General features: G+C 61.0%; 296 protein-coding genes and 21 pseudogenes. 158 read left to right on the plus strand and 159 right to left on the minus strand.

Annotation, left to right across the window (positions count from 1 at the left end):
* Window positions 1–133 precede the first annotated feature (133 nt).
* Together FVF58_RS05300 and FVF58_RS05305 are read left to right on the plus strand one after the other, a co-directional pair.
* Window positions 134–409 carry a DUF1488 family protein gene (locus tag FVF58_RS05300; RefSeq protein WP_149668857.1) on the plus strand — a complete coding sequence of 92 codons (276 nt, stop codon included), beginning with the start codon at window positions 134–136 and terminating at the stop codon, window positions 407–409.
* A 96-nt stretch (window positions 410–505) separates the two neighbouring features.
* The gene (locus FVF58_RS05305) at window positions 506–1,492 is read left to right on the plus strand and encodes a zinc-dependent alcohol dehydrogenase family protein (protein ID WP_149668858.1); all 987 of its coding nucleotides are present in this window, start codon (window positions 506–508) and stop codon (window positions 1,490–1,492) included.
* 92 nt (window positions 1,493–1,584) lie between these two features.
* Here the strand turns inward: FVF58_RS05305 and fnr are convergent, their stop codons facing one another.
* The 6 genes from fnr to FVF58_RS05335 all read right to left on the minus strand — a co-directional run bounded on the left by fnr (window position 1,585) and on the right by FVF58_RS05335 (window position 7,145).
* Window positions 1,585–2,373 (minus strand): fumarate/nitrate reduction transcriptional regulator Fnr, encoded by a 789-nt coding sequence (gene fnr, locus FVF58_RS05310; protein WP_149668859.1) that lies wholly within the window; start codon window positions 2,371–2,373, stop codon window positions 1,585–1,587.
* A 300-nt stretch (window positions 2,374–2,673) separates the two neighbouring features.
* Complete coding sequence (locus tag FVF58_RS05315) at window positions 2,674–3,324, minus strand: response regulator (RefSeq protein WP_149668860.1); 651 nt, start codon at window positions 3,322–3,324, stop codon at window positions 2,674–2,676.
* Complete coding sequence (locus tag FVF58_RS05320) at window positions 3,321–4,667, minus strand: PAS domain-containing sensor histidine kinase (RefSeq protein WP_149668861.1); 1,347 nt, start codon at window positions 4,665–4,667, stop codon at window positions 3,321–3,323. Before FVF58_RS05320 ends, FVF58_RS05315 begins: the two co-directional genes overlap by 4 nt.
* Before the next feature lie 270 nt (window positions 4,668–4,937).
* On the minus strand, window positions 4,938–5,765 hold the full coding sequence (locus FVF58_RS05325) for a universal stress protein (protein ID WP_149668862.1): 828 nt from the start codon (window positions 5,763–5,765) through the stop codon (window positions 4,938–4,940).
* On the minus strand, window positions 5,762–6,271 hold the full coding sequence (locus FVF58_RS05330; protein ID WP_149668863.1) for a universal stress protein: 510 nt from the start codon (window positions 6,269–6,271) through the stop codon (window positions 5,762–5,764). The genes FVF58_RS05325 and FVF58_RS05330 overlap by 4 nt, the downstream gene beginning before the upstream one ends.
* Window positions 6,272–6,308: 37 nt before the next feature.
* Window positions 6,309–7,145 (minus strand): universal stress protein, encoded by an 837-nt coding sequence (locus FVF58_RS05335; protein ID WP_149668864.1) that lies wholly within the window; start codon window positions 7,143–7,145, stop codon window positions 6,309–6,311.
* 222 nt (window positions 7,146–7,367) lie between these two features.
* Between FVF58_RS05335 and FVF58_RS05340 the strand changes: the two genes are divergently transcribed.
* Window positions 7,368–7,883: a flavodoxin family protein gene (locus FVF58_RS05340; RefSeq protein WP_149668865.1), complete on the plus strand. Its 516-nt coding sequence runs from the start codon at window positions 7,368–7,370 to the stop codon at window positions 7,881–7,883.
* Between the two features lie 13 nt (window positions 7,884–7,896).
* Here FVF58_RS05340 and FVF58_RS05345 read toward each other — a convergent pair whose 3' ends face one another.
* The 3 genes from FVF58_RS05345 to chrA form a co-directional block, all read right to left on the minus strand.
* Window positions 7,897–9,165: an NRAMP family divalent metal transporter gene (locus FVF58_RS05345; RefSeq protein ID WP_246216961.1), complete on the minus strand. Its 1,269-nt coding sequence runs from the start codon at window positions 9,163–9,165 to the stop codon at window positions 7,897–7,899.
* 105 nt (window positions 9,166–9,270) lie between these two features.
* The gene (locus tag FVF58_RS05350) at window positions 9,271–10,917 is read right to left on the minus strand and encodes an oleate hydratase (RefSeq protein WP_149668867.1); all 1,647 of its coding nucleotides are present in this window, start codon (window positions 10,915–10,917) and stop codon (window positions 9,271–9,273) included.
* Between the two features lie 161 nt (window positions 10,918–11,078).
* Complete coding sequence (gene chrA, locus FVF58_RS05355) at window positions 11,079–12,296, minus strand: chromate efflux transporter (protein WP_149669128.1); 1,218 nt, start codon at window positions 12,294–12,296, stop codon at window positions 11,079–11,081.
* A 257-nt stretch (window positions 12,297–12,553) separates the two neighbouring features.
* Here chrA and FVF58_RS52510 point away from each other — a divergent pair, with 257 nt between their 5' ends.
* Entirely contained in the window at window positions 12,554–12,907 is a 354-nt protein-coding gene (locus FVF58_RS52510; RefSeq protein WP_149668868.1) for a hypothetical protein, read from the plus strand.
* Between the two features lie 41 nt (window positions 12,908–12,948).
* The gene (locus tag FVF58_RS05365; RefSeq protein ID WP_149668869.1) at window positions 12,949–13,422 is read left to right on the plus strand and encodes a universal stress protein; all 474 of its coding nucleotides are present in this window, start codon (window positions 12,949–12,951) and stop codon (window positions 13,420–13,422) included.
* A 121-nt stretch (window positions 13,423–13,543) separates the two neighbouring features.
* On the opposite strand, the pseudogene FVF58_RS05370 reads toward FVF58_RS05365, so the two are convergent.
* A pseudogene (locus tag FVF58_RS05370) lies at window positions 13,544–13,729 on the minus strand (sorbosone dehydrogenase family protein); the annotation flags it as partial.
* 433 nt (window positions 13,730–14,162) lie between these two features.
* On the opposite strand from FVF58_RS05370, the gene FVF58_RS05375 reads away from it, so the two are divergent.
* A complete protein-coding gene (locus FVF58_RS05375) occupies window positions 14,163–16,286 on the plus strand; it encodes a phosphocholine-specific phospholipase C (protein ID WP_149669129.1) in 2,124 nt (707 codons plus the stop codon).
* Window positions 16,287–16,545: 259 nt separating this feature from the next.
* On the opposite strand, the gene FVF58_RS05385 is transcribed toward FVF58_RS05375, so the two are convergent.
* On the minus strand, window positions 16,546–16,860 hold the full coding sequence (locus FVF58_RS05385; protein WP_149668870.1) for a hypothetical protein: 315 nt from the start codon (window positions 16,858–16,860) through the stop codon (window positions 16,546–16,548).
* Between the two features lie 306 nt (window positions 16,861–17,166).
* Between FVF58_RS05385 and FVF58_RS51225 the strand changes: the two genes are divergently transcribed.
* Together FVF58_RS51225 and FVF58_RS05390 are read left to right on the plus strand one after the other, a co-directional pair.
* Window positions 17,167–17,304: a hypothetical protein gene (locus FVF58_RS51225; RefSeq protein ID WP_188130717.1), complete on the plus strand. Its 138-nt coding sequence runs from the start codon at window positions 17,167–17,169 to the stop codon at window positions 17,302–17,304.
* Between the two features lie 7 nt (window positions 17,305–17,311).
* Window positions 17,312–17,467: a hypothetical protein gene (locus tag FVF58_RS05390; RefSeq protein ID WP_188130718.1), complete on the plus strand. Its 156-nt coding sequence runs from the start codon at window positions 17,312–17,314 to the stop codon at window positions 17,465–17,467.
* A gap of 183 nt (window positions 17,468–17,650) precedes the next feature.
* Here FVF58_RS05390 and FVF58_RS05395 read toward each other — a convergent pair whose 3' ends face one another.
* The 13 genes and pseudogenes from FVF58_RS05395 to FVF58_RS05455 form a co-directional block, all read right to left on the minus strand.
* Window positions 17,651–18,082 (minus strand): PAS domain-containing protein, encoded by a 432-nt coding sequence (locus FVF58_RS05395; RefSeq protein ID WP_149668872.1) that lies wholly within the window; start codon window positions 18,080–18,082, stop codon window positions 17,651–17,653.
* Window positions 18,083–18,188: 106 nt separating this feature from the next.
* Window positions 18,189–19,439, minus strand: a complete 1,251-nt coding sequence (frc, locus tag FVF58_RS05400; protein WP_149668873.1) for a formyl-CoA transferase — start codon at window positions 19,437–19,439, stop codon at window positions 18,189–18,191.
* Window positions 19,440–19,463: 24 nt separating this feature from the next.
* On the minus strand, window positions 19,464–21,206 hold the full coding sequence (gene oxc, locus FVF58_RS05405) for an oxalyl-CoA decarboxylase (protein WP_149668874.1): 1,743 nt from the start codon (window positions 21,204–21,206) through the stop codon (window positions 19,464–19,466).
* 63 nt (window positions 21,207–21,269) lie between these two features.
* Window positions 21,270–22,601: an oxalate/formate MFS antiporter gene (gene oxlT, locus FVF58_RS05410; RefSeq protein WP_149668875.1), complete on the minus strand. Its 1,332-nt coding sequence runs from the start codon at window positions 22,599–22,601 to the stop codon at window positions 21,270–21,272.
* 819 nt (window positions 22,602–23,420) lie between these two features.
* Window positions 23,421–23,564, minus strand: a pseudogene (locus tag FVF58_RS52515) (alpha/beta fold hydrolase); the annotation flags it as partial.
* Window positions 23,565–23,633: 69 nt separating this feature from the next.
* Window positions 23,634–24,767 (minus strand): FAD binding domain-containing protein, encoded by a 1,134-nt coding sequence (locus FVF58_RS05420; RefSeq protein ID WP_149668876.1) that lies wholly within the window; start codon window positions 24,765–24,767, stop codon window positions 23,634–23,636.
* A 26-nt stretch (window positions 24,768–24,793) separates the two neighbouring features.
* On the minus strand, window positions 24,794–27,058 hold the full coding sequence (locus FVF58_RS05425; protein ID WP_149668877.1) for a xanthine dehydrogenase family protein molybdopterin-binding subunit: 2,265 nt from the start codon (window positions 27,056–27,058) through the stop codon (window positions 24,794–24,796).
* Window positions 27,055–27,567, minus strand: coding sequence for a (2Fe-2S)-binding protein (locus tag FVF58_RS05430; RefSeq protein ID WP_149668878.1), 513 nt, complete (start codon window positions 27,565–27,567; stop codon window positions 27,055–27,057). The genes FVF58_RS05425 and FVF58_RS05430 overlap by 4 nt, the downstream gene beginning before the upstream one ends.
* Window positions 27,564–28,853 carry a c-type cytochrome gene (locus FVF58_RS05435; protein ID WP_149668879.1) on the minus strand — a complete coding sequence of 430 codons (1,290 nt, stop codon included), beginning with the start codon at window positions 28,851–28,853 and terminating at the stop codon, window positions 27,564–27,566. The genes FVF58_RS05430 and FVF58_RS05435 overlap by 4 nt, the downstream gene beginning before the upstream one ends.
* Before the next feature lie 126 nt (window positions 28,854–28,979).
* Complete coding sequence (locus FVF58_RS05440; protein ID WP_149668880.1) at window positions 28,980–30,065, minus strand: alkene reductase; 1,086 nt, start codon at window positions 30,063–30,065, stop codon at window positions 28,980–28,982.
* Between the two features lie 150 nt (window positions 30,066–30,215).
* Window positions 30,216–31,430 carry an MFS transporter gene (locus FVF58_RS05445; protein WP_149668881.1) on the minus strand — a complete coding sequence of 405 codons (1,215 nt, stop codon included), beginning with the start codon at window positions 31,428–31,430 and terminating at the stop codon, window positions 30,216–30,218.
* Window positions 31,431–31,490: 60 nt separating this feature from the next.
* Window positions 31,491–32,639, minus strand: a complete 1,149-nt coding sequence (locus tag FVF58_RS05450; protein ID WP_149668882.1) for an FAD binding domain-containing protein — start codon at window positions 32,637–32,639, stop codon at window positions 31,491–31,493.
* Window positions 32,636–33,289 carry a DsbA family oxidoreductase gene (locus tag FVF58_RS05455; RefSeq protein WP_149668883.1) on the minus strand — a complete coding sequence of 218 codons (654 nt, stop codon included), beginning with the start codon at window positions 33,287–33,289 and terminating at the stop codon, window positions 32,636–32,638. Before FVF58_RS05455 ends, FVF58_RS05450 begins: the two co-directional genes overlap by 4 nt.
* Before the next feature lie 119 nt (window positions 33,290–33,408).
* On the opposite strand from FVF58_RS05455, the gene FVF58_RS05460 reads away from it, so the two are divergent.
* The 9 genes and pseudogenes from FVF58_RS05460 to FVF58_RS05500 form a co-directional block, all read left to right on the plus strand.
* Entirely contained in the window at window positions 33,409–34,329 is a 921-nt protein-coding gene (locus FVF58_RS05460) for a LysR family transcriptional regulator (RefSeq protein ID WP_149668884.1), read from the plus strand.
* Window positions 34,330–34,713: 384 nt separating this feature from the next.
* Window positions 34,714–35,403 (plus strand): hydrolase, encoded by a 690-nt coding sequence (locus tag FVF58_RS05465; RefSeq protein ID WP_149668885.1) that lies wholly within the window; start codon window positions 34,714–34,716, stop codon window positions 35,401–35,403.
* A 255-nt stretch (window positions 35,404–35,658) separates the two neighbouring features.
* Entirely contained in the window at window positions 35,659–37,527 is a 1,869-nt protein-coding gene (locus FVF58_RS05470; protein WP_149668886.1) for an amidohydrolase, read from the plus strand.
* 39 nt (window positions 37,528–37,566) lie between these two features.
* On the plus strand, window positions 37,567–39,036 hold the full coding sequence (locus FVF58_RS05475) for a mechanosensitive ion channel family protein (RefSeq protein ID WP_149668887.1): 1,470 nt from the start codon (window positions 37,567–37,569) through the stop codon (window positions 39,034–39,036).
* Between the two features lie 313 nt (window positions 39,037–39,349).
* Complete coding sequence (locus tag FVF58_RS05480) at window positions 39,350–39,991, plus strand: HD domain-containing protein (RefSeq protein ID WP_149668888.1); 642 nt, start codon at window positions 39,350–39,352, stop codon at window positions 39,989–39,991.
* A 75-nt stretch (window positions 39,992–40,066) separates the two neighbouring features.
* Window positions 40,067–40,315, plus strand: a complete 249-nt coding sequence (locus tag FVF58_RS05485; protein WP_149668889.1) for a DUF1427 family protein — start codon at window positions 40,067–40,069, stop codon at window positions 40,313–40,315.
* 345 nt (window positions 40,316–40,660) lie between these two features.
* The gene (locus tag FVF58_RS05490; protein ID WP_149668890.1) at window positions 40,661–41,611 is read left to right on the plus strand and encodes a VOC family protein; all 951 of its coding nucleotides are present in this window, start codon (window positions 40,661–40,663) and stop codon (window positions 41,609–41,611) included.
* Window positions 41,601–43,121 (plus strand): alginate export family protein, encoded by a 1,521-nt coding sequence (locus FVF58_RS05495; protein WP_149669131.1) that lies wholly within the window; start codon window positions 41,601–41,603, stop codon window positions 43,119–43,121. Before FVF58_RS05490 ends, FVF58_RS05495 begins: the two co-directional genes overlap by 11 nt.
* 53 nt (window positions 43,122–43,174) lie before the next feature.
* Window positions 43,175–43,924: pseudogene (locus FVF58_RS05500) on the plus strand (Crp/Fnr family transcriptional regulator); the annotation flags it as partial.
* 273 nt (window positions 43,925–44,197) lie between these two features.
* On the opposite strand, the gene actP reads toward FVF58_RS05500, so the two are convergent.
* The 5 genes and pseudogenes from actP to FVF58_RS05525 all read right to left on the minus strand — a co-directional run bounded on the left by actP (window position 44,198) and on the right by FVF58_RS05525 (window position 48,904).
* Window positions 44,198–45,847, minus strand: coding sequence for a cation/acetate symporter ActP (gene actP, locus FVF58_RS05505; RefSeq protein ID WP_425468928.1), 1,650 nt, complete (start codon window positions 45,845–45,847; stop codon window positions 44,198–44,200).
* 5 nt (window positions 45,848–45,852) lie between these two features.
* Window positions 45,853–46,212, minus strand: coding sequence for a DUF485 domain-containing protein (locus FVF58_RS05510; RefSeq protein WP_425468921.1), 360 nt, complete (start codon window positions 46,210–46,212; stop codon window positions 45,853–45,855).
* A gap of 72 nt (window positions 46,213–46,284) precedes the next feature.
* Window positions 46,285–47,508 carry an FAD binding domain-containing protein gene (locus FVF58_RS05515; protein WP_149668892.1) on the minus strand — a complete coding sequence of 408 codons (1,224 nt, stop codon included), beginning with the start codon at window positions 47,506–47,508 and terminating at the stop codon, window positions 46,285–46,287.
* A 2-nt stretch (window positions 47,509–47,510) separates the two neighbouring features.
* A pseudogene (locus FVF58_RS05520) lies at window positions 47,511–48,004 on the minus strand (VOC family protein).
* A 174-nt stretch (window positions 48,005–48,178) separates the two neighbouring features.
* Window positions 48,179–48,904, minus strand: coding sequence for a TetR/AcrR family transcriptional regulator (locus tag FVF58_RS05525; protein ID WP_149669133.1), 726 nt, complete (start codon window positions 48,902–48,904; stop codon window positions 48,179–48,181).
* A gap of 293 nt (window positions 48,905–49,197) precedes the next feature.
* Here FVF58_RS05525 and FVF58_RS05530 point away from each other — a divergent pair, with 293 nt between their 5' ends.
* Window positions 49,198–52,179, plus strand: a complete 2,982-nt coding sequence (locus FVF58_RS05530) for an ATP-binding protein (protein ID WP_149668893.1) — start codon at window positions 49,198–49,200, stop codon at window positions 52,177–52,179.
* Window positions 52,180–52,186: 7 nt separating this feature from the next.
* Here FVF58_RS05530 and FVF58_RS05535 read toward each other — a convergent pair whose 3' ends face one another.
* The 4 genes from FVF58_RS05535 to FVF58_RS05555 form a co-directional block, all read right to left on the minus strand.
* Window positions 52,187–53,107, minus strand: coding sequence for a LysR family transcriptional regulator (locus tag FVF58_RS05535; RefSeq protein WP_149668894.1), 921 nt, complete (start codon window positions 53,105–53,107; stop codon window positions 52,187–52,189).
* Between the two features lie 422 nt (window positions 53,108–53,529).
* The gene (locus FVF58_RS05545) at window positions 53,530–55,698 is read right to left on the minus strand and encodes a malate synthase G (RefSeq protein WP_149668895.1); all 2,169 of its coding nucleotides are present in this window, start codon (window positions 55,696–55,698) and stop codon (window positions 53,530–53,532) included.
* Window positions 55,699–55,730: 32 nt separating this feature from the next.
* Entirely contained in the window at window positions 55,731–56,135 is a 405-nt protein-coding gene (locus tag FVF58_RS05550; RefSeq protein WP_149668896.1) for a heme-binding protein, read from the minus strand.
* Window positions 56,136–56,221: 86 nt separating this feature from the next.
* Complete coding sequence (locus FVF58_RS05555; RefSeq protein ID WP_149669134.1) at window positions 56,222–57,160, minus strand: SMP-30/gluconolactonase/LRE family protein; 939 nt, start codon at window positions 57,158–57,160, stop codon at window positions 56,222–56,224.
* A gap of 238 nt (window positions 57,161–57,398) precedes the next feature.
* On the opposite strand from FVF58_RS05555, the gene FVF58_RS05560 reads away from it, so the two are divergent.
* The 4 genes from FVF58_RS05560 to FVF58_RS05575 all read left to right on the plus strand — a co-directional run bounded on the left by FVF58_RS05560 (window position 57,399) and on the right by FVF58_RS05575 (window position 63,011).
* Window positions 57,399–58,946: a UxaA family hydrolase gene (locus tag FVF58_RS05560; RefSeq protein WP_149668897.1), complete on the plus strand. Its 1,548-nt coding sequence runs from the start codon at window positions 57,399–57,401 to the stop codon at window positions 58,944–58,946.
* A 101-nt stretch (window positions 58,947–59,047) separates the two neighbouring features.
* Window positions 59,048–60,355 carry an MFS transporter gene (locus FVF58_RS05565; protein WP_246216940.1) on the plus strand — a complete coding sequence of 436 codons (1,308 nt, stop codon included), beginning with the start codon at window positions 59,048–59,050 and terminating at the stop codon, window positions 60,353–60,355.
* 73 nt (window positions 60,356–60,428) lie between these two features.
* Window positions 60,429–61,721: an MFS transporter gene (locus FVF58_RS05570; RefSeq protein ID WP_149668898.1), complete on the plus strand. Its 1,293-nt coding sequence runs from the start codon at window positions 60,429–60,431 to the stop codon at window positions 61,719–61,721.
* 123 nt (window positions 61,722–61,844) lie between these two features.
* A complete protein-coding gene (locus tag FVF58_RS05575; RefSeq protein ID WP_149668899.1) occupies window positions 61,845–63,011 on the plus strand; it encodes a mandelate racemase/muconate lactonizing enzyme family protein in 1,167 nt (388 codons plus the stop codon).
* Between the two features lie 70 nt (window positions 63,012–63,081).
* Here the strand turns inward: FVF58_RS05575 and FVF58_RS05580 are convergent, their stop codons facing one another.
* Together FVF58_RS05580 and FVF58_RS05585 are read right to left on the minus strand one after the other, a co-directional pair.
* Window positions 63,082–64,011: a dihydrodipicolinate synthase family protein gene (locus FVF58_RS05580; RefSeq protein WP_149668900.1), complete on the minus strand. Its 930-nt coding sequence runs from the start codon at window positions 64,009–64,011 to the stop codon at window positions 63,082–63,084.
* Window positions 64,012–64,052: 41 nt separating this feature from the next.
* Window positions 64,053–65,051 (minus strand): 2-hydroxyacid dehydrogenase, encoded by a 999-nt coding sequence (locus FVF58_RS05585; protein ID WP_149668901.1) that lies wholly within the window; start codon window positions 65,049–65,051, stop codon window positions 64,053–64,055.
* A gap of 142 nt (window positions 65,052–65,193) precedes the next feature.
* On the opposite strand from FVF58_RS05585, the gene FVF58_RS05590 reads away from it, so the two are divergent.
* Genes FVF58_RS05590 through FVF58_RS05600 form a run of 3 tightly spaced genes read left to right on the plus strand, consistent with a single transcriptional unit; the run spans window position 65,194 to window position 68,569 of the window.
* Window positions 65,194–66,933 carry an IlvD/Edd family dehydratase gene (locus FVF58_RS05590; RefSeq protein WP_149668902.1) on the plus strand — a complete coding sequence of 580 codons (1,740 nt, stop codon included), beginning with the start codon at window positions 65,194–65,196 and terminating at the stop codon, window positions 66,931–66,933.
* A gap of 53 nt (window positions 66,934–66,986) precedes the next feature.
* Window positions 66,987–67,730, plus strand: a complete 744-nt coding sequence (locus tag FVF58_RS05595) for a GntR family transcriptional regulator (RefSeq protein WP_149668903.1) — start codon at window positions 66,987–66,989, stop codon at window positions 67,728–67,730.
* A 32-nt stretch (window positions 67,731–67,762) separates the two neighbouring features.
* Window positions 67,763–68,569: an NAD-dependent epimerase/dehydratase family protein gene (locus tag FVF58_RS05600; protein WP_149668904.1), complete on the plus strand. Its 807-nt coding sequence runs from the start codon at window positions 67,763–67,765 to the stop codon at window positions 68,567–68,569.
* A 203-nt stretch (window positions 68,570–68,772) separates the two neighbouring features.
* Here FVF58_RS05600 and FVF58_RS05605 read toward each other — a convergent pair whose 3' ends face one another.
* The 3 genes from FVF58_RS05605 to FVF58_RS05615 all read right to left on the minus strand — a co-directional run bounded on the left by FVF58_RS05605 (window position 68,773) and on the right by FVF58_RS05615 (window position 71,137).
* The gene (locus FVF58_RS05605) at window positions 68,773–69,474 is read right to left on the minus strand and encodes a fumarylacetoacetate hydrolase family protein (RefSeq protein WP_149668905.1); all 702 of its coding nucleotides are present in this window, start codon (window positions 69,472–69,474) and stop codon (window positions 68,773–68,775) included.
* Window positions 69,475–69,563: 89 nt separating this feature from the next.
* Window positions 69,564–70,523 (minus strand): AraC family transcriptional regulator, encoded by a 960-nt coding sequence (locus tag FVF58_RS05610; protein ID WP_149669136.1) that lies wholly within the window; start codon window positions 70,521–70,523, stop codon window positions 69,564–69,566.
* A 398-nt stretch (window positions 70,524–70,921) separates the two neighbouring features.
* Window positions 70,922–71,137: a hypothetical protein gene (locus FVF58_RS05615; RefSeq protein WP_149669137.1), complete on the minus strand. Its 216-nt coding sequence runs from the start codon at window positions 71,135–71,137 to the stop codon at window positions 70,922–70,924.
* A 1,246-nt stretch (window positions 71,138–72,383) separates the two neighbouring features.
* Here FVF58_RS05615 and FVF58_RS54660 point away from each other — a divergent pair.
* Both FVF58_RS54660 and FVF58_RS05630 read left to right on the plus strand, forming a co-directional pair.
* On the plus strand, window positions 72,384–72,812 hold the full coding sequence (locus tag FVF58_RS54660; protein WP_425468929.1) for an ESPR domain-containing protein: 429 nt from the start codon (window positions 72,384–72,386) through the stop codon (window positions 72,810–72,812).
* 35 nt (window positions 72,813–72,847) lie between these two features.
* Window positions 72,848–73,111: a hypothetical protein gene (locus FVF58_RS05630; protein ID WP_246216941.1), complete on the plus strand. Its 264-nt coding sequence runs from the start codon at window positions 72,848–72,850 to the stop codon at window positions 73,109–73,111.
* Between the two features lie 29 nt (window positions 73,112–73,140).
* Here FVF58_RS05630 and FVF58_RS05635 read toward each other — a convergent pair whose 3' ends face one another.
* Together FVF58_RS05635 and FVF58_RS05640 are read right to left on the minus strand one after the other, a co-directional pair.
* Window positions 73,141–73,509 carry a response regulator transcription factor gene (locus FVF58_RS05635; protein ID WP_149668909.1) on the minus strand — a complete coding sequence of 123 codons (369 nt, stop codon included), beginning with the start codon at window positions 73,507–73,509 and terminating at the stop codon, window positions 73,141–73,143.
* A gap of 209 nt (window positions 73,510–73,718) precedes the next feature.
* Entirely contained in the window at window positions 73,719–79,316 is a 5,598-nt protein-coding gene (locus FVF58_RS05640) for a trifunctional serine/threonine-protein kinase/ATP-binding protein/sensor histidine kinase (RefSeq protein WP_149668910.1), read from the minus strand.
* 404 nt (window positions 79,317–79,720) lie between these two features.
* On the opposite strand from FVF58_RS05640, the gene FVF58_RS05645 reads away from it, so the two are divergent.
* Both FVF58_RS05645 and FVF58_RS05650 read left to right on the plus strand, forming a co-directional pair.
* Window positions 79,721–80,377: a response regulator transcription factor gene (locus FVF58_RS05645; protein WP_149668911.1), complete on the plus strand. Its 657-nt coding sequence runs from the start codon at window positions 79,721–79,723 to the stop codon at window positions 80,375–80,377.
* A 606-nt stretch (window positions 80,378–80,983) separates the two neighbouring features.
* Window positions 80,984–81,529 (plus strand): DUF3331 domain-containing protein, encoded by a 546-nt coding sequence (locus tag FVF58_RS05650; protein WP_149668912.1) that lies wholly within the window; start codon window positions 80,984–80,986, stop codon window positions 81,527–81,529.
* 153 nt (window positions 81,530–81,682) lie between these two features.
* On the opposite strand, the gene FVF58_RS05655 is transcribed toward FVF58_RS05650, so the two are convergent.
* From FVF58_RS05655 to FVF58_RS05690, 8 genes are all read right to left on the minus strand, one after another.
* A complete protein-coding gene (locus FVF58_RS05655; RefSeq protein WP_149668913.1) occupies window positions 81,683–82,687 on the minus strand; it encodes a GlxA family transcriptional regulator in 1,005 nt (334 codons plus the stop codon).
* Window positions 82,688–82,742: 55 nt separating this feature from the next.
* The gene (locus FVF58_RS05660; protein ID WP_149668914.1) at window positions 82,743–83,798 is read right to left on the minus strand and encodes a HoxN/HupN/NixA family nickel/cobalt transporter; all 1,056 of its coding nucleotides are present in this window, start codon (window positions 83,796–83,798) and stop codon (window positions 82,743–82,745) included.
* An 84-nt stretch (window positions 83,799–83,882) separates the two neighbouring features.
* Window positions 83,883–84,230, minus strand: a complete 348-nt coding sequence (locus FVF58_RS05665; protein WP_149668915.1) for a nitrile hydratase accessory protein — start codon at window positions 84,228–84,230, stop codon at window positions 83,883–83,885.
* 2 nt (window positions 84,231–84,232) lie between these two features.
* Window positions 84,233–84,874 (minus strand): nitrile hydratase subunit alpha, encoded by a 642-nt coding sequence (gene nthA, locus FVF58_RS05670; RefSeq protein WP_149668916.1) that lies wholly within the window; start codon window positions 84,872–84,874, stop codon window positions 84,233–84,235.
* A gap of 33 nt (window positions 84,875–84,907) precedes the next feature.
* On the minus strand, window positions 84,908–85,651 hold the full coding sequence (gene nthB, locus FVF58_RS05675; RefSeq protein WP_149668917.1) for a nitrile hydratase subunit beta: 744 nt from the start codon (window positions 85,649–85,651) through the stop codon (window positions 84,908–84,910).
* Between the two features lie 25 nt (window positions 85,652–85,676).
* Complete coding sequence (locus FVF58_RS05680) at window positions 85,677–86,180, minus strand: DUF1097 domain-containing protein (RefSeq protein ID WP_149668918.1); 504 nt, start codon at window positions 86,178–86,180, stop codon at window positions 85,677–85,679.
* 25 nt (window positions 86,181–86,205) lie between these two features.
* Window positions 86,206–87,195 carry a CobW family GTP-binding protein gene (locus FVF58_RS05685; RefSeq protein ID WP_188130719.1) on the minus strand — a complete coding sequence of 330 codons (990 nt, stop codon included), beginning with the start codon at window positions 87,193–87,195 and terminating at the stop codon, window positions 86,206–86,208.
* A 312-nt stretch (window positions 87,196–87,507) separates the two neighbouring features.
* On the minus strand, window positions 87,508–88,422 hold the full coding sequence (locus tag FVF58_RS05690; protein ID WP_149668919.1) for a LysR family transcriptional regulator: 915 nt from the start codon (window positions 88,420–88,422) through the stop codon (window positions 87,508–87,510).
* Between the two features lie 282 nt (window positions 88,423–88,704).
* On the opposite strand from FVF58_RS05690, the gene FVF58_RS05695 reads away from it, so the two are divergent.
* The 9 genes from FVF58_RS05695 (at window position 88,705) to FVF58_RS05735 (ending at window position 98,785) form a co-directional block, all read left to right on the plus strand.
* The gene (locus tag FVF58_RS05695) at window positions 88,705–91,011 is read left to right on the plus strand and encodes an NADP-dependent malic enzyme (RefSeq protein WP_149668920.1); all 2,307 of its coding nucleotides are present in this window, start codon (window positions 88,705–88,707) and stop codon (window positions 91,009–91,011) included.
* A 597-nt stretch (window positions 91,012–91,608) separates the two neighbouring features.
* Window positions 91,609–91,737, plus strand: a complete 129-nt coding sequence (locus FVF58_RS54105; protein WP_281291141.1) for a hypothetical protein — start codon at window positions 91,609–91,611, stop codon at window positions 91,735–91,737.
* The gene (locus FVF58_RS05705; RefSeq protein WP_149668921.1) at window positions 91,734–92,609 is read left to right on the plus strand and encodes an FAD binding domain-containing protein; all 876 of its coding nucleotides are present in this window, start codon (window positions 91,734–91,736) and stop codon (window positions 92,607–92,609) included. Before FVF58_RS54105 ends, FVF58_RS05705 begins: the two co-directional genes overlap by 4 nt.
* 3 nt (window positions 92,610–92,612) lie before the next feature.
* Entirely contained in the window at window positions 92,613–93,101 is a 489-nt protein-coding gene (locus tag FVF58_RS05710) for a (2Fe-2S)-binding protein (protein ID WP_149668922.1), read from the plus strand.
* Window positions 93,094–95,448 (plus strand): xanthine dehydrogenase family protein molybdopterin-binding subunit, encoded by a 2,355-nt coding sequence (locus tag FVF58_RS05715; protein ID WP_149668923.1) that lies wholly within the window; start codon window positions 93,094–93,096, stop codon window positions 95,446–95,448. The genes FVF58_RS05710 and FVF58_RS05715 overlap by 8 nt, the downstream gene beginning before the upstream one ends.
* A 15-nt stretch (window positions 95,449–95,463) precedes the next feature.
* The gene (locus FVF58_RS05720; RefSeq protein WP_149668924.1) at window positions 95,464–96,345 is read left to right on the plus strand and encodes an NAD(P)-dependent oxidoreductase; all 882 of its coding nucleotides are present in this window, start codon (window positions 95,464–95,466) and stop codon (window positions 96,343–96,345) included.
* A 9-nt stretch (window positions 96,346–96,354) separates the two neighbouring features.
* The gene (locus tag FVF58_RS05725; RefSeq protein ID WP_149668925.1) at window positions 96,355–97,020 is read left to right on the plus strand and encodes an SRPBCC family protein; all 666 of its coding nucleotides are present in this window, start codon (window positions 96,355–96,357) and stop codon (window positions 97,018–97,020) included.
* Between the two features lie 214 nt (window positions 97,021–97,234).
* Window positions 97,235–97,546, plus strand: a complete 312-nt coding sequence (locus FVF58_RS05730) for an NIPSNAP family protein (protein WP_149668926.1) — start codon at window positions 97,235–97,237, stop codon at window positions 97,544–97,546.
* An 81-nt stretch (window positions 97,547–97,627) separates the two neighbouring features.
* A complete protein-coding gene (locus tag FVF58_RS05735; RefSeq protein WP_149668927.1) occupies window positions 97,628–98,785 on the plus strand; it encodes a M20 aminoacylase family protein in 1,158 nt (385 codons plus the stop codon).
* 70 nt (window positions 98,786–98,855) lie between these two features.
* Here the strand turns inward: FVF58_RS05735 and FVF58_RS05740 are convergent, their stop codons facing one another.
* Window positions 98,856–99,653, minus strand: coding sequence for a DeoR/GlpR family DNA-binding transcription regulator (locus FVF58_RS05740; protein ID WP_149669139.1), 798 nt, complete (start codon window positions 99,651–99,653; stop codon window positions 98,856–98,858).
* A 341-nt stretch (window positions 99,654–99,994) separates the two neighbouring features.
* Between FVF58_RS05740 and FVF58_RS05745 the strand changes: the two genes are divergently transcribed.
* The 7 genes from FVF58_RS05745 to FVF58_RS05775 all read left to right on the plus strand — a co-directional run bounded on the left by FVF58_RS05745 (window position 99,995) and on the right by FVF58_RS05775 (window position 107,083).
* A complete protein-coding gene (locus FVF58_RS05745) occupies window positions 99,995–100,990 on the plus strand; it encodes a 2-keto-3-deoxygluconate permease (protein WP_149668928.1) in 996 nt (331 codons plus the stop codon).
* The gene (locus tag FVF58_RS05750) at window positions 100,987–102,330 is read left to right on the plus strand and encodes a four-carbon acid sugar kinase family protein (RefSeq protein ID WP_149668929.1); all 1,344 of its coding nucleotides are present in this window, start codon (window positions 100,987–100,989) and stop codon (window positions 102,328–102,330) included. Before FVF58_RS05745 ends, FVF58_RS05750 begins: the two co-directional genes overlap by 4 nt.
* Window positions 102,327–103,328, plus strand: a complete 1,002-nt coding sequence (gene pdxA, locus FVF58_RS05755; RefSeq protein WP_149668930.1) for a 4-hydroxythreonine-4-phosphate dehydrogenase PdxA — start codon at window positions 102,327–102,329, stop codon at window positions 103,326–103,328. The genes FVF58_RS05750 and pdxA overlap by 4 nt, the downstream gene beginning before the upstream one ends.
* 85 nt (window positions 103,329–103,413) lie before the next feature.
* On the plus strand, window positions 103,414–104,016 hold the full coding sequence (locus tag FVF58_RS05760; RefSeq protein ID WP_149668931.1) for a TetR/AcrR family transcriptional regulator: 603 nt from the start codon (window positions 103,414–103,416) through the stop codon (window positions 104,014–104,016).
* Window positions 104,017–104,115: 99 nt separating this feature from the next.
* The gene (yqhD, locus tag FVF58_RS05765) at window positions 104,116–105,270 is read left to right on the plus strand and encodes an alcohol dehydrogenase (RefSeq protein WP_149668932.1); all 1,155 of its coding nucleotides are present in this window, start codon (window positions 104,116–104,118) and stop codon (window positions 105,268–105,270) included.
* Window positions 105,271–105,312: 42 nt separating this feature from the next.
* Window positions 105,313–106,215 carry an NAD(P)-dependent oxidoreductase gene (locus FVF58_RS05770; protein WP_149668933.1) on the plus strand — a complete coding sequence of 301 codons (903 nt, stop codon included), beginning with the start codon at window positions 105,313–105,315 and terminating at the stop codon, window positions 106,213–106,215.
* A 418-nt stretch (window positions 106,216–106,633) separates the two neighbouring features.
* Window positions 106,634–107,083, plus strand: coding sequence for a hypothetical protein (locus FVF58_RS05775; RefSeq protein WP_149668934.1), 450 nt, complete (start codon window positions 106,634–106,636; stop codon window positions 107,081–107,083).
* Window positions 107,084–107,153: 70 nt separating this feature from the next.
* Here the strand turns inward: FVF58_RS05775 and FVF58_RS05780 are convergent, their stop codons facing one another.
* Genes FVF58_RS05780 through FVF58_RS05790 form a run of 3 tightly spaced genes read right to left on the minus strand, consistent with a single transcriptional unit; the run spans window position 107,154 to window position 112,984 of the window.
* Window positions 107,154–108,623, minus strand: coding sequence for an efflux transporter outer membrane subunit (locus FVF58_RS05780; RefSeq protein WP_149668935.1), 1,470 nt, complete (start codon window positions 108,621–108,623; stop codon window positions 107,154–107,156).
* On the minus strand, window positions 108,616–109,803 hold the full coding sequence (locus tag FVF58_RS05785; protein WP_149668936.1) for an efflux RND transporter periplasmic adaptor subunit: 1,188 nt from the start codon (window positions 109,801–109,803) through the stop codon (window positions 108,616–108,618). The genes FVF58_RS05780 and FVF58_RS05785 overlap by 8 nt, the downstream gene beginning before the upstream one ends.
* On the minus strand, window positions 109,793–112,984 hold the full coding sequence (locus tag FVF58_RS05790) for an efflux RND transporter permease subunit (protein ID WP_149668937.1): 3,192 nt from the start codon (window positions 112,982–112,984) through the stop codon (window positions 109,793–109,795). The genes FVF58_RS05785 and FVF58_RS05790 overlap by 11 nt, the downstream gene beginning before the upstream one ends.
* Window positions 112,985–114,336: 1,352 nt before the next feature.
* Between FVF58_RS05790 and phbB (FVF58_RS05795) the strand changes: the two genes are divergently transcribed.
* On the plus strand, window positions 114,337–115,080 hold the full coding sequence (gene phbB / locus FVF58_RS05795; protein ID WP_149668938.1) for an acetoacetyl-CoA reductase: 744 nt from the start codon (window positions 114,337–114,339) through the stop codon (window positions 115,078–115,080).
* A gap of 256 nt (window positions 115,081–115,336) precedes the next feature.
* Here the strand turns inward: phbB (FVF58_RS05795) and FVF58_RS05800 are convergent, their stop codons facing one another.
* The gene (locus FVF58_RS05800) at window positions 115,337–116,326 is read right to left on the minus strand and encodes a LysR family transcriptional regulator (protein ID WP_149669140.1); all 990 of its coding nucleotides are present in this window, start codon (window positions 116,324–116,326) and stop codon (window positions 115,337–115,339) included.
* A 158-nt stretch (window positions 116,327–116,484) separates the two neighbouring features.
* On the opposite strand from FVF58_RS05800, the gene FVF58_RS05805 reads away from it, so the two are divergent.
* From FVF58_RS05805 to FVF58_RS05815, 4 genes are all read left to right on the plus strand, one after another.
* Window positions 116,485–117,705 (plus strand): fumarylacetoacetate hydrolase family protein, encoded by a 1,221-nt coding sequence (locus FVF58_RS05805; RefSeq protein WP_149668939.1) that lies wholly within the window; start codon window positions 116,485–116,487, stop codon window positions 117,703–117,705.
* A gap of 70 nt (window positions 117,706–117,775) precedes the next feature.
* Window positions 117,776–119,113 (plus strand): MFS transporter, encoded by a 1,338-nt coding sequence (locus FVF58_RS05810; RefSeq protein ID WP_149668940.1) that lies wholly within the window; start codon window positions 117,776–117,778, stop codon window positions 119,111–119,113.
* A 42-nt stretch (window positions 119,114–119,155) separates the two neighbouring features.
* Complete coding sequence (locus tag FVF58_RS54110) at window positions 119,156–119,287, plus strand: hypothetical protein (RefSeq protein WP_281291143.1); 132 nt, start codon at window positions 119,156–119,158, stop codon at window positions 119,285–119,287.
* A complete protein-coding gene (locus tag FVF58_RS05815) occupies window positions 119,284–120,849 on the plus strand; it encodes a UxaA family hydrolase (RefSeq protein WP_149668941.1) in 1,566 nt (521 codons plus the stop codon). The genes FVF58_RS54110 and FVF58_RS05815 overlap by 4 nt, the downstream gene beginning before the upstream one ends.
* 411 nt (window positions 120,850–121,260) lie before the next feature.
* Here the strand turns inward: FVF58_RS05815 and FVF58_RS05820 are convergent, their stop codons facing one another.
* The 3 genes from FVF58_RS05820 to FVF58_RS05830 all read right to left on the minus strand — a co-directional run bounded on the left by FVF58_RS05820 (window position 121,261) and on the right by FVF58_RS05830 (window position 125,107).
* Window positions 121,261–122,607 (minus strand): MFS transporter, encoded by a 1,347-nt coding sequence (locus FVF58_RS05820; protein WP_149668942.1) that lies wholly within the window; start codon window positions 122,605–122,607, stop codon window positions 121,261–121,263.
* Window positions 122,608–122,686: 79 nt separating this feature from the next.
* Window positions 122,687–123,766 carry a Gfo/Idh/MocA family protein gene (locus FVF58_RS05825; RefSeq protein WP_149668943.1) on the minus strand — a complete coding sequence of 360 codons (1,080 nt, stop codon included), beginning with the start codon at window positions 123,764–123,766 and terminating at the stop codon, window positions 122,687–122,689.
* Between the two features lie 285 nt (window positions 123,767–124,051).
* Window positions 124,052–125,107: an aldo/keto reductase gene (locus FVF58_RS05830; RefSeq protein WP_149668944.1), complete on the minus strand. Its 1,056-nt coding sequence runs from the start codon at window positions 125,105–125,107 to the stop codon at window positions 124,052–124,054.
* Window positions 125,108–125,313: 206 nt separating this feature from the next.
* Here FVF58_RS05830 and FVF58_RS05835 point away from each other — a divergent pair, with 206 nt between their 5' ends.
* The 3 genes from FVF58_RS05835 (at window position 125,314) to FVF58_RS05845 (ending at window position 128,302) form a co-directional block, all read left to right on the plus strand.
* Window positions 125,314–126,228 carry a LysR family transcriptional regulator gene (locus FVF58_RS05835; RefSeq protein WP_149668945.1) on the plus strand — a complete coding sequence of 305 codons (915 nt, stop codon included), beginning with the start codon at window positions 125,314–125,316 and terminating at the stop codon, window positions 126,226–126,228.
* Window positions 126,229–126,495: 267 nt separating this feature from the next.
* Entirely contained in the window at window positions 126,496–127,350 is an 855-nt protein-coding gene (locus FVF58_RS05840) for an SDR family NAD(P)-dependent oxidoreductase (protein WP_149668946.1), read from the plus strand.
* 16 nt (window positions 127,351–127,366) lie between these two features.
* Window positions 127,367–128,302 carry an SMP-30/gluconolactonase/LRE family protein gene (locus FVF58_RS05845; protein WP_149668947.1) on the plus strand — a complete coding sequence of 312 codons (936 nt, stop codon included), beginning with the start codon at window positions 127,367–127,369 and terminating at the stop codon, window positions 128,300–128,302.
* 82 nt (window positions 128,303–128,384) lie between these two features.
* Here the strand turns inward: FVF58_RS05845 and FVF58_RS05850 are convergent, their stop codons facing one another.
* The 3 genes from FVF58_RS05850 to FVF58_RS05860 all read right to left on the minus strand — a co-directional run bounded on the left by FVF58_RS05850 (window position 128,385) and on the right by FVF58_RS05860 (window position 129,706).
* Entirely contained in the window at window positions 128,385–128,582 is a 198-nt protein-coding gene (locus tag FVF58_RS05850) for a tautomerase family protein (RefSeq protein WP_149668948.1), read from the minus strand.
* Window positions 128,583–128,762: 180 nt separating this feature from the next.
* On the minus strand, window positions 128,763–129,185 hold the full coding sequence (locus tag FVF58_RS05855) for a hypothetical protein (protein WP_149669141.1): 423 nt from the start codon (window positions 129,183–129,185) through the stop codon (window positions 128,763–128,765).
* Between the two features lie 206 nt (window positions 129,186–129,391).
* Window positions 129,392–129,706 carry a DUF4148 domain-containing protein gene (locus FVF58_RS05860; RefSeq protein ID WP_149668949.1) on the minus strand — a complete coding sequence of 105 codons (315 nt, stop codon included), beginning with the start codon at window positions 129,704–129,706 and terminating at the stop codon, window positions 129,392–129,394.
* Window positions 129,707–130,245: 539 nt separating this feature from the next.
* Here FVF58_RS05860 and FVF58_RS05865 point away from each other — a divergent pair.
* On the plus strand, window positions 130,246–130,887 hold the full coding sequence (locus FVF58_RS05865; RefSeq protein WP_246216942.1) for a c-type cytochrome: 642 nt from the start codon (window positions 130,246–130,248) through the stop codon (window positions 130,885–130,887).
* Between the two features lie 353 nt (window positions 130,888–131,240).
* Here the strand turns inward: FVF58_RS05865 and FVF58_RS05870 are convergent, their stop codons facing one another.
* Window positions 131,241–132,209, minus strand: coding sequence for an oxidoreductase (locus FVF58_RS05870; RefSeq protein WP_246216943.1), 969 nt, complete (start codon window positions 132,207–132,209; stop codon window positions 131,241–131,243).
* Window positions 132,210–132,758: 549 nt separating this feature from the next.
* Window positions 132,759–132,923 carry an FmdB family zinc ribbon protein gene (locus tag FVF58_RS05875; RefSeq protein WP_149668951.1) on the minus strand — a complete coding sequence of 55 codons (165 nt, stop codon included), beginning with the start codon at window positions 132,921–132,923 and terminating at the stop codon, window positions 132,759–132,761.
* A gap of 394 nt (window positions 132,924–133,317) precedes the next feature.
* Between FVF58_RS05875 and FVF58_RS05880 the strand changes: the two genes are divergently transcribed.
* From FVF58_RS05880 to FVF58_RS05910, 7 genes are all read left to right on the plus strand, one after another.
* The gene (locus FVF58_RS05880) at window positions 133,318–134,361 is read left to right on the plus strand and encodes a Vgb family protein (RefSeq protein ID WP_149668952.1); all 1,044 of its coding nucleotides are present in this window, start codon (window positions 133,318–133,320) and stop codon (window positions 134,359–134,361) included.
* Between the two features lie 593 nt (window positions 134,362–134,954).
* A complete protein-coding gene (locus tag FVF58_RS05885) occupies window positions 134,955–136,088 on the plus strand; it encodes an alpha-D-ribose 1-methylphosphonate 5-triphosphate diphosphatase (protein ID WP_149668953.1) in 1,134 nt (377 codons plus the stop codon).
* Window positions 136,089–136,208: 120 nt separating this feature from the next.
* Complete coding sequence (locus FVF58_RS05890) at window positions 136,209–137,108, plus strand: phosphate/phosphite/phosphonate ABC transporter substrate-binding protein (protein ID WP_149668954.1); 900 nt, start codon at window positions 136,209–136,211, stop codon at window positions 137,106–137,108.
* On the plus strand, window positions 137,105–137,965 hold the full coding sequence (gene phnC, locus FVF58_RS05895) for a phosphonate ABC transporter ATP-binding protein (protein ID WP_425468922.1): 861 nt from the start codon (window positions 137,105–137,107) through the stop codon (window positions 137,963–137,965). Before FVF58_RS05890 ends, phnC begins: the two co-directional genes overlap by 4 nt.
* Window positions 137,959–138,762: a phosphonate ABC transporter, permease protein PhnE gene (gene phnE / locus FVF58_RS05900; protein ID WP_246216945.1), complete on the plus strand. Its 804-nt coding sequence runs from the start codon at window positions 137,959–137,961 to the stop codon at window positions 138,760–138,762. Before phnC ends, phnE begins: the two co-directional genes overlap by 7 nt.
* A gap of 52 nt (window positions 138,763–138,814) precedes the next feature.
* Complete coding sequence (locus tag FVF58_RS05905; RefSeq protein ID WP_149668956.1) at window positions 138,815–139,471, plus strand: LbetaH domain-containing protein; 657 nt, start codon at window positions 138,815–138,817, stop codon at window positions 139,469–139,471.
* A 163-nt stretch (window positions 139,472–139,634) separates the two neighbouring features.
* The gene (locus tag FVF58_RS05910; protein ID WP_149668957.1) at window positions 139,635–140,660 is read left to right on the plus strand and encodes an aldo/keto reductase; all 1,026 of its coding nucleotides are present in this window, start codon (window positions 139,635–139,637) and stop codon (window positions 140,658–140,660) included.
* A 266-nt stretch (window positions 140,661–140,926) separates the two neighbouring features.
* Here FVF58_RS05910 and FVF58_RS05915 read toward each other — a convergent pair whose 3' ends face one another.
* On the minus strand, window positions 140,927–142,678 hold the full coding sequence (locus tag FVF58_RS05915; protein ID WP_149668958.1) for an FAD-binding protein: 1,752 nt from the start codon (window positions 142,676–142,678) through the stop codon (window positions 140,927–140,929).
* Between the two features lie 259 nt (window positions 142,679–142,937).
* Here FVF58_RS05915 and FVF58_RS52520 point away from each other — a divergent pair.
* The 3 genes and pseudogenes from FVF58_RS52520 to FVF58_RS05930 all read left to right on the plus strand — a co-directional run.
* Window positions 142,938–143,139, plus strand: a pseudogene (locus tag FVF58_RS52520) (ABC transporter substrate-binding protein); the annotation flags it as partial.
* Window positions 143,140–143,231: 92 nt separating this feature from the next.
* Window positions 143,232–144,590: an MFS transporter gene (locus FVF58_RS05925; protein WP_149668959.1), complete on the plus strand. Its 1,359-nt coding sequence runs from the start codon at window positions 143,232–143,234 to the stop codon at window positions 144,588–144,590.
* A gap of 159 nt (window positions 144,591–144,749) precedes the next feature.
* The gene (locus FVF58_RS05930) at window positions 144,750–145,130 is read left to right on the plus strand and encodes a nuclear transport factor 2 family protein (protein WP_149668960.1); all 381 of its coding nucleotides are present in this window, start codon (window positions 144,750–144,752) and stop codon (window positions 145,128–145,130) included.
* Window positions 145,131–145,223: 93 nt separating this feature from the next.
* Here the strand turns inward: FVF58_RS05930 and FVF58_RS05935 are convergent, their stop codons facing one another.
* The gene (locus FVF58_RS05935) at window positions 145,224–146,141 is read right to left on the minus strand and encodes a LysR substrate-binding domain-containing protein (protein ID WP_149668961.1); all 918 of its coding nucleotides are present in this window, start codon (window positions 146,139–146,141) and stop codon (window positions 145,224–145,226) included.
* 178 nt (window positions 146,142–146,319) lie between these two features.
* On the opposite strand from FVF58_RS05935, the gene FVF58_RS05940 reads away from it, so the two are divergent.
* The 3 genes and pseudogenes from FVF58_RS05940 to FVF58_RS52265 form a co-directional block, all read left to right on the plus strand.
* The gene (locus tag FVF58_RS05940; RefSeq protein WP_149668962.1) at window positions 146,320–147,018 is read left to right on the plus strand and encodes a pirin family protein; all 699 of its coding nucleotides are present in this window, start codon (window positions 146,320–146,322) and stop codon (window positions 147,016–147,018) included.
* A gap of 47 nt (window positions 147,019–147,065) precedes the next feature.
* Window positions 147,066–147,488 (plus strand): DoxX family protein, encoded by a 423-nt coding sequence (locus tag FVF58_RS05945; RefSeq protein WP_149668963.1) that lies wholly within the window; start codon window positions 147,066–147,068, stop codon window positions 147,486–147,488.
* Between the two features lie 233 nt (window positions 147,489–147,721).
* Window positions 147,722–148,044, plus strand: a pseudogene (locus tag FVF58_RS52265) (transposase); the annotation flags it as partial.
* Here the strand turns inward: FVF58_RS52265 and FVF58_RS52270 are convergent.
* The 3 genes from FVF58_RS52270 to FVF58_RS05965 form a co-directional block, all read right to left on the minus strand.
* Complete coding sequence (locus FVF58_RS52270) at window positions 148,024–148,692, minus strand: c-type cytochrome (protein WP_149668964.1); 669 nt, start codon at window positions 148,690–148,692, stop codon at window positions 148,024–148,026. The pseudogene FVF58_RS52265 and the gene FVF58_RS52270 sit on opposite strands and share 21 nt — an antisense overlap.
* A 509-nt stretch (window positions 148,693–149,201) precedes the next feature.
* Window positions 149,202–149,393: a hypothetical protein gene (locus FVF58_RS05960; RefSeq protein WP_149668965.1), complete on the minus strand. Its 192-nt coding sequence runs from the start codon at window positions 149,391–149,393 to the stop codon at window positions 149,202–149,204.
* A gap of 581 nt (window positions 149,394–149,974) precedes the next feature.
* Window positions 149,975–150,472: a hypothetical protein gene (locus FVF58_RS05965; protein WP_223191124.1), complete on the minus strand. Its 498-nt coding sequence runs from the start codon at window positions 150,470–150,472 to the stop codon at window positions 149,975–149,977.
* A 649-nt stretch (window positions 150,473–151,121) separates the two neighbouring features.
* On the opposite strand from FVF58_RS05965, the gene FVF58_RS05970 reads away from it, so the two are divergent.
* The gene (locus FVF58_RS05970) at window positions 151,122–152,516 is read left to right on the plus strand and encodes a TIGR00366 family protein (RefSeq protein ID WP_149668967.1); all 1,395 of its coding nucleotides are present in this window, start codon (window positions 151,122–151,124) and stop codon (window positions 152,514–152,516) included.
* Window positions 152,517–152,621: 105 nt separating this feature from the next.
* Here FVF58_RS05970 and FVF58_RS05975 read toward each other — a convergent pair whose 3' ends face one another.
* Together FVF58_RS05975 and FVF58_RS05980 are read right to left on the minus strand one after the other, a co-directional pair.
* Window positions 152,622–154,274, minus strand: a complete 1,653-nt coding sequence (locus tag FVF58_RS05975) for an MASE4 domain-containing protein (RefSeq protein ID WP_149668968.1) — start codon at window positions 154,272–154,274, stop codon at window positions 152,622–152,624.
* A gap of 720 nt (window positions 154,275–154,994) precedes the next feature.
* The gene (locus FVF58_RS05980) at window positions 154,995–155,732 is read right to left on the minus strand and encodes an SEL1-like repeat protein (RefSeq protein WP_149668969.1); all 738 of its coding nucleotides are present in this window, start codon (window positions 155,730–155,732) and stop codon (window positions 154,995–154,997) included.
* A 377-nt stretch (window positions 155,733–156,109) separates the two neighbouring features.
* On the opposite strand from FVF58_RS05980, the gene FVF58_RS05985 reads away from it, so the two are divergent.
* The 9 genes and pseudogenes from FVF58_RS05985 (at window position 156,110) to FVF58_RS06025 (ending at window position 164,964) form a co-directional block, all read left to right on the plus strand.
* Entirely contained in the window at window positions 156,110–156,274 is a 165-nt protein-coding gene (locus FVF58_RS05985; protein ID WP_149669144.1) for an FmdB family zinc ribbon protein, read from the plus strand.
* Window positions 156,275–156,506: 232 nt separating this feature from the next.
* A complete protein-coding gene (locus tag FVF58_RS05990) occupies window positions 156,507–156,983 on the plus strand; it encodes a DUF305 domain-containing protein (RefSeq protein WP_149668970.1) in 477 nt (158 codons plus the stop codon).
* Window positions 156,983–158,461 (plus strand): YncE family protein, encoded by a 1,479-nt coding sequence (locus FVF58_RS05995; protein ID WP_149668971.1) that lies wholly within the window; start codon window positions 156,983–156,985, stop codon window positions 158,459–158,461. The genes FVF58_RS05990 and FVF58_RS05995 overlap by 1 nt, the downstream gene beginning before the upstream one ends.
* 7 nt (window positions 158,462–158,468) lie before the next feature.
* Window positions 158,469–158,681: a hypothetical protein gene (locus FVF58_RS06000; protein WP_149668972.1), complete on the plus strand. Its 213-nt coding sequence runs from the start codon at window positions 158,469–158,471 to the stop codon at window positions 158,679–158,681.
* Window positions 158,682–159,365: 684 nt separating this feature from the next.
* Window positions 159,366–160,073 (plus strand): HD domain-containing protein, encoded by a 708-nt coding sequence (locus FVF58_RS06005; protein ID WP_149668973.1) that lies wholly within the window; start codon window positions 159,366–159,368, stop codon window positions 160,071–160,073.
* A gap of 40 nt (window positions 160,074–160,113) precedes the next feature.
* On the plus strand, window positions 160,114–161,565 hold the full coding sequence (locus tag FVF58_RS06010; RefSeq protein ID WP_149668974.1) for a catalase: 1,452 nt from the start codon (window positions 160,114–160,116) through the stop codon (window positions 161,563–161,565).
* 401 nt (window positions 161,566–161,966) lie between these two features.
* Window positions 161,967–162,092 (plus strand): annotated as a pseudogene (locus FVF58_RS06015) (H-NS family nucleoid-associated regulatory protein); the annotation flags it as partial.
* 856 nt (window positions 162,093–162,948) lie between these two features.
* On the plus strand, window positions 162,949–164,145 hold the full coding sequence (locus tag FVF58_RS06020; protein ID WP_149668976.1) for a DesA family fatty acid desaturase: 1,197 nt from the start codon (window positions 162,949–162,951) through the stop codon (window positions 164,143–164,145).
* Between the two features lie 312 nt (window positions 164,146–164,457).
* Entirely contained in the window at window positions 164,458–164,964 is a 507-nt protein-coding gene (locus FVF58_RS06025; protein ID WP_149668977.1) for a Dps family protein, read from the plus strand.
* 135 nt (window positions 164,965–165,099) lie between these two features.
* Here the strand turns inward: FVF58_RS06025 and tcuC are convergent, their stop codons facing one another.
* From tcuC to FVF58_RS06040, 3 genes are all read right to left on the minus strand, one after another.
* Complete coding sequence (gene tcuC, locus FVF58_RS06030) at window positions 165,100–166,485, minus strand: tricarballylate/proton symporter TcuC (protein ID WP_246216946.1); 1,386 nt, start codon at window positions 166,483–166,485, stop codon at window positions 165,100–165,102.
* A gap of 78 nt (window positions 166,486–166,563) precedes the next feature.
* A complete protein-coding gene (locus FVF58_RS06035; RefSeq protein ID WP_149668978.1) occupies window positions 166,564–167,727 on the minus strand; it encodes an L-talarate/galactarate dehydratase in 1,164 nt (387 codons plus the stop codon).
* A gap of 36 nt (window positions 167,728–167,763) precedes the next feature.
* A complete protein-coding gene (locus FVF58_RS06040; RefSeq protein ID WP_149669146.1) occupies window positions 167,764–169,068 on the minus strand; it encodes an MFS transporter in 1,305 nt (434 codons plus the stop codon).
* Between the two features lie 396 nt (window positions 169,069–169,464).
* Between FVF58_RS06040 and FVF58_RS06045 the strand changes: the two genes are divergently transcribed.
* Window positions 169,465–170,508: a LacI family DNA-binding transcriptional regulator gene (locus tag FVF58_RS06045; protein WP_149668979.1), complete on the plus strand. Its 1,044-nt coding sequence runs from the start codon at window positions 169,465–169,467 to the stop codon at window positions 170,506–170,508.
* Window positions 170,509–170,534: 26 nt separating this feature from the next.
* Here FVF58_RS06045 and FVF58_RS06050 read toward each other — a convergent pair whose 3' ends face one another.
* From FVF58_RS06050 to FVF58_RS06120, 15 genes are all read right to left on the minus strand, one after another.
* A complete protein-coding gene (locus FVF58_RS06050) occupies window positions 170,535–171,497 on the minus strand; it encodes a type II secretion system F family protein (protein ID WP_149668980.1) in 963 nt (320 codons plus the stop codon).
* Between the two features lie 48 nt (window positions 171,498–171,545).
* Window positions 171,546–172,523 (minus strand): type II secretion system F family protein, encoded by a 978-nt coding sequence (locus FVF58_RS06055; protein WP_149668981.1) that lies wholly within the window; start codon window positions 172,521–172,523, stop codon window positions 171,546–171,548.
* A gap of 51 nt (window positions 172,524–172,574) precedes the next feature.
* Entirely contained in the window at window positions 172,575–173,942 is a 1,368-nt protein-coding gene (locus FVF58_RS06060) for a TadA family conjugal transfer-associated ATPase (protein WP_149668982.1), read from the minus strand.
* A 19-nt stretch (window positions 173,943–173,961) separates the two neighbouring features.
* Entirely contained in the window at window positions 173,962–175,170 is a 1,209-nt protein-coding gene (locus FVF58_RS06065) for a CpaE/TadZ family protein (protein WP_149668983.1), read from the minus strand.
* Between the two features lie 26 nt (window positions 175,171–175,196).
* Window positions 175,197–175,661, minus strand: a complete 465-nt coding sequence (locus FVF58_RS06070; RefSeq protein WP_149668984.1) for a TadE/TadG family type IV pilus assembly protein — start codon at window positions 175,659–175,661, stop codon at window positions 175,197–175,199.
* On the minus strand, window positions 175,658–176,167 hold the full coding sequence (locus FVF58_RS06075; RefSeq protein WP_188130732.1) for a TadE/TadG family type IV pilus assembly protein: 510 nt from the start codon (window positions 176,165–176,167) through the stop codon (window positions 175,658–175,660). Before FVF58_RS06075 ends, FVF58_RS06070 begins: the two co-directional genes overlap by 4 nt.
* A gap of 39 nt (window positions 176,168–176,206) precedes the next feature.
* The gene (locus tag FVF58_RS06080; RefSeq protein ID WP_149668986.1) at window positions 176,207–177,460 is read right to left on the minus strand and encodes a TadE/TadG family type IV pilus assembly protein; all 1,254 of its coding nucleotides are present in this window, start codon (window positions 177,458–177,460) and stop codon (window positions 176,207–176,209) included.
* Between the two features lie 22 nt (window positions 177,461–177,482).
* A complete protein-coding gene (locus FVF58_RS06085; RefSeq protein ID WP_149668987.1) occupies window positions 177,483–177,794 on the minus strand; it encodes a hypothetical protein in 312 nt (103 codons plus the stop codon).
* Between the two features lie 21 nt (window positions 177,795–177,815).
* Window positions 177,816–179,768: a type II and III secretion system protein family protein gene (locus tag FVF58_RS06090; protein ID WP_149668988.1), complete on the minus strand. Its 1,953-nt coding sequence runs from the start codon at window positions 179,766–179,768 to the stop codon at window positions 177,816–177,818.
* Between the two features lie 104 nt (window positions 179,769–179,872).
* Window positions 179,873–180,709 carry a Flp pilus assembly protein CpaB gene (gene cpaB / locus FVF58_RS06095; RefSeq protein ID WP_149668989.1) on the minus strand — a complete coding sequence of 279 codons (837 nt, stop codon included), beginning with the start codon at window positions 180,707–180,709 and terminating at the stop codon, window positions 179,873–179,875.
* A 37-nt stretch (window positions 180,710–180,746) separates the two neighbouring features.
* On the minus strand, window positions 180,747–182,144 hold the full coding sequence (locus tag FVF58_RS06100) for an ATP-binding protein (RefSeq protein WP_149668990.1): 1,398 nt from the start codon (window positions 182,142–182,144) through the stop codon (window positions 180,747–180,749).
* A 90-nt stretch (window positions 182,145–182,234) separates the two neighbouring features.
* Window positions 182,235–182,771: an A24 family peptidase gene (locus tag FVF58_RS06105; protein ID WP_149668991.1), complete on the minus strand. Its 537-nt coding sequence runs from the start codon at window positions 182,769–182,771 to the stop codon at window positions 182,235–182,237.
* Between the two features lie 27 nt (window positions 182,772–182,798).
* The gene (locus FVF58_RS06110) at window positions 182,799–182,984 is read right to left on the minus strand and encodes a Flp family type IVb pilin (protein WP_149668992.1); all 186 of its coding nucleotides are present in this window, start codon (window positions 182,982–182,984) and stop codon (window positions 182,799–182,801) included.
* 109 nt (window positions 182,985–183,093) lie between these two features.
* Complete coding sequence (locus tag FVF58_RS06115) at window positions 183,094–183,303, minus strand: Flp family type IVb pilin (protein ID WP_149669147.1); 210 nt, start codon at window positions 183,301–183,303, stop codon at window positions 183,094–183,096.
* Between the two features lie 104 nt (window positions 183,304–183,407).
* A complete protein-coding gene (locus FVF58_RS06120; RefSeq protein WP_149668993.1) occupies window positions 183,408–183,578 on the minus strand; it encodes a Flp family type IVb pilin in 171 nt (56 codons plus the stop codon).
* Window positions 183,579–184,118: 540 nt separating this feature from the next.
* Between FVF58_RS06120 and FVF58_RS06125 the strand changes: the two genes are divergently transcribed.
* From FVF58_RS06125 to FVF58_RS52525, 7 genes and pseudogenes are all read left to right on the plus strand, one after another.
* Window positions 184,119–184,607 (plus strand): hypothetical protein, encoded by a 489-nt coding sequence (locus tag FVF58_RS06125; RefSeq protein ID WP_149668994.1) that lies wholly within the window; start codon window positions 184,119–184,121, stop codon window positions 184,605–184,607.
* Window positions 184,608–184,651: 44 nt separating this feature from the next.
* Entirely contained in the window at window positions 184,652–185,893 is a 1,242-nt protein-coding gene (locus FVF58_RS06130; protein ID WP_149668995.1) for a glycosyltransferase family 87 protein, read from the plus strand.
* Window positions 185,890–187,173: a glycosyltransferase family 87 protein gene (locus tag FVF58_RS06135; RefSeq protein ID WP_149668996.1), complete on the plus strand. Its 1,284-nt coding sequence runs from the start codon at window positions 185,890–185,892 to the stop codon at window positions 187,171–187,173. The genes FVF58_RS06130 and FVF58_RS06135 overlap by 4 nt, the downstream gene beginning before the upstream one ends.
* A gap of 105 nt (window positions 187,174–187,278) precedes the next feature.
* Window positions 187,279–188,328, plus strand: a complete 1,050-nt coding sequence (locus tag FVF58_RS06140; RefSeq protein WP_149669148.1) for a glycosyltransferase family 2 protein — start codon at window positions 187,279–187,281, stop codon at window positions 188,326–188,328.
* 18 nt (window positions 188,329–188,346) lie between these two features.
* Complete coding sequence (locus FVF58_RS06145; RefSeq protein ID WP_149668997.1) at window positions 188,347–189,081, plus strand: class I SAM-dependent methyltransferase; 735 nt, start codon at window positions 188,347–188,349, stop codon at window positions 189,079–189,081.
* 7 nt (window positions 189,082–189,088) lie between these two features.
* On the plus strand, window positions 189,089–189,466 hold the full coding sequence (locus FVF58_RS06150) for a GtrA family protein (RefSeq protein ID WP_149668998.1): 378 nt from the start codon (window positions 189,089–189,091) through the stop codon (window positions 189,464–189,466).
* A gap of 253 nt (window positions 189,467–189,719) precedes the next feature.
* A pseudogene (locus FVF58_RS52525) lies at window positions 189,720–189,857 on the plus strand (transposase); the annotation flags it as partial.
* A 295-nt stretch (window positions 189,858–190,152) separates the two neighbouring features.
* Here the strand turns inward: FVF58_RS52525 and FVF58_RS06160 are convergent.
* The 4 genes and pseudogenes from FVF58_RS06160 to FVF58_RS06175 all read right to left on the minus strand — a co-directional run bounded on the left by FVF58_RS06160 (window position 190,153) and on the right by FVF58_RS06175 (window position 192,937).
* Complete coding sequence (locus FVF58_RS06160) at window positions 190,153–191,085, minus strand: phytanoyl-CoA dioxygenase family protein (protein ID WP_149668999.1); 933 nt, start codon at window positions 191,083–191,085, stop codon at window positions 190,153–190,155.
* 511 nt (window positions 191,086–191,596) lie between these two features.
* Window positions 191,597–191,694 (minus strand): annotated as a pseudogene (locus FVF58_RS06165) (IS6 family transposase); the annotation flags it as partial.
* Window positions 191,695–191,853: 159 nt separating this feature from the next.
* A complete protein-coding gene (locus FVF58_RS06170; RefSeq protein WP_149669000.1) occupies window positions 191,854–192,618 on the minus strand; it encodes a sterol desaturase family protein in 765 nt (254 codons plus the stop codon).
* A 46-nt stretch (window positions 192,619–192,664) separates the two neighbouring features.
* Window positions 192,665–192,937, minus strand: coding sequence for a hypothetical protein (locus tag FVF58_RS06175; RefSeq protein ID WP_149669001.1), 273 nt, complete (start codon window positions 192,935–192,937; stop codon window positions 192,665–192,667).
* A gap of 25 nt (window positions 192,938–192,962) precedes the next feature.
* On the opposite strand from FVF58_RS06175, the gene FVF58_RS06180 reads away from it, so the two are divergent.
* Genes FVF58_RS06180 through FVF58_RS06190 form a run of 3 tightly spaced genes read left to right on the plus strand, consistent with a single transcriptional unit; the run spans window position 192,963 to window position 196,124 of the window.
* Window positions 192,963–194,198 (plus strand): tyrosine-type recombinase/integrase, encoded by a 1,236-nt coding sequence (locus tag FVF58_RS06180; protein WP_149669002.1) that lies wholly within the window; start codon window positions 192,963–192,965, stop codon window positions 194,196–194,198.
* Window positions 194,195–195,130 (plus strand): tyrosine-type recombinase/integrase, encoded by a 936-nt coding sequence (locus tag FVF58_RS06185; RefSeq protein WP_149669003.1) that lies wholly within the window; start codon window positions 194,195–194,197, stop codon window positions 195,128–195,130. Before FVF58_RS06180 ends, FVF58_RS06185 begins: the two co-directional genes overlap by 4 nt.
* 1 nt (window position 195,131) lies before the next feature.
* The gene (locus FVF58_RS06190; protein ID WP_149669004.1) at window positions 195,132–196,124 is read left to right on the plus strand and encodes a tyrosine-type recombinase/integrase; all 993 of its coding nucleotides are present in this window, start codon (window positions 195,132–195,134) and stop codon (window positions 196,122–196,124) included.
* Window positions 196,125–196,294: 170 nt separating this feature from the next.
* Here the strand turns inward: FVF58_RS06190 and FVF58_RS06195 are convergent, their stop codons facing one another.
* Window positions 196,295–196,630: a phage integrase N-terminal SAM-like domain-containing protein gene (locus FVF58_RS06195; RefSeq protein ID WP_425468923.1), complete on the minus strand. Its 336-nt coding sequence runs from the start codon at window positions 196,628–196,630 to the stop codon at window positions 196,295–196,297.
* Window positions 196,631–197,196: 566 nt separating this feature from the next.
* Here FVF58_RS06195 and ltrA point away from each other — a divergent pair.
* Window positions 197,197–198,534 (plus strand): group II intron reverse transcriptase/maturase, encoded by a 1,338-nt coding sequence (gene ltrA, locus FVF58_RS06200; RefSeq protein ID WP_149669005.1) that lies wholly within the window; start codon window positions 197,197–197,199, stop codon window positions 198,532–198,534.
* 190 nt (window positions 198,535–198,724) lie between these two features.
* Here ltrA and FVF58_RS06205 read toward each other — a convergent pair whose 3' ends face one another.
* Entirely contained in the window at window positions 198,725–199,330 is a 606-nt protein-coding gene (locus FVF58_RS06205) for a TetR/AcrR family transcriptional regulator (protein WP_149669006.1), read from the minus strand.
* Between the two features lie 130 nt (window positions 199,331–199,460).
* Between FVF58_RS06205 and FVF58_RS06210 the strand changes: the two genes are divergently transcribed.
* From FVF58_RS06210 to FVF58_RS06240, 5 genes are all read left to right on the plus strand, one after another.
* The gene (locus FVF58_RS06210) at window positions 199,461–200,384 is read left to right on the plus strand and encodes an NAD-dependent epimerase/dehydratase family protein (protein WP_149669007.1); all 924 of its coding nucleotides are present in this window, start codon (window positions 199,461–199,463) and stop codon (window positions 200,382–200,384) included.
* Window positions 200,381–200,731: a DoxX family protein gene (locus tag FVF58_RS06215; protein WP_246216947.1), complete on the plus strand. Its 351-nt coding sequence runs from the start codon at window positions 200,381–200,383 to the stop codon at window positions 200,729–200,731. The genes FVF58_RS06210 and FVF58_RS06215 overlap by 4 nt, the downstream gene beginning before the upstream one ends.
* Window positions 200,732–201,572: 841 nt before the next feature.
* On the plus strand, window positions 201,573–203,993 hold the full coding sequence (locus FVF58_RS06230) for a glycosyl hydrolase family 95 catalytic domain-containing protein (RefSeq protein WP_149669009.1): 2,421 nt from the start codon (window positions 201,573–201,575) through the stop codon (window positions 203,991–203,993).
* Between the two features lie 86 nt (window positions 203,994–204,079).
* On the plus strand, window positions 204,080–206,224 hold the full coding sequence (locus tag FVF58_RS06235) for an alpha-galactosidase D (protein WP_188130720.1): 2,145 nt from the start codon (window positions 204,080–204,082) through the stop codon (window positions 206,222–206,224).
* A 22-nt stretch (window positions 206,225–206,246) separates the two neighbouring features.
* Window positions 206,247–207,449 carry a hypothetical protein gene (locus FVF58_RS06240; protein WP_149669011.1) on the plus strand — a complete coding sequence of 401 codons (1,203 nt, stop codon included), beginning with the start codon at window positions 206,247–206,249 and terminating at the stop codon, window positions 207,447–207,449.
* A 315-nt stretch (window positions 207,450–207,764) separates the two neighbouring features.
* On the opposite strand, the gene FVF58_RS06245 is transcribed toward FVF58_RS06240, so the two are convergent.
* Both FVF58_RS06245 and FVF58_RS06250 read right to left on the minus strand, forming a co-directional pair.
* Entirely contained in the window at window positions 207,765–208,910 is a 1,146-nt protein-coding gene (locus FVF58_RS06245; protein WP_149669012.1) for an alpha-hydroxy acid oxidase, read from the minus strand.
* Between the two features lie 191 nt (window positions 208,911–209,101).
* Complete coding sequence (locus tag FVF58_RS06250; RefSeq protein WP_149669013.1) at window positions 209,102–209,353, minus strand: enolase C-terminal domain-like protein; 252 nt, start codon at window positions 209,351–209,353, stop codon at window positions 209,102–209,104.
* Between the two features lie 47 nt (window positions 209,354–209,400).
* On the opposite strand from FVF58_RS06250, the gene FVF58_RS06255 reads away from it, so the two are divergent.
* The 7 genes and pseudogenes from FVF58_RS06255 (at window position 209,401) to rpoD (ending at window position 218,181) form a co-directional block, all read left to right on the plus strand.
* On the plus strand, window positions 209,401–210,111 hold the full coding sequence (locus FVF58_RS06255; RefSeq protein ID WP_149669014.1) for a GntR family transcriptional regulator: 711 nt from the start codon (window positions 209,401–209,403) through the stop codon (window positions 210,109–210,111).
* Between the two features lie 121 nt (window positions 210,112–210,232).
* The gene (locus FVF58_RS06260) at window positions 210,233–211,714 is read left to right on the plus strand and encodes an extracellular solute-binding protein (protein ID WP_149669015.1); all 1,482 of its coding nucleotides are present in this window, start codon (window positions 210,233–210,235) and stop codon (window positions 211,712–211,714) included.
* A 105-nt stretch (window positions 211,715–211,819) separates the two neighbouring features.
* Window positions 211,820–212,974, plus strand: coding sequence for a carbohydrate ABC transporter permease (locus FVF58_RS06265; RefSeq protein WP_149669016.1), 1,155 nt, complete (start codon window positions 211,820–211,822; stop codon window positions 212,972–212,974).
* Entirely contained in the window at window positions 212,971–214,002 is a 1,032-nt protein-coding gene (locus tag FVF58_RS06270; protein WP_149669017.1) for a carbohydrate ABC transporter permease, read from the plus strand. The genes FVF58_RS06265 and FVF58_RS06270 overlap by 4 nt, the downstream gene beginning before the upstream one ends.
* The gene (locus FVF58_RS06275; protein WP_246216948.1) at window positions 213,999–215,117 is read left to right on the plus strand and encodes an ABC transporter ATP-binding protein; all 1,119 of its coding nucleotides are present in this window, start codon (window positions 213,999–214,001) and stop codon (window positions 215,115–215,117) included. Before FVF58_RS06270 ends, FVF58_RS06275 begins: the two co-directional genes overlap by 4 nt.
* Before the next feature lie 52 nt (window positions 215,118–215,169).
* Window positions 215,170–215,697 (plus strand): annotated as a pseudogene (locus tag FVF58_RS06280) (NAD(P)(+) transhydrogenase (Re/Si-specific) subunit beta); the annotation flags it as partial.
* Window positions 215,698–216,180: 483 nt separating this feature from the next.
* On the plus strand, window positions 216,181–218,181 hold the full coding sequence (gene rpoD, locus FVF58_RS06285) for an RNA polymerase sigma factor RpoD (protein ID WP_149669019.1): 2,001 nt from the start codon (window positions 216,181–216,183) through the stop codon (window positions 218,179–218,181).
* A 391-nt stretch (window positions 218,182–218,572) separates the two neighbouring features.
* On the opposite strand, the gene FVF58_RS06290 is transcribed toward rpoD, so the two are convergent.
* Entirely contained in the window at window positions 218,573–219,946 is a 1,374-nt protein-coding gene (locus FVF58_RS06290; protein ID WP_149669020.1) for a hypothetical protein, read from the minus strand.
* 561 nt (window positions 219,947–220,507) lie between these two features.
* On the opposite strand from FVF58_RS06290, the gene FVF58_RS06295 reads away from it, so the two are divergent.
* The 3 genes from FVF58_RS06295 to FVF58_RS06305 all read left to right on the plus strand — a co-directional run bounded on the left by FVF58_RS06295 (window position 220,508) and on the right by FVF58_RS06305 (window position 224,027).
* Window positions 220,508–221,884: an IS30 family transposase gene (locus tag FVF58_RS06295; protein ID WP_149669021.1), complete on the plus strand. Its 1,377-nt coding sequence runs from the start codon at window positions 220,508–220,510 to the stop codon at window positions 221,882–221,884.
* A 464-nt stretch (window positions 221,885–222,348) separates the two neighbouring features.
* Entirely contained in the window at window positions 222,349–223,140 is a 792-nt protein-coding gene (locus tag FVF58_RS06300) for an SDR family NAD(P)-dependent oxidoreductase (RefSeq protein ID WP_149669022.1), read from the plus strand.
* Between the two features lie 8 nt (window positions 223,141–223,148).
* Window positions 223,149–224,027, plus strand: a complete 879-nt coding sequence (locus tag FVF58_RS06305; RefSeq protein ID WP_149669023.1) for an SMP-30/gluconolactonase/LRE family protein — start codon at window positions 223,149–223,151, stop codon at window positions 224,025–224,027.
* Between the two features lie 219 nt (window positions 224,028–224,246).
* Here FVF58_RS06305 and FVF58_RS06310 read toward each other — a convergent pair whose 3' ends face one another.
* The 4 genes from FVF58_RS06310 to FVF58_RS06325 form a co-directional block, all read right to left on the minus strand.
* Window positions 224,247–225,239, minus strand: coding sequence for a sugar-binding protein (locus tag FVF58_RS06310; RefSeq protein WP_149669024.1), 993 nt, complete (start codon window positions 225,237–225,239; stop codon window positions 224,247–224,249).
* A 214-nt stretch (window positions 225,240–225,453) separates the two neighbouring features.
* Window positions 225,454–226,449, minus strand: a complete 996-nt coding sequence (locus tag FVF58_RS06315; RefSeq protein WP_149669025.1) for an ABC transporter permease — start codon at window positions 226,447–226,449, stop codon at window positions 225,454–225,456.
* A 56-nt stretch (window positions 226,450–226,505) separates the two neighbouring features.
* Window positions 226,506–227,246: an ATP-binding cassette domain-containing protein gene (locus tag FVF58_RS06320; RefSeq protein WP_149669026.1), complete on the minus strand. Its 741-nt coding sequence runs from the start codon at window positions 227,244–227,246 to the stop codon at window positions 226,506–226,508.
* 595 nt (window positions 227,247–227,841) lie between these two features.
* Window positions 227,842–228,744: an NAD-dependent epimerase/dehydratase family protein gene (locus FVF58_RS06325; protein WP_149669027.1), complete on the minus strand. Its 903-nt coding sequence runs from the start codon at window positions 228,742–228,744 to the stop codon at window positions 227,842–227,844.
* Window positions 228,745–229,505: 761 nt separating this feature from the next.
* On the opposite strand from FVF58_RS06325, the gene FVF58_RS06330 reads away from it, so the two are divergent.
* On the plus strand, window positions 229,506–229,937 hold the full coding sequence (locus FVF58_RS06330; RefSeq protein ID WP_149669028.1) for a hypothetical protein: 432 nt from the start codon (window positions 229,506–229,508) through the stop codon (window positions 229,935–229,937).
* A 1,025-nt stretch (window positions 229,938–230,962) separates the two neighbouring features.
* Window positions 230,963–232,504 (plus strand): DUF2235 domain-containing protein, encoded by a 1,542-nt coding sequence (locus tag FVF58_RS06335; RefSeq protein ID WP_149669029.1) that lies wholly within the window; start codon window positions 230,963–230,965, stop codon window positions 232,502–232,504.
* A 517-nt stretch (window positions 232,505–233,021) separates the two neighbouring features.
* On the opposite strand, the gene FVF58_RS51235 is transcribed toward FVF58_RS06335, so the two are convergent.
* From FVF58_RS51235 to FVF58_RS06355, 4 genes are all read right to left on the minus strand, one after another.
* Window positions 233,022–233,180, minus strand: a complete 159-nt coding sequence (locus FVF58_RS51235; protein WP_188130735.1) for a hypothetical protein — start codon at window positions 233,178–233,180, stop codon at window positions 233,022–233,024.
* Between the two features lie 28 nt (window positions 233,181–233,208).
* Window positions 233,209–233,952, minus strand: coding sequence for an acetoacetyl-CoA reductase (gene phbB, locus FVF58_RS06345; RefSeq protein WP_149669030.1), 744 nt, complete (start codon window positions 233,950–233,952; stop codon window positions 233,209–233,211).
* 164 nt (window positions 233,953–234,116) lie between these two features.
* Window positions 234,117–234,692, minus strand: a complete 576-nt coding sequence (locus FVF58_RS06350) for a phasin family protein (RefSeq protein WP_149669031.1) — start codon at window positions 234,690–234,692, stop codon at window positions 234,117–234,119.
* Window positions 234,693–234,934: 242 nt separating this feature from the next.
* The gene (locus tag FVF58_RS06355) at window positions 234,935–235,132 is read right to left on the minus strand and encodes a hypothetical protein (protein WP_079495315.1); all 198 of its coding nucleotides are present in this window, start codon (window positions 235,130–235,132) and stop codon (window positions 234,935–234,937) included.
* Window positions 235,133–235,367: 235 nt separating this feature from the next.
* Here FVF58_RS06355 and FVF58_RS06360 point away from each other — a divergent pair, with 235 nt between their 5' ends.
* Complete coding sequence (locus FVF58_RS06360; protein ID WP_149669032.1) at window positions 235,368–235,562, plus strand: hypothetical protein; 195 nt, start codon at window positions 235,368–235,370, stop codon at window positions 235,560–235,562.
* A 291-nt stretch (window positions 235,563–235,853) separates the two neighbouring features.
* Here FVF58_RS06360 and FVF58_RS06365 read toward each other — a convergent pair whose 3' ends face one another.
* Complete coding sequence (locus FVF58_RS06365) at window positions 235,854–237,146, minus strand: D-amino acid dehydrogenase (RefSeq protein WP_149669033.1); 1,293 nt, start codon at window positions 237,144–237,146, stop codon at window positions 235,854–235,856.
* Between the two features lie 367 nt (window positions 237,147–237,513).
* Here FVF58_RS06365 and FVF58_RS06370 point away from each other — a divergent pair, with 367 nt between their 5' ends.
* A complete protein-coding gene (locus tag FVF58_RS06370) occupies window positions 237,514–238,200 on the plus strand; it encodes a transporter substrate-binding domain-containing protein (RefSeq protein WP_246216949.1) in 687 nt (228 codons plus the stop codon).
* Between the two features lie 566 nt (window positions 238,201–238,766).
* On the opposite strand, the gene FVF58_RS06375 is transcribed toward FVF58_RS06370, so the two are convergent.
* On the minus strand, window positions 238,767–238,976 hold the full coding sequence (locus FVF58_RS06375; RefSeq protein WP_149669034.1) for a hypothetical protein: 210 nt from the start codon (window positions 238,974–238,976) through the stop codon (window positions 238,767–238,769).
* Between the two features lie 597 nt (window positions 238,977–239,573).
* Here FVF58_RS06375 and FVF58_RS06380 point away from each other — a divergent pair.
* A complete protein-coding gene (locus FVF58_RS06380; RefSeq protein ID WP_246216950.1) occupies window positions 239,574–240,134 on the plus strand; it encodes a Uma2 family endonuclease in 561 nt (186 codons plus the stop codon).
* Between the two features lie 498 nt (window positions 240,135–240,632).
* On the opposite strand, the gene FVF58_RS06385 is transcribed toward FVF58_RS06380, so the two are convergent.
* The 7 genes from FVF58_RS06385 to FVF58_RS06415 all read right to left on the minus strand — a co-directional run bounded on the left by FVF58_RS06385 (window position 240,633) and on the right by FVF58_RS06415 (window position 247,496).
* Window positions 240,633–241,616, minus strand: coding sequence for a D-2-hydroxyacid dehydrogenase (locus tag FVF58_RS06385; protein WP_149669035.1), 984 nt, complete (start codon window positions 241,614–241,616; stop codon window positions 240,633–240,635).
* Between the two features lie 100 nt (window positions 241,617–241,716).
* Window positions 241,717–243,030 (minus strand): dicarboxylate/amino acid:cation symporter, encoded by a 1,314-nt coding sequence (locus FVF58_RS06390; protein ID WP_149669036.1) that lies wholly within the window; start codon window positions 243,028–243,030, stop codon window positions 241,717–241,719.
* Window positions 243,031–243,182: 152 nt separating this feature from the next.
* A complete protein-coding gene (locus FVF58_RS06395; protein ID WP_149669151.1) occupies window positions 243,183–243,569 on the minus strand; it encodes a VOC family protein in 387 nt (128 codons plus the stop codon).
* A gap of 1 nt (window position 243,570) precedes the next feature.
* Window positions 243,571–244,536, minus strand: a complete 966-nt coding sequence (locus FVF58_RS06400) for a hydroxymethylglutaryl-CoA lyase (protein WP_149669037.1) — start codon at window positions 244,534–244,536, stop codon at window positions 243,571–243,573.
* A 13-nt stretch (window positions 244,537–244,549) separates the two neighbouring features.
* The gene (locus FVF58_RS06405; protein ID WP_149669038.1) at window positions 244,550–245,740 is read right to left on the minus strand and encodes a CaiB/BaiF CoA transferase family protein; all 1,191 of its coding nucleotides are present in this window, start codon (window positions 245,738–245,740) and stop codon (window positions 244,550–244,552) included.
* Window positions 245,741–245,851: 111 nt separating this feature from the next.
* The gene (locus tag FVF58_RS06410; protein ID WP_149669152.1) at window positions 245,852–246,757 is read right to left on the minus strand and encodes a LysR family transcriptional regulator; all 906 of its coding nucleotides are present in this window, start codon (window positions 246,755–246,757) and stop codon (window positions 245,852–245,854) included.
* Between the two features lie 487 nt (window positions 246,758–247,244).
* A complete protein-coding gene (locus FVF58_RS06415; RefSeq protein ID WP_149669039.1) occupies window positions 247,245–247,496 on the minus strand; it encodes a hypothetical protein in 252 nt (83 codons plus the stop codon).
* 474 nt (window positions 247,497–247,970) lie between these two features.
* Here FVF58_RS06415 and ligD point away from each other — a divergent pair, with 474 nt between their 5' ends.
* From ligD to FVF58_RS06450, 7 genes are all read left to right on the plus strand, one after another.
* On the plus strand, window positions 247,971–250,481 hold the full coding sequence (gene ligD / locus FVF58_RS06420) for a DNA ligase D (RefSeq protein ID WP_149669040.1): 2,511 nt from the start codon (window positions 247,971–247,973) through the stop codon (window positions 250,479–250,481).
* Between the two features lie 125 nt (window positions 250,482–250,606).
* Window positions 250,607–251,530, plus strand: coding sequence for a non-homologous end joining protein Ku (ku, locus tag FVF58_RS06425; RefSeq protein ID WP_149669041.1), 924 nt, complete (start codon window positions 250,607–250,609; stop codon window positions 251,528–251,530).
* Between the two features lie 29 nt (window positions 251,531–251,559).
* Window positions 251,560–252,366: a tetratricopeptide repeat protein gene (locus tag FVF58_RS06430; protein ID WP_188130721.1), complete on the plus strand. Its 807-nt coding sequence runs from the start codon at window positions 251,560–251,562 to the stop codon at window positions 252,364–252,366.
* A gap of 185 nt (window positions 252,367–252,551) precedes the next feature.
* Window positions 252,552–252,833 carry a hypothetical protein gene (locus FVF58_RS06435; RefSeq protein WP_149669043.1) on the plus strand — a complete coding sequence of 94 codons (282 nt, stop codon included), beginning with the start codon at window positions 252,552–252,554 and terminating at the stop codon, window positions 252,831–252,833.
* Window positions 252,834–252,931: 98 nt separating this feature from the next.
* Window positions 252,932–253,579, plus strand: coding sequence for a DUF429 domain-containing protein (locus FVF58_RS06440; RefSeq protein ID WP_149669153.1), 648 nt, complete (start codon window positions 252,932–252,934; stop codon window positions 253,577–253,579).
* A gap of 578 nt (window positions 253,580–254,157) precedes the next feature.
* Window positions 254,158–255,897, plus strand: coding sequence for an ABC transporter permease (locus FVF58_RS06445; RefSeq protein WP_149669044.1), 1,740 nt, complete (start codon window positions 254,158–254,160; stop codon window positions 255,895–255,897).
* A gap of 53 nt (window positions 255,898–255,950) precedes the next feature.
* A complete protein-coding gene (locus FVF58_RS06450) occupies window positions 255,951–257,066 on the plus strand; it encodes an ABC transporter ATP-binding protein (protein ID WP_149669045.1) in 1,116 nt (371 codons plus the stop codon).
* A 149-nt stretch (window positions 257,067–257,215) separates the two neighbouring features.
* Here FVF58_RS06450 and FVF58_RS06455 read toward each other — a convergent pair whose 3' ends face one another.
* From FVF58_RS06455 to FVF58_RS06465, 3 genes are all read right to left on the minus strand, one after another.
* On the minus strand, window positions 257,216–258,277 hold the full coding sequence (locus tag FVF58_RS06455) for an ABC transporter substrate-binding protein (protein WP_149669046.1): 1,062 nt from the start codon (window positions 258,275–258,277) through the stop codon (window positions 257,216–257,218).
* Window positions 258,278–258,320: 43 nt separating this feature from the next.
* Complete coding sequence (locus FVF58_RS06460; protein ID WP_149669047.1) at window positions 258,321–259,343, minus strand: aldo/keto reductase; 1,023 nt, start codon at window positions 259,341–259,343, stop codon at window positions 258,321–258,323.
* Window positions 259,344–259,414: 71 nt separating this feature from the next.
* Window positions 259,415–260,764 (minus strand): Rieske 2Fe-2S domain-containing protein, encoded by a 1,350-nt coding sequence (locus FVF58_RS06465; protein WP_149669048.1) that lies wholly within the window; start codon window positions 260,762–260,764, stop codon window positions 259,415–259,417.
* A gap of 195 nt (window positions 260,765–260,959) precedes the next feature.
* On the opposite strand from FVF58_RS06465, the gene FVF58_RS06470 reads away from it, so the two are divergent.
* The gene (locus FVF58_RS06470; RefSeq protein WP_149669049.1) at window positions 260,960–261,742 is read left to right on the plus strand and encodes an IclR family transcriptional regulator; all 783 of its coding nucleotides are present in this window, start codon (window positions 260,960–260,962) and stop codon (window positions 261,740–261,742) included.
* Between the two features lie 124 nt (window positions 261,743–261,866).
* Window positions 261,867–262,793, plus strand: a complete 927-nt coding sequence (locus tag FVF58_RS06475; protein ID WP_246216963.1) for a PDR/VanB family oxidoreductase — start codon at window positions 261,867–261,869, stop codon at window positions 262,791–262,793.
* Between the two features lie 318 nt (window positions 262,794–263,111).
* On the opposite strand, the gene FVF58_RS06480 is transcribed toward FVF58_RS06475, so the two are convergent.
* The 4 genes from FVF58_RS06480 to FVF58_RS06495 all read right to left on the minus strand — a co-directional run bounded on the left by FVF58_RS06480 (window position 263,112) and on the right by FVF58_RS06495 (window position 267,624).
* Complete coding sequence (locus tag FVF58_RS06480; protein ID WP_149669051.1) at window positions 263,112–264,407, minus strand: MFS transporter; 1,296 nt, start codon at window positions 264,405–264,407, stop codon at window positions 263,112–263,114.
* 141 nt (window positions 264,408–264,548) lie between these two features.
* Window positions 264,549–265,112 (minus strand): hypothetical protein, encoded by a 564-nt coding sequence (locus tag FVF58_RS06485; protein WP_246216951.1) that lies wholly within the window; start codon window positions 265,110–265,112, stop codon window positions 264,549–264,551.
* A complete protein-coding gene (locus tag FVF58_RS06490) occupies window positions 265,103–266,269 on the minus strand; it encodes a zinc-dependent alcohol dehydrogenase (RefSeq protein ID WP_149669052.1) in 1,167 nt (388 codons plus the stop codon). The genes FVF58_RS06485 and FVF58_RS06490 overlap by 10 nt, the downstream gene beginning before the upstream one ends.
* Before the next feature lie 68 nt (window positions 266,270–266,337).
* Entirely contained in the window at window positions 266,338–267,624 is a 1,287-nt protein-coding gene (locus FVF58_RS06495; protein WP_149669053.1) for an aromatic ring-hydroxylating dioxygenase subunit alpha, read from the minus strand.
* 155 nt (window positions 267,625–267,779) lie between these two features.
* On the opposite strand from FVF58_RS06495, the gene FVF58_RS06500 reads away from it, so the two are divergent.
* On the plus strand, window positions 267,780–268,106 hold the full coding sequence (locus FVF58_RS06500; protein ID WP_223191125.1) for a non-heme iron oxygenase ferredoxin subunit: 327 nt from the start codon (window positions 267,780–267,782) through the stop codon (window positions 268,104–268,106).
* 41 nt (window positions 268,107–268,147) lie between these two features.
* On the opposite strand, the gene FVF58_RS06505 is transcribed toward FVF58_RS06500, so the two are convergent.
* The 6 genes from FVF58_RS06505 to FVF58_RS06530 form a co-directional block, all read right to left on the minus strand.
* On the minus strand, window positions 268,148–269,128 hold the full coding sequence (locus FVF58_RS06505) for a CobW family GTP-binding protein (protein ID WP_149669055.1): 981 nt from the start codon (window positions 269,126–269,128) through the stop codon (window positions 268,148–268,150).
* A gap of 8 nt (window positions 269,129–269,136) precedes the next feature.
* Window positions 269,137–269,823 carry a class II aldolase/adducin family protein gene (locus tag FVF58_RS06510; protein ID WP_149669056.1) on the minus strand — a complete coding sequence of 229 codons (687 nt, stop codon included), beginning with the start codon at window positions 269,821–269,823 and terminating at the stop codon, window positions 269,137–269,139.
* Between the two features lie 2 nt (window positions 269,824–269,825).
* Window positions 269,826–270,653, minus strand: coding sequence for an ABC transporter permease (locus FVF58_RS06515; protein ID WP_149669057.1), 828 nt, complete (start codon window positions 270,651–270,653; stop codon window positions 269,826–269,828).
* On the minus strand, window positions 270,650–271,489 hold the full coding sequence (locus tag FVF58_RS06520) for an ABC transporter ATP-binding protein (protein WP_149669058.1): 840 nt from the start codon (window positions 271,487–271,489) through the stop codon (window positions 270,650–270,652). Before FVF58_RS06520 ends, FVF58_RS06515 begins: the two co-directional genes overlap by 4 nt.
* 12 nt (window positions 271,490–271,501) lie before the next feature.
* Window positions 271,502–272,545 (minus strand): ABC transporter substrate-binding protein, encoded by a 1,044-nt coding sequence (locus FVF58_RS06525; protein WP_246216952.1) that lies wholly within the window; start codon window positions 272,543–272,545, stop codon window positions 271,502–271,504.
* Between the two features lie 68 nt (window positions 272,546–272,613).
* Window positions 272,614–273,744, minus strand: coding sequence for a porin (locus FVF58_RS06530; protein ID WP_149669059.1), 1,131 nt, complete (start codon window positions 273,742–273,744; stop codon window positions 272,614–272,616).
* A gap of 606 nt (window positions 273,745–274,350) precedes the next feature.
* Here FVF58_RS06530 and FVF58_RS06535 point away from each other — a divergent pair.
* Both FVF58_RS06535 and FVF58_RS06540 read left to right on the plus strand, forming a co-directional pair.
* Complete coding sequence (locus tag FVF58_RS06535) at window positions 274,351–275,163, plus strand: IclR family transcriptional regulator (RefSeq protein ID WP_149669060.1); 813 nt, start codon at window positions 274,351–274,353, stop codon at window positions 275,161–275,163.
* 24 nt (window positions 275,164–275,187) lie between these two features.
* Window positions 275,188–276,231, plus strand: a complete 1,044-nt coding sequence (locus FVF58_RS06540; RefSeq protein ID WP_149669061.1) for a 2Fe-2S iron-sulfur cluster-binding protein — start codon at window positions 275,188–275,190, stop codon at window positions 276,229–276,231.
* Window positions 276,232–276,315: 84 nt separating this feature from the next.
* Here the strand turns inward: FVF58_RS06540 and FVF58_RS06545 are convergent, their stop codons facing one another.
* The 3 genes from FVF58_RS06545 to FVF58_RS06555 form a co-directional block, all read right to left on the minus strand.
* Window positions 276,316–277,362: a PDR/VanB family oxidoreductase gene (locus tag FVF58_RS06545; RefSeq protein WP_149669062.1), complete on the minus strand. Its 1,047-nt coding sequence runs from the start codon at window positions 277,360–277,362 to the stop codon at window positions 276,316–276,318.
* A 78-nt stretch (window positions 277,363–277,440) separates the two neighbouring features.
* Window positions 277,441–278,640: a Gfo/Idh/MocA family oxidoreductase gene (locus tag FVF58_RS06550; protein ID WP_149669063.1), complete on the minus strand. Its 1,200-nt coding sequence runs from the start codon at window positions 278,638–278,640 to the stop codon at window positions 277,441–277,443.
* Window positions 278,637–279,224 (minus strand): MarR family winged helix-turn-helix transcriptional regulator, encoded by a 588-nt coding sequence (locus FVF58_RS06555; RefSeq protein WP_149669064.1) that lies wholly within the window; start codon window positions 279,222–279,224, stop codon window positions 278,637–278,639. Before FVF58_RS06555 ends, FVF58_RS06550 begins: the two co-directional genes overlap by 4 nt.
* A 311-nt stretch (window positions 279,225–279,535) precedes the next feature.
* Between FVF58_RS06555 and FVF58_RS06560 the strand changes: the two genes are divergently transcribed.
* From FVF58_RS06560 to FVF58_RS06590, 7 genes are all read left to right on the plus strand, one after another.
* Window positions 279,536–280,804 carry an aromatic ring-hydroxylating dioxygenase subunit alpha gene (locus FVF58_RS06560; protein ID WP_149669065.1) on the plus strand — a complete coding sequence of 423 codons (1,269 nt, stop codon included), beginning with the start codon at window positions 279,536–279,538 and terminating at the stop codon, window positions 280,802–280,804.
* Window positions 280,805–280,982: 178 nt separating this feature from the next.
* Window positions 280,983–283,169, plus strand: coding sequence for a tripartite tricarboxylate transporter permease (locus tag FVF58_RS06565; protein ID WP_149669156.1), 2,187 nt, complete (start codon window positions 280,983–280,985; stop codon window positions 283,167–283,169).
* A 121-nt stretch (window positions 283,170–283,290) separates the two neighbouring features.
* The gene (locus tag FVF58_RS06570) at window positions 283,291–284,406 is read left to right on the plus strand and encodes a Bug family tripartite tricarboxylate transporter substrate binding protein (RefSeq protein ID WP_246216954.1); all 1,116 of its coding nucleotides are present in this window, start codon (window positions 283,291–283,293) and stop codon (window positions 284,404–284,406) included.
* Between the two features lie 62 nt (window positions 284,407–284,468).
* Window positions 284,469–285,176, plus strand: a complete 708-nt coding sequence (locus tag FVF58_RS06575; RefSeq protein ID WP_149669066.1) for a class II aldolase/adducin family protein — start codon at window positions 284,469–284,471, stop codon at window positions 285,174–285,176.
* 30 nt (window positions 285,177–285,206) lie between these two features.
* A complete protein-coding gene (locus FVF58_RS06580; protein ID WP_149669067.1) occupies window positions 285,207–286,196 on the plus strand; it encodes an ABC transporter substrate-binding protein in 990 nt (329 codons plus the stop codon).
* Between the two features lie 138 nt (window positions 286,197–286,334).
* Complete coding sequence (locus FVF58_RS06585) at window positions 286,335–286,958, plus strand: chromate transporter (protein WP_149669068.1); 624 nt, start codon at window positions 286,335–286,337, stop codon at window positions 286,956–286,958.
* The gene (locus FVF58_RS06590; RefSeq protein WP_246216955.1) at window positions 286,955–287,491 is read left to right on the plus strand and encodes a chromate transporter; all 537 of its coding nucleotides are present in this window, start codon (window positions 286,955–286,957) and stop codon (window positions 287,489–287,491) included. The genes FVF58_RS06585 and FVF58_RS06590 overlap by 4 nt, the downstream gene beginning before the upstream one ends.
* 7 nt (window positions 287,492–287,498) lie before the next feature.
* Here the strand turns inward: FVF58_RS06590 and FVF58_RS51240 are convergent, their stop codons facing one another.
* Window positions 287,499–287,654 carry a hypothetical protein gene (locus tag FVF58_RS51240; protein WP_188130722.1) on the minus strand — a complete coding sequence of 52 codons (156 nt, stop codon included), beginning with the start codon at window positions 287,652–287,654 and terminating at the stop codon, window positions 287,499–287,501.
* Between the two features lie 234 nt (window positions 287,655–287,888).
* Between FVF58_RS51240 and FVF58_RS06595 the strand changes: the two genes are divergently transcribed.
* The gene (locus FVF58_RS06595) at window positions 287,889–289,547 is read left to right on the plus strand and encodes a metallophosphoesterase family protein (protein WP_149669069.1); all 1,659 of its coding nucleotides are present in this window, start codon (window positions 287,889–287,891) and stop codon (window positions 289,545–289,547) included.
* Between the two features lie 282 nt (window positions 289,548–289,829).
* Here FVF58_RS06595 and FVF58_RS52530 read toward each other — a convergent pair.
* Together FVF58_RS52530 and FVF58_RS06605 are read right to left on the minus strand one after the other, a co-directional pair.
* A pseudogene (locus tag FVF58_RS52530) lies at window positions 289,830–289,989 on the minus strand (integrase); the annotation flags it as partial.
* 111 nt (window positions 289,990–290,100) lie between these two features.
* Window positions 290,101–290,466, minus strand: coding sequence for a winged helix-turn-helix transcriptional regulator (locus FVF58_RS06605; protein WP_149669070.1), 366 nt, complete (start codon window positions 290,464–290,466; stop codon window positions 290,101–290,103).
* 159 nt (window positions 290,467–290,625) lie between these two features.
* Here FVF58_RS06605 and FVF58_RS06610 point away from each other — a divergent pair, with 159 nt between their 5' ends.
* Window positions 290,626–291,618 (plus strand): zinc-dependent alcohol dehydrogenase family protein, encoded by a 993-nt coding sequence (locus tag FVF58_RS06610; protein WP_149669071.1) that lies wholly within the window; start codon window positions 290,626–290,628, stop codon window positions 291,616–291,618.
* A gap of 519 nt (window positions 291,619–292,137) precedes the next feature.
* On the opposite strand, the gene FVF58_RS06615 is transcribed toward FVF58_RS06610, so the two are convergent.
* Complete coding sequence (locus FVF58_RS06615; protein ID WP_149669072.1) at window positions 292,138–292,587, minus strand: SET domain-containing protein; 450 nt, start codon at window positions 292,585–292,587, stop codon at window positions 292,138–292,140.
* A gap of 231 nt (window positions 292,588–292,818) precedes the next feature.
* Between FVF58_RS06615 and FVF58_RS54665 the strand changes: the two genes are divergently transcribed.
* The 4 genes from FVF58_RS54665 to FVF58_RS06640 all read left to right on the plus strand — a co-directional run bounded on the left by FVF58_RS54665 (window position 292,819) and on the right by FVF58_RS06640 (window position 296,130).
* Window positions 292,819–293,145, plus strand: a complete 327-nt coding sequence (locus FVF58_RS54665; RefSeq protein WP_425468924.1) for a DUF1016 N-terminal domain-containing protein — start codon at window positions 292,819–292,821, stop codon at window positions 293,143–293,145.
* Window positions 293,146–293,297: 152 nt separating this feature from the next.
* Window positions 293,298–294,239, plus strand: a complete 942-nt coding sequence (locus FVF58_RS06625) for a hypothetical protein (RefSeq protein WP_246216956.1) — start codon at window positions 293,298–293,300, stop codon at window positions 294,237–294,239.
* 384 nt (window positions 294,240–294,623) lie between these two features.
* A complete protein-coding gene (locus tag FVF58_RS06630; protein WP_149669073.1) occupies window positions 294,624–294,818 on the plus strand; it encodes a hypothetical protein in 195 nt (64 codons plus the stop codon).
* Between the two features lie 901 nt (window positions 294,819–295,719).
* On the plus strand, window positions 295,720–296,130 hold the full coding sequence (locus FVF58_RS06640) for an FHA domain-containing protein (RefSeq protein WP_149669075.1): 411 nt from the start codon (window positions 295,720–295,722) through the stop codon (window positions 296,128–296,130).
* Between the two features lie 166 nt (window positions 296,131–296,296).
* On the opposite strand, the gene FVF58_RS51245 is transcribed toward FVF58_RS06640, so the two are convergent.
* Both FVF58_RS51245 and FVF58_RS06650 read right to left on the minus strand, forming a co-directional pair.
* Entirely contained in the window at window positions 296,297–296,791 is a 495-nt protein-coding gene (locus tag FVF58_RS51245) for a hypothetical protein (protein WP_188130723.1), read from the minus strand.
* Between the two features lie 458 nt (window positions 296,792–297,249).
* Window positions 297,250–297,619 (minus strand): annotated as a pseudogene (locus tag FVF58_RS06650) (DUF6697 family protein).
* A 1,125-nt stretch (window positions 297,620–298,744) separates the two neighbouring features.
* Here FVF58_RS06650 and FVF58_RS06660 point away from each other — a divergent pair.
* Complete coding sequence (locus FVF58_RS06660) at window positions 298,745–299,398, plus strand: GNAT family N-acetyltransferase (protein WP_425468925.1); 654 nt, start codon at window positions 298,745–298,747, stop codon at window positions 299,396–299,398.
* A 151-nt stretch (window positions 299,399–299,549) separates the two neighbouring features.
* Complete coding sequence (locus tag FVF58_RS06665) at window positions 299,550–299,900, plus strand: hypothetical protein (RefSeq protein WP_149669078.1); 351 nt, start codon at window positions 299,550–299,552, stop codon at window positions 299,898–299,900.
* A 276-nt stretch (window positions 299,901–300,176) separates the two neighbouring features.
* Here the strand turns inward: FVF58_RS06665 and FVF58_RS06670 are convergent, their stop codons facing one another.
* From FVF58_RS06670 to FVF58_RS06690, 5 genes are all read right to left on the minus strand, one after another.
* A complete protein-coding gene (locus FVF58_RS06670) occupies window positions 300,177–300,623 on the minus strand; it encodes a lytic transglycosylase domain-containing protein (RefSeq protein ID WP_188130724.1) in 447 nt (148 codons plus the stop codon).
* Window positions 300,624–301,150: 527 nt separating this feature from the next.
* Complete coding sequence (locus FVF58_RS06675) at window positions 301,151–303,124, minus strand: APC family permease (protein ID WP_149669080.1); 1,974 nt, start codon at window positions 303,122–303,124, stop codon at window positions 301,151–301,153.
* A gap of 448 nt (window positions 303,125–303,572) precedes the next feature.
* Window positions 303,573–303,764, minus strand: a complete 192-nt coding sequence (locus FVF58_RS06680; RefSeq protein WP_149669081.1) for a hypothetical protein — start codon at window positions 303,762–303,764, stop codon at window positions 303,573–303,575.
* A gap of 35 nt (window positions 303,765–303,799) precedes the next feature.
* Window positions 303,800–304,141 carry a hypothetical protein gene (locus FVF58_RS06685; RefSeq protein ID WP_149669082.1) on the minus strand — a complete coding sequence of 114 codons (342 nt, stop codon included), beginning with the start codon at window positions 304,139–304,141 and terminating at the stop codon, window positions 303,800–303,802.
* Window positions 304,142–304,144: 3 nt separating this feature from the next.
* Entirely contained in the window at window positions 304,145–304,942 is a 798-nt protein-coding gene (locus tag FVF58_RS06690; protein WP_149669083.1) for an alpha/beta hydrolase, read from the minus strand.
* 228 nt (window positions 304,943–305,170) lie between these two features.
* On the opposite strand from FVF58_RS06690, the pseudogene FVF58_RS06695 reads away from it, so the two are divergent.
* Window positions 305,171–306,054 (plus strand): annotated as a pseudogene (locus tag FVF58_RS06695) (pseudouridine-5'-phosphate glycosidase).
* A 241-nt stretch (window positions 306,055–306,295) separates the two neighbouring features.
* Here FVF58_RS06695 and FVF58_RS06700 read toward each other — a convergent pair.
* Window positions 306,296–306,862, minus strand: coding sequence for a LacI family DNA-binding transcriptional regulator (locus FVF58_RS06700; protein WP_149669084.1), 567 nt, complete (start codon window positions 306,860–306,862; stop codon window positions 306,296–306,298).
* On the opposite strand from FVF58_RS06700, the pseudogene FVF58_RS06705 reads away from it, so the two are divergent.
* The 11 genes and pseudogenes from FVF58_RS06705 to FVF58_RS06755 all read left to right on the plus strand — a co-directional run.
* Window positions 306,862–307,446, plus strand: a pseudogene (locus tag FVF58_RS06705) (extracellular solute-binding protein); the annotation flags it as partial. The gene FVF58_RS06700 and the pseudogene FVF58_RS06705 overlap by 1 nt on opposite strands.
* A gap of 16 nt (window positions 307,447–307,462) precedes the next feature.
* Window positions 307,463–308,410 (plus strand): carbohydrate ABC transporter permease, encoded by a 948-nt coding sequence (locus tag FVF58_RS06710; RefSeq protein ID WP_149669085.1) that lies wholly within the window; start codon window positions 307,463–307,465, stop codon window positions 308,408–308,410.
* A 14-nt stretch (window positions 308,411–308,424) separates the two neighbouring features.
* The gene (locus FVF58_RS06715; RefSeq protein ID WP_149669086.1) at window positions 308,425–309,276 is read left to right on the plus strand and encodes a carbohydrate ABC transporter permease; all 852 of its coding nucleotides are present in this window, start codon (window positions 308,425–308,427) and stop codon (window positions 309,274–309,276) included.
* Window positions 309,277–309,361: 85 nt separating this feature from the next.
* Window positions 309,362–311,371, plus strand: a complete 2,010-nt coding sequence (locus FVF58_RS06720; protein WP_149669087.1) for a beta-galactosidase — start codon at window positions 309,362–309,364, stop codon at window positions 311,369–311,371.
* Window positions 311,372–312,081: 710 nt separating this feature from the next.
* A complete protein-coding gene (locus tag FVF58_RS06725) occupies window positions 312,082–312,960 on the plus strand; it encodes a PAAR-like domain-containing protein (RefSeq protein WP_149669088.1) in 879 nt (292 codons plus the stop codon).
* A 24-nt stretch (window positions 312,961–312,984) separates the two neighbouring features.
* Complete coding sequence (locus FVF58_RS06730) at window positions 312,985–313,422, plus strand: hypothetical protein (RefSeq protein WP_149669089.1); 438 nt, start codon at window positions 312,985–312,987, stop codon at window positions 313,420–313,422.
* Window positions 313,422–313,919 (plus strand): hypothetical protein, encoded by a 498-nt coding sequence (locus FVF58_RS06735; RefSeq protein ID WP_149669090.1) that lies wholly within the window; start codon window positions 313,422–313,424, stop codon window positions 313,917–313,919. The genes FVF58_RS06730 and FVF58_RS06735 overlap by 1 nt, the downstream gene beginning before the upstream one ends.
* A 3-nt stretch (window positions 313,920–313,922) precedes the next feature.
* A complete protein-coding gene (locus FVF58_RS06740; protein WP_149669091.1) occupies window positions 313,923–315,029 on the plus strand; it encodes a DUF2169 family type VI secretion system accessory protein in 1,107 nt (368 codons plus the stop codon).
* Window positions 315,026–316,078 carry a hypothetical protein gene (locus FVF58_RS06745; protein WP_149669092.1) on the plus strand — a complete coding sequence of 351 codons (1,053 nt, stop codon included), beginning with the start codon at window positions 315,026–315,028 and terminating at the stop codon, window positions 316,076–316,078. The genes FVF58_RS06740 and FVF58_RS06745 overlap by 4 nt, the downstream gene beginning before the upstream one ends.
* Complete coding sequence (locus FVF58_RS06750; RefSeq protein ID WP_149669093.1) at window positions 316,075–317,343, plus strand: TIGR02270 family protein; 1,269 nt, start codon at window positions 316,075–316,077, stop codon at window positions 317,341–317,343. Before FVF58_RS06745 ends, FVF58_RS06750 begins: the two co-directional genes overlap by 4 nt.
* 271 nt (window positions 317,344–317,614) lie before the next feature.
* The gene (locus FVF58_RS06755; protein ID WP_149669161.1) at window positions 317,615–318,103 is read left to right on the plus strand and encodes an SRPBCC family protein; all 489 of its coding nucleotides are present in this window, start codon (window positions 317,615–317,617) and stop codon (window positions 318,101–318,103) included.
* Between the two features lie 1,050 nt (window positions 318,104–319,153).
* Here FVF58_RS06755 and FVF58_RS06760 read toward each other — a convergent pair.
* Complete coding sequence (locus FVF58_RS06760) at window positions 319,154–319,864, minus strand: hypothetical protein (RefSeq protein ID WP_188130726.1); 711 nt, start codon at window positions 319,862–319,864, stop codon at window positions 319,154–319,156.
* A gap of 584 nt (window positions 319,865–320,448) precedes the next feature.
* Between FVF58_RS06760 and FVF58_RS06765 the strand changes: the two are divergent.
* Window positions 320,449–321,067, plus strand: a pseudogene (locus FVF58_RS06765) (tyrosine-type recombinase/integrase).
* Window positions 321,068–321,648: 581 nt separating this feature from the next.
* Here FVF58_RS06765 and FVF58_RS06770 read toward each other — a convergent pair.
* The 4 genes and pseudogenes from FVF58_RS06770 to FVF58_RS06785 all read right to left on the minus strand — a co-directional run bounded on the left by FVF58_RS06770 (window position 321,649) and on the right by FVF58_RS06785 (window position 326,276).
* Window positions 321,649–322,542: pseudogene (locus FVF58_RS06770) on the minus strand (transposase).
* A 258-nt stretch (window positions 322,543–322,800) separates the two neighbouring features.
* A complete protein-coding gene (locus FVF58_RS06775; RefSeq protein WP_188130727.1) occupies window positions 322,801–324,291 on the minus strand; it encodes a CoA transferase in 1,491 nt (496 codons plus the stop codon).
* Window positions 324,292–324,821: 530 nt separating this feature from the next.
* Complete coding sequence (locus FVF58_RS06780; protein WP_149669096.1) at window positions 324,822–325,661, minus strand: alpha/beta fold hydrolase; 840 nt, start codon at window positions 325,659–325,661, stop codon at window positions 324,822–324,824.
* Window positions 325,662–325,838: 177 nt separating this feature from the next.
* Window positions 325,839–326,276, minus strand: a complete 438-nt coding sequence (locus FVF58_RS06785) for an SDR family NAD(P)-dependent oxidoreductase (RefSeq protein ID WP_188130728.1) — start codon at window positions 326,274–326,276, stop codon at window positions 325,839–325,841.
* Window positions 326,277–326,443: 167 nt separating this feature from the next.
* Between FVF58_RS06785 and FVF58_RS06790 the strand changes: the two genes are divergently transcribed.
* Entirely contained in the window at window positions 326,444–326,932 is a 489-nt protein-coding gene (locus FVF58_RS06790) for a winged helix-turn-helix transcriptional regulator (protein WP_281291149.1), read from the plus strand.
* A gap of 170 nt (window positions 326,933–327,102) precedes the next feature.
* Here the strand turns inward: FVF58_RS06790 and FVF58_RS06795 are convergent, their stop codons facing one another.
* The 13 genes and pseudogenes from FVF58_RS06795 to FVF58_RS06855 form a co-directional block, all read right to left on the minus strand.
* Window positions 327,103–328,326: a ferritin-like domain-containing protein gene (locus FVF58_RS06795; protein ID WP_149669098.1), complete on the minus strand. Its 1,224-nt coding sequence runs from the start codon at window positions 328,324–328,326 to the stop codon at window positions 327,103–327,105.
* Window positions 328,283–329,149 carry a phosphate/phosphite/phosphonate ABC transporter substrate-binding protein gene (locus FVF58_RS06800; protein WP_149669099.1) on the minus strand — a complete coding sequence of 289 codons (867 nt, stop codon included), beginning with the start codon at window positions 329,147–329,149 and terminating at the stop codon, window positions 328,283–328,285. The genes FVF58_RS06795 and FVF58_RS06800 overlap by 44 nt, the downstream gene beginning before the upstream one ends.
* A gap of 22 nt (window positions 329,150–329,171) precedes the next feature.
* Window positions 329,172–330,293, minus strand: a complete 1,122-nt coding sequence (locus tag FVF58_RS06805) for an acyl-CoA dehydrogenase family protein (protein WP_149669100.1) — start codon at window positions 330,291–330,293, stop codon at window positions 329,172–329,174.
* A gap of 333 nt (window positions 330,294–330,626) precedes the next feature.
* The gene (locus FVF58_RS06810) at window positions 330,627–331,886 is read right to left on the minus strand and encodes a dicarboxylate/amino acid:cation symporter (protein ID WP_149669101.1); all 1,260 of its coding nucleotides are present in this window, start codon (window positions 331,884–331,886) and stop codon (window positions 330,627–330,629) included.
* Window positions 331,887–331,911: 25 nt separating this feature from the next.
* A complete protein-coding gene (locus FVF58_RS06815; RefSeq protein ID WP_149669102.1) occupies window positions 331,912–333,060 on the minus strand; it encodes a DSD1 family PLP-dependent enzyme in 1,149 nt (382 codons plus the stop codon).
* A gap of 93 nt (window positions 333,061–333,153) precedes the next feature.
* Window positions 333,154–334,116: a threo-3-hydroxy-L-aspartate ammonia-lyase gene (locus FVF58_RS06820; protein ID WP_149669103.1), complete on the minus strand. Its 963-nt coding sequence runs from the start codon at window positions 334,114–334,116 to the stop codon at window positions 333,154–333,156.
* 88 nt (window positions 334,117–334,204) lie between these two features.
* The gene (locus tag FVF58_RS06825; RefSeq protein WP_149669104.1) at window positions 334,205–335,176 is read right to left on the minus strand and encodes an ornithine cyclodeaminase family protein; all 972 of its coding nucleotides are present in this window, start codon (window positions 335,174–335,176) and stop codon (window positions 334,205–334,207) included.
* Window positions 335,166–335,795: a helix-turn-helix transcriptional regulator gene (locus FVF58_RS06830; protein ID WP_149669105.1), complete on the minus strand. Its 630-nt coding sequence runs from the start codon at window positions 335,793–335,795 to the stop codon at window positions 335,166–335,168. The genes FVF58_RS06825 and FVF58_RS06830 overlap by 11 nt, the downstream gene beginning before the upstream one ends.
* A gap of 62 nt (window positions 335,796–335,857) precedes the next feature.
* Window positions 335,858–336,067 (minus strand): annotated as a pseudogene (locus FVF58_RS06835) (transposase); the annotation flags it as partial.
* A gap of 88 nt (window positions 336,068–336,155) precedes the next feature.
* A complete protein-coding gene (locus FVF58_RS06840) occupies window positions 336,156–336,665 on the minus strand; it encodes a DUF1697 domain-containing protein (RefSeq protein WP_149669106.1) in 510 nt (169 codons plus the stop codon).
* A gap of 100 nt (window positions 336,666–336,765) precedes the next feature.
* Window positions 336,766–337,908: a TQO small subunit DoxD gene (locus FVF58_RS06845; protein WP_223191126.1), complete on the minus strand. Its 1,143-nt coding sequence runs from the start codon at window positions 337,906–337,908 to the stop codon at window positions 336,766–336,768.
* Window positions 337,909–338,030: 122 nt separating this feature from the next.
* Entirely contained in the window at window positions 338,031–338,591 is a 561-nt protein-coding gene (locus FVF58_RS06850; protein WP_223191127.1) for a DsrE family protein, read from the minus strand.
* A 213-nt stretch (window positions 338,592–338,804) separates the two neighbouring features.
* Window positions 338,805–338,987: a hypothetical protein gene (locus FVF58_RS06855; protein ID WP_149669107.1), complete on the minus strand. Its 183-nt coding sequence runs from the start codon at window positions 338,985–338,987 to the stop codon at window positions 338,805–338,807.
* Between the two features lie 971 nt (window positions 338,988–339,958).
* On the opposite strand from FVF58_RS06855, the pseudogene FVF58_RS06860 reads away from it, so the two are divergent.
* Window positions 339,959–340,677, plus strand: a pseudogene (locus tag FVF58_RS06860) (IS6 family transposase).
* Between the two features lie 724 nt (window positions 340,678–341,401).
* Window positions 341,402–344,452, plus strand: a complete 3,051-nt coding sequence (locus tag FVF58_RS06865; RefSeq protein WP_246216958.1) for an acetoacetate--CoA ligase — start codon at window positions 341,402–341,404, stop codon at window positions 344,450–344,452.
* Window positions 344,453–344,533: 81 nt separating this feature from the next.
* Here FVF58_RS06865 and FVF58_RS06870 read toward each other — a convergent pair.
* Window positions 344,534–344,765: pseudogene (locus tag FVF58_RS06870) on the minus strand (IS6 family transposase); the annotation flags it as partial.
* Window positions 344,766–345,092: 327 nt separating this feature from the next.
* On the opposite strand from FVF58_RS06870, the pseudogene FVF58_RS06875 reads away from it, so the two are divergent.
* The 6 genes and pseudogenes from FVF58_RS06875 to FVF58_RS06900 form a co-directional block, all read left to right on the plus strand.
* Window positions 345,093–345,500, plus strand: a pseudogene (locus FVF58_RS06875) (glycosyltransferase); the annotation flags it as partial.
* 10 nt (window positions 345,501–345,510) lie between these two features.
* The gene (locus FVF58_RS06880; protein ID WP_149669165.1) at window positions 345,511–346,014 is read left to right on the plus strand and encodes an ABC transporter permease subunit; all 504 of its coding nucleotides are present in this window, start codon (window positions 345,511–345,513) and stop codon (window positions 346,012–346,014) included.
* 68 nt (window positions 346,015–346,082) lie between these two features.
* Window positions 346,083–346,784: pseudogene (locus FVF58_RS06885) on the plus strand (ABC transporter ATP-binding protein); the annotation flags it as partial.
* Window positions 346,741–347,448: an ABC transporter ATP-binding protein gene (locus tag FVF58_RS06890; RefSeq protein ID WP_149669109.1), complete on the plus strand. Its 708-nt coding sequence runs from the start codon at window positions 346,741–346,743 to the stop codon at window positions 347,446–347,448. The pseudogene FVF58_RS06885 and the gene FVF58_RS06890, both read left to right, overlap by 44 nt.
* 692 nt (window positions 347,449–348,140) lie before the next feature.
* Window positions 348,141–349,466 carry an adenylate/guanylate cyclase domain-containing protein gene (locus FVF58_RS06895; protein WP_149669110.1) on the plus strand — a complete coding sequence of 442 codons (1,326 nt, stop codon included), beginning with the start codon at window positions 348,141–348,143 and terminating at the stop codon, window positions 349,464–349,466.
* Window positions 349,467–349,714: 248 nt separating this feature from the next.
* Window positions 349,715–350,021: IS110 family transposase (locus tag FVF58_RS06900; protein WP_149669111.1), on the plus strand; the 307-nt coding region annotated here is incomplete at its 3' end.

Consider the following 350,021-nt stretch of genomic DNA (forward strand, 5'->3'; position numbering starts at 1 on the left):
TCGCGCATAGCTCCTATGCTGGTGACAGGCGGGCGTCGCGCAGAGCGGACCGCCTCGAAGGCGGTCCACAACCCGTAGGTGCGCAGACACGCCGCTCCAGCCCGCATCCTGCGCAAGGAATCAGAGGGTGGTCATGAAGATTCATTTTCCAGAGGAACTTCCGGAATATTGCGCGCGCGACCTCGTCATCGCGTTTCCGGCCGAAGTGGACGGCGCGCGCGTGCAGTGCGCGATCACTGCGGAGGCGCTCGAAGACCATTTCGGCGCTGTTTCGCTGCGCGAGGACGACCTGATTGCTGCATTCAACTCGAACCGGCATCCAATCGAACACGCAGCAAGGCAACTGCTTAACGAGGTCGGTGCCAAACCGGTGCTCATGCACAGCGGTTTCTTCCGCTTTAGCGAGTGACTTTTCGCTGCGCGGCTCGGAGCAGCGACGCTTTCGATGCGCCACGTCGGCGCGAAGCAAAGTGCGGACTGGCTGTGCAGATTCGAGGGGAATCCCATGCGTGCGATGGTGTTCGACGGCAGCGCGTCGTTGCTGCGTGAGCAGGAGGTGCCGGATCCGACGCCCGGTCCCGGGCAGTTGCTGATCGATATTCGCGCGTGCGGCGTATGCCGCACCGATCTTCATCTGATCGACCACGAACTCGAGCATCCCAAACAGCCGGTGATCCCGGGTCACGAAATTGTCGGCACGGTAGCCGCTCTCGGCGCGGCGGTGACGGGGTTCGCTGTCGGCGACCGGGTGGGGGTGCCATGGGTTGGCCGCACGTGCGGGCATTGCCGCTACTGTCTGTCGGCGCGGGAAAATCTTTGCGACGACCCCGGCTTCACGGGCTATACGATCGACGGCGGCTACGCCGAGCGCACGGTCGCCGACAGCCGGTACTGCTTTCATCTACCGGCTCAATACACGGACATCGAGGCAGCACCGCTGCTATGCGCGGGCCTCATCGGTTATCGCACGTTGAGCATGGCGGGCGACGCGCAACGCATCGGCATCTACGGGTTCGGCGCGGCGGCCCATATCGTTGCGCAGGTCGCGCGTCATCAGCAGCGCATGGTGTACGCGTTTACGCGGCCGGGTGATCGCGCAGCCCAGCAACTCGCGCTGCGGCTGGGCGCGGCATGGGCGGGTAGCAGCGACGAGGCGCCGCCTGACGAACTGGATGCGGCTCTGCTTTTTGCGCCCATCGGCGCGCTCATTCCGCAAGCATTGCGGGCGGTCGCGAAGGGTGGTGTGGTGGTGTGCGGCGGGATTCACATGAGCGATATTCCGTCGTTCCCGTATGCAGTTTTGTGGGGCGAGCGGCGCGTGGTGTCGGTCGCGAATCTGACGCGCGACGATGGGTTTGCCTTCATGCGCGTTGCGGCCGAAACGCATCTCGCGATCGAAACGACGAGTTATCCGTTGACGGATGCCAATCGGGCGCTCGGCGACCTGCGCGATGGCAGGTTGACGGGTGCGGCAGTGCTTGCCGTTCGCTAACGGCCGGGGCGCTTCAGGACGCGGCGTCCCTCGATTGCGGTGCTGCCGTCAATCAACCGGATCGTGCTTCAATCCCGCATCCAAACCCCGATTCAAACCCGCACAAGACCCTCGTGATCGAGGATCCGGATGTCCTTGCCCCGTATATCGACCAGTCCGTCACGCTGGAATCTGGAGAGCATCCTGCTTACCGTTTCGAGCTTGATCCCCAGATAGCTGCCGATTTCCTCGCGCGTCATGCGCAGGTGAAACTCCGTCGGCGAATACCCGCGCATTCTTAAGCGATCCGACAGATTCAGCAGGAACGTCGCGACGCGCTGTTCGGCGGACATCGTGCCGAGCAACATCATCTGCGACGACTCGCGCACGATCTCGCCGCCCATCATCCGATGCAGATGTTGCTGGACGGCCTTGACCTCGCGGCACATGGCTTCGAGCAGATGGAACGGGATGATACAGACCTTGCTGTCCTCGAGCGCCACGGCATCGCAACTATGGTGGCCGGAGCTGACGCCGTCGAACCCGAGCGAGTCGCCGGCGAGATGAAAGCCGGTTACCTGCTCGCCGCCGTCGCGGTGCATGACGACTGTCTTGAAGGAGCCGGCGCGCACGGCATAGATGTTCTGGAACGAATCGTTCGCGCGATAGATCGTCTCGCCCTGTTTGATGGTCCGCGATGGGCAAATGAGCGATTCCATCCTTTTCAATTCGTCGGACGTCAGGCCCTGCGGCATGCAGATAGCGCGCATGGAGCAGGCCGTGCAGCGCAGTGCGTCGTTGCGCGGTGCCCGCGCGCTTGCCGGCACCTGTCCCGGGACGGGCATTCCCTGCGCGGGGACAAACTTGTGCGAGACGACTGAACAGACTGCAACGTCAGACATGATCTGCTCCCGATTGAAGACTCCATCCCGGTGCTGCCGCCCAGACGCGGGGCGGTCAGGGTTTGAGTTCATGGCTCGAAGTATCGGCCGCGCCGTCTCAAAATAAAATCGGCGCGGAATGAACTTCGAGTAGGAGAGCGGGAAGGTTTGTAGGGCGTTTCCTACATCACGGGGATGCGGACCGGGGGAATCCCTGGGTGCGCTGGGTGAGGGCTGCGCGGCAGGTCAGAAGGGAAATACGGCGCTCCCTGGCTCGGACCGTGTCGCGGGCCGCCCGCCAATGCGGGGAGGCGCAGGCGTTCAGATGTCGTCCTCTTCGTCGCCGACCAGTTTGTGACGCATCGCATAGCGCACCAGCGCAGCCTCGTGCGGCACCTGCATCTTTTCGAGGATGCGCGTCTTGTACGTGCTGACGGTCTTGCTGCTCACACAGAGTTCGGCCGCGATTTCGGTGATCGTCTGACCGGCGGCAATCCGCTTCATGACATCGAATTCCCGGTCGGACAGTCGCTGATGCGGCAGCCGATCGGTCGGCTCGTTCAGGCTCTGGGCAAACCGCTCGGCCATCGCCAGGCTGACGTAGACGCCGCCGGCGGCTACTTTGGTCACGGCTGCCACCAGTTCGGCACTCGCGCTTTCCTTGGTCAGATAACCGGACGCCCCGGCCTTGAATGCACGCACCGCATACTGCTGCTCGGCGTGCATGGTCAGCACGAGAATGCGCAGCGCCGGTTTTTCTTCCTTGATCTGTTTGATCAGCTCGACGCCATTACGGCCGGGCATCGACAGATCGAGCACCATCACATCGGCGGCGCGCTCGCGGATCAGTGCGACCGCGCTGGCGCTGTCGCACGCTTCGCCGACCACTTCGAAACCGCTTGCGCCTTGCAGGATATGCCGAAGACCGTCGCGTACGAGCGCATGGTCGTCGGCGATCAATACGCGGGTCATGTCTGTATCTCCTGCGATTGCACGGTCTGCGTCGGAATGGTGACGGTTAGCGCGAAGCCTTTGCCGTGCGCGGTATGAATGTCGACGGCGCCGCCAAGCATGTGCGCGCGTTCACGAACGCCGAGCAAGCCGAATGATTTGACAGCCGGCTCGGCCGCGCGATGCGCGCCCTGGCCGTTGTCGGCGATGCGCAACACGAAGTTCTGACGCTCGGCGTGCAGGCTGAGCATGACTCGCGTGGCATCGGCATGCCGCGCGACATTGGTCAGCGCTTCCTGCACGATGCGAAACAGTGCGGTCGCGCCGGCCTGGGTAAAACGCGCGTCGCCCGTTTCGATGTCACGCTCCACGTCGATACCGTGGCGGTTCGTGAAGTCGTTGGAAAGCCATTCGATTGCGGGTATCAGGCCGAGGTCGTCGAGCATGACCGGGCGCAGATCGGCGGCAATACGGCGCAGCGAGGCGACCGTCACGTCGATCAGCTGGCGCATGCTTTGCAATTGTGCTCGCACTGGCGCACCCGCTGACGCGTCCAGCGCTGCTTCGACCGACGCGAGGTCCATTTTTAGCGCAGTGAGCTGCTGACCGAGGTCGTCGTGCAGTTCGCGTGCGATCCGCGTTTTCTCCTCTTCGCGCACCTTTTGCAGGTTGGCCGAAAGCTCGCGCAGTTCCTCGCGCGCCTGCCGTTGCGCACGCTCCGCTTTGACGCGTTCGGTGATGTCGCGCAGCATCACTGTGTAGAGGCGGGTGTTGCCGTCAGGGATCTGCGAAATGGACGCCTCCAGTGGAAATTCCTCGCCGTTGGCGCGCAAACCCCACAGCACGCGCTGGCTGCCCATCTGCCGGTCCGACACGCCCGTCACCCCGAATTGTTCGACGTGATGCGCGTGGGCCGCGCGAAACCGCTCGGGGATGAAGCGATCGAGCGGCGCACCGACCGCATCCATGACGGAGCAGCCGAACACGCGTTCCGCCATCGGATTGAAGATGACGATGCGCTGATGCTCGTCGATGGTGATGATCGCCTCCATCGAGGACCGGATGATGGCCATCATCCGCGCTTCGCTCACACCGGACTGACTGCTCTGCGCGCTTGCTTCTGCGCTCGCGAGCAGATCGTCGCGGCGCGCGCGTGCCAGCATGTGGGCGCTCGCCGCCAGAAAAAGGGCGGCGGCGAGACAAAGGAATCGCGCTGAATCGAACCAGCGTTGCATCGCCAGCATGGCGGCAAGCGCCACACAGAACGTCGCCGCGGCTGCGACTGCGGGCTGTGTCACGTGCAAGGCTCGCCGGCCGCGTGCGTGGGGATCGGGCGAAGCGGGCGTCTTATCGCGAACGGCCATGTGGGCCTCTTCGGAAACGGCAGACAAGGACCGGTTGCGCTGCCCGATGAGTTGCGGTGGCGGCGCGTAGTGCGAGCATCCCGGTTCCGTGCGTAGTCATGCTTGCCGCGGCACCGGACCACTGGGATATCGTGCCAACGGAAAATGGCTGCGCTCATTGTGCGTGAAACATAGGCTTCGTGCCAGTGCCGCCGGGCTGCATGATCGTCCGCCGTGCGGGTTGTCCCGCAATGCCAGTGGCCGAGCGCCGCCCGGGTAGTGCCGCGCTATTCAATGCGACATCAGCACCGGCACGGTCATCGACTGCAACAGGGTGCGCGTGACGCCGCCGAGCAGCCGTTCCTGAGCCCGGGCGTGGCCATAGGCGCCCATCACCAGCAGATCGATATGACGGTCGGCCAGCATATTGAGCAACACGGCGCCGGTATTGACGCCCGCTACCTTGGGCGCGGCAGTGAAGCTCGCCTCGATACCATGGCGCGCCAGCCAGGCGGCGACGTCGATACCGGTCGGCTCGCCAGCGTGCGGATGACGCTGCACAGTCACGACCGTGACGAAACTGGCGCGGCGGATGAGCGGCAGCGCGTCGGTCGCGGCTCGCGCGCTTTCGCGTCCGCCGTCCCACGCGATCATCACGTTCTCCATCTGGGGTCGCACCGGTCCCGCATGAGGCAGCACGATCGCCGGACGTCCCGAACCCATCACGACGTCCTCGACGAACTGCCGCGCGATATACGCGCTCCGGTCCTCCGGGTCCTCCTGGCCGAGGATCAGCAGATCGGCATGGCGCGCGTGCAGCATCGCCGTTTCGGCCGGGGCGCCGTCCGGCGCCCGCCATTCCGCGCTGCATCCGGCACGCCCGGCCGCGGCGATGAACCGCGCATGCGCGCTCTTCAGATTGGCGTCGCGTTGCGCGTCACGACTCGCGAGCCAGATGGAGTCTTCACGCAGAAAGAGCGGTCTTGTCAGCTCTTCGCAAACCACATGCAGACCGATCAGATGCGCGTCGTGGCGTGCCGCAATCTGCAACGCGTAGTCGAGCCGCGCATCGCTATGAGTGCTGTCGTCAAGATGCACCAGTAGAGTTTTGCAGTTCATGACGGATCCTTGGCGAGTGCTCCGGCAGCTTGTGCAAGGTTTGCGGAAGGCGATGCGCAGTGGCCGGAGATCAGCAGCACCGGACAGGTGGCGATGCGCAGAAGATGTTCCGCGACGCTGCCGAGCATCAGCCGTCGCACGCCACGCCGGCCGTGTGTGCCCATCACCACGAGGTCGGCGTTGAACTCCTGCGCGGCGCGCTGGATGCGGTGTGCGATGTCTTCGCCTGTCATCAGCTCGGTTTCGACCATGCGCGTCTGCCCCTTTACGCCCGCCCTGGCCATGAGCGCAGCGGCGTCGGCCAGCGCGTGCCGCCCCTCCTCGGTGAGCGCGTCGAGCACGTATGACGGGTCGTAGCCGGGTACGTCATAGGACATCAATGGCACGTCAACGACGTAGAGCGGCTGCAGCCGCGCGTCCGAATCCCGTGCCAGCTGGACAGCGGCAGTCAGTGCGCGCGCCGAGGTTGCGCTGCCGTCGACGGCAACCAGAATCTGCTTGTACATCGCGAACACTCCAGTACAGGAAGAGGGCAGGCCGCGCTCAGTGCGACATCAGCACCGGCACGGTCATCGAGCGGAGAATCGTGCGCGTGGCACCGCCCATCACCAGTTCGCGCCAGCGGGCATGGCCGTAGGCGCCCATCACCAGCAGATCGGCGCCGCTGTCGGCCACCTGCGAAAGCAGCACCTCGCCGACCGAACCTCCCGGTCCGGTTTCAATGTTCTCGATCTCTACAGCTACGCCATGTCGTGCAATCACGGTGGCGATATCCGCGCCGGGAATGCGGGCGCGCTCGCTTTCGTGCGCGGCGTTGACGCTGAGGATCGTGGTCCTTTGCGCGGTCCGCATGAACGGCAGCGCGTCGTGCACGGCGCGCGTGGCTTCGCGGCTGCCATCCCACGCGACCAGCACCCGCGCGCCGGTCGACCTTTCGTTGCTCGCATACGGCACCAGCAGGACCGGGCGGCCGCTCGACAGAATGAGGTTTTCGGGGAAGAAGTCGCCGACATACGATTCCGGATCCTTCGGGTCGTCCTGACCGGCCACGATGAGGTCCGCGCAGCGGCCCGCGCGGGGTATGGCGAGACTGGCAGGCTCGTCCAGGGCGACCCATTCGCCCGCCACGCCGGCGCGCCGGAGTTCGGCATGAAAGAGCCGTTCCAGCGCCGCGCGCCGCTCCGCGCGCATCTCTTCATGCGTGGCGTAGTACTGCGCGGTTCCCGCCATCACATACAGCGAGCGGGGATCCGGCGTGAAGACGGCGAATGCGCCGGTCAGATGTGCGTCGAACTGTTTGGCGAGGCGCAGCGCGATTTCGAGCCGCGGGTGCGCACGCTGGCTGTTGTCGAGATGAACAACGATGGTTTTGTAACTCATGGCAGTCGCTCCGGGAAAGGAAGGTGACGCGCGGACAGTTGAGCTTGAGTCTAGGTACGATGGCGGCGGCCCCGTTGATGCAGATCAACGACGGCTGCGGCGCGGCGCGTGAAAGTGGTGTTTGACTTAGGTCATGCCCCACGGCTCTGCGCCCGCCTATGCTCCCCGACATGCGAGGCGGCCGTGCTGGCGGCCGTGCATTTCCCTCTGGAGGAGCGAGTCATGTCTGAGCCCCGCGTTCTAGTCGTTTTCTTTTCCCGCACCGGCACCACGCGCATGCTGGCATCCACGCTCGCCAGGATGCTGTCCGCCGACCTCGAAGAAATCTGCGACTGCACCGAACGGCGCGGCGCCTTGGGTTATCTGCGCTGCCTGATGGACTCGTGGCGCAGGCGGCCTGCCGGGATCGTGCCGGCAGCGCTCGATACCGCGCAATACGATCTGGTGGTGGTGGGCACGCCCGTATGGGGCGGCTCGGTGTCCGCGCCGATCCGCGCGTATCTGCTCGAGAACCGCTCGAAGTTCAGACATGTGGCGTTCTTTTGCAGCTTCGGTGGCCTCGGCAGTCAGGCTGCTTTTGACGAAATGCGCGAGCTGGCCGGCAGAGCCCCGGTCGCGCAGTGCGCGGTGCGCGCCGCTGAAGTGCAGCGCGGCGTGGTGGCCGCGTCGCTGGCGTTGTTCGTGAGCATACTGAAACGCCATCTCACGCACTATGCAGCGCTGGAATGGACCTGCTGAGTTCAAGCGCCGTCTAGGCCGGCAGCAGCATCAGCACGGCTGCCAGGCCCATCAACGCTGTCGCGATCGAGCCGAGCACGACGAGCGGCCGGCTCGCGGTAAAAGCGCCCATCACCGAGCGCTTCGACACGAGCAGAAGAATCACCACCATCAACGGCACGGCCACCACGCCGTTGATGACCGCGCTCCAGAACAGCGCTTTCATCGGGCTGACCGGCGAAAACTGGATCGCCAGCGCGGCCAGCACGCTCACCGCGATAATCCCGTAGAAACCGCGCGCATCGTGCAGCTTGCGCTCGAGCCCCTCCTGCCATCCCAGCGCTTCGGCCAATGCATAAGCGCCCGATCCCGCCAGCACGGGTACCCCGATGAATCCCACGCCAAGTACGCCGAGCGCGAACAGCAGATACGCGAAGTCGCCGGCAAGCGGGCGCAACGCGCTGGCCGCCTGGGCGGCGGTGGTGATGTCGGTCACGCCTGCGGCGTGCAGCGTCACGGCAGTGGCGAGCATGATGAAGTAGGCGGTGAGATCGGAATAGAGCATGCCGCTCCAGGTGTCCCAGCGGATGCGCCGCAGTTCCGTGGGCGCTGCGCGCGGGTGACTTACGAGCGGCGCGCCGTCGGGACGGGCATGCATGTCTTCGACTTCCTCAGACGCCTGCCAGAAGAACAGATACGGGCTGATCGTCGTGCCGAACACCGCGACGATGACCGCCGCCGCGTTCGCATCCACGGTGAAGCGCGGCCAGAGCGTGCGCAGCGCCACGTCGCGCCACGGCACATGCACGGTGAACAGTACGGCCGCGTACGCAAGCAGGGAAATGGTCAGCCACTTCAGAAAAAACACGTAGCGATGGTACGGAACGAAGATCTGCAACAGCAAAGTGGCGAACACGAAGCCCACGGTCAGCAGGTGCCGGTCGATGCCGCTGACCAGTTGCGCGACTTCGCCCATCGCGGCTACGTCCGCCGCGATGTTCAGCGTATTGGCAAGCAGCAATAGCAGCACCACGGCGTATAGAACGACAGGCGGGAATGCCTCTTTGATGTTGGCGGCCAGACCCTTGCCGGTGACGCGGCCCAGGTTCGCGCACATGGACTGGATAGCCGCCATGAGCGGAAACGCAAGCGGCATCGTCCAGAGCATGTTCAGACCGAACTGCGCGCCGGCCTGCGAGTATGTGGCGATGCCGCTCGGATCGTCGTCGGCGACGCCGGTGATGAGGCCGGGGCCGATGCGCGCGAGCGGATGCTCCTTGAGCCGCGAGAGACTTGCGCCCAGGCGTTTGCGCGGCGGTTCGTCGAACTCCGCTGCGCATGCCTCGGCAGGCGCAGGTCGCACGGCGTGCGACGCGGTTGTCGACCGGCGCGAACACGGCATGGCCGTCTACCGGTTGCGCAAAGCGGGGTTGTGCAACGCGGAGACCGCGCCGTACACCACGCGCGGATCGTGCTGGCCTTTGTACACCGGCGGCGCGGAGCGGTCCAAACCCAGCAACGTGTACACAGCCGTCTGCGCGGAGCGCACCGAATATTCGACGGTGAACACCACGTCGTTCGGCAACTCGCAAAACTGTCCGACGAATGCGAGGTTCGCCCAACCCTCGGGCACCACCTGAGGCCGGTCGCCGGGCCTGCGCCGCAGAAACTGGCTGGTGATGAACGGCATCAGACACGGAATGCAGATCGCGTCGTCGAGGATGCGCGCCGCTTCGGTTTGAATGTGCAGATGGCCGAGCAGCTCCGTCATGATTTCGCGGCCCGTGCATTCGGCCATCGGCTTGCCGACGAAATTGCCCGGCCGCTCGACAAAGAGCCCATAACCCCAGAACACCTCGACGTCCTTCGGCTGACCGATGAAATGCGGCTGGTGCGGCAGTACGATCGAGGCGAGCCAGTTCGATTGCGGGAAGGTAATCAGGCCGCCTTCGCCCGGCACGTTGCCGGTCAGATCGCGGACCAGGCGGAACAGCGTCGGATCGTGCAGCGTCGCGGTAAAGGAGAGCCACCTGGATTCGTCGGCGTGATCGGCGAAAACGGATGGACGGCCGAACTCGGCTCGTCCCGCTGCAATGGTTTTCCAGAGCGCCCACGCGCCGCTACTGTCGTCATGATCGAACACGGCGGCGCGGTTCGTGCCGCCCAGGCTCGATCCTGCCGTCATCGAACCGAGCGTGACGATGACCTTGTCTGCCTCGGCGACCGGAATCTCGACGCGACGGTTTTCGTGTTCGCATACGATACCGGCCACCCGGTTCAGTTCGCCGCCTTCGTCATGCCGCAGGTCGACGACGCGCGTGTTAGCGCGAAATCGCACGCCGTGCTCGTCGAGCCACTTGCGCAACGGCCGCACCATCGAGTCGTACTGGTTGTAGACCGTGCGCATGATGCCGTGCAACTGGTTGAAGCCCGGCGTCATATGCGCGAAGCGCAGCAGGTAGCGGCGGAACTCGACGGCGCTATGCCACGGCTGGAATGCGAAGGTCGTGCACCACATGACCCAGAAGTTGGTTGCGAAAAAGTCCGGTTCGAAGTGGTCGGAAATCCGGCTGTCGCCGAGCAGGGCTTCCGGTTCGATCGAAAGGCGGCCGAGCGTGAGCAGATGCTTCTCGGCAAGCTCATAAGGAGGCGCGTCTTCGCGCCGGCCATTGCGCACGAGCCGCGCTTTCGAAGAGGTGCGGATCGTGCTGTTCCAGTCGAAAATTTCCTTTGTGACGCTGCTACGGCCGTCCAGTGTCGGAATCGAGTCGAACAGATCGTAGGTGCACAGATACTTGCTCTCGAGCATGCGGCCGCCGCGCGCGACATAGCCTTCCTGTGGCGAGCCGGCACCGTCGAGACTGCCGCCCGGTTTGTCGAGTGCCTCGAAGATCGTGATGTTGCAGCCGGGCACATCGGCGTCGCGGATCAGGAACGCGGCGGCCGCCAGCGAGGCAATGCCGCCGCCGATGAGATGGAAATGGCCGGATGCGCTGGCGTCGTCGCGGGCGGTATCCGCAATGGCTTGCGTGGCAAGCTGCTCCGAATGATTCATTTGAGAGTCCCAGCAGGGTGATGGTCGTGCACGTGGTGGTGCCTAGACCATACCGGCGGGGCAGGAACGCGTGTTGAGTTGGATCAACGGAGCGCGACGCGACCCGCGAGTCCGGCACAAGCGGTTCGCGCGCAAGCTCGCCAGCAGGACAGTGCCGTTGTTTAAACGACCCACCATGCAAGCGCGGCCGTCAAAAGCACGACCGCCCACGACGGCACGCGCCACCACCCGAGCAGCACCAGCGCCACGACGAGCAGCACGAAGTCGCGCCCGCTATGCACCGCGCTGGTCCACACGGGGTCATAGAGTGCGGCCAGCAGGATGCCGACCACGGCGGCGTTGATGCCGGCCATTGCGCGTCGCATCGACGCGAAGGCGCGTAACTCGCCCCACAGAGGGAGTGCCGCGCCGACCAGCAGAAACGATGGCAGGAAGATCGCGAGGGTGGCGATCAGTGCGCCAACCACGCCCGAAGGATGACCCGCGCTGGTGGCGCCGAGAAATGCGGCGAACGTAAAAAGCGGACCGGGAACCGCCTGCGCTGCGCCGTAGCCTGCCATGAACGCGTTCGAGGAAACCCAGCCGCGCGGTACCACGACCGCCTCGAGCAGCGGCAACACGACGTGGCCGCCGCCGAACACCAGCGATCCGACCCGGTAGAACGCCGCAAATAGATCGAGCGGATAACTGTGCAGATAGGCTGCGACCGCGGGCAATCCGAACAGTAGCAGCGCGAAAGCCGCGAAGCAGGCGAGTGCGCCGGTTTTCGTCCCCGGCATGCCGAGCGGTGCGCTCGGCACCTCGGTCGATGACTTCAGAAAGGCGGCGCCGGCGATTCCCGCGGCCACGATCGACGCGACCTGCCCATAGGCCGCGCCGAGCACGATGACTGCTATGGCGGAAACTGCCGCGATAGTCGCGCGTGCGCGGTCGGGACAGAGCATGCGCCCCATCGACCAGACTGCCTGCACGACCACGGCGACCGCCGCGATCTTCAGCCCTCGCAATAGCAGAAGCGAGGTCGCTTCCGACAGACTCGTGAAGCCATAGGCAAACGCCACGAGCAATAACACCGACGGCAGCGTAAAGCCGAGCCAGGCCGCTACCGCGCCCGCCACGCCGCCACGCAGACGCCCGATTGCGATGCCGACCTGACTGCTGCCGGGTCCGGGCAGAAACTGGCACAGCGCGACCACGTCGCTGAACGTGTGTTCATCGAGCCACTGGCGGCGCCTGACGAATTCGTCGCGAAAGTAGCCGAGATGGGCTGCCGGGCCGCCGAACGAAGTCAGGCCGAGCCTCAGGAAAATGCAGAAGAGCGTCCACGGCGAGCTACGGGCCGCTACAGCAAGGGGAGTCTCTGTATCCGTGTCGCGCATGGAAATAGTCGTACCGCTCATAGGCTGGGATGGGCTCCGAAAAATAGCACACGCTGGCGCCCATTTGCGCTGTGGTGTGTGGACGCGCTCTCGTTTGAACCGCAGGGCGCACGGCCGGCAGCGCAATGCCGTACCGTTGACGCAGGTCAATCGACGCGCGCGAATCGCGCCGATGATGTTTTCATCGGCGCGCTGCCGTACACGGCTTCGGCTACCGAAACGGTCGATGGATAGGACACAGCACGTGCGGGGGCAGCATGGGAATCGATATGCAGATCGTCTATTTCGGGTTCGCGGGATCCGCGCAGATCGAAGCGGAGGCTGCAGTGCAACTGCTGCGCCTCGAGCGGTTCGGCCAATTCATTTCTGGATGCCATCTTGCGATCGAGGCCATGCATGAGCGAGCAATACGCGAGATACCCGACGGCCCCCGCGCCGTGCAGGGCCCGACGCTGGATCACCTCAAGTTCGATGTGCGTCTCGATCTTGTGCTGCGCACGGGTGAACTGATGCCGCTCGAACATCGACAGAGCCCTGATCCAGACGACGCGGTACGGGCCGCATTCGATTCGGCCGAACGGTTGCTCGAGCGCGGCGTCGCGCGCGTCTGATTGGCAACGGTTGTTCCGATGTTCTTACTCTGGAGACAGTCATGTACGCCAACATCGTGGTGGCCGTGGACGGCAGCGAAGGCGCAAAGCGCGCGCTCTCCGAAGCGATCCAGCTCGCGAAACTCTCACACGGCAAGTTGACGGCGGTTTACGTGCTGGATCAGTCGGCGGCATTCACGTATGCGGGAGCCTGCGATCCGCATCTTCTGACGGACGCTGCGCGGCAGGTCGGGCTCAGCCTGCTGCGTGGCGCACTCGCCCAGATGCGCGACCTCAATGTCCCGGGCGACACAGAGATTGTGGAGACGCAAGGCATCGCCGAGGATATCGCCAGCGCGTTGCTGCGCTGCGTACAACACCGTGGCGCGGACCTGGTCGTGATGGGCACGCACGGACGTCGCGGTTTGCGGCGCATGGTGATCGGCAGTGTGGCCGAGCGGGTCGTCCGCTATGCGACGTGCCCCGTGCTGCTGATCCGCGAGCCGGTCGACAAGGAGGATCCTACTGAGGCCTGATGCGCATCTCACGTCGGCCATGACTGAGCTGGTTTTACCGTCGACAACGGCCCGGTGATCCGGTTGGGCCGTCTCAGCTCGGGGCAGGGCCAATGGAAAATCGCATCATTTTCTGATTGACGTTGAAACGCAGCAAAGCGTCCGTGTCCGCAACGTAGAGTTCATTCCCGATGAGCGCCCTTCCGAACGGCGAATGCAGGCCGCGGAGAAACACGACCTGCGTCCGGGCGACCCCGATTCCACTGGTGTCCCGTAGCAGCACGATTCGATCGGGACTCTTCACGCCGGCGCCAGCGCGCTCCATCACCTGATGTCTGATCCGCAGCACATGTTCGTTATCCTGTTTAGGCTGTGGCTACTCGGTGTCAGCAAAAAGCCTGCCTATGACAAGGATTACTGAGGCGGAAAACTTCTCCGATAGGTAGGGCCACAAGTCATCGGTTTCGACTCACTGGTCCTGGTCGTCTAAGCCTGATGGTCATTTTCGATTGATGCACCGCTGCATTGAACATCGAACTCGTGCTAACTGACATCAGGTTTCCTTAAGGTGACGTCGCTAGCATCGAAGCGCACGGGCGGTGCACTTGCTCGACCGTCGGTTTGAGCGCCGCAGCCCGCGCGCTGCCGCAATTCGATGTGACTCGAGGCAAAGGGGGAAGAATGCGGAATCAGGCGTCCTGAATTTTCACGCATCGGCGCCTCAATTTGTTCTTCATCGCGCACCAGGAGTGCTTTTGGCGATGACAACCAAAGACAATTGGAATCCGCGCATTAGCAACGCAAATCGTCACGAGGCGAGGGGGCGCGGGCCTGCCACGCCGCGTCGCGAGTTCCTGCGCGTGGCGGCAGGTTCGGTCGGAGCCTCGCTAGCCGCTACGCTGATACCCGCACTGATCCGCGATGTGCGGGCGACCCCGGCGGCCACCACGACGGGCACTATCAAAGATGTCCGGCACATCGTCATTTTCACCCAGGAGAACCGCTCGTTCGACCATTACTTCGGCACCCTTCGAGGTGTGCGCGGCTTCAACGACCGAATGGCGATCAGGCTGCCCAATGGCGATCCGGTCTGGAAGCAGCCGACCAGCGGCGGCTACATCCTTCCGTTTCATATCAACACGACGACCACGAGTGCGACATGCACGCGAGAACCGTCGATGAGCTATCTGACCGACATCGCAATATGGAACAAGGGTCTTTGCAACGCATGGAATACGGTTCGTATGCCCGGTCTCGGCATGAGTTACTTTTCGCGCAGCGATTTGCGTTTCTACTATGCGTTGGCCGACGCCTTCACGATTTGCGATCAATTTTATGCATCGACCTTCACGCAAACGAATCCCAACAGATTGCACCTGTTTAGTGGGAGCAGCGGTCTCTCCGCCGGTTTCGAGCCGACACTCGATAATGCCCAACCAACGCGTGGCCTTAAATGGCAGACGGTCGCCGAAATGCTTGAAGCGGCTGCAATCAGCTGGCGTGTTTATCAGCAGCCGGACAACTTTGACGACAACGCACTTGCGTTGTTTCAGAACTTCAAGTCAGCGCCGCCGTCGAGCCCGCTCTATCGGAACGGCATGGCGACGGTCGGCGATATCGCTCAGGCCTTCGCGGCGGATGTCGCGGCAGGCACGTTGCCACAAGTCTCGTGGATCATCGCGCCGACCGCGCTGTCCGAGCACGCGAACTATCACCCGCAAGCGGGTGAGGACCTGAGCGCGCGACTACTGGCCGGGCTTGCGGCGAACCCCGAGGTCTGGTCGAAGACCGTGTTTTTTCTGAACTACGACGAACAAGGTGGCTTCTTCGATCACGATCCGCCACCGACGCCGCCAGGCGCCGATGAGCAAGGCAAGTCGACCATCACGACGACGGGTGAGGTCTATGAGGGCTTGCCAATCGGGCTCGGTTTTCGTGTGCCAATGACAGTGGTCTCGCCCTGGTCTAAAGGTGGCTATGTATGCTCGGAAGTTTTTGACCACACATCGATCATTCAATTTATCGAGCGACGTTTTGGCGTTCGTTGCCCGAACATCAGTGCATGGCGCCGCTCGGTTTGCGGGGATCTCACGTCGGCATTCGATTTCAAAAATGCGGATTCAACGTGGCCCTCCTTGCCCGACACGAGCACATATGTCGCGGATGCCAATCTGCAATGCAGTTCGCTGCCGGCGCCAGCGGTGCCAAGAGTACAGTCGATGCCAACACAGGAGCCGGGTACGCGTCCTTCGCGGGCGCTGCCCTACGAGCTTCACGCGAGCGCACGCCTGGACGTGGAGAACGGGACGTTTTGGCTTTTAATGGCCAACACTGGGAAGGCGGGTGCTGCCTTTTCCGCTTACGACCTTGCAACGGGCGCTAATCCGCCGCGTCGCTATACGCTCGACCCTGATACGCAGATCTCCGATAGCTGGACGCGTTCCCAGCTAACCGGTACGAAATACTCGATCGCATTGCATAGTGCAAACGGCTTTCTGCGTGCATTTTCGGGCGACATTGCCACACCATTGAGCGCAGCTGTTGCGAATCCTGAGATCCGGGTTTGCTACGACCTCGCAAACAATGCGGTCTGTCTGACAATGGTGAATTCGGGCCATGCAGCGTGCAAGTTCACTGTCACATCGAACGCGTATCGCGCAGGAGACGGACCGTGGGTCTTCTCCGTGCCCGCCAACGGCGTGGGCCACACCAGCTGGCCCGTATCAGCCAGCGGCAACTGGTACGACTTCACTGTGAAGGTGGATGCGCAGCCAGGGTTCTTACGCCGCTTTGCTGGCCGCATCGAAAGCGGGCAAGACCTTATCAGCGATCCGGCGCACAGCCGTAAAGCAGCTATAGTGAAAACGCCGCCAACGTTGAGTTAGGTCCTCGCATCCGGGAGCCGCCCGATCACTTCATACAGCCGTCACGTCTCCCGATTTTTCGAAGGAGCGGCGCTGGTCCGCCTTGAGAGCGCCGCGTACAGTCCGGGCGCACGTGTGCGCCAGTCGTCATCAGCAGCTTGCGCTCATTGCAAAGTCTTGTCCCGCATCGTCATGCTCGGTGTATGTCGTTGATCGGATCGAAGATGCATAGAGACGAATCACCAAGCGGCGGATTCTCCAATCGAACCATTCCTGACTCTCAGCTATCTGTAGTCCTTTGACCCGCTTCAAGGGACATGGAATGCGATGTTCCTTCCAGGGAAAGCGCGATCCGCTGTCCTTGGTAAGGAAGTGATTCATGCTGCAGCACGGCGCGAAGAATTTGTCGTTTTCCTAACTGGAAAGCAAGGCGAATCTGTTCCTCTGTTGAATCGGCCGCCCCGAGCGATTCGCAAACTGCTTCATATGAGACCGAAAATGCTCGATATCCCCACCCGAAACCGTATGCTGAAAACCGGACAGTGGACCCTTGGGACAGGTCGGGCGCCGTAATCCAGATCATTGGCTGATTCATCGCGGCACTCTGCTGAGTAGTTAACGTGCTTGACCAACAAATCTGCATAGATGCAGACATCGTCGACGTAGACTTCGCGGCTGACGCATGGCTGATTGACAGAATAGGGCTCGCAGTCGACATCTCGTTGATATAAGTCAATGCTCTGTTGGCTAAAGAACAATTCGTCAGCTGGTTGTAGGCTTTCGTCGGCCTTCATCCAGGCGATGCAGCGGCTGTAGGTTCTTACAAAATCTGCTGACTCGGCTACTGGTCACCGTTTGTACATGAAACCCGTACGTACAAACACGAATCGATTCGCTCGGTATGTTCGGCGTGCATTGCCTGGGTGGTGTCGTCGGCGCATTGCAGAAGGGCGTGTCCCCGTCGCCGCGGGTCGGCGGTACAGGCGTCTACGATGACGTCGCGAACAAGGCCGGCGACTACATGTGGCCGATCGGCTGATCGAGCAATGGTAGGGCAGGCGGCGTCGCTAGTACGGTCGGCAGTCGCGTCGTTTGTCGCATTCAAGCTCGCGGTCATGACGATTGGACTGCGTGTCGAGCAGGACCGCGAACGAGAAGGACTCGATTTCGGCACGCGCGGCGAGGACGCGTACCACTCGTGAACAGCGTTCGTGCGAGTGACTGGGCAGCGACGTCGCCTTACTCGAAATACTGAACCGGACCCGTGCACTGCAATCATCGATCAGTCATGGAGTAAGGCTAAGGAAACCACGTCGTCGGCCAGCCGTCATCACGCCGGCCACAGCGGCAGGCACAAGGCGGAATCTTCTGCGCCAGGCCGTCGCTCAAGCGCCCGCAGACGCTTCAAGTTCCGCGAGACGTTTGCGCAGCAAGCGATCCTCCTGGAAGCGTTTAGTTTCATCGCGGATCACCGCAACGATGCCGCTAAGTTCGTTTTGCGACGAATGCAGCAGAGCGACCGTGAAGGCGATCGACAGAGACCGTCCATCCTTGTGCACAGCGGGGACACGAAGCACATCGTTGCCATATCGGGTTTCGCCCGTTGACATCGTTTTGTGATAACCGTCCCAATGGCGACCGCGCAAACGTTCCGGAATGATCAGATCCAGCGATTTTCCGAGCACCTCGCTTTGCGTAAAGCCGAACATGTGTTCGGCCGCAGGGTTCCAGAAAGTAATGCTGCCGTGTAAATCGGAAATGATGATGGCGTCGCCGATTGCGTTGGCAAGTTGCTGAAAGTCGATAGCGCTTTGCATGACGTTGCCCCGGATGGAAACATAAGTGTTCGAATCGGGTACGGCGCCGCCGACGACGGCGCCGTACTCTCAGGCCCAAGCATACCAGCGGGCCAGGGTGCCGCCGTTAAACCGCTTTGACTTCGCGTAAGTTGAAGATGTCCTGCTGGCTGTAGCCAAGGCCTGCCAGCACCTCGTCCGTGTGTTCTCCGAGCAGCGGCGACGCGGTGACTTCCGGCTTCATATCCGAGAATTTGATCGGGCTGCCAACAGTGAGATACGAACCACGCTTCTTGTGCGGGACTTCGACGATCGTACCGCTCGCGCGCAGCGACGGATCGTTGGCGAGTTCCTTCATCGTCAGCACTGGCGCGCAAGGAATGTCGAACTTGCGCAAGATGTCGACCGCTTCGAATTTGGTCTTGTCGGCGAGCCACGCTTCGATCGTTTTGAAGATTTCGAAGATATGCGGTTGACGCGCTTCAGCGGTCTTGTAGGCTGGGTCAGCGATCCACTCGGGTTTGCCGAGCGCGTTACAGATCGGCTCCCATGCGTGGCCCTGGATCGTGAAGTAGATATAAGCGTTCGGGTCCGTTTCCCAGCCCTTGCACTTGAGCACCCAGCCCGGTTGCCCGCCGCCGCCAGCATTGCCGCCGCGTGGCACCACGTCGCTGAACTCGCCGTGCGGGTATTGCGGATATTCCTCGAGATACCCGACTCGCTCCAGACGTTGCTGGTCGCGCAGCTTCACGCGGCACAGGTTCAGCACGCTATCCTGCATCGACACCGCGACTTTCTGGCCTTTGCCGGTTTTGTCGCGTCCCAGCAGCGCGGTGAGAATGCCGATTGCCAGATGCATGCCGGTGTTGCTGTCGCCGAGCGCGGCGGCGCTAATGGTAGGCGGACCGTCCCAGAAGCCGGTGGTGGACGCAGCGCCGCCTGCGCATTGGGCGACGTTCTCATAGACTTTCAGGTCGTCGTAGTGATGGCCGTCGCTGAAGCCCTTCACCGAAGCGACGATCATCTTCGGATTCAGTTCGTTCAGGCGTTCCCACGAAAAGCCCATGCGGTCCAACGCGCCTGGGCCGAAATTTTCGACCAGGACGTCCGATTCACGGATCAGCTTTTCGAGTACTTCCTTGCCCTCAGGCTTTTTCGTGTCCAGCGTGAGCGACTTCTTATTGCTGTTGAGCATCGTGAAGTAGAGCGCGTCGGCATCGGGGATGTCGCGCAGCTGGTTACGCGTGACATCGCCCGAACCCGGCCTTTCAACCTTGATCACATCGGCGCCGAACCAGGCGAGCAACTGCGTGCACGCGGGACCGGCTTGAACGTGAGTGAAGTCGATGATCTTGATGCCTTCGAGAGGTTTGGTCATTTGATATCTCCTTGATTCGTCGGATTACTTTTTCATTGCCGCGCTTTGCGGATTCAGATTGGTCAGGCGGCCGCTCTCGGTGCCGGCTGCTTCATCGATGACGGCATTGATCAGGCTCGGTTTGCCGGATGCGATCGCTTCGAGCAGCGCCTTCGTCAGTTCTTCCGGCGTGCTCACGTGATAACCGACGCCGCCGAACGCCTCGATCATCTTGTCGTAGCGTGCACCCTTCACGAACACGGTCGGCGCGACGTCTTTACCGCCTGTCGGGTTCACGTCGGTGCCGCGATACACACCGTTGTTGTTGAATACGATCGTGCAGACGGGCAAGTTGTAACGGCAGATGGTTTCGAGTTCCATTCCGCTGAATCCGAACGCGCTGTCACCTTCGATTGCCACAACCGGCTTATCGGTCGTGACCGCCGCGCCGATCGCGAAGCCCATCCCGATGCCCATGATTCCCCACGTGCCCGAATCGAAGCGTTTGCGCGGCTCGTACATGTCGATGATGCTGCGCGCGTAGTCGAGGGTATTTGCGCCCTCGTTGACAACGTTGATGTCCGGGCGCGTCTTCAACACATCGCGGATCGCGCGCAACGCGCTGTGAAAGTTCATCGGCGACGGATTCTTGTCGAGCGTCGCGGCCATCTTGGCGAGATTCTTGTTCTTGCGCTCGGCAATCGCGCCGATCCACTCGGCGCCCGGCTTGCTGAAGCTCGCATCGATGCCGGCGCGCAGTGCCGCCACGCATGAACCGATATCGCCGATCACCGGCGCGGCAATCGCGACGTTGCTGTCGATTTCGGTCGGCGAGATATCGACCTGGATAAACTTCTTCGGCTCCGCGCCCCACGTTTTGCCTTTGCCGTGCGAGAGCAGCCAGTTCAGACGCGCACCGATCAGCACGACCACGTCGGCTTCCTGAAGCACGAACGAGCGTGCCGCCGACGCCGATTGCTCGTGGGTATCCGGCAACAGACCCTTGGCCATCGACATCGGCAGATACGGAATGCCGCTTTGCTCGACGAAGCCACGGATCTCCGCATCAGCCTGGGCATACGCGGCGCCCTTGCCGAGCAGGATCAGCGGACGCTTGGCGCTCTTGAGCACCTCGATCGCACGCTTGACGGATTCCGGCGCCGGCAACTGCCGCGGCGCGGCGTCGACCACTCGCACCAGCGACTGCTGCGCCTTCACGGCATCCATCGTTTGCGCGAGCAGTTTGGCCGGTAGATCCAGATAGACGCCGCCCGGCCGGCCCGACACCGCCGCGCGGATCGCACGCGCCACGCCGATGCCGATGTCTTGCGCATGGAGCACGCGATACGCGGCCTTCGCGTAAGGCCTGGCCGCGGTCAACTGATCCATTTCTTCGTAGTCGCCCTGCTGCAGATCGACGATTTCGCGTTCGCTCGAACCGCTGATCAGAATCATCGGGAAACAGTTGGTGGTCGCATTGGCAAGCGCGGTCAGCCCGTTCAAAAAACCCGGTGCCGACACTGTCAGGCAGATGCCGGGCTTCTGCGTGATGTAGCCGGAAATGGCCGCGGCATTGCCCGCGTGCTGTTCATGACGAAAGCCGATGAAGCGCATCCCTTCGGCTTGTGCCAGTCGCGCCAGGTCAGTGATGGGGATGCCGACGAGTCCGAAAATAGTGTTGATGTCGTTCAATTTCAGCGCGTCGATGACTAGATGGAATCCGTCGGTCGTTTCGGTCGCCTGTTGATCCAACGTGTCGTCTGTTGTGGGCTGGTCGGCTTCTGCCATGACATCTCTCCTTGTAGTGGAGTGTTGTGTGGTCGGTCGTGATTGGTGCGCTTGTGCTGCCGTTTATTCAGATGAGCCGCCGGGCCATTGCTGCAGTCGTGCTTCGACGATCGTTACGCCGGCTGGCGCGCCCGAGTTTTCGATCCAGCGCTTTCTCATGGGTGCAAGGACGAACTTCGCGCAGATGGCGGCAGCGATCGATATCACCGCCGCCGAGATGAACACGGTGCTCCAGCCGCCGTTGGCCGACAGAAGCGATGCGACCGGCACCAGCATCGCGGCCGTACCCTTCGCGGTGTAAAGCGTCCCCGCATTCGCCGCGGCGTGCTTGCTGCCGAAGGTGTCCGCGCAGGTTGCGGGGAAGATCGAGAAAATCTCGCCCCAGCAGAGGAATACGGCGGCCGCGAAGAACATGAACGCATACGGGTTGTGGCCGAACTGCATCAGCCCCAGCAGCGCGACGCCTTCGCCCAGGAAGATCATGAACATCGTGTTTTCGCGGCCAATGCGGTCAGATAGAAAGCCGCACAAGGGACGGGTGAGTCCATTGCACAGGTTGTCGATCGACAGCGTCATGGTGAGGAGCGGCAGCGTGATGCCGATCAGATTCACAGGCAACTTGGCAAAGCCGTATTCCTTCGCGATCGGCCCGAGCTGCGCGGTCGCAATGATGCCGCCGGCCGCAACGAACACGAACATCAGATACAGCACCCAGAAGAGGGGCGATCGGATCATCTCGCCGGATTTGTAGTCGATCCTGCTTGCGACGATTCGTTTTGCCGGGATCGCGGAGGCGGGCGGCTTCGGCCGTACCAGCATGGTGGCGAGCAGCAGGATGCAGACACCCTGGAAAATGCCGAAGAACATGAACGCGTGCTCGTAGCCCGAACGCTGGATCATGTTGGCAATCGGTATCACCGTTACGGCCGCGCCGGCGCCGAAACCCGCCGCAGTCAAACCGGCTGCAAGACCGCGTTTGTCCGGAAACCATTTGAGCGCCATGCCGACGCAGGTGCCGTACACACAGCCCGCACCGATACCGGCAATGACTGCTGCGACGTATAGGTGGGAGAGACTGGTCGCATGCGCGTTGATGACCCAGCCGATCGCTGCGCACAGCGCACCGCCGATCACGACCGGGCGCGGCCCGAACTTGTCGACGAGCCAGCCTTCGACGGGCACGAGCCAGGTTTCGGTGACGATGAAAATCGTGAAAGCGGTCTGGATCGCCGCTTGACCCCAATGGTGGGCGTTGTCCATCGGCACGACGAACAGCGTCCACGCATACTGAAGGTTCGCAACGAGTCCCATGCACACGATGCCGATCGCGAGTTGCACCCAGCGGTGATGCCAGAATGGTGCGCGGCCGCCCTCCGACACATTGGAAAGTCCCATGTCTCCGTCTCCTGTATATTCCGTCGCGCTCAAGCGGCGCGTTGGACTTACGTGATCGAATCGCTTCGCCACCGGTTTTGCCTGTGGCAATGAAGCGCCAATGGTCGGCCAGAGGAACTGCACTAACGAAAACTGTTACTCGTTGTTCGCACTACAGCTGAGTGGAAGTTGCTGCACGTGCTGCGTGTGAGAGGAGATGCTGCGCGAGATCAGCAATAAGTAAAAGTTAAAACATTTTATGGTTTGCATTCGGGAAACCTAATATAAAGGTTTACCTTGATTTGCTGGATTAACGGGAAAGGGGGGTATTCCCTATCCAGCACGAAAAAAACTACACGCGGATCTACGGCTGGAAGCCTTGCGCGGGCTTTCGAAGAGCATGTGCAGGTGCCTTGGGGATGCTCGCCGGATTCCCTGTGAGGCTCAAAAGACGGGAAGTGCGGCGCTCAGATTAGTGCTCGCCGCCGTTGCCGTGGCGGTGTGAGGAATACATGCATTAAGAAAGCATTATTTATCTTTGGAGAAACTTTAGGGATTGTTAATCTATGAGCCCGTTCAGCCGCGTCGTGACCCTCGCTAACCTTGGCAGCGTGGTCGCAATGAGCATGCGAACGCCGCAACTTGCAAAGCGGGTTTTTCTCTGAACGAAATCATCAGAAATTCGGGAAATGTCTTTATTCTCGCGTCGAGATATTGGCGTGACGAATAAACGATAAATGCATTCGAGGCTGGAAGCGGCTATTCCGGGAGTAGCCGAACAGGTTTTCATTTCCCGGTCTCGTCCATTGCGAAATGAGCGGCTAAGCGCCGCCCGCGCGCTCACCTGCGGCAGATCGAGAGGGTGCACCTGCCATGAGGCGCACCCGGATCGACCTTCAACGTGGCGTTCTTCGCCAGTTTGGCCGACAGGGGCGCTGAGGCGTCGATGGGAACGATCTGGTCGTCGTCGCCGTGCAGGATTCTTGAGCTGGTTTGAAGCCGGGCTGGAGAGATAACGCTCGGGTCGCCGGATGCATGGGCGGCCCGAAGCGGTCAATGTGACGGGTAGCCGAGCCCGAACGATTGGGCAAGCCGCGGACCCTTGAGAAGCAGCGGTTCGACCGCGCTACGACGCCTGGCCGCCCAGTCGTCGAGCGCCGTCACGACGTCTGGGGCAGGGGTGGCCAGTGCTTGAGCGAGGCTCACGGCATCGTCGGCGGCTTTCGAGGTGCCCGAACCCGTGTGAGGCCGCAGTGTGCAGGCGGCGTCGCCTACCAGCGCGATGCGCCCTTTGGCGAAAGACGGGCTCAATGCGTCGGAGATGGATTGCAGGAAGGGAGCGGGCGTCGCGGTGACGAGTTGCGACACTATGCGTGGAAGTCTCTCTAGCGCCGCTCGATGCAAGTATGCAAGCGACGGCTCGGACAGCTCGCCAGGCGCGACCGATACATGGTGACGCCTGCCGTCGCGGCCCGTCAGAAACGAGTCGGTCGACGACTCGTCAGGTTCGTTCCTGTACCAGAGCCAATTGAACCGGCGCGTGCCGGATTCGAGTGAGCCGTCTAGCGCAGGAATCAGAAACGTCATGAATAGTTCGGCATCCGAACGGTGGAGCGTCATGTTCTCGATCAGATCCGCGACATGGTCACGTTTGAAGGCGTTTTCGTCGACCACGCCGCGCCACGCGATGTAACCCGCGTACGACGAGGCGCTACCGGGAAACAATAGTGAGCGAAGCCGCGAGCCGGTGCCGTCGGCGGCGATCAGCACGTCGGCGCGAACCGCTGAGGAACCGACGTCGAAGCGGATGTCGACGCCGTCCGCGTCTTCGGCCACGCTCGCAACATGGTGCCCATAGTGAATCGCGCCGGGTGGCAACATACTGCACAGCGACCGGTAGACAGCGTCCCACGATGAAAACGGCAGCAGTTCAGGGTCGTCGCGAATCACGTGGCCGTCCATATCGATCCAGCGTCGCCGGTGTGTGGGCACCGCAAGCATTGAGCGTGTTCGCTGGCCGTGCTGTTCGAGAAAGCGCAGCATCTGCCGGAGCACCACGACGCCGCCGCCGCGGCCCCGCAGCGGCGTGGCCGAGCGCTCGTAGACATGCACGTCGTGGCCCGTGCACGTCAGCGTCAACGCGCATGCAAGTCCTGCTATCGAACCGCCCGCAATGGCAATTTTCATATTGTCGCCGACTCCATGTGGAACCTCTATGCGTCGCTCTGCCGGCGCAGATTGTCGCCGCCTAATGGCATATCGCGCAGGCGCTTTCCGGTGGCATCGAACAAGGCATTGCCGAGCGCGCCTGCGGTCGGTCCCATCGATGCTTCCGCGGCGCCGAGGAATGGCGCACCCGGGCGATTGATCAGATGGACGTTCAAACTGCGAGGAACAGCGGAGAACCGCAAAATCGGGTAACTGCTCCAATCGAAGCTCCGGATTCTCGCGGTATCGAACTTTAACTCCTCATAAAGCGTCCAGCTTGCCGATTGAATCACGCCGCCTTCGATCTGATTGCGGATGCCATCGGGGTTGACGATCTGCCCGGAGTCCACCGCGACTTCGGCGCGTTCGAGAATGACCTGGCCGGTCTCGCGCACCACGGAAATCTCGACGGCGATCGCAACATAGGCCATCAGGTTCTTGTACTTGCCGAACGCGAAGCCGACGCCGTGATTCGTCTTGCGCGGCGCGCGCGGCCAGCCGAACTTCTCCGCGGCGAGCCGGATGACGTCGCGGGCGCGCGGATCCTGCATATGCTTGAGCCGGAATGCGACCGGATCGGCGCCGGCGGCGGCGCTCAACTCATCCATGAAGCTCTCGATCGAGAAGACGTTCATATGCGCGCCGAGTGAGCGCATCGCCGACGTGTGCAAGGGCATGGTCGGCGAGAAGTTGTTCATCACGTGCATGTTCGGCAACGCGTACAGCGGGATCGCGTTGCGGTCGCCGCCGCCTTCGGGCTGAACCATCGGCGCCGACGGCGCCGGCACGAATGGTTTCTCCAGCAATTGCGCCGGCATGAGCCGGCCGGCATTCACGATCCGCTCGTTGTGCGAACTGCTCCACAGCGCGTAGTTCCAGTCGACGATGCTGCCGGTCGCGTCGAGCGAAGCCTTCACTTCGGTGACCATCGCGGGCGTGTAGTGGTCCCACGTATGCTCCTGTTCGCGCGTCCATTGCACGCGAACCGGCTGGCCCGCCATCTCGTGGGCGATCAATGCGGCATGCGCGGCGGCGTCGTCCGCACCATTGTGGCCGTAGCATCCCGATCCTTCCACGTGAATGCAGCGCACCTTGTCCTTTTGCAGCGACAGCATTTCGGCGAGCGCATCGCGTAGCGGATAGACGCCTTGCGAGTGAGTCCAGACGGTCATGGTGCCGTCCTTGAACTGCGCGACCGAGCAGGAAGGGCCGATCGAGCCGTGCAGCATATAGCGTTTGGTGTAGGTTGCGCTTAAGGTCTTCAGCGCCGTGCCGGCTGCATTGTGAGTGTTCGCAATCTCGATGTGTTCGGTGGCGATCTGCTGCAGATCGCGGTGCACGGCAGCGGGGTCGGGCAGCGCACGTCCGGCGCTCCACTGGCATCCTGCGGCCAGCGCGCGTTGTGCCTGCACGGCTTGCCATTCGTTTTTTGCGACGACGGCCAGCATGCTGCCGTTCCTGATCACCTTGACGACGCCCGGCATCTCCAGAATATCGGACGTATTGGTTTGCATCAGCCTCGCCTCGTAGACCGGCGGCAGCACCACGCGCGCATGCAGCATGTCCGGCATGAACATGTCCTGAACATAGCTCGGGCCGCCCGTCACCTTGGCCGGAATGTCCAGTCGCGGCAACGACGTGCCGATCGTTACGAAGGTCGCCGGGTCTTTCAGCGGCGATGCTGGCGTGGCCATGCGATGCAGATCGACCGCGCCCACTGCTTCGCCGTAAGTCATCGTGCGTCCGTCGGGTGCCTTGATGATCGCGTCGTGCACGCTCAACGCGCTGCTGCTGACACCGAAGCGTTCGGCCGCGGCGTCGACGAGCAGGCCCCGCACCTGGGCGGCGGCGTTTAGCAACGCGCTGCCGCTGTCAGCCATCGTGTGGCTGCCCGCCGTGAGTCCTTCGTCTGGCGAGGCGCCCGTGTCGGCGGTCAGAAACGTGATCAGCGAGGGCGCCATGGCCAGTTCTTCAGCCGCGATTTGCAGCAGCGCGGTGCGCACGCCGGTACCCAGTTCGACCTTGCCGGTGTAGACGGTCACCTTGCCCGCCGGATCGATCTTGATCCATGCGTCGAGAAACGGATTGGTCTTCAGGCTGCCCGCGAGCGCCTCGGTCGCTTTGGCCACGTGTACGGCGGCGCCTTCATCCGCGATCACCTGCTGGGCCATCGCCTTGATGGCGGGGAACAAGCTGAAGCTCACGACGAGCGCGCCGGAAGTCAGGAAGCGGCGGCGTCCCTTGTCGATATCCGCGGTTTGGTCGCTCATTGCGTGCCTCCTTGGCTCGCCGCGCTTTGAGGTTGCGCTGGCGCAGCGTCGTTTGCCGGCAGGTGCGCGACCTCGCGGATCGCGGCGAGGATGCGCATATGGGTGCCGCAGCGGCACAGGTTCGGTTCCATATGCTCGCGCAGTTCGCGCTCGGTCGGCCGGGGATTGCGGTCGAGCAGCGCTTGCGCGCGCATGATCATGCCCGCGATGCAGTAACCGCACTGCGCGGCCTGGTGCTTGATGAAGGACTTCTGCAGCGCTCCGGGATGCTCGGCCGTGCCGAGGCTCTCGATCGTGCGCACGGGGCGGTTGCCGATCGAGGCCACGGGAATCAGGCACGAGAAGGTGGCCTGATCGCCGACAATCACCGTGCACGCCCCGCATTGTCCGAGCCCGCAGCCGAACTTTGCGCCGTGCAGATGCAAGTCGTTGCGCAGCGCATAGAGCAGCGGCGTCGAAGGATCGATATCGAGTGCCTGTTGTACGCCATTGACGGTAAGGGTGATCATCGCGCCCGGTTCTCCTGTCTGACTTTTGCCACGGTGTCTTCGACGTTCTGCCACGGACCGCGCTGCGAATAGGTCTCGCGCACGTAGGACGCCAGATCGGCGATCTGCTGGTTGCTATAGATTTCGCCGAAGGCCGGCATGTAATTCATGCTGTCCTCGCCGTGCCAGCCGTTGCCGCTGAGCATCATCTGTACGGCGTTGCGCGGCGTCGCTGCGTTGACCGCGGTACTGAACGCGAGCGTGGGGCGCTCGCCGATCGATTGCATCGGGGCGGCGGGGCCGTGGCATTGCGCGCATGAGGCGGCGAACAGGATCGCACCGCGCTGCGCTGCTGGCGACGTGCTGTCGCGAACCGCGGCGACGGCGGACACGCTGATGACGGCCGGTTGCGGCTTCTGAATCGACAGGATGTACGCGGCAATCGCCTGCACGTCTTCTTCGGGCACGGTGGCGAGATCGCGCGTGACAGGCAGCATCGGACCAGCGGCGGCGCCGTGTTCGCTGGCGCGGCCGCTGCGCAAATACATGACGAGCTGCTCCTGGGTCCACGGTTTCGGCGCCGAGCCGAGCGCATTCAGCGCAGGTGCTTCCCAGCCGTCGACGATACCGCCGTCAAATGCATGCCCCGACTTTTCGCCACCGATCGCGTTGAGCGGCGAATGACACGATGCGCAGTGACCGAGCCCATCGACCAATCGCTTCCCGTGGTTCCACCCGACGTCTTGGGCGGCGTTCGGCGGTTGCTCGCCGGGGTGCAGGAACAACACGTTCCAGAAGGCCAGCAAGGGCCGGAAGCTCAGCGGAAAGATCAGCTCGTTCGCAGGCGTAGTCGCGTTGACCGGCTCGCGTGTCATCAGATACGCGTATGCGGCCGAGATGTCGCGATCGGACATGCGCGTGAAGTGAATATACGGAAACGCCGGATACAGCAGGTGTCCGTCGCGGGCGACACCGTAGCGGACCGCTCGCGTGAACGCTTCCAGCGACCAGCTGCCGATGCCCGTCTTGACGTCGGGCGTGATATTGGTTGCATAGATGGTCCCGAACGGTGTGGCAAGCGGCAAGCCGCCGGCGAACGGCTGGCCGCCCTTGGCAGTGTGGCAGACGATGCAGTCGCCTAGCGCGACGACCCGTGCGCCCGCGAGCTTCGTCTGCATGTCGAACGACGCCGCCGCGGGAGGACTGATCGGCGCGATGGCGGGCTTCCACATCAGCAACGCGGCGACGATCAGCGCGGCCAGGATAACCACGCCTCCCACTGCGAGCAATCTAGGCTTGCGAGTCATTCACGCACCTGTCACAGAAGTCTTGGACCGAAGAATCGCTGCGCGCCACGCCGTGTGTGCGGCTCGCGAGACGCGTCGTCATGCCAGTGCGACGCCTGTTTGCACGTTCTGGCCGGCGCTGCCGTCTCATGGGTAGTCGATATAGCCGGCCTCCTCGCCGCCGTACCAGCCGGTCGGCTTGGGGCTCGCCAACGGTGCGTGGGTCGCAATGCGTTCGACGAGGTCGGGGTTGGCGATATAAGCGCGAGCGAACGCGACCAGGTCGGCTTCGCCGTCGTGGATCAATGCATTGGCCTGATCGATGGAAATGCCGCCATTGACCATCAAGGTGCCTGAGAAAACCTTGCGGACGCGTTCGAGAATGCGCGGCAAATCAGGTGCGCCGCTCCAGCCGTTCGTGTCCGCCGCGTGAACGTATGCGACCCCGAATTCGTCGAGCATCTTGCCGACGTAGTCGTAGGTGCCGTCCGGGTCGGCATCGCGCACGTTGTTGTAGTGCGCGTACGGCGAGATGCGTACGCCGACCCGATCGAGCGCGACCGACGAGCCGATCTCGGTGAGAATGTCACGGAGGAAGTTGGCGCGCTTTGCAATCGAACCGCCGTACCTGTCGTCGCGGGTATTGGTGGTCGACGAGAGGAATTGATGCGGCAGGTAGCCATTCGCCGCGTGGACTTCGACACCGTCGAATCCAGCGGCGATCGCGTTGATCGCGCCTTGCCTGAATTCGCCGATGGTGAGCTTCACTTCGTCGAGCGACATCGCGCGCGACGGCGTTGCATGGATCTTGGTGTACTGGCCGTTTTGCAACTGCGCCCACACTTGCAACTGTTCGAGATCGTCATTCACGCCCGACGGCGAAAGCGGCGCGTCGCCGCCGAGTAGTGCGAACGAACTGACGCGTCCGCCATGCCACAGTTGCATGAAGATACGACCACCGGCTGCATGCACCTGATCCGTGATGTTGCGCCATCCGGCGATCTGCTCGGCCGTGATGATCCCCGGCGTGAGCTCGAAAGCAGCCGAGGCATGGCTGACATTGGTGGCCTCGGTGATGATCAGTCCCGCCGACGCGCGCTGCGCATAATACTGCGCCATCACATCCGTCGGTGAACCACGCAGCGGGGCGCGCGAGCGGGTCATCGGCGCCATCACGACGCGATTCGGCAGACGCAGCCCGTGCAGGTCATAGTTGCCAAGAAGAGGTGACATGGTGGTTCCTTTGCAAACGACTGAGCGTCGTTTAGATCTGCAACTGTTAAAGGTAGGGTATCGCCGGCGTTAATGGATTTCCTTAAGCCGCGCTGAAACGTTGTTAAACCGGCCAGTGTTCCGTCCGGCCTTCCATGGTGCACTGATGGGTCAGGCGCGGCGGGCGGCCAACGGACGCCCGATCGTCAGGTAATGGATCAGCGCGACCAGCGGGAAAGCCGTTGCGACCGCGGCGACCAGCGGCCAGCCACCGTGTTCGTAGAGCGGGCTGGCGAGTGCCGAGCCGAAGGCGCCGCCGACGAAGATGCTGGTCATATACAACGCGTTGAGGCGGTTCCTGCTCGCTGCATGCAATGCATAGATCTCGCGTTGCCCCAGCACCATGTTCATCTGCACGGCGAAATCCAGGATGATGCCGGTCGCGACCAGCCCCGGCACGCCCCACGCCGGATGGATCAAGGCAGGCGTGTAGGCGAGCGCGCCCACGACGAGGGCAATCAGCGTTGCGCGCACTGTATGGCCCGCATCGGCGAGACGCCCCGCCAACGGCGCGGAGGTCGCGCCGATCGCCCCGACCAGAGCGAAGATGCCGATGGCGGTTTGCGAGAGCCCGAATTGCCGGCTCAATTCGACGGGGATCGTAGTCCAGAAGAGGCTGAACGAAGCGAACATCAGCGCCTGATACAGCGACCGGTGACGCAGAACCGGCATGGTGCGAATCAGGTGGCCGAGCGAGCCGATCAGCTGGAAGTAGGTGGCCTTGTGATCCGGTTGCCGCTGCGGAATGGTCAGCGCGAGCACGCTGGTGACGACGGCCATCAATACGGCCGCGGAGCCGAACACGGCGCGCCAGCCGAAGTGTCCGGCCACCACGCTGGAGATGGGGCGCGACAACAGGATGCCGAGCAGCAGGCCGCTCATGATGGTACCGACCACCTTGCCGCGCGATTCGTCCGGCGCGAGATGAGCGGCGAGCGGGATCAGAATTTGCACGGCCACGGAGCTGAATCCGACCAGCAGCGAGATCGTGAGGAACCAGCCGGGCTGATGAGTGAACGCGGCGGTGCCCAGGCTCACGATCGACACCAGCGCGGTGGTGATCATCAGTTTGCGGTTTTCCAGCAGGTCGCCGAGCGGCACGAGAAAGAACAGGCCGAATGCGTAGCCGATCTGCGTGAGCGAGACGATGAGGCTGGCGGTGCCACCGGACATGTGAATGTCCGGTGCGATCAATTCTGTGATCGGTTGCGCATAGTAGAGATTGGCGACGATCGCGCCGCAACAGAATGCGAACAGCGCGACCAGGCTGCGTGTCAGTTTGACCTGACTCGCGCTGCCGGCCGTGACGGGTGCTTGGGTTGACATGGCAACTCCCTGAAATGAACAATGGAAAATGTGGGTTCGAATGCAGACTCAACCGCGGATTCAGCGGGCAATGCTCATCAGCCGGTTGCCTAGCGAAACGCCCAGATCGGTCATCAGCTTGCCGCGCTGCAATTGCTGGTTTTCCCAGCGCTTGAGTACCGAATCGATGGTCGAGCCGGCCCGCCACGTCGAAGACAGCGCAAGTGCGAGGGCATGCGCATTGGCCGCGGCCTTCGCAGTGCTGCCCGCCGTGTGCGGCCGCGCAACCGCTGCCGCGTCGCCGATCAGCACGGCTCTGCCGAACACCATCGCCGGTGCTCGCAGGTCGACGATCGGCTGCATAAACGGTTCTTCGGTCGCATCGACCAGAGCGCGAAACGTCGGCGCCAGCAGCGTTTTCGCGTCGTCTCGAAGCTGCCTGACGTCGGCGCCCTTGGTCGTGCCCGGCGGCAACGAGAACGGACGCGCGACGCCGTGACGGTCGATCAGCAGCTTGTCGAGTTTCTCTCCGCTGTACTTGCGGTACCACACCCAGTTCCAGCGGCGCTCGCCGACCATGGTCGAGTCGTCTTCTCCTGGAATCAGATAGGCGAGCGCCGAGTGCTCATGGCCTTGCTGAAACGTGAACCGGTCACGCAGCGTGTGGGCGGCACGCAGCGGCAGATCGGGTTCGGCAACGAGTCCGCGCCACGCCACATAGCCTGCGTAGGCCGGCACGATCTCGGGCAGCAGGCACCGCCTGAGCGTCGAGCGTATGCCGTCGGCGCCGATCAGCAGATCGGCCCGCTCGTTGCGGCCGCTTTCGAACTGCGCGACGATTTGCTCGCCCTCCATCCGGAAATCGACAAAGGTCTCGCCCATGTGCATCGATTCCGCGGGCAGCGCATTTCTCATGGCCCGGTACAGCAGGCTCCATGAGGTCTGCATCTGCGGCATGAACAGCTGTTCGACGCGATTGTCTTCACGGTCCAGATAGATGCGCTCGCCCGACGCCACACCTGGAGGATCGGGCAACGCGACACCGGCGAAGTGAAGCGCATCCAGCACATCCGGTTGAAGGACGATACCGCCGCCGCGGCTTTCGAGCTGATTCGACGAGGTTTCGAACATGTCGACGTCCCAACCGGCCGCCCGCAAGGTGGTGGCCGAGAGCAGTCCGCCGAGCGAGCCGCCGATCACGACGGCACGCTGTCTCTCGCGTGATTTCATGCTGCGCTCCGCTGCGCGGCTGAATGCAGCGCGTTGACAAAGACGCTGGGCGGCTGGGCGCCGCTAATGACCTCGCCGGCAATCGTGATGGTGGGAACCGAGTGAATGCCGAGCTGGTCCGCCCGACGACGCGCCGCGTCGATTTCCTCATTGCCGGAGGTGGAGAGCAGATAGGCGCGCACTCCGTGCGCATCGAAAGCATGTTCGGTGGCGATAGCGACCAGCGTGTCGAGCGCACCTATGTCGCGGCCTTCCGAGAAGTAGGCGGCGTAGATGGCGTGATAGAGCGCGGCAGTCCTTTGCGGTTCGCTACGGCTTTGGGCGAACTGCATCAGGCGATGCGCGAGACGCGTATTCGGTGTGCGCAGCATCCTGTCGTAGTGGAACTGCGCACCGGCCGTCAGACCGGCGGCCGCGACCTGCGCGTCCATGCCTTGCGAACGCGCCCAACTGCCGAATTTGCGGGTTCGATAGCTGCGTCGGTCCATGCCTTCGACGGGCATCGACGGATTCAACTCGAACGGCACGTAGCGGATCGAAACAGCCTGGCGGACGCCGGATTCGATGAGCGCCGCAGCGAGGTTCCGTTGGCCGATCCAGCACCACGGACAAATGAAGTCGTAGTGGATCTCAACCTGAATGGCTTGCATGTTGCACCCCTCATTAGGTAATGCATGCAGCTTATCTGTTGCGGAAAATTTATTGAATCGGTCTAAAATGCAATCTCGCGTTGCGTTCAACGCAACCAACCCGTCAATGAGGCCATAACATGGATAAGCTCCTCGCCCTGACTACGTTGCTGGAAGTGGCCGACGCAGGTGGTTTTTCCAAGGCTGCTCAACGTCTGGGTGTGGCCACCTCGTCGGTCACGCGATTGATGGACTCGCTGGAGGCCTCGTTGGGTACCGCGCTGCTGACTCGCACACCGAGAAAGGTCAGTCTCACGGACGCCGGCATTGCCTACGTCGAACAGGTCAGCAAGGTGCTGGACGACCTGGCCGAAGCGGATGAGAGCGTGTTCGACAGCGGTGCGTCGCCGGTCGGCTCGCTGCGCATCGCAGTGCCGTCCACCTATAGCCGCCTGCAGCTCGCGCCGCACCTCGCGGCTTTTATGTCCGACAATCCGCGTGTGTTTCTCGACGTCGTCGTCGCCGATCACTTCGCCGATCTCGCGCTCGAAAGAATCGATGTCGCGATACGAATCGGTCTGCCCGACCGCGACGCCAATCTGATCGTCAGAAAGCTGGCAGACAATCCGCGCTGTGTCGTGGCGAGCCACGACTACCTCGAACGCAGCGGCACGCCGCAAACGCCGCAGGCACTCGAAGCGCACGAATGCGTGCGCTTCGCGTATGGCGGCGGCCATCGCACACGCCAGGTCTGGACCTTTCGCGCGGAGGCCGCAGAGGAGCGGGTCGAAGTGCGGGGTCATCTGCTTTCCAACAACCTCGACATGCTGCTGGAAGCCGTCATGGCAGGACGTGGCATCGCGCTGTTGCCTGAATGGCAGGTCGCGGCTGAGATTCGCGCGGGGCGCCTGATGCGCTTGTTCGAGAGCTTCGATGCGAGTCCGCAGAACGGCGATGCAGTCGTCTACGCAGCGTATTTGCCCAACCGCCGCCACTCCAGCAAAGTGCGCGCGCTCGTGCAGTTTCTCGAAGCGCGGCTGAAAATTTCGCTGGAAGGATGAGCCACGGCGTGCTCACGCGTTGCAAGCGTCTTCACATCACCCGGCGTTATGCGTGACGTCCCGATTCAAACAGGAACCACGCCGCACAGCGAGTTCCTGGCGAATCCTTTGCGTGAGTTCCCGGAGTCCGGCAGCTTGCATTGTAGGAATGCAGCACACGTAAAGTCCCGCAGAAAAATATGAAATGTTCTGAACCGGAAATAAAGAAAGACCGGGCCGCGATGATCGCGATTCTTTTTCCAGAATTTTTTTTAAGAATTATTAAGGGCTTTGCCAAGGACTCGGTGAAACGCCGTCGATAGACTGGGCCTCAGTTTTTCTCGCACTTCAGGCGAGTGCGGCATGTCTTCCCGTGTTCACTAAATTCTTAGGACGTACAAAGCCATGGCAAATCCGAAACTCGAAGTCCTGACACCCGCAAATTCGCAGATCATCTTCATCGACCACCAGCCGCAAATGGCTTTTGGGGTCCAGTCCATCGACCGTCAGGTACTCAAGAACAATGTAGTAGGACTCGCGAAGGCAGCGCGGGTGTTCAACATTCCTACCACGATCACGACAGTGGAATCCGAAAGTTTCTCCGGATATACGTACCCCGAGTTGCTGGACGTGTTTCCGGGCCACAAAGTGCTCGAACGCTCGTCCATGAATTCGTGGGATGACCAGAAGGTTCGTGACTCGCTTGCAGCAAATGGCCGAAAAAAGGTGGTGGTGGCGGGTCTGTGGACAGAGGTGTGCAACAACACGTTTTCGCTATGCGCGATGGACGAAGGCGACTACGAAATTTATATGGTCGCCGATGCGTCTGGCGGCACGTCGAAGGAGGCGCATGACTACTCGATGCAGCGCATGATTCAGGCCGGCGTGGTTCCGGTGACCTGGCAACAGGTGCTGCTCGAATGGCAGCGCGATTGGGCGCGCAAGGAGACTTACGACGCGGTCATGGCGATTGTCAAAGAGCATTCGGGTGCGTATGGAATGGGTGTGGACTATGCGTACACCATGGTGCACAAGGCTCCCCAGCGCGCGGCGGGCTCTCACGAGGTTCTGGCGCCGGTGCCTGCCAAGAAGTAAACATCCGCGCGACATCGTCCGGCGGGCGGCTCGAACACGGTGCGGGTCGCGTCAACTTCGGGTCTATCGAGCCGCCACCGGCACGAACGTGCCGGTAGATGCAGCGGGATTCGAGGGCGGTGCATCGGAGTTCTGAATCCAGCACGCCGGCCGCAATCCATTTGAATACTTCATGGGAAGACGATCGCGACAAGCGCTCGCTTCCCAGGCCCGGCTCTGCGCGTGAAGACCGGAGCACTCCCAACGAGGATCGCCATGAATTCCAGTACTTCCGAGCCGACGCCGGCCGATGTCGTGTTCTTCAACGGCAAGATCGCCACGCAGGACGACAAGCGCTCGTTTGCCGACTCGCTCGCGGTGGCGAACGGCCGCATCATCGCTTCGGGGTCGCGCGAGACGGTGATGCGTCACGCGAACCACAGCACGCGGCAGGTTGATCTCAAAGGGCGCACGGTCATCCCCGGTCTGAACGATTCCCACCTGCACATCATTCGAGGTGGGCTGAACTTCAACATGGAGTTGCGTTGGGACGGCGTGCCGTCGCTGGCGGACGCGATCGACATGTTGCGCAAGCAGGTGGCACGCACGCCGGCGCCTCAATGGGTGCGCGTGGTGGGCGGCTGGAACGAGTTCCAGTTCGCCGAGCGGCGTGCACCGACGCTCGAAGAAATCAATGCGATTGCGCCGGACACGCCCGTGTTCATTCTGCATCTCTACGACAGTGCGCTATTGAACGCCGCTGCACTGCGGGCAGTCGGCTATACGAAAGACACGCCGAATCCCCCCGGCGGCGAGATCCAGCGCGACCGGCGCGGCAATCCGACCGGCATGCTCATTGCGCGGCCGAACGCCGGTCTGCTGTACGCGACGCTTGCCAAAGGTCCGAAGCTCGCACCGGAGGATCAGCGCAATTCCACGAGGCACTTCATGCGCGAGCTGAACCGGCTCGGCGTGACCAGCGCGATCGATGCGGGCGGTGGCTACCAGGCCTATCCGGACGACTACGCCGTCATCATGGATATGGCGAAGCACAATGAGCTGACGGTGCGGATCGCGTACAACCTGTTCACGCAGAACGCGAAAAAGGAAATCGAAGATTTCGCGAAATGGGTAAAGATGACGAGGCCCGGCGAAGGCGACGATTTCCTTCGTGTTAATGGCGCGGGTGAAATGCTGGTTTTCTCCGCCGCCGATTTCGAGGACTTTCTCGAACCTCGACCGGACTTGCCGGACTCGTTGGAGGTCGAGCTGGAAGCCGTGGTCAAGCTGCTGGTCGCCAACCGCTGGCCATTCCGTCTTCACGCCACCTACAACGAATCGATCGGGCGCTTCCTGAATGTGTTCGAACGCGTGAACGCCGAAATTCCGTTTAACGGGCTGCGCTGGTTCTTCGATCATTGCGAGACCATCACGCAACAGAATATCGACCGGGTGCGCGCGCTCGGCGGCGGCATCGCGATCCAGCATCGGATGGCCTATCAGGGTGAGTACTTCATCCAGCAATATGGCGAAGAGGCTGTGCGGCACACGCCACCCATGCGCCGCATGCTGGATGCAGGACTGCCCGTCGGCGCGGGAACGGACGCCACGCGCGTCGCGAGTTTCAATCCGTTCGTTTCACTGTACTGGATGGTGTCGGGCAAGACGGTCGGCGGCACCACGATGTATTCGGACGTGAACAAGCTGGACCGAATGGAAGCGCTACGCCGTTACACAGTGGGCAGCGCGTGGTTCTCGAACGAGGAGGACCGCAAAGGCGCGCTGGTTGCCGGCCAGTTCGCAGACTTCGCGGTGCTCAGCGACGACTACTTTACCGTCGAGGAAAGCCGCATCAAGTTCCTGACCTCGGTGATGACGGTAGTGGGCGGCAAGGTCGTCTATGCCGACGACGAATTCGCGCCGCTCGCACCCGCGGATCTGCCGGTTAGCCCGTCGTGGTCACCAGTAGCGGAATTCGGCGGCTACAGTCGTTACAAGCCGACTGCGGTGGCATGCGTGGACGGCTGTGTGAATCTGTGCGGCGTGCATGCGCATGCGCATGGCTGGGCATGGCGTAAAAACGTGCCTGTCAGCGATTCGAACGGGTTCTGGGGTGCATTGGGTTGTAGCTGTTTCGCGTTCTGACATCTGCGAATTGACGGCGCCAGCAGAGCGATGATCACTATGCCCACACTGACAGACGGTGTGCTGTTTGGCCTGGGCATCCTGGTCCTCGAGTTTCTCGTCTGGCGCTTCATGGATCGGAGCAGCGACCAGACGCGCCTCGCATTTCGTGCATTGATGTTTGGTCTGTCGACCTACGTGCTGTTCAGTTCGGGGATGAATCCGCTGCGCGCGGCGCCATGGCCGGATGAGCCGCTGCGCCATCTTCTCGCGCAGGCGTTGGAGGTGGTGTGGTGGCTGCAGGGCGCGCGCCTCGTCACCATCATGCTGGATCGCGTGGTGTTGCCGGAAACGTGGCATAAGGAGCGACTGTTTCAGGATGTGCTCGGCGCGCTGGTGTTCATGGCAGCCGCAGTGGGGGCAATCGCGTTCGTGCTGCAATTGCCGGTGCGAGGACTACTTGCGACTTCCGGCGCGCTCGCCGTCGTGCTCGGACTCGCCATTCAGAGCACGCTCAACGACGTGTTTTCAGGTGTCGTGCTCAATGCAACCCAGCCTTTCCGGTTGGGCGATTGGATCACCATCGGCGAGGTGGAAGGGAAAGTCGCGGAGAGCAACTGGCGCGCGACGAGTCTGCTCAACGGGCAGGGCAATATCGTCGTGATTCCCAACAGCGTGGCGGCGCGTGCCAATATCGTCAACGCCAACGAGCCGTCGCATACGCATGGCATCAGCATCGTGCTGCCGGTCAAGCCGTCGATCCGGCCGTCGATCGTGCTGGAAGCGCTCGCCAATGCCGCCGCCAGTTCCGAAGATGTGCTGAGCGAGCCCAAGCCGCTCGTGAGCGTACGCCGCGCGACAAACGACGCGATCGAGTACGAGATCGTTTGCTACGTCGATGCATTGAGCAAGAAAATCGACGTTCGCAACGATCTGTTCGATCTCGCGCATCGCCACCTGCTTTCGCGTGGAGTCGTGCTGCGGCCGCTTTCCGTGGCCGAGCCTGCTGTTGAGAGCGCGGATGAAAAGCATCGCTTGCTGCGCAGTGTGATGATTTTCCAGGCGCTCGCCGACGACGAAATTTCGGAACTCGAAACCAAGCTGACCATGCACGAACTCGATGCCGCGGACACTATCTATACCGCAGCGGATGAGCGCGGCCACGAGCTCCATATCCTGGCGCGAGGCGTGGCGAAAGTGACCGTAGCGAAAGACGGGGCTGAGATCGAACTGCGCCGGCTCGCGCCCGGCGACTCGATCGGCCAGTCAGGCATCCTCGCTGGCGTCAGAACCGACGTGATCGCACGCGCACTGACCCGCGCCACCGTGTTCCGGCTCGACAAGACCGCGTTGACACCGATCCTCGCGAGACGCCCCGAAGTGGCAAAGGAGATGTGCCGCTTGCTATCTGAACATCACGCAAGCGAAGAGATGCTGCTCGCAGCGCCGGTCACTGTCGATGGGAGTTCAGGTGGTCTGCTGCAATGGATTCGCGATGGCGTGCGGCGATTCCATGAACTGACGATTTGAGCCGGATCTCTGGAAGCCGCGTTTCTTAAGCTTTTTTAAGAACTCGCCAAGGTCTTTATTTGATTTACTCGTTACGCTGCAATGGAGAGTCGGCAAGCTTTCTACTGAACAGATCCCGCGCAATCCACCATGGAGGTTCATATGAGTACTTTCACCACATCCGACGGCATCCAGCTCTACTACAAGGATAAAGAGCAGCTCAACCAGGACCTCCTCGACTTCGCACGGTCCTAGGTATCGCCCGGCTGTGATGTCCGTCTGACACACCGGTTCATGCATATCGGGAGGAGCTGTCTGACAGGGAGGAGTTGACATGACGAAAACCATTGCGGGAGTCGATATTCCCGACAGTGCGATGGCCCGAAAGGCGACCGATCAAATCAGGGCTACAGAATCGCAGTTGATGTTTCATCATGCGCTGAGAGCATTTGTGTTTGCCGCGCTGACCGGCTACCGCGAGAAGCTGACATTCGACGCGGAGTTGCTTTATGTCGGCGCGATGTTTCACAACGTCGGCCTGAACGTGAAGCACCAGCATTCTCCGTGGCGGTTTGAAGTGGATGGCGCCAACGCGGCACGTGAATTTCTGCGGCAGCATGGCGCGCCTGAAAGCGCGATCGAAGAGGTGTGGGAGGCCATTGCATTGCATACGACGCCGGGCATTCCTGAGCACATGTCTCCACTCGTCGCTCTGGTCAGCGCCGGAGTGCAGATGGATGTTCGAGGCGCCCGCTACGACGAATTCACCGCGCAACAGCGCGATGAAATCGTGCAGGCCTATCCGCGCGAATCCAGTTTCAAGAAGAAAATCATCGAGGCATATGCGCGTGGCCTGGAGCATCGTCCCGAGACGACGTTCGGGACGGTAAACGCCGACGTTCTGGATCGGTGGAACCCGAACTATCGGCGGTTGAATTTTTGTGGGCTGGTTCTCGGATCGGACTGGCCCAATTGACATGGCGTGACGTGAAGTACTAGCGCTTGCCGATCGTTTCGGGAGCGAGCGGCAGATAACGAAAGGACAATCGGAATGGGCTACGTAATTTCATTAGGAGTCGGTTTCGCGGTCGGACTCCTCTATTGGCTACTCAAGGTGCAATCACCCGCGCCGCCGTTGATCGCGCTGGCTGGTCTGCTCGGCATGGTGTTGGGCGAGCACGCCATACCGGTCGTCAAGGCGCAGCTCTTTGCGCAGACGTCGACGGTCCAGATTGCGGAGCAGACGAAGCGCGCCGCAGTGGAGAGACCTGCGCCGGGCGCGACGAAAGAGGGCGGTTGATGGCGCTGGCGCGAGTCTTTCGCTTGCAGGGGAATCGTTCGTGAAAAAACACGAGGACGCGATTCTCGCGTTTATTGCGGGCTGCGTCGACACAGTTGGATTCGCCTCGAGTCGACGCTGGCGGCAATGTGCAGCTTTGTCGTCGGCGCGATTTGCGGCGCGATGGCGTATGTCGGTTTTTCGTTCTGGTAGCCGTTTTGCTGTTTCTCGCATGGAAAAAAAGGCGGCCGAAGAGAGCCGGTAGACAGCGCGGAAGACATCGCTTCACCAACGTTCGACAAACCCCGTGCGGCCTCGATCAAAGGCTGACCCATTCAGACATTGCTAACACTATCAGGTAACGAAATGCTCAAGTCGCTTCATCGATTCCGCCAGATTAGTCTGCTGTCCGCTGCGATACTGATCGGTTTGATGCCTGCTTCATCTGCATTCGCCGATGCCGGGCCGCCGGAAGTGGCGAACGGTAATGCTGCGCTCACCGCGATGCACCCTGACGTATCAGTGGGCGCGCAGTACGACACCACCCACGTGTACGTCGCCCCTGCCGATCTCGATGCATTCGTGAGCAGTTTCCTTGCGACGTTCGGCGGCAAGGCTTCTCCGCGCGCGGTGTTCACGGTGACACCCACGCCGAGCAGGACGGCCTCGCAGTATGTGCAGACGCCGGTCGGCATGCTCTCCGTGTTCGGCTTCGAAACGCCGATTCCGTATCCATTCGGTAATGAGCGAACCGGCTACCTGGTCACCAATATCGATCAGGCGGTGAAGGCGGCGCGCGCGTCGGGCGCCGATGTCCTAGTCGACACCTTCGATGATCCGATTGGCAAGGATGCGGTCATTCAATGGCCGGGAGGCTTGTCGATGCAACTGTATTGGCACACCAAAGCCCCCAACTATGCGCCGTTGCACAGCGTGCCGGAAAACCGCGTGTACGTGTCGCGTGACGCGGCGAACAACTTCGTTCGCCGCTGGCTGCGCTTTTCGCACGGCAAGGTAGTGTCGGACAATCCGCGCGCGGACGCCGGTGTGATCGGCCGGCCGGGCGAGACGATGCGCGAGATGCGGATCAACTCGGGCTTTGGGCGCATGGTGGTGTTCGTCACCGACGGCAAACTGCCGTTCCCGTTTGGGCGCGAAACGACCGGCTATGCCGTCGATGACCTCGCGCAGACGCTCGATCGCGCGCAGGCGGCCGGCGCGAAGGTACTGTATCCGGCGTATGGCAACGGGTCGGGCAAGACTGCCGTGATCGAATTCCCCGGCGGCTACATTGCTGAAGTTCACGATGGCCAATGAAGGGCGGGCAATCAGCCCGCTAAAGGCGCGCGGGCGCCCGAGGCGTAGTTCCGCGCAGCGAGCCGTCCGTGCCTTGCTGATCAGCACGGGTCTCGCGGCCGCGTTGCCTGTTTCGGCTGCGGATACGGCGCTTGGCGGCGCCGACGATACTTCCACGGGCAGCACTGCCGCGACGTCGACCGCCGTGAGTGCGTCGTGCGCACGGCCCGTTGTCATGTTCAACCGATGGCAGGAAAACTGGTCGGCGTTGGCCAATCCGTGCGTGCCGAAACGGCCTTTCGATTCGCTGAAGTACATTCCGCTGTTCGGCAATCCGGACACGTATATCTCGCTGGGCATGGTGTTGCGCGAGCGGCTGGAAGTGAACGACGCGCCGCTGTTCGGACTGGGCACCGCGCGCGACGACGCCTACCTGTTGCAACGTCTGGAAGTCCACGCGGATGTCCGCCTCGGCCCTCATGTGCAGATCTTCACGCAATTCGAGGACGCGCGCCCGTACGGCAAGGACATGGTCACGCCCGTCGACAAGAACCCGCTGGATCTGCGGCAGGCATTCGTCGCCATCACCGAGCCGCTTGGACCTGGTACCGTCAAGTTCCGGGTGGGGCGGCAGGAGATGGCGTTCGACTTGCAACGATTCATCTCGGTTCGCGACGGCCCGAACGTGCGCCAGGCGTTCGACGCGATCTGGGCCGACTATGAAACCGGTCCGTGGCGCTGGATCGCCTATGCGACGCAGCCGGTGCAGTATCGCGACAATTCCCCTTTCGATGACGTTTCCAATCGCGATCTGACCTTCAGCGGCGTACGCGTGGAGCGCAAAAATGTCGGACCCGGCGATCTGTCCGCGTACTACTCCCGCTACAACCGCAGCAACGCGCACTTTCTCGACGCGACCGGCGACGAACACCGCGACGTCTTCGATGCGCGCTATTCCGGCAACGTCAACCATCTCGACTGGGATGCCGAAGCGATGTATCAGTCCGGACATGTCGGCAGCAATACGATCGGCGCGTGGGCGGTAGGGTCGCTCGCCGGCTACACGCTGGCGACGGTGCCATGGACGCCGCGGGTCGGCATCCAGGTGGATGCCGCGTCTGGTGACAGCCATCCGGGCGACGGCCGGCTCGGCACATTCAATCCGCTCTTTCCGAACGGGTATTACTTCGCGCTGGCCGGATATACCGGCTACACCAACCTGATTCACGTCAAGCCGTCGCTCATCGTCAAGCCGAACAGCAAGCTGACGCTGCTGGCCGGCGTAGGCCTTCAATGGCGCGAGACGACCGGGGACGCGGTTTACCAGCAAGGATCCGCGGTCGTGCCAGGCACCGCGGGACGTGGCGGCCGCTGGACCGGTTTCTATACACAGCTTCGCGCCGACTGGGCGGTCAGCGCGAATCTCGCCGCGGCGCTCGAAGCGGTGCATTTCCAGGTCGGACAGTCGCTGCGCGAGTTGGGTGCCCGCAATGCCGACTACGTCGGCGCTGAAATGAAATTCGGCTGGTAGACACAGTATCCGCAAGTGGTCATCGCGTTGAGGTGTTAGATGAGGTCGATTTCATGAGTACCCGCGCTCTATCCGCCGACGCGGCGACGCCGTCGGAACTCGAAATTCCATACTCTTCGCCGGAATATCGCCAGCACCAGATGTTCCCGCGTCTTTCGTGTGCGGAGATTCAAAGCCTGCGGCGGTTTGCCAGGCCGATGTCGTTCAAGGCGGGCGAACTGATCTTCGAAAGAGGCCATGTCGCGCTGGGCCTTTTTGTGCTGCTGCATGGACGCGTACGGATCTGCTCGGGCAAGCCCGCGTTGATCGACGGCGTCGCGTTGACCGACATCGAGACGCTCGTGATCGAGCCGGACAGGCTGCGCGCATTGATCGTCGCCGACGCTCAACTGGGCGAGCACATCATGCGCGCGCTGATCCTTCGGCGGCTTGGACTGATCGAGCAAGGGCTCGGTCCGATCATCGTGGGCAACGGTGACGATGCGCGTCTGGTCGGGCTGCAGGGTTTCCTGCGCCGCAACGCGTACCCGGCGATGGTGATCGACGCCCGCAGCGATCCCGAGGCGATCACGCTGCTGGGCGGCATGACGACCGGTCCGGACGACTTTCCGCTCGTCTTCTGCCCGAACGGTTATGTGTTGCGCGCGCCGGACGAGGCGCAGCTGGCGTCGTATCTCGGGCTCGTGCCGACATTCGAGCCATTGCATGTCTATGAGGTGGCGATCGTCGGCGCGGGGCCGGCTGGGTTGGCCGCGTCAGTCTACGCGGCGACCGAGGGTTTGTCGGTCGCCGTGTTCGACAGGGCCAGCACGCAATATCCGCTCGAGACCAGTGTGCCGGGCATGTTCGGCGTCGGCGACGTGCGCTCGGAATCCGTGAAACGGGTCGCCGTGGCGGTTGTCAGTCAGATCCGTGCTTACCTGAGCCAACTGACAACGACGTCGGCTCAGGACGTTTAATAGACATAAGTCATGGCGTCGAATGCATCGTCGTACCCAGAAGTTGGCGGCGTTTCGGTGATATGCAACACATACAAACCATGAGTCTGTCTCCGTTACCTGCTTTTTGCGCCGCGCTTATCCCTGTTTCACCATGCCGAGTTCGCAATCGACGAGCTGGTTGCCGTAGAGCGCGCGTTCGCGCGCCGCACGTTCCGAGGTGTCCGTGACCGAGAAGAAAAACACGCTGGCGAAGGCGAAGATCATCGAGAACAACGCGGGGTATTCGTACGGATAGATCGCATGTGCATGCCCAAGCACCTGCACCCAGACGGTTGGGCTGAGGATCGTCAACGCGACTGCCGAGATCAGACCGAGCGAGCCGCCGAGCACCGCACCCCGCGTGGTCAGGCCGCGCCAGTAGATCGAAAGAAGCAGGACGGGAAAGTTCGAGCTGGCCGCTATCGAGAAAGTCAGACTCACGATGAACGCGATGTTCTGCTTCTCGAAGGCAATTCCCAGCAGGATCGCCAGCACGCCGAGCACGAGCGTGGTGATCCGCGAGACGTGCAGTTCCTCGCGGTCCGTGGCGCCGCCGCGGCGCATCACGTTGGCGTACAAATCGTGGGAGACAGCGGAGGATCCGGCGAGCGTCAAGCCCGCCACCACGGCGAGAATCGTCGAGAAGGCCACCGCGCAGATAAAGCCGAGAAACGCGTTGCCACCCACGGCGTGCGCCAGATGAATCGCTACCATATTCACGCCACCGATCACGGCGCCGGACGCGGTGTGATAGGCCGGCTCCGTCGCCACCAGCGCGATCGTGCCGAAGCCGATGATGATGATCAGCGCGTAACCGACGCCGACAATGCCTGTCGCGTACAGGATGCTTTTTCTGGCTGCTTTCGCATTGCCCACCGTGAAGAATCGCATCAGGATGTGCGGCAGTCCCGCCGTGCCGAAGATCAACGCCAGGCCGAGCGATACGGCGGAAACCGGATCGGACACGAGGCCGCCGGGGCTCATGATGGCGGCATGTTTCGGATGCGCGAGGATCGCCTGGGAGAAGAGGGCGTTCAGACTGAAGCCGAAGCGGTTCAGCACCATGAACGCCATGAAGGCCGCTCCTGCAAGCAGGAGTGCTGCCTTGATGATCTGGATCCAGGTGGTAGCCAGCATGCCACCAAAAAACACATACACCACCATCAGCACACCGACCAACACGACCGCGACCGTGTAGTTGAAACCGAACAGCAACTCGACGAGCTTGCCGGCGCCGACCATCTGCGAGACCAGATAGAGCAGGACGATTACGATCGAGCTCGATGCCGCGAACGCGCGGATCGGCCGCTGTTGCAATCGATAGGAAACAACGTCCGCCAGCGTATAGCGGCCGAGGTTGCGTAGCGGCTCGGCGATCAGAAAGAGAATGATCGGCCAACTCGCGAGAAAGCCGATCGAATAAATCAGGCCGTCGTAGCCGCTGGTAAAAACGAGTGCGGAGATGCCGAGCAGCGACGCGGCGGACATATAGTCGCCGGCGATCGCCCAGCCGTTCTGGAAGGCAGTGATTTTGCCGCCTGCCGCGTAGTGGTCGGAGACACTATGGTTCTTTTTCGCCGCCCAGCGCGTGATGAAGAGCGTCGACGCGACGAACAGCAGGAACATGCCGATGGCGATCGGGTTGTGAGACCGCGCCGGAGAGACGGTTTCCGCGGCAATCGCAGGCAGGGCGGTGAGGGTACCTGGAAGCAGTATGCTGAACAGCACGCTGCGCAATATCGGCATTCTTTTCATTGCTGTGCTCCTTGGCGGATTTCATTCACGGCGCGGTCGTGGATCGTATTGGCCCGTGCGACATACATCGCGACCAGCGCGAACGTAAAGACGAACATGCCGAAGCCAATCGGAATTCCCCACGTTGCCGGATATCCGGCGACAATCGGCCGGCCGAGCAGCGCCGGCGCAAACGCGAGCGTGAGGATGAACGCGAAGTACACGGTCAGCATCAGGATCGAGAGAATCCACGAGAACGTGCGCCGCGTCCGCACGAGTGCGCGAAAGCGCGGATCTTCGAGTAGCGGGTTCGCCGGCGGCGGATCGGCGGCGACATATCGCGCGCTCATCGGATAGGTTGGGACGCCATGTTCCACTTTGTCTCCTTCAAATCGAATTCTTGCGGTGCTGCAATTGCTGTTCGGGTCCACCGCATGCGTAGTGGACATTCAGAAGCGTGCGGGTACCGCGGTCTCGCGCATCACGGCATCGGGCGTGCGATAGCGCTCGGCCATTTCACGATCCGTGTCGTTCTTCAGCTGTGCCTGCATGTAGGCGCCGAGATGGCGCGCGTGTTGAACGATCGCGGCGCCGACCTGTGTGCGCACGCGACTGTAGTCCGCCAGCGCGTCCTGAACGTCCGCATGAGTCTTCAGCGCGGCAACGAGCGCCATCGCGTCGGTCGCCGCTTTGGTGACGCCCATGCCGCAGTGCGGACGCGCGACGAAGGCTGCGTCGCCGAGCAAAGCGATCCGTCCGAAAGCCATCTGCGGCACTTCGAGGTCGTAGATGGGTTGAAAGAGTGGTTGCGTGGCTTTGGTCACGACTTCGCTGAACTGTGGGGCTAGCAGCGTGAGCGCCGCTTCCTCCATGTCGGCGAGAATGTCCGGCCGGATCAGCGTCGGCGGGATGCCGCCTGTCCAGCGCTTGCCGGACGCATCGGTCAGCAGATCGGGCAGCTGGATGTCCTCGCTGGTGGCCCGATACCAGACGAAGTTATAGCGGCGTTCACCGGGTGTGATGCTATTGCCCTGGCCGGCGACCGGATAGCCGAGGATCTGTTCGCGCGGCGGCAGGCAGAAGGCAAACTTTTCGAACAGCGCGGCACGTGTTTCCGGCGACAGCGATGCCTCATCGACGAGCCCGCGCCATGCCACATAACCGGCATATTGGAGCCGCACGTCAGGCAGGAAGCGCTCGCGAATCGAGGACTTGAAACCGTCCGCGGCGATGACGAGGTCCGCGTGCAAAACGGTGCCGTCACTGAGGGTCACCACCGCCTGATCGGGGCCGTTCTCTACGGATAAGACGGTGCCACCTGCGTGGTAGTGCACATCAGGAAGTGCCGCGCGCAGAACGTGATACATCTTGCCCCACGCGGTCAGCGTCTGCGGCAGCTTGCGTTCCGACAACACCATGCCGTTCTGTGCGAATGTCACGCGTGATTGCACCTTGACGCCGATGGAGTCGTCGAATTCGATCCCCGCGGCAGCCAGAGCCGTGAATAACTCGGGATGCGTGACGATGCCGGCACCGCGTGCGGCCAGTTCGTCGGGAACGCGCTCGAATACGTCAACATCCCACCCATTGCGTACGAGCAGATTGGCCGCAAAGAGGCCGCCCAACGATCCGCCGACGATGATTGCCTTTGAACGTGCGGAAGAATTCCCCATGATCAATCTCCTAGGTTTGCGTTTGCTTGAGCGGTTGCCGGGTGGGCCGGATGCGTTTCGGCACGCCGGCTGATCTCTTCGGCCGGGAAGTTCAGTTCGATCGTCACTCCGGACGGGTCTTCGATGAACACCTGATGCAAACCGAGGCTCGGTACAGTGCGCTCGCGATAGGCGACCTCTGCCGTCTGCAACGTCTTCCGCATGGCTTCGACGCCTGTCGCGAGAAACGCGATGTGGTCGACCGCGCCGGTTCCCGCGACGGGCAACGCCTTGTCGCCGAGATAAGCGGTGAGCCCGTCAGGGTTGTCCGGATCGACGCCGATGATGTGGACCGTGCCGAATTCGGCTTCGCACCGCCTTTGTAAAGCCATGCGCCCGGGAAATCGAAGGGCGGGCGATAACCCTGCTTGAAACCGAGAATCCGCTCGTAGAACCGACAGGACTTCTCGAGATCCGTCGTGCGGATCGAGTAGTGGGCAAGCTTGGAAACGGGCATCTGTAACTCCTTTAATTTATCGATCGATTAATGATCGTTCGATAAATTGTAGGCGAACGCACGGACAGGAGAAAGCGGGGAATCGCCGGTGTTTACCCTGGAGAATGCAAAGGGGAGGAGCCGCGCAGTGGGGCTGAAAAACGAATGGCCGGTTGTTGCTACCGGCCAGCGGTGTCAGGCTTTGGCCTTGGTCCTGGCCTTGCTTTTGATGGATTCTTGCGATGCGCGCTTGAGCGCGTCGGGTACACCGTGGAGGAATGCGTCGACCTGGCGCGCGATGTGGTCCTCGATGTCGTCGGTGACCGGCAGCCCGTAGATCCACTTCCGCACACCGAGATAGAAGATGCTGGCGTGCAGACTCCAGATCAGTTCCAGGTCTATGTCGCGCTGCTTCGTGCCGGACGGTGCCGGCAGATCGTAGGCCGAACGGATTTCCGCCATCACGGGCAGAAACACGCGTTCGCGTAGCCGTGACAGATATTTCGAGTTGATGCCCTCACGGGCCAATCCGGCGAAGATGAAAATCCGGATCCACTCGCGCCGCAGGATCACAACCGAGTACGAGGAGTAGAACTTGATCATTCGTTCCTCGATCGGCAGGGATCTGTCCTTGATAAGGTTTTCCCAGCGGGTGTCCCACTGATAGACCTCGTCGTACACACGATCGATCAATGCTTCCTTGCTTGGAAAATACCGGTAGAGAAGCGGCTGCGTCACGCCCAGTTGCCGCGCGAGTTCGCGGGTGCTGCCGGAAAAACCGTGCGTCGCGAAATGGTCTATGGCTTTCAGGACGATCTGGCGTTCCCGCACTTCCGGCGCAAGGCGGCGCGTGACGCCCTTCTCGCTGTCATGCGCCTCGCTGGTCGACGTTGTCTCGACCGTCCGTACTTTTCTCGGCATGGCTGTTCGGTACCCCGGTATGTTCGGACGCATCATACAAAGTTTGCCACTGTCTGGCTAGGCAACGACCTGCCTGCGAGCAGGCGCACGGGGCGTGCCGGATACCCTCGAAAGTAGTGCGAACCGCAGTGTGCGGTCCCCGGCCGTCGCATGCGCAGTACAAAATTTTTGAACTGTACGTTCAGTTTTTTCCGCGCATGCGCGTTCTGCGTTGCTCTAGACTTCGGGGATGTATCGCTGAGCGGTCGGTCCTCAGGCATTCCTCTACCCGCAGCTTCTTGGATACTCAGGCAATGTTTCGAATTGGCCCGCTTCAAGTGGACGTCGCCAGCCGGGAACTCTTTCTCGACGGCCAACCTGTGCGGCTTGGGAGCCGTGCGTTCGACATGCTGGCCGTACTGATCGCAGCGAACGGCGCGCTGGTGTCGAAGAACGAAATACTTGAACAGGTGTGGCCGGACACGATCGTTGAAGAGAACAATCTTCAGGTGCACATGTCCGCACTGCGCAAGATGTTGGGCGACAATCGCGGACTGATCCAGACGGTGTCGGGACGAGGTTACCGGCTGGTGCGCCGGGCGGCGGCGACACCTGCGTCCGGCCAGGGGGACGGCGGCGATGAGCTGAAGGACGCCGATGACATCATGCATGGCCGGACCGTCCCCAACAATCTGCCTGCCAACTCGTCAGCGCTGATCGGGCGGGACAAGGCGATCCATGACATTGCGCTCGCGCTGACTTCGGGCCGCCACGTAACGCTGGTAGGCTCGGGCGGGATCGGCAAGACCCGCTTGGCCATCGAGGTCGCGCGTGGTTTGCTGGAGCGCTTCCCGGACGGTGTCTATCTCGTACCGCTCGCCTCCACGTGCGACGCAAGCAGCGTCCTCGCGATGTGCGCGATCAGCATCGGCATGAACCCGACCACCGGCCCGCTCACGCTTGCGCGTGTCAGCAAGGAACTCGGTGAGCGGCGCGTGCTGTTCATTCTCGACAATTGCGAACAGGTGCTCGGCCCTGCCGCCGAACTCGCCGAGACGCTGCAGAGCGTGAGTCCGGCCGTGCGCGTTCTGGCGACCAGCCGCGAGCCACTGCGTGTCGTGAGCGAATGCCTGTATTGGGTCGCTTCGCTGGAGGTGCCCGCCGAGGACGCACAGACTCAGGATGTCCTGCAATGCAGCGCCGTGAAGCTGTTCCTGTCGCGCGCACGCGCGATCGACGCGCGCTTTTCGTCCGATGAGAGAAGCATCCATCTGACCGGCACGGTATGCCGCCGGCTCGACGGTATTCCGTTGGCGATCGAACTGGCGGCGGCGCGTGCGGCAATACTTGGCGTCGAGATGCTCGCAGACCATCTCGACGACCGCTTCAACATGCTGACTGGCGGCAGTCGCAGCGCATTGCCGCGGCATCAGACCCTGAAGGCGACTCTCGACTGGAGTCATGGACTGCTCGATGACGCTGAGCGTGCGACGCTGCGCAGGCTCGGCATCTTCGTCAACGACTTCACGATGGAAGCAGCTATCGCCGTCGCCGGCGACGGCACATTGCGCGAGTTCGACGTGATCGCGGCGGTATCGGGTCTGGTCGAAAAATCACTGCTGGTGACGCGCGTGGAGCGTGGCAAAGCACGCTATCGCCTGCTTGAAACGACGCGCGCATACGCGCTGCAGAAGCTCGAGGACAACGGTGAACAGCGTCTTGTCACGCTCAATCACGCGCGTTACTTCTTGAGCTTGCTAGAGCGCGATTCGTTGGACGGCTCGAACGCGGTGAGTGCTTTCTATGACAGATGGCATCAACGGATGCGCGAATTGCTCGACGATCTGCGCGCGGCGCTGGCATGGGCGCTATCGCCCAAAGGCGACCAGACGCTGGGCGAAACACTGGCTGTGAAGGTCGTCTTTCTGCTCTATGAGCTATCGCTGGTCGACGAGTGCAGCGTCTGGGCGCGGCGAGCGCTCGATACCGTGACCGCGACCCATGGAGGTTCGCGCTCGAACAGGTACTTGCGCCTGCGTATGCAACTGCTGGCGGCACTCGGCGCGGCCCGGGTCTATATGGACGGACCGAACCGTGAGACCTTCGGCATCTGGGCCGAGGTTCTCGCATCGGCGATCGCTCTCGGCGACCAGCGGTTCGAAGCGCGTGCGTTGTGGGGTATGTGGAACGCGAGTCAGTCGTGCGGTGCGGTGCGCAATGCGCTGGCGTTCGCGAGGCGCTTTGCGTCGCGCGCCGCCGAAGCCGGCGACGCGAACGGCACGATCCTCGCCCGCCGCTTGCTGGGTATCGCTTCGCACTATGCGGGTGATCAACAGCAGGCCTGTTCGTCGCTTGAACAACTGCTGCAGAGTGACGGCCTGCAGTATCGTCTGCCGCTGGGGCACTCCGTCGATCAGCGCCTCGCTGCTCGCGCGACGCTCGCACGCGTGCTGTGGCTGCAGGGTTTTCGCGACCAGGCGCTCAGACTCGCGGAGGATTGCGCGGTCGAAGCATGCAATCAGGAACAGGCCATTGTCACGTGTTACGTGCTGGTTGAGGCGCTCGTTCCGCTGGCGCTCCTGTCGGGAAAGCGCGATAGCGCTGCCAAGGCGATTGCCTTGCTGCACGAAGTGTCAGTGCGTGCCGGTCTGAGTGTGTATCAGGCGTGCTGCCGCTGTTTCGATGAATACCTGCGCTCGCTGGACGAGACCGCGCCGGAACGCTTGCTTGCTTTCCGCTCGACGCTGGACGAACTCGATTCGATCGAGTATGGCGCGCCGCGTGCCATGCTGGCCGCGCAATATAGTCTCGCGCTCGGCCGCGCTGGACGGTGGGAGGAGGGCATCGCTGCCGTCGTGCGTGCGCTGGCGCAGTGCGACGACACCGGTGACTATTGGTACGCCGGCGAACTTAGGCGCGTTCATGGCCAACTGCTCTTGATGAGCCAGGCGGGTGGCCCACCATCCGATGACGTGGCGAGGGACGCACAGGCGTGCCTGATCGCGGCGCTCGAGGACTCGATGGTGCAAGGCTGCCGCTCGCTGCAATTGCGCGCCGCAACGAGCCTCGGCTGCCTTTGGCACGCGCAAGGCCGAAGCGCGGAAGCTGTGCAGCTGCTGAAATCCGCATGCTCGAAGCTGACGGAGGGCCGCGATTGGGACGACTTCAAAGCAGCAACGCACCTGCTGCAGGTCGCGGCCGCTGTCGGCGAGTCAGACAAGGTCTGTGCCGACCCCCATGCAGTAGACGAATCGTTCGACGAGCCGTCGCCCTGCAACATAGAGGAACGTGGTTAGACGACCGTTATCCGTGCAATATCCTTTGTTGCGCGACCTCGTCGATCAAATCCGGCCGGTCCAACTGCTCGACCCACCAGCGCAGGGCTCTACCGGTCTCGTCGTCGCGCCACGCGAGATAGAAATGCGTGAGGTCCCGCATGCCGGTCACTTCCTTTTTTACCAGCTCGCCGCGGCTCAGCGGCTCGATCGCAAGACATTCCGGAATCGTGCCCACTGCCAGACCCTTGATCTGGGCGGCGAGCTTGGCTTCGAGCGTGGGTACGGTCAGGAATTCCTGATTGGCAGCGAGTGCAATGGTGCGTGGTGCAAGCTTGCGGGAGGTATCGCCAATCGCGACCGCTCGATGGCGCGCGACGATGTCCAGCGTGAGCGGCTCCGGCGTCGAAGCGAGAGGATGATGCGGCGCCACCACGAACACATGCCGTAGCGAACCGATCGGCCTGGCGACCAGATTGGGAATCGCCGGTGGGTCTCCTGCGGCTCCGACGATCAGATCGGCACGGCGCGTCAACAGCGCGTCCCACGAACCGCCCAGCACTTCCTTCGACAGATGCAGCCGGGTGTTCAGTTTCAACCGATAAAACGTATCGACATGTTCCCAGAGCAACTCGAACGGGATGATCTCGTCGATCGCAATGTGCAGTTCGGATTCCCAGCCGTGCTCGATTCGCTTCGCTTTGCGTTCGAGGTCTTCCGCGGCCTCCAGCAAACGGCGCCCTTCCTCGACGACCACGCGCCCCGCACGCGTGAGTGTCGCGCGGCGGCCGGTGCGGTCGAACAGCTTCACGCCCAGATCGAGCTCCAGTTTCTGAACCAGATAGGTCAACGACGACGGGACCTTGTGCAGCGTTTCCGCCGCGCTGGCAAAGGTGCCGGTTCGATCGATCGCATCGAGGACCTGCAGGACTTCAAAGGATAGGTTCATGACAAACTGCCGGATTGGATGGGGAACGTGATCTCAAGAACGCGCTTCATGCGCACCTCGTTGATCTACGGAACGCCCGGGTAGGATGACGTACAAGATGATTCAGCGCAAGACGACGTCGGCATGACCGGGCTGATCAGGTTCAGGCCGGGCTGCCAGGCGAGGATAAGGGTCAATGCCACCCGTCGCAAGCCGGGTGCGACGTGGCATCTGCATGAGATGCATGTGAGGGCGCGCGGCGAGCCGTGGCTGCGGTGACGGCCCGTCAAGCGCGGTCGATTCGGGCGGCGGCGATATGGCGATGTGTTTCGAAACTGTCGCGTGAACGTACAGCTTCCTGGAAGCGACGCCGTACGCGGGACGACCGTGGCCGCCCGCGATGCATGCTCAATCGATCAACAGTTTTTCACTGCGATCTGCGCCTACGACTTCGCACCAAGTCGGAACTTGTGCAGCAACGGCTCCGTATACCCGCCAGGCTGCGACCGCCCTTCAAAAACCAGCGCCTTCGCCGCCTTGAACGCGAGCGATGTATCCAGGTGACCGCTCATTGGCTGGTATTGCGGGTCGTTGGCGTTCTGCACATCCACCACCTTCGCCATACGCTTGAACGTTTCGTTCACCAGCGCTTCCGACACCACCCCGTGATGCAGCCAGTTTGTAATATGCTGGCTCGAAATGCGCAGTGTCGCGCGGTCTTCCATCAGGCCGATGTCGTGAATATCCGGCACCTTCGAGCATCCCACGCCCTGATCGATCCAGCGCACCACGTAACCCAGAATCCCTTGCACGTTGTTCTCGATTTCCTTGCGGATTTCCTCATCCGACCACTGCGCCTTTTCGACCACGGGAATGGTCAGCAAGCCGTCGAGCAGTTCATCGCGTACGCTGTCGTAGGCAGTCTGTTCCAACTCCTGCTGCACGGCCTGAACGTCAACCTGATGGTAGTGCAGCGCGTGCAGCGTCGCGGCAGTCGGCGACGGCACCCACGCCGTGTTAGCGCCCGCTTTCGGATGCGCGATCTTCTGTTCGAGCATCGCGTGCATCAGGTCGGGCATCGCCCACATGCCCTTGCCGATCTGCGCGCGTCCGCGCAATCCCGAGCTCAAGCCGGCCAGCACGTTATTGCGCTCGTAGGCCGCGATCCACGCCGACGACTTCATATCACCCTTGCGCATCATCGGACCGGCTTCCATGGCGCTGTGCATCTCGTCGCCGGTGCGATCCAGGAAGCCCGTATTGATGAACGCCACGCGCGCCGATGCCGCCGCAATGCACGCCTGCAGATTGACACTCGTGCGCCGCTCCTCGTCCATGATGCCCATCTTGATGGTATGGCGCGGCAGCCCCAGCAGATCTTCGACGCGGCCGAACAGTTCATTGGAGAACGCGACTTCGGCCGGGCCGTGCATCTTCGGCTTGACGATGTATATCGATCCGGTCCGCGAATTGAGCCTGTTTTGCAGGTCGTGCATCGCACCCAGCGATGTCATCACGGCATCCAGAATGCCTTCGGGAATTTCATGGCCGTCGCGGTCGACGATCGACGGGTTCGTCATCAGATGCCCGACGTTACGGATGAACAGCAACGAGCGGCCATGCAGCTTCACGGTCGAGCCATCGGGCGCGGTGTATTGGCGATCGGCGTTCAGGCGGCGCGTAAAGGTCTTGCCGTTCTTGGTGACCTGCTCGGCCAGATCGCCTTTCGCGAGGCCGGTCCAGTTGCGATAAAGCTGGACCTTGTCGGCGGCATCGACGGCGGCAACCGAGTCTTCGCAATCGATAATCGTCGAGACGGCCGCTTCCATCAGCACGTCTTTCACGCGCGCTGCGTCGGTCTTGCCGATGGAGTCCGTTGCGTCGATCTGGATCTCGAAGTGCAGGCCGTGATGCTTGAGCAGAACCGCGGAAGGGGCGCCAGCGTCGCCCTGATAGCCGATGAACTGCGCGGGAACCTTCAATGCCGACGCGCCGTTCTTGAGCGTGACGGCGAGCTTGCCGCCTTCCACGCGGTACGCGATGGCGTCGGCGTGCGAGCCGTCGGCGAGCGGCGCCGCTTCATCGAAGAATGCGCGGGCGCGCGCGATCACGCGTTCACCGCGCACGGGGTTGAAGTAAGCGGTGCGCTGCGCGCCGTCGGTTTCGGGGATAGCGTCAGTGCCGTAGAGCGCGTCGTACAGGCTGCCCCAGCGCGCATTCGCGGCGTTGAGCGCGTAGCGCTGGTTCGACAGCGGCACGACGAGTTGCGGGCCGGCTTGCCCGGAGATTTCGGTGTCGACGTTCTGGGTCGTCGCCTGTACGGCTGCGCTCGCCGGCACGATATAGCCAATGCGTTCGAGAAATGCGCGGTATGCCTTCAGATCGCGCACCGGCCCCGGATTTGCGCGGTGCCACTGGTCCAGCTCGATCTGCAGACGATCGCGTTCTGCGAGCAGCGCGCGGTTCTTCGGGGCGAGGTCGTGGACGAGGGCAGCGAAGCCTTTCCAGAAGGCTTCGCTGTCGATGCCGGTGCCGCTCAACGCCTCATCGTCCACAAATTTGCTCAGAACAGCCGCGACCCGCAGACCGTTTCGCTCGATCATTTCACCCATCTTATGCTCCAACTGTTTCAAGTATCAATCAATCAGCCGTTGAGGCTGTTTGCTGCGGTTCGGGCCACTTGCGAATCCTGATCCGGCTTGACACCGGACACGCCCACTGCGCCCACAACCTGCCCGTCGACCACGACGGGCACGCCGCCTTCCAGTGTGCCGGCCAGCGGTGCGCTCAGGAACGCGGTCCGGCCGCCGTTGATCATGTCTTCGTACTGCTTCGATTCACGTCGGCCGAGCGCCGAGGTACGGGCCTTTTCGGTCGCGATGTAAGCGCCTACCGGCGCACAGCCGTCGAGTCGCAGCAGGGCCAGCAGATGGCCTCCGTCATCCACGACCGCGATGGTGACTGCCCACTGGTTTTTCTCTGCTTCCGCGCGCGCGGCTTCGAGGATTCGCGTAGCTTCTACAACGGTCAATACGGATTTGCTTTGCATGTCAGGGTTATCAAGTCAGTGTTTCGAAGTGAAGTGTCGCCACCGGCGCATGCCGGTGGCCGGGATACGTTTCGCGGCGAACCGGGTTATCCGCCCAGTGCGCCCTGCGTGTTGACGTGCACCGCATAGATGGACTGCGACGACGCCATGAGCAGCCGGTTACGCGCGCGTCCGCCAAAGCACAAATTCGCGCAGCGCTCGGGCAGGGCGATCCGGCCAATCATTTTTCCTTGTGGCGAAATGACCATGACGCCATCGAGTTCGTCATTGCCCATGCCCCAACCGCACCACAGATTGCCGTCGATGTCCGCGCGCATTCCGTCGATCGTGCCGGCCCCCGCGTCGTAGAACATCCGGCCCTTACCGATGCCGCGTCCGTCCGCGTCCATTTCATAGACGTGAATCATCCGGTTGGGCACCCCGCGCGATTCGATGATGTAGAGCAGCTTCTCGTCGGGTGAAAAGCACAGGCCGTTCGGCCCTTTCAGGTCGCGCGTGACCACGGACGCTTCGCCCGTCACGCCGTCGATCCGATAGACGGAGTGCGGGAGTTCCTGCTCCGCCTTGATGCCTTCGTAGTGCCCGGAAATGCCCATCGGCGGATCGGTAAACCAGATAGAGCCGTCCGACTTCACGACCAGATCATTGGGGGAATTAAGCGGCTTGCCTTCAAACGAATCGAGCAGGACTGTGATGCTGCCGTCGTACTCGGTGCGTGTGACGCGCCGGCCGTGCTCGCACGTCACGAGCCGCCCCTGCCTGTCGCGGGTGTTGCCGTTCGCGTAGTTGGAAGGTTTGCGGAACACGCTGACCACGCCCGTTTCCTCCTCCCATTTCAGCATCTGGTTGTTCGGAATGTCGCTCCAGAGCAGGTAGCGTCCATCGCCGAACCATACCGGACCTTCGGTCCACCGGTAGCCGGTAGCCAGCCGCTCGACAGCCGAAAAGGCCACGCGGTATTTATCGAAGGAAGGGTCTAGCGAAATCACCCGGGGGTCGGGGTATCGCTCAGCTTGTTGCCACATCTCAATCTCCTGTTCGGGTGCCCTGCATTTCCGCCTGTGCGGCGGCACGACCGGTAGTATAAAGGTAAATGAGTAAGCGCTTTCTCTTGAACTCATGATAGAAGTACCATAAGATGCCTGAAATTCTTGAGTTTCGAGCAGCGGCGCATCGGTCGTAGCGGTTATGTAAGAAAGCGATTACTCGTTTTCGCCCCCTTTTTGACCGCCCGGCGCAAAATTTTTAGAAGGGCAATGCCTGATGACAGAGACGACGAGCAAGAACGTGACCGGGCCGGTGATCCGGTTGCATCCCGCTGACAATGTGGTAATCGCGCGCATCGACGTCGCAATCGGTACGCCGGTTCCGGCCGAAGATTTTGTCTGCCGCAGCCAGGTGGCCGCAGGTTATAAGATCGCGGCGACGCCCATCCAAAAAGGCGAACCCGTTCGCAAATACAACGTGGTGATCGGTTTCGCCGCGACGGATATCGCGCCAGGCACGATGGTCCATAGCCATAACGTCGAGTTCCGCGAGTTCGACCGGGACTACGCATTCGGCGCGGACTACCGGCCCGTCGAGATGGTGCCCGAAGCCGGGCGCGCCACGTTCCAGGGCATCGTGCGAGAGAACGGCGAGGTTGCTACGCGCAACTACATCGGCGTGCTGTCGACAGTCAATTGTTCGGCCACCGTTGCACACAGAATCGCCGAATGGTTCACGCCGGAACGGCTGGCGGACTACCCGAACGTAGACGGCGTCGTCGCATTTACGCACTCGATCGGGTGCGGCATGGAAATGAGCGGTGAACCGATGGCGCTGCTGCGCCGGACGATGGCGGGTTATGCGCGCCATCCCAATCTCGCCGCGGCGCTGATTGTCGGGTTGGGATGCGAGCGCAACCAGCTGGCCGGGCTGATGGATCAGGAAGGTCTGAAAGCCGACTCGCGGCTGCACACGTTCATCATGCAGGAGAACGGCGGCACCCGCCGGACCATCGAGGCCGGCGTGGCGGCGGTCCAGGCGCTGTTACCCGAGGCCAATCGTGTGAAGCGCACAACGGTTCCCGCCAGCCACCTGAAGATCGGTCTGCAATGCGGCGGCTCGGACGGCTTTTCGTCGATCACCGCCAATCCTTCGCTTGGCGCGGCGATGGACTTGCTGGTCCGTCATGGCGGCACGGCCATCCTCTCCGAAACACCCGAAATCTACGGCGTGGAGCATACGCTTACGCGGCGTGCGGTCAGCCGCGAAGTCGGCGAAAAGCTGGTTGAGCGGGTCCGCTGGTGGAAAGACGAATATTCGGTCGGCCGGGACGTTCAGATCAACGGCCAGGTCAGCCCCGGCAATCAGGTGGGCGGACTGGCGAACATCTTTGAAAAGTCGATTGGATCGGCGATGAAAGGCGGCACCGGGCCGCTGATGGAAGTGTATCGATACGCCGAGCTGGTGAAGCAGCCTGGACTCGTATTCATGGACACACCCGGATTCGACCCGGTCTCCGCGACGGGTCAGATTGCAGGCGGCGCAAATCTCATTGCCTTCACCACAGGGCGCGGTTCAATGTTCGGCGCGAAGCCCGTGCCGTCGCTGAAGCTCGCCACCAACACGCCGATGTACAGCCGTCTGACCGAAGACATGGATCTGAACTGCGGCGGAATCCTGGATGGCATTGCGTCGATTCAGAGCACAGGCCAGAAAATCTTCGACGCTATTCTTGCCGCCGCGTCGGGCGAGCGCACAAAGAGCGAAATGCTCGGGCTAGGTGATCACGAATTCGTGCCGTGGCAGATCGGCATCATGAGTTGAGTCCGCAGAGGCTCAGCGTGTCGCGAGGGCGAACGGCAATTTGCAACCATAAGAAAACCGCCGCCCTCTAGCCAGTCGAATCAAATAGCGGAGACAGCCCCTTGAGTACCCAGACCCCGGCAATACAAATACCTGACAGCGCGGCAAGCAACTCCCTCTACACGCGAGTGACCTGGCGCTTCATGCCCTTGCTGTTCGTCTGCTACGTGGTGGCATATCTGGATCGGGTCAACGTGGGCTTCGCCAAGCTCCAGATGCTCAGCGATCTGAACTTCAGCGAGGCGATGTACGGCTTCGGCGCCGGCATATTTTTCATCGGGTATTTCTTCTTCGAGGTGCCGAGCAACCTGCTGCTGCACCGGCTCGGCGCGCGCCGCTGGATCGCCCGGATCATGCTCACCTGGGCCGTGCTCTCGGCCGCGACCGCGTGGGTCACGACGCCCACGATGTTTTACATATTGCGTTTCTTTCTGGGCGTGGCCGAAGCGGGCTTTTTCCCGGGGCTGGTGCTGTATCTCACCTACTGGTATCCATCGCACCGGCGGGGCAAGATGATCGCTTTCCTGATGGCGGGCAACCCGGTGGCGGGCATTGTCGGCGGCCCGATATCGGGCTTCATCATGCAGCGCCTGGCGGGCAACGCGGGGCTTGCCGGCTGGCAGTGGCTGTTCATTCTGGAAGCCCTCCCCGCGCTGTTCCTGGGAGCCGTCATTTTCTGGTTCCTCGACGACCGGGTGAAGGACGCAAAGTGGCTGTCGGTTCAGGAGCGCGACTTCATCGCATCGGAAATCGATGCGGAAGCACGCACCAAAAGCCACGGTTCCGTGCGCCAGGTTTTTACGTCGCTCAAAGTCTGGACCTTGTGCACGATTCTCTTCGGTATCGTGATGGGCTCTTATGCCGTTGGCTTCTGGCAGCCAACCATCATCAAGAGTTCCGGCATCACGGACGCCTTCACAATCGGCCTGCTCACCGTCGTGCCTTATCTTGCCGCGTTGATTCTGATGATTGTGGTCGGCCGCCACGCGGACCGCACGCGTGAACGCCGCTGGCACGTCGTGTTGCCGCAATGCATGGCGGCGGTGGGTTTCGTGATGTGCGCCTACGCGGGCAACAATACGTATATTGCGTTGCTGGGTCTGACGCTTGCCGCTTCGGGCGTGATTACCGCCTTACCCATGTTCTGGGCCTTGCCCACGTCCTTTCTCGGCGGCACCGGTGCGGCCGCCGGCATTGCCTTGATCAACTCGACGGGCAATCTCGCGGGGTTCGTCAGCCCTGCGCTTGTAGGGTGGCTAAAGACGGTCACGCATTCACTGGATTCGAGCCTGTTCCTGATTGCCGGGTGTCTGATCATCTCCGCATGTCTGATCTTGACGCAGCTTCCGGCCAGGCTCGTCAACAAGTAGTTCCTTCATGGCACTCGAAAGAAGTGCCAGATAACAAGATTCGGCATCCTCAATTAAATGGAATAGAGACAACATGAAGACTGGGAAGTATCGCTACGTCGTCGCCTTGCTGCTGTTTATCGCGGGAGCGATCAATTACATGGACCGCGCGGCGCTTGGCGTTGTCGCGCCTGTCCTCAACAAGGAGCTGAGTCTTTCACCGTCGCAACTCGGCGTGGTGTTCAGCAGTTTCTTCTTCGGCTATTCCATCTTCGCATTCGTCGGCGGGCAACTCGCCGACAAGTACGGACCGCGCAGGGTCTTTTCCTGGGCGATGGGGACGTGGTCCATTCTCTGCGGCTTGACTGCGGCCGCGACTGGATTCGGCACGCTGCTGATCTTCCGGGCGCTGTTCGGCTTCGGCGAAGGTCCGATGAATTCGACGACCAACCGGACCATCACCAACTGGTTTCCCCGGCATGAAACCGCGACCATGGTTGGCTTTACGTTTTCGGGCCAGACGGTAGGCAGCGCGATCGCTGGACCGGTGGTCGGACTGATTGCCATTGCCTACGGCTGGCGCACGTCGTTTGTGATCATCGCGGCGTTCGGGCTGGCGTGGATCGTCGCCTGGCGTATCTTCGCGACCGACAAGCCGGCGCAAAACGCGTGGGTCGGCGCGGCCGAACGCGAGATGGTCGAAGCGAGCCGCAACGCGGTACATCCGGCAGAAAGCGGCGACGAAAACACGCCGCTGCGCAGTTACCTGTTTCGTCCGAGCACGCTCGCGCTCGGCGTCGGCCTGTTCGCGGTGAACTACACGCTATTCGTGTTCATCTCGTGGATGCCGAGCTATTTCACCAACGCGCTGCATCTGGACATGAAGCACATGAGCATTCTGAGCGCAGTGCCATGGGCGTGCGGCGGGATCGGCTACTTCGGCGGGGGCCTCGTCGCCGACGCGTATTTCAAACGCGCGAGCAACAAACTGCAGGCGCGCAAGATCTCGGCGATCGTGCCGCTCGCGCTGTCGGGTCTCGCCCTGGTGGGCGTCAGCATGGTCGATACCGTGACGCCCGCTGTGCTGCTTGTCGCGTTCGCCGTGCTGTTCCTGACGGCTTCGTCGCAAGCGTGCTGGGCCATCATGCACGAGCTTGTGCCGGGCAGGCATCTTGGGGGCGTAAGCGGTTTTGTTCACCTGATGAGCAACATTTCGGGCATCGTCGGTCCGACCATGATGGGTTTGGCGGTCCAGTACCTGGGCGGTTACAGCAGCGGCTTCATGCTCGGTGCTGCGGTCGATCTGGTCGGCGTGCTGGCCATGCTGCTGGTCATCGGCCGACGCGCGGCAGGCGGGACAGTCGGGACGAACACCACCGCCGCGTAAGCGGGCGCCCTGCCACGCAAGCGGTCAGGGCGGCGCAGGCCGAAACCACCCGCCTGCGACCGTGCGCGCGGCCGCACGATCGGTCCCGCGAGCATCGTTATTTTTTGGAGTCGATCTACTGCCATGAAACACGTCATCGCTGAACCTGAGCAAGCCGACTATCAGACACGTGCGCGGATCGTTTCGGTGGAGGCGCGCACCATCCGCGTGCCGCTTGACCGCCACACCGCATTCTCGACCCGTCTCGTCACTGCCCGCGACTACACGGTCGTGCGCGTCAGGACAGCCGATGACCACTACGGCATCGGCTTTTGCTACAGCGGCAACCGCGCCGGCATGCTGGTCACGTATGCCGTGCGCGAATTGTTTGCGCCGCTGTTGCGCGGACGCAGTGCGCTCGATGTCGAAGGCTCGTGGTCCGCCATGTATGACGAGTCATTGCTGCAGGGGCGCGCCGGCTCGGTCATGCGGGCGCTGTCCATCATCGACATCGCCTTGTGGGACCGCAATGCACGCGCAGCCGGCCTGCCGTTGAGCCGCTATCTCGGCGGCACCTGCAGCGCTACCGTGCCGGCCTATGCCAGCGGCGGTTACTACCTCGAAGGCAAGACGCCCGAGCATCTCGGCGAGGAGATGGCGGGCTACGTGGCACTGGGGTTTCGCGCCGTGAAGATGAAGGTCGGGCGGCTCGATCCGCGCAGCGAGGAAGCGCGGATCAGGGCGGCACGAGAAGCGATCGGCGACGACGTGCTGCTGATGCTCGATGCCAACAACGCCTGGTCCGACGTGCCGACCGCGCTCGAATACATGCGCCGGTACGAGCCGTTCAATCCGTACTGGATCGAAGAGCCCTTCAGTCCGGATGACATCGAAAGCCATGCGCAACTGAGCCGGCGCACGCCGGTGACCGTGGCGACCGGTGAGATAGAAGCGGGGCGCTGGCGGCATCAGGCGCTGCTCGACAAGCGCGCTGCCATGATCCTTCAGTCGGACGCGGCGGTCTGCGGCGGGATCAGCGAATGGCGACGGATTGCGGCGTCGGCCGCGGCCGTGGGTGTAACGATGTGCCCGCACTGGTTCCACGATCTGCACGTGCATCTGGTGGCATCGACGCCCAATGCGCGCTATGTCGAATTTTTCCCTGACGATCAGGTGCTGAACTTCCGCCGGCTAGTGGATACGCAACTGTCGTTCGCAGACGGCCAGCTGACCGTGCCGACTCGTCCTGGCCTGGGATTCGACTTCGATGAAGCCGCGCTGAACGAATACGCGCTGGACGATTGGGCGTGAAGCCGAAGCAATGAATAGCTGGAAACACCCGCGGGTTGCGCATGCAACCTGCGGGTGTTTCCGCACGTCATCAGGCGGTGACTTCGACCCCCGGCATCGAGAAGCCGGTTTCGCGGAGTGCGGTGGCGAGCGCATCGCACTGCGCCGGCGTCAGATCGACGAGAGGAGGACGTACGACGCCCCAGTCGGGGTCGTTCGAATACACGCCGATCGCTGCCTTGAGCGCGGGGATCATCGGGAACTTCGCGAACACCGCACGCGTGGCATCCAGTGCTGCCTGTCGTGTATCGGCGTCGGCCGCTTGCCAGTGACGATACAACTGCACGATAGCCGCCGGATTGACGTTTCCGGTTGCCGTGATACAGCCGACGCCGCCCGCGCGCATGGTAGCCAGCAGGAAGGTTTCACTGCCGGCGAACACATCGAAGCCCTGCGGCTGGAAGCGCTCGAGCATGGCCTGGGTGTTGCTCCAGTCGCCCGAACTGTCCTTCACGCCGGCGATCACGCCCGGGAAAGCAGCCAGCAGCCGCTCGATGAGCGCGAGGCTGAGCGGCACCTGGGACACGGGTGGGATGTGATACAGATAAATGCGCAGTGCGTCGGAACCCACGCGCTCGATGATCTGCGCATAGCTGCGGAACAAGCCTTCGTCGGTGACGCCCTTGTAGTAGAACGGCGGCAGCATCAGCACATGGTTGACCCCCAGCGAAAGCGCATGGCGTGTCAGTTCGACCGTGTCGGTGAGTGCCGAGCAGCCGGTGCCTGGCATCAGGCGATCGAGCGGAATGTCTGCGCCGACCAGCGTTTCGAGCAGTTTCTTTTTCTCGCTGACCGCGAGCGAATTCGCTTCCGAGTTGGTGCCGAACACAGCGAGTCCGACGTCCTGTTCGATCAGCCAGCGGCAATGACGGACATAGCGGTCGTTATCGGGAAGAAGGTCTCTTGTGAACGGCGTGACCACGGGCGAGTAGACGCCGCGGGGCCGGTTGACTGAGGTCATCGCGTGTTCCTTTTGCTTGAGGTGAGAGTGTTTCGCGCCATTCAGCCGGCGATCTGTTGCGCAGACGAGCGGGCGTGGAGCGCTTCAGGATTGACGCAGGTCGACGAGAGCTGGCCGTCGAGTGCATCGATGAGATTGCGTACCGCGCGCATGGCCATGTTCTCGCGCGTCTGTTGTGTAGCGGAACCGATATGCGGCACCGCTACCACGTTCGGCAACTGGAGCAGCGGCGAGTCCGGCGACAGCGGTTCGCGTTCGAACACATCGAGACCGGCGCCGAGAATGCGGCCTTCACGCAGATGCGCAATGAGGGCGGCTTCGTCGACGACCTGTCCGCGAGCACAGTTGATGAGAATGGCCGACTTCTTCATGGTCCCGAGCTCGGCGCTGCCGATCAGGCGCTCGGTGGCGGGCGATAGCGGCACCAGCACGCAGACGAAGTCCGCGGTCGCGAGCAGTTCGGGAAGCGGCCGCCATTGCGCGCCGTAGCGCTCCTCTGCTTCGGGGTTGCGGGAGCGGTTGGAATAGATCACGTCCATGCCGAAGCCGAGGGCGGCGCGCTTGGCGACCGCGCTGCCAATGCGACCAAGCCCGACGATTCCCAGCGTTTTGTGATGCACGTCGACACCGAATTGCGCCTCGCCGACCGTGCGCGTCCACTGGCCGCGCCGCGTCCAGTCAGCGAGTTCGGAAATGCGCCGGGCGGTCGCGAGGATCAGACTGAACACGAGGTCGGCGGTGGTTTCGGTGACTTCTTCCGGCGTATTCGTCAAAACGATGCCGCGGCGCGAGAGTTCCGGGACATCGAACGCATCGAAGCCGGCCGAAATGGTGGATGCAACCTCGAGCAAGGGCGCGGCGTCGAGGATCTCAGGCGTGATCTTGAGATTGTTGCCGACCATGCCATGAGCCGTGCCCAGGGCGCGCCTGAACGGCGCGAGGTCGCCGGAGGAAACGTCGACCAGTTCGACGGAACAGTGCTCACGAAGTAGCCCCAGCACGGCAGGAGGCAACGAACGATAGGCCACGACATGCTTCATGAAGACCTCGGCGGAATGCTGTTAAAGAGTTGATGGGCGGCATCGAACGCGACAAAAAAGAATCGCTTGCGGACAGACTATAAGTATCGGTAACATTCCCGTCAAGATTATTGATAATCTCATCGAAGATCCAGGAGCAACAATGAGCGAGAAAAAAAGCGGCTTGCGGCAGGGCCTGACGAACTACGGCGACGAAGGTTTCTCGCTTTTCCTGCGCAAGGCGTTCATCAAGGGCGCGGGCTATACCGACGACGCGCTGTCGCGTCCCATCGTGGCGATCGCGAACACGGGCAGTGCCTACAACCCGTGCCACGGCAATGCGCCGCAGCTGATCGAGGCGGTCAAGCGCGGCGTGATGCTGGCTGGCGGCCTGCCTGTCGAATTCCCGACGATTTCGATTGCCGAGAGCTTTTCGCATCCGACCAGCATGTACCTGCGCAACCTGATGTCGATGGACACGGAGGAGATGATCCGGGCCCAGCCGATGGACGCGGTGGTGCTGATCGGCGGGTGCGACAAAACCGTGCCGGCCCAGTTGATGGGTGCGGCGGCGGCGGGCGTTCCGGCCATTCAACTGGTGACGGGTGCCATGCTCACGGGCTCGCATCGCGGTGAACGGGTTGGGGCATGTACGGACTGCCGTCGTTTCTGGGCGAGTTTCCGCGGCGACCAGATCGGCGAAGCCGAGATCGAAGCGGTCAACAATCAGCTCGTCGCAACGGTCGGCACCTGTTCGGTGATGGGCACGGCCAGCACGATGGCCTGCATCGCGGAAGCCCTGGGCATCATGCTGCCGGGTGGTGCGTCTGCGCCCGCCGTGACCGCCGATCGCATCCGCATTGCGGAGCGCACCGGCGCGCAGGCCGTGGCGATGATCGGTCAGGACCTGAGTCCGGCGAAGATCCTGACGCCCAAGGCGTTCGAAAACGCGTTGCGGGTGCTGCTCGCAATCGGCGGCTCGACCAACGGCATCATTCACCTGACGGCAATTGCGGGCCGGCTCGGGATTCGCATCGACCTCGAGCAGCTCGACCGGATGGCGCGTGAAACGCCGGTGCTCGTCGATTTGAAGCCGTCCGGACAGCACTACATGGAAGACCTGCATCGCGCCGGAGGATTGACCACGGTCATGCGCGAGATCAAAGGGCTGCTGCATCTCGACGCGCTCACTGTGACCGGCCGGACGCTCGGCGAGGAGATGGATGCCGCCCCGGCGAGCTTCGCGCAAGAAGTCGTGCGCCCGTTTGACCGCCCGATCTTTCCGCAAGGCGGGATTGCGGTGCTGCGTGGCAATCTCGCGCCCGGCGGCGCGATCATCAAGCAGTCAGCGGCCAGCGCCAGCCTGATGGAACACGAAGGGCGCGCCGTCGTCTTCGAGGACGCGGAGGATCTGGCGCGCCGTATCGACGATCCGGAACTGGACGTGGAAGCGCACGACGTCCTCGTGCTCAAGCGGATCGGTCCGGTCGGTGCACCGGGGATGCCGGAAGCGGGCTACATTCCGATTCCGCGCAAGCTCGGCCGCCTGGGTGTGAAGGACATGGTGCGCATTTCGGATGGCCGCATGAGCGGCACGGCGTCCGGTACGGTGGTCCTGCACGTCACGCCCGAAGCGGCTATCGGCGGTCCCCTCGCGATCGTACAAACTGGCGACCGGATTCGCCTGAGCGTGGCAGAACGGTCTATCGAACTTGCCCTCAGCGACGATGAAATTGCAGCTCGTCTCGCCGCGTTGCCGGCGCGCCAGGTCGATCCCGAAGAGCGTGGTTATCGCAAGCTGTTCCTGACGACGATCACTCAGGCCGACGAGGGCTGCGACTTCGACTTTCTGCAAGCCGCGCGCATGACCGCGACCGTTCCCGGCAACGGAAACAAGGGTTAAAGGTCATATTTTCGTATAGGCTCGCGGCTTAGATCATTTTGCGGACCCCTGTTATGAGCAACGCTGCCAAGCCCAAACGCGCCGATGCACCCACTGCGAAGACGGTCGAACGCGACCGCAATATCGACGAGACGCTGCGTAGCGTCTCGGATGAGCTCGAGGAGCAGATCGTCCTGGGCGTTCTGCATCCGCGCGAACGGCTCGTGGAAGACGATCTGTGCGAGCGCTTCAACCTGAAGCGCCACGTCGCGCGGCTGGTGCTGGCGGAGGTGGAGCGGCGCGGCCTGGTGGAGCGCCGCAAGAATGTGGGCGCGCTGGTCAAGTCGTTTACACCGCGTGAGGTCACGGAACTGTATGCGCTGCGCGAACTGCTGGAAGCAGACGCGGCGAGGCGCATCGTTTTTCCGGTCAGCAGCGAGGCGCTCGCTGCGTTGACGGCAATTCAGGCAGAGCACGATGAAGCAGCCATCGCCGGCGATCTGCGGCGTGTGTTCCGCGCGAACATGGCTTTTCACCATGCGTTCTTTGCGTTGTCGGAAAGCCAGGTTCTCACTGAGGCGATTCGCGAGTATGAACGCCGCACGCATGCCATCCGCTCGGTATCGATCGTGTTTCCTCAGTATCTGGAGAAGGCGCGCGCCGAGCACCACCAGATGATCGAGGCGCTCCGAACCGGCGACCGGGAATCGTTGATCAAGTTATGCCGGGAGCACCTCGTGCCATCGCGCGATGCGTATCTCGAAGCGCACCATCGCCGTTCGGCCGGCTACGCCGTACAGAAAGGCGAAACCGGCTAACTGTATTTACCTGAATCACAGAGAGGGTATTAATGACTCGAGTACTGATCACCGGCGCGGCCGGTCACATTGGCCGTGTGCTTCGCGCCGGTTTCCAGGGCCACTATGCACTGCGCCTCGCCGATATTAAGCCGCAGGCGCCGGCGCAGGCAGGCGAGGAAATCGTGACCGCGGACATCACGCGGCTCGAAGATCTTCTGCCGCTCATGGAGGGTGTCGACGTCGTCGTGCATCTCGCCGGCGTTCCTGACGAGGATCGCTGGGAGCGCATCCGCGATATGAACATCGAGGGTTGCTACAACGTGTTCGAAGCGGCGCGCCAAGCGGGTGTCAAGCGCGTGGTGTTCGCGAGTTCAAACCATGCGGTGGGTTTTCATCGTCGCGACCGGATGATCGACAACACCGTCGAGCCGCGCCCTGATAGCCGCTACGGCATCTCGAAGGTGTTCGGCGAGGCGCTTGGCCGGATGTACGCCGACAAGCATGGGATGTCGGTTGCGTGCATCCGGATCGGCTCGTTCCGCCCGGACGACCGGCCAACCGTACCGCGCCACCTCTTCACATGGATCAGCCATCGCGACATGGTGCAGGTGGCGCGCCGTTGTATCGACTATCCGGACCTCCACTTCGCGGTTGTGTATGGCGTATCCAATAACGCGCGCAATCGCTGGGATAACGCCAACGTCCGCTATCTCGGGTTCGCGCCGGAAGATGATGCCGAACTGTACGCGGCTGGGATCGCGGCAACGGGAAAGGCCGAAGATGCGCGTGAAGCGCTGTTTCATGGCGGCTTCGGCTGCCTTGTCGAATTCGACGGTGATCCGCTGCGGATCGATTGAGTGCGGCGGCCATCGCCGGAGCGATTGTGCCGCGTTGAGGCAGGGGTCGTGACTTGGCATCCGTCATGACCTTACGACAAGAAGCGGGTGGACGTTGAACAGCCGCGCCCGCGCTAGAGTCTCCCTGCGAAAAGTGCCCCTCGGTTCGCACCGGTCGCACTTGTTCGCAGGGCAGATCTTGCGGCTCTTTTCCGGCGCTTCGTTTATCCGGCCAGCGGGCCTACCTCGAAACTGAAGTTCGCAACGCCATCCACGCCGCCCGCGACCTTGTCGCCTGGGCGTAGTGCCGCGACGCCAGCGGGTGTTCCGCTGAAGATAAGGTCTCCCGGCTTCACAGTGACGGAATGAGAGACGTAGCTGATGATGTCCGCGACAGGCCAGATCATCTCGCTGAGGTCGCCTTGCTGACGGATTTCGCCGTTCACGGACAACCAGATCCGGCCACTGGATGGGTGCTCGAACTCAGACGCCGGTTTGATTTCGCTGATCGGCGCGGAGGCGTCAAAGCCTTTCGCCCAGTCCCACGGGCGGCTCAGTTTTTTTGCCGTCGCCTGGAGATCCCGTCGCGTCAGATCGACTCCAGCGGCATAACCCCAGACAAAATCGAGCGCGTTCTCAGGGGCGATTGCCTTTCCTTCCTTGCCGATCGCAATGATGAGTTCAATCTCATGGTGCAAGTCGGAGGTGAGGGGAGGGTACGGGAGCACGCCGGTCGCTGGCACGACGGCATCGGCAGGTTTGGAAAAAAAGAACGGAGGATCCCGGTCCGGGTTGGCACCCATTTCGCGCGCGTGGTCTGCGTAGTTGCGGCCGACGCAGAACACGCGGCGCACGGGAAAGCGGCTCGTCGAGCCGCTGACAGCAACAGAGGTGATCGTAGGGGGTGTCACTGAGTATTCGGTCATGGTAAGCCTCGCGATTGGTATTGGCCTGCCTACGATATCGCGCTGCGGACTCGCCGTTCAGGACAAATCCGCTGAACACCAGGACGAACTTACGGTGCGCCTTTGCGCGCGGTTGCACCACCGTTTCGTTGACCCGCACTCCGGTGCATGTCGCGAAACTCACTCGGAGATTGACCGACTGACCGACGAAACCGCCGCGAAAAATAGGCTTCGTCGCGATAGCCGACCAGAAACGCGATGTCCTTGATGCGCCGGGTGTCGTTTGCCAACAGATCCTGTGCGCGTGCGATGCGTCGCTCGGTCACCCACTCGACAAAGGTCCGGCCCGTCTCTTTCTTGATCAGATGCGCAAGATAGTTCGGCGATAAAAACGCAGCGGCGGCGGCAGAGGTCAGCGACAATGCGTCGCTCGCGAGATGTGCGTTGACGTGGCGGTCCACACGGACCAAAGCGTCCTGTCGGCCGAGTCTTTGGACGTTACGCGAGGAAAGCCGAAGTAGCTGATCCGCGTATCGCTGGCATACGATCCCGATAAGCTGAAGCAGGTATCCGCGCAGGAGGGCGGTCGCACCGAAGCGCCGCGTCTCATTGACCTCCAGCATGCGAGCCAGTACCGGTTCGATTTCGGCGAGATCGGCGTCCTCCAGAATGAAGTCGATGTACTCCTGAAGCCTGAATGGCGCGAGTTCGGGCGCCTGCGTGATCGCCACATCCTCGAGATCCAGTGGATCCACGATTCCGCTGGTATTGGCGCGTAGAAACGCTTGCGTGAAGTTGATGACAATGAAGCGCGAGCGCGCGGGGTGCGGTATCAGATGCAGGCGATGCGGCAGGATAAAGGCGACCGCACCAGCAGGAAACGGCCGGCGTACTCCGCCGATGTGCTGTTCGGTATCTCCGCCGAGGTTGATCTGAATCTGAAAATATTCGTGCTTGTGCGGCTCTTCAATCGCGGGGCGTGAGGCTTGGTCGCGGATGTAGAAATCGAGGCGGTCGCTTCGCTCGGGCATCGCATAAGTGCGCGATACCGCCGCCTGTGAAGCCTTCATGGCTGCGTGCTCCAATTGATTCAGGGTCGCCGGTGCAGGCACCCTTAATGGTGCCGTCGGGCGCAAGGGTGATTTCCGCAGGGATGCCCAACGTCGCCGCCATGTGGCGCAGCGCGATGGGCATGGCAGCCTGAGATAGTGCATGGCTGTACCCGGGCGCCTCGCGAGGCGCTTCCTCGGCGCCGGACGAGATACTCTATCAGACCATGAGTCGTCACGTGAAGATGTACCGCTGTGAAACGGTGGGCACAGGGCACTCACGCGCGCGCGGACGCTTTTTTCTTCTGAATAGTCTGAGTGTTCGTCTGCCGGTCAATTACGAAACCGAGGACATCGACATCGGAAGCGCTCGTTCAATTTCGCTCGCCATTCCGGTAGGCCGTCGGGCCGGGTTCGCACTAGTGGTTCAGACAGAAGCACGCGCTCGCAGCTTCGGCAGGCGACAGGCCAGTGTGGAAGTAAGCCTGTATCCGCTGGACGATCGCATTGTCAGGTTCCCAGGGCTCGCGAATGAAGCCCTCTCCAACGGCTTTTTCGTAAACGGCGTCTGCCCATGCGTATAGGTCGAATTCGAACGGGAAAGGCAGTTCTATCTGATTGGATTGGATGAACATGACAACCTCCACAACATCGACAATGCGCGTGGTCAAATTACGCACAAGCGGATAACGGCAGCGGATAGAGACGACTTATCCTCTTCAACGATTTGGATGCGCTATGGTCTTGATCATCGCGACAAGCACTGTCGCCACGACGGCAAGGAAGCCGGACATGTAGATAAGCACGATGGTCATCATCGTCTGCTCCTCCCTTCAGATATGCCGCAATTGCGGCGGCCACCACCGGCTGACTGAATGGGTCACGATTGCGCAGAAGGTCCACGGCCCAAGCCGTGAGACGAACGGTGAGCATCAATCGTCAAGAAACCGGATTCAGATTCGCGTATTGATCGAGCGAACTGGTGATGAACAGGACTGGCCATGTCAGGCGCATCGCGCTTGCACATTGGCCTTGAAATCAATGTACAGGTGCGAGGCACACGAAACCATTCTACGAACGATTCGAACGCCGGTGCATGTGGATAGGAATCTCATACTCACGTATAACTCGCGCAGTTGCCGTAGGCGATGAAATGTGCGTAAGCGCACCACCGGTCTACCTCCGTGCCACGTCGACGTTCCTGTTCGCGGCCTCACATCGTCGGTCCAGTTCCGATCGGACCGAGCGATCCGCCAGCAACCCCCTTGTTTCGAGTACGCCAAAGCGGCCTTGCAGAGCGGCCTCGATTGCCCACCAGTCGCTAAAATGGCCGCTATCGGCAAGGCTGTATGCGGTGTGCAGCATTTTCGCGCGCCTGTCTGTCCTCAATATGTTTGTAGTCATGATCCGCCCCCACAGGAGCTACGCTCCTATCATCGGCGTGAAAGGTTGTTTCTGCGAGCCGACGGCGACGGATCAGGAAGCCCGAAGACTCCACGATGCTGTCAACTTGCCAGCCGGCGTGCGGATGGACACGTAGTATGTCAGGATGACTAACCTAAGCGAAAAGGCGTTCCAGCATTGGAGCGCACATCACGCTTTCCCCAGCCTCGAAGGCGTGGGTGCGTAGGGTCCGCTTTTCCTTTACGTCGGGGCGCATCACCTTTTCTCGAACCCGAACGATTTCACCCGGATATAGCCTGAACTCTTCACGAGACCATGCTGCATGACAAGTTCGTCGATCTGCGCAGCGCGAACGGGTATGGAAATGTAATAACCCTGGCAGTCAACGTGCGGCATCGATTTCGCCCAGACAAACTGCGCTTCGGTTTCGATATGTACCGTTGCCCCGCCTCGCATAACTTTGCAAAAGAGATTTTCATGAGCCGATCTTTTGTTAGCGTATGGAATGAAGCTCTTGGATCGTGGGTGGCGGCATCCGAGTGTGCGACGGCTCGCGGCAAGCGTAGCCGCTCGCGGGTAGTGGCCGCCGCGGCGAGTATCGTTACAGTGCCGGCAGGAGTCGTGGATCACCGGAGGTTCCGGCGGCTGGCGCCGGACTGCAGGTGTGCGGGTCGACGGCTGGGCCTTCGGTTGGGACTTCCTGGGGACCCGGCACGGGCGCGGGCGGTGGCACGGTCCTGGCTTGCAGCAACCCCACCCCTTATGCTTTTTTCGCTCAATAACGCGGGCGCCGACAACGCCGGTGCCGGATTCTTTGCTGCGACGGCCCGGACAACTGGCTATACAAACGGAACACTCGAATTGCTGGGAACGCAGGCATTTCGATGCTTAGCGGCGTGCGGATGAACGGCAACGCTATTACGGGCCTTGGAGCGGGCGCCGTGAACGCAACCAGCACGGATGCGATCAACGGCAGCCAGCTGTACGCGGCGACCCGGCACTTCCACGCCAATTCAGCGCTCGCCGATGCCACTGCCACCGGCACTGACAGCGTGGCGATAGGATCCGCAGCGGTCTCTACAGACGCCTCATCGGTGGCCATCGGCAACGGCGCGCAGGCGAACAATGCAAATGACGTGGCGCTGGGCGCAGGTTCAACCACCGCCGCACCGCACACCTGTGGCAATGGTAGAAGGCACGCATGACGGCAGTCTTCTGACCAACTGGCGACGCGCTATGGCCCATCCAGCGCGAGATTGAGCAGCCGCTCGACAGTGGCGGCATCAACGGGCTTCTCGAGGAAAGGGGGGGCGCCTCTGGCCTGGATTTTGGCCTCGAGGGCAGCAGTCGGGAATCCCGTGGTGAAAATGATCGGAATTGCGTACCCGAGGGCCAGCAGGCGATCATGCATTTCGATGCCGGACAAGCCCGGCATCCGTATATCCGAGATCAGGCATGACGTTTCGTCGATTAACCCTGACTCCAGAAATTCTTCCGCCGATGCAAACACTCGTGCTTGCCACCCTAGCGAACGAACCAGACTTGCGGTCGCCACCCGGGCACCCTCATCGTCATCGACGATGGAAATGATTTGAGAAGACACAAGCGACGGGCCTCGACACACTAGAAGCGGAGCTTGCCACACGCAATCGTGTGGCACGCGACTCAAATCAATCGTAGCTCTGAAACCACCGCACGGAAATGATACGAATGTATAGACCGTTCGTGCGCGTGGCGTCGATCCGGATGGGTCTCGTTCGTGCTCTCGGAACATGACCGGTTATTGCCCTGTTTTCCGCACCGGCTTGCCTGTCACGACGCGCCGCTGCCAATCCAGGGCAGGCTGAGCTGGAATATGGCCCCGTGCCCGGCATGGTTGGACGCCCGCACCTGTCCGCCGTGGGCTTCGATGATCGAGCGGCAGATCGACAATCCCATGCCCATTCCGTCGGCCTTCGTGGTGAAGAAGGCGTCGAACAGCCGGTTTGCGATTTCCGGATCGATGCCCGGGCCGGAGTCCTGTACTTCGACGACCACGTGCCCCTCGTTATCCCGATGAGACTCGATCAGTAGTTCGCGTGGGTCGTCGCCAATGTCAGCCATTGCCTGGATCCCGTTTATGACCAGGTTGATGAGCACTTGCTGAAGCTGGATCCGATCGCCGAGCAGAGGAGGCAAGTCGGAGGCAAGCATAAGGCGCAACGAAACCCGATGATTCAAGAGTTCGCGCTGAACCAGCGCTACGACGTCATTGATTACATCGTTGAGTTCGAGTTGCGTCTTCCGCGGGGCAGCCTTGCTGGTGAGCGTGCGGATACGCCGGACAATTTCGCTCGCGCGTCTGCCTTCGCCGATCATATGCTGCACACAGGCCCGCACCTCTTCCGGCTGCGGATTGTTGTGACCGAGCCATCGCAGGCAGGCTTCGCCACTGGTTACGATCGCACCGAGCGGTTGGCCTACTTCGTGGGCGATGGATGCACTCAGTTCCCCAAGCGTCGTTACGCGAGTTGCATGAGCCAGTTCTACCTGCAACGCTTGTAACTGCTCATCTGCTCGTTTGGCCTCGGTTCGCCGCGCTGCGAGTTCCGCCTCCGCCCCCTTCTGTTCGGTCAGATCGAGCACGAACGCTACGCCGTTTTCCTCCGAACCCTCCATGAGCGCGCCGCCGACCAGAACCGGGATGCGAGTGCCGTCCTTGCGGATATATTCCTTCTCATAGGGCTGGGAACTCCCGCGCTGCCGAAGTTCTTCAACCGCCCGCGCGTCGGCGGCATGATATTCCGGAGGGGTCATGGTGGCCCACTGGACCTGGCCGGACAGCAGATCTTGCCGCGAATAGCCGACGATCCGAAGAAACGCGTCGTTCGCGTCGGTGGTGATGCCGGCCACGTTCCAGAAGAACACGCCGATGATGTTCGACTCGACCAGCCGCCGGATGCGTGCTTCGCGCACACGCAACTCCTCCTCGGCCAGCTTGCGCTCGCTGTTCTCCCGCTGCAGATCGGCATAGAGCAGTGCGTTCTCCAGCGAGATCGCGGCCTGGGAGGCCAACAGTTCCAGCACAGTCAGGCGTTCGGGCGTGAACGCATGCGTGGCCAGGTTGTTCTCCAGATACAGCAGGCCGATCAACGCAGAGCGCCGCATGATCGGCAGACACAGCACCGACTTCGGCCGCCGGCGGGCGAAGTAGTCATCTGCCGCAAATGGATTCGATTGCATCGCATCCGTCAGCAATACCCGCTCCTGGCTGCGGCGCACGTAGTTGGTGATGGACGCGGGCAGCACCGATTCGCGTGTGGACGATTCCGGCAACGCCAGTGCGTTCAGCGCCCGGCCCAGATGCTGCCGTACCTGGATTGTCTGCTGCTCGACGCTTGCTTCCGCCGCGAGGACCAGGCTCTCGTTGCGCGCGAGCAGCAAATGGCAGGTCCGCGCCCCGGCATTTTCAAGCAGGATGTGCATCAGCGTGTCGACGAGATCCTCGAGCACGATCTGGCCAGAGATGGCTTGCGACGCTTTCATGACCGACAGCAAATCCAGTTGCGCAACGTTGCCGAACGCAGTGGCGGGGGATGAAGCCGGATCTTCGCGCAGTTGCGGCGCGCGCGCGTCGATCTGCCTGACCTTGCCGTCGGCGCCCCAGCGCGCAAAGCAGTCACGCGCCTTTCGCATATAGGTGTCGGCAATTGTCTCGAATCCACGCGTCCGGTAGAACGCCGATGCGCGCTCATAAGCGATTGCCTCGTTCTGGACGAAGTCGTGCTCGCGTGCCGATCGAATGGCCTGTTCGTACAGCTGCATGGCGTCGGAGTCGTGTCCCCCGAGTCGGGCAATCTCCGCGGCTATCAGCGTGGTGCGGTCCGCGAAATTCTCCGGGCAATTGTTCGCCCACGTCTGAAGCTGCTTATGGTGAACGGAGAGTGCCTCCAGATGCCTGGCTCGTTCGTCAGCCGATACCGAATCGCAGTGCGCCGCGCGCGCCAGTGCGCCATAGTAATGATATTCCGCCACCTCGAAGCAGAATGGCGTCGTCCACAGCAACCGCTCGGCGTTCGATGCCGCCGCGATGGCGCAAGCGTAGTCACCTGCGTGGAAACGCGCTTGCAACTTGCGAATCCAATACCAGCACGTGACAAGTGCCAGCCCCGGATCTGCGCCCAAATGCTGCTCGAACTGGCCTTCGTCGAATGCAGCATCGTTGAAGGAGCCAAAAGCGGGAGTCAGGCCGCGGAGTGCTTTGATCAGCCTGAGTTGCGTAGTCATGACGTCGGCGACGAATTCGAACTTCATTTTGTGTGCGACCTCGAAGCCGCTTTCGGCTTCACGCTGTACATCGCCGAGGGGATCTCCGGCACCTAGCAGATTGGTGATCAGGTTGTTGCCGCAATAGCCCGAAAACGTCAGGTCGCCGGTCTGGTTGGCCGTGTCAAAGGCGAGCCGCAGTGGGGCGCGACCTGAACGTATATGCCCCGTCCAGGGAGCGATGAAGGCGCCAAAGCCCGCATAGACGCGGGCTTTGAAGCGATCCATCCCGTGTTTCTCGACGAGGTCGATCCCGAGCCTGCCGAACCGGAACCCGGCTTGGTAGTCGCCGAATTGCGGCCCGAGGGTCATGCCGAGCATGACATAGGCGAATCCCGATCCGTCGCTGTTGCCATGCTCGAGGCTCAGATTCGCCATGCGGCTGGCGGTAAGACAATACAGGTTCATGTCGGTGGCATGGGCGGGCGGCTGGACGGCAGTTAGCACGTCCAGCGTGGCGCGGCAGACGGGATCGGTCATCAAAGGCAAATCGAGAAGCTGCTCGATCGAGCGGTTGCCCATCCGTTGCCACATGCGCTCGTATTCCTGTTGCACCTCCTCCTTGCGTGGGTGCGCCGACCACGTGACGCCGACGGCACGCAGATATTCGAGGCTCACTTCAACCGCACGGTCGGCCTGTCCCGCGTTCATATAAAGCGCCATGCGCAGACACGCGACGGCGGCCTTATCGATGAGGTTCGCGGCGCGGTGTGAAAGCATCGACAGTCGTTGTTCCGCCGTCGTCAGGTCGCCGATGAGGAATTCGCATTCGGCAAGCTGAAAGCCGAGCGAGAAGGTGAGCGCATCGTGCCGGTTCGTATCATCCTCTGTGGCCAGCGCATGGCCGGCAGTGAAGTAGGCCAGTGCCGATGCGTAAGCCGTCGCTGCCTTGGCACGTATGCCGGTGGTGAGATTAAGTTCAGCTACGCGCTCGCGCTCCTGCGGTGCCGTGATCAGGGCGGCGCCCCGGTTGAACTGATTCGCCACATCGAACAGATGCTCGGCGAGCTCATCGGCCGTTATGCTCGACAGGAGCACGCGGCCGATGCGCAGGTGTATTTCACTGAGGCGTCCTTCGGGAATCAGTGCATAAGCCGCCTGCTGGATCCGGTCGTGCAGGAACTTACCGCTGCCGCGGGTGCGCAAAATCAAATTTTCGCGCACCGCGGGCGCAAGATGTTGCTCAACCTCGGCTTGGCCGCTGACCAGCGCGAGCATCCGCAGGTCGAACCTGTTGCCGAGGCAGGCGGCTAGCTGCAGCGCTTCCTGTGCCGGGATCGGCAGTTGCCGCAACTTGCTCAACATCAGGTCGACGACGTTGTCGGCAAAGTCTTTCGCTTTGATCTGTTCAAGGTTCCAGCGCCATGCCTGGATCTGTGCATCTCGCCGTAGCAACCCCTCCTTGTGCAGCGCATCCAGGAACTGAATGAAGAAAAACGGGTTGCTCTCGGTGCGTTCGCAAATCAGCTGGGTGAGTGGCTCGCAGGACGCGGGTGGCGCGTGCAGCGTGTCGGCTACCAACTGGTTCAGATGCGCGACGGACAACGGCGCGAGCCGGATGTCGACCACGGGCGTTCCACTGTGATGGATCGCACCGAGGCTCTTCATCAGCGGATGCGTCCCGCTCACTTCGTTGTTGCGATAGGCGCCGATCAGCAGCAGGTAGCGGGTATCCGGGTGGGTGAGCAAGTGCTCGACGAGCGCCAGGCTGGCTGCGTCGATCCACTGCAGGTCGTCCAGGAAGAGCACCAGCGGGTGTGCGTTGCTCGTGAACACTGTCACGAATCGCCGGAAGACCAGGCGGAACCGGTTTTGGGCCTCCGTCGGCGGCAGCGCCGGTACCGGAGCTTGCGTGCCGATGATCAACTCGAGTTGGGGCAGCACATCCAGAATGAGCTGGCCATTGACCCCGACCGCGGCCTGTAGTTGTTGCCGCCAGCCCGCGAGGCGCGCAGCACTTTCGGCCAGCAGTTGCTGCACCAACTCGCCAAACGCTTGCGTAAGGGTGGCATAGGGAATGTCTCGCTGGTACTGATCGAACTTGCCTGAAATGAAGTGGCCGCGTTTCGCGACAATCGGCTTGCGCAGGGCATCGACCAGCGCCGACTTGCCGATGCCGGAGTACCCGGATACGGTCGCAAGCGACGCCTGGCCGGTGGACGCCATGATTTCGAATACACCGAGGAGCGTATTTGATTCCTGATCGCGCCCGTAGAGTCGGTGTGGTATCTGGAAGCGATCCGATAGATCGTCCGTGCCGAGCCGGAACGGCTCGATCCGGCCGCAGGCGCGCCATTGCGCCAGACACCGGTCAAGATCGGATTGCACTCCACGCATGCTTTGATAACGATCCTCCGGTAGTTTGGCGAGCAGTTTCATCACGATGTCCGACACCGGTTCCGGCACCGCGGGCGCGATGTCGCAAGGCGGCGGTGGCATGCGGGCGATATGGCAATGCGTCCATTCCAGCGGATCGCTCGCCTGGAACGGCAGTTGACCGGTGAGCATGCGATAGAGCAGCACACCCATCGAATAGCAATCGGTCCGGTAATCGACCGGACGATTCATGCGGCCGGTTTGCTCGGGGGACATGTACGCCCACTCGCCCACGGAGACAACAACGTCCTCTGGGGAGACGGTATGTTCCTGGGTCGTGGCGAGGTTGAAATCCACCAGCAGAACCTCGCCGGTTTCTGGCGCGACCAGAATATTGGCCGGCCGCAGATCCCGATGGATGACCTGGGCGGTATGGATGGCCGCCAATGCATCGGCTAGGTGATGCGCGATAGTCAGGCAGCGCAGCAGGTCCGGGCGCGGGCCGTGGCACAAAACGGTTTCGAGCGATTCGCCTGGGAAGGCTTCCACAATCGACACCAGGCGTCCGCGGTCATCGATCAGAGTGAGCGGTTTGGCAATGCCCGCGGCTTTCAACGTTTGAAGGAGCAGGTATTCGCGTTTGAAACGAGCGGATTGGACTGCGCCGGCGTGTTCAGGAAGGAGCTTCAGCAGCACAGGCATCTGATCCGTCAGGCGGCGGCCACGGTAGAGGGTCGAGCCCGCAGTCATGTAGATACGATCAATGGTCTGACAATTCCCGACAATCATTGTCCCCCCTTGTCCGCCGGCGACCTGGGCCGACACCTGCAGGTTGCATTCCGCTGGCGGATGGGGCGCAGGTTCGCATGAAGGTTGGCCTCATCCAAAGTGATCACGTCGCGAACCGCAACGATTTACAATTAGTTTACTCGGTCACCAATGATATGCAGGAGCATTGGCAAGGTGATGAGCGTAAAACAAGACCCCATTAGGCGCGACAATCGAACGGGAAGCGATCGACGGATTCTGGCTCAGTCCAGTGATTCGCGCCTGCCGATGCCCCCTTGCTGCAAGCTGTCTGGGATCCGGTGACGTGCGCAACAGTGGCGGCGTAAAATGGGTGCATGCCAGCAGGGTGCGACCGCATTCCGGCTTCGCGAGGTGTTCAGATGACTACCAGGCCGACCCGCCGAATGGCGGATGAACCCGAAGCAACTGACGGTTCCGTCATCTACGTTGTCGATGACGACGAGGGAATCCGGCGAGCCCTTGACCTGCTCTTGCGCTCCGTAGGCTTGCGCGTCGAGACGTTCGAGTCCCCGGACGAATTTCTCCGCTTTCCTCACTCCGCGGGACCGAGCTGCCTCATCCTGGACGTGCGACTCCGCGGGAAAAGCGGCATGGCTTTTCACCAGGAAATCGTTAATAGCGGCATGCATATTCCCGTCGTATTCATGACCGGTCATGGAGACATCGAGATGGGGGTGAAGGCAATGAAGGCTGGCGCGCTCGATTTTCTCGCCAAGCCATTCAAAGACCAGGATATGCTCGACGCAGTTGCTCAGGCCCTCGCGCGAGACAGCGAGCGGCTCGCGGCAGAAGCCGCGTTAACAGGTCTGCGCGCTTCGTACCAGTCTCTTTCGCCGCGCGAGAAAGAGGTGATGGGCTTTGTCTTGTCCGGTCTGCTGAACAAGCAGATCGCCGCTGAGATGAACCTGAGCGAGATCACGGTCAAGGTCCACCGTGGACAGGTGATGCGAAAAATGAATGCGCGCTCAATGCCGGACCTTGTCCGCAAGGCCGAATCGCTTGGTGTCAAGCCCTGTCTGCCCGACGGCCGTCATCGCTGAGCGCCGTCGTACGTGAGCGCTTCTGCAGACCATTCGCGCGGATTGAGCAAAGGTCCGATCCTTGGCGCCGAGCAGTCATCGAGCCTGTGTCGGCGTTCATTTCCAGATGGCCGCTCTGGTTGCTTGCGTTTGCCGCTCAACCGGAGATTCGCCTTACAGGGCAAGCTCAGTGAAGTCTCCTTGCCGCGCTTCTTATACGTCCGTATAAGGCGGTTACGCTAATGCGGCATCGGCATATCCGACCGTAGAGTAGACTCGCCCTCCTGCTAGACCTACCCTTATCTCATCGCGACACGCTCGCTGTTATTGCAGCGCCAGGCTCGCGGTTCGGCCCGACGACCACAGGGCACTTCCGGATGGCCGCTCGACCGATGTTCTTCGCAACGTCTCCAAGGAATCATCGTGTCACATGTTCTACGTAGCTGGATCCATATCGGCAGCAACGCATATAACGAGTACACGTTCGTGCCGTGGTTTGGCAGGACCATTTATCGCCGTACGGTCGACTTCTCCATCATATGCATCCAGTAGCCGCAAGCCGGGCGTTGTTCGACCTCCAGGGTTTTTCGCTGCTGTTTCACTATTTGATAAGGATGGCAAAGGATCGTGAACGTTGAGCTCAATACGAATTCTGACATCCTGTCAGAAAGTGAATCTTGTCATACGCCTGCTTTCCCTGCGGTGTCCTCATCTCATCATCCATCATCGCATCGGCCGGGCCGACTCACTTCAGCGCCCGAGGTTCGAGACCCGTGGGCGACGACGCTCGCAGTCATCGACCATTTTCTTTCTCCGCCAGACCCGATGTGGAATCCTCCGGACCTATCCGGTCGTTCCCGCCTGGATGGCGAGCCGGTCAATTCGCGTAAGCCGGACGGCGATCACGTGCGCACCTATACTGTGACGGTCGTGGAGGAACTGCCCAATTCGCTCTTCGCGTTGCGCTGGCACGACCCGACGCTTTGTAACTACGAGGAACAAATCTGGGCACCCTGCCTCGCTCGCACGACGGGGCGTTGCGCCCTGTCTGGCGAGCACATCAACAAGGGCGACCCGGTCTACCGTCCCCGAGTCCGCGGACGCTTCATCCCACTTAACCGCGATGAAGCGATTCTGGCCAGCGAGCTGATCAAGGCCAACACACGCGACTGAGACGCGCTGGAGTTGACGTATGTCGACTCAAGCTCACCAGTAGAGCATCGTTGTGCCACTGGGACCTCCAAGGTCGCGTTCCACAAGCGGTTCAACTTCAATCCAGGCGTATCGACGATCGCGTGCAATTCGCGCGATTCGCGATCGCTGTCGTCATCGATGACGGACAGCAGCAGCCCCTTCGGTCACCGGATCGCCGGAGCGAAAGCGCTGCCGGTATTCGGCGGGACTGATCTGAAGCCGGCGGCTAAACGTACGCCGAAGTGTATCCGCGCTCTCAAAACCGCAACGTTTCGCGATTTCGCCGATCGGGTGGCGGGTGCTTTCGAGGTAGCGGCGCGCGGCATCGATGCGCGCGTCGTTCAGGAATGCAATCAGACTGACGCCGCACTCCTTGGTGAAGATGCGGGACAGATTGCGCGGACTCATTTTGAGCCGGCGCGCAAGCGAGGCGGTCGTATGATTCAGGTGAAGATTGTCGAGCAGGTACTGCTGAATTGACTGGATCTGGGAATCGCTGGCGGCCTGGGTTTCCAGCAGCGGGCTGAACTGCGATTGGCCGCCCGCGCGGCGCACGTACACGACCAGATACTTCGCGACGTCGAGCGCCATTTTCTTGCCGAAGTCCTCTTCGATCATGACCAGCGCGAGATCGATGCCGGCGGTCACGCCTGCGGTCGTATAGAGGCCGCTGTCTTTGACATAGATCTGGTCGGGTTCGACCTTCACCTTCGGAAACATCGACGAAAGACGCGTGGCGTCCATCCAGTGTGTCGTGACCGTGCGGTTATCGATCATGCCGGCGGCGCCGAAAGCAAAAACGCCGTTGCAGATAGCGGCGATCCGCCTGGTACTTTTGTGCTGCTTCGCGAGCCATTCGCTAAGCGTGGAGTCTTCGAGTACTTCGAATACGCCGAGGCCGCCGGGCACGATCACCGTGTCGAAATGCGGACACGGATCGAAGATGGTCCTGTCCGGCATGACCGTCAGCCCGCTGGAAGACAGCACGCTGCCCCGGGTCGTGCCGATCGTCAGCATTTCGTATTCGCACGCCCCTTGACTGAGGATACGAACTTCCGCAAAGGCATCTTTGGGGCCCGCGATATCGAGCAGCTGGAATCCTGGGAACAGGACCATTCCGACGGTGATCTTGCGCATAGGTGTCAGTCAAAATGCAGCCGAGGCCGGCGCGGCGCATGCCGCATGCGCTTGGCTAGCGGCTTGTCCCGAGTTCATCGAAGCGTCGGGTTCGGTAAAGCACCATCGATACGACCCAACTCGCGGCGAAGACACCGATGATGACGTAGCCCAGCGTGCCGAAGTTCTCGTTCAACGTACCGATAGCATCCCACAGCTTGCCTTCGAGCTTCAAGTGGTCAGAAATCAGGTTCAACGCCTCGATCGTGCCGACCAGCAGCGCAACCGCGACCGACACCAGCGTGATCGTCATGTTGTAGTAGATCTTTCGAATCGGCTTTAGATACGCCCAGCCGTAGGCGCCGAGCATCAGGTGGCCGTCGAGCGTATCGATCAGCGACATCCCCGCGCTGAAGAGTGCCGGGAACACCATCACCGCCCAAGGCGAAATGCCGTGCGAAGCCTGCGACGCGGACATGCCGAGCAGGCTCACCTCGGTTGCGGTATCGAAACCCAGTCCGAACAGAAAGCCAAGCGGGAACATGTGCCAGCTGCGTGAGACGAGCCGAAACATCGGACGAAAAATCCGCGCGAGGAAGCCGCGATCGGCTAGCAACATGTCGAAATCGTCGTCGACGTAGGCGCCGCCTGCGCGTAGGTGACGCCATGCCTGGAAGATCGATTTCAGAATCAGCAGGTTCAGGAACGCGATCGCGAACAGGAAGAGGGTCGATACCGACGTGCTGATCAGTCCACCCAATTCCTTGTATTGGGCAAAGCGCGTGTTCAACACACTCGCGACTGCTGCGACCGCGAGCGAGGCGATGACGATGATCGTCGAGTGACCGAGCGAGAAGAAGAAGCCCACGGCGACAGGGCGTTTTTTATCCTGCATCAACTTACGGGTCACATTGTCGATCGCGGCAATGTGATCGGCATCGACCGCGTGGCGCAAGCCCAGTCCATACGCGATCAACGCAGTGCCGAGCAGGACCGGGTGGTCCCAGAACGACACGAACGCCCAGATCCACGCGCCGGCATTAGTCACCAACAGCAGGCCGTAGATGCCGAAGAGCTTGCGCTGGACCAGCGGATCGGATCCGGTGAGTACATTGGACAGTTGCTTGAGCATGATAGGTATCCTGATGAAACTGCGTTACGCGATATGGCCAGCGTTCTCGTGCCCTTGCCTGAACGCTGGAAGCAAAAGCACGACTCAGTTGCCGGACGGACGCAATGCGTGCAGATTCAGCGACGCCATGTCAGTGGCCGACAGCACTCCAGCCTGCGTTACGGTCTTTTCGAGGGCGAGCAGAAAACGCTCGTAGTAATCCCACGGCGGCTGCCCCGCGCAGTATCCGTCTTCCCATTCGGCGATCGACTCGATGAGGTTCTGACGGAAGTCGTCCCACTCGAAGTGCCCCGCCTTCGACAACGAAAGCGCGAGCCCGAATACCTGCCGTTCCCATGGCTTGTCGAACAGCAGTTTGCCCTGCATGCGCGGCGGAGAGTCCGGATGTCCAAGCATACTGGAGGCGGCATATTCCTCGAAACGGGTAAACATGATCAGACCACCGGCCGTGGCGATGCAGAAGGCGAGGGCACCAGCGCCACCCCCATCATCGCTTCGGGCGTGACGAGCGCGGCCAGTTCCGCTTCACTCATGCCTTCGGTGCCGGCGGGCCGCTCCGGGATGACAAACCAGCGGATTTGCGCGCTGCTGTCCCATACCTTGACTTCCGTATCGTCCGAAACCGGCACGCCAAACTCCTTCAGCACGGCGCGCGGTTCGCGCACGCCGCGCGCGCGGAACACGGGGTCCTTATACCAGTAGGGAGGCAGACCCAGCACGGGCCACGGATAGCAGGAGCAAAGCGTGCAGATGATGAGGTTGTGAACGCCGTCGCCGTTGGCGACGGCGGCCATGTGTTCGCCTTCCGCGCCTTCCATCCCGGCCGGGAAGTCCATTTCCGCAATCGCCTTCGGTGTGTCTTCGACAAGGCGTGCCTTGAACGCCGGATCGGTCCACGCGCGCGCCACGATTTTTGCGCCATTGAACGGACCGGCCATCGTTTCGAAATGACTCAGCACGGTATCGACCGAGTCGCTGCCCAGCACCCCTTTCTCGATCAGAAGCGCTTCGAGCGCTCGTACCTTGGCTGCGCTCGCGGCCTCGCGGTCGTCGTCGTATTTGAAAAGTTCGCTCATGTTGGTTCCGTACCAGATGATAGGTGTAGAGATTCAGTTCGATGTGTCGAGATACGCTTCGTATAGGTCGGCGTAGATCGTCGTGTTCGGTTCGCTCTTGTCCTTGCCCCAGATGTCCTCGGCTTTGAATGCAACGCGGTAGACGGGCATCGGCTTGCCGATGCCGTCGGGTCCGGTCGAAACGAAGTAGGAGTAGGCACCCGGATAGACGAACTCGATCACACCGCGCTTGTTGCGCAGATAGCCCGGCAAACGGGTGTGATCGACGGCGGCCGGATCGGCTATGCACACCTCGGCGCCGGGTTCGAAACGCGGTGCCTGAATCAGTGCGTTCAGCCCCGAATCGCCTTTTGCAAGGTAGTCGTTGATCTGCGAGGCGATTGCCGGATTCGGCTGCTCAGGCAGCGGCGCATCCGGATGGGCGCGGTAGTGCGCGGTTTTCTGCGCGAGTTCGTCGGCCGAAACATAGCCCTGATCGATGAAGAATTGCGAAATTCCCATCAGCCATTTTTCGTAGTACCGGTATTTGAAGTATTCGAACGGCTGCATGCCTTCGGCGCCGGTGCGCAGCGACGCCCAGGTCCACGTGTTCCTGAACGTGGTAGGCAGCGTTGCTACCGGGTACTTTGGCAGCGCGTCCGACAGATGCGTGCTTTCCGCCATCATCACCGTATGAATGCCGAAAATGCGCTTCTCCCACGGCTCGATGAAAACCCGTGTCTCGACATTGACGGGGCCGAGGTTTTCGAGCCCGCCAAGGCTGTGCTGTAGTTTCATGGTGTGCGGTTCCTGGAGGGTGAGGTCAGTTGAGTTGAGGCTGAGGCTTGTGGCTCAGTGCTTCGCCGAACGTTTCGGAGACGATGCCGAATACGGCGCCGGTGACGAGCGCGGCGGCAGCCACCAACGCGGGGTTCTGAATGCCGACCGTGGTAATCGCCTTGCCGGTGGCGACCATGGTGCCGACCGTCGAAGCGAAGCCCCACACGACGGCCGGCAGCACATTCAGCAGCTTCAGCTTCGAGACCTGCACCATCGCCGCACTCCCGACACCGACGCAAACCGCTGCGACGAGCGGCGTCGGGCCGGCATTGGCGATCGCCAGCAGCGAGAGCGAGGCGATGACGAGGCCGGTGAGATTCGATGCGACGCTCTGCACGAAGCCGCGCGGACCGCCGCCGACCACGAAGAACGAAGCCCACGCGATAAAGGTGACCCAAACCGGGACTGGAAACACCGTTGCCGTGACGTAGGTGTCGACGACGGCGAGCACGCCGATACTGACGGTAAGGGCATCAGTCTTCTTCATTGCAGAATCCTCGAGGTAAGTTGGGCTAGTGGATACAGCTGAGAAACGATTCGCGTAGTTGCGAAAAATTCAGATTGCGGCCGATGAACACCACCTTGTTCTCGCGCGGCTCGTCCTTGCGCCATGCGCGTCCGGGTTCGGCTTCCAGCAACATATGCACGCTATGGAAATGGAACTGCCGCGCTTCGGCGTGGAAGTTGAGGACCCCTTTCATCCGCATCAGTTGCTGGCCTTGCTGCTGCACGAGTTCGTTGATCCAACGGCTAAAGCGCGTCGCATCGAGGTTGCCCTTTTCGACCAGCGCGCACGCTTGAATCGACGTGTCGTGTTCGTGGTCGTGAGCGCCTTCGTCGAGCAGATCAGGCTCGATCGCAAGCAGCGTGGGGAGCGAGAAGCGGCGCATACCCAGCAGAGCGTCCGCGCGGATTTGCGAGCGGGTCGAGGTGATGATGGCGGCGGTCGGATTCAATGAACGGATGGTTTGTTCGACGGCGATAAGCTCGGCTTCCGGGATCAGGTCGAGCTTGTTGATCAGAATGACGTCGGCGAAGGCCACCTGTTCGCGCGCAATGTCGTCATCGAGTTGTCGGCGCAAGTGCAGTGCGTCGACCACGGTGACGACCGATTCGAGATCCACGGCTTCGCGCAGGTCGGGATCGGCGAGGAACGTTTGCAGGACCGGTGCCGGATCAGCGAGTCCGGATGTCTCGACGATCAGTCGCTGCATGGGTGCCGCACCGGTCTGCGGGCGCGCCAGCAGCGCTTTCACACTGCCGACGAGGTCCGCGCGCACCGTGCAGCACACGCAGCCGTTATTGATTTCGATCAGCGCCTGTTCTTCCGCGACGATCAGTTGTCCGTCGATGCCGACTTCGCCGAATTCGTTGACGACCACGCCGATCGATCCTGGCGCGCATTGCTGCAGCAACTGATTGACGAGGGTGGTCTTACCCGCGCCGAGAAATCCGGAGATGACGGTGACGGGAAGCTTGCGCAGTGTGGGTGTGCGATTCATGAGAGAGTCCGTTGCTGATCGAGACTGACTCAATAGAGCGAGTACCGGACCTGTCGCGGTCATCCGTCTGTGCGGGAAATCAGCTTGTCTCGAATGCACTGAAAATGTGGCCGTTTTTGTCCGAGACGGAAAATGAGGACAAAATGGCACGATCACGCGGCATGAATCAGATGCCAAGCGCTGGTGCAGGTGTGAGGTGCGATGCCCCGCGACGGTGCGGAATGCTCCGTGACTATGCGGCGGGGTGGAGACGATCGCCTGGAAAAGCGCTATCGAAAGCGCGGCTTCCGCAACAACCGGAAGTGCCTATGGCTATTCCGTTCTGGTCGCGACCGGCTTGCGGAAATGCTCGACCAGAAAATCGATGAACGCCCTCGCACGAACGGTCTGATTGCTTCGGCTCGGATAGTAGACGTACAGATCCGCCGGCGGCAGCACGAATTCAGGCAGCACCACCTTCAGTCTGCCGCTCTCCAGGTACCTGGCCAGATCCCACTCCGAACGAATCGCGATCCCGTGACCGTCCAGCGCCCACCCGAGCACGATATCTCCGTCGTTGCTCGACAGTATCCCGTGCACCTTGACGACTTCGCTCTGTTCGCCATGCATGAAGCGCCAGATGCCGTAGGCATCGTCGTTCTGCCGATGGATGATGCAGCGGTGATCGCTGAGATCGTGAAGGCTGGACGGCGTGCCATGTCGCTTCAGATAGCCGGGCGACGCGCACAGCAAACGCCGGTTCGACATCACACGGCGCGCATTGAGGCGTTTATCGGGCAGCAAGCCGAAGCGGATCGCCAGATCGAAGCCGCTTTCGACCAGATCGATTGGCCTGTCGGTCACTTCAATCTGCACCTCGACATCCGGGTGGCGCTTCGCGAATGCAGAGACGATCGGCGCGATCACCGTGCGACCGAAGCCGAGTGTGGCGTTCACGCGTAACAGGCCGCGTGGTGTCGAGCGGCCGCTCGTCACCAAGTCTTCCATTTCGCGGACTTCGGCCAGAATCCGCGTCGCGTGCAGCAGGTAGGTTTGGCCCTCGCTCGTCAAACTGACGCTGCGCGTCGTCCGGTTGACGAGTCGCACGCCGAGCCGGCTTTCCATCTGCACAAGCCGTCGGGTGGCAGCCGGCGGCGTGAGATCGAGCGCTCGGGCGGCCGCCGAGAGGCTGCCGTGGCGCGCGACCAGCACAAAAAACTCAAGATCGGAAGCGATGTCAGTTTTCACTGAAAGTAAATAGACAAGTGATTTGCAGTGAATTCTAAACGTGTATCTCGCGGCTAAGCTATTACGTCCCATCTCCCCGCGCATTGAGCCACGTGCGATGTCTCAGGAGGCGCCTGAATGAATTGGCCGCCACGCATGCGTTCGGTGCCGACGGCAGGGCGATTGACCTGACCGGCGATGTCGTTGCGCGCCATTGCCAGCGGGAGCCCCGCTGGGCCGTCGCTGATTTCTGATGCCTTCGATATCCGAGCGTTCCGACCACAGTTTGCGAGTAACGAGAGAATGACAAACAAAACTGCCGTACAGAACATCCGCGAAGCCGCACTCGATTACCACGAGTTCCCCACCCCCGGGAAGCTGGCGATCACCCCGACCAAGCAGATGATCAACCAGCGCGACCTCGCGCTGGCGTACTCGCCGGGCGTCGCGTTCGCGTGCGAGGAAATCGTCGAGAACCCGATGAACGCCGCGCGTTTCACCGCGCGCAGCAACCTCGTCGGCGTCGTCACGAACGGCACCGCGGTGCTCGGCCTCGGCAACATCGGGCCGCTCGCGTCGAAGCCGGTCATGGAAGGCAAGGCCGTCCTGTTCAAGAAGTTCGCCGGCATCGACGTGTTCGATATCGAGCTGAACGAGTCCGACCCGCACAAGCTGGTCGAAGTGATCGCCGCGCTCGAACCGACCTTCGGCGGCATCAACCTGGAAGACATCAAGGCGCCGGACTGCTTCATCGTCGAGCGCGAATGCCGCAAGCGCATGAAGATTCCGGTGTTCCACGACGACCAGCACGGCACCGCGATCGTCGTCGCCGCGGCGATCACCAACGGTCTGAAGGTGGTCGGCAAGAGCATCAAGGAAGTCAAGCTGGTCGCCTCCGGCGCGGGCGCCGCGGCGCTGGCGTGTCTGGACCTGCTGGTCGATCTCGGGCTGCCGCTCGAAAACATCCTCGTCACCGACCTGGCCGGGGTGGTCTACAAGGGCCGCGTCGAACTGATGGACCCGGACAAGGAACGCTTCGCGCGGGAAACCGACTCGCGCACGCTCGCTGAAGCGATCGGCGGCGCGGACGTGTTCCTCGGCCTGTCGGCCGGCGGCGTGCTCAAGCAGGACATGGTCAGGCAGATGGCGGACAAGCCGCTGATTCTCGCGCTCGCCAATCCGACGCCGGAAATCCTGCCGGAACTGGCGCTCGAAGTGCGCCCGGACGCCGTGCTGTGCACGGGCCGCACCGACTACCCGAACCAGGTGAACAACGTGCTGGTGTTCCCGTTCCTGTTCCGCGGCGCGCTGGATGCGGGCGCGACCACGGTGACGCGGGAAATGGAAATCGCGGCGGTCAATGCGATCGCCGAACTGGCGCGCCAGGAGCAGAGCGACATCGTCGCGACCGCGTACGGCATCCAGGATCTGTCGTTCGGGCCGGCGTATCTGATTCCGAAGCCGTTCGATCCGCGCCTGATCGTCAAGGTCGCGCCAGCGGTGGCGAAGGCCGCGATGGATTCAGGCGTCGCCGAGCGTCCGATCGAGGACATGGAAGCGTACCAGCAGCATCTGCAGCAGTTCGTGTATCACAGCGGCACGACCATGAAGCCGATTTTCCAGCTCGCGCGTGGCGTCGAGCCGGAGAAGAAGCGCATCGTGTTCGCCGAAGGCGAGGAAGAGCGCGTGTTGCGCGCGATCCAGATCATCGTCGACGAAAAGCTGGCCAGGCCGATCCTGATCGGGCGTCCGGCGGTGATCGAGCAGCGCATGGCGCGCTACGGTCTGCGTCTGATCGCGGGGCAGGACTACTCGGTCGTCAACACCGACCATGACGAGCGTTACCGCGATTTCTGGCAGGAATACGCGAAGATGATGTCGCGCAAGGGCATCACCGCGCAGATGGCGAAGCTCGAAATGCGCCGCCGCACCACGCTGATCGGCGCGATGCTGGTGAAGAAGGGCGAGGCGGACGGCATGATCTGCGGCACGGTCAGCACGACGCATCGTCACCTGCACTTCATCGATCAGGTGATCGGCAAGAAGGAAGGGGCGAAGGTGTACGCGGCGATGAACGCGCTGGTGCTGCCGAACCGGCAGATTTTCCTGGTCGACACGCACGTGAACGTCGATCCGACGCCGGAGCAGCTCGCCGAGATCACCATCATGGCCGCCGAGGAAGTGCGCCGTTTCGGCATCGAGCCGAAGGTCGCGCTGGTGTCGCATTCGAACTTCGGGTCGAGCAACGCGCCGACCGCGCAGAAGATGCGCGACACGCTGGAGATCCTGCGCCAACGCGCGCCGGAAATGCAGGTGGACGGCGAAATGCACGGCGACGTGGCGCTCGACGCGAATCTGCGTCGCGAGGTGCTGCCCGATTCGACGCTGGAAGGCGACGCGAACCTGCTGGTGCTGCCGAACATCGACGCGGCCAACATCTCGTACAACCTGCTGAAGACCGCGGCGGGCAACAACATCGCGATCGGCCCGATGCTGCTCGGTGCGGCCCAGCCGGTGCATGTGCTGACGCCTTCGGCGACGGTGCGCCGGATCGTCAACATGACGGCGCTGCTGGTGGCGGACGTTGTGGGCGGCCGCGCGAACCGCTAGTTCATCGGCCGCGGCCTGGTCACGCCGGGCTGCGGCGAAGCAACCGCGCGTTGCACGGTGCCTACGAGGACACTGACGATTCGGCAACGCGAGCTGCATCTACTACAACGACAATACTGTGCCTTCCGACGCGGTGATTGCGATGCACGTCCGCGACTTGCCGGCCGGCATGCCTTCACTGCCGCCGGCGCCGGAACACGCCCGGGCGTGACACGGTGGGCAGTCTGCCGGTCGGCGGATTCACCAGGCCAGCGCCCATCACTTTCTAACCACCTCGGTCGTCTATGCGGCCCACGTGCGTCCATCCTTGGCGGCACATCTGTGCGCGCCCGATTTCTACAGAATTGCCGCCACATTGCTGTCCCACAGCTCGCCCCGTGTCAGAGTTCTTCCGCTCAATCGTCGATTGACGATAACTATTTCTGTGATTGAACGGGCCAATCCATCGGATCAAATAGGGTAAAAGCCCTATAAAACAGCATGCCGCTGCTCAGAATACTTTCAACATCCTTTGACTAAATTTTTGTTGCAAAATCGTTATGTCGTCAGTTGACGATTTAGTTTATTGAAGATATCTTCCAATGCTTTGGGCAGTCGATGCTTTTTCGTGTTGGCAAGGAGCGTTCTTGCAAGGTCGGTGAGCGCGTGACCCTGTCGATCTACCGCCGCCGTCTGCACCTTTTCGATCAGGCGAGCGGCGTGAACCTGAAGGTGCAGAACGCATGAAACCTGCGGTATTTTCGTATCACCGGCCTCACACGCTTGAAGAAGCGCTGTCGCTGCTCGCGCAGCACGGCTTCGACGCGAAAGTCATCGCGGGAGGGCAAAGCCTCGCGCCGATGATGAACATGCGCTTTGCGCAGCCGGCACATCTGATCGACCTCAACGCATTGCCGCAACTCAGCGGCGTGACGCTTGCGGGTGAGGTGCTATCCATTGGCGCGATGACGCGCCATCACGAGGTGGCCACCAGCGGCACGGTGCGCGCCGCTTGCCCGCTGCTCGCGGAAGCGGCCGCGACCATTGGACACTACGCGATTCGCCAGCGCGGCACGCTTGGGGGCAGCCTTGCGCATGCGGATCCTGCTGCGCAAATGCCGCTCATTGCCAGCACGCTGGGTGCGAGCATCGAGATTGCCGGACCGGAAGGCAGCCGTGAGGTGCCGTGCGCAGAGTTCCTGATTGCAGTAATGACGACCGATCTCGCCGCCGAAGAAATCATTCGAGCCGTGCATTTCCCGGTTGCACGCCCGGGCGAGCGGCACGCATTCGAAATCTTTAGCAGGCGACACGGCGACTTCGCGATAGCGGCTTGCGCACTCACCGCCATGCTCCACGGCAACAGATTCTCCAGCCTGCGCATCGGCCTCGGCGGCGTAGCGGACACCCCGCTCGTGCTGGACGAACTCGCAGCGGGTTTCGTGGGCGCTCCGGCCGATGCGCCGACTCTTGCTGCAATCGCCGACGCGGTGGCTGGCGCTATCGATCCGTATGATCAGCCGGACATCAGCGCCGCTTACCGGCGCGATCTGGTCAAGGCGCTCACGGCGCGAGCGTTGCAACGCGCGACGCAGTCGGCCAACACGACCTTCAATTGAGTCATGGAAAAGAACACGATTTATCTCAATGTGAACGGCACCCGTCACGAAGTGCATTGCGAACCGCGCAAGCTCCTTTCCGATGTGCTTCGCGAAGACTGCCGTCTGACCGGCACGCACGTGGGCTGCGAGCACGGTGTATGTGGCGCATGCACTGTGCTGATCGACGGCCGTCCGGCGCGTTCGTGCCTCACGTACGCCGTTCAAATGGACGAAGTGCGGATCACCACGATCGAAGCTGTCGCGCAGGATGGCCGCCTCTCTCCGCTGCAGCAGGCGCTGCATGAGTGTCATGGCTTGCAGTGCGGCTTTTGCACGCCGGGCATCGTGATGACCTTCGAGGCTTATCTGCGCGAGCACCCGAGCCCCTCCGAGGCCGAGGTGCGCGAGGCGCTTTCCGGCAACCTGTGCCGCTGCACCGGGTACCAGAACATCGTGCGGGCGATCCTGCGCGCGGCCGCGCGGATGCGCGGGGAGAGCGCCAATGTCTGAGCAGACGTTTCGCTACCTGAACAAGGCGGTGCCGCGCACCGAAGACTATCGCCTGCTGACGGGCTATGGCCGGTATCTCGACGATATCGAAATCGCGGGCGCCCTCCACGTGTGTTTCGTGCGCTCGCCGCATGCGCATGCGCGGATCGTTTCAGTGGATACCGCGGCGGCTGCCGGCATGCCTGGTGTCGTGACCGTCGTCACCGGCCGGGAGCTGGCTCAGTGGACCACGCCGATGCGTGTCGCTGCGCCGGTCGAGGGCTTGTTGCCGGTCGAGTTCGCGACGATGCCGACCGACATCGTGCGCTTTCAGGGCGATCTTGTCGCATGTGTGGTTGCGACCGACCGGTACCTCGCGGAAGACGCGGCGGAGCAGGTCATGGTCGAGTTCGAGCCGTTACCTGTGGTGACCGATATGTGGCAGGCACTCGAAGCCGATGCCGCGCAAGTCGACCCAGGGGTGCCCGGCAACCTTGTGTCGTACCAGACCTACTCGAACGGCGACCCGCAGGGCGTGGCCCAGCGAGCCTACCGCGTGGTCGAAACGACCTTTCAGCAGCAGCGGCAGACCCATGTGCCCATCGAAACGCGCGGATGCGCCGCAGTCTGGGACGCCGGGCGCGACCACCTGACATTCCACATCGGAACCCAGGTGCCGCATCCTTTGCGCACTCAGCTCGCGCAACGGCTCAGACTCAGCGAGTCGCAGGTGACGGTGATTTCGCCTGACGTCGGCGGTTCGTTCGGTCAGAAGATCGCCTTGTACCGCGAAGAGCTGACCGTTGCTGCACTCGCGCGTCATCTGAAGCGGCCGGTGCGCTGGCGCGAAGACCGTCTCGAGAATCTGACCGCAGCGGCCAATTCCCGTGAAGACTTCTGCCGCACGCGCGCCTCGGTGGATGAGCACGGCACGCTGCTCGCGCTCGATCTGGAGATCCGCGAAGACTTCGGCGCGTATTGCTTCTTTCCGGCGAACTACCTCGCGCGGGTGGTCGCGATGGTGTTGAGTGGACCGTACCGGCTGCAGCATTACGCGTTCGACGTGAAGGTCGTGCTCAGTCACAAGTGTGGCAACGCACCCATGCGCGCGCCGATGTCCATCACCAGCTGGGTCATGGATGGCACGCTGGAAGCGATTGCGCGCGAGCTGAAGCTGGACCCGGTCGACGTGCGCCGCCGCAACCTGTTGACGCCGGAGGAACTGCCGTACCGCACGGCCACCGGCGAATTGCTGGCCGACATTACGCCGTCGCAGACTTTTGAAGCAGTGCTGGCGGCCTTCGACTACGACGCTTTTCGCGCGCGCCAGCAGGCGGCGCGGGCAGCCGGCCGCTATCTCGGGCTGGGCATGTGCAACGTGGTCGAGCCGACGACGTACGGTTCGCGCTTCTATAAATCGGCCGGCATTCCGGGCTCGGGACACGAGGCGAGCTGGATCCGCATCGAGCCGAGTGGTGTCGTGAACGCGTCGGTGGGTCTCGGCCCCAGCGGCCAGGGCTATGAAAGCGCAATGGCCAATGCGGTGGCCGAAGGCCTGGGTGTGGATCCGTCGAGCGTGCGTATTCATCTGGGCCACACCGATATCGCGCCATACGGGATGGGCAGCCGCGGCGCCCGCAGCGGCACGGCGGGCGGCGGCGCGCTTTATTTGTGCGCGCTCGATGCGCGCCGCAAGGTGCTCGCCATTGCCGCCGGTTTTCTCGACCTGCCCGATGGCGACGCCCTTCGCCTTGTCGACGCGCGCGTCGAGTGCCGCAGCGGCGACGCGTGGGTCGACACGGGTCTGACGCTCGCTGACGTGGCGCGGCGTGCCTACATGGATCCTACTTCGCTGCCGCAGGGCCTCACGCCTGGCCTCGAGTTTCACCTGACCTACGATCCGCCGCCGATGACCTACTCGAATTCGACGCACGGGTGCGAGATCGAACTGGACGTGGCCACCGGTGCGATCCATTTTGCGCGCTACGTGATCGCCGAAGACTGCGGCACGCTGCTCAATCCCACCGTGGTGACAGGGCAGCAACACGGCGCAGTGGCAATGGGACTGTCCGGCGCGTTGTTCGAGCACACGCGCTATGACGAAACGGGGCAGAACGTAACCGGCTCGTTGGCCGACTACCTGATCGCCACTTCGACCGAATTACCCAATTTCGAGATCATCCCGTTGCATACGCCTAGCCGCGCAACGGCGGCTGGCATCAAGGGGATGGCCGAAGGCGGCGTGATGGGCGCGCTCGGCGCCTTGACCAACGCCGTGAACGACGCGCTAGCGCCATTCGGCGTGGTGGCGGACCGTCACCCTTTGACTCCCATGCTGTTGCGCGACCTGCTGCGCGACAAACTCTGACCGGATCAAGCAATCATGAATCAATCTGCAAGCAAACCCGCTGTCGGCTTTATCGGCCTCGGCATCATGGGCGTCTCGATGGCGGCGCGGCTCGCCGCAGCGGGCTATCCGTTGCACGTCTATAACCGTACGCGTGCGAAGGCCGAGCCGCTGATCGAAGCGGGCGCATCATGGCACGCCACGCCGAAGGCGCTCGCTGAAGCATCCGACGTGATCATCACGATCGTCGGCATGCCGGACGACGTGCGTGCACTGTACCTCGGCGACGACGGTCTGATCGTGAACGCGCGGCGCGATGCCGTGCTGATCGACATGACCACTTCGAGCCCGCAACTGGCCGAAGAGCTGGCCGCGCACGCCGCGGCTCACGGCGTGCACATGCTGGACGCGCCGGTTTCGGGCGGCGATGTCGGCGCCCGCGAAGGACGGCTGTCCATCATGGTGGGCGGCGCGGCCGACGCGCTCGCGCGCGTCGAGCCGATGCTGCGCTGCCTCGGCGCGAACATCGTGCTGCAAGGCGGACCGGGCGCGGGCCAGCACACCAAGTTGTGCAATCAGATCGTGATCGCATCGACGATGCTGGGTGTGTGCGAAGGCCTGGCGTATGCGCACAGCGCCGGACTCGATCCGCAGACCGTATTGAGCGCGATCGGCGGCGGCGCGGCTGGCGGCTTCCAGTTGAACAACCTGGGGCCGCGCATCGCGAAGGGCGATTTCGCGCCTGGCTTCTTTATCGAGCATTTCATCAAGGACATGCGGATTGCGCACGAGGAAGCCGCTCACATGGGACGTGAGTTGCCGGGTCTGGATCTGGTGCGCAGTCTTTATCAGAAGCTCGCCGAGCAAGGCTTTACGCGTAACGGCACCCAGGCGCTCTTCAAGCTCTACGAGCGTTGAGGAGCGGCGATGAAGCTAGCTGATCAATGCATTCTCCCCGCGCGACCCGAGACCGTGTGGCGTGCGCTGAACGATCCTGCCGTGCTCGAAGCGTGTCTGCCCGGCTGCAAATCGCTCGCGATGCTGGACGAGCGGCATTTCGAATCGACGGTGCAGATTCGCGTCGGTCCGGTGGCGGCGACTTTCAAAAGCAATGTGGAGCTATCGGATCTCGATCCACCCAGGGCTTACACGATTGTCGGCACGGGCAATGCGGGCGCAGTTGGCTTCGCGAAGGTCACCGCGCGCGTGCAACTCGAACCGCAAGGTAAGACGACCGTGCTCGCATACGACGCGGATGTCGAAATCGGCGGCAAGCTGATGAGCGTGGGGTCCCGCCTGATTCAGTCCGCGGCGGGAAAGAATCTCGACGCCTTCTTCGGCGCGCTGAAGGCGCACATCGAAAAGGAGGCGGCGCCCGCGAACTCTATGCAAGACATCGCGCCGGCGCCGCAAACACGGCTGGACAACGCGCCACTGACCGGCGGCATGCAACATCAGCCGCACGGCGCGACGAGGCCGTCCAGCGTCACGGCCAAACCCGGCCCGACACCCGATCTACGGGTCTGGCTGGTCGGTGCAGGTTCAGGTCTGTTCGGTTTGCTGGTTGGATTTTTGATTGGGCACGCGGCCTGACGGTACGCGTCGCGATGGTGGTGCCCGTGAGTGTGCAGACCGGGCACCGTTTTGAAAGTTAAGGAGGCTCGACGCTGCGATGCGTGAGCGCGCTGCGTGTGGGCAGACGGCACACCTTCCAACTTGCGGTGGAGTACAGATCTGCCGGGCCGCGTAACTGTGTGCCTGGAGGGCGTCGTTTTTGTGAGCGTTTGAATTGGGACAGGAGGCAATCATGCTGGTGGAAATGCGTACGTACCAGATTACGGCAGGGAAGGTGGGCGAGTTTCTGCAAATTTACGAGCGCGAGGGGCTCGAGATCATCAGTCAGTACGCACGGCTCAAGGGCTGCTGGACTAAAGACTCGGGTACGTTGAATTCGGTCGTGTTCTGCTGGGGCTATGACGACTACGCGCATCGCGCCGCGCAGCGCGCGAAGCTCGCCGCCGATCCGCATTGGCAAGCTTTCACGCCTCGCATCCTGCCGTACCTGGTGCATCAGGAATCAGTGTTCCTTGCACCCGTGCCGTTTTGCCCGGCTGACTGATGCAGCAGAAGTGGTGAATTTTTCTGACTGCCGGACGTGCAACGTCGCTTGTCGCGCCGCAGTCTGCTTATGAGGTAATCAATGATTGAAGCTGAATTGCTCGACAACATGGTGACGTGGCGTCGTGCGCTGCATGCGCATCCCGAGACCGCGTTCGAAGAAGTCTCGACGGCGCGGCTGGTGGCATCGGTACTGCGAGAGTACGGTTTTGAAGTGACCGAGGGAGTCGGCAAAACCGGTGTGGTCGGAACGCTGCGAAGGGGGAGTGGTCCTGCGCTCGGATTGCGTGCGGATATGGATGCGCTGCCGATGGTGGAGTACAACGAATTCGAGCACCGTTCGCAACAGCGCGGAAAAATGCACGCGTGCGGTCACGACGGCCACACCGCGATGCTGCTGGGCGCCGCCGCTTCGCTAAGCCGCGATACCAGTTGGCACGGCACGGTGCACGTGATTTTCCAGCCGGCCGAAGAGGTGGCGGGCGGCGGCCGCGTCATGGTCGAAGACGGACTCTTCGAGCGTTTCCCGTGTGACGCGGTATTCGGGCTACACAACTGGCCCGGCTTGCCGCTCGGCCATTTCGCGATCAACCGTGGTCCGATGATGGCGTCGTTCGATACCTTCGAAATTCTGGTGGACGGCAAAGGCTCGCATGCCGCGATGCCGGAAGAGGGGATCGATGCGCTGGTCTGCGCGAGCCATGTCGTGATTGCGCTGCAGACTATCGTGAGCCGGCGCGTCTCGCCGAAGGAAGCATGCGTGGTGAGCGTCACGCAGATTCATGGCGGCGAGGCCTGGAATGTGTTGCCCGATCGCGCCGTGATTCGCGGCACCGTACGCTGCTTCGATGCCGGCGTGCAGGAACTCGTACGGAGCTTGCTGGACGAAATCGGCACACTGACCGCGCAGGCGCATGGCGCGAAAGCGACGCTGTCTTACCGCTACGGCTATCCGGCAACGATCAATGCGCACGCGGAAGCCGACGTCGCGCTCGAGGCGGCGCGCGCGACGGTCGGCGCGACGAAAGTGACGTTGGGCTGTAAGCCGTCGATGGCCTCGGAAGACTTCGCGTTCATGGCGCAGGCGAGGCCGGGTGCGTATGTCTGGATGGGCGTCGACGGGCCCAAGCCCGGCGCTCCGCTTCACAACCCGCACTACGACTTCAACGACGATGCATTGGCTACCGGTGCGTCGTATTGGGTGAACGTCGTGAAGGCGTTCGGCGCTGCGCGTGGGTGAAGCGTCGCGGCTGTCCTGTGCGACTGCGTGGCCTGTGAGGGCCGCGCGGCGCCGACGCCTCAAGACACGATCACGGTCCGGGCGTCAGGGGCTGGCGCGCCTGCTGCGGCGCGCTTTCGATCGTCACTTCGCTGTGCAGCAGGAACGTTGTCAATTCCGGCGCGCCCGGTTGCGCATCGGTCACCAGGGTCCAGTCGCGCTCGAGTGGTGTCCAGTGCTGCTGGCTCGCGCGATCCAGTTTGTGCGATGTCACCAGCACGAAGACGTTGGCCGCCTGCCTGATGATGCATTCCTTCAGATAGGCCTGCTCGGCGGTCGCCTCGCAGAGCCCGCGGCCGGCGACTACACCATCCGCGCCAAGAAAGGCCTTGTCGACAGACAGGCGGTTCAACGCAATCTGCGCGAGCGGCCCGAGCGTGCTCATGCTCGAGGGCCGCAGGTCGCCGCCGATCAGCGTGACTGGCACGTCGCTCGATGCGAGCAGGCCGATTGCCAGCAGGTTGTTGGTGACCACCCGAATCTCGCGGCGTCCGGCCAACAGCCGGGCCATGGCAGCGGTGGTGGTGCCGCCGTCGAGAAAGATGGTGTCGCCGTCCTGAACGTGGCTCACCGCCGCCTGCGCGATCGCATCCTTTTGCTCGCGGAAGCTTTCGCGCCGCAGATCGAGCGACTCTTCGGGTTCGTGAATCCCGACCGAGGCGGCCGCTCCCCCATACGTGCGCACGATCAGCCGTTCGTCGGCGAGCGCGCGCAGGTCGCGCCGCACGGTTGCTTCGGACATGCCGAAATGCTCGCACAGGGCGCCTACGTCGTTCATGCCGGACAGGACGGCCTTCAGCATTGCCTCGCGGCGGTTCGTAACTTTCATGGTGACAGAGGGTAGTGGGTCGTCCGAATGGTGCGCGCAAGAGGCGGGAAAGGCGCCAACGGGCGTAAGTGTAATCAAACCAGTTGCCGGGGCAACGCCGCAGGCAGGGCGCGCCGCGTCCGCGGGGTCGTCACGGTATGCAAGCGCCTTTAGCATATTTTGATCGATTCGATCAATTTTGGCTGGCGTCCCGCGTGAAACGGCGTGTTTGCGGCAAATTTGCCAATTCTGCGACTTCTCGATGATTGAATTGCGCATCGCCCCTTCGTCACGTACACTTCGAATGACCGAATAGATCAACTAAAATGATTGCTTCGATCATTTCCAAACAGGAGACAATGATGGCCCAGCTTCCTATCAAGCGCGCAATCGAACGCGTCCCGGGCGGGATGATGATCGTCCCGCTGCTGTTCGGCGCACTGATCGCCACCTTCTTGCCGGACACGCCGAAGTTTTTCGGCTCGTTCACGAATGCGCTGTTCACCGGCGCGTTGCCGATCCTCGCCGTGTTCTATGTGTGCATGGGCTCGTCGATCGATGTGAAGGCAACGCCTTATCTGCTCAAGAAGGGCGGGGCGCTGTTCGCGGCGAAGGTCGGGTCGGCGATTCTGGTGGGTGTCGTGCTGGGCCACTTTCTGGGTGAGCAGCCGGTTTCGTCCGGGCTGTTCGCGGGAATGTCGACGCTGGCGGTGGTCGCCGCGATGAACGACACGAACGGCGGCCTGTACATGGCGTTGATGGGTCAATATGGCAAGTCTGAAGACGTCGGCGCTTACACCATCATGTCGCTCGAATCAGGCCCGTTCCTTACGATGGTCACGCTCGGCGTGGCCGGGCTGTCGGCGTTTCCGTGGCAGACGCTGGTCGGCAGCATCCTGCCGCTCGCGGCCGGCATGCTGCTCGGCAATCTGGACCGTGAGATGCGCAATTTTCTCGGCCGCGCTGTGCCTGTGATGATTCCGTTCTTCGCGTTGGCGCTGGGCGCGAGCCTCGACCTGCACAAAGTTTGGCAGGCCGGCTTGCTCGGCATGGGCCTCGGCGTCGCGGTGGTGATCGTGACGGGCATCCCCCTGTATCTGACCGATCGACTGACCGGCGGCACGGGTGTCGCAGGCGTGGCGGCAGCCAACACGGCGGGCAACGGAGCGGCTGTGCCGGCGCTGATTGCAGCGGCCAACCCGGTCTATGCCGAGGCCGCGAAAAGCGCGACCTTGCTGGTCGCCTCGTGCGTCGTCGTGACTGCGATCGTGTCGCCGATCCTCACTGCGGCCGTCGCAAAGCGGGTTGGCAAGCATGCCGATGCCCGTCGCGCTGCCGCCCTGGAGGCGACCCGGTGAGCAACACGAGCATTCTGATCATCGCCGACGACCTGTCCGGCGCCGCCGACTGCGCGATCGCGTTCGCGGGTGCGGGACGCAGTACGGCGGTGACGCTGAACGCGTCGCGCGCGATGGGCGCGGCGCAGGTGATCGCGGTGGACACGGACACCCGCCGCATGCCGCCGGCCGAAGCCGCGCACCGCACTTGTGCCGCGTGGCTGGCGCAGCGCGGGTTGGGGCGGCGTCTGTACAAGAAAATCGATTCGACCTTGCGCGGTAACTGGGCTGCGGAAGTCGCCGCGTTGCAGCCGCTCGCGGGCCTCGCCATCGTCGCGACGGCCTTTCCCGCCACCGGGCGCACCGTGCGCGAGGGCCGCGTATTCGTGCGCGGCGTGCCGCTCGAAAACACGGAAACGTGGAAGCTCGAACACGCCGCGCATTGCGCAGACCTCAACGCGATGGTCGAGGCCGCCGGATTGCGCACCGCGGCTCTGGGTATCGACGCGCTGCGCGGCGATCCCGCGGCGTTGCGCGATGCCATTGCCGCGGTCGCGAAGAGCGGCGCGCAGGCGCTCATCGTCGATGCGGACACTGATGCGGATTTGCGGGCACTCGCGCAGGTGACGGCGTCGATGGACGAAGCCCTGTTCTGGGTCGGCTCAGGTGGTCTGGCTCGCGAACTGGCTTCGCTGAGCGACCTGTTCGATGTTGCCACGCAAGCCGCGCAAGACGTGCCGCTGGAGTCGCAGCAGCAGAGCAGCGCGATCCTGATTCTGGTGGGCAGCCTGTCGGCCGTCTCGGAACAGCAGTGCACCATGCTGCGCGAGCGAGCGGGCGTGGGTGAACTGATCGTGCCGCCGGTCGTGCTGCGTGCCGGCGAGCTTCATCTGGAGTGGGCCGGCTGGCAAGCGCGCGTCGGCGCGCATCTGAGCGCGCACACCGACTTGCTGGTGCGAATCGGCCGCGACGATCTGTTCGATCCCGCCGAGGGCGCCCAATTGTCGGCGGCGCTCGCTTCGCTCGTCGCACCGTTTTTCACGCATCTGAGCGGCTTGATCGCGACTGGCGGCGAAACCGCGCGAGCCATGCTCGGCACAGCCGGTATCGACAGCCTGCAACTGCTTTCGGAAATCGAGCCGGGGGTGGCGGTGGGCCGCCCGCACGGCAACCCGCGCCTCACCGTCGTCACCAAAGCCGGCGCCTTTGGCAGCGAGCATGCGCTATATGGCGCCTACCTTCATCTGCGCGGCACACCGGAGTCCGCTTACAGCGAGTCCGGATCGACTCGCCCGAGCGGCACAACGACATCTTCGCCGGCGCGCGAAACGAACCAACGTCATTCAGGCAAAACATCATGAGCAACTATCTTCCAGTCATCGGCATCACGATGGGCGACGCAGCGGGCGTGGGTCCGGAAATCGTCGTCAAGAGCTTGACGCACGAGTCCGTCTATCGGCAGTGCCGCCCGCTTGTCATCGGCGATGCGGCGCGCCTCGAGCAAGCCAACCGGATTGTCGGCGGCAGCACGAAAGTGCGCCGCATCGCGAAGCCGTCGGATGCGCACTATGAGCGGGGCACCATCGACTGTATCGACCTCGCGCTGATTCCTGCGGACTTGCCGTTCGGCGTGCTGTCGGCGCTCGCGGGCGACGCCGCGTATCAGTACATCGCGCGCGCCGTCGAACTCGCGAAGGCCGACGAGATCGATGCAATCTGCACGGCGCCGCTGAACAAGGAAGCGTTGCACGCGGGCGGTCACAAGTATCCCGGCCACACTGAAATGCTCGCGCATCTCACGGGCATCGAGGAGGTGTCGATGATGCTGGTCGCACCGAAACTGCGGGTGATTCACGTGACGACTCACATCGGCATTATCGATGCGATCCGCAAGATCGAACCGGGCCTCGTGCAACGCACGCTCGAGCGAGGTCATGCGACGCTGGTCAAAGCGGGCATTGCCAATCCACGCATCGCTGTGTGCGGCATCAACCCGCATGCCGGTGAAAACGGCCTGTTCGGTTACGGCGAGGAAGAGGAAAAGATCGTTCCCGCCGTACAGGTCTTGCGCGAACGCGGCTGGGACATCGAAGGGCCGCTGCCTGCCGATACGCTGTTCTTCCGTGCGGGACGCGGCGACTTCGATCTGGTGGTGGCGATGTACCACGACCAGGGCCATGGACCGGTCAAGGTGCTCGGCCTCGAAGCCGGCGTCAACGTGACGGTCGGCCTCGATGTGATTCGTACCTCGGTCGATCACGGCACGGCGTTCGATATCGCAGGCAAAGGCATCGCTGACGAACGCAGCCTGCTCGAAGCACTGCGCCAAGGCGCCGAACTCGCAACGCGCCGCGCGTGACGCGGCTTGAAATGGATGTCGGTGCACGGTGCCGCCCGCTCGCGCGGCGTGACAGCGTGCCGTTAGGGCTGTAGCTGCAATGTCTATGCACACACGACGTACTGAAGATTTTCGCGAAAGGCTACTCGAAGCGGGTGTCGCGCTGTTCGCCGAAACGGGTTATCACGGCACCGGCGTAAAAGACATCGTCGAGCGTGCCGGCGTGCCGAAGGGCTCGTTCTACAACTACTTCGAGAGCAAAGAGACATTCGGCGCGGCGATCCTGCAGCACTACGCGCAGGAGCAGGCCGATGAATGGAATCAGTATTCGCGCGAAGCGGCGTCAGCTGATCCGCTACTCGCGCTTCGCGGCATCTACGAGCGCATCGTAGCCGACTACGAAGACTGTGACGACCGCTGCGGTTGTCTGGTCGGCAACTTTGCGGGCGAGATTGCACAGTCGAGCGATCTGTGCCGGCTCGCTGCGCGCAGGACGGTCAATGAATGGCGTGTCGGCTGTGCCGATTATCTGCGTCGCGGCCAGGAATACGGCTCCGTGCGGCGCGATATTTCGGCCGATGCCATGGCTGACCTTTTCTGGAACGCATGGGAAGGCAGCCTGCTGCGCATGAAGCTGGACGACTCGGTCGAGCCGCTGAAGGCTTGTGTGCATTCAATGTTCGATCTGTTTTTCAAATCCCCGCGGTAACGGTCGTAGCTGGTCCGAACGGTGTCTGGTTTCGAACCGGACAACCGTTTATTCCGGTTTGAGACGACCGGTCATTTGAATGTAAGGAAGAGAGATTCAATGCAGAACTTTACGTTTCAGAACCCCACACGAATCATTTTCGGCGAAGGCCAGATTGCCGCGCTCGATGCTCACGTCCCGCCCAACGCACGGGTGCTGATTACGTGCGGCGGCGGCAGCATCAAGAGCAACGGTGTGCTCGCGCAAGTGCAGGCGGCGCTCGGTGAGCGCGCGTGGCACGTGTTCGGCGGCATCGAGCCGAATCCCACTTACGAAACGCTGATGGAAGCGGTCGCGCTCGCCCGTGAGAAGAACATCGACTTTTTGCTGGCGGTGGGCGGCGGCTCGGTGATCGACGGAACGAAGTTCATTGCGGCGGCGATGAAGTTCGACGGCGAGCCTTGGGACATTCTGGCCAGGCAGGCGCCGGTGCGCGATGCGGTGCCGTTCGGCAGCGTGCTGACGCTGCCCGCGACCGGTTCGGAAATGAACAATGGCAGCGTCATCAGCTACCGCGCGAAGGGCGACAAGCTGTTCTTCACGAGTGACGCGACCTATCCGCTCTTCTCGGTGCTCGATCCGACCACGACGTATTCGTTGCCGCCGCGGCAGATCGCCAACGGCGTGGTCGATGCGTTCGTCCATATCGTCGAGCAATACCTGACCTACCCGGTCGATGCAAAGGTCCAGGACCGCTTTGCCGAAGGGCTGCTGATCACGCTGACCGAAGTCGGACCGCAAGCGCTTGCTGAGCCGCACAACTATGCGGTGCGCGCGAACCTGATGTGGACGGCGACGCTTGCGCTGAATGGCCTGATCGGCGCGGGCGTGCCGCAGGACTGGGCCACGCACATGCTGGGCCACGAGATCACCGCGTTGCACGGACTCGACCACGCGCAAACGCTCGCGATCGTGCTGCCGGCCATGCTGAGTGTGCGCCGCGAGTCGAAGCGCGGGAAGTTGCTGCAGTACGCCGAACGCGTCTGGAACATCACCGAGGGCAGCGAGGACGAGCGTATCAGTGCGGCGATCACGGCGACCCGCGTGTTCTTCGAACGCATGTCGTTGGGAACCCGCTTGCGCGATTACCAGATTGGCGGGCAGTCGATCGGCACGCTGATCGCGAAGCTCGAAGAGCACGGGATGACGGCATTGGGCGAACACGGCGACGTGACGCTCGACGTGAGCCGTCAGGTCTATCAATTTGCAGTCTGAACCGGCCGCGCATTCGCGCGGCTGATCATTTGGAGTGTCATTGTGAAAATTGGATTTGTAGGACTTGGCTCGATGGGCGCCGCGATTGCGAAGAACCTGATCGATGCCGGGCATGACGTGCAGGTTTTCAACCGGAGTCCGGCACGTGCCGAACCGTTGCGCGAAGCAGGGGCGAGCGTCGCGTCGAGTCCCGCGCAGGCGGCGCTGGGGGCCGACGTGGTGTTCACGATGGTGGCCGACGATGCCGCGCACGTCGCGGTCACGTTCGGCGAGGCGGGCATCGCCACCACGCTGAAACCGGGTGCGCTGCACATCTCGATGAGCACCATCAGTGTGGCCACCGCGCAGGATCACACGGCGAAGTATCGTGAGGCGGGTCTTGCCTTCGTGTCCGCGCCGGTGTTCGGCCGGCCCGATGCCGCGGCGGCGCGCAAGCTGTTCATCATGGCGGCCGGAGCGGACGAGCACCTCAAGGTTGCCGTGCCGCTTCTGGAAACGCTTGGCCAGTCGGTGGGCATTGTCGGCGAGGATCCTTCGCAGGCCAACCTGGTGAAACTGATCGGCAATTTCATGCTGTCCGTGATCATCGAAACGCTGGGCGAGGCGTGTGCCGTAGCGGGCAAGGCCGGCATCGATCCGATGCGTCTGGTCGAGCTGTTGACGAGCGCAAACTTCAACGCGCCGCCATACAAGATCTACGGTCCGCTGATTGCGTCGCAGCAGTTTCAGCCGCCTGGCTTTTCGTTGCCGCTCGGTCAGAAGGATAACCGCCTGATGCTGGCAGCCGCTGAGGCACTTGGCGTTCCGCTGCCGCTCGCAAGTCTCGTGCACGACCGGTTCCTGACGGTGCGCTCGCAAGGGCTCGGCGCTGAGCATGACTGGTCGGCGGTAGCGCTTTGTGCGCTGTCCGATGCCGGCTTGAGCAAGGCGCTTCACGGCGGCTGAGCACAATGAGCACGATGCCGCTCGTTATGAGCGGCATTCGACGTGTCGCGTCTCCTTCCTTCAAGAATCGCCAAACTTCCGGTCGAGTGTTTCCTGGTTCATCAGTTATGCAAACGGATGGCGATCGAAAAACAAGCTCCTCAATCCGTCTCCGTCTGATCCAGGCTTTTCTACAAGTCGTCTCGGAGTTCAAATGTGGCTAAGCGCCGCAGTGCCGTTGCCATCGAGGTGAATGCGGCCCCGGCCATATCGCTATAGAATTGACGCGGCACAACCGTGAATGTCGATTATTCGCAAGCCAGTAGGGCCGTTTCGCAACTCTCTCTTCGATACACTCTCAATGTCCCATAGTACTCGCCGGCCCACGGGCCGCGCTTCTGTTGGTCGGCGTCACCTGAGCAAGGAGATGCTGCTCCCAATGACGAAGCAAGCTGTCGCCGATATCTCGCTCGCGAATCACCTTGCTCTTGCGGTCTGTCGCAAAGGGCAAGGGAATGTTCATCTGATCAATGAGCTGAACAGAGTCGTATATCTGACGTACTACTTACAAGAAGCTGGATTCGGTGATGCGCCTGTCGATTTGTACCGACGTGCGGAGGCTGCATTGGATCAGGCTGCTGACAGGTCACAGCGTGACGGAGTGGGGCAGGTCAGCGCCGAGGCCGCATCCATGCTCGAAGAAATCCTGGCCATTCACGATCAGCAACTGACGGCGGCTGCGATCAGGCACGTGATCGAGGCCAATGCGCGGTTTTCGAGGTTCATCAAAAGCGACTTTCGTTCGCCAATTTCGAAAGACGCACAGACGACCGATCGCCGGGACGACATTCATCTCACCCTTTCCGCGGCCGCCAGCAGGTTGCAATAGAACGGACGGGGAACGCGCTCCGAAGTAGTCAACATTCGGGGCCTGCCGTTCCCGCGCCGTGCAGATGTGCTCAGTTGGCGCTGCGTCCCGTTGCTGTCGCGACGAGTGCCGGCGCTGCAGCCGCTTGGGCGAGTTCATCGCTCGACCATCCACCGCCGAGCGCATGCAGGAGCTGCACATTCGCGCTCAGCTGGCGTGTCTGGATATCGAGCACGCTGCGTTGTGCGTCGAGTGCGACCGTCTGCGCCTGCACGACATCGAGGTAACCCACTACGCCCTGGCGATATTGACGTAACGCGAGGTCGACCGAGTACCCGGCGGCGTTTGCTGCATCCCGCTGCTCGCCAAGCGCATTGCCGAGATACGACAGCAGCGCAAGGTTGTCTTCAACTTGCTGGAATGCAGACAGCACGACACTGCGATAACGATCTCCCGCTTCTTCGGTTGCCGCTTTGGCGGAATCGAGTTGCGCACGACGGTACCCGCCGTCGAACACGTACTGCACGAGCTGCGGGCCGACCGCCCAGAACAGATTGGGCGCGCTAACCAGGCCGGCGTAGGCTGCGCTTTGCACACCACCCTGCAAGCTGAGCATGATGTCGGGGAAGTAGGCGGCCCGCGCGACGCCAATTTTTGCGTTGGCCTCGGCCACCCGGCGTTCCGCTGCAGCGACGTCGGGTCGTCGCTGCAGCAGCGTCGAGGGCAGGCCGGTCGGAATCGCCGGCAACGCGATGGCGGCGGTCTGGGGCGGCAGGCTGAATTCGGACGCGGAGGCGCCAACCAGGACCGCGATCGCGTGTTCGATCAGAGCCCGTTGCGCCAGGTTCTGTGACAGCTGCGACTTCGCCGACGACAGTTGCGTTTGCGCCCGGGACACGTCGAGGCCCGACACGATCCCACTGTTGTGCAATGTTTGTGTGAGCTGCAGGGCCTTCGCATAGGCCACGACAGTCTCGTTCAACAGCTCGGATTGCTGGTCGAGGCCGCGCAAGCGAACGTAACTATCCGCCAGTTCGACCTGCAGGCTCAGCCTGACCGAGGCCAGATCGGCTTGGGTCGCCTGCGCCTCGTCCTTGCCGGCCACCACGGAGTCGCGCACGCGACCCCAGAGGTCGAGGTCGTAGTTGATTTCGCCACCAAGCGTGACGGAGTTGAAGTCGTTCGGGCCGCCCACGCGCAATGGCCGGTTGTCGGACTGGCGCTCACGCAGCGGCTCGGCGCTCACGCTGACCGACGGGTACAGTCCCGACTCGACCTGCGCCACGAAAGCCTGCGCTTGCGCATAGTGCGCGTACGCCGCGCGCAAGTCGGTGTTGTTGGCCAGTAGCCGCGCTTCGAGATCGTCGAGCTGCGCGTCGCCATACATCTTCCACCAGCCGTTGCGGTCTATGCGGTCGGCGGGCTGTGCCGTGGTCCACGGCCCAAAGGTCTTGTATTGCGCAGCGACCGGCGTCGGCGGGACCTGATATTGCGGCGCGAGCGAGCAGGCGCAGAGCGCGACGACGCTCGCGAGAAGCGCCGGAAGTCCATACTTAACCATGTGCAACTGCCTTCTTGTCGGTCGCCGTCGCAATCTGTACGCTGTCGCCGTCAGCGAGTCCGTCGGGCGGTGTATCGATCACGCGATCGGTCGCGGCGAGCCCTGAGTCAATCTCTACGGCGTTGCCCAGGTCGCGGGCGATCTTCACATGCTTGAACAGCACGTGACCGTTCGCGCCAAGTGTGGCGACGACGACACCGCGGCTATCGAAGACGAGCGCGCTGGCCGGTACACGAAGCGCATCGGCGGAGGCGGGCAAGGAGAATTTCAGGCTCGCGAACCCACCCGGCAGCAGCTTGCCGTTAGCGTTGTCAACCAGCAGTTGAACCAGCGTCGTTCCCGAACTCGAATTGACCGAGTCCGCCGCAGCAATCACGCGCGCGGTGAACTGCTGATCGGGATACTCGGGAACGGTCAGGATGGCGGTCGTGCCGTCGTGTATCGCCGGTGCGTAATTCTGCGGCACCTGCACATACACGCGTAACTGCTTGACGTCGGAGACCGCAAACAGCTCCTGTCCGACCCCGCCGCTGCCGGCGTTGACTAACGCGCCGACGTCGGTATCGCGCGCGGTCACCACGCCGTCGAATGGCGCAACGATGCGCGCGAACGCCTTGGTGGCGACGAGGCGGTCAACGTTGGCCTTCGCGGCCGCTACGATCGCCTCCTTGGCGGTGTAGTCAGCGGTGCGTTGGTCGACATCCTGCTGGGCGACCGAATCCGTGCCGCTTAGCGCTTCCCAGCGCTTGGCGGTCGTACCCGCAACGACAGCGTTCGCCTGCGCGCTCTGGAGATCCGCGCGTGCCTGCAATAGCTGCTGGTCGAGCTCGGGCGTTTCGATTTCGGCAAGTACCTGCCCCGCTTTGACCGGCGCGCCGATATCGACACTCCATGATTTCAGATAGCCGCTGACCTGCGCGAAAATCGGCGCCCGCGTATACGCTTCGAGGCGGCCGGGCAGTTGCAGCGAGGGGCCGTTGGCGTCGCGCGAGGGCTGGATCACGTTGACGGTCGGTACGGCCTGGGCGTCAGTCCAGGTTTTCAGCTTGCGTGCATCGGCGGCTCGCAGCGTGATCCCGGCAACGACGATGCCTAAGACGACCAGCAGGCCGACCACGCCTGCTACCAGAACCGGGCGGCGCGACGGTGTATCAGTGGGAAAAGCGGATTCAGACGACATGAGCAGGACCTCGCGAGACGGATGCCGGGGTAGCCGCGCGCCCGGCGCGCGTGTGCACGATGCAAAAAATGACGGGGACGAGGAACAGCGACGCGGTGGTGGCAAACAGCAGACCGCCGATCACGGCGCGGCCAAGCGGCGCGTTTTGCTCACCGCCTTCGCCGAGGGCGAGCGCCATCGGCAGCATGCCGATGATCATGGAGAGCGCGGTCATGAGCACAGGGCGAAAACGCGTAAAGCCGGCTTCGAGGGCGGCCTTGAACGGGTCGCCGTGTGCGGCAAGTCGTTCGCGGCAGAAACTGACGACCAGAATCGAGTTGGCCGTCGCCACCCCCATGCACATGATCGCTCCGGTCAATGCGGGTACGGAGAGCGTCGTGTGGGTCGCGAACAGCATCCAGACGATGCCTGCCAACGCTGCAGGCAATGCGGTCACGATCACGAACGGGTCGGCCCACGACTGGAAATTGACCACGATCAGCAGATAGATCAACAGCACCGCGCCAAGCAGGCCGAACAACATGCCGGCAAAGGCGCTGTTCATCGTCTGCACCTGGCCCAGCAGCGCGACGGCGGAGCCCTTGGGCAAGGTGCTGGCGTTGTCATGCACGATGCGCTGGATATCCGACGCCACCGCGCCGAGGTCGCGGCCCTGGGTGGCCGCAAAGATCTCGACCATCGGCTGGATGTTGTACTGACTGACAACCTCGTTGCTGCTGGCGCGTTCGACTGTCGCCAGACCACCGAGGATCTGCGCGGTGCTTCCGCCGCTGGCCGTGATCGGCAGATTTTGCAACGCGGCGAGCGAGTCGAGACTGTATTGCGGCGTTTGCATCACGATCGGATACGAAACGCCGTTCGCGTTGTTCAGCCAGAACGTGGGCGCGACCTGGCTGGAACCCGCGAGGTTCACCACCATGCTGTTCGTCACGTCGCGCTCGGTAATGCCGAGCAATTGCGCGCGCGTGCGGTCGACGTCGACATTGAAGGTCGGGTTGCCGTGCGACTGCTCGATTCGTGCGTCGACTACGCCCGGCACATCGCGAACCTGGCGCAGCAGACGGTCCGCGTATGCGTAGTTGGCGTTCAGGTCGTTGCCGCGAATCTGCAAGTCGATCGGCGCCGGCGAGCCGAAGTTCAGGATCTGACTGATGATGTCCGCCGGCGGGAACGAAAACGTGACGCCCGGGAATTCGCGCGGCAACCTCTCGCGCATGATGCGAACGTACTCGTCGGTTGGACGATGGCCATCATTCAGCGCGATCTGGATGTCGCCGTCCTGCGAGCCGACCGTACCGGTGTTGTTGTACGCGGTATTGATGCCGCTGACGGGCAGACCCATGTTGTCGACCACGGTGCCGAGATCCGAAGGTGGAATGATCTGGCGGATCGCGCCTTCGACATTCGCGAAAATCTGCGCGGTCTTTTCAATGCGAACGCCGACCGGTGCGCGCACGTGCATCAGGATCTGTCCGGAATCGACCGAAGGAAAGAAGTTGCGGCCGAGGAACGGCACCAGCGCGAAGGAGAGGACAACAAAGCCGAGGAAGCCGCTGACGAACGGACGCCGGTGGCTCAGCGCGAGTTCGAGCAAGCCGCGGTAGGCGCTACGCACTTTTTCAAAGCGCGCTTCGAAGCCACGCTGGAAACGCGCGAGCGGTCCAGGGCGCTTCGTTTCATGGGCGTGCTCGTCCTGCACATGCTGTTTCAGCAGGTATTTCGCCATCGTCGGCACAAGGGTTCGCGACAGGATGAACGACGAGATCATCGCGAAGATCACCGCTTCAGCCATGGGCACGAACAGAAAGCGCGCGACGCCATTCAGGAAGAACATCGGCACGAACACGATGCAGATACACAGCAGCGAGACGAACGCCGGCGTGACGATCTGCGCGGCGCCGTCGAGAATAGCCGTCTCCACCTCCTTGCCATGCTCGAGGTGCCAGTTGATGTTCTCGATGGTCACCGTGGCATCGTCGACCAGAATCCCCACCGCTAGTGCGAGCCCGCCGAGCGTCATGATGTTCAAAGTCTCGCCGAGCGCGGATAGCGTCGCAATGGAGCCCAGGATTGCGAGTGGGATCGAGGTTGCGATGATGATCGTCGAGCGCCAGCTGCCCAGGAACAGCAGGATCATCAGACTCGTCAGCACGGCCGCGATCACGCCCTCGCGCGCCACGCCGGTGATGGCCGCTCGCACGAACAGCGACTGGTCGCCGATGGGTTCGATCTGCAGATTCGCGGGCCACGAGGCTTTCCCTGCAGCAAGCCGCTCCTTGATGCCGGAGATGATGCCGAGCGTCGAAACCGAACCGTTCTTGAGCACGGACATCAGCACCGAGCGCCGGCCGTCGACGTGCACGATATTGGTCTGCGGCGGGCTGCCGTCGCGCACATTCGCAATGTCACGTATATAGACCGTGGTGCCATTGGCCGCCTTGACCGGCAGATCGCCCAAGGTTTTGATTGCCGATGGCGCATTGTTCAATTGCAGCGTGTACTCGTAGTCACCGATCTTTTCAGTGCCGACCGGCGTAATCAGGTTCTGGCCGGCAAGTGCGTTGGCTACGTCCTGCGCGGATAAGCCGCGCGCCTGGAGCGCCGCTGGGTCGATGTCGATCTGTACCTGACGTGTCTTGCCGCCGAACGGGTACGGAATCGCCGCGCCTGCGACCGTCGTAAGAACCGGGCGCACCGCATTCAGGCCCAGGTCACCGAGGTTCTGTTCGGAGAGTCCCTTGCCGGACAGCGCCAACTGGATGATCGGTACGGTCGACGCGTTGTAGTTCAGGATCAGAGGAGGTGTCGTCCCTGCGGGCAACTGCCGTAATTGAGTTTGCGCGACCGAAGTCACCTGCGCGTTCGCCGTGCTGATATTCACGCCCGGCTGGAAGAAGATCTTGATAATGCCAAAGCCGGCGACCGATTCCGCCTCGATATGCTCGACGTCGTTCACGGTCGTTGTCAACGTGCGTTCGAACGGCGAGGTGATTCGGCCGACCATCTGGTCCGGCGGCAGACCCGTGTACTGCCACACGACGCTGATCACCGGAATCTTGATATCCGGAAAGATGTCGGTTGGCGTCCTCATCGCGGACAACGGGCCGATGATGAGAATGAAGATCGCCAGGACTACGAAAGTGTAGGGTCGCCGAAGGGCGATACGGACTAGGCCGAGCATGAGAATTCCTGAGCTTGGGGTAAAACGTAAGAGTGTCTTGGCGGAGGCTAGCGCGGCATGCGATGACGCGCAGCCGCGCGCTTATACCGGACACAAGCACAGGACGAGCTTGATCTGACGGTACATTCGACTGTGACGGAATACTGGCTAGGGCTTCGCATAATCTGCATTTCTTGAGAACTGCTCTGCTGCTTAAGATCAATCAAAAAACTTGCGTGCATCTTTCAATTGCCCGGCGTTTAGGAGAGAAAGACATGCGCAACAAAGAAGGTTGACTTGGGATACGTGCCGACGTGCCGCAATGCAACCCAAGCGCGAATGTACACAAAGCTCGGCGCTTCTGCTGAAGGGCAAATGAAACATCAGGCGTGTGTGGAGGTCGTGTGGGCGCATTTCGCTTTGCTCGCACGCACCGGGAATACCTTGTCGTTGCTGACATAGCGAGGGCTGGCAAGAGGCGGACGCCAGCGCACGAACGTCACTTGCTGCGAAGGCTAGACCTTCGGCGCTTTTTTATTACCAATTGTTCGGGAGGCACATGCGCGCTCTGGACGCAGGCTCTAGGCGGCATTCAAAAGAACCGACTTTCATTCTCAAGATGAACTCTTCCAGTCACTGTCACATTGATCACGATGATCTTCGCTGGCTAACTGGGATGTCTCTTTGCGTGGCGAGTTGAACTACAACGTAACGGTTAGTTGTAGAACTGACTTTTTCGCAAAACAGTTGTGTGCAAAATCGGTGGATTGGGAAAGAGATTTCACACTGCCAACAGCGTAAGGCGATCTTCGTATGAGGCTGCCCCGAGTACATGATCCATGCGTTCATTCTCGCTGCCGGGCGACCACTGGATGTCAGCCGATAGTCGGCGCGCGGCGCTATCACCGCATCCACGTGGGCGAAACCAGTCCGTCGCGCGCGAGTTGACGCGACGTTTTTGGCTCTTTTCTGCACGTTGTCATCGACGCAAGGCCCGTCGCAGAAGTTAGTTTCCGCGGGGAAAGTATGAAACCGTCAAGTGCCTGCTTGTGATCGCAGGATCTGGCTGAAATAATCAGCTGGCATGCTTTCTTGATCGGCATATCTTAGTTCTTCGGACCGCATTCGACTCAGGTACCGTTCGTCAACCGACGAGCGCTGCTTGCGTGGCGCATCGCCACCCGCAGGCGTATCAAACTTCATTCACGTAACACCAGAAGCCTAAAAAACAGCGCAGTTCGATCAATGCTGGAGCCAGTGTTCTCTGCAACCTGGGAGGAGGTGACGCATTGTGGCAAACCAATGGTGCGTTGTGCGGGACGGCCATTGGCTATTCTTGATCCTCGCAGATACTACTATCACGGGTGGAAAGGATGACGAAGCGAATCGTTGTTGTAACGGGCGGTATGGGCGGCCTTGGAGAGGCGATCAGCATGAAACTGCACGACGCTGGTTATGCCGTCGTAGTAACGCACTCGACAAGCAATACGGGTCCAGCCGAATGGCTGGCGGGCATGGAATCTCAGGGTCGCGCTTTTCGCGCATATCCGGTCGATGTGGCCGACTATGACTCATGCCAGCACTGCGTAGCAAGAATTCAGGTCGAAGTCGGCCCCGTCGCCATTTTAGTGAACAACGCCGGGATCACGCAGGACATGACACTCAGGAAAATGGACAAGGTCAACTGGGACGCGGTGATTCGCACCAATCTGGATTCGGTGTTCAATATGACCAAGCCGTTGTGCGAAGACATGGTCGCGCGCGGCTGGGGGCGCATCATCAACATCTCGTCCGTCAACGGGGCGAAGGGCTCTGTCGGCCAGACTAATTACGCCGCGGCCAAGGCTGGCATGCACGGCTTCACCAAATCGCTGGCGCTGGAAGTCGCCCGCAAGGGCGTAACTGTCAACACGATTTCGCCAGGCTATCTTGCCACGAAGATGGTCACTGCGATTCCGAAGGAGATTCTGGACACAAAGATCCTGCCGCAGATTCCGGCCGGTCGTCTGGGCAAGCCAGACGAAGTCGCGGCCCTTGTCAGGTATCTGTGCTCGGACGATGCAGGTTTTGTGACCGGGTCCAATATCGCCATCAACGGCGGGCAGCATATGCATTGATGCAGCGGCCTGTGACATCGTAGCGTCATCGACGCCATCGTCCAGCTTTTGTATTCGCGCGATGTAGCAACGCGAATACGTGTCTCAAGCTGGAGGAAGGTTCACACTGAGCACCCACGAACGTTCAAAGGTCGAGTTGCAAGCGGGCCTTTGTTCGTCGTGGGCTTGCGATCTCCAGGGTCAACGTTGCCCGCCGGGCGTATCAATCTGTTGGGTTGACGGTTCGGTAACGGACCGCTTTCGTCGAGCCATATCGTCACGTTGCCTCACACGATCCATCCCCCGCTGGAAGCGCCCGATCGCCCACCTGTACGGCAACCGAACGCAAAATGGCGATGAATTCCTGCATGGGCTGCGACGGCAACTCGTACTTGCGTGTGACGATCCCGTAGCTCGTCATGGTCCGCTTGATGGGAACGGGCAGGTGCCCGAGAAGACCCTTGCGCACATATTTTTCGACGGCCGCACGCGGCTGCAGCGAAATCATGTCGGTCGCCTGCAACAGTTCCAGTGTCGAAAAGATTGAAGGCGTTTCCACCATGCCCACCGGCGCAGGAATGCCCGCGCCGGTAAACGTTTCGTCGAACAACTGCCTGATAGCCGTCGCTTGCGGATAGAGAATCCATGGCCACGCGCCAAGATCGGCCAACTCCAGCCGCTGCTGCTGCAGCAATGGGTGATGCTGTCCGACCACCACCCAGACCGGTTCTCCGGACAGCACCTCGAAGTCGAAAAGCACTTTATGGCGCGACTCGGTCAGCCGGCCAACCATCACGTCCAGCTTCCTTTCTTCAAGCCAGATCGCCAGTTGGTCGCTGCTCTGTTCGACCAGCTTGATGACCAGTTTTGGCCGCTGCTGGCGGATCTCCTTGATGCCCGTTGTCACCACCTGAGCGGCTGAAGCCGAGATAGCGCCCACGGTGAGATGCCCGTAGCCGCCGTCGCGCAAGGTGCTGAACTCGCTCACGAACTTGCCCAGATCCGCTACCGCCGTGGTTGCATAGCGCACGGACAATGCGCCGAGATCGGTTGGGCGCATCTCCCGTGGCAACCGTTCGAACAGCTGGGCTCCGAACATCGATTCGATGTCACTCAGGATTTTTGTCGCCGCGGGCTGGGTGATGAGCATCTGTTCGGCTGCGATGCGCAAGTTGTGTGTGCGTCCGAGGGCGTCGAGCAGTTGGAGATGTCTGAAACGCAGCCTTGTCAGGACGCTCGACGTACGCACCGCAAATTGTCTGGACATGGGGTAAACGCGTATGAACTCATAACCGGATGGAATCGATTGTACTGAATAAGAGATTGGATGTTTATCGGTTGGCTGCCTAGAGTTGCAGCTGCGCGAATCGTCGCGCGAACTGGCAGCAACGCCCGCGCGGCAGACAAACATCCGTGGAGACAGACATGACATCCCGGCTTTCACTCAGCGCAACGGACACGCTTCCGTCGGACGGCTTGTCCGGCACACTGGTCGGCCGCGCCTGGGTGCCTGCCACGCAATCAATGCCCGCGGGCCCCGCAGTCGTCGTCTTGCGCGCCGATGGCGTGTTCGACATTTCCGACGCGGCACCGACCATCAGCAGCTTGCTCGAGCGGGACGATCCGGTCGCCACGGTGCGGGCCGCGAGTGGCCGCTGGATCGGCAAGCTGGACACGATCATCGCGAATACGGCTGATGCAACAGGCGATACGGCGCGCAACCCGGAGCGCGTCCAGCTGCTCGCGCCTTGCGATCTGCAGGTCATCAAGGCAGCAGGGGTGACTTTCGCGGCGAGCCTGATTGAACGAGTGATCGAAGAGCAGGCAAAGGGCGACCCGCAAGGCGCGGTGCGTGTGCGCGACCAGATCAGGTCGCTCGTCGGCGATAGCCTCACCAGCATCCGGCCGGACTCCGCCGAGGCGCGCGAATTGAAGGCGCTGCTGATCGAGCAGGGGCTATGGTCCCAATACCTGGAAGTCGGAATCGGCCCTGACGCCGAAGTCTTCACAAAAGCGCCGGTGCTGGCGGCGTTAGGTACGGGCACGGAGATCGGGCTGCATCCGAAGTCGGCCTGGAACAACCCGGAGCCGGAAATCGTGCTGTCGATCGACAGTCGCGGCCGCGCGCTCGGCGCGACTCTGGGCAACGACGTCAATCTGCGCGACTTCGAAGGACGCAGTGCACTCCTGCTGGGCAAGGCGAAGGACAACAATGGCTCGTGTGCGATTGGCCCTTTTCTGCGGCTTTTCGACGAGACTTTCTCGATCGACGATGTGCGCCGTGCGACGGTCGATTTGCGCGTCGAGGGCAGCGACGGCTTTGTCTTGCGTGGTACGAGTTCGATGGACCAGATCACGCGCGACCCGCTCGATCTCGTTTCGCAGACGATCAGCTCGACCCACCAATACCCCGATGGCGCGCTGCTGTTCCTCGGGACGCTGTTTGCACCAATCGAAGACCGCGACGCCGCTGGAGCGGGCTTCACACACAAGCTGGGCGACATCGTGAAGATTTCGAGCCGCAAGCTCGGCACGCTGGTCAACCGGGTCAACCACAGCGACCGCATCGAGCCGTGGACCTTCGGGGTGCGCGCGCTGATGGCGAACCTTGCTGCACGAGGACTACTCGGCACAGCCTCTCTGTGATCACGTACTAACCCGCTTTAACTCGCCATAACAGACCGGCGTACCCGGCTTCCCCAAGGAGACAGACGAGATGCAGACTCAACATGTTACGCAAGAGCCGTTGGAAAGCGCAGTGCGCAAGGCGCGTCTGCGGCTCGCGCCCTTCCTCGCGCTGATGTTCGCGCTATCGATGCTTGACCGTTCGAACGTCGGGTTTGTCAAACAGGCCCTGCAAGTCGATTCGAACATCGGCAACGCGGCGTTTGCGCTCGGCGCCGGGATCTTCTTCATCGGCTATGCGGTGTTTGAGATCCCGAGCAATCTGATGTTGCACCGGGTGGGTGCGAAAGTCTGGTTGAGCCGGATCATGGTCACCTGGGGGCTTGCATCGGCGGCCATGATGTTTGCGCACAACGAGACCTCGTTCTATACGCTGCGATTCATTCTGGGCGTGGCCGAAGCAGGCTTTTCCCCCGGCGTCATCCTCTATACCACGTACTGGTTCCCCGCGCGTGAACGCGGCAAGGCGCTAGGCATCTACTACTTCGGTTTGCCAGTGGCGCTCGTGCTGGGCAGCCCGCTGTCAGGTTATTTGATGGAAGTCATGGGCGGGCGCCTCGGGCTGCACAACTGGCAATGGATGTTCCTTATCGAAGGTCTCGCTGCGTCAACGGTCGGCATCGTCGCGTTCTTCTATCTGGTTAGCAAACCGCGCCACGCGAAGTGGCTGACGCCGGCCGAAAAAGACGCCCTGGAAAACGCCATTGCAGCGGAAGACCGGCACAAGGTCAAGCATGGGCCGGCTACCGCGCTGAGCGCGCTGCGCAACTGGAACGTACTTCGCTTCGTAGCGATCTATTTCGCCATTCAGGTCAGCGTGTATGGCGTGATCTTCTACCTGCCGACGCGGATTTCGGAGCTGACCGGTACCGCCATCGGCTCGAAGGTCGGCTTTCTGACCGCGATTCCCTGGTTGTGCGCACTCATTGCGCTGCGCTTCATCACCGGCTACGCGGACGCGAAGGGGAAGCATCGGCAGCTCGCCGTCGCCATGCTGGCGGCGGCCGCAGCGGGGATTGCACTATCGACCCTCGGCAATCACATCGGACCTGTGCTCGTCGCATTCTGTATAGCGACGGTCGGCTTCGTTGTCGTTCAGCCGCTCTTCTGGACCTTGCCGACGGCCTACCTGAGCGGTACCGCGGCAGCGAGCGGGATTGCAATGATCGGCGCGCTCGGCAATCTCGGCGGCTTCATCGCGCCGACGTTGAAGACGGCAGTGGAGACGCTCTTCCATAGCCCGCGTGCGGGTATGTTCACCCTGGCATTGGCAGGTGTCATCGGCGTGCTGCTGCTTCTGAGCATCGGCTTGCATTCACGCCGCGTAACCGAAGCGCCGATAGGTTCGCCCAAAGCGACGCTGCGCTAGGCACATGCAGGCACGCTGCACACGATTTAACCGGAAATTCACATGACCATTCTCGAATATCATTACATCGGTGGACTGCGCAGCGCCTGCGCATCGAATCATGCGCTCGACGGCCTCGATGCCGTAGCGGGCGAGGCAGTGCGCGCAGCTCAGGTCGAGGAGGCCACGTCATGAGATTCGACGCTGAAAATGTGATCGCCGATGCTTCGGCAGGCGTAGAGCCAGTCGTGCAACTGCACGCGGATGACGATGTCGTCATCGCGCGGCACCAGCTTGTTGCGGGCATGCGCATCCGCAGCAGTCTTGCCGTACGTGGGTTGATCCCGGCGGGTCATAAGCTTGCCGTACGCAGCATCGAAGCGGGTGCGCCGGTACGGCGCTATGGGCAGATCATCGGCTTCGCGACACGTGCCATCGAAGCCGGGGAGCACGTCCATACGCACAACCTTGCGATGGGCGACTTCGATCGGGATTATGCTTTCGGCGCGGATGCAAAGCCCGCGCCGACGGTCGCGGCAGCGGCACGGTTCATGGGCATCGCACGCCCTGACGGGCGTGTCGCCACGCGCAACTACATCGGCATCCTGACCTCGGTCAATTGCTCCGCAACGGCAGCGCGCGCCATCGCAGATTACTTTCGTCGCGATATCCATCCGCAAGCGCTTGCGGACTATCCAAACGTTGATGGCGTGATTGCGCTGACGCACGGTCAAGGCTGCGCGATCGATTCCGAAGGCGAAGCGCTGGAAATGATCCGACGCACGCTCGGTGGTTATGCACGGCATCCAAATTTCGCCGGTGTATTGATCGTCGGGCTGGGCTGCGAAACCAATCAGATCGACGGGCTTGTGCAAAGCCAGGGTCTTACGCCCGGCGCGGCGCTGAAGACGATGACCATTCAGGCGACCGGCGGCACGGCGCGCACGGTGGCGGCGGGCATCGAACAGGTCAAGGCGATGCTCGTGGAAGCGAACAACGTACGGCGCGAGTCCGTCGATGCAAAGCATCTGGTGATCGGCTTGCAATGCGGCGGCTCGGACGGCTACTCCGGCATTACCGCCAATCCGGCACTCGGTGCGGCAGTCGATCGTCTGGTCTCGCATGGCGGAACGGCGATTCTCTCCGAAACCCCCGAGGTGTACGGCGCCGAACATCTATTGACGCGCCGTGCCGCGTCACGCGAAGTCGGCGAAAAGCTTATCGCACGGATTCACTGGTGGGAAGCTTACTGCGCTCGAATGAACGCCGATCTGAACAACAATCCATCGGCTGGGAACAAAGCCGGCGGCCTGACAACGATCCTCGAAAAGTCGCTTGGCGCCGTAGCGAAAGGCGGCACGACCAATCTCGTCGACGTGTACCGGTATGCCGAACTGGTCCGGGCACACGGTCTCGTTTTCATGGATACGCCGGGCTACGATCCGGTTTCCGCGACCGGGCAGGTCGCGGGTGGGGCAAACCTGATCTGCTTTACGACCGGCCGCGGCTCCGCCTATGGTTGTGCGCCGTCGCCATCGTTGAAATTGGGAACCAATACCGCTTTGTGGCAACGCCAGGAGGAGGACATTGATCTGAATTGCGGGTCGATTCTCGACGGCGAACGAACGGTCGACGAACTCGGTGAAGAGATCTTCCAACTCATGCTTGCAACCGCGTCGGGCCAGGCATCGAAGAGCGAGATTCACGGATACGGCCAGAATGAATTCGTGCCCTGGCAGATTGGCGCCATCACATAGAGTGGCGTTTGCGTTTTCTCAGGTTGTGCATCAGGCGGGCCTCAGGCCCTGACTACCGGGGCTGACTATCGGGTGCTAAAGAGCGTCCGTTCCTTGCTCGGAACTGGACGCTCGCAAGTTGCATCCGACCGGCATCGAGCCGACGAGGGCGAGTGAAGACGCCCCGATCGCCTGAAATTCCGTGGCGATCGTCTGGATTTCTCCATCCAGAATCCGCACTGACATCTCTCTTGCGCTTCGAATCGAGCCGGCAGCATTTCGCGCTCAATCACTCCTGTAATCGCTCACCTCGAAGGGCGTCGCGCGCCGACTCGTTAAACGCAACTAACGGCCGAGGATCGATCGCGCCGCCGTCACAAGTCAAGATCAGTTCTGCAGACGCTCAAGCGGCGCACGTCCGCGCATAGAAGTCTAGTTCGACTGCATCACCGGGTACACGTCGGGCTCCCTCTTCTTCGGCGGCACGATCATTTCGATTTTGCCGACGAGGAAGATATACGAAAGGATGCCCAGAACGGCGACGATCGAGACGTACCACATCGCATAGTGGAAGCTATGCGTGCGCTGCAGGATCATGCCGAAAACGATGGGCGTAGCAATGCCGGACAGATTGCCGAACAGATTCAGGAAGCCACCCATCGTACCGATGAAATTGCGCGGAATGACGTCCGTAAACACCACCCAGCCGAGATTCGCGACGTTGTTTCCAAAAAAGGCCAGCGAAAGGATCCCGATCGCAATGACGGGCTGGTTTTCGAAAAAATTGACGATGACGATCATGGCCGTCAACACGAGGCCGATTATCACCGGCGTCTTGCGCGCGAACGTGACCGATTTGCCCCTTTTCAGGAGGCTGTCACTGAGGAAGCCACCCGCCAGCATGCCGAGCATCGCCATGAGATAAGGAATGGATGCGCCCAGTCCCGCTTTGGAAAGCGTGAGATTCAAAGCCTTTTCAAGGTAGACGATGAACCATGTCATGAAGAAGATCAGCGTCGAGTTATAGGCGAACTGCGTGATGAACAGGCCCCAGACAGTTTTGTTCTTGAGGAAGTACAGCACGTCGTCTCTCTCGACCACGGTGCTGACCGTGGATTGATCCTGAGATCCGTACCCGCCCCCGGCCCTGATAAGGTCGAGTTCGGCCTGAGCGGTTCTCCTGCTGTCTTTGGGGTCGCGATAAACGATCAGCCAGTAGACCCCAAAGACGATCCCCACTCCGCCGGTTGCATAGAACACCATTTGCCAGCCGTAACGGCTCGTCAGAAAGCTCAGGACGGGCGTGAACAATGCAAGCCCGATGTATTGCGAACTGATATAGGTCGCCGTCGCCCTTGCGCGTTCGTTCTTCGGAAACCAGTTCGCGACGATTTTCGTATTCGACAGGTACGACGGCGCTTCAGCGAGGCCAATCAGGGCCCGGCAGACCAGTAGCACCGCAAACGAGGCGCCCAAGGCTGCGAAAAGATGATGGGAAGCAAAACCCATCGCGAATGTACACGCGCTCCAGATGACTATTGCACTGCCGTATAGAACTCTCGATCCGATTCGATCGAGGAGATACCCGACGGGAAGCTGGGCGGCCGCATACGTCCACGTGAACATCGAAAAGAGCAGGCCGAGCTGGGTCGGCGAAAGGCCGAATTCCCCCTGGATCCTGCTGCCCGCGATCGAGAGATTCGCACGATCCATGTAGTTGATGGCCGTGACTACAAACAGTAAAAAGACAATGAAATATCGGGTCTTTGTTGTTTTCATAATTTTGAATTCAAGAAGCCGCCTGGAGGTTCGCCCCAACATGCATTGTCTGCATGGAACACCGGCTTCGTCGTCCTGCTCAGAGTGGGAGTTTTACAACCGCATTGTTCTGCGTGCTGCGATAGATGGCCGTGAACAGCTCTACGGTCTTCCGGCCGTCCAGTCCGTCGATCAAAGGCTTCGTGCCGTTGCCGACGGCAGTCAGGAAATCTTCTATTTGCCGCTCGTGATAGAAGTACAGGGAATCCGCGGAATTGAAAAACTCCGCATCCGCTTTTTTCCACTCGGCGAGCATTGCTTCTTCGCTTTTGATCGTCCAGATGTCGTTGTAAGGCGGTTCGGTGATGGTCGAGACGCCCGCGATGAACATCGCGCCGCCGTCCGTCTGCACGCCGACCGACGCGCCGTTGTCTCCGTGAATATGGACCTTCCCGTACAAAGCAGGATTCTGTGAGTTGCTGACCAGAACGTTGGCAATCGCGCCGCTTTTGAACTTGATGATGGCCGCCGCGGTGTCTTCGACTTCGATGTAGTCGTGGTTGACGTTCTTCCACACGCCGTAGACCTCGTCGATATCGCCCAGATACCAGAGGAGCAGATCGAGCTGATGAGGCGCCTGGTTCACGAGCACGCCGCCTCCCTCGCCAGCCCACGAGCCGCGCCAGGGATCGCTTTCGTAGTACTGGCGGTCGCGCCATCCGAGCATGACGACGTTGCCGATCACAGGGCGGCCGATCTTGCCCGCATCGATGGCCTGCTTGACTCGCATTGCGGACGGATAAAAGCGCCGCTGGCATACTACGCCGACCGTACGCCGGTGCTCTTCGGCACATGAAAGAATGGCATCGCAATCTTCGAGAGAAGAAGCGAGGGGCTTCTCTATGAGAACGTGACAGCCGCCTTTCAAGGCGGCGATCGCAACGGGAGCGTGCTGAGGATGCGGAGTGCAGATGCATACCACGTCGACTTGCGCGACTTCCACCATCTCTTCGACGCTATCGAACGCATGCACGCCGTATTGTTTGCCGAAGGTCTCTGCTCGATCGAGAGAGGTGCTGCATACCGCAACGAAGTCCGAGTTCTCGAGATTCGAGAGCGCCCGGGCATGGAAATGACCGACCTTTCCGCAGCCGACGATGGCCGTTCTAAGTTTTTTCATGGCAATTCGGTGTTACGTCGTTAGTTTGAAGGCGAGCGAGGCGCTGCCGCCACCGGTCCGGTGGCAGCGCACGATATCGATCGCGGATTGCGTGACGGCTGGAGTGACGGGGCATCCGTCGGCTTGATGGCGCGGCAGGCTCCTGACGGCGCACGGTCAAGTGAAGTCGCTGCAAGCGCATGTCGACTTCACGATGGAGCAACTGCGATCCGGCCAGGGCGGACATCTGTGTATGACCTGCGATCTTTCAGGGCGGCCGGGGAGCGACCCCGGCCGCATCACACTCTATGCCTTGAGATGGGGCCCCAGCAGTGACAGGTCCGCAACCGAAAGACGATCGTGCGCGGTCTGCACCTGATGCCAGTACGGATAGAGCAGGGGCGGCGCGCTCACCTTGTCGAGCCGCGCGCGTTGTTCGGCGCTCAGCGTGAGGTTCGCCGCACCGAGGTTGTCGAGCAGTTGCTTCTCGTTGCGCCCGCCGATGATGACCGACGTGACGGCGGGGCGCCCGAGCGTCCATGCGAGCGCAACCTGAGCGGCCGAGACGTTCTGCTCGCTGGCGATCTCGACAAGCGTGTCCACAATCAACCACAGCCGTTCGGCGTCGCGAATCGGCGGCTCCGTCCAGCCGGCGAGCTGACGCGTGCCCTCGGGCGTCGCATCGCGCCGGTGCTTGCCCGACAGCAGGCCGCCGGCGAGCGGGCTCCAGACCAGAATGCCCAGGCCTTGATCGAGCGCGATCGGCGCGAGTTCGTACTCCGCTTCGCGTGCTTCGAGCGTGTAATGGATCTGCTGGCTCACGAAGCGCGGCAGACGATCGCGTTCGCTCACATGCAACGCCTTCATCAGGTGCCAGCCTGAGTAGTTCGAGCAGCCGACATAGCGCACCTTGCCATGCCGGACAAGCAGGTCGAGCGCTTCAAGCGTTTCTTCGAGCGGCGTGAGTCCGTCCCATTCGTGCACCTGATAGAGGTCGATCACATCGGTCTTGAGACGGCGCAGGCTCGCCTCGCAGGCTTCTATCAAATGATGCCGCGACAGACCCCGGTCGTTCGGACCGTCACCCATCGGAAAGCGGGCTTTCGTCGCGATCAGCACACCGCCTTTGCGCTTGCCGCCGAGCGCCTGACCGACGATTTCCTCCGATGCACCGTTCGAATAGACGTCCGCGGTATCGATCAGGTTGACACCCGCGTCGATGCACATGTCGATCTGCCGGCGCGCGTCGTCGAGACCGACTTCGCCTACGCTCGCGAATTTGCCTTTGCCGCCCATCGTCATCGTGCCTAGCGTGATGGTCGACACCTTGAGGCCCGAACGGCCCAGTTGACGGTAGTCCATGATGAAGCAATCTCCATGTATGTTGCGAGGATTCGCAGCCGACGTGCGGTCGTTGAGTCCCATTGCGTCCGCATTTCGTGCGCAGTGTTCCTCGACCTCCCCAGAGGCCCGACGATAGCGGAGTTTGAATTACCATTCCAATAGAAAGATGTGATTCAATTGTGCGGTTTTCGTGATTAATCGTCTCAGCAAGAAAGAGTGCCAATGTGGATTTGAAACAGCTGGAACATTTCGTGGCGGTCGCAGAAGAGCGGCATTTCACGCGCGCGGCGCGCCGTCTCAACCTCGTGCAGTCCGGATTGTCTGCGTCGATTCGCTCGCTGGAAGAAGACCTGGGCGGACCGTTGTTCAATCGCAGCACGAGGCGAGTCGCTTTGACGCCTGCCGGCGAAGTGCTGTTCGCAGAGGCGCAGCGGGTACTGGCTGCCGCGCGCGACGCACGGCATGCCGTGACCCAGGTTCACGGGCTCGCACGCGGCCGGCTGAGTATCGGTGCGATTCACGGCCTCGCGCCTTTCGTCGACCTGCCCGCTTCGCTCGGACAGTTTCGGGCTGCGTTCGGTGGGATCGACATCGAATTGACACTGGACGGGTCGCGCGCGTTGATCGACGAGGTGCGGGAAGGGCGCCTCGACCTCGCGTTCACGCAGCCACCGGATACGTCGCTCGACGATCTCGGATCGCACATGTTCGCATGCGAGGGGATGGTCGTCGTCTGCGCGACGCATCATCGACTTGCGGGCGCCAGCGGGCTGGCGCTGGCCGATCTGGTCGACGAAACATTCGCCGACCTGCGCCCGGAGTGGAGCGTGCGGCGGCTCGTCGATCGATGTTTTACGGCGGCAGGGCTGCAGCGCCGGACCAGCTTCGAGGTCAACGACATGCCGATGTTGCTTGAACTGGCCGCACAGGGGCTCGCGATCAGCATGGTGCCCGAATCCGTGGCCGCGGCAAGGGGCAGCAGCACGCGCGGCGCGCCGGTCGCAACGGCCAGCCTGCGCGAGGCCGAGGAACCCTGCTGGGAACTCGCGGCCGTTTTTAAGGGGAGCGCGGGAGAGCCGCTCATACCCGTCGCCCGTGCTTTTCTGGACTTGCTCAAATTGCCGGCGGTGGCGACCTGAGGCTCGACGTATGCACACGCGATCGGTCAGGGCGTAAAAGTTCCGGCACGATGTCCTGTACGCGGCGGGAAGTGGACGTCCAGTGAACGTGGCCGAATTGTCGCCAGCGGGTCGCAACCGTCCGCGTGATACTTAGGATCACTACCTAACGGAAGCCCTGTCGGTCACGCAAAAAAGTTCATGCTAGGATCGGCCACTCACTGTTCCAACGGATCGGGATCGCAGTCGCTTGCTGGCGCCGCGATTCCGGCACCAACGAGGATTCTGATGACTCATTCTGCCCTGACTCCGGGCGCCGTCGCCGTGATCACCGGCGGCGCCGCCGGCATCGGCCTGGCTGCCGCCAAACGCTTCGCGCAGCTTGGGCTGCGCATCTGCATTGCCGACCTCGGCGCCGACCGAGTGGAGCGGGCGGTGGCGGAAATCGCCGCGCTGAGCGCGAACGGCATACAAGACGTGTTCGCGGTTGAGACCGACGTCAGCGTCGCCGACGATGTTCGCCGCCTGCACGCAACCGTCGTCGAACGCTTCGGCGGAACAGATGTGCTGATGAACAACGCCGGCATTCAGCCCGGCAGCGGGATGTTCGGTCCAACCGGCAATTGGGAGCGCGTGCTGGGTGTCAACCTGTGGGGCGTGATCCACGGTACGCAGATCTTCGTGCCGGACATGATCAAGCGCGGCCGTCCGGGGCTCGTGATCAACACCGGTTCAAAGCAAGGCATCACGACGCCGCCGGGCGACCCCGCATACAACGTGGCGAAGGCCGGTCTGAAAGCGTTCACCGAAGCGCTGCAGCATGAACTGCGCAACACGGCCGACTGCCGGATCAGCGCTCATCTGCTGATTCCTGGTTTCGTGTTCACGGAACTGACACGGCACGGCCGCGCAGAAAAGCCCGCCGCCGCATGGACGCCCGAGCAGACCGTCGATTTCATGTTCGAGCGTCTCGACGCCGGCGACTTCTACATACTGTGTCCCGACAACGACGTGCCACGTTCGCTCGACGAAAGGCGCATTCTCTGGGCGGCAGGCGATATCGTAGAGAACCGGCCCGCGTTGTCGCGCTGGCATCCTGATTACGCCGGGGCATTCGAAGCGTTCATCAAGCAGCCCCGGTGACTCAAGGGTCGGCACTATGTGGCAACAAAGTGAAACCTATCCCGATCCCGCAGTGGAAGTGCTCGATCCGCGCTTTCTGAAATACCGGATCACGAACGCGGCGGTCGAGCGGCTGGCGACTGGCATGCGCTTCGGCGAGGGTCCGGTGTGGTTCGGCGACGGGCGCTTCCTGCTATGGAGCGACATTCCGAACAACCGCATCATGCGGTGGGACGAGGAATCCGGTGCGACGTCGGTATTTCGCAAGCCTTCGGGATACGCGAACGGCAACACACGGGACCGGCAGGGGCGGCTCATCACCTGCGAGCACGGCAACCGGCGCGTGACGCGCACCGAGTACAACGGCGCGCTGACCGTGCTGCTCGACCGCTTCGACGGCAAGCGGCTGAACTCGCCGAACGACGTGGTTGTGAAGAGCGACGACAGCATCTGGTTCACTGATCCGCCGTTCGGCATCTCGAACAACTATGAGGGTTGCAAAGCTGAGCCCGAGCTGCCGACCAACGTCTACCGCTTCGACCCGGCAACCGGCCGGGCGGAGGTGGTGGCCGACGACATCGTCAATCCGAACGGCATCTGCTTCTCGCCCGACGAACGCCGCCTCTACATCGTCGAATCGGGCTCGAAGCCGAGGCGCATCCGTGTGTACGATGTCGAGGACGGCCGGCGCCTCGCGCACGGGCGCGTATTCGTCGATGCGGGCGAGAACGGCGCGCCAGACGGTTTCCGTTGCGACACGGACGGTAACCTGTGGGCCGGTTGGGGCACCGGGCCGGGACTCAACGGTGTGATGGTATTCGCGCCGGACGGCACGGCGATTGGCCGCATCGCTCTACCCGAACGCTGCGCGAACGTCTGCTTCGGCGGCGCGGCGCACAATCGGCTGTTCATGGCGGCAGGGCAGTCGCTGTACGCGCTATACGTCGATGTGACTGCGGCGGTCGCGACTTGAGCGGGTCGGCGGATTGTGTCCGCGGCCGCTCGGCCGTGGCGCAACCGCACACCGGTCGCTCATGATGCGGACTTATGCGGGCTCAAGACTTGCGCTGGCGCTCGCTGAACGGAATGCCGCCTCTTGACTTGGAGTCTGGTGGAGACTCAACGATCTGCACGACAACCTGTTCAGCGGCGACACCGAGGCTGTCAACCACAGCTTTGGTAATGCCCGTCATCAGCGCTTTCTTTTGCTCGGCTGAGCGGCCTGCTACTGCATACACGACGACTTCCGGCATAACGTACTCCAGCGGGTTGGCAAGGAACTGCAGCTGCAATCATGGCGACACTGCGCGGTGTGTGCTCGAGCCTGTGCAATAGAAGCGCTGCGTGAATGCTACCGGCGCTCTTCACGAAATTCCCTTGCGTGCGTGGCCTTGATTCCACGTTTGCCGACCGACTTCATCGGCATGGCACGCTCAAGCAGCGTCCGTAAGTCGGTCGGCGTTGAGAGCGAACTGGCGCGCGATCGATCGCAGCCTGTCGCCCCATTCCCAGACGCCGAAAACGTCATGCACGTTTTGCAGACAACTCAGCAGGCTGACGGTCTGCGGGTCGTACACGTTGATCTTCGAGCGCAGTAGCGCTCTCTTCAGCGCGGCGACTCCCACATCCATGTAGGCTGGCACTTCGTTCTTCTGCTTGCTGACATAGTGAATCGGCACCCCTTCCATTGCTGTCAAGTAGTCGCGCGGCTTGATGAAGCTGCCGACTGGACAGCCGCCGCAGTAACCGCGATATGCACCGCCGCCGCGCGGCAGGAGCGCTGCCTCGCGCTGCTGAAAAAGATGCTGGACCGCCCGGTCGAAAATGACTTGATGGCTTAGAAATTCGAGGGTCATTGGGTTCTCCTGCCGCACCCGAGTTTGCGCGGTGGCCGGTTCTCGCTTCATTCCGGCAAGCGGATCGTCAGAGCGGTGGGTGTTGAGGCGGCGGACACGAATCGCGCGATGCGACCGCGGGCTACCTCACGCCAGCGGTCGCGCAGCAGCGGCGGTCCGCCGCCCGTTGATTGCGATTGCGGGTCGAATCAATGGGTACCGGTCCATCAATGACCAAAATAGATCGAGTGAGTACCTACGGTTGTTAAAGACGTCCCCGACTGCGAGGAACCATTCATGGACACTCCACCGACCGCGGTGTTGCTCATGTCCTGCGCGTGAATACGCGCCTCCGCAGCCTGAATGTCCGCGGGATAATGCACATCATCCTTGGCATGCGGGTTATAGCCAGCTTGTTCCACGCGCACCAGGTCCGCGCGCACTTCGGCACGTGTCAACGGCGCATTAGCGTCCTGCGCAAAAGAGACTGCCGGTGCGGCCAGTGCACTGGCAACCAACGCAGCATAGATAAGAGCTTTCATAGTAAGTCACCTTCTCGAGTTAGCTTCAGTGGGCTTCACGCATGATGAGCGAAGCCTCGGACTCACCACGATGCAGGTGAGTAAGCTTCATTCTGTACGGAGGCGTTGACGCGATACTGACGCGCACATTACATCTGTGTCATGTTCGGGTGGAGATGCATCTTTCGAGCGTCGGCATCGCTGAACCATCGGTGAGAGGCCGGAATGCGATACGGGTGTATCGATAGAGGGCGAATGTGGAGATAGGTCGCGACTTCCGCTACGGGTGGTCTCGCCGTCTTTGCGCTCTCGCCGTAATTTGCGAGCCTTGGGCTTCTCGCAGGGCCGCCATTCACGACACGGTCCCTGTGCCGCAGCATCATCCGCGCAGCGGGTGACTGCAAACTGGTCGATGTTCGCTTACATGACAGATTCGTAATTCTCTCGACGCTCGCCGGTCATGGTCATTTCGTCAGAATCGCCTCATCGTGCGTCATTCACCGGGCGCTCGTTCGAAGGAGATTGGGAAGTCCATGATGATCGGTTCACGTTCCACCAACATGCTGCGCGACGGCTTGCGCTCGCTTTCGATTGCGGCGCTCTTCGGATTCGTCAGTGTCTGTCACGCGCAATCCGCAATGAATGCGCAGGATACTGACGGGAGCGTGAATGCGCCGTCCATCGCGACCTGTGTCGCGTGTCACGGCGCATTGGGCGCAGGCACAGTAACCGGCGGGCCGCGGCTTGCTGGCAAAGATCCAGACTATCTCGCGCATGCTTTGTCAATGTTCAAGGCTGGCACGCGCGCAAGCGCTGTCATGCAGACGGTCGCACACAATCTTTCCGATAGCGAGATACGCGAGCTCGCAATGTTTTTTTCAAAGCAGAACCCGCCGCTTGCCAAGGGTGCGCCGCCGCCGCAGAGCCAGGTGAGAGCCGGAAAGCAGCTTGCTGAGATGGGTGCTGGATCCGACGTTCCCGCCTGTTTCAGTTGCCACGCGGCCGGCGGCAAAGGTAATGGCGCGCGTTTTCCGGGCATCGCCGGTGAACCGGCGGCGTTTGTCGTCGCTCGGCTACACGAATTTCAGGCGCGCGCGAAGGGGAACACGCCGGCGCCCGGAACGATGACAGCCATCGCGGCGAAGCTGAACGATGCGCAGATCGAAGAGGCTGCGGCTTATCTTTCGGTGACTAGACCTTGACGATCGACGACGTGCAATCCGCGTAGCGCACCGACCGGGCATCCCGTTACGGCAACCCATTCTCGTTTTGTGTCGAGTACATATGCGAATTGTTGTGTGGAGTAAAGTCACCGTAATTTCGGGTCTGATTGTAATGCTTGCCGGCTGCGCGAGTAGCGACGACTCCGCTTTGAGTGCTGCGCAGAGCCCGCAACTACCTGAAACACACCCTTGCCAGAGCATGCATGTGAAGATGCCGACCTGCCCACTCGGGTAGAACGGCTACTTCAGACGCGTCCAGTGGCGTCGTTATATCAGGTGCAACATGCGCACATCTGTTCCTGATCCTCGCGTTCAAGTCCGGCCAGTCCGCACTATGGGAGCAAGCGTACCTGAGTAAGCTCTTCGCACTCTTGCCACAAACGGCCGGCATTCGCAGCGTCCTTTGCCTGCCTGGCGACGCTCGCCTCGCCTATCCTGCTTCCGCGTGCCTCCAGAAAGCCTTGTGGGCCATAGTAGCCACCGTCACTGACATCACTCGAAGTAGCCGCGTAAAGGGTCGGCAGGGCGCCTGCGTAGTCGGTGTTCAGCAAGGCACCAATGAAATAGCTGACGAACTCGCGGGCAGCGCGTGAAGCTGCGGAGCGATCCCCGTCCCGAAACAGATTGGTGTTTGCGACGCCAGGGTGCGCGGCAACCGACATAACACGGGAATTGGCAGCGCGCAAAAGACGGTCGAGTTCGAACGCAAACATCAGATCCGCGAGCTTCGACTGTCGATAGGATCGCATCGGCGAATAAGACTTTCTGGATTGGAGGTCGTTGAAATCGATTTGTCCGTGCTTGTGCGCGATGGAAGCGATCGTGACAACGCGTGGTCGGTCAGGCGATCCAGTCGCAGCCAGTTCGAGAGCGGGCATAAGGAGCGCTGTCAACGCGAAATGGCCGAGTACGTTGGTGCCAAATTGGAGCTCGAAGCCGTCCGCAGTCTCGAGCCGTTTCGGCGGCGCCATGACGCCAGCGTTGTTGATCAGAATGTGAATAGGGCATTGCTCGGCGAGCACCCTTTGCGCGAATTCGCGGACGGACTCGAGGGATGCGAGATCGAGAATCGCCAGTTCGGCACGAGCGCCGGGTGCTGCGGCGTTCAGACGGGCTAAGGCCGCTTCTCCGCGTTGTTTATCGCGGCATGCAAGTATGACTTGCGCGCCCTTGCGCGCAAGAGTCACTGCGGCATGGTAGCCAATGCCGCTGTTCGCTCCTGTGATGAGAACTCGCTTGCCAATCTGCTGCGGAATATCGGTTACGGTCCACTGTTTATTCATATTGCTCTGGCTCAGCATAGGTTAGTCGACTGCGAGACTACCACTAGTAAGTCTAGAGCGTCGCTACAGGCCAGGCAGCGGTTCCCGGCGATGCTGATCATCGGGGTTGTGTGCTGGGTTCGGAGGTTTCCGATTCGCGTAGTGTGGACGAGGTCGTCAATGCGATTGGATGTGACCATCCTTTCGTTTTCGGCGCATTACTCCATTGGTGGCCCGGGGGTACGTTCAGAACGGCTCATTCGGGCGCCATGCTCACTAAACAGTCAATCAACGATTTACCTTTAGCGCTCCGTAGCGAGCTTCGCGCGTTGCGGCAGCGGCTGAATCAGGAAGCAGAGGTTCGCCGTTGGACGGATGACAACGCCGAATGAGTCACGACACGATCGCGCTCGATCATGATCGGATCGTCCGGTTTCAACGCTCATTGCTGACCCGAGGGCTAGATTCATATCGCGTTTCGCGATCTCATCATGTCATGGGAAAGCATCATCCATCGGCCCGAACGCACGAGCCGACATTGTCCCGGGCGATCGCGCAAAACGAAAAATCGAACCGATGTCGTAGGTCTCAGCTCTTTCTCGACGTCTTCGCGGCGAATTGCGTCGGTGTGTGCTGAACCTTTTCGCTCCCGCACTTCGGACAAGGCGGATGTGCGGTCTGATGCTCAGCGAGATGTTCGATGTGTTCGAACAACTCGCCGCAGGCCTCACAACGGTACTGGTAGGTCGGCATGACAACTCTCCTCCAAACGCAAATCCCGCACGTGCTAACTGGATACGCCAGCGACACCCAACACTGAATCAATCTATTCTAGTACAGGAATTGCAGTCATCCGCGCCTCACCATGTACTCGTCAGGCAGGCGACAGTGGTCGCCAGCTGTGGTCGATAGCCAGGGCCATCCAGCGACAGAACTCCCGGTGCACGGAGCGGTTGCGCCTGCGACTTCCCGTCGGCGGGGAAGAGGGACGCCGAGTCAGCCCAGTACGGCGCTATCATCACTGGTAACGGTATGGCGTCCGACAATTCCGGGACGCTCCCGCACAAACGCTTCATTACGTCCGTCCTGTGCAACAATCAAAAACCGTCTGCGCCTTTTGAAACGAACCCTGTGCATGGAGGCGAACATGCTTGAGATCGGAAGGGAACGGATCGTAAGAACGGTGAACAACATCCTCGGGACCGTGCTGGCCCTGTCTGTCGCGTCTGCTCTCGCGATTGCCGCGCTCGCCATCGGTTCGGTGCACGCCCAGCCGCCGTCGTTCGACATTTTTCCCGTCCCAACCGGCAGCGCACCACACGATGTCGCACCGGCGGCGGACGGCACCGTCTGGTACACCGCCCAGGCGCAAGGCATGGCGGGTCGGCTGGACCCGCGTAGCGGCAAGATCGAGAAGATACCGCTCGGCGACGGGTCGGCGCCGCACGGCGTGATCGTCGGCCCGGATCGCGCGGCATGGATCACGGACGGCGGCCTGAACGCGATCGTGCGCGTCGATCCAAAGACGCTTGCCGTCACGCGTTTTCCGCTGCCGAACGAACGGCCGGACGCCAATCTGAACACCGCGGTCTTCGACAGGCAAGGTCATCTGTGGTTCACCGGGCAAAGCGGCATCTACGGCGAGCTCGATCCGAAGCGCGGCAGCATGCGCGTCTTCGATGCGCCGCGCGGACGCGGGCCCTACGGCATCTGCGTGACCCCGGACGGCAGCCTGTATTTCGCATCACTGGCAGGAAGCTATCTCGGTCGCATTGATCCCGTGAGCGGCGCAGCACAGGTCATCGAACCACCCACCCCGAATCAGGGTGCGCGCCGTGTATGGTCCGATTCGAAGGGGCGCGTCTGGCTCAGCGAGTGGAATGCGGGAAAAGTCGGTGTATTCGATCCGTCGACGCGTCGATGGCGCGAATGGCGACTGCCCGGCGAAGATCCACATGCTTACGCGATATTTGTAGACGACCAGGACATCGTCTGGCTTAGTGAGTGGAGCGGCAATGCACTCGTGCGCTTCGATCCGCGTGCCGAGCGATTCGACGTGTTTGCATTGCCGCGCGCGCACGCAAACGTCCGTCAGATGATGGGCCGCCCGGGGGAAGTCTGGCTGTCCGGATCCGGCATTGACCATCTGCTGCGGTACCGGTCCCGCGCAGCGGCTGCGAGCGGGGAGTGACGTGCGATGGTGCGCGTTGGACGCTCTTTACCCGAGCGCGAACGAGGTCACGCCGAAAACACGTTTGAGAAGAATCGTGGGTAGCGTCTGCGTGTATTTCCGTGAGGCTTTAAAGACGCTTGCCATCTCATGTCTTTTCGCTTGCGCAACTGCGGCGGGGCTGGTCTCCGGCACATCGAGCCAGCCTTTCTATTCTGAAGTGCAAGCCGTTTGGACAAGACGAAAATATGTCCACCCCTAACCTTCCCGGTGGACGGAACAGTAAACGGTGGAGGGTGTGCGGCATTGTTTTGTCGATCGATGTCATCGTGCTGTCATTCCCGCGGGTTCAAATGAATGCGGCGTCGAGCACTGTAGTGCGGTAGTGCGCGAGCCATGATGGAAATATGAAGCGGATCTTTTGCTCAACGACTCATGCGAGATTGTCCCTATACATCTAGACGTTTAGATGAATAGTTGCATCGCCCCCGTTCCGTGAGTGGCGATCCTCACACACGCGCAGAAGTCGCAACGCGCCGCCTCGAATGACAACTACTGCGACTGCGTATTACGACAACGTTACGCAGAGGCCGATATACCTACGGAGCACGTCGATGTTGGTCACGAACGCTCGCATCATCACGCGAGAAGAAGAATTTACAGGTACCTTGCGAATCGAGGGCGGCCTGATCCGCGATATCGAACGCGGCAATACGTCTGCACGCGAGGCCGTTGACTGGGATGGCGACTATCTGTTGCCGGGTCTCATCGAACTGCACACCGACAATCTGGAAAAGCATCTCGCGCCGCGTCCCGGCGTGCAATGGAATATCGATGCGGCGTTCGTGATTCACGATGCGCAGGTCGCCGCGGCCGGCATCACGACGGTCTTCGATTCGCTCAGAATCGGCGCGCGTTCCGACGTGGACATGCACAACCGCGATCTGCAGACGCGGTGTACGCAAGCCCTCGCGCGCTTGTCCGGGAATGCGTTGCTACGTGCCGAACATTTCCTGCACCTGCGCTGCGAAATCGCCGCACCCGACGTGGTCGACGTGTTCGATTCGCTCTACACGCATCCGCTGCTACGTCTCGCTTCGGTGATGGATCACACGCCGGGCCAGCGGCAATGGCACGATCGCAATCAATGGCGCCGCTGGCAGGAGCGGCACGGCAAGCTGACTGATGAACACTACGCCGCCGTGGTAGCCGAGCTTACGGATGGACAGGAGCGCTATGCCGACGAGCACCGTCGTGAAATCGTCGCACGTTGCGCGGCGCTCGGTATCCCGGTGGCGAGTCACGACGATACGGTTGTCGAGCATGTCGAACAGGCGGCGGCCGAAGGCATCGTGCTGGCCGAGTTTCCGACCACCCGCGTCGCGGCGCAAGCGGCACGCGAACACGGTATTGCGACGATCATGGGCGCGCCCAACATCGTAAGGGGTGGATCGCACTCGGGTAACGTCTGCGCGCTCGAACTTGCGCAGGCCGGGTTGCTCGACATCCTGTCATCTGATTATGTGCCCTCGAGCCTATTGACCGCCGCATTCGATCTTGTCGACAAGGCGGGCTGGACGCTTCCGCGTGCAATGGCAACTGTATCGGCTGGACCGGCTCGCGCGGTGGGACTGCATGATCGCGGTGCCATCGCCCCCGGTTTGCGGGCCGACTTTGTGCGCGTGAGGATGCACGAAGCGCTGCCCGTACCGCGCGCGACCTGGCGGGCAGGCGAACGCATCGTCTGATGCACGCCAGGCTGGGATCAGTCACATGGGCGTGTCGGGGCGATGCAACGGAAAAGAGCGGGGAAGGTGGAAAACGTCGGTTAATTGTTCGGTACGCTACGAATACTACTTGAGGAAGATATGAAGGTCTCCAAAGTTTTAGCAGCGGTGGCATTTGCGGCAGGTCTAGCCTCGGGGGCGGCACATGCAGCCGGCACCTGTCCGAACGACGGCGTGGTTCGCTTTGGCGTCGAGCCGTACGAATCGGCGCAACGCATGCTGCCTGTCTACTCGGACCTCGCCAAGATGATCGGCGACAAGCTCGGCTGCACGGTACAGCTCTACGTGGCAACCAGCTACAACGCCGAGATCGAGGCGATGCGCAACAACAAACTTGAATTCGGCGAGTTTGGCCCGCTCGGCTACGTGCTTGCTCACCAGGTCGCGCATGCCGAGGCCGTCGCCACCTTTGCCGGCGAAGGTGGCAAGCCGGCCACGTATTACGCGTCCATCGTCACGTGGCCCGGCTCGGGTATCAAGAAGCTTGCCGACATCAACGGCCGTTCGTTTGCCTATGCCGATCCGGCTTCCACCTCCGGCCACCTGTTTCCCGCCTACGGTCTGAGCAAGAACGGCATCGATCCGGACAAGGGTGTGAAGGCGATCTATGCGGGCAGCCATACGGCATCGTTCGAGGCGATGCGCAATCACAAGGTTGACGCGGGTGAGCTGAACAGCGAGGAAATCGCCAGCGCCAAGCTGCACAACGAATACGATCCTTCGGCCTATGTGACGCTGTGGCAGTCGGAGCCGATTCCGCTCGACCCGCTGGCGGTGCGGGGCGACTTGCCGGCTGATTTCAAGGCTCGTCTCGCCAGCATCCTGAGTTCGCTCGATCTGCATCAATTGCCGGAGGCCGATCAGAAGTTCCTGGCATCGAACGAAAACCCGCAGTTGATGACGGTGCCCCAGACGGATGCCGCTTACAACCAGATTCGTGATCTGGTTTCCACGCTCCACATCGACCTGGCAAAACTGTGAATACCCATTTCGGCGCGACCCACGACGCATCACCAGGCCCGGCGGCTGCATTCGCAGCCGCCGGATCCGGCAGGCGCGCGACAGTACCGCGGCCCATGCTTGCGCCCGCAGTGAAGTTAGCCGTCGATAAGCTGACGATGCGTTACCCGAACGGTCACACGGCGCTGCGCGACTTCAATGTGTCCGTCCAGACCGGCGAGATGATCGTGGTGCTCGGCAGCAACGGCAGCGGCAAGTCGACCTTGATGAAGTGCGTGGTCGGACTGAACCGTCCGACAGCCGGTTCGGTCGAGATCGCCGGACGCGATCTGGCCGCGCTCTCGGGCAAAGCCCTTCGGCAGGCGCGTCTGCCGCTCGCATTGATCTCGCAGAACGCCAATCTCGTCAGGCGGCGCAGCGTGCTGGCGAACGTCTGCTGCGGCGCGCTGGGGCGCCACCGGACGCTGGCGACCGCGATGGGGCGCTTGCCCCGCGACGAAATCGAACCGGCACGAGCCTGTCTGGACGAAGTCGGCCTGCTGCATCTGGCTGGCCAGCGCGCCGGCACGCTCTCGGGCGGACAGGCGCAGCGTGTGGCGGTCGCTCGTGCGCTGGCGCAACGTCCGGACGTACTGCTCGCCGACGAACCGGTCGCGAGCCTGGACCCCGAGGCAGCCGATGAGGTCATGCGGCTGTTGCGCCGCCTCGCCACCGAAGAGGGACTCGCGGTGGTGTGCGTATTGCACCAGCCTGAACTGGCGGCGCGCTATGCCGACAGGCTGGTCGGCCTGCGGCGTGGGCAGCTGGAATTCGACCGGCCGGCTTCGGAAGTCTCCAGTCAACAGATTGCGCGGCTTTACGTGGACGAAACATGTTGAACAAGGCTCTCGAAATGGGCGCGCCCAAAAGCACGCCGGGCGCACGCAGTTTATGGGCGGTGTGTGCCGTCGTCGTCGCACTGGCCTTGTTCGTACAGGCGTGGATCGTGGTTCAGGCGCGACCGCAGGATCTGGTGACCGGCGCCCACGGGATGGCCGACATTATTTCGCGTGCCATGCCGCCGGCGTTCGACCAGTTCGTCCCGAATCTCTGGCCGGTTCTCGAGACGATCGACCTGGCGATTTTCGGCACCGTGTTCGGGGTGCTTCTTGCGTTCCCGCTATCGATTCTGGCGGCCGCGAATGTCACACCGGCGAAGCCCTTGTACTACTTCTCACGCGCGCTGATCGGCGTCACCCGCGCGGTGCCCGATCTGGTGTGGGCACTGCTGTTCGTGACCGCCGTCGGGCTTGGGCCGTTTCCGGGCGCACTTGCACTCGCAGTCCATTCGGTCGGCATGCTCGGCCGGCTCTTTGCGGAAGTGATCGAAGACATGGATATGGGTCCCGTCGAAGCGCTGACCCTGACCGGTGCCGGCCGTCTCCAAGTGTTGAGCCATGCGGTGGTGCCAGGCGTGCTGCCGTCGCTGCTCGGCATTGGGCTGTTCCGCTTCGACGAAAACCTGCGCTCCTCGCTTGTGCTCGGCTTCGTCGGCGCGGGCGGGATCGGCTTCCAGTTGCTGACCGCGATGAACCTGTTCCAGTACCAGACAGTGTCGTTCCTACTGATCGCTACCTTCATCCTGGTCGCGTGCGCCGAACGCGTTTCCGCCTACCTGCGCAGCCTCGTTACGTGAGTGCGAGGCCAGCGTTTTCGTTGTCACCTCAACATTGAATTTCGAGCCTTTTATGCTAGTTAATCACGGCGTTGCGGCCGATCCGTGGACGCTCGGCCGCGTGCTGTCGGAAGATCCGGAGATCCATCCGACGGCACTGGTTCGCGCCAGCGACTTTGGCCGATACACCTATCTCGGACCACGCAGTCATGTTGCCGAATCGGTCATCGGCGACTACGGCTATGCGATGGGCGACAATCAGATCGCTCACGCGCTCATCGGCAAGTTCGCCAACATTGCCACCGGCGTGCGCATCAATCCGCCGAACCACCCGTCGTGGCGGGCAACCCACCACCACTTTACCTATCGTTCGCGCTCGTACGGGCTCTCTCTCGACGACGACGACGGCATCTTCCAATGGCGAGCGCAGGACCGCGTCGAGATCGGCCACGATGTGTGGCTCGGTCATGGTGCCGTCGTCATGCCCGGTGTCACCGTCGGTACGGGCGCAGCGGTCGGTTCGGGAGCGGTGGTGACCAAAGACGTGCCGCCGTTCGCTATCGTCGTCGGAGTGCCCGCGCGCGTGTTGCGCTTTCGCGTCGACGCGCGCACTTCGGAACGGCTGCAGCAAATCGCCTGGTGGGACTGGAATCCCGAACAAATCGACGCGGCCCTGAATGACTTCCGCCTGCTCACCGCAGTCGAGTTCGCCGAGAAGTACGGGGACTGACGTGGCGGCCAGGCTCGCGCGAATGTAGCGGCGCGGCGAGTGCGTATACCTCAACAACTATTGCCCGCTCTAACTCATCTAGACGTGTAGACATGATTCGACGTGTCGGACGAAGTTTCCAGAACGGGCTGAAATCCTTTTCAGTGAGTGGAGTAAGTTTCACATGGAATATCGGCAACTTGGACGCAGCGGCCTCAAGGTTTCGACGCTGACACTCGGTACGATGATGTTCGGTGGTCCGACCGATCAGACGACCGCGGAACGCATCTTTGAAAGCGCCCGTGAACAGGGCGTCAACTCGATCGATTCCGCCGACGTCTATGCCGGCGGTGAATCGGAGCGCGTCGTCGGACGTTGCATAGCTGCCCAGCGCGACCGCTGGGTGCTGGCGACCAAAATCGCCAGTCCCCTCGCCGAGGGTGACGTCAACGCGCGAGGCGCGTCGCGTAAGCATATGATCCGGGCCGTCGAGGCGAGTCTGAAGCGTTTGAACACTGATTACATCGATCTGCTCTATCTGCACGCGGAAGATCATCAGACTCCGGTCGATGAAACGGTGCGTGCGCTCAACGATCTGATTCAGAGCGGCAAGATACGCTACTACGGTTTGTCGAATCATCGTGGCTGGAAGATCGCTGAATTCGCTCACACCGCACAAGCGCTCGGCCTGGCTGCTCCTGTGGCCAGTCAGCCGCTGTATAACATCGCGAACCGGCAGGCCGAGGCCGAACAACTCACTTCCGCGCACCGCTACGGGCTCGGCGTTATTTCGTATAGCCCACTCGCGCGCGGCGTGTTGACCGGCAAGTATGAAATGGGCGTGGCACCCGCATCCGATACCCGGGCAGGGCGCGGTGACCGCCGCCTGCAGCAGGCTGAATGGCGCCCCGAGTCTCTGGAGTTGGCACGACGCGTCGATGAGCATGCACGGGCGCGCGGTCTGAGCGCGGGGCAGTTCGCGCTCGCGTGGGTGCTGAACAGCAGATACATCAGCTCGACGATCGCCGGGCCACGAACTGAAGCGCAATGGAGCGATTATCAACCGGCCTTGAGCTATCGTCTGACTGCGGAAGACGAGGCTTTCGTCGATTCGCTAGTGACAACCGGCCATCCTTCGACGCCTGGGTTTAACGATCCGAAACATCCGTTCTTTGGTCGCATCACATATCACGGTTCACAAGAGTTATAAGGGGATTTCCCGGAAGCAATCCTCTGCGGATGGCGGTCCAATCGGCGAATGTACCCTTTAGCTTTTCGAACTGTTGCCGATTCTGGATCGGCGCAAGTTGACTTCGCGGGTCCAAGCCGGGACCGACCACCTTAAGTGACGCAACGCTCGTCTCTTCAGTCACGAGAGTCGGCAACACCATTTCCATCGCGCGGGCGTCCGGATCGCGACCGTCAACGCGTCGTTCGGCGCAAGGCGTCTTCTGTTACGTGACGAGGCTATGGCGATCATGCAATTCGGACCTTTGAGCCGGCAGAATCAAGGGAGTTTGCATCGCGGCCAACTTTCACCCGTCCACCCTGGACGAGGGACATGGCGGCCAGATATCCGAACGTCAACGCGGGCCCGAGCGTAATCCCGGCGCCAATGTAGTGTCCGCCAACGGGCGAATTCATATCGTTGCCGCAAGCGTAAAGTCCAGCAATTGGATGGTTATCGTGATCGAGAACTTCGCCGTGACTGCCGGTCACGAGACCGCGGCTTGTACCGAAGTCGCCCGGCATCAGCATGACAGCGTAAAAGGGACCCCGTTCGATGGGACCAAGGCAGGGGTTCGGTGAGTGTGTCGGGTCGCCCTTGTAGATGTTGTATGCGGACGATCCCTTGCCGAAATCCGCGTCCACGCCGGTGGCTGCAAACTGGTTGTTGCGCGCGACGCTGCGTTCCAGCCCGCCGTGGTCAACGCCAATCTTGCCAGCAAGTTCAGCCAGCGTCCGACCTCTGAAGAGGTATCCCGCCTTCTCATAGCGCCGCAGCGACAAACTACCGGGAAGGATGACGCCGATGCCGTACTTCTTTACTGTCGCCGCGTCGGCAATAAGATATGCGGGGATGGCACCCGCATCGAACATCCCGAGGGTGAAGGCATGATATGACGCGGCCTCGTTGGTGAAGCGGTTGCCGTCCTTGCCCACGGCAATGAACCCGGGCTTGGGACGGTCAAGCATAAAGTGGCCCCACAACGTCTTTTCGCCCGCCTCGTTCGATAACGCTGACATCGGCACATAGAAACCCGTGTCCTCGGAGTTGTGGTCAAGTCGCCCCCCGGCCGACAGGCCTAGACGAATTCCCTCGCCAACATTGCTAGGCAGCCCGAGTCCCAACTCGACCGTGGGCTTGCGTGAGTGTTCCCGGCGCATTTCCTGGTTGCCCGGGTACCCGCCGGTCGCAATGACCACGCCCTGGCGAGCGCGGATTCGAAGCGTGTGGCCGTCCCGGACCACTTCTGCGCCCGTGACGGTACCGTCCTCGAGGATCAGCCTGGTGGCGGACGACTTCAACCAGATTTCGATTTCGCGGTCGAGCATGGTCTTGTACAGCCGCGCGATGAGCGCATTGCCACCGACGAGTCGGGTGCCGCGGTGATAGCTCAGCCGATCCACGCCATAGCGCACAAAGCGCTTTAGCACGTGAAGAAAGGATCGGGCCGATTTCGTGAACGACAGGAAGTGGAGCAGGTCGACGAGGTCGAGCATCATTCCACCGAACGGCGCAAACGCCGGCAGCGGAGCGCGTAAATTCCTGAAGTGCGGGCCAAGCTTGCGAGCATCGAATTCTAGCGGGGCATGAGCGCGACCGAACATGCCTCCCTCCAGCTCAGGGTGGTAGTCCGGGTAGTCGACTGCCACTACCTCCAGCGCGGAGTTGCGCAACATATAGTCGAGTGCAGCCCGGCCGTCGAGGATGTAGGCTTCCTGCAACGAGCGGTCGACACTCGTACCGACAGTCCCGGCAAAGTATTTCCGCGCTTTATCAAACGAATCCTTAAAGCCGGCGGCCTGCATTGGCCCGCTGTCGACGAACCACATCATTCCCACCGACCATGCGGACGTTCCGCCGACCTGGTCGGTCTTCTCGAGAACGAGCGGTACAAGCCCCTCGTTCTTCGACACGATCGCCGCCGTCATGCCGGCAGCGCCTGCACCCATGATGATGACGTCGACTTCGCGGTCCCAGTTCTCCGTCGTTGCGGTGCCCATGGCGTTTGTCCTGTTTTCAAGGGTTTCTGACAGATGCGCTGTGCTCAAATGATACTATCTAGAATGATCGTAGTAAAAATGAATCTATATAGAATGATGTGTTTTGAGGTGAGCAATGTCAAGAAATTCCAGGGTATCCCCCAGGCAGATGCTATCGGTCTCTCTTGCTGCAGATGCACATGTTTTGTGCCCAGCCTTGACTGACGAGACTACCCTCAGTTTCGACGCCGCGAGGCTGTCGCAGGACTCCTCGAATTTCTTGACAGAACTAATTCTGTCAAAGATCATTCGATATAAATCGATTATGTCGACCTCGCCGTACATCGTCGTGCTGGTGTTTCCGTCGAGAGGCCTTCGGCATACGCCGATTTACGTGCGCACGGATCGGGGCATTAGCAGCCCCGCAAGATCTGAAAGGCGAGCGTATCGGTGTGCCGGAATATCAGCTAACGGCAAACGTGTAGGTCCGTCTTTTTCTTGAGGAGGAGTGCGGTGTTAAACCGCGTTATCTGCGCGGTCAGTGCGCCTCTTCGTAACTGGCAGGAGACAAACAATGAAACGTGCTTCGGTCGTCAACGTCCAGGAGTTCATCGACGAGCATCCGTTCGGCCGCTTTCAACTACTCGTTTTTTTCATGTGCTTCGTGATTGTCCTGCTGGACGGTTTCGACACCGCTGCAATCGGTTTCATCGCGCCGTCGTTACTTACGGGGTGGCATCTTGCAAAGCCCGACCTTGCGCCCGTCCTGAGTGCCGCGCTGTTCGGCCTGGCGTTTGGTGCGCTCGTGTCCGGCCCTTTGTCCGACCGTGTTGGCCGACGGTCGCTGATAGTCGGGTCCGTGTTTCTCTTCGGTGTGGCCAGTGTCGTGTCCGGGTTCTCGACGAACATGGCTCAACTGACTGTGCTGCGCTTCATGACGGGCATCGGCCTTGGCGCAGCGATGGCTAACGCGGTGACAATGATGGACGAATTCTGCCCGACCAGGCGACGCGCGACTGTGACCAGCCTGATGTGCTGCGGATTCCCGCTCGGCGCGGCTTGCGGAGGATTGATTGCGGCGTGGCTGGTTCCCCATGCCGGCTGGCGAAGCGTTCTGATGCTGGGCGGGGTTACACCGATACTTCACGGCATTCTGCTAATGCGCAAGATGCCGGAATCGGTGCGCTTCATGGTTGCAAACGGCGGGCCCGTAGCGCGCGTTCGCGCAATTCTGGCGCGCATCTCGGACGAAGCAGTCAATGCACGTGGCTTCGAACTGACCGAGAGCGCGCCGGTAACGGGCGACAACGGGCTCGGCCTCGTGCTGTCGCGTGCATATATCGTCGGTTCGTTGATGTTGTGGCTCGCGGCCTTTATGGGTCTCCTGATTATTTACGCATTGATCAACTGGATGCCAATTCTGCTGAAGGATGCGGGCCTGAGCCTGAAGAGCGCGACGCTGATCTCTGCACTGTTTCCGCTTGGCGGCATCGGCGCTGTGCTATGCGGCGCGCTGATGGATCGCTTCAATGCAAATCTTGTGATTGCCGCGTGCTACGCGCTCGCCGCGATCAGCCTCTTTTGCATCGGAGTGACAGCGGCAAACGTAGGCCTGCTCGTGCCAGTCGTACTCGTGTCCGGCGTGCTGATGAACACCGCACAAGCCTCGATGAACGCCCTTGCTGCCGCCTTCTATCCAACCGAAGGGCGTGGCACCGGTGTCGCGTGGATGCTCGGCATGGGTCGCTTTGGCGGCATCGCAGGCTCGTTTCTCGTGGCCGAACTCGTACGCTGGCATTTTACGTTTGCGGGTGTCTTCGCGATGATCGCCGTTGCCGGAGCCCTTTCGTGCATTGCATTACTAGTCAAGCAGCTTGCGTCGCGGCACGTCTTCCGAACCATGCCCGATGGAGTCGAATTGCTGAGTCGTTGAACACCTGGCAATGGTCGTTCTATCTGGCCACGCGGTCGATGTATGCGCCGAATTGTCTCTGCGCCGCCGTAAGACCCGAATGCGGCGCAGCGTCGTTCTGGTGGCGCTTAAGCTATCTACAACGTCGTTTGCAATCACCATTTGAGGAGGAGACTTGACATGTCCGCTGAGGCGCCCAATGCGGCGTTCGAATATGTATCAGAAGTGTACGAGGCGATTGATTCGATGGACGAGCAGCGCTTAGCGCTCTTCTTGTCGGAGAACTGCACGTTTGTCTATGCCAATAACGACCCGGTAACCGGACGCGAAAATATTGCGGAGTCTTCAAAGAGCTTCATGGCATTGATTGCCGGCATCAGGCACCAGCTACTTGACGTCTGGGCAATCGACAACGTCATTGTCTCGCGGATCGACGTGACCTATACGCGCAAAGACGGATCCACACTGACGGTCCCGGCCGTGACCGTCTGGCGGGTGCGCGATGGACGAATCGACGACTACCGAATCTACATCGACGTTGCGCCGCTATTCGCGTATTGATTGCCAAAGGAGCATACGCTGCCGGCAGGTGCCTGCTCAGCACGCTGCACGCTGAAACCATGGCGAAAGATGTGCTCGTCGCAGGCAGCCGCGCTAGCGCTGCCGGTTCAGACTTTCGAATCCTGCTACGAGTGCATCGAGCAAGTGACGGACGGCCGGAACCATGCCTCGGCGCGTCGGGAAAATCGCATGGACAAGGCCCGGCGTGGTAGACAGACCAGGCAGCAGGTGCTGCAGGCGGCCGGCCTGAATATCTTCCTCAACCAACTCCCTCGGCAGCATTGCCAGGCCCACGCCGGATATCGCCGCAACCCGAAGGCTGGCCAGATCGTCGGTCGCGAGGCGCGGCTGATGCGCCCACGATGTCACGCGCCCCTCAGCGTCGATCAGGTGCCACACAAATCGCTCGCTGCTGCTGGCCATGGAGAGGGTGGGCCATTCCTTCACGGATTCGATTGAACTGGGCGCCGGATGGCGCGCAGCCAATTCGGGACTGGCGACCAGAATGTGAATCGACAAACCCAGCTGGCGGACGGCGAGGTCGGTGTTCTCCAAGGGCGGAAGCCTGACCCGGATGGCAAAGTCCAGACCTTCCTCGACAACATCCACGCGGCGGTTGGTTGCATCCAGCAGGACCTGGACATCAGGGTTGTCCTCGACGTATCGCGCGATGATCGTGGAGATGCCGGACTCCAGTAAGGCCACGGGGCAGGCGATGCGGACGGTGCCCTGTGGCCTGGAGCGCGTGCGGTCCACGATATCTTTGGCGGCCTTTGCTTCCGCCACCAGAGCAAGGCAATGCTGGTGGAACTGCCGCCCGGTTTCCGTCAAGGACAGGCTCCGGCTCGTGCGATTGAGCAGGCGGACGCCAAGTTCTTCTTCCAGGGCGCGAATGCGCCGGCTGAGTTTCGATGTCTGCAGGGCGAGGTTGCGCGCGGCGGCCGTATAGCTTCCATGCTCGACTACCGCTGCGAAAAGCCGCAGATCGTTGAGGTCATTGATTGCGTTCATGGGCAAACTCCAATTCCTTCTGATCGTTCTATTGACGGCAACGATGCGTATCAGCAATGGATCTATGCGCGAGTTCATTGCAAATATAGCATTCCCTCCATCGACTGCATCAGCGCTGAATTCGGTCAGTCGCAGGTGAAGAGCGTCGCATTGGCGGTCGCGCGAAACGGAGGTGGACATGCTCACACACAGGCGTTGGGAATCACTGGACAGGGCGGAACTCGGCTGGCTGCGCGCGAAACACCATTTCGTGGTCAGCGCCGACGGCAATTCCGCGCACGCCGCCTTGGGTCCCCTGATTGTCTGGAACGATGACGAGATCGCTGTTGGTAGCGGTTTTCCCATGCACGGGCACCGTGACATGGAAATCATCACCTATGTGCGCCAAGGCTTGCTCGGGCATCGAGACACGTTGGGGTCCGAAGGCACGATCCACGCAGGCGATGTCCAGGTCATGAGCGCCGGCACGGGCATACGCCACGCCGAGTTCAATCGGGGCGAGGTGCCGCTCAAGCTTTACCAGATCTGGCTGCGACCCCGTGAAGCCGGCGGCAAACCCGCATGGGATACCAAGCCGTTCCCAAAAAGCGACCGGTCTGGTCGCTTCGTAGTCCTTGCCAGTGGATTCGCCGACGATGAGGGTGCGCTTCCTGTTCGCGCCGATGCCCGTGTGCTGGGCGCGATGCTGAAAGCAGGCGATAGGGTTCGACACGAGTTGAGTGCAGGACGTCGAGCCTATCTCGTCGTGGCATCGGGACGTATCGAAGTGAATGGCGAGCCCGTTGGGCCGCTAGACGGTGTGGCGATCGCGAATGTCGCTGCGGCGCAGATTTCCGCTCTTGAAGATTCTGAGCTGGTGATGGTGGACGCCGGCTAACTCCTTTTTTGTATTCCACCTCTGCTAATTGATTTGAGGAGATTGCGATGGAACGTTTCAAGTTTATTCCGTTGTTAGGCCGCATTCTGATCGGTGTGCCGTTTGTCATGAGCGGGCTGGGCAAGCTCGCAGCGTACGGTGCGACCGTTGGCTATATCGCGGCCATGGGTCTGCCCGTCCCACCGCTCGCGTTCGTTGTTGCCGTGTTGACCGAGCTGGGCGGCGGCCTGCTGCTGCTTTCGGGCTATAGGGCTCGCACGGTGTCGCTCGCGATGGCGGTGTTCTGTGTGGTGACTGCGATGTTCTTTCACCACAACTTCGCAGATCAGAACCAGATGATTCACTTCCTCAAGAATGTAATGATGGCTGGTGGCCTCCTGCAGATCACCTGGTTTGGTGCCGGCGCATTCAGCATGGATGCCCGCTCCGGGCGGGTAGCTTTGCGTGCTTCGCCTCTGAAGGCGAGCTAGGATGACGGACTCGTCGGGGCGATCGCCTGGTTGATCCGGTATGCGATCGCCGCGTCGCGAGGCTTTTCTGTTGTCAGTTTCGGAATGATGCTTGGACGGATGCTGAAGCCCTCTGCCGTTCTCGACTATTTGAATAGCTCGGCGGCAGAAGGAATGCAGTTTTCCATGCATCCCATTCCGGCCTCGCAATGACGACCGCGCTGCCGGGAGGCGAATTCGCGCGATGCCTGTTCGAAAGAACCGGCCCTAACCCGACGGACCGGCGCAACCTCGGTAGCAAGCACCATCTCCTCATCGACGCGTAAGGCATCCCGCTTGCGGTCATCTGAGCGGTGCGAACCGCCACGACATCACCCAGCTTGATGCGCTGGTCGCCGCATTTCCACATGTGCGCGGCAAGCCGGGCCGTCGCTTGCACAAACCGCATATCGTCCAAGGCGACCGGGGCTACAGTTCCGAGCCGCATCGTCAACGCTTGCGCGAAGGGGGTATCACACCGCTGCTCGCGCCCCACGCAGATCGTCTGCGTCGCCTATCAAGGTCCGGTTACCGAAAGGTAAGCCGCGGCCTCTTCAATCTGCGTGTCGTTCAACATCGCCGCGACCGCCGTCATCGTACCTGGCGCCGGCATTTTCCCCTTCGCGCGTGCCTGAAATTCGTGTAGCCGGGCCACGACGAACGCCGCCGGCTCGCCGGCGATGCCTGGAAAGCGCGCGCCGTTGCCTTTGCCACCAGCCGCGTGACAGCTGAAGCAGGCCGGGACGCCCGGTCCAGCACCCATCTCGGCGAGTTGCTTTCCGGCGATCACCAGACTCTGCGACGGTGGAACTGCTCCCGTGGCAAGCGGTGGATTCTGCTGTGAAAAGAACATGGCCAAGTTGTGTATATCGCTATCGGAAAGGTTGCGCGCAACCGCTTGCATGGCGTCGCTCGCGCGCGTGCCTGCCTTGAACATTGCAAGCGCATGCGCAAGATAGTCCGGATCCTTGCCCGCAAGTCGCGGGCCGCCGCTTGCGGTGCCTGCGCCCAGTGCACCGTGACACGCGACGCATGTCGTGACGGACGGTGGATTTGCATCGACGCCAGTATCCTGAACCTTCGCCGGGGATTGCGCGTGACAGATACCAGCGAGACCAAAGAGGACCGCAAGCGAAACCAAACGCAAGCCGTCGCGTGACTTGCCGGTATAACGTAAGCCGAACATAAATGACTTCCCAATATTCTGCGAAAAACGGTGCGTGAACGCTCATGGCATCCACACGCGTGGCCGCATTCCAGATTTCAGACGGGGTGTTGATGAGACCATCGGCGGTCAGTCATAGCTGTATGCCCGCCGCGATGATGATGGAGACGGCAAGGACCCACAACTCGATGGTCGTGAAGCGGGGGTATCTAATTTTCACCATTATCCTCATGCCTCACGAGAGGCGGTCTAGCCTCTGCGCATGCTCTAGTCATGTGACTCTTCTGTCAGCCGAAACGGCTGACAGAATGGAAAGCCCCGTATCGGCAGGTTGCAATCGTTTCAGCGTCGGATTGTGAAGCGGCCTGTGCGAACGCAACCGACCAACGGCCGCAGATATCGCGATAGCGGATCGAATATGTGAACATGGCAATCTGCCTATCTGTGAGTAGCTGGTGCATTCGCTATTAACGGGGCTATGGCGCCTTTCGTCGCCGATGCGGAAGGGTTTTCAATCCGGTCATCGTTGGCTACTGGCCGACTGCAAATCCGCTGCATTCCGCGGTCATTTCGGCGAAGCACTTCGCACAGCAGACGGCGGTAATGTTCGGCCAAAGGCTCACGTGCTTCTGAACGTCTTCCTTCAACTCGCCGCATTCATTGCAGCGATCGAACACGCGGACCTGCAACGGCCGGTCGTGCCACTTTTCGAGCGCGTTCATGTCAGCAACCCTCGTGTTGATCTGCTACGTCGACGGCGCTGATGTTCGCGTCCACCCTCCGCAGTCCTGGGGGCGTCGGATCATCTCGGCGCGGCTCGAGCACACCTCTTGCGTTTGTCCTCATCGTGGCCCTCACTGGATACAGATGTTGCTAAGTTCAACAGTCTCGCGATGCACCTTCTTATTCAACCAGAGGGCGAACGTGTACTCGTCGTACGCGTTGTTGCCGATATAAACCCGGTTGGCTGACATTCAAATGAAATCGCTAAGTCCATGGAATCAAGATAGACGGACGACTCCAAGAAAACTATTCTACGAACGGTCGCTGTAGTACTACGTGGACATAGTGCGCTTATACGTTTGGATACCTCGAGGCATCCGCCAGTCGGTCAGTTTCGGCCGTTCGATGGCAGCGCTGAGCCGTGACCTGAGCAGGTACCGGTCGCGTTGGCCTTCCCGTTGCAGCACGGCCGTCATCCAGCAGGCAAAGTGACGCGGCCCGGCGCCGGGACGTACCTCTATAACCATGCTGCATGCCATTGGTGGGACGGCACGCGTCGCGTTATATCGTGCTGGAGCGATCAGGGCGACGCGACAAGATGCGCCGCGTCGCCACCTCGCCAGTCGGCCTTGCTACTGAGATGCCAGACGTTCGCCGGCGGCGCATTCAGCCAGACAGTTTTGATGCGATGCCAACGCAAGCCTATAGGGGCCGCAAATGGGACTCTCGGTTGATACGTGAATTGCACTAGACGTCGAGCGCGGTCCGCGTAGAGGAGTTCGGCGAAGGCCGCAACCGTTGGTTCGACGACGCCAGGCGAAAGCGAACGAAACGGCAGTCCCGAGACAATAATCGTCTTCGCCGGCAATTCTTGCAGAACCGAAACGTTCTCATGGAATGCGCCGCCGACCACATGGGCCTGTGGAAATCGCCCCCTCAGTTCGGTGGCCAATTGAACGCCCAGCTCGAATACGATCAGCCGCGCTGACGGGTGCCGGCGCACGAGGGAGTCCGTCACGACTCCGGTGCCGGCTCCCACCTCGACGATCGCCTCGAACGCCTCGACGCCGTCAGCCATGGCATCGGCGAGACAACGCGACGAAGGAGCCACTGCGCCTACGGTTGCAGGGCTTCGTAACCATTGCTTGAAGAAACTCAGGTTCATGCGGGGGAAGGAACACGACGTCGGACGGTCTAGGAATGTGCCCCAGTCGTGATGCAATTGCGGAAACCGCTACGAGGATAGCGGGTGGAAGTTAACGCGAAACGGACGGAGCCATTACAGATTTGTAATGAGCTACTTTTTTATGCCGAGGCGGGCGGTCCGTTCTGGAGAAAGCCGGTGGGGCTACAGTGGGCCCCCATCTACCGATGGCGTGCGGTTGCAAACGTTCAGCGACTGACGTTCTTCATCAAGCTGTCGCCTTACCTTCTAGCCGGGCCTCACACTGCGAGCGGTGGCACTTGCGGCATCGTTGAGTTTGACGCTTGATGATGCCGGGGGACGCCAGCCTGTCTTGCCAGCGTCTCGTCCGCGTGTCGTTATCATGTCCGTCTCGAGCCGTGTAGCCTTCGCTGCAATAAACGCGTGAATCGTGTATGTTCCGGCGCGGTGATATGCCACTGCGGCGTATGCCGTTTGTCAGCTAAGCGTACCCGATAGCGCCAGGCTCAGGTGCCAGGGAATACTGCTTCAGTAGCTTGCGATTAAAGGACTGGAAAGCATCATGAACAAGAGAGATACCAGCGCGGTCGGCTCAGACAGCAGTGCGCGTCGTGGCAGCGTCGTCGCTGGACTCGTCTACGTGTTCGAGCAGGTCATGCCTGACCCGTTCGTCCTTGCAATTGGCTTGACCGTCGTTGTGACCCTGCTGGCCGTGGTGTTCGCGCCGCACGCCTCGGTGCCAGTGATCCTGAGCTCATGGTACGGTGGCACGTTCAACATTCTCGGCTTCGCGCTGCAGATGATCCTGATTCTGGCGACTGGTTACGCAATCGCCGACGCACCGCTCGTCCAGCGCGGCTTGCGGGCGATGGCTGCCAAAGTACACTCGCCGACTCGCGCCGCGCTGTTGGTCTTCCCGATCGTCGCGGTGGCCGCGTGGCTCAACTGGGGGCTCGGCCTCGTTGTAGGTGCACTTTTGTCGCGAGAAATCGCCAAGCGCGTGAAGGTTGATTTTGCATGGCTCGTCGCGGGTAGCTATTCGGCGTGGTCTGTCTGCAATAGTGGCTTGTCCAGTTCCATTGCGTTATCGCAGGCGTCGCATGGCAACGCATTAAACCTTGTCGAGAAAGCCACGGGGCAGGTGATTCCGCTGAGTCAGACTGTGTTCGCGCCTTTCGTATTCATTCCGACCGTACTGGTCGTTGTCGTGATGACGGCGATCTTCATCAGGATGCATCCGAAGCAAGAGGATGTCGTCGCGTTCAATGAGACTGAGCGCGAGCCGGCAGCCGCTGCAGAGGCAGATCCGCATGCACGGGGCGCGGAGGCATCGTCTTTCGCTGCGCGTGCCGAACGGTCAGTGCTCGGTACGCTGCTCGTGCTGGCGTTGGGCGTCGGTTATCTCGCGATGACCTGGTACAGCAAGGGCTTCGAACTGGACATCAACACCACGATCCTGATCTTTTTGCTGTTCGGGCTGGCGCTACAGCGCACACCGATCGCGTATGCCGACGCGATTCGCCGCGCAGCGCGGCAGACCGGTTCGATGCTGCTGCAATATCCGATGTATGGCGGCATCATGGGCATCATGACGGGGACGGGTCTGGCGTCGACGATTGCCAAGACCTTCGTTGCGATTGCGACGCCGGTCACACTTCCGGTGTTGAGCTACTTCAGCTCGCTGATCATCACGCTGCTGATTCCGAGTGCGGGCGGGCATTGGGCTGTTCAGGGTCCGTTCGTCCTTCCCGCCGCGCTTAGCCTGCATGCTTCGGTTCCGCGCACGGCCATGGGAGTTGCCATGGCCGAAAACGTCTCGAACATGCTGCAACCATTCTGGGCCGTACCCGTCGTGGCTATCGCTGGTATTCGCATTCAGCGGGTTATGGGTTACACGGCGATCACGTTTGCGGTATCCCTCGTCATCTATGCGGCGGCGCTTTGGCTGATTCCTTGATCCGGCCACACGGATGCCGGCGGAAAAGCCTTTTGGACTAGAGTCTGCTCCAAAGCACCGATCGGGCCGAAGGATGTCGATTCGATCGTCGATTATCCATCAGCATCAGAGGCGGGAATTAGACGGAAGATCTTTGGGTTGCTCTCTTCGTGGAGTATCAGCAGAGGTCGCCCCGTCGGTGCGCAAGACAAACTGAAAGACGGCGCCATGCGGCTTGTTTGGGGACACCCACAGGCGGCCGTTATGTGCCTCGATAATCGAGCGGCAAATCGCCAGGCCCATTCCCATACCTTCAGATTTCGTGGTGAAGAGCGGGTCGAATATCCGGTCGATGTCATGCGGGCCGACGCCTGTTCCGGTGTCCGTTACCGATACTGTTACGCCGCCATCGTCGTGGACATCGGATTTCACGCACAGGACCCGTGGCTCATCCATGGCCGCCATCGATTCGATGGCATTGGCGATCAAGTTTAGAAGCACTTGCTGTAGCTGGATTGGATCCCCTAATACCTGCGGTAGCCGTTCAGCCAGCTCTATCTGGACCACTATCCGGTGCTTCTGCAGGTCAGCGCGCACCAAGGCAACGGTTTCCCCGACGAGACCGTTGACGTCAAACGCCGTTCTGTTCAGATCGCCCGTCCTGAACATTGTCCGAACTCTTTGGATCACCGCTGCCGCGCGATGGCCATTAGCGACGATCTGCCCGAGTGCCGTCTTCGTTTCATCGAGATCGGGCGTCGCGCGATTAAGCCAACGCAAGCCCGCATCGGCATTGGTGACCATCGCCGACAATGGCTGCCTGACTTCGTGAGCAATCGTGGCCGCGACTGCCTCCCCGGTCACCAGCCGTGCCTCGCGCTCGCGGCGTTGTGCGAAGACCGCGCGCAGCAACTGCGCGTAAAGCGTCGTTATCTCATACAGCAGGACAAACAGGACGAGACTGCCGGACAGGAACCCGCAGACCCGGCCAGCATACCAACCGACCGTGTAGCGGGCTGGAACCGGGAAAGAGATCAGACAGATCTCCAGCACGTACGCGCACATGACCACCATCAGCCACAAATCGAGCACTGAACGCCGCCAGACCCAGAGCACGATCAGCGCGACGACGCTCATCAGCGCTGCGGCCCCGGCGGCATAAAACCAGAGCGTGGAAAGATGCACCGTATCGACCAGCAGGCGGGGCAGTAGCGCATTTCCCATTGTGACTATCAATGTCGCTGCACACACGATTGCCGCGGTCATGGCAACACTAGACAAGATAGCCGCACCCGTGGAGCCCCGCCACAACCGCTTGGCCGGATCGGCATCCTTCAACAGGGCATAGGCGATGACGAACATGGGGAAGCCGGCGTGCCACAGAATGTATAGCCAGGCCGTGCTCTGCGGCCCGGCGTCAAGGAGCCCGTCTGGCGCGAAGATGCCCGGAAACGTGAGCGTCCACGGGATCAGGACGAGCCCTGTGAAGAGATAGCCACTCGCGATCACGAGCAGTGCTCGCGAACGCAGGATGGAGAACTGCGCAAACAGCAGGACCGCGGTGATCGAATCGTTCACGAACATCGCCGTGGCATACATCGGAACGAAGGCGTCGATCCGCTGCAGATGGAGGCCCGAGAACCGCCCGGCTATGGCGAAAAAGGCGACCAGCAAGGCGAGCACGACGGCAAGGGCAAGCCGTGTCTGCGCCGGGCCGGGCGTCAAGTTCGAGAGGATGAAATGCTGTTCCTCCGGGACAACGGCGGCTGTTTTAGCCATCGGAGCGACTCCTTGCTGCGGCTGGGTCGCGCGGCACGAAGCTCTCACTGCCTCGCCACGCTCATCCCGCTGCCCTGGTTCGCCGCCATTTCTTCAAAGATCGCTGTTGGCAGGATTCCTGCGGCGGCGGAGGTGATCGCGGCAGTGACCGACTTCAGAACACTTTTCTCGGGTCATCGTTCCGGCGCTCCGGCCCCGACCGGTCACTTAACGTGACCCCCAATGTATCTCGTATGCGGGCACTTGTGTTCATCTACCCAGAGGCCGCTGATGAGCGGCCGTTCAAGCCAAACCGCCACTTATCCCGGTGTCCAGGACAGGTCGGCTTCGGTTGTCCATAGCTGCCATGATGCCGTCAACTCAATTTGTATGAATGACGTTTGGAAAAGATCCGAACCTGGATTGTCGTAAAAGAGGAGTTTCCATGGTCGTATGAGAACTTCACGAAAGCCAGACCTTTGCCGAGAGAGGCAGCCAGCTCCGGGTGGAAAAGTAAGAAAAGTGTCGGGGACCGTCGAAGCCGGTGCGTGCCATATTGGGGTGCCGCGAGCCGACAGGGCCGAGCAGCTTTCGCCGGCTCTGCTGGTCGATCCCTCTTTTGCGCAGCGCAGCGCGACACAGTCTGGCGTAGCGTGCAGCGGGGATGTCGCCCGTCTCCGCCGCCCGCTCCCACAACTGCAGAGCCACTGATGTACCGGGTTTCTGCGGGATGCCAGGTGATTAGGGGGTGCCCAGGCGCGATTCGGCAATCCGCTTCAGATTATCGGGAGTTGAAGCAGATTCAGCCAACTGCTCAAGCAAGTCCCTGGCTCTCTTTTCGTCTTTGGGCCCACCATCGCCAAGCGTCAAACTCGTCGCCAGGTTAAGTATCGACCGGGGCAGGCCTCGCGAGGCCAAAGCTTCAAGGAGACGACGAGCCACTTCAGGTTCCCGGTTTCGGTTGCCGCTTAGCAACTCGTCAGCAATCGATTCTGCAGACCTCAGCGAGCTTTCGTTTTCCGTTCTGCGTATGCCAGCCATGAGCGCCTGTTCGAATTGGCCAACGGGATGGTACACGGCCTGGGCTAACGTGCTAAGCGCTTCTTGAAAACTCAGATCTTCCTTTGAGCCGGCAAATGGTGCTGGTGGCGGGTCCCGGCCCTCTTCGTGCGCATGCGCGGCCGATGGTTGCCACCATCGAACAAAGTCGTCCGCGGATTCACCGTGAAGATCAACTGACGATGCGAGCAATTGCGACGCCTGATATACGCGTCGCTCGGTGAGTGTCGCGCTGTCACACGCCTCGTCGAGCGCGGAAGCTACTTCGCTGCCCAGTTCGCTGTGGAGGTCAGTCCAGTCTTTATAGCCGAGAACTTCGGAGGTCACCTGTCGCGCCTGGGATTCCTTTAGAGAAAGGCGGTATTTAAGCCGATTGGCGGCCCGCGTCGGGATCGACGCGCTCTGGAAGTAGATACGCATGGCTTGGTCCGGGTTTCCGTGCCGACGAGCCTCCACAGCCGGCACGGAATCGAAATGAACTGTGAGGCGGCGCACGGGGCGTGACGCCCCGTGACAAAAAATACCGTCGGTTTCTCATGCAGTCAATCCCATTCCAGGAAATGCTATTTCGCGCGATAAACACACAATCTAAGCGCCAGGCGGCCGGTCCGCGCGATCAACCCGGCCCTGGACGGGGATGCCGGCCTTGCCTACGGCGCATACGATGTGCGCTGCGTAAGACACATACGCGGGCGTTTCCTGTACTTTCCTGAACTAGAATGGATTATCACAATACTTCCGGCTTCGCTGGCAGTATCTGCCAGCACGACGTGCGGGATTCTCGTTGGAGGAATGCCATGCCGACTTACCAGTACAAGTGTGAGAAGTGCGGTGAAATGTTCGAACATGCCGAGCATCTTGCCGAACATGCAACCGCTCATCCGGCTTGTCCGAAATGCGGAAGCGAGAAGGTTCAGCACATACCCACGCCATTCGTCGCGAAAACGTCCAGAAAGAGCTGAAATCTGTCTGACCGGGCTAAGGTAAATTCCGGCCAATTCCGCCCGGTTGATGAACGCTTTTGACCGTCCGCTAGCAAACTCGCAGACGACGGTCGCGGATGAAGACTGACCTGACGCTCGTCAGCGAGATAGCGTGGAAGCGCGAAACTCACCAGAGTGCACGGAATAGATTGCTATTCGGATGTGTTTGCCCCGTAAATACCCTTCTGGGTCGCTGATAGGGGTGCGTTCCATGCCTTCCATTTTCCGTCCGATTGTGCGCTTGACTGTGGCGGCCGCTGCGACGGCAATGCTGAACACAAGTCCTACTGCGTTTGCAGCCGGACCGGCCAGCGCAACAGCCGAAGAAGTCCCATTTCTGTCCGAGAATGACAAGGCCATGACGAAGATGATGGACGACATGTCCATCATGCCGTCTGGTGACGTCGACCAGGACTTCGTTGCGATGATGGTGCCGCACCATCAGGGCGCCATCGACATGGCCCAAGCTGAACTGCGCTACGGGCACAACGAACGGTTGCGGCGCATCGCGCAGGAGATTGTTGTGGAGCAGCAGCAGGAAATTATCGCCATGCGCCTCGCGTTGGGCCAGTCACTGCCACCGCCGGCACCCGCGCCCGACCAGCAGCGCGCCCCGGCCTCCGTGCCCGCTCCGACAACACCCATGTCCCCTCACGGTACGCAAATGCGCATGCATAAGGAGCCGTGATGAAACGCACGTCGATTCTCGCCATCGCGCTGACGACCATCCCAATGGTTGTCGCCCAATCCACGTGGGCTGGCCAGGCCCCTGGTTCGCTGTCCGATCCGGACATACCGGTGAGCCACCACGATCGTGTCTATGCCGCCGAGCAATTCTCGAACACGGTATCCGTCACTGATCCGGCCGACAACCGGCTGGTCGGCGAGATTCGCCTGGGGGAGCCGTCTCCGGGGAATTTCAGCCCGCTGTATCACGGTCAGGTGCTCGTGCATGGCATGGGTTACTCACCAGACCATCGAACGATTGCGGTGGTGTCAATCGGCTCGAACTCGGTTTCGTTCATCGACACGCAAACCAACGCTGTCAAGCATGTCACGTACGTGGGCCGCTCGCCGCATGAGGCATTCTTCACGCCTGACGGCAAGGAAGTGTGGGTGACCGTGCGCGGAGAAAACTACGTGGCGGTTCTCGACGGCAAGACTTTCGAAGAGAAAACCCGGGTTATCGTTCCGGCCGGCCCAGGGATGCAGATCTTCTCGCCGGACGGCAAATATGGCTACGTGTGTTCGTCATTCAATCCAGAGGTCGAAGTGATCTCCGTGGCCGATCACACGATTGTCGGCAACGTGAAGCAGGCCAGCCCGTTCTGCCCAGACCTCGCGGCCACGCCGGACGGCAAGCAGGTGTGGTTCACGCTCAAGGACGTCGGCAAGACCCAGGTGTTCGATGCGCGTCCGCCATTCGCGCTTCTGAAGACCATCGATACGGGCCCGATCACGAACCACGTGAACATCGCGCGTAACGCCAACGGCATGTTCGCTTACGTGACGGTGGGTGGCCTGAATCAGGTCAAGGTCTTCCGCACCGACGACTTCTCGCAGGTCGCAACCATACCCGTTGGTAGTCTGCCGCATGGTATCTGGCCGTCGGGCGACGGCAGCCGCGTCTACGTCGGCCTTGAAAACGCAGATGCAATGATCGCCATCGATACGCTGACCAACAAGGTCATTGCGACCGTGCCGATTGGACAGGCGCCACAGGCGGTGACGTACGTGCCGAACGCGGTTCCGGAGGGAGACGGCACGCAAAATACAGTGCCGCCAGGCGTGGCGGGACAAGCCGATCATTTGATGATGGTGCCGGCTGGAACGGGCAAGTCGGCGGAGCAGGCCGCCGCGCCTACCAGCGTCGCGCTGTTCGACCAGGGACTGGTGCAGGTGTTGCAGGCCGCGGTCACCGGACTTCAGTCAAAGCAGCCGTATGTCCTTGGTCTGTCGAACAATCCCGACGGCAGTGGCAACGTGGACGTGCTAGCGAACTTCATGACTAACCCGGCCGGTTCGGCCATCGTGAATACAATCGGCCAGATTCGCCAGGTGGTCACGCCGGGCATGAGCACGACAGGCGACACCCGTCGTTACCTCGTGATCGCCCCGCAAGTGGCGGGCAAGCCGGGTGCACCGGTGCAGGTGCAGGCGCGATGAGGCCAGCTTGCAGTCGTTGGACAGGGAACTGTCCGGCGGCGGAGCCAGTTCGATCTCCGTGACTGGTGTGCAGGTCAAGTCGCTGGTAGGCCGCAATGAAGAGAGGGTGTCAACGGTGGCTACGACAGGACCGTTTTGCATCGTCAACGCGGCGAAAAACGATAGGTATTTTTCCGGCCAGAGCGTGCCGACGATCGTCCCGCTTTCGATGCTTCCGTGACTGTCCGCTGTTGTGAACGTTGGAGGAGGCCGCAGCGGGTCCGACTTGTTCCCGTCACAGGCCGATCTCCTGCAGAGTGCTCTATCGTTTGGCATGGGGACCGGGTTCGGCAAGGAGTTGAAGTTCGCCTGATGATTTGCAGCATGAGCCGCAACGGACATCGCGGGGACAATTCAGTGCTGCAGAGGTTCTTCCTGAACCTGAGAAATGGAGCGCATGTGGCAGCGTCAGTCCGCCAATCAAGAAGAAGCGCAGCGCGAAATCAACCGGTACATCGTCGGCTTTTACAATGCCGTACGCCCGCGTCCGACTTTGGGCTAACAGTCTCCCGTTGCCTACGACGCGAAATCGATAGTGAAAGAACCTATTTGCCTGTCCGAAATAACTTCTCCACTTCACAGACGCCACTACGCCGAAGAGCACGGCAGAATATCCCGCACACTTGGCAGGATTGAGCGCTTCGTTCCAGTTGTCGGACACCGGCTGTTTGCCCAATACTGATTCTCATTGACACGCCACCGGGCACATGCACTTCGGATGCGTCGCACTCCGTAGTGTCTGTTTCGCGGGCGAGCAGTTGAGCGGATGTCTGCATCCATCGCTTCGAAAGGTGTAGAGCGCTGATTGTCGAAGAGTGGCAGTACGCATGTGCGCCACCCACTTGCCAACTGAGGAGCCGGAAAAATGAGCACCACAATTGCAGGCATCAAGATACCCGACAGCGCAATTGCACGCGCGGCCACGCAGCTGGTACGCGATACCGAAACCGACCTGCTGTACAACCACTCGCGGCGGGCTTTCCTGTTCGGCGCCCTCAGCGGCGAACGCAAGGGCCTGAAGTACGACCCGGAACTGCTGTATCTCGGCGCCATGTTCCACGACATGGGCCTGATGCCGGCCTATAGCAGCGAAGGCTACCGTTTCGAAGTGGATGGCGCCAACGCCGCGCGTGATTTCATGACGCAGCACGGCATGAACGACTACGACATCGAACAGGTGTGGCTGTCGATTGCACTGCATACCACGCCGGGCGTGCCTGAACACTTGAAGCCGGTGGTCGCGCTCGTCACCGCCGGGGTCGAGATGGACGTGCTCGGCATGGCCTATCACGAGTTCAGCGACGAGCAACGGATTCAGGTGGTGGCGGCGCATCCGCGTGAGAAGACGTTCAAGAACGGCATCATCGATGCCTTCGCGCAGGGAACGATCAAGAAGCCCGAGACGACCTTCGGCAACGTCAAGGCCGACGTGCTCGAACTGCGCGATCCGTCGTACAAGCGCCTGAATTTCTGCCAGATCATCCTGGGTTCGGCATGGGACGACAGCAACGCCGGTCACGCTCACGATGCGGCCTGCGGTTGCAACACCGCAGCGCCGGTGCAGGACAACTGAACGACCACCGTCACCCTATCGCGACCATAGAGGATCTTTCATGAAAAAGCTGACTACCGTTTTCGGCGCACCCGTCGTCGACAACCAGAACATCAAGACCGCCGGTCCACGTGGTCCGGCATTGCTCGAGGACGTATGGTTTCTGGAGAAACTGGCCCACTTCGACCGTGAAGTGATTCCTGAACGTCGCATGCACGCGAAAGGCTCCGGCGCATTCGGCACCTTCACCGTGACCCACGACATCACGCAGTACACCCGCGCGAAGATCTTCTCGGAGATCGGCAAGAAGACCGAGATGTTCGCGCGCTTCTCGACCGTGGCGGGTGAACGCGGCGCGGCGGACGCCGAGCGGGACATTCGCGGCTTCGCGTTGAAGTTCTACACTGAAGAAGGCAACTGGGATCTGGTCGGCAACAACACGCCGGTGTTCTTCCTGCGCGATCCGCTCAAGTTCCCGGACCTGAACCATGCGATCAAGCGCGATCCGCGCACAGGCTTGCGCAGCGCGGAGAGCAACTGGGACTTCTGGACGCAACTCCCGGAAGCACTGCATCAAATCACGATCGTCATGAGCGAGCGCGGTATTCCGAAGACGTTCCGCCACATGCACGGATTCGGCAGCCACACCTTCAGCTTCATCAATGCCGCAAACGAGCGCTTCTGGGTGAAGTTCCATTTCCGCTCGCAACAAGGTATCGAAAACCTCACGGATGCAGAAGCGGAAGCGCGCGTCGGCCGTGATCGCGAGACGCATCATCGCGACCTGTACGAAGCGATTGAACGCCAGGAGTTTCCGCGCTGGACGTTGTACGTGCAGATCATGCCGGAGAAGGAAGCAGGCAGCTATCCGATCAACCCGTTCGATCTGACGAAGGTCTGGCCGAAGCGTGATTTCCCGCTCATCGAAGTCGGGGTGGTCGAGTTGAACCGCAATCCCGTCAATCATTTTGCCGACGTGGAACAGGCCGCTTTTGCTCCTGCCAACGTGGTGCCGGGTATCAGTTTTTCGCCCGACAAGATGTTGCAAGGCCGGCTGTTCTCGTACGGAGACGCGCAACGCTATCGCCTGAGTGTGAACTACCATCAGGTTCCGGTGAATGCGCCGCGCGGTGCGAAGTACGTGCATAGCTATCACCGTGACGGACTGTTGCGCGTCGATGCGAATATGGGCGGCGCCACGCCGTACGAGCCGAATACGCGGGGTGAATGGCAGGAGCAGCCGGACTTTCGTGAACCGCCTTTGTCGATTGATGGTTCGGCGGATCACTGGAATCACCGCGTCGACGACGACTATTACTCGCAGCCAGGGGCATTGTTCCGCCTGATGACGGCGGAGCAGCAGCAGACGCTGTTCGACAACACGGCGCGAGCGCTGAACGGCGTATCGAAGCCGGTCCAGCAATTGCATGTCGAACACTGCACGATGGCGGATCCGGCGTACGGCGCGGGTGTAGCGAAGGCAATTGCTGCGCTGGAAGAAGCGTCGGCATAGCCGTCGTCCCTTTCCAGGTGGGCGCAGGACTGTACGCTGGTCGAGAGGGCAAGCCATGCTTGCCCGGCCGTCTCAATTGTCAGCTCGCGGCCCAGCGCAACCGGGTAGGTGGAGGTGTGTTTCGTTACCGAATTGGCTTCTGGGCCGGCCGCGTTCTGCTTTTGGACGCGCGACGGCGTTTCGAAGATGCCATCATCCATGTCGCCGTGCGGGAGACCGGGTTGACCCGACAGGAGCAAATCCCAGGATCTGCATTCGACCTCGGCATTGATTGATCGACATGGGGGTTGGCAAAAGGGACGTGCAACAGGTGAGTGATTTCAGTCACTGATGGTACGTCGCAAACTGCATACTCAGGAGGGTTAATGAACAAGCCTAATGCTGGAAGTACCTGCAATGGAGGGACGTTGTTGCCGAAGTATCGCGATCCTCGGACTGGAAAGACCTGGAATGGCAGGGGACGTCCCCCCCGCTGGATTGAAGGTGAGGACCGCAGGCCTTTTCTCATCAAGAATGGGACCCACTAGGGTTCCACGAGCGTGCGTGGTCGGACAATAAAGCGTTTCATGTCGGGCATGGTTCAAGCCAGAACCGGAAAGGTCGGCAGAAACCCAAGCCCACCTATCTTGATGCAGTGGGCGTGATCGAGCAACTGTACTCTCCCAAAACCGTGCATAAATTGCGCTCCTTTGGTAAAGCGATCTGCCATTCCGAAATGTCGCGCCCGCGCATTGATCTATTGTCTCGCAGCGGACATGCCGCGCCTAACGAGCTGTGCGGTAGGTGCTGAAACTAGACTGGATCGGGCCGGGTGGTGGTCCTCATGGGGCAATCCCCCGGTGATCTTGACGAGTTCCACTGCGATCGATCCGACGCCTCCCACCGGCAGACTCTGATGGACGTCAACCTGACGTGTGGACGTTCATCATGGAAATCGGCATTCTCGGCATCGATCTCGCTTGAGGCTTGAAGAATCAATTGTCGAGTCCCGACTCATAGAGGCATTCGATGCTGGCGATAGAAATAGCAATATCCAAATGCCAGATCAGTGCCACAGAAACAATTTCTATCAAATAGATAGTGGTCGAGCCTTATACCGACGTCTGTAAGAAGGTCTACTCATGAGTATAGGGTAGATCTGTTGCGATAGAAGCTAGGAGTAGTCGCCCATGAAACTCTTCACGGTGCGGAAGACTTCCCAAACAAACGAATCCGACGATAGATATTTTCCATCCTTACCTTTAGGAAATAATATGTCCAATTCGATGAGAATGCGTATCAAGTCTAATTAGAATAGACCTCAGGAATACGGAGCGCGTCCCGCTTCGTGGTTGCAGACCGCGCTGTGTTGGCTGGTCCTGTTTTCGTCTAGAGGTCATTGCCTTGTTGAATTCTCTGCTTACGTTCACCTCTCATGGTCTGCTTGCCTATTCGTGGTTAAAGATTGTTGTCTTTACGCTTGTAATGACCCATATCACGATCATCAGCGTAACGATTTATCTACACAGACATCAAGCTCACCGATCACTTGAACTACATCCGATCGCCAGTCATTTCTTCCGCTTTTGGCTCTGGACAACCACAGGCATGCTGACCGGACAATGGATCGCCATTCATCGGAAGCATCACGCGAAGTGTGAGACTGAAGAAGACCCTCACAGCCCTCAGACGCGCGGGATTTTGAAGGTTCTGCTGGAAGGCGCCGAACTATATCGTGCTGAAGCCACGAATGAGGAGACCATCCGGCGGTTTAGCCATGGGGCACCTGATGACTGGCTTGAGCGGAACGTCTACACGCGCTATCCGATCCTCGGCATCAGCGTCATGATGGTAATCGATGTTGCGTTGTTCGGAATCGTTGGGGTGAGCGTTTGGGCTGTGCAGATGGTGTGGATTCCGTTTTGGGCCGCGGGCGTCGTGAACGGACTTGCGCACTGGGCCGGTTACCGGAACTTTAACTCTACTGACGCAAGTACGAACATTTTCCCATTGGGCATTCTGATTGGTGGTGAGGAGCTTCACAACAATCATCATACGTACGCTACTTCAGCGAAACTCTCGAACAAATGGTACGAGTTCGACATGGGATGGATGTACATCCGCCTTTTAGCAGCTCTTCGACTTGCGACGATCAAGAAGGTGGCTCCTGTTCCTCGGCTCGCGGACCATAAATCGGTTCTCGACAATGATACTTTGCAGGCGGTACTTGCAAATCGTTACGAAGTGATGGCCCGGTATGGCAGGGCGATACAACAGGCCTACCGTCAAGAACTATCCAGACTGAAGGCGTCCGGATCGAAGGAACGATATCAAATGCTAAGGACGGCGCGCACGTGGTTTCATCGCGAGGAGGATGTCCTTGATGAGAAACAGCGCGAGCGGTTGCCCGAGCTGATCGGTGAAAGTAAGGAACTTCGTACCTACATGGAGCTGCGAAAGGATTTGTCGGCTATGTGGGAAAGATCCAATGCTTCGCGTGAGTATCTCGTTGCGCGACTGCAAGATTGGTGTCATCGGGCGGAGCAGAGTGGAATTCAGGCATTGCACGATTTCGCCATCCGATTGCGCCGCTACGCGTGACGACAGCATTATTCGTCTCAGGGGTGCGTCGCCGTACCCACAAAGAGGGCGCCGCGGACAGTGCCTTCTTAACCCGCATTTCCCTATCTCTTCCACAGTTTCTCTCAATTGGAAATGCGCTGGCGAGCATGCTATTTCTCTCGTTGTGCGGAGGTGGTTGATCGTGAATCGACCACAAAGATACTCCGTGCCAGGTTGGTGAAACGCGAATTTGACGTTATCCGCCGACCGGACCGAACACTTCCAGGTGATGAGAGAAGGTTTCTTGCGCCAGCTTGAATCTATCCAGCAACTTTTCCTTCGGAGAAAATCATGACTTACACAAAGACTTCTACTTCCGTCAAATTGGCATCGCCCTCCGACCTTGGCTCAGATGCGAAGGAAGAGATCGCGAAGAGTCTTAACGCACTGCTCGCTGACGCGTTCGCGCTCTATATCAAAACCAAGAACTTTCATTGGCACGTAAGCGGACCTCATTTCCGGGACTATCACCTTCTCCTTGACGATCAGGCAGCGGCGATTTTTGCAATCATCGATCCCATCGCCGAACGCGTGCGAAAGCTCGGCAACACTACATTGCGATCAGTCGGGCAAATTGCCGAACAAAGACGCATCGAAGACAACAATGCGGATTTCGTTGCACCACAGAATATGTTGAACGAACTGCGTAAAGACAACGAATCGTTGGTCAGATTCTTGAGGGAAGTGCACAAGGTCTGTGACACGAAAGAAGACGTGGCCACGGCGAGTTTGATTGAAGACTGGATAGACCAGGCCGAAGAACGAATCTGGTTCCTTCTTGAAGCCGGAAGATCGTGATTTTCCTGCACGCTTGTCCGCCCTTCAGTTGATCGAGACGGCTGGGCGGGCTCCAGTTGAACCTGCGCGGCATGGAGAATTGCAATTCGCGCAGGCACTGTCAACTTACCGAGAGGAAGCCGGCACGACGCACTCTCAGTGCAACTTTGCTGTCTGCCGTGCCACGGTCGCCTGCTTGTCCAACGCGAGTGCAGCGATCAAGCTGATCAACGCGTTGATCGCAAGCCATACGCCGACCATGGCGCTGCTGTGGAAGGCGTGTGTGAGCCACGTTAATATCGCCGGGGTAAAGCCTCCAAGCACAGCTGCCGCGACCGCCTGTGCGAACGCATAGCCGGACGTCCGGGCGTCCTTGGGTACAAGTTCGACCATGGCTGCAACCTGGACCGAACTGTACGCGGCGTAGATGAACGAGAACCAGAGTTCGACGACCGCAAACTTCGTGATGCTCGGCGCGGAAGCTAGCCACGACATCAATGGGAAGGCTGTGATTCCGGCCAGAAGGGTCACCACGATCAACATCGTTCTGCGATTGACACGATCGGCGACGTTCGCCATGACGGGCAACCAGCACAAGACCGACAGTCCGCCAAAGAAGAGGATGATGAAGCCTGCCGATTCCCCAAGGTTCAGGGTCTTGATGAAAGTAGGCGCGTAGGTGGTGATCGTCTGAGACGTGACCGTTGCCAGCGAGACCATCGCCATGCAAAGGATGATGGTGCGCCAACCCGACGCCAGACTCGTGCATATCTCGGACAGCCTGGGTGTCTTCTTTCTGGTCGCGAAAACGGAGGTCTCTGCAAGGCTCGAACGTAGCCAGAACATGACCGGAATGACGGCACACCCCATGAGCAGCGGAATTCTCCAACCCCATGCATGAAGCGCATCGGGTGCAAGCCAGTAGAGCATGCACAGGCCGATCAGTGACGCTGCCATCACCGACAGTTGCTGACTCCCCGCCTGCCAGCACGTATAGAATGCGCGTCGTTTTCTCGGCGCAATTTCCGCCAGATAGACAACGACGCCACCCAACTCCGCACCGGCCGAAAAACCTTGCAACAAACGCCCCAGCAACACAATGACAGGGGCTGCGACGCCTATGCTTGCGTAAGACGGTGTGCAAGCAACGGAAATAATTCCAAGCGACATCAGTGACAACGCGAGGATCAGCCCTTTGCGCCGTCCGTGACGATCCGTGTACGAACCGAGCACGATCGCGCCGACCGGTCGAGCGAGGAAACCGAACGCGAATGTCATCAATGACAGCATCAGCGACACATATTCGTTGTCGCTCGGAAAGAACGTCTGCGCGATGTATCTCGCGTAGTAGCCGTAGATCATGAAGTCGTAGATCTCGAGGGCGTTGCCGGCGACGACCTGGACAATTGGTTTGAACGCTACGGGCCTGGTGATATCGACGTCTCCGGAACCTCCAGAAATGCCGGTCGGCGTAAGGACAGGGTCTTTCATCGTAGCTCCCACGGCAACGGTGTCCGTTGCCCGGTTGTACCGCGCACCCATGTTATAGAGCTGGAGTGACTCGGGGTATCGGATTGATAAGGCCCGAGCGTCCGAGGTGATCTCGTCTTGACTAAAAAACTAGGCGCGAACTCCGACTTCCGCCTCCTGCGCAGTCCAGCCAGCGACGCGATCGCTCAGGCTCAGGCCGAGGCCCGGCCGCGTCGGCACGATCATCCGGCCATCGCGGGTTTCAAGTTTTTCATTGAAAAGCGGTTCGAGCCATTCGAAATGTTCGACCCACGGTTCGCGTGAATAACAGGCGGCGAGGTGAACGTGTAGCTCCATCGCGAAGTGAGGGGCGAGCATGAGCCCGGCGTGATCGGCGAGGGCCGCGATTTTCAGGAACGGCGTGATGCCGCCCACGCGCGGCGCATCGGGCATCAGATAATCGGCGCCACGCAGTTTGATGAACTCCCAGTGCTCGGAGACGCTGGTCAGCATTTCGCCGGTTGCAATCGGCGTATCGAACTGGGCGGCTAGCGCGGCATGACCCTCGGCGTCGTAGCAGTCGAGCGGCTCTTCGATCCAGATCAGGTTGAATGGCTCGAACGTACGGCACATGCGTTGCGCAGTCGGACGGTCCCACTGCTGATTCGCATCGACCATCAATGGAAACGCATCACCGAGATGCTTGCGAACCGTGGTGACGCGTTGGATGTCGAGCGCGCAATCTGGCTGGCCGACCTTGAGCTTGATGCCACCAATGCCTTTTTCGCGCGAGATATCAGTGTTTTTCAACAACTGATCGAGCGGGGTGTGCAGGAAGCCGCCCGAGGTGTTGTAACAGCGCACGGACTCGCGTTGCGATCCCAGTAGTTTCGACAGCGAAAGCTTCGCGCGTTTGGCCTTCAGATCCCACAACGCCACGTCGAAGGCGCCGATTGCCTGCACGGCCATGCCACTACGGCCAACCGATGCGCCAGCCCACGCGAGCTTGTCCCAAAGGCGCGCGATGTCGTTCGGATCTTCTCCGATCAGCGCAGGGGCGATTTCCTTGGCGTGCGCAAACTGGCCGGGACCGCCCGCGCGTTTCGAGTAGCTGAAGCCCAGTCCGCGATGTCCGTCTTTCGTCTCGATCTCGACAAAGAGAATCGCGATCTCGGTCATGGGTTTTTGACGACCGGTCAGAACCTTTGCATCGCTAATCGGGTTGGCGAGCGGCAGAAACGTCGATGCAATTCGCACCCATTTGATGCTGTCGCCGCTCGTCGAATCCGTAGGCGCCGGGTTGAACGTATTCATGGGAGTTCCTTTCAGAGTATCAGTTGAATGAGCCGGTCAAGTACCGTGTCTCGGGGCGAGCGGACTTCGACGTGAGCCGTCTTCCGTCGGAGGCGATCCGTCGGGGTCGAGCCGCTCGAGCTTGCCGACGATCACGAGATAGGAGAACGCGCCGATCAACGCGAGGGTTGCAACATAGGTCAACGCGGTTTCGAAGGAGCCGGTGGTCTTGATCATCCAGCCGATCGCGAGCGGGGTGGCGATGCTGGCCAGATTCCCGCACAGATTGAACATGCCGCCGCTGATGCCCATTGCCTTCTTCGGCGAAACGTCACCCAGAATGCACCAGCCGAGGTTGCCAATTCCCTTCGCGAAGAAAGCGACCGACATGACCGCGACGACGACGGCGGTTGACTGCACGTAATTTGCAAGAACGATGGTGCTCGACAGCACCAGACCAGAGATGATGGGCGTCTTGCGTGCCGCGGTGAGGCTGAAGCCGCGCTTGAGCATCCAGTCCGACCAGAACCCGCCGATGATGCCGCCAAGACAACCCGCGATTGCGGGAAGCGCCGCGACGAGACCGACCTTGAGGATCGACATGCCTTTCGCTTCAATGAGGTATGTCGGGAACCAGGTGAGGAAGAACCAGGTGATCGAAGTCAGACAGAACTGGCCGATATAGATGCCGATCATCATGCGGTTGCAGGCAATACCGCGAACCTGGGCCCAGCTGAACGGTGCGGGGCCATCGCCCATTGTCGGGAGACCGCCGCCGTCTGCGATGTAGGCGAGTTCGGCTTCATTCACGCGATGGTCCCGCCTCGGCTCGCGGACTACCTTCAGCCACCACAGACCAATGAAGACGCCGACGGCACCTGTCAGGTAGAACACGTAATGCCAGCCCCAGGCATGCACCGTGTAGGTCATGATCGGCGTGAAGACGGCGAGAGCGAAATACTGCGCGGATTGAAATACCGATGTCGCGAGACCCCGCTCCGCACTTGGAAACCACATGACGGTCAGACGACTGTTGGCGGGAAACGCCGGCGATTCAGCGACACCCATCAGGAATCGCAACGCGAAGAGCCAGAAGAACGCCGATGCGAACAGGTGAACGTAACCCTGCAGGAACGTAAGCACCGACCACAAGACCAGGCTCAATCCGAGCACGAGACGCGCGCCGAAACGATCGAGGATCAGGCCGCCGGGGATTTGCATGGCGGTGTAAGCCCACCCGAACGCGGAAAACGCTATGCCCATTGTCAGCGCGTCGAAGCCCAACTCGTGGCGCATGCTCGGCGCGGCAATGGACAACGTCGCCCGGTCGACGTAGTTGAACACGGTCACGATAAAAATCATCGCGAGAATGAACCACCGGACGTTGGTCCGCTTCGGAACGGGCGAGTCGGTTCTCACTACTGTCTCCAGAGTTTTTCGGTTAGACGCGCGCCAGAGTGCGATGCCCCGGCGGCCCGTTTTTGGCTGGCATGTCGTCACCCAGCAGATGAATGCATGACCCGATCATACAATGATTGCGCAATCATTCAAGTAGAATTGATTGCGCAATCACTCGCGTTTTCCCTGGTGCGTTGGAGGCTTGGCGCAGGCGGGTCGCCGGGTCATTGCGCATCCGCTGTCGGTCCGAAGTCATGTTCGACGGACGGCCGAGCACTGGAATCCACCCGGCTATTTCCTCCGCCTGAGTGATTTGCAAACGCAAACGGTTAAAATTGTTTGCGCAATCAGGAGCATGCAATGGATGAACCCTTCGCCCGAAAATCCCAACCATCGCGCGGGGAGGCGAGTGACAGCGTCACGCTGATCGACGTCGCGCGGGTGGCTGGCGTTGCACCCATGACAGTCTCGCGAGCGCTTCACAGGCCGGAACTCGTGCGCAGTGAAACGCAAAAGAAGGTGCTTGAGGCCGTACGCTTGACGGGATACGTACCGAACATGCTCGCCGGGGGACTCGCGAGCAGCCGGAGTCGGCTGGTTGCGGTCCTGTTACCGACGATCGCAAGTTCGATCTTCGCGGACACCGTGCAGGCTTTGATGGACGGCCTCACGGAATCGGGATACCAGACCCTGTTGGGGCTGACCGGTTATTCGACCGCGAGGGAGGAGGAACTCGTCGAGGCGATTCTCGGAAGGCGGCCCGACGGCATCGTCCTCGCGGGCACGACGCACACGGACGCGACGATCCAGCGGCTGATGCGGGCGAAGATCCCGGTCGTTGAAATATGGGACCTCACCGATAAGCCAATCGATATGCTCGTGGGTTTCTCGCACGAGGAGGTTGGCGCTTCGGTCGCGCGGCACCTGCTGGAAAAAGGCTATCGGCGGTTTGGCGTGGTTTCCGTCAATGATCCACGCGGGTTACGGCGTAGTGAGAGCTTCATCAACGAACTGGCGAGGCATGACGTGTGCGACGTTCGGTTCGAGGTGCTGCCTGCACCGGCCACCTTGCAGGGCGGTCGTGAAGGGGTAAGCCGCATGCTCGTGTCGAATTCACCGGAAGTCGTATTTTGTAGTTCCGATACGCTCGCGCAAGGCGTCCTTGCCGAAGCCGCAAGCCGGCGGCTCTCCGTTCCGCACGATCTCGCGGTGATGGGATTCGGCGATCTGAGCACTGCGGCACATGTGTACCCGGCCCTGTCGACGGTCAGAGTGGATGGCGCTTCCATTGGCAAGCAGGCGGCTCAGGCACTGCTGCGACGTTTGGAGGGCCAGCCGGGCGAGCAGGTCGCGAGCTTTCGTATCGACACTGGCTTCGCCATCGTTGACCGGGATAGCGCGTAACCCGCAAGCGGGACCAAAGCCACCTGCTAGCCGCCGCTCAAAGTGGGGAGGAGAATCCTGTAGATGTGGATAAACGCCGGCCCCAGCAGGACGGTGAGAAGGGCAGGAAAGATGCAGAAAATGAGCGGAAACAGCAGTTTCAGCGCGATCTTCGATGCCTGCTCTTCGGCGCGCATCCGGCGGCGTGTGCGCAGCGTGTCCGACAGCACGCGCAACGAGGAGCCGATGCTGGTGCCGAAACGTTCGGCCTGAACCAGCATTGTGCAAAAGGAATCGACATCTTCGACACCGGTGCGCAAAGAGAGATTACGTAGCGCTTTTTCTTTGGTAAACCCGGAGCGCATTTCGAGCAGCATCAGTTGAAGTTCGCTGGCGACCACTGGGCTGCGCAGTTCGATTTCTGCCGCTACTTTCACTAACGCCGCGTCGAGGCTGAGGCCCGCTTCGACACAGACGGTCAGCAGGTCGAGCGCGTCGGGAAAATCTTCGAAAATCGCCCGCTTGCGCCACGCAATGCGGCGCGTCAGCACGAAATTCGGTAGGTAGTAACCGATCCCGCCGAGCAGGGCGAGCAGAGCCATCGACATGTACTTCTGCGCCGCGAGCGGCGTGTTGGCCAGCCACGCAAGGGCAATCAGCGGCAGCGCGAGCGCAAGCAGGGTTTTCGCGGTGAAATAGAGTGCGGCGGCCCCCTGCGTGCGCCAACCTGCATTCATCATTTGCACGCGCAGTGCGGAGTTTTCCCAGCCCTCGACCGGGATCGACAGTTTCGAAATCGGCTGTGAAATCTCAGCGAGCTTTTCGAGCCATGCTGACCCTGTCGGCATGCTGCCGGGTTCGGAGATGGGCAGATTGGCACCGCCTGCCTGTTCGATACGCCGGCGCATATCGCGCGGCGAGAATAGCAACATTGCGGCGAATACCGCGCCGAACACCACGGCGAAAAGGCCGACCAGCAACAGCATATGCATCGAGTCAAGCGTTTGCATGACAGCTCCTTAATATCCTGATCTGCGGCGCGTGTGCGGCAAGTCCAATCAGACGCGAATCTTCACGATGCGCCGCATCCACAGCACGCCGCATAACATGGAGAAAACCACTGCCTCTACGATCTTGATGCCGGCCGGGTCCTGCCACAGTACGTCAAGGAAAGTGGGGTTCAGGATCATCATGAACCCCGCGGTGCCGAACGGCAGCAGGCCAAGTATCCACGCCGACAACTTGCCCTCGGCCGACAGCACGCGGATCTTGTCGAACAGCTTCAGGCGTTCGCGGATCAGCGCTGCAATGCCGTCCAGTATCTCCGCGAGATTGCCGCCCGTCTCCCGCTGGATGAGGACGGCGATCACGAAGTAACGCAGATCGCGGATCGGTACGCGCGTTGCGAGATTCATCAAGGCCTCGTTCAGCGAGACACCGTAGTTGATTTCGTCGAACGTGATGCGGAATTCACCCCCCATCGGCTCGGCGAACTCGGTGCCGACCATGCCGATTGCGCTAGAGAACGCATGTCCTGCGCGCAGCGCGCGGCTAATCATGTCGGCGACGTCAGGCAACTGGCGTTCAAGTCGGCGCAGCCGCTGGCTACGCCGCCGGCTCACATGGAGGAACGGCAGCACCGATGTGGACAAGGCGCCGAGTGCGGCGAACATCGTCGGTACGGGCGTGAACGTGGCCAGGGCGAGCACGGTTGCAGGCAGAACGAGCGTTGTCCCGATCAACCGCGCAATCGACCACTTGAGGCCGGATTGCTGGATCCACAGGTCGAGCGTCTGGATGCGAGGCAGTTGCATCAGCAGCTTGTCGAGCAGTTCTGACTCGCTCAACATGCGCTGCTTCAGGATCGTCAAGCGCTCCTTATGAACCTGGCCTCCGGCGGATAAAGCGCGGATACGCGATTCGATCCGGCGGGCAGCAGGGCCGTGACGATTGTTCCACCACTGGTAGCCGCCCTCGAGCGCGAGCACGACAGCGAGGAACAGCAAGACGGCGAATGCGTAGAAGATCGGGTTCATGCAGGTCTCCTGAGACCGCTGCGAGTCGATAAGCGGATCGGGTCAGCCGGATCACGTGGTTTCGAAGTGCCGTCCCGGGTCGTAGGTCTGGTCGGGCAACGCGACGCCGAATGCCTGCAAGCGCTCAGCGAATTTGGGCCGCACGCCGGTCGCGCAAAACCGCCCGCGCACGATGCCGTTCTCATCGATACCGGTTCGCTTGAACGTGAAGATTTCCTGCATGTTGACGATGTCTCCCTCCATGCCCGTGATCTCCTGGATGCTGACGATCTTGCGTCGGCCGTCAGTCAGCCGGGCTGCCTGGACCACGACCGAGATGGCCGATGAAATCTGCTGTCGCATGGTCTTGGTCGGCAGCGACAGGCCCCCGAGGTTGATCATGTTTTCGAGGCGGGTCAGCGCATCGCGCGGGGTATTCGCGTGGATGGTGGCGAGCGATCCTTCGTGACCGGTGTTCATCGCGTTGAGCATGTCGAGCGCCTCGGCTCCGCGCACCTCACCGAGGATGATGCGATCAGGTCGCATCCGCAGGGCGTTGCGCACCAGCGTGCGCTGCGTGATCTCGCCACGCCCTTCGATGTTCGGCGGCCGCGTTTCGAGCCGCAGCACATGCTGCTGCCGCATTTGCAGTTCCGCCGCGTCTTCGATGGTCACGATCCGCTCATCGTCCGGAATGAAGCCCGACAGGACGTTGAGCAGCGTCGTCTTGCCGCTGCCGGTCCCCCCCGACACCAGGATGTTCACCTTCGCGCGCGCCAGTGCATCGAGCACTTCCGCCATCGGCGGCGTGAGGCTCTGCAACTGGATCAGGTCGGAGACTTGCAACGGATTGGCCGCGAAGCGCCGGATCGAGAGCAGGGGTCCGTCCACTGCGGATGGCGGAATGATTGCATTGACCCGCGAGCCATCTGGAAGACGGGCGTCGACCATCGGGCTCGATTCATCGATCCGGCGTCCGACGCGCGACACGATCTTCTCGATCACCTTCATGAGGTGTGCGTCATCGTAAAACGTCACGTCGGTCAGTTCGAGCCGTCCTTTACGTTCAACGTAGGTGTGCTTGTACGTGTTGACGAGAATGTCGGATATCGTCGGATCGCGCAGCAGGCTTTCCAGAGGACCGAACCCGAACATCTCGTCGTAGACGTCGATCACCAGCTGCCGGCGTTCGAGATCGTTGGCCGGCGCTTTCTCTTCTTCGAGAATGCGCGTAATGAGCGCACCGATTTCGTGGCGGACCTGTTCCGGCGGCATTCGCACCAGACGTTCCAGTTCGACTCGCTCGAGCACGAACTGATGGATTTCCCGTTTCAGCTTCTGGTAAGCAGCCCGCGCCATGTGGTTCGGCGAATGCTGTCCGCTTTCGCGCTCGCCAAATGGTTGCACGCGTTGAGAGGAAATTTGTTCACGCAGCGACATGATGGTCTCCTGTGGTGTATTACATAGCCTTGAGCTTCGGTGCCGGGCTGCGTCCGAAGAATCGGCTGAGCCGCGGCTCGGCCTTTACGCGCACTTCCTCGGACCCCGCGGAAAGGCTGACTATGTTGCTCGCGAGCGCAAGCAGACTGCGCGACACGGCGCTATTGCGGCTCAGCTTGGCTACCGGCACGCCGTGATTCACTGATTCCGACACGGTCTCGGTGTCTTCCGGGATGACCTGATAGGGACGCATGCCGAGAACTTCCTCCAGCGCGGCCCGTGCGCGTTCCCCAACGCGCGTGTACCGGTTCAGAAGCAGCCGGGTCCGGTCAGGCGGATAAGCAAGCGACGCCAGGATCTCCTGCAGACGCCGGCCCGCGCGTACATGCGGCATGCTCGCCTGCAAGACGAGATGGATCTGGTTGCTGCGATCAAGCGCCAGTATGGAGAGCGGATTGAGCGATTGTCCGAGATCGAAGATCACCAGGTCGTAGCGCGGAACGGCGACGCCCAGAATCCATTCGAGCCTTTCTTCCTTGATCTCCGAAGCCTTGATGGGGTCGCCGGCGCCGGCGAGTATGTGGAACGTGTCGCTCACGTGGACGAGGCAGGCGTCGAAAAAAGCCGCGTCCATCCGCTCTACCTGCGCGCACACCTGCGGCAACGTCGAGGGGGGTCTTTCGTCGGTGATAAGAAAGGCGGCATCCCCATAAAGCTGGTTGAGATCGATCAGCAGCACACGTTTTTGCTGGCTATCCGCAATCGCGTGCGCCACGTTGCTGGCGATGAAGCTGGTCCCCGCTCCGCCCTTGCAGGACAGGAACGAAACGATCTGCGTTTCGTGCGTGCCACTCAGTGCCACCTGACTCTCGATGCGCGACAGCGCTTCACCGAGCGAAGCCTTGTTGAGCGGCCAGCCGAGCACGTCGCGAAAGCCGGCGCGCATGGCTTCGATCAGCGTCTGCGGCGACGCATCGGGAATCAGCAGGATGGATGTGACCTGAGGGCGCCGGTTGCACAGCTTGCCGACGACCGGAAGCTCGGCGGTTTCGAGCGACGATGCGTCGACGATCAGCACGTCGAAGGCGTCCAGACTGTCGCCGCGTTCTACGAGCGAGGACGGTCTGCCGGCCACGCGGGTCGTGCGATAGTTGCCGCATTCGCCGATCAGACTCACGATTTGGGCCAATCGCGTGGCGTTTTCCGAAGCGATGAGAATGTTGATCATGGTCGTGGCTGCCTGGGTATGTTGTGTTATTGACAGACGGTGCCGCCCGTCGACGTCGCGAGACTTTCGCGCGGAAGGGTGGTCGTGAGCGGTGGCATCTTGAGGGTGAGGGGCACGAACGGAATCATGGTTTTCACACTGAGGTTGGTCACGCTGACCGTGACTAACGTGCACGTGCTGCGTGCAGTGGCGGCGTCGGAATCGCAACCGGACGGTGTGTACGTGACGCTCACGTTGGACGCGGCGAGCAGAGGCAGCAGGCCTGTTATCCTGCTTTTGATGACCGCAGCACCGGCATCGCAGACCGTGGCGGTACGTGCGCCGAGGCGCACGGCTTCACTCGCGGTGTTCCAGTAGAAGAGCACACGGCCCATTTCGCAAATGCCGATCAGCAAGGTGCACAAGATGCCTGCGACCAGCGCGAACTCGACGGCGGCCGCACCGCGTTGTGCGCGCAGCCGCAGTGGCCGGGAAACAGGGCTCCGGTTCATGACACTTGCCTCATCACGGTGACGATGTTGCCGAATGTCAGTTGCGACAGATTGAAGTAGTTCAAGATCGGGGAGTACGGATACCCCTTGATCTTGACTTCGACGAGGTTGATGCTGCCGGCTGCGTTTGAAGGGCCGGTTCCGTTGTTGTTGTCGTAGGTCGGGACGTTGGCGAACTGCACCGGATCGGAGGCATCCGCGCAATTGGTCGTGTGCGCGCTGTCGCACACGACCACCATCGAGGTCGTCAAACCTGTTACGAGCTCCGTTCCGCTTCCCGGCGCCGCGCAGGTCGTGCTGCCGTAGACGACGAGACACTGGGCCTGCGCGAGCGGGTAGGCGCTATCGGTCGGCAGGTAGGTGGACAGATAGCGAGCGGCATCGCGTGTCGCTTTCGTGAGCGCTTCGTACTGGTAGATTGCGTGGCCGAATTCGGCCACGCCGGCGACGAGCGTCACGAGCGGAATCAGCACGATGGCGAATTCCACCGCGGCGACACCGCGCATGCGTGCTGGACGGGTAGAGCGTTTGTTCATGACAGTCCCCTATTGCAGCAATACTGGTACTTGCGGGCCGACCGAGCTGCCTGAACCCGGCACACCCTGCGTCGCACACGGGCTTCCCGGCGCTGACGACGAACCGCGGTACTCCAGATGGACCGGGCCCGGATTGCCGCCGGAGTCCATCGGGTCGAGCATCAGCACACAATCCCAGGAAATGACCGGAGCCTGGTGGCTTTTGTCCAGCACCCCGCAGTCCAGTTCGGGCGCAAGCGCGAGACGCCGGTCGGCACCGAGCGGGTAGTTGCTGGCGCTGTAGGTTCCTTTGGTGTTGCTGCCGGACAGCGTGTCGCCCTGATAAGGCTGAAACGTTTGGCGCTTGCTGACGAAGTTGCTATATGCGCCGGTCTGCGTGGGCCACGACGTTGCGGTGTAAGCGTATCCGGTGAAATCAGGCTCGCCGTCGGCAGGTCCCTTGTACGAGGTGCCATAGATGCCGAACCGCGTATTCCAGGCACCTGAATCGGCGACCATGTTGCCGGTCGAACCGATGTTCGCGCCGACGGCGGGCAGGGCGCAATAATTCCCGGTCAATTGATTCTTGATCGAATTGGCGCTGTTGCTGCCGTCGAGGGCGGCCCATCCAAAGTTGCCGGAACCGTATGCCGGAGAGGCGCCGGTTTTCGACGCGATCCACTGCCCGACCGTATACGTTTCACCTGCTGTCGGCGGAGTGGTCTCCGTTCCTGCCTTGCAGATGAACGCCGGAATCGCGCAGGTGGTTTGCGCGGCACCAACGGTTGCGACTGCCGTGGCCGAAACGGTTGCATTCGCTACGCTCGTGCCGCTGAATGCGCCAAGGACCTGTATGAACCAGTTCGCAATGTTCGCCTTGGATGTCGTGCATTTTGCGTACTTGATGTTTGCCGGAGTGCCGACGGAGCTCTTCGGCAGGAAGGGGTTGCTCAGCGAATCGCTGAACAACACGCTGCTGTCGGTTGTCATCTGCACGGCGCCGCTCTGGAACAGCGCGTAGTTGAGGTGGCCAGCAGTGATGCCGGCCGCCTCGGAGACAGACAGATTGACCGTTGCACCGGTGAGATCGCGTGCGGCGGCCAGCGCGCAGGCATCGGCGCTGTTCTGCAACTCGCTTCTGGTCACGTACAGCTTGCCGAGATCGAGCGCGAGGCCGACGAAGCCGATCAGCGCCACGAGCGACAACGCGACGATGATGGACACCGCGCCGCGCTCGCCTCGACGAACTGCACCGCACCTGCCTGACTGATTAGCGCTACGCATGACGCCCCCGTGCAGAGTGTTCTTACTGACCGCTGGCCCCGCCGCCCCCGCTTCCGATGCCGATGACAAACGCGTTCGGCGACGGTGCGGGTTGCTGAAATGACTTGTCGTAGGTCTCCATTGCCGAAACGGCGGACCTGCCGTCGATGCCCCGAGCCGACTGCGCATGTTCTGCCGCATGTGGATCGATGATCTGCGCCTGGGTGACGGTTTTGAGCGCCTCGCCAAAATGCGCGTCCCAGATCGGCGTGCTGGACATGCAACCGCCCAGCGCTGCACAGACCGGCACGATGAGCGCAGCCCAGCGTGCGAAAGCAAAGTGTTCGTGTTTCATGAGATTCCCCTTGGCATCACATCAATGTTCGACCGCGTCGGTGGAAGCGTCCGCGTTCGCGACTTCTTGCCGAACGTTGCGGGAGGCGATCCGTGCCGCAGCGCTTTCGATACGGGCGGCGCGGGCCGCCTGTCCGGTCTGCGCGGATGGCGGCGCGTCCGCTAGCGGCGCCGCGGTGCCGGCCGCCGCATCCGGCATGGGGCGCGACCGGTCGGCGCTGGGCGCCGCGGCCTGCGGGCCGGGCTGCGGCAACGCCGTCGCCACGGGCCCGGTGGGCGGTTGCTGCGGCGGTGCGGGCGAGGGCAGCGGTGCCGGCGGACTCACCGAAGCCGGGGCGGGCATGGGCGAAGCGCCCGGAGCAGCGCCGGCAGGCGCGGCAGGCATGTTCGGGCGACGGCCTTCCATGTTGCCGGTCGCGTAGATGTCGGCTTGGTTCGGCTGTGAGAAGCTGTCCGTGGGTAGCGGGAGGTTCGCGGTTTGCAGCGGCTTGACGAGATGCGGCGTGATGATGAACACGAGTTCCGTGAGGTCCTGCTGGAATGACGTGCTGCGCGCCAGCGCTCCGAGAACCGGCACTTCGCCGATGCCGGGAATGGCTTTCAGCGCGCCGGTCACGTTGTTTCTCAACAGGCCGCCGATCGCAAACGACTCGCCGTCGCTCATCTGGACCATCGTGGAGGCACGGCGCGTCGTGATGAGCGGCAGAATCGACACACCGCTCACGTTGGTCGCGCTGAGCGTGATGCCGGTCGGCGAAAGCTCGGACACTTCAGGTGCGACCTTCAGGCTGATACGGCCGTTGGAGAGCACGGTCGGCGTGAACTTCAGGCCGACACCGAACTCCTCTTCCTGCAAGGTGATGGTCGTCGCCCCCGTGCTGCTGCTCTGCGGTACCGGAATGAAGATCTTGCCGCCGGCGAGGAAGGTAGCCTCCTGGCCGCTGATTGCGACGAGGTTCGGTTCGGCGAGGATCTTGACGAGGTCGTCCGTCTTTTGTGCATCGATGGCGAAGCTCAACGGGCGGTTGTTCGCCTTGCTGCCCGCAATGAGGCTCGATACGCCGGCCAGCAGGTTGCTCACGAGCGCGCCGCTCCATGAGCCGAAGCCACCCTGAATATTGAGCGCCGCGCCCATCTGGTTCATGAGCGTCTTCGACACCTCGGCGACCTTGACTTCGAGCATGACCTGCTGGGGCGCGTCGACCGTCATCATGTTGATCACCTCGGCCGCCTTGCTGGTGCTCGAACTCTGCTGGTTCACGTTGGTCCCGTTGCCGAGGCTGCCGGACCCGCTCTGCGATTGCTGGGTGGGCTGTGCGCTCGCAAAGGCCTTCGCGATCTCCAGCGCCTGTTGGGCGGCTGGCGAGCTCGACACGTTGCCCCCGAGCACCAGGTTGCCCGCGGCGGTCGATACGCGGATGCCACGCTCGCCGGGCAACAGTTGCCCAAGCGATTGCTGTAGGCCGTTGGCGTCGATGTTGACGATCACATCGATCATCTGGCATCCGCCGCTGCGTCCCTGAATGATCATGTTGGTCGTGCCGACCGCCATGCCGACGAGGTAAAGCGTGCGCGGCGACACCAGCGTGGCTTGCACGATCGTCGGATTGCCGAGCGTGCGGTTGCGTACCGGTTCGGCGAGAGGCAGGACTATAGACTTGCCGACCGGCACGACGACGTTGGTTTCTTCGCGGATCTCGCCGGTGCAGTTCGGGCCGCGCAGCGGCACGGAGGCGCCGGCTGCTCCACCGGCCGGCATCGGCGCCATGCTGACCATCATCGGTGTCGGCACGCGGCCCGCCGGCAACGGAGCATTTGGCCGGGCCTTCGCGAGCGCTGCGCCTTCGGCCGCTTCCTGCGCTACGCCGCTTTGTGCGACAAGCAATCCGGTGCACAACGCCGAGGCGAGTACGACGCCGCTCAGCGAGCGGCTATGCATCGCCCTGCCGGTTGAGAACCCCAGTTTCGTTTTCATTTTCCTGCCCCCGTTTCTCGACATCGATGGATCGAGACTTTCGTTATTTGCCTTGTTGGTGCCAGTTGCAGCAGCTCGTCTTCGCAGATGCCGCCGCATCCGGCCTAGAAACATTCGACACTGCCCAACGCACCCGAGAGCACGCCGACGCAGTCTCGCTTCGCCGCTGGTCGTGCGGCGTAGTGCACGCGCGCCGGACGTGCGGGCAAAGCTGCAGGTGCCGAAGCCGGTGCGGCTACCGGTGTGCCGAGCAGCGTGAACTTCGTGGCGCCGCCGGTCGGCAGCGTCGCCTTATCGACCTGGTTGCGCAGCACCAGCGACAACGTGCCGACGCTGCGCGCGAGGTCGAGTTTTTCCGCCTGGTCAGGCGTGACTTCGAGCGTGACCGCGTTGACGACCTTCGGCGCCGTGTCATCGCGATTGACCTGTTGGGCCACCGCGAGAACCAGGATCTTTTCCAGCACGATCTTCGAGATGCTTTGCTGAGCGTCGCTCTTGCCCGGCTCCTGGGTATTCACGATGACGTCGACGTAGTTGCCCGGCAGCGCGAAGCCAGCTACGCCGACCACGTCGTTGACGCGGACCGTGATGGCGCGGTTGCCTTCGCCGATGACGGCGGAGAGGCCGCCTTTGGTGCCGATCGGTGCGAGTTTCGACTCGATCACGGGCTCGCCGCGTCCGAGACTCGCACGCACCACACGGCCCTCGAGCGACTTCGGATCGGTGAATGCACCAGGCGGCACGCTTCCCGTCGGCCAGTTGACGGTGCGGATCAGATTGGCGGTGAGCGGCTCGCCGAGACTGACGTCGCCCGCCGCGACCGCGATCGGCGTAACCGCATTTGACGAGGTTTGTATCAGCCATCGCGAAGCAAAGACCACGGCGGCCAGACCGGCCAACATGGCGACGGCCAGCATGACTAAAGCGCGACTGTTTTTCATGGTGATACTCCTGCTTAGGTCGTTGGACACTTGCCGGTCAACCGGCGGCCAACTGTTGGCCCGGCCGGTCGGCCGTAGGTGGGTAGGTACTGTCGTGGTCCATCGCGGTGCCGAAATAGCCGTGCCATGCTTCGCGCAGTCCTTCCCCTGTCACTTCGCGCGCCGTGCCGCGGTAGTGCGCCGTGGCGGAGATGAGATTGAGCAGATCGCCTGGATAGCAGGCCAGGAACGGTTTGCCGCTCGGCAGATGCAGGTTGTGGAGCAGGTAATCGAAGGAGGCTTGCGTAGCAGTGAGATTGAGCGCCGCACAACGCGCGTTGAAGACCGCGCGATACTCGTCGACAGACAAGGGTCCGACGTACAGCTTCGAGCCGAGCCGGCGCAGGAATGCGTCGTCGAATTGGGCCGGAGCGAGATTGGTGGAGAACACCGGCCATACGTCGAAAGGCGCAACGAAGCGCGAGCCGGATTGCAGCGTGAACTGATCGACGCCCCGATCGAGCGGCATCAACCAGCGGTTGAGCAGGTCCTGGGGCGCGATGCGCTGGCGCCCAAGATCGTCGACGATATACAGGCCCATGTTTGCTTTCATGTGCGGCGGCGCCTGGTAGAAGCCGGCCGTGGCGTCATAGCGCAGGTCGAGCGATTCGAGCGTCAGTTCGCCGCCTGAGATCACCACCGGGCGGCAGCACATGTGCCAGCGCGGGTCGCTCGCCTGCGTCTGACTCTGCTCGGGCGCATCGCGATGCACGAGTGGGTCGTAAACCTGGACGATTTCGCCGCGTACGTAGAGCGCATAGGGAATCGGCACGTTGCCGCGCAGCAGCAGTCCAAGCCGCTCGGCGAGAAACGTCTTGCCGCTGCCTGCGAGACCGTGCAGCATCAATGGCCGTCCGGCATTGAGCGATGCCGCAGCTGCATCGAGCAGCGCGTGGTCGACGACCACATCGCGGAATGCCGAACTTACGTCGCCTTGCGTGATGCGGACCCAACGAATCGAGTATTCGCGCACACTTGCTGCATAGCCGTCGAACGCGATGGGGGCAGGGCCGCAATATCTGCAGCGCGTCATTTCGTCTTGTGCGAGATTGCGGCCGCTGTCCGTGAGACGAAGCTGCACGTCGATGTCATTCGCGCCACGGTGGGTGATCTCGACAAGGTGCTCACGCACGAGAAATGCCAGCACGTCGTCGAGTACGCCCACCGACAGCTTGTGCCGCTCGGCGAGGTCCGCGAAACTCGACTTGCCGTGCAGCAGGACGGATTTGAGTACGAGCCGTGTCACGAACTCCTGCGGCAGTCCGGTTTCCGCGAGCGTGCGCGGAGCACGCAGCGACACCGTGGATTCCTCCGCGTGCCGGCCGTACGACGGGTCAGGCTCCGGAAGGTGCGTAACCTGCGCGACACTTCCGCTTTCAAGGCTCTGCTGGTTCATCGCTCTTTTCTCCCGGACCGGTTTGCGACCGGCATCACAGGCTGTACGATTCCGGCTGTCCATGCTGGCGGCAACCCGGCATTTCTTCGGCTAGGCAGCCGATGCGAACAACACACCTAATGTCCCTGCGGCAATGGCAACACCGTAGGGCAGTGATCCAACCGATTCGATCTGTTGGTAGTGAAGATTCCCAGCCATCTGTTGTCCGGGGCGCCACGCGCTCCTTAAGATGCACCAGAGATTCACGAGCAGTTGCCTCATGCGGCGGCGACGCAAGGTGACGCACAGCGACCAGATCCCGCCCGCGACGAACGTTGCCAGGGCGATACGGACGGTCATCGCCGGTCCGACCCAGGCGCCGATCGTCAGCAGCAGTTTCACGTCGCCGGCGGCCATGCCCCGCAACAGATAGAAGGGCAGCAGCACCGCGAACCCGGTCAGGGCGCCCGCGAACCAGTCAGCACTTCCGGCCAGCGGGCCGTTCAGCCGGATCTGCGCGACAAGCGCGGCGGCGAGGCCGATCGCGATGATCCGGTTCGGAATCCGCCGGCAAGTGAGGTCCGTGCTGGCTGTCACGATAGCGAGCGCAATCACGCATGCAGGAATGGGTTGTGGGGGCAGAAACATGGCGGCCTCGATTCAGTTCGTCTACATTTATCCCAGCGCCATCGCGATGCGGGTCCCGATGCGCTGATAGAGATTGCCCACGGAACTGCCGAGCGTTGCGACCGCGCCGAGGATCGTCACTGCAATGAGAGACCCGATCAGTGCGTACTCGATCGAGGTGATGCCGCCGTCGTCCGACAGCAATTGCTTCGCAATGTCGCTCCACGTGTGCATGGCTGTCTCCCAAATTGGTTCGTCGCCGGTTCCGCTCGACGGTGAAACACGCAATGATCCCTGGGGAAGACGGGAGAAACGGAAGACCGCTCACCCGTCAATCCCGTCTCTACAGATCGTTTCCGATCGTGGTGAACACCGCGTTCAGATCCGTCCCGACTAGCGTTACGGCCCCGATGATGACCACCGCAATTAGCGAGGCGATCAGGCCATACTCGATGGCCGTCACGCCTTGTTCGTCCGACACGAAACGTTTGATGCGGGCTGCGTCAATCCGGAGGGACTGCAGCAACGCGACGCGTCGTGCGGCTTTTCTCATCGCATTCATTGCTCGCTCCTGTCTAGGTAATGGAGTGCTGTCCGAATCGAGATCCGGCGGAGACGGACGAATCAACGGATTGACGTCGTCCGTCGGCGCGCGGCTTATAGGTCATTCCCAATCGTCGTAAAGACCGAATTCAGCTTGTTGCCGACGGTCGTAACGGCGCCGATGATGACGACGGCGATCAGAGCTGCGATCAGTCCGTATTCGATGGCGGTCACACCATCTTCGTCACGAACGAAACGCTTGGCTTGGGCGATGATATGTTGCATGGCTTGCTCCTTTGGATAACTAATTAAAACCCTTTGGCCTGAATAGGCTGAGGGAAGGTACTACGGGCACTGCGGAAAAGAAGGGCGCCGAGTCTAGGCTGGCCGTGCCGGCGTACACACGGATGCGTGCAAACCGATCTGGCCAGAAGAGTCGCTGCGAGGAGACAGGCCACGGAGCGTGTGCAAGGCGGATTGCCAGGCGTAGGGTCCGTGGAGATCATTGTCGGCGCGATGATGCGCGCGGCGAATGAGCGACGTGGTTGTTGCCGGGAACGTGAAGCCGCTGTCGCTGTGACGACGGTGGGCCCGTCGTTTTGTTTGATCGATCTTCATGTTGTGGTCCTCGACTTCTATTGCTCGTTATTGGCTTGCGGCTTATGCCGGAGCCCGCTAGTCAGTCGGCGATCACCATCTGTTCTCTTTCCATCCGCGCTGTCTTTGATGATCGCAGCTGCGTATGTGAAGGAACTCCCCCGTGGCTGACTCCCGTCGCGTTTTCAGGATCCCCCTCGTACATGCTCCTGAATCGCACCGGTCGTCATGTCGTCGACTTCCGCGCCCTTTCCTTCGCAAGCTCTGGGCCAGCTTCCCCAAATACCAGGAAAGACGGGCGTGACGCCGGTTTGCCCGTTGTCCAATCCCGGCCTCGGCGCACAGGTCGTCTCAAATCTGCAACGTTTTCGGGTGTCAATCCGCCCGAGGCGGAATCCCGGAAAGTCCCGCCGTTCGTCGCGCGGCGGAAAACGTCTCGCGATTTACCCTGGTTCGGTTCGAACGCTTGCGGCGATGAAATCGGGATATTTCCAGGGGGCCACCGGTCCGAACAGTCTCAAGGTTGAAACGCGACTCATCCGGCACGCGAAAAAACGCGTCGAATTTGCGCTGTGGCGCGTGACTTTGGTGGGTGCCACGGCCGGTGAGGAAAACGATGGCTTGAAAGTCAAAGTATTTCCTACAACAATGAATCGACCACAAGCGCGCGATGAACCATTCGTTCGCTTAGGAATGGAAACCAAAAAAATCAGATAGACCGGATGAGAATAAACATCCGGCTCTCGTGCGAGGCGGGGATCATGTACTTTTCAGATCGGGGAGCGCTCGGTGCCGAGCGTCGCATCCATAGCTGGCTGACACGCGAACGCGTGCTGCTGTACAGCTGCGTGATGCTGGTGCTGAACGTCATCGTGCTGGCGGCATGGGGTTGGTCCAGCAGCGGCTTCATGGCACCTGATGTCACCCGGCCGGGCGTCGACTTCTCGGTCTTCTGGACGGCATCACATATGATGCTGAACGGTTTGCCTGCGGCGGTCTACGACTACCCCACTTTTGCACGGGCAGAATCGGCGCTTTTCGGTGCGTATGTGAGTCGTGGCTTTTTGCCGTGGCTTTACCCGCCAACGCTACTGCTGCTCGTCACACCGCTTGCTCTTCTGCCTTACACCATCTGCTATTTACTGTTCGTGTGCGTCGGCGCCTGGTTGTTCGCAACGGGGACGCTAGGTGTCAGCGGTTTCGCTGCGCACTTTCGCCGTCCGCAGATTGCGTGGCTCGTCGTGCTGGCGTATCCGGGTGTCTATGTCGCAGCCGTCATTGGGCAGAATGCGTTACTGACCGCCGCGCTGATGGCCTTCGCGGTTCGCTGGACCGAAAAAAAGCCCGTACTGGCCGGTATTTGCATCGGCTTGCTGGCGATCAAGCCGCAATTGGCGGTGCTGCTGCCGGTGGTGTTGATCGCGGCGCGTGCATGGAAAACCATATGGATGGCAGCGATCAGCGTAGCGACGTTTGCAGCACTGAGTGTGCTGGTGTGCGGCACTCAATCGCTCCACGCGTTCGCGGCCAGCACAAGCTTCGCGCGGGAGTTCGTGCTCGAGAGCCGCATGCAGTACTGGTTCGCGTCTCCGACCCCGTTCGCCGCATTGCGCCTCGCCGACGTATCGGTCGCCATGGCCTATATCGCGCAAGGCGGCGTCGCACTCATCGCAGCGGTAGCCGCGTGTTATGTGTGGAAACGCACAGACGATCTGCGGATGCGGGCCTCGGCACTGGCAGTGGCGACGTTGCTCGCCAACCCCTATCTATGGTTCTACGAACTGACCTGGCTCGGCGTGGCGGTTGCCTGTATCGCGGTGTGTGGTCTGGAAAAGGGTTGGCGGCGCGGCGAACAGGCCATTCTGGTGGTGGCGTGGCTGCTGCCGCTATACGAGTACCTCAATCGCCTGACCCAGTTGCCGCAAATCGGACCGGTGGTCCTGCTGCTCGTCCTGCTCGCGATCGTTCGGCGCGTGCGGCTTGATACCCAGGAGGCGGCATGAACCTGCACACCTTTCGCCACGCGCCGCCAAAGTGCCGGCCGCTGCCGGCATTGCACGCAGCGGGTCCGGCGAGGCGTCCGCATTGGCTCAACGCGGATCGTCTGCGGCTATACCCGATCATCGTATTTGGGTGCTACGCATTGTTCATCGCAATCTATCTGATCCGGCTGAGCCGGCAGAATGAGGTGAGCGGCATGAGTCCATTCGTGGTGGATTTCCTGCCGTTCTGGAGTGCCGCAGTTCTTGCGCTGCATGGGCATGCAATCGACGCGTACAACGTTCAGGCGCTATCTGCGATCGAGGTCGGCACGGTTCCGTACCTCGGCACCGTCAACGGCATCCTGCCGTGGCTGTATCCGCCAAACACGCTGTTGCTGGTCGTTCCGCTCGCTCTGCTTCCCTATAAGGCAGCTGCGGTGCTATGGCTCGGCGGCGCGTATGTGCTCTTCATCAAGGTGATCCGGGCCATCGTGCCGGACCGGCATGCCATCCTGCCTGTGCTGTTCTTTCCTGGTGCGCTTTTCGTTATCAGCGTCGGGCAGAACGGATTGCTGACAGCAGCGCTCGCAGGCTGTGGCCTTGTATGGTTGCCCCGCAGACCGGTTGCTGCAGGGGTCTGCATGGGTTTGTTGTGCATGAAGCCACAACTGGTCCTGCTGTTTCCGCTGGCGCTACTGTGCTCCCATTCGTGGCGCGCGCTGGCCGCTTTCGTGTTGACGGCCGGGGCCACACTTGCGTTTGCTGTGCTCGCGTTCGGCGCGGACACGCTAACCGCATTCCTGCATAACACCGGGATTGCCACTTACAGCATCGAGTCCGCACACGCCACGCTGGCACGCATGCCGACTGTATTCGCGCTCGCTACGTTGGTTCATGCACCGGCTGTGCTCGCCTACTCGGCGCAAGCCGCGTGCGCGCTGATCGCCGCGGCTGCCGTCTGTTACGCGTGGGGCCGTGAAAGCTCGTATGCCCTGCGTGCAGCAACGTTGATCTGCGCGAGCCTGCTCGTGAGCCCGTATCTCTACGACTACGACCTCGCCTGGCTCGGTGTGCTGATCGCGTGGTATTGCCGGCATGCGCTGGTCGAGGGTTGGGAACGCGGCGAAAGGGAATGGCTGGCCGTGCTCTGGATCGCGCCGCTTGCGGGCATGTTGATCGTTGCCTGCGGGCCGTTCCAGTTCTTGCCGTTGATCTCGCTGACAACGCTCGGAATGCTGCTGCGGCGCATCGCGCTGGAAGGACGCAAGGCCCCGGTCTTCCAACGTTATGCCGACGAGTGAGGACCGTTACACGAGAGAAGGAAACGCCGGAGACAAACGTGCGCGATGTGCGCTCCGCGCTTGCACCGGCTCATAGCGTCAAATCAGGTTTACGGGGAGGTAATGATGTTTGATCAAAATAAAATTCCACTGATTTCACTGGTAGTGCCGTTCTACAACGAAGGGGAGGCGGTAGGTCAGTTCTTTAGGGAGATCGTTCCGGTTCTCGAGGGGATTGCATCGACGCGTTTCGAAATAGTCTGCGTCAACGACGGCAGCAGCGATGGCACGCTCGATAAGCTGATCGCCGCCAGCGTGCGCGACGCGCGCATTCGTGTCATCGACCTGACACGAAACTTCGGCAAGGAGGCGGCGCTGACGGCCGGCATCGACGAAGCGTGGGGCGACGCGGTGATCCCTATCGACGCGGATCTGCAGGATCCGCCGAGCCTGATTCCGGTGATGGTCGAACTTTGGCGGGAGGGCGCGGAAGTCGTCGCCGCCAAACGGACCAACCGGGCTTGCGACACCTTCGCAAAACGTACGGCTGCCGCGATCTACTATCGCGTTCACAATGCGCTGTCTGAAGTCAAGCTTCCGGAAAACGTCGGCGATTTTCGCTTGATGGACCGGCAGGTCGTCAATGCATTGCGAAACTTGCCGGAGCGGCGGCGCTTCATGAAAGGGCTGTTTGCGTGGGTTGGCTATGGGACCGTGATCGTCGAGTACCAGCGCGAACCGCGCAGCGCGGGTCATTCGAAGTTCTCCGGTTGGCGGCTGTGGAATTTTGCGCTCGAAGGCATCACGAGCTTCAGCACCGTGCCGTTGCGGAGCTGGAGCTATATTGGCCTTGCGATCGCCACGGTGGCTTTTGTATATGGCGGCTTTATCATCGGCCGTACGCTTTGGCTCGGCAACCCGGTGCCGGGCTATGCGTCACTGCTTTCCGTGATGCTTTTCATGGGGGGTATCGAGTTGGTTGGGATCGGCGTGGTCGGCGAATACATCGGCCGAATCTACTACGAGACGAAGGGACGGCCCGTCTACCTCGTGCGCCGCCGCTATCAGGAAAATAGCAAGATCAGCACGCTGCCCGTGGGGCGCAACAGCTCACGCATGTCGGACACGCTGCGGCTTGAACCCTCGCGCAAGCGCGTGCGGTTCGCAAGCCGCTGATCCGTGGAGGCCTGAATCATGTCCCCCGATGCTTATCTTCAGATGGCCGAGACCGAGGCCGAACATTGGTGGTTTCGCGGCCGGCGCGATGTGTTGAGTTCGGTGTTGCGCCGCCTTGCGTTGCCGTCCCGCGCGCGCGTGCTCGAGGTGGGCTCGGGCACAGGCGGCAACCTGCAAATGCTGGCCGAATTCGGCAGCGTGAGCGGATTGGAGATGGACGAGACGGCGCGAAGGTTGACCGCGAAAAGCACCGGAGCGCGTTTCGATATCCGCGCAGGGCGTTGCCCGGATGATGTGCCTTTCGATGGCGAACGCTTCGATCTGATCTGTTTTTTCGATTGCCTCGAGCACATCGCCGACGACGTTGGCGCGCTTGCGCGCATGCGGGAAGTCCTGGCCCCCGGCGGGAAAATCGTCGTGACGGTGCCGGCGTATCAATGGCTATGGAGCGCGCACGACATCCATCTTCACCACTATAGACGCTACGGTCGAGCCGCGATCGCGGCGTGCGCCGACGAAGCAGGATATCGAATCGAACGCACGACTTACTTCAACACGTTGCTGCTTCCGCTGGCGATTGCCGTGCGTTTTATCGATCGTCTGCTTAAGCGCGACCGGTCCAGCGGCGATGCTACGCCAGCCGGCGCCCTGAATAGGCTTCTCTATCGAATCTTCAGTGCCGAGCGTCATTGGGTTTCACATGGCGGGTTGCCGTGCGGCGTGTCGCTGCTCGCCGTGCTGACGGCGAAGTGACACCGGCATGAAAAATAGCACCGAGTTGAGAAAACTGATCCGTTTTGGCATATGCGGACTGTCGGCGACCGGCTTGCATATCGGCGTGGCCGGCGCGCTGATCTTGCACGCTGGTATGTCGCAGTCTCTCGCGAATACGGTCGCGTTCGCCTGCGCGACCTCCTGGTCGTACCTCGTGAACACGCTTTGGAGTTTTTCGTCGTCGCTGCGTGCGCGGAACGTCTGGCGATTCATCGCTGTTTCGCTTGCCGGTGCGGTCTTGACCGGACTGGTGTCCTACCTCGCGCAGATGACGGGTGCCGGACCGTGGATAGGGATTGCGATGGTTGTATGTGCGGTAACGCCGCTCACTTTTGTCACACACCGTCGCTGGACATATCGATAGAACGTGGACATCTGCGTGGCGCCGCGTTCCTCATGGAGACCGGGAAGCCGTTGAACAGGCCGGGACGATGGCATGTAACGAGCTATCGTTATCGAGCAGATCCGACAAACAGGAGGCCTTGTGCGATGCACCGTCGTTCTTGAGTTCGATGATGACGATTCAACTACCTTGCGTCGAGTCGAGTTGACGCGGCTGCAGCAAGAGATCGCGAAAGCCGAACCCGGTGACGGAGGCCTGTCTCTCGCCGAGGGAAAGCTTGGGGCCGATCCCGCAGCACTTCACGCTCGAGCGACATCTGCTACGGGATTCCCTCTATCGCAAACAGCTCGCCGCACGCTTCGCCGTCTGGCATCGTTTTACAGAGGCCACCCAAGATCCGTCCGTTTTCTGAGCAAGCGTGTGTCCTCTCCGCTATTGTGCGGCGAACAATTTAACGTGACAGCGCCATTGGGACAGGATTTTCCCAAAGACACTGGCTTATCGGTGCATTCACAGGTCGGACTCAACGCCGCGGCTAGTCAATTGAATGGACGTTCGTGGAAAACCCTGAACTACGAGACGCACGCAAAAAATTCAGCAATCTATTGCCGCCACCCAGGTTAAATCCGTACAAAGTGGCGAATTTTTTCAAAGACGGGACCGAAGTAATTTTCCCTGTCCGAGTCGATCCAGCAAAATAAAATGTGTTATGTGCGCGTGCGGCGTTGCATCAAAGACCACCAACGGCGTTTAAGGCCGTAATACAGGCGATAAGGATCGAAAGTGTTGCGGCGCATCAGACGACGATAAAAAGTGATAATCTTTCCGGCGCCCTGTTTCCATTTACGTTCAGTTTCGTCCCGCTTTGTAAGCTGATCTAGCCAGTTGAATTCGCGGTATTCCTTTGAAACGACAGCGGGAACATCGAAGACGACGACATATGCAAAACGAGGAGTGGCCGAGACGTTTGAACCTGCCCCGTGCAATGTGCGACCCAGGTGCACCGTGCACCCGCCAGCCGGGATCGGACAAAAGACTGCGTCGTCGGGATTGAAACCGTCGTAACATTCAATCCCGTGTGAACGCTCCTTGCCCACGAGTTTCCTGTGAGGCTGAACGCCGCGAAGGTGCGAGCCCGGAATGAACCGCAGGCAGCCGTTTTCGACCGTGGCAGCTTGCAGCGGTATCCAGAAGCTCACTTCCTGATACGTGAACCGTGGATTGTGGAAGGCTTCGTCCTGGTGCCACGGGGTCTCAGGGCCGGCTACCGGGGGTTTGTAGAAGAGGTGATCTCCCGAAAATCGCGCGCGGGGACCCAGAATCTGTTTAGCCAGCGACTCAAGACGCTTGTGATAGGGCATCCGGCGCAACCTCGGATTGAAGTTGCTTGGCGTAAGCAATTGGGTGAGTCCGGTTGACGCGAGCGGATTCTCGCCAACGAAATCAAATAAAGCGCCCTCTTGCGCACCGGTACCGGTGAATATAAGCCGCTCGCAGATAGCCCTGAGTTCGGCAATTTGGTCCGAGGATACAACATTCTCAAACGAAGCAAACCCGCGCTTTTTAAGCGCGGCCATCTGATCGATGTCTATGCCGTTTGGCTTAAGCCTGTCAGGATCGACAATGGTCTTTGCTTTCATTTCTTTCACCCGATTTAGTGTGGCCGATTTCCTGTCATCCTAACAACTGCGATTTGAAGGTTATGTGCGGTACTTCTTATATCGACACTCTTTTTCGCAACCGGCATTTGCAGTTGCCGTCGAAGCGTTATCTTTTAACCGGCGCACCTATCCGCGCTGTCTTCGCCGATTCCATCTCTGTTTTAAATTGCGCGCTTTCAATCGAGTGCGCGTGATCGGCGTGTTTGTCGACGAGCACGAGTTACGCAAACTCCGGATTCGCCGCGAAAACGGTGCGGCCGTACGGTAGGTTTGCCAGCGTTGGGTCGAACTCTGTCAGCAGGCTGAAGCTGATATCCAGTGGTATGGGGTCAATCGAAGGCAGCAAGTTCAAAGCTGTGAATAGCCCCGGGCGTACGCCACTTGAATTGCCCCTTCCGGCTGGTAACGAGGCGCCGAAGTGCCGCCGTCCCATGCCAACCTCGACTTTTCTGGTTGTGCAACACCCATGTTGTAGCCTGTCCCGGCCCCGGCGTCGGACCGCTTCGTAGCTGACGATAACCCCGCGCTCGACCAGTGGCTCTTCGATATCTCGCAGGCTGAGCTGAACCTGAAATACCAGCGTACCGCCCGATCTTCCTCGACCTTCTTTGCAACGTGACGGTACGGTGTGGGTCACAGGACTAGTTTGCGGAGCATTTCGGCATTGCCGCCTCCACTCAGTTCGCGACCGCAACGGCCACGCCATTGGCTGTCACGATAACCGCAGCAGGCTCGGCCAATACGGGTTCACTTGCTGGCGCTTTGCCCGAACCAAAGGCCAGAACAGTTGCACCACACCGGCTTCGACCGGCGTTCCCACGGCCACGCCAAAGGCGTCTTGCCCTGTCGTTGTCCATAGGCCGTACCATGCAGGACATCCCAGACGCAGAGGGTGTCCCCATAGTTGGACGATGCGTTGTTATACCGGCCGATGCCATGATGCACGTGATGAAAGTCCTGCAAGACCACTATTTTTTCGACGACGTCAAGCAGCAGACGTCCAGCAACGTAGCGCCGCAACCGGAGATCCCAACGAAAACCCGTATGTTGCAGCAGCGTCACGACGCCCTTGAAACCGAACACCAGTGCCGAGGCGGCGCCGGCGCTTGCATAGATCATCACGGGCGCCATCCACGCTGCCGGAATAGGGAAGTAGTAGAACTTGTTCTCGCGCGACGCCATCAGGACATTCAGATAGGTGGGCGTGTGGTGAGGCTTGTGCAGGCGCCATAGGACCGGCCGTTGGTGCGACGTGCGGTGGAGCCAGTAATTGATGTAGTCGTCGACTATCAGGATCACGAAGAACATCGGCCACAGAGGGACGTGAGCCAGGACGTCCTTCCCATGAGGAAAGAGTCGGACGATGCCCCAGCCCATTGTCACGACCAGCAGCGCCCGAAGCGCGAACGGAATGATCGTGGTGAGCAGGTTGAAGCCGATTTCGCGGTTGCTCGATGCCCGCGGGTTCATGAATTCCCCGGTCGCGAGGTCGAGCACGAGCAATGACAGCATCAACCCGGCAATGATGACCAGATTCCTGTTCTTTTTCCTTTTGCCATTAGTGCGCGGGGGAGGCGGGGAGGTCTTCCACGAAGAAGACAGCCTTTCCGACCTTGGTGGGATTGACGCTGACCTGCACAGCCACGCTGCCCTCGATACCCGCGAAGACCCGCAGGCGTTCAAGCAGCACCGGCGAGAGCAGCGCGTAGTGGTCCTTGCGGCCAAATGTTTTTCCGAAACTTATGTTGTGAATCCCCCGACGTGTGCCGTGAACGCTCCTTTTTTCTCGCATTGACAACACATAACTTTTGGTCGTTGACTGGAGGAGCATCTCATGTTCCGACGGAGGTTCGACCATGTTTGCCCAACTTTTCAAGCGTGCGTCAGCGGTAGCCCGTCACTCGACGGCGCCTTTTGCCGAAGAACGGATTCGCTATCTGAATTACTGCGTGCATCGGGGTGACTCTTATTGGTCGGTACGACGTAAAGCCCATGACCTGCTTTGGATCGCACAAAGGCTCCAGCACCGTAATAACCTGCGTGTCACTGTCGATCAAGTACGATCACTCGTTGTCGATCGCGAGCGCACAAGTGGTCCTCGGCTCGACTTACCCACTACGCGGAGGAGGCTGATCGCCAACGCTTGCACATGGATCCGATTCCTCGGCAGCCTGCGTGAACCTATCGAACACATACCGTTCGGCTCGCGGCTGGATGAATATGCCGACTGGGCAAAACAGGAGCGCGGACTCAGCGACGCCACAATTGACAGATTCCGCCGAAATGTCCGGCAGTTCTTGAAGTGGTACGGTCCCCTCGGACGACCGCTATCGAGCGTTCGGGCTACGGATATCGATGGCTACCTTGCTTTCGGGAGGGACCGCGGGTGGTCCCGCGTTACTGTGAGCAATACGGTGGACGCCCTGCGGGCGTTCTTTCGCTTCGGTGGCCAGCAAGGGTGGTGCAATACGCATCTGGCAAATGCCATTCCGAGGCCTCGGATTTACGCACTGGAGGGATTGCCAACGGGACCATCGTGGCCAGATGTACAACGGCTTCTCGCCACTTTGAATACACTTCGTCCCGCCGACGTACGTGACAGGGCGATCCTGATGCTGTTTGCGATTTACGCTTTGCGTGAGAGCGAAGTGGCGAATCTTCGCCTCGAGGATATCGATTGGCAGCATGATCAACTGAATATCCATCGCGCAAAAAGGGGGAAGGCGCAGGTATACCCGCTGCTGCCTTCAGTCGGCAACGCCATTGTTCGTTATCTGCGATCGGTCCGCCGGAATGGCAAACATCGAGAGGTATTCCTGACTCTCGTGTCACCGTTTCGTCCGCTTTCGCTGAGCGGTCTCTACGACATAGTCTCCTACAGACTGAAGTCGTTGAATATCCAGTCCCCCCACTACGGCCCACACTGTCTGAGACATGCCTGCGGAACCCGGTTGGTTACAGAAGGGTTGACCCTCAAGGAGATTGGCGATCATCTTGGACATCGCCGCACCGCGTCGACCCGCACGTATGCAAAGGTTAATCTGCCCGGTTTGCGTGAAGTGGCAGCCTTCGATTTGGGAGAGCTGGCATGAGACTTCAAGAACTCGTCGAGACCTACATCGCGTTCAAGGCTTCATTGGGTATGCGCTATCGATCACAATCCGCCGTGCTCCGTGCCTATTGCCGCGCCATGGGTGATATAGACATCGAGGACGTCAGGCCAGGCGCAGTCCTGGCATTTATCACCGGCACTGGACCGGTAACCAATCGCTGGCTGGAATGCTACAGGGTCCTGGATGGCCTCTACCGTTATGCAATTGGACGCGGTTTTGCGAAGAGGTCTCCGCTCCCTGCGGATACCCCGAGGCATCCACCGCCGTTTGTCCCATACATATATACAGTTGATGAGCTAAAGCGGTTAGTGGCGGCAACTGAAATACTGCAAACACAGTTGTCTCCAATGTTGGCTCAAACCATGCGTAGCTTGCTTCTGCTTCTATATGGGACAGGAATGCGCATTGGCGAGGCGCTATCGATCACCCTGCGGGATGTCGACTTGAAGAGCAGCACGATAACGGTTCGTGATGCTAAATTCTTTAAGACCCGCCTGATTCCCATCGGCCCACGGTTGGCAAGCGTTTTGGGCGAATATCTGTCACGTCGTCGTCAGCTCCCCATGCCAGATGGTGACAACTCAGCGTTTCTTGCCACGCGTACTGGCCTTCACCTGAATTACAAGCGTGTGAATAAGCTGTTTTGCCGGCTTCGCCGAGCTGCACAGATTCAGCGGGAGTCTACGGCGCGTTACCAGCCTCGTATTCACGACATTCGACACGCCAGCGCCGTTCATCGGGTCGTCGCGTGGTATCGCGTCGGCGCCGAGGTACAACGCCTGTTGCCGCAATTGGCCACTTACCTGGGGCATGTTGACTTGAGGTCCACGCAGCAGTACCTCAGCATGACGCCAGAGCTACTGCGGGAAGCCAGTTTGCGCTTTGATCGCTACGCGCAATCGGAGGTGTGAGATGCGTGACAATAACTCGATTGGACCATGGATACGCAGGTTCCTCCTGGAACACGTCGCCACAGAGCGCAATCTCGCGCGCAATACCCAACTCAGTTATCGCGATACGCTGGTACTTCTGCTTCCGTTCCTGAGCAAGGCACTGGGGAAGGCAGTCGATCGCCTTTCGATCGATGATCTCTCGCCTGCCAGTGTGCGCTCGTTTTTGCGGTATCTGGAGAAGGAACGTCGCTGCAGCGGCGCCACGCGTAATCTGCGTCTGGCGACGATCCATTCGCTCGCGAAGTTCATCGGCATGCATAGCCCGGAGCATGTGGCATGGTGCGCAGCAATACGTGGCGTTCCTTTCAAGAAGACGGCGTCATCAACTCTGACGTACCTGGACAAGCCGGAAATGGAGGCATTACTGCACACGCCTGACCTGCATACGGCATTGGGAATGCGGGACCACGCCTTGTTGCTGTTCCTCTATAACACCGGAGCGAGAGCTGACGAGGCTGCTCATCTGTCATTGGAAGATATCAAATGGGGCACCTCTCCTGCGGTACGCCTGGTCGGCAAGGGTAAGATGCGCTGGTGCCCCATCTGGCCTCGTACCGCGGACGTTTTAAAGCCGCTTATTGCCGGACGCGCGTGCGGAGAATTCGTGTTTCTTAACCGGCTCAATCAACCGCTGACACGGTTTGGTATCTATGCCGTCGTGCGTCGAACGGTTGCCCAAGCGAGTCAGGCTTTGCCGTCGCTGATGGCAAAGACCATCAGCCCCCATTGCCTGAGGCACACCTGTGCCGTCCATTTGCTTCGTTCGGGCGTGGACATCAACACCATTCGGGCATGGTTAGGGCATGTCTCCTTGGATACCACCCATATCTATGCAGAGGTCGACCTGGAAATGAAGGCTAAAGCGCTTGCCCTGTGCGATCTACCGAAGGAGACGAGGACCAGGCCTTGGCATACTGATGCTGGCCTCATGAGCTTCCTGAAAGCCCTCTGACGATCGGATAAGCGGACGAAAGTAATGTTGCCGCGTTTCGAAAGCGGGTGCCGCCAGAATGGTATTCCAGTCGTCGCGGCAACATAAGCTTCGGAAAAACATTTAATCGTAAATGTTCGCGAGGACATTTGCGGCCCTTGCACTGTTCGATGCGCAGGGTCATGCGCTGGCTATCGACGTCGCTGCCCTTCGCAGCGTGAGGGCTCGCGCATGGGCTGCATGCGGGCCATCCGTTCGGGCTCTTGAGCGTGACTTCGAAGAATAACTTCAGCCCCGTGATCGCGGCGTTCAGCGAGACCAGGCGACGTGCTGCGATCGACCAGATGCAATTGGTAGCTTCGCAGATCCTCGACGGTGGCGGTATCGGGCGAGCGTCCGGGAAACCGGGCAAACTCGCGCACGATCCGCAGATAGGTGGCTTGCGTCTTGGGCGAAAACTGGCGCATGCACATGTCGTCGATCATGCACTGACGCAGCCGTCTGACGCTCGGGTGGGAGGAAGTCATGATTCGGCTCCTGCTGGAGAACGAGGCGGATTGCCTCATTCGCCAACATACGGAACCGCGCGGCGCACCTCTCACGACCCGTCACGCCTGGCCGGAGCCCCTACCGCGCGAGCGGTTTGGTGTACGCCCGTGATGGCGTGCTATCTGCGGGGTGTAAGTCCCCGTCGGAGTTGGCCACAGCTCCGTAGCCGAAGGTAACTGCGTCGTCGCGAGGCGGGGTGGGGAGTAACCGGAGGCGAACTGTCGGTCCGTAGGTTAACGAACCTGTTTCGGCGGGGTATGGCGGCGAGCCTGCACTAAAGTGGCGAAGCTTGGAAGTAACACAGCACGCTGTCGTGGCGGATAAAGCGGTGCGGTGGCGTACCACGTGGTTGAGGACGGAACGATGGGACGGTAGCACGCAGCAAGCGGGGAGACCTGCCGGCGAGGTGAACGCTGGCAGGAGTCAGAGTCCCGATAGTACTGCACACGGACGGGTTGGGCCGTGGAGACCTGCGTCAGAACAAAAGGCGCACTAGGGAAGCGGGGCAGGAAAGTTGATAGCAAAAGACCGGAAGGAAGCAGAGATGAAGATCGAAGCATCGCCAGTGTCGGAAACGACTAGACGAGATGCAGATGCGCCGGGAAGCTGCGTGCAGCGGAAACTCGCGTCAGCTTCAATCTGGACGGACGCTATGTTGGCTGCTCTACAAAACGGAGTTAAAGGAAGTAAGTGGCATAGTCTGATTGACAAGGTGTTTCGCCTGGACACGCTCGCGCTCGGTTGGGCTCAGGTCGAGAAGAACGCCAGGGCGGCGGGAGTGGACCGCATGAGCGTGAAGCGATTCGCGCAGGCGCGGGACCGCTACCTCTCCGAACTGGCGCATGCATTGCAGGATGGTAGCTATCGCCCGCAGCCGGTGCGGCGTGTCTACATACCGAAAGGTAAAGGACGTCGCCCGCTCGGTATACCCGCTGTAAAAGACCGCGTAGTTCAAGCGGCCATGAAGCTGGTGATCGAGCCGATCTTTGAACATGAGTTTGAGCCACGAAGCTACGGCTTTCGCCCGGGCTTAGGCTGCAAGGATGCGCTGCGCGAAGTAGACCAGCATGTGAAAGCGGGCTACTGCTGGGTGGTCGATGCCGACCTGCAAAGCTATTTTGACTCGAATCCACACCTACCCCTTCTTGCGAGGGAGGCCGCGCGAATTGCGGACGGCCGGGTTCTGGAACTCATCCAGTCCTTTCTCAAGCAAGACATCATGGAAGACATGACGCGTTGGACGCCGACTTCCGGCAGTCCTCAAGGGGCGGTTGTCAGCCCCCTGTTGGCAAATCTGTACCTGCACGAGCTTGACGTGGAAATGCGCCAGGCAGGGCTGGTCATGGTGCGCTACGCGGATGACGCCGTGGTGTTATGCCGCACACGTGAGGAAGCGGAAGCTGCGCTCTCTCGCATGCGGGCCTGGGTGGATACGAACGGCCTGACACTGCATCCGGACAAAACCCACGTTGGGGATTGCCGGCTGGAGGGTCATGGGTTCGAGTTTCTGGGCTACCGGTTCGAGGCGGGTCAACGTTGGGTGCGCACGAAGAGTCTCATGGGGTTGCGGGATAAAATCCGGGCCCTGACCAAGCGTCACCGGGGCGATTCGATCGAGAGCATTATTGCGTCGATCAACCCGATCCTGCGCGGCTGGTTCGGCTATTTCCAGCACGCCCACCGCTACACCTTCTCGTCCGTCGACGGCTTTGTTCGTCGCCGTCTGCGAGCGATCTTGCGCCGACAGCTTCATCGTCCGGGTCAGGGTCGCTGCCTTCGTGATCACACGCGATGGCCAAATGCCTTCTTCGCTAATCTTGGGCTGTTCACGATGTCCGAGGCCCTTCGATTGGCGCGCCAATCCCGATGCGGAAACAACTGACTGGAGAGCCCGTCGCGGGAAAACTGCACACCGGGTTCGGAGGGAGGGGACGGCGCTCGCCGTTTCCTACCCCTATCCTTCGGCCATGAACGGACGGTCGGCAATGGCGCGTAGATTGCGGTGTCTCGCTTCCCGCGCTACACGCTGTTGCGCTCGGCATGCAGTGGCTCGACATCTTATGCGGCGCTCCTTAGCGAAGTGCAGCCGCCACCGCTTCGTCAATCTGCAGCGCAAAGCGCGCTTCAACATCGGGCACCGTGTAGCCAATTGACAGTTCCAGATACGCGTCGCCTAGCACCAACTGAACGAATGTCGCTGCCCGCAATGCAGCAGTCGATTCGTCAAACCGCTTTCGCAGAATTTTTGCGGCGAAGGCACGCACGACCTTTGCACCATTTTCGTAAAACACATGGCCGAGTTCGGGAAGACGCTCGGCCTCAGCAACGATGGCCCGGTAAAGCCGCAGATTATCCGGCGCGATAAGGTTGTGTGCCAACACCCATCCCAACTCGCGCAACTCGACTTCGGGTGATCGATCGGATTGCTCGTCCCGAGCGCTGGCAAGAAATCCACCCACCTGAGCGCACATCGAGCTCACCAGACCAACGAAGAGCGCCTCCTTCGACTTGAAGTGGCGGTAGACCGTCTGTTTGCCGACGCCAGCGGCCGCGGCGACATCGTCCATCGTTGCCAGGCCGAAACCCTGGCTTAAAAAAACGGTCTTCGCGCCGTCGAGGATGGCGGACCGCTTACGGCGTTGCAGCGGGCTCAGGTCGGGGAGAGAGGACGTGTTCATGCCCGATTAATAACAGATCGTCGAGTAGTTGACAAGACTGGTCAGTCTCGTTTAGATTGGTCGAAACGAGACCGACAAGTCTCGTTCCTGTGACTTATCAACTTCGTCGGCAATCATCGAGGAGAACGCTATGGAACTATTCATTACAGGTGGTACGGGCTACATCGGGCAGGCGGTCGCGCGCAAGGCAATCAGCCTCGGCCATCAGGTGACGGCGCTGGTGCGCGACGACAGGTCGGCGGCCGCGAGCGCGCTGGCACGTGTCGGCGTGAAACTGCATGGCGGCGACTTGCGTGAGCCACAGTCTTTCGCTGCGACTGCCGGTGCCGCTGATGGCGTGGTGCACATGGCGTCGACCAACGATGCTTCCGCCGCTGCTGCTGACGAGGCTGCGGCTGAGGCGATGCTTTCGCATTTGCATCCGGGCGCGGCGTTTGTCTATACGTCGGGCACCTGGGTCTACGGCAATACGGAGGGCGAGCCCGCGACGGAAGCATCGGCGCCGAACCCGACACCACTCGTCGCGTGGCGGCCCGCAGTGGAGCAACACGTGCAGGCGCTGGCGGCACGCCGCTCGATTGCCGCGGTGATCCTCAGGCCGGCAATGGTGCACGGCTACGGCGGCGGCATCTTCGGCATGCTCGCCGGCATGGTCCGTCAGACCGGCAGTGTGAGAATCGTCGGCGATGGGCGCAACCACTGGCCTGCCGTGCACGTCGATGATCTCGCCACGGCATATCTGAGCGCAGTGGAGCGCGTGGCAAGCGGGGACGGCCGGGTCACGGGACAGATCTTCAACGTGGTCGCGGAAGATGCCGTTGCCGTAGCCGAAATGGGCGAAGCGATTCGGGCCTCGGTCGGCGCCGACCGCGTCGAATTTTGGCCACTCGACGATGCTCGCAAATCGCTTGGGCCATTTGCTGACGCACTGGCGCTCGACCAGACGGTAAGCGGCCAGCATGCCCGGCGAGTTCTTGCGTGGGAACCCCACAGCCCCGGCCTGATTGCGGACCTCTCTGACCAGAAGCACTTTCAGCAAAGCAACGGGGCATGACGATGGCGTTAAACACTGCATCTATCGAATCGATTCTCGCGACGATCGTAGCGGTTCTGTTCGCGGTTGCTGGGGTGATCAATCTCGCAGGACGCGGCGCGGTGAAGCGCGACTTCGCACGTTGGGGTTACCCGGCATGGTTTCGGTTGCTCTGTGGCGCTCTCGAGCTGCTCAGTGCAGCACTTCTTCTTGGACAACAAACCAGAGTTTTAGGCCTAACGCTGGTCGGTGCGATCATGATGGGCGCGCTCCTCACGTTGCTACGAAATCGGGAGCCGTTCCGGCATCTCGCCCCGGCGCTGATCTTCTCGGCTCTCATTGTGGCTACTGTGGCGCTCCGTGGTTGAGGCTTCCTCGCCACCAGGCGAGTGAGCCCGGGACGCTAACAGGCGGCCGAGTGCTGCCCCTTCTTGACGAAACCGGTCTCATCCACGATGAGCACCGCGTCACGCTCCCACGTCTTTTCAGTCAAATGCACAATTCATTAACCTAGGAATGCGAACGAGTTTAAGTATGGTAAAAAAATACGGCTGTAGTACTAAGCGAAAGCTCATCGAGTCAACCAGCGATCGCCTTCCACTGGCTGTGAACCGCCACGAGAATCGCGGGGTGTGCGTGGTTTACGATGAGCGACACCATGATGGCGGTGTTCGAGCATCCGAATGATCGACCGATGGAAGATTGGGAAAAACGGAATGGGCGCCGGGTGTGCCCGTTGCGAATATCGTCATTGAAAGACAGGTCGCCGGCGTCTTATGACAGACTCGTCGAGAGTTATCTAGTGTTTGCATCGCTTGCTTGCGCGTTTGGCACAGCGGTTAATGTGAACACCGCATGGCGCCATTCATGCGCCATGAAAATCGTCAAGATAATTAGATTTCCTATGGGATAGCCGAGGCCGGCGTAGATGCGCGCTGTGGGGGGAGTGCTTTGGCGCATCGAAGACCTCTGGGCAGGCTATATGAAGGTATCCAAATCGACATGAAAAGCTGCAAACTTAAAACTAAGGTTTCCTAATTTATTTGAGAGCTGAAATCCACCTGTATCGCCCGAGACGATGCAATCGATCCCACTATCTGCGCTGTCGTACTAGGGGAATAACCTAATGGTCTTACCAAATCCTGCGAGTGCATATTTAAATCAAATATTCATAGGTGAATTCAGCATAAATCTCTAGCAGGAGACACGATGAAGATTTCCGTTAATCAAAAACGTCGCAAGCTGCTGAAGTTGGGCAGTGCAGCTGTCATCCTCCCCGTTGCGGCACGTGCCGGAGCTGCAACCAGTTCCTCGCCCGGCGCGACCGGCGATCCCTCCTCAGGTTCATCCCAAACTTTTGATTCAGTCAACGCTGCGGCGCAGGCGAATTCTGCGTTCGTTCCCGCCAATCAGGCGCTGCTGTTCCAGTACGACTCGCCTGCCGTCGAGTCATTGATCCAGTTTCAGGGTCTGCCGGTCGGCAATGGGCGTCTCGGCGCGATGGCCGGCGGCGCGAGCGATCACGAAGCGCTCTATCTGAACGAAATCACGCTGTGGTCGGGCAGCAAGAACGTCGTCGATCCGGCCTACACGACGACAGGGATGGGTAGCTACCTGACACTCGGCAAGCTCTACATCGATCTGCCCGCTCACGCCGGCGCCACGAACTACCAGCGCTCGCTCGACATCAGCAACTCGGTCGTGCGCACGCAGTATCGGGTCGGGGGCAAGACCTATCGGCGCGAGATTTTCAGCAGCTTCCCCGACAACGTGATCGTCGTGCGGCTCGCCTCCGATGGTGGCAGCTATAACGGCACCGTGTCGCTGACCGACGGACAGGGCACGCAAACCATTGGCGAATCGAATCGTGCGCTGTCGTTCTCGGGCTCGGTAAGCGGCAGCGGAGAGCTGTACTCGACCTACATGCTGGTCGTTCCGGATGCAGGCGTCGCTTCGCTCAACTCGTCTACTGCGCAGATCACGCTGCAGGGTTGTCCGGCGCTCACGATCATCATTGCGGCGCGCACCGACTACAACGGGCGCTATGTCGAAAACTATCTGACGGGTATCAATCCGCGCGATGCGGTGATCGCGGACGTGCAGCGGGCCGTGTCCTGGCGCTACAGCGATCTGCTCGATCGCCACGTACGGGACTATCGCGCGCTCTTCGGGCGCATGGACATCGATCTCGGCCGCTCAAGCGACGCGCAACGAGCGCTGACGATCCCGGAGCGGCTACTCGCACGGCAAGTGAATCCCAACGTGGCCGACCCCGAACTCGAGGCGATGTACGTGCAGTTTGGGCGCTACCTCACGATCTCGTCGTCGCGCGGCTCGATGCCGGCGAATCTGCAGGGCCTGTGGAGTACAACGAACAACCCGCCGTGGATGGCCGACTACCACACCGACATCAACATCCAGATGAACTACTGGCTCGCCGACCGGGCCGGGTTGCCGGAGTGTCAGCAACCGTTCGTCGACTACGTCACCGGGCAATTGCCTTCGTGGGTCCAGTCCACGAAGAATCATTTCAACGATGCCGCCAACGTGAATTACAGCAATTCGAACGGCAACGTCGCGGGCTGGACGGTGGCTATTTCGACGGGCATCTACGGTTCTATCGGCTGGGACTGGAGCCCTCCAGCCAGTGCCTGGTATTGCCGCACGCTGTGGAATCACTACCAGTACACGCTGGACAAGGCTTATCTCGCGCGGATCTATCCCGTGATGAAGTCCGCGTGCGAATTCTGGCAGGCGCGTCTGATCCGCGACCCCGCGACGGGTCTGCTCATCGACGACAAGGACTGGTCGCCGGAGCAGGGGCCTCATCAGCAGCTCGGGATTACCTACGCGCAGGAACTCGTGTGGGATCTGTTCACGAACTATCTGAGCGCGAGTCGATTGCTCGGCCAGGACGCGGATTTCGCGCGCTCGATCGCAAGTATGAAGGCGCAGCTCTATCTGCCGAAGGTGAGTCCGACGACAGGCCAGCTTCAGGAGTGGATGAGCGACAGCATCGTCGGCGAGACCGGGCATCGGCATCTGTCGCCGCTGATCGGCTGGTTCGAAGGCGAGCGCATCACGCTCGATAGCGATCCGAAGCTCGTGGCCGGCGTGAGGGCGCTGTTGCTCGCGCGCGGCTTCGACTCGTTCGGTTGGGGGCTCGCATGGCGCATCGCCTGCTGGGCACATTTCCACGATGCCGCCAACTGCTATTCGATGATTCCGAAGCTGCTGCGTTATTCAGCGGGCAACGACGGCGTGAGCGGCACGTTTGCCAACATGTTCGACGCGTATGCGCTGTCGAGCAACGCGTCGGCTTTCCAGATCGATGCGAACTTCGGCGGTCCGGCCGCAATACTGGAAATGCTACTGCAAAGCCGGATGGATCGCATCACGCTGCTTCCTGCGCTGCCGTCGCAATGGAACACGGGGCATCTGACGGGAGTACGCGCGAAAGGCGGGTTTACGGTGGATCTCAAGTGGAACCGTGGCGCGCTGTCGTCCGTCAAGCTCACCAGCGTTGGCGGAACACAAACGACACTGCAATACGGCAACGTGGCCCGTGCGGTAACGATGCGGGAAAACGGAACGGCTCGATTCGACGGCAACCTGCAGCCGACTTCGTAAAGCTCCTACGGGTCGGGCAGCCCGAAACAAAACGCCGCACAGCAGTTGACCAGAAGTCCCAGTTTCATTCTCAACGAAGGAAAACCATGAAGATCCTGGGTCGCACACAGGTGTATCTGTTTCTCGTGAGCGTTATGATGGTTTTCGGTCTGTCCGCCTGCGGGGGTGACCAGCAAGGTGCCTCCGACGCAACGAGCGTCATGCAAGCTGCGGCCAACTCCGCAAACGTTTCACCATCGCTAGACGCCTCGTCGCAGACGCAGGCTCAAACGTCGATCGCGTTGCCACCCATGGGCTGGGCCTCGTGGAATGCGTACGGCTGCAACATCAGCGAAGATCTGGTGAAGACGGCCGCGGACGTTATCTCCGGTGGCCTGAAGAAAGACGGCGCGTTGAGGAAAGCGGGCTACAACTACATCAACGTCGACGACTGCTGGTTCGCGCCAAATCGCGATGCGCAAGGCAACCTGGTCGCCGACCCCGTGAAGTTTCCCAGCGGAATAAAGGCGCTGGCCGACTACGTTCACGCCAGAGGCCTCAAGTTCGGGATATACGAAGTGCCCGCCGCCGAAACCTGTGCGCAGCGCAACAACCTGTACCCCGGACATACCAATCCGATGGGCAGCCTCGGGCATGAGGCGCAGGATGCCAACACGTTTGCGTCATGGGGCGTCGACTACGTGAAGTACGACTGGTGTTCGCCGGACGGCACCACCGACGATCAGGTGGCCGGTTTTCAGAAGATGCGCGATGCACTGAATAGTGCGGGCGCCGCGATGAATCGACCGATCGTCTACAGCATCAATCCGAACAGTTTCCATGTCGACAAGACGGGCCGCTCGTACGACTGGGGGCAAGTCGCGGATCTGTGGAGAACGACCGAGGACATCACTTACGACACGGGCACGCCGGGCCATCAAAGCACGCCGGATTTTTCCAGAATTGTGAACCAGAATTTCTACGGCAACCTCTTTCCTGAAGCACAGCATACGGGCGCTTATAACGATGCGGACATGATGCTTGCCGGGTTCGGTCTGACTGCCGCTCAGGACCAGACGCACATGAGCTTGTGGGCCATTTCCGGCGCACCGCTTATCCTGGGTGTCGATCTCACGACGCCGCTCAGCGCGGCCACGATGGACACGCTGACCAATCCGGAGGTGCTTGCTGTCGATCAGGATCCGCGCGGCTTGCAGGCGATCCGCGTGGCCGTACCGCAGAACGGTCTGGGCGTGTGGGCGAAACTGCTGTCCGGTCAAGGTCGCCGCGCAGTGGTGCTACTCAATACGACCGGGTCCGCCGCAGCGATCACGGTGAACTGGAAGGACCTCGGACTGGACCCTGCCGCTTCGGCCGACGTTCGGGATATCTGGGCACACAAGGATCTCGGTTCGCACACGTCCGGATACACGGTGCCCGCCGTTCCGGCCGGTGGCTCCGTCATGCTGGCGATCGTCGGCACAGACGATGCATCGAAGGTCCAGGTGACCAAACCGATGTCGCATGAAGACGGCGTGGCCCGATATACGGTGAATGCAACCACGGGCGGATACATCGACGTCACTTATCGGAACAATGGAAAGTCCGCGGTGAAAGTGTCGCTGATTCTGAACGAGAGCGTGCTGACGACGATCCAGCTCCCCATCACCACGGGTCAGTCCCAGGGCACCGTCACGGTCTACATGCCGTTCGTGCCGGGTAGCAACAAGCTGACGTTCGTTCTGCCAGGCAAGGGCGGTCGCGCTCCGTCAATCGGCAAGGTGACGCTGATCGCCGCTCCGCAGCCCGCGTTGCCGCCCGTCATCTATGAAGCGGAAAGCCCCACCAACATCATTCAGGATGCGTCGGTACAGGCATGCAATATCTGCAGCGGTCACGAAAAGGTCGGCAATTTCGTGAACTCGGATTCCAGCCTGCAGTTCAACGGAATCGTCGCGGCTGCCGATGGCAACTATGCGGTCCCCGTGGTTTATATCAGTGCGGACGACGGCGGTGGTCAGCCTCGCGCGATGAACGTGAGCGTCAACAACGGCCCGCCGATTGCGGTGCAGTTTCCGGGTGAAGGCACCTGGGACTTCCCAATCCTCTCGAGTGTTCAGGTCGTGGTCCCGCTCAAGGCCGGCGTAGCCAACACCATCAAGTTCTCCATGGTTTCAGGCAACTACGGTCCCGATATCGATGGTCTGGGTGAGGCGGTGAGCCAGCCGGTCAGCCAGCCAGTGAAACAGTGATCGAAGACTCAGGGAGACAGGTGTGAAGAACCTCTTGATGCGGATTGCCCTGCCGGTCGTATTGGCCGCGAGCGTGGTGCAGGTGGCCGTCGCCGCGGACGCGATGGCCCAATCGAATTCTGTCGCGGCGACAGCCTGGAACAAAGGCTCGCGATTCCGGCCCGATGAGGTAGCGGTCCTGTTCGTGATGGGGCAGAGCAACAGCGCCGGTCTTAACGGCCTACCCGCCGATCTGACGTTGACGGGAGCATCGGGTGCCGGGACCGGCGATGGCATGCCGGCCCCCAACGTCTGGGGTATCCGGAACGACGGCTGGGGAAACATCACCGGCAACGCAGACGGATCGGGTGCGCCGTTCACTCAACCGATCTCCTCCATCGATCACGTGTCGTGGGTGAACTGGACCGACAGCACATCGTCCGACATGAATCTGGGCTACTACGGCGGCAGCGGCAATGCCGCCAATTTCGCCGCGTATGCGTGGCAGTCGGCGATCAACGCGGGTGAGCCGTTGCCCGATCTGTACATCGTTCATATCGGCTGGGGCAGCCAGGGCGTGGATGTCGCGGACGATGCATTCAGCGGCTGCTGCGGCTGGACGATGCACGGCGTGAATCTCTGGCAGCCCATGCTCGATGCGAGCAAGACGCCGACCTATGCGCTTGCACCGTTTGCTCGCCGCATGATGTACCTCGGACTGAAACAGATTCTCGCGACCGGTAAGAAACCGCGGATCCTGGGCCTGGAATGGAACCAGTGGGAGGCGGAAGCCGCTCCGCTGAATACCGCTGGCAATGCGACGACGATTCGTCGCGCGCCGCAAAATTACGCGCAACTCTTCAGCAGTTTCTTTGCGGCGGTGGGCTCGACTTTTCCGGTGATGATCGTGAAGCCGTTGTCGGTTGCTTACGACAACGTCACCAACGGGATCGCTCCTTATAATCCCGCCGCGCTTGAATCCATGCAAAAGGTGTTCGGCGGCTTCATCGAAGCGAACTCTCGCGTCTTCAGTTTCGTCGATGCGTCGAAGTCGCCTGACTGGAATGGACGGCCGCCTGGCTTCGGCATTTTCGACGGCGGCACACTAGGCGGCGGGGACGGGAGTGTGCACTACAACCTGGACACGCAGAAATGGTTCGGCGAGCAGGCACTTGCGGCATGCCTCGGGCAGTCCCGAGTCTGCGGACCGCGCGTCGACAATCTGCCACGGCGGCTGCCGAACTGATCACTGTGCGCCGCTCGACGACAGGCATCCGCGATCTGGATCAAGCGGCGCACGACTTCAGACGCACGGTTTCGCGCGGATGGCTGATGTCGCTTCATACCCACTGTAGTAGCTTGACCGACTCGAACCCTCGTTCATCAAAGTCATTTCGACGAGCGGCGAGCCTTGCGAGGCAAGTTCGATCTGCGCTGGTGGAGTTCGACGTTTCTGCAAGCATCGGAAGATTGCGGCCCGAAAGAAGATGCGGTGAACGGAATATGCCGAAGAACTGGCTGAACACCGTCCACCGCCAGGTGTCGCGCCTGGCGCCGGTCTTCAACGCCTGTCAGGCAGCAGGATCCGCTCGTCCACCTGACGGATGTCAGTGTGGCCGCAAAAGGCCATGGTGATGTCCAGTTCCTTCTGGATGATCTGCAGGCACTGTGTGACACCAGCCTCTCCCATCGCACCCAGGCCGTAGAGGAAGCTGCGGCCGATCAGCGTGCCCCTGGCGCCGAGCGCAACGGCTTTCAGCACGTCCTGTCCGCTGCGGATGCCGCCATCCATCCACACCTCGATGCGCGAGCCGACTTCACACGCGATCTCGGGGAGTGCCGAGATCGAAGAGGGTGCACCATCGAGTTGGCGGCCGCCATGGTTGGAGACGATCAGCGCGTCGGCACCGCTATTGGCGGCAAGGCGCGCATCGGCGACATCCATGATGCCTTTCAGAATGAGTTTGCCACCCCATAGCTTCTTGACCCACTCGACGTCCGCCCAACTCAGCGCCGGATCGAACTGTTCGGCGGTCCACGAACTCAGGGACGATAGATCGCCTACACCCTTTGCATGACCGACGATGTTGCCGAAGGTGCGCCGCCGGGTGCCGAGCATGCCGAGGCACCAGCGCGGCTTGGTCGCCAGATTAATGAGGTTCGCTGGGGTCAGTTTGGGCGGCGCCGACAGCCCGTTCTTGATGTCCTTGTGGCGTTGGCCGAGGATCTGCAGGTCCAGCGTTAGCATCAGGGCGCTGCACCGTGCCGCGCGAGCCCGCTCAATTAACCGAACAATGAAATCGCGGTCGCGCATCATATAAAGTTGGAACCAGAAGGGCTTGCTGGTCTCGGCGGCAACGTCCTCGATCGAGCAGATGCTCATCGTGGACAAGGTGAACGGGACGCCGAACTTCTCCGCCGCGCGTGCAGCGAGGATTTCTCCGTCGGCATGTTGCATGCCGGTCAACCCCGTCGGCGCGAGCGCTACGGGCATGGCGGCCTCCTGACCGACCATTTCCGTGCGCGTGCTGCGGCCCGCCATGTTGACCGCGACTCGTTGGCGCAACTTGATGCGCTGGAAGTCACTTTCATTCGCGCGGTAGGTACTCTCGGTCCACGAGCCACTGTCGGCGTAGTCGTAGAACATGCGCGGCACGCGCCGTTGAGCAAGCACGCGTAAATCTTCGATGCAGGTGATGGCAGGCACAGTTTTTCTCAGCACAGGGAATAACGACGAGTGTACGTTCTCGGACGGTCGCTCGGTATTCTGGGAATGCCTGGAAAAAATTCACGCCCGCCACACCGCGCCTTGCGGAAAGTGAAATTGGTCGAGCGACTCGGCGCGCATCCCGATGCTATAGCCGGGCAGTTGCGGCGGCTTATAGCGTCCGTTGCGAATCACGACGGGGTCGACAAAGTGCTGGTACAGGTGGTCGACGTATTCGAGTACATGGTTTTCAAGCGATGCCGACACGCAGATGTAGTCGAACAGAGCGATGTGCTGCACGTACTCGCACAGCCCGACACCACCCCGTGGGGGCATACCGGCACACCGAACTTCGCCGCCATCAGCAACACGACGAGCACCTCGTTGAGACCGCCGAGCCGGCAACTGTCTGCGTTGACAGCACTGATTTCACCACCTAGCATGCTAGCATGTTAGTTGTAAATCAAGCTGTCCGTGAGCCTCTTGATCCATGAAGTCAGCGACCATCGACCCTTATGCCGCATTGCAGAAACTGCAGGGCGGGGAACGGAGTAGTTTGACCGACGCCGTGGCAGAGGCGTTGCGCGAGGCTATCGTCACGCTGGCGCTGGAGCCGGGAATGATGATCGACAAGCAGGCGGTCTGCGAACGGATGGGCGTGTCGCGTTTTCCGGTGTCCGCGGCGCTTGCGAAGCTTGCAACCGCTGGGCTTGTCGAGGTGTTGCCGCAACGCGGCACGCGTGTGAAGCCGATCGTGATTCACGACATCCGCCAGCATCTGTTTATCCGCAGCGCGCTCGAAGTCGAGACCGTGCGCGGCCTGTCGTCGACGCGTTCCGATGCGACTCTGGAGGCGCTCGCCGCCAACCTCGAGAAGCAACGCGAGGCCGTGGCCAAAGGATTGCGCCATGAATTTCACCTGCTCGATCTCGCCTTCCACGAGATCCTGCTCGACGCTATCGACTTGCCCCGCGTAAAGGAAATCGTCGCCACGTCGCGCGGCGCGCTTGATCGTGCGCGCCAGTTGCTGGGGAGTCCGGAACGTCATATTCATACACTCGAGGAGCACGTGCGCATCTTCGAGGCGATCGCGGAGCGCGACGCCGAAGCTGCGGCCCACGCGATGCACTGTCATCTGGATGAAGTCGTTGCAGAGTTGCGGCGCTTTGCCGGCGAACGGCCCGATTTGTTCGAGGAGTAGACCCGGCCTTCGCACGAGTCTTCGTAAGAGTCTCCGGACCGCCGCAGTCCGGGCGCATCGGGTGGGCTGCTCGCCAGCCGCCGAGCGCAGCGTAGTCAACTCGGTATGGAGGAGACAAAAAATGAAACTCGTCAAACGTGCAAGCGTGGCCGTCGCCCTGGCGGCTGCGTGGTTCATGGCAGCGGGGCATGCGCTCGCTGCAGAAGATTTCCATGGCGTCACCATCAATGTGATGACGTTCGTGGGTCCGCAAATCGCGGAGCCGCTGCAGCGCCGTGCGCCTGACTTCGAAAAGCTCACGGGTGCCAAAGTCAACATTCTGACCGTGCCGTTCTCCGACTTGTACCAGAAGCTGCTGACCGATTGGGCCTCCGGTACGAACTCGGTCGACGCCGCGGTGTTCGCCCCGCAATGGATGGTCGACTATACGAAGGGCGGCTTTCTCGAGGACCTGTCGGCGCGCGTCGCCCAAGATCCGGCGCTGAAGGAAGACGACGTCATGCCGTTCTTTCGCGATTTTTCGCAGCGTTTCAATGGCAAGACCTATCTGGTTGCGCTCGACGGCGATTTTCAGATGGTTTACTACCGGACCGACATTCTGAAACAGCTCGGCAAGCAGCCGCCGAGAACCTGGGACGACTACCTGGACATCGCGAAGGCAGCGAACGGCAAGGTATTCGGCGGCGACGGCAAACCGGTTGCGGGTTCCTGTATTTCGAAGAAGCGCAACGCGCAGGCGTACTGGGCGATCATCTCGATTGCGGGTGGCTACATCCAGTCGAAAGGGACGGCGCAAGGAGCCTTCTTCGATCCGGTCAACTTCAAGCCGCTCGTCAACAATGATGCGTTCAAGGCCGCGCTGAACGTCTACAAGGAATCGACCCAATACGGGCCGCCGAACGAAATCAATCTCGACGTCGGCGATACGCGCAGCGCCTTCATTTCAGGACACTGCGCGCTGACGCTCGACTGGGGTGACGTCGGCGTGCTGGCGATCGACCCGAAGCAGTCGAAGGTGATCGACAAGGTCGGCGCGGTCATCCTGCCGGGTTCGACGAAGGTGTTGAACCGTGACACCGGCAAGCTGGTGGCGTGCGACAAGAGTACCTGCCCGTATGCGGTGGAAGGCGCCAACCATGCGCCTTTTGCAGCATTCGGCGGGTGGTCCGGCGGGATCAATGCCAAGGCCAACCCCAAGGTGAAGGATGCAGCCTACGCGTTTCTCTCGTACATGAGCCAGCCTGCTCAATCGAATATTGACGTGACGATCGGTGCGACCGGTTTCAATCCGTATCGCCGATCGCAGTTCACGGACATGTCGATCTGGAGGAAGTCCGGCATGAGCGACGCGGCGGCGGCCTCCTACCTCGGCGCCATCAAGGCCAGTCTGCAAAGCCCGAATATGATCATCGATCTGCGTATCCCGCAGAACCAGCGCTACGAGCAAGTCGTACTGGATACCGCGGTGGCGCGGTTTCTCGCGGGGGAACTTGATGCCGACGCCACCATGAAGGCGATCCAGACAGGCTGGGATGAAATTACCGATGAGCTTGGAAAGGACGGCCAGTTGAAGGCCTACAAGGCGTCGATCGGCGCCAAATAGCCGCATGCCGCGCCGGTGCGGCAACTGGCGCCGCTTCCGGAGAGGCGATGACGAACGACGTCTGAGCGTCGTTCGTCTGCCGTAACGATGACACGAGACTGGCTCATGCAATCTTCGTCGCACGTTTCGTCACCTGCTTCACAGCGACGCGCGTCGCGCAGATCATCCGTTGTCAACTGGCTGGATCGTCAGGCTCCCTACGTGTTCGTGCTGCCGGCCGTGCTGCTCATTCTCGGCTTTTCGATCTTTCCGCTAGTTGCGTCCGCCTATCTGTCGTTGATGCGGTTCTCGCTCGGCGAGGGCGGCTACGAACTGAAGTTCGTCGGCATGCGCAACTACGTGAGGCTTTTCAGCGGCAGCCAGCAATTTCACTTTGTCGGTGTATTCCGGCCGCCTGGCATGATTAGCCTCTCGGTGATGGTCGCTGCCGCGCTCGCTACAGGCTGGTGGCTCCTCAGTTACCTGCGCGGCAGGCATCGCTCTGTCGTCGGCGGCATCGGCCGGCTGATCGCTGCTGCGTCCTTGCTGGCGGTGGTGTGGCTTGCCGCCAATACGGTCGGTCACGGCGGCGCGCTGGGCAGCCTGATGGTGACGCTCTTTTACGTGGTGTTCGGCGTGGCGCTGCAGTTCCTGCTGGGTCTCGGGCTCGCCTACCTGTGCACGTTGCCGCTCAAGGGCGGCCGATTTTTCCGGATTCTGTTCTTCCTGCCGCTGATGGTGACACCCGTTGGCATCGCGTACATGTTCCGCATGATGGCGGATACCGCAGTTGGCCCGCTTGCGCCGGTTTGGGCGTGGCTTGGGCTGGGGCAGATCTCGTGGGCGGCGGACCCGTGGCTTGCGCGCATCGTGGTCATCATCGGGGATACCTGGCAGTGGGTGCCTTTCATGCTTCTCGTTTTGCTGGCCGCGCTGGAAGGCACCTCGCGTGACCAGATCGAGGCCGCGCAACTCGATGGCGCGTCGAACTGGCGGATCTTTCGCGACGTGACCTGGCCGTCGATCGCGCCGGTCGCCGCGAGCGCGGTGCTGATTCGCCTGATCGAAGCGTTCAAGGTGGTCGACCTGCCGAACGTGCTGACCAATGGCGGCCCCGGCATTGCGACAGAATCAATGACACTGCACGCATTCATCGAGTGGCGCACGCTGAATCTCGGCGGCGCGTCGGCCGTCGCCTACATGTTGTTCTTCGTATCGACGATCGCGTGCGTGTCATTTTTTCAACTCGTCGTGCGGCGCGCGAGAGGGGGGCAATCATGATCCGGCGCCTCTTTGTTCCCGCACGGCTCGATGAGCTCGCCATCGGCACCCGGGTGATTGCCTACGGCCTGCTTGGCCTATGGACGCTGGTCGTATTGTTTCCGTTGTACTGGATGGCGATCACGTCGTTCAAGCTACCTATCGACGTATCGAACGGGCCGGCCTACGTGCCATTCATCGACTTCAAGCCGAGTCTCGACGCTTGGCATTACATCTTCGTCGACCTCGGGCCGGACACGTTTCGTCCCTACGTGAATTCGCTGATCATTGCGACGTTCTCCACGGCTGCCGCCGTGTTCCTGGGCTCGATAGCGGCTTACGCCCTCGCGCGCATCGAGTACAGGCCGCCCGTCGCGGCGGTGGGTCTCGGCGTCCTGATGCTGGCCGTGGTGGTGGCCGCCGTCGGCTGGGGCGGTGTGGACCTGCGGATCGCAGTGGCCGTGTGTGGCGCGCTCTTTTTCCTGCTGCTGCGCCCGATCATCCGACGCGCAAGGCGCCATTTCGCCAACGACGACATTCTCTTCTGGATTATTTCTCAACGCATCTTGCCGCCGGTCGTCACGGTGATCCCGATCTACCTGACCTTCAAGAGCATCGGGTTGCTCGACACCCGGACCGCGCTGATCATCACCTATGCGACAGCGAATGTGCCGATTGTCGTCTGGCTGATGTTCGATTTTTTCGCCAGCGTGCCGAAAGAAATCGAGGAGAGCGCACAGATCGACGGCGCGACACGCTTTGCCATCCTGTTTGGCATCGTGGTCCCGCTCGTCGCGCCGGGTATCGTGGCGACAGGCCTGCTCGTGCTGATCCTCTCCTGGAACGAGTATCTGTTCGCGCTCTTTCTGTCGACGGCCAACGCGCAAACCCTGCCACTTCTCGTCGCCGCGCAGAACGCCACGCGGGGGCCGCAGTGGTGGAACATGTCGGTGCTGATTCTGATCATGATCCTGCCGGTGATGCTGCTCACGCTCACGCTACAGCGCTTCATCGTCAAAGGCATTCTCGTGGGAGCGGTCAAAGGATGAACGACATGGAGACGCAGGCGCCACGCACGTCGCATTTCGCGAGCTCGACGGTGCCGCATTCGAAGAGCGTCTCGCTGCGCAACGTCAGCAAGACCTTCGGAGACACGCGCGTACTGCACGACCTGTCACTGGACGTTCATGCCGGCGAGTTTCTTGTCCTTCTCGGCGAATCTGGTTGCGGTAAGACGACCGCGTTGCGCATCATCGCGGGACTCGAATCGGCGAGTGAGGGGCGCATCTACGTCGGCGACAATGACGTGACACAGCAACTGCCGCGCGATCGTGATGTTGCGATGGTATTTCAGTCCTACGCGCTGTATCCGCATAAGACGGTGTTCGAGAACATTGCTTACCCGCTGATCGTGAGAAAGCGCGCGAAGGCCGAGATCGATGCGGCGGTGCGCGAGGTGGCGGCGAGCGTTCATCTTGAACCGCAGCTCGACCGGTATCCGCGTCAGTTATCGGGCGGCCAGCGGCAGCGCGTCGCGCTCGCTCGCGCCATTGTTCGCCGCCCCGCGGCGTTTCTGATGGACGAACCGCTGTCGAACCTTGATGCGAAGCTGCGCGGCCATATGCGTGCCGAACTCAAGCACATGCAGCATGAACTCGGTGTCACTACGATCTACGTCACACATGACCAGATCGAGGCAATGACCCTTGCGCATCGTGTTGCGCTGATCGACAAAGGCGTGCTGCAACAACTCGACGCCCCAGCGCGCATTTATTCGGACCCCGCCAATCTGTTCGTCGCGGGCTTCATTGGTTCGCCGCCAATGAATTTTCTGCGCGGCACGCTGACGAACAACCGCTTCGAGTCGGAAGGCATGGCGCTGGTTGCGGACGTCAATCATCATGGGGAGGCGGTGCTTGGCGTGCGTCCTGAAGACTGCATGCTCGTCACCGCGGCTGATGGTGAGTTCCGGGGACACATCTATTCGGTCGAATTGATCGGCGATCACTCGCTCGTCACGCTGAACGTCGGAGAGCAGCAGATAGTCGTCAAGGTGTCGAACATGTTTGCTGGAGAGATCGGCACGGAGGTCGGCCTGCGGGCGAGCCGCGAGCGTGTTTATTTCTTCGACCAGAGTTCGGGCCTGCGTATCCGGCAGCGCTGAGTGTTGCCGGACGCGGGCAGCGGATTGACCCAGATTGGCGCGATGAGGAAACCGAAGTCGCTCGGCGGTGGGTATCGGCTTCTCGTTGAACAATCCGATGCTGTCATTGCCGGGTCGCTGGTCGGAGAGCGTGGTGATCGTGCCGGGTTACGGTCTTGCCGTGGCGCGCGCAGCATGCACTAAAGGAACTGACCGACAAGCTCGTGGAAAAGGGCATCGACGTGCGGTACGCGATTCACCCGGTTGCCGGGCGGATTCCGGAGCCCATGAACGTGCTCGTGGCCGAAGCGGACGTGCCGTATGAAATCGTCCACGAGATGGAGGACATCAACAGCGAGTTCGGCCAGATCGATGTGGTGCTGGTGCTCGGCGCGAACGACGTGGTGAATCCGGCGGCGAAGACGGACCCGACATGCCGATTGCCGGCATGCCAATTCTGGAAGCGTACAAGGCCCGCACGATCATCGTGAACAAGCGTTCGATGGCGGCAGGTTACGCTGGGCTCTACAACGAGCTGATCTATATGGTGTTCGGCGACGCGAAGAAGGTTGTCGAAAACATCAAGAAGGCGGTGGATTGATCTGCATGCGTGTCGCTACGCTGGAGTCACGGAGCCGGGGTCTGGCATGTTTCGTGTCGACCGTTCTTTTGGTGCCGTACTCAGCGCAAGTCGCGCGCAAACTCATGGTCGGCGTCGTCTCGCGTGATTAACACCTCCGACGGTGTCGCGATATGAAGGTCAAGGTTGCCCCGGACCGTACGGAGCGAGTACCGGCGGCGAACTCCGACAAGCCCTTTCGGGCTGTGGCGAGGCCCTCCGGTTGGGCGAATGGGTTGGATTGGTGCAGTGCAACAATCAATGTTATAATGTCAAGCTGTGGTTTCCGTGCGCTGTTTTCTCGCGCTGTTCCAACCGGCCCGCTCATGCAAGCAGGCCGCGTCTCTTGCTCGTTGCGATCTACAACTCGTGCTCGCCTGCAGCCGTCAATGTCGTGGCTCGCCGGCCGCAGTGCGGGTAGCCGCTGGTCTCGCTATCGCCGGGCAAGCCTGTCCAGGAGAATGTATGGCACGTTTTGATCGGGAAGACTCAGGGCCAAAGACCGTCGCATCCGCGCCGAAGGCTGCGGGCCGACGCGCAGTGAAGGGCAAGGCTACCGCAGCCTTGCTGTCGATCGACGCGGTGTCCACCGCGTTGCAGGACGAAGAGCGGCAGCGTCAGATGCGCGCACTCATCCAGTTGGGAAAGGAGCGCGGCTACCTGACTCACGCCGAAATCAACGATCACTTGCCGGACAACTTCGCGCAGACCGCGGCCATCGAAACCATTGTCGGTACCTTCAATGACATGGGTGTAGCGGTCTACGAGCAGGCGCCCGACGCGGCGACGCTGTTCCTGAACGATGCCGCGCCGGCAGCCGTGTCGGACGACCAGGCCGATGAAGAAGCGGAAGTCGCGCTTTCCACGGTCGATTCCGAATTCGGGCGCACGACCGATCCCGTGCGGATGTACATGCGTGAAATGGGCGCGACCGAATTGTTGACTCGCGCGGGCGAGGTTGAGATCGCAAAGCGCATCGAAGACGGCCTTCACGAAATGATTCAGGCGATTGCGGCCTGCCCGGCGACTGTCTCCGCGATCCTTGCGAGTGCGGAGCAGATCGAAGCCGGTGAACTGCGCATCGACGAACTGGTCGACGGTCTCAATGAAGACTCCGCAGCAGCCGGGCTGTCGGTGTCGGACTCCGCTGACACACCGGATATCGACACGGACATCGCCGATGACGACGGGCAGGGCGATGACGACAGCGAAGTCGAGGAGGGGAACCCGGCGAAGGCGAACGAAGCGCGGCTGAAACAGCTCACGAGCGACAGCCTTGCGATATTTGCTCGAGTGCGCGAGCTGTTCGATCAGATTCCACGTGGTGACGCCGCGCAAGGCAAGGGGCAGGTTGCCTTCGCACGCATATGCGAAGCAATCCAGCGCGAACTGGCGCCAATTCGCTTCACAGCACGAGCCATCGATCGGCTGTGCGACGATGTTCAGCAACAGGTCGCGCAGGTGCGTGCGGTCGAGCGGCGCATTTTACAGATTGCCGTTGACCGGTGCGGGGTGCCGCGCGAGACGTTCATCGAGTCGTTTCCGGGGCACGAAACCGATCCTGGCTGGACCAAACGCACGGCCGCGGCGTCGCGCGAGTATGGAGCCGCGCTCGAACGCAGTCTGCCCGCCATTCAGGCCGAACAGCAAAAGCTGATCGATATCGAAGCAAACGCGATCCTGCCGCTGCAACAGTTGAAGAAGATCAACCGGCAGATGATGGCGGCCGAGTCGAAGATGCGGCAGGCGAAGCGCGAGATGATCGAGGCCAACCTGCGTCTCGTGATCTCCGTCGCGAAGAAGTACGTGAACCGCGGCATGCATTTTCTCGATCTGATTCAGGAAGGCAACATCGGCCTGATGAAAGCCGTCGACAAATTCGAATATCGACGCGGCTGGAAGTTTTCGACCTACGCAACGTGGTGGGTGCGGCAAGCCGTCACGCGTTCGCTTGCGGATCAGGCGCGCACGATTCGCGTGCCGGTACATATGATCGAGTCGATCAACAAGCTCAACCGGATTTCGCGCGAGATTCTGCAGCAGACCGGACGCGAGGCTCATCCTGCGGCGCTGGCCCAGCGCATGGAACTGCCGGAAGAGAAGGTTCGCAGTATGTTGAAGGTCGCCAGGCAACCCGTGTCGCTCGAAACACCGGTGGGCGAGGACGCCGACGCGACGCTTGGCGATATGATCGAAGATCCAATGGCGGCATCGCCCGCGGACGCGGCCGTGCATGCGAGCCTGCGCGCCGCGATCGATGACGCGCTCGATGCGCTGTCGCCGCGTGAGGCGAAGGTGCTGAGAATGCGTTTTGGGATCGATACCGCGTCGGACTATACGCTCGAGGAGTTGGGCAAACAGTTCGACGTGACGCGCGAACGGATTCGGCAGATCGAAAGCAAGGCGATGCGAAAACTGATGCACCCGAGTCGCGCCGACAAGCTACGGCAATTTCTCGATCATTGAACCACGGACCCTGGCGTCGGCGTGTCGTGTTGTTTCAGCGCCGCTCGCGGGTCCCTCGGCGTTCTTCACTCGGGCGGGGGTAGTAGGCCCAACGCTGGCATAGGGCGCCTACGATTCGGCTGGCCGACATTGTTTGCTGCATATCACCGCGAAGCTGATCTCTTACGGATAGACGTCACAAGTCAGCCTCGCGGAGGTGGTGGGTCGGGAACGGCAATAGCAGAACGGTACGACAGTTCGACCGCGCGGGTAGTTCGCTTCTTCAAGCATGGCGCTCACGGCCGGTCAAGGACGGATTCCGCAGGTGATTCTTCGCGCGCACCGGGTCCAGGCTTACCTCGATGCGCTTCATGCGTCATGACAGAATGGGTCGTGGCACGCTACCGCCGACTCACAACAGAACCGCCTGCTGCAAAAGTTCCAGAGCCTTCAATTCGTCCAATCGACCGGTGCGTGCCTTACCTGCCAGCGTCTTAAGCAATGCTTCCGCGATCGGTTCGATACCGTGAAGGTTGTCCAGGCTCGTCGCGGAAGCGATGGGGAGCGGCACCGCGCGTCGCTGCGGTATTGCTGCGGCTGGGAGCGACAGAAGGGTTGCCGGAACGTCGCCATCACTTTCTTCAGGTGAGCGACCGGCAGGCTCGTCGGGGGCATCAGTTACATGATCTTCCGGGCTGACGGCGATCGTCTCTTTCTCTGCTGCGACATCCGCCGACAGAGGTGAGGAGCTTTGCTGATCGCCGAGGACGCCCGCACGGGCGCGCCGCGTGCGCGCCTCCCCATCGGCGGGTTTGCCTGGCACGCCATCCTTCGTTGCAGCCGCGAGCGGCTCGTGTTGTTCAACGGATGCACGCCCGCGCGAAGCAGGGGTAAGCAAATGCGACACCGACTCTGGGATCTCGGCTTCGGAGCGCGGCGTGTCCAACCAGCCAGTTGGCAAACCAAGTTGCTCCGTGAAACGGTTTGCTTCGACACTGTCCATGCGTTTCTTTCCATATAGCCGATGGGCCATGTTGGAGCCGCTCATCGCCATGACTACACCAAGTCTTGCTTTCGATCCGTTGCGAGCCGTGAGGACGTGGAGGTTAGCGCGTCGAATGTCTTCTACCACGGCGCTGTCGTCCAATGCCAGCGGTTGCTGCTGGGTCGTTTCATGAGATGTTCTGTCTTTTGAAGACGAACCTTTCCGCAGCGCATGGGGCTTAGGCTGTTCGGCCATCTCGCTTCGACTATTCCGGACGGCCTTGGGTGACCCGCCAGTTGCTCTCTTTGGCATTTGCGCTTCCTCGAACAAACTATCTTTATGAAATGGTTGTTGGCCACCGTGCACGGCGGAAGCCGATTCAAGTGTTTCAGGCATTACTTCTGATTCGTCGTCTGTTCGGACGAAGTCGAGCGGTGCTTTCAGGCGGGCAATGGTTTCGGCCGCGAGCGCAGGATTGGGCTGGTCGAAGAAGCCATGCGGCAGCCCAAGTGTGGTTTCCATATGAAAGGCGGTCTCGGGAGTGAACCTCTCGCCCTTCATCAGTTCAGCCACGCGCGTCATGTTCGATTCGAGTCCTAACGCGATATTCTCTGCACCCACCGCATCGACCAGAAACTGAAACGAGCGTGTTTTGAAAATCGACGCAGTCTGGGCGGAGTCTCGAGGAGGTGCCTTCACGTACGGTTGTCCCGGCCGGTTGGAGGGAGATTTTTGTACGTGGCGAGGTTGGCGCTGGCCGATGTCCCGAGAACCCGCATATCGTCCGCGGGCTTGACTCATAAAGTAGGGCTCCATGCGATTGTTGATGTTCTGACTTGTTGATTATAGACGAGGCGATGTTGGAATTGGATGCGTCAGCAGCTCATTGGAGCGCAAATGTACCCGCGGGCGAGACTCCTCAGCGCGGTGCTGGGTCAGCGTTCGCACGTCCCCCTCGCGATCCGCTTAAGCTTAGCCTGTCAAGCATCGCATACTCTTCCGTTCCGCCGATAACAGGAAACGCCCGGATCTCGGGCAGACGATCGAAGATCGATCCGCCGGCTGTGTCACGTTCAACGCAAGAGCTTGCGCAAGCGTTTGACCCGTTGGTGACTCAGAGTCTCTATGCGGCCATTTGTTCAGTCAGTGCAAAATTTTTGCTGCGTTAAGGTGATTGTTATTAGGATTACGTATTAATATACAACGCGCCGGTGCCGCCGATCGCCGAGGTCGCCTAGGCGATGATGGGCAACGCAAACATGCTGACTACGCTGATGGGGCTCGACGTGTACTGGGCGGATTCAACCGGTCGTCGCAACACCTTTGATCGAGGAGGTGTTTATGGGACGACCAGCGGGGTGGATGTATAAGTTGACAGGGCGAGCAGGGATGCGCTCGCCAGGTGCGCCGTCGCATCGGCGAGAGATCGAGCGGCGATTTTGGGAGCAAATCGCGACAGGCATTACAAGTGAGAAGGCTGCAGAGGCGGTTGGCGTGTCGCAGGCGGTAGGCACTCGCTGGTTTCGTCATAATGGCGGCATGCCACTTTTCATGTCGAACCCCTTATCCGGGAGGTACTTGTCGTTCGCGGAGCGAGAAGAGATAGGGTTACTTTCGTTCCAGGGCGTCGGAGTACGCGAGATCGCTCGCCGGATCGAACGCAGCCCGTCAACGGTCTCCCGGGAACTGACACGTAACGCTGCAACTCGTAGCGGCCAGCTTGAGTATCGGGCTTCGGTTGCGCAGTGGAAGGCCGAACTGGTTGCCAAAAGACCCAAACCGTCGAAACTGGTGACTAACCCACGGCTGCACCACTACGTGCAAGACCGTTTGGAGGGCAAGGTTCGCGATGCTGATGGCCGTGCGATTGCTGGGCCTCGGCAAGCGCCGTTCAAAGGGAGAAACAAGCCGCATCGCGGTGACCGTAAATGGGCTAATGGCTGGTCACCCGAACAGATTTCCAAACGGCTGCAGTTCGACTTCCCGGATGACGAATCTATGCGCATCTCTCACGAAGCGATTTACCAGGCTCTCTATATCCAGAGCCGAGGTGCCCTCAAGCGCGAACTGGTCAGCTGTCTTCGCACAGGGCGGGCGTTGCGCGTACCGAGAGCCAGGGCACAAGCCAAGGCTTGGGCGCACGTTAGCGAGGATGTGATGATCTCTAGCCGGCCTGCAGAAGTGCAGGATCGTGCCGTGCCAGGGCATTGGGAGGGTGACCTGATCATCGGCCTGAACCGATCTGCTATTGGGACGCTGGTGGAGAGATCAAGCCGTTTCACCATGCTCGTGCACCTGCCTCGGGAGAAAGGCTATGGGTTGACTCCCCGAACGAAGAACGGCCCCGCGCTGGCTGGCTACGGAGCTGTCACGATGGCCAATGCGCTCAAGAAGACCGTGACTGACATGCCTGCCCAGTTGTGGCGGTCATTGACTTGGGATCGTGGCAAGGAACTATCCGATCACGCCCGCTTCACCGTCGAGTCCGGGGTAAAGGTATTCTTCGCCGACCCGCACAGTCCATGGCAACGCGGCACGAACGAGAACACGAACGGCCTTCTGCGACAATACTTTCCAAAGGGCACAGACCTATCCAGGTGGAGCGCTCGAGAGATCCAGGCCGTTGCCAATGCACTGAATACCAGACCCCGGAAAACACTTGGCTGGAAGACACCTGCCGAAGCTCTGGACGAGTATCTAAAATCTGTTCAACAATCTAGTGTTGCGACGACCGGTTGAATCCGCCCTGGGAACCGCCATCGGCGTGACGGGAGAGGGGGCAGGCGGATGCGCTCGGCCATGGTCCCCGGTGGAAGCGATGTCCGCTGAGTGCTCGATACTGGCGTCAAACACGGCACGGATTCACGAGGTTGCTCGGGACGGCGTCAACGGCTTGCTGGTCGATTTCTTCGGTCGGGAATAACCTTATTGACGTTCGAAAATGAAACGTTTCAGACTGAAACTGCACCAGAAGAAATTTTCCTACTCGCCTTTGATGACTTTGAGCGGCTCAGATGGGCTTCGCCCAACAATTAGTGCCATCCGGCAACCCATAGATGAGATCGCCGCCGAAGCGTGCTACTTATCCTGAGCCAGATGGATGAGCGTCCAGTTTTCTTCGCGCCTGTACGCGCCAGTGCCCAGTTGATCATTCGTCAATCGACCATAGCTTCTGCGGCAGTCGGCCGCGAGATGGAGGCGCCATGAAAGAGTTGGAAGGCCGTACTGCGGTTGTTACAGGCGGAGGTCAGGGTATCGGCCTGGCATGCGCACGGCTCATGGCATCGCGTGGTGCCGCCGTGGGCTTGATTGAAGAAAACGAGCAGTCGTTGCAAAGCGCGGAAGCGTCCATGCGCGATGAAGCGTTCTCCGTATTTGCGGTAAGGGCAGATATTGGAATCGAGGCGCAGGTTGAATCCGCGATCGATGCGTTGGCCGCGGAGTTCGGGTCAATCGACATCCTCGTCAACAATGCAGCGATTCAACCGTATGGGACCGTACTGTCGACGGAACCATCGGAATGGGACAGGATCATTGGAGTGAATCTACGGGGAGCCTATCTGGCAAGCCACTTCGCCCTTCGGCACATGCTCGGTGCCAAACGGGGATCTATTGTGAACATTTCCTCTGTTCAGGCACTCGCGAATCAGCAGCGGGTTGCTGCTTATGCGACATCGAAGGCCGCAATGCTGGCCCTCACACGATCACTGGCGGTGGACTTTGGCCCTCATGGAATTCGGGCGAACGCGGTTTGCCCGGGTTGCATTGACGCGCCAATGACGCGATTCGCGGCGACTACGACAGCGCCAGGAAAAGAAGAAGACACTATCCGAAAGTGGGGCGCCGCACAGCCGCTGGGCCGCGTGGGACGGCCAGAGGAAGTTGCTGAAGTCGTTGCGTTTCTCGCAAGCGATCGCGCCAGCTTTTGTAGCGGTGCTGCATTTACCGTTGACGGTGGTCTTATGGCCACGCTCGGAGTGGTCCTGCCGGAGTGAGGGAAGTCATGACCGAAATGACGCGGATATGGGATGGCAGAGCCGTACTTGGTGAAGGACCCGTGTGGGACGCCACAGAGAAGGCGCTCTTTTGGGTTGATATCGATGACCAGAAGATCTACCGACACGACTCGTCGGGCGAAGCTGTGAAAGTGTGGAGTGTGCCTGGAAAAATCGGTTGTATGGCGCTGGATGGGGATGGAAATTTTATCGTCGGGCTACAGCAGGGACTTCATCGCGTAGACAGAGCGAGCGGAAGTTGCGAACTGTTGATCGACCCCGAGCCAGACATTCCCGCCAATCGCTTCAATGACGGTAAAGTGGATCCTCGAGGTCGGTTATGGGCCGGGACATTGCCTGCGAACCAGATTTGGGAACCACCGGTCGGAAATCTGTACGTGTTTCTGGATAGTGATCACTGTGAGCGCCGCTTGATAGGGATGCGTTGTTCCAACGGCTTGGGTTGGAGCAAAGACGGGCAAACGATGTATGTGACCGACAGCATGGTCGGGACGATCTGGGCGTTTGACTTCGACCCCGAGACGGCAACGCTGGAAGCTCAGCGTGTCTTCGTGCAGTGGTCAATGGATGAAGGGGTGCCCGATGGTCTCGCCGTCGATGAGCTCGGGTATGTCTGGACCGCGGTATGGGATGGCGGTGAGCTGCGTCGATATTCACCGGACGGAAGACTCGACGCAACATTGCAGACACCGTTTCGACGACCGACGAGCTGCGCATTCGGTGGGCCGGAGCTCGACATACTGTATGTGACGTCGGCTTCAACCGGTCTGGCTGCTTTAAATGAACACGACGGCGGAGTGTACGCGATTGAACCTGGCGTTCGTGGACTGCCCGTTCCGCGTTGTGCGATGAGCGCCGCGAGATAGACGATTCTGATACGAAGAAAACCAGCGGCAGCATAACGCCCGGACGCTCATGAGCATGCTGGGGAGTCTGGCGGTCGTGCAAGGCGGATAGCCAGCGCCCACGATAATCGCGGACGACACGAGTGTGCCGCGCGCTTTCCACGTTCGGAAGAACCGGGTCCGTGCCGACCCGGCTCCCGCATCGCCCGCGTCATCGTCATTACGTGGGCCACTGGACCTTCAATGCTTCAGGCAAGTGTCGGCGTTCTTCCACGTGCAGACGTCGAGTCCGGTGTGGATGACCGGAGGCACCGACTTCCCTTCCGCGAGGTCACGCATGACCATCGCGGCGCGGTAGCCCATTTCCTCGGGTCGCTGGCCGACCAGCACATTCACCTTGCGGTCCTTGAGCGCCTGTAGTTCGGGCCCGAGCGTATCCGCAGAGACGATCACGAACTTGCCGTTCTTGATCTTGTCCATGATCGGCGCGACGACCTGCGAAAAGGCCTGCGGCGCAAAGAGCGGCCAGCCGCCCGCCAGCAGAAAGGCGTCGAGACCCGTGGGGTTGGCGGTCAGCGTGTCCTGCATCATCTGGTTCGCCTTGGCAGCGTCGTCGTTCACATAGAGTGGGCAGCCACTGATCTCATGCCAGCCGTTCTCGCCGGCGAGCTTCGTGATGCCCTTCTTCCCGGAGAGCACGTCGCGCGCGCCCTGAGCCCGCTGGTTGATGTTCTCCGCCGCCGGATTGCCCATCACGAGGCAGACGTTGCCGCCCTTCGGCATCAGCATCTTCAACTGCTCGCCGAGCCTGGCGCCCAAGTCGTAGTTGTCAGTGCCAACGTAGCTCTTGCGCAGCGAGGCATCCTTTGGCAGCAGATCGGCATCTGCGGTGATGACCGGGACCGATCCGCCGCGGCGGCGCAAGACCTCCCCCACGGCCGGCGCGTTCGCGGGCGAGATCGCCATGCTCGCGACGCCCTTGGTCACCAGGTCGTCGATGATCTGCACTTGCGCGCTCTCGTCCGCGGCGGTCGCGGGGCCGGTGTAGTAGCAGTTATAGCCTTGCTTGTTGAGTTCCTTGTTGGCCCGTTCGCATCCTTGATGCATGAGGTCGAAGTACGGGTTGTCGAGACCCTTCACCACCAGCGCGAGGGTCTTATCGGCCGCGAAGCCCGGAGACGCCAGCATCGCGAGTCCTCCGGCCACGGCAAGACACATCCACAGTTTCTTCATTGTTTCCTCCTGTTCGGCGCCGGCTCTGCGGTGCCCATGTCTGCCCACACAGTTTTCACAACGTTTCCCACGGCAGGCCCGAAATCGGGTTTCGGCCTTTGAGCGGAACCTTGTGGTCTTGTGAACCCATGCGTCCGGCAGTTCCGCATGTAATCCGGCCGCACCCGCCTCCCGCTGCACCTGCCGCGAAGCGGCCGGTGCATCCGAAGTCATTTCAATCTCCTTGCCGCTCGCCGCCGAGCCGGTTAAAGAGCACCGCGACGATGATGAAGGCGCCGACGACCGTGCCCTGCCAGAACGCGTCGACGCCGAGCAGGATCAGGCTGTTGCGGATGACTTCGATGAGCGCCGCGCCGACGACCGTTCCCAAGGCGCTGCCGACCCCGCCGGCCAGATTGGTCCCGCCGACCACGGTGGCAGCGATCACGCGTAGTTCGTCGCCGGTGCCGAGGCCTGTCGTCACCGCGCCTAGCCAGCCGACTTCGAGTATCGCCGCGACGCCCGCCATAAGGCCGCAGAGCACATAGACGGAGCAGACGATGCGGCGCACCGGCACGCCGGTGAGGTTCGCCGCATGACGGTTGCCGCCGATCGCGAAGACGTAGCGGCCCCAGCGCGTCCAGCCGAACGCGAACCAGAACAGCAGCCCAAACAGGATCAGGAACCACACCGGATTGGCGACGCCGAGCGTCGCGCCGCCGCCGAGCGCGAGGAGCTTGCTCCCGTCGGGGCCGAAATCGAAAATGGTCCGGCTGCGGGAAATCACGAGCGCGAGGCTGCGGCCGACGCTCAGCATGGCGAGCGTCACGACGAAAGGCTGCATGCCGAGATACGCGATGAGTACGCCGTTGACGAGGCCGACGAGCCCGGCGGTCAGGAGCCCCATGCCGATGCCGGCCCAGATCGGGTAGCCCGCGTTCATGACGACCGAGAGCACGATGCCGCTGATGCCGATCGTCGAGCCGACCGAAATGTCGATGCCGCCCGTGACGATCACCGCCATCATGCCGAGCGCGACGATGGCGACGAAGGCGAAGTTTCGCGTGACGTTGAAAAGATTCTCGGGGGTCGCGAAGGTCGAGGTCGCAAAAGACAGGACGATGCACGCGACGATCGTTGCCAGCACGACCCAGAACACCTGGCTTGCGAGCAGCCCCGACCAGCGGGTATGCGTCCTCGCGGACTGCGGATCATCGAGCAATGTCGGCATTGGAGGGGGCCTTCGCGGCGCGTCGTTCAATGTTGGGTCTCCCGTGCGAGGCAGATTCAGGCGGCGGCGATGGCTCCGGTGATGAGACCGGTCACTTCTTCCGGGGAGGACTCTTCGGTCTTCTTGTCCGCGACCTTGCGCCCGCGCCGCATGACGACCACGCGGTGGGCGACGGCGAATACGTCAGGCATGCGGTGGCTGATGAGGATGACCGCAATACCGTGTTCGGACAGGCGTTTGATGAGATCGAGCACCTCGGCGACCTGGCGGACACTGATTGCGGCGGTCGGCTCGTCCATGAGGACGAGCCGCGCTTCCGAGAGACGCGTGCGGGCGATGGCGACGGCCTGCCGCTGTCCCCCCGACATTTGCCGGACGAGGTCGCGCGGGCGCGTCTCGGACTTCAGGGCCCTGAACAGCTCACCGGCGCGCCGATACATGGTCGCGTGATCGAGCACGCGGATAGGCCCGAACCCGATCCGCAGTTCGCGGCCAAGGAAGACATTGGCGGCTGCCGTCAGGTTGTCGCAAAGCGCGAGATCCTGATAGACGACCTCGATGCCGCGCGCGCGGGCGTCGACCGGCTTGTTGAAATGCACGGGCTGTCCATCGATGAGAATCTCGCCGTGCGAAGGCGGAAAGTTGCCGGCGACGACCTTCACCAAGGTTGATTTCCCGGCCCCGTTATCGCCCATGAGCCCAACCACCTGGCCTGGCTCCAGACTGAGCGTCACGTCGATCAGGGCCTGAATGGCGCCGAAATGTCTGGAAACGCCTCTGAGCTCAAGAAGACTCATGGACTGTCGCGCTCGCTGGGGTGGAGGCGCGCCCATTGCATTGGCCGGGCGGCCAGTAGACATGCGAAGTAGGTAGATGTTTTTTAGTGCACGATGGGGCTTTTAGCAAGGCTCTTTAGTCACCCGGCGAACGGTCCGCCGAATCGGGAGTCGCATGCGTTGCAGCGCCACACGAAGCGGTGAACGGCGGTCGCTGCGGGCATGAAGGCATCGTGCCACAAGGACCCGAACCGGGCCGCCATCGATCATCATCGAACCGCCAGCGCAGACCGGCCTGCAGGGGGGGGCTCCCCGTGTTACCGGTTAGCAGGGTGGCGTCTTAACTGGCGCAGAAGAATATATGGGCGCTCGCGGCCATCGTGACACCGATGCCGGCGCTTAGCTGGCTGCGTGACGGTGGGATCCCGGTCGCCGGGAACGTGGTGCCGCCCGCTGTGATGACAGCTATACCGCGTGCGTTGGATAGCGTTTCGTAAGCATGGCCAAGGCGCAGTTCAGGAATGATGTCAGTGCCGCTCCGCAAAGTGAAGTGCTGCGAGCCGGGTGATGCGTATCGCCGGGGCGTGGCCAACCGGCTCGTCCTTTGCGTTCGGGTCTACAGGTTGAATCGTTTCACCTCGTCGCGCCAGGAGTGCTGCTGGCGCCAGCCGAGTAGACGTTTAAGCTTCTCGTTGCTGAGCAGCGTTTCGAACTCGCCCAGCGCCTTCTTGACCGGCACCCCGGGATAGTACCGATCCAGCAACAACTGAGTCGGCAGGTCGGAAGACACGTCGTCGGCAGCGACGTTCATGATCTCGAAGCCGAGCCCGTCCGTTTCGATCGCAAGCCTGCACGCATTGGCGAGATCGCGCCCGTCGATATAGCTCCACGCAATCCGCTTGCGTAACGCCGGATCCTTGAGCCAGGTGGAGAACTTCGCATAGTCGTCGGGAGCGAGCACGTTGCCGATACGGAAACAGTAGATGTCCGAACCGGTGCGCGCCTGGAATGCTTTAGCGGTCACTTCGTTGACCACTTTCGACGTCGCGTAGCTGTCCATCGGATCCACCGGATACGTCTCATCGAGCGGGAAGTAGGCGGGATCGCGATGCCTGTGGGCGAACACCACGCCGTAAGTCGTCTCACTCGACGCCACGATCACCTTGCGGATCCCCAGCTTTGAGGCTGCATCGAGAATGTTGTACGTGCCCATCACGTTAGTCCGGTAGACCTCGTTGTCGGTCGTCAACATGATGCGCGGAATCGCCGCCAGGTGAACGATCGCGTCGATCGGTTTCGGCTCCAGATCGTCTGCGAACTCTACGGGCGCCGTGCTCGAAGCGATCGCATTGAAAACCTGGCCAGCGTCGGTGATGTCCGTGATTAGCGTCCGCACCGTCCGCTGCGGCATGGGCACGCGATCCAGATTCATCACCTCGTAACCGTGCTCTACCAGGTTCTCCACCACCCATTTTCCAGCGAGGCCGCTGCCGCCGGTCACAATCACTCGCTTCGTCATGTGCTTCTCTCCTGTAGATTGAGAACATTTATTGGTTCGCAGTTCGCCCGTTAGGGGCAACTTGCTCATTGTTTCGGCCGGAAACTGTAAGGTTTCCGCGTCCGGCTTTTCTCTGTTTTCACTGGTTACGCCGCGCGGGCACTTCTCTGTTACATCCAGTCGTCCAGTTCGATCATCACCGCCATGAACTCGAAGAATTCGTCTTGCGATTGAGCGCCGAGCCAGTCGCCGTATTCACTTTCCGACATCCGCCTAAAACCGTTCACCCGTTGCTTCGATCTTTGCCATGACGCGATTCTGCGCGTCTTGATCGAAGCTCGCCACCGGCAGCGCGACTTCCGATATTTTTGCACATCGCCGGCTTGGTTCGCGTTCGCCTGAGCCAAAACCCCGTGATGCCCTTCGTGGTGCCGTCTTCAGATCTTAGGTTAGCCTGGTAACGCTCACCGGCAAGTAAGCAGCCACCCGCCAGTTCTATCTTGAGGTATGTAGCGAGGTTCTGATGTGATGGACGACTCCAGCTACGCAGCGAGAGGTTTATGCCAGAGTGGAGAGGTCGTGATATCCACTGCAAAGGAGCGTTCAGGCTTTGTCGCGGTAAGAATCGAGGGGCCAGCGAGATCGATATACGAAGTACAACTTATATTGCGAGGTCGTAGAATTGATCCAATGGCTACTCGTTCTACAGTCCCAATTGCTCGGTCCATTGCACGCCTCCAAACCAGGCGCGTGTTGATCACAACGGCAAGCCACTGTTCCCGATGAGCGAGCCCGTCCAGGTCGTACGACAGTTTCCCATTGCCAAAGAACTCGCACAGCTCAATCTGGCGGTACAACAGGAACTCGCCAGCAGCAACAAGAAGTCTGTCTTTCAGTATTACCAACTGGTGAACGTGCAATGGGATCAAAGCCCGACCTTGCCCATCACTGCGCCGAACCAGCAGATAAGACTCAACACTTCCAGCATGACTTCCGACGGGCCGAATTTGCCTGTGGCGAACACTACGCTCGAAACCTACGCGCAAACGCGCAGTTGTGTGTCCTGTCACGCAGGGGCCACGATCGCCGGCAGCGCGACTCTCGCCTCTGATTTCAGTTTTGTTTTCATCGAGACCCAGGCGTCGATCGCGGCCCTGCTTAGAAACAACCGCGCGGCGGCGAACTACGTGGCGCCTTCAGGCTTGCGTCCTTAAGCCAGCATGATGTCGGGATCAGGCGCTGCTGCTATCGGTTTGTGAGTTCGGCTGGGTTTGTCCAACCAGGTGCGCACTCACAAAACATGCAGGAAACAACAATAGGATAACGACCAGTTCGCAGGAGAAAAGCGATGGCACTACTGTCAAGGTTGGTTTTGTCGCGATAAGGGCAAGATGCCGAACAGATGGCACTATAGTGAGGATTGCTTATTCCGCCAGGGAGTAGAACTGTTCGGCACGAGTGCATCCGATGCCACGGTCCTCCATTTGGCCATTGGCGATCGACAATCAAAATGGGGGCGGTCGATCACGTGACTGAACAACGTATTTGGTCAAATATCCTCCTCCGCCACTTCGGCCTCTAGCCAGTCAAGAATATTCCCCCCTTCCTGTGTTGTGCGGCGAAGAAGCCGTGCCCACTACTCGAAAGACTTCCGTATTCAAGTGAAACTGCCTTGGCGAGTGGTCCGGACAGTGGTGTTATTCCATTAAAAACGGGAGGGAAGGATTTACTGAAGCCGTGCGAATAGCGCGCAGTGGCGACATGACATCAGCGGCTACCGTGATGGCACAAAATGTACGCCCACGCACAATATCGATGGCAAGAGAAATCGATCAGCTGTCTGACGCCCTTCGCAAGGAGGCGGATGTTTCGCGCCATCGCGACGACGTGGCTTACAGGCGCACCCTGGGGTTCATGGCTGCTCTGCTCGCGCTTGGCGGTTCAGTTGCTTGTACCTACGTGTGGCATCAGGTGAGACTACTCGGACGCAGTCTGACAGAATTCAGGCTTACTGGTGTCAACAACCGGGGCTTGGCGGAAAAGCCGGACTGCGCATGAATTGCCATAAAAGCAAACGGGGCGCATCGTTCGTTTCCCGACATACCTTGTCATGCTTTCGTGTGATTTTTACCAGCATGTCGGGCCGCGTCGGCATGTTAATTGGTGAATTCGTCGGTGTTGAGGGCGCGGTCCTTGATTGCGTGTATCAGAATCTCGCCGGACGAGCAGGACCGCAAACATGAAGAGACTTTTCGTTTGCTGTGACGGCACATGGAACTCGGAGAGCGACCAGTTTCAGGGCGTGCCCGTTCCAACCAATGTCGTTCGCTTTTTCAACGCGTTGAGCGACCACGGCGACGATGGCGTCGAGCAGCTCAGGTACTATCACGTCGGCATTGGCGCTAACGAAGGCAGGGTGCGTCGGCTCGTAGATGGTGCGCTAGGACTTGGCCTTTCCCGTGACATTCGAACCGCGTACAAGTGGCTGTCCGACCACTACGAAGAAGGTTCGGAAATCTTTGTCATCGGCTTCTCTCGCGGCGCGTTCACGGCTCGAAGCCTGGTCGGCATGCTTCACCATTGTGGACTTCCTCACGAGGCAACCTGGGCGCTGGTAAGGCAGGCATGGAACCTGTACCGGCTTGACCCAAAAATACCGGAAAGCGTCAGCCGGCAGGAACGGTTCCGCATCGAAAATGGCAAACCTCCGCCCATCCGCTTCCTGGGAGTGTGGGAGACGGTCGGCGCTCTCGGCATCCCGGAAATGGTGGACTTATTCGGCTTCGGCAGAAAGCGCTATGAGTTTCATGATACGAGGCTCCCGCCGGAAGTTGAACGCGCGGTCCATGCCCTTGCAATCGATGAGCAGCGGAATAACTTCTCTCCAACGTTGTGGGCGGACTCGGATGGTTGCGACCTGACACGCTTGACGCAAGTGTGGTTCCCCGGTGTGCACGCTGACGTTGGGGGCGGCTACAAAGAGACCGGACTTTCTGATGCCACGCTCAATTGGATGATTTCCGAGGCCACGCAGTGTGGTGCAGTGTTCGAGTCAAATATGTTGAAGCAGATAGCACATGCGGATCAGTTTTCGCCATCGGCAATACATGGCGTCCTCCACAACTCGCTCACCGGGTTTTACAGGAAAATCGGCTTTCGCCCTCGATCCTTTCCATATCTGGCGAAGGGTTCACGAAGATGTTCTGAAGCGATATCGGATCTGACATTGGAACGGCAGGCTAATCCGCCAATCTTTCAGGCTCCCTATCGACCGAACATAGACGCTGCGGCGGCTGTTCAGGTGCGGGTTTTCGCCAGCTCGTTGTGGAATTGGACAGGTATTTTCATGAAGGAGGGGACGAGCTACCGGTTCAAGGTGCCTGAAGGGCAAGCGTGGCTGGATGGGGGCACTCCATCTGGCGCGCAAGGAACGCGGGGTAACTGGATGCAACGCCTGTTTGCATGGTCCAAAAGGGTCAGGGAGGCGAACTGGTTCGAACTCTGCGGTGTAATCTCACATCCAGGGCAAGCTGGCAACACAGGCGTGCCACCTCAACTCTTCTACTTCAGAATCGGTAGAGAAGTGGAGATCAAGGCTCCCTACTCGGGTTACCTGTATTGCTTCGCCAACGATGCCAGTTGGGTGTACTGGAACAATCAAGGCAGTCTGAGGGTTGAAATCACCGAATCAGGCGGCATGCCGGCTAGCAATGGGGCGGCTGATGACTTGACTGCACCCGCAACAGCACCCGGAGGTTCCGGAGCGGGTCAACCATCATGACGAGTCAGGCATTGAAGTTTGTGCCTGAACGGCCGATATGGCTGAGCAGGGAGCCTCAAAAAAACTGCATCCAGAACGCCGATCCACGCGTGCACGGGACGCTGGGACAGAAAACAGTTGACCGCGCTCGAAAATCGTCGGGCGACCACGAGTAGGAATCGCGTGCAGCCGCGACGGCGCCGGTCATGTTGTGCCGATTCATCTTCGGGCGGACGAGGAGCTTCACGTGCGGGAACATCAGTTCCTGGCTGCCGCGGCAAATATCGAAATCCTGTTGATTGAGAGGACTAGCAGAATCCGAGCGCGGCCACCGCGCATGAAAACGCAACAGCCCAGCCATAGGACATGCCTGTTTCATCTTCGCACGATCGATGTTTATCGCCATGGCGTATGATGCCGCGGAGGCAATTGCGCAGGTGTTCCCAGTGAGCGTTTTCGGAAGAAACGCGCGTGCGCATCCACTCAGGAAACGATGCGACTACCCCCGTATCGCAACAACAGGGGCGAGCGCAGAGATTCAATGCCGGGCGCTGCTCCAGCCCCACCCGTCGCGATGGTAATCCAGCCGTCTAAGCAGTTTCCGGCGCATTTGCTCCCGGTGATAGTGAGCGGCGACGAACGCTGTTGCCGTCACCAGCACGAATGACCCTACGACGATTGCCACTGCTTCACTCATCGGAACCTCCATTGCTGATCTCTGGGATTCACTGCAGATGTTGCCCTCCGTTGATGGCGATGTTGGCGCCGGTCACGAAGCCTGCTTCGCGCGAGCACAGGTACAGCACGAGGGCGGCAACTTCGTCCGGCTGCCCGAGCCGGCCGACCGGAATCTGAGGAATGATCTTCGTCTCGCGGATGTTCTCGGGCACCGCCATCACCATCTTCGTCGCGATATAGCCGGGCGAGATCGTGTTGACAGTGACACCTTTTTTCGCCACTTCGAGCGCCAGCGATTTCGTGAAGCCATGCATGCCGGCCTTTGCCGCCGCATAGTTGGTCTGGCCGAACCCACCCTTGGAGCCGATGATCGACGACACGTTGATGATGCGGCCCCAGCCACGCTCGACCATGCTGTCGTACACCGGCTTCGTCATGTTGAACACCGAATCGAGGTTGGTGCGGATTACCGCGTCCCAATTGACCTTGTCGAGTTTTTTGAAGCTGGCGTCGCGCGTGATGCCGGCGTTGTTGATCAGGATGTCGACCGGTCCAACTTCAGCGCTGATCTGCGCCATGCATTTTTCGCACGAGTCGTAGTCGGCGACGTCGACCGCATACGCGCGGAACTGTCGTCCCTCGGCTTCCGTGCGCGCGAGCCACTCTTTCACACCGGTGTTGCCCGGCGAATAGGTGACTACGACCGCATAACCGGCGTCATGCAACTTGATGCTGATCGCCTCGCCCAGTCCACCCATGCCACCCGTTACTACCGCGATCTGCTTTGCCATCGAATTGTCCTCACAAATGCCAGCGACGTGCTCGTCTTGAGCAACACTGCCTTCGGTCAAAAATTGGATGCATTGAAATACCGGATTCTTATCCAGAATGAATAAAAGGAATCCTACATATAGACATGGAAACGATAATGCGGGCATCGCTGCCCGCGTGAGTCTTAGTGCTTCGCGCCCGCGACTACGGCAGCCGACTCGGCGGCACTACGTTTGGTGGCCTTGGACGCTGAGGCCGTGACGGCTTCGAGATGGGTCCCAGCCATCTCGACGGCTTGCTGCCCCGTCTTCTGCAGCGATTCGCACAGCGTGGTGGTGGCGCTGATGGCGGACTTCCACGCGGCGATCGCCACTTCGGAACCCGCGGGAGCACTCTTCGCCGCTTCCTCGATGAATTCCTGCACGCGTGCGTTATACCGTTCGTACTGCGTCTGTGCGAGTTGCGTGACCTCAGCCCGCGTGGTTGACGCGATGTCGAAGAGTTGACGGCCGTATGACAGTGATTGCTCCGCGAAAGGCGCGGTGAAACCGGCTTGCAGTGTGAACCACTGCTGCGGGTCTGTGGTGCCGGGCGCCTTCGTCAGGTTCTCCTGCGATTCCGCCAGCGTGGACTTGACGACCTGCAGGTTCAGCGCGACCAGTTTTTCGACGCCTTCAAAGACCTTGCCGGTCAATCCGAAGAATGCGTCGAGGCTGGCCTTCTGCGATGCGGCGATTTGCTCGGGACTCGATAGAGTCATTATTGAATTCCTCAGGATTCAGTCCGCCGCGCGAAATCCCGATCGACCGGATGTAGCGCGGCGAATGGCGATATTGGATGGACCGAAGCGCAAGGTCTGCCTGCCAGGCAGCATGCGTCGCGAATACATCGGAGGGTCGTTATGTCAACAGGCACTACACATTAAAGTCCAACTAAAGCTACTTCGCTTAATTTTTCTTCGGCGCGCTCGCCGAGTGGTGCAGCGACACCCGCCGAAATTCCCTAGCGCCTACGCGCGACGGCCTTGAGAATGGAAGCGCCTTCGCTTGTGACGTGAGGACGTGGATGGCCCGATGCGAGGCGTTCCAGTGAGATAAGTTGACGCTCCAGCAGCGTGTCGAGCTCGGCGCGGCCCAGTTCGATCTGATCCGGCGCGTCCTTGATGAGCATTAGGGTAGCGAATTCATGGGGACTCAGCATATCGTCTCCTCGATTTAGTCTTTTAGCGCAGCGAGCATTAATTACCCTCTCCCGCGGTGGATGGCGGCAAATATTTCCTTTGCCTTTGAAGGCAAGGGCTCGGGAAATCCTTACAAGGATGTAATGATAACCGCTCAATTTGCAATTGCAATATGCGGAGTACATTTTTAATTTGTCTGTTTATTCAGTCTGAATGTCGACGACAACGCTTGACTCGCCATGCCGGCGTGAAGCCGTGGAAGCCTTGATGGGCGTGGTCCAGGCCGATCTGGCCACGCACCCGATGTCTGAATCGGCAGTCAATCAATGCGCAGCGCCATTTATATTTGAATATGACGTTTATAGGTCAACATTGTCTTCTGGAAATATTTATTACATTGCATGGGAATTACTTAATTTCAGAATTTTGACCAGCGAAAAGGCTCAATAAGTATTGACTTCTCCCGCTGTCGCGAAGGGCCAGGAGATGTCGGCAAAACGGATCACTGCACTTCACCATGTCCGATCCCGTCACTGCAGCACGGATTGCTCCGAGATGCGTCGATAGGTAGTCCTTGATATATTGTTTTCGAGCGTCGTGAAAGGTGCGTTCGGCGCTGAAGAGGCAATCCGTGAGGCACCGCCGATCACCGGCCCACTGCAGTCATTCCGCGCTGGGGAACCGGATGGTTCATGCCACGCTGAAGTCGTGCCGCGGAAAGTCAGTGCCGCGCCACGACGCTTAGCTCAGTTGGAAGTCGGCCGGTAGCGGCGGTTCTTTGTCGTAGCGAAAGACGTTGAGATCGTCATGTCGAATGACGGGCTGCTTTCCTGATATCAAGTCGGCAAGAAGCTGTGCTGAACCGCACGACATGGTCCAACCGAGCGTACCGTGACCCGTATTCAGGTAAAGGTTCGGTATGGATGTGCGACCTACGATAGGGGTCCCGTCGGGCGTCATGGGACGAAGACCGGTCCAGAACGTGGCGCTCGATGTGTCGCCGCCGCCGGGGAAAAGGTCATTCACACACATCTCTAGAGTCTCTCGGCGAGCTTCGCGAAGGCGCTTGTCGAATCCAACGATTTCGGCCATCCCACCGACACGGATGCGCTTGTCGAATCGTGTGATAGCAATCTTGTACGTCTCATCGAGAACTGTTGAGACCGGTGCACGTGACTCATCGGCGATAGGCGCAGTGATGGAGTACCCCTTGAGCGGATACACGGGGATTTTTACGATGCCCGAGAGAAAGTTCGTGGAATAGGAACCGAATGCGACGACGAACATATCGGCATGAATGAGTTTCGCACCATGCCGAACCCCGGCGACCCGTCCACCCTCGACGACCAGACCATCAACCTGGGTGTTGTAGCGAAAATTGACGCCAGCTTTCTCAGCCATTGAGGCAAGCCGGGTGGTGAACAACTGGCAGTCACCCGTTTCGTCGCCAGGCAAGCGCAATCCACCCGTCAACTTATGTGAGGTGGCAGCAAGGGCAGGCTCGACCCGGAAGAGTTCGGCTCCCGTCAGCAACTCGTACGCGACGTTGGCCTCTTCAAGTACGGCGATATCCTTCGCCGCGCCATCGAACTGCTGCTGCGTCCTGAAAACTTGAAGAGTGCCCCCTGCACGTCCCTCGTACTGAATGCCGGTCTCGGCTCGCAAAGCCTTCAGACAGTCGCGACTATATTCCGCAAGTCTCACCATGCGGTTCTTGTTAATCGCGTAGCGTTCGGCGGTGCAATTCTGCAGCATCTGCCACATCCATTGCAGTTGGAACTGCTTGTCCTCGTCGTCAGGCCTGATTGCGAGCGGAGCGTGTTTCTGAAACATCCACTTCACCGCTTTAAGCGGCACGCCAGGAGCAGCCCAAGGCGCCGCGTAGCCAGGAGAAATCTGGCCTGCGTTGGCAAAGCTCGTTTCGAGAGCGGGACCCTGCTCCCGGTCGATGACCGTGACTTCGTGGCCTGCCCGCGCGAGATAGAACGCGCTCGTTACACCCACGACTCCGCTGCCCAGCACGACGACTCGCATACGACAGACTCCACAGCCAAAAGGCCGTAAACAGGTAACAAGAACTACGGATGCAGCACATGCCAGTTGATGACCGGATGCTAGCCGCAAGCTAATGGTTTTTTTTATTGTTTAATCGGAGATTTTTGGCTGAATCATCTGGTTTGCCTCTGCGGCGTAGTCGAGTGAGAGTGAGCAGGCTCCCGTCGTGGCTCCGTTCGTTAGCACCTCCCTACCTCGTCGACACCCATCCAGGGCAATCGCCTAGATGACAGCCTAAATTTCGTCTCTCTATTATGCATACAACACTGAACACAATAAAACACGCAAACATGTGTGGTGAACGCATGGTTCATCTACGGGATTACCTCTTATTTGAGAGGTCATCATGGTTCGGCTGTCTCGTTTCACCCGTCAAGCTCGTGTATGTTTGGTCGCCGCTAGCTGCGTCATCGCCACCGCGCCGTCACGCGCTGACGACACCAGCGCCTGGCAAAGTGTAAAAAGGGCTGGAGTGCATCGTTGTGGCGCCGCAGTCGCGCCTCCGTATGTCATGCGAGACCCGAAGACCGGCGAATATAGCGGCTTCTTTTCGGAACTCTGCCGTAACTTCGGACAGAACGTGTTGAGGGTGAAAGTCGAATTCGTCGACACCACCTGGGACAATATCGTCGCCGGTCTTCAGTCTGACAAATGGGACATGTCGCTCGCACTCAACGACACACCGGAACGTGAAAAGGCGATTTCCTTCTCGGCGCCGGCCACTGACTACAACGTCTCGCTGGTCTACAACAAGAACAATCCCAAGATTCCGAAGGACGCGCATACCCTCGCTGAGGTCGACAAGCTGGGCGTAACTATCGCGGTGATGTCCGGTACGGCGCAGGACAAGGCAATTTCAGGCGCCATCAAGCAGGCTCAAATCATGCGGCTTCCCGGCATCGATGAGACGCGTCTGGCTCTTATGTCCAAGCGCGCCGAACTCCTCGCCGACGCCAATATCACCAACATGTTGCTCACGGAAGCGCACCCAGAGTGGGCAGTCGCCATCCAGCCCAATCCGCCTCTCGCGTAGCAGGAAGTTGCCTTCGGCGTCAGAAAAGAGACGTCTGCAGGCGATATCGCCGTGCTCAACAAGTATGTGAATGAGCAAGTGAAGTCCGGGGCAGTGAACCGGCTCATCAAGACCTCGGTTCAGGCCATGCTTGTCACGAACAAGTAATGCGACGCGCGCCGCGAGGCTTCGCCAGCCTTGCGCCGTGGTTTGCTTTCGGACGCGTTCGGTTTATGCCGAACGCGTCGTGTCATGATGGGGCTGGAGGGCATCCAAGGCGGGCAGATTGGGTTCCAGGGCAAGCCGTATATCTACGGCTACGTTTTGCTGTTGCATCGTCCAGTTCGCACCTCTTGCCTATGACGCGTCATAGGCGATGATTAACGCAATGAAAAAGGCGGATCCCACGGACCCTAAGAAGTACATTGGGGAACGGCAGAGCAATACCTTCGACGGAGTGACCGGCAGTATCGCGTTCGCACAAAGCGGGGACCTGAAAACAGCCTCGGCAACTTTGTATCAGGAGCAGGGCGGAAAGTGGGTTGTTCTTGGGGTTGAAGTGACAGAGCGCGATTGCCGGATATGGGCTACTGCGACTCAACGGCGTCGGCTCGCGCTTGGGCAATTTCGACCGGGTATTGGTCGTGGTATGTGTCGAACAGTGCCGAGCATATGTGAGCAAGTGACGCCAGGTCCATGGCCTGGTCTGCGTGTTCGACCTCTCCTGCGTTGAGCACGTCATCGAGAACCGGCGCAAGCCGGCGCAATCGGCGGAAAGTCGCGTCGTCAAGTTTCATATGGGACCTCCTGTTGTCAGCCGGTAGGTTGCCTGCTGAGGGCACTTGACCCCCAAGCCTTTGGCGACACCAGACCGCCTGGCCTGTTTGACCTGTTGGCCGCCCAGCAAGTCAGTTCTTAAATGTCTCCGCCTATGAGAGATGCATAACATCTGGTCCGGCGTAGACGGGGCCAGCGCTCGTATTGCAAGTTTCGCGCGGCGTGCACGCCAAAATAGGAAGCGGTTGGCCCGATGCGGCGTTATTCAGGCTCACGTGGTCGGAGCCGACGCATCCTTTGCTGGGCATTCGTGGTGCGGCCTATGGCGCATCACGCAGCCTGACATCCTAATGCATCAAATTCTGACGCGCGCGTTGCGCGCTCATACTTGATACGCTACTGCACTGCACAATAAACTTCAGAAAACGGATGAACATCGGACTGCGGCTGCTCGAAGTGCAAGGCGGGAGAGCCGTGCTGAGTCGTGTCGGCAGCGCAAAAACACGCTTGTTGCATCGTAAGCAGTATACCCCCGATTGTGCGTCGCACCAATACATAAGGATTGTCAAGCCTCGACCAGAGGGTTTACGCTTAGCCGACTTCCTTGCGAGACGACTATGGGCACATCCGCGCTGTTGGACAGTTTCGAACTTCTCGCCGCATGGCATCGCCTTGTCCCTGACGCAGAACCTGCCGGGCGCCAAAGATATGAGCTAGACGAACTCGGCGACGCGATACTGAATCGCTCCCCGTCAGCCAGACGCCAGATAGTCCTTACGGACGTCTACTGCCATCTGACCGAACAGATTGGTCACCTTGCCGCCATGTCGGTGGCAGTCACGACCGCATCATTCGGCATCAGGGTTCCGGACGTCGTGTGGATGCCATGTGACAAGTGGGAAAGTTTCGACCGCGACGACCCGGCGCCGTTTGTCCCGGACCTTTGCGTCGAGGTGCTGCTTGATAGCGACCGGACGCACGACATCGACCGCAGGGTCATGGCGTATCTGGAAGGCGGTGCCCGCGAAGTCATTGTCATTGGCCAACGCGGCCAGGTCGACTATTGGGGAGTCACTGGTCGACGGAAAGCCTCAATGTTTGACGTGACGGTACCGCTCGACCCCATGTATTTCGAAGAACGCGGTGCAGAAACACTAGCTACTGAAGTTCGTAGTTGAGACGCGACAACTTGCAGAACCTTAGCGTTGATTGAACGCCTCGATTTCAGGATGCTACCTGCCGGACTGAATGCGTCAACCGCGATTGCCTGCGAACTCTCAGCAACGGTTGCAAGGAGCGTTGGGAAGCTCCGCGCGTCTTCGACACTATCAACAACGACTGGACATGGATACCAGTTCATGCGGAAGGTTTAGAAGTACCGCTAGTCGCTGAAAATCGGGCGGTTTCACATGTCTGCGGTCAGATAGGTGCGGAATGACGGAGCCTTTCGTGTAGCGACCGGATGCTGACGAGAGTGCGCCGGCTCCAGCCGATGAGCCGGTTGAGCGAGAAGACTATCGCAATTCAGTGATTGCATCGATTCTTAATGCGCGGTTTCGATTAGGCTCCAGATGCGCTCATCGGAGTTGTGAATGAATCGTCGAGAGATAAAGGCTCGGCATTTGTCGCAGCGATAGTGCTCAAATGCGAGCGTGCCGTCGCACTCAGCAACACCATCAGCCCGAACAAAACGCATTCAGAATGTTCCGGGGGCAACCATCGACGAAGGCTGCAATGTTGTCCATCACCTGGTCCGCTAAGGTCTGGATCGCCTCTTCACTTGCCCATGCGACGTGGGGGGTGAGAATAAAGGCGGGGTGGTTGAGAATTTCGTTCAGGGGATTGTCCGCAAGCAGAGGCTCTTGAGTGACGACGTCGAAGCCTGCTCCCGATATCAAACCTGAAGTTAGTGCCCGGACGAGTGCCGCTTCATTGACCAGTCCTCCACGCGCGGTGTTGATGAGAAGCGGTTGTCGCTTCATTCGTGCGAACTCTACGTCGTCGATAAGGTTACGTGTAGCGTTGGTGAGCGGGCAATGAAGTGTGATGATGTCTGACTCTTCGATGACCTTCTCGAACGGAGTGTAGAGCATTCCCATGTCGTCGCGACCTTTGAAGGACGAGAACAACACCTTCAATCCGAGTGCGCGAGCGATATCAGCGGTTGCTTTGCCCAAGGCGCCGTCGCCAATGATGCCGAGCGTGGAGCCGGCCAAGTCCCTTATCGGGTAATCAAAGAAGCAAAACTGCCCAGACTCCTGCCAGCGACCAGCTTGGACCGCAGAGCGGTAAGCAGTAAGGCTTCGTCGCAGCGCGAATATTAACGCGAACGTGTGTTCAGGCACGGTGTGCACTGCGTAGTTTCTGACATTGCACACGGCAATTCGCTTTTGACTGCACGCTACCAGATCGACATTGTCTGCGCCGGTTGCGGCAATCGCGATGAGCTTAAGTTTTCTGGCCTGGGCAATGACTTCGCCCGAAAGCTTAACCTTATTCGTGATGACGATATCCGCGTCCCGGATGCGTTCGCGAACCCGATCAGCCGTCGTCGATTCGTATACGTCCAGTGTGTGCGTGAAGGGCAACTCCTTCAGACGGGTCGTGGGAGGGATTGTCGAGCGGTCAAGAAAGACGACATGCAAGGACGATGAAGTCATAGTGTTTTCAATTGCGGAAGCGAAGAGGGTGACATGCTCTGGTGCTACTAGCGAACCCGGAGCGTAGGCAGAATGGATTCAAGAGTTCTGGCAGCGCAGCTCAATCATCGCTGGGCCCTCTGGCGAGCTGCCGGTTGAACGTATCGTGGTCTAACGCCTTCTCCCACTTGGCGACTACGATGGTTGCAATGCCGTTGCCGATGACATTGATAATGGCGCCGCCTTCCGAAATGAATCGATACACGCCGAGGACCAACACCAGGCCGGCAACCGGGATACCCGGAACTGAACCCAGCGTCGCTGCGAGGACAATGAATGCTCCGCCGCTAACGCTTGCTGCACCTTTCGATGTGAGCAACAGGACGAGCATGAGCGTAATCTGATGTCCAAAGCTCAGCGTACTGTCTGTAGCTTGCGCGATGAACAGAGCAAGCACGGTCATATTGATGCAACTACCGTCCAGATTGAACGAGTAACCTGCGGGCACGACCAGCCCGACGACGGATTTTTCGCATCCCAGCTTTTCAAGCTTCGCCATCAGGCGAGGTAGTGCGGATTCGGATGAAGACGTGCCGAGCACCAGAAGCAATTCTTCGCGGATGTATCGCAAGAACGCGAGGAGGCTGAAGCCGGCGAGTCGGCACACTGTTCCAAGGACGACCACGACGAAGACAAGCCCGGTCAGGTAGTAGGTCAGCAAGAGCTGGCCATAGGAGCCTAACGAAACAACACCGTACTTACCAATCGTGAACGCGATTGCACCGAACGCACCGATGGGCGACACATACATCACGATGCGCACCATATTGAAGAAGGTGTTTGCGCCGGCGTCAATAACGGAAAGCAAAGGTCTTCCGCGTTCACCGAGCATTTGCAGTGCAAAGGCGAAGACAATCGAAACAAACAGTACCTGCAGGATGTCGCCATCGGCAAACGCTCCGAATACTGTTGTGGGGATGATGTGTGAAAGAAAGCCGACGACACTCTGGTCGTGCGCGGCCTTGGTATAAGCGGCGATGGCCGAGACGTCGAGCGTCTGCGGGTCGACGTGCATGCCGCTGCCCGGCTTCATAAGGTTGACTGCTATCAGACCGATAGCCAGAGCGAGCGTCGTCATCCCTTCAAAGTAAATGAGCGACTTGACCCCGACCCGGCCCACCGACCTGATGTCGTTCATGCTCGCAATGCCATGAACCACAGTGCAGAAAATCAGTGGAGCAATCATGAGCTTGATGAGCTTGAGGAAGTTATCTCCCAGTGGCTTCATCGCTTCGCCAACGGACGGATAGAAATGTCCTACGAGGACACCTAACACGACCGCTATCAGGACCTGGATGTAAAGGTGTTGAAACCAACGCTTATGTGCGCGAGGCGCGGCACGCGGTTCAACGGATGCTTCCGATACGATGCTCATGACTTGTCTCCTGGTACATCGTTACTTGATTCGGGTCGGCTTATGCGCCGTTCACCGCTATTGAGTCAATACTGTGAAAATCCTCACCGTGCAGGGCGGAGTCTTCACTCAATAGCTGGACTGAGCCCTGCACGCTAACGCGCGTCGCTGCGCTAGTTCAGCAGTTCCGAGATTTCGATCAGGTTGAGGTCGGGGTCGCGGACATAGACCGAACGGATTTTCTGCGTGGCACCGGTGCGTTGCACGGGCCCCCCGATGATTGGCCAGTCGCATCGCTTGAGATGTGCGACGACGTCGTCCAGCGGTACAGCCGCGAGAAAACACAAATCGAGTGCGCCGGGTACCGGGAGATGCGCTTTCGGCTCGAACTCGGCGCCTTTCACATGCACGTTGATTTTCTGGTTGCCAAACCGGAATGCGATGCGGCCCTCGCCAAATGTTTCGAGGCGCAGCTGCATGACTTCGGTGTAGAAGTGCCTGGTCGCCTGCAAATCAACGCACGTGAGGACGAGGTGGTCGAGATGGTCAATAAATTCCATGTCAGGCTCCCGCAGCGAATGTTCTCTGCGCAAGAAGCCCGTCGTCGGACATAGCTGGCATGGCATGCAGGTCCATGCGCCGGCCGGCCTTGAGCAACTGACTCGGCACGTCGTGCCCAATGAGTTGCGGAAGCAGGGCCGAGGCAGAGAGCAACCCGGCGAGGTCTACGCCCGTGTCGTAGCCGTCGAGTTCGAGCATATGCACAAGCTCTTCCGTGCATACGTTACCCGTCGCACCCGGCGCATACGGGCAACCGCCGAGACCACCAAGCGATGCATCGAAGCGGTCGATACCCGAGGGAAGAGCAGCCAGGGTGTTCGCGAGGGCCATGCCTCGCGTATTGTGAAAATGCAGGGTCAGTTCGAGCGCCGGGAATCTCTCGCGTGCGGCTTCACACAACGCGCCAACCTGGGACGGAAATGCCATGCCAGTTGTGTCGCAAAGCGTGACGCCATGCGCGCCAAGGTCGGAAAAGCGCTGTATCCAGGAGAGAACCTCCTCCTCAGCGATGTCGCCTTCCATAGGGCAACCCATCGCGGTCGACAGAGACACGTTCACTGCAATATTTGTTTGCTTCACGACGCCGATAACGTCGCGCAATTGTGCGAATGACTGCTCGCGGCTCATGCGCAAGTTCGTGCGGTTGTGGCTTTCGCTAACGGACATCACGAGGTTCACTTCATCCACACCGCACGAGAGTGCGCGCTCAGCACCTCGTATGTTTGGAACGAGCACCGTATAAATCACCCCAGGCTGCCGCCGAATTCGGTGCATGACGGCTTCGGCGTCAAGAAGCGCCGGTATGGCTTTCGGGGAGGTGAAGGAGGTGACCTCGATTTTTGCGTATCCGCACTTGCTCAACTGGTCGACGAGCGCAATCTTTTCTTCGGTATCGACAAATTGCGCTTCGTTCTGGAAACCGTCGCGGGTTGCGACTTCCTGGATAAATACTCGCTTGTGCTTCATCAGCATGCTCCAATCAGATAATGCCGCGCGAACGCCATGATTCGCGCGTCGCCGTGTCGACTCCGACTCGCTCCAGGACAGCGTCCGTATGCTGGCCGAGGGTGGGTGCAAACGAATCGACTGTGCCTGGGGTGGCGCTGAGTTTCGGCACGATGCCCGGCACCTTCACCGAGGTGCCGTCTGGCAGTTGCGCGTCAAGAATCATGTCTCGCGCAAGGTAGTGCGGGTCACTCGCAATGTCTGCGACGTCGTAGATTTTTCCGGCGGGGATTCGCGCTTCGTTGAGTGCGCCAAGCACATCGTCGAGTGGCTGGCGCACGGTCCAGTCGGCGATGGCTGCGTCGATACGCTCGACGTGCGCCACGCGGCCGTCGTTTTGCACAAGCGCCGGGTCTTCGGCGAGGTCGCGCCGGCCAATGAGGTCCATCAAACGGCGGAAAATGCTGTCGCCGTTGCCCGCAATCAGGGCGTATTTCCCGTCGGCGCAGCGATAGGCGTTCGAAGGGGCGATGCCTGGCAGGCTGCTGCCCGCAGGTTGCCGTACGGTCCCGAAGACTGAAAACTCCGGGAGCAGGCTCTCCATCATGTTGAAGACCGACTCGTAAAGCGCAACGTCTATCAGTTGCCCGTTGCCGCCGTTCTGGTCGCGATGACGCAGAGCGAGGAGGATGCCGATTACGCCGTGCAATGCAGAGAGGGAATCGCCGATTGAGACGCCTACCCGAACGGGTGTGCGGCCGGGCTCACCGCTTAGATGGCGAAGCCCGCCCATTGCTTCGGCAACCACGCCAAAGCCGGGGCGGTCGCGGTAGGGGCCCGTTTGACCGTAACCCGAAACGCGCAGCATGACCAGTCCAGGGTTCAGTTCGTGAAGTTCATCCCAACCGAGACCCCACACTTCGAGGGTGCCGGGACGGAAGTTTTCAATCAGGACATCGCTTTCCGCGATGAGCTTGCGAGCGACGTCTTGACCTTCCGGCGAGCGCAGGTCAAGCGTCACTGACTCCTTGTTGCGCGACTGGGCGGCCCACCAGAGCGATGTCCCCTCGTGCAGCAGGCGCCATTTGCGAAGCGGGTCACCTGTGCCGGGCGGTTCTATCTTTGTCACGTGCGCGCCGAATTCGGCGAGCATCTTTCCAGCGAAAGGGCCAGCAATGAGCTGTCCCATTTCGAGCACGCGTATGCCTTCGAGCGGCTTTTTCACGGTTGTCTCCTGTAAAGCCCGTTTGACCGATGCTTTACTGTGGGGCCACGCGCCCGCCGTGAAAATGGATGTTTTTTCAATGACCCTTTCCATTTGGGAAAGGGTCGGTAGTCAGGCGTCTTTGCGGCCAGACATGAAGGCGAAGAGGCGGGCTGCTTCAGGCGACAGCGATTCGACGGAGCGAGTACCAATCCAGAGTGTTCTGTCCGCCCATTCGTCGACAAGCTGTACGGGTCGCAGCCCTGCCGCGAGAATCTCGTTTCTGACCGCGGCTTCCGGCAAGACGCCGATACCCAGCCCCTGCTCAATCATCCGGCATATGCCATCAAAGCTGCTTACCTGAATTCGCACCTTGAGCGTACGTTCTGCGGCGATTGCCGCTGCGAGCAAACGCGCGAGTAATGAACTGCCTTCGTTCAAACCGACGTACTCGAAGTCAAGTGTGTCGATGAAGGCCACCTGTTTTTGCGATGCGAGCGGGTGGTCATTCGGGACCAGAAGGACGAGCTTGTCCCGTCGATAGACGGCTTTTTCGATGTCCGGGGCGGGCACGTTGTCGGCGAAGATGCCAATGTCGGCATCGCCGCTTGTCACCGCGGACACAATTTCACCGCTGAGCCGTTCCTCCAGGGAGATTTTGACGCTGGGGTTGTCGGAAAGGAAGATTCGCACGTCACGCGGCAAGAACTGGACGATGGCGGATGTATTCGCCCACATCCGCACGTGCCCACGAACGCCCGTTGAATAGTCGTTCATCTCGTTGGCCATGCGGTTTACGCGCTCGACGAGTTGCCGCGCGTGAACGAGCAAACCTTTGCCCGCAGCGGTCAGTTCGACGCCACGCGGTTGCCGAAGGAGGAGCGCGCACCCGGTGCTTCGTTCGAGGTCGGCAATGCGCTTGCTGACCGCAGACAGGGTCATGTTCGTGCGGTCGGCGGCCCTAGTCAGGCTACCGAGTTCGGCAACGACGACGAAGAGCCGGAGCGACTGCAGGTCATAATGGAAAAAGCTCGTCATAGGCTGGGAATGAACGGATGCGATGCACATACTAGCTCAGCCGCTCGAGCCCCTGCAGAGACTTGCGCAGACCAACGTTTATTCGTGGCCCGCTGCCGCATGAGCGGAACCGCCTCAGTATCAGTTGGGAGGGGTGAAGAAGCCGCCACATGACTCGTATAGCTCGCCGCATTTGCGCTGCGGCTTGACGTGGCGCGAATGCGCATGGCTCCGTTTTCGACCTCCGTCGCATCGCGCTAGAGCCTGATATTCCTGATGACGCCGCGCCTCTAGCAAGACTGGCGGCCGGCAGTTGGAGTCTTATCTGTCTAAAATGGCCGCCCCAAAAAATTAAAAGGTCATTCGCAGGAGCATTGCCAGGGACTCGGCCGCATCCCCGTTATCATCAGACCTTCTATAGCCATGCCGCCGCCTGGTTCTGGCCGTCGAAGGGTACTGGTCGCAAGGTACCGGTCGCAACAGTGCCTCATGCGCCGCAGGATTCATGCTACGCAGCCAGGCGCTCCAGGGTCATCTCTGGCAACGTCGGAGCAGGAGGAAATACCCTCCAGCAGCCGTCGTCGTGACGAAAGAAGAACAGCGCGACCTTCTCACTGTCGTGGGTGGTCTCAACGCAGACGTAGCGGCTTCTCGCCGAGTGCGTACGGCCAAACGCAGTGACCCGTGCGGTGCCGAGGGCGTTGAACTCCAGCCATTTCTCCACGACGACACGTAAGGATTGCTCTCCGGTACTGGTCATTTTTGTCCTCTCGGTCCAGTGAAACGGCGCATTCAGATTTACCGCGCCCCGTTACACGTACCGACGCAACGTACGTGCCAGCGACTTTTCGCAGAATGATGCCCAAAGGCGGAGTGCCGCCGGTTTGCTTGGCAGCGCCTTGCAAGCGGTGGCCGAAAAGGTCCCCCCAAGCAGGCCTGAGCAACTTGATTGGCGCCTCACGTCAGGTCCGCTTGCCGACAACCACGAGCACAAAAAAGGCAGTTGTCCAGTCGGCACTTATCTGTGGCTGGCAGCCCGTCCAGCACGGCGTCCCGACCCTCTCCGGTTCCTCATTGGTTTCGTTTCCGGACTGCACGAATGCGCAGTGTCAGCCGAGCAGCTGAATCGTTCTCCCGCTGACGTTCGCAAGGTTCGCTGCTCAACCGCGGCCGCCTTCAATCCCGGCGTGCCAGGATATACGGCGCGGCTGGCAAATGGTCTTAAACTTTGACAATGCCCACCCCCTCTGACCGGACACGGTTGCCGCTGTCCAACTACCGGAAGAAGCGTGACTTTCATGTCACGCCAGAGCCCGCGCCATCGGCTGGCGAAGCCTCGGAGGATGCCCACCCGTCGCTGTTTGTCGTGCAAAAGCACTGGGCTAGCCGGCTGCACTACGACTTTCGGCTCGAGCTTGATGGAGTCCTGCTGTCGTGGGCCGTGCCCAAAGGCCCGAGCTATGACCCGAAGGAAAAGCGGATGGCGATTCACGTCGAGAACCATCCGGTCGACTACGCGAGCTTCGAAGGCGCGATTCCGCCAAAGCAGTATGGGTCGGGCACCGTGCTCGTGTGGGACCGCGGCACGTGGGAGCCGGTCGGGGACCCACACGAGGGCATGAAAGCGGGCAAGCTCGTTTTTCGACTCCACGGTGAAAAGCTCGCCGGGTTGTGGGAGCTGGTGCGAATTGCCAAGCCGGAAGACAGGCAGGACCAGTGGATGCTCTTCAAAAAGCGCGACGAGTGGGCCATACCGCTTTCAGAATACGATGTCATCAAGGCGCTCCCCGACAGTGTGGTCGCGAAGCCGCTTGGACTGGCGGAAGAACGCGAATCCAGGTCGGCGCGCCCCTCGCGCGATGCGGATTCGGAAATCGACCTCTCTGCCGCAGCGTCGGCGCCGCTTCCCGCAAAACTCGAGCCGCAACTCGCCACCCTGGCGAGTTCCCTGCCAACGGGAGGCGACTGGATAATCGAGGCCAAGCTGGATGGATATCGCTTGCTCGCACGTGTCGACAAGGGGCGTGTGCGACTCTTCACGAGCGGAGGACACGACTGGACAAAAAAGCTTGCCGGTCTCGCCGCAGAGGTCGAGCGACTCCCCGTCTCCAGTGCCTGGCTGGATGGCGAAATTGTCGTACTCAAGGATGGCATCCCTGATTTCGCTGCTCTGCAGGATGCGATAGACGGTGCTTCCAGCGGGAATATTGTCTTCTTCCTGTTTGACCTGGTGTACCTGGAGGACAAGGACCTGCGAAAGGTGCCGCTGAGCGCAAGACGCGCGCGCCTCGAGAAGCTTCTGGAACATGCGGGCGAACGGATTCGCTTCTGCGAGGACTATGAGGCACCGCCGGCACAGGTATTTCAAGCCGCCTCGGACTTGGGGCTCGAAGGCCTGATGTTCAAGCGGCGCGATGCGCCGTACGTATCGGGACGCTCGCAAACGTGGTTAAAGGCCAAATGCCAGCTGAGGCAGGAGTTCGTCATCTGTGGCTTTACCAGTCGCGGCGGCACGGCTGGGGAAATTGGCAGCCTGTTACTCGGATATTACGTCGGTGGCAGGCTTCACGACGCCGGCAGCGTCGGCGCCGGCTGGGACGCCCGGACTGCACGGGACCTGTGGACCCGCCTTACCCCGCTCGAAATGGAATCCGCGCCATTTGACGTCGCCGCAGGCAAACCCCGGCGGTGGTCCAGGCGCGCCGCTGGCAGCGAACACTGGGTTCAACCGTTGTTGGTCGCGGAGGTCGAGTTTGCCGAGTGGACCACGGATGGTCTTGTACGACAGGCCTCGTTCAAAGGGCTGCGCACCGATAAGTCCGCAAGCAGCGTCGTCCGCGAGGCGACGAAGACGCTAGCACCGAGTCATCTGCCACAAGTCAAGGTAACCCACCCCGATAGAATCATCGACCCGACGACGGGCGTCACCAAGCTCGACCTCGCCCGCTACTACATAAGCGTTGCCCAGTGGATGCTGCCCCACCTGAAGGACCGCCCACTAGCCATGCTCCGCGCGCCCGTTGGCATCGCGGAAGAGCTGTTTTTCCAGAAGCACGCCGAGAAGACGGGGATGCCCGGTTTGAAAGCACACGACCGGAATCTGTGGCCAGGACACCCACCCTTGCTGACTGTCGACACGCTTGATGCGCTACTGTCTGCGTCGCAGATGAACGTTGTCGAGTTTCATACGTGGAACTCGACGGTTCGCCGGCTCGATGAGCCCGACCGGGTTATCTTCGACCTGGACCCCGGTGAAGGCGTTAAATGGAGGCAGGTTCAGGAGGCGGCACTTCTTGTACACACGCTCCTGCTGGAACTGGGGCTGAAGGCATGGCTGAAGACAAGCGGCGGCAAGGGGTTGCACATTGTGGTGCCGTTGACCCCCAGACTGGACTATGCCGCGGTGAAGTCGTTTTCACGCTCGTTTGTTCGGCATCTTGCGAAAACGATTCCCGAACGTTTTTCCGCCACATCCGGGGCGTCCAACCGAATCGGCAGGGTTTATGTCGACTACCTGCGCAATGGGATTGGGCAGACAACGGTGGCGGCCTTTTCCGCCCGCGCACGACCCGGCATGGGGGTTTCGATGCCTGTTTCATGGGAGCAACTGTCCGCGCTGAAGAGCGGGGCGCAGTGGACGGTGCAGACGGCCCGCGAGCATCTTAGCTTCCAGACGCAGGACCCGTGGGCGGATTACTGGTCAAACAAGCAGACGTTGGCATCAGCGTTAAAGCGCCTAAAATAAATCGACTGTTGGTCGGCGCTGGAACGTGGGACGTTCCGGGCTCGACCAGGCAGTTCGGAGTTCCGGCGGGGCACACGCATTGCCCGGCCGACTGGCTGAACCCGCCCATCCGCGAGGAGAAGTCCATGCCCGCTCGTTCAATCGCCTCCCTATCCCTGTCTTTCGGGCTCGTTTCCATACCTGTCAAGCTTTACTCCGCGACAGAGAGCTCGTCTGAAGTCAGGTTCAATATGCTCGCTCCAGACGGGTCCCGGGTGAAGCAGCAGTACATCTCGGAGGCGACAGGCGCTGTCGTCGAACGTTCGACCATGAAGAAGGGCTACGAATTCGAAAAGGACAAGTTCGTCGTGTTCAGTGCCGACGAACTCAAAGCGCTTGAAGACGCTGCGAGTCACGTCGTCGAGATCGTGGCCTTTATCCCGGAGAAAGCGGTTGACCCGGTTTACTACGAGAAGGCGTACTACATTGCTCCAGACAAACGCGGTGGGAAGCCATACAGCTTATTGCAGCAGGCGCTGGCAGAGAGTGGCCGTTGCGCACTTGCCAAATGGGCTGCTAAAGGCAAGACCCGAATCGTACAGGTGCGGCCTGAAGCTGACGGACTCGTGTTTCAACAGTTGCTCTACGCGGACGAGGTTCGCCCGTTGAAAGAGTTCAATATCGAACACGTGCAGGTGTCCGATGCCGAATTGAAGCTGGCGCTTCAGATTATCGAACAGGGCGCCGAAGACAATTACGACCCGACTGCGTACGAGGACGAAGAGAAGAAGCGCATCCTTGCAGCCATCGACGAGAAGATTGAAGGCAAGCAGGTGGTCACGAACGAGCCTGTGGAAGCCGGGTCGGGCGGTGCTGAAGTCATTGACCTGATGGAAGCCTTGCGCGCAAGTCTTAAGGGAGGCGCAAAGGCAAAGCCCGCTTCAGCACCGAGGCGCAAGAGCGCGGAGCCTGTCACGGAAATGGCGGTTGCCCCGAAGACGCGCAAGCCCGCTGCACGTGCACTCAAAGCCCCTGCCGAGGAACCCGCAAAGGTCCGGGCACGAAAGTGACATCAAAAGATACCGCGCGCGAGATTTCGATGCGCGAGTTGAAATCGATGCTCGGGGTTTCCCGCCACGTGGTTTCTGGGCTGGTCGCAGCCGGATTCGTCACGCCCACTCGTGGGCCGCGAAACGGGTATCGATTTACCTTTCAGGATGTCGTTCTGCTTCGGACTGCATTGCAGTTGCGCAGTGCCCAGATACCGCCGCGCAAGATAATTCAGGCGCTATCGCGGCTCAGGGAGGTACTGCCGGATGAACTGCCGCTAACCGGCATTCGCGTAACGGCGGTCGGGAACGATGTGGCAGTAAAAACCGGGCCCTCCCAGTGGGATGCGGTCACCGGGCAACTTCTGCTGGATTTTGAAGTCGCTGAAATCAAGGGCGATGTCGTGTTCCTCGACATGGAAGTTGGACAAAAGGACCTCGCGCGCCAGGCTGAGGAATGGTACGACCTCGCCGGACAGCTTAGAACGTCGGATATCAAGGGTGCTGAACAGGCATACAGAAAGGCCATAGCGGTATCGCCCGAACCGTTCTACGCAGCCTACGTCGACCTGGGCGCGCTGCTGTGTGAACTCGAAGCGCGTTGCGATGACGCGCTTCATGCATTTAATGAGGCGTTGTCCCACTTTCCTGACGACTCCGTCCTGCATTTCAACCGGGCCATCGCCTATGAGGAACTGGGCCGGCTTGACGACGCTGAGCGCAGTTATAAGCGCTGTATCGAGCTTGACCCGTCGTATGCCGACGCACATCACAATCTGGCGATCCTGCTTGAGACGCGCGGGGACCAACAGGGCCTAATACGGCATTTGAGCGCGTATCGCCGGTTGACGGACTGAATTACTGCCACTGCTGCGACGCGGCGGCGTTCATATCGCTCGCGGCTGTGTGACTGTGCGGAACAGGCTCGGCCGCGGCCGCGGACGCGCAATCGAAGCGTTGCACCTTCGCCAGTTCCAAAATCGGAAACCCCATCGCCAGACGCTTCGGACAGCTGGCGACGGCATTTTATAAGGTAAGGGCCATGGACCGTTCTGAATTTCTGCTGGTCACGCAACAACTAGCGGCAGCGGCGCAAATTCTTGCCACGGCCGGTCCGCAGGACCTGCGGGCAGACGCGCTCCGGATGCTCGAACTCTTTCGTCGGTACGACCAGATTGGCACTGCTTCGCATGTGGTTGCAACATCAAACGACGAGTTGTTTGCACGCACGGGCCACGCCGCTCTCACAATGGCTGGCCGCAATGAGTTCGCCGCATCGCATGCTCTTCTTGTACAGGCCAAGTCTCTATTAACCGAGGCATGAAATCAGCGGCGGCGAACTGGAAGCGGCCATCTACCCCTGGCGTGTCGCGTCATCGGATGGCACCGAGATAAGTGCGCTTCGTTGAAGGTACGGCGATTATGAGGTCGCAACAAACTGTAGCCGGAATCGACATTGGCGGAGACCGGAAGGGAAACCATCTCGTTATCCTGCGTGGCTCCGAGATTGTGTGCAACCTCCGCAAGGATGCGCCAGAGCAGATGCTCGAAAAGTGCATCGAATTTGAGGTGGCAGCGGTGGGCATTGACGCACCCTGTCTGTGGCGAGTCGGCGAGGCCGGAAGGCAAGCAGAGAAGGAGCTCGCGCAGCGACGGGTCTTTTCGTTCGCCACACCGACTCGTGAACTGGCCATGGCCAGTAAGAGCGGATTCTACGGATGGATGTTCAACGGCGAGCGTGTCTATCAGGCATTCGCGCCACATTTTCCTCTTTTCAAAAATGGGGGAGAAATCGGTGACCGAGTCTGCTTTGAGACGTTTCCCCACGCCATAACCAGCGCCCTTCTCAGGACTGAAGTCGCATCTGCGAAGCGAAAGCGAACCCAGCGCCGAGAAATTCTTGAAGATGCAGGAATTGAGGCGACGTCGCTGAGGTCTATCGACGAAGTGGATGCGGCGCTGTGTGCCTTGACAGCAAATTTCCTGCTTGAAGGGAGCATCGTAGCGTACGGCGACGAGCTCGGCGGATTCATTGTCGTGCCCGTTCCAACTGGCCACAGAAGGCTTTAGTCAGACCGTTTTCGCGATTGAATGAACTGGCACGCCCCAGGCGAATAGCACCGTCAGGGGTCTCGTGAACTCGTTATGCGCACATGGGAATTCGCTCACGAGCGACCGCAGTGCTGCTGTCAATGGCGGCTTTTGGTTCGACCGGAGCAGTACGGAGGATAGGCGCGGTAGCGGAATCGATAGGGTTGGGCGAGCGGTCCGTGCCAGGACGCCAGCGTTCGGCATCGGCATCGGTATCGGCGGCGTGTCATATTTTCCCGGCGCGTGGCGAAGTTGCCTCGAATCCGGCGGTTATCGATTAGCCATGCCGCGCGTGATACGGCGCTGGGCATATTCCGCACCACAGAACTGATTCCACGCAGGCAAAACGTCGGCGAATCCCCGTGCCACGCAGGTCTTCAGGCTCGCGGCCCATGGCACCCGCCGCCCGGGCCGCGTGATCGGCCTCTCGGCACCCAATTTCCGTCGGGGTTTCCTCCACTATTTTACTTAGCCACCTAAGCATAAAGTCGAGACTCCTTTGAACGAGGACGTCCGGGTTCATGCCCGGAAAATGCGGACACTGAAGGGGACGGCGCGTGGAATTGACTACCGGTGCGACAGCGGGTGCGATCAGGCGCACGCGATGGTCGAGCAAGTGGGTGATCATCGGCAGCGCGGTTGTCATCGTGTCGCTGCTGGCGTTGATCCCGCTGACCTTCCTGTTGTGGCAGAGCTTCTTCACGCCGCAAATCGCCGACACGCCGGCTGTCGTGACGTTCGAAAACTATGTGACGGCATTCGGCAGCAAGGAAACGCTGCGCACGCTGGGGACGTCGCTGAGATTCGCGATCGGCGCGTCGCTGGTGTCGTTCGTGATCGGCACGCTGCTCGCATGGATCATCGAGCGCACGAATACGCCGTGGCGCAAGCTCTTCTACGCGATCACGATCGTCCCGTTGATCATCCCCAGCATCCTGTTCACGATCTCGTGGATCTTTCTGGCGAGCCCGAAAATCGGCGTGCTCAATGTCGCGCTCGGCGCGTTGTTCGGCACCACGAAGCCGCTGTTCAACATCTACAGCATCGGCGGCATGATCTGGGTCGACGGTCTGCATTATTCGACGATGGCCTTTCTGCTGATGTCGGCAGCCTTTCGCGGTATGGACCCGTCGCTAGAGGAGTCGTCGCTGATGTGCGGTGCGGGCATCGGCCGCACGATGTGGCGTATCACGCTGCGGCTTGCGTTACCGGCCGTCGCGTCCACGTTGCTGATCCTGTTCGTGCGCGCGCTTGAATCGTTCGAAGTGCCCGCGCTGATCGGCTTGCCCGTCAAACTGCAGGTGTTCACGTCATCGATCTATGAAGCGATCGAACAGTATCCGAGTCAGATCGGGCTCGCTTCCGCGTATTCGATGCTGCTCGTCGTGATCACGTCGCTGTGCCTGTATGTGCAGTCCCGCGTCACCGGGCGCAACGACCGCTTTTCGACGATGACGGGTAAGGGCTTCAGGCCGCGCGTCGTCGATATCGGACGTTGGCGGTATCTGACGGTGGGCATCTTCGTCGTCTATTTCCTGTTGCTCGTCGCGTTGCCGTTCGCGGTGCTGCTGTGGTCGTCGCTGCAAATGTACTACCGTTCGCCGTCGCTCGATGCGCTCCATCATCTGTCGTTCGCGGCCTACCGATACATCCTGCATCTGGCGGTGCTGCGCAGCGCGGTGGTCAACAGCCTGCTGTTGTCGGTGGGCTGTGCGACGGCCGTCATGCTGCTGAGCGCCGTCATCAGCTGGATCGTCATCAAGACGAAGCTGCCGGGCCGCGCGCTGCTCAACAATCTCGCGTCGTTGCCGCTCGTGTTTCCGGGCCTCGTGCTGGGTCTGTCGTTCATGATCGTGTCGTTGAAGATTGACATCGGCATCTACGGCACGCTGTGGATTCTGCTGCTCGCTTATGTGACGCGTTTCATGCCGTATGGCATGCGCTATACGTCCACGTCGATGATGCAGATCCACAAGGAACTCGAGGAATCAGCCGCGATGAGCTGCGCGACGTGGACTACGACGTTCTATCGGATCGTCCTCCCGTTGTTGAAGCCTGGCCTGCTGGCCGGCTGGATCTACGTGATGATCGTGTCGATCCGCGAGCTGTCGAGTGCGGTGCTGCTGTATAGCCCCGGCTCGGAGACGGTATCGATCGTGATCTGGGAACTGTGGCAGAACGGTCAATACGTCGAACTGTCGGCGTTGAGCGTGATGCTGGTGATCGCACTGCTCGCGCTCGTCTCGATTGCGCAATACATCGGTGGGAAGTTCGGCGTGAAGGCGAATCAGCGCTGAGCCGGCGCATCCGGCCACTTCACTCCGCAACATCGAATCGTCTGGAGAAACACGTGCTGAATGTACAAGGTCTGAATACCGAATACGTCGACGGCAACAAAGTGCGGGTCCGCGCGGCACGCGACGTTTCTTTCGAAGTGCCGGCCGGCAAGCTGTTCACGTTGCTCGGGCCGAGCGGCTGCGGCAAGACGACGACGCTGCGTTCGATCGCGGGACTGGAGAAGCCGGTTGGGGGCTCGATTCGCGTGAACGGCGTGACGGTGTTTTCGTCCGACTCGCACACGTTTGTTCCGCCGAATCGCCGGCAGTTCGGCATGGTGTTTCAGTCCTACGCGATCTGGCCGCATATGACGGTGTTTCGCAACGCGAGCTTTCCGCTCGAAGTGGGCACGAAGAAGTACTCGAAGCGCGAGATCGAAGAGAAGGTGATGCGCGTGCTGACGGCGGTCGGCCTCGATCACGTGGCGGATCGCGATGCGACGAAGATGTCGGGCGGGCAGCAGCAGCGTCTCGCGCTGGCGCGCGCGCTCGTGATGGAGCCGAAGCTGCTGTTGCTCGACGAGCCGCTGTCCAATCTCGACGCGAAACTGCGCGAGAAGATGCGCTTCGAACTGAAGCGCATGCAGCGCGATCTGCGCATCACGACGATCTACGTGACGCACGATCAGGAAGAAGCGCTCGCGCTGTCGCATGAAATCGCCGTGATGAAGGACGGCCAGATCGTGCAGAAGGCCGCGCCGCGCGACATCTACGATTTGCCGAATAGCCGTTTCGTCGCGGATTTCGTCGGCTCGACCAATTTCATCGACGGCACGGTGCGCCATTGCGAGGCCGACAGCGGCAATATCATCGTCGATTCCGCGATCGGCACGATTGCGGTGGCGAATGCGACAGCGTGCCGCGAAGGCGACGAGATCTCGATCTCGCTGCGTCCCGAGAACGTGATGGTTCACGAGACGCGCGAAGCGGCGCAGGGGCAGCGCAACGTGTTCGAAGGCACGGTATTCGCGAAGGTCTTTCTCGGCGAAACGCTCGATTTCCAGATCAGCGTCAACGGACAGACCGTGCTTGCGCGTGTTCACCCTTCGCATAAGACGCCGGTCGGACAACCGATCTGGTTCTCCGTCGATCCGGCCTGTTGCATTGCATTGCGTAGTGAGAAAGTCTGAGAGAGATAGCGCGGCAGTCCGTAACAGCAACAATAACGTCCTTTAGCAAGCGCTCCGCTCGCGAATAACGGGTCATGCTGGGCCCATTGTTCGCGAGCGTTTTTTTGCGCACGCCCCGGCAATGAGACGCGCGCGATTTCATGCGGAATTTATGAGGAAGCGTGCAGGAAAATCTGATTGAACGTCTGCGTCCATGCCATCTTCTCCTTCAGCGGCATCGCGGGATCGACGAGCGTGATCTTCGTGCCCTGCAGGGGCGAAGCGACGGTCCGATTGGTTGGCACATAGTCGCGCGAAGCGAGAATGCGCTGCGCGTCGACCGACAGCAGATAGTCGTACATCAGCAATGCGGCGGCGGGATGCGGCGCATGGTTCGTGACGGCAATGCCGTTCGCGCGCGCGGCGGCCGGCTCCATCAAAAACCAGTCGATCGGCGCGCCTTTGCGTTTTGCCTGCGCAGGCATGTAGTTATAGACCTCGAGCCCGAGTGGTACTTCGCCCGCCGCGACCAGATTCGTCAGCAATGAATTGCCGACCCGCGCGGACACGCCGTTCTTTTCGACCAGCGTGCGGAAGAACTGCACGCCTGTGTCGCCGCCCATCTGCGTCGCGACGGTAGCGAACCAGTCGGCGCTTTTGGCTTCGATACCGAGCTTGCCCTTCCAGTGCGGCGCGAGCAGATCCTCGAAACGCGTCGGCAAATCGGCGCGCTGGATGATATTCGTGTTGTACGCCTGAACCCACACGGACAGCATCGTCGCGGCCCACAGGCGATGCGCGGGCAGCGTTTCGGGCATCAGTTGGTCATGCACGGGCGAGACGACGGGCTGCAGGATCTTTTCGCGGCGCAACGCATCGAGAAACGATGATCCGGTATGCACCGCATCGACGATATAGCGTCGCCCCTGCGTTTCCGCGACGCAGCGCTGCACGACCTGCTCGTCGCCCCCGCGCCATACGTTGACCTTGATGCCATAGCGTGCCTCGAACGGATCGACGAGCGGCGCGATATCCGACTGCGCGATCGACGTATAGAAGTTGAGTTCGCCCTCATCCCTGGCGGCGCGCAGAATGCGCTCGGCGCGGTCCGCGCCCATGTATTGAGTGAGCGCCATGTTCGGCGAGATATCGCTCGCGCCCCATGCGGTGCCGGCCATATGGGCGAGAGGCCATAGCGCGCACAGTTTCACGACTGAGCGTCGGGTCGTCATGATGTCTCCATGAGGTTTTTTTAGTGTAGGCAATGCGGGCTGCCTATGCAGCCGCGAAATTGCTGCGCCAGAGCGCCTCGATCTGGTTGAGCACGCGCGCGTTCAGCGGCGGCGCACCGGATACCGCGCACAATTCCTCGAGCTGGCTCAGTCCAGAAAATCCACCGAGCACGGTCGTCACGCCCGGGTGCGACAGCACGAACCGATACGCGGCCTGGGCCAGCGTCCAGCCGCATTCGACGGCGATCGGCAGCAGTTGCGCGGCCTTGCGCCGGGATTCGCGCGTCGCGTCGGCCTCGCGATCGACGCCGCGCGCGAGCGGATGACGATCCGCGCCTGCGACGCTCGCATCGGTCAGAAAGCCGCCCGCCAGCGCGCTGAAAACGGCCGCGCCGATGCCATGCCGCGCGGTGGCGTCGAGTACCGCGCCGCCGTCGCGATCCACGTCGAGTCCCGGTGGACGCAGCATGCCCGCGGTCGGATTGAGCAGCGTGTACGACACGTTGACCATGCTGAAGAGCCCTGTTTCCAGCAACGCATTGACTTCGCGCGCGTCGTTGCCGCGGCAGATAAAGCCGATATGCCGCGCCTTGCCGTCGCGCAGCACGCGTTGCAGTCCGTCGAGCGCGCCGGCTGGCCGCGTGAAGTCATCGAGACCCAGCGTTTTGTAGCCGCGGCCTTCGAGCGCGGTCGGACCCGCGCGCGGGCCGTTATGGATCTGCAGAAAGTCGAGACAGTCGACGCCGAGCCGTCGCAAGCTCTCTTCAGTCGACAGCACGACGTGACCCGCGATGTCATCGAGATCGCACGCGCGCACTTCGACCTTCGAATTGATCAGCGGCCGGGCCTGCAGTGCCTTCAGCACGCGGCCGAGATTGACTTCTGCGGCGCCGTCACCATAGTCGGGCGCGTTGTCGAAATAGTTGATGCCGAGTTCGAGCGCACGCGCGACGATTCTGCACTGTTCGTCGAAACTGCCGCGCACCATCAGGCCCGCGTTGCCCCCGCAGCCAAAGCCGATCTCCGATACCTTGATGCCTGCCGCGCCTACCGTTCTGTATAACATCGACGTTTCCTCGCCGGAAATGGACAACGCCCGGCGCGAACGTAGCTCGCGCCGGGCAGGGCGAATCGCACTCAGTTCGAGCCGGACTCCGTTTTTTCCAACGCGTTTTGCTGCGCGGTCTCGAACTCCTCGATCTTGCGATGCAGGTCTTTGACCAGCTCCAGCGCGGGGCCGTAGCGGTCCGCATCGTCGTTGAAGAAGCCGCGGTGATAGAGCTTGCGGAAGTTGTGCTTCAAGAGCGGCTTGCTGTAGTCGGGCGCGCTGCCCGATCCGTAGATGATGTCGGGCGACTCGCGGTAAAAGTTGATCGGGTCGAGCCCTTCCTCGACGCGGCCGATCTGCTGGTCGAGCTGGCGGCGTAGCAGCACGATCGGAATGTCGGTGCGGCCGAGCAGTTCGGCCGTGCGGTCGGTGATCGCGCCTTGCGCATCCCAGACCAGCGCGTCCTGCGCGAGCACGTAGTCGAGAATCGGCTTGCCGTTTTCGTCGTGGCGCGGCGGCTCGTACCACGGCACGGAATCCTGCTGCGGCGCTTCGACGCCTGGGGGCGCGGCATACACCTGATAGCAGATGTGATACGTATGCGTATCGTCGATCGGCACGCGGATCTGGTACTCGCTGCGCGGCGCACCCGTCTTGCCGGTCTGCGTGAAGAACGGGAAGATCACGGTCGAATGCTCGCGCGTGTAATCGGAGTCGGCGCCGAGTTCTTGCGAATAGCGTACGCCCTTTGAAATGCCGGTTTCCGTTTCGTTCGCGTAGAGCTCCTTGATACCGATGCCGGTCTTCAGGCGCGTATGCAGCGTGTGCTCCGCGCGCGCCGCCGCTTCTTCATAGCGCCCTTGCTGCTCGAGCACGTACTGGAACATATGGCCATGCGCCCACGCGCTGTGCGTCGGGTCGCCGGTGTTTTCGTGGCATTGCAGCCAGTTGCAATTGATTGTCATGATGCCGATCTGGCGGATCGCATTGGGCCACACGAACAGATCCCAGCGCGGCAGCGCGGGCGCGGGCTGCGGGCCCAGATACGCGAACACTAGGCCGCCCAGTTCCTGCACCGGATACGCCTTCAGCTTCTGCTTGATTTCACCGCGCGGCGTCGCTTCCATCGGACGCTCGACGCATTTCCCGCCTTCATTGAAGAGCCAGCCGTGATACGGGCAGCGCAGCCCGCATTGATCGGGGATGCCGAATTGCAGGTCCACGTTGCGATGCAGACAGCGATCGCCGACGAGGCCGAGCGTGCCGCTCTTGTCTTTGTACAGCACGAGGTCTTCGCCGAGCACACGCACCTTGCGCACCGGGTTTTCGTCGAGTTGGGAATAGGGGGCAATGGGAATCCAGTAGCGGCGCATCAGTTCGCCGCCGGGAGTGTCCGGACCTACGCGCGTCAGGCGCTCGTTCATCGCTGCGGTCAGCATGTCGTCTCCAGATTGGGGGCATGGATATAAGTGCCGGTACAGGTGCGCGCTTTGTGCGCACTGTCCGTGTTGGCGAGTTCAGAATAGGTTTCGTATAGTGGTCCGTCAAGCGGCACAAATTCTGTTCGACAGAACAATCATCGCGGCGTATAACTGGCTCCATCGAACGCATTCGATGCATGAAGGAGAGGCAAAATGGAGATGGAAGTCGAGGCCGCTGTCGCAACGTCGGCACCCGCGGATTGCGCGGCGAGCGGCGACGAAGGCCGCACCCGTGTGGAGGCTGTCGAACGCTCGCTCGCGCTGCTGCAATGTTTTCGTCAGCCTGGTGAGGTGTTGTCGCTTGCGGTGCTCGCGCAGCGCTCGTCGTTCTACAAGAGCACGATCCTGCGCCTGACCGCATCGCTCGTGTACATGAAGTTTCTGGAACGCGACGCGGCCGGCAAGTACCGGCTCGGACCGGAGCTCAGGCGTCTCGGCGCATTGAGCGAAGCGCCGGTCAGCGTCGAGGCACTGGTGCGGCCGGCGTTGCAAAAGCTGTCGTCGTTCACGCGCGAGACCGCGTCGTTCTACGTGCGCGACGGCAACGAACGCATGTGCCTGTATCGCGTGAATTCGCCGCGCTCGACACGTCATCATCTGGAGGAAGGTTCGCGTCATCCGTATCGCACCGGCGCGGCGGGCCGCGTACTGTGCGCGTACGACCCGCAATACGCGAAAGACGAAACCTCGGTGGCGACGCGCGCACGCGGCTGGGTCGTGTCCAAGGGTGAGCGCGATCCCGATCTCGCCGCGATCGCGGTGCCGCTGACGAACGAAAGCGGCGAGCTGCTCGGCGCGCTCACGGTGTCCGGCTTGCTCACACGCTTCTCGACCGAACAGATCAAGGTGTTCCGCAAGCTGCTGATCGATACCGCGAATGAACTGCGGCCGCGTTTGCCGCCGCTGCGCATCATCGATCAAACGCACAACGCGTGAGCCACACGCATTCGACATCTCTTTCAAGGTAGCCCGAGGTTTTTCAATGGATACACCCACTATCGAGCGCGAACGCGTCGCCGCTGAAACTAGAACGGAAACTGAAGAGCAGGGCACAGTCAGCATGCGTCTGACGTCGATCCGTTACGCCGCCGCCGACATCAACCTGTACGAAATGCGGCGGCCCGACAACGCGCCGCTGCCGTCCGTCGCGCCCGGCGCGCACATCGACGTGCATTTGCCGAACGGCCTGATGCGTCAATACTCGCTCGTGACGGCGGATGGCGATCCGCGCGCGTATGTGGTGGGCATCAAGCGCGACCGCGCAAGCCGTGGCGGCTCCGCGTTCATGCATGACAGGCTGCGGGTCGGCCAGACGCTCAATATCGGCGGCCCGCGCAATCACTTTCCGCTCGACGAAACGGTGGGCTACACGGTGCTGGTCGCGGGCGGCATCGGCATCACGCCGATCTGGGCAATGGCGCAGCGGCTCTTGAAGCTGGGCCGCGCGTTCGAGCTGCATTACGCGTGCCGCGAACGGCGCGAAGCGGCGTTTCTCGAGCAGATCGAAGCGCTGCCGCAGGTGCATCTTCATGTCGACGCGGAGCAGGGCGGCAAGCCGCTCGACATCGCCGCGATCGTTGCCCGCGCGCCGCAAGACGCTCACTACTATTGCTGCGGCCCGCTGCCGATGCTGACGGCCTATGAAGCGGCCACCGCCGCGCTCGACCCTGCTCAGGTGCATGCCGAGTACTTCATGCCGAAAGCGCAAGCCGCATGCGAAGGCGGTTTTGTCGTCGAACTGCAGCGAACCGGGCAGACGTTTGGGATACCTGAAGGCAAGACGATTCTTCAGGTGCTGCGCGAAGCCGGGGTCGCGGCCCCTTATTCGTGTGAAGAGGGCATTTGCGGCGCATGCATGGTGAAAGTGGTGTCGGGCACGCCGGACCATCGCGACAGCATCCTGTCGGAGCGCGAAAAGCAGCGTGGCGACGCGATGCTCATCTGCTGTTCTGGCTCGAAGAGCGAGAAGCTCGTGATCGACTTCTGATCGCTGATCGCTGATCGCTGATCGCTGATCGCGGCGCGACCTGCGATCAGCTTCGGTCCGACCAGGGTAAATCTTCGATGTTCGGCGACCAGGGAAGGGCCGGGCAGCACCACGTTTTCTTCAACGGCGGGATTCGCGCGCGCTGCGGAACGACCGTCGCTTCAAAGGCAATCGCACCTCAGTGACAGCTTCCTGCGACTTTCATTGCTGAGCCCCCCGACTGTTTAGTGGCGGCAGGATGCGCTCGCCGCGCGCGCGTTCGGCGTCCAGCGGCAAGGGCATGCTAACGGCGCGGCGTTTCAACCCATCGGCGATCGATCAGCCCGCGGTCGTTTCAGGCTTCGCGCGCGCCGCCGCCGTGCCGTTGCCGGCCTGCGTTCTGTCCGCCGAATCGCGCGGATGGTGCTGCTCCGGATACACATACGGCCCGAGCCGGCAGATCGAGACGACCGAGAGCAGCACGAGCGCGGCGAACACCCACAGCGCGGCGTGATACGAATGCAGCAGGTCGTAGCACAGGCCCGACAGGAAGATCATGATGCCCGCGCCCCAGCCCCAGCATGCCCACATGCTGCCGCATACGCGCCCGAAGAGCCGCAGATCGAAATAGCGGCTGACGATGAACGTGATGATGTCCGCCTCCGCGCCGATGCTGACGCCAATCAGCGCCGCCGCGACCATCGCCGCCGATCCCGTTGCTCCCGCCGCGAGAATCAGCACGCCGCACAAGGTCAGCGTGAACGACATCGCCGCGACATAGGGCGCGTGAACGCGGTCCATCAGATAGCCCGCGAACAACCGTCCCACCGCCGACGAGAGGCCCGCGATCGACAGCATGCTCGCGGCGGCGCGCACGGTCTCGCCGCGGTCGGTCATCATCGGCACGAGTTGCGACAGCAGCGCAAGCAGCACACCCGACATGCAGAAGATCGAGATGCCCAGCAGCCGGAACGTGCGGTCGTGCCTGAAGATGGTCCACAGCGAAGGCAGCTTGTCGGCGGATTGGCGCGTGCGGCGCGCGATCGCTTCGTCGGTGCCGGGCGGCATGCGCACCAGCAGATAGAGCGCGGGAATCGAGATCGCGGCCATCATCGCCGCGACACCGAGATAGCCCGTGCGCCAGCCGAAGTGACGCAGCAGAAAGCCCGCGTATTGCGGCATCAGCATCGCGCCGATCGCCGTGCCGCCGACGGTGAGGCCGAGCGCGAGGCCGCGCCGGCGATCGAAGCGCGCGCAGACGACCTTCGCGTACGGCAGTGCATTACTGCCCGGCGCGAAGAAGCCGACCATCACGAACACGAGGCAGAAGAGCGGTAACGAAACGGGAATCACGCCGACGAGCGCGATCGACAGCGCGAATATCGCCAGAAAGAACAGCGTGGGGCGCCGCACGCCCCAACGGTCGATCAGCGAGCCGAGGACGATCGTCCCCGGTCCCATCGCAAACTCGAAGATCGTCAGGCCGAGCGATACCTGCGCGCGGCTCCAGCCGTTTTCCGCCGCGATGGCCTTGATGAAAGTGCCGAACATGAACGCGGAAATCACGCCCGCGCCGACCGACAGGCACATTGCTCCGCCTGCGACGGTCCACCAACGATTGATATCCTGCTTCAACTGTCTCTCTCCACCTCGTTTGCCGCGCCGGCGCTTTGCGCGCCGTTCGCGGTGTGGGGTTGTGCATGCGGTCGTGTTTGCCGCAGTTATCGGATGTTATACGCGAAGCGGGTGTCCAGCTCGCTGGCTATATTTCGTGCACTACGTTGCGCGGGTGGCGCCGAGCGCTTCGAGCAGGTCCGCGAGGTAGTCGTTGCCGCTCACGAGAACCAGCATCGTGCACCACGGGCGCAACGCATCGGCGGTGCGGTGGCGCCGCGCCTGTTGCTGCTTCTGTTGCGTTTGCGCGCCCTGAACAGCAGGGCGGATGACGGCCGACACCGTCACGCCGCGTTGGCGCCACTCCTGCGCGGCGAGCGCGGCGGCGCGCGGATCATCGCCTTCGGTGCCGACGATGATCGCGAGATCCGGCGCGCCGAGCCAGGCGGCCATCGCGTCGGATGCGGCGTTCATCGTGTGCGGCCAGTCGCCCGCCTGCGGATCGTGGGTGCCGGCGAGTGCCGCCAGTTCGCTCGCGCGGGCAAACCGCACGTTCGATTCGGAGGCGGTGGCGCAGGCGCGCAGCTCGTCGTCGTCGCATTCGCTCAGCGTGACGACGCGCACGTGGCGCGGTGACGAATTTGCGGCCCGCACGCGAAAGCGTGCCTCGGGCGCAAGTGCCGCGCGTTGCGGCGCGACGGCGAGAGAAGCGTGCGTCATTTCCATGGGTCGATCGTCATATGAATCGCGTTTTCGACGCCTTCGCCGCGCAACGTGCGCAACGCGATATCGGTTTCGGAAAGGCCGAACATGTGCGTGCTCATGCGACGCACCTGATGACGATCGGTGGCGATCAACTGCAGCGCGAGCTCGACCGACTGATAGCTGTGCCCACGCATGCCTTTCACGGTCAGAAAGCGCGCGATGATCGTGTCGCTATTGAACTCGGGAATCGGCTTGCGTTTCTGTCCGCCGAGTATCACGGTGCCGCGCTTGCGCGCGAGCTGGATCGCGGTCGTGACCGTGGCCGTGCCGCCCGACGCGCAGTCGATGACCAGGTCGGCCATCGCGCCGCCCGTCAGATCGGCAACCCGCTCCAGCACGTCTTCGCTATCGACGGTAATCGTGTGATCCGCGCCTAGCTGACGCGCGAGTTCGAGACGGCGCTGATCGGTGGGCGTTGCGAGACCCGTGACGATGATCTGCGCCGCGCCGGCCTCGCGCGCCGCGACGACGCACGACAGGCCCTGTTGCCCGGGTCCCTGGATCACGACTGTCTGCCCCGGACCCGCGCCGCCTTGAAGGTATGCCCACTCGATGCCGTTGCCGAGCGGCAGCGCCAGCGCCGCGTAGCGCGGTTCGACATGCGACGGCACGCGATGAAACACGGTGTTCAGTTCCAGGTACTGGAACTGGCTGAAGCCGCCCCAGAAGCCGGGCGCGGTGCGCAAACCTGTTGCGCCGTAGCGCATGCCGCCAAGACGCCAGTCCGTCGCATCGCACAGCCGGAACTCGTTGCTGAGACAGTACTCGCAATGGCCACACGGGATGTACTCCTCGAGCGCGACATAGTCGCCTTCTTTCAGGCCCCAATGCTTGCGCGCGAGTTCGCCGGCCTCTTCGATATGGCCGACCGTTTCGTGGCCGAGAATCAGCGGTCCGTGGCTTTGCGGCAATTGCTGGTAGTAAGGTCCATCGCTGCCGCAGACGCCGGTGATCGCGACGCGCAACAAGCCCGTCGACGGCGTAACGGGCGGCCGCTCGAACGTGCGGATCTCGGTGCGGCCTGGCTCGACGGCGACGGCGGCGTCGAAAGTCGACGCGCGTGGCGGTGCGTCCGCTTGCGCGTCCGACCTTGCGGCTTGCGGTTGTGAATCGTTCATGCCGGTATGCCCTGGTGAGTCGCTGGTGAATGAGCGCGCCACGTTCCGCGTGTCGCGCACGTGGGTCGCTAGATCGTCGTATGGGCCTTGCCGGCTTCGGCATGCAATGCGTCTTTCGCGCCTTCCTTGAAGGGCAAATCGCGCCGCAACACGATCGCGACCGAGCGTACCTGCTGCGATTGCGGATCGCGGCCCGGCGGCTGCACGCCTTTTTCCGCGAGTGCGCGCGCGGCCTTCATCAGCCGGTGACGGACCATGATGATGCCGTTATCTGTCGACACGAGGTTTTCGCGCGTGCGATCCTGGATCGGCCCCATGCTCTCCTGCAACGACGCGTCCTGCATGCCGATGCCCTCGACGCCGCTGTACGAGGTGCCCGTCTTTTGCGCCGCGCGGTCGATCAGATAGTCGTTCTCCTTGTTCTGCAGCGGACGGTACGTGCCAGGGATATAGCGCACGTGAATGCCGCTGCCTGCCTTCATCGCGTCGACTTCGGCCGTGGTGAGATCGCGCGTCGGGTGATAGTCGAAGCTCCAGGTCCAGCAGTTTTCGTCGTCGATCGGCACCCAGAAGTGGCCGTGCACCGGGTGGTCGCCGCGCGGCGGCACCATCGTGAAGCACGGCATGACCCACGGCGTGATGCGCCAGTAGTACTGGTCGTCTTCCGCGTTGCGACGCGCGCCGATGTAGAGGCCGCCGGTGGCCTCGACGACTTCGAAGACCGGGCTGAAGTCGTTCAGGTTGTAGTGGTTGCCGCGCGCGCCTTTGAACAGCGGATCGGAATTGAGCGCGCCGCGATGCAGGAACGACACGTGGCTCGAATCGACGCCGCCTTCCAGCGCCTGCAGCCAGTTGCATTCCTGCAGACGCTTGGTCATGAACGACTGGCTCGCCGGCACCGTCGAGAACTCGTAGGCGGGCAGCGGCGGCTGCTGTTCGGGCGGCCCCATGTAGACCCACACGACGCCGCCCTGCTCGACGAGCGGATACGACTTCAGCTTGATCTTGCTGCAATAGCCGCTTTCGGCCGGCTCCGACGGCACATCGATGCATTGACCCTCTACGTCGTACTTCCAGCCGTGATACGGACAACGGATGCCGCCTTCCTCATTGCGTCCGAACCACAGTGACACGCCGCGGTGCGCGCAGAACTCGTCGATGAGGCCGAGCTTGCCGTTCGAATCGCGAAACGCAAGCATGCGCTCCGACAACAACTGCAACCGCACAGGTGCGCCGCCCGCTTCCGCAACTTCCTCGGAAAGCAGTGCCGGCAGCCAGAAGCGCCGGAACAGTTCGCCCATCGGTGTGCCGGGACCCGTCTGGGTCAGCAGGTCGTTGTCCTGTTTTTTCAACATTCGATTGCCTCCTTGTGTGCTGTCTGTCGATATGGTTCGACGTCGTGCATTGTTCGTTGGGTTCCGTATAAAAGAACGCTGTTCTTTCAACATGAACAAAGTTATCATCGGCCTCACTGTGTGTCAAACGGTGAATCGAAAAACGGAGGATGGAGATGGAGAAGACGTGTGCGCGCATCGCACTGTGCCGCAAGGGTGACGTGGCCGAAGGGCAGGCGATCCGGATCGAGAAGAACGGCTTCGTGCTGGCGGTGTTCAATCTCGAAGGCGAGTACTTCGTGACCGACGATACGTGCACGCATGGGCCGGGTTCGTTGTCCGAGGGCTGCATCGACGGCGATACGGTCGAGTGCGATTTTCACAATGGCGCGTTCAATATCCGCACGGGCGAAGTTGTCGCGCCGCCGTGCATGATTCCGCTGAAAACGTATCCCGTGACCGTGGAAGACGATGAAGTGAGCATTAGCGTCGCGGACGAATGACGGGGGCACGGCGCCGGACCCATGCGTCCGGCGTTTTTCTTTTATGGCGCTTGCGTAGTCCGCAGGATCAGCGTGACGCCGCCTGGGACTTCGGGCTCGCTGCGATCCACTGGCGCATTCGTCAGCGATGCATGGCGATCGCCGCGCACAAACTGCACGGTCAACGAAGTGCCGTCGCGCATGCGCACGATGCCCTTCATCCTCAGTAGCGCATCGCGATGAGTGTCGATGAGCGCATCGAGTCGCGCGTTCAGCGCGTCGAAGTTCCTGACGCCTTCGATCGCTTCGAATCGCGTTTGCGCGGCATGGCGTGAATTGCCGCCGCGGCGTGAAAACCCCGCACCGATGCGAGGGTTGGCAGGGGGCTGCCAGACCTGCTCCGGCCGTTGCTGTGACGCGCCACGCGCTTCTTCCAGATGACGCAACACGTGCGCGCCGCCGAGATCCGCGTGCGCGGATAACAGCACACGCGTAAGAGGATGCAAGCGGTGCAGCACATCGATAATCGGCTGACGCGCCGCATCGTCGGCGAGATCCGTTTTTGTCAGCACGATCAGGTCCGCGGCGTCTAGTTGCGCGCGCGCTTCACTGAACGCATCGATTGTCTGCAACGCCGTCGGCGCGCCGATCGTCGTCACGACACCCGCCAGCCGGTACCGCTCGTTGATGAAGGGCTGGCTCTGCATCGACGCAACCAGCGGGCCGGGATTGGCCAACCCCGTGGTTTCGATCACCACCGAATCGAAGCGCTTGACGCTGCGATGCAGGCGCGCCCAGAACAGATTCTCGAGCGCTTCATGCAGGCCCGGCAGGCCGCTGCAGCAGATGCACGCATCGGCAAGCAGCGCGGACGCGTCGGCCGCGAAGCCGAGCGTCGCATGGTCGAGTGCGACCGCGCCGATCTCGTTGACGATCAGCGCGGCCTCGCGCAAAGGTGCTTCCTTCAGCCAGCGGGCGAGCAGTGTAGTCTTGCCGCTGCCGAGAAAGCCGGTGAGCAGAAAGACGGGAATGCGCTCGATCATCGGCCGGATCAGCGCTCCCGCCACATTTTGCCGGCGTGATAGTCCCAGACCTTCTGCAACAGATTGGGCTTCCACAGATTGCGCCCGATCGTCTCGACCTGTTCGGGCGACAGCACCATCGGTTCGCCGAGCTGCAGCGCGAGGTACTGGCGATGCGCGTTTTCTTCCAGATAAAACGCGAGTACGAAGGCTTCGAGTATCCCTTCGGCGGCAATCACGGCGCCATGCGATTTCAGCATCGCGACACGATGCGGACCGAGCACGTCGGCCAGTTCCTCCGCAAGCGGCTTCTTGTTGATCGATGCGGTTTTGCCGAAGCGGCGGATTTCGCCCAATACGGCCGCCTGCATGATGACGGGCTCGACGTGGCGGCCCGTCATGCTGAAAAGCGTCGACCATACCGGATGCGTATGCACGACCGATTGCACATCGGCGCGTCTGCGGTAGATTTCCGCGTGGATCGGAAACTCCATCGGTGGCACCGCATCGCCTTCGATCAGATTGCCGTCGAAGTCGATCGTGACGATATCGTCGACGGTGAGCGCGCTGCGCACCGATTTCCCCGAATTGATCAGCAGATGATCGCGGCCCGGCACGCGCCAGCTGAAATGGCCGTTGAAATCGATCACCTCGGCGCGCTCCAGCATCATGATCGCGTCGACGAGCCGCTGTTTCTGTTCAATGAACTCGCTCATGTTCAGCGTCCTTTCCATGGAATCAGTTTGCGTTCGAGTTCTGTTAGCAGCAGCGACATGCCGTAGCCGAGAAACGCGATGACGAGCAGGCCGACATACATCTGCTCGACCGACAGCAATTCCCAGGCATCCCAGATCATGTAGCCGAGGCCGCTCTTCGAGCCGATCATCTCGGCAATTGCGATCAGCATCAGCCCGAGACCCAGGCCGAGCTTGATGCCGCTCATGATGTGCGGCACCGCGCCTGGCAACGCGATCGTGCGAAACACCTGCCAGCGGCTCGCGCGGAAATTGCGGCCGACGTCCAGATAGATCTTGTTGATTTCGAGCACGCCCGTCGTCGTATTGATGAGCACGGGGTAGAACACGCCAATCGCGACCATCGCGATCTTCGACGCTTCGCCGAGTCCGCAGATCAGCAACAGCAGCGGAAAGATCGCGCTCTTGGGCACCGGGTAGGTCGCGGCGATCAGCGGATCGAACACCGCACGCAGCGGACGCGAGAGGCCGGTCGCGACGCCGAGCAGCAACGCGGGTATCCCGCCGATCAGCGCGCCCCAGAACAGCCGTAGCAGCGTCGCCGACGTGTTGTCCCAAAGCGAACCGTCGTCGACGAGCGAGACGAACGTCGCGAAGATCTTCGTCGGCGCCGGGAAGAAGCGCTCGTCGATCATGCCGGCCTGCGCCGCGATCTGCCACATGAGCAGCAGCACGATTGGCGAAGCAATACTGATCAGGCGGTCGCGCAGCTTGTTGCTCACGCGCTTTGTCCGCTTCTTGCGGCAGCGCCTGGGTGCATCGTTCGCCGTCAGTTGTTGTGCAGTCTTCATACCTTCTTCTCATTGAGATCGCGGGATCGCGCGCGCTCCACTTCGTCGCGCAACTGTCCCCAGATGGAATAAACGAATTCGCCGTATTCGGGACGTGCCCGCAGTTCGAGCACCGAGCGCGGCCGCGCGAACGGCACGTCGACGATCTGCTTCGTGCAGCCCGGCTGCGCCGTCATGATCATGATGCGATCGCCGAGCGTCGCGGCTTCGTCGACGCTGTGCGTAATGAACAGCACCGTCTTGCGGGTTTCGTCCCAGATGCGCAGCAGTTCTTCCTGTAGCAGCAGCTTGTTCTGCTCGTCGAGCGCGGAGAACGGCTCGTCCATCAGCAGGATGTCGGGATCGTTTGCGAACGCGCGCACGATCGACACGCGCTGCCGCATGCCGCCCGACAGCTGATGCGGATACGCGTTCGCGAACCGCTTCAGGCCGGTGCGGCTCAGGTAATAGTCGACCGTCTCGCGAATCTCCGCTTTCGGCACGTGACGCAACGCGAGCCCGTAGGCCGCGTTGTCGAACACTGTCATCCACGGAAACAGCGAATCGCCCTGGAAGACCATCGAATTGCCAGGACGGAATTCCGCGGGCGACGCAATCTCGACGGTGCCGCTCGTCGGCGCTTCGAGATTCGCGAGAATGCGCAGCAACGTCGTCTTGCCGCAGCCGCTCGGGCCGACGATCATGAAGAAGCAGCCGCTCGGAATATCGAGCGATATGTTGTCGAGCGCGGTGACGGTGCCGCCCGCCGTCTCGAACGATTTGGTCAATTGATGCAGGCGGATCTTGACGGGGACTTCCCCGGCCGCGTGCTGCGGTTCGATCAGCGGTGTAGCCATGAACACTGTCTCCTATTTCGCGCGCGGCTGGTAGGGGCCGAGCGCGGCGTCCGCCTGGTCGACGAACGACGTATCGACGACCTGCGCGACGCTCACGTTGCCTTTCACGACACCCTGGCTCCTGAAGTACGCGAGATCGTTTTCGAGGCTCGCGATGTTCACCTTGCCGTCGGGGTTCGTGCCTTGCGGGACGATCGTGCGATAGACGGAGGGGTCCTTGATCGAGGTGTACTGCGTGAGGATCGCGATCACTTCATCCGCGTTGGGGCCGGCGATCTTGCCGTCCTTCAGTGCGTCGTTGTAGTCGCGCACCGCGCGCAGGTATGCGCGCATGAACGCTTTCGCGGTAGCCGGATGATCGTGGATAAACGTATTGGAATAGAGGACGACGGCCAACTGGTGATTCGGATAGATCTGGTCGTCGCCCATCACGCGTACTGCGGCGCCGCTGCGCACGGCTTCGGTGGCGGACGGTTCGGTGGTCAACGCGGCATCGACGGCCTTGTTTTCCAGCGCCATCACGTGCTGCGGAAAGCCGAGGTAGATGCGCTCGACGTCGCCCGGTTTGAGTCCGGCTTTTTTCAGCGCCTCGTTCATCGTCGACGTGGATGCGCTGCCGGTCGCGCTGCCCGCGACCTTCATCCCCTTCAGATCGGCGAGCGTCTTGTAGCGCCCGCTTGCGACGAGATCCTTGCGCACCAGCAGCGGCTGGTAGCCGTAGCCGGGCGGGGTCGAGCCCTTGTCCGCGACGATCTTGATGCCGATGCCGCGCATCACCGCGTTGTACAGACCCGCCGACGGCGAGCCGCCGGCGACGTCGAGCTGGCCTGCGCCGAGCGGGGCGACCATCTTCGCGCCGGAGTCGAACGGGACGAAGCGTGCGTCGATGCCTTCGGCGCGGAAATACCCCTTCTTGTCGGCGATAAAGAACGCGACGTCGCTGCTCGCGTTCGCAATGCCGACGTGCACCACGGTCGGCGTGGCCGCATGAGCGGCGCCGGCGCCGCACAACGCGACGGCCACGACGACCTTGCATATCGATACGATCCTCTTCACCCGTTGTTCTCCCCTTAGCGGTTTACATCGTTCCCATGCGGGATGGTTGCTGCTGATCGAATACGGCGTCAGAAACGATGCCGCAGCGAAAACTTGACGGCGACCTGGTTCGGCGTGGTCGACTGGCCGAGCGAACCGATCGCGGCCACGGCGGGATGGCCGGTCGAGTCGATGCCCGAAGCGTGCTGCCATACGCCGACCGCGAGTACGTCGGTGCGTTTGGACAGGAAGTAGTCGGGGCCGAAATTGACCTGCTCGTATTTGGCCGTCTCGGCATTTGTGTAGTCGAACGACACGCCGACGAGGAAGGCGGGCGTGAACCAGTAGCGCGCGTTCACTTCATAGCTGTTGAAGATCGCGGAACCCGTGTTTGGCGTGGTTGGCGTGCGCAGGATGTCGTTAAAGGACGTATGTGTATAGACAAAGCCGAACTTGGCGGAGCCGAGCGTGTACGCAATGGCTGCACCGAAAATATCCATCGAGTTCGCGGACAGATAGCCGCTGAACACGGGGCTCTTGCCGGGCGACGTGAAGCCGGGCTGACCTGGCGCGGTAGTGCCGTCGAAGGCGGAAGTCGCGGGCGTGTTCACATGGTCGTAGGCCAGCGCGACTGTGACGGGGCCGTTCTGATAGTTGGCGCCGACCGTGTAAATCTGGTTCGTCGCGAAGTTGCCGGGCGTGCCGCCCGGCGCGAAAATCCCGTCGATGGTGAGCCCGTGGAACGTCGGCGACCGGTACTCGATCGAGTTGTTGACGCGGAAGTTCGAATTCAGGTTGTCGAAGTCACCGGGGTGGGTCCCGACCCACGCCCACATCGATGTCGCTGCGATCTCGCCGATATAGCGTGTCATCGGATCATACTGGCGGCCCATCGTGACCGAACCGTAGGGCGTCTCCAGGCCGACGAACGCCTGGCGGCCGAACAGACGGCTGCCTTGCAGCAGTTTGCCGTTCGACGAATCGAAACCGTTCTCCAGCGTGAAGATCGCCTTCATGCCGCCGCCCAGATCTTCGGCCCCGCGAAAGCCGACGCGGCTGCCGTTCGTTTGTCCGTTCACCATCTGGACATTGGAATGTCCCGACTGATTGTTGATGTACACGATGCCCGCGTCGACCAGGCCGTACAGCGTGACCGAACTTTGAGCGTGCGCGGTCCCGGCGAGAACAGGCAGCGCGAGCAGCGCAACAGTCTTCTTCATGACGTCTCCATCCATTGATTGATATGGGTGTCCCGGTCGATTGCCGGGTTTGATTTTTCTGCGGACTGGTCCACGGCTTCGCGCGAACATCTGGAGGCCTCAATACAACGCACGCATTCGGTGCGCAGGATGGAGCGTGACGTGCAATACCTGCGCTGCGCGGTCTACTGCCCTGATGCCGTTCAAACCGTCTTCGATGAAGCTGAGGCAATACTGCAACAACTCGTGCTTGATGTTCTCTTATACGGAACGTCGGTCCGCATAAAAGTATGAAGGCAGTTTGTTTTGTTTAGGGATCTAAGTCAAGGACGCGACCGCCAGGGTATGTACTCATTACGAGAAGGTTTCGTTACGCTGGACGGAACGTCGTCACTGCATATGGAACCAAGCGGCTGGAACGAACGATATGTGCGCTTCTGGAAACCGTCGCACGCTAAAGGAACGCTCCATATCGTCGACGCCGGGACGGCTCGCGTATCATAGGGACAGAGGCGATGCACGCCGCCGCGCCATTGCTCGCGCACGCATCGACGAGCGATGATTTAGCAGCTGGTGTGTTCTTATATATGGAACGTTGTTCCAATTGATAACAGCTGGGGTATATTCATGCAAAGTTCGGATGTGCAGGCGGCGTCTGAAGGAAAGAGCGAAACGGGCGATGGCCGTCTGTCGTCGGTGACGGCGGCGATTCGACTGCTGAAGGTGTTTTCGGAGCAGGAACCGGAGATCGGCATCAGCAATCTCGCGAAGCGGATGGGGCTGGCGAAGAGCACGGTCCACCGTCTCGCGACGACGCTGGTCGCGGAAGGGTTGCTCGAACAGAACGAGGAGAACGGGCGTTACCGGCTCGGCATTCAGTTGTTCACGCTGGGTGCGCTGGTGCGGCGGCGGTTCGACGTGTCGAGGCAGGCGGTGCCGTTCCTGCACGTGTTGCGCGAGCACACGGGGGAGACCGTGCATCTCGCGGTGCTCGACGACACCAACATCGTCTATCTGTTCAACCTCGAAAGCGATCAGGCGATCCGCATGCGCTCGTACATCGGTGTGCGCAAGCCGGCTTTCTGTACCGCGGAAGGTCACGTGCTGCTCGCGTTCCGCACGCCGGACGTGGTGGCGCGCGTGCTGAAGGCGGGGCTGGTGGCGCGCACGCCGAACACGAATACGGATACGCAGGTGTTCCTGAAGACGCTCGAAAAGGTGCGCCGCGAGAACTATTCGATCGACGACGAGGAGTCGGAAATCGGCATGCGCGGCATTGCGGCGCCGGTGCGCGACGTGTCGGGCAACGTGGTCGCCGCGGTCGGCGTCGGCGGACCGTCGCAGCGGCTCAGTAAGAAGGCGCTGCGCGCATGCGTGCCGCACCTGTTGAATGCGGCGGAAGGCATCTCCTCCACTCTGGGGTACCGGCCGCCTATGTAAAGTCCATCTGAAAGGGAAAGTCGCATGTCCGACACTGCTCATCGCATCACACTGGCTGGCACCGATGTTTCGTTCCACTGCGATGAGCACGACTCCGTGTTGCGCTCGGCATTGCGCTCGGGCATCGCGTTTCCGTACGAGTGCAACGTCGGCGCTTGCGGCAACTGCAAGTTCGAGCTGATCGACGGCGCGGTGGACATGAAGTGGAGCGAGGCGCCCGCCTGGACCGACAAGGACCGCGCGCGCAACCGCTATCTGGGCTGTCAGTGCGTGCCGCGCGGTGACTGCACGATCAAGCTGAGGACGTCGCCGCAATACGAGCCCGTGCATCCGCCGCGGCGGGTGACGGGCACGCTCGCGGGGCGCTGTTCGATCACGCACGACATCGAGGAATTCCGCTTTGCGCTGTGCGCGGACATGCCGTTCGAGCCGGGCCAGTATGCGCTGCTGAACCTGCCCGGTGTGAGCGGCGTGCGCGCATACTCGATGAGTAACATCGCGACGAGCGACAGCGCGGACGACACGCGCATGCTGCATTTTCAGGTGCGCCGCGTGCCGAACGGGCAGGGCAGCGGCGTGCTGTTCGACGGACTCGCAACGGGCGCGCAGGTTGAGATCGACGGGCCGTATGGGATGGCCTATCTGCGCCGCAACGTGACGCGCGACGTGCTGTGCGTCGCGGGCGGCTCGGGTCTCGCGCCGATGATTTCGATTGCGCGCGGCGTTGCCGTGGAACCAGCGCTCGCCGGCGTGAAGCTGCATTTCCTGTACGGCGGGCGCACGCCGCGCGACGTGTGCGGGCGCGACATGCTCGCGTCGCTGGCGGGCTTCGACGAGCGCTTTCGCTTCGAGGCCTCGGTGTCGGACGTTGCGCATGAAGACGTGCGCGAGCCGTGGACAGGACATGTAGGCTTCGTTCATGAACTCGCCGATACGATATTCGGCGACCGGTTGCGCGACATGGAAATCTACTTCGCCGGCCCGCCCGCGATGGGTCAGGCAATTCAACGCACGCTGCTCGCCCGCAAGGTGCCGTTCGGGCAGGTTCACTTCGACCAGTTCTATTGACGCACCGCCCGCGCAATGCGTCAGTTCCAACACGTGATGCGTGGCAGGCGGCGCCATGATGCGCCGCCATGCCGTGATGCCGCGTCAGAGATCGAGCACGATCTCGTCGGACTTCGCGCGCGACACGCAGATCATGATCGCGCTGTCGTATTCGTCCTCGTCGAGCACGAAGTCGCGATGATCGGCCTCGCCCGCAATCAGCCGCGTCCGGCACGAGCCGCATGTGCCCGCTTCGCACGAACTCGGCGTATCGATGCCATGGTCGCGCAGCGCTTCGAGTATGGTCTGCTCCGGTGCAACGTTCACGCACTGGCCGCTGCGGGCGAGTTTCACGACGAACGGTTTGTCGCCGCCGCCATCCGCGTCATTGCTGACATGCGCGCTGGTGCCGAAGTCCTCGAAATGCACTGCGGCCGACGGCCAATGCGAAGCCGCGTCGCGTACCGCCTGCATCAACGGACGCGGTCCGCAGCAATACAGATGCGTATTGCCGTCGCGCGCGGCGAGATATGGCGCGAGCGCAAACGACCTGTCGCGCTCGCCGAAGTCGTGATGCACGATCACGCGTTCCGAGCCGCGCAGTTCGTCGAGAAACGCGGTCGATTCCGGCATGCGCGTGCAGTACAGCAGGCGATAGTCGGCGCCGCGCGCTTCGAGCTCGGCGATCATCGAACGCAACGGCGTAATGCCGATGCCACCCGCGATCAGCAGATAGCGCGAAGCGTCGTCCGTCAGCGCGAAATAGTTTTCCGGCGGCGCGACTTGCAGGCGCGTGCCGATGCGCACGTCGCGCGTCATGCTCGCGGACCCGCCGCGTCCCGTGGCGTCGCACTTCACGGCGATCAGATAGCGGTCGCGCTCGGTGGGCGCGTTGCACAGCGAATAGCGGCGCTCGATGCCCGCAGGCGTGCGCACGAGCACGTGCGCGCCCGCCGTGAATGGCGGCAGCGGCGCAGCACCGTCCGGCGCGCGCAGTTCGAACAGATGGATGTCTTCGGCAATTTCGCTGCGCGCTGTGACGTCGAGCGACAGCAAGCCGTTGGCGTCGAGACGCGTGGCTGCTTCATCGAGCGTGGCGACGTCAGTGTCTTCTGCGCCTGTGAAGGCAGTGGGTATCGAGGTAGCGGTCATCGTCAATCGGGCAGCCTGCGCTGCCGCCTTTGGAAAAATCCGGCCAGTTCGCCGTCAGGCGCACCGTTGCGCGCGCGATCATCGCTGCGCGCGCAACGCCACCTGATGCTTCAATTCGACATCGCGTCCGCGGATCGACGAAGCAATCGCCGCCTCGCAGACTTCGAGATTCGCGACACCCCAGTGGCCGTCGTGCACCGCGGCCGCGCGTTGGCAAATCGCGTCATGAAATTCGGCCATCACGCGCGCGCGCGGCGATGGGCTCGCGGGCAGCGGCAGATCGGTGCGGCCCGCATCCGTATAGACGATCAGGCCTTGCGGCGACTGGCGAATCTCGCCGCGCTCGCAACTGACGATCGTGAGCCCGAAGTGGGGCTGATGCGGCGCGTCGCCGGGAATCGCATGTTTCGCGCGCGCCTGTTTGGCGAGCAATTCCTCTTCGGGCGTGCGCGGGCGCCGTGCGCCGGCCGCTTGCGTGGACGCATCGGCGGCGGGACGTCCCGGGCTCATGAAGCCCCATTCGCCGACGCCTTCGCACAACTCGGTGCTGAAGAAGTGGCCGTAACCGTTGTAGATCGCCGTGGCGGCGGCGCCATCCGCGAAATCGACGAACACCGTATGCGCGCCAATCGCGCTGCGCTCCGGGTCCCAGTCGAACGTTCTGGCGCGCACGCTGCGGGCGAGGCCCCCGCACAACAGCCGGATGATGTCGAATTGATGCGAGCCCTGCCGCATCGTCACGCCGCCGCCTTGCTGCGTGTCGAGTTCGTCGGCGCGGCGCGGGCGGTAGATCCAGTCGGTGAAGCACCACGTATTGACCATGCGTACGCGGCCCAGCTCGCCACCGTCGATCAGTTCGCGCATCGCATGGACCGGCGCATCGTAGCTATGCGAATGACCGACGAGCAGCACGACGCCGGCGGCATAGGCGGCAGCGGTCATCGCGCGCGCGTCGTCGAGACTCGCGGCCATCGGCTTTTCGACGAGTACATGCTTGCGCGCGCCGCAGGCGAGCAGAACCTGCGCGCGATGCAGCGCGGTCGGCGAGGCGACGTAGATCGCATCGACGTCCGCGTGCTCGAGCAGCGCTTCGAGACTTTCATAGGCGGCGACACCGAATTCATCGACGGCGGCTCGTCGCACTGTTTCGGCGGGATCGACGATCGCCGTCAGCGCGAAGCCGCGATGCGCATGAATGGCGGGCACGAACGCGCGTCCGGCCGTGCCGAAACCGACAATGCCGATGCGCACGGCGGGCTCGTGTGCCGCGCTGCTCATGACGCGTCGCCGTTCAACGCATCGCCCGGCCAGTTCACGCTGCCATTCGATGCACGGCTCGCGGACGTATCGTCGTCGCTGCGGCCAGCCGCGGCTTCATCGCCGGCGAGGTTTTCGATCATCGCGAGCAGCGTGCGGCGAGTGGCGGCAATGTCTTCTGTGGAGATGCCGGCCAGCGCGATGCGGTTCACGTCGACGGCCTTGGGCACGAGCAGCGCGCGCAGGCTCGCGCCTTTCGGCGTCAGGAAAATGCGCACCTGTTTGCGGTTGTCGGGCAGCTTCTGGCGCGTCAGGTATCCAAGCGATTCCATTGTCTTTAGCGCGGAAAAAGTCGTGGGCTCGGCCACGCCCGCCTGTTCACTCAACTGGCGCTGCGTAAGACCGTCGGTTTGCCACAGGATGCGCAGGAACGTCCAATGTCCGTACTGCACCGCATGTTCTCGCAGCCTCGCCTGCAACGAACGCGAGAAGCCGCGCGCGGTGTCTTTCACGAGATGCGCCATCCGTTCTTCGGGCAGTGCTTCGCGCCAGTGGCGCAGCGTGCCCGGCATCGGTTCGCGCGGATTCTTTTCACTTTTGCTCATGCAATCACCTGGGTCGGTGCATGTGCGTGCACATGCGTTTCATAAATTAGGTGGCTAAGTTTAGCGTGTCAACCATGCAATGTCAGCAGAGGCCTGCCCGTGATCTTTTTGCGCACGGTCAAAGCCACACCAGATAAGGGCTTGGCACGGCATCGGAAGGGCCTCGCCGAGGGGTCTCGGTGTTTTCCATTATTGATACTTAGTGACCTAAGTATATTCTGCCCTTCGAGAACCGACGCAGCCATCGCCGGGGCGTTGCACAGCGTCGATCGATCAACCGGCTTCATTGCAACCCAGGGAATTTGAAGACCATGCTGACCGCAGAACAGAACGAAAGCCTCACGCGAGTAAGTCCCGGAACGCCGATGGGCAATCTGATGCGCCGCTACTGGCAACCGATCGGCGCCGCGTCCGAGCTGGAAAACCGCTGGACCAGGCGCGTGCGTCTGCTTGGAGAGGATCTGGTGCTGTTCAGGAATCGCCAGGGCAAGCTGGGCCTGATCGCGGAGCAGTGTCCGCATCGCCGCGCGTCGTTTGCGCACGGCATTCCGACCGAAGACGGCATCCGCTGCCCGTATCACGGCTGGGAGTTCGACACGCAAGGCAAGTGTCTGAGCCAGCCGAACGAGCCCGACAACTGTGCGTTCCGCGACAAGGTCGCAACGGACGCTTATCCGGTCGAGGAGCTCGGCGGCCTGCTGTTCGCGTACATGGGCCCCGAGCCGCGTCCCCTGTTGCCGCGTTTCGACGGTTTCGTCGCGCAAGGCGCGATCCGCATGATGGGCCGCGCGCTGTTGCCGGTGAACTGGCTGCAGATCATGGAGAACTCGCTCGACCCGATTCATACCGAGTGGCTGCATGGTCACCACTACGAGTTCCTGAAAGAGCAGGAAGGCGTGAAGGTCGCGATCAGCGCGAAGCACGAAAAGATCGCCTTCAACGAATTCGAGTTCGGCATCACCAAGCATCGGCTGCTCGCCGGGCATTCGGAAGATTCGGACGATTGGCGCATCGGTCATCCGATCGTGTTTCCGAACATGCTGGCGGTCGGCAATGGCGACGAAGCGTCGCGCTACTACTCGTTCCAGATTCGCGTGCCCGTCGACGACGAGCACACGCTGCACCTCTGGTACAACGCGTACATGCCGCCGCAGGGCGCCGACGTGCCGAAGCATCTGACCGACAAGGTGCACGTGTATGACGTGCCGTTCAAGGACGAGCACGGCGAATTCATCGTCGATAACGTCGACGGGCAGGACATGATGGCGTGGGTCACGCAGGGCGCGATCGCCGATCGCACGCGCGAAAACCTCGGCTCCACCGATCAGGGCATCGCGATCTACCGGCGCGTTCTGCGGCGCGAAATGAAAAAGGTCGAGCAGGGCGAGGACCCGATGGGCATCGTTCGCGATCCCGCGCGCAACGTGCGCATCGACCTGCCGAACGAGCGCAAGAAACATCACAACAGCGACGGCTTCGCGAGCTTCATGCTGCGCACGCACGCGAAGTATTCGCCGATCGCACAGGACGTCGTGCGGCTATTCGATGGGCAGCGCACGGAGGAAGAGGCAACGCAGTAACGCAAGTCATCGCAGTGCGCGGGTGGCGCGGTAACGGATCGCCGCGTATCGCCTGCGGTCACGAGCAGCAGGCAGGCCTGAACAGAAGTCCGGCGGCACAGCCGGACACGAACCGGAGACACCCCATGGATACGAGTGGTTCAGTGGCGCAAGGTTGGTTCTGCGGGAGGGCTTTCTGATGGGCGCCGCGGCGATTCATGCACTAACGCTGGTCCTCGACCCGCTGCGTCTCGCGATCATGCTGGGCGGCGTCGTGCTCGGGCTGGCGCTCGGTGTCGTGCCGGGGCTGGGCGGAATCGTCGGACTCGCGCTGCTGATTCCGTTCACCTATCACCTCGACGGCTATACCGCGTTCGCGCTGCTGCTCGGCATGGCCGCCGTGACGACGGTGTCGGACTTCATTCCCGCCGTGCTGTTCGGCGTGCCGGGTACGGTCGGCGCGGCGGCCACCGTGCTCGACGGTCATCCGCTCGCGAGGCGCGGCGAAGCGAAACGTGCGTTCGGCGCGGGCTATGCGTCGTCGCTCGCGGGTGGGATTTTCGGCGCGTTGCTGCTGGCGGTCGCGATTCCGGTGCTGCGCATTGCCGTGCTCTATATCGGCTCGGCCGAGCTGCTCGCGTTGTGCATCTTCGGTCTCTCGATGGTGGCCGTGCTGAGCGGCAAGGCGCCGATCAAGGGGCTGGCCGTTGCGTCGTTCGGGCTGATGCTGTCGCTGATCGGCTCCGATCCGCAGACGGGCACGCTGCGCTGGACGTTCGGCTCGCTGTATCTGTGGGACCACCTGCCGCTCGTGCCGGTCACGCTCGGTATTTTCGCGTTGCCGGAACTGGCCGAGATGGCGATCGAGCGTTCGAGCATCTCGCGCGCAGACGGCGCAATCGCTGGCAAGCCGAGCACGCAGTGGGACGGCGTACGCGACGCGGCGCGCCACTGGTGGCTGATTCTGCGTTGCAGCGGTTTGGGCGCGTTGCTTGGCGCGGTGCCCGGAATCGGCTCGGCGGTGATCGACTGGATGGCGTACGGTCACGCGATTCGCACCGAGAAGAACCCCGAGAATTTCGGCAAGGGTGACATCCGCGGGGTCATTGCTTCAGAGAGCTCGAACAACGCGAAAGAAGGCGGTCATCTGATTCCGACCATCGCGTTCGGCATGCCGGCGGGTGCATCAATGGCGTTGTTGCTGAGCGCTTTCATCATGCACGGCTTTACGCCGGGCCCCGAAATGCTGACCAGGCATCTCGACGTCACCTACGCGATCATCTGGACGCTGACGATCTCGCACGTGATGGGCGCAATCATCTGCCTGTCGGGCAGCGGACTGTTCTCGCGGCTCGCGACGGTGCGCGTCGGCGTGCTGATCCCGCTCGTGCTCGGCATTATCTTTCTCGGCGCGTTCAATGCCAGCCAGAGCTGGGGCGATCTGTGTTCGATGGTGCTGTTCGGCTTCATCGGCTGGGTGATGCGGCGGCTGAACTGGCCGCGGCCGCCGCTGATTCTCGGCCTCGTGCTCGGCAGCATCTTCGAGCGCTATTACTTCATTTCGAACGAGATTTACGGCATCCATCTGTTCACGCGACCGATCGTCGTCGTGGTGTTGCTCGCCGCGCTGTGGGTCGTGCTTGGACCGTCGATCAAGGGTCTGCGCCACGCCGCAAAACAGGGGCGGCTCGCATCGGGTGCACGGTTTCGCATCAAGCGTCTCGATCACCAGTCGCTGTTCACGATCGTGTTGATCTGCACGGTGATCGCGGCAATCTGGACCGCGTCCGACTGGGCCTTCGGCGCGAAGCTGATGCCGATGACGGCCGCCTGCGCTGCGCTGTTCTTCTCGTGCCTCGTGCTGATCGAGCAGGTGGTCGCACGCGATGTGTCGAGGGGCGGGCGGGAGTTCGTGCCGAACGTGGTGCCGGCGGTATCGGCTGCGGCGGTGGGCGCGATGGCCGTCGAGGCGCCCGCCGTGTCGGCTGCGCCGTCTGCATCGGCGAACGCGCTTGCATTGACGCGGATGGGATCGTCGGCGGTGGACCCGGCGCAGGCGCGCTTCGCGTCGTCAGCAGGCGAGCCTGAAATCGAATCGACGTTACCCGTCGCGACGGTTCGCGCGCGCGGCTTCCGGTTCTTCCTTGCGATTGGCGGCGCGCTCGCGCTGGCGTGGCTGGTCGGTCTGCTGCCCGCGCTGCTGGTGATGATGCTGCTACAAGCCCGCTTCGAATTCGGCGAGCGCTGGCGCATTGCGATCGTGCTTTCGGTTGCGATGACCGTCGCACTGTGGCTCGTGTTCGACCGGATCTTCTCGACGCCGTGGCCGCCATCGCTGCTCGGCGATCTGGTGCCGCAGCTGCGGGCGATGGGTGGTCTCGTATGACACGCAAGATGGCGAACGTCTCGTTGGCCTCGTGGGTCGACGGCATGCGGTTTAACAGAAACACACCAGTGCCTGCAAAGCGCATGCGCCGAAGCCGGCTGATACTGAAGGAGACAATCCGATGAAACGCTTCTCGCGGCAGCACCTCCGATCCCGGCCATCGCGCGCTCCGGCCGCTGCGGACATGAAGACCACGCGCACCGCGCTGTTGCGCCGCGCACGCGCGGCGGCATTCGCGTTCCTCGCTGCCGCATGCTATTTGCCCGCGAGCGGCTACGCGGCGGACAATCTCGAAAGCTTCTACGGCGGCCGCAACGTCAACCTGACGATCGGCTATTCGGTCGGCGGCGGCTACGACACGTATGCGCGCCTGCTTGGCAAATACATCGGCAACTATCTGCCCGGCAAGCCGACGATCACGCCGCAGAGCATGCCGGGCGCGGGCAGCCTGAAGGCCGTCAACTATCTGTACAGCGTCGCGCCGAAGGACGGTACGACGTTCGGCACGTTCGGCCGCACGATGCCGGAAGAGCCGCTTCTCGGCGACGCGAATTTCGATGCCCGCAAGCTGACGTGGCTCGGCAGCATCACGAGCGACGTGAGCCTGTGCATTACGTGGAATACGTCGCAGATCAAGACGTTTCAGGACCTCGTCAACAAGGAATCGCGCATGGGCGGCCAGGGCGCGGGCTCCGATCCCGACGTGATGGCCTCGACGATCAAGACGCTGTTCAACTCGAAGCTGAAGATCGTCACGGGGTACCCAGGCAGCAACGAAACGGCGCTCGCGATGGAGCGCGGCGAGATCGACGGCGAATGCGGCGTGTCGTGGAGCACGATCCAGGTGCGTCATCCCGACTGGATCCGCGACAGGAAGATCAACATTCTCGTGCAGGTCGCGCTCGAAAAGCATCCGGATCTGCCGAACGTGCCGCTTCTGATCGATCTCGCACCCAATGACGAAACGCGCCAGGTGCTCAAGGTGATCGTCGCGAGTCAGGCGTTCGCGCGCCCGTTCGCGGCGCCTCCGGGACTGCCGCCGGAGCGCGCGGCTGCATTGCGCAGCGCGTTTGCACAGACGATGAAAGACCCCGCGTTTCTCGCCGAAGCGAAGCGGCTCGGACTCGAAGTGCGGCCCGTGCCGCCCGAGCGTATCGATCAGCTGCTCGACGAACTCTATAAAACACCGCCCGCGCTGCTCGCCAAGGCGAAGGCAGCCGTGGGGGGCCGCTTCTGACCACCGGGCGGCCGCGCTCGACGAGCGTCGCCGCCGTCACTCCTGAAAGGCGCAAGCACACCATGAACGCAGACGAAGCCAAGCAGAAACTGATCGACGCCGGCCGCATTCTCGAAGCGGAAGGACAGGGCGACCTGACGCGCGGACACGTATCGGTCCGCGTGCCGGGCGACCCGGACCACTTTTTCATGAAGCCCCATAGTCACGGCTTCGACGAGATCACGCCGGAGAACATCGTCGTGTGCAATCTCGACGGCGAGAAAGTGGGCGGCGCGGGCCGGCGCCATAGCGAAGTGTTCATTCATTCGGAGATCTTCAAGGCGCGGCCCGATGTGATGAGCGTGATTCATTCGCACCCGACGCACGCCGTTGCGCTGTCCGCGACGGGACAGCCGCTGAAAATGATCAGCCAGCCGAGCTGCCATTTCGCCGATGGCGTGCCGTACTACACCGACACGATGAACCTGATCCGTACGCCGGACATGGGCGCGGGCGTCGCGCGCGCGCTTGGGTCCAGCAAGGCGGTGTTGATGCGCAATCACGGCGTGGCGGTTACGGGGCGCTCGATCGACGAGGCGGTCGTGCTCGCGCTGCTGCTCGAAGACGCCTGCAAGATCCAGTTGATGACCGAGGCCGCGGGCGGCGTCGGCGAATGCTTCTCCGACGAAGACATCCAGCGCCTGCACGACACCGTCACGCGCCCCGAACAGTTCTCCGTGAACTTCGAATTTCTGCGCCGCAAGGTACAACGCAGCGTCGCTGCGTGCTGATTTTTTTACTGCTATCCAGGTTACCTGAATATGAACGGAAAACTTAATCTCTCGATCGCCACCGGCGACTACGACCGCACGCGCCCGCTCATTTCCGGGCAGGTGCAGATCGACGGTGTCGATCCTGTTTTCATGACGCTGTCGCCGGAAGAGATGTTCTTTCGCGCGTTCCGTAACGAGGAGTTCGATATCAGCGAACTCTCTTTCTCCAGCTACACGGTGAAGCACGCGGAAGGCACGTGTCCGTATATCGCCGTGCCTGTGTTCCTGTCGCGCGCATTCCGTCATACGTCGATATATGTGCGTACGGACCGCATCAAGCGTCCGGAAGATCTGAAGGGTAAGCGCATCGGCATTCCCGAGTATCAGCTGACGGCGAATGTATGGGCGCGCGCGGTGCTGCAGGACGATTTCGGCGTGAGGCCGGAAGACGTGACGTGGGTGCGCGGCGGCATCGACGAGCCGGGGCGGCCCGAGAAGATCAAGCTGCAGTTGCCGTCGGATGTGCGCCTCGAAGCCGCGCCCGAAGGCGACACGATCTCCGCGATGCTGGATCGCGGTGACATCGATGCGTTCATGGCGCCGCGCCCGCCTTCGTGCGCGGGCAAGAATCCGCACGTCGGCTGGCTGTTTCCCGATCCGACCGAAGCCGCGAAGGACTATTACCGGCGCACCAACGTCTTTCCGATCATGCACGTGGTCGGCATTCGCAAGACGCTCGCGCAGGCGCATCCGTGGCTGCCCGCGGCCGTGCTGAAGGCGTTCGAGGCGTCGAAGCGCATCGCACTCGACAAACTCTCGGATACGTCGGCGACGAAAGTGACGCTGCCGTTCGTCGAGGAACAGTTGAAGGCCGCGCGTGAGCTGCTCGGCGACGATCACTGGCCGTACGGCATTGCACCGAACCGCACGACGCTCGAGACTTTCCTGAGGCATCACCATTCGCAGGGTCTGTCGAAGCGTCTGTTGACGGTTGAGGAGATCTTCCATCCGGCGACGTACGAGACCGCGAAGATCTGAGCGCGAGTCCATTTCGTTGCATGAGATGGAGGGCGGCGGCGTTGCGTTGAGGCGCGCGCCGTCGCTTCTTGCGTTTGCATGCCGCGTGATGGATTTTTTCGAACCATGTAGCCGGTTTGCTTCGGACGGGACCGATTAATGAATGCTCCACCTGTCGACCAGTTGAACGGTCCTGTCATCGAGCAGCCTGTCGCGCGCATGCGGCCGACGTCGGGCGCGCTTTTCACTGCGTTCTTTCTTATCGGGCTCACCGGTTTCGGCGGCGTATTACCGTGGGCAAGACGCATGCTCGTCGAGAAGCGCGGCTGGCTGAGCGATCGCGAATTCACGGAACTGCTGCCGCTCGCGCAATTGCTGCCCGGACCCAACGTGTCGAACATCGCGACGATTCTGGGGCGGCAGTTCCACGGTGCAATGGGCGCGGCGCTTGCCGTTGGCGGTCTCTATCTCGCGCCGACGATCGTCACGATCGCGCTCGGGTATGCGTACGCCCGTTGGGGCAATGCAGCGATCACGATACGGCTGTTCGCGGGCTTGATGCCGGTCGCAACGGGGCTCGTGATCGCGACGGTGGTCAAGCTGATTGTCAGTCTGCCGCGCGACGTTCGCAACCTCGCGCTGGTACTCGCGACGTTTCTCGCGATCGGCGTGTTCAAGCTGCCATTGCTGCTGGTGCTGGCGGTTCTCGGTCCCGTCGGCGCGTCGCTGATGTATCGCGCGGCGAGTCGCACGCCGCGTGCGGACGATGGAGCAGACCAATGAACGAACTGTGGGCGACACTCGCGGACCTCGCGGTGCATAACGCCGTGTGGTCGCTGCTTGCGGTGGGCGGGATGAACGCGACGCTCGCGGACATACAACGATACGCGGTCGACACACGTCACTGGGTGACCGCCCAGCAGTTCGTCACATTCTTCTCGATCACGCAGGCCGCGCCCGGACCGAACGGCATGGCCGTCGCGCTGATCGGCTTTCAGGCGGCGGGACTCGCGGGCGCGCTCGTGACCACCGTGGCGAAGATCGTGCCGTCGGCGCTCGTCGCGTATTTCGTCAGCGACTGGGTCGAGCAGCGCAATCACTCGCGCATCGTGACAGCGATCCGGCGCGGGTTGGCGCCCGTGACGGTTGGTCTGCTGACGTCGGCGGCGTATGTGTTTGCGCGCGAAACGGATGTGAACGTGATTCGCGTATTGGCGACGCTCGCTACCGTTGTCGTTGTCAGTTGGACCCGCGTCAACCCGATCTGGCTGGTGATGCTCGGTGGTCTGTTGGGTGTCGTTGGGGTTATGCGGTAGGGCCTGCTCACACTCCGTTGCCGAACTGCCGGGAGCGCCGTTTCTCTTCCGCTTTCAACCCGTCGCACAGGCCCGATAGCCCCACCCAATTGACCTGCCTGATTTCTTCGTGCCATTTCAATCTTGGAGAACGCTTCTCTCTGCTGAAGGTGAAGAAGTTCACGGAACTATCGCCGCGCCTTTGTCAGGTTGATGACTTTAATATGACAACGCCTTCCCGATAGCTGACATCATGGTTTAGCTGATCTGAGGCCTTTCTTGACCAAATCGATCGGACGAGCGTACTCTTTTTTCTGTCGCGGAGTGATCGGAGCATAGACGAGTCCGGCCCTGTCCGGAACGAGTCCTCGCATGTCCCACTCCAATGGGCCCTGTCGACTGAGGCCACGAAGACGCCATGGGAATGAGTTTTCCGCTTCGCTACACGAATCTGGTTGCGTACTTCACGACCGATGTTCCGTCCGTTGAAAGCACGCTCCGTGATCTGCGGGGCTTTTTTGAAATGCTCCAGATGGACGAATGGCGCCTCGTCACCTCGGCCCGGGATGACGCGTGGCCAAAGAGGATTCGTGAGCTTGCCGCGGCGGCGGCCGCGATCGTCAAACAGCATGCACCGGCGCCCGAGGCGATTTTCACCCCCGCTCTCCAGGAAGCGAGGTGGCGTGCCGCGGCTGAGGAAAAGCAGGTCCCGATCGATGAGCCGCTGGTACCGATTGACGATGTATTCGCGAATAATCGCGATCTTCTGCAGCGATTGCACCTGGCTTTCCGTGAATCTCACGACGTCTTCGTGCTGGGCGTAGCAGGAGGATGGAAAGATGTGCAGACAGTCAATGCATTCCTGCATGACACCCTGCTTCATGGGCACGCCCGCGTTTCAATGCTGTTCCTCTTGCCCGATAACCCATTCGACAGCCCCCTGGATTTCACGTCTCCCTTCCCAGGTGCGGCAGCCATATGTAGATACCCTGAACGATGGCCGGGAGTCTTAGTCTGGAACCGGTTTGGAAACGTTCTGTTCCTGCCGTTGCAAACCGCAACGCGAGCGCTGCACACCCCTGGATTTCTGGCGCAATTCGCGTCACCGCTAACAGCAGAATCAATGGATCGCCTGGAGCGCGGATACGTTCCTCCGGTCGCAACGGGTCGGCAGATCCGCATTCTGCACTTGAGCGATCTGCATTTCGGAACAAAGTACGCTGCCAGCAATCAGGACTACCTGCTCGCCGTGCTCAAGGACGAATTCCGCGGTCGGTTCGACCACGTGGTGATAACAGGTGATCTCTTCGACAGTATTTTGAAAAGGAAGTGGCGCGCATTCGAGAGCTTCCGCCAGGCCCTGAGGCTGATCACCGACCACGATCCGATTGTCATCCCAGGCAATCATGACTGCCGCATCATGGGGAACCGTCTCTGGAGATTCGGTGAGTCCTATAGGTATGTCGCTGAACTTGACGTGCGGCCGTTGCACGAAGACAGACAACTGCAATGTCTGTTTTTCTGTTTCAATTCAGCAAAATCGGGCCACGCCGCTCAAGGCGAGGTCCTCGAAGAGGACCTGGTGCGTTTCGCCACCGAATACCATATCTTGGCAAGTCGCAATCCCGATGTTAAGAATTGGCTTCGCGTTGGTCTAGTGCATCATCATCCGTTCAAATTCGAGGCGGCTTCCGAGGGAATGACGGCGAAACTGCTCACCGCGTTTGGGATTCCCGAGAGCGAGCTCCTCGACATGAAGCACGGGGACCGATTTGTACGCTGGTGTGCAGACCGTGGAATTCAATTGATTCTTCACGGCCACCGACATGTCCAGCGAAAGATAAGCCAGGCCGTACCGGTCCAGGGGCCTAATGGCGTTACCGCAGTCCAGGTGACGGCCGTTGGTTGCGGAACTTCTCTCGGCGCAGAAGGAATACCAAAAAGCTTCAACCTGATCAGTTGGGATCCGGAGAGCCAACGTTGGTCATCCTCTTTCTTTCTTGACAGAAGTGGCAGTGGCTTCAAGGAAATACGCGCTACCTCAACCGTGATGGATCCGATGGTGAGGGAAGTCTAGAGAACATTCGACGACGCTTTAGGTACCTCTGGGGCGTCATGAGAGTGTATTGGTTGTGGCCAATTGTTAATGATCGGAGCGGACGACGACTACTACCTGCCTGCGCCGCATCCCCGACCGCTCGATCGTGGCTTGCCAAGAGTAGAACACGGCGCCAGTGTCTAAGCGGCAGGGCGTCTCTCCGGGAGAATGATGATTTCCCGCTTACCGCTGCATCGCTGAGTCTCCGAGCCCTAACCCAACGACCAGAAGTGGCCGGCCCGGGACATCCAAGCCGAATTTTCACACGTCCATATGCTCCGCCATTTCCAAAGCGTCATCGACGTCGATATCGAGAGGACGTGCTCTCAGCCTGGCATGACCGAGCGGTTCTGCGCCGGGTTCCGTAAGCTGTATCGTCGAGGCCGATCGCGACCCATCGATGCACGATCCGCGCGTACTTTTAACCCGTAGCAAACCGGGGCGCCGGGGGGCGCGTCCAGGCATCCGTTACGGCCTGATTCCCTCTATTCAGTCGAGCGTCGCGAGGGCACACGCCAGCCGCTTTGTTCCTTTATGCGGCTGCGGCAGCCTTTGGCCGCAAACCTCGACGCTCGAGCCAGCCTGTGCCCCAATCGTTGAGTTGCGACAGAATCGGGCCGATGGTGCGCCCCTCGTCGGTCAGTGAGTATTCGACTTTGGGCGGTACAACAGGATAAACCGTGCGGGTGATGAAGGCGTCCTCTTCGAGTTCACGCAGTTGCTTTACGAGTAGCCGTGGCGTGCAACCCGGAAGTTGACGGTGCAACTCGTTGAACCTCATCGTGCCTTTGATCAGTAAGTAGTAGAGGATCACACCTTTCCAGCGTCCATTGATAAGGTTGAGCGTTGCTACCATCGCGCACGCGGGCACTTCATCGTATTTACGCCGCTTCGGCATAACCATCTCCAAGGTACGAACATGCGGGGGTAGCGTTTTTACACTACCCTTTTGGATAGTATATGTAAAAAAATGTAGTATTGCGCTGCATAACGCACGTGCGAACAATGGCGTTAATGCTCGGCGACACAGCCCGAGCTACCTTCAGAGGAGCGCTATATGACCCGTGTTGTCCGCTTTCATGAATATGGTGACGCCGACGTGCTGCGTATTGAAAACGTGGACGTTCCCGCACCTGCCGCAGACGAAGTTCAGATCACCGTCAAGGCCATCGGCCTTAATCGTGCCGAGGTGATGTTCCGCACTGGCCGCTACCTTCAGGAAGCGGTATTCCCCTCTCAGCTTGGCTACGAGGCTGCGGGCGTCATCAGAACAATGGGTGTGCAGGTTATTGGGTTTGCTGAAGGCGATGCCGTCAGCGTCATTCCGACGCTCGACATGTCACGCTGGCCGACTTACGGCGAAGTTATCAACATTCCCGCCAAATACGTTGTCAAGCATCCGGCCAGGCTGACCTATGAACAGGCGGCTGCATCGTGGATGCAATACGTCACAGCATGGGGTGCGCTGATTGCACAAGCGGAATTGAAGCCCGACGATTTTGTTATCGTTTCAGCGGCATCGAGCAGTGTTGGGGTTGCCGCGATTCAGGTCGCGCGAAGCGTTGGCGCGACCGTTATTGCCACCTCGCGGACAAGCGCAAAGGCTCAACCGCTTCGCGATGCTGGTGCGCACCATGTGATAGCGACATCAGAAGAAGACCTCGCGGCTCGCGTGAAGGAGATCACAAATGGGAAGGGCGCTCGGGTTGTTTTCGACCCTATCGGTGGTCCCGCAGTAGCGCAGCTTGCGGAGTGCATGTCGTTTGGCGGCATCCTTCTCGAATACGGCGCGCTCGCCACGGACGAAGGGACGTTCCCGCAGTATGCGTTACTCGGCAAGTCCCTAACCTTCAAAGGCTATCTATACATCGAGATCACGAGCGACGACGCCCTTCTCGAACGCGCCAAGGAATTCATTAACAAAGGTCTGGATTCGGGCACTCTGGTCCCCCTTATCTCGCGGACGTTCAAGTTCGACGCAATTCAGGACGCAACGCGCTTCCTTGAATCAAACGAGCAAGTGGGCAAAATCGTAGTCACGCTTGACTAGGCGAGACAATGGCGCATAGAGGGGGAGAGGCGCCTTCGTGCGCCTTTCTCCGTCCAGACCGGTCACGAATGCCTGTGGAAACTCCGGATCAACTCCGAAGATACCTTCAGGCGTATTCGTTGCGGCCCACTGTGGTTTATTGTGCGTTCGCGACCGCCGGCAATTGCGTAGCCCGTCGGTCCGAAGTGGATCGGGAGCGTGAGTTGGCCGATCGAGGAAGCTGCCGCAGGCTGCTCGATTCTGCCATCGTCAGAAATGCGCCGCATTGTTGACGTAGAACCGAACCTGGCCAGATGTCGGCTATGGCTGCCGAGAACGGCTGTCCCTGACAAGCCAGCCTGGATGACCGGACGCCTCTGTTACCCGCCATTGAAGCGTGACAGCACGGCCAGTGGCAGTTGGTCGGCATCAGGCATTGAACAGCGGCTCGACCATTCGACGAGCCGCGATAGATGGGTCAGGCGATGAGGGAGCAAAGCGGTCGTTCGGCGGAGACGTGTATCTGAATGTGCGCTTCATTCACGGTGCCGCCGCACTGCCGCCAAGCATTGATTGACGGCACGCGGAAGCGCCGCAACGACAAACGTACTGGGTCCGGATGTCTTCTGTGAGCTCACCATCAACCTCAAGACCGTAATCAATAAACAGCTCTTCGCCAGGCTTGATGGTGGCGATGGCATGAATGAAGACACGATCACCCACCTCGATCGCCTCGCAGTTAGGCATACAGGCGTGGTTCAGGAAGCGTGCGCTGTTGCCGCCGCGGCTGCCGTCGATCACCCGGCCGTCGGACAGACCAAACACGAATGTATGCCCGACATCGGACCGTTGACGGGCCGCGGCGCGTCGCCAACTGGTTACTTCACCCCTGTACTCGATGAGGCGCTCGCCTGCGGCGATGGCCTGAAGCGCAAAGAGTCCCTTGCCATGCACCGATGAGCGGCGTGCAGTGATGCGTCGCAGTCGCATTGTGTCGTTCCCCGTCGTATGTCTTTTCGTCATTCCCGTTTAGATGCGAAGCATATCGCTGCAGTCGTCCGTATTCAACGTGCCATATTGTCTTGTGCGCAACTAACCGTCAAACGCTCGTACGCGCCTGTCCAGCTTCGCCAAAACCTCGTCAGCAGAAGGTTGGGTCGCCACGGCATAGGGTCCGCCTGATAACGGCGTGCCTGCCGCGGCGATGCTTCTCTCGATGCCTTGAAGGTTGCCTGGCACGGTACACCTGCATCAGGGCGAAGGTCGTCCTGGGCGCATTATGTGCGGCTGATGCGGCGGACGCGTTCGCCCGAAGAGCGGTCATACTACGAAGCCGAAGCGTTGCGCGGCGGCTGGAGCGTGCGACAGCTCGAACGCCAGATTGGCACCCAGTTCTACACGCGCACACCGTACTTCCGGACGAGCAATTGCTTGCTGAGGAACTGGCGAAAACCCGTCGCGAATGGGAAGCGCACCATCCCGTCCCGCCAGACAGCCGTCGCTTGCGTCGCTGAGCGAACGGGAAACCCGTGGTCGTATGCCTGCTAGCGGACGTCAGTCCACTGCGCGGCCATAACCGACCTGCGGGTTCCCCCGTCGGTGAGGCAGGTTAGTTGGCACTACAGGTCGGTGGAATCGCCGGCCACGCGTGATCATCGAGTTGGTGAGCGAGGAGGCCGCACCTTCCGCAGCACGATGAAATGGATCAGCCTGACCGCTCTTTACGATCAACTTTTCTGAGCGCGATGACGATGCAGCAGCTGGATATCTTTGCCGACAGCCGTGACGTGATATTGCGCAACGACGTGCTTGAGCAGTTGCGGCGGCACGAGGGGGGGGCCGCGCGAGCGGCACTGGAACTGCTGGCCGCCGAATACCCGGACGACGGCTTGCTGTCAGGTATGACTGTGCTAGTCGGTGAACTTGAGCGCGGATTGACCGCGCCCTTTGCGGACCATGCGGCGCTGACCATCGCCCGCCGTCACCTCGAGGACGAGGTGGTGTCCGCCGCCCGGCGGGTGCTGCCCAGGCAGACGGTTCACGCATGGCTCGCCCCGTGCTGGCGAGCGCTCGCCACGCGGGCCGCCACCCTGGCCTTTTGCGGCGCCGATGCCGGGAACCACGCAGCGCCGCTGTGGCTGCTGGCCGGCGACTGGGCGGCCGCCCGTGATGCGGTCGAGGGTATTGAGTCCTGGTGGCGCATCCCGGCGCCGCTCGCGTGGATGACCGAGGTGCGCTACCGGACGGGTGGACTGGATGCCGCGTGGCCGCTGCTCGCGGAACTGGCGTGGCTGGCGCCGGCACGGTTTGCGGCATTGCTGCCCGTACTGGGCGACGCGTCGCTCGACGCGCTACGCCGGCGCTTCGATGCGGAGTTTCCCGGCACGGGCGAGGTCGGCGATGACGCGTGGTTCCCGGCGTGGCTGCTGGTCATCAAGCCGGCGCTGGCGGCCCGGCTGGCCGAGGTGCGCGTCCAGCGTGAGCGGGCGGCGTCCCGCGCGACGGCCCTGCTGGGGGAGATCCTGCGCCGCGAGCATGAGGGCGACCAGCACGAACTGGTCAGCCTGCGCGAGGAACTGAGCCGCCTGCATGCGGGTCTGTTTGACGCGTATATGGCGACGCGCAAAGTGCAGCACCGGTGAGGCGGTTAACCCGACAATGCTTTGTGGCACGTCGCGGTGCTGCCGGTATTGCGTCGTTCACGGCACCAGACACGCCGTGAGATTTCGCATTGGTGTCCCACTGAACCGCCGCGCCCGAACGGTTCTCCTCGCCTCTTCATAGGGCACGGCCCGGGACGAAGCAAGACGTGTGTACTTGATCGCTGCCGCATCTGTCGCAGTGCGGCATGACCCAATTTTGCCCAATATGCGGGACGACCCGAATTGCCGCGCCCCGGTGCTCCCCCTACCATCAACTCCCCGCGCCATTTGCAGCGAGTGCGCCACCGGCAATGCGCCGTCAAAAGCGAGCGCCTTAGCCGACGCAATCCATACAGCACCTACACGAGCTATCAGGAGGCAAGCATGCTCAGCGCCCATGAATTTGCGACATTGATACTGGTCAGGGACTCGGCCGACCACATTGCCGAGCGGGAAGAACTTGATACGTTGCTTGAACGCCAGCTCGTCGCCATGGAGAAGCTTGCCGGCGGGGCTGTACGGCCTCGCGTTACGCAGGACGGAGATTCGCTCCTTCGTAGCCTCGCGCGCATACACTGACGAGTCGAAACCTGCCGGGTGTGGGCTGGGACTCGAGCGGCCATCGAACATCACCAAACGAAGGACACGCACGCTTCCTCGTTGCTGTGAACGTCGAGCAAGCGCCCGTCGTTAAAAAGACAGACTCTTCGGCATTGCACCGCGGGACTTCGTCGAGCGACATGACGTTGTCATGGCCCGGGCGGGAACTGGATATCTCCATACCAGGCGCGAGTCGTGGTACCGGTATTGTCGGCATCGGTCAGCGGGTCGCAGCCGGCAATCCGTCCGGGGTGCGCGCCTTTGCCAATATGTTGCTCAATGAGCAAGAGTCCTGAATTGCCGCGCCGACCTTCAGAACTTCGGCAGCCCCAAGCGGCGAAAACGGCGGCGGAGATAGTCATGTGGATTGGCCGGAACTGCAATGCACGTTGCCTTCGATGAGGTCGAAGCGAAGCCGCAAGCTTACGCAAGCGGATTTCTTTCCATTTGTCGCGCCCGTGACTACCGAAACAGGCTGGTCAACATAGGTCCAGACGCAGCGGATTCGACGCGACGAGTTGGCCCCCCTTCGGAGCCAGCCATGCAGTTCGACTACAGGGCGTAGATGCCGTAGAAGTGATGTATTCGGGTCACCTCGGCGATTATCCCTCCGACGCTGACGCTATCGACGCGGCGCAGCGTTGGGCGATCCAGTGATGCGACATCAGATCTGGATAAGGCACACGTACGGATTCCTCGAAACGGCGTCGGCATGCCGATGATTTGGCCTCCGTACACGGGCTTCGGGACAGCGCCGCACGAAAACGGGCAGGCAATGCGATTGCGCATGATTCGGCGGATCGGCAGCGTGTGGTGAAAGGCATCGATCGCGGCGCAGGCGCTAAACTATTAGTGTCGGTCGTCCGAGGAGGTGTCCATCATGGCAATCGAAGTCAAGGATCCCAACTACGAGCACGGCGAGAAGGCGACATATGTCACCGTCAACGGCGTCAAGTATGCAATCGTGCGCGCGGACGCCTGGTTCGACCAGATCGGGGCCGAGAACGCCCCTGCGCCGGGTGGCAAAGCGCTGTCGCTTCCGCCGGGGGGCGTAACCAGGGGCCGTGGAAAATTTTACGGCGTGAAAACCGTCAAGCTCGCCATCAACCCTGACCATCCGGGCTATCACGCAGCGGTGCACAGGGCGACTTACTACCCTGCAGATCAGGTGACGTTCACGGCCGTCTCCAGGAAGAAGCCGCGCCCCGGCAGTTCGGCGCATAGCAAAACTGATCGTGTCGGGCGTGGCAAGGTCGGCGTGGGCGGCATGCGCACCAAGTCGCACAGCTGACGGCGCGCGGGTCGAGTCAACTTCCTGGTCGAGCGACTAGCGGGACGCGTCCCGCTTTTCTTTGATCGCCTTCGCCTTGTCCTTCCGCCAGCTTAGGAAGTTAGTCACCGCGGCCGCGATGAACGTGACGATAGTGGAAGCCGACGACGCAATAAGTGCCTTTTTCTCAGCATCTGGCGAAGACATTGTCGGTTGATATGGGGAAGCGGATGAAAATGGGGCTGCCGGGACGCTGCCCGACAAGGGGTGTGATGTGCTTTTCGACTGCACGAAGGTTACTTGCGGCAACTGGTTCCCCGACATGTAACGCACGGAAAGGGCGGCTGTTATGCAAAAAAAACCCACAAAGAGACCAAGGAATAACCGACAAAACAGCTCGAGCCTGGTGGAGTTTGCCACGCCTGCCTCCGTCTTCGTCGACGGTTGCCGCACTCGTATATTGCGCCAGAATCTCGCGGAATTGACATCCCAGCCGTTGAAAGACTGGAGGGCGGCCGCAGCCCCAAGGGCGCATTGCCGGAGAGCGCGCAAAAGTTTGCTGGCAAAGGTGCAGACCGAACTTATTTCGCAACAGGTACGTCGCGTCATCCATCACCATCTGACGATTGAGCGGCCGAAGAATATGCATGTGGATTCTGTAAAAACCCAGCGCGAACCACATTCCTTCACATAAGTAGTGCAACGCTGACGCAAGCGCTCGTAGAAACGCATCCTGGGCGTATGTCCGATCCATACACTTCGTGCTGTTTTCGCCTCCAAAACACCTCGGCGTGTTCCTACAAGCGCTTGCAACAACCGCCTACGAAAAGAACGCGTACTGACGAAATCTCAACCGAAGCATGTTGAACCTCACTCTTTGACCATCAGATTCTGTCAGCAACCGTATAAAGAATTTCGAAAAGTAGAGGGGGCGCGACCGGCCGCCCCGGACCCACTACGGCCCTTGAGCCCACCGATAACCAGCGGCTGTTGTTCCACCGGAGCGGACTTTTGCATCGAAGCCGAGTCACGCGCATTGTGAGAATCGGCTTTTAAGCCGCGCGAATGGAATCGATCGATGTGTACGCGCTGCATTAACGCCTCGCATCTCGACAACACCCTCCGATACACTTGCACAAGCTAGCAGCGGTTCATTTTGATTACGCGCGAAACCTGCCCAACTGTGAAGCTGCTCTTGTGAGCATATGGCGCACAATCAAGAGGCGCAGTCAGTGATTCGCTTACGGCGAACTGACCAACGTAGCGAAACAAGTCAGTATCGAGCTTGATGAAAACAGGGATCGCCTCGGCCTGCCTTGCGAGCGTTTTTCCAGCGGCGCGCTGCAGAACCACCGTCACAGATGATGACATCCGGCGCTTGCGGGTTGAGATCGGGCCGCAGGCAGGCCGCTACCACCTTGCCATTCCTGGTCGGAAGAAAGGCTTGCTTACTGCCGCCGCAGACAGTATGGATGTACTCGCGAGTATAGTTCTTGTTAATTTCAAACATGAGAGACCTCCGTGGAATGCTTGATGCAACGTTGATACGTAGCAAACAACTAAATTACGGATGACTAAATATAAAAATCCAACTTGGAATGCAACTAAAAACCGTATTTCGTGGCTGCTTCCGCCGGCACGTGCACTGGCAACGCACTTCCACTGCGTCAGCAGCGAAAGTGCGGCCGGACTTTATCACCGTCGATCATTCAGCGCGCCCAACGCTCTCAGAACGGCATTCCCTTGCCGCGTAATAGCGAATCTAAATTCGCCGACTTCCGATTCAATTAACTCGGCAAGTCCAGCCTTTTGAAGCGCCACTACGTCCGGAGTCTCCATCCTCGAGTCGATTGGCGCGTGACATAACAGGACGAGGGCCGCCATCTCATGTGCGCTTAGGCACGGCGCGTCTTCGGACGCGCGACTGCGTTCAATCGTTTTCATCGCCACTCCCTTTCCCGAATTTGACACGCGCGCACTGATCCAGACGCCGAACCGCACCGATGGTGCAAGCAGGCGCACACACGCGTTGCAAGTTCACGCTCGCGAGGCACGACCATCTGGACGTTGGCGAACCCTGCGTCCAGGTAACGCTAAACAAGGTGCGCGGAAGGCTACTGCGGCGCGCACCGTCTGCCTGTTGGCAAGACGGCGGCTGAGAGAATTGGCACGCGGACGTCCTGCCGGTCAGGCAGTGAGATTATTCGACGGTCGACGACATCGGCTATTCATGACACCAGTTCCCTGTTTGAGGTTCCAAATATTGTAGAGATCCCAGTCCCGGTGACAAGTAAAAAGATCATAAAGAGCGGAGCAGCGTAGTCCTCAGTACTGTCGACGAACGTCCCTTGCCGCCCAGCGAGCGCCTCATCTCAAGTGAAATTTACCCCTCGCGAAGGTGACGTTTTCAATTTGACCTGATGGCGACGAGCCGCATACGCATTCCCACACCCATGTCCCGATCACGCACAAGCACGCGCATTTCGCGGATATTCACTTACCGTCATGCACACTAGCGGGTTATCGGTCTACCGGCTGCGAGCCAATACGCAAAGAGGGAACGCGGCAATTCCATTTTTTACGGGATTTTTTCTTGCGCCGTCTGCATCGCGACTTCTAGACTTCAGCACATCGGATGTCAAAAACGAGGGATGTCGTGGTGATGCAAGGTGCAATCAAAAGGAAATGCGTGCCAGTGACCTATCGCCGCGACGTACGGGCTGGTTTCGTCGTGCGGCGCTTCGATTCGGCGCGCGACTCGTTCGATGAGATGACCACGCTCCTGCACCGTGCCTTTGCACGTCTGGGCGAGATGCAACTCAACTGCACCTGTGTCGACCAGACCGTTTCCGTCACGGCGGCGCGCGCAAGCCTTGGCGACTGCTTTGTTGCGGTGTACGAAGGCAGGCTGATTGGAACCATGACGCTCCACGCACACGACCGGGCATCGATATGCGCGATATACAGAAATCCGTACGTTGCAAGCGTACATCAGTTCGGAGTCGACCCTGCGTGGCAAAACCGCGGCGTGGGACGACTGTTGCTGGCGTTCGCGGATCACTGGGCAGCGATACGTGGATACGCAGAACTGGCACTCGATACACCGCAACCGGCGACGCATCTCCTCGCTTTCTATCGGGCGCAAGGATTCCGCATCGCCGAGTTCAAGCGCTTCGACGGAAAGTACTATGACAGCGCCATTCTCAGCCGCCCGGCAATTGCCAACCGGAGGTTTGCGGCATGGACGCACCCGATCATTCCGACTCGTAATGCCGCTCGCGCTGCGTAAAAGGATTGTCTGGATGTAAACACTCGGGTCAAGTCCAGCGCTGCGATACACGGGTGCACGCACGCGATCCTGACATGCCGACGCGGGGCGTCACGTGCGCTTGGCTCCCGACCTGACCGCAAAGGTCCTCGTGAGTGGAATGGGTTGGCAGATGCAAAAATTTAAATCCCGCACCGCACTGAAGATTAGAGGCGCGGCGAAGGTGGCGCTGTTCGCGATTCTGATGAATCAAGTCGTGACCACGCCATTTTCGTTCTACGTCCAGAAAGTCGATCCGGACGCGTCAGAATTGGTCGCCCCGCTGTTCAGTTTCATAACGACGGTTCTGTTGGCGGCATGGATACAGATGGACGCAAAGCGCGCCTACCTGCAGGCGTCGAAGCATGGCTGCATCAGATCCGTGAGCGAGTCGAACCCGGTCCTGCACGTCGCGCCGAACTGCCCGAGAAGATGGCTCGTCATTCTGCACATCGAGAACAACCCTCGGGCGGTCGGGCTTTAAGAGCATTCGTCGAGAAGAATCGGCGACATCGGCTCGATGTCTCCCTCCGGAGTCGGCCACGATGAGTCATTGACATGCCGCAGATGAATGGCCGCAATGAGGTCATATGACTGTCGCTCATGAATCGCCAGGAACGGTGAGATACAGATGCACTGCAGATGCCGAGTTGCTGGTTCTGAACCGTAAGTTGATGCGAGACAAGCGCATTGCTTTATTCGACGGCTATGGAGACTGAGGTGGCGCAGACAATATCCGATGCTGCCAGACGTTAGCGAACTACCGCCGGGCGGTGAATGCAGTTTTGATCATTTGCATACGCTCGTCCACGCGACGCGAGTAGTTTGTCGAACCCCCGCTGTAGCGCAGCAGGGCATCATGTATGTCCCCGTCCGAAGACTCGATGTATTCATGGAGAATGGACGATCCGATCGCGACATTCGTATCCGGATCATTCAGATCGGAGAACCTGGATACCAGGTTTTTATGCTGTGACGGCAGGATCTGCATGAGGCCGCGTGCGCCGGCGACGCTGACCGCGAAGCGGTTGAAGTTGGACTCAACCGCGATTACCACAAGCAGGAGAACCGGAGAGACGGAATTGTATTCTGCCGCATCGACGACTGCCTTGCTTATCTTCGAAGCTTCGCGTAGTCCGATGCGGAAGTGTGCGTTCAGAAACGTTGCAATGTCGGCAACCGTTGGCACGCTCTCAACACTGTCCACGGGAGGCGCTACCGGGGGCATGACTGAAGCATCATCAACCGCGTAGCATGCCTGTGTCCCCAGACCCGCAATTAGAATGCTACCGCAGAGAAAGGCTCGTACATATCGGATGCCATGCCACTCATGGTCTTGCGACCTGTCGTTCATGTTTTTGGACAAAGCTGCCGTTTTGATAATGATGAACGGTACCCTTCATTCAGATTTGAGGACGCAAAATTTCGATGTTGATGTGAAAAGAATCCGTAAAATTCTTGTGCGGCGGCCCAGCGCGACCTGTATTTGAGCGCGCAGCCGGTCTCCTGGACGGTTACCTTGCAAGGGACGTCGGTTAATCGGACCGGCTGCGATCAGTAACAGATGCGAGCTAACACCGTTTTATTTTGAGCGCGCGCGAGACCTTGCACGACGTGAAACTCCTATTGCGCAAAATGGGCGCATAGCTGAGCGGGGTCGTCACCGATCGCTACCTGATCTTTCCACCACCAGGCACACCACACCGGACACAGACTGCAACCCCGATCCGTTCTTCACCCGACATTCATCGGCAACAGCACCATCTGCCTACCTTGCAGATGCAAGCGTGTCTGTATCTCGACCGGCGTTTGATTGTGTAGCCACGCAGTCAGGAAACTGACCCGCTTGAATATCAGCTTGCTGGCGAAGCAAACGCTGTTCGGATACTCGTCCATTGTGGTCACGGCAAGCTTCATGAACTCGCCTACTGGATGCGTTCCGAAAGCGATGCGGTAGTCCGCCGCCATCCCGTGCCGGCGGCAATGCGCCACGTAGTACTCGAGCGCCGCCGAGATGGTTTTCCGCAACCGCTCAAGATGCTCTGCGCCTTCATAACTTTGTGCGTCGACTTCTCCGACCGCGAGAAAGATCACATTCTTGAAGTGCCCTGGGAAGAGCCGGTTCACCCACAGCAGCGCATGCATGCTCGCGCCGCGGTGCTTGCCAACCAGCAGGATCGCCGTGGGCTGCGACGGGTCCGGCTTGCCGGGGGCGGTCGCCTCGTCGACTTCGGGCGGCGGTCCGGCAAAGAGGGCATCCTCTTTCGCAAGCTGGGCACGCGTGTCGTCGTAGTGCTGTTTGATGAGGAAGCACAGCGCAACGACAGCGCTCGTCACCAGCACCGTCAGCCAGCCACCCTCAGTGAATTTCTCGACCAGCGTGATGACCAGCACGGTGCTTGTCACCGACAGACCAAGCGCAGACAACCCGAAGTGCCGCAGCCAGTTTTCGCCGTCATGGCGGTGACGCCACCAGTACGTGCACATGCCAAGCAGTGACAGGCTGAACGTCAGAAACACGTTGATGCTGTACAGGACAACAAGAATCGAAACGTCGCCGCGTGTCCACAGCAGGATCAAAAGGCTTGCGACGCCCATCACAACGATGCCGTTCTGCCTGACGAGCCGCGTCGACAGGTCGCGAAAATGGCGCGGCACCCACGAATCGGTGGCCATGTTCGACAAGACGGCAGGACCGTCCAGAAAGCCGGTTTGCGCACCGACGAGCAGGAGCCCGGCCTCGAAGGCCAGTACAGCCGCGAGCAAGCCGTGCCGCGCAAGCGGCGAGCCGAGCCCGAGATGATCGATCACACTGCCGAACACGACCGCATTGAGCGTCTGGCCCTCCACCGGTTGGGCATGCCACAGCATATAAAGCAGGATGATGCCGCCCGCCGTGAAGGCGAGCGACGACGACATGTAGAACATCGTGATCTTGCCGTTCGGTACGCGCGGCTCTGCCAGCATGTTGACATTGTTCGACACCGCTTCAAGGCCGGTATAGGTGCCACCGCCCAGCGAGAATGCGCGCATCAGCAGCGCGATGACAACGAGTGGCCCGAGGGCATGCGACATGCTCCGGGCGTCGCCGATCGCGCCAGGCACGACGGCACTTAGATTATCGCCGTGAGCAGCCACGCCATAAACGATGAGGACGAGATGCAGCACGACGAAGCCAAGAAAAATCGGTAGCAGGACGAGTATCGATTCCCTCATGCCGCGAAAGTTAAGCCCGGTCATCAGCACAATCAACGTGAGTTCGGTGGCAAGCTTGAACGCCTGCGCGCTGACCGGCAGCAAGCTGAAAAACGCGTCGACACCGCTCGCGAGCGACGTCGCAATCGTCAGCACATAATCCACCAGAAGCGCGGCGCCTGACACAAGGCCTGGATGTGGACCGAGCAGCGCGGTCGCGACGCGGTACCCGCCACCGCCGGTCGGAAAAAGCTCGATGACCTGGTTGTAGCCGATCGCGATGACGAAGACCGTTGCAGCGGTCGCCACGGCGAGAAACAGCGCGAGAGACGTGTGCTGACCGAGTGCCAGGAACGCTTCTTCCGGGCCGTAGCATGAAGACGACAGGCCATCCGCGCCGAGGCCAACCCACGCCAGCAGCGGCGTCACGGCGATCGCGTGACGGGTGTGGGGGTCCAGAGGATCGAGCGGCTTGCCGACGATCAACTGCCACATCCTGGCGAAACCGGCCATGGTGTCCCCCGGCAAATCAACCTGCGGCAATGTCCTCGCAAGGGCCAGCGTCGAAGCAACGTAGCATCGGCGAAGCACGTGAACGGGGCGTCCGTCGACATCCTTCCAGTTGCAATGTAGGGCAGTTCCGCAACGTATGCCAGTCGTCGTGACCCAGGCGGGGCGAAGCCGACGATTTGAAAGGATATTCATTGCTCACTTCGGCATACCTGAGCCGCAGCGGCGAACCGGCAGCGTAGTCGCCCCTACCGACACAACGGCAATCCGGGCGGGGAATGGCATCCCAACCGGAAGAGAAAAAAGGCCGCATCACAGACCCGCTATGGACTCTGCACCTCGCTCAAGCCAACCGGTCGATAGCCCACGCCAGTCTCGGTGACGATCTGCTTGTGCCTCCCCCTTTGCGCCAGGTGTTCGTGTGCTTTGATGAGCAGGGTGGGTTGCAGCTCTACATTCGGCCTGTCTTGCAGCCTGCGTCGATGCGGCGCTCCGCGTCGAAACGAGCCTCTTTGATCGCCTGCTCCGGCGTTTCCGCAGGGGTCTCCGGGTTTTTCCAGTAGATGGGCGGTTTAGTTAACGTGTATGCCCAGTCCCACCCGCCGTCCTTTTGTTGGGTCACGTAAACGCTGTAGTTGACCACGGTTACGGTCGCGGAGAATCGTTGCCGTGTGGCAATCAGCGCCTCGTCAGCATCCGGAGGATTTTCTGCACGATGAGCTCATGCTGCTCCAGTGCCTCATCGAGCGTACGTGCTCCGTAGCTCTTGTTGTCCCGGGCTTCCATTCCGGCGACGCGCGTCACGAACAGCGAAGCATCCCCGGTTTTCGGCTCGGACAAACCGCGGAAGCGGGTCGTGACCGTCACACCGGATTCGTCCAGCAGCGTGCGGCGGAAGACCAGTTCGTTCTCAGTCTTCCAGCGCGACCACTCGGCGCGGTCGAACACCTCGACAGGTTTGTTCTTCGCGTCGAGGACATAGAAGCGTTCCTTGCTGGACGGGACGGAGGGTGATTTCATATTTCAATGCGAAGACGTGAGCAGGAAGCCGATCGCCTCCCGCCACCAGGTTTCGTCGACGCGGCCAATCCAGTCGTTATGTTCAGCCGCTTTCACCACCACCAGTTGTCTCGGCTCGGCCAGCGAGTTGTAGAGCGCTTCACCGAAGCGCGGAGGGACGATGCTATCGCGTTCCGCAACCACGACGAGAACAGGGTGGCCGAACGACGCCAGGTGGGTCACGCTGTCGTATTGGTCACGCAGCAGCCACTTCACGGGCAGCCACGGATAGTGATAAGCGGCGACGTGCTCGAGCCGATCCCATGGCGTGATGAGCAGCAAGCCACCGGTCTTGTCGCGTTCACGCGAGCCGGCCGCAGCCGCCACGCCGGCCCCGAGCGATTCGCCGATGACCAGCAGCGGCGCGCCATAGAGGCGATACGCCAGCGCGATGGTCTGTTGGGCATCAGCGACCAGACTCTCTTCGCCCGGTGTGCCGTCGCGCGGCCCGTAGCCTGGATATTCGGCGAGGATCACCCGCAGTCCGAGCCGGGTGAGCGCTGCGGCGTAGAACGAACGGTGTCCGGCATGCCCTGCATTGCCATGAAAGACGATGGCGGTGGCGCGCGCGGATCCGGCCGGTTCGGCCACGAGGCCCCGGAACGCCTCAGGTGTCGGCCAGGCGCGAAGTCCACTGGAAACGACGTCCGCGGTTGCAGCCTTCTCAGGGAAGTAGATAAAACGATCCTGCAAGATGGCGACTCCTGCGAACACAATCAGGCACGCAACGGTGAGACGCAACATCAACCCGGTGAAATTCATCGCCTTGAGCGCGTTCCATCGATCTTTTCAGTAGTGCAGCCAGTTTAGCGCGCATTCGCCGTCGCTCAGGTCCAGGCGTGTCGTCCCGGGCCTCGCACTGACCGGCGCCGGGCGGGACGGCTCCAAGACAGCAGGCAGGTGGCAACGGCGCTTCGTGTTTGCACAGGGAGCCGTGGCCCCGCCTTGCGCTGGCATACTTAAGCGAATCACATCGCCGGGAACATCGACATGACTGCCGACCTTGCGCACTCTCGGTGGACCTGCGGCGCGCCTTTAGCCGCTGCGCATGCCGCCGGCCGCCCGCTGGTGGCGCTGGAATCGACCATCATTGCCCACGGCATACCTTGTCCGGAGAACATTCGCACTGCGCGCGAAGTGGAGGCCTTGATACCTGACCTGGGCGCCGAGCCCGCAATTTTCGCGCTGATCGGTGGGCGAATCCACGTCGGCCTCTTGGACGACGATCTGGAACTGATCGGCCGCTCGGACCAGGTGCACAGGGTCAGCCGTCGCGACTTGCCGGCCGTGCTGGCCGGCGGGCTCGGCGCTACGACAGTGGCTGGCACGATGAATTGTGCCGCCCTGGCCGGCGTCGAAGTCTTCATTACCAGAGGCATTGGCGGCGTGCACCGGGGCGCGCCGGAACACCTTCGACATTTCGGCCGACCTGCAGGAACTGGCGAGGACCTCCGTGGCGGTGGTCTGTGCCGGTGCTCAGTTGCGAGCAGGACAATTTCGCTGCGTTTTACACGCGCGACAGCGGCCTTCGCGCGGACTTCAGGCTGGACGACGCAGCGCAGCAGGCTCGCTTCATCCGCACGAAGTGGGACCTGGGCCTCGTGGGTGGTGTGGCATTGAGCGCTCCGGTGCCGCAAGCGGCAGCGATGTGGTCGGAAGAGATCGACGCGCCGACGGAGCAGGCGCTTGCCGAGGCCGCGGCTGAAGGAATCACCGGTAAAGCCGTGACACCCTTCCTGCTGGCTCGCATCAAGGCACTGACGGGTGGACGCAGCCTGACGACAAACATCGCGCTCGTGAAACACAATGCCGAAGTGGGGGCAAGACTGGCGCTGGCGTTGGCGCACGCCGGGAGCAGGGCAGACGCGGCGTAGCCACCGGGCATCCGCTCCCCATCAGGCTTCGCGTCAGCTTCCAACGTCCGCTCCTGGCGTGCGCCGCGCAACGGTGGCGCTTTCCAGCGTGCCTGTCCCGCCGGCAACCGTGAGCCGGCGACAGTCAAAGTCCGAGCGACGGCGAGCGGCCTCGTTGTTTTATCATCGGACCGGACTCGGCCCAAGAGCGGACCCTACGCCGAACTAACCGAGAGTCCGCTTTGCGACGCGTCGCGCACGCCTAGTTGCCTATACTCGCCGGTGCTGCTGTTGAGCCGCGAATAACGAGCTTCGGCGCCGAAGTATGGATGACAGTTGTCTCTGTCGCGCGCCCGTTCATGAGATCGATAAGTAAGCCGATGCCTTTCTCCGCCAACTCGGCGGTGGGAATGGCAACGGTTGTCAATCCGGGCCGCGATTGTCTGGCAGGAACGATGTCGGTGATACTCACTACCGACAAATCATGCGGCACCGAGTACCCAAGGTCCGAGGCGGCGTTCAACACGCCCAAGGCGGGGAGATCATTGGACACAAAGATTGCCGTCAAATCAGGTCGAGCAGACAGCAAGTCCGTCGCGGCCCGATACCCGTCGTCGAATGAGTCTTCCGTGAAACGCTCGTCAGATGCCAAACGACGAATCTTCGTTTCGCGCATCACTTCTTGATACCCCGCGTAACGAGCGCTGTGAATTCCATTCTTTCGACTGCCAATGATTGCACCAATACGCCGATGCCCCAACTCGACAAGATGCCTGACCGCAAGTTTTGCGGCGCCCTTGGAGTCGAACGTTACGCACGGGATATGCACGCGTGAAGAACGTGTATCTGGCCTGGAAGACGCTGATCGACAACAAGTACTTCATCGAAAATCCGCTGTCGTACAGCCTCGACTCGGTGCAGCCGCTCTACATTCAAGGCCAGGCTGCGATGATGCTCATGGGCACGTTCCTGTCGCCTGGCTTGCCTCCGGCGACAAAATCTCAGACTGGTTTCTTCAAATTCCCGACAGTGGACCCAAAGGTGACGCCGGCGGAAGATGGTTCCGCCGAATGTCTGAACATCCCGATGCGAGCAGCAAGCAAGGCCGATGCGCGGAAGTTCCTTGTGTTCATGGGGCAACCTGATAACGACGCAGCGCTCGCCAAGGGAGTGGGCACCTTGCCCGCCAACAACAAGGCGGCCATGCCCGATGACCCAATCGCCAAGATCGGCTTTCAGATCCTGTCACAGACGACAGGTGGTGTCGCTCAGTTTTACGACCGCGACATGACCAAGGAAATGGCCGACGAGGGCATGAAGGGGATGCAGCGATTCATCAGCGATCCGTCGAAGCTCGACGCTATTCTTGGCGACCTCGAAAAGATGCGCAGGCGCGTCTACAGCAAGTCGTGATCACACGAGAGTTCAGATGGCCACAGCCGAAACGAGAGAGTCGGTGAGCCAAGGCTCGCCAACGGATCAGCACCGCCACATCCGCCGCTCGTCAGAGTCACGGCGGTCGGCACCCCTTGCCCGGCAGCGCAAACGAGCTGCTTTGCTGTTTCTGCTACCCGCGTGCACGATGTTCTGTATCTATGTGATCTATCCGATCATCAGCAGCATCGTGCTCAGCTTTTTCAACTGGGACGGAATGAGCGACAAGGTGTTCGTCGGACTGGCGAACTACAGCGAGTTGCTTCATACCGACACGTTCTATGTTGCCTTGAAGAACAATCTCTTGTGGCTCGTCCTATTTCTGCTCGCCCCGCCAATCGGACTGGCGTTTGCACTGTATCTGAACCAGAGTGTGACGGGCATGCGGTTGATCAAGTCGCTGTTCTTTTCTCCATTCGTGCTGTCAGGCGTCGTGGTCGGTCTCGTCTTCAGCTGGTTTTACGATCCGGCGTTCGGTCTGTTGAAGCTCATTGTTGGGCACGGCATTCCGGTGCTTGGTGACGAGCGTTACGCCCCTTTCGGTGTGATCGCCGCAGCGCTTTGGCCGCAGATCCCGTTCTGCATGCTGCTCTACCTCACCAACCTCACGAGCATCAACCCCGAGATCATCGAAGCGGGAAGGATGGAGGGCGCAACGGGCTGGTCGCTACTCTGGCACGTTGTGCTCCCTCAACTGCGCCCGGCAACTTTTCTATCTGTCGTGCTCACCATCATCGGTGCGCTCCGAAGCTTCGACCTGATTGCCGTGATGACAGGCGGAGGCCCGTTCGACAGTTCAACAGTGTTGGCCTATTTCATGTACGACCAGGCCATCAAGTATTTCAGGTTTGGTTATTCGGCGGCCATTGCAGTCGTGTTGTTCTTGATCATGCTGGTCTTCATCGTGTACCAGCTACGCCGGCTCCTTCACGCCGACCGATAACAGAGGAATCGCACATGTATCCCACTCCGGTGAGCCGTTGGAGCCCGATGAGCCGCAAGGTCTACAAAACCTCGCTGCCGATCGCGCTTGTAATCTGGTTGCTGCCACTGATTGCGGTCTTCGTCACGTCGGTTCGTTCGACGGACGATCTGACCAACGGCAACTATTGGGGGTGGCCTGAAAGGGTTGCGCTGGTGGAGAACTACCGCACGGTACTCTTCAGTTCCCCCATGCTTCACTATTTCCTGAACAGTTGGCTCATCACGGTGCCTTCAGTCGTCGGATCCATTGCACTGGCTGCAATGGCTGGATTTGCGCTGGCGACGTATCCGTTCAAGGGCAATAACAGCATTTTGGGTATCTTCGTGGCCGGTAACTTTGTTCCGATCCAGGTGCTCATGATCCCCGTGCGTCAATTGACGCTTCAACTTGGATTGTTCAACACACTCGAAGGACTGATCCTTTTCCACATTTCGTTCCAAACCGGGTTTTGCACGTTGTTCCTGCGAAACTTCATCAAAGAACTCCCGTATGAGCTCGTTGAAGCAGCGCGGATCGAAGGTGCCACCGAGTGGCAATTGTTTTACCGGATCATCCTGCCGTTGATCGCGCCCGCCCTCGCGGCGCTTGCCATCCTCGTGTTCACATTTGTTTGGAATGACTATTTCTGGGCACTTTGCTTGACACAGGGCGATGACGCGGCCCCCATCACGGTCGGGGTAGCAGCGCTCAAGGGGCAGTGGACGACCGCCTGGAATCTCGTGTCGGCGGGTTCGCTCCTCGCAGCCCTTCCGTCCGTCGTCATCTTCTTCGCGATGCAAAAGCACTTTATCGCCGGTTTGACATTCGGCGCAACGAAGGGCTGAGCGAATACCTATCGTCGATGGGATGCGGGCGCCGATCTCGCAGGGCGCGACGTGTCCCTAACATTTGACAAAAAGGAATCTGTCCATGAATGTCGGCGTCGATTACTATCCCGAGCATTGGGATGTTTCGTTGTGGGAGCAAGATGCCAGGCAGATGCAGGACGCCGGTATCACCCTTGTTCGCCTGGCTGAATTCGCGTGGTCGCGGCTTGAACCGACGGAGGGTAACTTCGATTTCGAATGGCTCGACCAGGCGATTGCCGTGTTGGCGCGGCATGGAATAGAAGTGGTGATTGGAACTCCGACCGCAACGCCACCGGTCTGGTTGACTCACAACTATCCGGACGTTCTGCCTGTCGATAACAAAGGCAACGCGATTTTCGCTGGCGTGCGACTTCACCGTTGCTACAACAGCCCGTCGCTTCGCAAGTTCGGTGAGCGCATCATCGAGCAGATCACGCGGCGTGATGCGTCGCATCCGGCCGTCATCGGTTGGCAAACCGACAATGAATTGGCGGCGAACGATTGCCACTGCGAAAACTGCACGCGTTTGTTCCGTGGCTGGCTGCAGAAAAAGTATGAATCGTTGGAGACCCTGAATCACGAATGGGGCACCGTCGTCTGGAGCGGGGAATACAGCGACTGGGAACAGGTGAAGACACCACTTGGCGGTTCACCGCATCTCAATCCTTCATTCTTGCTCGACTTCCGGCGGTTCTCATCCAACGCGGTCGCCGACTTCAATCGATTCCAGGCGGCACTGATCCGAAAAAATAGTTCGGGCAAGTTCGTGACGCACAATCTGTGGGGATATCCCGTCACCGCTGACTACTATGACATGTTTGACAGCATGGACTTTGCGTCTGTCGACTATTACCCCGCGACCGACTTCCTGGACGACTCGAAGTCGAAGATGTACCACGGCGCATTGACTCTCGATCTCGCGCGTGGCGTAAAGCGTCAGAACTTCTGGGTAATGGAGCAACTTAGCGGGACGCCAGGCTGTTGGTACCCCATGTCTCGCACGCCGTTCCCGGGCATGATCCGCGCGTATGCATGGCAAAGCGTTTCGCGCGGCGCTGATGCGATTGTCCAGTTTCGTTGGCGCTCGGCGCGTATCGGTGCGGAGCAGTTCTGGCACGGACTTTTGGACCACCACGGGCAGCCCGGCCGCCGTTTCGAAGAGTTTGTTCAGTTTAGCCGGGAAGCCAGGAAGCTCGCTCCGCTGCTTGAGGACACAACGCTCAAGCACGACGTAGCCATGCTTTTCTCACACGAGCAGCTAAACGCTTTCCAGATCCAGCCGCAGGCTGATGGTTTCGACTACCTCGGCAACTTCAAACGGTTCCATTCGGCGTTTCTGCGAATGGGTGTTGGCGTGGACGTCATTAACTGGAGGGAAGACTTCCGCGGCTACAAGCTTGTTGTCGCGCCGATGCTGTATTTGATCGATGACGCCATAGCGGGGAAACTCAAGGGATATGTCGAGAACGGCGGCACCCTCGTACTGACGACACGATCCGGCGTCAAGAACATGAACAATGTTTGCTTGCCTGACCGGCTCCCAAATCTATTAACCGATCTCGCTGGCGTGTATGTCGATGAATACGATCCTGTTGGCAAGGATGTGCAGAACCTGATTCTCGCCACTGGCGAGGGGCTCGCAAGCAGCCAGTGGTGCGACCTCCTGACTCCTCTCACAGCAGAAACGTTGGCGACGTACGCAAGCGAATATTTCGCGGGCGAAGCGGCTGTGACTCGAAACGCCTTTGGTCACGGCGCTGTGTACTACATCGGCACGGTCCTCGACGAGAGGGGGAGTCAGGTGCTGATGAAGCGCGTCGCCGGTGACGCGGGCATCGACTGCGAGCTTGAGCTTCCTGATGGTGTGGAAGTCGCGATCAGGAGTTCAGAGGAGAGGCGGGTTGTCTTCGTGCTGAACCTTTCCAGGGAGCCGAAAGAAGTCTCGCTACCAGCCCGCAACTACGTGAGCGCGCTTTCGGATCGTCGCATTCTTGGTGAGAGCTTAAAGCTCGAGCCGGGGGGCGTGGAAATACTTGTTGAGGTGAACTCCACGGTGACCGCGAGCGCTTAACTGATGCCCCGGTTTCGCTATATGTCGACTGACAAGCGATCGCCAGGGGTCCCGGCCGCGGCGCACGGCCGGCCGGGACGGCAACGTGTCAGCATCTTCCGATGCTCGAGATCCAGGTGCTGTGAATGTGACACTTGCGGACCGTGACTTATTTGGGACGCGACGAATAGCGCGCATTGCGGTGTGCAAACGATTCTGTCGTTCAACCATTATCTTCTCGCCAACATCGGTACGACTTTTTCCGGCCGCGTTAATACTTAAAAGCTGTCGTCTCTCGGAGTCGCGTGGCGGGCGACGCTCGCTTCTTCGTCGCGGTCTGAGTGGCTGCTTTTTAGCGGACGTTCGCGCGTGCCCGGTAGCGGATCAATGCAAGGGCTCGGTTGTCGCTCGTGTGTCGCACTCTTGTGACGTCGATCCAGATTTGCGTGGAGTGGAACGCGGACGGGGTGCCGGCGATCGCGGTCGATGAAGTGCTCCATGCGCCGCCGCTCGTGTTCGCGCTGTTGAAGCGGTCGGCTGTCGGGAATCGGCACCGGCGTCCCGGATGGGTGCCGTGCGCAACGGTTGATGCGATGGTTTACTGCCGGCCATGACGTGCGTCGCCGCTTGCGCGATCGTCGAACCGAACCGCCCTCATTAAAACCGCCGTCGCCTGGTTCGTCTTCAAGACGTGCGCGTCGCTCGACGCGCGGCCGGTAGAGAGAAGCGGGATGAGTTGCACGGTCTTCGCGGAGGGCATGGGGTTCTTTCATCGCGGCAGCGGCGGCAAGGGCGTCGCGCCCGGCGATGTCTGCCTGTCTCCGCCGCCGCCGCCGGGTGTGCCCGCGCCCGTGCCCTACGTGAACATGCTTCAGGCAAGCGACCTCACCAAAGGCAGCAAGTCGGTGATGATCGACGGCGAACCGACCGCGCTCGAAGACACCTCGGAAATCTCGACCAGCACCGGCAACGAAGCAGGCACGCAGGGCGGCGGCGTCGTCACGCACAAGACGAAGGGCGTGGGCTCGTTCAAGTCGTGGTGCCGGTCGGTGCTGGTCGAGGGCAAGGGCGTCGCCTGCCACGGCGACATGATGATCCAGAACACCGCGTGCGATCCGCCGAACTGCGTCGATGCGGCGGCGGTCACGCGCTTTCGCAAGGCGCTCGGCAAGAAGGCGGACAAGCCGTGTCCGCCGTATGACCGCGACACTCACTCGCCGGACATCACCGCCGCTCAGGAGAAGAAAGTCAAAAACAAAAAGTGTTGGGAATGCAGCCGGCAGTTCCGCGCGGGCGAAACGCCGCTCACCGTCAATCCCCAGAACCCGAGCCAATGGGGCGGCTGGCTGCGTAGCCAGAACGAGTACGTGTCGCGGCGCGGCGGCGCCTACAAAGACAAGGACCAGACGGAGATGACGCCGGATCATCAGCCGCCGTTGTGCGTCGCCTGGGCGATGGGCGGGTGTCATCTGCGGCCGCAGCCGCCGCCCAAGGGTTTCAAAAAAAAGATGTCGCAATCGAGCATGGTCAAGCCGCATTGCCGGCGGCACTCGAACTCGCAAGGCTCGCAGGCGCGGGCTTATGCGGGGCGGATCGTCAGCCGCCGATGAATCCACCGAACACGCGGAGACGCGATGAACGACGCCTACAGGCAGCTTCAGCAGAACTATATCGACGCGATGCGTGCGGTAACGCCGGACATCATCGCCTGGTGGGAAGCGCACTGTCCGTACCGCTGGACGGAGCCGGTGCCCGCCGCCGCGATGGCGCCGTTCCATCGCCGCTGGCCGGCGGGGCCGGCAGGACATCCGCGCATCATTGCGATCTTTCGTCAGTATTTCTTCGCCGTCGACGATCTCAATGACGAGTACGCGGCGGCGAACGCAGCCGACGCGGACGGCGAGGATGAGGATGTCTGGGGCGAGGACGTCCCGCCGCCCGACATCGCGTATGTCCGGCCGGCCGATCTGCTCATCGACGATCTGGCCAATGCCGCGCCCGACCTGTACGAGATCATGCAGGGTTTCGTGTTCGTGCCGATAGGATCCGATCCGGAAGGAGGGATGTGCTGATGCCGCTCGAAACGCTCCACAACGTCGACGACGCGATTCAGGCCCTGCTGGATGCGCCCCAGGACATCGAAGGCGGCACGCCGCTGCCTGAAGGGCGCGGCATGGCCGCGTCGGGCAGTGCGAATCCGAAACTGCGCAAGATGTTCGAAACCTATCGGGAGGGATTTCAATTCCTTTACCCGACGGCCGACCAGTGGTGGCGCGACTGCGTCGCCGCGCGCGAGCGCCCCGGCCGCACGCATGAGGAAGCCATCCGTGAGGCGTTCGAGGTGCGCGTCGCCGGGCCGGCCTCGGCGCCCGAATTCGTCTGGTTCGTGCGTTTCTTCTGGTTCGCCTGCGACGACATCAACAAGTCGCTGCCGCTCAAGCAGCGCGTTGCGCCGGAAATAGTGCTACTGAAATGGCTCGCCGACGCGGGCGAACGGGACGCCGTGACGCTGCTCACGTCCATGCCGTACTGGCCGATCGGCCTCGACGAGCAGGGTGAATGGTGCTGAACCATGTTCGACGTCGCGCTTGAGAACCGCACGCCGTTCGAGGCGGCGACCCACGTCCAGGTCGACGGCGATGGCCAGGAGGTGCTGGTCGCGGTACTTTCGGCGAGCTTCGCCGCGCTTGACTATGCGCCGGACGGCGATGGTTCAGGTCTCGCGCTCGGCCTCGCGCCCGAACAGGCGCCCGTCGCGTTCGAGGACGTGCCGTCGGGCGAGCCGGGGCGCTCCAGCACGCGTCTGGAGGCGGACATTGCGCCGCACAAGCCGCGCGTCGATGTCGTCGTGCGCGGATGCGCGCATGCGCCGGGCGGCCGTCCCGCCGATGAGGTGATGGTCGGCCTTTGCGTCGCCGATATCCGCAAGACGCTGCGCGTGAGCGGCGATCGCGCGCTCCTTGCGCACTGCGAGGGCACGCCGGCGCCGTTCTTGCGCATGCCGGTCGTGTACGAGCGCGCATTCGGCGGCACGCTTGCGGACGGCGACGTGTATCTGGAGAACCCGGTCGGCGTCGGCTACCGCAACGCGGCGTCGGGTGACGCGTCGGTCGCGAGCCGCTTGCCGAACATCGAATACCCCGACCGCCCGACGCGCGGCAGCGGCGATCACTTCACGCCGGCGGGCTTCGGCATCGTCGCGCGCCACTGGATGCCGCGCGCGCGGCTTGCCGGAACCTACGACCAGCATTGGATCGACGAGGTCTGGCCGCTGGCGCCCGCCGACTTCGATCCGCTTTTCAACCAGATCGCGCCGCCCGACCAGCAGACGGCGGCGCTCGCGGGCGGCGAGACCGTCGAGCTGCGCAATCTCACCGCATCCGGGCTGTGGCGCTTTCGCTTGCCGCGTCTGGACGTGCCCGCGCGGCTCGTCTTCGACGATCGCGTGGAAGACCGCGCGCTTCGCATCGATACGGTCCTCATCGACGCAGACGCGCGGACGGTCACGCTGAAGGCGCGGCTCGCGGTGACGGCGGTGCGCAATGCGCCGCGGCTGCGCGCGCTGGTGTTCGGACATGTGTCGGCGGGATGGCTCGCGGCGCGGCAGCGCGGCAAACGTTATCTCGACTCGCACGGCGGCGACGGCACGCTGGCCGGCCGGCCGGCGTTTCGTCCATGAGCGCGTGCGTTTACATGATCGGCGGCGGCGCGGTGACGCCAGTCGGACTCGATGCGCCGCAAACCTGCGCAGGCATCCGTGCGCGTGCGGTGCGCATCGAGGAAGTGCTGCGCACGGCGCCGTTCGGAAAGCCGCAGGCGGTCGCGCGCGTGCCCGCGCACTGGACCTTGCGGCGCACGCCCGTCGGTTGGCTCGTCAATCTGGCGGCGCGCTCGGTCGCGGAAATCGCGGCGCGGCATGCGCTCGATGCGCGGCGCACGGTGCTCGTCGCGATTCCGCCGGAGCCGTTTCGCCAGGCTGCATTCGACGATCCCGCCGCGTTCGCGACCTTCGGCGCGGCGATTGCCGCCCGCAGCCGGCTGGCGTTTCGCGACGTGAGGCAGGTTGCGCAGGGCGGCGCGGCGTCGACGATCGCGGGATTGCGGGAAGCGGCGGCGTTACTCGCCGGTGACGGCATCGAGCACGTGCTCGTCGGCGGTGCGGATTCCTATGTGATCGACAGAGAATACGACCGTCTCGACGCCGCGGGGCGGCTACGCACGGAAGGCACGGCGCAGGGCCTCACGCCGGGAGAGGGCGCGGCCTTCGTCCTGCTCGCGCGCGAGCGGCCCGGCGCCGCCGCAACCTCGCTCGAAATCCTCGGCACCGGCGACGCGCAGGAAGCACAGTCAGCCACGTCGAGCGGCTATTCGCAGGGGCGCGCGCTCGTCGCCGCGTTGCGCGCGGCGGCGTCGGCGGCGGGTCTTGCGGAAGCGTCCATCGACTGGGTCGTCTCGAACGGCAACGGCGAGCGCTATGCGTCGTGGGAAGCGCTGCTGGCGCGGGCGCGGTATTACCGGACGCGGCGCGAGCGGCTGATCGTGCATTACCCGGCGTTGTCCGTCGGCGAGATCGGCGCGGCGAGCGGCGCGCTCGCGCTGCTGATGAGCGCGCACGGTTTCGCGCGCGGTTACCGGGCGGGCAGCATCGCGATGATCGAGCTCGCGTCGGAAGGTGCGGGGCGCGCGGCGTGCGTCGTGCGCGCGGTGCGTCGGCGGGACGGATCATGAGCGAAGTCATCGACGATCTCGTGAGCCGCTACGCCGAGGACGCCGCGTTTCTCTGGCTGCTGCGGCGCCGCGCGGCCGACGCGCCCGATTACGCGCTCGCCGATCTCGCTGAAGTCGACGAGCGTGTCGCCGCGCATCTCGAAGCGTTGCAGGTGTCGGGCGCCGCCGCGTGGCATCACTGCGCGGAAGAACTCGCGAACGGAACGCATGGCGCGGCGTTCGTGGCGGCCGTGCTCGCGCTCGACGCCTGCGACGCGCCGCGGCTCGAAACGGTCCTCGTCGCTGTGGAAGAGGCACCGGACAAGGTCGGCAGCGTCGTGTCGGCATTCGGCTGGGTCGATCCGTGTTGTCTTCGCTCGGTGGTCGCGGACATGCTCACGTCGCGCTCGGCGGTTCGCCAGGAAATCGCGCTCGCCGCCTGCGCGATGCACGGCCGGGACCCGGGGCTGGCGTCAGGCTGGCTCGCGGCGGGGTCGCCGGCCGTGCGCGCGCGGGCGTTGCGCGTGGCGGGGCAGCTCGGCAAGACTGGCTGTCTCGCGGATGCACGCGCCGCGCTGGCGCATCCGGGCCTCGCATCCGCTGCCGATCCCGAGTGCCGCTTCTGGGCTGCCTGGTCGGCGGTCCTGCTCGGCGCGCGCGGCGTGGAGGTGGACGCGCTGTTCGATGCGGCGCTCGTGCTGGAATCGCGCCGGTCGCGCGGACTGACGCTCGCGTTGCAGGCGATGGGCCCGAAGCACGGCACCGAGGCGCTGAAGCGTCTGCCTGCCGACACGCGGCATAAGCGCACGCTCGTCGAGGCAAGCGGCCTCATCGGATTGCCGGACAACGTGCCGTGGATGATCGCCCACATGCGCGATGCGCGGTTCGCCCGCGTCGCCGGCGAGGCATTCAGCCTCGTGACCGGCGTGGACCTCGTCCAATCGAAGCTACAAGGCGCGTGTCCGGCGGACTTCTCATCGGGTCCGAACGACGATCCCAGCGATGACGACGTCGCCATGGACCGCGACGACGGCCTGCCTTGGCCGCATGAGGAGCGCATCGAACGATGGTGGCACGACAACGGCGGACGCTTTCGCCGGGGAACGCGCTACTTCATGGGCGCGCCGGTCGCGCGCGAGCAATGTCTCGCGGTTCTCGGCGAAGGCACGCAGCGTCAGCGCGCGCTGGCGGCGAACTATCTCTGTCTGCTCGCGCCGGGCACGCCGCTGTTCGATACGCGGGCGTGTGCGCGCCTTCAGCAGAAAGCACTCGCGGCACGACGGTGAGGCTGTGTGAAAGGGCGATTCGCTCGATAGGATTTTGCCCGGATAGCAATCGCATCCCCTGGCGCAAGTAAGTCAGGCAGAAGTAGGCCGGGTTTGGGCGAAGCTCCCGGCCGTCGGCACGCGTACAGACCGGTTGCCTCCGTCCTACGTTCTGGTGCAGATAGGCTCGACGAGGTATCGAGAGGTGGAAGCGCGGTCTTGTTTCGCCAGTGATGGCAAGCACAGTGAGCATCTGACAAAATCTCTAGAAAATACGAAGAACGGAGGCAGCTTGCGGACGGTCGAATACCGCTTTTCCACCATTTGGCGTATCGATGCGCCCGTGCAGGAAGTTTGGGCGGCAATCCAGGATTCGGCGCGCTGGCCCGAGTGGTGGAATAACGTCGAGCGCGTGGACCAGCTAGAGGCAGGTTCCGATCAGGGCGTGGGCGTCGTACAACGCTATACGTGGAAAGGCTGGTTGCCCTATCGCCTCGTGTTCGATATGCGGGTGACGCGCGTCGACCCGTTGGTCGCGCTGGAAGGGGAAGCCAGTGGCGACGTCGAAGGGGCCGGTCGGTGGAGCTTTTCGACCGTCGGACGCAACCTGACCGTGGTCCGCTATGACTGGTGCGTGCATACCAACCGCGCATGGATGAACGCATTGGCGCCGTTGTTGCGACCGGTTTTCCAGTGGAACCATGATGCAGTGATGCGCGAAGGCGGCGCGGCGCTAGCGCGGCGGCTGGACGCACGGCTGCTCGGCATCGAGCATGGATGAAGCCGGCGCGGCGATGGATTGGACGCTCTGCAACGTTTCCCTTTACCTCGGTGGTATCGCCTGGCATCGAGGTAGATGATGTGCTTGAGATGGTGGAGCACACTGGCGTTTGAAGCCGGGCGTCGTCGGCTGAGATGAACCATCGGTCGCTGTCCGGCCAGGAAGAATTACTCGCTTGCCGTGTCGATGCGACGTTCAGACGTCGGCTCCGCCATCTGCTACCGGTCATTCGTAGTGTTCTATTGCAAGCATCACAGGGCGCGAATATCGCGGCTTGACTATCGAGGTAGCCGTGCGACCATGGCCGTTGTTGACAGCGTGTTGATATCGAACAGTGTTGAACGCTGCGCGTTGAGTTCAGAGACGCTATGGTGAAGCTAATCGGCATCGACCCATGGCAGCAATTCGTCGACACAACTAACAGAATGCATCTGCGATGCGAGCGATGACGTTGGGAGGGCTCGTGTGCACCGGGTCCGGCGCGCCGCTTGAAATCACCATCGCCTCCTACACTTCAGTCGCCATTCTCTACGGACAACGTTGGAAATTGGGCATCCGCTCTCGTCGTCGGTGCGTCTTCTGCGAGGATGGTTGTCCGTTCTCGTTCATTGCTCCAGGCGAAAGCAAAGAGGAGACGTCATGGCAACAATCGTGCGGTGGTTCATGGGCCGGCTCAATGGCATTGTGGACTGCACACGGCCCGTGAACATGCCAAACTTGATTAACCGCACACTGTCGTTCGACTGCGGGCCGAGTGCGGCCATGAACAGTCGGTCACACCCCGAAAGCCGCCGTTATCCCCCTTGCGCGTGCCTGGCTTTCTGGTCGTTGTTTATATCGGGAGTGAGACCGAGCTACTTGCGACCGTGCCGCGGTTACTACGCACTCGCCATGTTGTCCCGCGAGCTTCCGCCGTGTCGGGCGGCAGTCGGTCATGAGCGGCCCTCGAATGTACCAAAAGAATAGGCCGCTTTCAGCTACAGCTCGGCTATTCTGAGCGCCCGATTCAGTTGACGCAGTCTGCCGCCAGCGTTCCCCCGGGTCAACGAATCAAGCGTCGCCTTTCCCGTCAGAACCACTTGCGCCGACCTTCGGCGATATGCCGAAATTGTCGATCAGGATGTGGAGGCTAAGAAGGAGAATCCAGACCGGGAAAACAAGCACGATCCAATCTATGTTGCGGCCTGCAAAGAGCAACGCGAGCGCGGCCGCGTATCCAATAAACGCAATCCAGCGCGAAACGAAGCCGGTACGAAGAGCCAGTGTACTGGTGGCCGTCGTGAATACTGCGGCCATGCGGACCGCGTAGACATTCGTCGCTTCGTAGGCAAACTCTCGCGCGACGGTGAACGTGGCCGAACCGGGAAGTCGATCGAAGCCAATGCTATACGCGCTCACAATCCCGCCGACGAACGCAGCAGCGACAAACATCATCGCCAGGAACAGAAGGCCGCTCCCCAGGAACACCGTAGTAAAGAAGCGATCCTCGCGATCTCCGAGACGATCCCGCAGCACGCCAATGAACCAGAGAAAGGCAATGCCAGCGAACGGCACCAGGTTGACCGCAACAGCTACCGTACCCGAACTTTTTAGAAGCCACCGTCCCGCGTCGAAAGGACTATCCGGAACAGAACGCCGCAGCAGCAGCAGGCAGGCAATCAGCAAGACAGAAAATACGATCCCGGCGATGGCAGCAGCGCGGGGGGCTCGCTGACGCGTGCTCGGGCCGTTCCACAGAAGTCGCCAGTCCTTCGGATTCATGCTCAGCCCCCTTCGTACCCTGCCGCGATCTGTGTGGGCACATTGTTCATGCTAGGACAAGCAGCGGCCAACTTGAAGTCTTGACGGGGATCGATCCAAGGGGGCGTCGTGAAACGGCTGTGAGTCGTAAGGATAGATGGTGTGCCGGCGCGCCCGTGCGGCGCGCGGTGGGGATTGAGGCTTCTGGACATCCCTGTCTTAGTCCCGCACTCGACGACGTGTGCTTAGGGAGCGGCACTCGGTCAATATTGGAGCATTACTGGGCCGGGCCGCCTCACCTGAATTGGTTTATGCGTTTGGCCGTCGTGACCGCCCAATATTCCATCGCATGCTCTGCGTCGCCCCATTTTCCGGCACCCGCATTCTCGAGGCTCGTTCCGCCGGCACGGCCGGCCGCCTTTGGTAATTTCGAACAAGATGTCATTTGAACTTGCCGTCCGCGCTTCAATATTGGGCTTGCGAACGTTCGCAAATGGCGGCGATTCGACGGTTTTCAGATGGGATCCGAAGGACCGTCGTGGGTCGGGTAGCGGCCATTGCTCCGGGCTCAGACTGGATCTCCCTTCAGCCGAAAGGAGATTGTCATGAGCACATCACCCAGAACCGGTCCGTCGCGGGTACCGTGGAGCAAAAGGAGATTGACCGGCCAGAAGCCGCCGTTGAAGCTGAAGGAAATTTGGGCCATACGCGTATGCTTGCAGCTTTCGTCCCGCGTGCGGGATCTGGCAATGTTCAATCTCGCCATAGACAGCAAGCTTCGGGCGTGTGATCTGACGAAGCTGCGCGTACCCTCACGGGGAGCACGTCGCAAGCCGCGCAACGATCATGCAGCAGAAGACACAACGGCCCGTGCAGTTTGAGATTACCGAGCAGAGTCGTGAGAGGGTGGCGGCGTGGATACGGCATGCGGGGCTGCACGCAACCGACTTCCTCTTTCCGAGCAGAATTCACGACTTTCCGCATCTATCGACACGGCAATGTGCCCGCCTTGTTCATCGGTGGATCGCGTCCGTCGGCATTGACGACACAGCTTACGGTACCCACACGATGCGCCGGACCAAGGCGTCTCTCATCTAGCGTCGCACGAAGAACCTCAGGGATGTTCAGTTGTTGCTCGGTCACACGAAGCTTGAAAGTACAGTCCGATGCCTCGGCATCGAGGCAAACGACGCACTTGAAATGGCGGAACAGACTGAGGTGTAGGTTGTCAGGCCGGTTAGCGATTGGTCGCTGACCGGCCATCAACTGCCATTCGACCAGTGACCCGGTCGGACATTCGAAGGTCTGCTTAGCACACAGTTAAGGGACCGTTCAGCCCACCATTTTGGTGGTCCGACCATCGGTGCCGACATTGGGGCGGGCTGGATTCTACGTCAGTAATGTGGCGGATTGCTGACGTAGGCAGCATCGAACAGGCCAACGGCAGCTTCCCGCATCCGCGAGCTCACATCCGACCAGAAGTCGTCGACTGCCGGCAAGTCGGCTCGGACTAAGCCTCATTTTTCGGCAACTCGTGCATACTGCGATCGGTAGTTCGCGAACAGCCATTTCGATTGGAGATGAGGAATTGCAACGGTGGTCACGACCACCGTTGCACCTGACGGCCATTTCACGACACGACGATCGCCCAACAACCAGGCCGGCGATCGTTTGGCGTCGCAGCAGTGGCTGTATCGACCCAGAACGTCGTCCCACCTGCTGCAATACTGCGGCTCTCCGTTCCCCAAACGACTGTTCCCGCTACCGAGTCGGCCCTGAACAATTCGTTTCTCGTTGCACCGGCGTCACGCCGTCACGTCGGCAGCAATGCAGCAGTTGAGCAAAGCAGCGAGAACGAAGACGCAAAAAAGCCGCAGCTTCCTCAGGATCATCCGGAGGTTGTGGCCAGCGCCGCACAGTACAGCATGCATTGCATCGCCGAGCGCGCCTTTGAGCCAATTGCGATCAAGTTTTCCGTCCGTCTTCATGTGTCCGATAGCGGGCTCGATTGCACTTCGCCGCTTGATCATCGCGTGTAGTCCGCGTGTGATGCCCCGCCGCAAGCCGGGGTGGTAGATCCTCACGCCGTCGATAGCGACACCCTTGTATCCACGATCGACGATGGCGACTTCCGGCGTGGCGTCGCACAGGATTGCCGCCTGTTCCAGCGCTTGTCCTTCCTTGTGTGTCGTCGTGATCGACACTTTCACCCCGAATTCGTACGGTTTTCGGGCCTTGCCCTTGGCCAGGCACTCGACTTCCGGCGCGTGTAGTGCGTAGAGCTTGTTCCTGTCTTTCGGTTTCTGCGCCAGGATGCGCTTTGTTCGGCCTATCAGCTCCTGCAACGCAGTGCGGGCATGATCGGCTACCGAGTCGAGTTGCCGCTCGACGTCACGCATCACCCGTCCAACGCGTGAGCGTAGTGTGCAACCTGCCAGTAGGGGTTCTCCACCCATTGCCAGACGACCTCTTCGTCGGACAGGTCAAAAGCGTGTTGCAGGTAGAGCAACCCCGCAATCAGGCGCGGTGACGTCGCAGGTCGACCCTTGCTTGAGACGAAGCTGCCGCTCATCGATGCGCCCAATCGTTCCCAGTTGATCAGCTCGGCCAAGCCGACCAATGGGTGCTTCAGGTTGATCTGTTCGCGCAGCGGTTGCCGGAAGAAATCTCCCTCCGTCACAGGCGGTCTTCGGACCCATCTGCACCTCGTCGAAAAATGCAGGATTCTCACCTTAATGTGCCAGGTTCCTGCAATTTCCACAACCGAATTTCAGACTCAAAGCCTCACCCCGCAAGGCTTTGAAGATTGTTCAGGTCCGACTACCGACTTTCGACGACGGGCGGCTGAGTGCAGTGATCATTCGGCCAACTGGGTGCATCAAAGACGATTGCCGAATCACCGGCCGAGCTGATTCATACGATTTGCTGGGGAGGAGGCGGGCAGGCCGTCTGTCGAGTTACAACCAGCTTGGCTCCCAAGACCCTATGGGAGTTAGCGGATATTGGTAATTGCCGGGTGTTTTAGACATCTCAACCATTTCCGTTACTCCAGTGTACTTCCCCAATGGAGTACTAACGGTAAATTGCTCCGGATCCGGGTAAATATGTCCTTCCTTTGATCCCGCCATCGATTTCGCAAAATCGCGGTCATACACGCCCATTTCCGGCAACCACAAAGCAACCCGCCCCAATGAAACTTTGACGCGATAACTGCCACCTTCTTTAGAGCGTCGGTACAAAGCAGCCATGGCACCCGCAGCAGCTAGCCACCCGGCTGGATAATCAGAGATCACCACGTGGGGAGGGTGCTCCGGTTTGTCATCAGTACCTTCTATATTGTTCAGTCCCCACGCTAAACCGGCAGAAACGTCGAAGCCAGGTCGGTCCGACCAGGGCCCTCTCTCTCCCGCATAGAAGATATCGACGTCAATTAAGTTTGGATTGTGAGCCCTTAGATCGGAATTCGATATGCCAAATCTTTCGCGCCAACCAGGCCGATGATTGTTGAAATAAATATCCGCCTGCGAAATAAGTTCATAAAACCTGTTGCGGTGCTGGTCCTCTTGCAATTCGAGTTTGGCAGTTCTCACTCCGACGTGTGAAGTATAGTGAAATATGTCCAGTTCTACATTTGACGGACGAAAAATGTTCAAGACATCTGCACCATGCAATGCGAGACTCCTGCCAATTGAAGGTCCTGCGATCACGTGAGACGTGCCCAGCGCCCGGACGCCATCCAATGGCGTTTGCGCGTTTGGTTTGAAGGGGACAGGGTCACCATCCGCTACCTTTTCTATCTCTATGAGAGGCATCAAGCCGACGGATTGTAAAAATGCGTCTAGCCTAACGACCTCTTCAATGGGTCGACCGAGAGCCATGACAATACCTGCGTCACTGGCTGCGTTCTCAAGATCTTCGCCAACCCATTCTTTGATCGCGTCAGCAATCGAGGCCGGATCGCCGCCAGCACCCAAAAGAGACATTGCCCGCTGCCTAATCGAAGGATAAATGTTTAGTGGCATTATCCACTTATTGTCCTTCGTCTTATGCATAACAGGCATCGCGAAGAATGGATTATACGGATCAGATTTTCCTGGAAATCCATTCACCAGTTCCCATTTTTTATCCCAAAAGGGAGTAAACCGACGTAGAGCTTTCGGGACATCAACGTGCATATCTTGACCTTCCCCGGTTCGTTCCCTCCAGATTTTTGCAACAAGAACTGCTTTCGCCGCTAAACTGATTGCAGACATTGTGCCGAATGGAAGACGACTATTTACAATTGGGTCCGCTCCAGAAAACGTGAGAGTCCCGCCGATATCATCCACGGAAGCATCGCAAAGATCCAGAACGGACTTCAGATTCTGGTGCAAATCTACAGAACAGTCTTTTAGCGGGTTCCTATAGTTGAAGAGGATCTTCTTAGCTAAAGTCTCAGCAGCGGTCATGTCGTTTCCTATCATGATGTTTACGAAGGTAGTAGGTGAAAAATATTCAATCGGCCGCAGTACCTGCTCACGCACGAGTACATATGGGCGAGCCCGCAAAGCGGCGCAATGATGCAGTGCGATTCTGGTAAGTCTGGGGAGGATGTTAAGCGCCGTGGATAGCGGAACAAGTCGCCCGCATTGCACGCCCGCTTGTTGCAGTTCAGGTAACTCCTTTTGCGCGTAGCTCAGCGACGCACAACAATCCATTTCTGTCTCCATTTAAAGGCGGTCGGACTGAGCGAAAGCCGGACCGTCGATAGTCATAAATTGACATGGGGACGACAGGGGCAACCCGGCGTCGTCATCATGGATGGCCGAACAATGCAGTCAACCTGCAAGTCCGGCGGTCGTCGCCACATTGAGGGACGATCGCACAAGCGGAATATGCGTCGATTTTCTCGACGGACTCCAACTTGGATAGGTAGGAGCCGCGATAGCAAGCGTGTGACGCACGCTAGAAGCAAAATATCACAGGGTCCGACATCTGATTAAGCAGCGTCAAGAAAAAGATTTGTATGCCTAACGAAGAGATCCGGGTACTGAAACTGAGATCCGTGACCGGAGTTCGGATAGAGAATGAGTTGGGCGTTAGGAATGTACTGCTGAAGCGTAAACGAGTTGACCGTCGGCGCCATAATGTCGTTGTGACCGTTCACAACCAGCGTCGGATGCATAATCCTCTTCAATTCTGCGTACCGTTCTCCGCGCGGCTGGCGCCACTCCATGATCGCTGCCGTTTGCGCCAGCATGGTCTGAACCGACGAAGGATTGTCCGCGTCTTTTCGCTGGTGGCGACGCTCCCAGAAGGCTTTTCCGGCTTCCTGGCTGGACGCGGTTGGAGCGAAAAACAGATAAAGGAAGTCCTCCAGGCTGGGTACGGCATTTGCCGCGACCTCCCTGATGCGAGGATCGGAAGGAGGTTCACCGTTCCGGGGCGCTGTCCCTGCTAATACCAGGCGTCTGATAAGGTCGGCGTGCCTTAGGGCAAAGCTTTGCGCGACATAACCACCAAGGGAAAATCCGAGGACGTCCACCTTTGGCAGTTCCAGAGCCTTGACAAACACCGCAACGTGATCGGCCATAGCGTCAATCGTGTCTGGCGTCTCTCCGCTCGTACTTGCGACACCGGCATTATTAAAGAGGATCACTGGCCTTCCGTGTGCAAGGCCGTCCGTTACCAACGGGTCCCAGTTGTCCATGCCACCCCGAAAATGTTGCAGGAAGAGCAGGGGCGTACCTGTGTCGGTTCCGAAGCGCCGATAGGCATAGCGGATCCCATCGCTTTCTACAAATTGAGTCTTCGCCGTGTCGTGATTTTCAGTCTTCATTTTGCGTTCCTATAATTGCAGTCGGAAAGGGAGTTACATACAGTTTGGGTGCGAGAGGAGCTAAATCTCCTAGGTCGTCCCAAAGGGGTTGGCGATTCAAACTTCGCCAAAAGTTCCGGTTGCTCAGTCGACGCGCTCGTGAGTGCGGTCCGCACGTGTTGGGATACCAACCGCCCGTCATTCCCAGCACGAATGCTGTATGACGATGCTTCCGCACATGGTCATGTGCTTCGCTGCAGTCCGCGCGCAGAACAACATTCCTGTCAGATTGACGGCGATCAGCGCATTCCAGTCTTCGAGGCCTAATTCCATTGAAGCCCGACGACGATTGATTCCAGCGTTGTTGAAAAGCACGTCGATTCGGCCGTACCGGTTGCCTATCCCGTCGAACACTTCCTCAACGGCAGTGGGGGCCGTGACATCCATCGTGATGGTCCGAGCGCTGCTTCCTATTTCGTCTGCTGCGTCGCTGGCTGCCGCGCTATCGGAATCGAGGATCACGACTGAGGCTCCAACACTGGCAAACATATGCGCCGTGGTGCGCCCGATTCCGCTCCACCCTCCGGTGACCACGGCGGTACGTCCATCAAGACGAAAACTCGGCAAACCGTTCATCGTTCCTCGTGTGTGAAATGTCATTTCCGTACCTTCATGGAAGTAAATACTATTATAGTAGCTGACGTTTGCAAGTGCGCGTAAACCACTATCTTGATAGTATTGACTTGCATAACAGTATCGTGATCGTTACACTGAATGCTATGAAACGTAAGAGCTATAGTGCGATGCAGTGCCCCGTTGCGAGGACCTTGGAGCGCGTGGGTGACTGGTGGAGTCTTCTGATTCTGAGAGACTCGATGATGGGGGTGACCCGCTTCGACGAGTTTCGTGAGAGTCTGGGGATTTCACCGACCATCCTGAGCCGTCGGCTCAAACAGTTGGTTAGCAGCGGAATCCTCGAACGGAAGGTGTCTGCCGACTCTCCAGTCAGGGTGGAATATCTGCTTACGGAATTGGGCAAAGCATTTGAACCGGTCCTGCTTTTGCTCCATTCCTTCGGGAATGCCCATTTCGCCCCCGAGGGAGCCTCGGCCGTTGTCGTTCACGGTAGGACCGGAAAGGCCACTGATCTACGGGTCGTTGACCGTGTCTCAGGTAAGGATGCGAGTTGGCCAGAGTTTTGGCTGGTCCCGGGCGACGCAGCCGGGGTGGCAATGCGAAGCAAGCTGGCGACTGTGAATAGCCAACTCGGTAACCAGACGGTTGGCACCTAAGTCGTTTGCAGGCGTCTCGCCCATGAAGTTGCGCGAGGCATGAGAGCGGCGGCTTTCGCTCCGGGAAGAGACATTCGCGATTGCCGCTATGAGCAGATATTGATGGCGCAGCGAAACCGTGAGTGCGGTAGGGCGAACCCTGAGCAAAAGGCCACTGGCGCCTGGACGCGCTACATGAAGTTGCGCGTGTGCAGCGACGCCAGCTGTTTCGCGTGTTCGCCTTCGAAGCCGAGCCGCACCAGCCTCGTGTAGCGACCATCGGCCATGTCGCGTATCAACTGCTGCACCCGTGCGTAGTCGCGCGCCACGCCGGCCGCTGTCAGTTCGCCAGCGGCGGCGAGGATGAGCGCGTCGAATACCTCTTCGTTAAGCCCGGCGGTGCCGGCCAGCGCGCTGTGGCGGTGCTCGACAGCCTGAGCGAGCCGCAAGCGTAGCGCTGGTTCGCGCTCCAGCCGGTACAACAGGTGCGACATACCGAGCGCGACGTGACGCGCCTCGTCATGGGCGGCAAGGCGCGCGATCTGGCGGGTCAGCGGGTCCGGCCCGCTGGTCTGGAGAAACTGCAGAAGCGTGACGAAGGTGCCTTCGCCGAGAACCGATAGCAGAAAACTCGCAACGGAGAAATCGGGCTCGTCGAACAGGCTCTTGAGCGACGCCTGCCCGCCCGCCGTCGACAGCAGGGGTTCGTGTCCGTTATGACGGATACGGCGGGTGAACACCTCGACGTGGCGTGCCTCATCGGCCACCTGGATGGCCAGCGCGGCCTGCAGTTCGCGGTAGTGCGGATGCAGTTGCCCGAGAAACCGTGCCGGCACGATAAGCGCGGCATTTTCGTTCTCGACCATGTAGGTCATGATCTGCACGACGGCGGCTTCCACTGGCGGCGAATTGTCGAACGGCACGTGCCAGTCGATCGCGTCGTCGGGGTTCCACTGCGCGGCGACCGCCTGCGCATAGAGGTAGGCGACGTTGTCCGCCCAGACCTCCTGTTTGCAGTCGAGGCGGAACGCGTAAGCGGGCGAGCCGGCTTCCACCTGAGCGCCTCGGGCCGCAAGCCCCCAGCCGGGCAGTGCACGCTCCGCCACGGCGCCGGGCAAGCGTGGGTCGCTTTGCCCCGTGCGCAGCGCATCGCGCCAGCGGCCATATTTCGTGCCGCGCTCAATCAGCGCAAACCGGCGCGGCCCGTCATCTGTTCCCCATTGCAGCCAATGCCCCTGGCTGCGACACCAGTCTTCCAGTTGCACGTCCCAGCCGGGCGCCGTTCCGCTCACGCGTAGTGATTGACCCAGCGCCAGTGCGGCCAGCGCGTGCCTGACCAGCAGATGCGCACCGGAGTCGAAGCCGAGCGCCTCAATATCGATAAGCGGGTTCGATGATGCATCCTTGATCGTCATAGAAACCTTCGTCCGTCACTGCGCGTTCGAGCAGCGCATAGCCGCTCGAACGGCCGGGCCGCCAGACCCTGAGGCCTTCCAGTTCAAGCAGCGGACGCACCTGGGCGTCGTTCCAGTCGATTGCGAGCAGGATGTCGCCGAAGCGTCCGGCGTCTTCCTGCGCGACGCCCGGGCTCACCGTCATGTTGCAGTGGTCGTAGGCGTCCGTGGTCGCAACGATGCGCGTGGCGCCCGCGGGCAGCGTGCCCTCGTTCGCAAAGGCGCGGTAGTTGCCGGCGATCATCCACGTCGCATCGATCTCGCCCCGCACGAGCGCGCTCGCCGCATCGCGTTCACCGCCGATATGATCACCGTGCTTGCCGCCGAGCAGGTCGAAGCGGCGCGCCTGGTAATCACGTCCGGCAACAAGGCCGCCTTTGTGGCGCAGATGGTCAAGCGGAATCAGCGTGGCCTGCGGCGAGTCGATCGCGCCGAAGCCGATCGTCGTGCCGCGAAGGTCGGCGAGGCTCTGCACGTTGCTGGCGGCGGGCACTACCAGGACCGAATGCAGATCGATATCGCTGTCGCGCATGGCGAGCGGCCACACGTGCTGGCCATGCGCGCGTGCCAGGCGTTCTGCTCGCACCCAGGCAAGCGGCGAGTTCCAGGCGAACGCAATGTCGCCCGTGAACTGGGCTTCGACCAGTCGTTCGTAGTTCGAGTAGAGAAGATAGTCGAACTCGAAGCCGCGTTCGGCGAACCAGGCTTTGAAGCCTTCCCAGATCGTGACGACTTTGGGCGCATAAGCGACTGCGCCTAGCATCAGAGGAGCACGCGTGGGCATAGGACAGTCTCCAAATGTCGGCTCAGGCGAGCGGCATGTCACACAGCACGCGGCCAATGAAGTCGTACAGCACGTCGGAAGTCGGCGCCGCCATGACGGAGGCGGTGCGCGCGTCGCGAAACAGCCGCTCGATGCCGATCTCCTTGCGGAAGGCCGCGCCACCACAGGTGCGCATCGCGGTGTCGGTCACGTCAAGCGCTGCTTCCGCGGCGGCCACCTTCACCTGCAGCACGCGCAGCATCGCGTCGGGTCGTGCGGCCACCATCGCGGCCAGCGTGTCGTCGCGCAACGCGCGGGCCTGGTCGGCACGAAGGCGCGCACGCGCGAGGTAGGCACGGATGGTGGGCAGGTCTGCGAGCGTGCTGCCGGTCTCCGCAAAGCGGTTGCCGGTGATATGTGCCGTGGCGCGCTGCAGCACGCCATCCATCAAACCGATGGAACTCGATGCGACCAGCGTTGTGAACACCGGCAACGCGTCGCCGTTCATGATCTCGAAGCCTCCGCCATCCGGGCCGAGCATCGTGCTGGCAGGGACGCGCAGATTGTCCGCGCGGATCGGCGCGGATGCGTTGCCGCGCAGCCCGAGGCCGTCGAAGGGCTGCGGGCAATGAAGTCCGGGCAGGCGGCTGTCGACCAGCCAGAGCGTGCTTGCGCCTTGCGCGGCCAGCGCCGGCTGTGACGACCAGACGTAGGAGTCGGCTTCCTGCGCCGACGTGACCATGGTCTTGCTGCCGTTCAGCACGAAGCCGTCGTCATCAGGTTGTGCGGTGCCGACGGGCGCCCAGAAGTGGCTGCGCGTTCCGGTTTCGGACCACGCGAGCGTCGTGAGGTGGCGACCCTGTGCGATGGCGCGTCTCACATCTGGCGGCCCGTATTTTTCGATTAGTACGGCGGCGGTGTAGTGCATGGTCACCACCATCGCCGTGGACGGACATTCCCGCGCAATGCGCTCGACCACCTGGGCCGCGTCGGCCAGCCCCAAGCCCATGCCGCCGAACTCTGCCGGACTGAGGAGACCGAGCAGGCCGGCTTTGCCAAGAGCATCGAGGGCAGCACGCGGAAAGCGGGCAAGTTGATCGGTCTCGCGGGCCGCGGGGGAAATCACCGTATGAATGACATGATCCAGCGCTTCGACATAGGACATCGGACAGACTCCCGTGCTGTTTCGGCAGGAACGGTTGACTGGCGGTGTCGATGCGACGAGCCATAGGCAAAGCTCTGGGCGGGGCGGAGTGGCTGCCCCAAGGTGCTTCCGTCGCATGCAGACCTGCAACAACGACTCCCGCACTTGAAAAGGACCCAAGGCACGTCAGATGTGCCGCAGGTCGGGTGATTATTGCACGAAGACGATTGGATCCTGTTGGCCGGTTTTCATTCGACGGCGGACACTAACGTCGGTGCCCCGGTGGAGCCAGGGACCAGGTGCGCTTTGCCAACGAGCTCTGACATTCTTCTTGCGGCCGTAACAACAGCGCCCTCATTCAAGGCTCGCGGCGGCAACGCCTATATCGTTGCGGCGCGCTTCCCATTTTGCGATCACGGCTGTCGCGACGCTGTTGCCGATCACATTTGTCATCGTGCGGCCCATGTCGAGAATCTGGTCAATCGCCAATACCATCACCACGCCGTCAAGCGGCAAGTGAAAGAGCGGCGCCACGGCGGCAACGACCACCACCGAGCCGCGCGGCACGCTGGCCATCCCCTTGCTGCTCAGCATCAGCACGAGCAACATCACGATCTGTTGCGACAGTGGCATGTCGATGCCGAAAGCCTGTGCGATAAAGATCGCCGCGAACGACTGATACATCATCGAGCCGTCCAGATTGAACACGTAACCCAGCGGCAACGTGAACCCGATCACTTTCTTGTCGACACCGAATTTCTCGAGCGCTTCGATCAGGCGCGGATAGGCGGCTTCACTACTGGCGGTCGAAAACGCCAGCATTGCCGGTTCGCGCACCGCCTTGATCAATGGACCGGCCCGCTTGCCGAGGAAACAATATCCGACGCCGATGAGAATCCCCCACAGCAGAACCAGACCGAGATAGAACGAGCCGATCAGTTTGCCGTAAGTGATGAGGATGCCGAGGCCACGCAACGTCACAGCCGAGGCGATCGCTCCAAACACGCCAAACGGCGCCACGCGCATCACGTAGCCGGTCAGGCGCAGCATGACTTCCACCAACCCGTCGATGGCCTGTATCAGCACCTTGACGCGGGGATCATGTTTGAGCGCACCCAGCCCAACGCCGAACAGTAACGAGAACACCAGAATCTGCAGGATGTCGTTGCGGGCCATCGCGTCGAGCAGGCTGTTCGGGAACGCATGTTCGACGATGTCCTTGAAGTTCAGCCCGGCGGTGTTGAGGCCGGTATTGATGTTGTCGCCACTCGCAGTCATGTGCAATCCGCTGCCTGGCTGCAGCGCATTGGCCAATAGCAGACCCAGCACCAGCGAGACCAGCGAGGCACACAGGAACCAGACGACAGTGCGCAAGCCGATGCGCCCGACATCTTGACCTCCGTCCATGCCGGCCAGTCCTGAAACAAGCGTCGCGAAAACGAGCGGCGCGATGATCATCTTGATGAGCCGCAGGAAAATGTCCGTGACGATCGAGAAATATCCGGCGATGACCTTGGCTTGGGCTGGGTCGGCAGCACCGGCATGGCATGCATATCCGGCGACAACACCCAGTACCATACCGACGGCGATATAGAATGTGAGGCGATTTTTCATCGTGTTCCTTGCTGGTAGGGTCGCTCTACCAGCCGTAACTGCGGGGCCAGCCGGTGATTTCACCGTCGGCATTCTGCGCTTGATAAACCGGATATTGAGCGCCGGTCGCACAGGCGTGATTCGGCAAGATGCGCAGTTTCGTTCCGATGGGGAAGCGCTCGGCGATATCGCATTGCCCCGCAGCGTCTGCGCAAGCCTCTTGGGCCAGAGCGACGATACCGTGCTCCTGGTTCGCGCCGATCATCTGATACCCGGTCATCACCGTACCGTCCAGTGCGCACACCTGGCCATACCCATAGTCACAAGATTGTTTCGAAGTCCCACGGTCTCGACTCATGGCCATCCAGCCTGCGTCGACGATCACCCAACCCTTGTCGATCTGATGCCCGATGACCGTCGTCAACACGCTAAGCGCGATGTCATCGATTTTGCACACACCGACGTTATGCATCACCAGGTCGAAAAATACGTAGACTCCGGCGCGAACTTCCGTTACACCGTCTAGCCGTTGAGCGGCGAGTGCAGTCGGCGTCGATCCGACACTGACTGTTTCGCAAGGCAACCCGGCGTCGCGCAGCCGTTGCGCGGCCCGCACGCAACCGGCGCGCTCCTGTTCCGCCATCGCAGCCAGCGCCTCGGGCGTATTCAACTCGTAGCTGGAGCCGGCGTGGGTCATCACTCCTCCCAGCCGGACTCCGTTCTCATGCAGCGCTCGTCCGACGCTCAGGAGAAGCGCGTCCTCCGGCTGGATCCCCGACCGGTGACCGTCCGTATCGATCTCGATCCAGACTTCGAAAGTCTCCCCATGGGCACGGCCAAACCCGGCGACCGCCTCGGCCGATTCGACGTTGTCCACGATCAGCTTCAAGTCGCAGCCTTTGCGCCGCAGGGCGAGTGCTCGCTCCAGCTTGGATGGAATGATGCTCACCGCGTACAGAATGTCCGTTTCGCCCGCGGCAAAGAATTGTTCCGCTTCCTGCAATGTCGAAACGGTAATCCCCGACGCGCCGGCATCGGCCTGAGCCTTCCAGACTTGCACACACTTGGACGTCTTTACATGCGGTCGAAACGTCACGCCGAGCCGCGTCAAATGCTGCTGCATGCGCTCGATATTCCGCACCATTCGCGACTGGTCTATGAGCGCTGCCGGCGTTTCCAATTCTTTTAACGACATATAACTAGTTATCCTAAATACATCAAATTACGACAACACCAAGGCACAAGCCGTCTTGCGACGGCCGTCATATATTAAGAAACCGTGCTCGAATCAGGCGGCCAGGAAACCGGCATAGCGGCCGATATCGACGTTGCCTCCGCTGACGATGACACCGACTCGCTTGCCTTTGAATTCGTCGCGCATCTCGCGTGCCGCGGCAAAGCCAAGGCAGCCAGTCGGCTCGACGACCATCTTCATGCGTTCGGCAAAAAAACGCATGCATGCGACCAGCTGATCGTCGGTGACCGTCAAGATGTCGTCCACGTCTCGTCGAATAATCGGGAATGTATATTGCCCGAGATGCTGGGTTTGCGCGCCGTCGGCAATGGTTTTCGGCGTGTCGATATGCACGATGGAGCCGGATCTGAAAGACTGCTGCCCGTCGTTGCCGGCCTCCGGTTCGACACCGTAAATCTTGCAATGCGGGGAGAGCTCGCGGGCCGCGAGCGCGGACCCGGCAAGCAGGCCGCCACCGCCCAGGCACACGAACAATCCGTCGAGCTCGCCCACTTCCTCGATCAGCTCTTTCGCCGCCGTACCCTGACCCGCGATCACATGCGGGTGGTCATACGGCGGGATCAAGGTCAATCCATGCCTGGCGGCGAGGTCGCGCCCGATCTGTTCACGGTCTTCCGTGTAACGATCGTAGGTCACCACATTGCCACCATAGCCCTTCGTCGCGGCAACCTTGGCGGCAGGCGCATCCAGTGGCATCACGATGGTTGCCGGGATGCCCAGCGATCTGGCCGCCAAGGCGATCGCCTGCGCATGATTGCCCGATGAAAAGGCCACTACGCCTCTTGCGCGCTGACGCTCGTCAAACTGCATCAGCGCGTTCATCGCGCCGCGGAACTTGAAGGCACCCATGCGCTGGAAGTTTTCACACTTGAAGAACACCTGCGCGCCTAGCTCGGCGTCTACCGTGCGCGAAGTCATGACCGGAGTCTTGCGGATCTCGGTTTTGATTCGCTCAGCCGCCGCCTTAACGTCGAAATACGTAGGAAGATCGTGCATATCAATATTGATTCATGGATGTGGTCTATGTGGGCTGGCCTGCGACGTCGTACGCGCCACCCACCAGCCGCTTGAATTCAGCCGGTTCTCACCACGGCCACGCGATCGACGTGCCGACGTTTGCCTCAGTGGCGCGATCACGCAGCATTCGGGCGACCGTCAGATCCTGCAAGGCGAGCCCTGTCATATCGAACACCGTTATGTCGCCGGGTTGCCGGTCGAAATGCGCATTGCCGGTAAGCAGATCGCCCAGTTCGATCATTTCTGTTTTCGGCGCCCATTGGGTTTCCCCTATCTCAGAGGCCTGGATACGATCGTCGACCACAAGCCGAACGCGCTCCAACAAACCGTCCGGAAGTTCGCGCTTGCCCTTGGTGTCCGCACCGACGCAGTTGAAATGCGTACCCGGCCGAACCGCATCGAGATCGAATAGCGCACCCGCCCCGGGTGTCGCGGTAATGACGATATCGCTATCCGTCACCGCGCCATTTCGGTCTTCCGCCAAGCGGATGTCGCAATACGAACGGAACTGCGACTCGAACGCTTCGTCCTTCTCGCCGTTGACGGTGACGTACTGCACCCGTTTGAGCGAAGGCATGAGCCGCAGGGCGAAAGTCAGCTGAACGCGAGCCTGCACGCCGGAGCCGAATACACAGACCCGAGTGCTGTCCGGGCGGGCCAGTTGCATAAGACCCAAACCGCCGGCGGCACCCGTTCTCATGGTCGTGACGGCGTTACCGTCTATCACGCAGATCGGGCGCCCCGTCGCTGGATTGATGAGCATGATGGTCGCCTGATGCGGCTCCCCGCCTGACTGCCGGTTGGTAGGCCAAAAACCGGCCGCTTTGAATCCAAGCAGACTTTGGGTCTGAACGTCGCCCGATTTAATGCCGAAAACGCCGCCCGTCGAGAGCCGTTCGCGCACGACCTGGAAGACCCTGCCTTCTCGTTGGCTGTGCAGTACGAACGCCTCCCGCACGGCTTCAAGCACATCGTCCGCTTTTAACAAAGACTCGACCGCGTCCTTGTCGAGAAGTACCAATCTTTCGTTATTTCGCATCGTTATATACCGTTGCCCGTGAAACGCCCAGGTGGAGCGCGACGATTTCCATTGCCCGGCGCACTTCCATGCTGCCGGACTGCTTGAGTTCGCGCATCAACATGCGGCGATCCTCCGTTTTGAGCGCCCGCGGGATGGTCCCGAGCCGAGCGGCAAACTGGTCGATGCGCTGCCGTATGGCGTCCGCACCCAAGGGCTCCAGGGATTCCTCGACCCCTGCGGCAGCGTCCGTACTGACGAAGCGCCCGAGCACGTTTTGCAAAGCCCCGAAAAGCGTCAGATCGATGTTCAGGCATAACGCCGCAACATATCTGCCGCTTGAATCCTTAATGCCGATCGACGTGCTCTTCACGGGACGCCCATCGGCAAACTGGTTCGCGTAGTTCGCGATCACCTGGGGATAACGGTCGTCAGCTATGCGCGCGAGTCCCAACACGGTGGCCGGTTCGCCTTCGACTCGACCCGACAGATTGTTGTGGATCGCCACGATTGCATGCTCGGCATGGACCAAGTCATGAACCACAACTTCGCAAAACGGGGAGAACGTCTCGCCGAGCCCTTCCGCAATCTGCTTCAGTTGTTCGACTATCGTGTGCTGTTCGGTGGTTGGTTTTTGCATTTGTACAATTTATCTAACATTAAATAATTTGTCAAATTGTATTCTGGCGCCTTCCAGCAACCTCTTGCATAGCTGTTGCCGTTCTTCGCGATGCTGCCCTGACGGCGCCGCTCACCCGAAGAGTGTTCTGACGGCGCCAGACCCAGCCAGACCATCAGCTGGCGCGGGTGCTCAAAGCGCGAGAGCCCCCCAACTCGGAGCATGCCAACGGCGGTAATGGACTACACGCCGCGCATTGCCTGCAGGCCCAGTACGGGCGGATAGAACCGCCACAACGACGGCCTCACGCAGGTGGGACGTAGGGGACCAGGACGCTTTTACACGGCCTCGGCCGATCCGAAATGCCGGAGGACCCCCGGACTATTCTGTCGCCCACTCAGCGAGTTTTGCCACCGTGTTCATGTTGCGGGCGGTGCCGGTCTTCGCAGCGGGAATTCTTAATTTTGAGTGTGCGATTCCGTTGCTGTAGTGCACGTACACCTCACGCGTTCCGAGCGCGATTTCTTCATCCTGCTGGCCGCTCACATGAGACAGAGCGTCGGCAGGAGGTGGTGCATCGAGGAATATTGCGACGGTCCGATTCGACGCGGCAGCCCCGAATGGATTCCCGTCAACAACCGCGGCCAGCTCTGCGCCAGTTCGGACCAGTACACCTACTGGCTTGCCCGCGTATATCTCCAGGCAACGTGCCAGCCGAGCCTTCACGGAGGCTTCTGTGAGCTTGCTTTCGAAGACGACGTTGCCACTTGCGATATAGGTGCGCACGTTGGCAAAGCCAATGGACTCGCACATCGCTCGAAGCTCGGACATCGGGAGTTTACCGGTGCCTCCAACATTCACGGCCCGTAGGAAAGCCACGTATCGAGTCATAAAGTGATCCTGTCGTCGTTTCCGTCGGCGCAGTCTATCTTGAAGTCGCTCGATCCGTTCCAGAGCACTCTGTGGTGACCGGCTCAGTTCGGGTGCGGGTTCAACCGGTCGATTCCAACTGCGTAGTAAACGATCGGCCATCGACGTCGGTCAGCCGCAAAGTGACGCGCGTCTCAGGCGACACGTTGCTGTGAGGACCAGGTGGCAGCGTGATCGTTGCAGCTGCACCCATCGACGCACGAATGCCGTATGGACCTGCGGCAAACTGGTTGTAGGCGAAATCATTGGAGAACGCGCCCTTAGGCAACTTCGACAGAGCGGCAGCATCCCAGTGCTCGATGACCGTCTGGTCCGGACCCAGCAATGCCGCTTCGACGACGTGCACCGGCGCTTCGGGCGTGCCCGCGTCCAGATACACGTGGAATCTGACCTGGCCGCCCGCCAGCAATTTTCCGTCTCGCATCGTCAGGTGGTGAACGGTCGGGCTAACCGGGCCGCCGTGAAAGGGCGTCACCACGGAACCGCGAAAGTAACTGTAGGTGCCAATGTTGTACGCCGCGACAAAGGCGAACAACGCCAATGCGAGGGTGCGATACGCACGATCGCTCTGCGGTAGCGGCAGACTGCCGCCCATCCATTGAAACCAGGCCTTGCCGGAGAGCGCCGGCCTGATCCGAAGCAGCACGTTGTCGATCGAATACGCGCTGCCGCCAGCCAGCAACAAAGTCGTGCCCATTGCAAGATTGCAGGCGGCCATGGTCCACTCATCGATGCAGGTCGCTCCCTGCCAGCCGAACAGTGCCATCAGCACCACAGACAGCAGCATGGAAACAAGCGCCCCCAGACGCGTGACCAGCCCAACCATTAACATAAGGCCGAACACCAGCTCTACCGCGCTGAACACTATTACGCCCACGTAAAGCACGTAGAAATGCTGGAGCATAAATGCGATCAGATGATCGAGCCCGAACAGTGCGCCTGGCATCGCCGTCTGAAACTTGTAGGCCATCCAGTGCGGCGCGTGCGGATCCAGTTTGCTTGGCCCGTAGATGAAGCGTCGCGAGCCACCGCCCCAATAGATGAACCCTTGTATGAAGCGTGTAACAGCCAGAGCGACACCGGCCAGGCGCCAGCTCCGAAGCGCGTCGTTACGCTGGGCACCGACAGTCGTCGCTTCTAGTGGGAGGGTTGCCATGTCAATGCATTTCCAGATACTTTGATTTAGACAGTTCACGGCGCGCACGCGCCGTCGGGGGCGTACTGTGCCCACTTTCTACACAGGATTGCGGGGTCCCCACGGTGCCGAATCGAGGAGCAGCGATATCGGCCGGTGTGCTGCCCCGATGCATCCCGCGCAGTGTGTGGTCAGAGTGGCATTAGCGCATAACCAGCTTGCTGCAGGGTTGTCACGGTAGTCAGTGCAGACAACGACAGCGTCACGCTGGGGTCGCTCCAGTCATACTCAAAGTGGTGTTCTGCCATGGCCTGGCCACACACCGCGATCGTGATGCCGTCCTTGCGGAGTTCCGCAATCAACGGCAGATTGGGGTTGGGCACTCCGAACTGCGCGCGGTAGTGAGCATCGTCGAGCGCCAGCGATGTGGCCGAACCAGAAGCGACCGCGACGAATTTAAGCCTGCTCAACGGCACGCCTGACGCCACGTAGAGATTCACCGCGCGCGCCACGTGATCAAGCGCTGGACTCACCTCATTGGGGTTCTTGGCCCCCTGCGTCAACGAGAAGACCACCTTGTAGGTGTGACCCGGCTGCGGCTTGAAAGCACCGTTCGGCAGAAAGTGCATCTTGCCGTAGTCGTGAACGCTCGGCGTCGTCCAGAAGTCGGGTGAATCCATCGTGCCTGCATGGACGGACAATGAAGCGGCAGCGAGCGCTGCCGTAGCTACGAAAGTTTTAATTTTGTACATGGTCGATTTCGATTTCAACAAGGTCGGGCTCTGCTTTGAGGATACCTGTTGGTCGTTACCGCAAAACTGACGAACACGTGACAAATTTGTAATGAACTCTCTTTCATACTTGGGCGCATTTCCGCCGAGTGCGCGTGTATGGCAAGCTAGCCGACGTGCACCCACGTCGACTGCCCTCCAAAGTCGACTAGTGCATGTCACGTTCAATCATGTTTAGGTCACGGTAAACTCGTAGTTCCGCACTCGGTGGCCATGTCGGATAATGCGATTCCAGCGGTCAGCAGCAGACCTCGTGTCGCGATCGCAATTGCCGGCGTTTTCAATGTCGCGCAGGTTCGCTCCATGAATCTGGAATGGGGTCTCTGCAAGATCCAGTCCGATAGTAGCTATCTTCATGATGAACGCTCCTTTGCCGTGGAAGTCACGACTTCTCCACTTTGGCATACGCCGAACCCCGAAGGGCGGAGTCGTCCATAACATCAGAGCCCGCCTGGGCCCCTGTGTCATCCGTGGCATGGGGCCACGGGTCCATTCAACAAGAACTTACCAGGCAAGCAACCTGCATAAACGAGAGCAGGCGAACCGCCTCGCAACTGATTACCTTTTGACGAGCCGCCTGACCGAGGATCGGACAGACTGCGGAAGTCTGGAAAGAACCCCGCGGGAGAGGCGATACAAGACTTATTTCGTCATCACGCGGATCATCTTCTTGTCGAGGGTCAACGAGTTCAGCGTGGTTTTTGGAAAGACCTCGTAGTCGGACGGTTTCCCAAAGTCCAAAAACATCGAGATCTGGTCATTCAACCGGGTGATGAATTCGGTGTTGACGACAATCGGCGCGGACCTCTGAATTTCACTGTGTACCTGGAAGGAGACGCTCTTTCTGACGAAAGTCTTGTTGTCGACGGGTCTCGCTCTGTGTATGCCGTACGTGTTGTGGCGTCGCGCTCGATGGCTTTCAGCGTGTCTAGCGATATCGCAGAGGGGAAGGCGCCATATCCCCTTTCATTTAGATCGCTGACTATCTGATTGATGTCGACAGAGAGAAACTCACACATGTGTGAGCCGGCAGGCGTGCGGCTTCGCTGCCGGCGTTTGCACGCCATCGCTCCTGTCGAAACGTGGCGTTCATTGGGGGCATCTTGGTCGAATGCATTTCGCCGGATGACCGCTGGCGGAAGAGAGCATAACAATGGCCGGATGGTGGAACCCTCGCAGCGAGGCGCGGGCCCCGACCTCGCAAAATTCGATCCGCCAATGCTTGAACGATTCCGCCAGATGCGTTCGATTCGGCGGTCGGGGGTTTTGTCGCGATAAGGATGCCGGGGTAAGATCGGAGCCGACATTGGCCTGAACTGAAGCGCGTAGTGAAGAAGGTATCTGCGGAAAAGGCGCTGCCCGCTGGCGTAGCGAAGGTGCTCAAGCGCCTGCACTATCCGCTGGACGTGATCCTGCTGTGCGTGCGGTAGTACGTAGCCTACTCGCTGAGTCTGCGCGATCTCGAGGAAATGATGGCCCAGCGTGGTCTCGCGGTCGATCACTCGACCGTGCACCGCTGGGTCATCAAGCTGCTACCGTTGTTCGAAAAGGCGTTTCGCCGCCACAAGCACCCGGTTGGCAAGAGCTGGAGGATGGACGAGACACACCTCAAGGTGCGGGGCAAGTGGACGTACCTCTATCGCGCCGCGGACAAGGCCGGCAATACCATCGACTTCTCGCGGCGTGCTCGCCGCGACAAGGCTGCCGCCCGGCGTTACCGCGAGAAAGCCATCGGCCAGAACACCGCACCTGATACCGTGACCGTCGACAAAAGCGATGCCAACCTGGCCGCGCTGTACGCCCTGAATGCGCAGCGCGAGACGCCCATCAGGATCCGTCAGCGCAAGTACATGAGCAAGATCATCGAGCAGGGCCATCGGGCCATCAAACGACGAACACGACCGATGCTCGGGTTCAAAAATTTCCGTTGCGCGGCATCCTTGTCGGCGGCATCGAAACCATGCACATGATCGCCAAGGGGCAGATGAGATGCCCCAAAGCCATTCGCTTGTCCGCCGCTCAGCAATTCTACTCCCTGGTTTCATAAACCAGCGCACTTCACCAGCTGGCTCCGCCCAACCCTCCTTATCGCGACAAAACCTGCCTGGACCAAGCAAGAAATCTCGTGATATTCGAGAAAGCGGAAGAATGACTTGCGCCGCAAGACGCGCGTTCTGAGTCTTTGGCGAGGATCTTCAATTAAGCGCCAGGTGCTCCAGAAATCCGAGCAGTTCAGATTCCAGCAGTTCCACTTATCGTGCCGTCCGAATCTCTGGGGCCACCTCTAATCACTATGCATAACAGTCTACAACCCTCTCGCCGCTTAGAAAAAAATGAACTTGAAATAACTGGAGACGACGCTCAAAAATAGTCTGAGTCGAATTGGAACGGTATCAACGAAAGCGATCTTTTGAGAGGCGGATCAAATGCCGGAGAATACACAAACAACGGAAGCCGGCAAATCGCTTCAGGCCAATGGCGCTGAAAAGTTCCCGGATACCTTTTTTGATAAGGGATGGGTAAGCAAGTCAGACCTGAGCGAGGAAGTGATAAAAGAACCGGTGGGGCCGACGAGTCCCGGCCTTGCCGTAAGACTGACCCAGCTGCTTGCCGCCGAGCAGCCAAAGAAGCGTGATCCGGCAACACCGCCATCAGTCCCGTCGCTGCCCCTAGGTGTCGCATTCGATTTTTCACAACCTGTGCTCACGGCCCCGAACAGTATCTCTTTCAAAGTGCCAACTCAGCTTAGTGTCCAATCAAGCGATGCAGCTGTGATCTCCCCGTGCACCCCCGAGTACGTCGCAGCGTCGCAAATGACCGCGTTCACTGCAGCCCTGCAGGCGCACACGGGGCAGGTCTTTGACAACTACGAAACGCTGCACGAATTCTCGGTGCGGGCATATCGAACGTTCTGGCAATTCTTCATGCAATGGTCGCAGGGGCTCGACTGGTCGGGCAGCCTCGAGCCTGTGTGCGCCGGCGACGAATGCGAGCATGCACGCTTCTTCCCGCAGGTCCAACTGAACTATGCGGAGAACCTGCTGGGCCTGTCGGTGGCGAGCGCCGACGCGCCTGCGCTGACGGCCTGTTACGCAGATGGCCGACGGCTACGCCTGACGCGCGGTGAACTGCGCGAGCGCGTGGCGCGTCTCGCGGATGCTCTTTCGGAATGGGGGCTGCGCGAGGGGGACCGCGTGGTCTGCGTGATGCGCAATGATGCAGACGCAGTCGTTACTGCGCTGGCCGTCACCGCGCTCGGTGCCACGCTGTCGACGGCTGCACCCGAGATGGGCGTCGAGACGATCCTCGATCGCTTCACACCGCTCCTGCCGCGACTGCTGTTCGCGCACACTGCGGCGCGGGGATTCGACACGGGCACGTCGGTGGCGGCCAACGTCGCCGATCTGGCAGCCGCGTTGCCGTCGCTGCAAGGCGTCGTCCGTCTGGATGACGGAACCTTGCCGGACACGGTCAAGCAGCGGATCTATTCGCTTGACGAACTGCTCGACCGCGGCGACGCCGGGCGCTTCGAATGGCGACGCTTCCCGTTTAACCATCCGCTTTTTGTCATGTTCTCGTCGGGCACCACTGGCAAACCGAAGTGCATCGTGCACGGCGCCGGCGGCAGCCTGCTGGAGCACCTGAAGGAGCATCGGCTGCACAGCGACCTGCGGCCCGGCGACCGGATGTACTTCCACACCAGCTGCGCCTGGATGATGTGGAACTGGCAGTTGTCGGCGCTCGCGTCCGGCGTCGAGATCGTTACCTATGACGGTCCGATCTCGACGGTCGATACGCTATGGCGCCTTGTCGCCAACGAGCGCGTCACGGTGTTCGGCACGAGTCCCGCTTACCTGAAGATGTGCGAGGACGCGGGCCTCGCGCCGGGGCAGCAGTTCGATCTCAGCGCACTGCGCGCGATGATGTCGACTGGAGCGGTGCTGTTCGACACGCAGTTCCGCTGGGTGCGCGATCAGGTGAAGCCGCTGCGCCTGCAGTCAATCTCGGGCGGCACGGACATCCTCGGCTGCTTTGTGCTGGGCAATCCGAACATGCCGGTCTACGCGGGCGAAGCTCAATGCAAGAGTCTTGCGCTCGATGTGCAGGCGCGTGAACAGGGCGCGCGCACCGACGGGATCGGCGAACTGATCTGCGCGAACCCGTTTCCGTCACGTCCGCTCGGGTTTTTCGGCGACGCGGATGGTGCGGCCTTTCACGCCGCCTATTTCGCCAGCAACGCAGGGGTCTGGACCCACGGCGACCTCATCGAGTTTTCGCCGCAAGGCACTGCGCGATTGCATGGCCGCTCAGACGGCGTGCTGAATGTGCGTGGCATCAACGTCGGGCCGAGCGAGATCTACCGCGTATTGAACGACATCCGGGAAATCCGCGAGGCGATGGTCGTCCAGCAGCGCTCACACTACATGCCGGCGGATCACGCGCATGCGGAAAGGGTTGACCAGCGCACCGTGCTGCTGCTGGTCCTGCGCGATGGCGTCGAGTTGAGCGCAGCGTTGGCCGCCCGGGTGCGCCGCGACCTCGCCCGTCGCGCGTCGGCAGCGCATGTACCCGACCGGATCATCGCCGTCGCTGCGTTGCCGGTCACACATAACGGCAAGTTCTCCGAAGCGGCCGCGCGCAACGCGATCAGCGGTTTGCCGGTCGGCAACGCTGCGGCGTTACGCAATCCTGAATGCCTCGACGCGATTCGGCGTCATCCGGCGCTCAACCCGGTCACGCGTGAGTTGGCACCGGTCGGCGAGTCTCGCGAGGACCTCGAACGGCATTTGCAGACGCAGTGGGAGAGACTGTTCGACTTCGCCCCGATCGGTCGCGATGACAACTTTTTCGAGCTGGGCGGCAATTCGCTGCTCGCGGCGAGATTGCTCGCCGGTGTGTATCAGTCAACCGGGCGCACGATTCCGCTCGCGACCCTGCTGACCGCGCCGACGATCGCGAGCCTCGCCGCCGTAATCGACGACTGCGCACTGCCGCAGTCGTCGCCGACAGTCGTGCCGATGCGCGCCGGCACGGGCACACCGCTTTTCTTTGTACACGGCGTGAGCGGTACGGTAATGGAATGCTGGACGCTGATCGGCGCGATGCAGAGTCCGCGCCCGGTCTTTGGACTGCAGGCGCGCGGCCTTGACGGCGAGCAGCCGGCACAGCAGCGCGTCGAGGACATCGCGGCCAGCTACATCGAACAGATGCGCACCGTGCAGCCAACGGGGCCATACGCGGTGGCCGGTTACTCGTTCGGCGGGCTGGTCACGCTTGAGATCGCGCAACAGCTGCGGCGCGCCGGCGAGCAGATCGAATTGCTGTGCCTGATCGATACCTATGCGGACGCGCATTGCCTGCCGTGGCGCGCCAGGCTGCGGCACCGTTGTGGCTATATGGGCTCACATTGGCGCAAGCTGCGCGCGGTGCCTGCGTCGCAACTCCCCGGTTACGTGAAGGACAAACTCGCGGGCGCGGCCGATCACTTGCGGATGCGCGTCGGGTGCATGGCGCACCGCCCGGACAGCCATAACGCGTTGATGCCGCCGGAGCTCCGGAGCGTGCGCGAGACGTTGCGGGTAGCGATGACGATCTACCGGCCGCGGCCCTATCGCGCGGGACCGATCGTCTATGTGCGCGCGACGGGTGCGCAGAGTGACCGTGGCAATCAGATGGCGCTGTGGCGGAACGTCGCGCGCGCCGGACTGGTGATTGTCGAGGTGTCTTGCGACCACTTCAATCTGATCGCCGAGCCGAACGTGCAGATCGTCGCGGCGGCGCTGGACCGGGGGTTGACCAATAATGACAAATCCCGGGCTTAGTTTCCGGTGCTCCGGGGCGTCGCGTGGGCTTTGTCACGTTGACTCATTGAGGGCGCAAAGCTACCGGAGACGTATGTTCGCTCAGACGGCAGACGGATTCCGGGTAAGCTCGGTGAAATGATCCGACGCGTCAAAACGCTGAGCGAGCTGTTTGCGGCAGAGAGAAGCGCGCAGCAAATGTCGCTTGAGCGCGAAGTGCTGCCGGATCGCTCCGAAGCTCGAGAGAAACGCCTGGGTGCGCTTTGGATCGCGAAACCTTCGCCAACCGCCGCTCACGTTCACGCGTGGGCTGATGGCTATTTTCTGCGCGGTTGAAGTTCCTACGTCAACCGCGACAGTCCGGATACGGTGTCCTGGCGGCCCGAGCACCCATGTGGATGGAGCGGGTCGAGTGTGTTGTGTCAATGCGACATGCGCTTTCCGCAGTCACCGTCTACCCGCTTGACGGAACGGGAAGACGTCTGGCGCCGTTGCCCGCGAGCGATGCCGCCATTCGCGACGGAGTCTTGACTGTCCACCTGCAACGCGAGGGACAGATCTTTTCACCTTGGTACGAGCTGGTGTTCGCCTGAAGCGTTAGGTTCGAGCGGTGAACACTGATAGCGCTAACGATGGCACTCCCGTTTACTTCGGAGAACGTATGAAAGTCATACTGGCCAATAAGTATTTCTTTGGTAAAGGCGGTGCGGAGACCGTTTATTTCCAGGAGCGAGATTTCCTTCTTGGCGCAGGCATAGAGGTTGTCGATTTCTCTATGCGTGACGAAAGGAACGCTCCGAGTCCCTTCGCGGACACCTTCGTCAAGAATCGCGACTATCACGTCTACCCGGCCAGTGCGCTCAAGAAGGCGACGACAGCTTTGTCGATGATTCATTCGATGGAAGCGGTTTCACGAATCAAGCAATTGATCGTGAGGGAAAAACCAGATCTTCTGCATTGCCACAATATCTATCACCAACTTACACCATCAATCATCCGCGCAGCAAGGATGATGAACGTTCCGGTGGTTCTGACGCTGCACGATTTCAAGGTCGTATGTCCGACCTATTCACGCCTTCATGAGGGACGCGTGTGTACGGCGTGCGAGGAGGGGGACTTTTACAACGTCGTGCGTCAGCGCTGCTCGGAGGGTTCCATTGCGCGCAGTGCGCTGCTGTACGCGGAGGCGACTTACGAGCGCCTTCGTGGCAATTATCTGTGTGTCGATATCGCCAAGCGGTCACAACATCACGTTCTACAAGATCGCTGCGTTTGCAATCAGCGCGGCCCCTGCCGGACTGGGCGGGGCACTGTATGCACACTACCAGTTGCAGGTGAGTCCGCAACTCTTGTCGGTATTCATCTCGATCCTTGTAATCACCATGGCTTACGTGGGCGGGTTAGGGTCCATTTACGGCGCTGCCGGCGGAGCCGTTCTGCTCAACCTCCTGACAGAGCTATTGCGAAGCATCGGGGAGTTTCGACTGCTCGCTTACAGCGTGGTACTCATTCTGATCCTGTTCTTTCGCCCGGGCGGATTGGTCGCGCCGCTATGGCGGTTGCTGCGCGGAGGTCGCGAATGACACCGCTGTTGACTGCGACGGGGTTGTCCAAGCGCTTCGGGGGCGTACGCGCCGTCAGCGACGTGTCTTTCGCTATAGCGACCGGCGAAATCGCCGCTATCCTGGGGCCGAATGGGGCGGGCAAGACAACGCTCTTCAACTTGCTTACCGGCTTTGTGAAGGCCGACAGCGGTGAAGTTCGATTCGATGGAAAACGACTGACGGGGATGAATCCCGACCGGATCGCCAACCTCGGATGTGTTCGGACTTTCCAGATGTGTCGCCCATTCGCCGGACTCAGCGTGATTGAAAATGTTATGGTGGGCTGTCTCGCGCCGCGGGTCCGCGCCCGGGAGATGCCGTACAGCCGCGCCATGCATATGCTCGAATGGGTGGGCCTCCCGGAAAAGGCGTCGCTGCAGACCCACGCTCTGCCACACGGCGATTTACGTCGCCTCGAAATTGCCCGAGCGCTCGCGACGGAGCCACGCTTGCTGCTACTGGATGAGCCCTTTGCAGGCCTTGGGGCCAGCGAGGTCGAGAGATTCGCAGCGTTGATCCGGCAATTGCAAGGTGCTCAGGGGTTGACCGTGTTGATCATCGAACACAAGTTGCGGGAATTGATGAAGTTGGCTACCCGTGTGATCGTGATGGATTTCGGCGAGATCATCGCGGATGGCGAGCCGGCGGACGTCGTCCTTCAACCACAGGTCATAGCGGCCTATATCGGTAAGGTGGAGGATGCCAATGTCTTTACTCGACGTACAGGAACTCGAAGTGCGATACGGTAAAGCGGTCGCGCTAGAGGGGGTCTCACTCCGCGTCGAGACGAACGAATTGGTCGGCGTGCTTGGTTCCAACGGTGCGGGCAAGACGACGCTGCTTAAGGCGATTTCTCGAGTACTGCCGAGCACCGGAATGCTGCGCTTTAACGGCAAGGCACTCATTGGCGTGCCGGCACACAAGGTGGTGGCGCAGGGCATCTGCCATTGCCCGGAAGGTCGACGCTTGTTCCCCGAACTGACGGCAGAGAAGAATCTGCGACTCGGTGCTTACTTACGAACGGACCGTGGCAGCATCGACGCTGATCTGCAGCTTGTCTACAGTCTTTTCCCGGCCTTGCGCGAACGACGATCGCAACTGGCGGGTACTCTCTCCGGAGGTGAGCAGCAGATGGTCGCCATTGGTCGGGCATTAATGGGCAGGCCGAGGCTGCTCATGCTGGACGAGCCTTCAGTCGGCTTGGCAGGTCGTCTGAAGGCTGCAATCTTTGATGCCATCGATGAAATCCGGCATAACGGGACCGCTGTCCTACTGGTCGAACAGGATGCGCACGCCACCTTCGGAATTGCCGATCGCGTTTATGTATTGGAACAGGGGCGGGTTGCGCGCGAGGGGCCTGGTCAAGAACTTTTGGAGGATGGCGATATCCGGCGCATCTATCTTGGGCTTTAATACCAACTGCGCCCGAGCCTCGCGGCGGGCATCGCCATGACCGCGCGCTGCATTGGCTCAGAATTTTCGTCGATTGGGCCGCATCGCTGTCCGCAAGCTAGCGGCGTGCCGCGCCCGCCAAAACCATGCGGCGACTGTTCACACCTCGTGACATCTCTCCGATCGACGTGCGACTGCGTCGGGATCATATCGTCCCCAGAACCGGTGATTCCTACCGACGCAAAGAGTAGGATCGGGAGGTTAGTCCACATGCCGACTAGACGCTTGGCGGCCCGCGCACCGGGGTTCAGTTGAGGGGAAGGTTTTTTTGTCTGAGACATCGGTCCAGGCGCGTCGGCCTTTGTGTTGCCTTGCGACCTTGGACCGAGTCGGTATCCGCGTGTCTGCGGCTTGCGACTCAGTCAAACTCAGTTAGCGTTCGCGCGTAGGCCAGCCTAGAATTCTCTTGCTGAACAGTTCACTGCGGTTCAACTCAGCAAGCTGCGTCCGTCACGCTGCCGAGCGGCGGACAAAACTCTGTGCGCGGGGCTGAAGTGAGCTGCGGTCGGACTGCGGCGATCCGGACGGTCGGGCGACGCGGACCCCGAAGCGGCGCTCGCGGTTATGCCACCAGGTGCCCAAAGTCACGCTCGCCCGCCACGCAACAAGAATGGAATCGAAGCGCTTATCTTCGCATGTCAGGGACCCTCGCAATGCTGCCTGAGACTCGATACGCCAGGAGCGGCGACGTCAACGTCGCGTACCAAGTGTTGGGCAAAGGGCCGCCCGACTTGGTCGTTGTGCCAGGATGGGTCTCGAACATTGATATTGCATGGGAGGAACCCACGCTCGCTCGGTTCCTCACGCGGCTAGCGTCTTTCTCACGTCTGATCCTGTTCGATAAGAGGGGGACCGGCCTTTCGGACCGGGTTGCCGATATGCCAAGCCTCGAGGTTCGCATGGACGACGTACGCGCCGTAATGAGCGCTGTCGATTCGGAAGTTGCGGCGATTTTCGGCTGGTCTGAGGGCGGCACGATGTGCGCGCTCTTTGCTGCGACCTATCCCGGCCGGACCGCGGCACTCATTATGACAGGTGCCTTCGCGCGCCGCAGGTGGGCGCCCGACTATCCTTGGGGTCAGACCGAAGAGCAACTTCAGAAGGCCCTAGATCAGATTGAGCGCGAGTGGGGTGGCCCAGTGAAAATCGATGCGCATGCCCCAAGCATGGCGCAAGACGAGCGATTCCGCCAATGGTGGACCCGCAGGCTGAGGGCGAGCGCAAGCCCTGGGGCTGCCATGGCGCTGCTACGAATGAACGCAGAGATCGACATCCGACACCTTCTGCCCGCCATTCGGGTGCCGACATTGATCCTCAACGGCGTACATGATCGCGTGATCGATATTGGCGCGACCCGGTACATGGCCGAGCGCATACCGGGAGCAAAGCTGGTGGAGTTGAACGGCACCGATCACATCCCGTGGGGTGACAATAGCGATGTCATTCTTGACGAGATCGAAGAGTTCCTCACCGGTGTGCGACATAGCCCGGAATATGATCGTGTTCTGGCCACGGTTCTTTTTACAGATATCGTCAGTTCCACGGATGAGGCCGTCCGTCTCGGCGATCGACGGTGGAGCGACTTGTTGGACTGTCATCACGCGTCGGTTCGCCGCGAAGTCGCGCGCTTTCGCGGCCGGGAAATTGGCACGGCGGGCGACGGCTTTCTTGCCGCTTTCGACGGCCCCGCTCGGGCCGTTCGCTGCGCTTGCGCAATTTCGGACGACGTGCGGTCGCTCGGGATCGAAGTGCGAGTTGGCCTGCACACAGGCGAGTGCGAGATCATGGGCGACAACCTCGGCGGGATCGCCGTTCATATCGGAGCCCGCGTCGCGGCCCTTGCGCATCCGGGTGAAGTCTTGGTGTCCGCGACCGTGAAGGACTTGGTTGCGGGCTCCGCATTGTCCTTTCAAGACAGGGGAATGCACTCTCTAAAGGGCGTGCCGGGAGATTGGCGGCTCTTTGCGGTAGACCGCTAAAGCCGATATCGAGCTCGCGCGCATCGCGGTATGTACGCCACTTCAAAAAGTTGCTCGGCGACGAATGTCTCGTGGCCATCGGCGGATTCAACCGGTGGATGCAATAGTTTGCTGGAATCGTTCGGCGAGCGCTCTCCAGAGCGGACGTTGGAGTCATCAACGAATTAGTAAGGACTTTCCCGATCTCGTGGCATAGCGATATGCCAGGATGGTTGGTGCTGGGCAACCCATCTGAGAAGGGGAAAGTCATGGACAAGATTACTCGTATCGGCGTGGATCTGGCCAAGAACCTGATCCAGGTGCACGGCGTGGACAGCATGGAACGCGTGGTGGTCAGGAAAGCCATCTCACGGCAGAAGTTTCTCGAATGGTTTGCCAACCTCGCGCCGTGCCTGGTCGCAATGGAAGCGTGCAGCGCAGCCCACTACTGGGCGCGCAAGCTGCGCGCGCACGGCCATGAAGTCCGCCTGATCGCGCCGCAGTTCGCGGCGCCATACCGCAAGGGCGGTAAGCACGTGAAGAACGACAGGCTCGATGCGGAGGCAATCTGCGAGG

Origin of the sequence: Paraburkholderia panacisoli (assembly GCF_008369935.1) — a bacterium.
GTDB lineage: Bacteria > Pseudomonadota > Gammaproteobacteria > Burkholderiales > Burkholderiaceae > Paraburkholderia > Paraburkholderia panacisoli.

Bases quoted from the DNA above. Each gene is read 5' to 3' on its own strand.
- FVF58_RS05300 (WP_149668857.1), top strand. From the start codon at position 134: ATGAAGATTCATTTTCCAGAGGAACTTCCGGAATATTGCGCGCGCGAC.
- FVF58_RS05305 (WP_149668858.1), top strand. From the start codon at position 506: ATGCGTGCGATGGTGTTCGACGGCAGCGCGTCGTTGCTGCGTGAGCAG.
- fnr (WP_149668859.1), bottom strand. From the start codon at position 2,373: ATGTCTGACGTTGCAGTCTGTTCAGTCGTCTCGCACAAGTTTGTCCCC.
- FVF58_RS05315 (WP_149668860.1), bottom strand. From the start codon at position 3,324: ATGACCCGCGTATTGATCGCCGACGACCATGCGCTCGTACGCGACGGT.
- FVF58_RS05320 (WP_149668861.1), bottom strand. From the start codon at position 4,667: ATGGCCGTTCGCGATAAGACGCCCGCTTCGCCCGATCCCCACGCACGC.
- FVF58_RS05325 (WP_149668862.1), bottom strand. From the start codon at position 5,765: ATGAACTGCAAAACTCTACTGGTGCATCTTGACGACAGCACTCATAGC.
- FVF58_RS05330 (WP_149668863.1), bottom strand. From the start codon at position 6,271: ATGTACAAGCAGATTCTGGTTGCCGTCGACGGCAGCGCAACCTCGGCG.
- FVF58_RS05335 (WP_149668864.1), bottom strand. From the start codon at position 7,145: ATGAGTTACAAAACCATCGTTGTTCATCTCGACAACAGCCAGCGTGCG.
- FVF58_RS05340 (WP_149668865.1), top strand. From the start codon at position 7,368: ATGTCTGAGCCCCGCGTTCTAGTCGTTTTCTTTTCCCGCACCGGCACC.
- FVF58_RS05350 (WP_149668867.1), bottom strand. From the start codon at position 10,917: ATGAATCATTCGGAGCAGCTTGCCACGCAAGCCATTGCGGATACCGCC.
- chrA (WP_149669128.1), bottom strand. From the start codon at position 12,296: ATGCGCGACACGGATACAGAGACTCCCCTTGCTGTAGCGGCCCGTAGC.
- FVF58_RS52510 (WP_149668868.1), top strand. From the start codon at position 12,554: ATGGGAATCGATATGCAGATCGTCTATTTCGGGTTCGCGGGATCCGCG.
- FVF58_RS05365 (WP_149668869.1), top strand. From the start codon at position 12,949: ATGTACGCCAACATCGTGGTGGCCGTGGACGGCAGCGAAGGCGCAAAG.
- FVF58_RS05375 (WP_149669129.1), top strand. From the start codon at position 14,163: ATGACAACCAAAGACAATTGGAATCCGCGCATTAGCAACGCAAATCGT.
- FVF58_RS05385 (WP_149668870.1), bottom strand. From the start codon at position 16,860: ATGAATCAGCCAATGATCTGGATTACGGCGCCCGACCTGTCCCAAGGG.
- FVF58_RS51225 (WP_188130717.1), top strand. From the start codon at position 17,167: ATGTTCGGCGTGCATTGCCTGGGTGGTGTCGTCGGCGCATTGCAGAAG.
- FVF58_RS05390 (WP_188130718.1), top strand. From the start codon at position 17,312: ATGGTAGGGCAGGCGGCGTCGCTAGTACGGTCGGCAGTCGCGTCGTTT.
- FVF58_RS05395 (WP_149668872.1), bottom strand. From the start codon at position 18,082: ATGCAAAGCGCTATCGACTTTCAGCAACTTGCCAACGCAATCGGCGAC.
- frc (WP_149668873.1), bottom strand. From the start codon at position 19,439: ATGACCAAACCTCTCGAAGGCATCAAGATCATCGACTTCACTCACGTT.
- oxc (WP_149668874.1), bottom strand. From the start codon at position 21,206: ATGGCAGAAGCCGACCAGCCCACAACAGACGACACGTTGGATCAACAG.
- oxlT (WP_149668875.1), bottom strand. From the start codon at position 22,601: ATGGGACTTTCCAATGTGTCGGAGGGCGGCCGCGCACCATTCTGGCAT.
- FVF58_RS05420 (WP_149668876.1), bottom strand. From the start codon at position 24,767: ATGAAAATTGCCATTGCGGGCGGTTCGATAGCAGGACTTGCATGCGCG.
- FVF58_RS05425 (WP_149668877.1), bottom strand. From the start codon at position 27,058: ATGAGCGACCAAACCGCGGATATCGACAAGGGACGCCGCCGCTTCCTG.
- FVF58_RS05430 (WP_149668878.1), bottom strand. From the start codon at position 27,567: ATGATCACCCTTACCGTCAATGGCGTACAACAGGCACTCGATATCGAT.
- FVF58_RS05435 (WP_149668879.1), bottom strand. From the start codon at position 28,853: ATGACTCGCAAGCCTAGATTGCTCGCAGTGGGAGGCGTGGTTATCCTG.
- FVF58_RS05440 (WP_149668880.1), bottom strand. From the start codon at position 30,065: ATGTCACCTCTTCTTGGCAACTATGACCTGCACGGGCTGCGTCTGCCG.
- FVF58_RS05445 (WP_149668881.1), bottom strand. From the start codon at position 31,430: ATGTCAACCCAAGCACCCGTCACGGCCGGCAGCGCGAGTCAGGTCAAA.
- FVF58_RS05450 (WP_149668882.1), bottom strand. From the start codon at position 32,639: ATGAAATCACGCGAGAGACAGCGTGCCGTCGTGATCGGCGGCTCGCTC.
- FVF58_RS05455 (WP_149668883.1), bottom strand. From the start codon at position 33,289: ATGCAAGCCATTCAGGTTGAGATCCACTACGACTTCATTTGTCCGTGG.
- FVF58_RS05460 (WP_149668884.1), top strand. From the start codon at position 33,409: ATGGATAAGCTCCTCGCCCTGACTACGTTGCTGGAAGTGGCCGACGCA.
- FVF58_RS05465 (WP_149668885.1), top strand. From the start codon at position 34,714: ATGGCAAATCCGAAACTCGAAGTCCTGACACCCGCAAATTCGCAGATC.
- FVF58_RS05470 (WP_149668886.1), top strand. From the start codon at position 35,659: ATGAATTCCAGTACTTCCGAGCCGACGCCGGCCGATGTCGTGTTCTTC.
- FVF58_RS05475 (WP_149668887.1), top strand. From the start codon at position 37,567: ATGCCCACACTGACAGACGGTGTGCTGTTTGGCCTGGGCATCCTGGTC.
- FVF58_RS05480 (WP_149668888.1), top strand. From the start codon at position 39,350: ATGACGAAAACCATTGCGGGAGTCGATATTCCCGACAGTGCGATGGCC.
- FVF58_RS05485 (WP_149668889.1), top strand. From the start codon at position 40,067: ATGGGCTACGTAATTTCATTAGGAGTCGGTTTCGCGGTCGGACTCCTC.
- FVF58_RS05490 (WP_149668890.1), top strand. From the start codon at position 40,661: ATGCTCAAGTCGCTTCATCGATTCCGCCAGATTAGTCTGCTGTCCGCT.
- FVF58_RS05495 (WP_149669131.1), top strand. From the start codon at position 41,601: ATGGCCAATGAAGGGCGGGCAATCAGCCCGCTAAAGGCGCGCGGGCGC.
- actP (WP_425468928.1), bottom strand. From the start codon at position 45,847: ATGCCGATATTGCGCAGCGTGCTGTTCAGCATACTGCTTCCAGGTACC.
- FVF58_RS05515 (WP_149668892.1), bottom strand. From the start codon at position 47,508: ATGGGGAATTCTTCCGCACGTTCAAAGGCAATCATCGTCGGCGGATCG.
- FVF58_RS05525 (WP_149669133.1), bottom strand. From the start codon at position 48,904: ATGCCGAGAAAAGTACGGACGGTCGAGACAACGTCGACCAGCGAGGCG.
- FVF58_RS05530 (WP_149668893.1), top strand. From the start codon at position 49,198: ATGTTTCGAATTGGCCCGCTTCAAGTGGACGTCGCCAGCCGGGAACTC.
- FVF58_RS05535 (WP_149668894.1), bottom strand. From the start codon at position 53,107: ATGAACCTATCCTTTGAAGTCCTGCAGGTCCTCGATGCGATCGATCGA.
- FVF58_RS05545 (WP_149668895.1), bottom strand. From the start codon at position 55,698: ATGGGTGAAATGATCGAGCGAAACGGTCTGCGGGTCGCGGCTGTTCTG.
- FVF58_RS05550 (WP_149668896.1), bottom strand. From the start codon at position 56,135: ATGCAAAGCAAATCCGTATTGACCGTTGTAGAAGCTACGCGAATCCTC.
- FVF58_RS05555 (WP_149669134.1), bottom strand. From the start codon at position 57,160: ATGTGGCAACAAGCTGAGCGATACCCCGACCCCCGGGTGATTTCGCTA.
- FVF58_RS05560 (WP_149668897.1), top strand. From the start codon at position 57,399: ATGACAGAGACGACGAGCAAGAACGTGACCGGGCCGGTGATCCGGTTG.
- FVF58_RS05570 (WP_149668898.1), top strand. From the start codon at position 60,429: ATGAAGACTGGGAAGTATCGCTACGTCGTCGCCTTGCTGCTGTTTATC.
- FVF58_RS05575 (WP_149668899.1), top strand. From the start codon at position 61,845: ATGAAACACGTCATCGCTGAACCTGAGCAAGCCGACTATCAGACACGT.
- FVF58_RS05580 (WP_149668900.1), bottom strand. From the start codon at position 64,011: ATGACCTCAGTCAACCGGCCCCGCGGCGTCTACTCGCCCGTGGTCACG.
- FVF58_RS05585 (WP_149668901.1), bottom strand. From the start codon at position 65,051: ATGAAGCATGTCGTGGCCTATCGTTCGTTGCCTCCTGCCGTGCTGGGG.
- FVF58_RS05590 (WP_149668902.1), top strand. From the start codon at position 65,194: ATGAGCGAGAAAAAAAGCGGCTTGCGGCAGGGCCTGACGAACTACGGC.
- FVF58_RS05595 (WP_149668903.1), top strand. From the start codon at position 66,987: ATGAGCAACGCTGCCAAGCCCAAACGCGCCGATGCACCCACTGCGAAG.
- FVF58_RS05600 (WP_149668904.1), top strand. From the start codon at position 67,763: ATGACTCGAGTACTGATCACCGGCGCGGCCGGTCACATTGGCCGTGTG.
- FVF58_RS05605 (WP_149668905.1), bottom strand. From the start codon at position 69,474: ATGACCGAATACTCAGTGACACCCCCTACGATCACCTCTGTTGCTGTC.
- FVF58_RS05610 (WP_149669136.1), bottom strand. From the start codon at position 70,523: ATGAAGGCTTCACAGGCGGCGGTATCGCGCACTTATGCGATGCCCGAG.
- FVF58_RS05615 (WP_149669137.1), bottom strand. From the start codon at position 71,137: ATGTTCATCCAATCCAATCAGATAGAACTGCCTTTCCCGTTCGAATTC.
- FVF58_RS54660 (WP_425468929.1), top strand. From the start codon at position 72,384: ATGAGCCGATCTTTTGTTAGCGTATGGAATGAAGCTCTTGGATCGTGG.
- FVF58_RS05640 (WP_149668910.1), bottom strand. From the start codon at position 79,316: ATGATTGTCGGGAATTGTCAGACCATTGATCGTATCTACATGACTGCG.
- FVF58_RS05645 (WP_149668911.1), top strand. From the start codon at position 79,721: ATGGCGGATGAACCCGAAGCAACTGACGGTTCCGTCATCTACGTTGTC.
- FVF58_RS05655 (WP_149668913.1), bottom strand. From the start codon at position 82,687: ATGCGCAAGATCACCGTCGGAATGGTCCTGTTCCCAGGATTCCAGCTG.
- FVF58_RS05660 (WP_149668914.1), bottom strand. From the start codon at position 83,798: ATGCTCAAGCAACTGTCCAATGTACTCACCGGATCCGATCCGCTGGTC.
- FVF58_RS05665 (WP_149668915.1), bottom strand. From the start codon at position 84,230: ATGTTTACCCGTTTCGAGGAATATGCCGCCTCCAGTATGCTTGGACAT.
- nthA (WP_149668916.1), bottom strand. From the start codon at position 84,874: ATGAGCGAACTTTTCAAATACGACGACGACCGCGAGGCCGCGAGCGCA.
- nthB (WP_149668917.1), bottom strand. From the start codon at position 85,651: ATGAAACTACAGCACAGCCTTGGCGGGCTCGAAAACCTCGGCCCCGTC.
- FVF58_RS05680 (WP_149668918.1), bottom strand. From the start codon at position 86,180: ATGAAGAAGACTGATGCCCTTACCGTCAGTATCGGCGTGCTCGCCGTC.
- FVF58_RS05685 (WP_188130719.1), bottom strand. From the start codon at position 87,195: ATGAATCGCACACCCACACTGCGCAAGCTTCCCGTCACCGTCATCTCC.
- FVF58_RS05695 (WP_149668920.1), top strand. From the start codon at position 88,705: ATGACAAACAAAACTGCCGTACAGAACATCCGCGAAGCCGCACTCGAT.
- FVF58_RS54105 (WP_281291141.1), top strand. From the start codon at position 91,609: ATGCTTTTTCGTGTTGGCAAGGAGCGTTCTTGCAAGGTCGGTGAGCGC.
- FVF58_RS05705 (WP_149668921.1), top strand. From the start codon at position 91,734: ATGAAACCTGCGGTATTTTCGTATCACCGGCCTCACACGCTTGAAGAA.
- FVF58_RS05710 (WP_149668922.1), top strand. From the start codon at position 92,613: ATGGAAAAGAACACGATTTATCTCAATGTGAACGGCACCCGTCACGAA.
- FVF58_RS05715 (WP_149668923.1), top strand. From the start codon at position 93,094: ATGTCTGAGCAGACGTTTCGCTACCTGAACAAGGCGGTGCCGCGCACC.
- FVF58_RS05720 (WP_149668924.1), top strand. From the start codon at position 95,464: ATGAATCAATCTGCAAGCAAACCCGCTGTCGGCTTTATCGGCCTCGGC.
- FVF58_RS05725 (WP_149668925.1), top strand. From the start codon at position 96,355: ATGAAGCTAGCTGATCAATGCATTCTCCCCGCGCGACCCGAGACCGTG.
- FVF58_RS05730 (WP_149668926.1), top strand. From the start codon at position 97,235: ATGCTGGTGGAAATGCGTACGTACCAGATTACGGCAGGGAAGGTGGGC.
- FVF58_RS05735 (WP_149668927.1), top strand. From the start codon at position 97,628: ATGATTGAAGCTGAATTGCTCGACAACATGGTGACGTGGCGTCGTGCG.
- FVF58_RS05740 (WP_149669139.1), bottom strand. From the start codon at position 99,653: ATGAAAGTTACGAACCGCCGCGAGGCAATGCTGAAGGCCGTCCTGTCC.
- FVF58_RS05745 (WP_149668928.1), top strand. From the start codon at position 99,995: ATGGCCCAGCTTCCTATCAAGCGCGCAATCGAACGCGTCCCGGGCGGG.
- pdxA (WP_149668930.1), top strand. From the start codon at position 102,327: ATGAGCAACTATCTTCCAGTCATCGGCATCACGATGGGCGACGCAGCG.
- FVF58_RS05760 (WP_149668931.1), top strand. From the start codon at position 103,414: ATGCACACACGACGTACTGAAGATTTTCGCGAAAGGCTACTCGAAGCG.
- yqhD (WP_149668932.1), top strand. From the start codon at position 104,116: ATGCAGAACTTTACGTTTCAGAACCCCACACGAATCATTTTCGGCGAA.
- FVF58_RS05775 (WP_149668934.1), top strand. From the start codon at position 106,634: ATGACGAAGCAAGCTGTCGCCGATATCTCGCTCGCGAATCACCTTGCT.
- FVF58_RS05780 (WP_149668935.1), bottom strand. From the start codon at position 108,623: ATGGTTAAGTATGGACTTCCGGCGCTTCTCGCGAGCGTCGTCGCGCTC.
- FVF58_RS05785 (WP_149668936.1), bottom strand. From the start codon at position 109,803: ATGTCGTCTGAATCCGCTTTTCCCACTGATACACCGTCGCGCCGCCCG.
- FVF58_RS05790 (WP_149668937.1), bottom strand. From the start codon at position 112,984: ATGCTCGGCCTAGTCCGTATCGCCCTTCGGCGACCCTACACTTTCGTA.
- phbB (WP_149668938.1), top strand. From the start codon at position 114,337: ATGACGAAGCGAATCGTTGTTGTAACGGGCGGTATGGGCGGCCTTGGA.
- FVF58_RS05800 (WP_149669140.1), bottom strand. From the start codon at position 116,326: ATGTCCAGACAATTTGCGGTGCGTACGTCGAGCGTCCTGACAAGGCTG.
- FVF58_RS05805 (WP_149668939.1), top strand. From the start codon at position 116,485: ATGACATCCCGGCTTTCACTCAGCGCAACGGACACGCTTCCGTCGGAC.
- FVF58_RS05810 (WP_149668940.1), top strand. From the start codon at position 117,776: ATGCAGACTCAACATGTTACGCAAGAGCCGTTGGAAAGCGCAGTGCGC.
- FVF58_RS54110 (WP_281291143.1), top strand. From the start codon at position 119,156: ATGACCATTCTCGAATATCATTACATCGGTGGACTGCGCAGCGCCTGC.
- FVF58_RS05815 (WP_149668941.1), top strand. From the start codon at position 119,284: ATGAGATTCGACGCTGAAAATGTGATCGCCGATGCTTCGGCAGGCGTA.
- FVF58_RS05820 (WP_149668942.1), bottom strand. From the start codon at position 122,607: ATGAAAACAACAAAGACCCGATATTTCATTGTCTTTTTACTGTTTGTA.
- FVF58_RS05825 (WP_149668943.1), bottom strand. From the start codon at position 123,766: ATGAAAAAACTTAGAACGGCCATCGTCGGCTGCGGAAAGGTCGGTCAT.
- FVF58_RS05830 (WP_149668944.1), bottom strand. From the start codon at position 125,107: ATGGACTACCGTCAACTGGGCCGTTCGGGCCTCAAGGTGTCGACCATC.
- FVF58_RS05840 (WP_149668946.1), top strand. From the start codon at position 126,496: ATGACTCATTCTGCCCTGACTCCGGGCGCCGTCGCCGTGATCACCGGC.
- FVF58_RS05845 (WP_149668947.1), top strand. From the start codon at position 127,367: ATGTGGCAACAAAGTGAAACCTATCCCGATCCCGCAGTGGAAGTGCTC.
- FVF58_RS05850 (WP_149668948.1), bottom strand. From the start codon at position 128,582: ATGCCGGAAGTCGTCGTGTATGCAGTAGCAGGCCGCTCAGCCGAGCAA.
- FVF58_RS05855 (WP_149669141.1), bottom strand. From the start codon at position 129,185: ATGACCCTCGAATTTCTAAGCCATCAAGTCATTTTCGACCGGGCGGTC.
- FVF58_RS05860 (WP_149668949.1), bottom strand. From the start codon at position 129,706: ATGAAAGCTCTTATCTATGCTGCGTTGGTTGCCAGTGCACTGGCCGCA.
- FVF58_RS05865 (WP_246216942.1), top strand. From the start codon at position 130,246: ATGCTGCGCGACGGCTTGCGCTCGCTTTCGATTGCGGCGCTCTTCGGA.
- FVF58_RS05870 (WP_246216943.1), bottom strand. From the start codon at position 132,209: ATGCTGAGCCAGAGCAATATGAATAAACAGTGGACCGTAACCGATATT.
- FVF58_RS05875 (WP_149668951.1), bottom strand. From the start codon at position 132,923: ATGCCGACCTACCAGTACCGTTGTGAGGCCTGCGGCGAGTTGTTCGAA.
- FVF58_RS05880 (WP_149668952.1), top strand. From the start codon at position 133,318: ATGCTTGAGATCGGAAGGGAACGGATCGTAAGAACGGTGAACAACATC.
- FVF58_RS05885 (WP_149668953.1), top strand. From the start codon at position 134,955: ATGTTGGTCACGAACGCTCGCATCATCACGCGAGAAGAAGAATTTACA.
- FVF58_RS05890 (WP_149668954.1), top strand. From the start codon at position 136,209: ATGAAGGTCTCCAAAGTTTTAGCAGCGGTGGCATTTGCGGCAGGTCTA.
- phnE (WP_246216945.1), top strand. From the start codon at position 137,959: ATGTTGAACAAGGCTCTCGAAATGGGCGCGCCCAAAAGCACGCCGGGC.
- FVF58_RS05905 (WP_149668956.1), top strand. From the start codon at position 138,815: ATGCTAGTTAATCACGGCGTTGCGGCCGATCCGTGGACGCTCGGCCGC.
- FVF58_RS05910 (WP_149668957.1), top strand. From the start codon at position 139,635: ATGGAATATCGGCAACTTGGACGCAGCGGCCTCAAGGTTTCGACGCTG.
- FVF58_RS05915 (WP_149668958.1), bottom strand. From the start codon at position 142,678: ATGGGCACCGCAACGACGGAGAACTGGGACCGCGAAGTCGACGTCATC.
- FVF58_RS05925 (WP_149668959.1), top strand. From the start codon at position 143,232: ATGAAACGTGCTTCGGTCGTCAACGTCCAGGAGTTCATCGACGAGCAT.
- FVF58_RS05930 (WP_149668960.1), top strand. From the start codon at position 144,750: ATGTCCGCTGAGGCGCCCAATGCGGCGTTCGAATATGTATCAGAAGTG.
- FVF58_RS05935 (WP_149668961.1), bottom strand. From the start codon at position 146,141: ATGAACGCAATCAATGACCTCAACGATCTGCGGCTTTTCGCAGCGGTA.
- FVF58_RS05940 (WP_149668962.1), top strand. From the start codon at position 146,320: ATGCTCACACACAGGCGTTGGGAATCACTGGACAGGGCGGAACTCGGC.
- FVF58_RS05945 (WP_149668963.1), top strand. From the start codon at position 147,066: ATGGAACGTTTCAAGTTTATTCCGTTGTTAGGCCGCATTCTGATCGGT.
- FVF58_RS52270 (WP_149668964.1), bottom strand. From the start codon at position 148,692: ATGTTCGGCTTACGTTATACCGGCAAGTCACGCGACGGCTTGCGTTTG.
- FVF58_RS05960 (WP_149668965.1), bottom strand. From the start codon at position 149,393: ATGAACGCGCTCGAAAAGTGGCACGACCGGCCGTTGCAGGTCCGCGTG.
- FVF58_RS05965 (WP_223191124.1), bottom strand. From the start codon at position 150,472: ATGGCTGACGGCGTCGAGGCGTTCGAGGCGATCGTCGAGGTGGGAGCC.
- FVF58_RS05970 (WP_149668967.1), top strand. From the start codon at position 151,122: ATGAACAAGAGAGATACCAGCGCGGTCGGCTCAGACAGCAGTGCGCGT.
- FVF58_RS05975 (WP_149668968.1), bottom strand. From the start codon at position 154,274: ATGGCTAAAACAGCCGCCGTTGTCCCGGAGGAACAGCATTTCATCCTC.
- FVF58_RS05980 (WP_149668969.1), bottom strand. From the start codon at position 155,732: ATGCGTATCTACTTCCAGAGCGCGTCGATCCCGACGCGGGCCGCCAAT.
- FVF58_RS05985 (WP_149669144.1), top strand. From the start codon at position 156,110: ATGCCGACTTACCAGTACAAGTGTGAGAAGTGCGGTGAAATGTTCGAA.
- FVF58_RS05990 (WP_149668970.1), top strand. From the start codon at position 156,507: ATGCCTTCCATTTTCCGTCCGATTGTGCGCTTGACTGTGGCGGCCGCT.
- FVF58_RS05995 (WP_149668971.1), top strand. From the start codon at position 156,983: ATGAAACGCACGTCGATTCTCGCCATCGCGCTGACGACCATCCCAATG.
- FVF58_RS06005 (WP_149668973.1), top strand. From the start codon at position 159,366: ATGAGCACCACAATTGCAGGCATCAAGATACCCGACAGCGCAATTGCA.
- FVF58_RS06010 (WP_149668974.1), top strand. From the start codon at position 160,114: ATGAAAAAGCTGACTACCGTTTTCGGCGCACCCGTCGTCGACAACCAG.
- FVF58_RS06025 (WP_149668977.1), top strand. From the start codon at position 164,458: ATGACTTACACAAAGACTTCTACTTCCGTCAAATTGGCATCGCCCTCC.
- tcuC (WP_246216946.1), bottom strand. From the start codon at position 166,485: ATGGGTGCGCGGTACAACCGGGCAACGGACACCGTTGCCGTGGGAGCT.
- FVF58_RS06035 (WP_149668978.1), bottom strand. From the start codon at position 167,727: ATGAATACGTTCAACCCGGCGCCTACGGATTCGACGAGCGGCGACAGC.
- FVF58_RS06040 (WP_149669146.1), bottom strand. From the start codon at position 169,068: ATGATTTTTATCGTGACCGTGTTCAACTACGTCGACCGGGCGACGTTG.
- FVF58_RS06045 (WP_149668979.1), top strand. From the start codon at position 169,465: ATGGATGAACCCTTCGCCCGAAAATCCCAACCATCGCGCGGGGAGGCG.
- FVF58_RS06050 (WP_149668980.1), bottom strand. From the start codon at position 171,497: ATGCAAACGCTTGACTCGATGCATATGCTGTTGCTGGTCGGCCTTTTC.
- FVF58_RS06055 (WP_149668981.1), bottom strand. From the start codon at position 172,523: ATGAACCCGATCTTCTACGCATTCGCCGTCTTGCTGTTCCTCGCTGTC.
- FVF58_RS06060 (WP_149668982.1), bottom strand. From the start codon at position 173,942: ATGTCGCTGCGTGAACAAATTTCCTCTCAACGCGTGCAACCATTTGGC.
- FVF58_RS06065 (WP_149668983.1), bottom strand. From the start codon at position 175,170: ATGATCAACATTCTCATCGCTTCGGAAAACGCCACGCGATTGGCCCAA.
- FVF58_RS06070 (WP_149668984.1), bottom strand. From the start codon at position 175,661: ATGAACCGGAGCCCTGTTTCCCGGCCACTGCGGCTGCGCGCACAACGC.
- FVF58_RS06075 (WP_188130732.1), bottom strand. From the start codon at position 176,167: ATGCGCGGTGTCGCCGCGGTGGAATTCGCCATCGTGCTGATTCCGCTC.
- FVF58_RS06080 (WP_149668986.1), bottom strand. From the start codon at position 177,460: ATGCGTAGCGCTAATCAGTCAGGCAGGTGCGGTGCAGTTCGTCGAGGC.
- FVF58_RS06085 (WP_149668987.1), bottom strand. From the start codon at position 177,794: ATGAAACACGAACACTTTGCTTTCGCACGCTGGGCTGCGCTCATCGTG.
- FVF58_RS06090 (WP_149668988.1), bottom strand. From the start codon at position 179,768: ATGAAAACGAAACTGGGGTTCTCAACCGGCAGGGCGATGCATAGCCGC.
- cpaB (WP_149668989.1), bottom strand. From the start codon at position 180,709: ATGAAAAACAGTCGCGCTTTAGTCATGCTGGCCGTCGCCATGTTGGCC.
- FVF58_RS06100 (WP_149668990.1), bottom strand. From the start codon at position 182,144: ATGAACCAGCAGAGCCTTGAAAGCGGAAGTGTCGCGCAGGTTACGCAC.
- FVF58_RS06105 (WP_149668991.1), bottom strand. From the start codon at position 182,771: ATGTTTCTGCCCCCACAACCCATTCCTGCATGCGTGATTGCGCTCGCT.
- FVF58_RS06110 (WP_149668992.1), bottom strand. From the start codon at position 182,984: ATGCACACGTGGAGCGACATTGCGAAGCAATTGCTGTCGGACGACGGC.
- FVF58_RS06115 (WP_149669147.1), bottom strand. From the start codon at position 183,303: ATGAGAAAAGCCGCACGACGCGTCGCGTTGCTGCAGTCCCTCCGGATT.
- FVF58_RS06120 (WP_149668993.1), bottom strand. From the start codon at position 183,578: ATGCAACATATCATCGCCCAAGCCAAGCGTTTCGTTCGTGACGAAGAT.
- FVF58_RS06125 (WP_149668994.1), top strand. From the start codon at position 184,119: ATGTCGTCGACTTCCGCGCCCTTTCCTTCGCAAGCTCTGGGCCAGCTT.
- FVF58_RS06130 (WP_149668995.1), top strand. From the start codon at position 184,652: ATGTACTTTTCAGATCGGGGAGCGCTCGGTGCCGAGCGTCGCATCCAT.
- FVF58_RS06135 (WP_149668996.1), top strand. From the start codon at position 185,890: ATGAACCTGCACACCTTTCGCCACGCGCCGCCAAAGTGCCGGCCGCTG.
- FVF58_RS06140 (WP_149669148.1), top strand. From the start codon at position 187,279: ATGTTTGATCAAAATAAAATTCCACTGATTTCACTGGTAGTGCCGTTC.
- FVF58_RS06145 (WP_149668997.1), top strand. From the start codon at position 188,347: ATGTCCCCCGATGCTTATCTTCAGATGGCCGAGACCGAGGCCGAACAT.
- FVF58_RS06150 (WP_149668998.1), top strand. From the start codon at position 189,089: ATGAAAAATAGCACCGAGTTGAGAAAACTGATCCGTTTTGGCATATGC.
- FVF58_RS06160 (WP_149668999.1), bottom strand. From the start codon at position 191,085: ATGAAAGCAAAGACCATTGTCGATCCTGACAGGCTTAAGCCAAACGGC.
- FVF58_RS06170 (WP_149669000.1), bottom strand. From the start codon at position 192,618: ATGCTGTCATTGCTCGTGCTCGACCTCGCGACCGGGGAATTCATGAAC.
- FVF58_RS06175 (WP_149669001.1), bottom strand. From the start codon at position 192,937: ATGCTCCTCCAGTCAACGACCAAAAGTTATGTGTTGTCAATGCGAGAA.
- FVF58_RS06180 (WP_149669002.1), top strand. From the start codon at position 192,963: ATGTTTGCCCAACTTTTCAAGCGTGCGTCAGCGGTAGCCCGTCACTCG.
- FVF58_RS06185 (WP_149669003.1), top strand. From the start codon at position 194,195: ATGAGACTTCAAGAACTCGTCGAGACCTACATCGCGTTCAAGGCTTCA.
- FVF58_RS06190 (WP_149669004.1), top strand. From the start codon at position 195,132: ATGCGTGACAATAACTCGATTGGACCATGGATACGCAGGTTCCTCCTG.
- FVF58_RS06195 (WP_425468923.1), bottom strand. From the start codon at position 196,630: ATGACTTCCTCCCACCCGAGCGTCAGACGGCTGCGTCAGTGCATGATC.
- ltrA (WP_149669005.1), top strand. From the start codon at position 197,197: ATGAAGATCGAAGCATCGCCAGTGTCGGAAACGACTAGACGAGATGCA.
- FVF58_RS06205 (WP_149669006.1), bottom strand. From the start codon at position 199,330: ATGAACACGTCCTCTCTCCCCGACCTGAGCCCGCTGCAACGCCGTAAG.
- FVF58_RS06210 (WP_149669007.1), top strand. From the start codon at position 199,461: ATGGAACTATTCATTACAGGTGGTACGGGCTACATCGGGCAGGCGGTC.
- FVF58_RS06215 (WP_246216947.1), top strand. From the start codon at position 200,381: ATGACGATGGCGTTAAACACTGCATCTATCGAATCGATTCTCGCGACG.
- FVF58_RS06230 (WP_149669009.1), top strand. From the start codon at position 201,573: ATGAAGATTTCCGTTAATCAAAAACGTCGCAAGCTGCTGAAGTTGGGC.
- FVF58_RS06235 (WP_188130720.1), top strand. From the start codon at position 204,080: ATGAAGATCCTGGGTCGCACACAGGTGTATCTGTTTCTCGTGAGCGTT.
- FVF58_RS06250 (WP_149669013.1), bottom strand. From the start codon at position 209,353: ATGCTAGGTGGTGAAATCAGTGCTGTCAACGCAGACAGTTGCCGGCTC.
- FVF58_RS06255 (WP_149669014.1), top strand. From the start codon at position 209,401: ATGAAGTCAGCGACCATCGACCCTTATGCCGCATTGCAGAAACTGCAG.
- FVF58_RS06260 (WP_149669015.1), top strand. From the start codon at position 210,233: ATGAAACTCGTCAAACGTGCAAGCGTGGCCGTCGCCCTGGCGGCTGCG.
- FVF58_RS06265 (WP_149669016.1), top strand. From the start codon at position 211,820: ATGCAATCTTCGTCGCACGTTTCGTCACCTGCTTCACAGCGACGCGCG.
- FVF58_RS06270 (WP_149669017.1), top strand. From the start codon at position 212,971: ATGATCCGGCGCCTCTTTGTTCCCGCACGGCTCGATGAGCTCGCCATC.
- FVF58_RS06275 (WP_246216948.1), top strand. From the start codon at position 213,999: ATGAACGACATGGAGACGCAGGCGCCACGCACGTCGCATTTCGCGAGC.
- rpoD (WP_149669019.1), top strand. From the start codon at position 216,181: ATGGCACGTTTTGATCGGGAAGACTCAGGGCCAAAGACCGTCGCATCC.
- FVF58_RS06290 (WP_149669020.1), bottom strand. From the start codon at position 219,946: ATGAGTCAAGCCCGCGGACGATATGCGGGTTCTCGGGACATCGGCCAG.
- FVF58_RS06295 (WP_149669021.1), top strand. From the start codon at position 220,508: ATGTATAAGTTGACAGGGCGAGCAGGGATGCGCTCGCCAGGTGCGCCG.
- FVF58_RS06300 (WP_149669022.1), top strand. From the start codon at position 222,349: ATGAAAGAGTTGGAAGGCCGTACTGCGGTTGTTACAGGCGGAGGTCAG.
- FVF58_RS06305 (WP_149669023.1), top strand. From the start codon at position 223,149: ATGACCGAAATGACGCGGATATGGGATGGCAGAGCCGTACTTGGTGAA.
- FVF58_RS06310 (WP_149669024.1), bottom strand. From the start codon at position 225,239: ATGAAGAAACTGTGGATGTGTCTTGCCGTGGCCGGAGGACTCGCGATG.
- FVF58_RS06315 (WP_149669025.1), bottom strand. From the start codon at position 226,449: ATGCCGACATTGCTCGATGATCCGCAGTCCGCGAGGACGCATACCCGC.
- FVF58_RS06320 (WP_149669026.1), bottom strand. From the start codon at position 227,246: ATGAGTCTTCTTGAGCTCAGAGGCGTTTCCAGACATTTCGGCGCCATT.
- FVF58_RS06325 (WP_149669027.1), bottom strand. From the start codon at position 228,744: ATGACGAAGCGAGTGATTGTGACCGGCGGCAGCGGCCTCGCTGGAAAA.
- FVF58_RS06330 (WP_149669028.1), top strand. From the start codon at position 229,506: ATGAGCGAGCCCGTCCAGGTCGTACGACAGTTTCCCATTGCCAAAGAA.
- FVF58_RS06335 (WP_149669029.1), top strand. From the start codon at position 230,963: ATGAAGAGACTTTTCGTTTGCTGTGACGGCACATGGAACTCGGAGAGC.
- FVF58_RS51235 (WP_188130735.1), bottom strand. From the start codon at position 233,180: ATGAGTGAAGCAGTGGCAATCGTCGTAGGGTCATTCGTGCTGGTGACG.
- phbB (WP_149669030.1), bottom strand. From the start codon at position 233,952: ATGGCAAAGCAGATCGCGGTAGTAACGGGTGGCATGGGTGGACTGGGC.
- FVF58_RS06350 (WP_149669031.1), bottom strand. From the start codon at position 234,692: ATGACTCTATCGAGTCCCGAGCAAATCGCCGCATCGCAGAAGGCCAGC.
- FVF58_RS06355 (WP_079495315.1), bottom strand. From the start codon at position 235,132: ATGCTGAGTCCCCATGAATTCGCTACCCTAATGCTCATCAAGGACGCG.
- FVF58_RS06365 (WP_149669033.1), bottom strand. From the start codon at position 237,146: ATGCGAGTCGTCGTGCTGGGCAGCGGAGTCGTGGGTGTAACGAGCGCG.
- FVF58_RS06370 (WP_246216949.1), top strand. From the start codon at position 237,514: ATGGTTCGGCTGTCTCGTTTCACCCGTCAAGCTCGTGTATGTTTGGTC.
- FVF58_RS06375 (WP_149669034.1), bottom strand. From the start codon at position 238,976: ATGAAACTTGACGACGCGACTTTCCGCCGATTGCGCCGGCTTGCGCCG.
- FVF58_RS06380 (WP_246216950.1), top strand. From the start codon at position 239,574: ATGGGCACATCCGCGCTGTTGGACAGTTTCGAACTTCTCGCCGCATGG.
- FVF58_RS06385 (WP_149669035.1), bottom strand. From the start codon at position 241,616: ATGACTTCATCGTCCTTGCATGTCGTCTTTCTTGACCGCTCGACAATC.
- FVF58_RS06390 (WP_149669036.1), bottom strand. From the start codon at position 243,030: ATGAGCATCGTATCGGAAGCATCCGTTGAACCGCGTGCCGCGCCTCGC.
- FVF58_RS06395 (WP_149669151.1), bottom strand. From the start codon at position 243,569: ATGGAATTTATTGACCATCTCGACCACCTCGTCCTCACGTGCGTTGAT.
- FVF58_RS06400 (WP_149669037.1), bottom strand. From the start codon at position 244,536: ATGAAGCACAAGCGAGTATTTATCCAGGAAGTCGCAACCCGCGACGGT.
- FVF58_RS06410 (WP_149669152.1), bottom strand. From the start codon at position 246,757: ATGACGAGCTTTTTCCATTATGACCTGCAGTCGCTCCGGCTCTTCGTC.
- FVF58_RS06415 (WP_149669039.1), bottom strand. From the start codon at position 247,496: ATGACCAGTACCGGAGAGCAATCCTTACGTGTCGTCGTGGAGAAATGG.
- ligD (WP_149669040.1), top strand. From the start codon at position 247,971: ATGCCCACCCCCTCTGACCGGACACGGTTGCCGCTGTCCAACTACCGG.
- ku (WP_149669041.1), top strand. From the start codon at position 250,607: ATGCCCGCTCGTTCAATCGCCTCCCTATCCCTGTCTTTCGGGCTCGTT.
- FVF58_RS06430 (WP_188130721.1), top strand. From the start codon at position 251,560: ATGCGCGAGTTGAAATCGATGCTCGGGGTTTCCCGCCACGTGGTTTCT.
- FVF58_RS06435 (WP_149669043.1), top strand. From the start codon at position 252,552: ATGGACCGTTCTGAATTTCTGCTGGTCACGCAACAACTAGCGGCAGCG.
- FVF58_RS06440 (WP_149669153.1), top strand. From the start codon at position 252,932: ATGAGGTCGCAACAAACTGTAGCCGGAATCGACATTGGCGGAGACCGG.
- FVF58_RS06455 (WP_149669046.1), bottom strand. From the start codon at position 258,277: ATGACGACCCGACGCTCAGTCGTGAAACTGTGCGCGCTATGGCCTCTC.
- FVF58_RS06460 (WP_149669047.1), bottom strand. From the start codon at position 259,343: ATGTTATACAGAACGGTAGGCGCGGCAGGCATCAAGGTATCGGAGATC.
- FVF58_RS06465 (WP_149669048.1), bottom strand. From the start codon at position 260,764: ATGCTGACCGCAGCGATGAACGAGCGCCTGACGCGCGTAGGTCCGGAC.
- FVF58_RS06470 (WP_149669049.1), top strand. From the start codon at position 260,960: ATGGAGATGGAAGTCGAGGCCGCTGTCGCAACGTCGGCACCCGCGGAT.
- FVF58_RS06475 (WP_246216963.1), top strand. From the start codon at position 261,867: ATGCGTCTGACGTCGATCCGTTACGCCGCCGCCGACATCAACCTGTAC.
- FVF58_RS06485 (WP_246216951.1), bottom strand. From the start codon at position 265,112: ATGGAAATGACGCACGCTTCTCTCGCCGTCGCGCCGCAACGCGCGGCA.
- FVF58_RS06490 (WP_149669052.1), bottom strand. From the start codon at position 266,269: ATGAACGATTCACAACCGCAAGCCGCAAGGTCGGACGCGCAAGCGGAC.
- FVF58_RS06495 (WP_149669053.1), bottom strand. From the start codon at position 267,624: ATGTTGAAAAAACAGGACAACGACCTGCTGACCCAGACGGGTCCCGGC.
- FVF58_RS06500 (WP_223191125.1), top strand. From the start codon at position 267,780: ATGGAGAAGACGTGTGCGCGCATCGCACTGTGCCGCAAGGGTGACGTG.
- FVF58_RS06505 (WP_149669055.1), bottom strand. From the start codon at position 269,128: ATGATCGAGCGCATTCCCGTCTTTCTGCTCACCGGCTTTCTCGGCAGC.
- FVF58_RS06510 (WP_149669056.1), bottom strand. From the start codon at position 269,823: ATGAGCGAGTTCATTGAACAGAAACAGCGGCTCGTCGACGCGATCATG.
- FVF58_RS06515 (WP_149669057.1), bottom strand. From the start codon at position 270,653: ATGAAGACTGCACAACAACTGACGGCGAACGATGCACCCAGGCGCTGC.
- FVF58_RS06520 (WP_149669058.1), bottom strand. From the start codon at position 271,489: ATGGCTACACCGCTGATCGAACCGCAGCACGCGGCCGGGGAAGTCCCC.
- FVF58_RS06530 (WP_149669059.1), bottom strand. From the start codon at position 273,744: ATGAAGAAGACTGTTGCGCTGCTCGCGCTGCCTGTTCTCGCCGGGACC.
- FVF58_RS06535 (WP_149669060.1), top strand. From the start codon at position 274,351: ATGCAAAGTTCGGATGTGCAGGCGGCGTCTGAAGGAAAGAGCGAAACG.
- FVF58_RS06540 (WP_149669061.1), top strand. From the start codon at position 275,188: ATGTCCGACACTGCTCATCGCATCACACTGGCTGGCACCGATGTTTCG.
- FVF58_RS06545 (WP_149669062.1), bottom strand. From the start codon at position 277,362: ATGACCGCTACCTCGATACCCACTGCCTTCACAGGCGCAGAAGACACT.
- FVF58_RS06550 (WP_149669063.1), bottom strand. From the start codon at position 278,640: ATGAGCAGCGCGGCACACGAGCCCGCCGTGCGCATCGGCATTGTCGGT.
- FVF58_RS06555 (WP_149669064.1), bottom strand. From the start codon at position 279,224: ATGAGCAAAAGTGAAAAGAATCCGCGCGAACCGATGCCGGGCACGCTG.
- FVF58_RS06560 (WP_149669065.1), top strand. From the start codon at position 279,536: ATGCTGACCGCAGAACAGAACGAAAGCCTCACGCGAGTAAGTCCCGGA.
- FVF58_RS06565 (WP_149669156.1), top strand. From the start codon at position 280,983: ATGGGCGCCGCGGCGATTCATGCACTAACGCTGGTCCTCGACCCGCTG.
- FVF58_RS06570 (WP_246216954.1), top strand. From the start codon at position 283,291: ATGAAACGCTTCTCGCGGCAGCACCTCCGATCCCGGCCATCGCGCGCT.
- FVF58_RS06575 (WP_149669066.1), top strand. From the start codon at position 284,469: ATGAACGCAGACGAAGCCAAGCAGAAACTGATCGACGCCGGCCGCATT.
- FVF58_RS06580 (WP_149669067.1), top strand. From the start codon at position 285,207: ATGAACGGAAAACTTAATCTCTCGATCGCCACCGGCGACTACGACCGC.
- FVF58_RS06585 (WP_149669068.1), top strand. From the start codon at position 286,335: ATGAATGCTCCACCTGTCGACCAGTTGAACGGTCCTGTCATCGAGCAG.
- FVF58_RS06590 (WP_246216955.1), top strand. From the start codon at position 286,955: ATGAACGAACTGTGGGCGACACTCGCGGACCTCGCGGTGCATAACGCC.
- FVF58_RS06595 (WP_149669069.1), top strand. From the start codon at position 287,889: ATGGGAATGAGTTTTCCGCTTCGCTACACGAATCTGGTTGCGTACTTC.
- FVF58_RS06605 (WP_149669070.1), bottom strand. From the start codon at position 290,466: ATGCCGAAGCGGCGTAAATACGATGAAGTGCCCGCGTGCGCGATGGTA.
- FVF58_RS06610 (WP_149669071.1), top strand. From the start codon at position 290,626: ATGACCCGTGTTGTCCGCTTTCATGAATATGGTGACGCCGACGTGCTG.
- FVF58_RS06615 (WP_149669072.1), bottom strand. From the start codon at position 292,587: ATGCGACTGCGACGCATCACTGCACGCCGCTCATCGGTGCATGGCAAG.
- FVF58_RS06625 (WP_246216956.1), top strand. From the start codon at position 293,298: ATGGATCAGCCTGACCGCTCTTTACGATCAACTTTTCTGAGCGCGATG.
- FVF58_RS06630 (WP_149669073.1), top strand. From the start codon at position 294,624: ATGCTCAGCGCCCATGAATTTGCGACATTGATACTGGTCAGGGACTCG.
- FVF58_RS06640 (WP_149669075.1), top strand. From the start codon at position 295,720: ATGGCAATCGAAGTCAAGGATCCCAACTACGAGCACGGCGAGAAGGCG.
- FVF58_RS51245 (WP_188130723.1), bottom strand. From the start codon at position 296,791: ATGTGGTTCGCGCTGGGTTTTTACAGAATCCACATGCATATTCTTCGG.
- FVF58_RS06660 (WP_425468925.1), top strand. From the start codon at position 298,745: ATGTCAAAAACGAGGGATGTCGTGGTGATGCAAGGTGCAATCAAAAGG.
- FVF58_RS06665 (WP_149669078.1), top strand. From the start codon at position 299,550: ATGCAAAAATTTAAATCCCGCACCGCACTGAAGATTAGAGGCGCGGCG.
- FVF58_RS06675 (WP_149669080.1), bottom strand. From the start codon at position 303,124: ATGGCCGGTTTCGCCAGGATGTGGCAGTTGATCGTCGGCAAGCCGCTC.
- FVF58_RS06685 (WP_149669082.1), bottom strand. From the start codon at position 304,141: ATGAAATCACCCTCCGTCCCGTCCAGCAAGGAACGCTTCTATGTCCTC.
- FVF58_RS06690 (WP_149669083.1), bottom strand. From the start codon at position 304,942: ATGAATTTCACCGGGTTGATGTTGCGTCTCACCGTTGCGTGCCTGATT.
- FVF58_RS06710 (WP_149669085.1), top strand. From the start codon at position 307,463: ATGGCCACAGCCGAAACGAGAGAGTCGGTGAGCCAAGGCTCGCCAACG.
- FVF58_RS06715 (WP_149669086.1), top strand. From the start codon at position 308,425: ATGTATCCCACTCCGGTGAGCCGTTGGAGCCCGATGAGCCGCAAGGTC.
- FVF58_RS06720 (WP_149669087.1), top strand. From the start codon at position 309,362: ATGAATGTCGGCGTCGATTACTATCCCGAGCATTGGGATGTTTCGTTG.
- FVF58_RS06725 (WP_149669088.1), top strand. From the start codon at position 312,082: ATGAGTTGCACGGTCTTCGCGGAGGGCATGGGGTTCTTTCATCGCGGC.
- FVF58_RS06730 (WP_149669089.1), top strand. From the start codon at position 312,985: ATGAACGACGCCTACAGGCAGCTTCAGCAGAACTATATCGACGCGATG.
- FVF58_RS06735 (WP_149669090.1), top strand. From the start codon at position 313,422: ATGCCGCTCGAAACGCTCCACAACGTCGACGACGCGATTCAGGCCCTG.
- FVF58_RS06740 (WP_149669091.1), top strand. From the start codon at position 313,923: ATGTTCGACGTCGCGCTTGAGAACCGCACGCCGTTCGAGGCGGCGACC.
- FVF58_RS06745 (WP_149669092.1), top strand. From the start codon at position 315,026: ATGAGCGCGTGCGTTTACATGATCGGCGGCGGCGCGGTGACGCCAGTC.
- FVF58_RS06750 (WP_149669093.1), top strand. From the start codon at position 316,075: ATGAGCGAAGTCATCGACGATCTCGTGAGCCGCTACGCCGAGGACGCC.
- FVF58_RS06760 (WP_188130726.1), bottom strand. From the start codon at position 319,864: ATGAATCCGAAGGACTGGCGACTTCTGTGGAACGGCCCGAGCACGCGT.
- FVF58_RS06775 (WP_188130727.1), bottom strand. From the start codon at position 324,291: ATGACCGCTGCTGAGACTTTAGCTAAGAAGATCCTCTTCAACTATAGG.
- FVF58_RS06780 (WP_149669096.1), bottom strand. From the start codon at position 325,661: ATGAAGACTGAAAATCACGACACGGCGAAGACTCAATTTGTAGAAAGC.
- FVF58_RS06785 (WP_188130728.1), bottom strand. From the start codon at position 326,276: ATGAACGGTTTGCCGAGTTTTCGTCTTGATGGACGTACCGCCGTGGTC.
- FVF58_RS06790 (WP_281291149.1), top strand. From the start codon at position 326,444: ATGCAGTGCCCCGTTGCGAGGACCTTGGAGCGCGTGGGTGACTGGTGG.
- FVF58_RS06795 (WP_149669098.1), bottom strand. From the start codon at position 328,326: ATGACGATCAAGGATGCATCATCGAACCCGCTTATCGATATTGAGGCG.
- FVF58_RS06800 (WP_149669099.1), bottom strand. From the start codon at position 329,149: ATGCCCACGCGTGCTCCTCTGATGCTAGGCGCAGTCGCTTATGCGCCC.
- FVF58_RS06805 (WP_149669100.1), bottom strand. From the start codon at position 330,293: ATGTCCTATGTCGAAGCGCTGGATCATGTCATTCATACGGTGATTTCC.
- FVF58_RS06810 (WP_149669101.1), bottom strand. From the start codon at position 331,886: ATGAAAAATCGCCTCACATTCTATATCGCCGTCGGTATGGTACTGGGT.
- FVF58_RS06815 (WP_149669102.1), bottom strand. From the start codon at position 333,060: ATGTCGTTAAAAGAATTGGAAACGCCGGCAGCGCTCATAGACCAGTCG.
- FVF58_RS06820 (WP_149669103.1), bottom strand. From the start codon at position 334,116: ATGCACGATCTTCCTACGTATTTCGACGTTAAGGCGGCGGCTGAGCGA.
- FVF58_RS06825 (WP_149669104.1), bottom strand. From the start codon at position 335,176: ATGCGAAATAACGAAAGATTGGTACTTCTCGACAAGGACGCGGTCGAG.
- FVF58_RS06830 (WP_149669105.1), bottom strand. From the start codon at position 335,795: ATGCAAAAACCAACCACCGAACAGCACACGATAGTCGAACAACTGAAG.
- FVF58_RS06840 (WP_149669106.1), bottom strand. From the start codon at position 336,665: ATGACTCGATACGTGGCTTTCCTACGGGCCGTGAATGTTGGAGGCACC.
- FVF58_RS06850 (WP_223191127.1), bottom strand. From the start codon at position 338,591: ATGTACAAAATTAAAACTTTCGTAGCTACGGCAGCGCTCGCTGCCGCT.
- FVF58_RS06855 (WP_149669107.1), bottom strand. From the start codon at position 338,987: ATGAAGATAGCTACTATCGGACTGGATCTTGCAGAGACCCCATTCCAG.
- FVF58_RS06880 (WP_149669165.1), top strand. From the start codon at position 345,511: ATGAGGGACGCGTGTGTACGGCGTGCGAGGAGGGGGACTTTTACAACG.
- FVF58_RS06890 (WP_149669109.1), top strand. From the start codon at position 346,741: ATGTCTTTACTCGACGTACAGGAACTCGAAGTGCGATACGGTAAAGCG.
- FVF58_RS06895 (WP_149669110.1), top strand. From the start codon at position 348,141: ATGCTGCCTGAGACTCGATACGCCAGGAGCGGCGACGTCAACGTCGCG.